The 461,373-nt window shown below is 72.3% G+C and carries 395 protein-coding genes, 4 tRNA genes, 1 other RNA gene, 14 pseudogenes and 2 riboswitches (2 of these 416 running past the window's edge); of the genes and pseudogenes, 178 read left to right on the forward strand and 236 right to left on the reverse strand.

Annotated elements, in window-relative coordinates:
* From QQG74_RS23165 to gltB, 6 genes are all read right to left on the reverse strand, one after another.
* Window positions 1–65 carry the beginning of a hypothetical protein gene (locus tag QQG74_RS23165; protein WP_341716852.1) on the reverse strand. It extends 904 nt beyond the left edge of the window, so 65 of the gene's 969 nt are visible here — the first part of the coding sequence; it begins with the start codon at window positions 63–65; the stop codon falls past the left edge of the window.
* A gap of 2 nt (window positions 66–67) precedes the next feature.
* Window positions 68–2,626, reverse strand: coding sequence for an FtsK/SpoIIIE domain-containing protein (locus QQG74_RS23170; protein ID WP_341716853.1), 2,559 nt, complete (start codon window positions 2,624–2,626; stop codon window positions 68–70).
* 108 nt (window positions 2,627–2,734) lie between these two features.
* The gene (locus tag QQG74_RS23175; RefSeq protein ID WP_341716854.1) at window positions 2,735–5,410 is read right to left on the reverse strand and encodes a hypothetical protein; all 2,676 of its coding nucleotides are present in this window, start codon (window positions 5,408–5,410) and stop codon (window positions 2,735–2,737) included.
* A gap of 174 nt (window positions 5,411–5,584) precedes the next feature.
* Entirely contained in the window at window positions 5,585–6,385 is an 801-nt protein-coding gene (locus tag QQG74_RS23180; RefSeq protein WP_341716855.1) for an SGNH/GDSL hydrolase family protein, read from the reverse strand.
* A gap of 212 nt (window positions 6,386–6,597) precedes the next feature.
* Window positions 6,598–8,097, reverse strand: a complete 1,500-nt coding sequence (locus QQG74_RS23185; RefSeq protein WP_341716856.1) for a glutamate synthase subunit beta — start codon at window positions 8,095–8,097, stop codon at window positions 6,598–6,600.
* Window positions 8,090–12,784: a glutamate synthase large subunit gene (gene gltB, locus QQG74_RS23190; protein ID WP_341716857.1), complete on the reverse strand. Its 4,695-nt coding sequence runs from the start codon at window positions 12,782–12,784 to the stop codon at window positions 8,090–8,092. Before gltB ends, QQG74_RS23185 begins: the two co-directional genes overlap by 8 nt.
* A gap of 707 nt (window positions 12,785–13,491) precedes the next feature.
* Here gltB and QQG74_RS23195 point away from each other — a divergent pair.
* The gene (locus QQG74_RS23195; protein ID WP_341716858.1) at window positions 13,492–13,809 is read left to right on the forward strand and encodes a GNAT family N-acetyltransferase; all 318 of its coding nucleotides are present in this window, start codon (window positions 13,492–13,494) and stop codon (window positions 13,807–13,809) included.
* A gap of 10 nt (window positions 13,810–13,819) precedes the next feature.
* Here the strand turns inward: QQG74_RS23195 and QQG74_RS23200 are convergent, their stop codons facing one another.
* The 5 genes and pseudogenes from QQG74_RS23200 to trpC all read right to left on the reverse strand — a co-directional run bounded on the left by QQG74_RS23200 (window position 13,820) and on the right by trpC (window position 19,339).
* Window positions 13,820–15,004: an NAD(P)/FAD-dependent oxidoreductase gene (locus QQG74_RS23200; RefSeq protein ID WP_341716859.1), complete on the reverse strand. Its 1,185-nt coding sequence runs from the start codon at window positions 15,002–15,004 to the stop codon at window positions 13,820–13,822.
* Window positions 15,005–15,016: 12 nt separating this feature from the next.
* Complete coding sequence (gene lgt, locus QQG74_RS23205; protein ID WP_341721329.1) at window positions 15,017–16,213, reverse strand: prolipoprotein diacylglyceryl transferase; 1,197 nt, start codon at window positions 16,211–16,213, stop codon at window positions 15,017–15,019.
* A gap of 213 nt (window positions 16,214–16,426) precedes the next feature.
* Window positions 16,427–17,221: pseudogene (gene trpA, locus QQG74_RS23210) on the reverse strand (tryptophan synthase subunit alpha); the annotation flags it as partial.
* 43 nt (window positions 17,222–17,264) lie between these two features.
* Window positions 17,265–18,500 (reverse strand): tryptophan synthase subunit beta, encoded by a 1,236-nt coding sequence (gene trpB / locus QQG74_RS23215; protein ID WP_341716860.1) that lies wholly within the window; start codon window positions 18,498–18,500, stop codon window positions 17,265–17,267.
* Between the two features lie 35 nt (window positions 18,501–18,535).
* The gene (gene trpC, locus QQG74_RS23220; RefSeq protein WP_341721330.1) at window positions 18,536–19,339 is read right to left on the reverse strand and encodes an indole-3-glycerol phosphate synthase TrpC; all 804 of its coding nucleotides are present in this window, start codon (window positions 19,337–19,339) and stop codon (window positions 18,536–18,538) included.
* 440 nt (window positions 19,340–19,779) lie between these two features.
* Here trpC and QQG74_RS23225 point away from each other — a divergent pair, with 440 nt between their 5' ends.
* Window positions 19,780–20,031: a hypothetical protein gene (locus tag QQG74_RS23225; protein WP_341716861.1), complete on the forward strand. Its 252-nt coding sequence runs from the start codon at window positions 19,780–19,782 to the stop codon at window positions 20,029–20,031.
* Here the strand turns inward: QQG74_RS23225 and QQG74_RS23230 are convergent.
* The 5 genes and pseudogenes from QQG74_RS23230 to QQG74_RS23250 form a co-directional block, all read right to left on the reverse strand.
* The gene (locus tag QQG74_RS23230) at window positions 20,024–20,545 is read right to left on the reverse strand and encodes a Trp biosynthesis-associated membrane protein (RefSeq protein WP_341716862.1); all 522 of its coding nucleotides are present in this window, start codon (window positions 20,543–20,545) and stop codon (window positions 20,024–20,026) included. The genes QQG74_RS23225 and QQG74_RS23230 overlap by 8 nt on opposite strands.
* A 70-nt stretch (window positions 20,546–20,615) precedes the next feature.
* Window positions 20,616–22,169 carry an anthranilate synthase component I gene (locus QQG74_RS23235; RefSeq protein WP_341716863.1) on the reverse strand — a complete coding sequence of 518 codons (1,554 nt, stop codon included), beginning with the start codon at window positions 22,167–22,169 and terminating at the stop codon, window positions 20,616–20,618.
* The gene (gene hisI, locus QQG74_RS23240) at window positions 22,166–22,594 is read right to left on the reverse strand and encodes a phosphoribosyl-AMP cyclohydrolase (protein WP_341721331.1); all 429 of its coding nucleotides are present in this window, start codon (window positions 22,592–22,594) and stop codon (window positions 22,166–22,168) included. The genes QQG74_RS23235 and hisI overlap by 4 nt, the downstream gene beginning before the upstream one ends.
* 180 nt (window positions 22,595–22,774) lie before the next feature.
* A pseudogene (locus QQG74_RS23245) lies at window positions 22,775–23,461 on the reverse strand (phosphoribosyl-AMP cyclohydrolase); the annotation flags it as partial.
* 99 nt (window positions 23,462–23,560) lie between these two features.
* Window positions 23,561–23,947 carry a MerR family transcriptional regulator gene (locus QQG74_RS23250; RefSeq protein ID WP_341716864.1) on the reverse strand — a complete coding sequence of 129 codons (387 nt, stop codon included), beginning with the start codon at window positions 23,945–23,947 and terminating at the stop codon, window positions 23,561–23,563.
* Between the two features lie 117 nt (window positions 23,948–24,064).
* Here QQG74_RS23250 and QQG74_RS23255 point away from each other — a divergent pair, with 117 nt between their 5' ends.
* Genes QQG74_RS23255 through QQG74_RS23265 form a run of 3 tightly spaced genes read left to right on the forward strand, consistent with a single transcriptional unit; the run spans window position 24,065 to window position 26,223 of the window.
* Window positions 24,065–24,796, forward strand: coding sequence for an ABC transporter ATP-binding protein (locus tag QQG74_RS23255; RefSeq protein WP_341716865.1), 732 nt, complete (start codon window positions 24,065–24,067; stop codon window positions 24,794–24,796).
* Window positions 24,793–25,548: an ABC transporter permease gene (locus QQG74_RS23260; RefSeq protein WP_341716866.1), complete on the forward strand. Its 756-nt coding sequence runs from the start codon at window positions 24,793–24,795 to the stop codon at window positions 25,546–25,548. Before QQG74_RS23255 ends, QQG74_RS23260 begins: the two co-directional genes overlap by 4 nt.
* Before the next feature lie 60 nt (window positions 25,549–25,608).
* Window positions 25,609–26,223, forward strand: coding sequence for a TetR family transcriptional regulator (locus QQG74_RS23265; RefSeq protein WP_341716867.1), 615 nt, complete (start codon window positions 25,609–25,611; stop codon window positions 26,221–26,223).
* Between the two features lie 79 nt (window positions 26,224–26,302).
* Here QQG74_RS23265 and QQG74_RS23270 read toward each other — a convergent pair whose 3' ends face one another.
* Together QQG74_RS23270 and QQG74_RS23275 are read right to left on the reverse strand one after the other, a co-directional pair.
* Window positions 26,303–28,084, reverse strand: a complete 1,782-nt coding sequence (locus QQG74_RS23270; protein ID WP_341721332.1) for an ABC transporter ATP-binding protein — start codon at window positions 28,082–28,084, stop codon at window positions 26,303–26,305.
* Between the two features lie 123 nt (window positions 28,085–28,207).
* Window positions 28,208–30,076, reverse strand: a complete 1,869-nt coding sequence (locus tag QQG74_RS23275; RefSeq protein WP_341716868.1) for an ABC transporter ATP-binding protein — start codon at window positions 30,074–30,076, stop codon at window positions 28,208–28,210.
* Between the two features lie 166 nt (window positions 30,077–30,242).
* Here QQG74_RS23275 and QQG74_RS23280 point away from each other — a divergent pair, with 166 nt between their 5' ends.
* From QQG74_RS23280 to QQG74_RS23290, 3 genes are all read left to right on the forward strand, one after another.
* On the forward strand, window positions 30,243–30,872 hold the full coding sequence (locus QQG74_RS23280) for a TIGR03085 family metal-binding protein (RefSeq protein WP_341716869.1): 630 nt from the start codon (window positions 30,243–30,245) through the stop codon (window positions 30,870–30,872).
* Between the two features lie 228 nt (window positions 30,873–31,100).
* Window positions 31,101–32,039 (forward strand): terpene synthase, encoded by a 939-nt coding sequence (locus tag QQG74_RS23285; RefSeq protein WP_341716870.1) that lies wholly within the window; start codon window positions 31,101–31,103, stop codon window positions 32,037–32,039.
* Between the two features lie 137 nt (window positions 32,040–32,176).
* A complete protein-coding gene (locus tag QQG74_RS23290) occupies window positions 32,177–34,000 on the forward strand; it encodes a long-chain fatty acid--CoA ligase (protein ID WP_341716871.1) in 1,824 nt (607 codons plus the stop codon).
* A 61-nt stretch (window positions 34,001–34,061) separates the two neighbouring features.
* Here the strand turns inward: QQG74_RS23290 and QQG74_RS23295 are convergent, their stop codons facing one another.
* Window positions 34,062–35,360: a low temperature requirement protein A gene (locus QQG74_RS23295; protein ID WP_341721333.1), complete on the reverse strand. Its 1,299-nt coding sequence runs from the start codon at window positions 35,358–35,360 to the stop codon at window positions 34,062–34,064.
* Window positions 35,361–35,436: 76 nt separating this feature from the next.
* Window positions 35,437–36,894, reverse strand: a complete 1,458-nt coding sequence (locus QQG74_RS23300; protein ID WP_341716872.1) for a PLP-dependent aminotransferase family protein — start codon at window positions 36,892–36,894, stop codon at window positions 35,437–35,439.
* A 60-nt stretch (window positions 36,895–36,954) separates the two neighbouring features.
* Between QQG74_RS23300 and QQG74_RS23305 the strand changes: the two genes are divergently transcribed.
* Together QQG74_RS23305 and QQG74_RS23310 are read left to right on the forward strand one after the other, a co-directional pair.
* Window positions 36,955–37,608: a hypothetical protein gene (locus QQG74_RS23305; protein WP_341716873.1), complete on the forward strand. Its 654-nt coding sequence runs from the start codon at window positions 36,955–36,957 to the stop codon at window positions 37,606–37,608.
* Window positions 37,609–37,767: 159 nt separating this feature from the next.
* Complete coding sequence (locus tag QQG74_RS23310) at window positions 37,768–38,229, forward strand: hypothetical protein (protein WP_341716874.1); 462 nt, start codon at window positions 37,768–37,770, stop codon at window positions 38,227–38,229.
* Between the two features lie 12 nt (window positions 38,230–38,241).
* Here the strand turns inward: QQG74_RS23310 and hisF are convergent, their stop codons facing one another.
* Genes hisF through hisD form a run of 8 tightly spaced genes read right to left on the reverse strand, consistent with a single transcriptional unit; the run spans window position 38,242 to window position 44,004 of the window.
* Complete coding sequence (gene hisF / locus QQG74_RS23315; protein ID WP_341716875.1) at window positions 38,242–39,009, reverse strand: imidazole glycerol phosphate synthase subunit HisF; 768 nt, start codon at window positions 39,007–39,009, stop codon at window positions 38,242–38,244.
* Window position 39,010: 1 nt separating this feature from the next.
* On the reverse strand, window positions 39,011–39,763 hold the full coding sequence (gene priA, locus QQG74_RS23320) for a bifunctional 1-(5-phosphoribosyl)-5-((5-phosphoribosylamino)methylideneamino)imidazole-4-carboxamide isomerase/phosphoribosylanthranilate isomerase PriA (protein ID WP_341716876.1): 753 nt from the start codon (window positions 39,761–39,763) through the stop codon (window positions 39,011–39,013).
* A gap of 18 nt (window positions 39,764–39,781) precedes the next feature.
* Window positions 39,782–40,105 carry a hypothetical protein gene (locus QQG74_RS23325; RefSeq protein WP_341716877.1) on the reverse strand — a complete coding sequence of 108 codons (324 nt, stop codon included), beginning with the start codon at window positions 40,103–40,105 and terminating at the stop codon, window positions 39,782–39,784.
* Between the two features lie 30 nt (window positions 40,106–40,135).
* Window positions 40,136–40,789 (reverse strand): imidazole glycerol phosphate synthase subunit HisH, encoded by a 654-nt coding sequence (gene hisH / locus QQG74_RS23330; protein WP_341716878.1) that lies wholly within the window; start codon window positions 40,787–40,789, stop codon window positions 40,136–40,138.
* Entirely contained in the window at window positions 40,786–40,959 is a 174-nt protein-coding gene (locus QQG74_RS23335; RefSeq protein WP_341716879.1) for a hypothetical protein, read from the reverse strand. The genes hisH and QQG74_RS23335 overlap by 4 nt, the downstream gene beginning before the upstream one ends.
* Window positions 40,959–41,570 (reverse strand): imidazoleglycerol-phosphate dehydratase HisB, encoded by a 612-nt coding sequence (gene hisB / locus QQG74_RS23340; RefSeq protein WP_341716880.1) that lies wholly within the window; start codon window positions 41,568–41,570, stop codon window positions 40,959–40,961. The genes QQG74_RS23335 and hisB overlap by 1 nt, the downstream gene beginning before the upstream one ends.
* Window positions 41,567–42,685: a histidinol-phosphate transaminase gene (locus tag QQG74_RS23345; RefSeq protein ID WP_341716881.1), complete on the reverse strand. Its 1,119-nt coding sequence runs from the start codon at window positions 42,683–42,685 to the stop codon at window positions 41,567–41,569. Before QQG74_RS23345 ends, hisB begins: the two co-directional genes overlap by 4 nt.
* Complete coding sequence (gene hisD, locus QQG74_RS23350) at window positions 42,682–44,004, reverse strand: histidinol dehydrogenase (RefSeq protein WP_341716882.1); 1,323 nt, start codon at window positions 44,002–44,004, stop codon at window positions 42,682–42,684. The genes QQG74_RS23345 and hisD overlap by 4 nt, the downstream gene beginning before the upstream one ends.
* A 107-nt stretch (window positions 44,005–44,111) precedes the next feature.
* Between hisD and QQG74_RS23355 the strand changes: the two genes are divergently transcribed.
* Window positions 44,112–44,813 (forward strand): LON peptidase substrate-binding domain-containing protein, encoded by a 702-nt coding sequence (locus QQG74_RS23355; protein ID WP_341716883.1) that lies wholly within the window; start codon window positions 44,112–44,114, stop codon window positions 44,811–44,813.
* Here QQG74_RS23355 and QQG74_RS23360 read toward each other — a convergent pair.
* From QQG74_RS23360 to mraZ, 24 genes and pseudogenes are all read right to left on the reverse strand, one after another.
* Window positions 44,725–45,456: a DUF2567 domain-containing protein gene (locus QQG74_RS23360; protein WP_341716884.1), complete on the reverse strand. Its 732-nt coding sequence runs from the start codon at window positions 45,454–45,456 to the stop codon at window positions 44,725–44,727. The two genes, QQG74_RS23355 and QQG74_RS23360, sit on opposite strands and share 89 nt — an antisense overlap.
* A gap of 95 nt (window positions 45,457–45,551) precedes the next feature.
* The gene (locus tag QQG74_RS23365) at window positions 45,552–47,045 is read right to left on the reverse strand and encodes an AAA family ATPase (RefSeq protein ID WP_341716885.1); all 1,494 of its coding nucleotides are present in this window, start codon (window positions 47,043–47,045) and stop codon (window positions 45,552–45,554) included.
* Window positions 47,046–47,141: 96 nt separating this feature from the next.
* On the reverse strand, window positions 47,142–48,182 hold the full coding sequence (locus QQG74_RS23370) for a hypothetical protein (protein ID WP_341716886.1): 1,041 nt from the start codon (window positions 48,180–48,182) through the stop codon (window positions 47,142–47,144).
* Between the two features lie 33 nt (window positions 48,183–48,215).
* On the reverse strand, window positions 48,216–49,160 hold the full coding sequence (locus tag QQG74_RS23375; protein WP_341716887.1) for an RluA family pseudouridine synthase: 945 nt from the start codon (window positions 49,158–49,160) through the stop codon (window positions 48,216–48,218).
* Window positions 49,157–49,822, reverse strand: a complete 666-nt coding sequence (gene lspA / locus QQG74_RS23380; protein ID WP_341716888.1) for a signal peptidase II — start codon at window positions 49,820–49,822, stop codon at window positions 49,157–49,159. Before lspA ends, QQG74_RS23375 begins: the two co-directional genes overlap by 4 nt.
* A 67-nt stretch (window positions 49,823–49,889) precedes the next feature.
* Complete coding sequence (locus QQG74_RS23385; protein ID WP_189043518.1) at window positions 49,890–50,309, reverse strand: TraR/DksA C4-type zinc finger protein; 420 nt, start codon at window positions 50,307–50,309, stop codon at window positions 49,890–49,892.
* Between the two features lie 348 nt (window positions 50,310–50,657).
* Window positions 50,658–50,960, reverse strand: a complete 303-nt coding sequence (locus QQG74_RS23390) for a DUF167 domain-containing protein (protein WP_341716889.1) — start codon at window positions 50,958–50,960, stop codon at window positions 50,658–50,660.
* Between the two features lie 10 nt (window positions 50,961–50,970).
* Complete coding sequence (locus QQG74_RS23395) at window positions 50,971–51,519, reverse strand: hypothetical protein (RefSeq protein WP_341716890.1); 549 nt, start codon at window positions 51,517–51,519, stop codon at window positions 50,971–50,973.
* A 77-nt stretch (window positions 51,520–51,596) separates the two neighbouring features.
* Window positions 51,597–52,397: a DivIVA domain-containing protein gene (locus tag QQG74_RS23400; protein ID WP_341716891.1), complete on the reverse strand. Its 801-nt coding sequence runs from the start codon at window positions 52,395–52,397 to the stop codon at window positions 51,597–51,599.
* Window positions 52,398–52,441: 44 nt separating this feature from the next.
* The gene (locus QQG74_RS23405; protein ID WP_111212523.1) at window positions 52,442–52,747 is read right to left on the reverse strand and encodes a YggT family protein; all 306 of its coding nucleotides are present in this window, start codon (window positions 52,745–52,747) and stop codon (window positions 52,442–52,444) included.
* A gap of 29 nt (window positions 52,748–52,776) precedes the next feature.
* A complete protein-coding gene (gene sepF, locus QQG74_RS23410; RefSeq protein ID WP_341721334.1) occupies window positions 52,777–53,484 on the reverse strand; it encodes a cell division protein SepF in 708 nt (235 codons plus the stop codon).
* 197 nt (window positions 53,485–53,681) lie between these two features.
* Complete coding sequence (locus QQG74_RS23415; protein WP_341716892.1) at window positions 53,682–54,428, reverse strand: YggS family pyridoxal phosphate-dependent enzyme; 747 nt, start codon at window positions 54,426–54,428, stop codon at window positions 53,682–53,684.
* A gap of 9 nt (window positions 54,429–54,437) precedes the next feature.
* Window positions 54,438–55,553 (reverse strand): cell division protein FtsZ, encoded by a 1,116-nt coding sequence (ftsZ, locus tag QQG74_RS23420; protein ID WP_341716893.1) that lies wholly within the window; start codon window positions 55,551–55,553, stop codon window positions 54,438–54,440.
* 252 nt (window positions 55,554–55,805) lie between these two features.
* On the reverse strand, window positions 55,806–56,621 hold the full coding sequence (locus tag QQG74_RS23425; RefSeq protein WP_341716894.1) for an FtsQ-type POTRA domain-containing protein: 816 nt from the start codon (window positions 56,619–56,621) through the stop codon (window positions 55,806–55,808).
* The gene (murC, locus tag QQG74_RS23430) at window positions 56,618–58,150 is read right to left on the reverse strand and encodes a UDP-N-acetylmuramate--L-alanine ligase (RefSeq protein WP_341716895.1); all 1,533 of its coding nucleotides are present in this window, start codon (window positions 58,148–58,150) and stop codon (window positions 56,618–56,620) included. The genes QQG74_RS23425 and murC overlap by 4 nt, the downstream gene beginning before the upstream one ends.
* A 58-nt stretch (window positions 58,151–58,208) precedes the next feature.
* On the reverse strand, window positions 58,209–59,315 hold the full coding sequence (murG, locus tag QQG74_RS23435) for an undecaprenyldiphospho-muramoylpentapeptide beta-N-acetylglucosaminyltransferase (RefSeq protein ID WP_341716896.1): 1,107 nt from the start codon (window positions 59,313–59,315) through the stop codon (window positions 58,209–58,211).
* Window positions 59,315–60,724, reverse strand: a complete 1,410-nt coding sequence (locus QQG74_RS23440) for a putative peptidoglycan glycosyltransferase FtsW (RefSeq protein ID WP_341721335.1) — start codon at window positions 60,722–60,724, stop codon at window positions 59,315–59,317. Before QQG74_RS23440 ends, murG begins: the two co-directional genes overlap by 1 nt.
* A 340-nt stretch (window positions 60,725–61,064) precedes the next feature.
* Window positions 61,065–62,198, reverse strand: coding sequence for a phospho-N-acetylmuramoyl-pentapeptide-transferase (gene mraY / locus QQG74_RS23445; RefSeq protein WP_341716897.1), 1,134 nt, complete (start codon window positions 62,196–62,198; stop codon window positions 61,065–61,067).
* Window positions 62,195–63,619, reverse strand: coding sequence for a UDP-N-acetylmuramoyl-tripeptide--D-alanyl-D-alanine ligase (murF, locus tag QQG74_RS23450; protein WP_341716898.1), 1,425 nt, complete (start codon window positions 63,617–63,619; stop codon window positions 62,195–62,197). Before murF ends, mraY begins: the two co-directional genes overlap by 4 nt.
* A 143-nt stretch (window positions 63,620–63,762) precedes the next feature.
* Window positions 63,763–65,262, reverse strand: a pseudogene (locus QQG74_RS23455) (UDP-N-acetylmuramoyl-L-alanyl-D-glutamate--2,6-diaminopimelate ligase); the annotation flags it as partial.
* A 110-nt stretch (window positions 65,263–65,372) separates the two neighbouring features.
* Window positions 65,373–67,043, reverse strand: a complete 1,671-nt coding sequence (locus tag QQG74_RS23460; protein WP_341721336.1) for a penicillin-binding protein 2 — start codon at window positions 67,041–67,043, stop codon at window positions 65,373–65,375.
* A gap of 575 nt (window positions 67,044–67,618) precedes the next feature.
* Window positions 67,619–68,222: pseudogene (locus QQG74_RS23465) on the reverse strand (hypothetical protein).
* Window positions 68,219–69,322 carry a 16S rRNA (cytosine(1402)-N(4))-methyltransferase RsmH gene (rsmH, locus tag QQG74_RS23470; protein ID WP_341716899.1) on the reverse strand — a complete coding sequence of 368 codons (1,104 nt, stop codon included), beginning with the start codon at window positions 69,320–69,322 and terminating at the stop codon, window positions 68,219–68,221. The pseudogene QQG74_RS23465 and the gene rsmH overlap by 4 nt, the downstream one beginning before the upstream one ends.
* Window positions 69,323–69,531: 209 nt before the next feature.
* Complete coding sequence (gene mraZ / locus QQG74_RS23475) at window positions 69,532–69,963, reverse strand: division/cell wall cluster transcriptional repressor MraZ (RefSeq protein WP_341716900.1); 432 nt, start codon at window positions 69,961–69,963, stop codon at window positions 69,532–69,534.
* A gap of 355 nt (window positions 69,964–70,318) precedes the next feature.
* Here mraZ and QQG74_RS23480 point away from each other — a divergent pair, with 355 nt between their 5' ends.
* Genes QQG74_RS23480 through QQG74_RS23490 form a run of 3 tightly spaced genes read left to right on the forward strand, consistent with a single transcriptional unit; the run spans window position 70,319 to window position 72,979 of the window.
* The gene (locus QQG74_RS23480) at window positions 70,319–71,566 is read left to right on the forward strand and encodes a MurT ligase domain-containing protein (RefSeq protein ID WP_341721337.1); all 1,248 of its coding nucleotides are present in this window, start codon (window positions 70,319–70,321) and stop codon (window positions 71,564–71,566) included.
* Window positions 71,556–72,278 carry a glutamine amidotransferase gene (locus QQG74_RS23485; protein ID WP_341716901.1) on the forward strand — a complete coding sequence of 241 codons (723 nt, stop codon included), beginning with the start codon at window positions 71,556–71,558 and terminating at the stop codon, window positions 72,276–72,278. Before QQG74_RS23480 ends, QQG74_RS23485 begins: the two co-directional genes overlap by 11 nt.
* Window positions 72,275–72,979: a VTT domain-containing protein gene (locus QQG74_RS23490; protein ID WP_341716902.1), complete on the forward strand. Its 705-nt coding sequence runs from the start codon at window positions 72,275–72,277 to the stop codon at window positions 72,977–72,979. The genes QQG74_RS23485 and QQG74_RS23490 overlap by 4 nt, the downstream gene beginning before the upstream one ends.
* A 50-nt stretch (window positions 72,980–73,029) precedes the next feature.
* Here the strand turns inward: QQG74_RS23490 and QQG74_RS23495 are convergent, their stop codons facing one another.
* Together QQG74_RS23495 and QQG74_RS23500 are read right to left on the reverse strand one after the other, a co-directional pair.
* On the reverse strand, window positions 73,030–73,221 hold the full coding sequence (locus tag QQG74_RS23495) for a hypothetical protein (protein ID WP_341716903.1): 192 nt from the start codon (window positions 73,219–73,221) through the stop codon (window positions 73,030–73,032).
* 39 nt (window positions 73,222–73,260) lie between these two features.
* Window positions 73,261–73,479, reverse strand: coding sequence for a winged helix-turn-helix domain-containing protein (locus QQG74_RS23500; protein ID WP_341716904.1), 219 nt, complete (start codon window positions 73,477–73,479; stop codon window positions 73,261–73,263).
* 189 nt (window positions 73,480–73,668) lie between these two features.
* Here QQG74_RS23500 and QQG74_RS23505 point away from each other — a divergent pair, with 189 nt between their 5' ends.
* Window positions 73,669–73,983, forward strand: coding sequence for a hypothetical protein (locus tag QQG74_RS23505; RefSeq protein ID WP_341716905.1), 315 nt, complete (start codon window positions 73,669–73,671; stop codon window positions 73,981–73,983).
* Window positions 73,980–74,327: a hypothetical protein gene (locus tag QQG74_RS23510; RefSeq protein ID WP_341716906.1), complete on the forward strand. Its 348-nt coding sequence runs from the start codon at window positions 73,980–73,982 to the stop codon at window positions 74,325–74,327. Before QQG74_RS23505 ends, QQG74_RS23510 begins: the two co-directional genes overlap by 4 nt.
* Here the strand turns inward: QQG74_RS23510 and QQG74_RS23515 are convergent.
* Window positions 74,282–74,950: a response regulator transcription factor gene (locus QQG74_RS23515; protein WP_341716907.1), complete on the reverse strand. Its 669-nt coding sequence runs from the start codon at window positions 74,948–74,950 to the stop codon at window positions 74,282–74,284. The two genes, QQG74_RS23510 and QQG74_RS23515, sit on opposite strands and share 46 nt — an antisense overlap.
* Complete coding sequence (locus tag QQG74_RS23520; RefSeq protein WP_341716908.1) at window positions 74,947–76,269, reverse strand: histidine kinase; 1,323 nt, start codon at window positions 76,267–76,269, stop codon at window positions 74,947–74,949. Before QQG74_RS23520 ends, QQG74_RS23515 begins: the two co-directional genes overlap by 4 nt.
* Before the next feature lie 131 nt (window positions 76,270–76,400).
* Between QQG74_RS23520 and QQG74_RS23525 the strand changes: the two genes are divergently transcribed.
* Both QQG74_RS23525 and QQG74_RS23530 read left to right on the forward strand, forming a co-directional pair.
* Window positions 76,401–77,312 carry an ATP-binding cassette domain-containing protein gene (locus QQG74_RS23525; RefSeq protein ID WP_341716909.1) on the forward strand — a complete coding sequence of 304 codons (912 nt, stop codon included), beginning with the start codon at window positions 76,401–76,403 and terminating at the stop codon, window positions 77,310–77,312.
* Window positions 77,309–78,214 carry a hypothetical protein gene (locus QQG74_RS23530; protein WP_341716910.1) on the forward strand — a complete coding sequence of 302 codons (906 nt, stop codon included), beginning with the start codon at window positions 77,309–77,311 and terminating at the stop codon, window positions 78,212–78,214. The genes QQG74_RS23525 and QQG74_RS23530 overlap by 4 nt, the downstream gene beginning before the upstream one ends.
* A 67-nt stretch (window positions 78,215–78,281) precedes the next feature.
* Here QQG74_RS23530 and leuS read toward each other — a convergent pair whose 3' ends face one another.
* The 8 genes and pseudogenes from leuS to QQG74_RS23570 form a co-directional block, all read right to left on the reverse strand.
* Window positions 78,282–81,140, reverse strand: a complete 2,859-nt coding sequence (gene leuS, locus QQG74_RS23535) for a leucine--tRNA ligase (protein WP_341716911.1) — start codon at window positions 81,138–81,140, stop codon at window positions 78,282–78,284.
* Between the two features lie 272 nt (window positions 81,141–81,412).
* Window positions 81,413–81,874, reverse strand: a complete 462-nt coding sequence (mnhG, locus tag QQG74_RS23540; protein WP_341716912.1) for a monovalent cation/H(+) antiporter subunit G — start codon at window positions 81,872–81,874, stop codon at window positions 81,413–81,415.
* Entirely contained in the window at window positions 81,871–82,128 is a 258-nt protein-coding gene (locus tag QQG74_RS23545) for a monovalent cation/H+ antiporter complex subunit F (protein ID WP_341716913.1), read from the reverse strand. The genes mnhG and QQG74_RS23545 overlap by 4 nt, the downstream gene beginning before the upstream one ends.
* Before the next feature lie 221 nt (window positions 82,129–82,349).
* Window positions 82,350–82,715 (reverse strand): annotated as a pseudogene (locus tag QQG74_RS23550) (Na+/H+ antiporter subunit E); the annotation flags it as partial.
* Window positions 82,712–84,178 carry a proton-conducting transporter membrane subunit gene (locus QQG74_RS23555; protein ID WP_341716914.1) on the reverse strand — a complete coding sequence of 489 codons (1,467 nt, stop codon included), beginning with the start codon at window positions 84,176–84,178 and terminating at the stop codon, window positions 82,712–82,714. The gene QQG74_RS23555 and the pseudogene QQG74_RS23550, both read right to left, overlap by 4 nt.
* Window positions 84,175–84,573 (reverse strand): sodium:proton antiporter, encoded by a 399-nt coding sequence (locus QQG74_RS23560; RefSeq protein WP_341716915.1) that lies wholly within the window; start codon window positions 84,571–84,573, stop codon window positions 84,175–84,177. The genes QQG74_RS23555 and QQG74_RS23560 overlap by 4 nt, the downstream gene beginning before the upstream one ends.
* Window positions 84,570–87,385, reverse strand: a pseudogene (gene mbhE / locus QQG74_RS23565) (hydrogen gas-evolving membrane-bound hydrogenase subunit E). The gene QQG74_RS23560 and the pseudogene mbhE overlap by 4 nt, the downstream one beginning before the upstream one ends.
* A 15-nt stretch (window positions 87,386–87,400) precedes the next feature.
* Window positions 87,401–88,225, reverse strand: coding sequence for an isochorismatase family cysteine hydrolase (locus QQG74_RS23570; RefSeq protein ID WP_341716916.1), 825 nt, complete (start codon window positions 88,223–88,225; stop codon window positions 87,401–87,403).
* A 341-nt stretch (window positions 88,226–88,566) separates the two neighbouring features.
* Here QQG74_RS23570 and QQG74_RS23575 point away from each other — a divergent pair, with 341 nt between their 5' ends.
* From QQG74_RS23575 to QQG74_RS23585, 3 genes are read left to right on the forward strand one after another with little or no spacing between them, the layout of a single operon-like run.
* Entirely contained in the window at window positions 88,567–89,619 is a 1,053-nt protein-coding gene (locus QQG74_RS23575; RefSeq protein ID WP_341716917.1) for a MoxR family ATPase, read from the forward strand.
* Window position 89,620: 1 nt separating this feature from the next.
* Window positions 89,621–90,919 carry a DUF58 domain-containing protein gene (locus QQG74_RS23580; protein ID WP_341716918.1) on the forward strand — a complete coding sequence of 433 codons (1,299 nt, stop codon included), beginning with the start codon at window positions 89,621–89,623 and terminating at the stop codon, window positions 90,917–90,919.
* A gap of 16 nt (window positions 90,920–90,935) precedes the next feature.
* On the forward strand, window positions 90,936–93,410 hold the full coding sequence (locus QQG74_RS23585) for a DUF3488 and transglutaminase-like domain-containing protein (protein WP_341716919.1): 2,475 nt from the start codon (window positions 90,936–90,938) through the stop codon (window positions 93,408–93,410).
* A 303-nt stretch (window positions 93,411–93,713) separates the two neighbouring features.
* On the opposite strand, the gene QQG74_RS23590 is transcribed toward QQG74_RS23585, so the two are convergent.
* The 8 genes from QQG74_RS23590 to QQG74_RS23625 form a co-directional block, all read right to left on the reverse strand.
* Complete coding sequence (locus tag QQG74_RS23590) at window positions 93,714–94,109, reverse strand: DUF3040 domain-containing protein (RefSeq protein WP_341716920.1); 396 nt, start codon at window positions 94,107–94,109, stop codon at window positions 93,714–93,716.
* Window positions 94,110–94,224: 115 nt separating this feature from the next.
* Window positions 94,225–95,484: a DNA polymerase IV gene (locus QQG74_RS23595; RefSeq protein ID WP_341716921.1), complete on the reverse strand. Its 1,260-nt coding sequence runs from the start codon at window positions 95,482–95,484 to the stop codon at window positions 94,225–94,227.
* Window positions 95,485–95,522: 38 nt separating this feature from the next.
* Complete coding sequence (locus tag QQG74_RS23600) at window positions 95,523–96,713, reverse strand: nucleotide pyrophosphatase/phosphodiesterase family protein (protein ID WP_341721338.1); 1,191 nt, start codon at window positions 96,711–96,713, stop codon at window positions 95,523–95,525.
* A 113-nt stretch (window positions 96,714–96,826) separates the two neighbouring features.
* Window positions 96,827–97,591 (reverse strand): methyltransferase domain-containing protein, encoded by a 765-nt coding sequence (locus QQG74_RS23605; protein WP_341721339.1) that lies wholly within the window; start codon window positions 97,589–97,591, stop codon window positions 96,827–96,829.
* A gap of 50 nt (window positions 97,592–97,641) precedes the next feature.
* On the reverse strand, window positions 97,642–101,070 hold the full coding sequence (locus QQG74_RS23610) for an error-prone DNA polymerase (protein WP_341716922.1): 3,429 nt from the start codon (window positions 101,068–101,070) through the stop codon (window positions 97,642–97,644).
* A gap of 207 nt (window positions 101,071–101,277) precedes the next feature.
* Complete coding sequence (locus QQG74_RS23615) at window positions 101,278–102,933, reverse strand: DNA polymerase Y family protein (protein WP_341716923.1); 1,656 nt, start codon at window positions 102,931–102,933, stop codon at window positions 101,278–101,280.
* Between the two features lie 61 nt (window positions 102,934–102,994).
* On the reverse strand, window positions 102,995–103,723 hold the full coding sequence (locus QQG74_RS23620) for a hypothetical protein (RefSeq protein WP_341716924.1): 729 nt from the start codon (window positions 103,721–103,723) through the stop codon (window positions 102,995–102,997).
* A 158-nt stretch (window positions 103,724–103,881) separates the two neighbouring features.
* On the reverse strand, window positions 103,882–104,331 hold the full coding sequence (locus QQG74_RS23625) for an SAV_6107 family HEPN domain-containing protein (RefSeq protein WP_341716925.1): 450 nt from the start codon (window positions 104,329–104,331) through the stop codon (window positions 103,882–103,884).
* Window positions 104,332–104,853: 522 nt separating this feature from the next.
* On the opposite strand from QQG74_RS23625, the gene QQG74_RS23630 reads away from it, so the two are divergent.
* From QQG74_RS23630 to crtI, 6 genes are read left to right on the forward strand one after another with little or no spacing between them, the layout of a single operon-like run.
* Window positions 104,854–105,342, forward strand: coding sequence for a YbaK/EbsC family protein (locus QQG74_RS23630; RefSeq protein WP_341716926.1), 489 nt, complete (start codon window positions 104,854–104,856; stop codon window positions 105,340–105,342).
* Window positions 105,339–106,079, forward strand: a complete 741-nt coding sequence (locus QQG74_RS23635; RefSeq protein ID WP_341716927.1) for a monooxygenase — start codon at window positions 105,339–105,341, stop codon at window positions 106,077–106,079. The genes QQG74_RS23630 and QQG74_RS23635 overlap by 4 nt, the downstream gene beginning before the upstream one ends.
* Complete coding sequence (locus QQG74_RS23640; RefSeq protein WP_341716928.1) at window positions 106,076–106,639, forward strand: GNAT family N-acetyltransferase; 564 nt, start codon at window positions 106,076–106,078, stop codon at window positions 106,637–106,639. The genes QQG74_RS23635 and QQG74_RS23640 overlap by 4 nt, the downstream gene beginning before the upstream one ends.
* On the forward strand, window positions 106,636–107,451 hold the full coding sequence (locus QQG74_RS23645) for a carotenoid biosynthesis protein (protein WP_341716929.1): 816 nt from the start codon (window positions 106,636–106,638) through the stop codon (window positions 107,449–107,451). The genes QQG74_RS23640 and QQG74_RS23645 overlap by 4 nt, the downstream gene beginning before the upstream one ends.
* Window positions 107,448–108,578 carry a glycosyltransferase gene (locus tag QQG74_RS23650; RefSeq protein WP_341716930.1) on the forward strand — a complete coding sequence of 377 codons (1,131 nt, stop codon included), beginning with the start codon at window positions 107,448–107,450 and terminating at the stop codon, window positions 108,576–108,578. The genes QQG74_RS23645 and QQG74_RS23650 overlap by 4 nt, the downstream gene beginning before the upstream one ends.
* Before the next feature lie 11 nt (window positions 108,579–108,589).
* A complete protein-coding gene (gene crtI, locus QQG74_RS23655) occupies window positions 108,590–110,077 on the forward strand; it encodes a phytoene desaturase family protein (RefSeq protein WP_341716931.1) in 1,488 nt (495 codons plus the stop codon).
* A gap of 82 nt (window positions 110,078–110,159) precedes the next feature.
* Here crtI and QQG74_RS23660 read toward each other — a convergent pair whose 3' ends face one another.
* Both QQG74_RS23660 and metF read right to left on the reverse strand, forming a co-directional pair.
* Entirely contained in the window at window positions 110,160–110,849 is a 690-nt protein-coding gene (locus QQG74_RS23660) for a CDP-alcohol phosphatidyltransferase family protein (protein ID WP_341716932.1), read from the reverse strand.
* A 43-nt stretch (window positions 110,850–110,892) separates the two neighbouring features.
* Window positions 110,893–111,810: a methylenetetrahydrofolate reductase [NAD(P)H] gene (gene metF, locus QQG74_RS23665; RefSeq protein WP_341716933.1), complete on the reverse strand. Its 918-nt coding sequence runs from the start codon at window positions 111,808–111,810 to the stop codon at window positions 110,893–110,895.
* 200 nt (window positions 111,811–112,010) lie between these two features.
* Between metF and QQG74_RS23670 the strand changes: the two genes are divergently transcribed.
* Window positions 112,011–113,093, forward strand: coding sequence for a polyprenyl synthetase family protein (locus QQG74_RS23670; RefSeq protein WP_341716934.1), 1,083 nt, complete (start codon window positions 112,011–112,013; stop codon window positions 113,091–113,093).
* Window positions 113,094–113,157: 64 nt separating this feature from the next.
* On the opposite strand, the gene QQG74_RS23675 is transcribed toward QQG74_RS23670, so the two are convergent.
* Window positions 113,158–113,532, reverse strand: a complete 375-nt coding sequence (locus tag QQG74_RS23675; RefSeq protein WP_341716935.1) for an Rv2175c family DNA-binding protein — start codon at window positions 113,530–113,532, stop codon at window positions 113,158–113,160.
* A 166-nt stretch (window positions 113,533–113,698) separates the two neighbouring features.
* On the opposite strand from QQG74_RS23675, the gene pknB reads away from it, so the two are divergent.
* Together pknB and QQG74_RS23685 are read left to right on the forward strand one after the other, a co-directional pair.
* Window positions 113,699–115,696, forward strand: coding sequence for a Stk1 family PASTA domain-containing Ser/Thr kinase (gene pknB / locus QQG74_RS23680; protein WP_341716936.1), 1,998 nt, complete (start codon window positions 113,699–113,701; stop codon window positions 115,694–115,696).
* Window positions 115,696–116,568, forward strand: coding sequence for a deoxyribonuclease IV (locus QQG74_RS23685; protein WP_341716937.1), 873 nt, complete (start codon window positions 115,696–115,698; stop codon window positions 116,566–116,568). Before pknB ends, QQG74_RS23685 begins: the two co-directional genes overlap by 1 nt.
* 162 nt (window positions 116,569–116,730) lie before the next feature.
* Here the strand turns inward: QQG74_RS23685 and QQG74_RS23690 are convergent, their stop codons facing one another.
* From QQG74_RS23690 to QQG74_RS23705, 4 genes are all read right to left on the reverse strand, one after another.
* Window positions 116,731–117,753 (reverse strand): GntG family PLP-dependent aldolase, encoded by a 1,023-nt coding sequence (locus QQG74_RS23690; protein WP_341721340.1) that lies wholly within the window; start codon window positions 117,751–117,753, stop codon window positions 116,731–116,733.
* A gap of 74 nt (window positions 117,754–117,827) precedes the next feature.
* Entirely contained in the window at window positions 117,828–119,234 is a 1,407-nt protein-coding gene (locus QQG74_RS23695; RefSeq protein ID WP_341716938.1) for a 3-deoxy-7-phosphoheptulonate synthase class II, read from the reverse strand.
* Between the two features lie 240 nt (window positions 119,235–119,474).
* Window positions 119,475–119,960 (reverse strand): hypothetical protein, encoded by a 486-nt coding sequence (locus QQG74_RS23700; protein WP_341716939.1) that lies wholly within the window; start codon window positions 119,958–119,960, stop codon window positions 119,475–119,477.
* 228 nt (window positions 119,961–120,188) lie between these two features.
* A complete protein-coding gene (locus QQG74_RS23705; RefSeq protein ID WP_341716940.1) occupies window positions 120,189–121,796 on the reverse strand; it encodes a glycosyl hydrolase family 18 protein in 1,608 nt (535 codons plus the stop codon).
* Window positions 121,797–122,453: 657 nt separating this feature from the next.
* On the opposite strand from QQG74_RS23705, the gene QQG74_RS23710 reads away from it, so the two are divergent.
* The 5 genes from QQG74_RS23710 to QQG74_RS23730 all read left to right on the forward strand — a co-directional run bounded on the left by QQG74_RS23710 (window position 122,454) and on the right by QQG74_RS23730 (window position 127,046).
* Window positions 122,454–123,794 carry a glycine betaine/L-proline ABC transporter ATP-binding protein gene (locus QQG74_RS23710; RefSeq protein WP_341716941.1) on the forward strand — a complete coding sequence of 447 codons (1,341 nt, stop codon included), beginning with the start codon at window positions 122,454–122,456 and terminating at the stop codon, window positions 123,792–123,794.
* Window positions 123,791–124,678, forward strand: a complete 888-nt coding sequence (locus tag QQG74_RS23715; protein ID WP_341716942.1) for a proline/glycine betaine ABC transporter permease — start codon at window positions 123,791–123,793, stop codon at window positions 124,676–124,678. The genes QQG74_RS23710 and QQG74_RS23715 overlap by 4 nt, the downstream gene beginning before the upstream one ends.
* Window positions 124,679–124,767: 89 nt before the next feature.
* Complete coding sequence (locus tag QQG74_RS23720) at window positions 124,768–125,667, forward strand: glycine betaine ABC transporter substrate-binding protein (RefSeq protein WP_341716943.1); 900 nt, start codon at window positions 124,768–124,770, stop codon at window positions 125,665–125,667.
* Between the two features lie 81 nt (window positions 125,668–125,748).
* Window positions 125,749–126,240: a glutathione peroxidase gene (locus QQG74_RS23725; RefSeq protein WP_341716944.1), complete on the forward strand. Its 492-nt coding sequence runs from the start codon at window positions 125,749–125,751 to the stop codon at window positions 126,238–126,240.
* Window positions 126,241–126,368: 128 nt separating this feature from the next.
* Entirely contained in the window at window positions 126,369–127,046 is a 678-nt protein-coding gene (locus tag QQG74_RS23730) for an NADPH-dependent F420 reductase (protein ID WP_341716945.1), read from the forward strand.
* Between the two features lie 7 nt (window positions 127,047–127,053).
* Here QQG74_RS23730 and QQG74_RS23735 read toward each other — a convergent pair whose 3' ends face one another.
* The 8 genes from QQG74_RS23735 to QQG74_RS23770 form a co-directional block, all read right to left on the reverse strand.
* Complete coding sequence (locus QQG74_RS23735) at window positions 127,054–127,731, reverse strand: hypothetical protein (RefSeq protein ID WP_341716946.1); 678 nt, start codon at window positions 127,729–127,731, stop codon at window positions 127,054–127,056.
* Window positions 127,732–128,024: 293 nt separating this feature from the next.
* Entirely contained in the window at window positions 128,025–129,533 is a 1,509-nt protein-coding gene (locus QQG74_RS23740) for a helix-turn-helix transcriptional regulator (protein WP_341716947.1), read from the reverse strand.
* Window positions 129,534–129,545: 12 nt separating this feature from the next.
* Window positions 129,546–130,109 (reverse strand): GNAT family protein, encoded by a 564-nt coding sequence (locus QQG74_RS23745; RefSeq protein WP_341716948.1) that lies wholly within the window; start codon window positions 130,107–130,109, stop codon window positions 129,546–129,548.
* 31 nt (window positions 130,110–130,140) lie between these two features.
* Complete coding sequence (locus tag QQG74_RS23750; RefSeq protein ID WP_341716949.1) at window positions 130,141–130,491, reverse strand: DUF2203 domain-containing protein; 351 nt, start codon at window positions 130,489–130,491, stop codon at window positions 130,141–130,143.
* A 27-nt stretch (window positions 130,492–130,518) separates the two neighbouring features.
* Entirely contained in the window at window positions 130,519–131,337 is an 819-nt protein-coding gene (proC, locus tag QQG74_RS23755) for a pyrroline-5-carboxylate reductase (RefSeq protein ID WP_341716950.1), read from the reverse strand.
* A 134-nt stretch (window positions 131,338–131,471) separates the two neighbouring features.
* Window positions 131,472–132,500 (reverse strand): 6-phosphofructokinase, encoded by a 1,029-nt coding sequence (locus tag QQG74_RS23760; protein WP_341716951.1) that lies wholly within the window; start codon window positions 132,498–132,500, stop codon window positions 131,472–131,474.
* A 267-nt stretch (window positions 132,501–132,767) separates the two neighbouring features.
* On the reverse strand, window positions 132,768–133,178 hold the full coding sequence (locus QQG74_RS23765) for a pyridoxamine 5'-phosphate oxidase family protein (RefSeq protein WP_341716952.1): 411 nt from the start codon (window positions 133,176–133,178) through the stop codon (window positions 132,768–132,770).
* A 67-nt stretch (window positions 133,179–133,245) separates the two neighbouring features.
* Window positions 133,246–133,743 carry a polyadenylate-specific 3'-exoribonuclease AS gene (locus QQG74_RS23770; RefSeq protein ID WP_341716953.1) on the reverse strand — a complete coding sequence of 166 codons (498 nt, stop codon included), beginning with the start codon at window positions 133,741–133,743 and terminating at the stop codon, window positions 133,246–133,248.
* 261 nt (window positions 133,744–134,004) lie between these two features.
* Between QQG74_RS23770 and QQG74_RS23775 the strand changes: the two genes are divergently transcribed.
* A complete protein-coding gene (locus QQG74_RS23775; RefSeq protein WP_341716954.1) occupies window positions 134,005–134,697 on the forward strand; it encodes a Crp/Fnr family transcriptional regulator in 693 nt (230 codons plus the stop codon).
* Window positions 134,698–134,752: 55 nt separating this feature from the next.
* Here QQG74_RS23775 and QQG74_RS23780 read toward each other — a convergent pair whose 3' ends face one another.
* A complete protein-coding gene (locus QQG74_RS23780; RefSeq protein WP_341716955.1) occupies window positions 134,753–134,965 on the reverse strand; it encodes a hypothetical protein in 213 nt (70 codons plus the stop codon).
* Between the two features lie 178 nt (window positions 134,966–135,143).
* Between QQG74_RS23780 and QQG74_RS23785 the strand changes: the two genes are divergently transcribed.
* The 3 genes from QQG74_RS23785 (at window position 135,144) to QQG74_RS23795 (ending at window position 141,357) form a co-directional block, all read left to right on the forward strand.
* Window positions 135,144–138,686 carry an adenylate/guanylate cyclase domain-containing protein gene (locus QQG74_RS23785; RefSeq protein ID WP_341716956.1) on the forward strand — a complete coding sequence of 1,181 codons (3,543 nt, stop codon included), beginning with the start codon at window positions 135,144–135,146 and terminating at the stop codon, window positions 138,684–138,686.
* Window positions 138,687–138,891: 205 nt separating this feature from the next.
* Window positions 138,892–139,737 carry a DUF308 domain-containing protein gene (locus tag QQG74_RS23790; protein WP_341716957.1) on the forward strand — a complete coding sequence of 282 codons (846 nt, stop codon included), beginning with the start codon at window positions 138,892–138,894 and terminating at the stop codon, window positions 139,735–139,737.
* A 204-nt stretch (window positions 139,738–139,941) separates the two neighbouring features.
* Entirely contained in the window at window positions 139,942–141,357 is a 1,416-nt protein-coding gene (locus QQG74_RS23795) for a trehalose-6-phosphate synthase (protein ID WP_341716958.1), read from the forward strand.
* A 63-nt stretch (window positions 141,358–141,420) separates the two neighbouring features.
* Here QQG74_RS23795 and QQG74_RS23800 read toward each other — a convergent pair whose 3' ends face one another.
* From QQG74_RS23800 to QQG74_RS23825, 6 genes are all read right to left on the reverse strand, one after another.
* A complete protein-coding gene (locus tag QQG74_RS23800) occupies window positions 141,421–142,248 on the reverse strand; it encodes an alpha/beta fold hydrolase (RefSeq protein ID WP_341716959.1) in 828 nt (275 codons plus the stop codon).
* Window positions 142,245–143,549, reverse strand: a complete 1,305-nt coding sequence (locus QQG74_RS23805; protein ID WP_341721341.1) for an NAD(P)-binding domain-containing protein — start codon at window positions 143,547–143,549, stop codon at window positions 142,245–142,247. The genes QQG74_RS23800 and QQG74_RS23805 overlap by 4 nt, the downstream gene beginning before the upstream one ends.
* A 203-nt stretch (window positions 143,550–143,752) precedes the next feature.
* Window positions 143,753–144,457, reverse strand: a complete 705-nt coding sequence (locus tag QQG74_RS23810; RefSeq protein ID WP_341716960.1) for an endonuclease/exonuclease/phosphatase family protein — start codon at window positions 144,455–144,457, stop codon at window positions 143,753–143,755.
* 1 nt (window position 144,458) lies between these two features.
* Window positions 144,459–145,406, reverse strand: a complete 948-nt coding sequence (locus QQG74_RS23815) for an ROK family glucokinase (RefSeq protein ID WP_341716961.1) — start codon at window positions 145,404–145,406, stop codon at window positions 144,459–144,461.
* Between the two features lie 68 nt (window positions 145,407–145,474).
* Entirely contained in the window at window positions 145,475–146,032 is a 558-nt protein-coding gene (locus QQG74_RS23820) for a hypothetical protein (protein ID WP_341716962.1), read from the reverse strand.
* A 40-nt stretch (window positions 146,033–146,072) separates the two neighbouring features.
* Window positions 146,073–146,528, reverse strand: coding sequence for an SRPBCC family protein (locus QQG74_RS23825; protein ID WP_341716963.1), 456 nt, complete (start codon window positions 146,526–146,528; stop codon window positions 146,073–146,075).
* Window positions 146,529–146,670: 142 nt separating this feature from the next.
* Here QQG74_RS23825 and QQG74_RS23830 point away from each other — a divergent pair, with 142 nt between their 5' ends.
* From QQG74_RS23830 to QQG74_RS23850, 5 genes are all read left to right on the forward strand, one after another.
* Window positions 146,671–148,470 carry an AMP-dependent synthetase/ligase gene (locus QQG74_RS23830; protein WP_341716964.1) on the forward strand — a complete coding sequence of 600 codons (1,800 nt, stop codon included), beginning with the start codon at window positions 146,671–146,673 and terminating at the stop codon, window positions 148,468–148,470.
* 14 nt (window positions 148,471–148,484) lie between these two features.
* The gene (locus QQG74_RS23835) at window positions 148,485–150,182 is read left to right on the forward strand and encodes a GAF domain-containing sensor histidine kinase (protein WP_341716965.1); all 1,698 of its coding nucleotides are present in this window, start codon (window positions 148,485–148,487) and stop codon (window positions 150,180–150,182) included.
* A gap of 7 nt (window positions 150,183–150,189) precedes the next feature.
* A complete protein-coding gene (locus tag QQG74_RS23840; RefSeq protein ID WP_007072219.1) occupies window positions 150,190–150,858 on the forward strand; it encodes a response regulator transcription factor in 669 nt (222 codons plus the stop codon).
* A gap of 172 nt (window positions 150,859–151,030) precedes the next feature.
* On the forward strand, window positions 151,031–151,840 hold the full coding sequence (locus QQG74_RS23845) for an SAM-dependent methyltransferase (RefSeq protein ID WP_341716966.1): 810 nt from the start codon (window positions 151,031–151,033) through the stop codon (window positions 151,838–151,840).
* Between the two features lie 76 nt (window positions 151,841–151,916).
* Window positions 151,917–153,584: a bifunctional diguanylate cyclase/phosphodiesterase gene (locus tag QQG74_RS23850; protein ID WP_341721342.1), complete on the forward strand. Its 1,668-nt coding sequence runs from the start codon at window positions 151,917–151,919 to the stop codon at window positions 153,582–153,584.
* 42 nt (window positions 153,585–153,626) lie between these two features.
* Here the strand turns inward: QQG74_RS23850 and QQG74_RS23855 are convergent, their stop codons facing one another.
* From QQG74_RS23855 to QQG74_RS23865, 3 genes are all read right to left on the reverse strand, one after another.
* A complete protein-coding gene (locus QQG74_RS23855) occupies window positions 153,627–154,751 on the reverse strand; it encodes a glycosyltransferase family 4 protein (RefSeq protein WP_341716967.1) in 1,125 nt (374 codons plus the stop codon).
* Window positions 154,751–156,007 (reverse strand): M48 family metalloprotease, encoded by a 1,257-nt coding sequence (locus QQG74_RS23860; RefSeq protein ID WP_341716968.1) that lies wholly within the window; start codon window positions 156,005–156,007, stop codon window positions 154,751–154,753. Before QQG74_RS23860 ends, QQG74_RS23855 begins: the two co-directional genes overlap by 1 nt.
* A 160-nt stretch (window positions 156,008–156,167) precedes the next feature.
* On the reverse strand, window positions 156,168–157,646 hold the full coding sequence (locus QQG74_RS23865; RefSeq protein WP_341716969.1) for an NYN domain-containing protein: 1,479 nt from the start codon (window positions 157,644–157,646) through the stop codon (window positions 156,168–156,170).
* 127 nt (window positions 157,647–157,773) lie between these two features.
* On the opposite strand from QQG74_RS23865, the gene QQG74_RS23870 reads away from it, so the two are divergent.
* From QQG74_RS23870 to QQG74_RS23890, 5 genes are all read left to right on the forward strand, one after another.
* On the forward strand, window positions 157,774–159,528 hold the full coding sequence (locus QQG74_RS23870) for a DEDD exonuclease domain-containing protein (RefSeq protein ID WP_341716970.1): 1,755 nt from the start codon (window positions 157,774–157,776) through the stop codon (window positions 159,526–159,528).
* A gap of 127 nt (window positions 159,529–159,655) precedes the next feature.
* On the forward strand, window positions 159,656–161,446 hold the full coding sequence (locus QQG74_RS23875) for an HD domain-containing protein (protein WP_341721343.1): 1,791 nt from the start codon (window positions 159,656–159,658) through the stop codon (window positions 161,444–161,446).
* Between the two features lie 52 nt (window positions 161,447–161,498).
* Window positions 161,499–162,041 (forward strand): NUDIX domain-containing protein, encoded by a 543-nt coding sequence (locus QQG74_RS23880; RefSeq protein WP_341716971.1) that lies wholly within the window; start codon window positions 161,499–161,501, stop codon window positions 162,039–162,041.
* A gap of 80 nt (window positions 162,042–162,121) precedes the next feature.
* A complete protein-coding gene (locus QQG74_RS23885) occupies window positions 162,122–162,952 on the forward strand; it encodes a sugar phosphate nucleotidyltransferase (RefSeq protein ID WP_341721344.1) in 831 nt (276 codons plus the stop codon).
* A 55-nt stretch (window positions 162,953–163,007) separates the two neighbouring features.
* Window positions 163,008–163,295, forward strand: a complete 288-nt coding sequence (locus QQG74_RS23890) for an Lrp/AsnC ligand binding domain-containing protein (RefSeq protein ID WP_341716972.1) — start codon at window positions 163,008–163,010, stop codon at window positions 163,293–163,295.
* An 86-nt stretch (window positions 163,296–163,381) separates the two neighbouring features.
* Here QQG74_RS23890 and QQG74_RS23895 read toward each other — a convergent pair whose 3' ends face one another.
* From QQG74_RS23895 to QQG74_RS23915, 5 genes are all read right to left on the reverse strand, one after another.
* Window positions 163,382–164,053, reverse strand: coding sequence for a DUF4142 domain-containing protein (locus QQG74_RS23895; protein WP_341716973.1), 672 nt, complete (start codon window positions 164,051–164,053; stop codon window positions 163,382–163,384).
* A 167-nt stretch (window positions 164,054–164,220) separates the two neighbouring features.
* Entirely contained in the window at window positions 164,221–165,846 is a 1,626-nt protein-coding gene (locus tag QQG74_RS23900; protein WP_341716974.1) for a cytochrome b N-terminal domain-containing protein, read from the reverse strand.
* Window positions 165,843–166,928 (reverse strand): Rieske 2Fe-2S domain-containing protein, encoded by a 1,086-nt coding sequence (locus tag QQG74_RS23905; protein ID WP_341716975.1) that lies wholly within the window; start codon window positions 166,926–166,928, stop codon window positions 165,843–165,845. The genes QQG74_RS23900 and QQG74_RS23905 overlap by 4 nt, the downstream gene beginning before the upstream one ends.
* Window positions 166,929–166,939: 11 nt before the next feature.
* Window positions 166,940–167,773, reverse strand: coding sequence for a cytochrome c (locus QQG74_RS23910; RefSeq protein ID WP_341716976.1), 834 nt, complete (start codon window positions 167,771–167,773; stop codon window positions 166,940–166,942).
* 72 nt (window positions 167,774–167,845) lie between these two features.
* Window positions 167,846–168,445: a heme-copper oxidase subunit III gene (locus QQG74_RS23915; protein WP_341716977.1), complete on the reverse strand. Its 600-nt coding sequence runs from the start codon at window positions 168,443–168,445 to the stop codon at window positions 167,846–167,848.
* 159 nt (window positions 168,446–168,604) lie between these two features.
* Here QQG74_RS23915 and QQG74_RS23920 point away from each other — a divergent pair, with 159 nt between their 5' ends.
* The 3 genes from QQG74_RS23920 (at window position 168,605) to trpD (ending at window position 171,260) form a co-directional block, all read left to right on the forward strand.
* Window positions 168,605–169,555, forward strand: a complete 951-nt coding sequence (locus tag QQG74_RS23920) for a cytochrome c oxidase assembly protein (protein ID WP_341721345.1) — start codon at window positions 168,605–168,607, stop codon at window positions 169,553–169,555.
* 178 nt (window positions 169,556–169,733) lie between these two features.
* A complete protein-coding gene (locus QQG74_RS23925) occupies window positions 169,734–170,129 on the forward strand; it encodes a hypothetical protein (RefSeq protein ID WP_341716978.1) in 396 nt (131 codons plus the stop codon).
* An 84-nt stretch (window positions 170,130–170,213) separates the two neighbouring features.
* Window positions 170,214–171,260: an anthranilate phosphoribosyltransferase gene (gene trpD, locus QQG74_RS23930; RefSeq protein ID WP_341716979.1), complete on the forward strand. Its 1,047-nt coding sequence runs from the start codon at window positions 170,214–170,216 to the stop codon at window positions 171,258–171,260.
* A 131-nt stretch (window positions 171,261–171,391) separates the two neighbouring features.
* On the opposite strand, the gene QQG74_RS23935 is transcribed toward trpD, so the two are convergent.
* Window positions 171,392–171,820, reverse strand: coding sequence for a cytochrome c oxidase subunit 4 (locus QQG74_RS23935; protein ID WP_341716980.1), 429 nt, complete (start codon window positions 171,818–171,820; stop codon window positions 171,392–171,394).
* Window positions 171,821–171,830: 10 nt separating this feature from the next.
* A complete protein-coding gene (coxB, locus tag QQG74_RS23940; RefSeq protein WP_341716981.1) occupies window positions 171,831–172,790 on the reverse strand; it encodes a cytochrome c oxidase subunit II in 960 nt (319 codons plus the stop codon).
* 196 nt (window positions 172,791–172,986) lie between these two features.
* Between coxB and QQG74_RS23945 the strand changes: the two are divergent.
* From QQG74_RS23945 to QQG74_RS23960, 4 genes and pseudogenes are all read left to right on the forward strand, one after another.
* Window positions 172,987–174,137, forward strand: a pseudogene (locus QQG74_RS23945) (aminotransferase class V-fold PLP-dependent enzyme).
* On the forward strand, window positions 174,134–174,370 hold the full coding sequence (locus tag QQG74_RS23950; RefSeq protein ID WP_341716982.1) for a sulfurtransferase TusA family protein: 237 nt from the start codon (window positions 174,134–174,136) through the stop codon (window positions 174,368–174,370). Before QQG74_RS23945 ends, QQG74_RS23950 begins: the two are co-directional and overlap by 4 nt.
* 90 nt (window positions 174,371–174,460) lie before the next feature.
* Window positions 174,461–174,592: pseudogene (locus QQG74_RS23955) on the forward strand (Scr1 family TA system antitoxin-like transcriptional regulator); the annotation flags it as partial.
* A 13-nt stretch (window positions 174,593–174,605) separates the two neighbouring features.
* Window positions 174,606–174,803 carry a DUF397 domain-containing protein gene (locus tag QQG74_RS23960; RefSeq protein WP_341716983.1) on the forward strand — a complete coding sequence of 66 codons (198 nt, stop codon included), beginning with the start codon at window positions 174,606–174,608 and terminating at the stop codon, window positions 174,801–174,803.
* A gap of 157 nt (window positions 174,804–174,960) precedes the next feature.
* Here the strand turns inward: QQG74_RS23960 and QQG74_RS23965 are convergent, their stop codons facing one another.
* The 3 genes from QQG74_RS23965 to QQG74_RS23975 all read right to left on the reverse strand — a co-directional run bounded on the left by QQG74_RS23965 (window position 174,961) and on the right by QQG74_RS23975 (window position 177,776).
* Window positions 174,961–175,938 carry a carbohydrate kinase family protein gene (locus QQG74_RS23965; protein WP_341716984.1) on the reverse strand — a complete coding sequence of 326 codons (978 nt, stop codon included), beginning with the start codon at window positions 175,936–175,938 and terminating at the stop codon, window positions 174,961–174,963.
* A 193-nt stretch (window positions 175,939–176,131) separates the two neighbouring features.
* Window positions 176,132–176,500 (reverse strand): iron-sulfur cluster insertion protein ErpA, encoded by a 369-nt coding sequence (gene erpA, locus QQG74_RS23970; protein WP_013735179.1) that lies wholly within the window; start codon window positions 176,498–176,500, stop codon window positions 176,132–176,134.
* A 136-nt stretch (window positions 176,501–176,636) separates the two neighbouring features.
* A complete protein-coding gene (locus QQG74_RS23975) occupies window positions 176,637–177,776 on the reverse strand; it encodes a glycerate kinase (RefSeq protein WP_341716985.1) in 1,140 nt (379 codons plus the stop codon).
* Between the two features lie 68 nt (window positions 177,777–177,844).
* Here QQG74_RS23975 and nadA point away from each other — a divergent pair, with 68 nt between their 5' ends.
* From nadA to QQG74_RS23990, 3 genes are all read left to right on the forward strand, one after another.
* The gene (gene nadA, locus QQG74_RS23980; protein WP_341716986.1) at window positions 177,845–179,020 is read left to right on the forward strand and encodes a quinolinate synthase NadA; all 1,176 of its coding nucleotides are present in this window, start codon (window positions 177,845–177,847) and stop codon (window positions 179,018–179,020) included.
* Between the two features lie 177 nt (window positions 179,021–179,197).
* Window positions 179,198–180,598, forward strand: coding sequence for a UDP-N-acetylglucosamine 1-carboxyvinyltransferase (murA, locus tag QQG74_RS23985; protein ID WP_341716987.1), 1,401 nt, complete (start codon window positions 179,198–179,200; stop codon window positions 180,596–180,598).
* 71 nt (window positions 180,599–180,669) lie between these two features.
* Window positions 180,670–181,269 carry a DUF3043 domain-containing protein gene (locus QQG74_RS23990; protein ID WP_341716988.1) on the forward strand — a complete coding sequence of 200 codons (600 nt, stop codon included), beginning with the start codon at window positions 180,670–180,672 and terminating at the stop codon, window positions 181,267–181,269.
* 135 nt (window positions 181,270–181,404) lie between these two features.
* Here the strand turns inward: QQG74_RS23990 and QQG74_RS23995 are convergent, their stop codons facing one another.
* Together QQG74_RS23995 and QQG74_RS24000 are read right to left on the reverse strand one after the other, a co-directional pair.
* On the reverse strand, window positions 181,405–181,713 hold the full coding sequence (locus tag QQG74_RS23995; RefSeq protein WP_341716989.1) for an AzlD domain-containing protein: 309 nt from the start codon (window positions 181,711–181,713) through the stop codon (window positions 181,405–181,407).
* Window positions 181,707–182,633, reverse strand: coding sequence for an AzlC family ABC transporter permease (locus QQG74_RS24000; RefSeq protein ID WP_341716990.1), 927 nt, complete (start codon window positions 182,631–182,633; stop codon window positions 181,707–181,709). Before QQG74_RS24000 ends, QQG74_RS23995 begins: the two co-directional genes overlap by 7 nt.
* Before the next feature lie 66 nt (window positions 182,634–182,699).
* Between QQG74_RS24000 and QQG74_RS24005 the strand changes: the two genes are divergently transcribed.
* The 4 genes from QQG74_RS24005 to QQG74_RS24020 all read left to right on the forward strand — a co-directional run bounded on the left by QQG74_RS24005 (window position 182,700) and on the right by QQG74_RS24020 (window position 188,912).
* Window positions 182,700–183,260, forward strand: a complete 561-nt coding sequence (locus QQG74_RS24005; RefSeq protein ID WP_341716991.1) for an XRE family transcriptional regulator — start codon at window positions 182,700–182,702, stop codon at window positions 183,258–183,260.
* 355 nt (window positions 183,261–183,615) lie between these two features.
* On the forward strand, window positions 183,616–186,735 hold the full coding sequence (locus QQG74_RS24010; protein WP_341716992.1) for a hypothetical protein: 3,120 nt from the start codon (window positions 183,616–183,618) through the stop codon (window positions 186,733–186,735).
* Between the two features lie 28 nt (window positions 186,736–186,763).
* Window positions 186,764–187,837 carry a WG repeat-containing protein gene (locus QQG74_RS24015; protein WP_341721346.1) on the forward strand — a complete coding sequence of 358 codons (1,074 nt, stop codon included), beginning with the start codon at window positions 186,764–186,766 and terminating at the stop codon, window positions 187,835–187,837.
* 76 nt (window positions 187,838–187,913) lie between these two features.
* Window positions 187,914–188,912 carry an aldo/keto reductase family protein gene (locus QQG74_RS24020; protein WP_341716993.1) on the forward strand — a complete coding sequence of 333 codons (999 nt, stop codon included), beginning with the start codon at window positions 187,914–187,916 and terminating at the stop codon, window positions 188,910–188,912.
* Between the two features lie 103 nt (window positions 188,913–189,015).
* Here QQG74_RS24020 and QQG74_RS24025 read toward each other — a convergent pair whose 3' ends face one another.
* Both QQG74_RS24025 and QQG74_RS24030 read right to left on the reverse strand, forming a co-directional pair.
* Window positions 189,016–189,807 (reverse strand): site-2 protease family protein, encoded by a 792-nt coding sequence (locus tag QQG74_RS24025; protein WP_341716994.1) that lies wholly within the window; start codon window positions 189,805–189,807, stop codon window positions 189,016–189,018.
* Complete coding sequence (locus tag QQG74_RS24030; RefSeq protein ID WP_341721347.1) at window positions 189,807–190,007, reverse strand: hypothetical protein; 201 nt, start codon at window positions 190,005–190,007, stop codon at window positions 189,807–189,809. The genes QQG74_RS24025 and QQG74_RS24030 overlap by 1 nt, the downstream gene beginning before the upstream one ends.
* Window positions 190,008–190,184: 177 nt before the next feature.
* Here QQG74_RS24030 and QQG74_RS24035 point away from each other — a divergent pair, with 177 nt between their 5' ends.
* The 4 genes from QQG74_RS24035 (at window position 190,185) to QQG74_RS24050 (ending at window position 194,625) form a co-directional block, all read left to right on the forward strand.
* The gene (locus QQG74_RS24035) at window positions 190,185–190,391 is read left to right on the forward strand and encodes a hypothetical protein (RefSeq protein ID WP_341716995.1); all 207 of its coding nucleotides are present in this window, start codon (window positions 190,185–190,187) and stop codon (window positions 190,389–190,391) included.
* 75 nt (window positions 190,392–190,466) lie between these two features.
* On the forward strand, window positions 190,467–192,509 hold the full coding sequence (gene cobU / locus QQG74_RS24040) for a bifunctional adenosylcobinamide kinase/adenosylcobinamide-phosphate guanylyltransferase (RefSeq protein ID WP_341716996.1): 2,043 nt from the start codon (window positions 190,467–190,469) through the stop codon (window positions 192,507–192,509).
* Complete coding sequence (locus QQG74_RS24045) at window positions 192,499–193,272, forward strand: adenosylcobinamide-GDP ribazoletransferase (protein WP_341716997.1); 774 nt, start codon at window positions 192,499–192,501, stop codon at window positions 193,270–193,272. The genes cobU and QQG74_RS24045 overlap by 11 nt, the downstream gene beginning before the upstream one ends.
* Before the next feature lie 66 nt (window positions 193,273–193,338).
* Window positions 193,339–194,625, forward strand: a complete 1,287-nt coding sequence (locus QQG74_RS24050) for a DUF2314 domain-containing protein (protein ID WP_341716998.1) — start codon at window positions 193,339–193,341, stop codon at window positions 194,623–194,625.
* Here QQG74_RS24050 and gcvT read toward each other — a convergent pair.
* A complete protein-coding gene (gcvT, locus tag QQG74_RS24055) occupies window positions 194,618–195,742 on the reverse strand; it encodes a glycine cleavage system aminomethyltransferase GcvT (RefSeq protein ID WP_341716999.1) in 1,125 nt (374 codons plus the stop codon). The genes QQG74_RS24050 and gcvT overlap by 8 nt on opposite strands.
* A 161-nt stretch (window positions 195,743–195,903) precedes the next feature.
* Between gcvT and QQG74_RS24060 the strand changes: the two genes are divergently transcribed.
* Complete coding sequence (locus QQG74_RS24060) at window positions 195,904–197,475, forward strand: leucyl aminopeptidase (RefSeq protein WP_341717000.1); 1,572 nt, start codon at window positions 195,904–195,906, stop codon at window positions 197,473–197,475.
* A gap of 122 nt (window positions 197,476–197,597) precedes the next feature.
* Here QQG74_RS24060 and QQG74_RS24065 read toward each other — a convergent pair whose 3' ends face one another.
* A complete protein-coding gene (locus QQG74_RS24065; RefSeq protein ID WP_341717001.1) occupies window positions 197,598–197,927 on the reverse strand; it encodes a hypothetical protein in 330 nt (109 codons plus the stop codon).
* Between the two features lie 178 nt (window positions 197,928–198,105).
* Between QQG74_RS24065 and lpdA the strand changes: the two genes are divergently transcribed.
* Together lpdA and sucB are read left to right on the forward strand one after the other, a co-directional pair.
* Window positions 198,106–199,497, forward strand: coding sequence for a dihydrolipoyl dehydrogenase (gene lpdA, locus QQG74_RS24070; RefSeq protein WP_341717002.1), 1,392 nt, complete (start codon window positions 198,106–198,108; stop codon window positions 199,495–199,497).
* A 72-nt stretch (window positions 199,498–199,569) separates the two neighbouring features.
* On the forward strand, window positions 199,570–201,420 hold the full coding sequence (gene sucB, locus QQG74_RS24075) for a 2-oxoglutarate dehydrogenase, E2 component, dihydrolipoamide succinyltransferase (RefSeq protein WP_341717003.1): 1,851 nt from the start codon (window positions 199,570–199,572) through the stop codon (window positions 201,418–201,420).
* Between the two features lie 208 nt (window positions 201,421–201,628).
* Here sucB and QQG74_RS24080 read toward each other — a convergent pair whose 3' ends face one another.
* Window positions 201,629–202,828 (reverse strand): IS110 family transposase, encoded by a 1,200-nt coding sequence (locus QQG74_RS24080; protein ID WP_341721266.1) that lies wholly within the window; start codon window positions 202,826–202,828, stop codon window positions 201,629–201,631.
* A 326-nt stretch (window positions 202,829–203,154) separates the two neighbouring features.
* Here QQG74_RS24080 and QQG74_RS24085 point away from each other — a divergent pair, with 326 nt between their 5' ends.
* Window positions 203,155–204,483: a low temperature requirement protein A gene (locus tag QQG74_RS24085; protein WP_341717004.1), complete on the forward strand. Its 1,329-nt coding sequence runs from the start codon at window positions 203,155–203,157 to the stop codon at window positions 204,481–204,483.
* Between the two features lie 235 nt (window positions 204,484–204,718).
* The gene (locus tag QQG74_RS24090; RefSeq protein WP_341717005.1) at window positions 204,719–205,906 is read left to right on the forward strand and encodes a D-alanyl-D-alanine carboxypeptidase; all 1,188 of its coding nucleotides are present in this window, start codon (window positions 204,719–204,721) and stop codon (window positions 205,904–205,906) included.
* 164 nt (window positions 205,907–206,070) lie between these two features.
* On the opposite strand, the gene QQG74_RS24095 is transcribed toward QQG74_RS24090, so the two are convergent.
* Entirely contained in the window at window positions 206,071–206,301 is a 231-nt protein-coding gene (locus QQG74_RS24095) for a winged helix-turn-helix domain-containing protein (RefSeq protein WP_341717006.1), read from the reverse strand.
* A gap of 316 nt (window positions 206,302–206,617) precedes the next feature.
* Here QQG74_RS24095 and QQG74_RS24100 point away from each other — a divergent pair, with 316 nt between their 5' ends.
* The 3 genes from QQG74_RS24100 (at window position 206,618) to QQG74_RS24110 (ending at window position 209,098) form a co-directional block, all read left to right on the forward strand.
* Window positions 206,618–207,031, forward strand: a complete 414-nt coding sequence (locus tag QQG74_RS24100) for a hypothetical protein (protein WP_341717007.1) — start codon at window positions 206,618–206,620, stop codon at window positions 207,029–207,031.
* Window positions 207,032–207,144: 113 nt separating this feature from the next.
* Window positions 207,145–208,152, forward strand: a complete 1,008-nt coding sequence (locus QQG74_RS24105; RefSeq protein WP_341717008.1) for an aldo/keto reductase — start codon at window positions 207,145–207,147, stop codon at window positions 208,150–208,152.
* 46 nt (window positions 208,153–208,198) lie between these two features.
* Window positions 208,199–209,098, forward strand: a complete 900-nt coding sequence (locus QQG74_RS24110; protein WP_341717009.1) for a TIGR01777 family oxidoreductase — start codon at window positions 208,199–208,201, stop codon at window positions 209,096–209,098.
* A gap of 18 nt (window positions 209,099–209,116) precedes the next feature.
* Here QQG74_RS24110 and QQG74_RS24115 read toward each other — a convergent pair whose 3' ends face one another.
* On the reverse strand, window positions 209,117–210,316 hold the full coding sequence (locus QQG74_RS24115; RefSeq protein WP_341721348.1) for a PHB depolymerase family esterase: 1,200 nt from the start codon (window positions 210,314–210,316) through the stop codon (window positions 209,117–209,119).
* Between the two features lie 307 nt (window positions 210,317–210,623).
* Here QQG74_RS24115 and QQG74_RS24120 point away from each other — a divergent pair, with 307 nt between their 5' ends.
* On the forward strand, window positions 210,624–212,441 hold the full coding sequence (locus QQG74_RS24120; protein ID WP_341717010.1) for a DUF2079 domain-containing protein: 1,818 nt from the start codon (window positions 210,624–210,626) through the stop codon (window positions 212,439–212,441).
* A 48-nt stretch (window positions 212,442–212,489) separates the two neighbouring features.
* Window positions 212,490–213,131: a lipoyl(octanoyl) transferase LipB gene (gene lipB / locus QQG74_RS24125; protein ID WP_341717011.1), complete on the forward strand. Its 642-nt coding sequence runs from the start codon at window positions 212,490–212,492 to the stop codon at window positions 213,129–213,131.
* Window positions 213,132–213,227: 96 nt separating this feature from the next.
* On the opposite strand, the gene aspS is transcribed toward lipB, so the two are convergent.
* Window positions 213,228–214,514, reverse strand: a complete 1,287-nt coding sequence (gene aspS / locus QQG74_RS24130; RefSeq protein ID WP_341717012.1) for an aspartate--tRNA(Asn) ligase — start codon at window positions 214,512–214,514, stop codon at window positions 213,228–213,230.
* Between the two features lie 427 nt (window positions 214,515–214,941).
* Here aspS and lipA point away from each other — a divergent pair, with 427 nt between their 5' ends.
* On the forward strand, window positions 214,942–215,925 hold the full coding sequence (gene lipA, locus QQG74_RS24135; protein WP_341717013.1) for a lipoyl synthase: 984 nt from the start codon (window positions 214,942–214,944) through the stop codon (window positions 215,923–215,925).
* Between the two features lie 62 nt (window positions 215,926–215,987).
* Here the strand turns inward: lipA and QQG74_RS24140 are convergent, their stop codons facing one another.
* The gene (locus QQG74_RS24140) at window positions 215,988–219,020 is read right to left on the reverse strand and encodes an AAA family ATPase (RefSeq protein WP_341717014.1); all 3,033 of its coding nucleotides are present in this window, start codon (window positions 219,018–219,020) and stop codon (window positions 215,988–215,990) included.
* Window positions 219,017–219,157 carry a hypothetical protein gene (locus tag QQG74_RS24145; protein WP_341717015.1) on the reverse strand — a complete coding sequence of 47 codons (141 nt, stop codon included), beginning with the start codon at window positions 219,155–219,157 and terminating at the stop codon, window positions 219,017–219,019. Before QQG74_RS24145 ends, QQG74_RS24140 begins: the two co-directional genes overlap by 4 nt.
* A 207-nt stretch (window positions 219,158–219,364) precedes the next feature.
* Between QQG74_RS24145 and QQG74_RS24150 the strand changes: the two genes are divergently transcribed.
* Window positions 219,365–220,054, forward strand: a complete 690-nt coding sequence (locus QQG74_RS24150) for a DUF4191 domain-containing protein (RefSeq protein ID WP_341717016.1) — start codon at window positions 219,365–219,367, stop codon at window positions 220,052–220,054.
* 17 nt (window positions 220,055–220,071) lie between these two features.
* On the opposite strand, the gene QQG74_RS24155 is transcribed toward QQG74_RS24150, so the two are convergent.
* Window positions 220,072–220,434 (reverse strand): RDD family protein, encoded by a 363-nt coding sequence (locus QQG74_RS24155; protein ID WP_341721349.1) that lies wholly within the window; start codon window positions 220,432–220,434, stop codon window positions 220,072–220,074.
* Between the two features lie 272 nt (window positions 220,435–220,706).
* Here QQG74_RS24155 and glnA point away from each other — a divergent pair, with 272 nt between their 5' ends.
* Complete coding sequence (gene glnA, locus QQG74_RS24160) at window positions 220,707–222,131, forward strand: type I glutamate--ammonia ligase (protein ID WP_341717017.1); 1,425 nt, start codon at window positions 220,707–220,709, stop codon at window positions 222,129–222,131.
* A 138-nt stretch (window positions 222,132–222,269) separates the two neighbouring features.
* Here the strand turns inward: glnA and QQG74_RS24165 are convergent, their stop codons facing one another.
* Complete coding sequence (locus tag QQG74_RS24165; RefSeq protein ID WP_341717018.1) at window positions 222,270–222,863, reverse strand: TetR/AcrR family transcriptional regulator; 594 nt, start codon at window positions 222,861–222,863, stop codon at window positions 222,270–222,272.
* A gap of 92 nt (window positions 222,864–222,955) precedes the next feature.
* On the opposite strand from QQG74_RS24165, the gene QQG74_RS24170 reads away from it, so the two are divergent.
* The 4 genes from QQG74_RS24170 to QQG74_RS24185 all read left to right on the forward strand — a co-directional run bounded on the left by QQG74_RS24170 (window position 222,956) and on the right by QQG74_RS24185 (window position 225,217).
* Window positions 222,956–223,132 (forward strand): hypothetical protein, encoded by a 177-nt coding sequence (locus QQG74_RS24170; RefSeq protein WP_341717019.1) that lies wholly within the window; start codon window positions 222,956–222,958, stop codon window positions 223,130–223,132.
* Entirely contained in the window at window positions 223,129–223,818 is a 690-nt protein-coding gene (locus QQG74_RS24175; protein WP_341717020.1) for an SGNH/GDSL hydrolase family protein, read from the forward strand. The genes QQG74_RS24170 and QQG74_RS24175 overlap by 4 nt, the downstream gene beginning before the upstream one ends.
* 62 nt (window positions 223,819–223,880) lie before the next feature.
* The gene (locus QQG74_RS24180) at window positions 223,881–224,240 is read left to right on the forward strand and encodes a PadR family transcriptional regulator (RefSeq protein ID WP_341717021.1); all 360 of its coding nucleotides are present in this window, start codon (window positions 223,881–223,883) and stop codon (window positions 224,238–224,240) included.
* Window positions 224,237–225,217 (forward strand): hypothetical protein, encoded by a 981-nt coding sequence (locus tag QQG74_RS24185; RefSeq protein WP_341717022.1) that lies wholly within the window; start codon window positions 224,237–224,239, stop codon window positions 225,215–225,217. Before QQG74_RS24180 ends, QQG74_RS24185 begins: the two co-directional genes overlap by 4 nt.
* Window positions 225,218–225,236: 19 nt before the next feature.
* Here the strand turns inward: QQG74_RS24185 and mptB (QQG74_RS24190) are convergent, their stop codons facing one another.
* Together mptB (QQG74_RS24190) and mptB (QQG74_RS24195) are read right to left on the reverse strand one after the other, a co-directional pair.
* Window positions 225,237–226,781 (reverse strand): polyprenol phosphomannose-dependent alpha 1,6 mannosyltransferase MptB, encoded by a 1,545-nt coding sequence (gene mptB / locus QQG74_RS24190; protein WP_341717023.1) that lies wholly within the window; start codon window positions 226,779–226,781, stop codon window positions 225,237–225,239.
* A gap of 40 nt (window positions 226,782–226,821) precedes the next feature.
* Entirely contained in the window at window positions 226,822–228,222 is a 1,401-nt protein-coding gene (mptB, locus tag QQG74_RS24195) for a polyprenol phosphomannose-dependent alpha 1,6 mannosyltransferase MptB (protein WP_341717024.1), read from the reverse strand.
* A gap of 44 nt (window positions 228,223–228,266) precedes the next feature.
* Here mptB (QQG74_RS24195) and QQG74_RS24200 point away from each other — a divergent pair, with 44 nt between their 5' ends.
* The 3 genes from QQG74_RS24200 to QQG74_RS24210 all read left to right on the forward strand — a co-directional run bounded on the left by QQG74_RS24200 (window position 228,267) and on the right by QQG74_RS24210 (window position 234,256).
* Entirely contained in the window at window positions 228,267–230,018 is a 1,752-nt protein-coding gene (locus QQG74_RS24200) for a hypothetical protein (protein WP_341717025.1), read from the forward strand.
* 172 nt (window positions 230,019–230,190) lie between these two features.
* Window positions 230,191–230,574: a hypothetical protein gene (locus QQG74_RS24205; RefSeq protein ID WP_341717026.1), complete on the forward strand. Its 384-nt coding sequence runs from the start codon at window positions 230,191–230,193 to the stop codon at window positions 230,572–230,574.
* A 4-nt stretch (window positions 230,575–230,578) separates the two neighbouring features.
* Window positions 230,579–234,256 carry an AAA domain-containing protein gene (locus tag QQG74_RS24210; protein ID WP_341717027.1) on the forward strand — a complete coding sequence of 1,226 codons (3,678 nt, stop codon included), beginning with the start codon at window positions 230,579–230,581 and terminating at the stop codon, window positions 234,254–234,256.
* Window positions 234,257–234,301: 45 nt separating this feature from the next.
* On the opposite strand, the gene QQG74_RS24215 is transcribed toward QQG74_RS24210, so the two are convergent.
* Window positions 234,302–237,424 (reverse strand): bifunctional [glutamine synthetase] adenylyltransferase/[glutamine synthetase]-adenylyl-L-tyrosine phosphorylase, encoded by a 3,123-nt coding sequence (locus QQG74_RS24215; protein ID WP_341717028.1) that lies wholly within the window; start codon window positions 237,422–237,424, stop codon window positions 234,302–234,304.
* Window positions 237,424–238,191: a type 1 glutamine amidotransferase gene (locus QQG74_RS24220; protein WP_341717029.1), complete on the reverse strand. Its 768-nt coding sequence runs from the start codon at window positions 238,189–238,191 to the stop codon at window positions 237,424–237,426. The genes QQG74_RS24215 and QQG74_RS24220 overlap by 1 nt, the downstream gene beginning before the upstream one ends.
* A 126-nt stretch (window positions 238,192–238,317) precedes the next feature.
* Here QQG74_RS24220 and QQG74_RS24225 point away from each other — a divergent pair, with 126 nt between their 5' ends.
* Entirely contained in the window at window positions 238,318–239,193 is an 876-nt protein-coding gene (locus QQG74_RS24225) for an LD-carboxypeptidase (RefSeq protein ID WP_341721350.1), read from the forward strand.
* Window positions 239,194–239,347: 154 nt separating this feature from the next.
* Window positions 239,348–239,863, forward strand: coding sequence for a hypothetical protein (locus QQG74_RS24230; protein ID WP_341717030.1), 516 nt, complete (start codon window positions 239,348–239,350; stop codon window positions 239,861–239,863).
* A gap of 175 nt (window positions 239,864–240,038) precedes the next feature.
* Here the strand turns inward: QQG74_RS24230 and QQG74_RS24235 are convergent, their stop codons facing one another.
* Together QQG74_RS24235 and QQG74_RS24240 are read right to left on the reverse strand one after the other, a co-directional pair.
* A complete protein-coding gene (locus tag QQG74_RS24235; protein ID WP_111241786.1) occupies window positions 240,039–240,464 on the reverse strand; it encodes a DUF350 domain-containing protein in 426 nt (141 codons plus the stop codon).
* 121 nt (window positions 240,465–240,585) lie between these two features.
* Entirely contained in the window at window positions 240,586–241,935 is a 1,350-nt protein-coding gene (locus QQG74_RS24240) for a glutamine synthetase family protein (RefSeq protein ID WP_341717031.1), read from the reverse strand.
* Between the two features lie 199 nt (window positions 241,936–242,134).
* Between QQG74_RS24240 and QQG74_RS24245 the strand changes: the two genes are divergently transcribed.
* Window positions 242,135–243,901 carry an NAD+ synthase gene (locus QQG74_RS24245; RefSeq protein ID WP_341717032.1) on the forward strand — a complete coding sequence of 589 codons (1,767 nt, stop codon included), beginning with the start codon at window positions 242,135–242,137 and terminating at the stop codon, window positions 243,899–243,901.
* A 111-nt stretch (window positions 243,902–244,012) separates the two neighbouring features.
* The gene (panB, locus tag QQG74_RS24250; protein WP_341717033.1) at window positions 244,013–244,858 is read left to right on the forward strand and encodes a 3-methyl-2-oxobutanoate hydroxymethyltransferase; all 846 of its coding nucleotides are present in this window, start codon (window positions 244,013–244,015) and stop codon (window positions 244,856–244,858) included.
* Window positions 244,859–245,178: 320 nt separating this feature from the next.
* Here the strand turns inward: panB and QQG74_RS24255 are convergent, their stop codons facing one another.
* The 3 genes from QQG74_RS24255 to npdG form a co-directional block, all read right to left on the reverse strand.
* Window positions 245,179–245,547, reverse strand: a complete 369-nt coding sequence (locus QQG74_RS24255; protein ID WP_341717034.1) for a VOC family protein — start codon at window positions 245,545–245,547, stop codon at window positions 245,179–245,181.
* Window positions 245,548–246,207: 660 nt separating this feature from the next.
* Complete coding sequence (locus QQG74_RS24260) at window positions 246,208–247,818, reverse strand: DUF222 domain-containing protein (protein ID WP_341717035.1); 1,611 nt, start codon at window positions 247,816–247,818, stop codon at window positions 246,208–246,210.
* Between the two features lie 253 nt (window positions 247,819–248,071).
* Window positions 248,072–248,767, reverse strand: a complete 696-nt coding sequence (npdG, locus tag QQG74_RS24265; RefSeq protein WP_341717036.1) for an NADPH-dependent F420 reductase — start codon at window positions 248,765–248,767, stop codon at window positions 248,072–248,074.
* A 466-nt stretch (window positions 248,768–249,233) separates the two neighbouring features.
* On the opposite strand from npdG, the gene QQG74_RS24270 reads away from it, so the two are divergent.
* Window positions 249,234–250,640 (forward strand): hypothetical protein, encoded by a 1,407-nt coding sequence (locus QQG74_RS24270; protein WP_341717037.1) that lies wholly within the window; start codon window positions 249,234–249,236, stop codon window positions 250,638–250,640.
* A 218-nt stretch (window positions 250,641–250,858) separates the two neighbouring features.
* Window positions 250,859–251,656 (forward strand): nucleotidyltransferase domain-containing protein, encoded by a 798-nt coding sequence (locus tag QQG74_RS24275; protein WP_341717038.1) that lies wholly within the window; start codon window positions 250,859–250,861, stop codon window positions 251,654–251,656.
* A gap of 155 nt (window positions 251,657–251,811) precedes the next feature.
* On the opposite strand, the gene QQG74_RS24280 is transcribed toward QQG74_RS24275, so the two are convergent.
* Window positions 251,812–252,675, reverse strand: coding sequence for an AraC family transcriptional regulator (locus tag QQG74_RS24280; RefSeq protein WP_341717039.1), 864 nt, complete (start codon window positions 252,673–252,675; stop codon window positions 251,812–251,814).
* Between the two features lie 325 nt (window positions 252,676–253,000).
* Between QQG74_RS24280 and QQG74_RS24285 the strand changes: the two genes are divergently transcribed.
* Together QQG74_RS24285 and QQG74_RS24290 are read left to right on the forward strand one after the other, a co-directional pair.
* Window positions 253,001–253,372 (forward strand): hypothetical protein, encoded by a 372-nt coding sequence (locus QQG74_RS24285; protein ID WP_341717040.1) that lies wholly within the window; start codon window positions 253,001–253,003, stop codon window positions 253,370–253,372.
* Window positions 253,369–253,839, forward strand: a complete 471-nt coding sequence (locus QQG74_RS24290; RefSeq protein WP_341717041.1) for a roadblock/LC7 domain-containing protein — start codon at window positions 253,369–253,371, stop codon at window positions 253,837–253,839. The genes QQG74_RS24285 and QQG74_RS24290 overlap by 4 nt, the downstream gene beginning before the upstream one ends.
* Before the next feature lie 33 nt (window positions 253,840–253,872).
* Here the strand turns inward: QQG74_RS24290 and lepB are convergent, their stop codons facing one another.
* Together lepB and QQG74_RS24300 are read right to left on the reverse strand one after the other, a co-directional pair.
* On the reverse strand, window positions 253,873–254,490 hold the full coding sequence (gene lepB / locus QQG74_RS24295) for a signal peptidase I (RefSeq protein WP_341717042.1): 618 nt from the start codon (window positions 254,488–254,490) through the stop codon (window positions 253,873–253,875).
* A 59-nt stretch (window positions 254,491–254,549) separates the two neighbouring features.
* On the reverse strand, window positions 254,550–254,801 hold the full coding sequence (locus tag QQG74_RS24300) for a flavin reductase (RefSeq protein WP_341717043.1): 252 nt from the start codon (window positions 254,799–254,801) through the stop codon (window positions 254,550–254,552).
* A gap of 148 nt (window positions 254,802–254,949) precedes the next feature.
* Between QQG74_RS24300 and QQG74_RS24305 the strand changes: the two genes are divergently transcribed.
* Window positions 254,950–256,200 (forward strand): XRE family transcriptional regulator, encoded by a 1,251-nt coding sequence (locus QQG74_RS24305; RefSeq protein ID WP_341717044.1) that lies wholly within the window; start codon window positions 254,950–254,952, stop codon window positions 256,198–256,200.
* Between the two features lie 127 nt (window positions 256,201–256,327).
* Here the strand turns inward: QQG74_RS24305 and QQG74_RS24310 are convergent, their stop codons facing one another.
* Entirely contained in the window at window positions 256,328–256,582 is a 255-nt protein-coding gene (locus tag QQG74_RS24310) for a hypothetical protein (RefSeq protein ID WP_341717045.1), read from the reverse strand.
* A gap of 415 nt (window positions 256,583–256,997) precedes the next feature.
* Here QQG74_RS24310 and QQG74_RS24315 point away from each other — a divergent pair.
* Both QQG74_RS24315 and QQG74_RS24320 read left to right on the forward strand, forming a co-directional pair.
* Window positions 256,998–257,103: transfer RNA gene (locus tag QQG74_RS24315), tRNA-Ala, on the forward strand.
* Between the two features lie 357 nt (window positions 257,104–257,460).
* Window positions 257,461–258,827 (forward strand): annotated as a pseudogene (locus QQG74_RS24320) (IS1380 family transposase).
* Window positions 258,828–258,971: 144 nt separating this feature from the next.
* Here QQG74_RS24320 and QQG74_RS24325 read toward each other — a convergent pair.
* Complete coding sequence (locus QQG74_RS24325) at window positions 258,972–260,018, reverse strand: superoxide dismutase (protein WP_341717046.1); 1,047 nt, start codon at window positions 260,016–260,018, stop codon at window positions 258,972–258,974.
* 92 nt (window positions 260,019–260,110) lie between these two features.
* Between QQG74_RS24325 and QQG74_RS24330 the strand changes: the two genes are divergently transcribed.
* Window positions 260,111–261,007, forward strand: coding sequence for a LysR substrate-binding domain-containing protein (locus QQG74_RS24330; RefSeq protein ID WP_341717047.1), 897 nt, complete (start codon window positions 260,111–260,113; stop codon window positions 261,005–261,007).
* Between the two features lie 234 nt (window positions 261,008–261,241).
* Here QQG74_RS24330 and QQG74_RS24335 read toward each other — a convergent pair whose 3' ends face one another.
* Both QQG74_RS24335 and rnpB read right to left on the reverse strand, forming a co-directional pair.
* Complete coding sequence (locus QQG74_RS24335) at window positions 261,242–261,643, reverse strand: hypothetical protein (RefSeq protein ID WP_341717048.1); 402 nt, start codon at window positions 261,641–261,643, stop codon at window positions 261,242–261,244.
* A gap of 936 nt (window positions 261,644–262,579) precedes the next feature.
* Window positions 262,580–262,994, reverse strand: an RNA gene (gene rnpB / locus QQG74_RS24340) — RNase P RNA component class A.
* Window positions 262,995–263,390: 396 nt separating this feature from the next.
* Between rnpB and QQG74_RS24345 the strand changes: the two genes are divergently transcribed.
* A complete protein-coding gene (locus QQG74_RS24345) occupies window positions 263,391–264,152 on the forward strand; it encodes a sulfite exporter TauE/SafE family protein (RefSeq protein WP_341717049.1) in 762 nt (253 codons plus the stop codon).
* Window positions 264,153–264,351: 199 nt separating this feature from the next.
* Window positions 264,352–265,243, forward strand: a pseudogene (locus tag QQG74_RS24350) (IS5 family transposase).
* 36 nt (window positions 265,244–265,279) lie between these two features.
* On the opposite strand, the gene QQG74_RS24355 reads toward QQG74_RS24350, so the two are convergent.
* From QQG74_RS24355 to QQG74_RS24375, 5 genes are all read right to left on the reverse strand, one after another.
* A complete protein-coding gene (locus tag QQG74_RS24355; protein ID WP_341717050.1) occupies window positions 265,280–266,488 on the reverse strand; it encodes a bifunctional RNase H/acid phosphatase in 1,209 nt (402 codons plus the stop codon).
* Window positions 266,489–266,490: 2 nt separating this feature from the next.
* Window positions 266,491–267,228 (reverse strand): C4-type zinc ribbon domain-containing protein, encoded by a 738-nt coding sequence (locus QQG74_RS24360; RefSeq protein WP_341717051.1) that lies wholly within the window; start codon window positions 267,226–267,228, stop codon window positions 266,491–266,493.
* The gene (locus tag QQG74_RS24365) at window positions 267,218–268,069 is read right to left on the reverse strand and encodes a Nif3-like dinuclear metal center hexameric protein (RefSeq protein ID WP_341721351.1); all 852 of its coding nucleotides are present in this window, start codon (window positions 268,067–268,069) and stop codon (window positions 267,218–267,220) included. The genes QQG74_RS24360 and QQG74_RS24365 overlap by 11 nt, the downstream gene beginning before the upstream one ends.
* A gap of 174 nt (window positions 268,070–268,243) precedes the next feature.
* Window positions 268,244–268,852, reverse strand: coding sequence for a flavoprotein (locus tag QQG74_RS24370; RefSeq protein ID WP_341717052.1), 609 nt, complete (start codon window positions 268,850–268,852; stop codon window positions 268,244–268,246).
* A 16-nt stretch (window positions 268,853–268,868) separates the two neighbouring features.
* The gene (locus QQG74_RS24375) at window positions 268,869–270,098 is read right to left on the reverse strand and encodes a helix-turn-helix domain-containing protein (protein ID WP_341717053.1); all 1,230 of its coding nucleotides are present in this window, start codon (window positions 270,096–270,098) and stop codon (window positions 268,869–268,871) included.
* Between the two features lie 246 nt (window positions 270,099–270,344).
* Here QQG74_RS24375 and QQG74_RS24380 point away from each other — a divergent pair, with 246 nt between their 5' ends.
* The 3 genes from QQG74_RS24380 to QQG74_RS24390 all read left to right on the forward strand — a co-directional run bounded on the left by QQG74_RS24380 (window position 270,345) and on the right by QQG74_RS24390 (window position 271,887).
* Entirely contained in the window at window positions 270,345–271,016 is a 672-nt protein-coding gene (locus QQG74_RS24380; protein WP_341717054.1) for a bifunctional DNA primase/polymerase, read from the forward strand.
* Between the two features lie 159 nt (window positions 271,017–271,175).
* Window positions 271,176–271,337: a hypothetical protein gene (locus tag QQG74_RS24385; RefSeq protein WP_341717055.1), complete on the forward strand. Its 162-nt coding sequence runs from the start codon at window positions 271,176–271,178 to the stop codon at window positions 271,335–271,337.
* A 292-nt stretch (window positions 271,338–271,629) separates the two neighbouring features.
* Window positions 271,630–271,887 (forward strand): DUF3040 domain-containing protein, encoded by a 258-nt coding sequence (locus tag QQG74_RS24390; protein WP_341717056.1) that lies wholly within the window; start codon window positions 271,630–271,632, stop codon window positions 271,885–271,887.
* A gap of 35 nt (window positions 271,888–271,922) precedes the next feature.
* On the opposite strand, the gene QQG74_RS24395 is transcribed toward QQG74_RS24390, so the two are convergent.
* A complete protein-coding gene (locus QQG74_RS24395; protein ID WP_341717057.1) occupies window positions 271,923–272,885 on the reverse strand; it encodes an SWIM zinc finger family protein in 963 nt (320 codons plus the stop codon).
* Window positions 272,882–276,105 (reverse strand): annotated as a pseudogene (locus QQG74_RS24400) (DEAD/DEAH box helicase). The gene QQG74_RS24395 and the pseudogene QQG74_RS24400 overlap by 4 nt, the downstream one beginning before the upstream one ends.
* 112 nt (window positions 276,106–276,217) lie before the next feature.
* Between QQG74_RS24400 and QQG74_RS24405 the strand changes: the two are divergent.
* A complete protein-coding gene (locus tag QQG74_RS24405; RefSeq protein ID WP_341717058.1) occupies window positions 276,218–277,087 on the forward strand; it encodes a PfkB family carbohydrate kinase in 870 nt (289 codons plus the stop codon).
* Between the two features lie 190 nt (window positions 277,088–277,277).
* On the opposite strand, the gene QQG74_RS24410 is transcribed toward QQG74_RS24405, so the two are convergent.
* A complete protein-coding gene (locus QQG74_RS24410) occupies window positions 277,278–277,799 on the reverse strand; it encodes a DinB family protein (RefSeq protein ID WP_341717059.1) in 522 nt (173 codons plus the stop codon).
* A 326-nt stretch (window positions 277,800–278,125) separates the two neighbouring features.
* Here QQG74_RS24410 and QQG74_RS24415 point away from each other — a divergent pair, with 326 nt between their 5' ends.
* On the forward strand, window positions 278,126–278,332 hold the full coding sequence (locus QQG74_RS24415) for a hypothetical protein (RefSeq protein ID WP_341717060.1): 207 nt from the start codon (window positions 278,126–278,128) through the stop codon (window positions 278,330–278,332).
* 11 nt (window positions 278,333–278,343) lie between these two features.
* On the opposite strand, the gene QQG74_RS24420 is transcribed toward QQG74_RS24415, so the two are convergent.
* Entirely contained in the window at window positions 278,344–279,489 is a 1,146-nt protein-coding gene (locus tag QQG74_RS24420) for a polysaccharide pyruvyl transferase family protein (RefSeq protein ID WP_341717061.1), read from the reverse strand.
* A gap of 122 nt (window positions 279,490–279,611) precedes the next feature.
* Here QQG74_RS24420 and QQG74_RS24425 point away from each other — a divergent pair, with 122 nt between their 5' ends.
* Window positions 279,612–280,550 (forward strand): aminoglycoside phosphotransferase family protein, encoded by a 939-nt coding sequence (locus QQG74_RS24425; protein ID WP_341717062.1) that lies wholly within the window; start codon window positions 279,612–279,614, stop codon window positions 280,548–280,550.
* Between the two features lie 219 nt (window positions 280,551–280,769).
* Here the strand turns inward: QQG74_RS24425 and QQG74_RS24430 are convergent, their stop codons facing one another.
* On the reverse strand, window positions 280,770–281,351 hold the full coding sequence (locus tag QQG74_RS24430; protein ID WP_341717063.1) for a TetR/AcrR family transcriptional regulator: 582 nt from the start codon (window positions 281,349–281,351) through the stop codon (window positions 280,770–280,772).
* 77 nt (window positions 281,352–281,428) lie between these two features.
* Between QQG74_RS24430 and QQG74_RS24435 the strand changes: the two genes are divergently transcribed.
* Window positions 281,429–282,019, forward strand: a complete 591-nt coding sequence (locus QQG74_RS24435; RefSeq protein ID WP_341721352.1) for a dihydrofolate reductase family protein — start codon at window positions 281,429–281,431, stop codon at window positions 282,017–282,019.
* 32 nt (window positions 282,020–282,051) lie between these two features.
* Here QQG74_RS24435 and QQG74_RS24440 read toward each other — a convergent pair whose 3' ends face one another.
* The 5 genes from QQG74_RS24440 to QQG74_RS24460 all read right to left on the reverse strand — a co-directional run bounded on the left by QQG74_RS24440 (window position 282,052) and on the right by QQG74_RS24460 (window position 286,804).
* Window positions 282,052–282,849, reverse strand: a complete 798-nt coding sequence (locus QQG74_RS24440) for an alpha/beta hydrolase (protein WP_341717064.1) — start codon at window positions 282,847–282,849, stop codon at window positions 282,052–282,054.
* A 139-nt stretch (window positions 282,850–282,988) separates the two neighbouring features.
* Window positions 282,989–283,060, reverse strand: a tRNA-Val gene (locus tag QQG74_RS24445).
* A gap of 87 nt (window positions 283,061–283,147) precedes the next feature.
* Entirely contained in the window at window positions 283,148–283,612 is a 465-nt protein-coding gene (locus QQG74_RS24450; RefSeq protein WP_341717065.1) for a peroxiredoxin, read from the reverse strand.
* 55 nt (window positions 283,613–283,667) lie between these two features.
* Window positions 283,668–284,105, reverse strand: a complete 438-nt coding sequence (locus QQG74_RS24455) for a DUF3052 domain-containing protein (RefSeq protein WP_341717066.1) — start codon at window positions 284,103–284,105, stop codon at window positions 283,668–283,670.
* A gap of 113 nt (window positions 284,106–284,218) precedes the next feature.
* On the reverse strand, window positions 284,219–286,804 hold the full coding sequence (locus QQG74_RS24460; protein ID WP_341717067.1) for a transketolase C-terminal domain-containing protein: 2,586 nt from the start codon (window positions 286,802–286,804) through the stop codon (window positions 284,219–284,221).
* Window positions 286,805–287,059: 255 nt separating this feature from the next.
* Here QQG74_RS24460 and QQG74_RS24465 point away from each other — a divergent pair.
* A pseudogene (locus QQG74_RS24465) lies at window positions 287,060–287,761 on the forward strand (alkaline phosphatase D family protein); the annotation flags it as partial.
* 184 nt (window positions 287,762–287,945) lie between these two features.
* On the opposite strand, the gene QQG74_RS24470 reads toward QQG74_RS24465, so the two are convergent.
* Complete coding sequence (locus tag QQG74_RS24470) at window positions 287,946–288,350, reverse strand: YjbQ family protein (protein WP_341717068.1); 405 nt, start codon at window positions 288,348–288,350, stop codon at window positions 287,946–287,948.
* A gap of 191 nt (window positions 288,351–288,541) precedes the next feature.
* Between QQG74_RS24470 and aceE the strand changes: the two genes are divergently transcribed.
* The gene (gene aceE / locus QQG74_RS24475; RefSeq protein WP_341717069.1) at window positions 288,542–291,286 is read left to right on the forward strand and encodes a pyruvate dehydrogenase (acetyl-transferring), homodimeric type; all 2,745 of its coding nucleotides are present in this window, start codon (window positions 288,542–288,544) and stop codon (window positions 291,284–291,286) included.
* Window positions 291,287–291,453: 167 nt separating this feature from the next.
* Here aceE and QQG74_RS24480 read toward each other — a convergent pair whose 3' ends face one another.
* Complete coding sequence (locus tag QQG74_RS24480; RefSeq protein WP_341717070.1) at window positions 291,454–291,900, reverse strand: SRPBCC family protein; 447 nt, start codon at window positions 291,898–291,900, stop codon at window positions 291,454–291,456.
* A gap of 187 nt (window positions 291,901–292,087) precedes the next feature.
* On the opposite strand from QQG74_RS24480, the gene QQG74_RS24485 reads away from it, so the two are divergent.
* The 4 genes from QQG74_RS24485 to QQG74_RS24500 all read left to right on the forward strand — a co-directional run bounded on the left by QQG74_RS24485 (window position 292,088) and on the right by QQG74_RS24500 (window position 297,031).
* A complete protein-coding gene (locus tag QQG74_RS24485; protein ID WP_341717071.1) occupies window positions 292,088–293,437 on the forward strand; it encodes a GH1 family beta-glucosidase in 1,350 nt (449 codons plus the stop codon).
* Window positions 293,434–294,705, forward strand: a complete 1,272-nt coding sequence (locus QQG74_RS24490; protein ID WP_341717072.1) for an MFS transporter — start codon at window positions 293,434–293,436, stop codon at window positions 294,703–294,705. Before QQG74_RS24485 ends, QQG74_RS24490 begins: the two co-directional genes overlap by 4 nt.
* A gap of 15 nt (window positions 294,706–294,720) precedes the next feature.
* Complete coding sequence (gltX, locus tag QQG74_RS24495; RefSeq protein WP_341717073.1) at window positions 294,721–296,142, forward strand: glutamate--tRNA ligase; 1,422 nt, start codon at window positions 294,721–294,723, stop codon at window positions 296,140–296,142.
* Window positions 296,143–296,383: 241 nt separating this feature from the next.
* Complete coding sequence (locus QQG74_RS24500; RefSeq protein ID WP_341717074.1) at window positions 296,384–297,031, forward strand: hypothetical protein; 648 nt, start codon at window positions 296,384–296,386, stop codon at window positions 297,029–297,031.
* 8 nt (window positions 297,032–297,039) lie between these two features.
* Here QQG74_RS24500 and QQG74_RS24505 read toward each other — a convergent pair whose 3' ends face one another.
* Window positions 297,040–297,318, reverse strand: coding sequence for a hypothetical protein (locus QQG74_RS24505; RefSeq protein WP_341717075.1), 279 nt, complete (start codon window positions 297,316–297,318; stop codon window positions 297,040–297,042).
* 169 nt (window positions 297,319–297,487) lie between these two features.
* Here QQG74_RS24505 and QQG74_RS24510 point away from each other — a divergent pair, with 169 nt between their 5' ends.
* The 5 genes from QQG74_RS24510 (at window position 297,488) to fabF (ending at window position 302,294) form a co-directional block, all read left to right on the forward strand.
* Entirely contained in the window at window positions 297,488–298,732 is a 1,245-nt protein-coding gene (locus QQG74_RS24510) for a helix-turn-helix domain-containing protein (RefSeq protein ID WP_341717076.1), read from the forward strand.
* 78 nt (window positions 298,733–298,810) lie between these two features.
* Window positions 298,811–299,803, forward strand: coding sequence for an ACP S-malonyltransferase (locus QQG74_RS24515; RefSeq protein ID WP_341717077.1), 993 nt, complete (start codon window positions 298,811–298,813; stop codon window positions 299,801–299,803).
* A complete protein-coding gene (locus QQG74_RS24520; protein ID WP_341717078.1) occupies window positions 299,800–300,744 on the forward strand; it encodes a beta-ketoacyl-ACP synthase III in 945 nt (314 codons plus the stop codon). Before QQG74_RS24515 ends, QQG74_RS24520 begins: the two co-directional genes overlap by 4 nt.
* A gap of 81 nt (window positions 300,745–300,825) precedes the next feature.
* Window positions 300,826–301,065 carry an acyl carrier protein gene (locus QQG74_RS24525; RefSeq protein ID WP_013735281.1) on the forward strand — a complete coding sequence of 80 codons (240 nt, stop codon included), beginning with the start codon at window positions 300,826–300,828 and terminating at the stop codon, window positions 301,063–301,065.
* A 2-nt stretch (window positions 301,066–301,067) separates the two neighbouring features.
* On the forward strand, window positions 301,068–302,294 hold the full coding sequence (gene fabF, locus QQG74_RS24530) for a beta-ketoacyl-ACP synthase II (RefSeq protein WP_341717079.1): 1,227 nt from the start codon (window positions 301,068–301,070) through the stop codon (window positions 302,292–302,294).
* A gap of 38 nt (window positions 302,295–302,332) precedes the next feature.
* On the opposite strand, the gene QQG74_RS24535 is transcribed toward fabF, so the two are convergent.
* Together QQG74_RS24535 and QQG74_RS24540 are read right to left on the reverse strand one after the other, a co-directional pair.
* A complete protein-coding gene (locus QQG74_RS24535; RefSeq protein ID WP_341717080.1) occupies window positions 302,333–304,063 on the reverse strand; it encodes a glycoside hydrolase family 3 N-terminal domain-containing protein in 1,731 nt (576 codons plus the stop codon).
* A 116-nt stretch (window positions 304,064–304,179) separates the two neighbouring features.
* Window positions 304,180–304,671 (reverse strand): DUF3145 domain-containing protein, encoded by a 492-nt coding sequence (locus tag QQG74_RS24540; RefSeq protein ID WP_341717081.1) that lies wholly within the window; start codon window positions 304,669–304,671, stop codon window positions 304,180–304,182.
* Window positions 304,672–304,979: 308 nt separating this feature from the next.
* On the opposite strand from QQG74_RS24540, the gene QQG74_RS24545 reads away from it, so the two are divergent.
* Window positions 304,980–305,309 (forward strand): hypothetical protein, encoded by a 330-nt coding sequence (locus tag QQG74_RS24545; protein WP_341717082.1) that lies wholly within the window; start codon window positions 304,980–304,982, stop codon window positions 305,307–305,309.
* A 63-nt stretch (window positions 305,310–305,372) separates the two neighbouring features.
* On the opposite strand, the gene QQG74_RS24550 is transcribed toward QQG74_RS24545, so the two are convergent.
* Window positions 305,373–306,014, reverse strand: a complete 642-nt coding sequence (locus QQG74_RS24550; RefSeq protein WP_341717083.1) for a carbonic anhydrase — start codon at window positions 306,012–306,014, stop codon at window positions 305,373–305,375.
* Window positions 306,015–306,163: 149 nt separating this feature from the next.
* Here QQG74_RS24550 and QQG74_RS24555 point away from each other — a divergent pair, with 149 nt between their 5' ends.
* The 5 genes from QQG74_RS24555 to QQG74_RS24575 all read left to right on the forward strand — a co-directional run bounded on the left by QQG74_RS24555 (window position 306,164) and on the right by QQG74_RS24575 (window position 312,687).
* Entirely contained in the window at window positions 306,164–307,099 is a 936-nt protein-coding gene (locus QQG74_RS24555; protein WP_341717084.1) for an alpha/beta hydrolase, read from the forward strand.
* Between the two features lie 112 nt (window positions 307,100–307,211).
* Window positions 307,212–309,326, forward strand: a complete 2,115-nt coding sequence (locus QQG74_RS24560) for an AAA family ATPase (protein WP_341717085.1) — start codon at window positions 307,212–307,214, stop codon at window positions 309,324–309,326.
* A gap of 148 nt (window positions 309,327–309,474) precedes the next feature.
* Window positions 309,475–309,606, forward strand: a riboswitch (cyclic di-AMP (ydaO/yuaA leader).
* A 4-nt stretch (window positions 309,607–309,610) separates the two neighbouring features.
* On the forward strand, window positions 309,611–310,717 hold the full coding sequence (locus QQG74_RS24565) for a hypothetical protein (RefSeq protein ID WP_341717086.1): 1,107 nt from the start codon (window positions 309,611–309,613) through the stop codon (window positions 310,715–310,717).
* A gap of 168 nt (window positions 310,718–310,885) precedes the next feature.
* Window positions 310,886–311,866 (forward strand): PfkB family carbohydrate kinase, encoded by a 981-nt coding sequence (locus tag QQG74_RS24570; protein ID WP_341717087.1) that lies wholly within the window; start codon window positions 310,886–310,888, stop codon window positions 311,864–311,866.
* The gene (locus QQG74_RS24575; protein ID WP_341717088.1) at window positions 311,863–312,687 is read left to right on the forward strand and encodes a 5'/3'-nucleotidase SurE; all 825 of its coding nucleotides are present in this window, start codon (window positions 311,863–311,865) and stop codon (window positions 312,685–312,687) included. Before QQG74_RS24570 ends, QQG74_RS24575 begins: the two co-directional genes overlap by 4 nt.
* 118 nt (window positions 312,688–312,805) lie before the next feature.
* On the opposite strand, the gene QQG74_RS24580 is transcribed toward QQG74_RS24575, so the two are convergent.
* A complete protein-coding gene (locus QQG74_RS24580; RefSeq protein ID WP_111218982.1) occupies window positions 312,806–313,171 on the reverse strand; it encodes an STAS domain-containing protein in 366 nt (121 codons plus the stop codon).
* A 357-nt stretch (window positions 313,172–313,528) separates the two neighbouring features.
* Here QQG74_RS24580 and QQG74_RS24585 point away from each other — a divergent pair, with 357 nt between their 5' ends.
* Complete coding sequence (locus QQG74_RS24585; protein WP_341717089.1) at window positions 313,529–313,675, forward strand: hypothetical protein; 147 nt, start codon at window positions 313,529–313,531, stop codon at window positions 313,673–313,675.
* Window positions 313,676–313,811: 136 nt separating this feature from the next.
* The gene (locus tag QQG74_RS24590; RefSeq protein WP_341717090.1) at window positions 313,812–314,201 is read left to right on the forward strand and encodes a hypothetical protein; all 390 of its coding nucleotides are present in this window, start codon (window positions 313,812–313,814) and stop codon (window positions 314,199–314,201) included.
* Between the two features lie 150 nt (window positions 314,202–314,351).
* Here the strand turns inward: QQG74_RS24590 and QQG74_RS24595 are convergent, their stop codons facing one another.
* Window positions 314,352–316,544, reverse strand: coding sequence for a cellulose binding domain-containing protein (locus QQG74_RS24595; protein WP_341717091.1), 2,193 nt, complete (start codon window positions 316,542–316,544; stop codon window positions 314,352–314,354).
* A gap of 301 nt (window positions 316,545–316,845) precedes the next feature.
* On the opposite strand from QQG74_RS24595, the gene QQG74_RS24600 reads away from it, so the two are divergent.
* Window positions 316,846–317,535, forward strand: coding sequence for a BON domain-containing protein (locus QQG74_RS24600; RefSeq protein WP_341717092.1), 690 nt, complete (start codon window positions 316,846–316,848; stop codon window positions 317,533–317,535).
* A 97-nt stretch (window positions 317,536–317,632) separates the two neighbouring features.
* Window positions 317,633–318,181, forward strand: a complete 549-nt coding sequence (locus QQG74_RS24605) for a DsbA family protein (protein ID WP_341721353.1) — start codon at window positions 317,633–317,635, stop codon at window positions 318,179–318,181.
* Window positions 318,182–318,192: 11 nt separating this feature from the next.
* Here QQG74_RS24605 and QQG74_RS24610 read toward each other — a convergent pair whose 3' ends face one another.
* Window positions 318,193–321,039 (reverse strand): LuxR C-terminal-related transcriptional regulator, encoded by a 2,847-nt coding sequence (locus QQG74_RS24610; RefSeq protein ID WP_341721354.1) that lies wholly within the window; start codon window positions 321,037–321,039, stop codon window positions 318,193–318,195.
* Window positions 321,040–321,353: 314 nt separating this feature from the next.
* Here QQG74_RS24610 and QQG74_RS24615 point away from each other — a divergent pair, with 314 nt between their 5' ends.
* From QQG74_RS24615 to serS, 3 genes are all read left to right on the forward strand, one after another.
* Window positions 321,354–322,568, forward strand: a complete 1,215-nt coding sequence (locus tag QQG74_RS24615; RefSeq protein WP_341717093.1) for a saccharopine dehydrogenase NADP-binding domain-containing protein — start codon at window positions 321,354–321,356, stop codon at window positions 322,566–322,568.
* A gap of 151 nt (window positions 322,569–322,719) precedes the next feature.
* On the forward strand, window positions 322,720–323,787 hold the full coding sequence (locus QQG74_RS24620; RefSeq protein WP_341721355.1) for a MerR family transcriptional regulator: 1,068 nt from the start codon (window positions 322,720–322,722) through the stop codon (window positions 323,785–323,787).
* A gap of 184 nt (window positions 323,788–323,971) precedes the next feature.
* Window positions 323,972–325,252, forward strand: coding sequence for a serine--tRNA ligase (serS, locus tag QQG74_RS24625; protein WP_341717094.1), 1,281 nt, complete (start codon window positions 323,972–323,974; stop codon window positions 325,250–325,252).
* Here serS and QQG74_RS24630 read toward each other — a convergent pair.
* The 4 genes from QQG74_RS24630 to QQG74_RS24645 are packed head-to-tail and all read right to left on the reverse strand — an operon-like array spanning window position 325,239 to window position 330,129.
* Window positions 325,239–326,231, reverse strand: coding sequence for a cytochrome c biogenesis protein CcdA (locus QQG74_RS24630; protein WP_341717095.1), 993 nt, complete (start codon window positions 326,229–326,231; stop codon window positions 325,239–325,241). The two genes, serS and QQG74_RS24630, sit on opposite strands and share 14 nt — an antisense overlap.
* Complete coding sequence (locus QQG74_RS24635; RefSeq protein WP_341717096.1) at window positions 326,231–326,830, reverse strand: redoxin domain-containing protein; 600 nt, start codon at window positions 326,828–326,830, stop codon at window positions 326,231–326,233. The genes QQG74_RS24630 and QQG74_RS24635 overlap by 1 nt, the downstream gene beginning before the upstream one ends.
* A 60-nt stretch (window positions 326,831–326,890) precedes the next feature.
* Complete coding sequence (locus QQG74_RS24640) at window positions 326,891–328,351, reverse strand: NADH-ubiquinone oxidoreductase-F iron-sulfur binding region domain-containing protein (RefSeq protein WP_341721356.1); 1,461 nt, start codon at window positions 328,349–328,351, stop codon at window positions 326,891–326,893.
* Window positions 328,352–328,353: 2 nt separating this feature from the next.
* Window positions 328,354–330,129 (reverse strand): hypothetical protein, encoded by a 1,776-nt coding sequence (locus QQG74_RS24645; RefSeq protein WP_341717097.1) that lies wholly within the window; start codon window positions 330,127–330,129, stop codon window positions 328,354–328,356.
* Window positions 330,130–330,412: 283 nt separating this feature from the next.
* Between QQG74_RS24645 and QQG74_RS24650 the strand changes: the two genes are divergently transcribed.
* The 3 genes from QQG74_RS24650 to QQG74_RS24660 all read left to right on the forward strand — a co-directional run bounded on the left by QQG74_RS24650 (window position 330,413) and on the right by QQG74_RS24660 (window position 334,212).
* Window positions 330,413–331,861 (forward strand): alpha-amylase family protein, encoded by a 1,449-nt coding sequence (locus tag QQG74_RS24650; protein WP_341717098.1) that lies wholly within the window; start codon window positions 330,413–330,415, stop codon window positions 331,859–331,861.
* Between the two features lie 279 nt (window positions 331,862–332,140).
* Window positions 332,141–332,959: a L,D-transpeptidase gene (locus QQG74_RS24655; RefSeq protein WP_341717099.1), complete on the forward strand. Its 819-nt coding sequence runs from the start codon at window positions 332,141–332,143 to the stop codon at window positions 332,957–332,959.
* Window positions 332,960–333,084: 125 nt separating this feature from the next.
* Window positions 333,085–334,212, forward strand: a complete 1,128-nt coding sequence (locus QQG74_RS24660) for a site-2 protease family protein (protein WP_341717100.1) — start codon at window positions 333,085–333,087, stop codon at window positions 334,210–334,212.
* Window positions 334,213–334,422: 210 nt separating this feature from the next.
* Here the strand turns inward: QQG74_RS24660 and QQG74_RS24665 are convergent, their stop codons facing one another.
* On the reverse strand, window positions 334,423–335,658 hold the full coding sequence (locus tag QQG74_RS24665; RefSeq protein WP_341717101.1) for a D-arabinono-1,4-lactone oxidase: 1,236 nt from the start codon (window positions 335,656–335,658) through the stop codon (window positions 334,423–334,425).
* A 59-nt stretch (window positions 335,659–335,717) separates the two neighbouring features.
* Between QQG74_RS24665 and QQG74_RS24670 the strand changes: the two genes are divergently transcribed.
* Entirely contained in the window at window positions 335,718–336,107 is a 390-nt protein-coding gene (locus tag QQG74_RS24670; RefSeq protein ID WP_341717102.1) for a hypothetical protein, read from the forward strand.
* A 43-nt stretch (window positions 336,108–336,150) separates the two neighbouring features.
* Here the strand turns inward: QQG74_RS24670 and QQG74_RS24675 are convergent, their stop codons facing one another.
* A complete protein-coding gene (locus QQG74_RS24675) occupies window positions 336,151–337,080 on the reverse strand; it encodes an LLM class F420-dependent oxidoreductase (RefSeq protein ID WP_341717103.1) in 930 nt (309 codons plus the stop codon).
* A 52-nt stretch (window positions 337,081–337,132) separates the two neighbouring features.
* Between QQG74_RS24675 and QQG74_RS24680 the strand changes: the two are divergent.
* From QQG74_RS24680 to QQG74_RS24690, 3 genes and pseudogenes are all read left to right on the forward strand, one after another.
* Window positions 337,133–337,708, forward strand: a pseudogene (locus tag QQG74_RS24680) (ATP-binding cassette domain-containing protein); the annotation flags it as partial.
* Between the two features lie 185 nt (window positions 337,709–337,893).
* A complete protein-coding gene (locus QQG74_RS24685; protein WP_341717104.1) occupies window positions 337,894–339,420 on the forward strand; it encodes a DUF6297 family protein in 1,527 nt (508 codons plus the stop codon).
* 277 nt (window positions 339,421–339,697) lie between these two features.
* The gene (locus tag QQG74_RS24690; RefSeq protein ID WP_341717105.1) at window positions 339,698–341,878 is read left to right on the forward strand and encodes a carbohydrate-binding module family 20 domain-containing protein; all 2,181 of its coding nucleotides are present in this window, start codon (window positions 339,698–339,700) and stop codon (window positions 341,876–341,878) included.
* A gap of 220 nt (window positions 341,879–342,098) precedes the next feature.
* On the opposite strand, the gene QQG74_RS24695 is transcribed toward QQG74_RS24690, so the two are convergent.
* The 4 genes from QQG74_RS24695 to QQG74_RS24710 form a co-directional block, all read right to left on the reverse strand.
* On the reverse strand, window positions 342,099–342,794 hold the full coding sequence (locus QQG74_RS24695) for an ABC transporter permease (RefSeq protein WP_341717106.1): 696 nt from the start codon (window positions 342,792–342,794) through the stop codon (window positions 342,099–342,101).
* The gene (locus QQG74_RS24700; protein WP_341717107.1) at window positions 342,791–343,708 is read right to left on the reverse strand and encodes an ABC transporter ATP-binding protein; all 918 of its coding nucleotides are present in this window, start codon (window positions 343,706–343,708) and stop codon (window positions 342,791–342,793) included. The genes QQG74_RS24695 and QQG74_RS24700 overlap by 4 nt, the downstream gene beginning before the upstream one ends.
* A complete protein-coding gene (locus QQG74_RS24705) occupies window positions 343,705–344,064 on the reverse strand; it encodes a GntR family transcriptional regulator (RefSeq protein ID WP_341717108.1) in 360 nt (119 codons plus the stop codon). Before QQG74_RS24705 ends, QQG74_RS24700 begins: the two co-directional genes overlap by 4 nt.
* A 178-nt stretch (window positions 344,065–344,242) precedes the next feature.
* Window positions 344,243–347,629, reverse strand: a complete 3,387-nt coding sequence (locus QQG74_RS24710; protein WP_341717109.1) for a S8 family serine peptidase — start codon at window positions 347,627–347,629, stop codon at window positions 344,243–344,245.
* A 185-nt stretch (window positions 347,630–347,814) separates the two neighbouring features.
* On the opposite strand from QQG74_RS24710, the gene QQG74_RS24715 reads away from it, so the two are divergent.
* The 4 genes from QQG74_RS24715 (at window position 347,815) to QQG74_RS24730 (ending at window position 352,656) form a co-directional block, all read left to right on the forward strand.
* The gene (locus QQG74_RS24715; RefSeq protein ID WP_341717110.1) at window positions 347,815–348,180 is read left to right on the forward strand and encodes a YciI family protein; all 366 of its coding nucleotides are present in this window, start codon (window positions 347,815–347,817) and stop codon (window positions 348,178–348,180) included.
* Window positions 348,177–349,409, forward strand: a complete 1,233-nt coding sequence (locus QQG74_RS24720; protein ID WP_341721357.1) for a sigma-70 family RNA polymerase sigma factor — start codon at window positions 348,177–348,179, stop codon at window positions 349,407–349,409. Before QQG74_RS24715 ends, QQG74_RS24720 begins: the two co-directional genes overlap by 4 nt.
* 99 nt (window positions 349,410–349,508) lie before the next feature.
* On the forward strand, window positions 349,509–350,186 hold the full coding sequence (locus tag QQG74_RS24725) for a dihydrofolate reductase family protein (protein ID WP_341717111.1): 678 nt from the start codon (window positions 349,509–349,511) through the stop codon (window positions 350,184–350,186).
* Window positions 350,187–350,934: 748 nt separating this feature from the next.
* On the forward strand, window positions 350,935–352,656 hold the full coding sequence (locus QQG74_RS24730) for a DUF4173 domain-containing protein (protein WP_341717112.1): 1,722 nt from the start codon (window positions 350,935–350,937) through the stop codon (window positions 352,654–352,656).
* 28 nt (window positions 352,657–352,684) lie between these two features.
* Here the strand turns inward: QQG74_RS24730 and QQG74_RS24735 are convergent, their stop codons facing one another.
* Together QQG74_RS24735 and QQG74_RS24740 are read right to left on the reverse strand one after the other, a co-directional pair.
* Complete coding sequence (locus QQG74_RS24735; RefSeq protein WP_341717113.1) at window positions 352,685–353,923, reverse strand: acyl-CoA thioesterase/bile acid-CoA:amino acid N-acyltransferase family protein; 1,239 nt, start codon at window positions 353,921–353,923, stop codon at window positions 352,685–352,687.
* A gap of 110 nt (window positions 353,924–354,033) precedes the next feature.
* Window positions 354,034–354,951, reverse strand: a complete 918-nt coding sequence (locus QQG74_RS24740) for an NADP-dependent oxidoreductase (protein ID WP_341717114.1) — start codon at window positions 354,949–354,951, stop codon at window positions 354,034–354,036.
* Between the two features lie 121 nt (window positions 354,952–355,072).
* Here QQG74_RS24740 and QQG74_RS24745 point away from each other — a divergent pair, with 121 nt between their 5' ends.
* The 4 genes from QQG74_RS24745 to QQG74_RS24760 all read left to right on the forward strand — a co-directional run bounded on the left by QQG74_RS24745 (window position 355,073) and on the right by QQG74_RS24760 (window position 360,237).
* Window positions 355,073–355,522, forward strand: a complete 450-nt coding sequence (locus tag QQG74_RS24745) for a helix-turn-helix domain-containing protein (protein WP_341721358.1) — start codon at window positions 355,073–355,075, stop codon at window positions 355,520–355,522.
* Between the two features lie 97 nt (window positions 355,523–355,619).
* Window positions 355,620–355,970, forward strand: coding sequence for a hypothetical protein (locus tag QQG74_RS24750; protein WP_341717115.1), 351 nt, complete (start codon window positions 355,620–355,622; stop codon window positions 355,968–355,970).
* Between the two features lie 126 nt (window positions 355,971–356,096).
* Window positions 356,097–356,531, forward strand: coding sequence for a hypothetical protein (locus QQG74_RS24755; RefSeq protein WP_341717116.1), 435 nt, complete (start codon window positions 356,097–356,099; stop codon window positions 356,529–356,531).
* Window positions 356,524–360,237, forward strand: coding sequence for a protein kinase family protein (locus QQG74_RS24760; protein ID WP_341717117.1), 3,714 nt, complete (start codon window positions 356,524–356,526; stop codon window positions 360,235–360,237). The genes QQG74_RS24755 and QQG74_RS24760 overlap by 8 nt, the downstream gene beginning before the upstream one ends.
* A gap of 224 nt (window positions 360,238–360,461) precedes the next feature.
* On the opposite strand, the gene QQG74_RS24765 is transcribed toward QQG74_RS24760, so the two are convergent.
* Window positions 360,462–361,691 (reverse strand): epoxide hydrolase family protein, encoded by a 1,230-nt coding sequence (locus QQG74_RS24765; RefSeq protein WP_341717118.1) that lies wholly within the window; start codon window positions 361,689–361,691, stop codon window positions 360,462–360,464.
* A 63-nt stretch (window positions 361,692–361,754) separates the two neighbouring features.
* Here QQG74_RS24765 and QQG74_RS24770 point away from each other — a divergent pair, with 63 nt between their 5' ends.
* Window positions 361,755–362,735 (forward strand): WYL domain-containing protein, encoded by a 981-nt coding sequence (locus QQG74_RS24770; RefSeq protein WP_341717119.1) that lies wholly within the window; start codon window positions 361,755–361,757, stop codon window positions 362,733–362,735.
* A gap of 147 nt (window positions 362,736–362,882) precedes the next feature.
* On the opposite strand, the gene QQG74_RS24775 is transcribed toward QQG74_RS24770, so the two are convergent.
* The 5 genes from QQG74_RS24775 to QQG74_RS24795 all read right to left on the reverse strand — a co-directional run bounded on the left by QQG74_RS24775 (window position 362,883) and on the right by QQG74_RS24795 (window position 366,160).
* The gene (locus tag QQG74_RS24775) at window positions 362,883–363,920 is read right to left on the reverse strand and encodes a hypothetical protein (RefSeq protein WP_341717120.1); all 1,038 of its coding nucleotides are present in this window, start codon (window positions 363,918–363,920) and stop codon (window positions 362,883–362,885) included.
* Window positions 363,921–363,924: 4 nt separating this feature from the next.
* On the reverse strand, window positions 363,925–364,935 hold the full coding sequence (locus QQG74_RS24780) for a serine protease (RefSeq protein ID WP_341717121.1): 1,011 nt from the start codon (window positions 364,933–364,935) through the stop codon (window positions 363,925–363,927).
* Window positions 364,932–365,276 carry a CU044_2847 family protein gene (locus tag QQG74_RS24785; protein ID WP_341717122.1) on the reverse strand — a complete coding sequence of 115 codons (345 nt, stop codon included), beginning with the start codon at window positions 365,274–365,276 and terminating at the stop codon, window positions 364,932–364,934. The genes QQG74_RS24780 and QQG74_RS24785 overlap by 4 nt, the downstream gene beginning before the upstream one ends.
* A 427-nt stretch (window positions 365,277–365,703) precedes the next feature.
* A tRNA-Ile gene (locus QQG74_RS24790) sits at window positions 365,704–365,780 on the reverse strand.
* Between the two features lie 307 nt (window positions 365,781–366,087).
* Window positions 366,088–366,160, reverse strand: a tRNA-Asn gene (locus QQG74_RS24795).
* A 272-nt stretch (window positions 366,161–366,432) separates the two neighbouring features.
* On the opposite strand from QQG74_RS24795, the gene QQG74_RS24800 reads away from it, so the two are divergent.
* Both QQG74_RS24800 and QQG74_RS24805 read left to right on the forward strand, forming a co-directional pair.
* Window positions 366,433–366,822, forward strand: a complete 390-nt coding sequence (locus QQG74_RS24800; RefSeq protein ID WP_341717123.1) for a hypothetical protein — start codon at window positions 366,433–366,435, stop codon at window positions 366,820–366,822.
* 180 nt (window positions 366,823–367,002) lie between these two features.
* Window positions 367,003–368,181: an ROK family transcriptional regulator gene (locus tag QQG74_RS24805; RefSeq protein WP_341721359.1), complete on the forward strand. Its 1,179-nt coding sequence runs from the start codon at window positions 367,003–367,005 to the stop codon at window positions 368,179–368,181.
* A gap of 210 nt (window positions 368,182–368,391) precedes the next feature.
* On the opposite strand, the gene QQG74_RS24810 is transcribed toward QQG74_RS24805, so the two are convergent.
* The 17 genes from QQG74_RS24810 to QQG74_RS24890 form a co-directional block, all read right to left on the reverse strand.
* On the reverse strand, window positions 368,392–369,399 hold the full coding sequence (locus tag QQG74_RS24810) for a sugar phosphate isomerase/epimerase family protein (protein WP_341717124.1): 1,008 nt from the start codon (window positions 369,397–369,399) through the stop codon (window positions 368,392–368,394).
* Between the two features lie 243 nt (window positions 369,400–369,642).
* Window positions 369,643–371,364: a ThuA domain-containing protein gene (locus QQG74_RS24815; protein ID WP_341717125.1), complete on the reverse strand. Its 1,722-nt coding sequence runs from the start codon at window positions 371,362–371,364 to the stop codon at window positions 369,643–369,645.
* 81 nt (window positions 371,365–371,445) lie between these two features.
* Window positions 371,446–374,328 (reverse strand): ricin-type beta-trefoil lectin domain protein, encoded by a 2,883-nt coding sequence (locus QQG74_RS24820; protein WP_341717126.1) that lies wholly within the window; start codon window positions 374,326–374,328, stop codon window positions 371,446–371,448.
* 375 nt (window positions 374,329–374,703) lie between these two features.
* Window positions 374,704–375,771: a polyprenyl synthetase family protein gene (locus QQG74_RS24825; protein WP_341717127.1), complete on the reverse strand. Its 1,068-nt coding sequence runs from the start codon at window positions 375,769–375,771 to the stop codon at window positions 374,704–374,706.
* On the reverse strand, window positions 375,768–377,156 hold the full coding sequence (locus QQG74_RS24830; protein WP_341717128.1) for a nucleotide pyrophosphatase/phosphodiesterase family protein: 1,389 nt from the start codon (window positions 377,154–377,156) through the stop codon (window positions 375,768–375,770). Before QQG74_RS24830 ends, QQG74_RS24825 begins: the two co-directional genes overlap by 4 nt.
* Window positions 377,156–378,442 carry a metabolite traffic protein EboE gene (eboE, locus tag QQG74_RS24835; RefSeq protein ID WP_341717129.1) on the reverse strand — a complete coding sequence of 429 codons (1,287 nt, stop codon included), beginning with the start codon at window positions 378,440–378,442 and terminating at the stop codon, window positions 377,156–377,158. Before eboE ends, QQG74_RS24830 begins: the two co-directional genes overlap by 1 nt.
* The gene (locus QQG74_RS24840; protein WP_341717130.1) at window positions 378,442–379,293 is read right to left on the reverse strand and encodes a TatD family hydrolase; all 852 of its coding nucleotides are present in this window, start codon (window positions 379,291–379,293) and stop codon (window positions 378,442–378,444) included. The genes eboE and QQG74_RS24840 overlap by 1 nt, the downstream gene beginning before the upstream one ends.
* The gene (locus tag QQG74_RS24845; protein WP_341717131.1) at window positions 379,293–379,940 is read right to left on the reverse strand and encodes an EboA domain-containing protein; all 648 of its coding nucleotides are present in this window, start codon (window positions 379,938–379,940) and stop codon (window positions 379,293–379,295) included. The genes QQG74_RS24840 and QQG74_RS24845 overlap by 1 nt, the downstream gene beginning before the upstream one ends.
* Window positions 379,937–380,848 (reverse strand): sugar phosphate isomerase/epimerase family protein, encoded by a 912-nt coding sequence (locus QQG74_RS24850; RefSeq protein ID WP_341717132.1) that lies wholly within the window; start codon window positions 380,846–380,848, stop codon window positions 379,937–379,939. The genes QQG74_RS24845 and QQG74_RS24850 overlap by 4 nt, the downstream gene beginning before the upstream one ends.
* An 88-nt stretch (window positions 380,849–380,936) precedes the next feature.
* The gene (locus QQG74_RS24855; protein WP_341717133.1) at window positions 380,937–381,731 is read right to left on the reverse strand and encodes an SCO3242 family prenyltransferase; all 795 of its coding nucleotides are present in this window, start codon (window positions 381,729–381,731) and stop codon (window positions 380,937–380,939) included.
* Window positions 381,715–382,875 (reverse strand): inositol-3-phosphate synthase, encoded by a 1,161-nt coding sequence (locus QQG74_RS24860; protein WP_341717134.1) that lies wholly within the window; start codon window positions 382,873–382,875, stop codon window positions 381,715–381,717. The genes QQG74_RS24855 and QQG74_RS24860 overlap by 17 nt, the downstream gene beginning before the upstream one ends.
* 498 nt (window positions 382,876–383,373) lie before the next feature.
* Window positions 383,374–384,582, reverse strand: a complete 1,209-nt coding sequence (locus tag QQG74_RS24865) for a Gfo/Idh/MocA family oxidoreductase (RefSeq protein ID WP_341717135.1) — start codon at window positions 384,580–384,582, stop codon at window positions 383,374–383,376.
* 21 nt (window positions 384,583–384,603) lie between these two features.
* Window positions 384,604–385,647 carry a substrate-binding domain-containing protein gene (locus tag QQG74_RS24870; protein WP_341717136.1) on the reverse strand — a complete coding sequence of 348 codons (1,044 nt, stop codon included), beginning with the start codon at window positions 385,645–385,647 and terminating at the stop codon, window positions 384,604–384,606.
* A gap of 91 nt (window positions 385,648–385,738) precedes the next feature.
* Window positions 385,739–386,860, reverse strand: a complete 1,122-nt coding sequence (locus tag QQG74_RS24875) for an ABC transporter permease (RefSeq protein WP_341717137.1) — start codon at window positions 386,858–386,860, stop codon at window positions 385,739–385,741.
* Complete coding sequence (locus QQG74_RS24880; protein WP_341717138.1) at window positions 386,857–388,434, reverse strand: sugar ABC transporter ATP-binding protein; 1,578 nt, start codon at window positions 388,432–388,434, stop codon at window positions 386,857–386,859. Before QQG74_RS24880 ends, QQG74_RS24875 begins: the two co-directional genes overlap by 4 nt.
* Before the next feature lie 22 nt (window positions 388,435–388,456).
* A complete protein-coding gene (locus tag QQG74_RS24885; protein WP_341717139.1) occupies window positions 388,457–389,635 on the reverse strand; it encodes an ROK family transcriptional regulator in 1,179 nt (392 codons plus the stop codon).
* Window positions 389,636–389,801: 166 nt separating this feature from the next.
* Window positions 389,802–390,854: a YihY/virulence factor BrkB family protein gene (locus QQG74_RS24890; protein ID WP_341717140.1), complete on the reverse strand. Its 1,053-nt coding sequence runs from the start codon at window positions 390,852–390,854 to the stop codon at window positions 389,802–389,804.
* A 669-nt stretch (window positions 390,855–391,523) separates the two neighbouring features.
* Here QQG74_RS24890 and QQG74_RS24895 point away from each other — a divergent pair.
* The 5 genes from QQG74_RS24895 (at window position 391,524) to QQG74_RS24915 (ending at window position 398,579) form a co-directional block, all read left to right on the forward strand.
* Window positions 391,524–393,575 (forward strand): TRAP transporter fused permease subunit, encoded by a 2,052-nt coding sequence (locus tag QQG74_RS24895; RefSeq protein WP_341721360.1) that lies wholly within the window; start codon window positions 391,524–391,526, stop codon window positions 393,573–393,575.
* A gap of 17 nt (window positions 393,576–393,592) precedes the next feature.
* Window positions 393,593–394,612 carry a TAXI family TRAP transporter solute-binding subunit gene (locus tag QQG74_RS24900; protein ID WP_341717141.1) on the forward strand — a complete coding sequence of 340 codons (1,020 nt, stop codon included), beginning with the start codon at window positions 393,593–393,595 and terminating at the stop codon, window positions 394,610–394,612.
* Window positions 394,613–394,675: 63 nt separating this feature from the next.
* Window positions 394,676–397,213: a nitrate- and nitrite sensing domain-containing protein gene (locus tag QQG74_RS24905; protein WP_341717142.1), complete on the forward strand. Its 2,538-nt coding sequence runs from the start codon at window positions 394,676–394,678 to the stop codon at window positions 397,211–397,213.
* Window positions 397,213–397,602 (forward strand): roadblock/LC7 domain-containing protein, encoded by a 390-nt coding sequence (locus tag QQG74_RS24910; protein WP_341721361.1) that lies wholly within the window; start codon window positions 397,213–397,215, stop codon window positions 397,600–397,602. Before QQG74_RS24905 ends, QQG74_RS24910 begins: the two co-directional genes overlap by 1 nt.
* Window positions 397,599–398,579, forward strand: a complete 981-nt coding sequence (locus QQG74_RS24915; protein ID WP_341717143.1) for a TAXI family TRAP transporter solute-binding subunit — start codon at window positions 397,599–397,601, stop codon at window positions 398,577–398,579. The genes QQG74_RS24910 and QQG74_RS24915 overlap by 4 nt, the downstream gene beginning before the upstream one ends.
* Before the next feature lie 249 nt (window positions 398,580–398,828).
* Here QQG74_RS24915 and QQG74_RS24920 read toward each other — a convergent pair whose 3' ends face one another.
* From QQG74_RS24920 to QQG74_RS24945, 6 genes are all read right to left on the reverse strand, one after another.
* A complete protein-coding gene (locus tag QQG74_RS24920) occupies window positions 398,829–399,638 on the reverse strand; it encodes an ABC transporter permease (protein ID WP_341717144.1) in 810 nt (269 codons plus the stop codon).
* Between the two features lie 9 nt (window positions 399,639–399,647).
* The gene (locus QQG74_RS24925; protein ID WP_341717145.1) at window positions 399,648–400,442 is read right to left on the reverse strand and encodes an ABC transporter permease; all 795 of its coding nucleotides are present in this window, start codon (window positions 400,440–400,442) and stop codon (window positions 399,648–399,650) included.
* 23 nt (window positions 400,443–400,465) lie between these two features.
* Window positions 400,466–401,398: an ABC transporter ATP-binding protein gene (locus tag QQG74_RS24930; protein WP_341717146.1), complete on the reverse strand. Its 933-nt coding sequence runs from the start codon at window positions 401,396–401,398 to the stop codon at window positions 400,466–400,468.
* Between the two features lie 117 nt (window positions 401,399–401,515).
* Window positions 401,516–402,052, reverse strand: coding sequence for a hypothetical protein (locus QQG74_RS24935; protein WP_341717147.1), 537 nt, complete (start codon window positions 402,050–402,052; stop codon window positions 401,516–401,518).
* 4 nt (window positions 402,053–402,056) lie between these two features.
* A complete protein-coding gene (gene dnaG / locus QQG74_RS24940) occupies window positions 402,057–403,919 on the reverse strand; it encodes a DNA primase (RefSeq protein ID WP_341717148.1) in 1,863 nt (620 codons plus the stop codon).
* A gap of 112 nt (window positions 403,920–404,031) precedes the next feature.
* The gene (locus QQG74_RS24945) at window positions 404,032–404,862 is read right to left on the reverse strand and encodes a helix-turn-helix transcriptional regulator (protein ID WP_341717149.1); all 831 of its coding nucleotides are present in this window, start codon (window positions 404,860–404,862) and stop codon (window positions 404,032–404,034) included.
* A gap of 102 nt (window positions 404,863–404,964) precedes the next feature.
* On the opposite strand from QQG74_RS24945, the gene QQG74_RS24950 reads away from it, so the two are divergent.
* Entirely contained in the window at window positions 404,965–405,879 is a 915-nt protein-coding gene (locus QQG74_RS24950; protein ID WP_341717150.1) for an oxidoreductase, read from the forward strand.
* A gap of 77 nt (window positions 405,880–405,956) precedes the next feature.
* On the opposite strand, the gene QQG74_RS24955 is transcribed toward QQG74_RS24950, so the two are convergent.
* The 4 genes from QQG74_RS24955 to QQG74_RS24970 form a co-directional block, all read right to left on the reverse strand.
* Window positions 405,957–407,603 (reverse strand): BCCT family transporter, encoded by a 1,647-nt coding sequence (locus QQG74_RS24955; protein WP_341717151.1) that lies wholly within the window; start codon window positions 407,601–407,603, stop codon window positions 405,957–405,959.
* Between the two features lie 121 nt (window positions 407,604–407,724).
* Window positions 407,725–408,570, reverse strand: coding sequence for a siderophore-interacting protein (locus tag QQG74_RS24960; protein WP_341717152.1), 846 nt, complete (start codon window positions 408,568–408,570; stop codon window positions 407,725–407,727).
* A 16-nt stretch (window positions 408,571–408,586) separates the two neighbouring features.
* Window positions 408,587–409,837, reverse strand: coding sequence for a deoxyguanosinetriphosphate triphosphohydrolase (locus QQG74_RS24965; protein ID WP_341717153.1), 1,251 nt, complete (start codon window positions 409,835–409,837; stop codon window positions 408,587–408,589).
* Window positions 409,834–410,187 (reverse strand): VOC family protein, encoded by a 354-nt coding sequence (locus QQG74_RS24970; protein ID WP_341721362.1) that lies wholly within the window; start codon window positions 410,185–410,187, stop codon window positions 409,834–409,836. The genes QQG74_RS24965 and QQG74_RS24970 overlap by 4 nt, the downstream gene beginning before the upstream one ends.
* 295 nt (window positions 410,188–410,482) lie before the next feature.
* Between QQG74_RS24970 and QQG74_RS24975 the strand changes: the two genes are divergently transcribed.
* Complete coding sequence (locus tag QQG74_RS24975; RefSeq protein ID WP_341717154.1) at window positions 410,483–410,983, forward strand: roadblock/LC7 domain-containing protein; 501 nt, start codon at window positions 410,483–410,485, stop codon at window positions 410,981–410,983.
* A 38-nt stretch (window positions 410,984–411,021) separates the two neighbouring features.
* Here QQG74_RS24975 and ppdK read toward each other — a convergent pair whose 3' ends face one another.
* Complete coding sequence (gene ppdK, locus QQG74_RS24980) at window positions 411,022–413,757, reverse strand: pyruvate, phosphate dikinase (RefSeq protein WP_341717155.1); 2,736 nt, start codon at window positions 413,755–413,757, stop codon at window positions 411,022–411,024.
* Window positions 413,758–414,249: 492 nt separating this feature from the next.
* Here ppdK and QQG74_RS24985 point away from each other — a divergent pair, with 492 nt between their 5' ends.
* Both QQG74_RS24985 and QQG74_RS24990 read left to right on the forward strand, forming a co-directional pair.
* Window positions 414,250–415,878 (forward strand): beta-N-acetylhexosaminidase, encoded by a 1,629-nt coding sequence (locus QQG74_RS24985; protein WP_341721363.1) that lies wholly within the window; start codon window positions 414,250–414,252, stop codon window positions 415,876–415,878.
* A gap of 428 nt (window positions 415,879–416,306) precedes the next feature.
* The gene (locus QQG74_RS24990; protein ID WP_341717156.1) at window positions 416,307–416,972 is read left to right on the forward strand and encodes a C39 family peptidase; all 666 of its coding nucleotides are present in this window, start codon (window positions 416,307–416,309) and stop codon (window positions 416,970–416,972) included.
* 161 nt (window positions 416,973–417,133) lie between these two features.
* Here the strand turns inward: QQG74_RS24990 and dusB are convergent, their stop codons facing one another.
* On the reverse strand, window positions 417,134–418,282 hold the full coding sequence (gene dusB / locus QQG74_RS24995) for a tRNA dihydrouridine synthase DusB (protein ID WP_341721364.1): 1,149 nt from the start codon (window positions 418,280–418,282) through the stop codon (window positions 417,134–417,136).
* 212 nt (window positions 418,283–418,494) lie between these two features.
* Between dusB and QQG74_RS25000 the strand changes: the two genes are divergently transcribed.
* Window positions 418,495–419,463, forward strand: coding sequence for a type IV toxin-antitoxin system AbiEi family antitoxin domain-containing protein (locus QQG74_RS25000; protein WP_341717157.1), 969 nt, complete (start codon window positions 418,495–418,497; stop codon window positions 419,461–419,463).
* Window positions 419,464–419,653: 190 nt separating this feature from the next.
* On the opposite strand, the gene QQG74_RS25005 is transcribed toward QQG74_RS25000, so the two are convergent.
* From QQG74_RS25005 to QQG74_RS25015, 3 genes are all read right to left on the reverse strand, one after another.
* Window positions 419,654–421,033 (reverse strand): glycine--tRNA ligase, encoded by a 1,380-nt coding sequence (locus QQG74_RS25005; RefSeq protein WP_341717158.1) that lies wholly within the window; start codon window positions 421,031–421,033, stop codon window positions 419,654–419,656.
* A gap of 114 nt (window positions 421,034–421,147) precedes the next feature.
* Window positions 421,148–421,621, reverse strand: a complete 474-nt coding sequence (locus QQG74_RS25010; protein WP_341721365.1) for a hypothetical protein — start codon at window positions 421,619–421,621, stop codon at window positions 421,148–421,150.
* 109 nt (window positions 421,622–421,730) lie between these two features.
* Window positions 421,731–422,072 (reverse strand): antibiotic biosynthesis monooxygenase, encoded by a 342-nt coding sequence (locus QQG74_RS25015; RefSeq protein WP_341717159.1) that lies wholly within the window; start codon window positions 422,070–422,072, stop codon window positions 421,731–421,733.
* Between the two features lie 29 nt (window positions 422,073–422,101).
* Here QQG74_RS25015 and QQG74_RS25020 point away from each other — a divergent pair, with 29 nt between their 5' ends.
* The 7 genes and pseudogenes from QQG74_RS25020 to QQG74_RS25050 all read left to right on the forward strand — a co-directional run bounded on the left by QQG74_RS25020 (window position 422,102) and on the right by QQG74_RS25050 (window position 426,632).
* The gene (locus tag QQG74_RS25020) at window positions 422,102–422,359 is read left to right on the forward strand and encodes a hypothetical protein (RefSeq protein ID WP_341717160.1); all 258 of its coding nucleotides are present in this window, start codon (window positions 422,102–422,104) and stop codon (window positions 422,357–422,359) included.
* 89 nt (window positions 422,360–422,448) lie between these two features.
* On the forward strand, window positions 422,449–423,453 hold the full coding sequence (locus tag QQG74_RS25025; RefSeq protein ID WP_341717161.1) for a metal ABC transporter substrate-binding protein: 1,005 nt from the start codon (window positions 422,449–422,451) through the stop codon (window positions 423,451–423,453).
* Window positions 423,450–424,214: an ABC transporter ATP-binding protein gene (locus QQG74_RS25030; protein ID WP_341717162.1), complete on the forward strand. Its 765-nt coding sequence runs from the start codon at window positions 423,450–423,452 to the stop codon at window positions 424,212–424,214. The genes QQG74_RS25025 and QQG74_RS25030 overlap by 4 nt, the downstream gene beginning before the upstream one ends.
* Complete coding sequence (locus QQG74_RS25035; RefSeq protein WP_341717163.1) at window positions 424,211–425,080, forward strand: metal ABC transporter permease; 870 nt, start codon at window positions 424,211–424,213, stop codon at window positions 425,078–425,080. Before QQG74_RS25030 ends, QQG74_RS25035 begins: the two co-directional genes overlap by 4 nt.
* Window positions 425,081–425,117: 37 nt before the next feature.
* The gene (locus tag QQG74_RS25040) at window positions 425,118–425,417 is read left to right on the forward strand and encodes a metalloregulator ArsR/SmtB family transcription factor (protein ID WP_341717164.1); all 300 of its coding nucleotides are present in this window, start codon (window positions 425,118–425,120) and stop codon (window positions 425,415–425,417) included.
* Window positions 425,414–425,788, forward strand: a pseudogene (locus QQG74_RS25045) (transcriptional repressor); the annotation flags it as partial. The gene QQG74_RS25040 and the pseudogene QQG74_RS25045, both read left to right, overlap by 4 nt.
* Before the next feature lie 229 nt (window positions 425,789–426,017).
* The gene (locus tag QQG74_RS25050; protein WP_341717165.1) at window positions 426,018–426,632 is read left to right on the forward strand and encodes a hypothetical protein; all 615 of its coding nucleotides are present in this window, start codon (window positions 426,018–426,020) and stop codon (window positions 426,630–426,632) included.
* Window positions 426,633–426,704: 72 nt separating this feature from the next.
* Here QQG74_RS25050 and QQG74_RS25055 read toward each other — a convergent pair whose 3' ends face one another.
* The 6 genes from QQG74_RS25055 to QQG74_RS25080 all read right to left on the reverse strand — a co-directional run bounded on the left by QQG74_RS25055 (window position 426,705) and on the right by QQG74_RS25080 (window position 432,815).
* Window positions 426,705–428,609, reverse strand: a complete 1,905-nt coding sequence (locus QQG74_RS25055) for an acyl-CoA dehydrogenase family protein (RefSeq protein ID WP_341717166.1) — start codon at window positions 428,607–428,609, stop codon at window positions 426,705–426,707.
* A 185-nt stretch (window positions 428,610–428,794) separates the two neighbouring features.
* Complete coding sequence (locus tag QQG74_RS25060; protein WP_341717167.1) at window positions 428,795–429,295, reverse strand: DUF6328 family protein; 501 nt, start codon at window positions 429,293–429,295, stop codon at window positions 428,795–428,797.
* Window positions 429,296–429,418: 123 nt separating this feature from the next.
* Window positions 429,419–430,168 carry an SIS domain-containing protein gene (locus QQG74_RS25065; RefSeq protein WP_341717168.1) on the reverse strand — a complete coding sequence of 250 codons (750 nt, stop codon included), beginning with the start codon at window positions 430,166–430,168 and terminating at the stop codon, window positions 429,419–429,421.
* A 33-nt stretch (window positions 430,169–430,201) separates the two neighbouring features.
* Complete coding sequence (locus QQG74_RS25070; RefSeq protein WP_341717169.1) at window positions 430,202–431,032, reverse strand: alpha/beta fold hydrolase; 831 nt, start codon at window positions 431,030–431,032, stop codon at window positions 430,202–430,204.
* Window positions 431,033–431,103: 71 nt separating this feature from the next.
* Window positions 431,104–431,877 carry a TIGR03943 family protein gene (locus QQG74_RS25075; protein ID WP_341717170.1) on the reverse strand — a complete coding sequence of 258 codons (774 nt, stop codon included), beginning with the start codon at window positions 431,875–431,877 and terminating at the stop codon, window positions 431,104–431,106.
* Window positions 431,874–432,815, reverse strand: a complete 942-nt coding sequence (locus QQG74_RS25080; protein WP_341721366.1) for a permease — start codon at window positions 432,813–432,815, stop codon at window positions 431,874–431,876. Before QQG74_RS25080 ends, QQG74_RS25075 begins: the two co-directional genes overlap by 4 nt.
* A gap of 429 nt (window positions 432,816–433,244) precedes the next feature.
* A riboswitch (TPP riboswitch) is annotated at window positions 433,245–433,350 on the forward strand.
* A gap of 67 nt (window positions 433,351–433,417) precedes the next feature.
* On the opposite strand from QQG74_RS25080, the gene QQG74_RS25085 reads away from it, so the two are divergent.
* The 4 genes from QQG74_RS25085 to gndA all read left to right on the forward strand — a co-directional run bounded on the left by QQG74_RS25085 (window position 433,418) and on the right by gndA (window position 438,061).
* Window positions 433,418–434,014: an ECF transporter S component gene (locus QQG74_RS25085; protein WP_341721367.1), complete on the forward strand. Its 597-nt coding sequence runs from the start codon at window positions 433,418–433,420 to the stop codon at window positions 434,012–434,014.
* A gap of 101 nt (window positions 434,015–434,115) precedes the next feature.
* Window positions 434,116–435,591, forward strand: coding sequence for an ABC transporter ATP-binding protein (locus QQG74_RS25090; RefSeq protein WP_341717171.1), 1,476 nt, complete (start codon window positions 434,116–434,118; stop codon window positions 435,589–435,591).
* On the forward strand, window positions 435,588–436,388 hold the full coding sequence (locus QQG74_RS25095) for an energy-coupling factor transporter transmembrane component T (RefSeq protein WP_341717172.1): 801 nt from the start codon (window positions 435,588–435,590) through the stop codon (window positions 436,386–436,388). Before QQG74_RS25090 ends, QQG74_RS25095 begins: the two co-directional genes overlap by 4 nt.
* Window positions 436,389–436,543: 155 nt before the next feature.
* A complete protein-coding gene (gene gndA / locus QQG74_RS25100) occupies window positions 436,544–438,061 on the forward strand; it encodes an NADP-dependent phosphogluconate dehydrogenase (RefSeq protein ID WP_341721368.1) in 1,518 nt (505 codons plus the stop codon).
* A gap of 54 nt (window positions 438,062–438,115) precedes the next feature.
* On the opposite strand, the gene QQG74_RS25105 is transcribed toward gndA, so the two are convergent.
* The 3 genes from QQG74_RS25105 to recO all read right to left on the reverse strand — a co-directional run bounded on the left by QQG74_RS25105 (window position 438,116) and on the right by recO (window position 440,046).
* A complete protein-coding gene (locus QQG74_RS25105; RefSeq protein ID WP_111244589.1) occupies window positions 438,116–438,301 on the reverse strand; it encodes a hypothetical protein in 186 nt (61 codons plus the stop codon).
* A 126-nt stretch (window positions 438,302–438,427) separates the two neighbouring features.
* Window positions 438,428–439,204: an isoprenyl transferase gene (locus tag QQG74_RS25110; protein ID WP_341721369.1), complete on the reverse strand. Its 777-nt coding sequence runs from the start codon at window positions 439,202–439,204 to the stop codon at window positions 438,428–438,430.
* Window positions 439,205–439,236: 32 nt separating this feature from the next.
* Window positions 439,237–440,046, reverse strand: coding sequence for a DNA repair protein RecO (recO, locus tag QQG74_RS25115; RefSeq protein ID WP_341721370.1), 810 nt, complete (start codon window positions 440,044–440,046; stop codon window positions 439,237–439,239).
* A 126-nt stretch (window positions 440,047–440,172) separates the two neighbouring features.
* Here recO and QQG74_RS25120 point away from each other — a divergent pair, with 126 nt between their 5' ends.
* Window positions 440,173–440,967 carry a DUF4097 family beta strand repeat-containing protein gene (locus QQG74_RS25120; RefSeq protein ID WP_341717173.1) on the forward strand — a complete coding sequence of 265 codons (795 nt, stop codon included), beginning with the start codon at window positions 440,173–440,175 and terminating at the stop codon, window positions 440,965–440,967.
* On the opposite strand, the gene QQG74_RS25125 is transcribed toward QQG74_RS25120, so the two are convergent.
* The 11 genes from QQG74_RS25125 to hrcA form a co-directional block, all read right to left on the reverse strand.
* Window positions 440,948–442,168: an acyltransferase gene (locus QQG74_RS25125; protein WP_341717174.1), complete on the reverse strand. Its 1,221-nt coding sequence runs from the start codon at window positions 442,166–442,168 to the stop codon at window positions 440,948–440,950. The two genes, QQG74_RS25120 and QQG74_RS25125, sit on opposite strands and share 20 nt — an antisense overlap.
* Before the next feature lie 177 nt (window positions 442,169–442,345).
* Entirely contained in the window at window positions 442,346–443,245 is a 900-nt protein-coding gene (gene era, locus QQG74_RS25130; RefSeq protein ID WP_341717175.1) for a GTPase Era, read from the reverse strand.
* On the reverse strand, window positions 443,242–443,619 hold the full coding sequence (locus tag QQG74_RS25135; RefSeq protein ID WP_341717176.1) for a cytidine deaminase: 378 nt from the start codon (window positions 443,617–443,619) through the stop codon (window positions 443,242–443,244). The genes era and QQG74_RS25135 overlap by 4 nt, the downstream gene beginning before the upstream one ends.
* Entirely contained in the window at window positions 443,612–445,009 is a 1,398-nt protein-coding gene (locus tag QQG74_RS25140; RefSeq protein WP_341721371.1) for a hemolysin family protein, read from the reverse strand. The genes QQG74_RS25135 and QQG74_RS25140 overlap by 8 nt, the downstream gene beginning before the upstream one ends.
* The gene (gene ybeY, locus QQG74_RS25145; protein ID WP_341717177.1) at window positions 444,985–445,458 is read right to left on the reverse strand and encodes an rRNA maturation RNase YbeY; all 474 of its coding nucleotides are present in this window, start codon (window positions 445,456–445,458) and stop codon (window positions 444,985–444,987) included. Before ybeY ends, QQG74_RS25140 begins: the two co-directional genes overlap by 25 nt.
* Window positions 445,459–445,473: 15 nt before the next feature.
* The gene (locus tag QQG74_RS25150; RefSeq protein WP_341717178.1) at window positions 445,474–446,532 is read right to left on the reverse strand and encodes a PhoH family protein; all 1,059 of its coding nucleotides are present in this window, start codon (window positions 446,530–446,532) and stop codon (window positions 445,474–445,476) included.
* 177 nt (window positions 446,533–446,709) lie between these two features.
* Window positions 446,710–448,050, reverse strand: coding sequence for a serine hydrolase domain-containing protein (locus tag QQG74_RS25155; protein ID WP_341721372.1), 1,341 nt, complete (start codon window positions 448,048–448,050; stop codon window positions 446,710–446,712).
* Between the two features lie 44 nt (window positions 448,051–448,094).
* Window positions 448,095–448,448, reverse strand: coding sequence for a histidine triad nucleotide-binding protein (locus tag QQG74_RS25160; RefSeq protein WP_341717179.1), 354 nt, complete (start codon window positions 448,446–448,448; stop codon window positions 448,095–448,097).
* Between the two features lie 93 nt (window positions 448,449–448,541).
* Window positions 448,542–449,276, reverse strand: a complete 735-nt coding sequence (locus QQG74_RS25165) for a 16S rRNA (uracil(1498)-N(3))-methyltransferase (RefSeq protein ID WP_341717180.1) — start codon at window positions 449,274–449,276, stop codon at window positions 448,542–448,544.
* Between the two features lie 25 nt (window positions 449,277–449,301).
* A complete protein-coding gene (gene dnaJ / locus QQG74_RS25170) occupies window positions 449,302–450,447 on the reverse strand; it encodes a molecular chaperone DnaJ (protein ID WP_341717181.1) in 1,146 nt (381 codons plus the stop codon).
* Window positions 450,448–450,513: 66 nt separating this feature from the next.
* Window positions 450,514–451,536, reverse strand: coding sequence for a heat-inducible transcriptional repressor HrcA (hrcA, locus tag QQG74_RS25175; protein ID WP_341717182.1), 1,023 nt, complete (start codon window positions 451,534–451,536; stop codon window positions 450,514–450,516).
* A 76-nt stretch (window positions 451,537–451,612) separates the two neighbouring features.
* Here hrcA and QQG74_RS25180 point away from each other — a divergent pair, with 76 nt between their 5' ends.
* Window positions 451,613–451,753 carry a hypothetical protein gene (locus QQG74_RS25180; protein ID WP_341717183.1) on the forward strand — a complete coding sequence of 47 codons (141 nt, stop codon included), beginning with the start codon at window positions 451,613–451,615 and terminating at the stop codon, window positions 451,751–451,753.
* Window positions 451,746–452,297 carry a DUF4870 domain-containing protein gene (locus tag QQG74_RS25185; RefSeq protein ID WP_341717184.1) on the forward strand — a complete coding sequence of 184 codons (552 nt, stop codon included), beginning with the start codon at window positions 451,746–451,748 and terminating at the stop codon, window positions 452,295–452,297. The genes QQG74_RS25180 and QQG74_RS25185 overlap by 8 nt, the downstream gene beginning before the upstream one ends.
* Before the next feature lie 39 nt (window positions 452,298–452,336).
* On the opposite strand, the gene hemW is transcribed toward QQG74_RS25185, so the two are convergent.
* Window positions 452,337–453,560, reverse strand: a complete 1,224-nt coding sequence (gene hemW, locus QQG74_RS25190) for a radical SAM family heme chaperone HemW (protein ID WP_341717185.1) — start codon at window positions 453,558–453,560, stop codon at window positions 452,337–452,339.
* Window positions 453,561–453,580: 20 nt separating this feature from the next.
* Here hemW and QQG74_RS25195 point away from each other — a divergent pair, with 20 nt between their 5' ends.
* From QQG74_RS25195 to QQG74_RS25205, 3 genes are all read left to right on the forward strand, one after another.
* On the forward strand, window positions 453,581–454,390 hold the full coding sequence (locus QQG74_RS25195) for an enoyl-CoA hydratase-related protein (protein ID WP_341717186.1): 810 nt from the start codon (window positions 453,581–453,583) through the stop codon (window positions 454,388–454,390).
* Window positions 454,391–454,516: 126 nt separating this feature from the next.
* Window positions 454,517–455,380, forward strand: a complete 864-nt coding sequence (locus tag QQG74_RS25200; protein ID WP_341717187.1) for a hypothetical protein — start codon at window positions 454,517–454,519, stop codon at window positions 455,378–455,380.
* Window positions 455,381–455,632: 252 nt separating this feature from the next.
* Window positions 455,633–456,538 (forward strand): phytanoyl-CoA dioxygenase family protein, encoded by a 906-nt coding sequence (locus QQG74_RS25205; RefSeq protein ID WP_341717188.1) that lies wholly within the window; start codon window positions 455,633–455,635, stop codon window positions 456,536–456,538.
* 208 nt (window positions 456,539–456,746) lie between these two features.
* On the opposite strand, the gene QQG74_RS25210 is transcribed toward QQG74_RS25205, so the two are convergent.
* From QQG74_RS25210 to QQG74_RS25225, 4 genes are all read right to left on the reverse strand, one after another.
* Entirely contained in the window at window positions 456,747–457,034 is a 288-nt protein-coding gene (locus QQG74_RS25210; protein WP_341717189.1) for a GlsB/YeaQ/YmgE family stress response membrane protein, read from the reverse strand.
* Between the two features lie 349 nt (window positions 457,035–457,383).
* Complete coding sequence (locus QQG74_RS25215; RefSeq protein WP_189047845.1) at window positions 457,384–457,674, reverse strand: GlsB/YeaQ/YmgE family stress response membrane protein; 291 nt, start codon at window positions 457,672–457,674, stop codon at window positions 457,384–457,386.
* A 532-nt stretch (window positions 457,675–458,206) separates the two neighbouring features.
* Complete coding sequence (lepA, locus tag QQG74_RS25220) at window positions 458,207–460,084, reverse strand: translation elongation factor 4 (protein WP_341717190.1); 1,878 nt, start codon at window positions 460,082–460,084, stop codon at window positions 458,207–458,209.
* 146 nt (window positions 460,085–460,230) lie between these two features.
* Window positions 460,231–460,764 carry a DUF4240 domain-containing protein gene (locus QQG74_RS25225; RefSeq protein ID WP_341717191.1) on the reverse strand — a complete coding sequence of 178 codons (534 nt, stop codon included), beginning with the start codon at window positions 460,762–460,764 and terminating at the stop codon, window positions 460,231–460,233.
* A 30-nt stretch (window positions 460,765–460,794) separates the two neighbouring features.
* On the opposite strand from QQG74_RS25225, the gene QQG74_RS25230 reads away from it, so the two are divergent.
* Window positions 460,795–461,373 carry the 5' portion of a phosphotransferase gene (locus tag QQG74_RS25230; RefSeq protein ID WP_341717192.1) on the forward strand. 417 nt of this gene lie beyond the right edge of the window, so 579 of the gene's 996 nt are visible here — the first part of the coding sequence; it begins with the start codon at window positions 460,795–460,797; its stop codon lies off the right edge, out of view.

Here is a 461,373-nt window from a genome sequence, read left to right on the forward strand (position 1 = left end):
TCGCCGGCGCGCTGCTGAGTGGCCAGGTGACGGGCCAGCGCGGCGTACTCGTCGAAGGTGGACACGCTCACTCCTGCCCGTCGGAGGTGTGCCCGTCCCGGGCGAACGGCACGATCAGTCTGACCCGTTGGTCGTGCCGGTCGACAAGCAGCGCCCGGTCGGCGCGGGGCGTGTACGCCAGGTCGTGTACGCCCAGGTGCAGGCCCAGGTCGGCGCCGGGCACGTTCAACGCGACCAGGCAGGCGACGTCGTCACGGTTCTGCGTACCGCCGAGGTCGTCGGCGAGCCGGCGCAGTCCACGCCACCAGCCGAGCAGGTGCACCCCGTGGCCGGGCCCCTGACGCAGCAGGGTACGCAGGTCGTCGTGGCCGGAGCGGAAGGTCGCGGGGTCGGTCTCGGCGAGCAGCCCGGCGGCGGCGTCCATCCCGAAGACCACCAGATAGGTACGCCCCGACGCCGCACCGGAGCTTGCGGCTCGTCCCGCCGAGGTGGCGGCGAGCAGGCCGATGTTTGCGCGCAGGGCGACGGTGTCGAGGCGCTCCACCAGGTGACCGGCGGCGGCCAGCGCGGCGGCGGTGTCGTCGGCGGCCGAGTCGGCGGCGGCCACCAGCGGGGCGAGCAGGAAGGCCGCCTCGCCCGGGGCGTGCTGCCGGGCCAGGCTCAGCGTGGCGGCCCGCAGCACCTCGGCGCCGACGGCGGAGGTGCCCACCACGGCCAGGTGCCGGCCGGGCGCGGTGTCCATGATGAACAGTGCGCTGGTGCCGTCCACGTCGACCGTCCGGCCGACCAACGCGAGGGGACGCCGGCCGCCGGGACGCAGCCCGGTGAAGGTGCTGTCGTCCTCGACGCGGGCCGAGTCGTACCCCCGGAACACCGACGGCGGCCGGGACCCGGCCGGGCGGGCCTGCCACAGCTCATGCCGCAGCCGGGTCAGCTCGGCGGTGGCGGAGGCGGCGTCCGGAAAACGGACCACGGTGTTCGCGCCGGGCGCACCGGCGGCGGTGTTGATCACGGCCGAGCCGACCGGCAGGGTCGCCGCCGCGTCGTTGAGCTGGTCGAGCACTCCCCCACCGCCCGGCAGCGCGACCCGGAGCGCGAACTGCCCGAAGACCGCCTCGGCCCGGCCGTAGAGCGCCTCGATGCCCGTCGTGCTCTGGCTCGCCAGCACCAGGTGCACGCCGTACGAGCGGCCCTTGCGGGCCAACTCCTCAAGCAGATTCACCGACTCGCGGGCGATCGGGTCGTTGCCGGCGAGCAGCACCTGGAATTCGTCGATCACCGCGACGATGCGCGGCACGGCGGTGTCGGCGGGCAGGTCGGCGAGCTTGGTGACGCCGTGTCGCTTGAGCGCGGTGGCCCGCCGGTTCAGCTCGCGTCGCAGTTCGCGGAGCACGGCCACGCCGTACTCGCGGTCGCTCTCGATGCCGACCGCGCGGGCGTGCGGCAGCCAGGACGGATCCCGGCCGGTGGGGACGAACTCGGTGAAGCTCACCCCCTCCTTGAAGTCGAGCAGGTAGAGCTGCAACTGTGCCGGGGCGTAGCGGGTGGCCAGCCCGTAGAGGACGTCGAGCAGGAAGACCGTCTTGCCGGCGCCGGTACGCCCACCGACCAACCAGTGTGGGGTGGTGTCGTCGAAGGCCATGGCGAAGGTGTCCCGCCCGGCCCGGCCCACCACGGTACGCAGCCCGGCGCGGGCCGAATCGGCCCAGCGCTGCCCCGGCAGCAGGTCGGCGAAGTCGACCGTACCGCCGCGTCGTGCGGCCTCCCCGAGATGCGCCGCGAGGGCCGCGACCGAGGCCGGTGGCGGGTCCCCGTCGAGCCGCACCGGCACGGCCAGGCCACTGCCGTCGGTGCTGAACGGCGTGCCGGGTGGGTCGCCGACGTGGGCGCAAGTGCCGGTCATCCGCAGCACGGTGGTGGCGCCCAGCCGGGGTGCCGGCTCGGTGGAGGTGCCCGGCGACCACCCGGCGAGCAGGACGCAGACCGCCGCCGCCGGGCCGGCGTGGGTGAGGGTGGCGAGGCGGGCCGCGTCCCGGGGCGACGGGATGGCGGTGGCGACAAGTACCAGAAGATCCTGGTCCGGGCGGTCGGCCTGGCGGGCGGCGCGGGCGTGCCGTTCCGCCGCGTCGAGCGCCGCGGTGACCTCCGCCTCGGTGGTGGCCGGCGGCTCGATCACACCGGCGTCGAGCAGCGGGCGCAGCGGTCCGAAGGTGGCACCGAGCGCGGCGGTGTCCAGCCCGACGATCCGGACTCCGCCGGGCGGCGCGGTGGCCAGCAGCCGCAGCACCAGGGCCCGCAGCAGTCCCGCCACCACCGGGTCGCGACCGTCGGCCTCGATCGCCAGGTGGTACCCGCCGCCGAGCGGCAGCAGGACGGGGAAACCGCCGCCGGTGGTGTCGGCGGCACCGACACGTACCGGCACCGGCTGGCGGGTCAACGGGGTGCCCGGCACGGGGGTGGCCAGCGCGTCACCCACCCGGGCCAACCGCGCGACCAGTTCGGGGTCGGTGCCCGGGGCCTGCGGGGTGCCGGCCGCGCGCATCGCGTCCCGGGCCGCGTCGAGGTGTCTCCGGGCCGCTTGGTGAGCGGCGACCGCATGCCCGTACGCCGACGCGAGCCTGCCCAACCTCTGCCCCTCACCGCCGAGCGCCGCCTGGTCCGCAGAAACCCTAACGGACGCCCGCCATCACGGCACAGTCCCGCGCCCGACGTGTCCGGTGTCCTGATCGGCGACTCAGCCGACGGCTGCGCAGGTGGCCGGGGCGACCTGGTCGGCGTTGCCACAGTGGAACACCTCCACCGCCTCGGCCGTCAGATCGGGCACCCGGGCCACCCGCAGCAACGAGATGCGTTTGTCGAGCGGCTCGCCGGAGTCGGGCTGGTAGCGGATCAGCCCGGCCACGCCGGGATGCCCGGTGCTGGTGTTCTGCCGCAGCACCTCGGCGTGCACCCCGATCGGGTTTATCGAGGTGGGTGCCCACCTGCCGCGCGGGCTGGTGGGCGGGTGCAACCGCGCGGCGAGGCTCTCCACCGCCCGGACCATCATCATCGCCGCGTCATAGGCGAGGCTTACCCGCTCGCCGACCGGCTGTGGCTGCTCCGGACGGCAGCGCGGCGGGTCGAGCAGGTCGGGTGCCTGCACCAACGCCAAGAAGCTGGCCCGTCCGTCGTCGCGGCGCTGTTCGGCGTCGCGCAGCGCGGCACAGGTCGCCAGCGCCGCCTTGGAGACGTAGGTGACCGGGATGTTGCCCGGGGCTGCGGTACGCAGGCTCGGGTTGGCCATGTACCGGTTGACCGAGTCGTCGGTGACCAGGTGTTTCGGCGGGTCACTGCCGCACGCCCGCAGGGCGCGCAGGAAGCCGTCGAACTCCGACCACCGACCGGCGTAGAAGAGCATGCCGGAGTAGCCGCACTCGGTGGTGAGCCGCATTCCGGTACGCCACTCGGCCAGCCGGGTGATCCGCTCGCCGAAGCGTTGCCGCAGCCCGGCCACCAGCGTGTTGACGTAGAGGTCGTCGTCGAGCGAGCTGTTCTCGCCGGTGGTGTAGTAGACGTGCGCCTCGTCGACCTTGAGCACCTGTCGGGCGTACGCCTCGACCATCCGCACCTGGTCGGCGTTGGGCGCGGAGATCTGGAGGTAGAGCCGGGAGTTGGCGTCCAGCCGGTCGGCGGACAGGGTCGGTGCCAGCACCGGCAGCCCGACCCGGTTGAGTTCACGCAGCGCCTCGGCGGTCTTGACGCGACTGTCCACCATGCCCACCACGCCGAGCACCGTCGGGTCGGTACGGGCCAGTTCGGCGAGCATGGCCACGGCCTTACCGGCGTGGCGCATCTGCCGGCCGCCGTTGGCCACCACGATGCGCAGCAGCGCGGCACCGTCGGCGCTCGCCGACTCCTGGAGCAGGGCCTGCTGGGCGACGGCCATGCCCTCCAGTTCCTCGCGTTCGGAGACGTACGACTCCTCGTCGTCGCGGGTCCGGTTGCCGGTAAGCGTGCCGAAGTAGACCAGGGTGAGGTACGGCTTTCGCCGGTCGCTGCGCTGCCACACCGCCTCGGCTTCCCGGTTCTGGGCGAAGATCCGCTCCTGGACGGCACGCAGCCGGTCCTGGCCCCGGTCGGTGTTGAACACGTGCGCGGCACTGTCGCTGTACCCGACGCACTCCCCCTCCACCATCCGCACCGCCACCCGGCCGGTAGGCGACGGGTGGCAGCCCGGCGCCCACCGCGCGTCGGCCCACAGACCAGCGGCGGCGACCAGGACCAGACACAGTGCCGCCGGCAGGAAGCGCCGCGACCACCAGGGCGGGTCAGGCGCGGCGAAGGCGCGCACCCCGCCGCGCGGCGGCGGCCCGGCGTCGGCGTCGTCCGGCCGGAACACCACAAGCCAGGCCGCCGCCCGACGCAGCCGGCGCATCTCGGGCAGGGCCTCGGACCACTCGTCGCAGGCCTCGTCGGCGTCGCCGAACGCATGCGGTTCGGGCAGTTCCGGCGGGGGGTGCTCGGCCGCCGCGACGACGAGCAACGGGTCGTTGCGGCCGGTCTCGTTGCGTACGTCGTTGAGCAGCCGGACCAGGACGTGGCCGACGTTGCCGGGAGCGACGTGGTCGAGCAGCAGCACCGGGTACGCGGTGCGCCGCCAGTCCGCCGGCCGCCAGAATCGGCGCCGGTACGCCTGCCGCAGGTCCTCCAGGAAGGCGTGCAGCAGCAGCTTGTTGACCTGGTCGGGCTGCTCCCCGTCGCGCCAGCCGGCGGTGAGCCGCTCGGCGAAGCCGAGAAAGGTGACCGACTGCCGGGGGGCGAGATACTGCTGGCGCATGAACCACCGGTACTGCGGACCGATCAGCGGTACCCGACCGGAGACGGCGACCCGGAAGACCACCCCCGGCACCACTCGACGGGCCAACCAGAGCAGCACCTGCGTGGCCAGGCTGACCGCGTCCGAACCGGCCGGGGCCGCCTCGCCCCGGGCCGCGCCCGCCTGCCGGTCACGCAGCCGGCGGACCAGCGTGGCGCGGCCGTCGTCGGCGTCAAGGTCGAAACTCTGGTGCATCAGCCAGTCGGCCAGCCGGTAGTGCCGGAAGCGCAGCCGGGCCGTGCCGAACGCCTCCAGGGAGAGTTGGCGGTGCAGGTCCCGCAGCAGCGTCGGTACGTCCGCCCCGGCACCAGCCGCGGCGAGGTCGAGCACCCCGTGCGGTACCCGCCGCCGTGGCCCCTGGCCGAGGAACCGGCGCAGCAGCGGCATCGGGTCACCCGTTGCGGCCGTCCGGACCAGCCAGATCACCGGCAGCCGGTGGTCACCCCGGCGCGGCCGGCGCAGCAGGCGGGTGAGCAGGGCGAGCAGCTCCAACCCGCCGGCCGGGATGCGGTCGCGTACCGGTGGAGCGGGCGGCTGGCCGGTCGTACCCCTCATCCCCACCCCCACACGATCACGGACAGCGCACGATGGTCTGCCCAGTGTGTCGAATGGCGACAACAATCGGTAGACCAGCGCTCGCGGACCGTGCTCGCGCTCGCTCGGATGGCGGGTGGGCTCGCGGTCGCGGGCGGCGGGGGCGGATCGGAACCCGGCCCGCCGCCCGGTCGATCAGCCGGTGACCGCGTTGAGCGCCGGCAGGTAGCCGTACCGGTAGCCGTCGGCGTTCGGGTGGTACGCCTCGATGACGCCGGTGACGTCCCGGATCCACGGCTGTGCGCCGCAGACGCCGTGGCCGGCGAAGGTGGGTCGGGTGTCGGCAAAGGTGGCGCCGGCCGCGGCGGCCCGGTCGGCGGTCACGGCGGCGAGGACGTCGGCGGCCTCGTTGAGCATGATCCGCTTGGTGCTGCTCATCGCCAGCAGGCCGCAGCTGCCGGTCTCGAACAGTCGCGGGTAGCCGAGCACGATCAACCGGGCGTGTGGCGCGCGTTCTCGGATCGCGGCGTAGGTGCGGTCCAGCCGGGCCGGCAGGGTGCCGGTCGCGAACGCCTTCGCCGCGTTCACCGCGCTGGTGCAGGCGGACGTGCTGCCGAAGCGGCAGCTGGTCATCACGTCGGCGAATCCGGCGTCGTTGCCGCCGATGGTGATGGTGACCATGGTGGTGCTGGTGCTCAACGAGCTGAGCTGGTTGTTGAGCACGTCGGCGGTGACCGCGCCACCGCAGGCGGGAAAGCGGAAGCTGGCCACGTTGTTGGCGGCGGCCCACAGTGGGGCGTACGACTTCTGGCTGCGCAGGCATGTGGAGAGGTCGTACGGTCCGGCACCGACGCCGGAGGAGTACGAGTCGCCGAGGGCGACGTAGTGGATGGGGGCGGCGGCCTGGGCGGTGCCGGGCAGGGCGAGCGCGCCGACGGTGGCGGCGCAGAAGGCGACCAGCGCGGCCAGGGCGCGGGCCAGCGGACGGTGTGGCATGGCGGACCTCCACAGAGGGTGGTGGTGGAGCCCGATGACCGCGCGCGTGGCCAGGGAACGGGTAGTTACTGATCGGTAATCCTAGCGAAACATTCCCATCGATGGAACCGTTCGCCGCCGCCCACCGGCAGCTGTTAGCAGGGGCCCCTTCTTAACAGTCCTGTTAAGAAGGGGCCCCTGCTATGCACGAGGCGTTAAAAGGGGGCCCTTCCTTACACCGCGAGCGGGTGGGTGGCGGGGTGGACGGGGGCGGGCAGGGAGTTGGTGCCACCGAGGTACGCGTGGATCGCGGCAGCGGCGGCCCGGCCCTCGGCGATCGCCCAGACGATAAGCGAGGCGCCCCGGTGCATGTCCCCGGCGACGAAGACGCCGTCGGCGTCGGTCTGCCAGTCGGCCCGGGAGTCGATCGCGCCCCGGGCGTTGCGGGTCAGGCCGAACTGGGTCAGCAGCGGCTGTTCCTCGGTGCCCTCGAAACCGATCGCCAGCAGCACCAGGTCGGCGGGGAGTTCCCGCTCGGTGCCCGGCACCGGGGTGACGATGCGCCGGCCGTCCCGCTTCTCGACGGTCACCTCGGCGATGCGTACCGCCCGGACCGCGCCGCTGCCGTCGTCGACGAACTCCTGCACCGCCACGGCGAAGACCCGCTCGCCGCCCTCCTCGTGCGCGGCGTACTCGCGCAGGATCCACGGCCAGGTCGGCCACGGGTCACGGGCCTCGTCGCGCTGCCTCGGCGGCTGCGGGTACAGGTCCAGCTGATGTACGCCGGCCGCGCCCTGCCGGTGCGCCACGCCGAGGCAGTCGGCCGCGGTGTCGCCGCCACCGATGATGACCACGTGCTTGCCGGCCGCGTCGATAGGCGTACCGTCGGGCAGGGTGGCCAGGGCGGGCCGATCCTCGCCGGCCGCCGCGACCACCCGGTTGGCCGCCACCAGGTGCGCCATCGCCTGGTGCACGCCGCGCAGCTGCCGGCCGGGGGTGTCGGTGTCCCGGCCCTGCAACGCGCCGCAGGCCAGCAGCACCGCGTCGTGCCCGGCGCGCAACTGCTCGGCGGTGACGTCGACGCCGATGTGCACGCCGGTGCGGAACTGCACGCCCTCGGCCGCCAGCTGGGCCACCCGGGCGTCGATGTGCCGCTTCTCCAGCTTGAAGTCGGGGATGCCGTAGCGCAGCAGGCCGCCGATGGCGTCGTCGCGCTCGTACACCGTCACGGCGTGGCCGGCGCGGGCCAGCTGCTGGGCGGCGGCGAGCCCGGCCGGGCCGGAGCCGACCACGGCGACCGAGCGCCCGGTGGGCACCGCTGCCGGACGCGGCGTCAGGCCCCGGGCCGCGGCCGCGTCGGCGATCTCCACCTCGACCTGCTTGATGGTCACCGGGTCGCCCCCGGCGATGCCGAGTACGCAGGCCGCCTCGCAGGGCGCCGGGCAGAGCCGCCCGGTGAACTCGGGGAAGTTGTTTGTGGCGTGCAGCGACTCCACCGCCGCGTCCCAGTTGCCGGTGCGGACCAGGTCGTTCCAGTCCGGTATGCGGTTGCCCAGCGGGCAGCCGTCGTGGCAGAACGGGATGCCGCAGTCCATGCAGCGGGTGGCCTGCTCGCGGATCAGTTCCTCACCGGCGGGCGGGTAGACCTCCCGCCAGTCGCTGATGCGCACCGGCACCGGCCGGCGGGCCGGCAGCTGCCGGCCGTAGCGCAGGAAACCGTTCGGGTCAGGCACGAGCCACCTCCTGGGCGAGGGCCCGCGGGGCGGGCGGAACCGGCGCGGACGTGTCGGCGGGCGCGGGCCGCGCCGCCGGGGCGGCCGGTGCCGCCAGTGCGCTCATCACCGCGTCGTCGACGTCCTGGCCGGCAGCTTCGGCGGCCTGCATGATCTCCATCACCCGGCGGTAGTCCCGGGGTACCACGGCGGTGAACTCCTCCACCGCCTCGGGCCAGCGCTTGAGCAGCGCCTCGGCGACCGCCGAGTCGGTCTCCGCGAAGTGCCGCTGCACCAGTTCGTGCAGGCGGGCCCGCTCCGCCTCGCTCGGCGCGGAGAGGTCGACCAGCTCGGTGTTGACCAGCCGCCGGTTGAGGTTCCAGACGAAGGCGGTGCCGCCGGACATGCCGGCGGCGAAGTTGCGCCCGGTCGGGCCGAGCACCACCACCGTGCCGCCGGTCATGTATTCGCAACCGTGGTCGCCGACGCCCTCGACGACGGCCACCGCGCCGGAGTTGCGTACCGCGAACCGCTCCCCCACCCGGCCGCGCAGGAAGACCTCGCCGGCGGTGGCGCCGTACAGGATGGTGTTGCCGGCGATGATCTGGTCCTCGGCCCGGCGGCCGGGGGCGGCTTCGGTGGCCACGAAGGGCGCCGCCGCGTCCGGCCGGACCACCAGCCGCCCGCCGGAGAGCCCTTTGCCGACGTAGTCGTTGGCGTCGCCGTGCAGGCGCAGGGTGACCCCGCGTGGCAGGAACGCGCCGAAGGACTGCCCGGCGGTGCCGCGCAGGGTGAACTCGATGGTGTCGGCGGGCAGTCCGGCGCCGCCGTGCCGGCGGGTCACCGCGCCGCCGAGCATGGCGCCCACGCTGCGGTGCTCGTTGCGGATCACCACCTCGGCCCGCACCGGCGGAATCCGCTGCTCGCCGTCGGCCGCTTCGGTGCCGCGCAGGGCCGGCTCGGCCAACGCGATCAGCTCGTTGTCCAGGGCCAGTTCCAGGCCGTGGTCCTGGGCCCGGACACCTCGGCGGGCTGCGCCCTCGGGCAGCTCGGGCAGGTGCAGCACCCGGTGCAGGTCGAGCCCGCCGGCCTTCCAGTGCTCGATCGCCGGTGCCACGTCGAGCAGCTCGGTGCGGCCGATCGCCTCGTCGATGCTGCGCAGGCCCAGCTCGGCCAGGTAGCCGCGGATCTCCTCGGCGAGGAAGAGGAAGAAGTTCTCCACGAACTCCGGCTTGCCGGTGAACCGCTCGCGCAGCACCGGGTTCTGGGTGGCGATGCCGACCGGGCAGGTGTCCAGGTGGCAGACGCGCATCATCACGCAGCCGGAGACGATCAGCGGGGCGGTGGCGAAGCCGAACTCCTCGGCACCGAGCAGCGCCGCGACGATCACGTCCCGGCCGGTCTTGAGCTGGCCGTCGACCTGCACGGTGACCCGGTCGCGCAGCTTGTTCAGCAGCAGCGTCTGCTGCGCCTCGGCCAGCCCCAGCTCCCACGGGGTGCCGGCGTGCTTGAGCGAGTTCAGCGGGGAGGCGCCGGTGCCGCCGTCGTGGCCGGAGATCAGGATGACGTCGGCCTTGAGCTTGGCCACCCCGGCGGCGACGGTGCCGACACCGACCTCGCTGACCAGCTTGACGTGCACCCGGGCGGCCGGGTTGACGCACTTGAGGTCGTGCACCAGCTGGGCGAGGTCCTCGATCGAGTAGATGTCGTGGTGCGGCGGCGGGGAGATCAGGCCGACCCCGGGGGTGGCGTGCCGGGTCCGGGCGATCCACGGCCAAACCTTGTTGCCGGGCAGCTGCCCGCCCTCGCCGGGCTTGGCCCCCTGGGCCATCTTGATCTGAAGGTCGTCGGCGTTGACCAGGTATTCGCTGGTCACCCCGAAGCGACCGCTGGCGATCTGCTTGACCGCCGAGCGGCGCGCCGGGTCGTGCAGGCGCTCGACGTCCTCACCGCCCTCGCCGGTGTTGGACTTGCCGCCGAGGCGGTTCATCGCGATGGCGAGGGTCTCGTGCGACTCCGCCGAGATCGACCCGTACGACATGGCGCCGGTGGCGAACCGCTTGACGATCTCGCTGGCCGGCTCGACCTCCTCGATCGGCACCGCCGGCCGGACGCCGGTACGCAGCCGGAACAGCCCGCGCAGTGAGCCGGCCCGGGCGGCCAGTTCGTCGACCTTCGCGGTGTAGGAGCGGAACACGTCGTACTGGCGGCTGCGGGTGGCGTGCTGGAGCAGGAAGACCGTCTCCGGGTTGAACAGGTGCAGCTCGCCCTCGCGGCGCCACTGGTACTCGCCGCCGACGGGCAGCCGGTCCACGGCGTCGGCGCCCGGTGCCGGCCAGGCCAGCGCGTGCCGGGCGGCCACCTCGGCGTGGATGCCGTCGAGGCCGACCCCGCTGATCGTGCTCGGCGTGCCCCGGAAGTACCGCTCGACCAGGCGGGTGTGCAGCCCGACCGCCTCGAAGACCTGCGCGCCGCAGTACGACGACACGGTCGAGATGCCCATCTTGGACATGATCTTGAGGACGCCCTTGCCGAGCGCCTTGACGTAGTTGCGGATCGCGGCCCGTGGCTCGACACCGGTCAGCGCGCCGGTGGAGATCATGTCCTCCACCGACTCGAAGGCCAGGTACGGGTTGACCGCCGCCGCGCCGTAGCCGATCAGCACCGCCGCGTGGTGCACCTCGCGGCAGTCGCCGGACTCGACGATCAACGCGACCTGGGTGCGGGTCTGCTCGCGGACCAGGTGCTGGTGCACCGCCGCGGTGAGCAGCAGCGACGGGATCGGCGCCAGGTCGGCGTTGGAGTCGCGGTCGGAGAGCACCAGGATCCGTACGCCGTCCTCGATCGCCTCGGAGACGTGCCGGCAGATCTCGGTGAGCCGGGCCTTGATCCCGGCGCCGCCCTCGCGGACCCGGTACAGCCCGGAGACCCGGACCGCCTTGAAACCGGGCAGGTCGCCGTCCTCGTCGATGTCGAGGAGCTTGGCCAGCTCGTCGTTGTCGATCACCGGGTAGGGCAGCACGATCTGCCGGCAGCTCGCCGGACCGGGATCGAGCAGGTTGCCCTCCGGGCCGATGGTCGTGGCCAGGCTGGTCACCAACTCCTCGCGGATGGCGTCCAGCGGCGGATTGGTGACCTGGGCGAAGAGCTGGTGGAAGTAGTCGTAGAGCAGGCGCGGCCGGGTGGAGAGCGGGGCGATCGGGGTGTCGGTGCCCATCGAGCCGATCGGCTCCACGCCGGTGCGGGCCATCGGGGCGAGCAGGATCTTCAGCTCTTCCTCGGTGTAACCGAAGGTCTGCTGCCGGCGGCGGACCGAGTCGTGGGTGTAGACCACGTGCTCGCGCGGCGGCAGGTCGTCCAGCTCGATCAGGCCGGCGTGCAGCCAGTCGGCGTACGGCTCGGCGGCGGCCAGCTCGGTCTTGATCTCGTCGTCGTGCACGATCCGGCCGGTGGTGGTGTCGACCAGGAACATCTTGCCGGGCTGGAGCCGGCCCTTGGCGACCACGGTGGCCGGGTCGAGGTCGAGCACGCCCGCCTCGCTGCCCAGCACGACGAGGCCGTCGGCGGTCTGCCACCAGCGGCCCGGCCGCAGGCCGTTGCGGTCGAGCACCGCGCCGACGATCTCGCCGTCGGTGAACGCGACCGAGGCCGGCCCGTCCCACGGTTCCATCAGGCTGGCGTGGAACCGGTAGAAGGCGCGCTTGTCCGCGCGCATGTCGGGGTCGTTCTCCCAGGCTTCCGGGATCATCATCAGCACCGCGTGCGGCAGGCTGCGCCCGGCCAGGTGCAGCAGCTCCAGGACCTCGTCGAAGTTGGCCGAGTCGGAGGCGGCCGGGGTGCAGACCGGGAAGACCCGGCGGATGTTGCCGGGCAGCTGCGGCGTACGCAGCAGCGCCTCGCGGGCCTGCATCCAGTTCCGGTTGCCGCGGATGGTGTTGATCTCACCGTTGTGCGCGATGAAGCGGTACGGGTGCGCCAGCGGCCAGGACGGAAAGGTGTTCGTGGAGAACCGGGAGTGCACCAGGGCGATGGCGCTGACCACCCGCTCGTCGGTCAGGTCCGGGTAGAACGCGGGCAGCTGGTCCGGGGTGAGCATGCCCTTGTAGACCATCGTGCGACCGGAGAGCGACGGAAAGTACGCCGGCACGCCGCGCTCGGCGGACTCCCGTTCGGCCTGCTTGCGTACGCAGAACGCGACCCGCTCCAGCTCGATGCCGCTCAGCGGGGAGCCGGCCGGGCCGGCGGGGGTGTCGGTGAGCCGCTGCGCGGCGAGGAAGAGCTGCCGGACCCGGGGCATCGCCGCCAGGGCGGTCTCGCCGAGGTCCGAGGGGTCGACCGGTACGTCCCGCCAGCCGAGCAGCTCGGCGCCCTCGACCAGGGCGTACTTCTCGACCACCTGCCGGGCGCGGGCCTCGGCGGCGTCGTCGTCGGGAAGGAAGACCAGGCCGGTGGCGTACTCGCCGGCCGGGGGCAGCGGGAACTGCACCACGGCGCGCAGAAACGCGTCCGGTACCTGGATCATGATGCCCGCGCCGTCACCGGTGTTCGGTTCGGCACCCCGGGCACCCCGGTGGTCCAGCCGACACAGCGCGCCGAGGCCGTTGGCGACCACCGTGTGAGAGCGTCGACCGTGCAGGTCCGCCACGAAGGCCACGCCACACGCATCGTGCTCGTGGGCGCCGTCATAGAGACCGGCCGGGGATGTCACCTGGCCGGTTCCCGGCGCCGGATGGGGGCGGTGTGGGTACGCAAAGGCCACCGGGCCTCCTGTCGTCACTCAGGTTGGATCACGGTCGGGACGACGTCGGCCCTTACTCGGTCTATTGAGTCTACGTTAGGGCGCGGTACGCAAGGCCAGTGCAGATTGATCACACCGTCCAGAGTCTGGGACCGGTAGTCTCGCGCGGTGGATAGCATGCACGCCGGCCTGCTCGACCGGTTGGAACGCTTCTACGACGGACTGCCCCGGGAAGCGGCCCGTGCGGAAGATCACGGCGGTTTGGTGCTCTTCATCCGGAACGGCCCCGGATGGCCGTTCTACGCCCGTCCCCGGCGGGGCGCGTCCCGACCGCCCACCCTCGCCGACCTGTCGGCGGTACGGGCCCGCCAGCGGGCCCTCGGCCTGCCCGAGGCCCTCGAATGGGTGCATGAGAGCACACCCGGTCTGCTCGCCGTGGCCCGCTCGGCGGGCCTGTCGGTGCACCAGGCACCGCTCATGGTGCTCGACCCGGCCGGGCTGCCCGATCCGGCCACCTGTGCCGGCGTACCGACCCGGGTGCTGAGCCCGACCGACCCCGATCTGTCGGCGGCGGTGGCGGCCCGCCGCGCGGTCGCCGCGGTCGGCTTCTCGGTGCCCGGCACCGGCCGGGGCCGGCCGGCCCCACCGAGCGGGACGCCGCGCTCGCCGAACTGGACGTGGCGGCGCTGGCCGAGGAGCGGGCCGGTATCGTCGCCGGACGACGGCTGTCCGCGCTGGTCAGAACGGCCGAGGAGGGGGTGCTGGCGGGCGCCATGGCGATGCGCCTCGACGACGCCGCCGAGATCGCCGGGGTGGCCACCCTGCCGGCCGCCCGCCGTCGCGGCCTGGCCACCGCCGTCACGGCCGCCCTGGCCCGGGCCCTGCTGGCCGCCGGCGTCGACCTGGTCTTCCTCGCCGCCGGTGACGAGGAGATCGCCCGGGTCTACCTACGGGTCGGCTTCCGGCGGGTGGCGACCGCCTGCACCGCCAACTGACCCGCTCCGGTCAGTTGGCCGGCGGGCGCCACTGGGTGGCGATGGTGGTGGCGCTGCCGAGCAGGCGGGGAGTGATGGTGCCGAGCGCGGCGTCGCGGGCGCGCAACGCCAGCCGGCCCCGGGTCTGTAGCACCGCCGACATCCGGCGGGTCTGCCGGACCACGACCGCCGCGCGGGGCCGACGCACCCGGTCGTACGCCAGCACCGCGTCGGGCAGCGTCGACTCGCGCAGCAGCGCGGCGAGCGTCGCGGCGTCCTCGAAGGCGAGGCAGGTGCCCTGCCCGAGGTGCGGCGGCATGGCGTGCGCGGCGTCGCCGAGCAGCACCACCCCACCCGGTCCGACCGGAAAGCCGTACGCCCGGGGCAGCGGACGCAGTTCCCGGATCTCCTGCTGCACCAGGTCGGCCGGATCGGTGGCGGCAAGCAACTCGGCCACGGGTGCGGGCCAGCCGGCGTACCAGCGGCGCAACAGCGCAAGTTGCGTCTCGGGCGGCTCCGGTCGGGGCGCACCGGCCGCGGTCGCCATCCAGTGGATGCCGCCCCGGCTGGACCCGCCGGAGGAGCCCCGGTCGCCCAGCGAGGCGGCCACGAACCGGTAGCCGGCGCCGAGGATCTCGCCGCCGACGGCCTCGGGCAGGCCCGAGGCCCGATACCAGGGGATCACCGCCCGCCAGGCGGCGCAGCCGGAGCTGACCAGGCTCGCCTCGGGGGCTAGCTGACGGCGGATCACGCTCTCGGCGCCGTCCGCCGCGACGATGAGGTCCGCCTCGAAGGTATGCCGGCCGTCGCCGACCGCCGGACGCTCGCCCGGCGTCGCGCGTACCGTCCGCACGGTCACCCCGGTGCGCAGCTCGACCCGTTCCCCCAGGCCCGCGATCAGCGCGTCGTGCAGGTCCTCCCGGTGCACCACCACCGGCAGCCGCTCGACCGGGGTCTGTCTCGGCTGCACCAGCCAGTGCCCGTCCGGGCGTCGGATTCCGCCGTCGGGCAACGGCGTGGCGATCGCGTCCAGGCCGGCGGCGAGGTCCAGGGCACGCAGGGCGCGGACCCCGTTGGGCCAGAGCACCACGGCCGTCGGCTCGGGGCGGATCCGGTCGGCCCGCTCCAGGAGGGTGACCTGCCAGCCGGATCGGGCCAGCGCGCCGGAGACCGCCAGGCCGCCGGGGCCGCCGCCGACCACCACCGCGGTACGCATACCGCCCCCTCGTTAGCTGTCGCGATCGGCGGGTCGGCCGGGCGCGGACTCCACCGCCTCGCCGTCGGCGGACCCACCGGCCGGCTCGGCGCCACCGCTCGCGGCGGCCGGGCCCGACGAGCCGGAGTCCGCGGTCGCGGAGTTCCCGGCGCCGGTGGTGGTCCCGGAGTCGCCAGCGGAGTCACCGGCGACCACCTCGGGCGGCGCCTCGCCGGTGGCCTGCCAGTGCCGGAACTGCTCCTCGCTGACCACCCGGTAGCCCTCCGGCACGGCCGACTCGCTGCTGGCCCGCTGCGCCGACAGATCCAGCTGGGAGACGTCGGAGCTGGTCTGCGGCGCGGGGGCCGCCGGCAGGCCGATCGGGATCAGGTACTCGCGCGGCCCACGGACCCGCAGGAAGTAGATCAACGCGCCGAGGAAGACAAGCGCCGCGGTCCAGACGTTGAGGCGTACGCCGAGGACGGTGTTCGCCTCGTCGGTGCGCATCATCTCGATCCAGAACCGGCCGGCGGTGTAGCCCATCACGTAGAGCGCGAACGCCCGGCCCCGGCCGAGGCGCAGCTTGCGGTCGAGGAAGAAGACAAGCGCGGCGACGCCGACGTTCCACAGCGCCTCGTAGGCGAAGGTCGGGTGGTAGAGCCCCTCCTCCAGGATCGGCCGGCCCGCCTCGTCGCGCAGCGCCTGCCCGCCGTCCATCCGGTGGATCTCCAGCCCCCAGGGCAGGTCGGTCCGGCCGCCGTAGAGCTCGTTGTTGAACCAGTTGCCGAGCCGCCCGACCGCCTGGGCCAGTGGCAGGCCCGGCGCCAGCGCGTCGGCGACCACCGCGAACGGGATGCCGAGCTGCCGGGCGGCGAACCAGGCACCGACCGCGCCACCGGCGACCGCGCCCCAGATGCCCAGCCCACCCTCGTGGATGAAGAACACCTTGATCGGGTCACCGCCGGTGCCGAAGTACGCCGCCGGAGAGGAGATCACGTGGTAGATCCGGGCACCGATGATGCCGGCCGGCACCGCCCAGAGGGCGATGTCCAGCACCGCACCGGGGGCGACGCCACGCTGACGCAGTCGTCGTTCGGTGATCCAGCAGGCCAGTACGATGCCGGCGATGATGCACAGGGCGTACGCCCGCAGGGGGATCGGCCCGAGGTGCCACACGGCGGTACTCGGGCTGGGGATGGCGGCCAGGTACGTCGGCGAGGCGAGACTCACGGATGCACACGGTACCGCTGTCACCCCCTCCACCGTCACCCCGCCCACCACCCCACCCACCACCCCGCCCCCACCCACACCCCACCCCACACCCCACCCGCCCCACCCAGCCCCCGCGATCTTGCACTTTTCGTCGCCCCAAACCAGGACATAACAGACGTTTCGTCGACCAAAAGTGCATGATCGGCGAGAAAGGGGTGTGGGGTTAGGGGTGGGGGTGCGGACGCCCTGGGCTAGTTCGGTGGACAGGGTGGCGAGGGCGGTGCGGGCGGCGGCGGGGTCGGGGGCGTCGAGCAGGCAACGGATCAGGGCGCTGCCGACGATCACCCCGTCGGCGTACCCGGCGACGGCGGCGGCCTGCGCACCCGTGCCGACGCCCAGGCCGACGCCGACCGGCAGGTCGGTGACCTCCCGGACCCGGGACACCAGCACGGGCGCGGCCTGCGAGGTCTGGGTACGTGCGCCGGTCACCCCCATCAGGGCGGTGGCGTAGACGAAGCCACGGCAGTGCCGCACGGTCATCGCCAGCCGGTCATCCGTGGAGGAGGGCGCGACCAGGAAGGTCCGGTCCAACCCGTACGCATCCGAGGCGGCCAGCCACTCGTCGGCCTCCTCCGGAATCAGATCCGGAGTGATCAGCCCGGTCCCCCCGGCGGCGGCCAGGTCCCGGGCGAACGCCTGCACGCCGTAGCGCTCGATCGGGTTCCAGTAGGTCATCGTGACCACCTGTGCGCCGGTGGCCGCGACCTCCTCGATGATCCGCAGCGCGTCCCGGGTGCGTACGCCGCCGGCCAGGGCGATGTCGCTGGCCCGCTGGATCACCGGGCCGTCCATCACCGGATCGGAGTAGGGGATCTCCACCTCGATCACGTCGACCCCGGCGGAGACCATCGTCTTCATCGCCGCGATGCTCTGCTCGACGGTGGGGAAGCCGGCCGGCATGCAGCCGATCAACACCGCGCGCCCATCCGCCCTGGCCTTGTCGAAGGCGACCCCGATCCGGCTCATGCCGGTACCTCGCCGCGCCGTGCGACCCGCTGGTTCATGGCCCTCACTCCTTGTCGAGGATGCCGAAGTACTCGCCGGCGGTGTGTACGTCCTTGTCACCCCGACCGGAGAGGTTGACCACGATGGTGGGCTGCCGGCCCAGCTCGGCGGCGAGTTCTCCGGCCACGGCAAGGGTGCCGGCGAGGGCGTGCGCGCTCTCGATCGCGGGGATGATCCCCTCGGTGCGGCACAGCAGCTCGAACGCCGCCATCGCCTCGGCGTCGGTCACCGGCCGGTAGCTGGCCCGGCCGGTGTCGTGCAGCCAGGCGTGCTCCGGCCCCACCCCCGGGTAGTCCAGCCCGGCGGAGATCGAGTGCGACTCCCGGGTCTGGCCGTCGTCGTCCTGGAGCACGTACGTCCGAGTGCCGTGCAGCACGCCGGCCGAGCCGCCGGTGATGCTGGCCGCGTGCCGGCCGGTGGACATGCCCTCGCCGCCGGCCTCGAAGCCGTAGAGCCGCACCTGCGGGTCGTCGGTGAAGGCGTGGAAGATGCCGAGCGCGTTGGAGCCGCCGCCGACGCAGGCGGTGACCGCGTCCGGCAGCGCGCCGGTCAGGTCCAGGCACTGCGCACGCGCCTCGTCGCCGATGCCCCGGACGAAGTCGCGCACCAGCTGCGGGAACGGGTGCGGGCCGGCGGCCGTGCCGATCAGGTAGTGGGTGTCGTCGACGTTGGCCACCCAGTCCCGCATCGCCTCGTTCATCGCGTCCTTGAGCGTGCGCGAGCCGGTGGTGACCGGGACCACCGTGGCACCGAGCATCCGCATCCGGGCCACGTTCAACGCCTGCCGCTCGGTGTCCACCTCGCCCATGTAGACCACGCAGTCCAGGTCGAACAGGGCGGCGGCGGTGGCGGTGGCGACGCCGTGCTGACCGGCGCCGGTCTCGGCGATCACCCGCCGCTTACCCATCCGCCGGGTGAGCAGCGCCTGACCGAGCACGTTGCGCACCTTGTGCGCGCCGGTGTGGTTGAGGTCCTCCCGCTTGAGCAGCACCCGGGCACCGGCCTGCGCGGAGAAGCGACGGGCCTCGTACAGCAGCGACGGGGTGCCGGCGTAGTCGCGCAGCAGGGCGGCGAACTCGGCCTGGAACTCCTCGTCGGCCATTGCCGCCCGGTGCGCGGCGTCCAGCTCGTTCAGGGCGGCGACCAGCGCCTCCGGCACGAAACGGCCACCGAAGCGGCCGAAGTGACCGGCCGCGTCGGGAAACTGCGCCGCCGGGGCGGCCAGCGCGTCGGCGCTCATGCCGACTCCTCTCGGTACGACGGGTACCGGCGCGGTCAGCGCACCGGGCGGGGCGTCGCGGGGTGATTGCCCGCGTTTACCAGTTCGGCCACCGCCTCGCGGGGACTCTTCTGGGTGATCAGGCCCTCGCCGACAAGTACCGCGTCGGCGCCGGCCGAGGCGTACCGGATGAGGTCGTGCGGGCCGCGTACGCCGGACTCGGCGATCTTGACAACGCTGCTCGGCAGGCCGGGCGCGATCCGTTCGAAGACCGACCGGTCGACCTCCAGGGTACGCAGATCGCGGGCGTTGACCCCGATCACCTGCGCACCGGCCTCCAGCGCCCGGTCGGCCTCCTCCTCGTCGTGCACCTCGACAAGCGCGGTCATGCCCAGCGACTCGATCCGCTCCAGCAGGCCGACCAGCACGTTCTGCTCCAGCGCGGCGACGATCAGCAGCACCAGGTCGGCACCGTGCGCCCGGGCCTCGTGCACCTGGTAGCTGGAGACCACGAAGTCCTTACGCAGCACCGGGACGTTCACCGCCGCTTTGACGGTCGCCAGGTCGTCGAGCGATCCGCCGAACCAGCGGCCCTCGGTGAGCACACTGATCGCGCGGGCCCCGCCGGCGGCGTACTCACCGGCCAACTCGGCCGGGTCGGCGATCTCGGCCAACTTGCCCTTGGACGGCGAGGAGCGCTTCACCTCGGCGATGACGGCAACGCCCGGCCGCCGCAGGGCCGCGTACGCGTCCAGCGGCGGCGGGGCGGCGGCGGCCAGTTCGCGGATCCGCTCCAGCGGAACCTGCTCCTGCCGTCGGGCCACGTCCGCCCGGACGCCGGCCAGGATCTCGTCCAACACGCTCGTGGACGCCGCCGTACCGGCCTCGTCCCCCTCCGCGTGCGCATGCTCAGCAGTCACCAACGGACTCCCCTCTCCGGGTGTCATGGGCCGATGCTAGGGGGCTCTACCTGGCCCCGAGCGGCGGGGGTATGGCGCTCCTCACGAAATGGACTGCGGCATAATGGCCAACTTGCGCAAACACGCTGTGACTCTACGTCACCGCCCCATCGACAGCCACTTATGTCGAGGTCGTCCGGGCGTACCGCCGACGGCCAGTACGACCGGCATCGATGCTGTGAGCTTGCTCAAGGACGAACGGCCCTTTCCCTGCTCAGGTGGGCTGCCGGAGAGTTGACGAGGCAGTCATCACTACGAAACGCGAGTCGAGCAGCATCTTCCTCGGGCAGACTCAACGACGCGCCTGCCCCACCACCCGCCGATCTTCTCCGGGGTGACCCATGAGCTCCTCCGCGCCGCACCAGACCATCGGACTCACCACGATCTCGCGTACCGTCGCATCGCTCGCGGTCGGCGTCGTGCACACGCTGGAGCGCGCCATGGTCGGGCCGGACCGGATGCGGACCGCGAGCGGCAACGCGTGGGAGGCCATCTGCGCCGACCGGGCCCGCGCCGACCAGCGGGCCGCCCTCGACCAGTTGGTCGCCGAACTCGCCGCCGCCCGGGCCCGCAACCGCCAGTCGGTCAGCTGACCGTCGGATCCTCGCCCCGGTCCAGCGCGTCCCACGCGTCCACGGTGCTGCGCTCGCCGACCGGGCCACCCGCTGTCGTCGCTCGGGCGGAGCGCCGCTCGTACCGGGCGCCCATCGCCGGCCACCGGTGGCCGCGCAGCGCGGTCAGCAGCCCACCGGCCGCCGCCAGCAACCCGCCGAGCAGGCAGAGCGCCGGCCACTGCCAGACGGTCCGGCCGTCGAGGTCGGCGAAGAGCCCGTAGCCTCCGCCCGCCGCCAGCGTCAGGCCGAGCAGCGCCAGCAGACCGCCAAGCACCCGACGCAGCCCGCCCCGGGTGGCCAGCACCGCGCCCCCGCCGGCCAGCCCGACCAGCGCCAGCGCCGACAGCCAGGGCAGCACCTGCGTCCCGGTGCGTCCCTCGGTCACCCCGAGCATCGGGTCCCGGCGGACGATCTCGCCCGATTCCCAGGCTTGCGTCGCCGTCCAGGCCGCCAGGCCCGCGCCGGCCAGGCAGAGCAGCACGGCGTACGCCAACTCGCGCCGGCCCGCCGCCGGCCGCCCGCCACCGGCGGACCGGGCGGGGTCGTCTGGTCGGCCGTCCCGCTCATCGGGCCGGCCGCAGGGTCTCGGCGGCGGCGATGGCCGCCAGCACCGCGGCGGCCTTGTTCCGGGTCTCCTGGTCCTCCGCGGCCGGGTCGGAGTCGGCCACCACACCGGCGCCGGCCTGCACGTACGCCCGCCCGGAGCGGATCAGCGCGGTGCGGATGGCGATGGCCATGTCCAGGTCGCCGCCGAAGCCGAAGTAGCCGACGGTGCCGCCGTAGAGACCGCGACGGACCGGCTCCAACTCTTCGATGATCTCCATGGCGCGTACCTTCGGCGCACCGGAGAGGGTGCCCGCCGGGAACGTGGCGGCGAGCGCGTCGAAGGCGGTACGGTCCGCACGGAGCGTGCCGACCACGGTCGAGACGATGTGCATGACGTGGCTGTAGCGCTCGATGGTGGCGAACTCCGGCACCTCGACGGTGCCCGGTCGGCAGACCCGGCCCAGGTCGTTGCGGCCCAGGTCGACAAGCATCACGTGCTCGGCGCGTTCCTTGGGGTCGGCGAGCAGTTCGGCGGCGAGCCGGGCGTCGGCCTCGGGTGTCGCGCCGCGCGGACGGGTGCCGGCGATCGGGTGCAGCAGGGCCCGCCGCTCGCCGTCGGCCTCGCCGGTCACCTTGAGGTGCGCCTCCGGCGACGAACCGACGATGTCGAAGTCGTCGAAGCGCAGCAGGTACATGTACGGGCTGGGGTTTGTGGTGCGCAACACCCGGTACACGTCAAGCGGGTCGGCCTCGGTGTCGCGCTCGAAGCGCTGGGCGAGCACGATCTGGAAGCACTCGCCGGCCCGGATCGCCTCCTTGGCCGCCTCGACCGCCTTCGGATAGCCGCCGTCGGGCGTACGGCTGCGCACCTCACCGGCGGGCGGCCGGCGGACCGTGGCGACCATCGGCGGGATGGGCCGCGACAACGCAGTGGTCATCGCGTCCAGCCGGCCCACCGCGTGGTGGTAGGCGGCGGTGACCATCGCCGCCCGGCCCGGCTCGTCGTGCGGCGGCAGCACGGCGTTGGCGACCAGGATCGCCGAGCCGTCGAAGTGGTCCAGCACCACCAGATCGGTGGCGAGCATCATGCCCAGCTCGGGCAGGCGCAGGTCGTCCTCGGTGAGCGTGGGCAGCCGCTCGAAGCGGCGGATCAGGTCGTAGCCGAGGTAGCCGACCATGCCACCGGTCAGCGGGGGCATCCCGCCGTCCGGGTCGCCGGGCGGGCCGGCCAGCGCCGCCACCGTCGCGCGCAGCGCCTCGACCGGGTCACCTGTGGTCGGCAGGCCGGCCGGTGGCGTACCGAGCCAGGCGGCGACGCCGTCCCGCTCGACCAGGGTGGCGCTGCTGCGTACGCCGACGAAGGAGTAGCGGGACCAGGACAGGCCCGCCGAGCCCACGCCCTGCTCGGCCGACTCCAACAGGAAGGTCCCGGGGCCACCGGCCAGCTTGCGGTAGACCCCGACCGGAGTCTCCGCGTCGGCAAGCAGCCGCCGGGTCACCGGCACCACCCGCCAGCGGTCGGCCAACTCGGCGAAGGTGGCCGGATCCGGGCTCACCGCACCATCGCTCACGACGTCACCTCACCGGTGACCGGGAGTTCGGTGAAGAAGCAGCTGCGGTGTCCGGTGTGGCAGGCGGCACCCACCTGGTCCACGCTCACCAGCACGGCGTCGCCGTCACAGTCGAGCGCCACCGAGCGGACGTACTGGTGGTGACCGGAGGTGGCGCCCTTGACCCAGTACTCGCGCCGGCTACGCGACCAGTAGGTGGCCCGACCGGTGGTCAGGGTGCGGTGCAGGGCCTCGTCGTCCATCCAGGCGACCATCAGCACCTCGCCGCTGTCGTGCTGGCGGACCACCGCGGCCACCAGGCCATCGGGGGTGCGCCGCAGCCGGGCGGCGATCGCCGGATCAAGCCGGGACGGCCGGTCGCCGCCACCGGTCGGCCCCGGGGTTTCCAGGTGGGCGCCGGTCACCGGCGCGTCAGGTACGGGCACAGTGAGCCATTGTCCCGCACGCGGGGCGGGCACCCCAGCGGGCTCCCGGCTGGCGGACGGCCGCGCGTCGGCGGACCGACCCAACTGGGTGACGTACCGCTCAAGACGGCCGTCGAGCAGCGCGGCGGCGAGGTCCGGACCGGCGGCCTCGGCCACCTCGGCGGCGTACGGGCGGATCAGCGGCAGGGTGCCGGCCACCAGCCGGACGGCAGCCGCCCACAGTTCGCCGTTCGAGCCGGGGTGCAGCCCGAGGCAGCGCAGCATGTCCTCCGGGTAACCGGCCGGCGCGACCGGCAGGTCGAGCGCGGCGGCGAACGCCGACCGGCGGGACACCACCCGCACGGTGGGGTTCGCCGGTCGCAGCACCGACGGACAGAGCCGGGCCAGGTCGGCGGCGGCCAACCGGATGCCGAGCGAGTCGTCGGCGTCGCGGGCCGAGGCGACCTTGCCGAGGGTGGCGATCAACTCCTCCAGCCGTGGCTCGTCGGCCGGCTGGCAGAGCACCGGCAGGTCGATCCGGTCACGCCAGTACGGATCCGCCCAGAGCAGCCGGGCGGGAGCCGTCACGGGCAGGCCGAACGCCCAGTCGGCCGGCTCGCTCAGCCGGGTCACCCAGGAGCGGACGTCCCGGGCGGCCACCGAGACGTGGGTCAGCCGGCCGCAGTGCTCCGCGAGGTACGCCCGGCGGGCCGCGTACGGTGCGCCGCCGACCAGCACGTCGACGTCGACGTCGCTGTGTGCGGTAGCGGCCCGGCGGGCGTGGCTACCACGCAACAGGATGCCCACCACGGGCCGCTCGGTGGTCGCCCGCAGCCGCGCGGCCCAGTCATCGATAAACCCGCTGTCCGGTGACCGAGCGTGATCCACCGCGCCATCGTGCCGTACGTCCGATCAGCGTGCAATGACCGGTGACGGACCCGGTGTCCGGCCTGAAGGGCCGCCGCCCGTGGTATACGTGGCTCACCCTCAGTGACCGTTTTCCATTCGGCGATAGGCGTCGATCTTGAAATCGAGGATCTTGAGGTCCTCCGTCAACTCGGCCATCTGCCGCAGCACCCGGTCCCGGTGCTCCTCGAACAACTTTCGTCGGGCGCCCAGGGTCTCGTCGCCCTGCCGGGCCAGTTCGACGTAGCGGCGCATGTCGCGTACCGGCATCCCGGTGCGGCGCAGTCGGGTGAGCAGGTGCAGCCAGTCCATGTCCTGCTGGGTGTAGCGGCGCCGGCCGGCCGAGTCGCGACCGACCGGGGCGACCAGCCCCTCCTGCTCGTACCAGCGCAGGGTGTACGTGGTCAGACCGACCCGGTCGGCCACCTCGCTGACACTGAAGGTCCGCTCCCGCGTACGGATGTCCATCCATCAAGCGTCCCAGCCGCCGTCAACCCCGCGCCGATCGGTCGGGGGTCTTCCTTTTCCGGCGAGATTTCATCTACCGTTGATTTCAACGGTAGATGAAATCTTGGAGGGATGCCGATGGAGAACGCGATCGCCGTCCGCAACCTGGTCGTGGACCGGGGCGGCCGGCGGGTGCTGCACGGCATCGACGCCGCGGTGCCACGCGGCTCGGTGACCGGCCTGCTGGGGCCCAGCGGAAGCGGCAAGACGACGCTGATGCGGGCGATCGTCGGGGTCCAGGTGATCAGCGCCGGCACGGTCACCGTGCTGGGCGCGCCGGCCGGCTCGGCGCAGCTGCGTCACCGGGTGGGTTATCTGACCCAGGCGCCGAGCGTCTACGCCGACCTGACCGTGCGGGAGAACGCCCGCTACTTCGCCGCACTGCACGGCCGGGGCCGGGTCGAGGCGGACCAGGCGGTGGCCGACGTCGGGCTGGCGTCGGCGGCCGGGCAACTGGTCGGCACCCTCTCCGGCGGGCAGCGCAGCCGCGCGTCACTTGCCTGCGCCCTGGTCGGCGAGCCGGAACTGATCGTGCTCGACGAGCCCACCGTCGGCCAGGACCCGGTGCTGCGGGCCGACCTGTGGGCCCGGTTCCACGCGCTGGCCGCGGCCGGCACCACCCTGCTGGTGTCCAGCCACGTGATGGACGAGGCGGCCCGCTGCGACCGGCTGCTGCTCATCCGCGCGGGTCGGCTGATCGCCGACGACACCCCGGCCGCGGTACGCGCCACCGCCGGCGTCGACGACCTCGACGAGGCGTTCCTCCGGCTGATCAAGGCGAGCGAGACGGCACCCGGGGAGGCGGCATGAACCCCCGGATCCTCGCCGTCACCGTCGGTCGCATCCTGCGCCAGCTGCGTCACGACCGGCGTACGGTGGCCCTGCTGCTGGTCGTGCCCACCGTGCTGCTCACCCTGGTCTACTACATGTACGCCGACCAGCCCACCCCGCCCGGCCAGCCGTCCACCTTCGACCAGGTGGCGCTGGTGATGCTCGGCTTCTTCCCGTTCATCATCATGTTCCTGGTGACAAGCATCGCCATGCTCCGCGAACGGACCAGCGGCACGCTGGAACGGCTGCTCACCACCCCGCTGGCAAAGACCGACCTGCTGTTCGGCTACGGTATCGCCTTCGGGCTGGCCGGTGCCCTACAGGCCACCGTCGCCGCGGCCGTGGCGTACTTGGTGTTCGGCCTTCAGACCGCGGGCAGCAGCGGCCTGGTGATCGTGATCGCGGCGCTGAACGCGGTGCTCGCCGTCGCGCTCGGGCTGCTGTGTAGCGCCTTCGCCCGCACCGAGTTCCAGGCCGTACAGTTCATGCCGGTCGTGGTGCTGCCGCAGCTGCTGCTCTGCGGGCTCTTCGTGCCCCGCGACCAGATGGCCGGCTGGTTGCAGGCGGTCAGCGACGTGTTGCCGCTGACGTACGCCGTGGAGGCGCTACAGGAGGTCGGCGCGCACGTCGACCCGACCCAGACGATGTGGCGCGACCTCGCGATCGTCGCTGGCGCGGCGGTGCTGGCGCTGGTCCTCGCCGCGGCCACGCTGCGGCGGCGCAGCGGCTGAGGGACCTGGTCCGTGCCCCGGCTGCCGATCGGGGTACGGACCACCGAGCAAGGAGGGCGATTGGCACGGCGGACCGGACGGCGGCCCGGCAATCCGGGCACCCGTGAGGCGATCCTCGACGCGGCCCGGACCAGCTTCGCCCAGCGGGGCTTCGACGGCAGCACCATCCGGGGCATCGCCGGCACCGCCGGGGTGGACCCGGCCCTGGTACACCACTACTTCGGCAGCAAGGACCAGCTCTTCCTGGCCGCCATGCAGGCGCCGATCGACCCCCGGGAACTGCTGCCGAAGGTGCTCGACGGCGACCGCGACGGCATCGGCGAACGGCTGGTACGCATGTTCCTCACGGTCTGGGACTCACCGGTCGGCACCGCCGGGGCGGCCCTGCTGCGCTCCGCGGTCAGCAACGAGTGGACCGCCCGGCTGCTGCGCGACTTCCTGACCACCCAGGTGCTCCGCCGGATCCTCGACCACCTGGACGTCGATCCGGCGGAACTGCCGCTGCGCGGGTCGCTGGTGGCCAGCCAGCTGATCGGGTTGGCGATGATGCGGCACATCATCCGCCTGGAGGCGGCGGCCACCACCGATCCCGAAACCCTGGTCGCCGCGATCGCCCCGACCATCCAGCGCTACCTCACCGCGCCGCTGCCCGACCGGTCCGCCCGCCACGGTTGATCGGCACCGGGGTCGCCGACGTGTTAAAAGGGGGCCCCTTTACCACTTGAGGCGTTAACAAGGGGCCCTTCCTTGCACCTCAGCGGGTCTGTTCGAGCCAGGATGCGTAGAGCAGCGCGTAGACCGATCCGGGATCGCGGATCAACTCCTCGTGCGGGCCGCGCTGCACCACCCGACCCCGGTCCACCACGATCACCTCGTCGGCGCTCTGCGCGGTGCTCAGCCGGTGCGCGATGGCGAGGGTGGTCCGCCCCCGGGTCACCGCGTCCAGGGTCCGTTGCAGCCGTACCTCGGTAGCGGGGTCGACCGCGCTTGTCGCCTCGTCCAGCACCAGCAGGTCCGGATCGGCCACGTACGCGCGGGCCAACGCGACCAGCTGCCGCTCCCCCACGCTCAACGCCTCGCCGCGTTCACCCACCCCGGTGGCCAGCCCGGCCGGCAACCCGTCCAGCCAGTCGGCCAGCCCCAACTCGGTGAAGGCGGCGGTGAGCTGCTCGTCGGTCAACTCCGGCCGGGCGAAGCGGACGTTGTCGGCGACGGTGGCGTCGAACAGGAAGCCGTCCTGCGGCACCATCACCACCCGCGAACGCAACGAGTCGAAGCGGACCTCGGTCAGCGGCACCCCGGAGAGCAGCACCGCGCCCGAGGTCGGATCCATCAGCCGGGTGAGCAGCTTGGCGAAGGTGGTCTTGCCGCTGCCGGTCTCGCCGACCACCGCCACCCGGCTCTTCGCCGCGATCTCCAGGCTGACGTCGTGCAGCACCGTCGGGCCGCCCGGATAGTGGTAGTTCACCTGCGCGAACCGGACGTCCAGCGGGCCGGTGGGCAGGTCACGTCCCTGCTCACCGGGATCGGCCACGTCCGGCGACACGTCCAGCACGTCCAGCACCCGGCGCCAGCCGGCGATGGCGTTCTGCGCCTCGTTGAGCACCTCGGTGGCGATCTGCACCGGCTGGATGAAGAGCGTCACCAGGAACAGAAACGCGGTGACCTCGCCGATGGTGAGCGTCCGGTCGGCGCCGAGGATCACCCCGAGCACCACCACACCGGCCAACGCCAGCCCGGCGGCCACCTCGCCTACCGAACTGCCCAGAATGCTGATCCGGATCGCCTTCTGCTGGGCCTGCCGCTGGCTGTCGATCGCCTCGTCGAGCCGCCGGGCGGTGCGCCCGGCGATGCCGTACGCCCGGATCACCGGCGCGCCGACCACGCTCTCCCCGACCGCCGCCAGCAACGCGCCGGTGCGCTGCCGGACCACCCCGTACGCGGCGGCGAGTCGACGCTGGAGCAGCCGGATCACGAAGACCGCCGGTACGAAGGCCGCGTAGACCACAAGCGTCAGCTGCCAGGAATAGGCAAGCATCACCGCGGTGGTGACCGCCAGCTGGCCGAGGTTGACCAGCAGGATCACCCCGCCCCACTGGAGGAACTGGGTGATCTGGTCGACGTCGCTGGTGACCCGGGAGACCAGCGAGCCGCGCCGCTCGGACTGCTGGTGCAGCATGGACAGGTCGTGCACGTGCCGGAAGGCCCGGATCCGCACCCCCGCCAGCGCGGTCTCGCTGACCGTGAAGAGCCGGCGCATCATCAGGTAACCGCAGGCGGTGGTCACCACCAGCACGCCAGCGGTGATCGCCACGACGGCGAAGAGCGCGTCGAAGTTCAGCCCGTCGGCGATGCCCCGGTCGATGCCCTGCTGCACCGCCACCGGCACGGCCACCCGGCCGACCATGTAGACAAGCGCCAGGCCGAGCGTGCCGGCCAGGCCGACCCGCAGCTCCGGGGAGAGCGCCAGGCCACGACGCAGCGTCCGCCAGGTCGACTCGGCCCGCTCCGACCCCGCTTTCGTCTCGTCCACCACGACGCTCACCGGTCCCGCCTTTCGTTCGCGACTGCGGGACTCCGCTGCGCTACATTCCTCGCGCTCACCGGGCCCGCCTTTCGTTCGCGACTGCGGGACTCCGCTGCGCTACATTCCTCGCGCTCACCGGTCCACCTCCAGGCCGGAGGTCAGCGGGGCGACCTCGTCGTACGTTCGCTGCCGGTCGTGGTCGACCTCGGCCTGCTCGTAGGCGGTGACCAGGTCGGCGTAGCCGGGCACCGTGGCCAGCAGGGTGGCGTGCGGGCCTCGCGCCACCACCCGGCCCTGCTCCAGGTAGATGACCTCGTCGGCGAGCGCGATGGTGGCCCGGCGGTAGGCCACCACCATGATCGACGCGCCCGGTCCGCCGGCCTCGGCCGAGCGCAGCGCGGCCAGGATGGCGGCCTCCACCCGCGGATCGACCGCACTTGTGGCGTCGTCGAGCACCAGCAGCCGGGGCCGCCCGGCCAGGGCCCGGGCCAGGGTGAGCCGCTGCCGCTGGCCGCCGGAGAGCGAGGTGCCCCGCTCACCGACCATGGTGTCCAACCCGTCGGGCAGGGCGGCGACGAAACCGTCCGCCTCGGCCAGCCGCAGCGCGGCCCACACCGCCTCGTCGTCGATGCCCGGCCGGTCCAGCGAGACGTTGGCCCGGACGGTGTCGTCGAAGACGAACGGCACCTGGGCCACAAGCGCGGCGGTGGCGGCCAGCGAGTCGGCGGTCAACTCGCGTACGTCCACCCCGTCGATGCGGACCGTGCCGGAGCGCGGGTCCACCAGCCGGACCGCCAGCGCCGCGATTGTGGACTTGCCGGATCCGGTCGGCCCGACCAGGGCGACCGTCTTGCCGGCCGGGACCGTGAAGGAGACCTCGCCGAGCACCTGCGCGCCGGGCAGGTGCGCCTCGGCGGGCTCGTAGGCGAAGCCGACGTCGGTGAAGGTGAGCGTGGCCGGCCCGGCTTCGGCGCGGTCCAGCCGGGTGTCGCCGTACGGCATCTCGCCGGTGGCGTCGAGCACCCGGCGGATCCGATCCCAGCCGGCGACGCTGCGCGGCAGCTCGGCCAGCACCCAGCCGATCGCCCGTACCGGGAAGGCCAGCACGGTGAAGAGGAAGGCGACGCTCACCAGCTCGGCCACGTCGATGGCGCCCTGCCGCAGCCGGTACGCGCCGACCACCAGCACGGCGAGGGTGCCGAGGCTGGGCAGGGTCTCCAGCATCGGATCGAAGATGCCGCGCAGCCGGCCGACGGAGATCAGCGCGTCGCGCAACTCACCGGCGCGGCCAGCGAACCGGCCGGTCTCCTGGGCCTCCCGGCCCATCGTCTTGACCACCAACGCGCCGTCGAAGCTCTCGTGGGCGATGCCGCTGACCTCGGCCCGCAACCGCTGGGCGCGGGCCTGCCGCGGCGCCATCCGGCGGGAGTAGGCCACGTTGAGCGCGAACAGCGCCGGGAACACCGCCAGGCCGACCAGGGCGAGCGCCCAGTCGGTGACGAACAGCGCCGCCACCGCGCCGAGAAGCATCACCAGCGTGCCGACGGCGAACGGCAGCGGCGCGATCGGATTCCAGGCCGCCTCCACGTCGGAGTTCGCGTTGGAGAGCAGCGTGCCGGTGGCGTTGCGCTGGTGCCAGGACAGCGGCAGTTCGAGATAGCGGCGGGTCACCCGGCGCCGGTAGGCGGCCTGGAGGCGGTACTGCATGTAGCCCGCGCCGAGCCGCCGGCCGAAGATGCCGACCACCCGCAGCAGGCTGATCCCGAACAACGCGGTGGCCGCCAGAGCGAGCGCGCCGGTGCCGACCGACCCGCTCGCGACCGCCGGCACGACGACGTCACCGACCACCCGGCCGACCACGAACGCGCTGGCCACCACCATCAGGCCGAAGAGCACGCTGCCGGCGACCGCGACCGCGAAGATCCGCGGCTGTTCCCGGATGGCCCGCCACAGCACGGCCAACCCGCGACCGAGCACCTCCCGACTAGTACCGCTCGCCACATTCTCCCCCGCCGTAAGCTGCCCTCATCCTCCCTCATCCTTACCGCTGCGCGCCGGTCCTGCCGACCCGTAGCAATATGTCCGACGTCACCCCGGCCGACCGGCCGGACCACCGCCGTACCGGCCGACACTGCGGGTCAGCGTTGTGGCGCATACGATCGGTGCCATGCCGCGCTACGCCCGTTCCGAGCGCCGGGCGCTCGTCGAGTTGATGTCGACGCTGGGCCCGGACGCCCCGACCGTCAACGAGGGGTGGTCCGTCCGTGATCTCGCCGCGCACCTGGTGGTGCGGGAACGCCGACCGGACGCCGCAGCGGGCATCGCGCTGCCGCCGCTGCGCGACCACGGCGAGCGGGTCCGGCGCGAGGTCGCGGCGGGCGACTGGGCCGGGTTGCTCGACCAGCTGCGGCACCCTCCAGTGTGGAGCCCGGTGAGCAACCCGCTCGCCGACGAGTTGGCAAACACGCTGGAGTTCTTCATCCACCACGAGGACGTGCGCCGGGCCCAGCCGGGGTGGCAACCCCGGGAGCTGCCCGCCGGGCTGGACCGGACGCTGTGGCGCCGCTCCTCGACGCTGGCCCGGCTGGCGTTGCGCCGTTTCCCGGCCCGGGTGCTGGTGCGGGCACCGGGGCAGGGCGAGATCACCGCCGGTCGGGGCGGCGCGTCGCTGCTGCTGGAGGGCGCGCCGGGCGAACTGGCCCTCTTCCTGTCCGGTCGGCAACGGGTCACCCGCGTGCAGCTCACCGGCGAGTCGGGGCTCACGGACCGGCTCCGCGACGCCCGACTGGGCTTCTGACCCCGGCAGGCTGAGCGGCTGACCCCACCCCGGCAGGCTGAGCTGCCGATCCCGCCCCGGCAGGCTGAGCGGCTGATCCTGCCCTGGCAGGCTGAGCGGCTGATCCTGCCCGGCAGGAAACGGTCGGGGCATATTTCCGAAACGTTATCCGGTCGACCGCCCGCGACGATCGCCGCTCCCGTACGCTTGCCGCGCTGCTCCGCGTGGGGCGGTGCGACAGGGAGCGCGATGCGAAGCTTTGCGATCGCGGCACTGCGGGAACCCCCCTTCTCCAGCCTCCGACACGACGATACGGAGCGCGTCGCTGGGGAGAGTGCGGACTGGGCGCAGAGTCTTGGCCTGATCAGTAACGGTCACCGCCTGCGTCGGGCCGATGCCGCTGGGCTCGCCGGACGGGCCTGCCCGCAGGCGCCGCTGGACGGGCTACGACTACTTACCGACCTGATCTCCTGGCTGTTCGTGATGGACGACGCCTGCGACGAGGACGGCCTGGGCAGCGATCCGACCCGGCTGGCACCCGCCGTGGCGGACCTGCTGGACGTGCTCGACAACCAACGCGGGCGGGTTCCGGTGCCGGCCCGGGCCGCCGGCCCGTTGGCTCCCGCCCTGGCCGATCTGTGTCGGCGCATCCGCGCCCACCGCCGACCGGCCGTGTTGCTGCGCTTCACCGCCGGCATGCGCGAGTACCTGCTCGCGCTCCTGTGGGAGGCGGCCAACCGGGAGCACGACCGGATCCCGCCGGTAGCCGAATACGTCCAGTTGCGCCGGCACACCGGTGCCGTCTACCCCAGCCTCACCCTCACGGACCTGGCTTCGAACGGTTTTCCGCCGGCCGCCCGTCGGGCCGAACCGGGTTGGGCCACGCTGGAGTCGCTCGTCGTGGACCTGGTCTGCTGGTGCAACGACGTCTTCTCCTATCGCAAGGAGCACCGGGTCCGGCCCGACGCGCATAATCTGATCACCGTGCTGACCCGGGAACTCGGCGACGAGTCGCTGGCGCTACGGGCCGCCGCCGACCGGTTCAACGAGCGGCTCGGCGCGTACCTGAGCACCGAGCAGCGGCTGTTGGTCACCCACGGTGACGCGGTACGGCCGGCGTTGGCGGCCCGGCGGAACTGGATTCGGGCCACCTACGACTGGTCTCGGGCGGCGGAACGGTACGCCTGAGGGAAGCGTTTGCCTGGCCGGAACGGCCGTTGATGATCGCTGGGGGTGGCCGATGCCCCCGACGCAGGCAATACTCTTCGGTAACGCATACCTACGTGACGACCGTCACGCCTCCACCCCCGAAGGCGGCTACAGCGATGGCTCTCGATGTACCGTACCGTTCCATTCCTGACATGTTCCTCAAGCGCGTGGCGGCGACCCCCGACCGCCGCGCCTTTGCCCACCCCGGGCCTGATGACTCGCCGGTCTGGCTGACCTGGGCGCAGGTCGCCCAACGGGCCAAGGCGATCGCCGCCGGCCTGCACGGCCTGGGCGTCGGTCAGGAGGATCCGGTGGCGATCCTGGCCAGCACCCGGCTGGAGTGGGTGCTCGCCGATTTCGGCATCATGTGCGCCAGCGGCTCCACCACCACCGTGTACCCGACCACCGAGCCGCAGGACGCCATATACATCCTCGCCGACTCCGGCTCGAAGGTGCTGTTCGCGGAGGACCCGGGCCAGGCGGCGAAGATCGCCGGGGCGGCACTGCCCGCGCTGACCCACGTGGTCCTCTTCGACGGCGCCGCCGATCCGGCCGCCGCGGTCCCCCAGCTGACCCTGGCCGAGTTGGAGGAGCAGGGCGCCCGCCGGCTCGCCGAGGACCCGGAACTGATCGACCGGCTGGTGGCCGGCATCGGCCCGGAGCACCTGGCCACCCTGATCTACACCTCCGGCACCACCGGGCGTCCCAAGGGCGTCGAGCTGCTGCACGGCGGCTGGTGCTGGGAGGGCGTGGCGCAGGAGGCGATGGGGCTGCTGCGCGAGGACGACCTCCAGTACCTCTGGTTGCCGCTGTCCCACTCGTTCGGCAAGACCCTGCTCTGCGGCACCACCCACGTCGGCATGCCCACCTACGTCGACGGCCGGGTGGACAAGCTCGTCGAACTCCTCTCGGTGGTCCGGCCGACGCTCATGTGCGGAGCGCCCCGGGTCTTCGAGAAGGTCTACAACAAGTCGGTGACCACCGCGCGCGACGCCGGTGGCGCCAAGGCCAAGATCTTCGCCTGGGCCGTCGGGGTGGGCAAGGAGAAGGTCGCCCTGGAGCAGGCCGGCAAGCCGGTACCGGGCGGGCTGAAGCTCAAGTACGCGGTGGCCGAGAAGCTGGTCTTCAGCAAGCTTCAGGCCCGCCTCGGCGGGCGGATGCGGGTGCTGGTTTCCGGCGCCGCCCCGCTCAGCCCCGAGATCGCCACCTTCTTCTCCGCGGCGAACCTGCCGATCTCCGAGGGTTACGGGCTCACCGAATCCAGCGCCGGCAACTTCGTCAACCCGCCGGAGGCGATTCGGATCGGCACCGTCGGCCGGGCAATGGGCGACCTGGAGTGCCGCATCGACACCGACGGGGAGGTCCTGATCAAGGGTCGGCCGGTGATGCGCGGCTACCACAACCTGCCGGAGGAGACCGCCGCCGCGTTCACCGAGGACGGCTTCTTCCGTACCGGTGACATCGGCAGCCTCGACGACGACGGCTACCTGCGGATCACCGACCGGAAGAAGGACCTGGTCAAGACCTCCGGCGGCAAGTACGTCGCGCCCTCGCACATCGAGGGGATGTTCAAGGCGACCTGCCCGTACACCTCCCAGGCGGTGGTCATCGGCCAGGCCCGCAACTACTGCACCATGCTCGTCACCCTGGACCCGGACGCCATCACCGGCTGGGCCGCCGGCACCCCGCTGGAGGGCCGTCCGTACGCCGAGATCGTCGCCTCGCCGGAGGCGCAGGCCATGGTCGAGGAGTACGTCGCCCAGCTGAACAGCAAGCTCAACCGCTGGGAGACCATCAAGAAGGTCACCATCCTGCCCCGCGACCTGACCATCGAGGACGGCGAGATCACCCCGTCGCTGAAGATCAAGCGCCGTGGGGTGGAGAGCAACTTCTCCGCCGAGATCGACAAGATGTACGCCGGCACGGTCGCCGAGATCTGACGCCCCGCCGCCACGTTCCCGGCCCCGCTCCCGACCTCGGGGGCGGGGCCGGGGCGTGCCGTCACAGGTGCTGTCCCCGCCAGGTGGTCTGCTCCGCCTCGGCGGCGAGTTGCTCGGCCATCGCCACCTCGCGGACCTGCCGGCGCAACGGCGCGTCCACCACCGTCTGCGCCACGATCGTCGTCAGCACGACGGCCGTGAGCAGCCCCAAGGCCGCTAGTTCCGGCACCCGGGCGGCCACCGGCAGCAGCAGCACCAGCACGGCCACTCCGGCGATCGTCGGCCAGCGCCACACCCGCAGCGCCCGCCAGCCGAGCGCCACCAGGGTCAGCAGGTAGAGCGCGGCCCCGCCGTGCAGCACCAGCAACTCGAACCCGGGCAGCAGGTCACCGGCCGGGTTCACCGGCTCGGCGGTACCGGTGAGCAGCCGTTTCAGCCCCAGGGCAAACAGGATCGGGCCGGCCACCAGCGGCAGGTGCAGGTAGGTGTAGGCGTCGCGGGCCAGCGCGGACCGGGCCTTCGGCTCCCGGGTGCGGTGCAGCGCCTGTTCCAGGGCCAGCGCCAGGGTGTCGAAGTACGCCCACCACAGCGCGGCGACCACCGCCACGCCGAGCAACCCCGAGATGATCACCAGCCAGTTCAGCGGCAACTCGACGACGAAGCCGGCGCCCAGCCCGAGCGCGATGATCGTCTCGCCGAGCGCCACCAGCACGATCTGGGCGTGCCGCTCCGCCCAGTGCCCGGCCGAGAGCAGCGTTCCGCCGGTACCGCTCAGGAACAGGGCTGTCCCGTACTCGACGACGAGCGCGACGATCCACAGCGTCAGCCGCAGCCCGATCTCCCACGTCTCGCCGGCCAGTCGCTGCGGCAGCAGCGCGGCGGCGAGGACCAACCCGCCGACCAGCAACCCCCGACTGGACACGAGCACGACCACGAAGCGGCGACGCCGCTCGCGGTCGCCGCTGGCCAGCCAGCCGAGGACCGCCACCTGGAGGGCGCGGACCAGGAAGTAGCACATCGCGAAGACCAGCGGCCCGGACAGCCCGCCGGGTTGGCTGCGGAACGCCTGCGGCATGGCCAGGGTGAACACGAACGCCCCGGCCACGGTGGCGAACGCGACGAAGGGCAGGACGCCCTGGTCGGTGCGGACCAGGTTGCCGATCACCACGAAGCCGCTCCAGGCCCACCAGAGCAGGCCCAGCACGACCAGGCACTGGACCAGCCCGCGCGGCGTGGCGTTACCGGCGGTGAGCGTGGTGACCTGGATGAAGGCGAAGACGAATACCAGGTCGTAGAAGAGTTCCAGGCGGGTCGCGCGGGACCCGGGGGCGCTGGGTTGCACGCCGCGCGACAAGCGTATTCCCCTGACGTCGCCCACCCCGGCAGTCTGCCCGCCACCGGCGACGGTCGCGGTGGATCAGCCGAACCGGGCCCGGTCAGGCGATGACGCTTGGCTCCCGCCACCGGGGCACCCCGGCGCGGTCCAGGTCGTAGCGGACTGCGGCGATCCGCCCGACCGCCTCGACCAGGTCGCCGGCGGGCAGGGTGAAGGGCAGTCGCAGGAAGCGTTCCAGGGTGCCGTCCAGGCCGAACCGGGGACCCGGCGCCAGCCGTACGCCGACCTCCTCGGCCGCCCGCGCCAGCGCGCTGGAGATCGGCCCGTCCAGCTCGGCCCAGAGCGTCACCCCACCGCGCGGCACGGTGACCCGCCACTCCGGCAGCCGCTCGGCCAGCGCGCCGAGCAGCGCGTCGCGCTGCATCGCGAGCTGTGCCCGGCGGGCCGCCACGATGGCCGGCGCGGCGGCCAGCAGGTGCACCGCGACCAACTGGTCCAGCACCGGGCTGGCCATGTCCACCCCGACCCGCGCCGCCGCCAGCCGCTGCACCTGCGGCGCGGAGGCACGGATCCAGCCGATCCGCAGCCCACCCCAGTACGGCTTGCTCATCCCGCCGATGCTTACCACCCGGCAGTGCCGGTCGAAGCTCGCCGTCGGCGGCGGCAGCTCGGTGCCGTCCAACGGCAGGTCCACGAACGATTCGTCGATCACCAGGTCGGTGCCGACCGCGTGCGCGGTGGCCACCAGCCGTTCCCGCAGCGCCGCCGGCATCAGGTGACCTGTCGGGTTCTGAAAGTCGGGGATCAGGTACGCCAGCCGTGGGCGTACCTGTCGGAGGGAACCGAGCAGCAGGTCGGCATCCCACCCGCTGGGGTCGGCGGCCAGGCCGTGGGTGGTGATCCGGGCCCGCCGGGCGGCCAGCGCGGCGAGCGCGTTGGGGTAGCTGGGCGACTCGACCAGGACGCTGCCGCCCGGCGCGAGCCCCAACCGCAGCACCAGGTCCAGTGCGTGCTGGGTGCCGTTGGTGACCATGATCTGGTCCGGGGAGGTGGGCAGGCCACGGGCGGTGTACGCCTGGGCGACCGCCTCCCGCAACTCGATGATGCCGATCGGGTGGTATCCCGCGCCGCCGAGGTGGCGGGGCAGGTCCTCGGCGGCTGCCCGGGCGGCCGGCAGCAGTTCGGGCGGGGCGGCCAGGGCGGCCACGCCGAGGTCGAGCATCTCCCGGTCGTCGATCGGGGTCCAGAGCCCGTTGGGTGCCACCCGGTGCGTGCCCGGCAGCATCGTCCAGCTGCCCGCCCCCCGCCGGCTGGCCAGGTGCCCGCTGTCGCGCAGCTCGCGGTAGGCGGCGGTGACGGTGGTCCGGCTGATCCGCAACGCCTCGGCCAGGTCCCGCTCGGCCGGCAGGCGTACGCCCAACGGCAGCCGGCCGTCGGCGAGCAGGCCGCGGACGGCGCCGGCCAACGCCGCGTAGTCCGGGCTGCGCCGGCGGCCGGGCAGCGCGTGCCACTGCCCGAGCAGTCGAGCCAATTGGACCCCGCGCACCTGACTTGTCATAGCCACTCCCCCGATATTGGCTCTCTATCGAGACGCCAATTGGCACCTAGAGTGGCACGTGTGGCATTGATTGGCAACCTTCGACACCGCCCCACCCGACGCCTGACCCAACTCTTCCTGGGGCTTCTCCTCTACGGCTTCAGCATGGCGCTGATGATCCGCTCCGAACTCGGCCTGAATCCCTGGGACGTGTTCCACCAGGGGCTGTCCCAGCTGACCGGACTGAGCATGGGCACCGTGGTCATCGCGGTGGGCTTCCTGGTGCTGCTGGCCTGGATTCCGCTGCGCCAACGCCCCGGCCTCGGCACCCTGGCCAACGTCGTGGTGGTCGGTCTGGCCGTCGACGCCACCCTCGCCCTGATGCCGCCCGTGGAGTCGCTCGCCGTACGAGGCGCCCTGCTGGTCGCCGGCATCGTGGGCAACGGCGCGGCCACCGCGCTCTACCTCGGTGCCCGGCTCGGTCCCGGCCCCCGGGACGGCCTGATGACCGGCCTCGTCGCCCGCCGGCCCGGCTGGTCGCTGCGCCTGGTCCGCACCGTGCTGGAGGTCGGCGTACTGGCCGTGGGCGCGCTGCTGGGCGGGACGGTCGGCGCCGGCACCATCGCCTACGCCCTGGCCATCGGGCCGCTGGCCCAGCTGTTCCTGCCCTGGTTCGACGTGCCCGCGCCGGCCCGCCCGGAACCGGGGCGGATCGAGCCGACACCAGCCGGATGAGCGGGCGCGCCGAAGCCGGCAACCCAGCGCCACGAACGCCGGCCGATCGGGTCAGCACCGGCCGTCGCCGATCAGCCGTACGCAACCATCCGGTCACGAGCCGTCGTGATGGGGTAGCCGGTATTTTCCTGAAGCCACCTCGCCCGGCAGAATCTCCACATGGGGGAGAGAACTTGGCGTCGGACCGACGCATGGATCTTCGTCTCGTTGGTGATCGCCAGTGGCGCCGGCCGGCACCGCCGGTCCCCGACCACTCGCCGCCCCGAGGGCGTACGTCTCGCCGACGTGCTCTCCACCGCCGACCACCTCGACCGGAGCATTCCCGAACGGGAGGACATCGAGGAGGCGATCCGGCGACTGCTCGGTGCCGGGCTGGTCGACGTCACCGACGGCTGGTTCCGGATCACCCCCGACGGTGAGCGGCTCTGGCGCTCCCGCCCCAGCGCCGGGCTGGCCACCACCGTCGACACCGTGCAGGGGGTGCTGACCCGCAGGTACGCACCGGGCAGCGCGGAGTGGCACCTCGACGAGGCCGAGCATGCCGCCGCCGTGCAGGAATATCTGGTCCGGTCCATCCCGATGCCCCGGCGCTCGCCCGAGGGCCACTCCGGCCGGGGCTGACCGGGCCCGTCGTCACCGGACCGGGTGACCCGCCCCGCGCAGCGCGTCCTTGACCTGGCCGACGGTCAGCTCACCGAAGTGGAAGACGCTTGCCGCCAGCACCGCATCGGCGCCCGCGCCGATCGCCGGCGGAAAGTGCGCCACCTCGCCCGCGCCGCCGCTGGCCACCACCGGCACGTCGACCACCCGGCGCACCGCGGCGATCAGTTCCAGGTCGAAACCGGCCTTGGTGCCGTCGGCGTCCATCGAGTTGAGCAGGATCTCCCCGGCGCCCAGTTCCGCCCCGCGCCGCGCCCACCACACCGCGTCCAGCCCGGTGCCGCGCCGGCCGCCGTGGGTGGTGACCTCGAAGCCGCTGGGGGTGGTGCCGGCCGGCGCGCGTCGCACGTCAAGCGAGAGCACCAGCACCTGCCGGCCGAATCGGTCCGCGATCTCCGCGATCAGCTCGGGCCGGGCGATCGCCGCGGTGTTCACCCCGACCTTGTCGGCACCCGCCCGCAGCAGGGTGTCCACGTCGCCCACCGCCCGGACGCCCCCGCCCACGGTCAGCGGGATGAAGACCGACTCCGCGGTACGCCGGACCACGTCGAGCATCGTGCCCCGGTCGCTCGACGAGGCGGTGACGTCCAGGAAGGTCAACTCGTCCGCGCCCGCCCGGTCGTACGCCGCCGCCAGTTCGACCGGGTCGCCGGCATCCCGCAGGTCGAGGAAGTTGACGCCCTTCACCACGCGCCCCGCGTCCACGTCGAGACAGGGAATCACCCGCACCGCCACCGTCATGTCAGGAGCCTATCGCCGCGTCCGCCGGGCCCGCCTCGGCCAGCACGGCCAGAGCCTCGGCGACGGTGAAGGCACCGGCGTAGAGGGCCTTGCCGGAGATCACGCCCTCCACCCCGATCGGTGCCAGGGTGGCCAGCGCACGCAGGTCGTCAAGCGTCGACACGCCGCCCGAGGCGATCACCGGGGCGTCGGTCCGGGCGCAGACCTCGCGCAGCAGGTCGAGGTTCGGCCCGCGCATGGTGCCGTCCTTGGTGATGTCGGTGACCACGTACCGGGAGGCGCCGGCCTTGTCCAGCCGCTCCAGCACCTCGTACAGGTCACCACCGTCCTGGGTCCAGCCCCGGGCCGCCAGGGTCCGGCCCCGCACGTCCAGCCCGATCGCCACCCGGTCGCCGTACTCGCCGCAGATCCGGTCGCACCACGCCGGGTCCTCCAGCGCGGCGGTGCCGATGTTCACCCGGGCGGCGCCGGTGCCCAGCGCGGCACGCAGCGAGTCGTCGTCGCGGATGCCGCCGGAGAGTTCCACCCGCACGTCGAGGCGGCGCACCACCTCGGCGAGCAGTTCGGCGTTGGAGCCTCGGCCGAACGCGGCGTCCAGGTCGACCAGGTGGATCCACTCGGCGCCGTCGCGCTGCCACGCCAGGGCGGCCTCCAGCGGGTCGCCGTAGCTGGTCTCGCTGCCGGCGGCGCCCTGTACGAGCCGGACGGCCTGGCCGTCGGCGACGTCCACGGCAGGCAACAGGGTGAGGCTCACGGGTCTTGTCCTTCCACGTCAGGAACGGCGGTCCAGGGCGATCACCACGATCACCGGCAGTACGAGCAGCAGCAGCAGGATCAGCATCAGGCGCAGCGCCAGGTCGGGCACGAGCAACCAGATCAGCACGAGCGCCACCAGGCTCAGCGACACGATGGTGGCCCGCTCGCCCCGGGAGTATCTCGGCAGCCGGCCGGTCCGGCCACGGCGCACCGTGGGCACCAGCCGACGGGCCAGTGCCCTGCGCCGCGCCCGCCGGGCCAGCGCGCGTTCGCGGACCGCCTGACGCCGCGCCGCCTCCGCCTCGCGGACAGCCCGACGCTGGGCTCGTTCCTTGCTCACCGTGGCCTCCGGCCGGATCCGCCCACCGGCTCAGTCACCTGCTGGCACGGTGGCCAGCCAGTTGCGCAGCAACGCGGCACCGGTCTCGGCGGACTTCTCCGGGTGGAACTGGGCGGCCGACAGCGGACCCCGTTCCACCGCGGCGACGAAGTCGACCTCGTGGTGGGCGGTGGTCACCCGGGCACCGGCCGCGGTGAGCGCGGCGGTGTCGCCGACGGCGTACGAGTGGACGAAGTAGAACCGGCTGTCCGCAGGCAACGAGGCGAACAGCGCCGAACCCACCGGCGGGTGCACGGTGTTCCACCCCATGTGCGGCAGCCGCGCGGCGGCCAGCCGGGTGACGCTGCCCGGCAGCAGCCCGAGCCCCTTGGTGACGACTCCGTGCTCGTCGCCGGACTCGAAGAGGATCTGCATGCCCACACAGATGCCCAGCACCGGGCGGCCGGCGGCGACCCGGCCGGCGATCACCGGCCCGGCGCCGAGCGCCTCGATGCCGGCCATGCAGGCGGCGAAGGCACCGACCCCGGGCACCACCAGACCATCGGCGTCGGCCGCGGCGGCCAGGTCGTCGGTGACCAGCACGTCGGCGCCGGCGGCGGCGAGGGCCCGCTCCGCCGAGCGCAGGTTGCCCGAGCCGTAGTCGAGCACCACGACGCGGCGACGGTTGCCGGCGCGACCGGTCACGATCCGTCTCCCGGCAGCAGCCACAGCACCCCGGCGACGGTGGCCAGCACGGCCAGCAGCCCGGTGACCACCACCGCGCCGCGCGGCGCACCCTGACGGTGCAGGGAGACCGTGCCGCCCACCAGGACCCCGGCGAAGATCAGCAACAGCGTCGGCAGCACCGCACCCATCAGAGCGCGCCCTTGGTGCTGGGGATCGTGCCGGCCGCCCGCGGATCCACGGCGGTGGCCTCCCGCAGGGCCCGCGACACCGCCTTGAACTGCGCCTCCACCACGTGGTGCGCGTCCGGGTGGCCGCCCGGCCGGGCCGCCCGCAGCACGTCCACGTGCAGGGTGATCCGGGCCGCCTGACCGAAGGACTCCCAGATGTGCCGGGTCATGCTTGTCGGATAGACCGGCCCGATGTACGGGGCCAGCACCGGCTCGTCGTGCACCACGTACGGCCGGCCGGAGAGATCGACCGCGGCCCGGACCAGCACCTCGTCCATCGGGACGGTGGCCGAGCCGTACCGGCGGATGCCGGCCTTGTCGCCGAGCGCCTGGTCGAAGGCGGCGCCGAGGGCCAGCGCGGTGTCCTCCATCGTGTGGTGGGCGTCGATCTCCAGGTCACCCACCGTCTGCACGGTCAGGTCGAAGCCGCCGTGCCGGGCGATCTGGTGCAGCATGTGGTCGTAGAAGCCGACCCCGGTGCTGATCTCGGCCGCACCGGTGCCGTCCAGGTCGATCTCGACCAGGACCTTGGTCTCCTTGGTGATCCGCTCCACCCGGGCGGTCCGGCTCATCGTGTGCCTTTCGGTCGCGGCTGCGGGGCGAGAGCGCCCGCGCTCTGAATCGTCTGCATGGCATCGAGGAAAGCGTCGGTCTCGGCGGGGTTGCCCGCGGTCACCCGCAGCCAGCCGGGCAGGCCGACGTCGCGGACCAGCACGCCCTGCTCCAGCAGCGCCCGCCAGGCGACGGACTGGTCGCCGCCGACCTCGTACAGGACGAAGTTGGCATCGCTGTCGGCCACCCGCAGGCCACGGCGGCGCAGCTCGGTGACGATCCGGTCGCGCTGCTCCATGATCGCGGAGACCGTACCGAGCAGGGTGTCGCGGTGTGCCAGCGCCGCCCGGGCGGCGGCCTGGGTGAGCGCGGAGAGATGGTACGGCAGGCGGACCAGCTGCACGGCATCCACCACGGCCGGGTCGGCCGCCAGGTAGCCCAGCCGCCCACCGGCGAACCCGAACGCCTTGCTCATCGTGCGGGTCACCACCAGCCTCGGGTGGCCGGGCAGCACCGCCAGGGCGCTGACCGTGCCCGGCCGGGCGAACTCGGCGTACGCCTCGTCGACCACCACCATCCCGGGCGCCACGTCCAGCACGGCGGCGATCACCGCCGGATCGAGTGCCGTTCCGGTGGGGTTGTTCGGCGAGCAGAGAAAGATCACGTCCGGGCGGTGCTCACGGACCTGGGCCACCGCCTCGTCGGCGGTCAGGCCGAAGTCGACGCCGCGCCGGGCCGGCACCCACCGGGTGCCGGTGCCGAGCGCCAGCAGCGGATACATCGAGTACGCCGGGGTGAAGCCGAGCACGGTACGCCCGGGACCACCGAACGCCTGAAGCAGCTGCTGCTGGATCTCGTTGGAGCCGTTGGCCGCCCAAACCCCGTCGCCGGTGAGCCCGTGGCCGAGGTAGCCGGCCAGGTCGGCGCGGAGCGCCCGGGCGTCCCGGTCCGGATAGCGGTTGAGGTCCCGCAGCTCGGCCACGACGGCCTTGCCGATCGCCTCGACCACCGGCTCCGGCACCGGGTAGGAGTTCTCGTTGGTGTTCAGCCGTACCGGCACGTCCAGCTGCGGCGCACCGTACGGCGAGCGCCCCCGCAGGTCGTCGCGGATCGGCAGGTCGTCCAGGCCGGTCATGCCGGCTTCCCGGAGAACCGGGCGCTGACCGCCTGGCCGTGCGCCGGCAGATCCTCCACCTCGGCCAGGGTGACCACGTGCGACGCGACCTCCCGCAACGCCGCCTCGGTGTACTCCACCAGGTGGATGCCGCGCAGGAAGGACTGCACCGACAGCCCCGACGAGTGCCGGGCACAGCCGCCGGTGGGCAGCACGTGGTTGGAGCCGGCGCAGTAGTCCCCCAACGACACCGGCGAGTACGCACCCACGAAGATCGCCCCGGCGTTGCGTACCCGCAGCGCCCATTCCCTGGCGTCGACCGTCTGGATCTCCAGGTGCTCCGCCGCGTACGCGTCGACCACCCGCAGCCCGGCCGCCAGGTCGTCGACAAGCACGACGCCGCTCTGCTCGCCGCGCAGCGCGGTGCCGACCCGGTCGGCGTGCTTGGTCGCCGGCACCTGCCGGGCCAGCTCGCGGTCCACCGCGTCGGCCAACCGCACCGACGGGGTGACCAGCACGCTTGCCGCCAGCGGGTCGTGCTCGGCCTGGCTGATCAGGTCGGCCGCGACGTGCACCGGGTCGGCGGTGTCGTCGGCGAGGATGGCGATCTCGGTCGGGCCAGCCTCGGCGTCGATGCCCACCACCCCGCGCAGCAGCCGCTTGGCGGCGGTCACCCAGACGTTGCCCGGACCGGTGATCATGTCAACCGGGTCGCAGTGGCCGCTGCCGGCCGCATCGGTCGCGCAGCCGTAGGCAAGCATCGCCACGGCCTGGGCACCGCCGACGGCGTACACCTCGTCGACGCCGAGCAGCGCGCAGGCGGCCAGCACCCGTGCGTCGGGCAGCCCGCCGTTGTCCGGTTGCGGCGGGCTCGCCACCACCAGCGACCGAACCCCGGCCGCCTGGGCCGGAACCACGTTCATCACCACGGTCGACGGGTACATCGCCAGGCCACCGGGCACGTAGAGGCCGACCCGGTCGACCGGGACCCAGCGCTCGGTGACCGTGCCGCCCGGCACCACCTGGGTGGTGTGGTCGATCCGCCGCTGGTCGGCGTGCACCTTACGGGCCCGGGAGATCGACTCCAGCAGCGCGGCGCGGACCTGCGGATCCAGCGTGCCCTCCGCCGCCGCGATCGCCTCGGCGGGCACCCGCAGCGTCTCCGGGGCCACCCCGTCGAACCGCTCGCTGGCCTCGCGGACCGCCGGGTAGCCATGCTCGCGGACCGCCGTCACGATGGGTCGGATCTGCTCGACGGCCGCCGAGACGTCGAGCCGGGCGCGAGGCAGCAGGTGGCGCGGGTCGGAGGCGCCACCGCGCAGGTCGATGCGGTTCAACACCCCTGCGAGTCTAGGCGGCTGCCCGCCGGGTCGGCCCACGGCGCCCGCTGACCGGGACGGTGAGGCGGGACACGCCGGGCGCGGCGAGTGCGGCTACCCTCGATCACGTGACCGCACGGCTGCCGGTGTTCCCGCTCGCCACAGTGCTCTTTCCCGGCCTGGTGCTGCCGCTGCACATCTTCGAGGAGCGCTACCGGGCCCTGGTCCGGCACCTGGTCGAACTGCCCGAGGGCACGCCCCGTGAGTTCGGCGTGGTGGCGATCCGCAGCGGCTGGGAGGTGGCGCCCGGTTCCGGCCGGATCATCCCCGGCAGTGCCGAGGTGACGCTGCACGAGGTGGGCTGCACCGCGGAGCTGCGGAAGGTCACCGAGTTGACCGACGGTGGCTTCGAGATCGTCACGGTGGGGCGGCGCCGGTTCCGGGTGGCGGAGCTCGACCATCACTCCGCGCCGTACCTGACGGCGCAGGTGCAGTGGCTGCCCGAGTCGAGCGGCCCGGACGAGGCGGCCAGCCAGCTGGCCGCCCGGGTGATCTCGGTCTTCCGGCAGTACCTCGGCCTGATCCGCGACGAGTCCGGCCAGTTGACCGAGCAGCTGCCGGAGGACCCGACCGTGCTCTCCCACCTGGTGGCGGCGACGGCGGCGCTGACCGTGGCCGACCGGCAGCGGCTGCTCGCCATCGACGACACCACGACCCGGCTGCGCGCCGAGTTGAACCTGCTCAACCGCGAGGCGGCTCTGCTGCGCCAGGTGCGGGCGGTTCCGGTGCCGCTGGCGGAGCTGGCCACGGCGCCGCCGGCCCCGAACTGACCGGCGCCTCGACACCGAGCCAGGGTTCGCCGGGCTCCGGCTCCGGCCGCAGCGAGGGCCACCGCGACCAGCCGGCGAGCAGCGTGTACATCGCCGCGGCGCCGAACGCCGGCAGCAGCAGGTTGCCGTACGGCACCGGCAGCACCCCGAGCACCAACTCGATCCCGCCGGCACGCAGGTCGGCCGGCTTGGTGAAGGCGGTGCCGTCCGGCGCGGTCTCCAGCATCCGCTGGTAGCTGCCCAGCCCGATCCGGCGGCCGACCTGCCAGGCCAGCAGCGCGGCGGCGAAGCTGCCGGCCACCACCGTGACCAGCCCGACCGGCCCTCGACGCCGGCTCAGCACGAACCACACGGCGAGCGCGGCGAGCACCCCGAAACCCAGGCCGAGCAAGCTGAACCAGCCGTCGGCGGCCACCGGCTGCTCCGGCTGCGGCTGGCCGTACACCGCGCCGTTGGGGGTCTTGACGACCGGAGTGGCCGGGGCGAGCGCCGCCCAGAGCAGCCCGAGCGGGGCCCCCAACAGGCCCAGGACCAGCAGCGTCACCGCCACTGTGCGGGCGGACCGGCCGGGCGCGGCGGTCGGTGGCGGGTCGGCCGGCGGGGCCGGCACGGGTGGTTCGGCGGCGGGGGTGTCCGGGCTCACCCGATGATCCTCGCAGTTGTCGGCGTGCGCCGTGCACGGTGTCGCCACCTCGTTCGGCCCAGCGTCGCCACCTCGTTCGGCCCGGGGTCGCCGGCTCAGCTCGCGAACGGCTCCAGCATGGCCGACGCCGCCCGCAACCACGCCTGCCGGGTCTCGGCCTGGAGCTGGTGGTATTCGATCGAGGAGCCGGTCTCCAACGCCGGGTCGTACGGCACCACGGTCACCGCCCGGGTCCGGGTGGCGAAGTGCCGCTCCAGGTCGGCCTGGATCGGCAGGCGACCCGGGGTCGGGCAGGAGATCAGGGTGACCGCGTTGTCGGCCAGCTCGCCCATCCCCTCCTCGTGCAGCAGGTCGAGCATCCAGTCCGCGCTGAACGCGGCGTCCTCGCGTGGCACGGTGGTGACCACCAACTGGTCGGCGGCCTGCATGACGGTGCGCCAGTTCGGGCTCTCCACGTTGTTGCCGGTGTCCACACAGATCACGTCGTGGGTCCGCCGGAGCAGTTCCAGCACCCGCTTGACGGTGAACTGGTCCAGCCGCTGGGCGAACCGGGGACTTTCCTCGCCGGCCAGCACGTCGTACGAGCCGTCGGAGGCGTGCCGCAGGTAGTCGTCGAGAATCTCCAGCAGCTCGGGACCCTCCCGGATCTCGATCTGGACGAGATCGGCGACCAGGTGCCGGATCGTACGGGCGTGCCGGGCGCTGCCGGCACGCAGCCCGAGGGTGCCGCGCAACTCGTTGTCGTCCCAGGCCAGCACACCACGACCGCGTACGCTGCCGACGGTGGCCGCGGCCAGCACGGTGGCCGTGGTCTTGTGCACGCCGCCCTTGGGGTTGGCGAAGGCGAGCACCCGTGGAGTGCCCAGTTCCCGGCGGAGTACGGCGGCGGCCCGTTCGAGGTCACTCTCGACGCTCTGCGCCCGCCACTCGATACGCCCCGGGCGGCCCGCCACGGTCGCCGGTGCCGGTGGCGCAGGCGATGCGGGTGGCGTCGGCGATGCGGGTGGCGTCGGCGGTGCCGGTGGCTGGTACCCGCCATTGTCCAGCAGGGCGTACCGGGACTCCACCGGCGGCGCCGCGTGCCGGTAGCCGTTGTCCAGCAGGGTGTACCGGGACTCCACCGGCTCCGGTCTGCGCTGCTCCGGCAGCACCGGATAGGCCGGCTCGGCCGGGTAGGACGGTTTGCTCGGGTACGCCGGTTCGGCCGGATAGGTCGGCTCTGCCGGGTAGGCGGGTTCCGCCGGATAGGTCGGTTCAACCGGATAGGTTGGCGGCGGTCCGCCGTACGTCTGGGCCGGACGGACCGGCTCGACCCGGTAGCTCGGCTCGGGCCGATAGCCGGGCTCCCGGCCGTACGGCCGGTCGGCGGGCGGGCCCACCGGCGCCACCCGTCCCGAGTAACCGGTCCCCGCCCCGCGTCGGGGCAGCGGCTCGACCGGCGGCGGTGCCGACGGTCCGGTCTCCTCGGCGTGCCGTTCGGTCGTTGCCTGCTCCGGGCCGCGTCCGCCGAAGCGGGCTCGGTCGAGCAGCGCCCGCCAGCGCGGTGCCGGTTCGGCGGGGCGTCCCCAACCGGTCTCGCTGCCCTCCACGGCTCGCCTCCCCAGCGCTACGGTTTTCGTCTGACAGGCTACGAACGAAACCCTATTCAGGCCACACCGGGACGGACACGGATCTGCCCGGATCTGTCACGGTGTCGGGTTCGGCTCGCTCGCCACGACGGTGTCTGCCGAGGTGGACGGCACCTCCCGCGCTGCTGGCGAGGGTGCGGGTGCAGATGCGGCCGGTGATGGTGACGAATCCGTCACTTCGGGCTCGGCCGAGCTGCGCTCCCCGGGTGCGCTCGGCGTACGCTCCTGCGGCACCGGATCCGGCGACGGCACGTCCGGGCTGACGCTCGGTGACGGAATCGGTATGAGATCACGATCGATCGGCGGCCGGACCACGTCCCGCTGCTCGGGCAGCGGCGGGGTGAACACCGCGCGATCCCACCGCCGCACCTCCGGCGCCGGGTCGACCACCCGTACGCCGGGCCGGGTCGCCACCCCGCGCAGCTTCGTCGTGGTGCCCCGCACCACAAGCGCGTAGACGCAGGCACACCCGGCGCGGTAGGCGGCGGCCTCCTGTACCGCGATCCGCGCCCCGCTCTCGTACAGCTGACGCAGCTCGCGCTCCCGCGGACCGCCGCCACCCACCGCGGTGGCCCGGGACCGGTAGTCGGCGGCCTCCTGGTCCTTGCGCTCGGCCAGTTCCGCCATCCCGACCAGCACGTCCTCGGGCAGCCGCTGGGCGGGGATGCGGACGATCTCGGTCTGCCGTTCCGGCAGCGGCACCCGCCCGACGACGGCCGCCACCGGCAGGTCGCCGACCACCGCGGCGAGCGACTGCGGGGTGCGGTACTCGGTAAGCGAGACCAGGGCGTAGGTGCCGTCGCCCGGACCCGCCGCGCTGTCCAGGGCCGCCAGGTCACGCGCTGCCGCGCGCTCGTAACTGGAGATCGAGTCGCCGTCGGCGACCCCCACCCGGGTCACGTCACCGACCGTCCGGTCCGGCACCGGCGGGCGGCCGGTGGCGAAGACGGCGGTGAAGAGCACCGAGCCGCAGGAGAAGACCGCCACCCAGCCGAGCAGCGTGCCACGCACCGGAGACTGGCCGAGCCGAGTCAGCGCGGCGGCGAGGCGGGGCAACAGCAGCTGGTCCAACTGCCGAAGCAGATCACCGGCGCGCACGGCAGCCCCTCCTCCGGATCGGATCGGGGCGCGTCAGTCGCGCAGGAGGTTCAGCGCACGCCCCAGATCGTCAGGGTAGTCGCTGACGAAGCGGACCTCGTCCCCCGTACGGGGGTGCTGAAAACTCAACTCTCTGGCGTGCAACCATTGCCGATCCAGTTTGAGCCGGGCGGCGAGCGTGGGGTCGGCACCGTACGTCAGGTCACCCACGCAGGGGTGCCGCAGGGTGGAGAAATGCACCCTGATCTGGTGCGTACGGCCGGTCTCCAGTTGCACGTCGACAAGGCTCGCGGACGGGAACGCCTCGATGGTGTCGTAGTGCGTGATGCTCGGCTTGCCGCCGGAGACCACCGCCCAGCGGTAGTCGTGGTGCGGGTGCCGGTCGATCGGGGCGTCGATGGTGCCGCGCAGCGGATCCAGGTGCCCCTGCACCACCGCGTGGTACCGCTTCTCCACCTCGCGGTACTTGAAGGCCCGCTTGAGCACGCTGTACGCCTGCTCGCTCTTGGCCACCACCATGACCCCGGTGGTGCCCACGTCGAGCCGGTGCACCACCCCCTGCCGCTCGGCGGCACCGCTGGTGGCGATTGTGTGCCCGATCGCGGCCAGCCCGCCGATCACGGTCGGGCCGGTCCAGCCGGGACTGGGATGGGCGGCGACACCTACCGGCTTGTCGACCACCACGATGTCGTCATCGGCGTAGACCACCCGCAGGCCGGGCACCGCCTGCGGCACCACCACCGGCGCCGCAGCCGGCGGGGGCAGGGTCACCTCCAGCCAGGCACCCGCCCGGACCTTGTGCGAGTTGGGTCGTACCGCCCCGTCGACAAGCGCCTCACCGGCGTCGACCAGGGCGGCGGCGGCCGTGCGGGAGAGGCCGAACAGCCGGGCCACGGCCTGATCGAGTCGCATTCCGTCGAGGCCGTCGGGCACCGGCAAACTGCGGTGGTCGCCACCGGCGGCGAAGGTCGCGGTCATGCCCGCTCCCGCCGGCCGCCGTCGACGTTCTCCTCGGCCCCGCCGTCCGTAGCCGGGCCGGCGTCGGCGCCCGTCTCCTTCTCGTCGGCGACGAGCTTCTTGTCGGAGACGAGCCGGCTGCCGTCGCGCTGGCGGCCGGTGAACTCCAGCACGACCGCCAGCACGACGCCGCAGACCAGGGCGCTGTCCGCGACGTTGAAGATCGGAAAGACCCGACCGTACGGGTCGAAGACGCTGATCATGTCGACCACGTGCCCGACGAACCAGCCCGGGGCCCGGAAGATCCGGTCGAGCAGGTTGCCGGTCACGCCGCCGACCACCAACCCCAGCGAGATCGCCCACGGCACCGACCGCAGCGTCCGCGCCATCCAGGCGATCCAGCCCAGCACGCCGAACGCGATCACCGGGAACACGAAGGTGTAGTCCGAGCCCAGGCTCCACGCGGCACCACTGTTGCGGGTAAGCGAGAGGTAGACCGCACCGCCGAGCAACCGCACCGGCTCGCGGTCGCTCAGCTCGGCCAGCGCCAGGTGCTTGGTGAGCAGGTCGACCGCCAGCGCGAACACCGCGAGGCTGAGCAGGATCGTGACCGGCTTGCGCCGAGCCCTCGGGTCGGTGCCCGACTCGGCGGTGCCGGATCCGGCGGGCGGTGCTGCGCTCATTCGCTCCCCATCGACGATCGCGCCGGTACGGTCGTACCGCCGCGCACGGGTGCCGGGGAGCACGCCGTCAGCGCCGCTCCTCCAGCTGCTTGCAGGTCACGCAGAGGGTGGCCGACGGGAAAGCGGCCAGCCGCTCCACCGGGATGGGGTTGCCGCACCGCTCGCACCAGCCGTAACCACCCTCGTCGAGGCGCTCCAACGCGCGCTCGACCTGCGTGATCCGTTCCAGGATGCTGTTGGCGAGGGAGATCTCCTGCTCCCGCTCGAACGTCTTGGTGCCGGTGTCGGCCTGGTCGTCCCCGGCCGAGTCGGTCAGCCGGTCGCGCTGTAGCTCGGTGATCTCGCTCAGCGTCTGATCGTACTCGGCACGCAACTCGTCATGCCGGGCCGCCAGGGCGGCTCGGATCTTCTCGGTCTCCGCGGCGCTGCGGGTGGACTTCGCCGCCGCCTTGCGGCCTGCGGTCCTGGTCTCGGCTGGCTTGGCCATCGTCGCTCCCTCGGCCACGGAGCCGCGGTGTCCCGCGGCGCCTGGACAGGGGCCGCCAGCATCGGCCGCCCCAGGTACAAAACGGGCGCGCGGCGAACTGGCCGCGCACTCCGGAGGTTGGCAAGGATACGGAACGTACACGCGTCCGACAACGTGCCGCACCGGATCCGCCCCAACTACTGCCGCAGCGGGGCAAAGTGGACGCTAGCAGATCGAACCGACTGATCCGGACGTACTTCGCAAGCTCGCCGGGTGGAACCCGACCGACGGACGCGCCGGCCGACGGGGCTGGAACCGGCCGACGGACGCGCCGGCCGACGGGGCTGGAACTTCGCCGGTGGCCCGCCGTCAACCGATCGGATCGGTGCCGTCGAGCAGCCGGCTCAGCCGTCCGGCCACCTCTGGTCCGGCGTCGACCTGAAAGAGCTTGTCGCGACTGGCCGCGCCGGAGCGCAGCGACACCGCCGCCCGGCGCACACCGAGCGCGCCGGCCAGCGCCCGCCGGGCCGCCTCGGTGGCCCGGCCGTCAACCGCAGGTGCGTTTACCGCGATCACCAGCGCGGCCCCGTGCGGGCCGTCGTACCGGCCGCCCACCCGGGCCCGCGACACCCCGGGTTTCACCCGGACGGCAACGGTGAACGGCTCGTCCACGAGCGCCCGATCAGCGCCGGCCGGAACCGGAGAGCAGCGTGGTGCCCGGCGCGCAGTGCGCGCACGGGGTGAAGCCGAGTTCCACCGCCTCGGCGACCGGCAACGGCTCGTGCTCCCGCCCGATCAGGTGCGGGCACTCGGCGAGGTGGTAGCGCGGCCGACCGTCCACCACCCGTACCTCGTCGGAGCGGAGCGCCAACTGGGCGACCTCGGCCGCAGTGATCTCCTGGGCGGCCGGTTCGTCCTCGTAACCGGCGGCGTCGGCGGCCGACTCCGGCAGGTCCGGCACCGGCGGCCCGGGTGGTTGCCGCCACCCGGGATCGCCGGTGTGCACTGTCGGCGGAAGGTGCTGCGTCGGGATACCCGGCTCGCGATCGGTCGTCTCCCGGACGGCCGAGGCCCGGCCGGCGGCTGCCTGGCGGGCACCGGCGACCAGTGCGACGGCGGCCAGCAGGCTGGCCCCGATCGAGACGACAAGCAGCGGGCTGGACCCGCCGGCCAGGCCGAACACCAGCAGCACCACCGCGACGAGGATGAGCGCGAGACTGACGACTATCACGACTCACCCCCGCCGGGTCGTACCGATGAAGCAGGGTGGGTGGTCGCCGCATCGGCGACGGTCACCGACCCGGTGGTTCAGCGACCGGACTCCAGCGCACCGGAACGGCCCCCGCCGAACGACCCGGCAAGGCCGGCAGCGGCGAGCCCGTTGCCGCCGGAACGGCCACCCTCACCCCGGGTCATCTCGGCCTCCAGGCCCTGGCCACGACCGTCGAGGTCGCGCAGCTGGCTCTCCAGGTAGGCCTTCAGCCGGGTGCGGTACTCCCGCTCGAACTGCTTGAGCTCCTCGATGTGCTTCGACAGCGCCGTGCGCTTGGCGTCCAGGCCACCCATGGCCTCCTGGTGCCGCTGCCGAGCGTCCCGCTCGAGCGCGTCGGCCTTGGCCCGGGCCTCGCGGGTGACCTCCTCGGCCTTGGACCGGGCCTCGGAGAGGAGCTGGTCGGCCTCGCGACGGGCGTCGGAGACGTGGTCGTCCGCCGTCCGCTGGGCCATCATCAGCACCCGCAGCGCCTGCTGCTCGCCGTCACCACCCGGCACCACGGCACCGCCGGCGGTCCGCACCTGCTCCAGCTCGGCCTGCATGGCGCGGGCGGCCTGCTCGGCGGCGGCCTTGTCGCGCTGGGTCCGGTCGAGCTGCGCCTTGAGGTCGTTCAGCTCGGCCGCCAGTCGGGCGTCGCCGCCGGGGCCGGCAGGGGCAGCACCCCGACCGCCGCGCTCCACCTGAGCGCGCAGTTCGTTGTTCTCCTCGATCAGACGGGCGAGTTCGCGCTCGACCTCGTCCAGGAAGGCGTCGACCTCCTCCTCGTCGTAGCCCCGTTTGCCGATCGGCGGCTTCTTGAAGGCGACGTTGTGGACGTCGGCCGGGGTCAGCGGCATCGAAACTCCTCGGGTCAGTTGCGGCCGCGATAGCGCGTCGGTCATCAGGCGGTCCTGATGATCGCCGGCTCTAACACAAACCTCATCAGCACGAACAGGATAACCAGGAGCACAAGGGAGGCCAGGTCGATGCTCACGGTACCAATTCGCAGCGGAGGGATCACACGCCTCAACGCCCAGAGCGGGGGATCAGTGACGCTCCACACGGATTCCAGTCCCGCCGATGCCCCGCGACCGGGCTGCCAGCGCCGCCCGTACTGGAGGACCGCGCTGAGCACGAACCGGGCCAGCAGAACGATCAGGAAGACGTAAGTGATCAGGTAGAGGACCTGAAGCAAGATCGACAACACGGCAGGCGACGTCCCTCGGGTCGGGCGGGTCAACTCAGGCTGAAGAACCCGCCCTCAGCGATCTTGGCCTTGTCCTCCGCGGTGACCTGGACATTGGCCGGCGAGAGCAGGAAAACCCGGTTGGTCACGCGCTCGATCGTACCGCGCAGTCCGAACGCCAGCCCGGCGGCGAAGTCCACCAGTCGGCGGGCATCGGCCTCGTCCATCTCGGTGAGGTTGATGATCACGGGCACCCCGTCCCGGAAGTGCTCGCCGATGGTGCGGGCCTCCCGGTACGTGGTCGGGTGCAGCGTGGTGATCTGGTAGCGCTGCTCCTCCTCGTGCACCACCGTACGCTCGCGCGGCTGCGCCTGCGGAGCCAGGGCGAGGTTGTCCCGGGTGTGGTAGGTCAACCCGCCGGCCGAGTCCCCGCTCGACCGGGTGATCGACCGGACGCTGGCGCGCTCGGCCCGTTCCGAGCGCTCCACCCGCTCCGGGCGCTCGGACTCCAGCCGCTCGGACTCGCCCAGGCGGCCACCGGACCGCTCGCTGAGCCGGCCCCGGTCGGCCAACCGGGAACGTGGTGCGGGCGGCTCCTCCGCCTCCTCCTCGTCGTCGGTGAACTCCTCGGCGTACCGGCTCTGCCGGTAGCGCGACTCGCGGTAGCCACCCTTGTCGTAGCCACCGTCGTCGTAGGCCCGCTCGTCGTCCTCTTCGACAAGCCCGAGCCAGACCCCCGCCTTGCGCAGTGCACCCATCCCCGCGCCCTTCCCGTCCGCCATGCGGCGACACACCCCCACCGTGCCGCCTGTCGCGAGTGGACCATCTGTTGCCCACCGGACCGGAACGGCAATCCCCCGACGCGCAATTCGCGTTGCACGTCACGCCCCCCTGGTCGTCAGGAAGACCGTTCCTACAAACAACACTGATGTAATTTGCTTCTCTGGCGGCCAGGCTACCGCAGCGTGGGACGCATTCCGAGCAACGCGCTGCCGACGCGGACATGTGTCGCGCCGTGCGCGATCGCCACCTCGAGGTCGCCGCTCATGCCCGCCGATACGGTGCTGGCCTGCGGATGGTCCGCCCGCAGCGCCTCGGCGAGGGCGGCCAGCCGGGCGAACGCCCGGGCCGGCTCCCAACCCAGCGGCGCCACGGCCATCAGCCCGGCCAGCCGTAGCCCCGGTGCGGCGGCCACCGCGTCGATGACCGGACCGAGGCCGACGTCCGGGTCGGCGGAGTCCGGCACCGACCCGCCCCGGGCCGGGTCGGCGTCGATGCTCACCTGGACCAGCACCTCCAACGGTCGCTCCCGGGCGGCCGTCGCGACCGCGTCCAGGGCGGACACCAGCCGGACCCGGTCGACGGACTGGACCACGTCGGCGTACCGGACCACCGACTTCACCTTGTTGCGTTGCAGCCGGCCGACGAAGTGCCAGCGCGGGGTGACCCCGGCCGCGGCGACCTGCTCGGCCTTCGGGGCCGCCTCCTGGTCGCGGTTCTCCCCCACGTCGGTCACGCCCAGCCCGGCCAGCGCGACCACGTCGGCGGCCGGATAGGTCTTGGTCACCGCGATCATGGTCACCTCGGTGCGGTCCCGACCGGCGGCGGCACAGGCGTCGGCGATCCGGGTGCGTACGCGCGCCAGTCCGGCGGCGAGTTCGGCTCGCCGGTCGGGGCGCACCAGAGCAGAGCTGTCGGTCATGGGTGGTGTTCAGGACCCGTTCTTGAGGAAGTCGGGCACGTCGACGTCGTCGAAGAGCACCCGACGCGGCGACTGCGGCGTGACCGGCGGGGTGGGCGACGGCACGACCGGCGGGTTCGGCTGTGCGGGCTGGTTCTGGTTGGTCTTGCGGGCCGGCTCGGCGGCCTTGTACGCCGGCGTACCGCCGTCGAAGCCAGCCGCGATCACGGTGACCCGCACCTCGTCGCCGAGGGCGTCGTCGATGACCGCACCGAAGATGATGTTCGCGTCCGGGTGAGCCGCGTCGGTGACCAGCTGGGCGGCGTCGTTGATCTCGAACAGACCCAGGTCGGAGCCGCCCGCGATGGAGAGCAGCACGCCCCGGGCACCGTCCATGCTCTGCTCCAGCAGCGGGCTGGAGATGGCAGCCTCCGCCGCCTCCACCGCACGGTTCTCCCCCCGCGCGCTGCCGATGCCCATCAACGCACTGCCCGCGCCGCTCATCACGCTCTTGACGTCGGCGAAGTCCAGGTTGATCAGACCCGGCGTGGTGATCAGGTCGGTGATGCCCTGCACACCGGAGAGCAGCACCTGGTCGGCGGTGCGGAACGCGTCCATCATGCTGATGTTGCGATCGCCGAGCGCCAGCAGCCGGTCGTTGGGAATGACGATCAGCGTGTCGCACTGGTTGCGCAGCTCGTCGATGCCGGCCTCGGCCTGCACCTGGCGGCGCTTGCCCTCGAAGGAGAACGGCCGGGTCACCACGCCGATGGTCAACGCACCCAGCTTGCGGGCGATGTTCGCCACCACGGGTGCCCCGCCGGTGCCGGTGCCGCCACCCTCGCCGCAGGTCACGAAGACCATGTCGGCGCCCTTGAGCACCTCCTCGATCTCGTCGCGGTGGTCCTCGGCGGCGTTCTTGCCGACGTCCGGGTTGGCGCCGGCGCCGAGCCCCCGGGTCAGCTCCCGGCCGACGTCCAGCTTGACGTCGGCGTCGCTCATCAGCAACGCCTGCGCGTCCGTGTTGATCGCGATGAACTCGACGCCCTTGAGCCCAACCTCGATCATCCGGTTGACGGCGTTGACGCCGCCGCCCCCGATGCCGACGACCTTGATGACCGCCAGGTAGTTGTGCGGAGGTGTCATCTCCGGTCCTTTCCCTTCGAGATTGGCTACTCCCCGCCCGGTTCCGGCGTGGCCGGACCGGCGGTCGACGCAGCTGTCACCAGCAGGGTCCAGAGGCAAACCCTCACCCTCTACTAGAGGGTTAGAGTTATGTCAACCACTGATCCTCTTCCGGGCAACGTAAGCGCACCAAAGCGCTGAGCCAAGGACCTGCTCGGCGTGTCGCCGGGGGAGCGCCACGCCTCACAGCCGGCACCCCCACTGACCCGCCACTCACCGGAAGGTGACCACGTCCGGCGCGCTGACGTCGATCCGGGCCGCGTCCTGGTCGAGCAGCGAGGTGGCCACCCGGGCCTTGTCCGCGCCCCGGGTCGCGTCACCCCAGAACACCGTACGGTCGCCGCGCAGCTGGACACTGATCCGGGCCAGGCTCTCGACGGTAACCTCCACCAGCTCACCCCGCAGCTGGGGGGTGAGCGCGGCGAGCACCTCCAGCCCGGCCCGGGTGGCCGGGTCGTCCGGACCGGGCTCGGCCAACCGGATCAGCGGCAGCCCCTCCGGCCGCTGCGGCAACGTCCGGAACGCCACCCCGGTGGCGTCAAGCACGACGAACTGTTCGGCCCGCGGCACGGTCGCCACGCCGGTCCGCTCGGTGAGCCGGACCACCAGGGCATCCGGCCAGTCCCGGGTCACCGTCGCCCGTTCCACCTCGGGCAGGGTGCCGATCCGGTCGGCCAGCTCGGCCAGGTCGACCCGGGCCAGCGGCGCGCCGTCGGGCACCCCCGCCGCGGTACGCACCTGCACCGCGGAGACCAGCTCGGCGCCCTCCACCCGGACCTCGCGTACCCCGAACAGGCCGGTGCCGAGCAGCGTCCAGGCCACCAGCCCGGCCAGGGCCAGCACCCCGCCGGCCACCGCCCAGGGCAGCGCCGCGCGCATCCGGCGCCGCCGGGCCCGCGCCATGAACCGTCGGGTGGAGGCGGGCACCGCGTCCCGATCGGCGCGGACCAGCTGCCACCTGCGGGTGGAGCGCCGCCCCACGCCGCCGTCGGCGCCGCTGCCACGCCCACGGGCCGGACCGGGACTCATTCCGCCACAGGCGCCGCGCCGTCGACCCCGACGGCGCCGGGGACCGTACCGCCGATGCTTGTCGACCCGCCGGCCAGACCGCCGGCCACGGTGCCGACCGGGGCCTGCGGGTCGGCGGTACGCGCGGCCAGCGCGGTCAGCAACTCGTCACCCATGAGCGAGATCGGCGGGGCGCCCATGGTCACCACGACGTCGCCGGGTCGGGCCCGGCGGGCCACCTCGACCGGCACGTCCGCCCACGAGTCGACGAAGACCTTCCGCTCCGCCGGCAGCGCCACCGCCTCGACCAGCGCCGCCGACCCCTCCCCCGGCGCGCGTTGCTCGCCCGGCCCGAAGACCTCCAGCAGCACCAGCTCGTCGGCGAGGCCGAGCGCCTCGGCGAGTTCGGCCTGAAGGTCCCGGGTGCGGTAGAGCCGGTAGGGCTGGAAGACCACGATCAGCCGGCCGTCGCCGGCCACCTCGCGCAACGTCCGCAGGGCCAGGGTCATCGAGGTCGGGTGGTAGGCGTACTCGTCGTACACCAGCACCCCGTCGGCGACCCCCTTGCGCTCGAACCGGCGGCGCACGCCGGGGAAGGCCGCCAACGCCGCCTCGGCCGCCTCGCGCGGCAGCTCCAGCAGGTACGCGGCCAGCACCGCCGAGGCGCTGTTGAGTCCCATGTGCCGCCCCGGCACCGGCAGCCGGAACTCGCCGAGCGACCGGCCGTCGATGTGGGCGAGGTAGCGCACCCCGCGCGCCGACGAGGCCATCTCGCTGAGCCGCAGGTCGGCGTCGTCGGCCTCGCCGTAGGTGTAGACGCGGCGACCCTCGGCCCGCAGCGTGGCCGCCAACCGCCGACCGCCCGCGTCGTCGGCACAGGTGATGATGAAGCCCGCCGGGTCGGTGAGCCGGGCGAACTCGGCGAAGGTGGCCTCCAGGTTGGCCAGGTCACCGTAGGTGTTCAGGTGATCGGCCTCGATGTTCGTGATGATCGAGACGAACGGGCGGTAGATGAGGAAGGAGCGGTCGCTCTCGTCCGCCTCGACCACGAAGTACTCGCCGGTGCCGTGGTGCGCCCCCGAGCCGACCTCGGAGATCTCCCCACCGATCACGAAGGACGGATCCGTCCCGGCCTGCTGAAGCACCATGGTGACCATGGAGGTGGTGGTGGTCTTGCCGTGCGTACCGGCCACGGCAAGCGTGCGGCGACCGGTCATCGCGGCGGCCAGGGCCTCCGAGCGGTGCAGCACCCGCAGGCCGCGCCGACGCGCCTCGACCATCTCCAGATGCTCGGCGGGGATGGCCGAGGAGTAGACCACCGTGTCCACGCCGTCGAGATTCGTCGGCTCGTGCGTCATGTGGATGGTCCCGCCGAGCGCCCGCAGGCCGGCCAGGGACGGCCACTCCCGCAGCTCGCTGCCGGAGACCGGCAGACCCCGGGTGAGGAAGAGCCGGGCCAGCCCGCTCATCCCGACCCCGCCCACCCCGATCAGGTGAATGTGGCCCAGGTCCTCGGCGGTCAGCGTGCCGGCCGGACTGAACGCGCTCATCGGGGCAAACCTTTCGTTCGCGACTGCGGGGCTCGCAAAACCGGCTCACTCCTCGCGCTCACTTGGCCACCGCCTCGTAGACGAAGTTGAGCAGCGCCTCGTCGCCGTCGCGCCGGCCGTAGGCCGCCGCCGCGGTGCCCATCGCGTGCAGTCGCTGCGGGTCGCGGATCAGCGGGATCACCGTACGCTCCAGCCAGTCCGGGGTCAGCTCGGCGTCGTCGACAAGCAACCCGCCGCCGGCCTCGACCACCGGCAACGCGTTGCGCTTCTGCTCCTGGTTGCTGTGCGGGTACGGCACGTAGATCGTCGGCAGGCCGATGGCGGCCACCTCGGCGCAGGTCATCGCCCCGCCCCGGCCGAGCATCAGGTCCGCGGCGGCGTACCCGGCGTCCATGTCGGACAGGTACGGCAGGGTGATGTACGGCACCGGCAGGTCGGTGGGGACCGGCACCGGCTCGTTGCGGGCCCCGATCACGTGCAGCACCTGGATGCCGTTGCGCGCCAACTCCTTGGCCGCACCGGCGACGGCGAGGTTGATCGACCGGGCACCCTGCGAGCCACCGGCGACGAAGAGCACCGGCAGGTCGGGACGGAGCCCGAAGTGGGCGCGGGCCGCGCCGCGCATGGCGGCCCGGTCCAGCCCGGCGATGGCGCGTCGCAGCGGCACACCGACCACCCGCGCGTCGCGCAGCGACTCGGCCTGGGACGGCTGGTGCGGGAAGCCGACCGCCACGTGCTTGGTGAACCGCATGCCCAACCGGTTGGCCACCCCCGGCGGCACGTTCACCTCGTGGATCACGATCGGCAGTTCGCGTCGCCAGGCGGCCAGGTACGCCGGCACCGAGACGTACCCGCCGAAGCCGACCACCACGTCGGCGCGTACCTCCTCAATGATCTTGCCGGCGGCGCGGGCCGCGGTCCACATCCGACCCGGGGTGCGGACCAGGTTCATGTTCAGCGAACGGGGCAGCTGGTAGGCGGGGATGTTGCGCAGGTCGTAGCCGGCCGGCGGGATCAGCTCGTTCTCCAGGCCCTTCGGTGTGCCGAGACAGGTGATCCGGACGCCGGGGTCGTGTCGGCGCAGGCAGTCGGCGAAGGCGAGCAACGGGTAGATGTGCCCCCCGGTGCCGCCTCCCGCGAGCACCACCGAACGCAGCGGACCCATCACCGTCTCCTCTCGTCCGCCGACCCGCCCCGGCCCCGGTTATCCCGGGCGCCACGCGGTACGGCCTGGTCGTCCCTGCGCCGCTTGCGTGCCTGGGGCACGGTTCCCCGGGCAGCCGACGGCGGCACCGCACGGCGGCGCCGGCCGGGAAGCGGCGGCAACGGTGCCCACACTAGTCGGACCCACCGGGCCGGCGGACGGGCATGCAGCGCTCGGGCCGCATCGGGTTCCGCACGGGCGAACGAGGCAAGCATTCCGACCGCCGCCAGGGTGACGACCAGGGCGCTCCCGCCCACCGAGATGAACGGCAGCGGTACGCCGGTAAGCGGCAGCAGCCCGATCACGCCACCGATGTTGATGAACGCCTGCCCGACGAGCCACGCGGTGGCACCGGCGGCAGCGAGCCGGCGAAAAGGGTCGTCGATCCGCCGGGCGATCCGCAGCCCGGTGTAGGCAAGCACCGCGAAGAGCGTGACCACCACCCCGCAGCCCACCACACCCAACTCCTCGGCGATCACCGCGAAGATGAAGTCGTTGTCCGCCTCGGGCAGCCAGGCCCACTTGGTCCGCCCCTGGCCCAGGCCGGTGCCGAACCACCCGCCGTTGGCGATGGCGTACCGGGCCTGCACCATCTGGTAGCAGAGCGTCTCCTTGCACGCCTCCAGCGGCGGCGGATTGACGAAGACGGTCAGCCGGGCCAGCCGGTAGTTCTCCTCGCCCCGGACACCGGAGCCGGCGCCGAGCGAGGCCACCGCCACCAGCAGACCGATGCCGACCAGCCCGATCGCGGTGAGCGCGGCGAAGACCCGCAGCCGCACCCCCGCCGCCCAGAGCAGGCCGACCACCAGGGCCACCAGGCACAGCATGCTGCCCAGGTCGTTGTAGCCGACAAGCACGAACAGCAAACCCACCACCGGGAACAGCGGGGTGGCCAACTCCCGCCACCAGCCCAGCGCCGCGCCCTTGCGGGCCAGCACGTACGCCCCCCAGAGCACCAGCGCGAACTTCGCCACCTCCGAGGGTTGCAGCCCGACACCACCGACGTACAGCCCGAGCAGTTCGGCCTCCAGCGGCCCGATCCTCGCCGGAGCGCCGGTCGGTCGGCCGTAGGCCACCAGCAGGTTCAACAGCAGCAGCAACCCGACCGCGACGGCCAGCGCGGGCCGGCCCAGCGCCCGGTACGTGCGGGCCGGCAGCCGCTGACAGGCCCAGAACGCCACGATGCCGATGAAGGCGAAGATGCCCTGCCTGATCAGGGACGCCGAGGCGTTGCCGCCCTCGGCGTAGTCGCGCACGCTGGTGGCCGAGAAGACCATGGTCAGGCCGATCAGCAGCAGCAGCCCGCTGCTGGCCAGCAGCAGATGGTAGGAGGCCAGCGGCCGGGCCAACAGGCCACGCAGGGCGGCCAGCCCGCCCACCGCGTCCAGCCCGCGCCACGGGCCGCCATCGGGCACCGCGCCGCCCGGGCCCGGCTCCGCCGACCGGCTGCCGCCCGCACCGGATCCGGTCGAGCGCGGGCTGCCGCCCCGGCCGGCGCCGCCTCCTCGGTCCGCACCGCGCCGCCCGGCCCGGTCGGTTTCCCCGACTCGCCGCCGCCCGAGCCGGCAGCCGACACCGACTTTCCGCCGCTGCCCGCCGCGCCGGGCCCCGCTCGTCCCTCCCCCACACCGCCATCATCGCCGCTACCGCTACCCGACACCCCCGGTACGCCCTTCTCGGCGTGTCGAAACTCCCTCACCCGGGCGAGGGTCAGCCCATGTTGGCGAGGAAGTCGCTGTAGAAGAGGCCGAGGGCGATCGCCACGCCGATGCCGGCGATGATCCAGAAGCGGACCACGATGTTCACCTCGCTCCAGCCGGCAAGCTCGAAGTGGTGCTGGAGCGGCGACATCCGGAACACCCGCTTGCCGGTGGTCTTGAAGGAGATGATCTGGATGACCACCGACATCGTGATGATCACGAAGAGGCCACCGATGATCGGCAGCAGCAGGATCGTACGGGTCGACATCGCCATGCCGGCGATCAGCCCGCCGAGGCCGAGCGCGCCGGTGTCGCCCATGAAGATCCGGGCCGGTGAGGTGTTCCACCACAGGAAGCCCACACAGGCCCCGGCCGCGGCCCCGGCGATCAGCGCGATCTCCAGCGGGTCCCGGACGGCGTAGCAGTAGTTGTTCGGGTTGGCGGTGTACGACGGGTCGGCGCACCAGTGCCGGTACTGCCAGAACGCGATCACCGCGTACGCCCCGAGCACCATCACCGACGCTCCGGTGGCCAGACCGTCGAGCCCGTCGGTGAGGTTCACCCCGTTCGTCGCCGCCATCACCACGAAGATGAAGATGATCACCGCACCGATCTTGGTGACGTCCAGCGCCGGAATGTCCCGGATGAAGCTCAACGTCGTGCTGCCGACCGTCTCGGTGTTCGTCACCTCGCCGCTGGCGTCGGTCATGGTGGACGGGAACCAGAGCGCGACCACGCCGAACACCGCACCGACCAGGATCTGGCCGAGCAGCTTGCCGCGCGCACTCAGGCCGCCGCTGTGCCGCTTGCGTACCTTCAGGAAGTCGTCGATGAAGCCGACCGCGCCGCAGAAGACCATCAGCCCGAGCAGCACCAGCGCGGTGATTGTCGGCTCGACCTGGGCGATCTGCGCGTCCGGCAGCGTGGTCAGCGCCAGGTGACCGGCGACGTACGCGATCACGGTGGCGAGGATGAACACCACGCCGCCCATGGTCGGGGTGCCCTTCTTGCCCTGGTGCATCTGCGGGCCCTCGGCCCGGATCGGCTGGCCCGCCTTCAGCCGGGTGAAGACCCGGATCGCGATCGGGGTGCAGAACAGCGAGACGAGGAAGGCCACCCCGATGGCCACGATGACGGCCCTCATGCCGCGCCACCTCCGGCCGACGGCTCAGCCGGGCCATCGGCGACCGCGTCGGCACGCAGCGCGTCGGCCACCTCCCAGGTCCGGTACCGGGAGCCCTTCACCAGGACGACATCGCCCGGCCGTAGCTCGCTGCGCAGCACCTCGACGGCCGCCGCCTGATCGGTGAGCAGCACCGATTCTCCTCCCCAGTTCCCTACCGATGTCGCCCCGTGGTGAATCGACGCCGCCGCCTCGCCGACCACGAGCAGCCGGCCGACGCCCAGCTCGGCCGCCAGCCGGCCCACCTCGGCGTGCCCCTGCGCCTCGAACTCGCCCAGCTCGGCCATGTAGCCGAGCACCGCGACGGTACGCCGTCCAGCGCCGACGCCGGCCAGCGCCCGCAGCGCCACCGCCATCGATGCCGGGTTGGCGTTGTACGAGTCGTCGATCACGGTCACCCCGTCGGCGCGCTCGAAGACGTCCATCCGACGGGTGGAGACCAGCCCGAGCGCGCCAAGCGCGATGGCCAGCTCGGTCAGGGGCATGCCCAGCTCCCGGGCCACCGCCGCGGCGGCGAGGGTGTTCCAGACCTGGTGCCGTCCGGTCAGCCCGAGGCGCACCGGCGCCCGCCCCTCCGGCGTCACCAGGGTGTACGCGGGCCGCCCCCGCTCGTCCAACGTCACGTCCTCGGCCCGTACGTCGGCATGCGCCGCCTCGCCGTAGCGGACCACCCGGGCGCTCGTGCGGGCGGCCATGGCGTCCACCCGGGGGTCGTCGGCGTTGAGCACCGCCAGACCGTCCGCCGGCAACGCCTCCACCAGCTCGCCCTTGGCCAGCGCGATGTTCTCCTGCGAGCCGAACTCGCCGATGTGCGACACCCCGACGTTGAGCACCACGGAGATGCGCGGCGGGGCCACCTCGCACAGGTACCGCACGTGCCCGATGCCCCGGGCACCCTTCTCCAGCACCAGATAGCGGGTCGTCGGCCCGGCCTGCAACGCGGTGTACGGGTGGCCCAGCTCGTTGTTGAACGACCCGGGCGGCGCCACCGTCTCGCCGAGCCGCGCGGCGAGCTGGGCGATCAGGTCCTTGGTGGTGGTCTTGCCGGAGGAACCGGTCAGCCCGATCACGGTCAGCTCGGGCAGCCGGTCCACCACGGCGCGGGCCAGCCGGGCCATCGCGGTCAGCGCGTCGGCGACCAGGACCATCGGCACCCCGGGCACCTCGCGGGTGCCGAGCACCGCCACCGCCCCGGCCTCGACCGCCCCGGCGGCGAAGTCGTGCCCGTCCGCCTTCTCCCCGTCGAAGGCGACGAAGAGCCCGCCGGGAGTGACCTTGCGGGAGTCGAACTCGACGCTGCCGGTGACGCGCACCTCGGCATCGGCGGCCACCAGCCGACCGTCCACGGCCGCCGCGATCTCGGCCAGGCTCAGCGGGATCATCGCCGACCCGCCAGACCGCCGTCGGCCTCGCCGCCCGGGCTGCCCTCGGCCGCCTCGCGCTTAATGAACTCGGCCGCCTCGTGCGGGCTCAACCCGGTCGCCTCGCGCGGGTCGTCGTCGGGTTCGTCGCGCTGGCTGAGGTGTCCGAAGCGGACCCGCAGCGCGTGCGCGAGTTCGGTCACGTCGTCGAAGGGATGCACCTCGCCACCGATCTCCTGGCCGCGCTCGTGCCCCTTGCCGAGCAGCGCCACCACGTCGCCCGGCGCGGCCAGCCGGACCGCCTCGTCGATCGCCGCCCGGCGCCCGGCCACCTCGACGATCCGGGCCGGCGCACCGGCTCCGTGCGCCCCGGCGAGCACCTCGGCGCGGATCGCCGCAGGCTCCTCGGTGCGCGGGTTGTCGTCGGTCACCACCACCACGTCGGCTCCCTTCGCGGCTGCGGCACCCATCAACGGCCGCTTGCCCCGGTCGCGGTCGCCGCCCGCGCCGATCACACAGATCAGCCGGCCGGCGCTGAGTTCCCGCAGCGCGGCCAGCACGGCCACGACAGCGTCGGTCTTGTGCGCGTAGTCGACCACCCCGCGCACCCCGCCGGCCACGCCCACCGACTCCAGCCGGCCGGGCACCCCGCCGCAGGTGGCCACCCCGTCGGCCGCGACCGCCGGATCGATCCCGACGGCGACCAGGAGGGCGATGGCGAGCAGCGCGTTCGACACGTTGTGCCGGCCGGGCAGCGCTACCGCAGCGGGCAGCGTCAGCCCGTCCGGACCGTGTGCGGTGAACCGCTGGGCGTACCCCTCGCCGCTGACCTCCCCGGCCCACCAGGTGGCCGCCGGGTCGCCGGCCGCCGAGAAGCTGATCGTCTCCGGCTTGAACAGCGCCTTGAGCGCCGGGTCGTCCTGGTTGAGCACCTCGACGGCGCACCGGCCGTCGAACAACCGGGCCTTGGCGGCGAAGTAGTCCGCGGCGTCGGCGTGGAAGTCGAGGTGGTCGGAGCCGAAGTTGGTCCAGCCGCCCACGTCGAACCGCACCCCACCGACCCGGCCCATCGCCAGCGCGTGGCTGGAGACCTCCATGACCACGGCGGTGACTCCGCGCTCGCGGGCGGCGGCCAGCATCGCGTGCAGGTCGGTGGCCTCGGGCGTGGTCCGGACGCTTTGCACCACCAGGTCACCGAGGCGGGTCTCCACGGTGCCGATCAGGCCGGTGACGTGCCCGGCGGCCCGCAGCCCCGACTCGACCAGGTACGCGGTGGAGGTCTTGCCGGCGGTGCCGGTCACCCCGATCACGACCAGTTCCGCGGTCGGGTCGCCGTAGACGGCCGAGGCGAGCGGGCCGAGCGCCGCGCGCGGATCGGCCACCACCAGGACGGGCAGCCCCGTTCCGGCGGCCAGTTCCGCGCCGGCCGGATCGGTGAGCAGGGCGACCGCACCGGCCGCCGCCGCGTCGGCGGCGAATTCCGCGCCGTGCCGACGGGCACCGGGCAGACCGGCGTACAGATCGCCGGGCCGGACCTCGCCGCTGGCGTGGGTCACCCCGGTCACCACCGGGTCATCGCTGGTAGGAGGCGCCACGGCGAGCCGGGCGGCCAGGTCACCGAGCCGGATTCCGGTCACGGTACGGGGACGAGGATTGCCGCGCACGGCGTCAGACCCTACCCGGTCGCTCGCGGCCGGCCACACGGCGCGCCTGAATCTCCGTCTCCGGGATTCCGGGCGCAGGCCGCAGGCATCTTCGCGAAGGGTACGACCAGCTAGGGGAAGACGGTGAACTTCGGTGCCGGTTCCGTCGACGGCGGCACCTTGAAGTGGCGCAGGGTGAAGGTCATCATGTCCCGGAAGGCCGGTGCCGCCACCTCGCCGCCGCCACCGCCGGGGCTGTGTACGAAGACCGCGATCACGTACCGCGGATTCTCCGCCGGTGCCATGCCGATGAACGAGGCGACATTGCCGGGCTGCTTCTTGCCGTCCACCAACCGCCAGCCGGTGCCGGTCTTCCCGGCTACCCGGTAGCCGGCAACGGCGGCGGCCAGCCCGGTGGCGCGATCCACGGTGGTGACCGCCTCCATCAGCGTCCGCAGCGACCTGGCGTTCTCCGGGCTGAGCACCGGACGGGTCGCCGGCGGCTCCGCTGCGGTCCGCTTGCCCTTCGGGTCGATCGTCTCCTTGACCAGATGCGGCTGGATGTACGTGCCATCGTTGGCGATGGCAGCGTACGCGGCGGCCATCTGCAACGGGGTGGCGTCCACGCTGTGGCCGATCGGCACCGACCCGTACGACGAGTCGCTCCACTCTTCCGGCGGCAGCAGCCGCCCGCTCGCCTCGCCGGGGATACCGACCCCGGTCGGCTCACCCAGCCCGAACCGCCGCTGGTAGTCGATCAGGCGTTCCTGGCCGAGCTTGTCGGCGATTTCGATGGTGCCGACGTTCGAGGAGTACGCCATCATCCCGGCCACGCTCATCCGCCGGCCGTTGGCGAAGTGGGTGTCGGTGAACGGGGTGTCGCCCTTGACCACGGAGTTGGCCACCGGGAACGAGGTGTCCTCAGTGATCACCCCCTCCTGGAGGGCGGCGCCGAACGTGATCGCCTTGTGCACCGAGCCCGGGTCGACCACGAAGCTGGTGGCCGCGTCCTCCCGGTCGGTGGGCTCGCTGGCCTGCGGCTTCGCCGCGTTGTAGGTGGGGTGGCTGGCCTGCGCCAGCACCTCGCCGGTACGCACGTCAAGCACTATCGCCGCAGCGGTGCTGGCCTGCGCCTGCCGGGCCTGCTCGGCGAGGATCCGCTGGGTCATGAACTGTAGGTCACGGTCGATGGTGAGCACGATTGAGCTGCCCGGCTTGGCCTGGGTGGTGCGGCTGTAACCGCCGGGGATGGGTGCGCCGAGGCCCATCTCGAACGTCCGTTCCCCGTCCTCACCGTGCAGCAGGTCGTCGAAGCGTGCCTCCAGCCCTTCCAGGCCGACCATGTCGACGCTTGTGAAGCCGAGCAGGTTGGCCGCCAGGTCGCCGCCGGGCACCTCGCGCCGCTCGTCCCGCTGGGTGCGGATGCCGGGCAGATCAAGCGCGGCGATCTCGCGGGCCCGGTCGATGTCCACCCCCCGGGCCAGGTACGCGAACTGCGAGTCGACGCCGTTGCGCTTGCGGGGTTGCATCTTCTCGGCCAGCTTGGAGGCCGGGACGCCGAGCAGCGGGGAGAGCCGCAGAGCGGTGGCCTCGATGTCCTCCACCTGGGTGGGGTCGGCGTAGACGTAGCGCGCCTCCACGCTGTGCGCCAGGGCCGCACCGTCCCGGTCGTAGATCGCGCCACGCGGCGCGGGCAGCTGCACGGTCCGCAGCCGCTCCGCCACGCCGCCGTCGGCGTACGCCGGGGTGTCGACCGTCTGGAGCACGACAAGTCGGATGCCGATCGCGACGAACAGCGCCATCGCCAGCGCGGTGCCCAGCCGCAACCGGCGGCCCGGATCGGCGAGCTTGGGCGGCGCGGGGCGCTTGCGCGACGGGCGGCGCGCGGCCGGCCGGGGTTCCCGGGCAGCAGCGCCGCGCCGGGGCTCCCGACCACCGGCACCGCGCCGTGGCTCGCGGGCACCGGCGCGCCGCTCGGTGGTCGCCGGCTCGTCGCGACGCGAGCGATCGGAGACGGTACGGACCACCGTGGTGCGCCCGGCACCGCCGTTGCGACGGGTCGTGCCGGCCTGGCGGTTGCCACCGGCCCGACCGCCGTCGAGGACCTGGAGCGCCGGCCGGAACGGATCCTGCGACCGGCTGCTGCGGGGGTGCGTCGCTGTTCGGCCCGGCCGGCGGCGGCCGGGCCGGGTTCCTCGCGCAGGGTGCGGCCACGCGGGGTGTAGGCGCGGGCGTCGGAGATGCCGCCGAGACCCGGCCGGTCGTCCCGCTCACCGGCGGCACGCGGCGTCCCACCCCGCTCAGGCGTCCCACGGGACGAACCGCGCCGGGAGCCTGTGGCGTCCCGGCGCGGTTCCTCCGACCTCGGTGACACGGTCTACCCCTCCGCGCCCGACTGGCTCGCCAGGGACGGCTGCCCGCCGGCCGGCTGCGGCACGCCGATCAGCTTGCCGTCCGGCAGCCGGATGTACGCCAGCTCACCGCCGTCGACAAGCCCCTGCTTGCGGGCCTGGGCGGCCAGGTTGCCCGGCGCCTCCGCGTCGGCGATCTGCTTCTTCAGCTGCTGCTGCTCCAGATCGAGCTTGGTCTGCTGCTCCTGCAACTCCAACAGCCGGAAGGCGTTCTCGTTGATCTTCGTGTTGACCGCCAGAATGCCAAGCACTCCGCCGACGACAAGCAGCACCACGAGCGCCGCGAAGGGCGCCCGGGGCACCCGCACCGGCGGCGGCGGAGCGACCCGCAGCCGCGGCGACTCGGCCCGCGACGAATCGGCGGCAGCGGCCCGCTCGACCGGCCGCAACGCGGCACTGCCCTGGGTCGGAAACTCGCGCGCCCCCGGGCGCGAGTCTCCGCCGGCCGGCTCGTCCGCTCGGCCCGGACGTCCGGTCCGGCCCCCGGGCCCGCTCCCCCGCGATCCGGCCCCCCGACCGCGGTACGCGCTGCCCGGCGCCGGCGACGTCCCGGCGCTTCTTCTCGTTCATGTTCCCTCCCCCTCTTCGTCCGTGTCCCCCGGCATCCGCCCCGGATCCCTGCTGGATCCGGTGGCCGATCCCCTCCCCGGTTGGTGCATCCCCTTGACCCGGCGGCGATACCGTTCGCGGTCGGTACGCCCCTGCCGCTGAGCCTGGGGGTCGATCCGCTCCGCGGCCCGCAGCCGCACCGAAGCGGCCCGCGGGTTCGCGGCGACCTCCTCCTCCCCAGGCAGCTCCGCGCCCCGGCTGAGCAGCCGGAACGTCGGCTCTGACCCGGGCAGTTCGACCGGGAGGTCGACCGGACCGGTGCTCCGGACCCGGTCGGCGAGCGCCTGTTTGGTGAGCCGATCCTCCAGCGAGTGGTAGGAGAGCACCACCAGGCGACCGCCGACGGAAAGCCGGTCCAGAGCGGCCGGCAACGCCGTTTCCAGCGCTGCCAGTTCCCTGTTTACCTCGATCCGTAAAGCCTGAAACGTTCTCTTTGCCGGGTGTCCGCCGGTTCGTCGGGCTGGGGCCGGAATCGCGTCCCGGACCAACTCGGCCAACCGCGCCGACGAGGTGATCCGGGCACGTTCCCGATCCCGGATGATCGCCGAGGCGATCCGCCCGGCGAACTTCTCCTCCCCGTACACCCGCAGCACCCGGGCCAGGTCCGGGTGGGCGTACGTGTTGACCACCTCCTCGGCGGTCACCCCCCGGGTCTGGTCCATCCGCATGTCCAACGGCGCGTCCTGCGCGTACGCGAACCCGCGGTCGGGCGCGTCGAGCTGCAACGAGGAGACCCCCAGGTCGAACAGGACACCGTCCACCGTGGGATAACCCAGCCGATCGAGCACCTCGGGCAACTCGTCGTAGACGGCGTGCTCCAGGTGGATCCGGTCGGCGAACCGGGCCAGCCGCACCCGCGCGTGGGCGAGTGCCTCGGTGTCCCGGTCCAGTCCGACCAGGATCGTCTCCGGGTGGGCCTGCAACACCGCCTCGGCGTGGCCGGCCAACCCCAGGGTCGCGTCGACGTGGACGGTGCGCCCGCCCCGGCTCAGCGCGGGGGCCAACAGCTCGAGACACCGCTCAAGCAGCACCGGCACATGCGTGCCGCGTAGCTCCCCCATGTCGACCCCCACTGTTGACCCGATCTCGTTCCCGCGTCCTGCTCGTCGGGCGACGCCGTGCCGTCGTACCGCCAGATCCCCATCCGCTCCCGCCCGTCCGTCGGGCCCACCGGCCCGTCGTGTCGGATCGTGCGCCTGGCACCGGGGAAGGGATGCCAGGAACTCGAAAGCGGCTGGAGATCTCGCAGTACGTCGGGCGTCGCCACGCCCTACAGACCGCCTGGCAGCACCCCTTCCTCGATGTCGGCGAAGTCGTCTTCGCTCTCGGCGAGGTAGGTCTCCCAGGCGACCTTGTCCCAGACCTCCACCCGGGTGCTCGCGCCGATGACCACCAGGTCCCGGTCGAGCCCCGCGTATGAGCGCAGATGCGCCGGAATGGTCACCCGGCCCTGCTTGTCGGGGACTTCGTCGTGCGCGCTGGCGAAGAACACCCGGCTGTAGGCCCGGGCGGCCTTGTGCGTCATCGGCTGCGCACGCAACTGCTCCGCGATGTGCTGGAACTCAGGCGTCGGAAAGACGTAGAGGCAGCGCTCCTGCCCTTTGGTGATCACGACACCCCCCGCCAACTCATCCCGGAACTTGGCCGGCAGGATCAACCGGCCCTTGTCGTCCAGGCGCGGAGTGTGGGTGCCGAGAAACATCGGCCCAACCCCCTCGCCCTTCTAGCGGCGTTCGCGCGCCGCTGACCCCCCGGGCCGGTGGGCCCTCCCGGCCTCACCAATGCGCCCCACTCTACTCCACTTCCCTCCACCCGCAACCAGAATCGACCGCGTTTCGCGCCGCCGCCGCCCACAAAACCGCACGTCAACGCGGGTGGAGCGGAGTGGAGGGGGCGGAGCGCCCCCGGGTGTGGTCCGCTATCCGACATAGATCGACTCGGCTCGCCCGGCGGCACCGGGCCGAGGGCCCGCGACAGCCGGACCGAACGGATCGGCGTCGGTCCCGATCTGACCGGTCGAATGGTCCGGTAACCTCGCTCGCGTGACGGACGCGAAGATGCCCCTGCGGGCGAAGGTGGCCACCTCCGTGTCACGGACCGCCGCGGCACTGTCCCGGGCCGCGGGCCGTGGCGACGGCTCGGTGATCGGCGGATGGCTCGGCCTCAAGATCGATCCAGACCTGCTTGCCCACCTCTCCGCCGGCCGGGCCATCGCGCTGATCTCCGGCACCAACGGCAAGACCACCACCACCCGACTGGCCGCCGCCGCGGTCAGCGCCCTCGGCCGGGTCGCCACCAACTCGTTCGGCGCCAACATGCCCACCGGGCACACCTCCGCGCTGGCCAAGGCCGGCAGCACCCCGTACGCCGTGCTGGAGGTCGACGAGCACTACCTCGCGCAGGTGATCGAGGCGACCGAGCCACACGTGGTGGCGCTGCTCAACCTCTCCCGCGACCAGCTGGACCGGGCCAAGGAGGTCGCCATGATGGCGCAGCTCTGGCGCGCGGCGCTGGTCCGCCACCCGGACATCCGCATCGTCGCCAACGCCGACGACCCGATGGTGGTCTGGGCGGCCACCCCACCGGCCGCGCACGACCAGCGGATCACCCCGCCGCACGTCACCTGGTTCTCCGCCGGCCAGCGCTGGCACGACGACTCCTGGGTCTGCCCCGAGTGCGGCTCGACCATCCAGCGCTCCGGCGAGCAGTGGTGGTGCACCGGCTGCCCGCTGCGCCGGCCCGACCCGCAGTGGACCGTGGACGACGAGGGCGTGCTCGACCCGACCGGCGCCTGGTACAAGGTCAAGCTCCAGCTTCCCGGCAAGGTCAACGTCGGCAACGCGGCCACCGCGCTGGCGGTCGCCGCCGAGTTCGGCGTACGCCCGTTCGACGCGGTCCCCCGCCTCGCCGACGTCACCTCGGTCGCCGGCCGGTACGCGCAGGTGGTGCGGGACGGACGCACCGTCCGGCTACTGCTGGCCAAGAACCCGGCCAGCTGGCTGGAGGCGTTCGACATGGCCGACGAGGCGCCCACCCTGCTCTCCATAAACGCCCGGGACCCCGACGGGCTGGACACCTCCTGGCTGTTCGACGTCGACTTCGCGCCGCTGCGCGGGCGCCAGGTGCTCATCACCGGCGACCGGGCGTACGACCTGGCGGTCCGGTTGGACGTCAACGACGTGCCGTTCCAGCACGTACGCACCTTCGACGATGCCGTCCGGGCGGTGCCTCCGGGCCGCCTGGAGGTCATCGCGAACTACACCGCGTTCCAGGACATCCGAGCGGAGTTGGACCGTGTCAACTGAGAGCCTGCGCATCGTCTGGATCTACCCCGACCTGCTCTCCACCTACGGCGACCGGGGCAACGTGCTGATCCTGGCCCGGCGGGCGCGCCAGCGCGGTTTCCGGGTCGAGGTGCTGGAGGTCCGCTCCGACCAGCAGCTGCCAAACACCGCCGACATCTACCTGATCGGCGGCGGCGAGGACGGCCCGCAGGCGCTCGGCGCGCAACGGCTGCTCGCCGACGGCGGGCTGCACCGGGCGGTGGCCCAGGGCTCGGTGGTGTTCGGCGTCTGCGCCGGCTACCAGTTGCTCGGCACCTCGTTCTTCGCCAAGGGCACCCAGTACCGCGGGCTGGAACTGCTCGACATCAGCTCGGACCGGGGCCCCAGCCGCGCCGTCGGCGAGCTGGCCGGGGACATCGACGCCCGGCTGGGCCTGCCGCCGCTGACCGGCTTCGAGAACCACGGCGGGCGCACCCAGCTCGGCCCCGGCGCGGCACCACTGGCCCGGGTCACCGCCGGAGTGGGCAACGACGGCGTCACCGAGGGGGCGTGGCGCGGCAAGCTGCTCGGCACGTACTCGCACGGGCCGGCGCTGGCCCGCAACCCGGCACTGGCCGACCTGTTGCTGCGCTGGGCGACCGGCGCGCACCAGCTTCCGCCGCTCGACGACACCTGGGCCGACCGGCTGCGGGCCGAGCGCCGGACCGCGGTGGCGGCTGCCGCCCGGGCATGATCTCCGCCGTCCGGCGGCGCTGGGTTCGCCTGGTCAGGAATCCGTCGGCGCTCCGGTTCGGCATGCTGTTGTTCCTGCTCGCCGGGTTCGGGCTGCTGTTGCTGGTCGGACCGCACCCCGACCCGGCGGCACTGCCCCGGCTGGCCGACCGGTTGGGTTCGTTCGCCCCGGTCGCCGCCATCCTCGGCGGGGCACTGCTGCTGGTGGCGCTGGTGCCGCGTACCTTCATCACGCTCGCCGCCGGGGCGATCTTCGGTCCGCTTGCGGGCGCCGGGTACGCGCTGGGCGCCGCGTTGCTGGCGGCGGCGATCGGCTTCGCCGTGGGCCGGCTGCTCGGGCGGGAGTTCGTCGCCGAACGGGTACGCGGCCGGCTGGCCCGCCTCGACGGCTGGTTCACCCGGCAGAGCATGCTCGGCGTGATGACCGTACGGCTGCTACCCATCTCCGGCTTCGGCCTGGTCAGCTACGGCTACGGCACCACCGGCGCCCGGCTGCTGCCGTTCCTCGCCGGCAGCGTGATCGCCTCCGTCCCCACCGCGTTCGGGTACGCGGCGATCGGTGCCGCCGTCACCTCCCCCGGCAACGTCAACTGGTTCGCCGCCGCCCCGGCGTCACTCGGCTTCATCGCCAGCGCGGTCCTGATCGCCCGCTGGTGGCGCGCCGAACGAACCCGCGCCGCAGGCACGACAGCCCCGCAGTAGAGCAGACCCGCTGAGGGCAACACCGGACGTGAGGATTCGTCCCGTGTCCGTTAATCCTCGTCAGTCGGGCCGGGGCGGTTCTCGGCGATCCAGGCTCGGACGGCCCTGCCATCCCAGACGCGGCCCATCTTCAAGGTGACGAGTGGGTCGGGGAATCCCTTGCGGCCCACGATGATCGTGGCGCGCTGTTTGCTGATCCCGCCGAGCAGATCACGGATCTCATCCAACCCAAGCAGCTCCACGACCTGACGCTATACCCGTCGATGATTGACGGACGTCTGCTAACCGCGCGACTTGACGTAGACGCCGCGGCCGGGCTGGCCGTACACCAGCTCTCGCGCCTTCAGTTGGATCATCACAAAGCGAATGACCGTCTCGCTGACCTCGTACTGGTCGCACAGTTGACGGGTGCTGGGCAGCTTGTCACCGGGCTTCAAGACGCCTGACTCAATCTGCCGCGTGATGTCGTCGGCAATCTGTTGATACAGCGGCACAGCCATCGGTCGCCCTCCCTGCATCAAGGGAACACGCAGGGGGACAAGAAATTCGACACGGGGTATTGCCGGTATACCAAGAGTACCCGGTAACGTAGGTTGGCGAAGGGAGCTTCCGATGACGCGCAGCTATGACAGGTACTTGCTCATCACCGCTCTTACCCTGGCCCGCCGTCGACACCGGCCGGAGTGGTCATGGATCAGATGGAGGACGATCTGCCGCTGCGGAAACGAGCTGCCGTGCCGGGCTCGGCTCCGGGTACCGAGGAACCGAGGCCGCTGGGAGTCACCATGACGGCACACGGGCCAGTCATACCGATCTGGACCTGCGCGGGGTGTGGGTCACCCTGGCCCTGCCGCACCCGCCGCCGGGAGCTACTGACCGAGTACGACGGCGCTCCGGTTTCCCTGTCGATCTACCTGGCGTCGCATCTGGTGTCCGCGACGCAGGACCTGGGCTGGGCTCCCGCCGGTGCGCTGCACCGCAGGTTTCTCGGCTGGCTGCCATGAGCGTGGCCGAGCGCCCGGGACCGGGTGAAAAACCTACCGCGCCGCTGCCGAAGGCCGGCGACCTGCTCCATGTGGGTCGGGAGGCCAGCGTGCAGTTCACCAAACCGATCCTGTTCCGCGTGATCCGGGTGCTCGACCGGCCCACCTACGACGGATGGATCTGGTTGGAGGGCTATCAGCTCGACAGCAGGGGCGATGCGGTGGACCGGCGGTCGATCTTCGTCTTGCGGGCCGGATTGCGTGTTGCCCCCGCACTCGCCGCTGGGAAACCGAGGCGTCTCCGAGCGGCGGCACACGTTCAGCGTTCCGTGGGGCCGGTGCTGCCGACCAGGCCGGCCTCGTAGGCGGCGATGACCAGGTGTACCCGGTCCCGGGCACCGAGCTTGCTGAACAGCCGGGCCACGTGCGCCTTCGCGGTCGCCGTACTGATGAAGAGCCGCTCGGCGATCTCGGCGTTGGACAGGCCCTGGCCGACCAGGGTGAGCACCTCCCGCTCCCGGTCGGTGATCCCGGTCAGGGACCGCGACCGGGGTGCCGAGGTCGGTCGGTGGGCGAACTCGGCGATGAGCCGGCGGGTCACCCCCGGGGCGAGCAGCGCGTCTCCGGCGGCGACCACCCGGATCGCGGCGAGGATCTCCTCCAGCGCCATGTCCTTGACCAGGAAGCCGCTCGCCCCGGCACGCAGCGCGCCGTGCACGTGCTCGTCATCGTCGAACGTGGTGAGCACCAGCACCCGGGTCGGTCCGCCCGCCGCGGTGATCGCCCGGGTGGCCTGGATGCCGTCCGTGCCGGGCATCCGCAGGTCCATCAACACCACGTCGGGCGCGATCTCGCGGGCCAGGCGGACCGCCTCGGCGCCGGTGGCGGCCTCCCCGATCACCTCGATGTCCGGCACGTCGGCGATCAGCACCCGCAACCCGGCCCGGACCAACGGCTGATCGTCGACGAGCAACACCCGGACGCTCACGGCCGCACCCCCGCACCCAACTGATCCCCGCCAACCGGCCGGTCATCGTCGGTCGGACGGTCGCCGTCGGTCGGCCGGTCGCTGACGGGCGGGGGGTCGCTGACGGGCGGGCGGTCGCTGACGGGCGGGCGGTCGCTGACGGGCGGCGCGGGCAGCGGCAGTCGGGCGGTCACCCGGAAGCCGCCCTCGGGTCGCGGGCCGGCCTGGAATCGGCCGCCGAGGGCCAGGACCCGTTCCCGCATGCCGATCAGCCCGTGCCCGTCGCCGCCGACCGAGCCACCCCGGCCGTCGTCGGTCACCTCCACGGTGACCTCGTCGTCGTCGCACTCGACACTGACCCGGCAGGCGTCGACGCCGGCGTGGCGTACCACGTTGGTGAGCCCTTCCTGGACGATGCGGAATCCGGCGAGGCCGACCTCCGGCGGGACCGGGCGATCGCCGTACCGGCGCAACTCGACCCGGACCCCGGCGTCGGCCGCCGCCGCGACCAGGCGGTCCAGGTCGGCCAGGCCGGGCGTCGGGTCCAACGGTGCCGACTCCCCCACCCCACGGCGCAGTGCACCGAGGGTACGCCGCAGCTCGGCCAGGGTGTCCCGGCTCGTCGCCTCGATGGTGCTCAACGCGGCGCGGGCCTGTGCCGGCTGGGTGTCGATCACCCGGGCCCCCACGCCCGCCTGGATGGCGATCACGCCGATGCTGTGCGCCACCACGTCGTGCAGTTCGCGGGCGATGCGCAGCCGCTCGGCGGTGACCGCCTCAGCGGCGGTGTGCGCACGCAGTGCGGCGGCCTGCTCCCGTCGCGCCCGCACCGAGTTGCCGAGCGCCCAGGCGGTCGCGACCGTCAGCACGGAGAGCGCGGCCTGGTCGACGCCGTCGACCAAACCGTTGACGAAGGGCGCGAGGAGCTGGGCCACCAGCACCACGGCGGCGGCGAGCCCGGACACCCGGCGGGAACGGTTCGCGGCGACCACGCCGAGCGCCGCGTCGACGGCGAGGAACTGCACGTTGAACAGGATGGTGTGGTAGTCCTGGCTCCAACCGTGCACGGTAATGCTGGTCCAGAGCGCTCCGGCGAGCATCAGCCCCAGGCCGGTCAGCGGCCGGCGGCGCAGCAACGCCGCCGGCAGGGCCACGATCAGCAGCGGCACCAGGTACCGCTCGGGCAACCACCAGCCCACCACGCCGATCCCGCCGCCGCTTGTCGACACGACCGGTGCCAGCGCCCAGAGCAGCGGCAGGACGGCCACCCCGGCCCAGACCAACACCGCCCGCACCGCCGACAGGGCGGTCCGGCGCCGGAGCGAGGCGGGATTCTCCACGGGCACACGCTATCCAGCCAGATGCGTCGCGGGCATCGGCCCACGGGCGTACGCCCATCGGCCACCACCGGGCGTTGCGGTGTGGCCGGCGGGACGACGCCGACCGACCCGCCGCCGGGCAGCGTGAAGGCATGATCGAACTCCAGGCCCTGACCAGGCGGTACGGCCGCACCACCGCCGTCGACGAGCTGACCCTGACCGTGCGGCCCGGTCACGTCACCGGCTTCCTCGGCCCCAACGGCGCCGGCAAGTCCACCACCCTGCGCATGATCCTCGGGCTGACCACACCGACCAGCGGCACCGCCACGGTCGGCGGCGTCCGGTTCCGGGACCTGCCCCGGGGGCTACGGCACGCCGGCGCGCTGCTCGACGCCGGGGACGTGCACGGTGGGCGCAGTGCCCGCGCCCATCTGGCCAGCCTGGCCCGCAGCAACGGCATCGGAATCGGGCGGGTCGACGAGGTACTGGGCCAGGTCGGCCTGGACCGTGCCGCCGGCCGCCGGGTCGGCGGGTTCTCGCTCGGCATGCGGCAGCGCCTCGGCATCGCCGCCGCGCTGCTCGGTGACCCGCCCGTGCTGCTCTTCGACGAGCCGTTCAACGGGCTGGATCCGGAGGGGGTGCGCTGGGTACGGGGACTGTTCCGGCGGCTCGCCGCCGAGGGCCGAACCGTCTTCGTCTCCAGTCACCTGATGGGCGAGATGGCGCACTGCGCCGACCAACTCGTGGTCATCGGCCGAGGTCGGCTGATCGCCGAGGAGTCCCTGGCCGACTTCGCCGCCCGCGCCGGCCGGTCGGAGGTGGTGGTCCGTACCCCCGAACCGACGTCGCTCGGGACCGCGCTGACCGCCGAGGGCGCGACCGTGCGGTCCGCTCCGGACCAGACCCTCGCCGTGACCGGCCTGGCCGCCGAACGGATCGGCGACCTGGCCCTGGGCCTGCGAATCCCGCTGTACCAGCTGACCACCCGTACCGCCGCACTGGAGGAGGCATTCATGGCACTCACCGCCGCCGACGTCGAATACGCCACCGGGGAGCAGCGATGAGCGCCCTACTCTCGTCCGCCGCCGCCCCCGCACACCCGGCGCGCTTCCGCGACCTGCTCGCCGCCGAATGGATCAAGCTCTGGTCGCTCCGCTCGACCTGGGCCTCCTTCGCCCTGATCCTGCTCGCCATGGTCGGCCTCGCCATCCACGCCGCGCTGGCCACCCACGCGGGCTGGCCGGACTGGCCGGCCGAGCGGCGGGCGGTACGCTCCCCGCTCTGGGACGCCTTCCCCACCGAGGCGCAGATGTTCGTCGTACTCGCCGCCAGTGGTGTGGGCGCGGTGGCCATCGGCAGCGAGTACGCCTCCGGGCTGATGCGCACCACGTTCGCGGCCGTCCCCCGGCGCGGTGCCGTCGCCGCCGCCAAGCTGACCGTGCTGACCGGAGTGCTGACCCTGCTCGGGATGCTTGGCGCGGCGGCGGCGTTCGCCGGGTCGCAGGCGATCCTCGCCGACGTCGGCGCGAACATGTCGGTCGGCGACCCTGGCGCGCTGCGCGGGATCGCCGCGTCCGCGCTCCTGGTACCGCTCTGCGCGCTGGTCGGCATGGCCCTGGCCGCGCTGACCCGGCACACCGCGCCGGCGATCGTGACCGCCGCGACGGTGCTGCTCCTGCTGCCCACCGCCGTCGACGAGGACGAACGCTGGAGCGCGCTGCTCCGGCACGCCATGCCGGTGCCGGCGTGGCAGCGGCTGATCGAACCGACCGGGCCTCCGCCGTGGATGACCGACATATACCCGGCCACCGTCGCCGGGGCCTGGACCACGTACGCCGGCTGGGCAGTGGCGACCGCCCTGATCACCACCCTCGCCCTAAACCGCCGCACCCCTAACCCACCCACCCACCCCACCTCACCCACCCCCACCCTCACCCTGTTGATCATGAGGTTGGCGGCAGTTTGAAGATCAACGACTGCCGCCAACCTCATGATCAACGAGGCAATGGGGTGGGGGTGGGGGTGGGGTGGGGTCACAGCACTACGGAGACCATGCGGGCGGGGACGACGATGACCTTGCGGGGTTCCTTGCCGGCCAGTACGGCGGCCACCGCTGCCAGTGCCTGGGTACGGACGTCGTCCTCGGTCGCGTCGGCGGGGACTTCGATCCGGCCGCGAACCTTGCCGTTCACCTGCACCGGGTAGGTGACCGTCTCGGCGACCAGCAGGGCCGGGTCGGCGACCGGGAAGTCGGCGTAGGTCAGCGAGGTGTCGTGGCCCAGCCGCTGCCACAGTTCCTCGGCGATGTGCGGGGCGACCGGCGCCAGCATCAGCACCAGCGGCTCGGCCACCTCGCGCGGGGTCCGGTTCAGCCGGGTCACCGCGTTGGTCAGCTCGATCAGCTTGGCGATCGCGGTGTTGAACCGGATCCCCGCCATGTCGCCCCGGACGCCGTCGATCACCTTGTGCAGCAGCCGCCGGGTGGCCTCGTCGGCCGGCTCGTCGGTGACCCGGGACGCGCCGGTCTGCTCGTCGACGATCGCCCGCCAGACCCGTTGCAGGAATCGGTACGAGCCGACCACCGCCCGGGTCTCCCACGGGCGGGACACCTCCAGCGGGCCCATCGACATCTCGTACACCCGGAACGTGTCGGCGCCGTACGCCGCGCACATCTCGTCCGGGGTGACCACGTTCTTCAGGGACTTGCCCATCTTGCCGTACTCGCGGTTGACCTGGACGTCGCCCAGGTAGAAGCCGCCGTCGCGCTCGACGACCTCCTCGGCCGGCACGTACGCGCCCCGGGCGTCGGTGTACGCGTACGCCTGGATGTAGCCCTGGTTGAACAGCTTGCGGAACGGCTCGAAGCTGGAGACGTGGCCCAGGTCGTACAGCACCTTGTGCCAGAACCGGGCGTACAGCAGGTGCAGCACCGCGTGTTCGGCACCGCCGACGTACAGGTCCACGCCACCGCAGTCGCCCTCGGCGCGCGGCCCCATCCAGTAGCGCTCGTTCTCCGCGTCGACGAACCGTTCGGTGTTGGTCGGGTCCAGGTAGCGCAGTTCGTACCAGCAGGAGCCGGCCCACTGCGGCATCACGTTCGTCTCCCGGGTGTAGCGCTTGGGCCCGTCACCCAGGTCCAGCTCCACCTCCACCCAGTCGCGTCGGCGCGACAGCGGCGTCTCGGGGTCGCTGTCGGCGTCCTGCGGATCGAAGGTACGCGGGGAGAAGTCGTCCACCTCGGGCAGCTCGACCGGCAGCATCTCCTCCGGCAGTGCGATGGCGGTGCCGTCGGCGTCGTACACGATCGGGAACGGCTCGCCCCAGTAGCGCTGCCGGCTGAACAGCCAGTCCCGCAGCCGGTAGGTGGTCGCGCCCTGCCCGGCGCCGTTCGCCTCCAGCCACTCGATGATCCGGGCCTTGGCGTCGGCCACCCCCAGGCCGTTCAGGTCCAGGCCGCGCTCGGGCGCGGCGCTGTTGACCGCCGGCCCCTCCCCGGTGTACGCCTTGCCGTCGAAGCCCTCCGGCGGTGCCACGGTACGCACGATCGGCAGCTCGAACAGCTCGGCGAAGTCCCAGTCCCGCTCGTCCTGAGCGGGCACCGCCATGATCGCGCCGGTGCCGTAGCCGGCCAGCACGTAGTCGGCGATGAAGATCGGAATCCGCGCACCGGTGACCGGGTTGGTGGCGTACGCGCCGGTGAAGACGCCGCTCTTCTCCTTGGTCTCGGCCTGCCGCTCGACGTCGGTCTTGGCCGCCGCCGCCTTGCGGTACGCCTCCACGGCGGCGCGGGGGTTGGCGTGCCCGCCGGTCCACGCCTCGCGGGTGCCCTCCGGCCAGACCGCCGGTACCAGCGCGTCGACCAGCTCGTGTTCCGGCGCCAGCACCATGTAGGTGGCCCCGAAGATGGTGTCCGGCCGGGTGGTGAAAACAGTGATGCGGGCTTCGCCCGCAGAATCGGAATCACGGGTCGCGGCCGGGAAGAACACGTGCGCGCCCTGCGAGCGGCCGATCCAGTTGCGCTGCATCAGCTTGATCGGCTCCGGCCAGTCCAGCTTGTCCAGGTCTTCCAGCAGCCGGTCGCCGTACGCGGTGATCCGCATCATCCACTGCTTCAGGTTGCGCTTGAAGACCGGGAAGTTGCCCCGCTCCGAGCGACCGTCGGCGGTGACCTCCTCGTTGGCCAGCACGGTGCCCAGCCCCGGGCACCAGTTGACCGGTGCCTGCGACACGTACGCCAGCCGGTGGTCGTCGATGATCTGGCGACGCTCGGCGGACGACAGCTGCGCCCACGGGCGGCCGTCCGGGGTGGGCCGGGTGCCGGCGGTGAACTCGGCGGTCAGCTCGCTGATCGGGCGGGCCCGGCCGGCTTCCCGGTCGTACCAGGAGTTGAAGATTTGCAGGAAGATCCACTGGGTCCAGCGGTAGAAGTCGGTGTCGATGGTGGCCACCGAACGCCGCTCGTCGTGGGCCAGGCCCAGGCGGCGCAGCTGCGCCCGGTACCGGTCGATGTTGGCCTCGGTGGTGGTGCGCGGATGGGTGCCGGTCTGCACCGCGTACTGCTCGGCGGGCAGGCCGAACGCGTCGAAGCCCATCGCGTGCAGCACGTTGCGCCCGGCCATCCGCTGGTAGCGGGCGAAGCAGTCGGTGCCGATGTAGCCCAGCGGGTGCCCCACGTGCAGCCCGGCCCCGGACGGGTAGGGGAACATGTCCAGCACGTACAGCTTCTCCGCGTCGAAGCGCGGGTGGCCCGGGTCGGCCAGCGGGCCGGACGGGTTCGGCGCGTGGAAGCTGCCGTCCCGTTCCCAGATGTCCTGCCAGCGGCGCTCGATCTCGTCGGCCAGCACGGCGGTGTACCGGAATGGTGGGGTGTCGCTGGTAGCTGCTTCGGTCATGGCCTTCTCCTCGCGTCGCTCGGCGGAGTCTGTCCGTGCTGGCTGGTCTGGTGGCTGCCTCGGTGGCCCGCCCTGCGGCCGACGACGGACCCCGCAGCCGGCGGCGGGCACGAAAAAGCCCCTCACGCAGGAGGGGCCGCCGTGCTGTCGCGCCTTCAGCGCATCAGCACGGCCCGGTAAGAAGCAGGAAAACTCCGGCCATGCCCGCAGTGTACCGCCACCGACAGCAGGCCCGCCGACCACTATCCCGCTCGCGGCGCGCATCCCGTCGGTCAACGCTGACGCTCACCGCTGCGACCGGCATCGTCACCGGTCGCAGCATCCCCGTCCCGGCCGCCGCCCGCCCCGGTTCTGCCGTCGTCGTCCCCGCCCCGACCGTCGTCCGCCCCGGCCCGACCGTCGCTCTCCCCGGCTCGGCCGCCGAGTTCGTCGTAGCGGGTGATCGGCGCCAGCGGCGCTCCGGCCCGGTAGGCGGCCCGGGCCAGCGCGTACCCGCCGACCGGCGCGGTGAAGAGTTGCAGGCCGATCGCCACCAGCACCACCACTGCGGTACGCACGCTGGGCACCAGCAGCAGGACGCCGAGCAGGACCAGGCTCAGCCCGAGCCCGGCCGCCTTGGCGACGGCGTTCATCCGGTTGTAGACGTCCGGCAGCCGGATCAGCCCGACCGCGCCGATCGCGATCAACGCGGTACCGAGCAGCAACAGGGCGTACGCCGCCACCGTGCGGATCATCGCTTTCCCCGGTCCACCAGCCGGGCCATCGCCACCGTGGCCAGGAAGCTCACAAGCGTCCCGGTCAGCACCAGATCGAGCAGGTCCGGCGTGTCCAACCGGGCGGCGAGCAGGGCGACGGCCGCCAGGAAGACGAAGAAGCCGAGGTCCAGGGCGGCGGCCCGGTCGGCGTCGGTCGGGCCGGCCACCAGCCGGTAGACCACCGCCACCATCGCGCCCGCGAGGACCACGAGCAGTACGTCGAGCAGGATCATGGCCACCTCCGCGGCACGTCCGGATCGTCATCGGGCGGTTCGGGATCCCGCTCCTCGGCGGCCGGACCGGAGGCGGGCGGGTCGGGGGCAGGCGGACCGGCGGCGGGCGGGTCGGGGGCAGGCGGACCAGGGGCGGGCGGGTCGGCGGCAGGCGGACCGACGGCAGGCGGACCGGGGGCGGGCGGATCGGCGGCAGGCGGATCGGCGGCGGGGTGGTCGGCGGGGCGTAGTGCGGCCAGCACCCGCCGCTCCAACTCGACGGTGTACCGGCGGACCGCCACCGGGTCGGCGGCGTACATGCCGTGCACCGACAGCGCCATCGGATCGCGGTGCACGGCCAGGACGAGCGTGCCCGGGGTCAGGCTCACCGCCAACGTCACGGCCGCGATCTCGCTGTCGGTGACCGCGCGCACCGGCACCCGTACCACGGCCGGGTGCAGCCCGGAACCGGGGGTCAGGATCTCCCGGGCCACGGTCAGGTTCGTCTGCACCAGCCGGACCGCGTACCAGCCGGCGAAACTCAGGACCCGTCCGGTACGCAGCACCGCCCGCCGACCGAGGCCGGGTCGCTTGGTCCGCCCGCTCATCGACCGGTCACCGCCCGTACGTAGCCGGCCGGGTCGGTCAGCCCGGCGGCGGCGGTGTCGGCCACCAGCAACAGCGGCTGGGCGGCCAGCCCCGCCACCAGGGCGAGCCCGGCCAGGGCCAGCGGCGGCCCGACCAGCGACCGCCCGATCCGCTGCCGCACCGCCGCGCCCGGCGGCTCGTCGCTTGTGAACAACGCGCTCCAGATCTTCAGCATGGAGAGCAGGGTGGCCAGGCTGACCAGGATCGCCACCGTCATCGCCGGCCAGGCACCGACCTCTGCGGTGGCCCGCAGCAGCAGGAACTTGGCCAGGAAGCCGGAGAAGGGCGGCAGGCCGGCCAGCGACAGCGCCGCCGCGCCGAAGGCCAGGGCGAGCGCCGGCCGCTGACTCGCGAGACCACCCGAGCCGTCCAGCCGGTCGCTGCCCCGACCGGCGCGCACCGCCGCGGCGCAGAGGAACAACGCCGCCTTCACCACGATGTACTGGGCCAGGTAGTACACGGTCGCGGCCAGGCTCGCGGCGGTGAACAGCGCCAGGCCGAGCAGCAGGTACCCGATCTGGCTGACCATGTGGAAGGTGAGGATCCGGCGCATCGTGCTCTCCCCGAGCGCGCCGAGCACGCCGACCACCATCGACAGCAGCGCCACCGCGCCGAGCAGCCAGTGGTAGGCCGGGTCGCCGCCGTACACCACGGCGTAGATCCGGATGACGGCGTAGAGACCGACCTTGGTGAGCAGCCCGGAAAAGAGGGCCACCACCACCGGCGAGGCCACCGGGTAGGTGCGCGGCAGCCAGTCGTGCACCGGCACCAGCGCACTCTTGACCGCCAGCGCGAGCAGTACCACGCCACCGGCGACCGCCACCGCCGGGTCGTCCCGCGCCGCGCCGGCCAGCGCGCCCAGACCCACCGTGCCGGCGGTGCCGTAGAGCAGGGCCACCCCGGTCAGCAGCAGGGTGGAGCCGAGCAGGTTGGTCGCCACGTACACCCGGCCCGCGCCGCCCCGCCCGGCGCCGCCGGTCAGACTCAGCAGCACGTACGAGGGCACCAGCATGACCTCGATCAGCACGAAGAGGTTGAACAGGTCGGTGGTGAGGAAGGCGCCGTTCGCCCCGGCGGCGAGCACCAGCACCAGCGGTAGGAAGTACGGCCGCCGGTCGTCCCCGGAACCGGCGGCGGAGATCAGGCAGCAGAACACCACAAGCGTCGCCACCGTCACCAGCAGGGCGCTGAACGCGTCGGCCGCCAGGCCGATGGCGACCGGCGCCGGCCACCCGCCGACCCGCAGCACCGCCACCGCGCCGTCGGCGGTGCCGACCAGCAGCGCCACGGCGCCTGCCAGCACCGCCGCCGTGGTGGCCAGGGCGGCAGCCCGATGCAGCCGGGTGCGTCCGGGCAGGGCCAGGAGCAGCCCGGCCACCAGCAGCGGCCCGGCGATCGGCAGCAACAGCAGCAGGCCGTTCATCGGGACACCTCCGGTCCGCCGTCGGCCGGTCGGTGCGCCTCGTCGTCGGCGGGGCCGCCGTCGCCCGCCCCGGTGTCGTCGTCGCCGTCGAGGTCGCCGCCACCGGCATCCGGGTCCGCCGTGCCCCGGCGCAGCAGGCCGAGCAGGTGGACGGTGATACCGAAGGTGATCACGATCGCGGTCAGCACGAACGCCTGCGGCAGCGGGTCCGCCGTCTCGGGGCCCACTTCCGCCAGCGGCGACGTACGGCGTTGCAGCCCGCCTGCGGCGAGCAGCACCACGTTTACCGCGTGCCCGAGCAGGACGAAGCCGAGCACCAGGCGCAACTGGCCGGGACGCAGCAGCAGGAAGACCCCGGCCGCGACAAGCGTGCCGACCATCAACGCGGCGCTCATGACGCACCTCTCGCGGCGCTGCGGGGCGCGTCCGGCGCGGCGGCCGGCGGTAGGCCGAGCCGGCGTACCGCGGCCACCACCAGGGCCAGGACCATCAGATAGACGCCCAGGTCGAACAGGAGCGCGGTGCTCAGCGACGGCACCGGTCCGGGTGGGCTGACGTGCAGCGGGGTGAGGAAGGACCGGCCGGCGGCGAGCGGCACCAACCCGGCACCGACGGCCGTCAGCAGCCCGACGGTCAGCAGCGGCACCGCCCGCAGCCGGCCCACCAGCGCAGCGTTACCCGGATGGGCGAGCTGACCGAGCCCGACGGCGGTGCCCGCGAGCAGCGCCGCGATGAACCCGCCGCCGGTCTCGTCGTGGCCGCGCAGGAACAGCACGGCCGAGGCGATGAGCATCAGCGGCGCGAGCATCCGGTAGGCCAACCGCAGCACCGGGTCGCGGTCGGCCCGCTCGCCACCCGTGGCCCGGCCGCGATCCGTGACCCGGCCGGCGTTCGTCGCCCGGCCGGCATCCGTGGCCCGACCGGCATCCCGGGCCCGGCCGACGAGTTGGACCAGGCCGAGCGCCACCACCGCGAGCACCACCGCCTCGCCGAGGGTGTCCAGGGCGCGGAAGTCCACCAGGATGGTGTTGACCACGTTCGTGCCGCCGGTCAGCTCCTCGGCGTGGTCGAGATACCACCGGCTGGGCTCGGACGGTTCGGCACGACCGGTCAGGGCCGCCGTGCCGGCCGCCGCCGCGCCCCCGCCGCCAGCGCGAGCAACGCCGCGCCGACCACCGGCCGACGGCGGCCGATCGGGGCGAGCCGGTCCGGCTGCTGCCGCAGGGCCAGCATGACGACCACCGCGGTGAGCACCTCCACAAGCATCAGCGTCAACGCCACATCCGGCGCACCGACGGTCAGGAACCAGACCGTCAGCAGCAGCCCCACCAGGCCGGTGAGCGCGATCGCGGCAAGCGCCGAGCGCACCACCAGCAGGCCGACGAGGGTCAGGCCGAGCAGGCCCAGCAGCAGCCAGTCGGTGGACCGGGCGAGATCGCCGCCGGAGATGGCCGGCACACCCGGCAGCAGCACAGCGACCGCCGCGAGGAGCACCACGGCCAGCAGCGGCCGGGCCAGGTAGGGGGCCGGTCCCGGGGCGTGGGCCGGCCGGGCGACCAGCGCGCCGACCCGCAGCAGCCCGTGCCGCCCACGCTCCAGCAACTCGGCCAGGGGCGGCGTGGTCGGCACCGCCCGCAGCCACCGGTCCACCCGCACCCGTCCGAGGAAGAGCGCGGTACCCAGCAGTACGGTGAGCGCGCTCAGGCCCAGCGCCGGGGTGAACCCGTGCCAGAAGGCCAGGTAGGGCGGGGTGCCTTCCGGGCGGGCGTCGTCGGCGGCCCGTTCCACAAGCGGGCTCAGCACGGCCACCGCCGGACCGAGCGCGGTGGCCACCACCGCGGCGACCGCGGCGGGAGCCAGGAACGACCAGGAGGGCTCGTGCAGCCGGCGCTGCCGGGTCGGCCCCTCGATCATTCCGTACACGAGCCGGGCCGCGTAGGCGAAGGTGAGCACCGAGGCGAGCACCGCGAGCCCGGCGGCGGACCAGCCCAGCCACCACACCCCGCGTGACTCGCCGAGCGCCTCGAAGATCGCCTCCTTGCCGACGAAGCCGATGGTCGGCGGCAGGCCGGCCATCGACATGGCGGCCAGGGCGGTGAGCCAGACCGTCACCGGCATCACCCGGTGCAGCCCGGAGAGTTCCCGCACGTCCCGGCTGCCGGCCTGGTGGTCGATGATGCCGACAAGCATGAAGAGCGTGGCCTTGAACAACGCGTGGGCGACGGTGTAGAGGATCGCCGCCGCGTCGGCGGCCGGGGTGCCCGCACCGATCACCCCGACCAGCAGGCCGAGTTGGCTGACCGTGGAGTACGCCAGCAGCGCCTTGAGGTCGTACTGCCGCAGCGCCAGCGCCGCACCGAGGATCGCGGTCAGCAGCCCGCCGACCATCAGCACGGTGTCCCACACCACCGTGCCGCCGAACACCGCCGAGAACCGCATCAGCAGATAGATGCCGGCCTTCACCATCGTGGCCGCGTGCAGGTACGCGCTCACCGGCGTGATCGCCACCATCGCGCCGGGCAGCCAGAAGTGGAACGGCAGCTGCGCGGACTTGGTGAACGCGGCGATCAGGATCAGCGCGCCGATCGTCCAGGCCGGCCCGCCGGTGAGCCGCTCCGGTTCGTCGACGATCGTGTTCAGGCTTGTGGTGCCGGCGTGCACCGCCACCAGCACGATCGCGGCCAGCAGGGCCAGCCCGCCGGTGACGGTGACCAGCAGGGCCTGCACGGCCGGACCGGTGGCGGCCGGCCGGCCGCCCTGCCCGATCAGGACGAACGACAGGATGGAGGTCAGTTCCCAGAAGACGAAGAGCACCAGCAGGTCGTCGGAGAGCACCAGGCCCAGCATCGCGGCGGCGAAGAGGGTAAGCGTGGCGTACACCCGCTCGTGCCGGCCCTCCTCGGCGCTGAGGTACCGGGGGCAGTAGGCCATGATCAACGCGCCGACGCCGAGGGCCAGCAGGGCGAAGACCAGGCCGAGCGCGTCCATCCGCAGCGCGGCGCTGACCTCCAGCGCGGGCAGCCACCGCCAGGCCACGGCGATCTCCCGGTTGTCGAGGATCGCCGGCAGTTGGCTGAGCAGCAGGCCGGCACCGACCAGGTAGCCGGCGGCCAGCGGGTAGCCGGCGTCGCGCCCGAACCGCCGGGTCAGCAGCGGGGTGCAGCCGGCCAGCACGGCCTGCCAGGCGAGGACGACCGCGAGGATCACGAGAGCCGGTCCGTCTCAGGAACCACTCGCCTTCCGGTACGGCTGCGGGTTTGCGAACGCCTCGGTGGTGGTGACGAAGCCCCAGCACTGCTTGGTGTTGAACAGCACCGCGTCCTTGCAGTAGGCGGGGCTGGAGGTGGCGGTCGCATCGGCGATGACCACCGGGTTGTAGTCCCGGAAGTAGGCGTCCTCCACGGTCGTGCTGACGCACTGGTCGGTGTTGACGCCGCAGACGTAGAGCGTCTGGATGCCCTGGGTACGCAGCACCTGGTCCAGGTGGGTGCCGTAGAACCCGCTCATCCGCACCTTCTCGACATGGATGTCGTCGTCGGTCAGGTGGCCCTTCAGCTCGTCGACCATCTCCGCGCCCCAGGAACCGGCGGTGAGCACCTGTCCCCGCTCCAGTTGCTCACCGATGCCGGCCTGGTCGAGCCGGTGCTTGAACGAGTGCAGCGTCGGGGCGCCGAGGTTGCGCAGGTCGGGCCGGTTGTGCCAGTAGATCCAGATGACGAACATGCCGTGCCTGCGCGCCGCGTCGATGGCCCGCTGCACCCCGGGGATGGCCGACCGGCAGGCCTGGTAGTCGAGCCCGGAGCGGTCGGTCCAGCCGCCGGCGGCGCAGAAGTCGTTCTGCATGTCGACCACGGCCAGCGCCCCGCGGTCGAGGCTGTCGACGAAGGGCAGCAGCTCGGCGTCGAAGCGCATCAGCCGGCCTGCGGAATGCTGCGGCGCCAGGTGGACGTGGTCCTCGTAGAGGTACCAGCGGTCGGCGCTGGCACCGAGCTGCACCCCGCCGTCGCCGGTGTCCCGGTAGATCTCGCGGTAACCGTGGTCGGGCATGTCACCTCTCGCTTCCGTCTGGGTCCGGCGTGAACCTCGGCGCGACCGGGCCGGCCCGGCGACGGCCACTGGCGCCGACCCGGCGACGGCCACTGGCGCCGGCCCGGCGTCGGCCACTGGCTGGCCGCATTACCCGGCACAGTCGTCGACATGCGTTGCGTGAATGACAAATCACTGTGTAACCGGTCAAACACCTGCGGCGGTCGGCGTTGGCGACAAACATGGTTAGCCTGAGAGGCCAGTGAGATTGCTGCGGCAGACGAGGCTCGCACGTCGCGAACCCAACGGCGGGTCCAGGTGCTCTTTTCAGAGCTGCCGTGACGGCGACGAGGAGGAGGCCCGTGACACAACAGACCTGGGACGAAGTTGGCGGATTGCTGCCGCACGACGAGTTCCGCGCCGCAAGCGACGCAATCGTGGCCAACATCGAGCAGGTCATCGAGGGCAAGACCGCCACCGTGCGGCTGGCCCTCGCCGTCCTACTCGCCGAGGGTCACCTACTCATCGAGGACGTCCCCGGCGTCGGCAAGACCAAGCTGGCCAAGGCCCTGGCGCGGTCCATCGACTGTTCGGTACGCCGGATCCAGTTCACTCCCGACCTGCTGCCCAGCGACGTCACCGGGGTGAGCGTCTACAACCAGGAGACGCACGACTTCGAATTCCGCCCGGGTGCCGTCTTCGCCAACCTGGTGGTCGGTGACGAGATCAACCGGGCCTCACCGAAGACCCAGTCCGCGCTGCTGGAGTGCATGGAGGAACGGCAGGTCACGGTCGACGGGGTGACGTACCAGCTACAGACCCCGTTCATGGTGATCGCGACGCAGAACCCGATCGAGATGGAGGGGACCTATCCGCTGCCGGAGGCGCAGCGCGACCGGTTCACCGCCCGGATCGCGATGGGTTACCCGGACCCCACCGCCGAGTTGGCCATGCTCGACGGCCACGGCGCGGTGGACCCGCTGCCGGCGCTGCGGCCGGTCTCCGACGCCGAGACCGTCCGCCGGCTGATCGGCCACGTCCGGCAGGTGCACGTCGCCGACGCGGTCAAGCAGTACGCCGTCGACCTGGTCACCGCCACCCGCGAATCGCCCGACCTGCGGCTGGGTGCCTCGCCCCGATGCACGTTGCAGCTGCTGCGTACCGCCCGCGCGGTGGCCGCCCTGGACGGGCGTGACTACGTGCTCCCGGACGACCTCCAGGTGCTCGCCGTCCCGGTGCTGGCGCACCGGCTCATCCCCACCGCCGACGCCCAGCTCGCCCGCCGCACCACCGACGCGATAATCGCCGACCTGGTGCACCGGCTGCCGCTGCCGCACGACCGCAACCGCTCGCCGTACGACAGCCGCCCGCCGAGCGGCAACGGCCGGGCACCATTCGAGCCCCGGAGGCCGTGACGTGCGTGACGGGCTACGCGGGCTGACCACCCGCGGCCGTTCCTTCCTGGCCGCCGCACTCGCCGCGGCCATCTCCGCCGGCATCCTCGGCGAGAAGGACCTGCTGCGGGTGGCGGTGCTGCTGGCCGTCCTGCCGCTGCTCGCCGCGCTCTACGTCGGCCGTAGCCGCTACAAGCTGGCCTGCCACCGGTCGCTGGACCCGCACCGGGTGCCGGTCGGCGCCAGCGCCCGGGTGGTGCTGCGGTTGCAGAACATGTCCCGGCTGCCCACCGGCACCCTGCTGCTGGAGGACCGCCTCCCGTACGCGCTGGGCAGCCGGCCCCGGGTGGTGCTGGAACGGCTCGGCGCGCACCAGGCCAGCTCGGTGGCGTACACCGTGCGGGCCGACGTACGCGGCCGGTACGAGGTGGGCCCGCTGGTGGTCCGGATGGCCGACCCGTTCGGGCTCTGCGAACTGACCCGCGCGTTCCCCGGCACCGACCGGCTCACGGTCGTGCCGCAGGTGGTGCCGCTGCCCTCGGTACGGCTGCCCGGCGAGTACGCCGGCAGCGGCGAGAGCCGGGCCCGCTCGGTCGCGGTGCACGGCGAGGACGACGCGGCGACCCGGGAGTACCGGCGCGGCGACGACCTGCGCCGGGTGCACTGGAAGTCCACCGCGCGTACCGGCGAGCTGATGGTGCGGCGTGAGGAACAGCCCTGGGAGAGCCGGGCCACCGTGCTGCTGGACACCCGGGCGTACGGCCATCGGGGCGACGGCCCGACGGCCAGCTTCGAGTGGGCCGTGTCCGCCGCCGCAAGCGTCGCCGTCCACCTGCGCCAGGCCGGCTACAAGCTGCGTCTGGTCACCGGCTCCGGCGGGGACGTCGACGCGAGCGAGGGGGCCGGTGACGGGCTGCTGCTCGATCACCTCGCCGAGGTCCGGCTGGACCAGCGGGTCGAGATCACCACGCTGATCCAGCACGTCCGACAGCGCTCCGACGGCGGTCTGATCATCGGCGTGTTCGGGTCGTTGAGCACCGCCGAGGCGGAACTGCTCGCCGGGTTGCGGGCCAACGGTGCCACCTGCGTGTGCTTCCTGCTGGACAGCTCCGCCTGGCTCAACCTGCCGGCGCACGCCCGGGTCGAGGCCGATCAGGCGCACGACACGGCTGCGCTGGCCCTGCTCCAGTCCGGCTGGCGGGTGATCGGCGTCGGCCACGGTGACCGGCTGGCGGCGCTCTGGCCGCAGGCGGGCCGCGGTTCCCAGGGGTTCGCCCTCCGTGCGGCGATGGCCGAGACGGTGGCGGGTACCGCGCGATGAACGGAAGGTCCCCCTCATGATCGCCCATCGAAATCTGGGCCTGGTGGCCGCCGCCGCGACGCTGCTCGCCGCCGCGCCGCTGTCGGCCATCTTCGAACGCTGGACGTGGCTGGTCCAGGCCGTCATCGCGGTGGCCGCGGTGGCCGCCGCGGCGGCGCTGGCCCGGCTCGGCCGGACCCCGGTCTGGGTTCAGGTGCTGGCCATGCTCGGCGGCCTCACGCTCGCCCTGACCTGGCTGTTCCCCAGCGGTGAGGAACTGCTGGCCGTGCTGCCCACCCCGGCCACCTTCGGGCACTTCGCCGAACTGGTCGCCGGCTCGGGCGAGGACATGCGCACCCACAGCGTGCAGGTGCCGGACACCGACCCGCTGCTGTTCGTCACCGTGCTCGGGGTGGGCGCGGTGGCGGTGCTTGTGGACGTGCTCTGCGTCGGGCTGCGCCGGCCCGCCCTGGCCGGGCTGCCGATGCTGGCCATCTACTCGGTGCCGGTGGCGGTCTACGTGGACAGCGTCCCGCCGCTGCCGTTCGCGATCGGTGCCGCCGGTTTCCTCTGGCTGCTGGTCACCGACAACGTGGACCGGGTACGCCGGTTCGGCCGGCGGTTCACCGGCGACGGCCGCGACGTCGACGTCTGGGAGGCGTCGCCGCTGGCCGCCGCCGGACGCCGGTTGGCCGTGGTCGGCCTCGCGCTGGCCGTGCTGGTGCCGCTGGCCGTGCCGGGGATGACCGCCGGCCTGATGAGCAACCTGAACCCCGGCGCGGGTTCCGGTCTCGGCGGCGGTGGACTTGGCGGCTCCCCCGGGCGGGTCGACCTCTTCGCCGCGCTCAGCGGACGGCTCAACCAGTCCCAGGTGACCGACCTGGTCAAGGTCACCACCACCGAGGAGGAGCCCTTCTACCTGCGCTTCGGGGTCGCCGACGACCTCCAGGCGGACGGGTTCCGGGTGCGGGGCCCGAACGGCCAGCGGGTCACCGGTGACCTGCCCGACCCGGCGCGGCGGACGCTGCCCGGGGTCGAGCGGACCCGACACCAGGCCACCGTGGAGGTCAGCCGCGACCTGGACATGCGGCTGCTGCCGGTGTACGCCGAGCCGGTCCGCTTCGCCGACCTCGGCAACAGCTGGTTCTACGACCCGAACCTGCAAATCGTCTTCTCCAACCGGGAGAACTCGCGGGGCCGCACGTACTCGTTCGACTACGTGCGCTCGACGTACAGCCCGCAGGCGCTGCGCTCGGCCCGGCCGCTCCCAGCCGACCTGCCGCTACGCCGGGAGCAGACCCGCACCCCCGAGGTGGGCGAGGTGCGCGAGCTGGTGGCGGAGCTGGTCCGGGGCAAGCGCACCGAGTACGACAAGGTGCGGGCCATCTACAACTACTTCTCCGAGGACAACGGCTTCACCTACCAGCTGACCACGGAGGAGGGCACCAGCGGCGAGCAGATCCTCGACTTCCTGGAGAACAAGGCCGGCTTCTGCCAGCAGTACGCCGCGGCGATGGCCTGGATGGTGCGGGACGCCGGCATTCCGGCCCGGGTCGCGTTCGGCTTCACCAACGGCAACCGGCGCAGCGGTGACACCTTCACCCTGACCAACCGGAACCTGCACGCCTGGACCGAGGTTTACTTCGACCAGGTCGGCTGGGTGCCGTTCGACGCCACCCCGAGCTACGGGGTGCCCGGCTCGACCCGCTCGGCCTGGGCGCCGGACGTCGACGCCCCGGAGGACTCGACGCCGCAGACCGGCACGGCGGACACCCCGGACGAGAGCGAACCCTCGGCCGGCCCGGACCGCGCACCGGACCAGTTCGAGGAGGGCGACGACCCGACGGCGGCCGGCAGTGACGGCACGTCCGCCCAGTCGACACCGGTCTGGCCCTGGTTGGCGGTCGTCGGCGTACTGGCGCTGTTCGTCCTGCTCGCCGTCCCCGCGCTGCGCCGGCTCGCGCTGCGCCGTCGCCGGGGCCGGCCGGCCCCGGTGTTGCGGACGGTCGACGCGCCGGACGCGGACGCCACCGGCGCGGACCAACCGGTCATGGTGGTCGGTACCGATCCGGATCGGGCCCGCGCCGACGCGCACGCGGCCTGGGAGGAACTGATCGACACGCTTGTCGACTACCGGGTCCGGGTGGACCGGGCGGAAACGCCACGAGCCACCGCGGAACGGCTGGCCGGCGAGCCGCTGCGCGCCGACGCCGCGGCCGGCACTGCGGCACGCCTGCTCGGCCGGGCCGAGGAGCGGGCCCGCTACGCGCGGGACCCGTTGACCGGCGAACCCCTGCCGGCGGCCCTGCGCACGGTACGCGAGGCGCTGGCCGGTCAGGCCGATCGGCGTACCCGTCTGATGGCGACCGTGCTGCCGCCGTCGGTGCTGCACCGGTGGCGGACCGCCGTGGCGGACACTTCGGCGCAGTTGGTGGCCTCCGGTGAGCGGCTGCGGTACCGGCTGCTGCGGTTCAGCCCACGCCGGCTGATCGCCAGCCGCACGGGGCGCTGAGGCCGGCGGCGAAACGACGACCGGGCCGGCGGTGGGAAGTCTCCCACCGCCGGCCCGTTTCTACGCCAACGTCCGGTTCTCTCGTCAACGCCCGGCCCGCTCGTAGACGCAGCGGCGCGCGAAGGCAGCACTTCGCGAACGTAACGGCGCGCGAACGTAACGGCGCGCGAACGCAGCGGCTCGCGAACGCAGCGGCTCGCGAACGCAGCGGCGCGCGAACGCAGCGGCGCGCGAGCACAGCGGTTCGCTGGCGGCGGAGAGCCCGGCCCGACCTGGGTACGCCTCAGGAACGGCGCGACCGGGTCAGCGGTGGCCCTCCGGGCGTTGCCGCCAGCGGTCCTCCAGCCGGTCGATCAGGCCGGATCGCCGACCGGCCCGGCCCCGGGACCGGCGACGGCTCGCCGTGCCTCCGACGACGTGCAGGTCGGGTGACTGTGCCCGGCGGTGCGACTGCACCGCGAAGGCGGCCGAGGCCAGCATGACGACGAATCCCGCCACTGCCAGCGGCGGAGTCTTGATCACCGCGCCATAGACCAACAACGCCAGGCCAGCAATGATCACGCCGGCAGCGACGAGCAGGCGACGCCGCGCATGGAAGCGCGGATCGCTGGCGCGCACGGCCGAGGCGAACTTGGGGTCCTCGGCAAGCGACCGCTCGATCTGCTCGAACAGCCGCTGCTCGTGCTCCGAGAGCGGCACGGCACTCCTCCCCGGTCACGTTGGTCGGTCCGGTCGGACCGACAGACCGTGGCAGCCAACCGGCTGCTTACCCGCAAGTCTACGAGGGCCCTCGCGCGTCGGAAAGCGGGACGACCTATGGCCGGGTCGGATTTTCATTTCGGTGGGTATCACGCCCGGTGAGCAGACTAGCCGGACCTATGACGGACCGCCCGAAACGGGCAGCCGCGGCGTCGGCGGCGGCCTCCGCCTCGCGCCAGCCGCGCTCAGGTGCACCGAGGGCGAGCTGTCGGGGCGTCTCGGCCGCCGCAGTGAGCCCTTCGGCCCGTACGCCGACCAGACGGATCGGCTCACCCGGGTGCAGGGCGGTGAAGAGGGACCAGGACGTGTCGAACATCTCCCGGGCGACATCGGTGGGCACGTCCAGGGTGCGCGAGCGGGTGAACGTCCGAAAGTCGGATATCCGCACCTTCACCGAAATCGTCCGCCCCACCTGCCCGGCGGCGCGCAACCGGGCCCCGACCTTCTCGGCCAGCGCGAGCAGGGTGCGCCGGATCTCGGCCGGGTCGACGACGTCGACGTCGAAGGTGACCTCCGCACCGATCGACTTCTCGACCTGCTCCGGGCTGACCCGGCGCGGGTCCCGCCCGGCGGCCAGTTCGTGCAGGTGCACCGCAGCCGCCTCGCCGAGCGCGGTGCGCAGCATGCCGACCGGTGCCGCCGCGAGGTCACCGACGGTGCGCAGACCGAGCCGCAACAGCGCCTGCTCGGAGCGCTCACCGACCCCCCAGAGGGCGGAGACCGGCAGCGGATGGAGGAAGTCGAGCACCTGCGCGGCCGGGACGACGAGCAGGCCGTCGGGCTTGGCCCGGGTCGACCCGAGCTTTGCCACGAACTTGGTCGGCGCCACCCCGACCGAGCAGGTCAGCCCCTGCTCGGCGGCGACCCGCTCGCGGATGTGCCGGGCGATCGCGGCAGGCGGGCCGAAGAGCCGCCGGGCACCGGCGACGTCGAGGAACGCCTCGTCCAACGAGAGTGGCTCGACCAGCGGCGTGACGTCGCGGAAGATCTGCATGACCGCCCGCGAGGCGGCCGAGTAGCGGGTGAAGTCCGGCGGTAGGAAGACCGCGTGCGGGCAGAGCGCGCGGGCCCGCATGGTCGGCATCGCGCTGCGTACCCCGTAGCGGCGGGCCTGGTAGCTGGCCGAGCTGACCACGCCGCGCGGACCGACTCCGCCGACCACGACGGCCCGGCCGCGCAGCTCCGGCCGGTGGCGCACCTCCACCGAGGCGTAGAAGGCGTCCATGTCGACGTGCAGGATCGAACAGCCGGTGTCGTCGGCGTCCGGCCCGAACCGGGGATCACCGCCCCGGGGTATCGACTGGCTGCGGCCCACCCGCGCAGGTTATCCCCCGGGACCGACATGCCGACCGGTCAACCCCGCACCACCAGCAGCGGGATGGTCATCTCGGCCGCCGTGTCCGCGCCGTGCAGCGCCACCAGCCGGGACACCGCCGGGCTCTCCGACCGGCTGGCCAGCACCGCGTACGTGTCGTTGCAGACCACCACGACGTCGCCGATGCGGCGCAGGTGTTCCTCGGGCACCGGCCCGAACCAGCCGGTGGCCACCGCCTCGTCGCGGGTCAGCACCCGGGCGGCGGACCCCAGCACGCCCGACCAGCTGGCCACCACGTCGGCGGTGGCACCCGGCTCGACGTGCAGGTAGCGCACCCGGGGCTCGCCCGCGACGACCCGTACCCCGGCGGTCAGCCGGGGATCGGTGTCCAGGTCGAAACGGTCCCCCGGCGGCACGTCCAGCTGCCCGTGGTCGGCGGTGACCAGCAGCGCCGCGTCCGGTGGCAGGCCGTCCACCAGCCGGCTCAGCAGCGCGTCCACCTCGGTCACGGCCGCTCGCCACGGCATCGAGTCCACCCCGCTGAGGTGGCCGTGCCGGTCGACGTCCGGGTGGTAGCCGGAGACCAGGGTGGGCCCGGTCCCGGCGGCCAGGGCGGTGAGCATCGTGGCGGCCAGCTCGTCGACGCCCGCCGCGCCCCGGTAGTCGCCGCCCCGGTTCGCGGCCAGGGTCAGGCCGGTGCCGCCGAACTCCGGTCGGCTCACCACGGTCACCGCCACCCCGGCGGCCCGGGCCCGCTCCAGCCAGGTGGTCACCGGCTGCCAGCGCAGCGGCGACGGGTCGTCGGCCCACTCGATGTGGCTGAGCACCCGGTCGGTGCCGGGCACCCGCAGGGTGAAGCCGACCACGCCGTGCGCGCCGGCCGGCACTCCGGTGCCCAGGGTCACCAGACTGGTCGGGGTGGTCGAGGGAAAGCCGCAGGTGAGCGGCCGACCGACGGTGGCGGTCAGCCCGGCCAGAGCCGGCGCGTACGGCGCGGCGACCGGAATCTGGTACCAGCCGAGGCCGTCGACCAGCAGCACCGCGATCCGGCGTACCCCGGCCAACTCGGCGCCCAGCCCGAGCAGATCCACAGCGCCGGGCACCCCGAGCACGCCGAGTGCGCTCGGCAACACGTCCGCCAGGCTCCCCCCGCCATACTCCGGCGACACCGGTGCAAGGAAGGGCCCCTTGTTAACGCCTGGAGTAGAGGAAGGGCCCCCTTTTAACACCTGCCGAGCGCCGGGCGCCTGCCGGGCGGCGGGCAACGGGTGCGCGGCGGGCAGCGGGTGCGCGTCGGGCAGCGGGTGCGCGTCGGGCAGCGGGTGCGCGTCGGGCGGGCCGGTCATGCCGGGCGGCGGGCGAACAGGTGCAGCTGGGCGGCCAGGTCCCGCCAGGGCGGCTGGGCGGCGAGGGTACGTTCCAACTCGACAAGCGCCGCCGGCTGACCGTCGGCCACGGCCGCCGGAAGCAGGTCGGCGAGGACGCGTACGCCGTGGATCTCCTCGACCGTGAGCCCGGCGGTGGTGAGCAGCGCGGCGGCGCTCTCGGCGTCGAAACGCCGACGCAGCGTGTCCCGGGCACCGGCGCTGCCCTCGGGGTCGACGGCCAGCGTCGCGGCCACGTCGAGGTGGCCGTTCATCGCCCGGCCGAGCACCGCCGCGGCCCGCCCGGCGACCAGCACGCTCGCCGCACCGCCCGGCCGCAGGGTGCCGGCCAGCGCGACCGCCACCAGCGTCGGGTCGTCGACGACCTCCAGCACCGCGTGGCAGAGCACCAGGTCGACGCTGGCCGGCTCGACCAGCCCGGCGAGCGCGTCGCCGTCGCCCTGGACGGCGCGTACCCGTCCGGCCACCCCCGCCTCGGCGGCCCGGCGGCTGAGCGCGGCGAGCGCGTCGGGACTGGCATCGACCACGGTGACCCGGTGCCCGGCCCGGGCCAGCGGCACGGCGAAGCCACCCGTGCCGCCGCCCACATCGAGCACGGTCAGCTCGGTGCCGGGGCGGCGGTCCAGTTCGGCGCGGAGCACCGACCAGACCACGGCGGTACGGGGAGTCAGTGGCGGTCCGGACGGGTTCAGGGTCTGTTCCACCTGGTCGAGCCTAGTCAGCCCGGCCCGCACCGCCAGGGCACCCTACCGGCGGCCGGTGGAAGCGCTGGTCAGCGGAAGTCGCGGGAAGCGGGGCTGACCGGCGGTTCGATCGCGTCCAGCCGGTCGGCGACCAGGTTTACCACTCCCTCGTGCCGCTGCAACCGCCCGCGCACCACAAGCGCCGCGCTGGTGCGGGCCACCCGCCGGTAGCGCTGCCACAGCCCCGGCGAACAGGTGACGTTGAGCATGCCGGTCTCGTCCTCCAGGTTGAGGAAGGTGACCCCGCCCGCCGTTCCCGGGCGCTGCCGGTGGGTGACGATCCCGCCGACCCGGATCCGTCGACCCGGCTCGACCCGGCCCAACCGGTCGATCGGCACCGCACCGAGGGCGTCCAGCCGCGGCCGGACGAACCGGGCCGGATGGCTCTCCGGGGAGAGCCCGGTGGCCCAGACGTCGGCGACCAGCCGGTCCACCGCCGCCATGCCGGGCAGGGTGGGGGCCGTCGCGCCGGTCACCGTGCCGGGCAGCCGGCCCGGCCGGTCCTGCGCCGCCGCGCCGGCCGCCCAGAGCGCCTGCCGCCGGGTCAGCCCGAAACAGGCGAAGGCGTCCGCGGTGGCCAGCGCCTCCAGCTGCGCGGCGGTCAGCCCGGTCCGCCGGGCCAGATCCGGCATGTCGCGGTACGGCCCGTGCGCCACCCGCTCGGCCTCGATCCGCTCGGCCACCTCGTCGCCGAGGGTACGCACCCCGGCGAGCCCGAGCCGTACCGCCGGCCCGCCCAGCCCCCAGGCGTGCGGTGGCTCCCCCGGCTGGCTGCCCCACCGGGTCTGCGGGGTGGACTCCAGCACCGGCTTCGCGCCGCTGGCGTTGACATCCGGTCGGCGTACCTCCACTCCGTGCCGGCGGGCGTCGTCGACCAGGGTCTGCGGCGAGTAGAAGCCCATCGGCTGGGCACTGAGCAGCGCGGCCAGGAACGGCCCGGGGTGGTAGCGCTTGAGCCAGGAGCTGGCGTAGACCAGGTAGGCGAAGCTCATCGCATGGCTCTCCGGGAAGCCGTAGCTGGCGAACGCGGTGAGCTTGCGGTAGACGTCGTCGGCCAGCTCACCGGTGATGCCCCGGTCCGCCATGCCGGTGTAGAGCCGGTCGGCGATCTGCGCCATCCGCGCCACCGACCGTTTGGCGCCCATCGCCCGGCGCAGCTGGTCGGCCTCGGCCGCGTCGAAGCCGGCCAGATCGATGGCGAGCTGCATCAGCTGCTCCTGGAAGAGCGGCACGCCGAGGGTCTTCTCCAGCGCGTTGCGCATCAGCGGATGCGGGAAGGTCACCGGCTCCTGACCGTTGCGACGCCGGATGTACGGGTGCACCGAGCCGCCCTGGATCGGGCCGGGCCGGATCAGCGCCACCTCGACCACCAGGTCGTAGAACTCGCGGGGTTTGAGCCGGGGCAGGGTGGCCATCTGGGCCCGGCTCTCCACCTGGAACACCCCCACCGAGTCGGCCCGGCAGAGCATGTCGTAGACCTCGGGGTCGTCAAGCGTCATGTCGCCGAGATCGAGGCTCATCCCGATCATGTCGTAGCCGTGGTGCAGCGCCGACAGCATGCCGAGGCCGAGCAGGTCGAACTTGACCAGCCCGACGGCGGCGCAGTCGTCCTTGTCCCACTGGAGCACGCTGCGGCCGGGCATCCGGCCCCACTCCACCGGACAGACCTCGATCACCGGCCGGTCGCAGATCACCATGCCACCGGAGTGGATGCCCAGGTGCCGGGGGAAAGTCTGGAGCTCGTTGGCGTACGCGATCACCTGCTCGGGGATCTCCGGCACGTCCACCGTGGCCACGTCGCCCCACCTGTCGATCTGCTTGCTCCAGGCGTCCTGCTGGCCGGGTGAGAAGCCGAACGCCTTGGCCACGTCCCGCACCGCCGAGCGGGGCCGGTACGAGATCACGTTGGCCACCTGGGCGGTGTGCTCCCGGCCGTACCGGGCGTAGACGTGCTGGATGACCTCCTCCCGGCGGCCCGACTCGATGTCCACGTCGATGTCGGGCGGACCGTCGCGCTCGGGGGCCAGGAACCGCTCGAACAGCAGCCGGTGCCGGACCGCGTCCACGTTTGTGATCCGCAGCGCGTAGCAGACCGCCGAGTTCGCCGCCGAGCCCCGGCCCTGGCAGTAGATGTCCGCCCGCCGGCAGAAGTCGACGATGTCGTAGACCACCAGGAAGTAGCCGGGGAAACCCAGCTCCTCGATCATGTTCAGTTCGTGGTCGAGCTGGGCGTACGCCTGCGGGTGTGCCGCGCGCGGGCCGTAGCGTTCCCGCGCGCCCGCCTCGGTGAGCTGCCGCAGCCAGCTCATCTCGGTGTGCCCCGGCGGCACCGGGTACGCCGGCAGCTGCGGCGCCACCAGTTGCAGGTCGAAGGCGAGTTCCGCACCGAACTCGGCGGCCCGGGCCACCGCGCCCGGGTAGCCGGCGAACCGGGCCGCCATCTCGGCACCGGAGCGCAGGTGGGCGGTGCCGGCGGCGGGCAGCCAGCCGTCGATCTCGTCCAGGCTGCGCCGGGCCCGTACGGCGGCGAGGGTGGTGGCCAGCCGGTGCCGCCCCGGGGCGGCGTAGTGCACATTGTTCGTGGCCACCGTGGGCAGCCCGGCGGCGGCGGCCAACTCGGCCAGGGCGTCGTTGCGGTCACCGTCGACCGGATGCCCGTGGTCGGTCAGCTCCACCGCCACCGTCTCCGCGCCGAACAGCGCGGTGAGCCGGTCCAGTTCCCGGGCAGCCGCGTCGACCCCCTCGGTGAGCAGGGCGGCCGGCACGTGCCCCTTGCGGCAGCCGGTCAGCACCAGCACGTGGTCGCGCAGGTCGGCGGCGATCTCCGCCAACTCGCCGTAGCGCGGGCGGCCCTTCTCTCCGCCGCGCAACTGGGCGCGGGCGATGGTCGCGGCCAGCCGGGCGTACCCCTCGTGGCCGTGCGCCAGCACCAGCAGGTGGTTGCCGGGCGGATCCGGGTGCCCGCCCCGACCGGACGCCCCGCGTTGCGCCGGGGCTTCCGGGTCGAGGGAGAGTTCCGCTCCGAAGATCGTCGGCAGGTTCAGCGCGCGGGCCGCCTCGGCGAAGCGGACCACACCGTAGAAGCCGTCGTGGTCGGTGACGGCGAGCGCGGTGAGCCCCAGCCGGACGGCCTCCTCGACCAGTTCCTCGGGGTGGCTGGCACCGTCCAGGAAGCTGAAGTTGGTGTGTGCGTGCAACTCGGCGTACGGCACCACGCCGTCGGGGCGGGTCAGTTCCGGCGGCCGGTACTGCTCCCGGCGTCGGCTTCCCGCTGGCGAGTCGCCCCCGTCGGCGTCGACCGCGAGCGGATCCACCACATGCAGATGCCGTTCCCTGCCGCCGCGTCCCCATCCGCCGCCGTTCCGCTTCCCGCCGCCGCTTACCTTCCCGCCCTTCGTCCGCCCGGAGAGCACCCGCTCCAACTCCGACCACGACAGCTGCGGATTGTGGAAACTCACCGTTTCTCCCCCGAGCCCTGACCGGCACACCAACCCACCTGACCGGTAAACCAGCCCACTTCGCCCCGATATATCCCAAAAGTCACCACTATCGCAGTGAATCTTGGACCCGGAAGGCCCCTATGGGGGCAGAAAGCGTCCAAGATCGCCTGCTGGGAGTGATCTGGCCCTCCCGGGGGCCGGGACGTACCAAGATCTGGATTCGTCTCAGTCATAGATCGCCTCGATCAGCCATCGGCCGCGCTCCACGGCGAGCAGCAGCGCGGCGCCGTCGGCCAAGCGGACCTGGAACCGGGCCCGGCGACGCGCCTCGGCGGGTGCCCACCACCGCTCGTCGACCGGCCACGGGCCGGCCCAACCGACGATCTCGGCCGACCCGCCCACACCGACTCCGCCGACGACCTCCGCCGTCGCATCGATGGTCAGCCGGGCCGGCGGGGCACTCACCGCCAGCCGGGCGCTCACCACGACCGGCGTACCGGTGGCGTCCAGCACGCTCGCGTCGACCGGCGTGGGCAGCACCACCGCCGGCGCGGGCGGCGGCAGTCGCCCCGGCCAGGCCGGTACGACCATCCCAGCGCCCACCCGCCGCCTACCAGCACCGACCGCCCCACCGTGTTCGACGGATTCGGGCGGCGCCGGACCGGGCCGGGTGGGCAGCCGTTCGTCGCCCCACGGCACCAGCCGCGTCTGGTCGGCCGGTGACCGCCCACCGCCGAGCACGGCGGTGACCACCGCCTCGGGGCCGAGCAGTCCCTGCACCCGGCTCAGCGCCCGATGCGCCCGCTCGCGCTCCTCGCCGGTCTCCCCCCACAGCCCGGCCTGTAGCCCGGCCTGGGCGATCATCCCGTCCGGCACCAGCCGAAGCCGGATGATCCCCGCGGTGGGCCGGGCCGGTGCGCCCCGGCGGGCACCGGTGAGCCAGCCGTCCAGTTGCCAGCGGACCCGGTCGGCGATCGCCGCCGCGGTGAGCAGACCGTCGTGCCGCCAGACCCGGTGCAGTTCCTGGCCGTGCGCGGTGACCGCCTCGATGCCGAGCCGGGTGCAGGCCAACCCGTGCCCGGCGAGCCGTTCGTGCAGTCGCTCGGCCAGCGTCCGGGCCGTGAACGCCGCGACATCCACGCGGTCGATCGGCTCGTCGAGGTCGGCGGTGACCGCCAGGTCGGCGGGAGGTTGCCGCACCGCCAGCGGACGGTCGTCCCGGCCGGCCGCCAGCCGGTGAGCCAACGCACCGTCGAACCCGAACCGGGCCAGCACGTCCCCGGCGGGCAGCGCGGCGAAGTCACCGAGCGTACGCACTCCGAGCCGGTGCAGCAGGTCGGCCAGGGCGGGCCGGCCGAGCGCCGCCACGGGTTGGCCGGCCAGGAACTCCGGTGTCCCGCCGGGCGGCACGATCCGGCCCTGGCGGGCGGCCAGCCCGGCGGCGAACGTTCCGTCGGCGATGCCGACCTGGCTCTCCACCGCGCAGCTCTGCGCGACGTGCTCGACGATCCGTTCGGCTGCCGCCTCCTCACCGCCGAGATACCGGCTCGGCCCGCGGGCGGCCAGCGCGCAGGCTCCGGGGCGAATCACCTCGACCCCGACCGCCACCTCCTCGACCGCGGCCACCACCGGCTCGAAGGCCCGTGCGTCCCGCCCGGGATCGTGGTCGACGACGGTCAGCCCCGGGCAGCGTCCCTGTGCCTCGCGCCGACGCAGCCCTCGGCGTACCCCCTCGGCCCTGGCCTGCTCGGAGCAGGCGACCACCCGGTTGGCGTGCAGCACCGCCACCGGCCCGGTGGCGGACACCCCGTCGACGATCTCGGCGGCGAGCACCGGCCAGTCCGGACACCAGAGCAGCAGGGTCCGCGTCGCCACCCTCACCTCGCTCTCCCCCGCCCACCGCGATCCTGCACTTCGGGTCGCCCGACAAGACGCAGAATGCTCATCCCGACGACCGCAGGTGCATGATCGGCGTGCGCTCACCGGCGGGGGTGGCCGTGGCGGGGGTGGGGATGGTGCGGGTCAGGTTGTCGCCGGGTAGCCAGACCCGGACCTCCTTGGGGCGGGCGGCGGCACCCCGACCGCGAGCCGAGATGGTCACCTCCCGACGGCGCAGCCGGCCCCGGCCCGCACCGAGCCCGTCCCACACCCCGCGAACCACCTGGAGCAGCACGTCCGCGCCGTCCCACCGGCCGTACGGCACGAGCACGCAGCCGCGCTGCCGGGCCCGGGCGGCCAGCCGGCTGGCGACCGAGGCGGAGACGGTGGCCGGTACGGCGATGACCACCACGTCGACCCCGTCGATGAGCGCGGCCACCACGGTGGGCCAGTCGGGGCCGGGCTGCGGTACCAGGGCGAGCCGGTCCAGGGCGATCCCGGCCTCGGCCGCCGCGCCCGCCCCGAAGGTCGGCATCCCGACCACGGCACACCAGGAACCGGCCCGGGACGCCTCGGCGAGCAGGGCGAACAGCAGCGACGTGGTGCCGCTGTGCCGGAGCTGCCCGGCGCCGACCGCGATGGTGCTGCCCCGCCGTAGCCCGCGGCCGGGCAACAGCCCGGTCAGCTCGGAGCGGACGGGCAGCACCCGGTGCCCGGCCGCCGGGTCGGGTGCGCTGGCCGGGCGGACCAGCCCGGCCAGCGCGGCGGAACCGACCACCATGCGGCCCGCCATCGCCATCTACCCCCGTCGTGTCGCCCGGGTGCCGGCCCGTGGCTGGTGCGTTTCGTCGGATCAGTTGAGTGCTTCGTCGGATCAGTCAAGTGCGGACATGCCGTGCCGGACGGCGTCCGGCCACCCTGGGTCCCGCCGTGGTGGCCGGACGCCGCGACTCAGGCGACGAGACCGTCGATCGCCGGCTGGTGCGCCAGGCCGAGCGCCTGCTCCACCACCGTCACGAACTCCTCGGCGGCGCGGAGCAGGTCGTCGGCTTCCCGGGCGGTGACCACCCGGGGTATGCCGGCCTCGGCGGCGGCGCGCTTGCCGGCACCGAGGGCGAAGTAACTGGCCCACTCGTCGAGTTCGGGGGCGACACCGGCGAGCAGGACCCAGACACTTGTGATCCGGTTGCGTCGGGTGGGCGCGGGACGGGCGCGGGCGGCGAGCACCGCGGCGGCGGCGCGCAGCGCCGCGAGATGGGCGGCGGCGTACCGGAGGCCGTCGGGACGGGTCCGGGCGGCCTCGGCCAGCCCCTGCCGGGCCACCGTGAGCAGTTGGGCGGGAGTGCGGTGCGGCAGCACGTGCGCGGGCACCGTCGGCGCCGGGGCCGGACTGGTCGGCATGTCTCCTCCAGGTGGGCCGGTGCGGGCGGATCGCGCGCGGCGGAAGGCGGCTCCGGCGGCGCGCGAGGCACCCGTGACGGGCGGTGCGGAGGAAGACGCACCAGGTGGGTGGCCGGCCGGGTGCGGAGCTTCCCCACACCACACCCGGCCGGCAGTACCGGCGGGTCCGTCGTCCGCCGCCCGGGGTCGTGGGCGGCGGACGACGGTCCTGCCTGAGCGGGCCCGGACTCGCGACTGCCCGGGGCCCGGTGCGGTCCGCGGCACCGCACCTGTCGGGAGCCGGTGCCGCGAAACACCCACTCCCGAGGGGTTGGAACGAACGTTCGAGGCAATCGAACACTCGTTCTAACTACTGCTGACAGTACACCCTCCCGCCGACGAAAACGCAACGTGTGACGCGCCGACATCACCCCGACGCGGGCCCGCACCGCCGCCGCCGGGCAGGGCACGGAGATCTCCGCCCGGCCACGCCGCGGCGTGGCCGGGTGCACCGGCGGCCGGCGTACCGGGAAGAATGGCGGTATGCAGCCACACCCGAACGTACGGGCGGTGCAGGACGCGCTGGAGAGCGCGAACGCCCGGGACGGCTCCGGCACCCCCGCCACGATCCGCCTGTTGCCCGACGCGGTGCACACCGCCGCAGCCGCCGCCGAGGCGCTCGGCGTCGACGTGGGCGCCATCGCCAACTCGCTCGTCTTCGACGCCGACGGGGCACCGTTGCTGGTGCTCACCTCGGGCGCACACCGGGTGGACACCGCCGGCCTGGCCGGCCGGCTCGGCATCACCCGGCTGCGCCGGGCCACCCCGCAGTTCGTCAAGGAGCACACCGGGCAGGTGATCGGCGGCGTCGCCCCGGTCGGCCACCCGCAGCCACTCCGCACGCTCGTGGACACCGCCCTGGAGAAGTACGACGAGATCTGGGCCGCCGGTGGCGTGCCGCAGGCGGTCTTCCCCACCACGTACGCCGAGTTGCTGCGGGTCACCGGCGGCACCCCGACCGACGTGGCGTGACCGGGCCGACGAGCGTTCCGGAGCTGGTCACCCTGCACGTGTGGCGGGTACCCCGCAGCGCGCTGCCCCGGGTGCTGGTCCGGATGGCCCTCGATCCGCGCCGGTTGCGAGCCCTGCCCGGCGTACGGTTCGGCAAGTTGCTCGGCACCGGGACCGGCACCGGCTTCGGGCCAGGCGACGCCGACCCGACCCGCTGGGCGGCGCTCACGGTGTGGGAGTCCGCCGCCGCAGCGGCCCGGTTCGCCGACTCCCCCGTGGGCCGGGCCTGGTCCGGCCTCGCCCAGTCGGGTGTCCGGCTCGACCTACGGCCGCTGACCAGCCGGGGTGAGTGGTCCGGCCGGCGACCGTTCGGCGAGCCGCCGGGCGGACGGACCGCCGGGCCGGTGCTGGCGCTGACCCGGGCCCGGCTGCGCCCGACGCGGGCGGTCACCTTCTGGCGGGCGGTCCCGCCGGTCGCCACCGCCCTGCACGCCGCGCCCGGCCTGCTGGCCCGCTTCGGCGTCGGCGAGGCACCACTGGGCTGGCAGGGCACCGTGAGCGTGTGGCGTGACCCGGCGGATCTGGTGGCGTTCGCGTACCGTCACCCGGAGCACCGGGCCGCGATCACCCGGACGGACACCGAGCGGTGGTACGCGGAGGAACTCTTCGCCCGGTTCGAGGTGCGTGACGTGATCGGTGACCGGACGGTACTGGGATGGGTCGCCGACGGCGATCCGGCGAAGGATGGGCGGGCATGAGACTGGTGCGGTGGACCCCGGACGACCTGCTGCGCCGGCTGGACGACGTGGTGGCCGTCTACGGCGAGGCCATGGGCTACCGGGCCGACCTGCTGGAGGCTCGTCGCGGCTACATCGCCACCCACGTCCGCCGGCCCGGTTTCCGCGCCGTCGCCAGCCTGACCAGCGAGGGCCACCTGGCCGGCTTCGGGTACGGCTACCTGGGCGGACCCGGCCAGTGGTGGCACGACCAGGTCTGGCGGGCGATCGACCCGGCCACCCGGCAACGCTGGCTGACCGACTGCTTCGAAGTGGTCGAGCTGCACGTCCGGCCACCGGCCCAGGGGCACGGTCTGGGCGCCGGCCAGCTACGTGCCCTGCTCACCCTGGCCGAGGGCACGACCACGCTGCTCTCCACCCCGGAGGCCGACGAGAAAACCTCCCGCGCCTGGCGGCTGTACCGCCGGTTCGGCTTCGTCGACATCCTGCGCGACTTCCGCTTCCCCGGCGACGAACGCCCGTTCGGGGTGCTCGGCCGGGACCTGCCCCTGCCGGCACCCGAGCCCGCCGGTCGGTCATGACCAGGCTGGCGCGCGGCTACGCCTGGGCGCTGCTGGCCCTGCTCGTGCTGGCCCAGATCGGCTATCCGCTGACCGAGGGGACCACCCGGGCCCGGCTGACCGTGGCCACCGTCGTGCTCGGCTACCTCCTCTCGGTCGGCCACGCGCTGCTGACCCGGGGGACGCGTACGGCGCTGGCGCTGGTCGCGCTGGCCACCGGCGGCGGGTTCGCCATCGAGGCGCTGGGGGTGGCCACCGGCTTCCCGTTCGGCAGCTACGACTACTCCGGCCAACTCGGCCCGAAGCTGGCCGGGGTGCCGCTGATCATCCCGCTGGCCTGGACCTGGATGGCCTGGCCGGCCTGGCTGGTGGCGGCCCGGATCGTCAAGTGGTGGCCGGGGCGGATCGCGCTGGCCACGCTCGGGCTGGCCACCTGGGATCTCTTCCTCGATCCGCAGATGGTGGCCGAGGGCCACTGGGTGTGGCGGGACGCCGATCCGGCGCTGCCCGGCCTGGCCGGCATCCCGGTCAGCAACTACCTGGGCTGGCTGCTCTTCGCGGTGCTGGTGATGAGCGCGCTGCGTCCGCTCGCCGGGCCCGCCGTGGCCGGTACCGACACCGGCGACCACCCGATGTACGCGCTCTACCTCTGGACGTACGGCTCCAGCGTGCTGGCCCACGCGGTCTTCCTCGACCTGCCCGCCTCGGCGGTGTGGGGTGCGGCCGGCATGGGCGTGATCGCCGTGCCGCTGGCGGTCACGCTGCTGCGCGGACGCCGGCCCCGCGACCGCGACGCCGGCCCGGCCCGGCACCGGGTCGACGCCGCCGCATGATCTGGTTGTCGCTCGCCGTGCTCGGCGTCCTCGCCGTGCTGACCGGGCACACCGTGGTCAACGCCGGTCGGTGGCTGCGCCGGCCGACCGGCGGACCGGTGCAGACCACCGAACGGGTGGCGGTGCTGCTGCCGCTGCGGGACGAGGCCGCCCGGGTCACCGGATGCCTGCGGGCCCTGCTCGCCCAGCGCGGCGTGCCCGGACTGCGGATCGTGGTGCTCGACGACGGCTCGACCGACGGCACCGCCGAGGTGGTCCGCGCGGTGGCCGCCGGTGATCCCCGGGTCACCCTGCTCACCGGCGTCGCCCCACCGCCGGGCTGGCTGGGCAAACCGCACGCCTGCTGGCAGTTGGCCACCCGCGTCGAGGCGTCGGCCGACGCGCTGGTCTTCGTGGACGCCGACGTGGTGCTCGCCCCGTACGCCGTCGCGGCGGCGGTCACCGAGCTGCGCGCCGCCGGAGCGACCCTGCTGTCGCCGTACCCGAAGATCGTGGTGCGGACGGTGACGGACCGGCTGGTGCAGCCGCTGTTGCAGTGGTTGTGGCTTACCTTCCTGCCGCTGCGCGCGATGGAACGCTCGCCGCGACCGTCGCTGGCGGCGGCCGGCGGGCAGTTCCTGGTCGTGGACCGGGCCGGCTACCTGCGGGCCGGCGGGCACGCGGCGGTCGCCGACCGGGTGCTGGAGGACATCGAGCTGGCCCGGGCGGTGAAACGCGCCGGCGGCCGGATCGCCCTCGCCGACGGTTCCCGGCTGGCCTCCTGCCGGATGTACGACAACTGGCCGCAGCTGCGCGACGGCTACACCAAGTCGCTCTGGGCCTCGTTCGGGCACCCGGGCAACGCCGCGCTTGTGGTGACCCTGCTGCTCCTGTTCTACACCGCGCCACCGCTGGTCGCCGCGACCGCGCTGCTGGCCGGCGCGCCGACGCTGGCCGGGCTCGCCGTCGGCGGGTACCTGACGGGGGTGGCCGGGCGGGTGGTCAGTGCCCGGGCGACCGGCGGGCGGGCCTGGCCCGACGCGCTGGGCCACCCCGTGTCGGTCGCGATCCTCGGCTGGCTGACCTTACGGTCGTACCATCTGCGCAAGCGGCGGCGCCTGTCCTGGCGCGGCCGTCCGGTCGACTAGGAGGACGCGGCATGGCGCGGATCGTGGTCGTCGGCGCCGGGGTGGGCGGGCTCGCCACCGCCGCCCGGCTCGCCGTCATCGGGCACCAGGTGACCGTGCTGGAGCGGGCCGAGGTGGTCGGCGGCAAGTTGGGCCGGCACACCCGCACCACCGAAGCCGGATCGTTCCACTTCGACACCGGCCCCAGCCTGCTCACCCTGCCCCAGGTCTTCGAGGAGCTGTTCGAGGCCACCGGAGCCAAGCTCGACGAGTACCTCGACCTGGTGCCGCTGGACCCGATCGTGCGGCACGTCTTCCCGGGCGGCGGCCCGGTGCTCGACTCCTGCGCCGACCCGGTGGAGTTCACCGCCCGCATCGGCGCGGCCCTCGGCGACCGGGCCGCCGCCGACTGGCAGCGGCTCTGGCGGCGCGCCGGCCGGGTGTGGCGCGCCTCCGAGCACGACATCCTGCGCCGCCGGGTCGACTCGCCGCCGGACCTGGCCCGGCTGGCCTGGCGGCTGGGTGACCTGGCCGCGATCCGGCCCGGGCAGAGCCTGCGCGGGCTGGGCCGCGCCCACCTGTCCGACCCACGGCTGCGGATGCTGCTGGACCGGTACGCCACCTACACCGGCGCCGACCCGCGCCGCGCACCGGCCGCGCTGGTCGCGGTCCCCTACGCCGAGCTGGCCTACGGCGGCTGGTACCTGCGCGGCGGGCTGGGCACCCTCGCCGACGCGCTGCTGTCGCGCTGTCTGGACCTGGGGGTGGTGCTGCGTACCGGCGCCACGGTCACCCGGATCGACGCCGCCGGTGGCCGGGTGCACGGGGTACGCGTCGCCGGGCAGCACGCCCCGATCCCCGCCGACGTGGTGGTGGCAAACGTCGACGCGCTCACCGTCTACCGTGACCTGCTGCCCGACCCGCGCCGGCTGGCCGGGCTCGCCGACCGCAGCCTGGCCGGCTTCGTCCTGCTGCTCGGCGTACGCGGCGACTCGGGGCTGGCCCACCACAACGTCTTCTTCCCGGGCGACTACGACGCCGAGTTCGACGCGGTCTTCGGCGCCCCGGGTCGCGGGGTGCCCGCCCGGCCCGCCGCCGACCCGACGGTCTTCGTCACCGTGGCCGACGACCCGGCGGTCCGCCCGACCGGCCACGAGGCGTGGTTCGTGCTGGTGAACGCCGCCCGCCAGGGCACCGCCGCCGGGGCGGTCGACTGGCGTCGGCCGGGGCTGGCGCAGGCGTACGCCGACCGGATCCTCGACGTGCTGGCCGAGCGTGGCGTGGACGTCCGCGACCGGCTGCTCTTCCGCGACATCCGCACCCCGGCCGACCTGGCCACCGCGACCGGCGCGCCGGGCGGAACCATCTACGGCACGGCCGGTGGCCTGCTCCGCCCGGCCAACCGGGGCCCGGCGCACGGGCTGTGGCTGGTCGGCGGCTCCAGCCACCCGGGCGGCGGCCTGCCGATGGTCACCCTCTCCGCCCAGATCGTCGCCGACGCCATCGGGCCCGCCTGGTAGCTCCTGGTCCTGGTGCAAGGAAGGGCCCCCTATTAACGCCTCAGGTAGAGGAAGGGCCCCTTGTTAACACACCCGAAGATCGTCAGGCCGCGTCGATAAGTGCCCGGCGCACGGCGGAGAGCAACTGCCCGAGCCCGAACGCGGCCAGCAGCACCCAGACCGCGGTGGCCATGGTGATGGTGCCGGCGGCCAGGTCCAGCTGGACCAGCCCGGTCAGGCCGGCCAGCAGCAGCCCGGCCACGGCCACGCAGACCCGGGTGGGCCGCTCGCCCACGGTGACCGCGCCGATCTCCCGCATGCCGGCGGCGACCGCGCGGGCTCGGACGTACTCGTGCAGCCAGGACAGTGCGCCAGCCGCGGCGACCAGCGCGCCCGGCGCGCCGACCAGCCAGAACGCCACCAGCCACGCGGCCTCGCCGAGCCGGTCGGCGAGCGAGTCGTAGACGTAGCCGAGTCGGGTGGTGCGGCCGGTGATCACCGCCACCGCCCCGTCGACACTGTCGGCCACCGAGGCGAGCAGCACGAACGCCGCCGCCAGGAACGGTCCGTCGCCCGGCCGCACCGCGAACAGCGGTACGCAGAAGCAGAGCAGTACGCCGACCACAGTCACCGCGGTCGGGCCGACCCGCAGCCGCCCCAACAGGAAACCGAGGTGGTACGAGAAGCGCAGCCATCCGCGTACCACCGCAGTGGCGGCCCGGGGGTCAAAGCCGCCGTGCAGCCGGGCCCACGCCGTGGCGTACTCGTTCCAGTTCAGCTGTCTGCCCACCACGGTTCAACCGGCTCGACGGCGCTGAGGTATCGCGCCGCGGGTGTCACGTCGCGGCGCCCACCCGGAGGTTCTGCCAGATCTCCCGGGTCGCGGTGGACCGGTTGAAGGTGATGAAGTGGATGCCCGGAACCCCCTCGTCGAGCAGCCGCTGGCACATCTCGCTGGTCTGCTCGATGCCGAGTCGGCGGACCGCCTCCGGGTCATCGGCCACCCGCTCGAACCGGGCCGCCAACGCCGGCGGGAAGGGCGCGCCGGAGAGCTGCACCGAGCGCTCGATCGTGCCGATCCGGGTCACCGGCATCACCCCGGCCAGGATCGGGGTGTCGCAGCCGGCGGCGGCGACCCGGTCGCGCAGGCGGAGGTACTCGTCGGCGTCGAAGAACATCTGGGTGATCGCGAACTCCGCACCGGCCCGGCACTTGCGGACGAAGTGCTCGGTGTCGGTGGCGATGTCCGGCGAGCGGGGATGCCGGTACGGGAAGGCGGCCACGCCGACACTGAAGTCGCCGGAGCGGCGGACCAGGCGGACGAGGTCCTCGGCGTACTGCACGCCCTCGGGATGCGGCACCCACTCGCCGGTGGGGTCGCCGGGCGGATCGCCCCGCACGGCGAGCACGTTGCGCACTCCGGCACCGGCCAGCCGACCGATCACGTGCCGCAGCTCGGCCACCGAGTGGTTGACCGCGGTCAGGTGGGCCAACGGCAACAGGGTGGTCTCGGTGGCGATCCGCTCGGTGACCGCCACCGTGGTGTCCCGGGTCGACCCGCCGGCCCCGTAGGTGATCGAGACGAACGACGGACGCAGCGACTCCAGCTCACGGATGGCCTGCCAGAGCTGCCGCTCCCCCTGCTCGGTCTTGGGGGGCATGAACTCGAAGGAGAAGGTCGGCTGGCAGGTGCGGACCAGCTCCCCGATCGCCGGGTGCGAATTCGGAAGAATCGAGGGAAGACCGAGCGCCACGTCCCGACTCTAGCGGGTGACACCGGCTATCTCACCAGCTTCCCACGTCCGCCGTTGAATCACCGGACTTTCCGGATCGGAGCCGGGTGGGCCACGACGCGCCGGACCCGGGTGGCTCGGCGCGCCCGACCCGGGTGGGCCACGACGCGCCGGACCCAGGTGGCTCGGCGCGCCGGGACCTGACCCATTAGCGTCGGGACGTGACCCACGCTGCTCCCGTCTCCCCGGTCGACCGCGCCAGCCTGCGGCGACGGGTCGACCAGGCCCTGTCCGACTTCCTCGCCGATCGCCGCGCCTGGATGACCGATGTCGATGAGGCTCTGGTGCCGGTCGCCGAGGCGATCGAGGCGTTCGTGCTCGGTGGTGGGAAGCGATTGCGGCCGGCCTTCGCCTACTGGGGCTACCGGGGTGCCGGCGGGGTGGACACCGACCCGGTGGTGACCGCCCTTGCCGCGCTGGAGTTCGTCCAGGCCAGCGCGCTCATCCACGACGACCTGATGGACCGGTCGGACACCCGCCGGGGCGAGCCGGCGATACATCGCCGGTTCGCCGCCCGGCACCGGGCGGCCGGTTGGGGTGGCGACCCGGACGGCTTCGGTGACGCGGCGGCGATCCTGCTGGGCGACCTGTGCCTGGTCTGGTCCGACGAACTGCTGCACTCGGCCGGGCTCGACCCCCGGACGGTGGCCCGCGCCCGGCCGGACTTCGACGAGATGCGTACCGAGGTCACCGTCGGGCAGTACCTCGACGTGCTGACCCAGGTCACCGGGGACACCTCGGTGGAGCGGGCCGGAAAGGTCGCCCGGTACAAGTCGGCGAAGTACACCGTCGAGCGACCGCTGCTGCTCGGCGCGGCGCTCGCCGACGCCCCCGCCGACGTCCGCATCGCCTACTCCGCGTACGGCCTGCCGCTGGGTGAGGCGTTCCAGTTGCGCGACGACGTGCTGGGGGTCTTCGGTGACCCGGCGCAGACGGGCAAGCCGGCCGGCGACGACCTGCGTGAGGGTAAGCGGACCTACCTGGTGGCGGCGGCGATGGAGGCGACCGACGAGGCCGGCCGGGCACTGCTGCGCGCCGGTCTGGGCGACGCGGACCTGGCCCCGGCCGGAGTGGACCGGCTACGGGAACTGATCACCACCAGCGGCGCGCTGGCCCGTACGGAGCAGCTGATCGTCACGCTTACCGATACCGCGCTCGCCGCGCTGACCACGGTCGACCTGGACACCGAAGCCCGGCAGGCGCTTGTCGACCTGGCCATCGCCGCCACCCGCCGGGCCGACTGACCCGGAAAAGCACCCCTGCTGCCCCGACGCCTTTCGCCGGAAAGACCGCCCAGATCAGTGGTGTTCAGAAACCGAGCGCCTGGGCGCGCCGCTTGACCTCGCGGGCCTGGTCGCTGCCGAGGGCGGCGGCGGGGGTACGGCCGGGCAGGCTGTCGTCCGGCTGGTAGAGCCAGCGCAGCGCCGCCTCGTCGTCGTAGCCGGCATCCGTCAGCAGGGTGAGCACGCCGGGCAGGTGCTTGCCCACGGTGCGGTTGGCCACCAGGTCGGCCGGGACGCGGCGAACGCCGTCGCGACGCACCGCGATCAGTTCCCGGTCCCGGATCATCTGGTGCACCTTGCTGATCGTCACGTCGAGCCGTTCGGCGACGTCCGGCAGGGTCAACCAGTCGGTGGGGCCGGGCTCGGGCGCGGCGCTCTCGGCGGGCAGGGAGTCGGTCACCCGATCACCCTGCCACGTCACCCCTCCCCCGGGTCAACGGCCTCCCGCCGACCGTGCTGAGCAGGGCGGATCGAGCGCGTCGCGGGCAGGGTGGAGCGGGCGGAACCAACGCGGCGGTAGCATCCTGTGCAACCTCCACCCCGTCCGACACATAGACTCCCTGCCGATGGACACACAGGTCGCCGACACGTTGCCAGGCTCGCTGATCGACGGGCGCTACCGCATCCGCGGTCGCGTGGCCCGTGGTGGCATGGCGACCGTGTACACCGCCACCGACGAGCGGCTCGAACGCACCGTGGCGATCAAGATCATTCACGCCACCCAGGACCCGCCGGGTCGCACCGGGCCGGCGGGTTTCGTCGACCGGTTCGCCGACGAGGCCAAGACCATCGCCCGACTCACCCACCCCAACGTGGTGGCGGTCTACGACCAGGGTACCCACGCCGGAATGCCGTACCTGGTGATGGAGTACGTACGCGGGCGCACGCTGCGCGAGGTGCTCACCGAACGACGCCGGCTCAACCCGGACGAGGCGCTCGCGATCGCCGAGCAGATGCTCGCCGCAATCGCCGCCGCCCACCGGGCCGGGCTGGTGCACCGCGACGTCAAGCCGGAGAACGTGCTCGTCGCCGAGGCGCCCAGCGGTGGCCCGGCCAACCTCGTCGACGGCGTGGTCAAGGTCACCGACTTCGGGCTGGCCCGTGCCGTCGAGGCGAGCACCGACCACGACAGCGGCAACCAACTGATGGCCACGGTGGCGTACGTCGCCCCCGAACTGGTCACCGAGGGCCGTGCCGACGCCCGCACGGACGTCTACGCGGCGGGCATCGTGCTGTTCGAGATGCTCACCGGCCGGGTGCCGTACGACGGCGACCGGCCGATCGACATCGCCTGGCAGCACGTCGACCGGGACGTCCCCGCGCCGTCGATGCTGGTACCCGGCCTGCCCCGGGTGCTCGACGAACTGGTCGCCCGGGCCACCCGGCGGGATCCGGCGGGCCGCCCCGCCGACGCCGGCACCCTGCTCGCCGAGGTGCAGCTGGCCCGGGAGAACCTGGCCGGCTCGCACAGCCAGACCACCATGCTGCCCTCCCTGCCCGGCGGGCCGGCGGTCGCCGAACCGACGATGGTGGTGGCCGCGGTCCGCCCACCCGAGCGGCCGTCCTGGGCCCGGTTGCCCGACGGCGGCGCGCCCACCCGGGGCCGACGCCGGGCGGCCCCGGACCGCGGCGGCGAGGCGAACCTGGGTGCCCGGCTGGCGGCCCTGCGGGACCGGCTGCTTGGCGAATCAGGAAACAACCGCTTCGCGGTCGCCGCCGTCGTGGTGGTGCTCGGTCTGGTGGCCGCGCTCGGCGGCTGGTGGTACGGCGTGGGCCGCTACACCGAGACGCCGGAGCTGGTCAGCCTGACCAAGGCCCAGGCGGAAGCGGCGGCCCGGCAGGGCGGCTTCACCCTGCGCTACACCGACCCCCGCCACGACGAGCAGGTCCCGCGCGACGGCGTGGTGGCACAGGACCCGGCCTCCGCCGCCCGGATCGTCCGGGGCGGCACCATCACCCTGACCCTGTCGCTCGGCCCGGAGCGGTTCCCGATGCCCGACGTGGTGGGCAAGGAGTTCGACCTGGCCGAGGCGGATCTGGTCAGCGCCCAGCTGACGGTCGTCAAGGGCACCGCCCGCTACGACGACAGTCTGCCCGAGGGAGTGGTGGTGGCCACCAAACCGGAGGCGGGCAAGGAGGTCAAGCCGGGCGACGAGATCACCGTCATCCTCAGCAAGGGCCGAGCTCCGATCACCGTGCCGAACCTGGTCGGCAAGAACCTCAACGAGGCCCGCGACCAGATCGCGCAACTCGGTCTGGTGCTGGTCGAGCCGACCTACAAGCAGTCCGACAAGCCGCGCGACGAGGTGCTCGGGCAGAGCCCGGCCGACGGCAGCGGAGTGGAAAAGGGCGCCCAGGTCCGGCTGGAGGTCAGCGAGGGACCGCCCCTGGTGACCGTGCCCCGGGTCGTCGACCTGCCCTGCCAGCAGGCCAAGCAGGCGCTGGAGAGTCAGGGCTTCCAGGTGACGGTGCAGTTCAACCCGAACGCGGTCGCCCGGTTCCAGAACCCGCCCGAGAACGCCCAGGTTGCTCCGGGCAGCGCGGTCACCGTCGGGTGCTTCTGATGACCGGCACCGATCCCGGTCACCGGCCGGTCGGCTCGCACACGCCCACCTCGGGCGGGCTGGCGAAGGCGGCGCTGCCGTACCTCGACGCGGCCGGCTCCGAGGTGGCCCAGGTCTACGTCGGCAACTCCCGGGGATGGGCGACGCCAACCGGCAACCCGGCCCAGGACGCGCTGTTCCGCCAGGGCTGCGCCGAGCGGGGCGTGGCGGTCTACATTCACGCATCGCTGCTGGTCAACCTGGGCTCCCCGACCGCCGCGACGGTCGAGCGGTCGGTGCAGACGCTTACCCACGCGCTGCGCCGCGGCACCGAGATCGGGGCCCGCGGGGTGGTCTTCCACGCCGGCAGCGCGGTGGACGCCGGGCACACCGAGGCGGCGATGCGGCAGGTACGCGAGTCCCTGCTGCCGCTGCTGGACTCGGCCGCCGCCACCGGTGGGCCGATGCTGCTGGTCGAGCCGAGCGCAGGTGGTGGCCGGTCACTGGCCTGCCGGGTGGAGCAGTTGGGGCCGTACCTCGACGCGGTGGATCGGCACCCCTGGCTCGGCGTCTGCTTCGACACCTGCCACGCCTGGGCGGCCGGGCACGACCTGGCCGCCGAGGGCGGCATGACCGAGACGCTGGACACCCTGGTGGCCACCGTCGGCGCGGACCGGCTCCGGCTGGTGCACGCCAACGACTCGAAGGACCTGTGCGGTTCCACCCGCGACCGGCACGAGAACATCGGCAAGGGCACCATCGGTGAGCCGGCCTTCGCCGAACTGATGCGCCATCCCGCCACGGCCGGCGTACCGATCCTGGTGGAAACCCCCACCGAGCGCCACGAGGGCCACGCGGCCGACATCACCACCCTCCGCCGCCTAACCCCCTAACCCCCTAACCCCCTGACCCACCCCCCACCCCCAGCTGCCGCGATCTTGCACTTTTGGTCGCCGTTATGCCCGGTATGCGACAAATGCGGCGACGGAAAGTGCAAGATCGCCGCACAGAGGGAGGGGCGGCGAGGGAGGGGGTGGGGCGGTTGTGGGCGGGGTTTAGGTGCGGAGGATGGTGGTTAGGGTGGCGGCGGCATGGTCGACTGCCGCGTCGGTCACGTCGAGGTGGGTGACCAGGCGGGCGGTACGGGGACCGAGCACCGAGATGAGCACTCCCTCGGCGCGGGCGGCGGCGGCCAGGGCAGGCGCGTCCATCGGTGCCTTGGTCAGGTCCAGCGGCACCAGGTTGGTGCGGACCGGGGCGGCCAGCAGCCCGTACGGGGCGATCGCCTCGGCCAGCCGGGCCGCCTTCGCGTGGTCCTCGGCGAGCCGCTCCACGTGGTGGGCCAGGGCGTACCGCCCGGCGGCGGCCAGGATGCCGGCCTGGCGCATGCCGCCACCCATCCGCTTGCGGATCACCCGTCCCCGCTCGATCTGGTCGGCGGCACCCACGACAAGCGAACCGACCGGCGCGCCGAGCCCCTTGGAGAGGCAGACCGAGAGGGTGTCGAAAAGCGCGCCGTAGTCGGCCAGCGGCACCCCGTCGGCGACGTGCGCGTGCCAGATGCGGGCACCGTCGCAGTGCAGCGCCAGCTGTGCGGCGTCTGCGACCCGGCGCAGCTCGCGCAGCGTGTCGAAGGGAATCACCCCGCCCCCACCCCGGTTGTGGGTCTGCTCCACCGCGATCGCCCGGGTGGGCACCGCCCAGTAGCCGTCGGGCCGGATCATGCCGGCGACCACATCGGGGTCGATGTCCGCGCCGACCGAGGGCCAGGTCCGCGAGGTGATCGCACCGTACGCGGCGGCTGCACCCATCTCGTACGTGACCACGTGCGCGTCGGCGTCGCAGAGCAGTTCCGCACCGGGCGGCACCAGCAGTTGCAGGGCGATCTGGTTGGCCATCGACCCGGTCGGGCAGAACAGCGCCGCCGCGTGCCCGAACAGCGCGGCGACCTCGCGCTCCAGGGCGTTGACCGTCGGGTCCTCGCCGTAGACGTCGTCGCCGACCTCGGCGGTGGCCATCGCCTCCCGCATCCCGGCGGTGGGCCGGGTCAGCGTGTCCGAGCGCAGGTCGACAATCATCTCCCGCTCCGTCCGGTCAGTCATGGCCGACCTCGCCGCCGCCGACGGTACGGCTCGTCGGCGCACTCCGCGCGTCAGCCACGGAGCATCTCCGCCACCAGGAAGGCCAGCTCCAGCGACTGCTGGGTGTTCAGTCGCGGGTCACAGGCGGTCTCGTACCGGTCCGGCAGGTCGAGGTCGGCGATGCCCTGGGCGCCACCCAGGCACTCGGTGACGTCCTCACCGGTCAGCTCGACGTGCAGCCCACCCGGGTGGGTCTCCAGGCCCCGGTGCACCTCGAAGTAGCCGAGCACCTCGTCGACGATCCGGTCGAAGTGGCGGGTCTTGTAGCCGTTTGACGACTCGTGGGTGTTGCCGTGCATCGGGTCGCACTGCCACACCACCTTCGCCCCGGCGGCGGTCACCTTTGCCACGATCGGCGGCAACGCGTCGCGTACCTTGTGGTTGCCCATCCGGCTGATCAGGGTGAGCCGCCCGGGGATGTTCTCCGGGTTCAGCTTCTCGCACAGCTCGATCGCCTCGTCCGGGGTGGTGGTCGGGCCGAGCTTGACCCCGATCGGGTTGGCGATGCGGGAGATGAAGTCGATGTGCGCCCCGTCGATCTGCCGGGTCCGCTCGCCGATCCACAGGAAGTGCCCGGACAGCCCGTACGCCCGGCTGCCGGAGACCCGGGTCAGCGCCCGGTCGTACTCCAGCGCCAGGGCCTCGTGCGAGCAGTAGAGGGTGACCGTACGCAGGGCTTCGTCGTCGGTCATCCCGCAGGCCCGGATGAAGGCCAGGGCCCGGTCGATCTCCCGGGCGATCGCCTCGTACCGCTCGCCGGCCGGCGAGTTGCGCACGAAGCCCTTGTTCCAGTCGTGCACCGCGTGCAGGTCGGCCAGCCCACCGGCGAGGTAGGCGCGGAGCATGTTCATCGCGGCGGCCGAGTTCGCGTACGCCCGGATCATGCGCTGCGGGTCGGCGACCCGCGCCTCCGGCGTCGCCTCCAGCGAGTTGATCATGTCGCCGCGGTAGGCCGGCAGGCCCCGGGCGTCGGTCGGCAGCGACCGGGGCTTGGTGTACTGCCCGGCGACCCGCGCCACCTTGACCACCGGCAGCGACGCGCCGTAGGTGAGCACGATCGCCATCTGGAGCAGCGTGCGGGCGTTGGCCAGCAGGTGACTCTCGGTGTTGTCGGCGAAGGTCTCCGCGCAGTCGCCGCCCTGGAGCAGGAACGCCTTACCCTCACAGACCAGCGCGAGGCGCTGGCGCAACTGGTCGACCTCGTACGGGGCCACCACCGACGGAACCTTGTCGAGCACCTTGCAGACCTCGGCGACCTGGGCCAGGTCCGGCCAGGGCGGGGTCTGGGCGCGGGGCAGTTCCCGCCAACGGTCCAGGCCGAGGGCCGCGTCCTCGGCGGAGTCGACGGTCGGACGGCTGGTTTGCAGCACCGGGCTGCCCACCGCCGGATGACTCAGCTGATGCCACTCATGGCGCATGACAGAAAGCGTACGGCGACCGGCGCGGTGACCGACCGGCGAGGGGCCGGGTTCCGGCAGATGGACGACGACAAGGTCCGATCCTGCTCCCCGGCGGCCTGCGGGTGGCGGGGACCGTGCGGGTGGTGGTGCGGGTGGCGGGGACCGTGCGGGTGGCGGGGACCGTGCGGGTGGCGGGGACCGTGCGGGTGGCGGGGACCGTGCGGGTGGCGGGGACCGTGCGGGTGGCGGGGACGCAGGTCAGGGCGACGGCGCGGGCTCGGGGCTGTTCCCGCCGGGCCGCTCGTCCGAGATGCACCAGTCGAGCCCGTCCCGGGTGACCGTGAACAGCAACGGACGGTCCGCCTCGCGTTTACCCACGGCAACCGTGACCGAGACGCTTACCTCCTGCCCGGCCGGCCCGGACCGGATGTCGAGGATCTCCGCGGCCGGCACCTCGAAGTGCTCCGCGAAGTCGCCGTTCGGCCCGGTGGCCGCCCCGTCGAACGTCTCGTGCAGCACGGCGCAGAGCTGGCTGCGCCCGGCCGCGACATCCTTGGCCGCCATCGCGTCCAGGTACGCCTGCACCCGCTCCCGGGACTTCGTCAGGGCCTCCTCGGCCGCCGCCCGACCCGGCTGCTCCGCCTCGTCCGCACCGCCGCCGACGAGCCCGCAGCCGGAGAGCGCGAGCGACATGGTCGTGATCACGACGGCGGTGGCCGCCGAGCGCCCGTACCTGACCCGCATCGTCACCTCCACCAACGGACATCGAGACCCATCCGAGCGGACGAGTCTGTCACACCCGGCCGAGGTGCAAGGAAGGGCCCCTTGTTATCGCTTTCTGTATAGGAAGGGCCCCCTGTTAACACTTCACCCCGGCGAGCCGGCCGGTCAGCTTCCCCGGCAACCCGGCACGGACGGGGAGGGGCCGGTGCGGGCCCCTCCCCGTCGGTGGGTGATGCGTCGGCCGTCGGCTCAGCCGAGACCGCCCTTGATGGCGCCGATCAGCTCACCGTTGCTGGTGTCACCGGAGAGCTCCCAGAAGAAGGCGCCACCGAGGCCCTGGTTCTTGGCGTACGTCATCTTGCCGCCGATTGTCGACGGGGTGTCGTAGCTCCACCAGTTGCTGCCGCACTTGGCGTACGCCGTACCGCCGATGGTGCCGGTTGCCGGGCAGGTGTTCTTGAGCACCTTGTAGTCCTCGATGCCCTGCTCGTAGGTGCCGGGGGCCGGCCCGGTCGCGGTGCCGCCCGGCGTGGTCTGGGTCACCCCGGTCCAGCCCCGGCCGTAGAAGCCGACGCCGAGCAGCAGCTTGTTGGCCGGGATCCCCTTGCTCTTGAGCTTCTGGATGGCCGCGTCCGACCAGAAGCCCTGCTGCGGGATGCCGGTGTACGAGTAGAGCGGCGAGTGCGGGGCGGTGGGACCCTGCGCGTTGAAGGCGCCGAAGTAGTCGTACGTCATCGGCATGATCCAGTTGAGGTGCGTCGCGGCACCGGCGTAGTCGGTCGCGTCGATCTTGCCGCCGTTGCTGCCGTCCGCGGTGATCGCGGCGGTGACCAGTGCCGACGAGCCGAAGCGGGCACGCAGCGCGCTGGCCACGTTCCTGAACGCGTTCGGGCCGCTGGCGTCACAGGTCAGGCCGCAGGCGTTCGGGTACTCCCAGTCGATGTCGATGCCGTCGAAGACGTCCGCCCAGCGCGGGTCCTCGACCAGGTTGTAGCAGCTCTCCGCGAAGGCGGTGGGGTTCTGCGCGGCCTGGGTGAAGCCGCCGGACCAGGTCCAGCCACCGAAGGACCAGATCACCTTGAGGTGCGGGTACATCTTCTTGAGCTTGCGCAGCTGGTTGAAGCTGCCGCGCAGCGGCTGGTCCCAGGTGTCGGCGACGCCGTCGACGCTGTCCGCGGCGGTGTACGCCTTCTCGTAGTCGGCGTAGCTGTCGCCGATGGTGCATCGGCCGCCGGTGGTGTTGCCGAAGGCGTACAGGATGTGGGTCAGCTTGGCGGCGGAGCCGCTGGTGTGGATGTTCTTGACGTGGTAGTTGCGGGCGTAGACCCCCCACTGGGCGAAGTAACCGACCACCTTCTGCCCGCTCGGCGGCGGGGTGGTCGGCGGCGGGCTGGTCGGCGGCGGCGGCGGGGCCGTCGTGGTCGGGGGTGGCGCGGTCGTGGTCGGGGGTGGCGTGCCACCGCCGCAGGCCGCGCCGTTGACGGTGCAGTTCACCGGCGCCCGGTACGCACCGGTGCCGTTGTAGCCCCAACTGAAGGAGGCGCCCGGGGCCAGCGCACCGGCCCAGCTCTTCTTGACCGCGACGTAGCGGTTGCCGTCGCGGGTGACGTCGGCGTCCCAGGAGCTGCTGATGCTGGTGCCCGAGGGCAACTCGAACTCGATACGCCAGGTGCTGACGCTGGCGTTCGAACCGTTGGTGATGGTGACCCTCGTCTCGTGACCGGTCCCCCAGTCCGACACCCGGCTGAACGAGGTGGTCACGCTTCCGGCGCCGAACGCCGAGGCCATCGGGACCGTGGCGACGGTCACCGCGACCACGGCGCCGACCCAGAGGGCCCGGCGGAGCGATCTTCTCATGTTGGCGTCTCCAAACAGTTAGGAAACTTTCCAAAAGGTTGAGGAGACGCTACTCACACGACACCACTTCGTCAAGATGTGCATGTATCGATCCCAACGCCGACCAGGACCGTGACCACCCGACCTCGACCAGCGGGTCACCACCGTCCGACCTCGACCGGCCGACCGGACCCGGCGCCGCCCGACGGGCGCGTACGCCCGCACCGGCGCAACGCGACCGGGCACCTCACCCGGCACCCGACTGCGGCATGACGACAGGCGTGGCGCGATTTGACTACGGAGCGGAATCCCGGCAACGGATTTGTAGGTCCCATGTAGGTATCACATAGGTTCCATGTAGGTACTGTGTACGTTCCGTAAAATCCGCTTCCATCGATTGGCGCGACCACCCCCTCCAGCATCCGGATATGCGGTCTGAATCGCCGTGCAATCGGGCACAAATGTTGACCAAAATCACTCGTTGCAGCGGTTTCGGTGGCTACCACCTCGCGCTACGACGCGGTCGTCGCCTTGCCACTCGGGGATGAGCGTCAGGTAGGGTCGCTCAGTTCCCGCCCACTGGGGCTACTGCCGGCAAGCGCGACGACATGACGGATTTCGATGGGCCCCGCCCCACGCCCGTTGTCTGGAATGGTCGTCACACCGGATGTCCGTTGGATGGAGACCGTGTCCGTACTCAGAGTGAAATCCCTATACAAAATTTATGGGAACCGCGCCGAAAAAGCGGTCGAACTTCTCAGCGACGGTGCACACCGGGACGAGAAGCTGGCCGGGCTGCCGGTGACGGCGGCGGTCATCGACGCGAACTTCGAGGTCCGGCGTGGCGAGATCTTCGTGGTCATGGGGCTGTCCGGTTCGGGCAAGTCCACCCTGATCCGGATGCTCAACGGCCTGCTGACCCCGACGCACGGCACGGTGGAGGTCGACGGAGTCGACATCACCAAACTCAAGCCCGCCGCGCTGCGGAAGCTGCGCCGCGAGAAGATCAGCATGGTCTTCCAGCATTTTGCGCTGCTACCGCACCGCTCGGTGCTGGACAACGCTGGCTACGCGCTGGAGGTGGCGGGCCTGCCGAAGGCCGAGCGCCGAGAGCGGGCCATGGAGGCACTGCGGATGGTCGGCCTGGACACCTGGGCCGACAAGCTGCCGCAGGAACTCTCCGGTGGCATGCGCCAGCGGGTCGGCCTGGCCCGCGCGCTCGCCGCCGGCACCGACATCATGCTCATGGACGAGGCGTTCTCCGCACTCGACCCGCTCATCCGTCGCGAGGTCCAGGATCAGCTGCTCGAACTACAGGCCCAACTCGGCAAGACGATCGTCTTCATCACGCACGACCTGAACGAGGCGATGCGCCTCGGCGACCGCATCGCGGTCATGCGGGACGGTCGGATCGTCCAGGTCGGCACCGCCGAGGAGATCCTCACCGATCCGTCCAACGACTACGTGGCGCAGTTCGTCGCCGACGTGGACCGGACCAGGATCCTCACCGCCTCGTCGGTGATGGAGCGACCGCTCGGCGTGGTCGATGTGGATTCCGGCCCCCGGGTGGCCGCCCGGGTGCTGCGCGAGACCCAGACCACGGCGGTCTACGTCACCGGGCGGGACAAGAAGTTCCTGGGTACGGTCACCGCCGACGCCGCCACCGCAGCCGTCCGTGACGGCGGGCAGAACCTCCGGGAGATCGTGTCGACCGAGGACGTCCGGACCGTCACCGAGGAAACGCCGGTGGCGGACGTCTTCGCGCCCTGCGCGACGAGCCCGCATCCGGTCGCCGTGGTCGACACCGCCGGGCGACTAGCCGGTGTGATTCCGCGGGTCACCCTGCTCAGCGCGCTGGGCAGCCTGAGCACCGAGGTCAACGACGCCCGGGGTCGGACGTCGACGTCGACCGTGCCGCCGGAGGCGACCCAGCCGTCGCCGGCCGGCGACGAAGCCCCACCACCGGCGGCACCGCCTGCGACCGTACCGCCGGTCCGGCTGGAGGGAGAGCCCGCATGAACAGTGCCGACGGACTGACCGACCTGGTGCCGTACATCAAGATCGGCGCGGCGTTCGAGGCCGCCGTCGACTGGTCGACCGACCACATGTCCCCGGTCTTCGACGGCATCGCCACCTTCGTCGACGCGCTCGTCGGGCCACTGGCGGACCTGCTGACCGCGCCGCCGGCGATCGTCGTCACCCTCATCTTCGCGGGTCTCGGCTGGTGGCTGCGCGGCTGGAAGTTCGGCCTCGGCACGGCCCTGGGTCTCACCCTGGTCGCCGGCATGCCGTTCTGGGAACACACAATGAACACCCTGGCCCTGGTCCTGGTGGCCAGCGGGCTGGCCCTGCTGTTCGCCGTACCGCTTGGCATCTTCATCGCAGAGAACCGCCGGGCCTCGGCGCTGGCCCGTCCGGTGCTGGACCTGATGCAGACGATGCCCGCCTTCGTCTACCTGATCCCGGCCATCTTCTACTTCGGTGTCGGCGCCGTGCCCGGGGTGCTGGCCACCGTGGTGTTCAGCATGCCGCCCGGGGTACGGCTGACGGAGTTGGGCCTGCGTCAGGTCGACCGGGAGGTCATCGAGGCCGGCGAGGCGTTCGGCGCCTCCCCCTGGACGATCCTGCTGCGCACCAAGCTGCCGCTGGCGTTGCCGACCATCATGACCGGCGTCAACCAGGTCATCATGCTGGCGCTGTCCATGGTGGTCATCGCCGGAATGGTCGGTGCCGGTGGCCTCGGCGAAGTGATCATGACGGCCCTCGCCCGGGTCCAGGTCGGCGCGGGATTCGAGGGCGGAATCGCCGTGGTCATCCTCGCGGTGGTACTGGACCGCCTGACCGACTCGATCGGCGCCCGCACCGCCTCCGCGAAGGCGCAACGCGCCGCGCAGCAGACCTGACCCACTCTTCCCGGCCTACGCAGGGAAGTCACGGTGCCGGCGCCCTGCCTCGTCAACGCGAGTTCCGCCGGCGAACGAAAGGAACTGGTATGTGGAGTAGTAGATCGCTGCGCCGGGTCGCGCTGGCGGCCACGGCCGCCCTGGCGCTGACCGGTGCCGCCGCCTGCGGCAACGACTCCGGCGACTCCGCCGGCGGCGACAAGAAGATCACCATTGGCTACATGGCCTGGGACGAGGCGATCGCCGCCTCCTACCTCTGGAGCAACCTGCTGGAGGAGAAGGGCTTCGACGTCGAGCTGAAGAACGTCGAGGCGGGCGTCGTCTACCAGGGCCTGTCGACCGGGGACATCGACCTGTTCCTCGACGGCTGGCTGCCGCAGACCCACGCCTCCTACTGGGAGCGCTACGGCGACGACCTGGAGAAGATCGGCGTCTGGTACGACAACGCCAGCCTCAGCATCGCCGTGCCGGAGTACGTGACCGGCATCGACTCGCTGGCCGACCTGGCCGCCAACGCCGACACCTTCGATGGCCAGATCATCGGCATCGAGCCGGGCGCCGGCCTGACCGCCGCCACCCAGGACAAGGTCATCCCCGAGTACGACCTGACCGGGAAGCTGAACCTGCGGACCTCGTCGACCCCGGCCATGCTGGCGGCGCTGGACGGCGCGATCAAGGACCAGAAGCCGATCGTGGTGACCCTGTGGCACCCGCACTGGGCCTACGCGAAGTACCCGCTGAAGGACCTGGCGGACCCGAAGGGCACGCTCGGCCAGGCCGAGGAGATCACCACTCTGGCCCGCAAGGGCTTCAGCGCGGACTTCCCCGAGGCCACCGAGATGCTGAAAAAGTTCAAGATGGACGACGAGCAGCTCGGCTCGCTCGAGGACCTGATGTTCAACGTGCACACCGACAACGAGGAGAAGGCTGTCGAGGAGTGGCTGAAGGCCAACCCGGACTTCGCCCCGGCACTGGGCGCCACCTCCTGACCTGCCCCTGAGCGGTCCGCCGCCGGTGGCGGGGGCAGCGTCCCCGCCACCGACCCGGCGCCCGGCGGGTAGCCTCGCGCCATGTCCGTCTTCGACACCCAGATCAACTCCCTCACCGGCGGCCCGGCTGATCTCGCGCAGTACCGGGGGCGCGCCCTGCTTGTGGTGAACGTCGCCTCCCGCTGCGGCCTCACCCCGCAGTACGCCGGCTTGCAGGCCCTACAGGACGAGTACGCCGACCGTGGCCTGGTGGTGCTCGGCGTTCCGTGCAACCAGTTCGCCGGCCAGGAGCCCGGTAGCTCCGCAGAGATCAGCGAGTTCTGCCAGGTCAACTACGGAGTCACCTTTCCGCTCACGGAAAAGGTCGAGGTGAACGGTGCCGACCGCCATCCGCTCTACGCGGCCCTGGTGAACACTCCCGACGCCGACGGCCACACCGGTGACGTCCGCTGGAACTTCGAGAAGTTCCTGGTCGCACCGGACGGCACCGTGGCCGCCCGGTTCGCCCCGACGGTCACCCCCGACGACCCCGCGCTGCGCTCCGCCGTCGAGAAGACCCTGCCCACCCCGTAGCCATCCGGATCGACCGCCACCGGCTCGGCAAGGCATGCCTGCGGCGGGTGGCTGCTTCAGGTCCACGTGGCGGAACGGGCGGGTAGGTTCGGAACCTGGGGGGTCGACGTACGGCGAAAGGAGTGCGCGTGTCGGTCGTGGGGTTGATCGGAAGCGGGCAGATCGGAAGCACCGTGGCACGGCTCGCGGTGGCTGCCGGGTACGAAGTGGTCTTGAGCAACTCGCGCGGGCCGGACACCCTGGCCGACCTGATCGACGAGTTGGGGCCGGCAGCGAGTGCGGGCACCGCCGAGGCGGCGGCCCGCGCCGGTGACCTGGTGGTGGTCAGCATCCCGCTCAGGTCGTACCGGGCGGTGCCGCCGCAGCCGCTGGCCGGCAAGGTGGTGATCGACACCAACAATTACTACCCACAGCGCGACGGTCAGTTCCCCGAGCTGGACGAGGGCAGCGCCACCAGCAGCGAACTGCTGCAACAGCACCTGCCCGAAGCCAGGGTGGTGAAGGCGTTCAACAACATCTTCTTCAAGCACCTGCGCACCCTGGCCCGGCCCGCTGGCGCGGCGGACCGCAGCGCGCTGCCGATCGCCGGCGACGACGCCGAGGCCAAGGCCGTCGTCACCGCCTTCCTCGACCGGATCGGCTACGACGCGGTGGACGTCGGCACCCTCGCCGACAGCTGGCGGTTCCAGCCGGACACCCCGGCGTACGGCAGCATCTACTCCGCCGACCCGGCCAACTGGGAACAGGAGTCCCCCGGCGACGCCGGCAAGCTGCGTGCCGCGCTGGCCAAGGCCGAGCGAAGCTGACCTGCCACTAGGCTTCCCGCGCGGCGCCGTCCACGGTGGCCCGCAGCCCGTACCAGCCGATCGCGGCCACCAGGCAGACCTGTAGCAGGTAGTCCACGATGGCGACCGCCCGGCCGAACTCCGCAAGCGGCAGCGCCACGAAGACCACGGCGTACCCCAGGGCGGCGATGATCAGCGGGCGGGGCATGGTCCGCGCGATCAGGGCCCCGACCAGACCCAGCAGCATGCCCACGACGATCGTCAGCTGGCTGCCGACGATGCCCGGGAGCACCCAGTCCAGGTTGTCGTTGAGGACGTCGAACAGCGCGCGTCCCTGCGGCTCCGGCAACACCGCCGGGTCGGCCGCGTACGCGAACGGAAGCACCTCCGCGGTGATCACCAGCGCGAACACCACGCCACCGAGACCGACCAGGAAGGCCCCGACCAGGTTCAGCACCCCGGCCCGGCCCCTGCCGAGCCGGACGATGAAGACCGCGGCGGCGACCCAGGACACGGCGTACGCCGGACCGCCCAGGTAGCTGTTCATGGGCCAGTAGGCAGTGCCCAGTTGGCGGATCTCGTCGTAATCAATCGAGCCGTCGAACGGCGGCTCCCAGATCATGAACACGGTCCGGCCGAGCAGGGACACCAACAGCAGGACGAAGAGGGCGACGAGTGCGACGCGGCGCAGGTTCGGGACGGACACGGTGTGAGCCTCCGTTGATCGAATGGTGGCTCACCGTGCCCCCGGACCGCCCACACGGGCATCGGCCTCAACACCTATCTTCAGAAAACGCCAGCTCAGCGGCACTGCTCAGCAGGCTCAGCAGTCGCGGCGGACGGCTCAGCAGTCGCGCTTGGCCGACAGAGCAGCCGCGCACTGGACGGGGTTGAGCAGTTCGCGCTGGGCGGGGTTGAGCAGCGCGCTGGGCGGGCTGAGCAGCGCGCTGGGCGGGCTGAGCAGCGCGCTGGACGGGCTGAGCAGCGCGCTGGACGGGCTCAGGGGCCCTGCTGGGCGTGCTCAAGCCAGATCCGCGCCGCCTGCACCCGCCGGTTGGTGGTCCCGCCGGGCGTCAGGTCGAGCTTGACGAAGATCGCGCGCAAGTGGGCGTCGACCGTACGCTCGGACACCACCAACTGCGCCGCGATCCCGGCATTGCTGGCCCCCTCGGCAAGCGCGGCGAGCACCTCACACTCACGCGCCGTCAACCCCCCGACCGCCACCGCCCCAGCCGCCGACACCGCCCCGCCCGTACCCGCCGAACCGCCCGTACCTGCCGCACCGGCCGCCGACACCGCCCGGCCAGTGCCCGCCGCCTGGCCCCCGCCCGGGGCTCCAAGCGGGGACGTCGCATCTTCCGGCGCGGCATCCAGGGTCCCGCCCTTCGCCGCTACCCGTCCCGCCGCGACCGCCGTTCCCGCTGGCGATGTCGCCGCCGGATCCACCGGCCCGAAGCGTGGCCAGGGCAGGACGGGCGTGAGCGTACGCGCCAGGCGGGCCGTGCCGACCCAGGCCGAGCCACCGATGAGGACCGTCAACGCCGAGACGAGCAGGGTGACCGAGGTCGGACCGAGACTGGAAGCGGGAGCGGCCACGATCGTGCCGATGCCAGTGATCAGCAGGCTCGCGGCGGCCAAGCCGGCGACCCGGACCACGACGGTGACCTGACGGGGCTCGGCGGCGCCCCGGGCAGCGGCGACCGCGCAGCCGACGGCGAACAGAGCAGCGCCCGACAGCGCCACCAGGAAGGCGACCGAACCCAGCGACGGTGACACGTCGCCGGGGCTGCGGACAACCGCCAGGAGCAGGCAGAAGGCGACGGTGAGCGGCGCCGCGGTGGTCGCCGCAGCGGCAATGCCGAGCCGCGCCCGGACGGCCTCGTGCGAGCCGAGGGCTGCCCGCCAGAGCGTCACCGGCAGCAGGAGCAGGGCAACCAGCCCCAGCAGGGTGGCGGCGGTGCCGACCGGTGCGAGCGCTGTCCGCCACGACTCCCCGGCGATCGTCGGAAGCCCCGCGAACGGTTCGCTCGCCGTGGTCAGCAGCGCGTTGACGAGCGTGACCGCGCCCAGCGTGAAACCCACGGCCCGGTGCGTCCAGGGGGTCGCGGAACCGGTGCGGACGGCGGCCGAGGCGGTGAGTTGCAGCAACGCGAGCGGCGGGATCCAGGCCGGGTTCCACGCCGCGACGGTCGGCCCGGCCCAGGAATGCCCGGCCGCGACCGTGGCCACCGCCAGGACGGTGAGCATGAGGTACGCGAGCAGCGACGCGGCCAGCCCAGCCGCCAGCCGGCCGGCGGCGCGGTGGCCCGACCGGGTCAGCCGGACAGCCGCGACGGTAGCGGCCGTGGCCGCCACGGCCAGAGCACCGGAGCCGACCGGATCGGTCGCGAAGCCGCCGTGGCCGGCTGCCCCCAGGGCGGCCAGCGCGACGACACCCGTACCGGCCGTGCTCGCGGCGACCACCGGCAGGACCTGCCGGACCGGTGCCGGTCGGACGAGAGCCGCCATGCCCGCCGTACCCTAGTTTTCGTCGCCAGCCCGGCGGGCCCGCCACTCGGGAGCCAGCAGCGACCAGACCTCAAGATCGCGCCGGCCGTCCGGCCCCGGGGACACCTCGCGCAGTACGCCGTCGCGGCGCATGCCGAGCCGACGGGCCACCGCGATGCTGCGTACGTTGCCGGCAAGCACTCGCCACTCGACCCGGTGCAGCCCGCGCTCGTCGATCACCCAGTCGATGAGTCGGCTGACCGCACGGGTCACCAGCCCGCGCCCCTCGGCGGCCGGCTCCAACCAGCAGCCCGCCTCGCAGACTCCGGTGTCGACGTCGAGCGACACGAGCAGCACCCCGCCGACAAGCGTGCCGTCGCACCAGATGCCCCAGATGCCGCCATCGTCGCGGGCCCACCGCTCGGCGTAGCGCTGCAACACGTGCCGCGCCCGGTCCAGGTCGGTGGCGATGAAGGCCGGCGCGACCCAGGGCGTCATGTTCTTGCGCGCCCGGTCCAGGTTGGCCAGGAACTCCTCGGCATGCCACGGATTGAGCGGACGCAGCTCGGCGTCGGCGGTCAACGGCACGGCAAACATCAGCGTCCTCCCGAAAGGAGCCTGGGCAGGGTCAGACCGGGCGGCGGCCGGCGAAGCCGCAGTCGGCGCGGTGGTACCAGCGCACGTCGGTGTCCCCCTCCAGCCAGCACCAGAGCACCGGTCGGCCGGCACGCTCGCCGGGGAAGTCGAGCAGCACCGGGGCCACGCCCTTGACCTCGATGCCGTGCTGCCGCAACTCGTCGAGGATCGCGTGCAGCCGGGCTTCCAGCCCCTTGACCTCGGGCCGGCCACCGAGCGCGCTGAGGCCGTGGGTGGCCAGGTCGGTCTGCAACTCGGTCAGGTCGGCCCGGACCCGGATCAGCTCGTCGATGCGGGGGCGCAGGGTGGCCACCAGGTGCCGGGCCTGGGCGAGAGTGAACACCGCGCCAGTATGGCACCGGAGGAGGACTCACTCGGCCTGGGCGGCCAACTCCCGGGCCCGGTCGCGGGCAGCTTCCAGGGCGGCCAGCAGTGCTGCGCGTACGCCATGATTTTCCAGCTCGCGGATCGCGGAGATGGTGGTGCCGGCGGGCGAGGTGACCGCCTCGCGCAGCTTCACCGGATGCTCGCCGGAATCGCGCAGCATCACCGCCGAGCCGATCGCGGTCTGCACGATCAGGTCGTGCGCCACCTGACGAGGCAGGCCGAGCAGGATGCCCGCGTCGGTCATCGCCTCGACCAGGAGATAGAAGTAGGCCGGGCCGGAGCCGGAAAGCGCGGTCACCGCGTCCTGCTGGCTCTCCGGCACCCGGATCGTCGCGCCCAGCGGCTTGAACAGCTCCTCGGCGAGCGCCAGGTGCTCGCCGGTGGCGTGCGCCCCGGCGGAGATTGCGGTCATCGCCTGGTCCACCAGGGCAGGCGTGTTGGTCATCACCCGCACCACCGGGGTGCCCTCGGGCAGCCGGCGGCTGAAGAAGGCGCTCGGCAGGCCGGCGCAGAGCGAGATCACCAGCTTGTCGGCGGGCACCTTGGGGCCGACCTCGTCCAGCAGCACCGCCGCGTCCTGCGGTTTGACCGCGACGGCCAGCACCTCGGCCTCGTCGACCGCGGCGAGATTGTCCACCACCCGTACGCCGTACCGGGTAGTCAGCTCCTCCGCGCGTGCCGGTCGGCGGGCGGTGGCCAGCAGCCGGTCCACCGGCCAGCCCGAGCGGAGCAGCCCGGAGAGCATCAGCTCACCGATCTTGCCCGCGCCGATCACCGCGACCGTGTGCTTGCCGCCCACCATGCCACCGACCCCTCTACTCGTTCCCGTCCCACCGCACGGCCCACCCGGGGTCCGGTCCGGGCATCGTCGGAACTCCGCTGGCGGCGACGATGCCCGGACCGACAGGACCCGGTCGGGCGGCGCGGGGCAGTGGCTCAGCTGCCGAAGAAGACCTCTGCCTCGGCGTAGCGCTCCAGCGGGACGGTCTTCAGCTCGCGGGTGGCGTCGGCGAGCGGAACGCGGACGATGTCCGTGCTCTGCATCGCAACCATCTTGCCCCAGTCGCCCTCGTGCGCCGCGTCGATCGCCTGCAGGCCGAGCCGGGTGGCGAGCACCCGGTCGAAGGCGGTCGGGGTGCCACCGCGCTGGATGTGCCCGAGCACGACCGTGCGAGCCTCCTTGCCGGTCTTGGCCTCCAACTGCTCGGCCAGCCACTGGCCGATGCCGCCGAGCCGGACGTGACCGAAGGCGTCCAGCTCCTGGTTCTGGAGGACCATCTGGCCCTCCAGCGGCTGAGCGCCCTCGGCGACCACGACGATCGGGGCGTACTGGTGCTGGAAGCGCTTCTCGACGTAGCCGGCGACCTGCTCGACGTCGAACTGCCGCTCCGGCAGCAGGATCACGTTCGCGCCACCGGCCAGGCCGGCGTGCAGGGCGATCCAGCCGGCGTGCCGACCCATCACCTCGACCACCAGGGTGCGGTGGTGGCTCTCGGCGGTGGTGTGCAGCCGGTCGATCGCCTCCATGGCGATGTTGACCGCGGTGTCGAAGCCGAAGGTGTAGTCGGTGGCGCCCAGGTCGTTGTCGATGGTCTTCGGCACGCCGATGACGTTGACGCCCAGCTCGTGCAGCTTGGTGGCGACGCCGAGGGTGTCCTCACCGCCGATCGCGATCAGGGCGTCGACACCCTGCGTGCCCAGGTTCTCCTTGATCCGCTCGACGCCATTCTCGATCTTGAAGGGGTTGGTCCGGGAAGAGCCGAGGATCGTGCCGCCGCGCGGCAGGATCCCGCGGACCTCCGCGATACCCAGTGGGCGGGAGAGTCCTTCCAGCGGCCCCTTCCAGCCGTCCCGGAACCCCACGAACTCATGGCCGTAGCTGGCGACGCCCTTGCGGACCACCGCCCGGATGACCGCGTTGAGACCCGGGCAGTCGCCGCCGCCGGTGAGCACGCCGATACGCATGATTCGCTCATCCTCCTGGGGAGCATCTGGTCAAGCCCGATCAAGCCCCAGGATATGTGTCAGGTCAGACCATCGGCGCCGTTGCCGGCCCGGGGCGGGCCGTCACTGCGACTGTAGTCGCCACCGGCCCCGGTCCGACACCGCGCCCCGCTACCCGCCAGTAGCCGAGCCGCGCCCGCCGCCGCCCGTCCGACGCGCTCGCTGCCGTTTGTTAAAAGGGGGCCCTTCCTATACCGCAGGCGTTAACAAGGGGCCCTTCCTTTCACTTCACCACGTCCAGTGGCGGGCGTCGGTGATGTGTACGGCGATCAGGGTCAGACCGGCCGCGTCCGGGCCGTCCGGGAACCAGGGGGCCAGCTCCGGCTGCCAGAGCTGCTCGGCCCGCTCCGGCTGGTAGCTGTCCCGCGCGGTGCCGGTGAGCGACATCCAGCGCCGCTGCACCGGTACGCCGAAGCTGATCTCGACCTCCGGGTTGACCCGCAGCTGCCGGACGGTGGACGAGCCCGCGTGGGCCAGGAACCACAGCTCGCCGTCGTACTCCGTCTGCGGCAGGAGCATCGGCCGGCCGGAGAGTCGGCCGTCGAGGGCGATGGTGGTGAGTGTGCAGACCCGGGCGGCCCGGATCAGTTCGGTGACCCGCTGCCGGCCCGCCGCGACGGTCATCGCCTCGTCATCCATACCGTCGGCACTCCCTCGCATCACCCCGTTTGGCCGAACCCGATGCCCTGGGTGGGACGAGCCAAACCTACGAACCGGTCATCGCTCGCCAGCGGGCCAGGTTGTGCCGGGCGTCGACAAGTGCGTCGTGCCGGGCCGCGGCGGCGTTGGGCAGTCGCGGTCGGCCCCGGTCGTCCCAGAGCTGCCGCAGCTCCTTGGTGAACCGGGGGATCTCCCGGGGCAGGGTGGGCATCGAGCCCCAGAGCTGCGCCAGCGCCACGTGGTCGTACGCGGCGTACCAGGCCCACAGCTCCAGTTCCTCGCCGGGGCGTTCCCGGATCGGTTCGACCAGGAAGTCGTACAGCTCGTCGCGGATGCGCTCCCGGGACCGCCAGGCGCGGTCGGCCGGCGAGGGTAGCTTGTCCAGCACGTTGCGGCGTACCCAGGGCACCGCCCGGGACGCGTCGAATTCGGTGGAGACCGCGTAGAACTCGCGGCCGTACTCGTCGACGACGCCGATCGACACCAGCTCGACGGTCCGGCCGTCCTCGATGAACTCGCAGTCGTAGAAGTAGCGGTAGGCCATCCCCGTCATCCTCGCCCACGCCCCGGCGGCCGGCACGACCGGGGCGCACCTCCCGGGAGCGCTCTCCGCACGTGCGGTGGAGGGCATCCGCAGCTAAAGCGGTCACGGAAGTGATTTGAGGGGTGTACAGCACGCGACCGGAGCGTCATGATCTGATGTGTACCGCTGCCGGACGCCGAACGGGTGTCAGATCACCTCGTCAGGGGCCGCCAGGCTCACCCGGTGAGCGAATTGGGTCCTTGACCGGGGAGGGGTGGGGCCGTGGAGATGCGCCTGCCGGAGCCGGGCGACGCGCTCACGGGTGTCGAGATGTTCGCCGGGCTGGAGCCCGAGGTCCGCCAGCGGGTGATCGCCGCAGCGGTGCCCCGGACGTACCGCAAGGGTCAGTTGCTCTTCGTGGAGAACGACCCGGGCGAGTCGCTCATCGTGCTGCGCCGTGGCGCGGTGGCCGTGTTCCGCACCGCGCCGACCGGCGAACGGGCGGTGCTGTCGGTGATCCGCCCGCCCGACGTGCTCGGTGAGGTCTCCCTGCTGGACGCCTCCACCCGCTCCGCCTCGGCCGAGGCGATCGAGGACTGCGCCGCCCTCGCCCTGTCCCGGGGCGCCTTCATGGAGCTGGTGCACTCGAACCCGCGCATCCTCGACGCGGTGATGCGCTCGCTCGGTGGGCTGATCCGCCGGCTGACCGAGCAGAACGCCGACCATGTCTTTCTCGACCTGCCCGGCCGGGTGGCCAAGACGCTGGTCCGGCTCGCCGGCGAGAGTCAGGCACCGATGATCACCATCGAGCTGAACCAGAGCCAGCTCGCGGAGATGGCCGGCGGTTCGCGGCAGAGCGTCAACCAGGCGATCGGATCCTTCGCCAACCGGGGTTGGCTGCGTACCGAGGGCCGCCGGATCGTGGTCACCGACGTGCCGGCGCTGCGTCGGCGCGCCGGCATGAACGACCGCTGAACGACCACGTGGGGCCGGGGCGCGTGCGCGCCCGGCCCCACGTGATGCGCCTCGATCAGGGCTGGACGCTGCCCGGACCGACCCACTCGGCGCCACCCGGCCCGACCCACTCGCTGCCGTCCTTGGTGCCACCGCCGTTGCCGGAGCCCGCCTGCTCGCTGACGATGCCCTCGGCCTGGAGAGCGGCGAGCGTCGCGGCGTCGACGTCGACGGAGTCACCAGCCAGGTGGGTCACTCCGTTGCCGTCGGTCCACTCCTTCTGAAGCATGACGTAGACCATAAAACTGTCCCCCTGATCAGCAACTCGACGATCGGCTGCCTGAATCTAGCCGTTCCCGGGTGACCCATGGAGGCTGGTGCAGTGTCCACAAGCCAACAGCCCGGTACCCGACAGAGCGCTGGTCCGCGATACTCGACCGGGTGCCTGTTGGCGTAGGGGCCGGCCAGTGGAGGGTGTCATCGCCGCGCGATGTGACCGCTGTGGACGCACCGCCTCCGACGGCGACCGCTTCTGCGGTGGCTGTGGGGCGGAGCTCGGCTCGGTCTGCGCACACTGCCTGCGACCGCTCGCCACGGACGTGGCCTTCTGCACCGCCTGCGGCGCGCCCCGGCCGGGCAGCGGACAACCGGCCGCCATCGCCCAGGAGGACCGCCGCCGGGTAAGCGTGCTCTTCGTCGACCTGATCGACTTCACGCCGTACGTCGAGCGGGCGGACCCGGAGCTGGTCCGGGGCATGCAGACCGGCTTCTTCTCGGCCGCCCGCCGGGTGGTCGGCCAGTACGGCGGGGTGGTGGAGAAGTACATCGGCGACGCGGTGATGGCGTTGTTCGGCGCGCCGGTGGCCACCGAGACCGACGCGCTGCGCTGCGTACGGGCCGGGTTGGAGCTGCAACGGGTGCTGACCCGGTTCACCCCCACCGGCACCGACGGGCTGCGCTTCCGGGTCGGGGTGGCCACCGGCGAGGCGCTTGTCGACGTGGCCGCCGCCCGCGACGGCGGGCAGGCGATCGTGGCCGGCGACGTGGTCAACACCGCGTCCCGGTTGCAGTCGGTGGCACCGCCGGGCGGGGTCCTCGTCGACGGCACCACGCACGCGCTGACCCGGGACACCATCCGCTACGCCGAGCAGCCGCCGGTCACCCTGCGTGGACGGTCCGCGCCGACCGAGGTCTGGTTGGCGCTGGCCGCGGTACGTCAGCAGCCCACCGACCGGGAGCCGGACGCCACCCCGCTCATCGACCGCGAACACGAGCTGGGCATGCTTGTCAACGCCCTGCACCGCAGCCTGCGTGACCGACGCCCGCAGGTGGTCACCGTCTTCGGTCGGGCCGGGATCGGCAAGAGCCGGCTGATCCGCGAGCTGCACCGGCACACCGGCCGGCTGGTCGACGAACCGCTGACCTGGCGCACCGGGCGGTGCCCGCCGTTCGGCGAGAACGTCACGTTCGCCGCGCTTGCCGACATCGTCAAGGCCGAGGCGGGCATCCTGGACACCGATCCGGCCACCAGCGCCGCGCAGCGGCTCGGCACGGCCGTGGCCGAACTGGTCGGCCCCGGCGAGCGGGACCGGGTGGCCGACGCGCTTCGTCCGCTGGTGGGTCTGCCGGGTCCGCCGCTGCCGGCCGAGGAGGCCGAGTCGGCGTGGCGGCGGTTCCTGCTGGCGCTGGCCGCCCGCCGCCCGACCGTGCTGGTCTTCGAGGATCTGCACTGGGCCGACGACGCCATGCTGCGTTTCGTGGAGTTGCTCGGCGCGGCGGCCCGGGACGTACCGCTGCTGCTGCTCTGCACCGCCCGCCCCGAGCTGATCGAGCGGGATCCGAGCTGGGCCGGCACCATCACCGGCTCGGTGACGATCACCCTGCCGCCGCTGCGGGACACCGGCATCGCCGCCCTCTACGCGCACATGTTCGGCCAGGCCGCGTTCTCCGCCGATCTGCTCTCCCCGTTGATCGAGGTGGCCGGGGGTAACCCGCTCTACGCCCACGAGTACGTCCGGATGCTGATCGAGCAGGGCGCGTTGCGCCAGTCCGGGCGGGCCTGGTCGCTGGAGAAGCACCTGGACCTGCCGATGCCGGAGAGCGTGCACGCGGTCATCGCCAATCGGGTCGATCTGCTCGACGCGAAGGACCGGGCGGTGCTGCTGGCCGCGGCGGTGGTCGGGGTGCAGTTCTGGCCCGGCGCGGTGGCCGCCGCGGTCGGGCAGTCGGTCGAGTCGGTCGAGCGGGCGCTGCGCCGGCTTGAGCAACGGGACTTCGTGCACGAGCAGAGTGCTTCGACGATGGCCGGGCAGCCGGAGTACCGCTTCCGGCACGTGCTGGTGCGCGACGTCTGTTACCAGCGGCTACCGCGCACCGAGCGGGTGGCCCGGCACGAACGGACGGCCGACTGGCTGGACACGCTCTCGCAGAGCCGGGACACCGACCTGGCCGAGGTGCTGGCCCATCACCGCTGGGCGGCGCACGAGATCGCCCGGTCGCTGGGCATGGAGACCTCCCGCTACGCCGGGCCGGCCCGCGCCGCGCTGCACCGGGCGGCCCGCCGGGCGTACGCGCTGCACGGGCTGGACGCCGCCGCCGGGCACGCCGGTCGGGCGCTCGGGCTGGCCGACGACTCGGACCCGGTGGGCCGGCTCCAACTGGAGCTGCTCAGCACGGAGATCTCCTTCTACCGCGACGGCAACGCGTTCCTGTCCAGCGGCGGGCCGGAGCAGTTACCGGCCCTGGCCGACCGGCTGCTGGCGTACGGCGACGAGGCGTGTGCCGCGCGGGCCTGGACGCTGCTCGGCCAGGCGGCCTGGCTGCGGGCCGACCGGCAGGCCGCGCTGGCCTGCCTGGACCGCGCCGTGCAGCTGTTCGAGCCGCTGCCGGACAGCGCCCAGAAGGCGGACGCCTATGCCGAGCTGGGCCGGTTGCACATGCTCAACTACGAGCGGGACGCGGCGGTGGCTGCGGCGGACACCGCCGTCGAGATCGCCGACCGGCTGGGGCTCACCGAGACCGGGACCAACGCCCGGATCACCGCGGCCACCGCCCGCTACCAGGCCGGCGATCGGTCCGGTCTGGACGAGTTGTACAACATCGTCGAGTTCGCCCGGGCCCGCCAGTTGCTCGCGTTGCCGCGGGCCATCCAGAACCTCGCGTACGCGGTCTGCGAGGAGGGCGACTCGCGGCGCTTCGACGCGCTGTTGTCCGCCTCCCCGGCCCGGACCGCGAGCGGACAGTCGCTGACCACCAGCTACTCGGCCGAGGCGGTCCGGTCCTGGTTCGCGGGCGACTTCGGTCGCTTCCTGGCCGCCGCCGAGGCGTTCGTGCACACCCCGACCGGCAGCTGGGACATGCAGGTACGCGGCCTGCGGGCGGTCCTGCTGGTGCTGCGTGGCCAGCCGGTTCCGCCGGCCGACCCGGGGCGCGACGACGTGGCCGACGCGTTGGACACCGCCCGGCGCAGCGGCTTCCACCGGGTGCACTGGACGATGCTGGCGATGGGCGCGCTGTGCCGGGCCCTACAGGGGCGTACCGACGAGGCCGCCGCCCTGGTCGACGAGTTGGCCGAGGCGTGGACGGCGGTGCCGGCGCTGGCCAGTGGCGAGTGGATCGCCGCGGCCAGCTGGGCGGCCACTCTCGCCGGGCGCAAGCCGGCGGCCCGGGTACGCGGCATGTTGGACCAGGTCGGTCACCGTACGCCCTGGTCGGAGGCGGCGCGGCGGATCGTGACCGGCGCGCTTACCGGCGCCGACGGCGATCACCGGCACGCGGCCGACCTGTTCCTGGCCGCCGCCGAGCTCTACGCCGGGATTCCCGCCCTCAGTGACCGGATGCTGGCGCTGGTCTTCGCGGTGCGGGAGCTGGCTGCGGTCGGTGATCCGGCGCCGACCGAGACCGAGGCGCTGCTGACCGAGGTGCGCGCCTTCGCGCACCGCAACGCCGCGCCCGGCCTGCTCGCCCTGGCCCACCCGCCCACCGGCGACGCCCGCCCGCTCGCCGGCTGAGCCGAAAGCGGCGCGCACGCTGCGCACAAACGGACAAAGAGCCCGGCCCTGACCAGGTGGGAAGGGGTACGCCACCGTACGCCGCGCCACAAGGCACTCCCCGAACCCGCCTCGGACGTGTCACGATTCAGAGCACGGCGTGCGGGGGTGCGCCACAGGGGCTGGACGCGGGGCGCGCCGGCGGCGCGATGAGGAGGATGGTCCGGTGTCAGCGGGTGGGGCCCGCCGGGGACGGCGGGACAACGGGCTCGACGCGAGCGAGTACGCCGTCGCCGGCGACGTGGACCCGCGGGTCGGCGAACACCTGCTCGACGTGCTGGCGGCCGGCGGCATCGCCGCCTATCTGCAACCGTCGGCGGACCTGAACCCGGTCACCCGCACCACCACCGTGCCGTCGCGTCCGGTCGACCGGCTCTACGTGGACCGCTCGCACCTGAGCACCGCGCGGGACTACCTCAGCCAGCTCGCCGACGAGACGGGTGCCGGGCGGTCCGGCGAGGAACCGGACATCGACGCCGAGTGGGACAGGATCGTCGCCGGCTTCCACGCCTCGCCCGGCCCGGGTGACCATCCCTGGCCGGCCGCCGAGGACGTGGACGATCCGGGCAGCCGGGGCTCGACCGCCGCACCGCCCCGACCCGTCCCCGACGAGCCGGCCGGACCGACCGCGACCGACGTGCGCCGCCTGCCGTACGCCGCCGACATCTCCGGCGTCTCGCTGGGACGGGGTCCCCGGGATGGTGACGGACCGTCGCTGCTGGACGGCCTGGACACCTTCGGAAACAACCTGCCGGACGATCCCGACGCCGACGAGCGGTACGTCCCGCCGCCGCCCCCGCCGCTGCCCCGGGTCTCCAAGTACGCGGTGGCCGGCGTACTCGCCGTGCTTGTCGGCTTCCTGTTGTTCCTCTTCCCCGGCCTGCTGCCGGCGGACCGGGGCGTGGTGACGCTGCTCGGCTTCGCCGGCATCCTCGCCGGCTTCGTCACGCTTGTGTGGCGGCTGCGCCCCGGCGACGAGGAACGCGATCCCGACGACGGCGCGGTGGTCTGACTCGACTCGCCGACGCGGTGGTCCGAGCCACCACCGCGCTGGGTAGCCGCCCGGATACCGGGACGGCACCCGCCCACGCCGTGGGGCGTAACAGTGGTGTAACTTACTGTCAGTAGGAATACCGCAGTACGTCACGTCCCCCGCCGACTGCCCGGTTGTTCCTTCCTCGTGGCGGTCACACCCCTGCTGATCGGAATGCCCGAGATGCGACAGAGTTCCCTCGTGGTGGTGGCCAACCGCCTGCCCATCGACGACAGCGTGGCGCTCGACGGCGCCTGCGAGTGGCGCCGCAGCCCGGGCGGGCTGGTGAGCGCACTGCACCCGCTGCTGCGGCACACCCCGGCGACCTGGGTCGGCTGGGCGGGCGGGACCGGTCCCGCACCCGCGCTGCCCGACGTGGACGGCGTACGGATGCACAGCGTGCCGCTGACCCGCGACGACCTGCGCGACCACTACGAGGGCTTCGCCAACGCGACGCTCTGGCCGATCTATCACGACGCGGTCGAGCAGCCCGAGCACCACCGGCGCTGGTGGGACGCCTACCAGCGGGTCAACCAGCGGTTCGCCGAGGCGACCGCGGAGGTGGCCGAGACCGGCGCGGTGGTCTGGGTACAGGACTACCACCTGCAACTGGTCCCGGGGCTGCTCCGCGCCCTCCGCCCCGACCTGCGCATCGGCTTCTTCCTGCACGTGCCGTTTCCGCCGCCGGAGCTGTTCATGCAGTTGCCCCGCCGGGCCGAGCTGCTGCGCGGGATGCTCGGCGCGGACCTGGTCGGCTTCCAGCGGGCCCAGGCCGCGCACAACTTCGCCCAGCTGGCCACGAAGGTGCTCGGGCTGCCGGCCACCGACCGGCGGATCGCGGTCGACGGCCGGATGGTGCGCATCGGCGCGTTCCCGGTCTCCATCGACATGGCGGAGATGTCCGCGTTGGCCGGCCGGCCGGAGGTGGTCGACCGGGCCCGCCGGCTGCGGCACGATCTCGGCAGTCCCGACCAGGTGATCCTCAGCGTCGACCGGATGGACTACACCAAGGGCATCGAGCAGCGGCTCAAGGCATACAGCGAGCTGCTCGAAGGCGGGCACGTCAAGGTCCGCGACACGGTGCTGGTGCAGGTGGCGGTGCCCAGCCGGGAGCGGGTCGGCCAGTACCAGATCCTCCGGGACCGGGTCGAGCGGGAGGTCGGGCGGATCAACGGGGAGTTCGGCCGGGTCGGCGAGCCGGCCATCCACTACCTCACCCAGCCCTTCGACCGGGCCGAGTTGGCCGCCCTCTACCGGGTCGCCGACGTGATGGCGGTCACCCCGCTGCGTGACGGGATGAACCTGGTCGCCAAGGAGTACGTCGCCGCCCGGGTGGACGACGCCGGTGCGCTGCTGCTCAGCGAGTTCGCCGGTGCCGCCGCCGAGTTCGGGCAGGCGTACCTGGTCAACCCGCACGACCTGGAGGGGCTCAAGCAGGGGCTGCTCGCCGCGCTGCGGGCCGAACCGGCCGACGTGCGGGCCCGGATGCGGGCCATGCGCGAACACCTGCGGGAGCACGACATCCGCGCCTGGGCCCGGTCCTACCTGTCCGCGTTGGACCAGAGCGGCTCGCTGCGCACCCGGCTCACCGGCGGCTGACCACCGGCGGCCGGGTCGACGCCGCGCCGTGGCGGGTCACGGCCGGCGCGCCGCCCGCCGGGGTCAGCGCGCCTCGGCCCGGGTCGGGTCCTTGACCAGCCAGTCGAGGATGGCGTCGATCGGCTCCTGCCAGCGCGCGTCGAGCATCAGGTCGTGCCCCATGCCGGGGAAGAGCAGCGGCGCCGAGCCGTACCGCCGGGCCGCGCGGGTCAACGCCGCCGGCGGCAGCACCCGGTCATCCGGGCTGCCCAGCACCAGCACCGGTGGCTGGCCCACCGCGGGCTCCGGGTCGGCGCCGGTGAGCAGTTGCCACTGGGCCCGCCGGGCGGCCCGGCCGAGCCGGGTGGTGTGCCGCCGCGCGTCGGCGTCCGGCGTCTCGCGGCTGAACAGCTGCCGGCGGCTCAGCCGCAGCCCACCACCGAAGATCGCCGGCAGGGTGCCGAGCGGGTTGCGACGCAACGCGGCACCGAACGTCGCCCAGCCGCCGAGCACCGGGGCCACCAGCACCGCCGCCCGGGCCGGGTAGCGGGCCAGGGCGTGCGCGACCACCAGGGCCCCGGCGCCGTGCCCCACCAGCACCGCCTGGCGCGGCAGGCCCGCCGCCACCTGGACCACGTCGTGGGCGTACGCCCGCAGCGTCGCCTCCGGCGCCGGCTCGCTGCCGCCGTGCCCGCGCAGGCTCACCGCGTACGCCGGGAAGCCCCGGGCGGCCGTGTGCCCGAGCCAGTGCTCGGCGTACGCCCAGGCCCCATGCCCGAAGCCCGGCACGAACAGCAGCGGCGGCTGACCCTCGTCCGGCTCGGGCAGGACGCTGAGCACCTCGCGCCGGACCGGGCGGACCGGTCGGGCCCACTCCCAGCCCCGCACCACCCGCAGCCGCTCACCGTTCACTTGGCGCCCTCCAGGTCGTGCAGCGCACGCTCCAGCGCACGCAGGTAGTCGGCGTGGCCGACCTCGAACCAGTGCCGGGTCGACTCCTTGACCGGCCCCGAGTAGCGCTCACCAGCGCCGGAGCGGACCCGGGCGGCGAAGGCGGCGGCCCGCTCCGGTCGGGTGGCGCGCTGGCGCAGCAGCCGGGCGAAGAGCACGGTCTGCCAGTGCGCCAGGGCGAACAGGCCGGAGTCCGGCTGGAGCAGGCCGGCCACCGCGAGGGTGGGATGCTCCGGCGCGAAGGCGTTGAGCCACAGCCGAGGCCGGCCCACCCCCTCGTCGTCACCGAGGATCTTGGCGTCCAGGAACTCGAAACGCGGCAGGTAGCCGGTGGCGAAGACGACCAGCTCCGGGTCGATCCGCCGGCCGTCGGTCAGCTCCACCGAGTGCGGCTGGAACCTGGCGACGTCCGGCACCGGGGTGATCGCGCCGTGCCCGACGTAGTAGACCAGCTGGCTGTTGGCGATCGGATGGGTCTCGTACACCCGGTGGTCGGGCTTGGGCAGGCCGAACCGGGTCAGGTCGCCGACGGTCAGCCGCAGCGTCCGGTGGTAGAGCCACTGCCGTACCCGCAGCGGCACCCGCAACGCCAGCAGGGTGTCGTTCACCTGGTCGGCCGGGCGGCCGAAGACGTACTTCGGGGCGTACCAGTAGCCCCGGCGGGTGGAGTGCCAGCAGCGCGACGCCTGCTGCGCGGCCTCCACCGCGATGTCGCAGCCGGTGTTGCCCGCGCCCACCACGAGCACCCGCTTGCCGCGCAGCTGCGCCGGGTCCTTGTAGGACGAGGCGTGCATGACCTCGCCCCGGAACTGTTCCAGCCCCTCGTAGCGGGGCAGCTTCGGCGACCAGTTGTGCCCGTTGGCGATCAGCACGGCGGCGTACCGGGAGGTGCGTTCGGGGCCGTAGCCGCCGGTGCTGCGGGTGGTCACGTCCCAGCGGTCGTCGGCCACCGGCTCCACCCGCACCACCTCGGTGCCGAACCAGATGTGCCGGCGCAGGTCGAAGTGGTCGGCGTACCGCTCGAAATAGGACAGCAGCTGGCTGTGGTGCGGGTAGTCCGGCCAGTCGTCCGGCATCGGGAAGTCGGGGAACTGGGTGAACGGCCGCGACGAGATCAGGTGGGTGCTCGCGTACACCGGGCTGCGGTCGTGCCGCCAGTTCCAGGCGCCGCCGATGCCGGTCTCCCGCTCGTAGCAGTCGACGCCGAAGCCGTGCTCGGCAAGGTTCTTCACCGCGGTCAGGCCACTGGCGCCGGCGCCGATGACACAGACGGTGTCGCCCCGGTCGGAGACCGGGCGGCCGGCACGGCTGTGGGCGAGCGTGGTCGGCTCCGGATCGGGCTCGGGCCGGCCGGGCTCGGTGGGGGTGGGCACCGGGGATCTCCTTCGTCTCGGCACGAGTGCCGGGTCGGGCGAAATCCTTCCGACAACGGCGCGGGATGTCCAGCCCGGCCGGCGGCGGTTCGTCAGGCGTCGGTGGGAAGCAGCAGGTCGACCAGGACCGGAAAATGGTCGCTGGCCCGGCGGGTCAGCGGGGTGTCCAGCACGTCGTAGTCGACGACGGTGAGCCGCGGATCGACGAAGAACGCGTCGATCCGCCGCCGGGGATCGGCACAGGAATAGGTGAGCCGGTCGGCCCGGTCCGCCACCACCGCCGCGTCGGTCAGCCCACGGGCGACGACGGACCAGGCCGGCCCGCCCGGCTCCTCGTTGAGGTCGGCCGCGGCGATCACCGGGTGCTCCGCCGCTTCGAGGTCGCGTTTGAACAGTTCGGCCTGGCCGGGCCGCTCGGCCGCATCGGTGGACAGGTGCGAGCCGGCCACCGTGAACCGGGCCGTGCCGGCCACCAGGCAGTCGGCGTACGCGGCGCCGCGCAGGTGCCGGCCCGGGGTGAGCGGGAAACGCCGGCACCGGGTGCCGGTCACCCGCACCCGCAGGCTGGTCAGCAGCAGGTTGCCCAGGGACGGCAGCCCACCGGCGGCAACCACCAGGCCGAACGAGGCGGCCAGCGTGGCGGACTTCTCCCGCCACCGGAACCGGCGCGGTCCCTCCTGGACGACAAGCACGTCCGGCGAGGCCGCGCGGACCACCTCGGCCAGCGCGGCGGTGTCGTCGCGCTGGCCGTGGATGTTGTAGGAGAGCACCCGCAACGGCACGCCGGGTGGGGTCACCTCAGATCCGCCGGGCCAGGTCCGCCGCGCCGATCACCCCGGCGGAGTTGCCCAGCTCGGCCGGGCGGATCTCGGCCACCGGCAGCCGGCTGCGCTGGGCGAGCGCCTCGGTGAACGACCGGCGGGTGGGCCCCATCAGCAACTCTCCGGCGTCGATGACACCACCGCCGACGACCAGGATCTGCGGGTCCAGGATCTGCGCCATGTCCGCCAGGCTGGTGCCGAGCCAGCGCCCGACCTGGGCGAACGCCTCGGCGGAGACCGGGTCGCCGCCCTTGGCCGCGGCCGTCACCATCGGCCCGGTGATCGCCTCGGCGTCGCCCTGGGCCAGCCCCAGCAGCGCGGTGGCCCGGTGCGGTTCCTGGCGGGCGGCGGCACGGGCGAAGCGGACCAGGGCGCTGCCGCTGGCGTACTGCTCGATGCAGCCGAGCCGGCCGCAGCCGCACTGGTGACCGTCCGGCACGGTGAGCATGTGGCCCAGTTCGGCGGCGATGCCGTTGGCGCCCCGGACCAGTTCGCCGCCGAGCACGATGCCACCGCCGACGCCGGTGCCGATGGTGAACATGATCATCGAGTCCTCGGCGTGCCGGGCGGCGCCGTAGCGGAACTCCGCCCAGGCCGCCACGTTGCCGTCGTTCTCGACGATGACCGGCAGCCCGACGGCCGTGCTGACGTACGCCCGCAGCGGCTCGTCGCGCCAGGCCAGGTTCGGCGCGAAGAGCACCGTGGAGCGGCTGGCGTCGATCCAGCCCGCCGCGCCGATGCCGACCGCCTGGATCTCGTGCCCGGTAGCCAGCTCGGTGACCAGCTCGATGATGACGTCGCGGGTCTTGCCCACGTCGTCGGCGGGGGTGTCCCGTCGGGTCTGCACGAGCACCTTGCCGGTGTCGTCGACGACACCGCCGGCCACCTTCGTGCCACCCACGTCGACTCCGATGGTCAGCGTCACCGCTGCCACTCCCCTCTGCTGTGCCACCCCGCACGCCGGCGATGGCCGGTGCCGCGGGTCATCCGTGGTCAGGCTCCATCGCCTGGCGCGCCCTGCTGCCCGGCGGGGACGGGGCTCTCCGGCGACCGGGTCGCGACGGACCAGACGTCCCGCTCCGGTGCCGGCTGAGAATCATGCCCGGTACGGGTCGCCTCGCGCCACACGTGGTCGGTGTCCGGACCGCCGGTGGAGCCGCCCGAGGGCTCGGCGACGGGCTCGGTGGCGGGCTCGGTGGTCGACTCGGCGGGGGCGAAGGCGCGCAGAAAGCTCGCCAGTCCGGCGGCCAGATCGCCCGCGCCGGTGGCCAGCCGCTCGGCGAATTCGGGACTCGGATCACGCAAGGCGGCGATTCCCCGGCACACCGGACAGATGCAGCATTCCGCCGTACCGGTGGCGATACCGGCCGCCGTCGACCCGGTCGGCGGCCCGGCGACCCCGCTGTGACCGAGGACACTTGTCACGATCCCGCCGAGCGGGCCGAGCGGCCCGGCGGTGGGCCCGGCGGCGGCCAGTCGCGCGGTGGCCAGCAGCGTGGCGACGAGTCGCTCCGCTTCCTCCCGGGCGGAGCCCGGATCCGTTGCACCCATGCTGGGCTCCTCTACCGTGGCGCCCGGGTGGCCGGACGCCTCACTGCGCCGCACCGGGTGCTTCTACCCGGCGCTTGAGCTGCTTCAACGCGGCATCCATGATCATTTTTTCGGCCTTGCGCCGGAACATGCCGAGCATCCCGACCGCCAACTCGACCTCAAGCGTGTAGGTCACGGTGGTGCCGCCGTCGGCGTTGGCCGCCAGGTCGTACGAGCCACGCTGAACCTTCTGCATCTTCGAGGGCGCCACCAGGTGCCACTCGATGCGGGTCAGGTCCTCGGCGTAGGAGTACTCGAGCACGTACTCGTCGGCCAGCACCCCGGCGTCGAGGACGAACCGGACCTGACTGGCATAGCCGTCCTCGTACTCCTCGATCACCGTGGCCGCGCGTACCGCGTCGGTCCACTCGGGGTAGCTCGGAAAGTCACAGATGACCGCCGCGACCCGGTCCGGTGCCGCGTCGATGATGATCGACTGGGTGGAGGAGTCCGCCATGTGGGGGAGGCTACCCGTCCGGTGGGTGCCCGCGCGCCGCGCCGCCTACCTGCGGTGCCACCTGGCCGGCGGGGCGGGTAGGTTTCGACAGGAGCCGCCCGAGGCGGCCGCGGCCCGGCCAAGTGAGCACGAGGGAGTGCAGGTGCGCGAGTTCTCCGTCCCACCGATCGTCACCGTCGGCGAATCGGCAAACCTCACCGACCCGGTCTGGGAGAACGCCGAGGTCGCGCCGGACACGGTGCAGTTCATCCGGCGTGACGCGACCGGCGGCCTGGTGGACGTGACCTGCCGCCAGTTCCGTGACGAGGTGGAAGCGGTCGCCCGCGGCCTGGTCGCCGCCGGCGTGCAGCCCGGTGACCGGGTCGCGCTGATGAGCCGGACCCGCTACGAGTGGACCCTCGTCGACTACGCCGTCTGGGCGGCCGGTGCGGTCACCGTGCCGATCTACGAGACCTCCAGCGCCGAGCAGGCGGCCTGGATCCTGGCCGACTCCGGCGCGGTGGCCGTCGTGGTGGAGAGCACCGCCAATGCCACGCTGGTGGCCGGCGTCCGCGACCAACTGCCCGACCTGGCCCACCTGTGGCAGATCGACCTGGGCGGAGTCGACGAGATCGTGGCCGCCGGCACGGCGGTGGAGCCGGCCGAGATCGAGCGCCGCCGGGCGGCGTTGCGCTCGTCGGACCTCGCCACCATCATCTACACCAGCGGCACCACCGGCCGGCCCAAGGGCTGCGTGCTGACCCACCGCAACATGTACGCCGACATCGCGAACGCGGTACCGGTGCTGCCCAACCTGTTCGGGCCGAACGCGTCGACCCTGCTCTTCCTGCCGCTGGCGCACGCCTTCGCCCGGCTCATCCAGATCGGCGTGGTGCAGGCCCGGGCCACCATGGCGCACTGCGCCGACCCCAAGCAGCTGCTCACCGAGTTGCAGGAGGTCAAGCCCACCTTCGTGCTCTCGGTGCCGCGGGTCTTCGAGAAGGTCTACAACGGCGCCAAGCAGAAGGCCGAGGCCGGCGGCAAGGGCAAGATCTTCGCCCGGGCCGAGGCGGTCGCCATCGCGTACAGCGAGGCGCTGGAGACCTCGACCGGGCCGAGCCTGGCCCTGCGCGCCCAGCACGCGCTCTTCGACCGGCTGGTCTACGGCAAGCTGCGGGCCGCGCTCGGCGGGCGGTGCCGCGACGCGATCTCCGGTGGCGCGCCGCTCGGTGCCCGGCTGGGGCACTTCTTCCGCGGTGTCGGGGTGACCGTCTGCGAGGGTTACGGGCTCACCGAGACCTCCCCCGCCGCCTCGGCGAACCTGCCGGGGTTCACCCGGATCGGCACGGTCGGCCGGCCGCTGCCCGGCGTGACCATCCGGATCGCCGACGACGGCGAGATCCTGATCGCCGGGGACCTGATCTTCAAGGGGTACTGGCGCAACGACGCGGCGACCGCCGAGGCGATCAGCGCCGACGGCTGGTTCCACACCGGTGACCTCGGTTCGCTCGACGACGACGGCTATCTGACCATCACCGGCCGGAAGAAGGAGATCATCGTGACGGCCGGCGGCAAGAACGTCGCCCCGGCCATGCTGGAGGACCAGGTCCGGGCGCACCGGCTGGTCAGCCAGTGCGTGGTGGTCGGCGACCGGCAGCCGTTCATCGCCGCGCTGGTCACCCTCGACGAGGAGGCCCTGCCGGCCTGGCTGGAGTCGGCCGGCCTGCCGGCCGACACCGATGTCGAGACGTTGCGCGAGCACGAGGGGCTGCGGGCCGAGATCCAGGGCGCCGTGGACCGGGCCAACGCGACGGTCTCCCAGGCCGAGGCGATCAAGGTGTTCCGCATCCTGCCGAGTGACTTCACCGAGGCCACCGGCGAACTGACCCCGTCGATGAAGGTCAAACGGCAGGTCGTGCACAAGACGTACGCGGCAGAGATCGCGGATATCTACCGCGGCTGACTACGATCCGTCACGTGCCCGCCTCCACCTCGGCCCTGGCCCGCGCCCACCCGCTCGCTGCGGCGGCCCGGGTGGTCGTGCTGTCGCTGATCGCCGTCCTGACCCTGCTCGCCACCCGCGACCTGGTCCAGTTGTGGTGGATCGTCCTGCTGGGGATCGCCGGGCTGCCCGCCTGCCTGGCCCCCCAGCATCGGCTGATCGGCCCGCTCAGCCGATTGGCCGAGGTGGTCGTGCTCGGCCTGGCGGCGAGCCAGGTGGCCGCGGTCGCCGCCGTCGGTGGTCACATCGGCGGGCTGGGTGCCTCCGCGGTGCTGCCGTACCTGGCGGTGCCGGTGACCGTGACCGCGCTGCGGCGTCGCTTCCGCGAGGGCGCGGTGCTGATCGCGGTCGTCGCCGGCACCCTGCTGGTGGCCGGGGCGTTCACCCAGGTCGCCGGGGTGGCGCAGCTGACCCAGCCGGGCTACCTCGCGGTCTGCGCCCAGTGGCTGATCCTGGCCGCCCTCGGTCTGTCCGCGGCGCGCACCCTGCACCGGGTGATGCTCGTCCGGCAGGAGATCAAACCCCAGCCGTACGCCGAGGCGACCCGGCTGCTGACCCAGCTGCGTACGGTGGCCCGGCAGCTGCCCGGCGCGACGCTCGACCCGGGCGGGATCTCCGAGCACCTGCTGGAGGAGTTGCGCACGGTGGCCCGCACCGACCGGGGGGCGGTGCTCTCCGCCAGCGGCGGCGGACGGCTGGTGGTGCTCGCCCAGATCGGCGCGGACCGGGTCGACTGGGAGACCACCCTCGACGCGGACTCGGCAATCGCCGACGCGTGGGCCAGCCAGCAGCCGCAGACCGCGGCCCGCTCGCAGTCCCGCTCGCACTCCGGCGCTGGGGTCTCCGCGCTGATCGTGCCGCTGGTCGCCGGGGTCCGCACGGTCGGTCTGGTGGTGCTGGAGGCGGACGCCGCGCAGGCGTACCCGCCACCGGTGGTGGCCCAGGTGACCGGGCTGACCGGGCCGGCGGCGCTGCGCCTGGAGGCGGCCCTGCTCTTCGACGAGGTGCGGTCGCTGGCCACCAACGAGGAGCGGCAGCGGTTGGCCCGCGAGATCCACGACGGGGTGGCCCAGGAACTGGTGATGGTCGGCTACGGCATCGACAACGCCCTGGCCACCGTGCACGACGACGCCGAGGAGACCGCCGATTCGCTGCGTACGCTGCGCCAGGAGGTCACTCGGGTGATCACCGAGCTGCGGCTGAGCCTGTTCGAGCTGCGCAGCGAGGTGGACCGGCACGGTGGCCTGGCCGCCGCGATCGCCGAGTACGCCCGCACCGTCGGTGCCTCCGGCGGGCTGCGGGTGCACCTGTCGCTTGACGAGTCCACCGCCCGGCTGCCCGCCGCCACCGAGGCCGAACTGCTGCGGATCGCCCAGGAGGCGGTCACCAACGCGCGTAAGCACGCCGGTGCGGCAAATCTCTGGGTGACCTGTGAGGTGGATCCGCCGTACGCTCAGATTGAAGTGTCAGATGACGGTCACGGCATAGGTGACCAGCGCTCGGACGGGCACTATGGTCTTGCGATCATGGCCGAGAGAGCGGAACGTATCCGGGGCCGGTTGGAGATCAGACCGCGACAGCCGAGCGGCACGACCGTCGCGGTGGTGGTCGGCTCCTCGCCCCGGCGCGGTAACGTTCGCGGCAGCGCCGCCGCCGCACCAGAAGGGGAGTAACCCGAGGATGACCACAAGCCCGACACCGGCAACCCGTACCAAGGTCCTCCTTGTCGATGATCACGACTTGATCCGCAAGGGCCTGCGGCACGCCTTCGAGCGCGACCGGCAGTTCGAGGTCGTCGGCGAGGCGGCCACGGCGGCGGAGGGCGTCCGACAGGCCGGCGCGTTGCAGCCGGATGTGGTGATCATGGATCTCCGGCTGCCCGACGGCAGCGGCCTGGAGGCCACCCGGGCGCTGCGCAAGTCCAGCGCGTCGATGGGCATCGTGGTGCTCACCATGTACGCGGGTGACGACCAGCTCTTCGGTGCCCTGGAGGCCGGGGCGAGCGCGTTCGTGCCGAAGACCGCACCGGCCGACGAGGTCGTCGCCGCCGCCCGGCACGCCGCCTCCTCCCCCAGCGCCTTCACCGCCGCCGACCTGGCCGAGGCGATGAAGCGCCGGCTCGCCCCGTCCGGTCCGCAGCTCTCCCCCCGCGAGGGCCAGGTGCTGCGGCTGCTCGCCGACGGGATGAGCGTGGCCGGCATCGCCAAGCAGCTGTTCGTCAGCGAGTCCACTGCCAAGACGCACATCTCCAAGCTCTACGAGAAGCTCGGCGCGGCCAACCGCGCGCAGGCCCTGATGACCGCGCTGCGACTCGGCCTGCTGGAAGCGCCGGACGCGCCGAAGTTCTGACGCGGCCGGCGCACCTAGACCACGGAAGATCCGTGTCCGCTCCCACGCGGGCACGGATCTTCCCGTACGGATAGCCGTAACCGGTCCCGCGCTATGGTTTCCCGGGCCGAAGCGGGGCAGAATACCCGCCGGGGCACGGACGCCCCAGACGGTGCAGAGGGGTGGGAGAGCATTGCAGCGGCCGGACTGGGCACCCGAGACCATCGATGTCGAGCGGCCCAGCGTCGCCCGCATGTACGACTACTACCTCGGCGGTTCACACAACTTCGCGGTCGACCGGGCAGCCGCCCAGGCCATGGTGGCCGCGGTGCCGGAGGCGCCGCTGATGGCCCAGGCCAACCGCGCGTTCCTGCGCCGTGCCGTGCAGTACCTGACAAGCGTCGGCGTCCGACAGTTCCTGGACATCGGTTCGGGCATCCCGACGGTCGGCAACGTGCACGAGATCGCCCAGCGGCACGCCCCGGACGCCCGGGTGGTCTATGTCGACGTCGACCCGGTCGCCGTGGCACACAGCCGGGAGATCCTGGCCGGCAACGAGGGCGCCATCGTCGTCCAGGAGGACCTACGCCGCCCGGAGCAGATCCTGGCCCACCCGGACATCCGGGCGATGCTCGACTTCTCCCAGCCCGTCGCCGTCCTGGTGGTGGCGGTGCTGCACTTCGTCGCCGACGACGACCGGCCGACCGAGGTGCTGCGTACCCTGCGCGCCGCGCTGGCCCCGGGTAGCCACCTGGTGCTCTCCCAGGCCAGCCACGACGGCCGCGGCGAGGCCGAGCGGGCCGAGGCCGAGCAGGTCTACCGGCGCACCGACAGTCCGCTGTGGGTACGCAGCCGGGCCGAACTGACCGCCTTCTTCGACGGTTTCGAGCTGGTCGAGCCCGGGGTGGTGTGGGTGCCGCAGTGGCGGCCGGAGACCCCGGACAGTGCCGAGGACGCCGAGCGGGCGGTGTTCCTCGGCGGAGTCGGGCGCCTCGGTGGCTGAGCCTCCGGCAGACGCGGCGGGCGGAGCGTTCGCCCGCGCCTGGGCCAAGGCGCTCTGGGGCACCAGCTACCTGCCGATGCCCCAGGCCCAGCTGGAGGCGCTGTTGCGGCGGCTCACCGACCTGATGGCCGAGACGCTGCGCACCGAGCCGCTCGACCTGCGGGTGGGGCACCGGGTCGCCACCGAGCTCGTCGCCGCGCACATCGCCTCCGCCGAGGCGCTCGGTCGCACCCTGGAGGTGATCCAACTCCGGCTGGTCCGCGATCTCGACCTGGCCGCGGACGACATCTCCGACCGGATGGCCCGACTGCTGGCCGCCGTCGCCACCGGGTACGCCCGGGCCCTGCGCGACCGCACCCTGGACGAGCAGGAGGCGATCCGGCGGGCCGCGATGACCGCCCGGGACAAGGCGGAACAGGCGCTGCGCGCCAGCGAGGCCCGGTTCCGGCACCAGGCCACCCACGACCCGCTCACCGACCTGCCCAACCGCACGCTCTTCGGCGAACGGCTCGCGGCGGCCCTGGACCGTTCGGCCGGCGGTGGTCGCCGGGTCGGGCTCTGCTTCCTCGACCTGGACCGGTTCAAGCGGGTGAACGACGCGTTCGGCCACCAGATCGGCGACCGGGCGCTTATCGCGGCGGCCCGGCGGTTGAGTCGGGCCGTGGAGCCGCACCTGGTGGCCCGGCTCGGCGGCGACGCGTTCGTGATCCTGGTCGAGCGGTCCACCGGCACCGGAGACGTGGTCGCCGTCGCCGAGGCGGCGCTGGCCGCCCTGGCCGAGCCGGTGGCGGTCGACGGGCACGACGTGACGGTCACCGCGAGCGTCGGCATCGTGGAACGCCGGGCCGCCGACAGCTCACCTGACGACCTGATGCGGGCCGCGGGCAGCACGCTGCACTGGGCCAAGACCGCCGGTGGGGCCCGGTGGGCGCTGTACGACGCCGAGCGGGACGACCGGGAACAGGCCCGCCAGGCGTTGAGCGCGGCCATCCCCACCGGCCTGGAACGCGGCGAGTTCTACCTCGACTACCAGCCGCTGACGTCGCTGCACGACGGTTCGCTGCTCGGCGTGGAGGCGCTGGTGCGCTGGCGTCACCCGCAGTTGGGGGTGCTGCCGCCGGGCACCTTCATCGGGCTGGCCGAGGAGACCGGGCTGATCGTGCCGCTTGGCGGCTGGGTGCTCGCCGAGGCGTGCCGGGAGGCGGTCGGCTGGACGGCCGCCACGGCGCAGCCACCGTACGTCAGCGTCAACCTGGCGGTACGCCAGGTCCGTCGGCCCGGCCTGGTGCAGGAGGTACGCGCGCTGCTGCGGCGTACCGGCCTGCCCCCGGAGCGGCTCCAGTTGGAGATCACCGAGAGCACCATGATGAGCGGTGCCGAGGAGCCGGTGCGGGCCCTGCGGGCCCTGGCTGACCTGGGCGTGCGCATCGCCATCGACGATTTCGGCACCGGCTACAGCAACCTGGCGTACCTGCGGGACCTGCCGGTGACCGAGCTGAAGGTGGCCGGCGAGTTCGTTCGTGGCCTGCGCGCCCCGGAGGCCGCCGACGAACGGATCCTCGCCTCGCTGGTCTCGCTGGCCCACGCGCTGAACCTGACCGTGACCGCCGAGGGGGTGGAGACCGACCGGCAGGCCGAGCGGCTGCGGGCGATCGGCTGCGACGCCGCCCAGGGCTGGCACTTCGGCCGTCCCGCCCCCGCCGAGAACATCCTCGCCCGGGTGAAAGGAAGGGCCCCCTGTTAACGCCTGGTGTATAGCAGGGGCCCCCTCCTAACACCAACCGGATCAGTCGGCGAGCAGGGCGGCCAGCCGTCGCGCCTGGGTCTCCCAGCGCCATTCCCGCTCCACCCAGGCACGGCCGGCCGCGCCGAACTGCCGAGCCAGGTCCCGGTCGGCCAGCAGGGTGGCCACCCGGTCGGCGAGTTCGGCAAGGTCGCGGCCGTTCACCACGTACCCGGTCTCCCCCTCCCGCACCGCGTCGGGCGCACCGCCGGAGTCGCCGGCCACCACCGGTAGGCCGGTCGCGGACGCCTCCAGGTAGACGATGCCGAGCCCCTCGACGTCCAGGCCCCGGTTGCGGGTCCGGCAGGGCATCGCGTACACGTCGCCGGCTGCGTAGTGGGCGGGCAGGTCCGCCGCCGGGACCGAGCCGGTGAAGACCACGTCCCGTTCCACCCCGGACTGCCGGGCCAGCCGGGCCAGCGTGGCCCGGTACGGGCCACCGCCGACCACCAGCAGCGCCGCGTCGGGCACCCGGCGACGGATCAGCGGCATCGCCCGGATCAGCATGTCCTGGCCCTTGCGCGGCACCAGCCGGGACACGCAGACCACCACCGGACGGTCGGACAGCCCCAGCCGGTGCCGCACCGCGGCACCGTCGACGCCCGGGTGGTACAGGTCGGTGTCCACGCCGGGGGCGAGCCGGCGCAGCTCGGTCACCCCGTCCAGCGCCCGCGCCAACCGGGTGCGGGTGTACTCCCCCAGGTAGGTGACCACGTCGGTGCCCCGGCCGATGCGGCGCAGCACGCCCCGGGCCACCGGCAGCGCCGCCCATCCCACCTCGTGACCGTGGGTGAGTGCGACCACCCGCCGCACCCCGGCCCGGCGACGCAGCCCGGCGGCGAGCAGGCCGAGCGGCGCCGCCGCGCCGAACCAGACCGTGTCGCAGTCGTACGCGCGGGCCAGCCGGGCGGCGCGGCGGGCCACCAGCGGTGTGGGCAGCAACACCCGGGTACGGTCGCGGACCACCTCGAAGGGCTGGTCGGCGTCGAACTTGTCGGCACCGGACCAGCTCGACGCGTACACCACCACCGACCCGGCCGGCAGGCGTACCGCGAGGTTGTGCACGAACGACTGGATGCCGCCCGGTCGGGGCGGGAAGTCGTTCGTGACCAGCAGCGTGCGACCCATCAACCGATCCTTCTTGCGTACGCGCGGGCGGCGGCGATCCGCTCGACGGTGGACGGGTGCGAGGCGGAGTAGAGGTACTCCCAGCGGGGCGGATCCGGATCGGCGAGGTTGACCCCGGCGAGCCGCCGCTGCATCGCCTCGAAGGCGACGGGGTCACCGGTCAGGGCCAGCGCGTGCGCGTCGGCGTGCGCCTCGACCCGCCGGGACATCAGCGCCTGCACCGGCGTGAAGATCAGCCCGGCCACCGTGACCACGGCCAGCAGCAGCCCGAACGCCCGCGGCTGGGCCACCGAGTCGACCCCGGCCAGCCGCAGCAGCGGTGGCCAGGAGCCGATCAGGTAGAGCGCGACCACCGCGGCGGCGGCGCCGAGCGCGCCGGTGAGCGTGCCGACAAGTACGTCCCGGTCCTTGGCGTGGCCGAGTTCGTGTGCCACGACCGCGGTCACCTCGGCCGGCGTCGCCTCGCGCAGCAGGTTGTCGTAGACCACGACGCGGCGGGTCGGCCCGAACCCGGAGACGTACGCGTTGACCGCCCGGGTACGCCGGGAGGCGTCGGCGACCAGCACGTCGCGCACCGGGACCCGATCCCGTTCGGCCAGCTCCATCAGCTGGCTGCGCAGCGGGCCGGGTTCCATCGGGCTGAACCGGTTGAACACCGGCTCGACCAGCACCGGCAGCACGAAGGAGAGCAGCACCACAAGGGTCGCCGCCCCGGCCGCGCCGAACGCCCACCACCAGCGCGGCGCCAGCCGGACCACGGTGTAGAAGCCGAGCAGGGCCACCGCTCCGATGACCGCGCTTACCGCGTACGACTTGAGCAGGTCGGTCGCCCAGCCGCCCCAGCCGTTGGTGGCCAGCCCGTACCGGGTGAGCACGGTGTGCCGCCAGGCGGCGAAGGGGAGGGTCACCAGGTCGGCGACCAGCACCACGGCGAGCCCGCCGAGGATCGCCTGGGCGATCCAGTGGTCACCGAAGGGGCGCCCGGCCAGCTCGATCAGGCGGCTGCCCAGCGGGGTCAACCCCAGCGCCAGCGCCACCAACAGCCCGACGCCGAGCGCCGTCCAGCTGCCGGGACGCAGCGCGGAACGGAACTGCCGGGCCCGCTCCACCTGGTCGGCGGGCAGCTCGCGCAGCGCGGCGAGCTGGTCGGCCCGGGGCGCCGGTGGGCGGCTCCACGGGATCAGCACCAGCGCCGCCACGACCACGGCGACACCGAGGCCGGCGAGGGTGAGCAGGGCCCATCCGCGCGGACTCACCGCGCCACCGTGTGCCGGTAGCCGAACCGTACCGGCATGCCGTGCCCATGTCGCCTACCCGCCACGCCGCCACTCCTCCCGCCCGTGCGCGCCCATCCTAGTTCTCCCGTCCGGTGCGCCCGCCGCCCGGCGGACGGCCCCCGGCCCACGCCCGGTGCGGTCAGGAGCGGGACAGCCGGCGCAGCAGCGAGTCGGCTCCCAACGGGTACGCGCCGTGCCGGCGTACGCCGTCGGCGACCTCGCGGTCGGAGGAGACCACCACCACCGGGCGGCCCGGCGGCTCGGCGCGGACCAGGCGGCGGATCAGCTCGTCGGCGGTCTCCCCCTTGCGGGAGAACAGCACCCGGACCCCGCGTGGGGCGGGCGGCAACCCGTGGATGCGCTCGGCGCCGTCGAAAACCACTGTCACCTCGTCGCCGGTCTGCGCGGCGATGCCACCGAGCCCGGTGATCAACCGTTTGCGCTGTTGCTCCAGCGACATCTCGCCGAAGCCCCGTTTGGTCACGTTGTAGCCGTCCACCACCAGGTGCGCCCGGGGCAGGGCGAGCAGCTGGTCGAGCCGGGCCGGGTCGTCGGTGTCCCGGGCCCGGGTGGCGGCACCGGCCACGGTGGCCGTCGAGGAGTCGGCGAAGCTCTCCGCGACGAAGTCGGCGGGTAGCCGGTCCACCGGGTCCAGGGCCAGTTCACGGCGGAGCCCGACGGCGGCCTGCCCGATGGTCTCCAGGAGCAGCCACAGCCGCGCGTCGTCGACGGAGCGGGCCTCCTTCGCGCTGGCCCGGGCGACGCCCGCCGCGGCCTCCGCCTCGGCCAGCCGGGCGCGGATCCGGCGCAGTTCGGCGTCCGCGTCCGCGGCGGCCCGGGTGGCCCGTCCCCGCTCGGTGGCCAGCAGTTCGCTCGTCTTGCGCTCGCGGGCCTGGGTCTCCCGCAGGGTACGGGTCAGCTGCCGGTTCTCCTCGCGCAGCTGGCCCAGTTCCTCGCGTACCCGGGCAAGTTCGTCCCGTAGCTTGTCGGCCTCCACCCGGGCGACCGCCCGATCGTGCTCGGCCCGGGTGGCCCGCTGTTCGGCCTGGCGGACCAGTTCGGCGACGACCGCGCTGTCCGCCTCGGCGCGCACGGCCTCCCCGCTGGCCTCGATCAGCTGCCGCCATTCGCGCGGCCGGGCCAGATAGGCCAGGGCGGCCACCTCGACCGGATCGGCGGCGGCCGGGGCCGTTCCCTCGACCACTGCGGTGCCCAGGTCGCCGGCGTCGGCCAGCACCCGGCTGGTGACCCGCTGACGGAACAGCGGATCACCCGCGAGCTGGGCGGCGATCGCCGGGGCACCGAGCCGGGCCCGCCGGTTGGGCGCGAACTTCGCCACCCGGCGCAGCGGCACGGGCACCTCGTCGGCGGGCAGGCCGGGCAGCACCGCGGCGGTGAGCGAGACGATCCGCTGTCGGACCGGCTCGGGCAGGCTCGGTTCCGGCTCGGACTCCGACGAGCTCGGTTCCGGCTCGGATTCGGACCGGTCAGGGTCCGGCGTCGCGGCGGACGCCGGGGCGTCGGCGGCGGCGTGATCAGGGCGGTCACCGGCAGCCGGCACCGGGACGACCTGCTCCTCCTGGCGGAGGTTGTCGTCGTGCGGCTCGGTGAGGGGCATGTGGCAAGTCTCCCACCGCGACCGGGCCCACCGCCTGGTGAGTGAGCCGATCTCTCATCCTAGACCGGTGGTGACGGGTGGGACGGCTGGGACTGGAGTGTCGCACCGGACCGTTACCGTGCCGCCGATGGCAGCACAGGAGTACCTCCAGCCGGCGCTGGCCGGGCTCGACCCGGCCACCGACGGTGTCGACCCGGCGTTGCCGCTGCACGCGACGACATTCGTCGTGGTCGACCTGGAGACCACCGGCGGTGCCCCGGACGGCGGCGGCATCACCGAGATCGGCGCGGTCAAGGTGCGCGGCGGCGAGCAGCTGGGGGTGCTGGCCACCCTGGTCAACCCCGGGGTGCCGATCCCGCCGTTCATCACCGTGCTGACCGGCATCACCCAGGCGATGCTGCTGCCGGCGCCGCCGATCGAGCAGGTGCTGCCGAGCTTGCTGGAGTTCCTCACCGACGCCGTGCTGGTGGCGCACAACGCCCCGTACGATGTCGGTTTCCTCAAGGCGGCCTGTGCCAAGCACGGCTACCGCTGGCCGAACCCGAAGGTGCTGGACACCGCGGCGCTGGCCCGGCGGGTGCTGCTCCGCGACGAGGTGCCCAACCGCAAGCTGGCCACCCTCGCCGCGCACTTCCGCGCCGCCACCACGCCGACGCACCGGGCACTTGACGACGCCCGGGCCACCGTCGACGTGCTGCACGGGCTGATCGGGCGGCTCGGCAGCCACCGGGTGGACACGCTCGGCGAGGCCATCGAGTTCGCCCGGGCGGTCACCCCGACCCAGCGCCGCAAGCGCCACCTGGCCGACGGTCTGCCGCACCGGCCCGGGGTCTACATCTTCCGGGCCGCCGACGACCGGCCGCTCTACGTCGGCACCTCGCGGGACATCGCCACCCGGGTGCGCAGCTACTTCACCGCAGCGGAGAAGCGCGCCCGGATCTCGGAGATGCTTGCCGCCGCCGAGCGGGTCGAGGCGGTCGAGTGCGCGCACTCGCTGGAGGCGGAGGTCCGCGAGCTGCGGTTGATCGGGGCGCACGCGCCGCCGTACAACCGGCGGTCGAAGTTTCCCGAGCGGGTGCTCTGGCTGAAGCTGACCGACGGGCCCTACCCCCGGTTGTCGGTGGTCCGGGAGATCTCCCCCGCCGACCATGCCTACCTCGGCCCCTTCACCTCCCGGCGGGCCGCGGAGCTGGCCGCCGCCGGGTTCCACGACGCGGTGCCGCTGCGCCAGTGCACCCACCGACTGTCGCTGCGCACGGTCACGCCGGCCTGCGCGCTTGCCGAGCTGGGTCGCTGCCCGGCACCGTGCGAGCACCGGATCACCCCCGAGGAGTACGCCGACCGCGCGGTGACCCCGTTCGCGACCGCCACCACAGGCGATCCCCGGCCCGTGGTGGACGCCCTGCTCGCCCGGATCGAGGCACTCTCGACCGACAAGCGGTACGAGGAGGCCGCGGTGCTCCGCTCCCGGCTGGCCGCGGTGCTGCGGGCCACCGTCCGGATGCAGCGGCTGACCGCCCTGACCGGGATCGCCGAGCTGGCCGCCGCCCGACCGGCCGCCGCTGGCGGCTGGGAGCTGGCGCTGGTCCGGCACGGCCGGCTGGCCGGGGCCGGGGTCTCACCGCCCGGGGTCCACCCTCGACCGACGATCGCGGTCATCCGGGCCACCGCCGAGACGGTGTCGCCCGGTCACGGTCCGGTCCCGGCGGCCACTGCGGAGGAGTCGGAACGGATCCTGTCCTGGTTGGAACGACCGGAGACCAGACTTGTCGAGATGTCGTCCGGTTGGGCCTCCCCGGTGGCCGGCGCGGCACGCTTCCGTGACCTGCTGACCAAGGCCGAGAAGGCCGGTTCCCACCAACTCTGGTCCGAACGCTCATGAGCAAGTGTCCGATCGGACTACGTCGACTCACTTAGTCTGTTAAGGAAGTGCAGTCCTGCCCGTTTCGAGGGTCTGCTCCCGGTTGCCGGATTCGGCGGTCGTTGAGCGGGGTGAGGGGGTGTCCCGGGTGGACGTCAACGCCGGACACGGCGGCGCCCTGGGGGGCGCCCTCCCGACACAGCCAGGCGAGCTTCCGCTGACCCGCCGGCTCCGCTCGCTGCTGACCTGGCCCGCCACCGACAACGAACCGGTCGGTCGGCTGGTCCGCGTGCACCGGGCCATCCATCCCGGTGCCGATCCCGCGGTGCTGCGCCGGGCGTACACCATCGCGGAGAACATGCACCGGGGGCAGTTCCGCAAGAGCGGGGAACCGTTCATCACCCACCCGCTCGCGGTCGCCGAGATCTGCGCCGAGCTGGGCATGGACACCACGACCCTGGTCGCGGCGCTACTGCACGACACGGTGGAGGACACCCGCTACACGCTGCAAGCGCTGGCCGAGGACTTCGGCCACGAGGTGTCCCATCTGGTCGACGGAGTGACCAAGTTCGACAAGGCGTTCTACGGCCAGGCCGCCGAGGCGGAGACCATCCGCAAGATGATCATCGCGGCCGGCAAGGACGTCCGGGTGCTGATCATCAAGCTCTGCGACCGGCTGCACAACATGCGCACCCTCGGCGTACGCTCGGCGGCCTCCCGGGAGCGGATCGCCCGCAAGACCCAGGAGGTGCTGGTACCGCTCTGTGACCGGCTGGGCATCCAGACCCTCAAGCGGGAACTGGACGACGTGGTGCTGCTGCACCTGGAGCCGGAGGAGCACGCCCGCATCGCCCGGCACGTGCACGACCGCCCGGGCTGGGACGCCTACCTTGCCGACGTGGTGGCCCAGACCAGGGTGGCGCTGCGCCGCAGTCGGGTCGACGCCGAGGTGGCGCCCCGCCCCCGGCACCTCTACTCGATCTGGAAGGACACCGTGGCCGGCGGCCACCAGGTCCCGTACGACCTGCCCCGGATCACGGTGGTGGTGGACGGCCCGGCCACCGACTGCTACGCGGCGCTCGGCGCGGTGCACGGCCTCTGGCGTCCGGTGCCCGGCCGGTTCAAGGACTTCATCGCGTCGCCGAAGAACAACCTCTACCGGTCCCTGCACACGAGCGTCTGCGGTCCGCGCAACCGCACCGTGGAGGTGCTGATCCGCACCGTCGAGATGCACCGTTCGGCCGAGTACGGGGTGGCCGCCGACTTCCGGTTCCCACGCTCGGGCGGGGCGGCTGCGGCGCACGCCGGGCAACTCGACTGGCTGCGCCGGGTGCTCGACTGGGAGCAGGACGCCGCCGACCCGGCGCAGTTCCTCCAGTCGCTGCGCTGCGACCTGTCCGAGGCACAGATCCAGGTGGTCGCCGAGGGGCGGCAGATCGTCCTGCCGGCCGGGGCCACCCCGGTCGACCTGGCCTACGAGTTGGGCGCCGACCGGGGCGACCGATGTCTCGCGGCCCGGATCAACGGTCGGCTGGTGCCGCTCTCCTCCGAGTTGGACGAGGGCGACGTGGTGGAGATCTTCACCGAGACCGATGAGGAGAGCAGCCTCGACGCCGAGGTCGCCCCGCGTGGTCCGCGCCGGGAATGGCTGGGCTTCGTCAAGTCCCCGCACGCGCAGATGCAGATCAACAGGTGGTTCGCCGACCACAGTGAACCGGGCATCTCGATCAGCGACAAGGTCCGGCTCGGCCGGGCCACCATCGGGCTGGCGCTGCGTCAGCACAACCGCGGGCTGGCCAGCGACCTGCCGCTGCTGCGGCTCTCGGAGGAACTCGGCTACCCCGACCTGGAGACTCTGCTGGTCGCGGTCTTCGACCGGGTGATCGAGCCGGACGCCGTGGTACGCCAGCTCATCGACCTGGTCGACCATCGGCAGTGATCCACCGGGCTCCCCGGCCGCGTCCGACGCGCGCGACCACTAGCCTTGAGCCATGATCCTCCGCCCGCGCCGCACCGGCCGCGCCGTCGCGTACCAGGTCTTCTACCGGTTACCGCTGCCGGTGCGGCGTCGACTGGTGCGGCTGGCCGTGCCGAAGTACATCGTCGGCGCCGTCACCCTGCTCCGGGACAGCGAGGCTGACGGGCCGGGCCGGCTGCTGCTGCTACGCCAGCCGCCCGGTCGTGGCTGGACGCTCCCGGCCGGGCTGCTGCGGCGCGGCGAGAACCCGGCGGTGGGCGCGGCCCGGGAACTGCACGAGGAGACCGGCGTACGGCTCTCCCCCACGCACCTTCGCCCGGCGGCACCGAACGCGGTGGTGCACGCCAAGGGGTGGGTGGATGTGGTGTTCACCGCCGAGGTGCCGGCGTCGAGCACCGAACTCAAGGTCGACGGGGCGGAGGTCTTCGAGGCGGCCTGGCACCCGCTGGACGACCTGCCGAAGCTGACCTGGCCCACCGCGCGGCTGCTCGCCTACTACGACATCGGGCCGCTGGCCGGGCAGTTTCCGCCCCCGCTGCCGGACGCCCTGCCGTGACCGCAGCGGACGACGGCCGCCCCGCCCGGCCCGGACCGGACGGCGGCCCGGCCGACCGGCCGGCGACCCCGCCCGCCGGGATCTGTGCGGTGGTGCTCGCCGCCGGGGAGGGCACCCGGCTGCGTCCGCTTACCGAGCGGCTGCCCAAGGCGCTCTGTCCGGTGGGCAACGTGCCGCTGCTGGACCGGGCGCTGGTCCGGCTGGCCGGGCTGGGGCTGCACGGTCCGGCGACGGTCGCCGTCAACGCCAGCTATCTCGGCGATCAGGTCGTCGAGTGGGTCGGTACCCGGGCCCACCTCTCGGTGGAGCCGGGCAGCCCGCTCGGCACCGCCGGTGGCGTGGGCAAGCTGCGGGACTGGATCGCCGGTCGGGGGGTGCTGGTCGGCAACGCCGACGCGTACCTCGCCGATCCGGCGGCACCGCCCGGGCCCGACATCGCCGCGCTGCTGGCCGGCTGGGACGGCGAGAGCGTACGCCTGCTCGGCCAGCCCGCGCCCGACCCGCGGGCACCCGGCACCTTCGACGGGCACCTCTTCACCGGTTTCTCGCTGCTGCCCTGGCGGTTGGTCCGGGACCTGCCGGCGACCTTCGGCGACCTGGTCCGCGCGGTGTGGCGCCCGGCCGAGGCCGCCGGCCGGCTGCGGGTGGTCCCCTACCGGGGCACCTTCTACGACACCGGCACCCCGGCCGACTACCTGGCGGCCAACCTGCACGCGGCCGGTGGCGGCAACCTGGTGGATCCCACCGCCACGGTGACCGGTCCCTGCCGCGAGTCGGTGGTCGGCGCGAACGCGGTCGTACGCGGCGCGGTCACCCGCAGCGTGCTCTGGCCCGGCGCCTCGGTCGGCGTCGACGAACGCCTGCACGACGCCGTCCGCACGGCCGAGGGACTCACCGTCCCAGCCTGCTGAGCAGGTCCACAAGCATTAGCATGGGCGGCGACGCCGACGAACGGAGAGCCTTCCCGTGATCACCGCGATCGTGCTGATCGACTGCGCCACCGACTCGATCCCGGAGGTGGCCACCGCCCTGGCCGACCTGCCCGGCGTGAGCGAGGTCTACTCGGTGGCCGGGCACGTGGACCTGATCGCCATGGTCCGGGTCCGCGAGTTCGACGAGATCGCCCAGATCATCGCGGGCAGCATCTCCAAGGTGCCCGGTGTGCTCAACACCGAGTCGCACATCGCCTTCCGGGCCTACTCCCGGCACGACCTGGAAGAGGCCTTCGCGATCGGGCTGGGCAACACCGACTGACCCACCCACCGACGCACTGACCCACCCACCGACGCCGAGCCGGTCCGTCCCCGGCGGGATGGACCGGCTCGATTCGTACCGCCGGGTCAGCTCTGCTGCGGCGACGGGCTCTCGGTCACGGTGCCGCCCGGAGCCGGGGCCTGCTCGGTGGTGGTGCCACCCGGAGCCGGCTGCTCGGTACCCGGGGCGGTGCCACCGGGGCTCGGCGTGCCGGTCGCGCTGACCTCCGGAACCGGGATGCCGAGCTGCTCGGCCAGCTGCACCAGGGCGTCGTAGTGCGCCTGGAGGACCGGCAGCGCGGTCTGCGCCAGCTGGACCACCTGGGTCTCGGTGCCCTGCGAGATCTCCGTCTGGGTGGCCTGGATGGCCTGGAGGTGCCCGGCCAGACCCTGGGTCACCCAGAGCCTGTCGAACTCCTCACCGTTGGCGTTCTTCAGCTGATCCAGAGCCGTCCGCTGATCCGGGGTGGGCTCTGTCGGCAGCTGGACGTTCAGCTGCCCGGCCAGATCCTGCACCGACTTGTCCAGCTCCTGATGGTCGGTGACGATCATCTGCGCCAGATCCTTGACCTGCTGGTTCTGCGCCTTCTTCTGGGCCAGCTCGCCGGCCTGGACCTCGTACAGGTTGACCTGGTGGATCGCCTGTAGGTACTGGGTGTCCTGTTCCGAAGGCTGCGCCGCTGCCTGAGCCGCCGCGGCGGGCGCGACGCCCACCAGCACCAGCGCGGCCAGCAGGCCGAGCCGTTTGATACCCAACATGCTTCCTCCCCGTTGAGACGTTGGACCGCACGGATACCCGGCTGGCCGGGGTTATTCCTGCGATCCGAAACAGGGGTGGGAAAGCTCCGGCGAGGTGCCGGAGGGCGGAAAAGGGCGTGGCGCCCGCCGGAGGACTCCGACGGGCGCCACGTCACGCGGTGCACTACTCAGCGGCGGGTCTCCCCGCTGCCGATCTCCTCCCGCTCCGGTCGCGGCTCGACCGGCGGGTGTCCCGGCGAGACCGGTGCCTCGGCCGGCTTCTCGATCGGGTAGAAGAAGCCCCGGATGGCCGGGCCGAGGGCGCCGAGCCGGTTCATCTTCTTCGGCACCACCCAGCCGGCGTACGGCAGCTCGGTGTGCCCGTGCTCGTCGGGCGCGGTGAGCGGCTGGTGCACCTCGACGAAGCGGCCGTCCGGCAGGCGCCGGATGATGCCGGTCTCCACACCGTGGGCCAGCACCTCCCGGTCGTGCTGCTGGAGACCCAGGCAGAGCCGGTAGGTGAGGTAGTACGCGAGCGGCGGCCCGAGCAGCAGACCGATCCGGCCCGCCCAGGTCATCGCGTTGAGGCTGATGTGGAACTTGTCGGCGATCACGTCGTTCGCGCCGGAGAGGGTCAGGATCACGTAGAACGTGATGGCCATGGCACCCAGACCGGTCCGGAACGGCACGTCGCGGGGACGCTGGAGCAGGTTGTGGCTCCGGTAGTCCTTGAGGTAGCGAGCCTCCAGGAACGGATAGAACACCGAGAGCATGACCAGGATGCCGGGTAGCACCACGGTCGGCCAGAACAGCGGTGGAATCACGTAACCGTCGCCGATGGGTATGAAGATCTCCCAGTCCGGCATCAGTCGGGTCGAACCGTCCAGGAACATGACGTACCAGTCCGGCTGGCTGGCGGCCGAGACCACCCACGCCTCGTACGGGCCGAACAGCCAGACCGGGTTGATCTGGAACAGACCGCCCAACAGTGCGATCACGCCGAAGACGACCATGAAGAAGCCGCCCTGCTTGATCGCGTACCGCGGGAACATCCGCTCGCCGACCACGTTGCCGTTGGTCCGGCCCGGACCCGGCCACTGGGTGTGCTTCTGCTTGAACACCAGCCCCAGGTGGACGCTGATCAGTGCGACAAGCAGCGCCGGGACGAGCAGCACGTGGGCGATGAAGAACCGGCTGATGATGATCGTGCCGGGGAACTCGCCGTCGAAGACCGCAGCGGTCACCCAGGACCCGATCACCGGGATGGAGAGCATGATCGCCGAGGCGATCCGCAGACCGGTGCCGGAGAGGCCGTCGTCCGGCAGCGAGTAGCCGGTGAAGCCGGCCAGGAAGCCGACCCAGAAGAGCAGCGAGCCGATGATCCAGTTGGTCTCCCGCGGCTTGCGGAACGCGCCGGTGAAGAAGACCCGCAGCATGTGCACCACGATCGCGGCCATGAACAGCAGCGCGGACCAGTGGTGCATCTGCCGCATGATCAGGCCGCCCCGGACGTCGAACGAGATGTCCAGCGTCGAGGCGTACGCGGCCGACATCGGCGTACCCCGCAGCGGGGCGTAGCTGCCGTTGTAGATGACCTCGGTCATCGTCGGCTCGAAGAAGAAGGTCAGGAAGACCCCGGTGAGCAGCAGGACGATGAACGAGAAGAGCGCGATCTCGCCGAGCAGGAACGACCAGTGGTCGGGGAAGACCTTGTTCAGCAGCCGGCGCAGCGGGGTGGCCACCTGGAAGCGGTCGTCGACCGCCCGGGCGGTGTTGCCCGGCACTGCTGCCACGTCAAACTTGCGCCGCTTCACGGCCGCTCCCAGAAGTCGGGCCCGACGGTTTCGGTGTAGTCGGACTTCGCCACGAAGTAGCCCTCAGCGTCCACCTCGATCGGCAGCTGCGGCAGCCGACGGCTGGCGGGACCGAAGACGGGCTTGGCGTTGTCGGTGATCAGGAACTGCGACTGGTGGCACGGGCAGAGCAGCCGGTTGGTCTGCTGCTCGTACAGGCTCGCCGGGCAGCCGGCGTGCGTGCAGATCTTCGAGTAGGCGGCGTAGTTGCCCCACATGTAACCGCCGTGGCCCTCGCGCTCGTTGTTGCGGCGCGATTCCTCGGCGTCGGCTTCCCGCAGGTGGATCAGCAGGGTCACCGAGTCGGCGTACCGGTTGCTCACGCCGTGCTCGATGCCGGGGAAGACGGTGATCTGGCCACCGGCGCTGATGTCCTCCGGACGGATCGGACGGCCGTCCTCACGGACCAGCCGGACCTTCTGCCCGTCCTGCGGGGTGAACCCGGTGGTCATCATCTGGTTGTTCTTGTGCGGGTCGGAGATGAGCCCGCCCACCAGCGGCGCCGCGGCGACCGCACCGACCGGCACCAGGCCGGCCAGCAGCGACATGCCGAGCAGCGGCCGGCGCTTCACGCCCAGTTCGTCGGCGATGTAGAGCATGGTCTGACCGGTGATCGTCCGGTCCTCGGTGGCCACCGCGCCCTCGTGCCGGTCCTGGATCGACACCTCCTTGGGCAGCAGCTTCTTGCCCCAGGTCAGAATGCCGAAACCGATGCCCAGCAGCGCGATGCCGAGGGTGGCGCCGAGCAGCGGGGTGAACAGCTTGTCGCCGCCCCGGCCCGGCTCGTACTCCCACGGCCACCAGATGTAGACCACCAGGAAGGCGGTCGCCGCCAGGCCGGTGATCAGGAAGAACGCGGCGACCGTACGGACCAGCCGGCGCTCGGCCTTGCTGCCCGGGGCGACCTGCTCCTCGTAGTGGACGATCTCGATGTCGTCGCGGCGGGCACCCTCCCGGACGATGTCGAACCGGCTCACCGCCGGGTCGGTCACGTCAATCGGTGCCGGCTCCGGGCGGGTTGGCTGCCCGGTGTGCGTGCTCATGCTCCCCCCGGTCACGACTTGCCCGCAATCCACAGGCTGGCGAAGACGAGGGCGACGATGCCGACCAGGAAGATCGCCACGCCCTCGGTGGAGGGCCCGTACCGGCCCAGGTTGAACCCGCCCGGGTCGCCGTCGGTGTTCAGCGTCTGGATGTAGGCGATGATGTCCGCCTTCTGCTCCGGGGTGATCTGGTTGTCCCCGAACACCGGCATGTTCTGCGGGCCACTCAGCATCGCCGCGTAGATCTGCCGGTCCGTGGCCGGTCGCAGGCTCGGCGCGTACTTGCCGGAGGAGAGGGCCCCACCGCCACCGCTGAACGCGTGGCACTGCGCGCAGTTGATCCGGTACAGCTCGCCGCCGAGCGCGACGTTGCCGTCGGCGTGCAGGTTGTCACCGGCCGGCACGACCGGGCCACCGCCCAACTCCTGGACGTACGCGGCCAGCTGGTCGACCTCGTCCGGGCTGAACACCTCGGGCTTGCGCTGCGCCTGGGCCTCCTGCCGGGCCATCGGCATCCGGCCCGTGCTGACCTGGAACTCGACCGACGCCGCGCCGACGCCGATGAGGCTCGGCCCGCGCCCCTCGACCCCCTGCGCGTTGCGACCGTGACAGGTCACACAGCTCACGTCGAACAGCGCCTTGCCGTCGGCGGCGGCAGTGGACAGCGGCGGGTTTTCCTGCGCCGACGCGCCGGGGGCGAGGACGGTGTAGGCACCGCCGGCCAGCATCAGCGCGGCGACCAGCCGGACCGCGGCACCCAGCCGGCGGCGGCCCCTGCTGCGCGCCACGGGCCGCCCGCGCAGCCGCGCGAGCAGACCGCGTCGGCGGTCGTTGTCAGAAGTCATGACCTGTGTCCTTAACCGGTTGGACCTTGTCTCAGGGGGTGGTGCGGCGGAGCGGCACGAGACGCGCCAAGATCACTGGAGCCAGTAGATCATGGCGTAGAGCGCGATCCACACGACGTCCACGAAGTGCCAGTAGTACGACACCACGATCGCCGCCGTCGCCTGGGCCGGAGTGAACCGACCCATGGTGGTCCGGATCATGAAGATCAGGAAGGCGATCAGACCACCGATCACGTGCAGGCCGTGGAAGCCGGTGGTCAGGTAGAACATCGAGCCGTAGCCGTCCGCGTTGATCTTGATGCCGTGGTGCACCAACTCGCGGTACTCGTTGGCCTGGCCGAGCACGAAGATCAGACCCATCACGAAGGTGATCGTGAACCAGCGCCGCAGCGCGTGCACGTCACCCCGCTCCGCGGCGAACACGCCGATCTGGCAGGTCACCGAGGACAACACCAGGATCGTCGTGAACGTGGTCGCGTACGGGATGTTGAGGACCTCGGTGTGCTCCGCCCACTGCTCGGGTGCCGCCGCGCGGATGGAGAAGTACATCGCGAACAGCGCCGCGAAGAACATGAGCTCGCTGGAGAGCCAGACGATCGTCCCGACGCTGACCATGTTCGGCCGCGTCAGTGAGTGGATCCGGCTCTTGTCAATGGCTGGGGCCGCAGTCACGCGGTCATTATTGCCCTTGACCACGGCCGGCGATCAGCGGGGGGCCAAACCGGGGGTACAGATGGCCCGATCGGTACCGTCCGGTTCGCCTGACCTAGGCTGATTGGCGTGCTGCACGTCGATCCGATCTTCCAGGCCGGCCCGGCCACACCGCAGGTCATGGCGGGCCTGACCAGCACCGCCGGCACCGGGACGCCGGCCGGCGTGGTACCGCTCGCGGCCGAGGCCACCCCGCCGCCGTTCTCCATCACCGCCGTGGTCACCGAGGCCCGGTTGGACAGCTGGCTCGCCGTCGGCCTGGTCCTCGCCGCCGCCCTCTACCTCTACGGAGTGCACCGGCTGCGGGTACGCGGCGACCGCTGGCCGGTGGCCCGGACGGTCTTCTTCCTCGGCCCCGGCCTGGGTGGCATCGCCTCGGTCACGGTCAGCGGGCTGCACGCGTACGACACCGCGCTGCTGTCGGTGCACATGGTGCAGCACATGGTGCTCTCCATGGTGTCGCCGATCTTCCTGGCGCTCGGCGCGCCGGTGACGCTGGCCCTGCGTACGCTCCCGACCCGCCCGCGCAAGCGACTGCTCGCGGTGGTGCACAGCCGGATCGCGCGGATCTACACCTTCCCGCTTGTGGCGTTCGCCATCTTCGTGGTGAACCCGTTCGCGCTCTACTTCACCGACCTGTACCGCTACACCCTGGAGCACGTCTGGGCGCACGAGCTGGTGCACGCCCACTTCATCCTGACCGGCTGCGTGTTCTTCTGGCCGCTGCTCGGCCTGGACCCGCTGCCGGGCCGCTGGCCCTATCCCGGCCGGGCCCTGCTGATGCTGCTCTCGGTGCCGTTCCACACGGTGCTCGGGCTCACCATCATGCAGAGCACCACCCTCTTCGGCGGCGACTGGTACCCCTCGCTCGGGCTGAGCTGGGCCGACCCCTGGGAGGACCAGGTGCTCGCCGGCGGCATCCTCTGGGCCGGCGGCGAGTTCGTCAGTGTGACGATGCTCGCCGTGCTTGTGGTGCAGTGGATGCGCCACGCCGAGCGGGAGGCCCGCCGGGTCGACCGCGACCTGGACCGCCAGGAGGCCCGCCAGCGCGCTGCCGAGTCCGCCGGCTGAGCCGTGCCGACGTCGGTCGGAGACGGGCCCGGGGCGGCGTGTCACCCGGCCCACACCGACCGGTACGATCGGCCACGCAGCTACGAGGTGATAGCCGTCTCGAAGCCAGCCACGGCGGATCACCCGACTCGCCGTGCTGGTCGGCCCGACGGCAGGGAAGCGAAGCGGAGTTGTCGGCATGAGCGATCGTCTGTGCACCGTCCTGCTCTACAGCGACGACGCCGACGTGCGGGACCGGATGCGACTCGCCGTCGGCACCCGACCCGCAACCGACCTGCGGGTGGAGTTCGTCGAGGCGGCCACCTACGCCGAGTGCGTCCGGCTGGTCGACGACTACGAGATCGACCTGCTGCTGCTCGACGGTGAGGCCACCCCCGGCGGCGGAATCGGCATCGCCCGGCAGATCAAGGACGACTTCGACGACGCTCCGCCGACCTGTGTGGTGATCGCCCGCGCCGCCGACCGATGGCTCGCCGCCTACGCCGAGGTCGACGCCACCCTGGTGCACCCGCTCGACCCGGTGACCGCCGCCGCCACCGTGACCGAGTTGCTGCGGGCGCACGCACCCGCCTGACGTCCCACTCCGGCACCGCCACGGCGCCGGGCGAGCCGGCGCCGGTCCCGTACCACCCGTACTCGTCTGCTCGGGAGGCCCGCCATGGGCGAACGGACCTGGCCGCACCTGCTCACCGCGCTGCTGCGCGGAGAGGAACTCTGCACCGCCGACACCGCCTGGGCGATGGGCGAGATCATGTCCGGCGCCGCGACGCCGGCCCGCATCGCCGGCTTCGCGATGGCGCTGCGCGCCAAGGGCGAGACACCGGCCGAGCTGAGCGGGCTGGTCGAGGCGATGCTCGACGCGGCCGTCCCGGTCGAGCTGCCCGAGGAGGTACGCGCGACCGCGCTGGACGTGGTCGGCACCGGCGGAGACCTGGCCCACACGGTGAACATCTCCACGATGACCGCCCTGGTCGTCGCCGGTGCCGGGGTGCGCGTGGTCAAGCACGGCAACCGGGCGGCCTCCTCCTCCTGCGGCACCGCCGACCTGCTGGAGTTCCTCGGCGTACCGCTGGAGCTCGAACCGGATCAGGTGGCGCGCTGTGTGGCCGAGGCCGGCATCGGCTTCTGCTTCGCCGCCCGCTTCCACCCCGGCTTCCGCCACGCCGGCCCGATCCGCCGGGAGTTGGGCGTGCCCACCGCGTTCAACTTTCTCGGCCCGCTGACCAATCCGGCCCGTCCCCGGGCCGGCGCGGTCGGCTGCTTCGACGCCGGGATGGCGCCGGTGATGGCGGCCGTCTTCGCCGAGCGGGGCGACTCGGTGCTGGTGATGCGCGGCGAGGACGGGCTGGACGAGTTCACCACCGCCGCGCCCACCCGGTTCTGGATCGCCGCGGGCGGCACCGTCCGGGAGACCGTGGTGGACGCGACCGACCTCGGCGTACCCCGAGCCACCCTCGCTGACCTGCGCGGCGGTGACGCCGCGTACAACGCCGAGGTGACCCGGCGGCTGCTCGACGGCGAGCGTGGCCCGGTCCGCGACGCCGTCCTGGTCAACGCCGCCGCGGCGCTGGCCACCCAGGGCCCGCTGGACGGCGACCTGACCGCCGCCCTGCGCGCCAACCTGGACCGCGCCGCCGAGTCCATCGACTCCGGGGCCGCCGCACAGGCTCTCACCCGCTGGCTGGACACCACCCGCGCCCGCTGACCCACCCACTGACGTTGATCAGGAAGTTCGCGTCACCCGCGGCGCGGCACCCGACCCAGACTTCGTGATCAACACGCGGAGACGCCGGAAGCCCGCATCCTCACAGGAGGCGGGCTTCCGGCGGTTCAGAATCAGTGCTCGGCGGTGCGGCGGGTGCCGGAGTAGTACTCGAAGAGCAGGCCGCAGGCGGCGAAGATGACCGCCACCGCGCCGAGACCGAGCAGCCACATCTGCCAGAACACCAGGCCCAGACCGGCGGTCGCGGCGGCCAGCGCCAGGCCGACCGGCCAGTAGCTGCCCGGGCTGAAGAAGCCGATCTCACCGGCGCCGTCGGCGATCTCGGCGTCCGGCCGGTCCTCGGGCCGCAGGTCGATCCGGCGCGAGACGAACCAGAAGAAGCCGCCGCACATCGAGCAGAGCAGGAACGACAGCAGCAGAGCCACCGTGCCGATCCACTCCACGCGACCACCCGAGTCGGCCCAGGTCCAGCCGCCGTAGAGGAAGGTCGCGAACAGCAGGAACGCACCAATGATCAAGAAGATGCGCCACTCGGTCTTCATGCCCGTCGCCTCAGCTTCCCGCGCCGGCAGCGCTGCCCTGGTTGAAGTTGTGCTCGGTACGCCGCGTCTCGAACGGCCGCGTGGTCACCGCGTACGGCTCCTCACCGATCGAGGTCAACGCGTCCTGGGTCGAGGCCCCGCCCTGCTTGGCCGCGAGGAAGCGGTCGAAGTTCTCCGGCGAGACCACCCGCAGCTCGAAGTTCATGAAGGCGTGATAGCTGCCGCACAGCTCGGCGCAGCGCCCCACGTACGCACCCTCGGACTCCAGCGAGGAGACCTCGAAGACGTTGCGGATGTTGCCCGGGAAGACGTCCCGCTTGAACAGCATCTCCGGCACCCAGAACGAGTGGATGACGTCCTTGCTGGTCTCCTCGAACCGGATGGACCGGTCGGTCGGCAGCACCAGGATCGGGATGACCTCGCTGGTGCCCAGCACCGACGCGGTGGTGTTGGCGTCGGGGCCCTCGCCGTCGCGGTAGTTGAACTGCCAGTTCCACTTGAACGCGACCACCTCGACGGTCACGTCCGGGTTGTTGGTGGTCTTCACCACGTCGGTCTGCACGACCGCGGTGTAGTAGAAGAGCACGGAGACGATCAACACCGGCGCGATGGTGTAGAGGAACTCCATCGGCAGGTTGTACCGGGTCTGCACCGGCAGCTCGTTGCCGCGCTTGCGGTAACGCACGACGCACCAGAAGATCAGGCCCCAGACGAAGGCACCGACCGCGAGCGCCGCGATGCACGAGGCGATCCACAGGTCGTACATCCGCCGGGCCTCCGGCGTGATGCCCTGCGGCCAGCCGAAGCTGAACGCCGAGTGGACGTCACAGCCCGTGAGCAGGACCAGCAACGACGCTCCACCGAATCCGAGCCCGGCGAGACGACCGGCGCGACGCCCCCGCCCACCGGCTCCTGGGGATGCGCTACGCCGTACGGCCGTCGGCCGTACCTCCGAACTCCTTGCGACCACCTGGTCCTGCCTCCCTAGCGCGCCGCGGTGTCTTCCTCGTTCTGGCCGGCTCCGCCGAGCGGAGCCGCCACACCAGCGGCAAAGGCGTCACCGACGGTCGCAGATTACTCGACCATGACGGGCTGGACCCGGTTGGGGTCGTTGTCCGCACCCGACGGGGGATCCCGCATCGGCCGAGGCGATAGCGTGGGAAGACGTGATCCCTTCCCCCGTCTACCTGGACGCCGCCACCGCCGCGCCGCTGCATCCGGTCGCCCGACAGGCGATGCAGGCCGCGCTCGACGACGGCTGGGCCGACCCCGACCGCCTCTACGCCCAGGCCCGGCGCGCCCGCCAGTTGCTCGACGCGGCCCGCGAGGCCACCGCGGAGACCCTCGGCGTACGCCCTGACGAGCTGTCCTTCACCGCCAGCGGCACCGTGGCGGCGCACACCGCCGTCCTCGGCGGCCTGGCCGGGCGGCGGCGGACCGGCACGGTGCTGGTGCACTCGGCGATCGAACACTCCGCCGTGCTGTACGCCGCCGAGCAGCACGTGGCGCGCGGCGGCGCGGCCGTACCGGTGCCGGTCGACCGGATCGGCCGGCTGGACCTCGACGCCTGGTCGGCGGCGGTGGCCCGGCCCGGCGTGGCGCTGGCCGCGTTGATCGCGGCCAGCCACGAGGTGGGTACCGTCCAGCCGGTCGAGGCCGCGGCAGCGGCCTGCGCCCCGCCGGGGTGCCGCTCTACGTCGACGCCGCCCAGGTGGTGGGCCGTACGCCGGCGCCGGCAGGCTGGTCGGTGCTGAGCGCGAGCGCCCGCAAGTGGGGCGGCCCGCCCGGCGTCGGTCTGCTTGTGGTCCGCAAGGGCACCCGGTGGGAGTCGCCCTGGCCGGCCGACGAGCGCGAGTCGGGCCGGGTCCCGGGAACGGTGAACCTGCCGGCCGTGGTGGCGGCGGCGGCCAGCCTGCGCGCGGTGGCGGCCGACGCGGCGACGGAGGCGGCCCGGCTCGCGCCGCTTGTGGATCGGATCCGGGCCCGGGTGGCGGCCGAGGTGCCGGACGTGGAGGTGGTCGGCGATCCCGAGCGGCGGCTGCCGCACCTGGTCACCTTCTCCTGCCTCTACGTCGACGGCGAGGCGCTGCTGCACGCGCTTGACCGGCGCGGCTTCGCGGTCTCGTCCGGCTCCTCCTGCACCTCGTCCACGCTGCGCCCGTCACACGTGCTGGAGGCGATGGGGGTGCTCTCGCACGGCAACGTACGCGTCTCGCTGCACCGCAACACCACCGACGCCGACGTCGACCGCTTCCTCGCCGAGTTACCGCAGATCGTGGCCGACCTGCGGGCCGAGGCCGGGGTGGTGGACCTGTGACCGCTCCGGCGCACCCCGAGCCCGACGAGACCCTCGACTGCCTCGGTCAGCGCTGCCCGCTGCCGGTGATCGCACTGGCCCGCCGGCTGCCCGAGCTGCCGGTCGGCACGGTGCTGCGGGTACTCGCCGACGACCCGGCCGCCGCCGTCGACATCCCCGCCTGGTGCCGCATGCGCAACCAGGACTTCCTCGGCACCTCCGGCACCGCCCACCACATCCGCCGCCGGCAGTGAAAGGAAGGGCACCTTATTAACGCCTCATGCATAGGCGGGGCCCCCTATTAACAACGCAACGCCGCAACCACCCGATGCCGCGAGGTCCTCGACGGGGCGATGTACGTGCAGGATCCGGACCGCGTGCGGACCTATGAAATGGTGGCCGACAACCTGCGCCAGGTCGCCCTCTCGCCCGCCGAGTCGCGCGCGTTGATCAGGGAGCTGGCCGGCGCGGCCTAGCCCCGGAGGCCAGTTGTCCACCCCCGGCCTCTCCGCCGCCCACTGGTTCACCAGCAGCCGCAGCGCCAACAACGGCGACTGTGTCGAGTGCGCGATCCTGCCCGACCTGGTAGTCGTGCGGGACAGCAAGGACCGTCGCGGCCCCGTGCTCACCTTCTCGCGTCGCCAGTGGTCGACCTTCATCGCCACGGTCACCCCAACCTCTCGCTGACCCACCCCACAAACGCCCCTGACCCACCCCACACCCCCGCGATCTTGCACTTTCCGTCGCCATAAACGCGACATTTGCCGCGAAAATGCGACTGAAAGTGCAAGATCGGCGAGAGGGGCGGCGGGGGTTGCGGGTGGGGCGGCGGGGTTGCGGGTGGTTAGGGGAGGAGGTGGGGGCGGATGTCGTCGGCGGCCTGGTCGCCGTACGACTCGGCGAGACGCTTGACGAACAGGTCCCGGCGCACCTCGTACTCCTGGGTGCCGACGGTCTCCAGCACCAGGGTGGCGAGCAGGGAGCCGACCTGGGCGGCGCGTTCCAACCCCAGGCCCCAGGAGAGCGCGGTGAAGAAGCCGGCCCGGAAGGCGTCGCCGACACCGGTCGGGTCGACCGCCTCGGTCTGGCGGGCGATCGGTACGTGGATCGGGTCGATCTCCCGCCCGGCGATCTCCACCCCGTGCTTACCCAGCGTGGTGACCCGCACTCGGACCAGGTCCAGCAACTGGTCGTCGGTCAGCCCGGCCTTCTGCTGGAGCAGCGACTTCTCGTAGTCGTTGGTCATCAGGTACTCCGCGCCCTCGATCAGCGCCACCACGTCCTCGCCCGGCATCCGGGCGAGCTGCTGGGACGGGTCGGCGGCGAACCGGTAGCCGCGTTCCCGGCACTCGGCGGAGTGCCGCAGCATCGCCTCCGGGTCGTTGGCGCTTACCAGCACCAGGTCCAGCCCACCGAGACGCTGGGCGACCGGCTGTAGCTCGATGTTGCGGGCCTCGCTCATCGCCCCCGCGTAGAAGGAGGCGATCTGGCACATCTCGGTATCCGTGGTGCAGACGAAGCGCGCGGTGTGTGCGACCTCGCTGACGTGCACCGAGTCGCAGTCCACCCCGTGCCGCTCGAGCCAGGAACGGTAGTCGGCGAAGTCGGCACCGACGGCACCGAGCAGCACCGGGCGCAGGCCGAGCTGACCCATGCCGAACGCGATGTTCGCCGCCACCCCGCCCCGGCGCAGCACCAGATCGTCCACCAGGAAGGAGAGCGACACCTTGTGCAACTGGTCGGCGATGAGCTGGTCGGCGAACCGACCCGGGAAGCTCATCAAATGGTCGGTGGCGATCGAGCCGGTCACGGCGATCTTCATGGCAACCCTCGGTGTCGGCAGCAGAGCCGGGTCAGCCTATCGGCACCCCGGTGGGGCAGAAACCCGTAACCTGCCCCTAGCAGACAACGGCGGGGCGGCCTTCTGGGGCCGCCCCGCCGCCGCGAAGACGATTCACCGCCGCGAAGACGATTCACCGCCGCGAGGACGCTTCAGTTGACGTCGCGAGGACGACTCAGCTGAAGGAGTCACCGCAGGCGCAGGAGTTGCCCGCGTTGGGGTTGTCGATGGTGAAGCCCTGGGCGTCGATCCGGTCGGCGAAGTCGATGGTGGCGCCGGCCAGGTACGGGGCGCTCATCCGGTCGACGACGACCTCGACGCCGTCGTAGTCGGTGACGACGTCACCGTCGAGCGAACGCTCGTCGAAGAAGAGCTGGTATCGCAGGCCGGAGCAGCCGCCCGGCTGCACGGCGACCCGGAGCCGCAGGTCGTCGCGGCCCTCCTGCTCGATCAGGGCCTTGACCTTCTGCGCCGCGACGTCGGTGAGGACGACGGACGTGGGGGCCTTGGCCTCGGTCGACTCGGTCTGCGCTGGCGTGGTCACGTGGAATTCTCCCTGCGCGCGTTCGGGTGTGGTCTCCCCTGGCCAACGTCTGGCGCCGGTCAGCGATTCCCACAGTGGTCCAGCTTTCGATTGTAGGCCGCGGGCGGACCGACCACCCGGGGACGTGACCAGCCGTTCAGCGGCTCCACTGCCGGGCCAGTCGGGCGCCCAGCTCGCGCAGCCCCTCCCCCGGGCGTTCCAGCGCCGCGGCCAGCCCGCCGCGCTCCTCCCCACCGAAGTGCTCCACCAGGCTGTACGCATCGGTGACCCCGACCGCCGCCGCCTCGCGCCGGCCCGTGCTCACCTGGCCGGCGAGCACGACGCAGGGTACGCCCCGGTCGCGGGCGGCGCCGGCCACTCCGGCAACCACCTTGCCGCGCAGCGACTGGTGGTCGAACTTGCCCTCCCCGGTGATCACCAGGTCGACGCCGTCGAGCGCGGCGTCCAGCCCGACGGCCCGGCTGACCAGCCCGATTCCGGACTCGCAGCGCCCGCCGAGGGCCAGCAGCGCCGCACCGAGACCACCGGCGGCACCGCCGCCGGGCAGCGCACCCAGCCCGCTGGGGCAGCCCGGCAGGTCCCGCTCCAGCACCTCGGCCCAGCGGGCCAGCGCGGCGTCGAGCAGCAGCACGTCGGCGCGGTCGGCGCCCTTTTGCGGTCCGAACACGTTGCTCGCCCCGTGCAGCCCGAGCAGCGGGTTGTCCACGTCGGTGGCGGCGATCAAGCGGGCCTCGCGCAGCCGGGGCGCGCCATCCAACGCGGCCACGGCGGCCAGCGCGGCACCGCCGTACGGCAGGGCCTGGCCGGCCTCGTCCAACGGCACGGCGCCCAGCGCGGTGAGCATGCCCGCGCCGCCGTCGTTTGTCGCCGAACCACCCAACCCGACCACGACGGTACGGGCGCCGGCCTCCACCGCAGCGGCGATCAACAGCCCCAGCCCGTACGAGGTGGTGGTCTTCGGGTCCCGCTCGGCGGCGTCGAGCAGGTGCAACCCGCACGCCTGCGCGCTCTCCAGCCAGGCGGTCGCCCCGTTGTCGGTGAGCAGGATCTCACCGGCGGCCGGGCGGCCCAGCGGATCGACGGTGGATACCGGCACCAACCGACCGGGCAGCGCCTCGACGAGCACGTCGAGGAAACCGGGCCCGCCATCCGCCAGCGGCCGGACCAGCAGCTCGTCGCCGGGGGCGATCTCCCGCCAGCCGTCGGCCACGGCCGCGGCCACCTCAGGAGCCGGCAGCGTGCCGGCGAACTTGTCCGGGCAGAGCAGTACGCGCATGCCTGGCAGTGTGGCAGCCCACACCGGCGGGAGCGGCAGGCCGGTCAGCCTGTGGGACCATGGTGGGCGTGACGTCGACCTGGGTTGAGCCCTCGAACACCGCCACTGCGCTGCTGCTCCTCGGTCGTGGCAGCGATTCCGCCACCGAGCGTGGCGTGGAGTGCCCCGGCGAGTTGCCGGCGCCGAGCGACCCGGACCTGGTGGCCCGAGCGACGGCGGCCAAGGCCGCGCTCGGCGACAAGGTCTTCGTGCTCGGCCACCACTACCAGCGCGACGAGGTGATCCAGTTCGCCGACGTGACCGGCGACTCGTTCAAGCTGGCCCGCGAGGCCGCCGCCCGGCCGGACGCGGAGTACATCGTCTTCTGCGGCGTGCACTTCATGGCCGAGAGCGCGGACATCCTCACCTCGGACACCCAGCGGGTCGTCCTGCCCGACCTGGCGGCCGGCTGCTCGATGGCGGACATGGCCGCACTGCCGCAGGTGGAGAACGCCTGGGACGTGCTCACCGACCTCGGTGTCGCCGAGCGGACGGTCCCGGTCACCTACATGAACTCCTCGGCGGACATCAAGGGCTTCGTCGGTCGGAACGGCGGTGTGGTCTGCACCTCGTCGAACGCGAAGCGGGCCCTGGAGTGGGCGTACCAACAGGGTGAGAAGGTGCTCTTCCTGCCCGACCAGCACCTGGGCCGCAACACTGCGGTGCTGGAGATGGGCTTCTCGCTGGACGACTGCGTGCTCTACGACCCGCACAAGCACGGCGGCGGGCTCACCCCGGAGCAACTGCGCGACGCACGCATGATCCTCTGGCGCGGGCACTGCTCGGTGCACGGGCGGTTCACGCTGGAGAGCGTGAACGACGTCCGCGAACGGGTGCCGGGGGTCAACGTGCTGGTGCACCCCGAGTGCCGGCACGAGGTGGTCAACGCCGCCGACCTGGTCGGCTCGACCGAGTACATCATCCGCACCATCGAGGCAGCCCCGGCTGGCTCCGCGTGGGCGGTCGGCACCGAGCTGAACCTGGTCCGTCGGCTCGCCCTGGCCCACCCGGACAAGCAGATCATGTTCCTCGACCGGGCGGTCTGCTACTGCTCGACGATGAACCGCATCGACCTGCCGCACCTGGTGTGGGCGCTTGAGGAACTGGTCGCCGGCCGGGTGGTCAACCAGATCACCGTCGATGCCGACACCGCGTACCACGCCCGGGTGGCGCTGGACCAGATGCTCGCGCTGCCCGGTTCCTGAGCAGCCGGATGTTCACTGTCGGTAATGCAAAAGGTACGAAAAAGTGCCGGATCACCGATTGATGCCCGCCACAGCGGTGTGACCCGATCCATTCTCATCACGGAGGGCTATGCTGCCCGGGCGACAACACACGGGGCCGGAGTTTGCCCACGACCGGTTCGCGGGTAGCGACCCGTGGTGTCCCCTCATCCAAACGGCAGCACGCACGCGCTGGAGGTTGCGTTGACCGACGACGTCCTGGTCGTACACGGAGGCACCCCGCTGCAAGGGCGGATCCGCGTGCGCGGCGCGAAGAACCTGGTTTCCAAGGCGATGGTCGCCGCACTGCTCGGCGACAGCCCGAGCCGGCTGTTCGACGTACCGAAGATCCGTGACGTGGAGGTGGTCCGGGGCCTGCTCGGGCTGCACGGCGTCAAGGTCACCGACGGCGACGAGGACGGCGAGCTGGTCTTCGACCCGGCGAACGTGGAAAGCGCCAGCACCGACCAGATCAACGTGCACGCGGGTTCGAGCCGGATTCCGATCCTGTTCTGCGGTCCGCTGCTGCACCGCCTCGGCCACGCCTTCATCCCCGACCTGGGCGGCTGTCACATCGGCCCGCGGCCGATCGACTTCCACCTGCAAGCGCTGCGGGAGTTCGGCGCCACGGTCGACAAGACCCCCGAGGGCCTGCACCTGTCCGCGCCGAACGGCCTGCACGGCACCAAGTTCGCGCTGCCCTACCCCAGCGTCGGGGCGACCGAGCAGGTGCTGCTCACCGCGGTCATGGCCGAGGGTGTCACCGAGCTGCGCAACGCCGCGGTGGAGCCGGAGATCATCGACCTGATCTGCGTCCTCCAGAAGATGGGCGCGATCATCAAGGTGCACACCGACCGGGTGATCGAGGTCCAGGGTGTGCCGAGGCTGCACGGCTACACGCACCGGCCGATCCCGGACCGGATCGAGGCGGCGAGCTGGGCGGCGGCGGCGCTGGCCACCCGGGGTCACGTCGAGGTGCTCGGTGCCGAGCAGGCCGACATGATGACCTTCCTCAACGTCTTCCGCTCGGTCGGCGGCGAGTACGAGGTGACCGACACCCGTCCCCCCCGGCCGGGACAGCCAGGCCAGGAGGGCGGCATCCGGTTCTGGCACCCGGGCGGCGAGCTTCAGGCCACCGCCCTGGAGACCGACGTACACCCGGGCTTCATGACCGACTGGCAGCAGCCGCTGGTCGTCGCGCTGACCCAGGCCCGCGGTCTGTCGATCGTCCACGAGACCGTCTACGAGCAGCGGCTGGGCTACACCGAGGCGCTCAACTCGATGGGCGCGAACATCCAGGTCTACCGAGACTGCCTGGGCGGCACCCCGTGCCGCTTCGGCCGGCGCAACTTCAAGCACTCGGCGGTGATCGCCGGACCGAGCAAGCTGCACGCCGCCGACCTGGTCATCCCCGACCTGCGGGCCGGCTTCAGCCATCTGATCGCCGCGCTGGCCGCCGAGGGCACCTCCCGGGTGTACGGCGTTGACCTGATCAACCGGGGCTACGAGGACTTCGAGGCCAAGCTCGCCGACCTCGGCGCACACGTCGAGCGGCCGTAGTTCGAGCCGCCGTTCGCGTCCGGTGCACCCGCGATGTGCACCGGACGCGCGGCGTTGGCTACCCTTGCCGCGTGCCGTCGCTGTTTCGCCGTAAGTCCGCTGACCTCGCCGACCCCGCCCCCGAGCCGGAGAACCCGGCGACGGAGGAGGATGCCGCCCGTCCTCGTGGCTACACCCCGGCCAAGGGTCGGGAGACGCCGAAGCGTCCCGCCACCGGCCGGCGTCCGGCCGGCGCGACGAAGGCGCTGAGCAAGGAGGAGGCGAAGGCGCTGCGGCGGCAACGCCGTGCCGAGGCGGCGGCGGAGTTCCGGCGGGAGGGCGGACCGCGCGACCGGGGTCCGGAACGGCTGCTGGCCCGCAACGTGGTCGACTCCCGGCGTACCGTCGGCACCTGGTTCTTCGGCGGCGCGCTCATCGTGCTGATCGGGTCGAACCAGGCGATGCCGCCGGTGATCCGGCTCGCCTCCAACCTGCTCTGGGGCGCGCTCGCCATCGGTGTGGTGATCGACTCGGTGCTCATCTCGCGGAAGATCAAGAAGCTGGTCCGGAGCCGCTTCCCGAACTCCACCCAGCGGATGGGCTCCCTCTACCTCTACGCGATCATGCGGGCGATCACCTTCCGTAAGCTGCGTACCCCCGAGCCCCGCGTCGCGATCGGCGACCAGGTCTGACCAGCGCGATCGGCGACAAGGTCTGACCAGCGCGATCGGCGACCAGGTCTGATCAGCGCGATCGGCGACCAGGTCTGACCTGTGGTTGTCTTCGCCACGGTCTGACCGGTGGCGTCGGCGTGCCGGCGGTTCGGCTCAGGGCACCCCGAGCAGGCGCAGCAGCGCTGCCGTGCCGGCGGCGGCCACGACCACGAGCACGAACGGCACCCGCCGCCACGCCAGCAGCACACCGACCAGGACGCCGGCCGGCCGGGCCCAGCCGGCGAACCGGCCGACCTCGGTCAGCGCCGCGGTGGCGGCAAGCGCCGCCAGCAGGGCCGCCGCACCCACCGGCAACAACTGACGCGCCCACTCCGGCAGGTCGAGCCGATCCCGCAGCAACACCCCGGCGATCCGGAAGGCGTACGTCCCGACGGCCAATGCCACGATCACCGCGATCAACACGGCTCCTCCTCCGGTCCGCCCCGCCCCGGTCGTCGTCCCACCGGCGCCGGTCGCGGTCCGGCCAGTACCGGCCCGGCCGCCGCGGTCAGGCTCTCCTGCGCCGGCTCGGCGCTGCTCCGCTCAGGCGGCTCGGCGTTGATCCCCTCCGCCAGCTCGGCGCTGCCCAGCTCGGACGACTCGACGATTGCCAGCGTCCCGGCGGCGGCACCGGCCGGGGTGGCCGGCGTGGCCGGCGTGGCCGGCGAGCGTCGCCTGAGCCGGTGTACGGCCAGTAGCCCGGGACCGGCCAGCGCGAGCAGCACCGGCAGGCCGGCCGGTAGCAGCGGCGTGGTCAACACCGCCAGCAGCGCACCACCCAGCGCCGCCCGCCGGGTGTCCCGGTCCCGCAGGGCGGGCAGCAGCAGGGCGATCAGCCCGGCCGGGAACGCCGCGTCCAGCCCGAAGGCGGCCGGATCGCCGGCCGCCCCGCCGGCCAGCACCCCGAGCAGGGTGCCGGCTTGCCAGGCCACGAAGAGCAGGGTGCCGGCCAGCCAGAAGGCCCGCCGTCGGGCGGGACCGGCCGGCCGGGCCAGGGTGAAGGCGGTGGCCTCGTCGGTCATCAGGTGGCTGCCGAGCAGCCGGTGCCGCAACCGGTGCCCGATCGTGTCGCCGAGGGTCAGGCCGAACGGCAGGTGCCGGGCGTTGATCAGCAACCCGGCGAGTACGGCGGCCACCGGGTTGCCGGCGGCCACCAGCCCGACCGCCAAGAACTGCGCGCCACCGGCGTAGACCAGCACGGACATGGCGACGGCCGCCCAGCCGGGCAACCCGGCGGCGACCGTCATGGCACCGAAGGAGGCGCCGACCGCCACGATCGCCGCGGCGATGGCGGCCACGTCGCGTAGCGTTCCCACCCCCGGCGTTCGTTCTGGCGTACGCATAGTTCAGCATGATGAACACGCCCCTCTTGTTCGTCAAATCGAACAAACGGAACATCGGAGCGAACAATGCCTCCAGAGCCCACGCCGCCACTAGCCACCATCGCCGCCGCCCTGCGCTACGAGCGACAGCGGGTCGGCCTGTCGCTTACCGAACTCGCCCGCCGGGCGGGGATCGCCAAGTCGACCCTGTCCCAACTCGAATCGGGCGTCGGCAATCCGAGCGTGGAGACGCTGTGGGCGCTGGGCGTGGCCCTCGACGTGCCGTTCAGCCGGCTGGTCGAGCCGCCGACGACAAGCGTGCGGGTGATCCGGGCCGGCGACGGGCCACGGATCCGATCCGAGCACGCGGATTTCAGCGGCACCCTGCTGACCGCCGGTACCGCGCACGCCCGTCGGGACGTCTATCTGATCGAACTGGAGCCGGGCGGGGTGCGCCACGCCGCACCGCACACCCCGCGCAGCGTCGAGCACGTCGTGGTCGGCTCCGGCCGGTTACGCTGCGGACCAGAGTACGAGCAGGTGGAACTCGGCCCGGGCGACTACGCGACCTTCCCGGGCGACGCACCGCACCGTTACCAGGCCCTCGAACCAGACACCTTCGCCGTACTGGTGATGGAGCATCCGTGACCGCTGCGGCACGCCGAGGCGGCGCGATGCCGGCGGCGTGCGGCATTGTCGGGGACGGACGCGGAGCCGGCAACCCGAGGCCGACGCCGGGTGGAGTATCGTCGGAAGTCCGATTCCATCACGGACCTAAATGTCCGGATCTGTAGGATAACGTTTGGCTGCGGTATCCGTGCCGCAGTGGCGGTGACCGAGCCCGCGCCGCTACCCTCCTCAGGCAGCCATTCGGTGCCGGGACGAGCGACTTTACCGGTTCCCGGGGCGCCCAGCGCGACCATTTCCGACGAGGTGACATCGCCGTGAGCGAGCGGACGCGAGCCGACCACCGGGGCGCGGCCGTGAACGACAGGTCCGCCGGATGAGTCGCGGCTACGCCGACCGGTGGCACGATCCCGCCGAGCCGTCCTGGATGGCCGAGCCGACGACCGAGTGGCAGCCGCAGTTTCCGGGCCAGCGTTACCCGGGCGACATCGGCGTCGAGCATCATCAGCAGCCGCCGGCACGGGGCCGGGGAAGCGCCGTCGGCCGGGCCGAGGTGCCACCGCTCGCGCCGACCAGATCCGACGGTACGTACGTGGGCCGCTCCTGGGCCGACGAGCCGGACGGCTGGCCGGGCCGGCACGAGGCGCCCGAGCCACGGCGGTACGACGGCCCGAACGATGCCCGTTTTCCCGATCGGTCCTACCCGACAGGGCGGCCGGAGCGTTCCGACGGCCGGCGTCCATCGCAGCCGGACACCTCCCGTGGGCGCGACGGGGTCACCTGGTCCGATGTGGGCTCCCCGGCCGCGGCGACCGGCGCGCCGTCACGCCGCGACCCACGCGAGGCAGACCGCTACCCGCAGCGTGGCCCGGACCGACGCGAGCCCGACCGCTACCCGCCGGAGGCGGACCGGCGCGGAGCCGACCGCTATCCCCCACGACGCGGTCAGCGTGAGTACGAGGGTTACCCGCGACACGACCCCGACCGACGGGAACAACGCGAGTCCGACCGCTACGACCAGTGGCCGCGCCGCTCCGAGCCGGCCGACCGCGACCAGGTGCGGCGCCGTGGCGCGCCGGTCTCCTCCGGACCGCCGGAGTCCGGGTGGATGCCCGAGCCGGACGAGCAACGGCGCCGGCCCGCCACACCGCAACGACCGGCCGAGACCACGAACCGCCGGTCCACAAGCGACGGTTCCCAGCAGCGCCCCCGTTACCAGTGGAGCAGCCACCCCGGCGAGCCGACGTACGACGACGGCCTCCGGGTGGACGGGTACCGGGAGGAGTTCGGCGTCGGGGACCCGGACAGCGCGCCGTACCCGGACGGTTACGTCGAGGATGTTCCGGTTCGCGGTTCGCGTGACGAGTGGGGTCGCCCCGACTGGTCACCCGGGCGCGGTCGCCCCGAGCCGGCGGCGCCGGACGCGCAGGCGTTCGCTGGGTCGCCGGGCGGCCTGCCCTGGCCCGAGCCGGGACCACTGCGGCCGAGCACCGGCCGGGACCACCGCGATTACCAGCGGCCCGCCGGCCCGCCGCCCGACCGCGAGCCACCCCGCCCTGGTCGACCGCACCTGTCGGTGGTCCCCGATCCTCCGGTCACCCCCTCGCCGGAGTACGACCGACCGGTCTCTCCCGCGTCGGAGTACGACCGACCGGTCTCTCCCGCAGCGGACTACGACCGACCGGTGTCGCCGGCCGCCGGACGGAGCCGGCCGGTGTCCCCGGCACCGCCGCAGGACCGGCCGGACATGCCCCGCCGGGGTCGACCGGACTCGCCCGCCGCCCGGGACCGGATCCCCAGGCCGGACCGGCCCCACCGCCCCATCCCGCAGGCCGACCAGGGTCGGCGCGACCCGGTCGGCCCCGTCGGTCCCGTCGGCCCCGTCGGTCCGGTCGGTCCGGTCGGTCCGGTCCGACCGGCCGCCTCCGCCGGACAGCCCGGACCGACCGGGGACACGGTACGACCGGCGCCGCTGCACCAGCACGAGGTACGCCCGGCGCCGCTGCACGAGCACCAGGTCCGTCCCGCACCCCTGTTCGACCAACCGGTCGTGGCCACTCCGCCGCCGACGGCCCCCTCGGTCGCCGCCGCACCACCCGCCGCCGGCCCCGCCGCGGCACGCCCCGTCTCCGCACCACCAAACCACCCGCCGGTCCCCGCACCCCCAGCCACCGACCCGTCTCCGCACCGCCCGCACGCCCACCCGTCTCCGCACCCCCAGCCACCCACCCGTCTCCGCACCGCCCGCACGCCCACCGGTATCGGGGCCACCGACCCCGCCACCGGTCTCCGCGCCCACGTCTCCCGCTCCGGCCGCGCCCCGCCCGGCCGAGCCGGCGCCGGCCGCTCCGGCCGCGCGGAAGCCGACCCGGTACGTCCCACCGCCGCCCGAGCCGGTCACGCCCGCACCGGTCCGGCCGCCCTCCGCCGGCCCGCAGGCCTGGTTCGGATCGCCCGCTCCCGAGCCGGACCAGCCGCCGCCCGGACCGGCGACCCCGCCGACCGCCGCGCCGGTCTCCGCACCATCGTCATCGCCACGGTCCGGCGCGCCGACCTCCGCACCACCGGCCACCACAACGCCGGCCACCACAACACGGGTCTCCGCACCGCCAGCCACCACAACACCGGTCTCCGCACCGCCGGCCACCACAACGCCCGTCTCCGCACCGCCGGCCACCACAACGCCGACCTCCGCACCGCCGGTCTCCGCAAGGCCCGCTTCCGCACCGCCCGTCTCCGCACCACCGGCCACCACAACGCCGACCTCCGCACCACCGGGACCATCGGTTTCGGACGAACCGCCGGTCGGCGCTGCCCCGGTAGCTCCGACGTCACCGGCCGCTCCGCCGCTGGTACCTCCGAACACCGTTCCACCGACGACCTCGGCGGCGCCGATGCCGGCACCGGCGGCACCGGTCGGGGACGTACCGGCGCCGGCACCGCCGACCGACCTCGCACCACCGGTCTCCGCACCACCACTCGGTACGCCGTCGGCCGCCTCGCCACCCGCCCCACCAACCTTCGCGCCGCCCGCCCCCGCAGCACCCGTCAGCCCAGCACCCGTCTTCGCACCACCCGTCAGCCCAGCACCCGTTTCCGGAGCGCCCGTCTCCGCAGCACCCATTTCCGCGCCACCCGTCCGCGCAGCATCCGTCTCCGGGCCGCCGGCCGCTACGATGCCGGTCTCGGCACCGCCGGCCGCCACCCCGCCCGTCTCCGGACCGCCCGCCACCGCATCCACTGTGGAGGAGGAGCCGGCCGCCGAGACGGTGCAGGACGAGGCTCCGGCACCCGAACCGCCGCCGGACCCGGAGCAGGTGTTGGCCGGCTACCGCTGGCAACTCGACCCGACGACGCTGCGCGAGGTCGTGGACGACCCGGAGGAACTGCGGGCGATCCGGGAGCGGCTGACCGAGAAGCTCGCCTCGGCGCTCGACAACCGGTCCCGTGCCCGGCTGTTGAGCCTGCGGGCGGTGGTCTCGCGGATCCTCGGTGACTTCGACGAGGCGTTGGACGACGGCCGGATGGCGTTTACCTACGCCGAGGCGACCGGGGAACTGCGCCGGACCGCCCTGGCCCAGGCACGGTTGGCGCAGGTGCTGCGCTGGCGCGGGGATTTCGCCGAGGCCGACCGGCTGTTCGCGGAGGCCAACTCGGCCGAGCTGCCCGACCGGCTGCGCGCCGCCCTGCACGAACACGCCGCCCGCAGCTGCTACGACCAGGGCCGGTTGATCGAGGCGTGCCACCACTTCGAGCGGGCTCTCGACCTGCGTGGCGAGGGTGATCCCGAACTCCTGGCCCGGGTCCGGATCGGGCTGGACGCGGTCGCCGCGCGGGCCGCCGAGAGCGGTTTTGGACCGTACCCGCGCAGTTGGGACGAGGTGTTGGAGCGCGAGCGTGCTCCGGTCCCCGCCCGCGACGGCGGCCAGGGGCTGTGGGGCTACGCGGACAGCGAGGGCGACCTGGTCGTGCCGGCCCGGTACGCCGAGGCGCAGCCGTTCGCCGACGGCCTGGCCTGGGTACGTGGCCCGCAGACGGACCGGTGGTCGTTGATCGGTCTGAGCGGGGAGACCGTCCTCGAGCCGACCTATCTCGCGGCTCGACCGTTCTCCGACGGCCTGGCCTGGGTGGTACGCGACGAGAGCGGCTGGTTGGCCGTGGACACCACCGGAGAGGTGGTCGTGCCACCCGGCTTCGCCGACGTGCGGCCGTTCCGCCGGGGCGTGGCGGTCGTCCGACGCGAGGGCTGGGGTGCCGTCGACCGCACCGGCCAGCTCGTGGTGCCCACCCGCTACCACGGTTTCCACACCGCCCTCGCCGATGGCCGGTACGTCGACGGCTTCACCGACGAAGGTCTGGCCGTGGTGGAGCTGGCTGGTCGCAAGGGTGTGGTGGACCGGACCGGTCAGGTGATCGTCGCACCGGCGCATCCGGCGCTGCTCATCCACCCGGTGGCCTTCCTGGCCACCAACGGCGCCGGACGCTGGGGCGCGCTCGACCGGCGCGGGCGGTCGCTCATCGATCCGATGTTCCATCGTCCGGATGCGGTCGTGGCGGAGATCGAGACGTTGCTCACCGACGCCAGCCCGGTGCTCTGACCGGACGCCCACCTGCCGGCACCGGGCGGCCCGGCTCAATCAGCAGCTCGCACCGGGGGCGGGCTAGGGTCAGGGAATGGAATTCCGACACCTTGGCCGTTCCGGCCTGATGGTCAGCGAGATCTCGTACGGCAACTGGATCACCCACGGCTCGCAGGTCGAGGAGGAGGCGGCGGTCAGCTGCGTCCGAGCCGCCCTGGACGCCGGCATCACCACCTTCGACACCGCAGACGTCTACGCCGGCACCCGGGCCGAGGATGTCCTCGGCCGGGCACTGGAGCAGGAGCGGCGCGAGGGCCTGGAGATCTTCACCAAGGTGTTCTGGCCCACCGGACCGGGACGCAACGACCGGGGTCTGTCCCGCAAGCACATCATGGAGTCGATCAACGGTTCGCTGCGCCGGTTGCGCACCGACTACGTGGACCTCTACCAGGCCCACCGGTACGACTACCACACGCCGCTGGAAGAGACGATGGAAGCCTTCGCCGACGTCGTACGCTCCGGCAAGGCGCTCTACATCGGCGTCTCGGAGTGGAAGGCGTCGCAGATCCGCGAGGCCCACGCCCTGGCCCGGGAGCTGCGCATCCCGCTGGTCTCCAACCAGCCGCAGTACTCGATGCTGTGGCGGGTCATCGAGAGCGAGGTCGTACCCACAAGCGAGGAGCTTGGCGTCGGGCAGATCGTCTGGTCGCCGATGGCGCAGGGCGTACTCACCGGCAAGTACCTGCCCGGCCAGCCGCCACCGGCCGGGTCCCGGGCCACCGACGAGAAGTCCGGTGCGGGTTTCATCGCCAAGTGGCTTACCGACGACGTGCTGACCCGGGTCCAGCAGCTCAAGCCGCTCGCCGACCAGGCCGGGCTGAGCATGGCCCAGCTCGCCATCGCCTGGGTGTTGCAGAACCCGAACGTCTCCTCGGCCATCATCGGGGCGACCCGTCCCGAGCAGGTGCAGGACAACGTCAAGGCGGCCGGTGTCAAGCTCGACGCCGAGCTGCTCAAGGCGATCGACGAGATCGTCGACCCGGTGACCGAGCGCGACCCGGCACGCACCGAGTCGCCCGCCGAGCGTCCCTGACCCGGTCGGTCCGGCCGGCGTCCCGCTCGACGCCGGCCGGGCCACCCGGCGACCCGCCCCGGCTCAGCCCGGCCAGAACCGGATCAGCCCTGCCAGAACCGGATCAGCCCTGCCAGAACCGGATCAGCTGAAGCCCGGTGGCGTAGAGCCACGGCGGCAGGCCGAGGGCGTTGCCGACCGCGAAGACCGCGTCGAAGAACCAGCCGCCGATCCGCGGGTTCCACAGCAACCCGAAGAGCAGGATGAAGCCGTACGGCGCGAAGAGGTCGTACATCCGCCGCCACTGCGGGTTCAACCACGGCTGGATCATGTTGCCGCCGTCCAGCCCCGGCACCGGCAGCAGGTTGAGCACGCTTGCGGTGAGCTGGAGGAAGGCGAGCAGGGCCACGGCGGCCCAGAACTCGACCGGCCCGCCGCCCGGCGCACCGAGCCGCAGCACCGCCACCAGCACCAGGGCGAACAGCACGTTTGTGGCCGGCCCGGCCAGGCTGACCAGGGTGTGCCGCAGCCGCCCCGGGATCGCGTGCCGGTCCACCCAGACCGCGCCGCCGGGCAGGCCGATGCCGCCGAGCAGCACCACCGCCACCGGTAGCGCGATGGAGAGCAGCGGGTGGCTGTACTTCAGCGGGTTGAGCGTCAGATAGCCGCGATGGGCCACGCTCCGGTCGCCGGCCCGGTACGCGACCACGGCGTGGGCGTACTCGTGCAGGCAGAGCGAGACCAGCCAGCCGGAGACGACGAACCCGAAGACCGCGAGCCGGACGTTACCGATCCCGTGCCAGGTCAGCACGGCGCTGGTGACAAGCAACGCGACCAGGGCGAGAAAAACCGGGCTGGGCCGGAACGCCGCCCGGGGCACCCCGAGCACCAGGGGTTCGGCGTCCCGGGGGGTCATCACTCCGCCGCGGGCAGCAGGCTCATCCGGTACTCCACCCGGTCGTCCTCGGCGAGCGTCACGGAGGTGACGCCGGATGCCGCGAGTTCCCGCCAGGTCTGGCCGATCCAGGACTCGGCGTCCGCCTGGCTGCCGAACGACTCGGTCGGCCCCTCGGCCGGCTCGCCGTTCGCGCCCTCGTACCGCCAGCTCCACGCCATGTGCGCGTCTCCCCTCGCCTTGCTGTCCATCGGACCGACCCCCGCCAGCGTAGTCGGCCACCCGGTCGGCGGCCGTACGGCGACCGACCGCTTCCGCAGTCGCCGCGAACCCGGCGACTGACCGCCGCCGGGCCGGGTATGTGTCGGTAGGAACCCGATGTGGCACAGGAGGCGAGGATGACGACACCGATCCCGAAGATGGACACGGCGGAGCTGCGCGAGATCGCGGTGCGCGGCGGCATCGAGGGTGCCCGGGACATGGACCGGGACGCGCTGCTCGACGCCCTCCAGGCCCGCCCCGGCGAGGGCTTCTGGCAGGAGGACCCGAAGCCGGCGGACGTCAACCCCAACGACTACATGTACCAGCCCCCCGACGGTCGTTGAGCGGTGCCGGGACGGCGGGGGCGTCGCGGCGTACCTGCGCTGCCCCGGGCACCCGGCTGGCCGTAAGGTACGGGCATGTCCGTTGACGGGTGGAACCGGATCCTGGTGCTGGGCGGCATCCGCTCCGGCAAGTCGGAGTTCGCCGAGTCCCTGGTCGCCGACGCGGCCTCGGTCCGGTACGTGGCCACCGCGCCCGGCGCGGGCGACGACGACGCGGAGTGGCTGGCCCGGATCGCCGCGCACCGCGCCCGCCGGCCCGCCGCCTGGAGCACCGAGGAGACCGCCGCCGAGCCGCGTCAGCTCGCCGACGTGATCGCCGCCGCCCGGCCGGACGAGACGCTGCTCGTCGACGATCTCGGCGGCTGGGTGACCGTGCTGCTCGACCCGGCGCACCAGCCGGCCGACGACACCGCCACGATCGACGAGCTGGCCACCGCCGTCCGGGCCTGCGCGGCCCGGTTGGTGCTGGTCAGCCCCGAGGTCGGGCTCTCCCTGGTGCCGACCACGCCGCTGGGTCGGGCGTTCACCGACGCGCTCGGCGCGGTCAACCGGGCCGTGGCGGACGCCTGCGACGCGGTGGTCCTGGTGGTCGCCGGCCAGCCGTGCCGGCTGAAGCCGGCCGAGCCCGCGCCCGCCGCCCCGACTCCGCTGCCGAGCACTCCGGTTCCGCTCGCGGCCGGCCAGCCCGGCGCCACGGTGCCCGCCCAGGGCGGTCCCACCGACCGGCAACCCGGGCAGCGCGGTCCGACCGACGCCGGCGGCCCCCTGCCGGCCTCGCCGCCGGTGACCACGCCGGAGCTGCCCGCCCCGACCGGTACCGCCCACGACGGCGGGGCCACCGGTCGGACGACGCCCGCCGTCGACCTGCCGACAGCCGCCACCGGGCTGGTCATCCAGCCCGGCATGGAGCTACCCATGCCGGACGAGTACGCCGGACCGCAGGCCGTGCAGCGACTGGCCACCCTGGACGTACCGGGCACCGGGCTCGGCGTACTGGAGCAGGTCGTCTCGTTCGCCGCCGCCACCCAGGGCACCTCGACCCCGGCCGCCTGGCGGTCGGTACGCGTACTGCTGCTGCACGGCGACCACGCCGGTGGTGTCGCCGCCGGCAGCCGGCCCGGCGAGTCGGCCCGGCGGGCCCGCCAGGCCGGGGCGGGCCAGGGCGTGCTCGCCCGGTTGGCCGCCGAGAGCGGAGCCAGCCTCCAGGTGATCGACGCACCGACCGCCGCGGCCATCGAGGACGGTCCCGCGCTCACCGCCGAACAGGTCGACGCGGCCCTGCGCTACGGCTGGCGGCTGGCCGAGGAGGCCGCGGACGACGGCGTACAGCTGCTGGTCCTGGCCGCGTGCGGCGCCGGCACCGACGCCGCGGCGGCGGCCGTGCTGGCCGCGACCGCCGGGGCCGAGCCGGCTGCGGTGCTCGCCCGGGTGGTCACCGAGCACGGCGAGATCGACGACGTGGCCTGGATGGCCCGCTGCGCGGCGGTCCGGGACGCGCTGCACCGCGCCCGCCGCTCCTCCCGCGCCGCCAAGGAGGTGCTGGCCCAGCTCGGTGGTGGGGACATCGCCGTCGCCACCGGCATCCTGCTCGGCGCGACCGCACGCCGGACGCCGGTGCTGCTGGACGGGCCGGTCGGCGTGTCGGCCGGGCTGGTCAGCCGGGACCTGGCCGGGCAGAGCCGGCACTGGTGCCTGCTGGCCGACCACGGCGGCCACCCCGCCGTCCAACTGGCCGCCGACGTGCTCGGCCTGACTCCGCTGACGGAGCTGCGGCTCGACCTCGGCGAGGGGGCGAACGCGCTCACCGTGTTGCCGCTGCTGCGCTCGGTGCTGGCGTTGGCCGCCGCGCTGCCCGCCCGCCCGGACCGCACCGCCGCCGGCCCGGACGAGCACACCGCCGCCTCGGCCGAACACACCACTGGCCCGCACGAACGCCCGGACGAACACACCACGGGGTCGGAGCACAGCACCGCCGGGCCGGACGAGAACGGCACCGGGCCGGACGAGTCCGTCGAGGAAGCCGAGCCCGACTTCCGCGAGCCCGAGCCCGAGGGGCCGGGACCGACAACCACCCAACCGGCCCGGTCGGCGGATCCGACCGGCTCGCGTGCCGGCTGAGCCCCGCCTCGCCGCCGGGGCGCGGCTCGCCCTGACCACCTTCACGGTGGCCCCGGTACGGGCCGGTCGGATCGACCGGGCCACCGCCGGTACCGCGATGGCGCTCGCCCCGGTGGTGGGTGCGCTGCTCGGGTTGCCGTTGGCCGGGGTGCTGCTGCTGCTCGACACCTTCAGCACGTCACTCGTCGCCGCCGGGGTGACCGTCGCGCTGGGCGCCCTGCTCACCCGGGGACTGCACCTCGACGGGCTGGCCGACACCGTGGACGCGCTCGGCTCGTACCGGCGCGGCCCGGCCGCGTTGGAGATCATGAAGCGGCCGGACGTCGGGCCGTTCGGCGTGGTCGCCCTGGTGCTCGTGCTGCTGGTGCAGGCCGCGGCGCTGGCCGAGCTGGCCGGCCGGTCCCGGCCGGCGGCACTCGCCGCGGTCGTGACGGCCGCCGCGGCCGGCCGGCTCGGGGTCACGCTGGCCTGCCGGCGGGGCGTACCGCCGGCCCGACCGGAGGGGCTCGGTGCGCTTGTCGCCGGCACCGTCGGGCCGGTCGCGCTGGCCGCCGGCACGATCTCCGTGCTGCTGCTGGCGGTCGCGGCGGTGCCGGGCCGCCCGTGGCAGGGACCGCTGGCCGTGCTGATCGCGCTCGCCGTCGCGGCCGGCCTGCTACGACATGCGGTACGCCGATTCGGCGGGATCACCGGTGACCTGCTCGGTGCCACCGTCGAGGTGGTCACCACGCTCGTCTACCTGGGTCTGGTGCTGTCCGGCTGAGCCGGGCGGCCGGTGGCGGGTAGCGTTCTCCCACGACAGCACCGCCCGCGGCACCCAGGGGAAGACATGCTCATCACCGACGACTTCCTGCCCGTCCCGGTCCCGGAGTCGCTCAGCGCGACCTACCTGGTGCCGACCGCGGGACTGCCGGCGGTCAGCGCCCGGACGGCGGTACGCGGCCTGACCGGCCGGCTGGCCGAGCCGGTGCACGGGTTGGCCCGGCAGATGCTGGACAGTCCGCTGATGAGCGTCGACGTCCGCCCGATCGGCGAGTTTCCCGAGCTGCCGCCCGACCTGCTCACCGCGTTCGGGGCCAGCGAGGCGCAGCTGGACCGGCTGGCCGCCGCCAGCCACCTGGTGGTGGTGCAGGCCGAGTACCGGCCGGGCTGGCCCCCGGCGCACGAGTGGGCGGCCCGGGCGGTGGCCGCCGCGATCGCCGAGGCGGTCGGCGGTGACGTGGTCGACGTCTTCGGGTTGCAGTTCCTGGACCCGGGTGCGGCGCTGCGCTCGCTGCCCGACGCGCAGGGCCGGGTCCGGCTCGTCGACTGGATCCTGGTGCCGTACTCCTCGGACGCCGACGGCCTCTGGTTCACCACAAAGGGGCTGCGCCGCTTCGGTCTGCTGGAGTTGCAGACCCAGGGCGTGCCGGACCACCTCACCCGGGCCTGGGGCGCGGTGATGACCGGCGCCGCCCGGCGGCTGCTGCGGGACTGGACCGACGGGCTGGCCGGCGACGAGGTACCGGCCTTCGTGCAGTTGCCGGTGCTGGCCACGGTGACCGGCCACGACATCGCGGTGGCGTACGGCAATCCGGAGCAGCACGGCGCGACCCCGCCGGTGCTGCTGCGGCTGGAGTTGGACCCGGCCACCGACCCGGAGGCCGACTCGTTCCTCAGCCTGCGCCCGCCGGCCGGGCATCCCGGCCCGGCCGGGCGCTACTTCGCCGCCGCCTGCGCCACCCTGTTCGCCGGGATCCAGCCCGACGTGCGCTACGCCCGCTCCGGTGACGCGATGAGCCGGGCCATCGCCACCGCCCGGGCCGGGCTCGGCGACATCCGCGCCCGGTTCCGCGCCGGGCAGCTGCCGCCGGAGACCCAGCTGGTGGTCAAGTACGGGTTGCCCGGTGACGACGGCCCCGAGTACGTCTGGGCCGGGGTGACCTCCTGGGACACCCCGGAGCGGATCGTCGCGGTAAGCGCCAGCGACGCCAACACCGACCCCACCGTACGGATCGGCTCACCCGTCGTGGTGGCGGCCAGCGACGTGGTCGACTGGGCCGTTCTCGACGCCAGCGGCGTGATTGAGGGCGGTTGGACCCAGGCCGTCCTCGACGCCGGCAACCCGCTTACCTGACGGAGGGGTGGACGAAGGGCGGGCGGGTCAGCCGGGCGGGGGTGCGGCGGTCGCGGATGTCGATGTGCAGCTCGGTGCCGTCGGGCCGGGCCGGCGTGGTGTCGATCAACGCGAGGGCGATGCCCTGTTTCCTCGTCGGGCTGAACGTGCCGCTGGTGACCCGGCCGACCTGGGTGTCGCCGTGGTACACGGCCATCCCAGGGCGCGGGATGCCCCGGCCGACCACCTCAAGGCCGCGCAGCGTACGCGCCGGGCCGGCGGCCTTCTCCGCGAGCAGCGCGTCCCGGCCCCAGAACGCCGGCTTGTCCCAGCCCACCGCCCAGCCCGCGCGGGCCTGCACCGGGCTGATCTCGGGCGACAGGTCCTGCCCGTGCAGCGGGTAACCCATCTCGGTGCGCAGCGTGTCCCGGGCGGCCAGCCCGCAGGCCCGGGGCGCCGGCTCGGCGGCGAACAGCGCGTCCCAGACCCGGACCGCGTCGCTGGCGGGAACCACCAGCTCGTAGCCCAGTTCCCCGGTGTAACCGGTGCGGCAGACGGTCAGCTCGACGCCGTCCAGGCTGGCCGGCGAGAAGCTCATGTATCCGTGTCCGGTGGGCAGGCCCAGCGCGCCCAGCAGCTCCGCCGAGCGTGGCCCCTGCACGGCGAGTACGGCGTACGCCTCGTGCTCGTCGGTGACCGTGACCCCGGCCGGCGCGGCGGCGCGCAGCCGACGCACCACCTCGGCGGTGTTCGCGGCGTTCGGGATGAGGAAGACGTGGTCGTCGGCGTAGCGGTAGGCGATCAGGTCGTCCACCACCCCGCCGGTGGCGTCGTCGCAGCAGAGGGTGTACTGCGCCTGCCCCGGCCCGATCCGGTCCAGGTCGTTGCTCAGGCAGGCGTTGACGAACGACACCGCCGCCGGGCCGGTCACCCGCACCTTGCCCAGGTGCGACACGTCGAACACGCCGACGTCGGTGCGGACCGCGGTGTGTTCCCGCAGCACTCCCCCGCCGGCGTACTCAAGCGGCATCTCCCAGCCGCCGAACGGGGCGAGTTTGGCGCCGAGTGCGGTGTGCCGCTGGCGCAGCGGAGAACGGCGCAGCCGGGTCGCGGCAGCGTCGGTGGTCACGTCCGTCATGGGTGGCAACTTACCGGGACCCGCAGGGCTGGTTAGCATCGGCGGGACCCCGCCGGCGTCGTCGGCGGGAGACCATACTCTCCGGCGGGTACGGCCCGCTGGAGAGATCCACCGCCGGTACGCCACCCGCGACCGGCCCGGCCCGCCCGGGAGCAGCCTCCGTGACATCGTCCAGCACCACCCTGAGCCTGGTCGACACCGACCCCGCCGAACTCGCCGTCGACGCGATCGTGATCGGCGTGCACAGCACGACCGGCGAGCAGGACGCCACCAGCGGCCTCGCCGGCACCCTGCTGCTCGCCACCGGCGCCGAGAGCATCGCCGCCGCCTTCGACGGCAAGCTGACCGAGACGCTGGCGCTGCTCGGCGCGACCGGCCGGCCGGGCGAGGTGATCAAGTTGGCGACCCTGGGCACGGTGACCGCACCGGTGATCGCCGCCGTCGGTCTGGGCGCGGAACCCAGCGGTGCGGCACCGGAGCCGGAGACCCTACGGCGGGCCGCGGGGGCCGCCGTGCGGGCTCTGGCCGGGGCGCCCCGGGTCGCGCTCACGCTGCCGCTGCCCGACGACGCCGACGTCACCGCCGCCGTGCGGGCGGTCGCCGAGGGGGCGTTGCTCGGTGGCTACCGCTTCGCCGGGTACAAGACCCGGCCCCAGCCGAGCCGGCGCGAGCCGGTGGCCGAGGTGCTGGTGGCCGTGCCGGACGCCACCGACGCGGGGGTGCAGGCCGAGGTGTCCCGGGCTCAGACCGTGGCGGCCGCGGTGCGGCGCACCCGGGACTGGGTAAACATCGCCCCGAACGACCTGCGTCCGCCGGCCTTCGCCGATTCGGTCGCCGAGGCGGCGCGGGCCGCCGGGCTCGGCGTCGAGGTGCTCGACGAGGTCGCGCTCCGCGCGGGCGGCTACGGCGGGATCATCGCCGTCGGGCAGGGGTCGGAGGCCCCGCCGCGCCTGGTGAAGCTGACCTGGACGCCCGAGGGCGGCGGCACCGGCAAGCGGGTGGCGCTGGTCGGCAAGGGCATCACCTTCGACACCGGCGGTGTCTCGATCAAGCCGGCGCAGGGCATGTGGGAGATGAAGTCCGACATGGCCGGGGCGGCGGCGGTGGCCGCCACCATGCTGGCCGTGGCCGAACTGAAGCCGCCGGTGGCGGTGACCGCGTACGTGCCGATGGCGGAGAACATGCCCTCGGGTGCCGCGTACCGGCCGGGCGACGTGATCACCATGTACAACGGCAAGAAGGTCGAGGTGCTCAACACCGATGCCGAGGGCCGGATGATCCTCGCCGACGCGATCGCCCGCGCCTGCGAGGACGGCTGCGACTACCTCTTCGAGACCTCCACCCTCACCGGCGGTCAGGTGGTCGCCCTCGGCAAGCGGATCTCCGGCGTGATGGGCAGCACCGAGCTGTGCGAGCGGGTCCACACCGCCGGCGACGCGGTGGGCGAGCCGGCCTGGCCGATGCCGCTGCCGGACGACGTGCGCAAGGGCATGGACTCCGAGGTCGCCGACATCTCCCAGGTCAACGCCGGGATGGACCGGGCCGGTCACATGCTCCAGGGCGGGGTCTTCCTACGCGAATTCGTCACCGACGAGGTCGCCTGGGCGCACATCGACATCGCCGGCCCGTCGTACCACTCGGGCGAGCCGACCGGCTACTGGACCAAGGGCGGCACCGGCGTACCGGTCCGCACCCTGCTGCACCTGATCGACGACATCGCCACCAACGGCTGAGGTGCAAGGAAGGGCCCCTTGTTAACGCCTGGTGCATAGCAGGGGGCCCCTTTTAACACCTCGGCCAAGGTGGCGCGCAACGCCGAGGCCGGCGGCGCTTCAGTAGAGCTCGGGGCGGCGCTTCAGTAGAGCTCGGGGCGGCGCTTGCGGCGCTCGTTGTAGTCGCGCATGCGCTGCGGATAACCCATCAACGCCACGTCGTAGACCGGGATGCTCAGCCGGTACGCGAAACGCCGCGCGCCGTCCGGCCCGTCGATGCGTCGCCGGGTCCACTCGCCGTCGTCGGCGATCAGGATCACCGTGGTCTCGGTGACCGTGGTACGCGGCTCGATGAACGCCTCGACCCCCTTGCGGGTGCGGACAAAATTCTCAAGATGCTCCAGATCAGCGCGATTGGCCGTACGGTCAGGTTCGGCCGCGCGTGCCCGCTTGCGTCGCCGGAACAGTCCCACTGAGCCGTCTCCCCACCTGTCGCGTCATCGAAGGCAGTGCCAAGGGTACGTGGCGGCGACGTGTCGTTGGGCACCTCGGTACGCGGCTGCGGCGCGGTGGTGACAAGATGGCCGAGGTGGGGTGGCGCTGTTACCCCGCTGTGACCCCCGATGCAGCGAAGCGACCTGGGAGTTGGACGTGAGCGAGCCGAACGACGCAACCTTCGACATCGTCATCCTCGGAGGTGGTAGCGGCGGCTACGCGACCGCGCTGCGCGCCGCCCAGCTGGGGCTTACCGTCGCGCTTGTCGAGAAGGGGAAGCTCGGCGGCACCTGCCTGCACAACGGCTGCATCCCCACCAAGGCGCTGCTGCACGCCGCCGAGATCGCCGACCAGACCCGCGAGTCGGAGCAGTTCGGCATCAAGGCCGAGCTGGTCGGCATCGACATGGCGGGGGTCAACTCGTACAAGGACGGTGTGATCTCCCGGCTCTACAAGGGCCTCCAGGGTCTGGTCAACGGCAACAAGGCCATCACCTTCGTGGCGGGCGCCGGCAAGTTGGTCGCGCCGAACACGGTCGAGGTGGACGGCAAGCGGTACACCGGCCGCAACGTCGTGCTGGCCTCCGGCTCGTACGCCAAGAGCCTGCCCGGCCTGGAGATCGACGGCGAGCGGGTGATCACCAGCGACCACGCGCTGACCCTGGACCGCGTACCCGCCTCGGCGATCGTGCTCGGCGGTGGCGTGATCGGCGTCGAGTTCGCAAGCGTGTGGAAGTCCTTCGGGGTGGACGTGACCATCATCGAGGCGCTGCCCCGGCTGGTCGCCGCCGAGGACGAGGAATCCTCGAAGGCGTTGGAGCGGGCCTTCCGCAAGCGAAAGATCAACTTCAAGGTCGGCAAGCCGTTCGAGAAGGTCGAGAAGACCGACACCGGCGTCAAGGTGACCATCGCCGGCGGCGACACCGTCGAGGCCGAGCTGCTGCTGGTCGCGGTCGGCCGGGGGCCGAACACCGCCGACCTCGGGTACGAGGAGCAGGGCGTCAAGATGGACCGGGGCTACGTGCTCACCGACGAGCGGCTGCGTACCAGCGTGCCGAACGTCTACGCGGTCGGTGACATCGTGCCCGGCCTCCAGCTCGCCCACCGCGGCTTCCAGCAGGGCATCTTCGTCGCCGAGGAGATCGCCGGCCAGAACCCGGCGGTGATCGACGAGGCGGGCATCCCCCGGGTCACCTACTCCGAGCCGGAACTGGCCTCGGTCGGCCTCAGCGAGGCCAAGGCCAAGGAGCAGTACGGTGCTGACAAGATCAAGACTTACAACTACAACCTCGGCGGCAACGGCAAGAGCCAGATCCTCAAGACGGCCGGCTTCGTGAAGCTGGTCCGGGTAGAGGACGGCCCGGTGGTCGGCGTACACATGGTCGGTGCCCGGGTCGGCGAGTTGGTCGGCGAGGCGCAGCTGATCTACAACTGGGAGGCGTACCCGGGCGAGGTGGCACAGCTCGTGCACGCCCACCCGACGCAGAACGAAGCCCTGGGCGAGGCGCACCTGGCCCTCGCCGGCAAGCCGCTGCACGCGCACGCCTGACCACGACGTATCCGCGGCGTCCGGCGACGGGCGATGATCCCCCCACCAGGGAAACGAAGGAGTCTGGAGAACATGCCGGTATCGGTCACCATGCCCCGGCTCGGCGAGAGCGTCACCGAGGGCACCGTCACGCGCTGGCTCAAGCAGGAGGGCGACACCGTCGAGGTGGACGAGCCGCTGCTGGAGGTGTCCACGGACAAGGTCGACACCGAGATCCCGTCCCCCGCGGCCGGCGTGCTGACCCGGATCGTGGTGGGCGAGGACGAGACGGCCGAGGTCGGCAGCGAGTTGGCGGTGATCTCCGGCGAGGGTGAGTCGGCCGGTGGCCCCACCGCGCAGCAGGCTCCCTCCGAGCACCAGGAGTCGCCGCCGCAGCAGGCAGCCGAGGCGGCCGCCGAGCCGCAGGCCGAGGCGGAGCAGTCGGCCGTCCAGGAGCCGGCCGAGCAGGAGCCCACCCAGGCCACCTCGGCGCCGTCGGGCGAGGGCACCCCGGTGCAGCTCCCGGCGCTCGGTGAGAGCGTCACCGAGGGCACCGTCACCCGCTGGCTCAAGCAGGTCGGCGACACCGTCGAGGTGGACGAGCCGCTGCTGGAGGTCTCCACCGACAAGGTCGACACCGAGATCCCGTCACCGGTCGCCGGCACCCTGCTGGAGATCAAGGTCGCCGAGGACGAGACCGCCGACGTCGGCGCAACCCTGGCCGTGATCGGTGCCGCCGGTGCCGCGCCAGCCGAGGCGAAGCCGGCGGCCAAGCCCGAACCGCAGGCGGAGGCCAAGCCCGAGCCGCAGGCGGAGGCCAAGCCCGAACCAGAGCCAGCGGCCAAGCCCGAACCGGAGCCGCAGGTCTCCGAGCCGACGCCGGGCATGTCCTACAACGAGCCGGCCGCGGAGGCCGAGACCGCGCCGGAGCCGGCCAAGGCCGAGCAGGCCGCCACGCCGCCGGCACCCACCCAGGCTCCGCAGCGCGCCGCCGCGCCGAGCGCCAACGGCGAGGCGGCCGGGTACGTGACTCCGCTGGTCCGCAAGCTCGCCAGCGAGCACGGCGTGGACCTCGCGGCGGTGAATGGCACCGGGGTCGGTGGCCGGATCCGCAAGCAGGACGTGCTGGACGCGGCGGAGCAGGCGCGGGCCGCCAAGGCCGCCCCGGCACCGGCCCAGCCGGCTGCGGCCAAGCCGGCCGCCAAGCCGCAGCCGAGCGCCAAGCGCGGCACCACCGAGAAGCTGCCCCGCATCCGCGCGGCCATCGCCAAGCGGATGCACCAGTCGCTCCAGGAGACGGCGCAGCTGACCACCGTGGTCGAGGTGGACGTCACAAAGGTCGCCAAGCTGCGGGCGCAGGCAAAGGACTCGTTCCTCCAGCGGCACGGCGTGAAGCTGTCGTTCCTGCCGTTCTTCGCCCTCGCGGCCATCGAGGCGCTCCAGACGTACCCGATCGTCAACGCCAGCATGGACCTCGAGGCCGGCACGATCACCTACCCCGACGCCGAGAACCTCGGCATCGCGGTGGACACCGAGCGCGGCCTGCTGGTGCCGGTCATCCACAACGCCGGTGACCTCAACCTGGGCGGCATCGCCAAGCGGGTCGCCGACCTGGCGGAGCGGACCCGGACCAACAAGATCAGCCCGGACGAGATCGCCGGTGCGACCTTCACGCTTACCAACACCGGCAGCCGGGGTGCCCTCTTCGACACCCCGATCGTGCCGTCGCCGCAGTCGGCGATGCTCGGCACGGGTGCCGTGGTCAAGCGTCCGGTCGTGGTCAACGACCCGGAACTGGGCGAGGTGATCGCCGTACGCCAGATGGTCTACCTGGCCATGTCGTACGACCACCGGCTGATCGACGGCGCCGACGCGGCCCGCTTCCTGACCGCGGTCAAGGAGCGCCTGGAGGCCGGCAACTTCGAGGCCGAACTGGGCCTGTAACAGTCCCACAAGCACCACGGAGGGCGCCCCGGTCACCACCGAGGCGCCCTCCCCCATCTCCCCGCCCTCCCCATCCCCCTCCCCCACCCCACCCCACCCACCCCGCCCGGCGATCTTGCACTTTTAGTCGCCGGTTTGTCCTGTTTGATGCTTATGCGGGGACAGAAAGTGCAAGATCGCGAGGGGTGGGGTGTCCCTATGGGTTTCGTCAAGCGGGGACGGGGCTGGTCGGGCGGGGTTGGTAGGGGATCTTGTCGCGGAGCATGGCGTATAGGACGTCGCAGCGGCGTCGGGCGAGGCAGATGAGGGCGGCGTTGTGGCGTTTACCTTCGGCGCGTTTGCGGTCGTAGTAGGCGCGGCTGACGGGGTCTGCGAGGGATGCGAACGCGGCGAGGAAGAACGCGCGTTTGAGGTTCTTGTTGCCGCCTCGGGGTGGGTGCTCGCCGCGGATGCTGGTGCCGGAGCGTCGGGTGACGGGGGCGAGGCCGGCGTAGGCGGCGAGGTGGCCGGGGGTGGCGAAGGCGGTGCCGTCGCCGACTTCGAGCAGGATCCGGGCGGCGGTCCTGACGCCGATGCCGGGCATCGATGTCAGGACCGGGGCAAGAGGGTGTGCATCAAGCATCCTCTCGACCTGGTCGGCGACTTGGTCGCGTTGGTGTAGGACGTCGCGGAGGCTGTCGGCGAGACGGGGCAGGATCGTCTCGGCTGCTTGGGTGCCGGGGACGGTGACGGTCTGTTCGTCGAGGGCTGCCATGAGCTGTTCGATGAGCCGTTCACCCATGCGGGGTGCGTGGACGGCGGCGATCGAGAGTAGTTTGCGGCGACCGGCTTTGCGGAGTCCGGCCGGTCCGCCGCAGCGCGACAGCAACTCCAGCACGGCCTTGTGGTGCACCTTCGGGCCGAGAACCCGTTCCAGGGCGGGATGAATCTGGGTGAGTAGTCCCCGGATACGGTTCGACACGCGCGTGGCCTCGCCAGCGAGGTCGTCGTCGAAGCCGACGAGGACCTCCAACTCGGCCAGAGCCTCATCTCCGACGTCGACCCGCCGCAGCGTGTGCGGCAGGGTGCGGGCGGCATCAGCGATGACATAGGCGTCGCGGGCGTCGGTCTTCGCGCTTCCGGGGTGCAGATCGGCGATCCGCCGCATCGCCAGGCCGGGCAGGTAGGCCACCTGATGACCGCATGCCCGAGCCACCGCGACCGGCAGGGCGCCGATCGAGGCGGGCTGGTCGACCACCACCAGCACCCGACCGTGGCCGGCGAGTTTGTCGAACAACTGCCTCAGCCGAGCCTCGGTGTTCGGCAACGGTGCGTCGTGCAGCCGCTTGCCGTCCGGCGCCAACCCGACCGCGTGATGATCACCCTTACCGACATCCAACCCGAGGTAGACGCCGTATCCGCCGTGCACCACACCCGCCTCCACGCATCGTCCGTGGCCTCGGCCACAGGTCCAGGCGTCGGACTGCCGGCACCCACGTTACGAAGAGACCAACCCCAAACAGGGCGGCCGTGTCCCTATCAGCGGTCCGCCGACGCCACCCGACCCGGCGACAACACCCCCCGGATCATGCCTACGACAGGGGCAGGAAGTCATACCGGGCCGGGCGACCGAGGAGTCCCCGGCTGGGGACGATCAAAAAGGTAACGGGTGAGGGGTGGGTTTTTCCTGGTCAGGGGGCGGGTGGGGTGGGGAATCGGGTCCGGTAGCGGTGGGAGGTTGCCAGACTCAGGGCTGTGGGCGACGGGGGGTGGCGAGGGCGGCTGGGGCCAGCCGTGGGGGTGGCGCCGGGTGCCCGGGTCGACCGGTTCGAGGTCTTCTTCGACCTGGTCTTCGTCTTCTCCTTCTTCAACATCGCCCGGTCCACCGCGGCCGATCTCAGCGGCCGTGGGCTGCTGCACGCCCTGCTCGTGCTCGCCGTGCTCTGGTGGTGCTGGGTGGTGCACACGGTGGTCGCCACCCGGATCCGGATCGGCGAGGGCTACGTACCGGTGCTGATGGTGGTCGGGATGGCCGCGCTGTTCTGCTTCGCGCTTGCTCTGCCGCGCGCCTTCGGGGACCCGCAAGGTGGCATCGGCGGGCCGGTCGTGGTGGCGATCAGCTACGTGGTCATCCGGGCCGTGCACCTGGCCCTGTTCCTCCGGGTGGTCCGCGACAACCCGGTGGAGCGCCGGCAACTGCTCCGGTACGCACCCGAGCTGACGCTGAGCACCATCCTGCTGCTCGCCGCCGCGCTGGTGCCGTTGTACCTCCCCGGAACCAGCATGGACGAGCTGATCCGGGACGTGCTCTGGGTGACCGTGGTGCTTCTCCAGTACGGCACCGGGCTGCTCGCCAACACCTGGGGTTGGGAGGTGACCTCGGCGGAGCACTGGACCGAACGGTACGACCTGATCCTCATCATCGCGCTTGGCGAATCGGTGATCTCGGTGGGGCTGGGCAGCAACCTCATCGGTCAGTCGCCGACCTGGCCGGGGATGACCGCGGCGGTCTTCGGCATCGTCTTCACCGCCGCACTCTGGTGGGCACACTACGACGTGATCGGTCCGGCCGCCCGGATCGCCCTGCACGCCAGCCAGGGCCGGCCCCGGGTGCGGATGGCCCGGGACGCATACGCCTACCTCTACCTGCCGATGATCGCCGGGATCATGCTGTTCGCCCTCGGCGCCGAGGGCATCGTGCACGACGTCGCCGAGCCGGGCGTACCGGTCGGTCAGCCGGCGCATGGCCCGGACGTGCCGCTGCTGTTCGGCGGGGTGCTCTGTTACCTGGCCGGGAACATGCTCTTCCAGCTGCGCACCCTGCACACGCTCTCCTGGCTGCGGCTGGGCACCCTGGCCGTGCTCGCGGTCGCCATCCCACCAGCCATGCACCTGCCGGGGCTTGGCGCGCTTGCCCTGCTGACCGCGATCTGCGTCGGCCTGGCCGTCGCCGAGGTGGTGCTGATGTCCGAGGCCCGGCAGGCGCTGCGTGCCGTGGTCTTCGAGGAGCGCACCGCCCACGAGGCCGGCGAGGCCGCCTACCGTGCCCGCTGGCGCGAGAACCCACCCGGATCGGCGTCCTGAGAAACGCCTTCAGAGGCGACGAGCCGGCACCTTCCGGGACACGTCTCGTCCCGCCCTTCGAAGCGGCACAACGGCGACGGCCCAGCGGCATCGGTCGAATTGGCGGCGGTTGCCGACGCGGGTGACCAAGGACGAACAGGCGGGTGCCAAGGCACTCAGGCCGCTCGCCGGTGTCGATACGCCGCGCCTTCCCCAACCGCCGCGCGCCAGTCGAACGACAACTACCGTGCGTGACGTGACCTCTTCTCGGGTACTTGCCGTCGTGGTGAGCGTCGGGCTCGCCTCCGCCGCCGGACCGGTCGCGACTCCTGCGCGGGCCGCAGGCACACCGCATCAACCGTGTCCCACTCTGGAGGTGCCGGCCCGGCCGTCCGCCACCCCGTCACCACCCCCGGTCGACCTCGCCGACCAGTCCGTCGGCGGCCCGGCCCTGGCAACGTCCGGCCTCGTCGCGCCAGCCGGCGCGCCGCAGGTGCCGGCCGTCACCGCCACCTCCTGGGTCGTGGCCGACCTGCGCAGTGGGCTGGTTCTCGGTGGCTGCGGACCGCACGAGCACCGCACCCCGGCCAGTGTGCAGAAGCTGCTGCTCGCCGCGACCCTGCTGCCCCGTCTCGACCCGCGCCAGGTCGTCGAGGTGAAGCGGGACGATCTGCATGATCTCGATCCGGAGAGCTCGTTGATGGGTGTGGTCCCCGGTGGCCGGTACACGGTCGAGGATCTGTGGTTCGGGCTGCTCCTCGAATCGGGCAACGACGCCGCCAACGTGTTGGCCCGCCTCGGCGGCGGTGCGGCCGGGCGGGCCGGTGGCGTACAGGCGATGAACGACGAAGCGCGCCGGTTGCGCGCCAACCAGACCCACGCGGCGACACCCTCCGGACTGGACGGACCCGACCAGTACACAAGCGCGTACGACCTCGCGCTGATCACCCGGGCCGCCTTCGCCCGCGAGGACTTCCGTCGGTACCTGGCGACCCGGGTCGCGCAGATCCCGGCGCAGCCGGGACGGTCGGCGTTCGCGATCACGAACGACAACACGATGATGGACGGCTACCCCGGGATGCTCGGCGGCAAGACGGGCTTCACCGATCTGGCCCGGCAGACGTACGTCGGGGTGGCCGAACGCGACGGCCGTCAACTCGTGGTGACCCTGCTCGGCGCGGAGACCGCTCCGTTGGGCAGCCTCGGTGCGGCGGCAGCGCTGTTGAACTGGGGATTCAGTCTTTCGCCGGAGAAGTCCGTCGGTCACCTGGTGACGCCGGAGGAGAAGAAGGACAACCCGGTGGCTCTCGCCGCTGGCGGCCGGGCCGGTGGGCCCGCCGGGTCGTCGTCGCTGTCGCTGCCGGCCGCACTGGCTCTCGGCACCGTACTCGTTGTCGGGTTCGGGGTGATCGCCGGGCGACGGCGGCACGCCCGCCACCGGTAAGCATTGGTTCGGCGGCCACCGAAAAGCACGCCGAGGCGGCACGAGCTTTCGGCATGCTCACCAGCGCCGTCCTGGCGACGGGCCGCACCACTCGCCGCCGCCTCGCCGACCTGATGATCGTTCGGCCGGTACGTCGCCCCTGACCCCGCAGCGGGATTTCGCGGTCAGCCCACCGGGGGTTGCTCGGCCACGAACACCCCAAGACCATGCACGCCCTCAACCAAACCTTCGGTCTTGAGCACGATCATGGCGTGATTCACCACTCCGGCCGACACGCCGTGCTCCGCACGGAGCTGAGCCGTGGACGGCAGCTTGTCGCCGGGTGCGAGTTCTCCGGACGCGATCTGCTCTCGGATATGGTCCGCGAGCTGCGCCCACTTCGGTTTGGCGGGCATCCGTACTCCCTGGTCTGCACCGCCATTTGATCACGCCTCGCTTCTATCGACAAGTAAGCAGTACTCGGTGGTTGACCTATGCATAGTACTCTGTATAAGTTGCTTACATCCGGCTCCCTGGTCTGCAACCCGGAGTTGGTCGTCCTGCGCAGGACTGCCCGGTCGATCCCTCCCCCGTGGGTCGGCCGGGCCACCACGCCCGCCCGCTCCCCGCGGGCAGGACTCACCAGCAGGCCCGGGGCGGGTGCCGGGCTCCGACCGGTAGCGCGCCGGCCGTCCCCGCCCGTCTCGGTGCCGCTTCGTCTGGAGGTACGACGTGCAGCCAGCCCCCGAACCGCGGACCCCACCACCGCCCAACTCCCGCTGGCACCACGAGCCGGCCCGCGCCACCGCGCGACTCGGACCGCTCGCCCCAGCACAGACCCGGCGGCCCAACTTCGTCGGCCTCGTGCAGGATGGCGCCGGCGGGCGGACGCTGGTGACGACGACGGCCCCGCACATGCCGCTGCGCCCGCTGTGGCTGTGCCGGGCCTGCGCCGCTCCCTGGCCCTGCGGGTCCGCCCGGGTCACCCTGCTCCGGGAGTACGCACACGACCGGGTAGCGCTGCTGGTCTACCTGGGCGGCCAACTCCACGACGCCGCCGAACAGCTGTACCGCCTCAACCCGAACGACGGCCCGAACCCGAAGCAGCTCTTCGACCGCTTTCTCGGCTGGGCTCGGCTGCGGTGATCGATTGTCGACCCGGCCGGATCATCGTCGGGCGACGGCGTGCGGCACGGGGCGTGACCTGTTCGGCAGCGGCGCTTGACTTCGAGTGGGCTCTAAGCGGAACGCTTGTCGGCATGACGATCACACGGGTACTGGGACGCAGCGGAATCGAGGTCAGCGCGATCGGCCTGGGATGCTGGGCCATCGGTGGACCGCTGTGGGGCGACGACGGGCAGCCGTTCGGCTGGGGCGAGGTCGACGACGACGAGTCGGTGCGGGCCATCCACGCCGCGCTCGACCACGGCGCGAACTTCTTCGACACGGCCAGCAACTACGGTGCCGGGCACAGCGAACGGGTGCTCGGCCGGGCCCTCGCGGGACGCCGTGACCAGGTGGTGATCGCCACCAAGTTCGGCCACACCTCGGACGAGGCGACCCGCCGGGCCACCGGCACCGACCACAGCCCGGGCTACGCGGTGGCCAGCCTCCGGGCGTCCCTGCGCCGGCTCGGCACCGACCACGTCGACCTGTTCCAGCTGCATCTGAACGACCTGCCGACCGCCGCCGCGCTCGATCTGGTCGACACGCTGGAGGCCGAGGTCACCAAGGGCACGATCCGGGCGTACGGCTGGAGCACCGACGATCCGGCCTCGGCGGCGACCTTCGCGGCAGCCGCCCCGCACTGCGCGACGATCCAACACGACCAGTCCGTGCTGCGGGACAACGCCGAGATGCTGACGGTCTGCGCGGCGTACGACCTGGCCAGCATCAACCGGGGACCACTGGCGATGGGGCTGCTCACCGCCGCGACCCGCGCCCTCGGCGCGGACGACGTGCGGGGCCGGGCACCGGAGTGGCTGCCCTGGTTCACCGACGGTCGGCCGGATCCGCAGTGGGCCGAGCGGGTCGCCCGGGTCCGCGCGGCACTCACCGCCGACGGCCGCACCCTGGCCCAGGGCGCGCTCGGCTGGTTGCTGGCGCGCAGCCCGCGTACGGTGCCGATCCCCGGTTTCCGCACGGTGGCCCAGGTCGAGGAGAACCTCCGCACCCTCGCCCTCGGCCCGCTGCCCGACGCCGCGTACGCCGAGGTGGAACGTCTCCTGGCGGAGCTGCGCCAACCCGCCGCCCCGGTGGTCGGGTAACCGGGCCGAGCCGCCTCTGCTGCCGCGCGTACCCGAAGATATGAGCATGCGGATCCTCATGGCCGGCGCGTCCGGCTTCCTCGGCACCCGACTGGTCGACCAGCTCGTCGCCGACGGGCACCAGGTGACCCGGCTGGTACGTCGACCGCCGCGCAGCCCGGACGAGCGGCAGTGGCAGCCCTCGACGGCACAGCTCGACCCGGCGCTCATCGCCGAGGCGGACGCGGTGGTCAACCTGGCCGGGGCCGGTGTCGGTGACAAGCGCTGGACCGACCAGTACAAGCAGCTGATCCGGTCCAGCCGGGTGGACACCACCTCCACGCTGGCCATCACCATCGCCGGGTTGCCGGCCGCCGACCGGCCCGAGGTGCTGCTGAACGCCTCGGCGATCGGCTGGTACGGCAACACCGGCGACCGGGTGGTGGAGGAGGACGCACCGGCCGGTGAGGGCTTCCTCGCCGACGTGGCCCGGGTCTGGGAGGCGGCGACCCGGCCGGCCGAGGACGCCGGGGTGCGGGTGGTCCGGCTGCGCACCGGCCTGCCGTTGCACCGCGACGGCGGGTTGCTCAAGCCGCAGCTGTTGCCGTTCAAGCTGGGCATCGCCGGCCGGCTCGGCAGCGGACGGCAGTGGATCCCGTGGATCTCGATGGTCGACTGGTTGCACGCCAGCACGTTCCTGCTGGCCCGGGCCGACCTCGCCGGGCCGGTGAACGTGGTGGGGCCGGCGCCGGTGACAAACGCCGAGTTCACCCGGGAACTGGCCCGTCAGCTGCGCCGGCCGGCGATCATCCCGATCCCCGCGCTGGCCCTGCGGGTGGCCCTGGGCGGCTTCGCCCAGGAGGCGCTGACCAGCACGCGGGTCCTGCCCGGGGTGCTCAACCGCGCCGCATTCACCTTCCGCCACCCCGACCTCCCCAGCGCCCTGCACGCCGCCCTGCACGACTGATCGCCGCCCGGGCGGCGATCAGCAGCCGATCACCCAGTGGTTGGGGCCGGTCTGGCGCAGCGCGGTGGTGTAGAAGGTGTTGTACAGCCCCATCCGCTGGTGGGAGCCGTTGGCATAGGCGTAACCGCCCGAGTGGTACGCCCGGCCGGCGACCACGTGCGCGTAGTTGCTGGCGGTGACGCAGGTGGGACTCGGCGTCGGCGACGCGCTCGGGCTCGGCGTCGCGCTCGGGCTCGGCGTCGCGCTCGGGCTCGGCGACGCGGTCGGGCTGGCGGTCGGGGTCGGCACCGGGCCGCCGCCGGTCAGGCCGAAGAAGAGCGCGTCCCGGTACGCCGAGCAGATGGTGTCCAGGAAGTACGCGGCGGCGGTGCCGCACTGGTCGGCGCCGGAACCCGGATCGACCGGGGTGCCGTGGCCCATGCCGGAGACCCGGTAGACGCGGACCACGTCACTGCCGTACACCTCCACTGTGGTGTTCGCCGGCAGTTGCGTGGTGCTGGTCGGCGTCTGCGTCACGCCGAGCACGTTTGTCCACTGGTCGCGGGACTCGGTGGCGTTCGCCGCCGCCACCGTGTAGTCGGCGGTACCGTGCCAGATGGCCACCTTCGGCCGCGGTCCCGAGTAGCCCGGGTGGGCACTGCGGACCAGGTCACCCCATTGCGCCGGGGTCTTGTCCACGCCCGGGCTCATGCAGGAGAACGCGTTCACCATCCCGGTGGCGCACCGGTGGGGAACACCGGCGATGATCGAGCCGGCGGCGAAGACGTCCGGGTAGGTGGCGAGCATCGTCGCGCTCATCGCCCCGCCGGCCGACAGTCCGCTGACGTACACCCGGTTGGCGGCCGTACCGTAACTGGACCTGGCGTGGTCGACCATCTGCTTGATGGACAGGGCCTCGCCCTGGCCCCGGCTGGTGTCGCCGGTCTCGAACCAGTTGAAGCAGGAACTGGAGTTGTTGGCGGCCCGCTGCTCGGGCAGGATCAGCGCGAACTTCCACTGGTCGGCGTACTTCTGCCAGCCGGAGTTGGCGAAGTAGCCGGCCGCGTTCTGGGCGCAGCCGTGCAGCAGCACGACCGCGGGTGCGCCCGACGGGAGGTTGTCCGGCCGGTAGGCGTACATGGCGAGGTTGCCGGGGTTGGAGCCGAAGCTGGTCACCTGGGTCAGGGACGCGGCCTGGGCGGGGGCGGCGACCGCCACCAGCGCGGTGGCGGCGGCCATGACCAGGCCGGCCAGCAGGCCGGCGAGACGACCGGTCAGAGTACGGGGACGGCGGCGCACGGAGACCTCCGTTGGGTGTGAGCTGGGTCACCGATAATTGCCGTGACGTTACGTCGGTGTGTCGCAGCTGTGACATGGCGACCGTGCACACATTCGTCGATGCGCAGGTGTGGCTCCGGCTCGCCGGCACTCTTGCGGGTTGCGTTGTTAAGAAGGGACCCTTTACCTACCCCAGGCGTTAATAAGGGGCCCTTCCTTACACCGGGTCTGACCGGGCTGTCCCGGTGCGGTTGGTAACGTCCGCTAGGTGCCCACCTCCCCGTCCGTGGCGTCCGCGCCCACCTCGCCGCCGCGCGTCGCCCGTGACCGCCGGGCCGATCTGATCGTGACCCTTGTCGCGCTGGCACTCGCCGTCTGGGTGACAAGCGGGCTGTGGCGGGATCCGAACGGCCGGGCGATCACGGTCAACTCCAGCGACCAGGCGTTGTTCGAGTGGCTGCTGGCCTTCGGCGGGCACACGGTGAGCCACGGGCAGAACCCGCTCTTCACGTACCTGATCAACGTTCCGGACGGGGTCAACCTCGCGGTCAACACCTCGATCACCGTGTACGCGGTGGTCTTCGCCCCGCTGACGTACCTGATCGGACCGCCGGCCACCTTCCTGGTGATCCTCACCCTCAACCTGGCCGCCACCGCGGTCGCCTGGTACTGGCTGCTCTCCCGGCACCTGGTCGGCAGCCGGCTGGCCGCTGCCGTCGGCGGCCTGTTCATCGGCTTCTCCCCCGGCATGGTCTCGCACGCCAACGCCCATTTGAACTGGACCGCCGGCTGGTTGGTGCCGCTGCTGGTGTGGCGGGTCTTCGCGCTACGCCGCACCGGGCACTGGCGGCGCGACGGCGTGCTGCTCGGGCTGCTCGTCGCGGTCGCGTTCTCGATCGCCGCCGAGGGGTTGTTCTTCACCGCGCTGGCGCTCGGCGTCTTCGTCGCGGTCTGGGCGCTGCACCCCGCCAACCGGGCCGAGGCCCGCGCCGTGCTGCCGTCCTTCCTGCGCGGGCTGGCGGTGACCGCGGTGGTCGCCGGAGTGCTCCTGGCGTACCCGCTCTGGCTGCACTTCGCCGGACCGCAGCGGTTCCACGGCACCGGCTTCGACGCGGTGATCCACTCCGAGGACATCGCGGCGTACGCGGCGTACCCGCGTCGCTCGCTGGCCGGCGAGGCGGGCTTCGGCACCTCGCTGGCGCCGAACCCCACCGAGGAGAACTCCTTCTTCGGGCTACCGCTGCTGGTACTCGCCGTCGGCTGTTTCGTGCTGCTGTGGCGCAGCGCCGACCCCCGGCGACGGGCCACCCTCTGGGCGCTGGGCGTGCTCGCGGTGGTCTTCACCACGCTCTCCTTCGGACCGGTGGCCAAGGTCGACGGTCGCCGGACCGACCTGCCGATGCCGTTCGACCTGCTCGGGCACCTGCCGGTGGTGAACGCCGCGCTACCCGCCCGGCTGGCGCTTGTGGTGACGCCGGTGATCGGCCTGCTGCTGGCGTACGCCGTGGACCAGTTGCGTCGCCGCCCGCCGCGCCGCGCGGCGGCGGTGGCCTGGACGGTCGGCTTCGCGGTGGCGCTGGTGCCGCTCTTCCCGACGCCGCTGCTGACCATCAAACGGGAGCCGATTCCGCGCTTCATCACCTCGGGTGCCTGGCGCGACTACGTCTCCCCCGGTGGGGTGCTGACCCCGGCGCCGCTGGCCCTGGACGTCTACCCGGACGGCCAGCGTTGGCAGGCGTACGCGCTGGCGCACCGGCAGGGCGAGTTCGCCATCCCGTCCGGCTTCTTCCTCGGCCCCGGCGGACCCGACGGCCGGGGCCGGATCGGACCGGTGCCCCGCCCGTTCGGTGCGCTACTGGATCAGGCCGCCCGCAGTGGCCTGCCACCGATCGTCACCGAGGGCACCCGCGAGGAGGTCCAGGCCGACCTGGCGCACTGGCGGATCGAGACGGTGGTGCTCGTCGACGAGGTGCACGGCGCCAAGTGGCCGGTCGACGAGGAGGCGGTCCGGCGGACGCTCACCACGTTGCTCGGCGAGCCGGAGCGGGTCGAGGACGTCTGGCTCTGGCGGGTCCGGCAGCCGTGAGCCGGCTCACCGAGGGTGACTGGCGAGTACGGGTCTAGGCTGGTGAGCGTGACCGCGACGACCTCCGGCCTGACGGCCGTGCCCGCCGGCATCCTCGACTACACCGCCGCCTGGGACGAGCAGCGTCGCCGGCACGAGGCGGTGGTCGCCGGCGAGCAGGGCGACACCGTGCTGCTGCTGGAGCATCCGAGCGTCTACACCGCGGGCAAGCGCACCGAGCCATGGGACCGGCCGGTCGACGGCACGCCGGTGGTCGACGTCGACCGTGGCGGCAAGATCACCTGGCACGGTCCGGGGCAACTGGTCGGGTACCCGATCCTGCGCCTGCCCGACCCGGTCGACGTGGTCGCGTACGTCCGACGGGTCGAGCAGCTGCTCATCGACGTGTGCGCCGAGTTCGGCCTGGCCGCCGACCGGATCGAGGGCCGCAGCGGGGTCTGGGTCCCGGCCGACGACCGGGGGCCGGCCCGCAAGGTCGCCGCCATCGGCATCCGGGTCGCCCGGGGCGTCACCCTGCACGGCTTCTCCATCAACTGCGACTGCGACCTGACCTACTTCGACCGGATCGTGCCGTGCGGCATCCGGGACGCCGGAGTCACCTCGCTCACCGCCGAACTGGCCCGCCCGATCACCGTCGCCGACGTACTCCCCGTCGTCGAACGCCACCTCCCCACCCTCCTCACCACCTGACCTCACCTCACCCGGCCCGCGCTGTCGATCAAGAGGTTTGCGTCGGCGTCCGGCCGGAGCGCGACGCAAACCTCTTGATCAACTCTGCGGGGTCACTTACGGGGTCAGCCGGTGCAGGTCGCGGGGGAAGGCGGTGACCTCGCGGATGTTGGGTGCGCCGATCAGGCGGGCGACGAGGCGTTCCAGGCCGATGGCGAAACCGCCGTGCGGCGGCATGCCGGAGCGGAAGGCGTCGAGATAGCCGGCGTACGGCTCGACCGGCTCGCCGCGTGCGGCAAGGGCCGCCAGGTAGTCGGCGTGCCGGTGCAGCCGCTGCCCACCGGTGACCAGCTCCAGCCCACGAAAGAGCAGGTCGAACCCATTGGAGTGGCCCGGTCGGACCGGGTCGGGGTGGGTGTAGAAGGGCCGTTTCGCCATCGGGTACCCGGTGACGAAAACGAAGTCCGAGCCGTGTTCGCGGCGGGCCCACTCCCCCAGCGCCCGTTCGTGCCCCGGCGCGAGATCCGGTTCGTCGGCGGGCGCACCGGCGATCCGGAGCGCCTCGGTGAAGTGCACGGTCGGGATCTGCGCGGGCACCGCCGGCAGGTCCACACCGAGGGTGACGCAGGCGGCGGCGGCCCGCTCGCCGACCGCGTCGAGCATTCCCGCGAGGGTGTCCCGGAGCACCGCCATCACCTCCCGGTGGTCGGTGACGAAACCCAGTTCGGCGTCGAGCGAGGTGTACTGCGCCAGGTGTCGTACGGTGTCGTGCGGTTCGGCCCGGAACACCGGCCCGACCTCGTAGACCCGTTCGAAGACACCGACCATGAGCTGCTTGTAGAACTGCGGCGACTGGGCCAGGTACGCCGGCCGGCCGAACCAGTCCAGCGCGAACACGTTCGCGCCGCTCTCCGTGGCCGAGGCGACCACCTTCGGCGTGTGGATCTCCACGAACCGCCGGGCGTCCAGTGCGGCCCGGAACCCGGCCACCGCCGCCGCCGAGATCCGCAGCGCGGCGGACCTCCTCGGGTGCCGCAGGGCCACCGGAGCATTGTCGAGCTGGGTGGGCAGGCTCGCGTTCAGGGTCGGCCGGTAGAGGTCGAACGGCGGCGCTACGGCGGGCGGGCCGAGCGGACGTACCGTCGGGTCGGTCAGCTCAACCCCGGCGGGCGCCGCCGGGTTGGCGGCCACCGTCGCCACCACCTCCACCACGGTCTCCTCGGGCAGCGCCTCGACCTCGGCGCGGGTCGCCGGGTCGGTGACCACGACCTGGGCGAGGCCGGCGGCGTCCCGCACGATCAGGAAGGCCACCGACTTGAGTAGCCGGCGGCGGTGGACCCAGCCGGCGATCCGGACGCTACGGCCGGGGTACGAAGTGAGTTGGTCGGACCGGATGCGTTGCATGTGGGCTGCTCCTCGGTTGATCGCGACGCCTCACCACCTCGGGCGGCGAAGCATCGCTCCAGCCCCGGGAGGTGTGGGCGAGCGGGACCTCGCGGTGCCACCACACCTTCACCCCGCCTGCGCGGGAGCCTCGTTCGTCGCCTTTTCACCGGGGCCAGCCGGGCGGGCTCTACTTGGCGCGCAGTTGTTAAAAGGGGGCCCTTCCTCTACCGCAGGCGTTAACAAGGGGCCCTTCCTTGCACCAACAACTGGCGGTTCGACGCGCTACTCGGCTCCGTCGTCGCTTTGCGTGCCAGACGCTAACAGCTCGGGCGGTCGGCGTGTTACCTCTTTTTCTCGCCCTCGGTGTCCGGTGTCACAGGGTTTTCGGGGTGACGGCGGTCGCCTCAGTTCATCGACCGGTGCCGTGCGGCGTAGGCTCGTTTTTGTGACGATCGAGCACTCCGCGCCGACGACCGGCCCGGCCGCGCGTACCGCGACGCCCGCCCCCGAAGGACGGCGGCTGCTGCGGATCGAGGCGCGCAACGCCGAGACGCCGATCGAGCGCAAGCCACCGTGGATCAAGGTCAAGGCCAAGATGGGCCCGGAGTACACCCAGCTGCGCGGGCTGGTCGCCCGCGAAGGGTTGCACACCGTGTGCCAGGAGGCCGGCTGCCCCAACATCTACGAGTGCTGGGAGGACCGCGAGGCCACCTTCCTCATCGGCGGTGACCAGTGCACCCGGCGCTGCGACTTCTGCCAGATCGACACCGGCAAACCGGCCGAGTTCGACGCCGACGAGCCGCGCCGGGTGGCCGAGTCGGTGGTGTCGATGGGTCTGCGGTACGCCACAATCACCGGTGTCGCCCGGGACGACCTGCCCGACGGCGGTGCCTGGCTGTACGCCGAGACGGTCCGGCAGATCCACGCCCTGCAACCCGGTTGCGGCGTCGAGCTGCTGATCCCCGACTTCAACGCCGTGCCCGAGCAGTTGGCCGAGGTGTTCGGCGCCCGGCCCGAGGTGCTGGCGCACAACGTCGAGACGGTGCCGCGGATCTTCAAGCGGATCCGGCCGGCGTTCCGTTACGAGCGTTCCCTGGACGTGATCCGGCAGGCCCGCACCGCCGGCCTGGTCACCAAGAGCAACCTGATCCTGGGCCTCGGCGAGGAGCGCGCCGAGATTGCCCAGGCCCTGCGGGACCTGCACTCCGCCGGCTGCGAGCTGATCACCATCACGCAGTACCTGCGCCCCTCCCCCCGGCACCACCCGGTCGAGCGTTGGGTCAAGCCGGAGGAGTTCGTCGAGCTGACCGCCGAGGCCGAGGAGATCGGTTTCGCCGGGGTGATGAGCGGGCCGCTTGTGCGTTCCTCGTACCGCGCCGGTCGCCTCTACCAGCAGGCCCTGGCCGCCCGCCAACCCGCCCTCTCCTGACTCCGCCGGGGTCCGACCTCCGTCGGGCCGGGTCGGACCGCCCCGGCTGGGGCGGGCCTGCGTCAGGCCGGGTCGGACAGCAGGTTGAGGCGGTGCGCCACGGCAGCCGCCTCGACCCGGTTGGTCACGTCGAGCTTGGCGATGATCCGGGAGACGTGCACGCTTGCCGTCTTCGGTGAGATGAAGAGCTGCTCCGCGATCCGGCTGTTGCTGTGCCCCTCGGCGACCAGCCGCAGCACCTCCCGCTCGCGCTCGGTCAGCAGGTCCGGGCCCGATCCGGCCCGGCCCGCGCCGCGCAGGCCGATCCGGCGGGCCAGCGTGGCGGCCTGCTCCGCAAGCAGCGTCGCACCGAGCCCGTCGGCGAGCGCCGCGGCCTCGCGTACCGCCGCCGCCACCTCGTCGCGCGCTCCCGCGCCGGCCGCCACCTCGGCGAGGACCAGCAGCGTCCGGGCGAGCCCGGCGGGCTGGCCGGCGGTACGCCACGCCGCGACCGCGACCCGCCAGGCGGCGAGCGGATCGTCGCCGGCAGCCACCGTGGCGGTCACCTCGGCGGCGTACGCCCGTTCGGCGGGAAACCGGACCGGGACGCTGCCGGCCAGCGCGGCCACCGCCGCGGTGAGCTGGTCGTCGGCGAACTGCCGGACGACCTGGGCCTGGGCGGCGACGACCGGCCAGCCGTAGCGGGGGTAGGCGACGATCGCCGAATCGGCCAGGCTCGCCGTCACGGCACGTAGCGCCTCTTCCCGGTCGTCGGCGGCGAGCGCCGCCGCGAGCCGCAACTCCACAAGCGGCAGCCGGTTGTGCGGGTGCAGGTACGGCTTGTTGAGGAAGGCGAGGGCCCGACCCACCGTCTCGTCGGCACCGGGATGTCCCTGCGCCAGCCGCAGCCCGGCACGTAGTTGCAGCCAGTGCAGCCCGCTGACGCCGGGCGGGTCGAGCCGGGCCGCCTCGGCGCACACCTGGTCGGCCTCCGCCCAACGGCCAAGCGCCAGCAGCGCCTCGGCCCGGTTGGAGAGCAGGTACGCGCCGGTGGAGCGGGTGATCCCGACCCGACGCGCCTCGGTCATCCCGTCGGCGGCGGCCTGCGCGGACTCCTCGTACCGGCCCAGCTCGAAGAGCACGTCGGAGATGTGCACAAGCGCGCTGACCAGCGTCGGCACCTCACCGGCGGCACGGGCCAACGCCGCGCAGCGGCGCAGTTCGGCCAGCCCGAGGTCGGACGCGCCCTCGCGCCTGCGCAGCACCGCGAGGCGTACCGGCAACAGCGCGCCGTCGATCCCGGCGGCCTGGGTCGCCGCCACCACCTCGGCCGCGATCCGGGCCCCGTCGGCATGGTCGATCCGGGCCAGGTGGTCGGCGATCTCGGCGAGCAGCCGCAGCCGCTCCGGACCGTCCGGCACCCCGGACACCAGCCGGTACGCCTCGCGCAGCTCGGTGGCGCCGTCGCTCTTGCCGAGCATCGCCAGCATCCGGCCGAGCCGGTCCAGCAGCCGCGCCGCGCGCAGCGGCTGTGCCTCGGTGTCCACCTCGGCCAGGGCGGCCCGGGTCAGGGTCAACGCCCGGTGGTAGTCACCTGCGGTGGTCGCCGCGGTGAGCGTCTCCTCCAGCAGGGCCAGGTGGTCCATGCCGAGCCGGTCGGCCGCGTCCGGGACCAGCTCCCACAGCTCCAGCACCCGTTCCAGCAGCCGGCTCTGCTCGGCGTACGCGTAGCGGTCGGCCGCGTCGCAGGCCGCCGCACGGGCCGCGACCAGGGCGCGCGGATGGTCGTGCGCGGCGTACCAGTGATGGGCGATCTCGGCCGGGGCCCGGCCGGCGGCGACGAGGTGTGGCTGGGCCTCGACGGCGGCGGCGAACCGGGCGTGCAGCCGGGCATGCTCGCCGGGCAGCAGTTCGTCGTGCACCGCCTCGCGGACCAGCGCGTGCCGGAACTCGTAGTCGCCGTCCGGGTCGACCACCAGCAGCTGGGCGGCGACGGCGGCCCGCAGCGCGTCGTCCAGTTCCGGCTCGGGCAGCCCGGCCACCTCGGCGAGCAACTGATGGGCCAGGCGGATGCCACCGGCCGCGGCGATCCGCAGCACCCGCTGGGCCGACTCGGGCAGCCGGTCGACCCGGGCCAACAGCAGGTCGCGCAGGGTGTCCGGCAGCACAGCACAGCCGATCGGGCCGCCGGCGGCAGCCAGTTCCTCGATGAACAGCGGATTGCCCTGGGTGCGGTCGTGGATGTCGTCGACGGCGCGGGCGGTCGGTTCGGCGCCCAGCAGCCCGGCGAGTACCGCCCCGGTGCCGTCCCGATCCAGCCGGCCCAGCTCGATCCGGTCCACGCCCCGGACCCGGTCCAGCTCGGCCAGGAACGGGCGGAGCGGGTGGCCCCGGTGCAACTCGTCGGTCCGGTAGGTGCAGACCAGCAGGAGCCGTCCGGTGCGGGCGGCCCGCACCAGGAAACCGATCAGGTCGCGGGTCGACCGGTCGGCCCAGTGCAGGTCCTCGACCACCAGCACCAGCGGTTGTTCGGCGGCGAGCCGGTCGAACAGCTCGGCGACCAGGTCGAAGAGGTAGCCACGGGGAGCGTCCGAGGGCGGTCCGGCCGCCGGTGCGGTGCCGCCGCTCGGTATCCGGGCCAGCTCCGGCAGCAGGCGGGCGAACTCGGCCTCGTACCCGGCGAAGACGGCGGCGCCGTCGGTGCGCAACACCCTGCGCAGCGCGGCGGCGAACGGGGCGAAGGGCAGGCCGGCCTCGCCGAGTTCGAGGCACTGGCCGACCAGCAGGCGGGCCCGGTCGCCGATCGTCGCGCCGAACTCCTCCAGCAGCCGGGTCTTGCCCACCCCGGCCTCGCCGCCGATCAGGAGGGTGCCCGGCTCGCCAGCGCGGGCACCGTCGAGCGCGTCGCTCAACTGCGCCATCTCGCGCTGTCGGCCGACCAGGACGGTGCTGGTGGTACGGGCGGTCACGGCACCGAGCATGCCACGCCCCCCGGTGCGACCGCCTGCTCCATTCTCGCCGGGCTCGGCGGGCCGGCTGAGCCAGCCGCCGTGCGCGGCGAGCCGGCTGAGCCAGCCGCCGTGCGCGGCGGCGGGTGTGCCAGCCGTCGGGTTCATCGACGGCGGGTCAACCAGCCGCGTGCCGAACGCCGGGGCAGGGTGCGGGCCAGCCGCTCCCGGGCCGCCTCGGCGCGCAGGTCAGCGGCGTGCGTACGGTGGACGGCGAGGTAGAACTCCGAGTCGGTGCTGAACATGTCGGGCTCCTTCGGTCGTGGTCAACTGCCCGACTCTGACGATCCTCGGGAAGGTGGCACCGGAGCATCGGTGCGCCGCCTGATCTGTGCCCGCCAGCCTCCTTACCTGCCGGCATCAATCGCGCTGGCGGGGACGTAAGGTACTCAGTCGGGCCGGGCACCGGGCGCGGATCAACGTCGCGGCGGTCGACCACTAGACTCGATGCCATGGCAAAGCCCCAGGAGAAGGTCTCGTTCGGCCAGCGGCTGAAGCAGATCGGGTTGGTCTTCCGGTTCACCGCCCGGCAGGACAAGTGGTTCGCACCACTGGCCGCTGGTGCGGTGCTGATCCCGCTCGCGCTGACCGTGGTCGCGGTGCTGCGCTGGGGCTGGCTGTGGTTGCCGCTGGGCATCCTGTTCGCCCTGCTCTGCCTGCTTATCGTGCTCAACCTCCGGTCCAACCGGGCGATGATGAACGCCGCCGAGGGCCAGCCGGGTGCTGCCGCGCAGATCATCGAGAGCATGCGGGGTGACTGGCGGGTCCGGCCCGCGGTCAGCTCGACCACCCAGATGGACATGGTGCACCTGGTCATCGGCCGGCCGGGCGTGATCCTGCTGGCCGAGGGAAACCCACAGCGGATCCGTGGCCTGCTCGGCCAGGAGAAGCGCCGGCTGGCCAAGGTGATCGGCAACGCCCCGCTCTACGACTACGTGATCGGTCAGGACGAGGACGAGCTGCCGATCCGCAAGCTGCGGATGACGCTGATGCGGCTGCCGCGCAACCTGAGCGGCAAGGACGTCAACGCCCTCGACAAGCGGCTCAAGGCGCTTACGGCCCGGCCGCAGATGCCCAAGGGCGCCGTCCCGAAGAACCTGCGCCCGCCGCGCGGTGCCTTCCGCCAGATGCGCGGCCGCTGACCCATCCCGGCGGGCGGTCAGCGGGTGGCCGGCGTGACGACCGAGCCGGCCAGGCGGTCGTGCAGGCCCCGACGGTGCTGGTCCATCAGCAGGACCGGCACGACGAGCGCCAGGAGCACGCCGCGCAGCAGGCCCCGGAGCACCCCGATCCGGCCGCCGTCGGTCCAGTCGACGCAGCGGATCCGGGTCAGGTACATGCCGGGGGTCTGCGCGAACAGGCCGAGGAAGATGGCGTACTCCACGATCAGCACGACGACCGGCGCCCAGGCGTCCCGGGCCGGGCTGGCGAACAGGCCCGCCGCGAGCAGGCAGAGCACCCAGTCGATGACCAGCGCGCCGAATCGTCGGCCCAGGTCGGCCGGGGTGAAGGCGGGGTCCACGGCAGGGGGCGTCGGGTGGCGCGGCTGGCTGGTCACAGCGGACAAGCCTAGTCAGACCAACGCGCAGCGCCGAAAGGGACCAATGGCACCAAGTGTTACTACACTGGCCGGGTCGGACCCGTCCCTCGGCCCGCTCGGTCCCGGTTGGCCAGCGAAAGTGACCCTGCGCGAGGGACGTAACACGGCAGAAACACTGGAGACATGGCCGGGCAACCGCACGGCCATAGCGTCGCCAGGAGCCTAGCTACCCCGTGGACGTGCCAGGAGGACGAGTGTTCGCCAATCCCGAGGAACTCCTGCGTTACCTCAAGAATGAGGACGTGAAGTTCGTCGACGTACGTTTCTGTGACCTGCCCGGCGTGATGCAGCACTTCAACCTGCCGGTGGAGTCCGTCGACGATGATCTCTTCACCAACGGTCTCGCCTTCGACGGTTCGTCGATCCGGGGCTTTCAGGCGATTCACGAGTCGGACATGCTCCTGCTCCCGGACGTCGCGACCGCCTTCATCGACCCGTTCCGCGCGCAGAAGACCCTCGCGCTGAACTTCTTCATCCACGACCCGTTCACCCGGGAGGCGTACAGCCGCGACCCGCGTAACGTGGCGAAGAAGGCCGAGGCGTACCTGGCGGCCAGCGGCATCGCCGACACCGCCTACTTCGGTGCCGAGGCGGAGTTCTACATCTTCGACTCGATCCGCCACGAGACCTCGGCGCACCAGTCGTTCTACTACATCGACTCGATCGAGGGCGCCTGGAACACCGGCCGCGAGGAAGAGGGCGGCAACCGCGGTTACAAGACCGCGTACAAGGGCGGCTACTTCCCGGTGCCGCCGGTCGACCACTACGCCGACCTGCGGGACAGCATCGTGCGCCGGCTGGTCGACACCGGCTTCACGGTGGAACGGTCGCACCACGAGGTCGGCACCGCCGGCCAGGCGGAAATCAACTACAAGTTCTCCACCCTGCTGCACGCCGCCGACCAGCTCCAGCTCTTCAAGTACATCGTGAAGAACGAGGCCTGGGCCAACGGCAAGACCGCCACCTTCATGCCGAAGCCGCTCTTCGGCGACAACGGCTCCGGCATGCACACCCACCAGAGCCTCTGGCTGGGCGGCGAGCCGCTGTTCTACGACGAGACCGGTTACGCCGGCCTCTCGGACACCGCCCGCTGGTACATCGGTGGCCTGCTGCACCACGCGCCGTCGCTGCTGGCCTTCACCAACCCGACGGTCAACTCGTACCGTCGCCTGGTGCCGGGCTTCGAGGCGCCGGTCAACCTGGTCTACTCGCAGCGCAACCGCTCCGCCTGCACCCGCATCCCGGTCACCGGCAGCAACCCGAAGGCCAAGCGGGTCGAGTTCCGGGTGCCGGACCCGTCGGCAAACGTCTACCTCGCCTTCTCGGCGATGATGATGGCCGGTCTGGACGGCATCAAGAGCAAGATCGAGCCGCCGGCCCCGATCGACAAGGACCTCTACGACCTCCCGCCGGAGGAGTGGGGCGACGTCAAGCAGGTGCCGGGCTCGCTGCCCGAGGTGCTCAACGCGCTGGAGGCCGACCACGACTACCTGCTCGACGGTGGCGTCTTCACCCCCGATCTGATCTCCACCTGGGTGGACTGGAAGCGGGCCAACGAGGTCGACCCGGTGCGTCTGCGCCCGACCCCGCACGAGTTCGCGATGTACTACGACTGCTGAGTGAAGATCAAGGCTCTGACCTGAACCCACAGGATCACCACTGACCCTGGGCACAGGTTGGGTACAACCTCACGGACGGCGGTCATGCCCGGCTCCCAGCCGGGCATGACCGCCGTTTCTGGTTGACCGGGCGCGCCGTCAGGGCTTGCGTGCCGCCGTTTCGGCCGCCGCGGATCGGGGCGCGCGATCGAACAACAGGTCGACCGCACGCTGCGCAACTTCACTCCGGGTGCGCTGCTCGTGATCGGCGGCCAGGAAGTGCACGCCAATCGCCATGCAGAAGGCGAGCAGGGCGCGGGCCTCGATCTCCTCCGGGTCCGAATAGAAGGCGCCGATCATCTGGCGCAGCAGCGCCATCCGCCGGTTGTCCACCGCGCGCAGCCGCTCGGCGACCGTCTCGTCGCGCCGGGCCCAGCTGCGGATCGCGAGGTCGATCGGCAGCAACCGGCTACCCGAGAAGGTGAGCACGCCGGCCCGCTGGATCTGGCTGCGCGGGTCGCCACCCTCACGCTGGACGCGCGCGATCACTTCGTCCGTGCTCTCGCGCTCCCACACGTCGAGCATCGCGCGGAGCAGCGCGTCACGGTCGTCGAAGAAGCCATAGAAACCGCCCTTGGTGACGCCGAGCCGCTTCGCGAGCACCTCGACCCGGACCGCCTCCGGGCCGCCCTCGGCCAAGACCAGCAGGCCCTCCTCGATCCACCTGTCGCGGGGCGTGCGGGTGACAGCCACTGCGTCTCACCTCGTCCTGTTGTGTACACCACCGTATATGTCCGCTACAGTAGCCATATACGGCACCGTATATAACGAATGGAGCTGCCCCCATGACCGTAGTTCTGTGGCGGGACCTGAGGGGCCTGCGGCTCAGCCGGACCGCGTCGGCGGACACCGTAGCCGGCTGGAAGATCAGCAAGCAGGGCGACGGATGGATCCGACTCGACGCTGCTTCCTGGTTCCTGGTCGTCCACGCCGCCGGTGACAGCGGGGTGTCGAGCCGATGACGGCATTGGACCGGCCGATCGCCACGATCCAGGGCTTGTGGCTCAAGGCCACCATCAAGATGGCCCCGCCGGCGGCCGGGCCGACCACCGGCACGGTCGGAACGTCCATGGCGCGCCAGCCCTTGCGCGTCGCCGTCCTCGGCGACTCCACTGCGGCCGGGTGTGGGGTCGACAACCACGACGAGAGTTTCACCGGGTGGCTCGCCCGTGAGTTGGCCTCGCGCACGCAGCGGCCCGTCCAGTGGCAGGTGGTCGGCCAGTTCGGCGCCACCGCGCGTCGGATCCGCTACCGGCTGCTGTCGCAGATCGGTGCGGAGTCCGATGCGGCTGTCCTCCTGGCCGGCGGCAACGACGTCATGGGCGGCCGGCACCCCAACGAGTGGGCCGCGGACCTGGCGGCCATCGTCGACGAACTGATCAAGCGCTCCGGCCACGTGATCGTGGCCGGCATCCCGCCGTTCGCACTGTTTCCGTCGGTCCCCCAGGCCCTCGGCCGGGTGCTTACCGCGCGTGCCGAGGCACTCGACGCGGTCTCGCGCGACATCTGCCGGACGCGCCCGTGCACCACCTGGGTCACGATCACCGAAATCCCGCCGCGGCATTTCTTCGCCACGGACCGATTCCATCTTTCGGCGGCCGGCTACCGGCGCTGGGCCCAGGTTGTCGCCGACCACATTCCGGTCTGACGCATCGCATTCGGTTCGCCGAGGGGGCAACCCAATACCTTCGCGTCCGATATATTCGGGGCGTGGACACACCGTTGCGCGAACCCACGTTCCTCATCCTCACCGCACTGGCCCGCGAGCCGATGCACGGCTACGCGATCATCGGCGAGGTCGCCGCCCTCTCCGCCGGGCGGCTCGCGCTGCGGCCTGGCACCCTCTACGGCGCGCTGGACCGGCTCACCGACGCGGGCCTGGTGGAACTCGACCGGGAGGAGACCGTCGACGGGCGGTTGCGCCGCTACTACCGCCTCTCCGCGACCGGGGACGCCACCCTCACCGCCGAGACCGAGCGGCTGCGGCGCAACGTCGAGGCGGCCAGCGCCCGGCTACGCGCCCGCCAGGTCCGGTTGGTGAACCCGGGTACCGCCGGAGGGCTGGCATGACCGGGCTGGAGCGCGGCTACCGGCGGCTGCTGTGGGCGTACCCGGCGGACTACCGCCGTGAGCGCGGCGACGAGATCGTCGGGACGTACCTCGACCTGGCCGGACCGGGGCGCCGCCGGCCCTCCCTCGCGGACGCCACGGACCTCGTGCGCGGCGGCCTCCGCCAGCGGCTGCGGGCCGCCGGTGCTCCCGACCTGATTCCCGGGGTACGCCTCGCCGGCCTGCTCGCGCTGACCACCGCCGCTTTCCTCGCCGGCTTCTGGCTGCTCGCCGAGCGACACCTACCGCCCGCCGACGCGGGTGTGCACGTGTTCGGCCCGTTCGTCTCGGTCGGCATCGTCGCCTGGTGCGCCTGGCTGGTCGCCGCGCTGCTCGCCGCCGTGGCACCGGGCCGGCCCACCCGCGCGGCGATCGCCGTGGCGCTGCTGGTGACCGCGGTGCTGCCGGCGGCGAGTCTGATCGCCGGTGTGCCCCGGCCACCACTGCTGGTGCTGGCCCCGCAGGTCGCCCTCGGCGTGCTGACGCTCCTGATCGCCGACCACCTGCCGCCGTCGGCCCGGGCCCTGCCGATCGCTGCGGCAGTGGTGGGCGCCGGCGTCTCCTACGTGATGGGCTTCGGTTCGTACTGGGGCGCCTACCGGGGCGGCAGCGAGGAGTTCCTGCCGGCCACCGGCACGGTGCTGCTGGTGGTCGCCCTGCTGCTCGCGGTCGGGTTGGGCATGCGCCGGGACGCGCGGGGCGGCTGGGCCGTGCTGGCCCTGCTCACCCCGGTCGGCCTGCTCAACGCGCACATCCTGGCCGGCGCGGTGGACGGCCTCGCCAGCGGCGCCCCGCGCCCCACCTACCCGACCCTGGTAGCCACCGGGATCGCCGTCGGTCTGATCGGGCCGGCCCTGTTGCCGGTCGCCGTCGCCCTGCGCCGCCGGCTGGGCAGCCCACCCGCCGAACCCTGCCCGACCTGCGGCGCACGCCGCTGAGCAATCACCGGTCGGAGTCTCACCCGGCCACCCCGGCCGGTGGGCGGAGAGAGCGGAGCAGGCGGGACGGGCGACGCAGTGCCCAGAGCACGGCAGCCAGCACCAGCATCGTCATCGCCACCGCGCCGGGTGCCTTCACCAGCCGGGCCAGGTTGGTGCCGTCCGGCAGGGCGAGGAAGGACGCCGCCGCACACGGCAGCACGAACCAGGTGGTCCGGTGCACCGCCACCGCGAGCACCGCCAGCGGCCAGATCGCGTACCAGGGATGGAAAACCGGCGCGAGCACCACCGTGGCAGCCAGCGCCAACCCCGCCCCGACCAGCCCCACCCTCGCCGAATCGATCCTGGGGACGCCGGTCGCGCCTGGGTCACCGCGCAGTTCCGCCCAGGCACGCCCCCAGAGGAGCAGCAGGAACGCGGCCAGCAGCAGCAGGCCGACGACCCGGGCCACGGGTACCGCGTCGGGCTGCCGGCCGATCAGGTCACCGGCATAGTCGACGACCATGCCGACCGCGGTGGGCGGCGAGGTCCACTGCACGGTGTCGCCGCTGTGGCCCAGTCCGGCAAGCCACCCCGGCCCGAGACCGGCGAGCAACGAGGAGAGCACCAATCCGCCGAGCGCCCCGACGACGAGCGGGCCACCGTAGCGCAGTAACGCCGGCAGGGTTGGTCGACCGGGCACGGCGAGCAGTGCCGCGAACGGCAGCACCACCACGGCGGTGGCCTTCACCGACACCGCCAGCCCGAGCAGCACCCCGGCACCCAGTAACCACCCGACGGCCGTCATCGCGCCCGCCACCCGCACCGCAGCCGGCCCATCCGATCCCGCCACCCGCACCGCGCCCGGCCCGCCTGGTCGGCGGAGCAGGAGCAGCAGGGCGGGCAGGAGCAGGCCGAGCAGCACCGCGTCGTTGTGCGCGCCGGCCACCAGGTGCACGCCGACCAGTGGACAGGCCAGCAGCAGCCAGACCGCCCGCCGGGGCGGCACGCCCGCCGCCCGGGCCAGGCCGGGCAGGCAGGCCGCCGCGGCCAGCAACCCGGCCACCGCCAGCAACCGCAACAGCAGCACCGTGCCGGCCAGGCCACCACCGATCAGCACGGCCAACGCGGCGAGCAGCACGAAGAACGGACCGTACGGTGCCGGGGTGTCCCGCCACACCGGCGCGACCGCCGCCAGCCAGGGGCAGCTGGCCGCGCCCACCCCGGTGGCGTACGGGTCGCCGCCGTCGGCGTACACCCAGCCCTGGCAGGCGTACGAGTAGACGTCCCGGCTGCCGAGTGGGGCGGTGACCAGCAGGGGCAACGCCCACAGCCCGGCGGTGACGTACGCCCACCGGGTCGACGGGGCACCGCCGCGCAGCGCCCACCAGGCACCGACCATGGCGGCGGTGCCGAGCAGCCACAGCGCCACGGCCAGCGGACCGTTGCCGGGGCTCGACGTGGTGGTGGCCGGCAGCGCGCCGCCGAGACGTCCGGCGACCGCGAGCAGCAGCGCGCCGGCCAGTCCGGTGTAGCGCAGGGCCCGATCGCGGCCGGTGGGGCGGGCGGCGCCGGGCTCGGTCACCGGCGTACCTCTCCTCGAACGGCGGGAACCGGGCGGGTCCTCAGTCGGCGGGAACCGGGCGACGGGCCGCCCGAGCCGACCGTACCAAGCGAACGGCCACCACGATCACGAACAGCGTCATCAGCGGCGCACCCACCGTCTTGGTGTACCGGGGCAGCCCGGTGCCGTCGGCCAGCACGTGGAAGGCGGAGAAGACGGTCACCGCGCTGAACCACCAGGTGCGGTGGGCGGTGGCGGCGAGCACGGCCAGCGGCCAGAACCAGTACCACGGGTGGTACAGCGGAGCCAACGCCACCGTCGCGGTAAGCGCCAGCCCGGCGTGCCAGAGCGGTTCGCGGTGCCGGGCCCGGAACCAGAGCCAGACCAGCACCGCCGCCAGCACCACCACGGCGATTGCCCGGGTCACCGGCAGCGCGTCGACGTGCAGGCCGAACGGCACCGCCAGATAACCGATGGTCTGCCCGATCGCGGTCGGCGGCGAGGTCCAGGCGATCACCTCGTTGCCGTGCGACAGGCCGGTGATCCAACCGAAGTCCAGCCCGGCCGCGGCGGTCACCCCGAGCAGCGTGGCGACCGTCCCGGCGACCACCGGCGTACCGTCGCGCAGCAGTCCGCGCAGCGAGAAGCCGCCAGCGATCGCAGCGAGCGCCGCGAACGGGACCACCACAAGCGCGGTCACCTTGATCCCGGCGGCCAGGCCGAGCACCACTCCGCCGGCCAGCAGCGGCCAGCGCCGGCCCGGCCGGCTGACCACCACCGCCAGCCCGGCCACCAGCAGCCCGACCATCAGCGCATCGTTGTGCACCCCGGAGATCAGGTGCACCCCCACGATCGGGCTCGCCAGGGCCAGCCAGAGCGCCCGCTCGACGGGCACGCCACAACGCCGGGCCAGCACCGGCAGGCAGGCCGCGGTCAACACCACGCCGGCCACCGCGAGCACCCGGAACAGCGCGATGCTGCCGAGCAGCGAGCCGGTCGCGGCCACCACCGCACCCGAGAGCACCACGAAGAGCGGTCCGTACGGTGCCGGGGTGTCCCGCCAGATGTACGACATGGTGTCCAGCCAGGGGCATGGCAGGGTGGACACCCCGTACTCGTACGGGTTGATGCCGTTGGAGTAGCTGGCCCCCTGGCAGGCGTACGCGTAGGCGTCGCGGCTGCCCAGCGGCGGCGTGACCAGGAACGGCAGCAGCCACAGCCCGGCGGTGATCAGGGCCCACCGGGCCGACGGCACCCGGTCGCGCAGCACCCACCAGGCGACCGACATGGCTACCGTGCCGAAGAGCCACAACCCGATGATCAGCGGGCCGTTAGCGCCCTGCCAGATCCTCAGCGGAGTCGGCCGCAGGTCTCCGTCGGGCAGGGCGCCGCCGAGGAACGCGGCCACGGCGAGCATGACCGAGCCGGCGAGTCCGATCCAGCGCACGAGGTGATGGGGCACGCCGGACATGCTGCCAGTACCGTGATCGCGGTACGGAGGTGGGCATGCGGGGCAGTCGGGTGGTGGCGCTGGCCGCCGCGTCCGCCGGGGCGCTGGGTGTGGCGTACCTCATCCTCCCGGCGATGGGCTCGGACCTGGCCGCGCAGGTCGCGCGGGCGGACTTCTTCGCCGCGCACGGCCTGTCGCCGGTCGACCTACGCTGGTACGCCGGGGTCCAGCAGTTCGGCTACAGCCTGCTCGCCCAGCCGCTGATGGCCCTGCTCGGGGTACGCCTCACCGGTGCGCTGGCCCTGGTCGGTGCGGCGACCGCGTTCGCCGCACTGCTTGTGCGTACCCGGGTGCCCCGGCCGCTGCTCGGCAGCCTGGTCGGCGTGGTCACCATCGCCGGCAACCTGGTCGCCGGTCGGGTCACGTACGGCCTCGGGGTGGCTTTCGGCCTCGCCGCCCTGCTCGCCCTCACCCGGTCCCCCACCGACGCCCGACCGGCCGGGTCGCGTCCCGCCGGCACCCGACCAGCCGACTCGTCTCCCACCGGTCCCCGACCGGCCGGGTCACGCCCCGCCGGCTCCCGGCTGGCCGGCGGGTGGCTGCGGCTGGCGCTGGCTGCGGTCGGTGCGCTGCTGGCCTCGGCGACCAGTCCGGTGGCCGGCCTCTTCGTCGGGTTGGCCGGGGTGGCGCTGCTGCTCTCCCGCCGCTATGCCGACGGGCTGGCCCTCGCGATCGCCGCCGCACTGCCGCTGGGCATGACGGCGCTGCTCTTCGGCGACGGTGGCTGGATGAACATCAGCCGCACCGACACGATCCGGGCCACGGTGACCGCGCTGCTGGTGGCCGTGCTGGTCGGGTATCGGCCGGTACGGCTGGGTGCGCTGCTGGCGGCCGGCGGGGTGGTCGCGGCGGCGCTGGTGCACACTCCGGTCGGCCTGAACGCCACCCGGCTGGCCACCATGTTCGCGCTCCCGGTCCTGGCCGCCGCCGCCCGCCTGCCCGCCTGGCCGACCAGCCGGCCCGCCCAGTCGACCCGCCTGCTCTCCTGGCCGACCGGCCGGCCCGCCCAGTCGGCTCGCGTGCCCGGACCGGCGGCGCGGGGGCGGGCGCGACGCCCGGTGGCGGCGGTGGCGTTGACCGCGCTGCTGGCGGCGGTGTGCTGGTGGCAACCGCCGGTGGTCCCCGCCGACCTGCGCAGCATCGGCGACCCGACAAGCGACCCCGGCTACTTCGCGCCGCTGCGCGCCGAGTTGGACCGGCGCGGGCTCACCGGCCGGCTGGAGGTGCCGCCGACCCGCAACTACTGGGAGGCGGCCCGGCTCGGCGACCTGCCGCTGGCTCGGGGCTGGCTGCGGCAGGCCGACATCGACCGCAACCCGCTCTTCTTCACCACCGTGCCGGGTGCCGCCGGCACCGGTGTGCCGCTGACCGCGGCGAGCTACCGGGCCTGGCTGGACGAGAACGCGGTGCAGTACGTCGCGGTGCCCGACGCGCCACTGTCCTGGGTGGGCCGGGCCGAGGCCGAACTGATCGCGGCGGGTCTGCCGTACCTGACCGAGGTCTGGTCGCAGCGGCAATGGCGGCTGTACGCGGTGGCCGACCCGACCCCACTTGTCGGTCCGCCCGGTCAACTGCTCGCCACCGATGGCGCCTCGATCACCTTCCGCGCCGCCCGCCCCGGCCCGGTGCCGGTCCGCGTCCGGCACAGCCGCTGGCTGACCGCCTCCGATGGCGCGACGGTCTCCGCCGACGGGGTCTGGACGACGGTGACGGTTTCCCGCGCCGGGACGTACACCCTCGGCAGCTGAACCGGCCGCCGGGGCGACCAACCCGGCAGCTGATGCGGGCGGCGGCCGGCGGGATCGACGGCGGCCGGGGTCGGATATTCGACAGAGCGGCCATCGGGGTCGATGCGTCTGCGGCCGGTTGGCTAACCTTTGCGCTCCGAATAGGGCCTCGTTGCTGACGACTGGAGGTTTCGTGACCGACGGCGCCGTGGCGCAGGTGCAGATTCTCGCGGACGGCGATGTGCTCCGTGCAGAGCGCCTGGCCAGATCCCTGATCCGGGATCTGGCGGCGGTGGCGAGCCTCGATGTCCGTCCGGCCGAGGCCGGGTCCTCGTCCGCCCCGCCGGGCGCGAAGGGCACGGAGTTGCTCAACGACGCCTCCATGTGGGTCTTCCTCACCGCCGGCGCGCACGCCAGCGCCCGGGTCCTCCTCGCGACGATCCAGGCGTGGCTCGAACGCGACCGGAACCGGCGGGTCCGACTCACCATCGGCGACCGGAGCATCGAACTGCCTGCCACCACGACCGCCAGCCAGGAACGACTGGTCAAGCTGTTCCTCCGCGAAGGCGGGCAGTAGCGGCGTGTCGTCCGGGGCACGCAAGGCTCTGCTGATCGGAGTGGAGCGGTACGACAACGCCACCTTCACCCAGCTACCGTCCTGTCGGGCCGACGTCTGGGCGATGAACCAGGTGCTCCGCCATCCGGCGATCGGCAGGTTCGACGACGTCAGGTCGCTGCCGGATCCGACCGCCGTCGACCTGCGCCAGGAGATCAGCAGTTTCCTGGAGGAGGCGGCTCCGGCGGACCTCGTCCTGCTCTACCTCAGCTGCCACGGCTTCCGGCTGCGGTTCAGCTCCGGCGAGTTCTTCTTCGTCGCCCGGGACACCGACCCGGACCGGCCGGCGGAGACGGCCGTCTCCGCCGGCTTCGTCAACGAGCAGCTTGAGGGGTGCCGAGCGGCCCGAAAGGTCACCATCATCGACGCCTGCGACAGTGGCGGGTTCGCGGTCGGGCTGCGTACCCGGGACGAGAAGGGCGGCGAGCGGACCGCGCCACTACAGAGCCGGGGCGTCTACGTGCTCTCCTCCTCCGGGGTGGGTGAGGCGTCGTACGGCGGTCCGCCCGGCGACTCCGGAGCCCCGACTCCCTCGGTGTTCACCGCCGAGATCGTCCGGGCGCTGCAAACCGGCGCGGCCGACCACGACGGCGACGGCAAGGTCTCCGTCGAGGACCTCTTCCACTACGTGGCGCCCCGGGTACGCGCCCACGAACTCGGCTCTCGCCAGGCCCCGGTCTACTCCTCCGTCGGCGTCAACTCGAAGGTGATCATCGCGGACGTGATCTCCGGCGGAGCGGTCCGGCTGGAGGCGACACCTGCCGACCTGAGCGCTGTTCCCGGCGTCCGGTCCAGCTCACCGAAGCGGCCCGAGGCCGGCGAGCCGCTCACCGTGGGGCAGCAGTGGGCCCGGCTGCTCGACTACTACCGGGCGTGCCTGGAGAGCCTGGCCGAGGACACCCCGCTGCTGCGGCTCAGCGAGGAGGGCGACCGGTTCGTCGTGCTCCAGGGCCGCGAGCGGGTCCTGTCGGGCGGTGCGGACGGCGACGATCAGGTCGTACTCACCGGCGACATCGCGGACTGGGCACGGCGGGCCACGGCATCCGGCGACGAACTTTGGGCCGGTTTCCCCGCCGTCCTGCTCTACGGTCCGGCCGATCGACAATGGCGGGAACCGCGCTTCGCGCCGCTGCTCGTACGGCGGGTCGAGGTGGTCGACGACGGCGACGAGCTGCGCCTGGAGGCGGTCGGCCCGGCCCAGCCCCATCCCGGGCTCGCCCGCGAGCGGCTCGGTCCCGAGCCGGCCGAGCAGCTGCTCTCCTCGTACTTCGCGACCTGGCACGCGGGATCGTACGGCCAGATGGTCAAGGACATCCGCGCGGTGTTGCAGACCGACTTCGAGCTGCCAATGGTGGAGGAGCTGCGTCCCGAACTACTGGCCCCCACCATCGATCAGCGCACGCCCACCGCCGGGGCGCGCAACGTCGCCGTACTGCATCGGGTCTCGCGTCGGGACCAGGCCGTCGCGGGCCTGCTGAAGGACCTCGCCCACCTCCGACGGGACACCGGCCAGATCGGGCGTACGGCGCTCGGCGCGCTGCTCACCGGCGACCAGCCGCCGGCCGAGGTGGCACGGGTGCCCCTGGTCACTCCGCTGCCCTGCAACGAGTCCCAACAGGCGGTGATCTCGTCGGCGATGACGGCGCGGCTCACCGTCGCCACCGGGCCGCCCGGCAGCGGCAAGAGTCAACTCGTCACCAACACCGTGGCGACGGCGGTCGCGGCCGGTCAGAAGGTGCTCGTCGCCTCCACAAACAACACCGCAGTCGACGAGGTGTGGCGGCGCTGCCGGGAACTGCTACCCGGCCTACTGGTACGCACCGGCAGTCGTACCGGCACGATCAACTACGCGGAGCACGAGACGGCCGAGCTGACCCAGCTGACGGCGCTGGAGCCGGCCGCGACCAATCCGCCGACCGCCCGGGCGGCGCTGGTGGAGAGCCTCGCCGCGGTGGACGCCGCCCGCGTCACCCTCGCCGGCATCGCGGCGCTGGAGCGGGACCTGCTGCACCTCGCGCAGGCCCGCGAGCGACTCGCCACCGAGCTGGGTGGCACGGTCGAGGAGTTGACCGACCGGTTCGGCGGCGAGCGCGGGCTCGCCCGCTGGGAACGCCGGGCGCGGCGAGCTGCCGAGGCGCGGCTGTTCGGCACCTGGCGCCGGCAGCGGTTGCTGCGCTCGCTGCGGCAGGCCGGCCCGCCGATGCCCGAAACCTGCCGGGCGTTCGCCGATCTGGCCGCCGTGCAGCGTCGCTGGACCCCGCTGCGGGAGCAGGCCGTCCGGTCACCGGCCGACGGCTCGCTCGCCGCCGAACTGGCCCGGGCCGAGGAAGCCGCACAGCGGGCGTCCGTCGTGCTTGTCGACAGCGTGGTGCGTACCTCCGCGAGGACCGGACGCCACCTGCTGACGAGCCTGTTGCGGGCCAAGCGGGACCGCACCGGCGACTGGCCGGCGGTCCGCCGCGCGCTTGACGCGGTGCGCGGCTGGGCGGTGAGCAGTCTCTCGGCGCGCCGGTTTCCGGCCGAGGCCGGGCTGTTCGACCTGGTGGTCATCGACGAGGCGAGCCAGTGTTCGGTGCCCCAGGTCATCCCGCTGCTGTTCCGGGCCCGCCGGGCCCTGGTGATCGGCGACCCCATGCAGTTGCCGCACATTCCCGGCATCACGCCGGACCGGGAGACGGCGGCCCGGCGCGGCGCGGGGCTGCGGGCCGACTGGCTCGAGGCGCGACAGTTGGCGTACCGCAGGCATTCGGCCTTCCACGCGGTGGAGCGCGCGGCGGGCGGCAGCCGCCTTCTCGACGAGCACTACCGCTGCCATCCGCAGATCGCGGACCTGGTGAACCGCCTCTTCTACGGCGGCCGGCTCACCGTCCTGACCGACACCAGGCGCCAGCACCGGATCGACCGCGACCCCGTGGTCTGGGTGCCGGTGGCGGGGCAGCCGGCCCGACCGCCGTACGGCGGATCGTGGGTGAACGCGGCGGAGGCCGAGAAGATCCACGACTGCCTCGCGTACCTGTTGAAGCTCCTGCCGGCCGAGGCCACCGTGGGAGTGGTCACGCCGTACAAGGCGCAGGCCGAACGGCTGGCCGAGCGGTGGCGACACGAGCCACGCATCCGGATTGGTACCGCGCACACCTTCCAGGGCGGCGAGCGCGACGTCATCGTGCTCGGCCTGGTCGCGGGTCCGGCGATGCCCGCCAGCAGCGTGGCGTGGTTGGAAGGCGAGCGCAACCTCTGGAACGTCGCGCTCAGCCGGGCCCGCGGTCACCTGCTCGTGGTGGGCGACCGGCAGTTCTGGGCCACCCGCCGCGGCGTCGGCGCGGACCTCGCCGCCGTGGGTGCCCGGGCCGCCGAGGCGGCGGACGATCCCGTACGTCAGCGGCTCTACTCCCGGCTGACCAGGACCGTTCGCCGGGCCACCGACACGGTCACCCTCGACGGGGAGGTGAACGGGCATCGCTGTGACGCCCTCGTCAGCCAGGACGCCGGGCGTACCGCCGTCGTCCTCGACCGCTCCACCACGGATCGGGACCTCGCCCGCCATCTCCGCGTGCAGTACCGCCGCGTCGAGATCCTGACCGACGAGCAGACCACCGCGGTACGCCTGCCGGCGTGGCGGCTGTACGACCGCGCGGATGGTTAAGCAGGGGCCCTTCCTATACCTGAGGCGTTAACCGGGGGCCCTTCCTTACATCTCCAGGACGCGTTGGGTGGCGGCGCGGGAGCGGCGGCCGGTGCGCAGGTACTCGTCGAGGAACTCGCCCGGGTCGTCCGCGCCGAGCAACCGGACCACCCCGGCCAGCACCACGCCGTGCCGGGGCAGTTGGTCGCCGGCCCGGCCACGGACCAGCATCAGCGCGTTGCGGACCTGTGCCGCCAGGGTCCAGCCGGCCGCCATCGCCTCGGCGTCCGCCGGGTCGACCAGGCCGGCGTCCCGGGCGGCGGCGAGCGCGTCGAGGGTACGCGTACCGCGCAGCTGCGGGTACGCACCGGCGTGCCGCAACTGGAGCAACTGCACCGCCCACTCGACGTCGGCCAGGCCGCCCCGGCCCAGCTTGGTGTGGGTGGCCGGGTCAGCGCCTCGGGGCAGTCGCTCGGTCTCCACCCGCGCCTTGATCCGGCGGATCTCGATTATCTGTTCGCGGGTCAGCCCGTCGGCCGGGTACCGGACCGGATCGACAAGCTGCTCGAACCGGGTGCCCAGCTCGGCGTCGCCGGCCACACAGCGGGCCCGCAGCAGGGCCTGTGCCTCCCACACCCGCGACCAGCGGGCGTAGTACTGCTGGTAGGCGGCGAGGCTGCGGACCAGTGGACCCTGCCGCCCCTCCGGGCGCAGGTCGGCGTCGACGCCGAGCGCCGGATCGGGCGCGGGCATGCCGAGCAGCCGGCGCAGCTCCTCGGCGATGGCCTGGGCGGCGGCACTGGCCGCGCTCTCGGTGACGCCCTCCGGCGGCTCGTAGACGAAGAGCACGTCGGCGTCGGACAGGTAGTTTGACTCGTAGCCGCCGAGCCGGCCCATCCCGATCACCGCGAACCGCAGGTCCGGCAGGGCCGGTTGGGCGGCCCGGGCGGTGCGTAGCGCGGCGGCGAGGGTGGCGTCGGTGACGGCGGCGAGCGCGGAGCCGACCGCCGTGATGTCGGTAAGGGCGGGCGTCGGCCGGCCACCGTCCGGACGCGACGGAGCGAGTGAGCCGGCGCGGCTGAGCACGTCGGCGCAGGCGAGGCGGAGCAGTTCCCGTCGGCGCAGCGCGCGTACCGCCCGGATGGCCTCGACCGGGTCGTCGGCGTGCCGGGCCGCGGCGGCGGCGAAGCCGTCGTAGAGCACCTCGCGGGGCCGGGGACGCAGCTCGCTCTCCTCGGCCAGCAGGCGCAGCGCCTCGGGTTCGCGGGCCAGCAGGTCGGCGACGTACCGGGACGAGGAGAGCACCCGGGCCAACCGTCGGGCCACCGGCCCGGAGTCGCGCAGCAGTCGCAGGTACCACGGGGTGCTGCCGAGCGAGTCGGAGACCTGGCGGTAGTTGAGCAGGCCCCGGTCCGGTTCGGGGGCGTCGGCGAACTCGCTGAGCAGCACCGGCAGCAGGGTGCGCTGGATGGCGGCGGTGCGGCTCACCCCGCCGGTCAGGGCCTGGAGGTGACGCAGCGCCCCGGCCGGGTCGGCGAAGCCGAGGATCTCCAGGCGGTGGCGGGCCGCCTGCGGGGTCAGCCGCAGCCCGTCGGCCGGTACCCGGGCCACCGACTCCAGCAGCGGCCGGTAGAGCAGTTTGGCGTGCAGCCGGCGTACCTCGGTGGCGTGGGTGACCCACTCGGCGCGGAACTCCTCCACGGCGCTGCGGCCGGGGGTGGCGGTGTAGCCGAGCGCGCCGGCGAGCCAGCGCAGGGCCCCCGGCTCGGCCGGCACGGTGTGGGTCCGCCGCAGACCCTGTAGTTGCAGGCGGTGCTCGACGCCGCGCAGGAAGCGGTAGCCGCGCAGCAGCGCCTCCCCGTCGGCCCGGCCGACGTAGCCGCCGGTGACCAGCGCCCGCAGCGCGGGGATGGTGCCGGGGGCGCGCAGCGACTCGTCGCCGCGCCCGTGCACCAACTGGAGCAGCTGTACCGCGAACTCGATGTCGCGCAGCCCACCCGGGCCGCGTTTGATCTCGCGTTCCAGCTCCTTCGGCGGGATGTTGTCGATGATTTTCCGGCGCATCGCGCGGACGTCCTCGACCGCCTCCGGGCGTTCGGCGGCCTGCCAGAGCAGCGGGGACAGGGCGTCGATCCACTCCCGGCCCAGCGCCAGGTCACCGGCGGCCGGGCGGGCCTTGAGCAGGGCCTGGAACTCCCAGGTACGCGCCCACCGCCGGTAGTACGCCAGATGGCTGGCGAGGGTACGCACCAGCGGCCCCCGGTTGCCCTCGGGGCGCAGCGCGGCGTCGACCGGCCAGGCCACCAGCCCGCAGATGTGGATCAGCCGGGTGGCCACGGTGGTGGCGGTGGTCAGGTCGTCGTCCTCGGCGGCCACGAAGATCACGTCGACGTCGGAGACGTAGTTCAGCTCGCCGCCACCGCACTTGCCCATCGCCACCACCGCCAGCCGCGGCTGCCGGGTGCCCTCGGGCAGCTCACCCACGGCGATCGCGTACGCGGCCGAGAGGGTGGCGTCGGCAAGCGTGGAGAGGGCGGCCATGGTCTGTTCCAGGCCGCGTCCGCCGGTCAGGTCGGCCGCCGCGATGCGCAACAGCGCCAGCCGGTACGCGCGCCGCAGCGCCGCCACCGGATTGCCGGCACCGGCGCGACCCGACGCGACCGCACCGGCGCGACCCGGCGCTGGAGCGTCTTCGGGCGCTGCCGTCGGCAGCCAGTCGACGTTCAGCCGCCCGTCGGCGGTCGGCGCCAGCCCGTCCGCCTCGGTGCGCAACACCGGCCACTGGTCGGGGTTGGCGACCAGGTGGTCCCCGAGCGCGGCGGAGGCGCCCAGCACGGCGATCAGCCGGCGGCGCAGCCCCGGATCGTCGGCCAGGGCGGCGAGCAGCGTGGAGCCGGCGGCGATCCCGGCGGCAGGATCGGCCACCGTGCCGGTCGGGCCGGTCTCGGCGCGTTGCTCGGACTCGACCAGCCGGTGCAGCTGGCGCAGCGCCAGATCCGGGTCGGCGGCCCGGGACAGCGCGGTGAGCAGCTCCTGGGCCCGTTCGTCGGTGGGTTCCTGCGGCTCCGGTCGCCACAGGCCGAGCCCGCTCGGGCCGAGCAGGTCGGCGGCGCGGGCGCCGCCGTCGTCGTCGGCGCTGCCGAAGCCGTAGCGGGCGAGCCGGCCCGTGGCGCTCGTCGGCCGCCCCATCAGTGCCCGAGCAGCGGCAGGCTGCGGCGCGACCCGCTGTCGTCCAACTCGCCGAGCGCCAGCGCGGCGAACCGCGCGGCAAAGGGCTGCCAGACCTCCTCGATGTCGACAAGTACCGCGTCGCAGGCGGCGATCACCAGCTGTGGGTCGTAACCCAGCTCGGCCAGGAGCGCCGAGTCGTTGGCCCACTCGGCGATCATCGCGGTGTCGCACTCGATGTGGAACTGGAGGCCCCAGGCCCGGTCACCGAGCCGGAACGCCTGGTTCGGGTAGCGGGTGGAGGCGGCCAGCAGGGTGGCGCCGACGGGTAGCTCGGTGATCTCGTCGGCGTGCCACTGGAGCACGTCCGGAATCAGCGGCACGTACCGGAAGAGCAGGTCCGTCTCGGCGGCGTCGCGCCGACCCACCACCGCCGGGCCGACCTCGGGCCCGGACGGGCTGCGCTCGACCGTGCCGGCGTGCGCGGTGGCGAGCAGTTGCGCGCCGAGGCAGACACCAAGCGTCGGCGTCCGGTGTCGGACCGCCTTGCGCAACAGCCCCTCCACGGCCGGGAACCACGGCGCCCCGGGGGAGCCGTCGCTTCCCGGGTACGCCTGCTGGTCGCCGCCGAGCACCACGAGCGCGGCGTGTCCGGCCAGATCGGGGGGCAGTTCGTCGCCCGCGTACGGGCGGGTCACCGACAGGTCGAGGCCGGCCTCGGTCAGCCACTCGCCCAGCCGCCGCACATCGTCGGTCGGGTCGTTCTCGATCACCAACGCGGTTGCCACGCCGTCGAGGCTATCGGGTCCCGCCGACCGGGGCGGTGCGCGGGACTAGGCTCTTGCGCTGTGTCCGACCACACCGCCTCCGACCACGTGGTACGCCCGCCGGCGCTGCGTCCGGGTGATGCGGTGATGCTGGTCTCGCCCTCGGGACCGACTCGCCCGGAACGGGTGGCCCGAGGCATCGAACTGCTCACCGGTTGGGGGCTGCGGCCGGTGCTCGCGCCGAACGTGTACGCCCGGCACGGCTACCTGGCCGGCACCGACGCGTTGCGGGCCGCCGACCTGAACACCGCCTTCGCCGATCCCGAGATCCGCGGCGTGATCTGCACCCGTGGCGGTTACGGCGCGCAGCGGGTGGTGGACGCCATCGACATGGCCACGGTCCGCCGTGATCCGAAGGTGGTGGCCGGGTTTTCCGACATCACCGCCCTCCAGTTGGCGCTCTGGCGTGGCGTCCGGCTCGCCGGGGTGCACGGGCCCGGCGCGGCCTGGCGGGACGAGCGCACCCCGCTGGCCTCGGCGGAGTCGCTGCACGCCGCGTTGACCACCACCGCGCCGGTCACCGTACGCGCCGTGCCGACCGAGGAAACCTTCGGCGTACGGGTGCCGGGGCGGGCCGTCGGCCGGCTGCTGGGCGGCAACCTCTGCCTGGTGGTGGCCTCGCTCGGCACCCCGGACATGCCGGACCTGACCGGGGCGGTGCTGCTGCTGGAGGACGTGCAGGAGCCGCCGTACAAGGTCGATCGGATGCTGACCCAGCTGCGCCGCGCCGGTGCGCTGGACGGGCTGGCCGGGGTGGCGGTGGGCCAGTTCAGCGACTGCGCGGACGGTTGGCCGATCGGCGTCGCCGACGTGCTCACCGAACGGCTCGGCGACCTGGGTGTGCCGGTACTTGGCGGCCTGCCGATCGGCCACGGGCCCGGTCAGCTCACCGTCCCGGTCGGCACCCGGGCCACCCTCGACGCCGCCGCCGGCACGCTGACCGTCACCGCCGCCGTCCGCTGACCTTGGCAAGCGAGGACGAAATGCGCCGCAGCTAGTCATTTGTTCGGTTCATCGTTCACTTTTGCCAGCTCGCTGACAGCATCGGCACGGGTGATCCTCAGTCGAGGCGGTCACTGTCGGTGACGTAAGCAATCACCGACGAGTTGGAGGATCGATGTCCCGCACGATCTCGAAGAAGCACCTGCTGGGTGGGCTGGCCGCCGCCGGTGTGCTCGCGGTGGGAATCGCCGCTCCCACCGTGGCCCTCGCCGACGACAAGGCCACGCCGAGCGCCAGCGCCAGCGCCGAGGACCAGCGCACGGACGACAAGCGTCCGGAGCGCGGGGAGCACCGCCAGGCGTTCGCCGGGGCGCTCGCCGAGGAGCTGGGGGTGCCCGTCGAGAAGGTGACCGAGGCGCTGGAGAAGCTCCGCGAGCAGTACAAGCCGCAGGGCAAGCCCGACGGTGAGCGCCGTGGTGGCGACCGTGAGCGTGGCGGTGATCGCGAGCGTGGCGGCCACCGTGGGCCGCAGGGCTCCCCCGAGGACCGCAAGCAGGCGCTTGCCGAGCGGCTCGCGAAGGCGGTCGAGGAGGGCAAGCTCACCCAGGAGCAGGCCGACGCGATCACGGCAGCCGTCGAGGCCGGTGTCTTCGGTGGCCCGGGTGCCCACGGCGAGTCCGCCGGCAAGTGACGCCGGGTCGTACCAACCGGTGTCAGCCGGCGGTACGGCAGGCCGATTGATCGACTCCATGACGCCGGTATGGCGGTGACCGAGTCACCGTGACACCGCCATACCGGCGGAACGGAGTGGATCAACCCCGAGCACGCCGGGCTCACCTACCGTGCGAGGCGAGCCGGAGGCGGCGTCAGGCGATGCAGGCGCAGACGATCAGCGCGGCGCCGAAGTGGCTGGCCGCGCTGACCCGGGCCACCGGGTGTGGCTCGTCGGCGCAGATGACCTCGCCGAGCTTGCCCGGGGTGAGCAGGTCCAGCACGAAGAAGGCAAGCGCCATGATGCCCAGGCCGATCAGTCCGAAGAGCACCGTCGAGGCCAGGCCCTTGGCGAAATCGTGGTAGCTGGTCAGGATCGCGGTGAACACGATCCCGGCGACACCGAGCTGGTTGGCGGCAAGCAGCAGACCCGCGTTGGCGTTGCGGCGTACCCAGATCAGGTCCCGCAGCTTGCCGGGCGTCAGCAGGTCGACCAGCACGAACCCGGCGGCCATCAGGCCGACCCCGACGATTCCGAACACCACGCTCTGCCAGGCTCCGCTGAGCAGATCCTCCAGCACCGACTGCCTCCCCGACCGTCGCCGACCGTTTCCGTGCCGGCGGACGCCGGCACGGTGATCGAGACGATAGCGGGAACGCGCAACGCCGGATCGACCGGCGCGGGCCAGAGCGCGGCGCGGGCTAGAGCGACAGGTAACGCTGCCGCTCGTACGGGGTCACCTCGCGGCGGTACTGCTCCCACTCGGAGCGCTTGTTACGCAGGACGAAGTCGAAGACGTGCTCGCCGAGCACCTCGGCGACCAGCTCCGAGTCGGCCATCACGTCGATCGCCTCGGCGAGGTTCTCCGGCAGCGGCTCGTACCCCATCGCCCGTCGCTCGGCGCTGGTCAGCGACCAGACGTCGTCCTCGGCGCCCGGCGGCAGCTCGTAGCCCTCCTCGATGCCCTTCATCCCGGCGCCGAGCAGCACCGCGAAGGCGAGGTACGGGTTGGCGGCCGAGTCGGGTGAGCGGATCTCCACCCGGGCCGAGTTCGGCTTGCCGTACGCCGGGACGCGGACCAGCGCGGAACGGTTCAGGTGACCCCAGCAGACGTACGCCGGGCTCTCGGTGACCCGGTCCGGCAGCGCCTGCGGGAAGAGCCGCTTGTACGAGTTGACCCACTGGTTGGTGACCGCGGTGTACTCCCGCGCGTGGGTCAGCAGCCCGGCGATGAAGGCCCGCGCGACCTTCGACAGCTTCATCGGGTCGCTCGGGTCGTGGAACGCGTTGCGCTCCCCCTCGAACAGCGACAGGTGGGTGTGCATCCCGCTGCCCGGCTGGTCGGTGAAGGGCTTCGGCATGAAGGTGGCCTGCACCCCGGTGGAAAGTGCCACCTCCTTGACCACGTGCCGGAACGTCATGATGTTGTCGGCGGTGGTGAGCGCGTCCGCGTAGCGCAGGTCGATCTCCTGCTGCCCGGGGGCGACCTCGTGGTGGCTGTACTCGACCGAGATGCCGATCCGCTCCAACGCGAGCACCGCCTGGCGGCGGAAGTCCCGCGCCACCGCGTGGGTGGTGTGCTCGAAGTAGCCGCCGGTGTCCACCGGCACCGGCACGCTGCCGTCCGCCGGCCCGTTCTCCAACAGGAAGAACTCGATCTCCGGGTGGGTGTAGAAGGTGAAGCCCTTCTCCGCCGCCCGGGACAGCGCCCGGCGCAGCACGTGCCGGGGGTCGGCCCAGGCCGGGCTGCCGTCGGGGAGCAGGATGTCGCAGAACATCCGGGCGCTCTCGCCGCTCACCCCGCCCTCGAACGGGAAGACCTGGAAGGTGGTCGGGTCCGGCATGGCCACCATGTCCGACTCGAAGACCCGGGCGAAGCCCTCGATCGCCGAGCCGTCGAACCCGATGCCCTCGTCGAAGGCGGACTCCAGCTCGGCGGGGGCGACCGACACGCTCTTGAGCGTGCCGAGCACGTCGGTGAACCAGAGCCGGACGAAGCGGATGTCCCGCTCTTCCAGCGTACGGAGGACGAACTCCTGCTGACGGTCCACTGTCCCAACCTTCCGCGACTCAATGTCCGCCTTCGGCCGGGCTTTACCCGACCTGACCGACCAGTCTTCACCGGCCCGATTACGCAGACGTTACGCGAATCGCCGGCATCATGCCCCGTGCAGTCCCGACCGGCGGACCCGCGGTCAGCTGTGCCGGCGCCCACGTGTCGAGCTGACCCCACTGGGGCAAGATGAGGGCATGCCCACCCTGCGTCTTGCTCTGTGCCAGGTCAACCCCGCCGTCGGTGACCTCACCGGCAACGCCGGCCTCGTCCGTGCCTGGACCCGCCGGGCCGCCGACGCCGGTGCCCAGCTGGTGCTCTTCCCGGAGATGGTACTGACCGGCTACCCGGTCGAGGACCTGGTCTTCCGGCGGTCCTTCGTCGCCGCGTCGAAGGCGGCGCTCGACCGGCTCGCCGCCGACCTCGCCACGGACGGGCTGGGCGAACTGCCGGTCGTGGTCGGCTATCTCGACGCCGACGGTCCGCCGCAGGTCAGTGGGGACGCCGAGCCCGGTCGGGGGGCCCGCAACGCGGCCGCGCTGCTGCACCGGGGCGAGATCGTGGCCACCTACTTCAAGCACCACCTGCCCAACTACGGCGTCTTCGACGAGGACCGCTACTTCGTGCCCGGGGACACCCTCACCGTGGTCCGCCTCGGTGGCGTGGACGTGGCGCTGACCATCTGCGAGGACCTGTGGCAGGCCGGCGGTCCGTTCGCCGCCGCCGGGCAGGCGGGGGTCGGGCTGGTGGTCAACATCAACGGCTCGCCGTACGAGCTGAACAAGGACGACGTACGGCTGCCGGTGGTCCGTCGCCGGGCCGCCGAGGCCGGGGCCACCATCGCGTACGTCAACATGATCGGCGGCCAGGACGAGTTGGTCTTCGAGGGCGACTCGATGATCGTCGCGCCGGACGGCACGCTGCTGACCCGAGCGCCGCAGTTCGTCGAGCACCTGCTCGTACACGATGTGGAGCTGCCGGCGGCGGGCGACGGCGCCGCCGGCATGGCCGGCGCGGAACTCGCCGACGGGCTGCGGGTGGTACGCCGTACGGTCGAGGGCATCCCACCGGCGCCGACCGGCCCGGCGGCCGTGGGTGGGATCATCGAGCCGGTCGCCGACGAGGCGGAGGTGTGGCAGGCGCTGGTGCTCGGGCTGCGCGACTACGTCGACAAGAACCGCTTCCCGTCGGTGGTGCTCGGCCTCTCCGGCGGCATCGACTCGGCGGTGGTGGCGGCCATCGCGGTGGACGCGCTCGGCGCCGACCGGGTGGTGGGGGTCTCCATGCCCAGTCAGCACTCCTCGGAGCACAGCCGGGAGGACGCGGCGGAACTGGCCAAGCGCACCGGGCTGGATTTCCGAATCGAGCCGATCCAGCCGATGGTGGACACCTTCCTGGCGAACATGTCGCTCTCCGGGGTGGCGGTGGAGAACCTCCAGGCCCGGGTACGCGGCGTGATCCTGATGGCCCTGTCCAACCAGGAGGGGCCGCTGGTGCTCACCACCGGCAACAAGAGCGAGCTGGCGGTCGGCTACTCCACCCTCTACGGCGACTCGGTCGGTGGCTTCAACCCGATCAAGGACGTCTGGAAGACGCTGGTCTGGCGGCTGGCCAAGTGGCGCAACGTTGAGGCGGCCCGCGCGGGCGCGACCCCGCCGATCCCGGAGAACTCGATCGGCAAGCCGCCCAGCGCCGAGCTGAGTCCCGGCCAGCTCGACAGCGACTCGCTGCCCGACTACGACGTACTCGATCCGATCCTGATCGGTTACATCGACGGCGATCTCGGCCGCGAGGGTCTGGTGGCCTCCGGCCACGACCCGGCGGTGGTGGACAAGGTGCTGCGGATGGTGGATACCGCGGAGTACAAGCGCCGCCAGTCCGCTCCCGGTACGAAGATCTCCATGAAGGCGTTCGGCCGGGACCGACGCCTGCCGATCACCAACCGCTGGCGGGAGGACGGCTGAGCGCCGGGGAGTGACTTCCTCCACTCCGCCCTGCCATCGGCCGCCTGGTTGATGGGACGATCGCGGCGGAGCCCGGGGACCGCGTACGCGGCCTCGAGGAAGGAGACAGTCATGGTGAAATCCACCCCGGCCGAGGTGACCGCCCTCTACGGCGGCCCGGCCACCCGACGGGTCCGCACCCGCGATCTGATCGCCGCCAAGGAGCGCGGCGAGAAGTGGGCCATGCTCACCTCGTACGACCAGTACACGGCCGCGATCTTCGACGCCGCCGGGATCCCGGTGCTGCTGGTAGGCGACTCGGCGGCGAACAACGTCTTCGGCTACGAGACCACCCTGCCGGTGACCGCCGAGGAGTTGCTGCCCCTGGTCCGGGCGGTGGTCCGGGCCACCCAGCACACGCTCGTCGTCGGTGACCTGCCGTTCGGCTCGTACGAGGAGGGGCCGACCCAGGCGCTGCGCACCGCCGTCCGGTTCATGAAGGAAGGCGGCTGCCACGCGGTGAAGCTGGAGGGCGGGCGGCGCTGCGCCGACCAGATCGCCGCCATCGTCGGCGCCGGCATCCCGGTGATGGCACACATCGGGTTCACCCCGCAGAGCGAGCACACGCTCGGCGGCTACCGGGTGCAGGGCCGCGGCGACACCGCCGAGGAGGTGCTCGCCGACGCCCGGGCCGTGGCCGAGGCGGGCGCGTTCGCGGTGGTCCTGGAGATGGTCCCCGGCGAGGTGGCCAAGCGGATCACCGCCGAACTCGCGATTCCCACGGTGGGCATCGGTGCCGGCCCGGAGACCGACGCCCAGGTGCTGGTCTGGCAGGACATGGCCGGCCTACGCACCGGCAAGGCACCACGCTTCGTGAAACGCTACGCCGACCTGGCCGGCACCCTCGGCGAGGCAACCCGACGCTTCGCCGACGAGGTCCGCGACAGCCAGTTCCCCGCCGCCGAACACACCTTCTGAGCCGGCGTCGGCGGCGGTCTGTGCACGCCCGGGCGGGGCCATCACGCCACGTCACGGACCGCCGCCGCAGCCCATCACAGCCCCGGCACGGCGCTGCATCGCCGCCGCAGCCCAGCCCATCACAGCCCCGGCACGGCGCTGCATCGCCGCCGCAGCCCAGCCCATCACAGCCCCGGCACGGCGCTGCATCGCCGCCGCAGCCCAGCCCACGCAGCCCCGGCACGGCGCTGCATCGCCGCCGCAGCCCAGCCCACGCAGTCCCGGCACGGCGCTGCATCGCCGCCGGCACCCGCTTCGTCGGGGACGTCCTGCGGGGAGGGTCAGCCGCTGACCAGGCAGAACGGGTGTCCGGCGGGGTCGAGGTAGACCCGCCACCGGTCACCACCCGGCTGGAAGCCGGCCTTGGTAGCGCCAAGTGCCAGCACCATGGCCTCGGCCTCGTCGACATCGTCGACGGAGTAGTCGAGGTGCAACTGCTGCGGGCGTCGCTGGTCCGGCCAGTCGGGCGGCTGGTACCCATCGACACGCTGAAAGCCGATGTAGAGCCCGTTCGGTCCGCTGAGCCCGACAAAGTCATCGGTGAAGTCAGGTGCGATCTCAAATCCGGTGGCCTGCCGGTAGAACTCAACAAGCGCCCTCGGGTCCGGACAATCGACCATGATCGCCGTGACGGTCAACTTCGGCGGCATGCACGCGAGCCTAACCCCGCTCCCCGCCCACGGGTGCCGCCTCTGCGCCGCATCCACCCGCCGGGTGACCAGGTAGCACACAACCAGCGGTCTGCTCCCCCGCCGACACCGCGCCACCTGCCCGACCCCCCACGCCACCTGCCCGACCCCGTTACCACACACCACCTGGCCCCACACCGCCACACCCACCCTTCTCACCGCAGGCGAGGACGGCCTACCGGCCCCCACCGGTGACGGCGCCACGCGGGCAGTCGAGAGCGACTCCCCGGCCTCCACCGGCGACAACAGCACTACGGCGGACAAGGGCAGTTGCCGACCTGCCATCGGTGACAGCAGCGCTACGGCGGAGAGGGCGGCGTACCGGCGCGCCATCGGTGACAGCAGCGCTACGGCGGAGAGGGCGGCCTGCCGGCGCGCCATCGGTGACAGCAGCGCTACGGCGGAGAGGGCGGCCTGCCGGCGCGCCATCGGTGACAGCAGCGCTACGGCGGAGAGGGCGGCCTGCCGGCGCGCCATCGGTGACAGCAGCGCTACGGCGGAGAGGGCGGCCTGCCGGCGCGCCATCGGTGACAGCAGCGCTATGCCGACTCCCGGCCCCGGCGACAGCTGCACCAGGGCGGACGAGGCAGACTCCCCGACCCCCATCGGTGGACAGCAGCGCTATGGCGGGTGAGGGCGGGTTGCCGGCCTACCATCGGTGGCGGCAACTCTGCGGTCTCGGGCGGCGGTCGGAGACCGGCGGGCTCGGCGTCCCGCCGGCTGCGCTAGACCAGGGTGGGAAAGGGGCAACGCCTCGCCGCCCGGGCCCGGCGCGGAGGCGGCCAGCAGCACTTCGCCGCTCGCGCCGGGCACAGAAGTAGTCAACAGCGCTCCGCCGCCCTGGCCCGGCGCGGAAGTGGTCACTGGGCGGCTCGAACTGCCGCCGCCAGCACCGCGCACCGAGCCGGTCGCCGGTGCTCGTAGGGCGTCTCCTCCGGCGGCCCGCGCGGCAGCGGTCGTGGCGCTGCGCCGGGGATGTGCGGTCGGTGCCGACCGGGAACGTTTGCCTGGTCCCTGTCCACGGGAGTGCGCCGATGGGCCACGGCGAAGGGGGTTACGGTGCAGGTGGTTACGGCGGGGATGCCGCTCGGGATCGAGCCAACCGGGCGGAACGAACTCCGGATGTCCGTCGGCAGCCAGGTAGACCTGCCAGCCATGGTGGTGCACTTGGCGATGGTGGTGACGGCAGAGCAGCACCGCGTTGGCGAGGCTGGTGGGGCCACCGTCGGACCAGTGTTGCAGATGGTGACCCTCGCACCAGCGGGGCGGCCGGTCGCAGCCGGGGAACGCACAGCCGCCGTCGCGCAGGACCAGTGCCCGGCGCAGCGGCCCGGAAAAGAGCCGGCGCTGCCGGCCCACGTCGAGCACCTGGCCCGCACCGCCGAGCACGGCCGGCAGCACCGCCGCGTCGCAGGCCAGCCGGCGCACCGTCGCGGGTGTCAGGGTCTGACCACTGTCCAACGTGCCCGGCCCGAGCCGCCCAGCGAGCAGGTCGTACGCGGTGGTGACGACGATCTGGGCGGCGTCGGCGCCGTGCTCGGGCAGCTCACCGGTGCGCAGGGCGAGTCGGCAGAGGTCACCGAGCGCGTCGTGGCGACGCTGTCCGGGCGTACGCGAGTCGTCGGGCCCGCTGGGCGCGGTCAGCGGCTCGATGGCGGCCCGCAGCAGGGCGGCGGTCTCGGCATCGAGGCTGCCGGCCAGTCGTGCCCGGCCGTCACGCGGATCGGAGAGGGTGAGGTGCCGATCCCGGGCAGCGCGGGCAGCCTCGGCTTCCAGCGCTCTGGCGGCAGCTTCCTCGGCGATCTCCGGGGCGACGTGGTCGAGGATGCGCGCACCGAGACGGCGCAGCACAGCCGAGTCGAACTGCCCAGCCCACTCGACCAGAAGAGTGGTGGCCCGCTCGGCCGCCTCGGCGCTCGCCTCCCGCGCCACCCCCGCCGCGATGTCGACGATCACCCGCGCCTGCGCCTCGTCGAGTCGGCCGTCGCCGAGGGCGAGCCGGACCTGGTCGGGCCCGGCATCCAGGGCACCCGCCAGGTCAACCAGTCGGCGAGCGGCCGGCACACCGAGTCGCAGCCGGTCACGGAGCCAGACCGCGGTCGACGAGGCACCCTGCGCGGCTGCCGTCCCTCGACCGTCCAGCTCACGCACGAGCGCCAGCTTCACCGCAGCGAGCCGCTGCTCCAGCCGGTGCACCGCATCGAGGGCATCGACGAGCACCTCCTGCGGCATAGCCCAGACAGAAGCGGCAACGCACGATCGCGTCGCTTCCTCGGCCCGCGCCAGCTCCTCCAACACACCGTCACACTAGAACACCTGTACGACAGAAGTCCGCTGCTCCCCTGCCACCACTGAAAGGCGACCGGGGCGACACCGGGCCGGAAGTGCAAGCGGCAGAACCAGCGCGCCAACAGACCCAGCGGCTCAGTAGGCCCAAGGCCAAACGGCGGACTCAGCGGGCCGCAGGTCCAGGTGCCCAGCGGGCTCAGACGTCGGTGACGCGGATGCCGGCGTGGGCCTTGTAACGGCGGTTGATGGCGATCAGGTTGGCGGTGAACGCCTCGATCTGGTGGGCGTTGCGCAGCCGTCCGGCGTAGATGCCCCGCATCCCGGGGATGCGGGCGGCCAGCGCGGCGACCACGCCGACCAGTTCCCGCTCCTCGGTGCAGATCAGCACGTCCAGATCGATCCGGTCGATCTTCGGGTCGGCCAGCAGCGGCGCGCTGACATGGTTGAACGCCGCGCAGACGCGGGAGTCGGGCAGCAAGGCCGCGGCCTGCTGGGCGGCACTGCCCTCGGGCACGGGCAGCGCGTACGGGCCCTGCTTGTCGAAGCCGAGCGGGTTCACGCAATCGACGACGATCTTCCCGGCGAGCGGCTCGGCGAGCGCGCCGACGGTGGCGGCGTGCCCGTCCCAGGGCACCGCGACGATCACCACGTCGCTACGCCGAGCCACCTCGTCGTTGTCCGCTCCGCTGACGCCACCGGCCGGCACACCAGGCAGTGCGGCGATCTCCTCGGCCGACTGTGCGGCGCGGTCGGCGGCCCGGGAGCCGATCAACACCCGCTGGCCGGCACGGGCAAACCGGTACGCGAGCCCCCGGCCCTGATCGCCGGTGCCACCGATGATGCCGACGGTGAGCCCGGATACGTCGGGCAGGTCGCTCGGGTCATATGCCATGGTCGCCATCCTCGCAAATCTGTCCTCCGAGCAGCAGCGACCGACGCTGTGACAATCCCCGCTGCCGATCTGCCGGTGCCGGATGGGTCAGCTTGGCAGGACGCGAGACGGTACCGGTCCGGCCGAGAGCGCCGGCCGGCGAGTTGGCAGGCGATCGAGCGCCAGCGGGCCCGCACCGAAGCGCAGGAACCTGCTCCCCCATCACGACACCGCGTGACGCATCGGGTCAACCGTGCTGGGGCGGTACCTGCGGTGTCCCCCGCTCGGCGCCGCGGTTCTGCCACGCACCGGTGGCTTTACGCCGAGCCCTTCTTCGCCGACGTCGCCGGGGCCTTCTTCGCGGCGTTATCGCGGTGGTCCTGTACCGGCTTACGTCCGGCTCGCCGCCGACGTCGCCTTCCGGGCCGGTGCCTTCGCCGGGGCGCTCTTGCGGGCGGACGCGGTGCTCTTGCGGGCGGTCGCCTTGGTGGGAGCCTTCCTGGCCGTCGCCGTACTCCCGGTAGTCGTCTTCCTGGCCGCCGACTTCTTGGCCGCCGTCGTCTTCGCCGTGGTACCCGCCCGGGCCGTGGCCTTGCGGGCCGGCCCCGCGGCCGACGTCGCCTTCCGCGCGCCGGCCGCAGGCCGGGTCGCCGTCGCCTTCCGCGCGCCGGCCGCAGGCCGGGTCGCCGTCGCTTTCTTCGCGGCGGCAGTCCGCTTCGCGGGCGCCTTGGCTGCGGTGGTCTTCCGGGCCATCCCCGTGGCCGTACGGGCCGTCCCCGTGGCCTTGCGGGCGGACGTCTGCCCCCTCGCGGGCGCGGCCTTCTTCGCGGGTGCAGCCCTCTTGACGGCAGAAGCCTTCTTGGCGGGAGAAGCCTGCGCAGCCGTGGTCTGCCTGGCCGGAGCGGTCTTGCGCGCCGCAACCGCCGTACGAGCGGGCGCCTTGGCCGCTGCCGTCTTCTTCGCGGGCGCAGTCTTCTTGGCGGACGCACTCTTCTTGGCGGACGCACTCTTCGCCGCCGCCGTCCTCTTGACGGACGCGCTCGCCGCTACCGTCTTCCTCGCCGCCGCCGCCGTCTTCTTCGCCGCCGTCGTCTTCTTCGCCGTCGCCGTCTTCTTCGCCGTCGCCGTCTTCTTCGCCGTCGCCGTCTTCTTCGCCGTCGCCGTCTTCGCGGCGGTCTTCTTCGCCGGCGCGCTCTGCTTCGTCGGCGCCTGCTTCGCCGTGGCCTGCTTCGCCGCCGTCTTCCTCGCCGGCGCCTGCTTCGCCGCAGCCGTGGACCTCTTCGCCGCAGCCGTGGTCCTCTTCGCCGCAGCCGTGGACTTCTTCGCCGCTGTTGTGGTCTTCTTCGCGGACGGGGACGTCTTCGCGGGGGTCTGCTTCGCGGCCGTCTTCCGGGCGGGTGCGGTGCTGGCAGTACGCTTCGACGCCGGAGCGCGACCGGCGCCACCGGGCGTGCTCCGGGCCGCCGGTGCGGTGCCGGTGGCCCGGCGACTGGACGGGGTACGGGTCACGCCCGCACTGCGCTCCGTCGCGGCGGTTCTTCTCGCGGGCGTACGCTTCGCGGCCGGGCGGGTGGCCTGTTGTGCTTCGGCCATCTCGGTTCCCTCCTTGGGGACGTGCCACCGCCTTCGCGGGGCACGCGGTGCTCTCGACGCGAGAGGCCTCCCGCGTCGTCTACTTTTCCTCCCCGGTCCAACGGGCGTCCTCGGCCTCCCACGCTTCGTTGCGCTCCCGCACCTGTTGCAGGGCGTTCTCCGCGTCGGCGACCGAGTCGTACGGTCCGAGAACGTGCCGGGCAGGGCACACATCGGCATCGTTCTCGACCCGGTGATGGCGCGTACACCAGTAGTAGCGTTCACGTCCGTTGTCGCTCATGAATTCACTGTGCACCGGTAACCGACCGCCCGCCACCGGAACACCGCAAGTCACCAGGCTTTTCCACAGTAGACGTGCAGGTTGGCCGGCGGGCCGAAACGGCGAAATCCCCGTCGTCGATAATCGCTGGTCAGCCATGGGTCGGCGGGCGGGGCGGCCGGTGACCGGTGACCGCTAAGGTCGCCCGGTGAGGCCATGGTCGGTCAGGCGATGGTCAGTGCTGAACGGAGAGTTCGGGAATGGTGGAGCCGCTGCGGCGGTACCTGGCCGAGCTGGTCACGATCGCTGGTGACGTGCTCGGCGCCCAACTGTGCGGTGCGTACGCGGCAGGCTCGGTGGGGCTGGCGGCGTACCAGCCTGGCCGCAGCGACGTGGACGTGGCGTTGGTCTGCACCGATGCGCTGGACCGAGCGGTCGCGCGGGAGTTGGTGGCACGGCTGCGGCACGAGGCGCTGCCCTGCCCGGCGCGCGGCCTGGAACTGGTCGTCTACCGGCGGGAGGTGGCTGCCGCCGGCTCTGCGGAACCGGGGTTCGAGGTCGAGCTGAACACCGGCGCGAGGATGGACTTCCGGGTTTCGTACGGTCCGGCGGAGCGGCCCGCCGCCGACGGCCTGTTCTGGTACGCACTGGACCGCAGCATCCTGCACCAGAGCGGGCAGGCCCTGCTGGGCCCGCCCGCCGCCGACGTCTTCGCCGACCTGGCTCCCGACGACCTGCGCCGGCTCATCGTCACCGCGCTGCGCTGGTGGCTCGCGCGACCGGTACCGCCCGGTGACCTGCCCGCGCCCGGCGCGGAGGACGCCGTGCTCGGTGCCTGCCGTTCCTGGGTACGCCTGCACCACGGGGTGTGGCTGCCCAAGGTGGCCGCCGGCCGGCGGCTGCTGGCCGACGGCGGACCGCTTGCCGATGCCACCACCGTCGACCTGGTGCAGCAGTCGATCGCGGCGCGCACCGGCGGCATCCCACCGGCCGGCCCGCAGGCTCGCGCCTTCCAGCGCCGGGTCCTCGCCGACCTCAGCGGCACGCCACCGCCCTGACCACGGATACCGCTGGCCGGCCCCGGACTGGCACCGGCCCTCAGGGCACAGGCCCCTCAGGTCGCCACACCCTCAGGTCGCCACACCCTCAGGTCGCCACACCCTCAGGTCGCCACACCCTCAGATCCCAGCACCACTCGAATCGCCGCCCCCGATCAGGAGGTGGGTTCCACCGGGATCCAGAGTTGGGCGTCGGCGTGGGTGCCATCGGCGGAGAGCTCGGTGCGGGAGATCTCCGGCCCGGGACGGGACCGGTACGGGTTGGCCGGGAACCACTGGGTGAAGACGTCCCGCCACAGGTTCTGCACGGCCTCGGGGAACGGTCCGGAGGTCTCGAAGACCGCCCACGCCCCCGCCGGCACCGGCAGTACGTCCAGGTCCTCGGGCACCTCGGCACCGGTGACCACGCCGTACCAGTAGTCCAGCTCGGTACCTTCCGCCCGGTTGCCGGCCAGGCCGTCGCTGGCGTTGACGACCCCCGCCGGTTCCTGGTCGGCAAGCGCCTCGATCCGCTCCCGGGTGGCCGGCTCGATGCTCTTGACGAAGGCCACGATGGCCGGGTTCATTCCCTCGTGCACCAGCGGCACCCGGGCCTTGCGGCCGGCGAGCTGGAACGCGTCCTTGCGTACGATGCGGTATCGCATGCTGTTGCTCCCTTCGACGGTGAGTCGGAAGGAGAGCCGGGGCTGGGCGCGCAACGCCGCGCCCGTACGCCGGGCCTCGCCGGGGCCGACGCCGTGCACGGCCTTGAACGCCCGGGCGAACGCCTCGGCCGAGCCGTATCCCCAGCGGACCGCGATGTCGAGCAGCGTCCGCTCCCCGGCAAGCACCTCCGCTCCGGCGACGGTGAGCCGCCGGCGACGCACGTACTCCGAGAGGGGAATGCCGGCAAGCGCGGCGAACAACCGCCGGAAGTGGTACTCCGACGTGACCGCGATCCGGGCCAGTTCGGTGGCCTCGACCGGCCGGTCGAGGTGTTGTTCCAGGTGTTCCATCGCCTGGTTGAGTCGCTCCAGCATCCGGCTCTCCTTCCTTGCGCCGCCCACGCTATGGCTGCGCCGGCACCGCCGACCCGACATGCTGTGCCCGGTGCGGTCGGGTCGGTCCGCGCCCTCGCATCCCGCCCCGGTGGCCGGAGCGGATATCAGGAGCAATCGGTACCGGGACATCCGCCGCTGCGACGCTCCCGATTGCCTCCCTGGTCAACGGGGGTGGCCCGCTCAGCCCGTTCCGTCCTGTGCAAGATGCAGATGGCAGGATCCGTGTGCAAGTCTCGTCCGGGACCTCCGCATCGAAGGCTCCCCCCGGTACGCGGGCAGACGTCAGCCGACCCCTGGAGGCAATGTGGCCAACCTCGACACCGCACTCAAGGACGCCATGACGATCGACGGCGCGATCGGTGTCGCGCTCGTCGATTACACCAGCGGAATGACGCTCGGCGTGGCCGGCGGCACCCCGGAGATCGACCTCACCGTCGCCGCGGCCGGCAACACCGACGTGGTACGCGCCAAGATGCGCACCATCGAGATGCTCAAGTTGAACGACCAGATCGAGGACATGCTGATCACCCTCGGCGGTCAGTACCACATCATCCGGCCGCTCACCGGCTCCAACGGCAAGGGCCTGTTCCTCTACCTGATGCTCAGCAAGAGCCGGTCCAACCTGGCCCTCGCCCGGCACCAGCTGCGCAGCATCGAGGAGCAGCTGGAACTGTGAGCGACCGAGACAACTCCCTGCCCCGCCGTACCGCGCAGCGACCGGTCCTACCGGCGCCGCCCGGGCTCCCACCGTCGTTGGCCGGCAACCCGTCGTTGCCGTACCCGGCGATCGGCACCGAGCTGGCCGAACTGCGCCTCCAGATCCCCGGCGTGCAGGGAAGTGTCCTCGGTGGCGTGGACGGCCTGCGGATCGCCGACAACGTCCCGGACGGGCTGGACCCCGACGACCTGGCCGCGATGGCGGCGGCTACCTTCGGCCTGGGCCGGCAGGTCAGCCTCCGCCTCGGCCAGGGTGAGTTCTGCCAGTCCACCGTCCGCAACCAGGCCGGCTACTTCGCGGTGTACGCGGTCGGCCCGCAAGCGCTGCTCTCCGTGGTCGGCCAGGACACCATCAACGTGGCCCGGCTGCACATGTACGCCCCACCGGTCGCCGACCGGCTGGCCAAACTCCTCGGCCAACCCTGACGGTCCGGCCGGCGCAGCGATCCCGGCACCGGGTCACGGCACCTCGTCGAAGGTCTCCGGCACGGTCAGCCAGGTAGCGTTGCCGGCCGGCCAGAACAGCACGAAGGCCCGCCCCACCACCGAGTCCAACGGGATCGTGGCCGCCGCGATGTCCTGGCCGTGGCTGTGGTAGTTGGCAAGCGAATCACCGGACGCCTCCCGGTGGTCGCCCATCACCCACAGCCGGCCCCGCGGGACCGTGATGTCGAACTCCTCCGGCGCCATCCGGTTGCCCGGATACACGTACGGCTCGTCGAGTGGGTGGTTGTTGACCTCGATCCGGCCCTGCGGGTCGCAGCAGACCACCCGGTCGCCGGGCACCCCGATCACCCGCTTGATGAGGTCGTCTCCGTCCGGCAGGCTCGGCCAGCTCGCCGGATTCTTGAAGACGATGATCTCGCCCCGCGCGGGTGCCCGGAAGTCGTAGACCAGCTTGTTGACCATGACCCGGTCGTCGAGCTGCAAAGTCTGCTCCATCGACCCGGACGGGATGAAGAAGCTCTGCACCACGAACTGCCGCACCAGGATCGTCACGACGATGGCCACCGCCACCAGGATCGGCAACTCCCGCCAGGACGAACGCTTGCTGCTCTTGGTCTGCTCGTCGGTCACGCGCTCAAGCTACCCAACGCCGCTGAACGCCGGGCCACCCGCGCGGCGCCGGGCCATGGCTAAACACGCGGCACGCGGCGCAGCCACCCCAAGAATCTGCCGTACGCGGCCACCGGGTCGGGTGGCTCCGGGCAGATCCGGGTCAGGTCGGCCGTCGCCTCCCGAAGCAGGTCCGCCAGGTCCACGGCGAGTTGACGCCGTTGGCCGGCATAATCGGCGACCAACTCCATCCGAGCCGTCCCGCAGGGCCACGGGTGCGCGCACCCGGTGCAGATCCAGATCGGGCGCAACGGCGCGTGACGTTGACTCATGCGTACCTCCGGGACGGCTCGACGCGCTTCCGGCCTCGGCCGGCATCCGTAACGATCGACTCGATCCGCGCGCCCGTACCAGGTGTCACCGTGGTGACAGGTCAATGTCCCCTCGCCATGTCCCCAGTTCCCGGTCGATACTGATGGCATGGCCGAGGACGCCACCGAGCCCGATCTCCCCGTCTGGGCGCGGAGACTGCGAGCCGAGCGCAGCGCGCGAGGGTGGTCTCAGAGCAAGGCGGTCCAGGTGATGCGGGCACACGCCGCCGAACGCCTGCCCGCCGACAACACACTCCTGCGTAACTGGAAGAGGTGGGAGGCTGGCAGTTCCGAGCCGGACGGCTTCCACAAGGCGCTGATCGCCAAGACGTTCGGCACCGTCACCACCGCCTTCTTCCCACCGGCGGCACCGGGTGACGCCGAGGCCGAGGTCATCGCCGCCACGGGCATGGAAACTGTGGAGATCCTCGCTCGGCTGAGAAGCTCCGACGTTTCCGACGCCACCCTGCAAGCACTCCGCATCACGGCTGACCGGCTCTGCTGCGAGTACCCGTACATGTCCTCCGAGCAGCTCCGCGTCGAGGGCCGCGCCTGGCTACGTCGAATCACCACTCTGCTGGAGCGCCGGCTCACGCTCGCTCAACATCGTGAGGTGCTGAGCCTCGCGGGCTGGGTCGCGCTACTCGTCGGCTGCGTCGAGTACGACCTGGGGCTGCGCCGCATTGCCGAGGGCACCCGCAAAGCTGCGCTGACACTCGGCGAGGAGGCCGGCAACGCCTCCGTCACAGGCTGGGCCTACGAGCTACGCGCCTGGTACGCACTCACCCAGGGCGACTACCTGGGCGTGGTCGCGGCCGCCGAGGCCGGCGAGGCGATCGCGGCCAGCAACAGTGCGGCGGTGCAACTCGCCGGCCAGAGGGCCAAAGCATGGGCCCGGCTGGGTGACCGGCGGCAGGTGGAGACGGCGCTGGATCGGGGCCGAACCCTGCTGGAAGCGTTGCCGTACCCGGAAAACACCGACCACCACTTCGTGGTGGATCCGGCAAAGTTCGACTTCTACGCCATGGACTGCTACCGGCTCGCGGGCGAGGACCGCCTCGCCCAGATGTACGCCGGACAGGTCATCCGCTCATCGACCGACCCCGACGGCACCGAACGCAAGCCCATGCGGATCGCCGAAGCACAGCTCACCCTCGGCGTGGTGGCGGCCCGAGCGGGTGACCTCGAAGCTGCGGTCACCCACGGACGGCAGGCGCTGACCGGCGAGCGAAAGTCGCTGCCTTCGCTGCTGATGTGCTCCCGGGAACTGGCAACGCTCCTACGCGAGCGTTACCGGAAGGAACCAGCAGCCCTGTCGTACCTGGACGAGGTGCGAACGCTCACCGCCCAAGGCCGGTAGCTGGTGGGTTCTTGCGGTCGGGGCAGAGTGGGCTGGTCGTGCCGCACCGCTCCTTCCACCAGCCCGCGGATCCCACCGATGACTGGTAGCTGCTCGGTGGAGAGGTACTCCTGCCACGGCATCCGATTCAGTCGGGCCCATGCGGCAGTAAACCCTTCTTGCTGCGCCGGATGAACATCCATTCGGGGCAGTCCGGTGCGGTGTCGCGGCACTTCGGGCACTGTAGGACTCCTTCGCGGAAGTCCCGCTCGCCGGGGGAGTACACCTCGGTGAGCAGGCCTGGCCGGTCGGGATGACCGAGATGGAGATCGTCGGTCAGATCCAGTTCGATTTCGTATTGTGCGTGCCACACCGCAGTGTTCGGAGGGGCCATGTCCTTCAATGCAAGAAGGTGCGGCGCTGAGAACCACGGGCTACGACATGCCCGAATTTCCGCACCACTTGGCCAAGAATCGCAATCAGTGGCGGCCTGCACTACGCGGGATAGGGTCACAGATGGTGCGGGTGACGGCGGCAGTGAATATGGGAAGCGCGTTGGGAGCACAGCGCTGACCCGACTACGTCGTTGGGCTCGACCGGGGCGATGGCGGCGAGGGGAGCAACCTGCTCCCCTCCGACTATGGTGTTTGCACTGTTCAGAGGCAATCTTCAGTGATAGTGGGGAAGCACCGCCACGATGAAATAGGGCTGTTCGGGATGGGCGGTGCGGCGCTGCTCCCAATCCGACGACCGGGCGGGGAGCAGGTGGGGTTGAAATCAGCAGCGCCGAACAGTGTCGAACGGCGTTCAGCGGCGTTGGGCGATGGCGGCTGAGCCGGGCTGATCTATGTTTTTGCTGGTCAGCGGCTTGATCGGGCTACGTTCGCACCGGAGAGGTCACTGGTTCGATCCCAGTATCGCCCACACCTGCCCAATAGCAGGTCGACGAGGTAGAGCCGCCCCCGATCGAGGGCGGCTCTTGCTGACTCAGCTACGCGTCAGCCTCAAGGTCGGCGAACGCGTCCAGCCCACGCTTCGTACGCCCATCCGCCCTGTGGTTGTAAAGGTTCAGCGTCCTGAAACTTGCCTCAATCATGAAGATTCTGGATTCTGGAGACCAAAGATCGTTAGCCTCGGCCCTTCGTTAAGGGCTGTCCAAGGAGTGGACCGGAAACGAAGAAGTGCCTTCTGATCAGGGAAAATAGGGCTTGTCGAGAGTCCTGTTAACCCGTCACGGAAGGCACTTGCTGGGTGAAGACTACCCGAACACGTCCGAAGATCATGGTCACGGGGGACGGGCGAGGCGTGGTCGGTCACGCCGGCGCCCGTCTGCTCGCCGATCTCGCGGATACGACCGGTTTGACCAGCGCATTCAGCCAGGCACTGGCAGGACTGCGGCAGCGGCAGGGCGGGCACGACCCGGGCCGGATCGCGGTCGATCTCGCCGTGATGCTCGCCGACGGCGGCGAGGCCATCGCTGACCTGGCAGTACTGCGAAACCAGCCATCCCTGTTCGGAACGGTCGCGTCCGACCCGACCGCGTGGCGACTGTTGTCGCAGCTCGACGAAACGATGCTGGCCGAACTGCGGGCCGCCCGGGCACACGCCCGCGAGGTCGCCTGGGCCCAGCACGCCGAGGTCCGCGGCGACCTGCCGCAACCGATGGTGGCCGGTCAGCGGGTGGACGGCCTGGTCCTGGACATCGACGCGACCATCGTGATCTGCCATTCCGAGAAGGAGTCCGCGACCCGCACCTGGAAGAAGACCTTCGGGTTCCACCCACTGCTGTGCTTTCTGGACAACACCGGCGAGGCCCTCGCCGGTCTGCTGCGCGAAGGCCGGGCCGGCTCGAACACCACCACCGACCACATCACCGTCCTGGACCAGGCTCTCGCCCAGATCCCCGACATCCACCGGCACGGGACCCCGATCCTGCTGCGCTCGGATTCGGCCGGATCCAGTCACGGTTTCCTCGCCCACATCCGGTCCTGGCGCGAACGTCACCTCGACATCCGCTTCAGTGTCGGCGCCGCGATCACCGAACCGGTCAGGAAGCGATCCGGGCCGCGACCGGCTGGGTCCCCGCTGTCGACACCGGCGGTGACCTGCGCGAACATGCCGAGGTCTGCGAGATCACCGGCCTGTTCGAGGCGGCCGGCTGGCCCGAGGGCACCCGGTTCCTGGTCCGCCGGGAACGCCCGCACCCCGGCGCCCAACTGTCGTTGTTCGACACCATCGAAGGCTGGCGGCACCAGGTCGTGGCCACCGACACCCCGCCCGGCACGGGCAGCATCCAGTTCCTGGAAGCCCGGCATCGGGCTCACGCCAGGGTGGAGGACAAGATCCGCACCGGCAAGACCACCGGCTTCGGCCGGTTCCCGTCCCGCGTCTTCGCGATCAACCAGGCCTGGCTCCAACTCGCCCTGACCGGCATCGACCTGCTCGCCTGGACCCAGACCATTCTCCTGGACGGCGACCTCGCCAAAGCCGAACCCAAGAAGCTTCGCTACCGGCTGCTGCACGTCGCGGCCCGGATCACCCGCACCGCCCGCAGGACCCGCCTCGCCATCGCCGCCGACTGGCCTTGGGCCGATGCCCTGAACAGCGCATTCACCAACCTCACGGCACTACCCCGCCCCACCGGCTGACCCCGCGACTCACGCCCCGACCAGCAACACAGAGGAACCCGGCCCCGCGCCGGGCCTTTAGCATGCCACCAAAACAGCAACAAACACCCGAATCACATTCATCGAATGATGGCTATGGGTCGACGCTTAAGCGAAAGACCGAGGTTAGGACAAGCGGTGGCCGGGCGTCGCCCGGTCCCCGGATGTGGGAGGCCAAGGAAGTCCCGCAGCGAGGCGCACCACCGTGTACGGCAGCACCGGATTCTCCGCCCCGTACTGAAAGTTGACCACGAGGAGGTCGCGGCCATCGAACGCCGCCGTCGACGGGCCGTGGAGCGTGGGGCCCGTCAGTTGCCCGAGCAGCCTTGCCCGGTCAGCGCGGCGGTTGAGCCGCAGCACGTTGACGGTGTTGCCGTTCCCGTCGATGTTGCTGACCACGTAGAGCGTGCGGCCGCGTACGAGCAGGCCGTCGCCGTGAACCGTGGCGCCGCCCAGGTCGATTGCACGGACCGTGCGCAGCCGGAGGTCGATGCGGTGCAACGCGCCGTCGTTGTAGTCGGCGACGATGAGGTGGCGCTGGTCGGGGGTGACCACCAGGCCGTTTAGGTTGAACCCGGCGTTCCAGTCGATGCTGGTGCCGCGCAGGTCGAGGAAGGTGGGTAGCGGCTTGGTGGTGCCGGCGCCACCGCGTAGGTCCGCTTCGGGAATCCGGTAGAGGGTCGGCTGGAACGAGTCGGTGACGTAGACGTCGCCGTTGTCGGTCAGTGCGACGTCGTTCAGCATGGGATTCGGGGCGGCGGTGGCGAAGCGGTGCAGGAGTGCACCGGTGCGGGTGTCGTACACCCATACGTATCCGGTTCCTCCGCCGGCGACGATGAGCCGGCCGCGGTGGTCGACCTTCATCCCACCGGCGGTGGTCCGGCCGTCCGCGGCGTCGCCGGGCAGCCATAGCGTGGTTTGCGGTGAGCGGACGTCACCGCGGTAGATGCGCCCGTCGGTCAGGCTGCTGACGTAGAAGTACGGGCTCCGGGGGTCGCGGGCTATGCCCTCGGGGTAGGCGTCGTCGCCGGCCAGGGCGTAACTGTCCGGCCGCGGACCGACGGCAGGGGACGCCGAGGGCGGCACAGACGCCGATGCCGGCGCAGGTACGGCGCCGAGCGCGCCGAGCATCGGGATGATCAGAATCGCGAGTAGTCGTCGTATGTTTTGCACAGTTTCCTCCCGCTCCGGCTTGTCGTATCGAGCGTGCCCCTGGAGGGAACCGCCGACAAGATCCATGAGGTATGGGCGGGTACCTTCGCGGTATGTCGGTGGATCTACGCCTCATGCGGTACGTCGTCACGGTCGCCGAGGAGGGCAGTTTCGAGCGGGCCGCGCATCGCTTGCACATGGCGCAGCCACCGCTGAGCCGGCAGATCCGCGACTTGGAGCGGCAACTCGGCGTACCGCTGTTCACCCGCCGCCCGACCCGCCTCACCGAGGCCGGGACGGCTTTCGTGGCGTCTGCGCGCAAGGTGCTGAGCGACGCGGACGCGATGGTCCAGGCGACGCGGGCGGCCGGGCGGGGCCACGCCGGTACGGTTCGCATCGGTACGGTCGTCAGCGCGGCGCACGAGGTGGTGCCGCAACTGCTGGACGCGCTGCGGGCGGCGCATCCGGACATCACCGTTCGCACGGGCGAAGCGTGGCCGACCGAACTCGAGGCCGGGTTGCGCGCGGGCCGCTTCGATCTGGTGCTGTCGCGGGGCGCCTCTGCTCAGTCGGACCTCGCCCGGCAGACGGTACGCCGGGAACCGCTGGTCGCCGTCGTCGGTCCCCGGCACCCGTTTGCCGGGCGTCCGACCGCGGCATTGAACGACCTGCGGATCGGCCCGATCAACCTGCCGCCCGAACACCTGACACCCGGCTACCGCGCCGCCATATTCGCCGCCTGCGCCCGGGCTGGCGTGCCGCTCGACGCTCGGGATTGCCAGCAACTCGGCTGGCGCCGCGTGGGCATCGCCGAGGACATCGGGTTTTCGCTGGTACCCCGGTCGCTTGCCGCGCTGCCCACGGTCGACGGCGTCGTCCTCACCCTCACCGACGACCTGCCGGCGTCAGACCTGGAGCTGATGTGGCGAGGCGATGCGCTGCCGCCAGCCGCTGCGGTCGTCGTCGACGTGGCTGCCCAACTCACCCGGCAGCGCGGCTGGGCGGGGTAGCCTGACGTTCGGCGATCTGGGCCGGGTCCACGGCCGCCTACGGATGACCGGGTTGCGGTAGGCGGCGTCCCAGGTGTTCCCGCCGAGCCGGCGCCCGAGGGCTGAGTCTGGACGGGTTGTCCGGTGCCGCACGCAGTCCGGCAGCGGTCAACAGCGTCGCCCTGCGTCACCGTGATTCGTTGGCGGTCGGTGCCCGGTCGGTCGCTTCGCAGACGGCACACCTGGGCTTTGCCGTCAGCAAGCGTAGTAGCCGGCCTGTCTCGAAGCCTGATCGTTGAAGGCGGCGAACTGTTCAACCCACGGCGTCACTTGATCCGTGCCGGGGTGCTCGTCGAAGAACGACAGGAGTTCCGCAACGACCTCCGCGTCCAGGGCGGCGCGCAGGCGCCGGGCGATGAACGCCGCCTCCGCCGCCGTGGTGTGGCCTTCGCTGTACAGGAACCGGCGAGTCGGCAGCGTTTCCTCGCAGATTTCCAGTCCTGGTGTATCCAGTGCTTGTGTGAAGCCGTCCCCGCTCAGCACCCCCGCCTCGATCATGATCAAGCGGACGTAATTCATCTGCTCGTCGTTGAACGCGCAGGGGGTCCTGGCAAAGCCCTCGTCGGTCGGCGGGTCGAAACTAAACGCGTATCCCATGAACGCGGAGAATATATGGGTGCCACTGTCGAGCGGCCACGAGCAGCCACTCGGCGTTGAAGTCCCGTCGTCCCGGTAGTTGTGGGAGACGCGGTGGCTGATCGGGTCCCCGGCCGAGGTGGGTCGCGTACGCCGGAGGCTCTGCGATCTGGTTTCCGGTAGCGGCCGGTCACCGCCTGGATGTCGGCCGAGCATACGTTGGCCGAGATGATTGTTTGCGTTGCCCGGGGGATGCGTCATTCCTTCAGCGACGGCTTGCTCGTGGTCCGGCAGCATCGCGATCGAGGACGTCCGGGATGCCGTCGATCACATCGCGAAGGCCTTGAAGGTGCAAACACCATGGCCGTCACGAACTCACCCGGTCCGCAGATCGACGGGTGGTCGTCTGTCCTCGGCGGTCACCCGGGCAGCGACCCAGCCGAGTTCGATCGGCCAGTCCGCGACCGTTCCTGGACGTCCGCCCTGAGCGGCCAGTGCCGCTCCTCGCCGCACTGCTCCCTTCCATCCACGGTGGCGTTGGACCGTGTACAACCAGGTCAGGATCGCAGCGGCCATCCACAACCTTTACAGCGCCCGAGGCACGATCATCCAGGAGATGCGGTCCGGCTCGCTGAAAACCCTCAGCGACGCCGGCAAGGCACTCGATGAGCCCAAGGAGATCACCACCGACCTCAACCCGGTGTGGCAAAGCTCTCAGGGGATGGGCACGGCGCTCAGCATCGGCGGCGCCTGGAACCCGCCGGTGGCAGCCATCGGCGCGAGCGTCCAACTCATCGGCATCGTGGGGCAGAACTTCGCACCGAGGATCAAGCAAACCGTGTACGCCCACGATGTCGAGGCGGTACTACGTAGCCGGCGGTCGGCGGCACATCTACGAGGCGGAGATGAAGGAGCGTCAGCTCAGAGCCTTGATCGGGGCTCTGAGCTGGTACGCGACGGACGAGTCGACCTGTACGCCGGATTCTGTGCGCGGCGCGTACCCTGAGGGGTTTTGCGCCGGCGGCGGTCATCCATCTCGGCCTGCCGTTGCCGACAGGCTCTTGCGGCCTACCCGCAGACATCGGGCGGGCCGCCCTCAAGCGTCTGCGCAGGTCGTCAGCTTGCGGTGACGGCCCTACTTGGCCTTGCTCCGGGTGGGGTTTACCGAGCCACCCCGGTCACCCGGGGTGCTGGTGGGCTCTTACCCCACCGTTTCACCCTTACCGTCCCAGTTTGGGGCGGCGGTCTGTTTTCTGTGGCACTGTCCCGCGGGTCGCCCCGGGTTGCCGTTAGCAACCACCCTGCCCTGTGGAGTCCGGACGTTCCTCGGCGACGGGCCTGGGCCCGCCGACGCGACCGCCCGGTCGACTCGTCCGTCGCGCCCTCATCCTAACGACGCCCGAACGCCCACGATTTCCGGCCCGCACCGCCGGCCGGGGCGCAACTTCGGCGATGTTGCGGCTTTCGGGCGCTCGGGACCCAGCAGTTTCGCCGAAGTTGTGCGTAGCGCACCCGCCGCACCCCGATCTTGCAGTTTCGGTCGCCCTTGTGCGGCTTATACCCGAAATGCGGCGACCGAAAGTGCAAGATCGCGGGCGCGAGGGCGGGGGGCGCGAGGGCGGGGGCGCGAGGGCGGGGGCGTGAGGGCGGGGGCGCGAGGGCGGGGGCGCGAGGGCGGGGGCGCGAGGGCGGGGGCAGGGGGCAGGGGGCGGGAGGGGTGAGGGCGGGAGGGAGGGTGGGGGCGAGGGGCGGTACTAGCCTCGGGATCATGGAGCTTGCTGACGCCGCGTTGCTGCTGGCCGCCGGGTTGGCCGCCGGCACCGTGAACGCGGTGGCCGGGGGTGGCTCGCTGATCACGTTTCCGGCATTGTTGGCGATCGGGTTGCCGCCGGTGCCGGCGAACGTGACCAACTCGATGGCGGTCGCCCCAGGGTACGGCGCCGCCGTGGCGGGCAGCTGGATGGACCTGCCGCGCGGGCGGCTGCTGCTCAGTCTGGTGCCGATCACGGTGGCCGGCGCGCTGGCCGGGGCGGCACTGCTGCTGGTCACGCCGGCCGAGGCGTTCGAGGTGGTCGTACCCTTCCTGGTGCTTGGGGCGACCGCGATGCTGGCCTTCCAGGGGTCGCTGCGCCGGCTGGTCGGCCACCCGCGCGGTTTGGCGCCGCGTCGGCGTACGGTGACCATCCAGATCGTGGTGGGGGTGGCCGCGGTGTACGGCGGCTACTTCGGTGCGGCGCTCGGGGTGATGCTGGTCGCCAGCCTGGCCCTGGTGCTGGACGCGACGCTGGCCCGGGTGAGCGCGATCAAGAATCTGCTCTCCGGCGTGGTGGGCGTGACCACGGTGCTGGTCTTCGCGATCGCCGGCCCGGTCAACTGGCTGGGGGTCGCCCTGGTCGCGCCCGCGACGCTGGTCGGCGGGTACGCGGGTGCCCGGCTGGTCCGCCGGCTGCCGTCGGTGGTGCTCAAGACCGTGATCGTGGTCTTCGGCACGGTGATCGGCTGCTATCTGCTCTGGCGGGCGTTCGCCTGATCCGCGCCCTGGCGTGCTGGGCTGGTTGGCGTGTTAAGAAGGGGCCCTTCCTCTACACGAGGCGTTAGGGCGTGTGTCGAAGTCGGTGGCAGGGCTTGAGCTGCCGGCTTGAGGATCTTCGTGTGTCGGTGTTCGAGATGTAGCGAGGTCTCCGGTATCTGGTTCAGCGACCAAGCAGAACCCGAACACCGGAGACCTCGTGGATACCCTAGCGGTGGCGAGGCGGCACGACTTGACCGACGCACAGTGGGTGGCGCTGGAGCCGCTGCTGCCTGTGGGGCGTAGGCCAGGTCGGCCGTCGGTATGGACGAAACGGCAGCTCATTGATGGGATTCGGTGGCGGATTCGGGTCGGTGCCCCGTGGCGGGACGTGCCGCAGTGTTATGGGTCCTGGGCTGCGGTGTACGGGCTGTTTCGGCGTTGGCAGCGTGATGGGACCTGGGCGAGGATCCTGACGGTGTTGCAGGCGGTGGCTGATGCGTCCGGACGCGTCGTCTGGGACGTGTCGGTGGACTCGACGGTTGCCCGGGCTCATCAGCACGCCGCCGGGGCGCGTAAAAGGGGGATCTGCAGGCCGAGCCGCCGGGCGGGGTCATGGTCGAGCCGACCGATCACGCGCTTGGGCGGTCGCGGGGTGGGCTGACCACGAAACTGCATCTGGCCTGCGAGCAAGGGCGCAAGCCGTTGTCGATCGTGTTGACCGCTGGGCAGCGTGGGGACAGCCCGCAGTTTGTGGCGGTGCTCGACGGGATCAGGGTGCCCGCCTCGGCGGCGGCCGGCCCCGAACCCGCCCGGACCGAGTCTTGGCCGACAAGGCGTACACGTCCCGAGCTAACCGCCGCTACCTGCGCCGACGCGGCATCGCCGCGACGATCCCGTCAAAGGCCGACCAAGACGCCAACCGGCGCAAGAAGGGGTCCAAGGGCGGCCGGCCACCGGCCTTCGATCCCGAGCGGTACAAGCAGCGTCACGCCGTGGAATGCGGCATCAACCAGCTCAAACGCTATCGAGCCGTAGCGACTCGTTTCGACAAACTCGCCGTCCGCTACGAAGCTACCGTTCACATCGCCGCGATCAACGAGTGGCTGTGACCGACTTCGACACAGGCCCTAATAGGGGGCCCTTCCTTACACATCAGCGAGGTGGGCGGTGTCGTTTACCGAGCGGACGGCGAGGCCGCCGTCGGGCCAACGGTCGAAGATCGAGATGCCGGCCGCGTCGAGGTAGAGGCGGTGCAGGAAGGCGTCGCTGGCGGCGAGCGCGTCGCGCAGCAGCAGCTTGATCGGTGAGACGTGCGAGACCACCACGACGGTCTGACCGGGGTACGCGGCACAGAGCCGCCCCACCACCCGGACGCAGCGCTCGGCGACCTGGGCGAAGGACTCGCCCTCGGGCGGCGCGACCCGGGTGGAGGCGAGCCAGGCGTCGAGTTCGCCGGCCCAGCGCTCGCGTACCTCGGCGAAGGTGCGCCCTTCCCAGGCACCGAAGTCGCATTCGATCAGGTCTTCGTCGCGGCGTACCGGCACCTTGCCGAGGGCGTCGGCGATCGCCGCGGCGGTCGCCGTGCAGCGGGACAGCGGTGAGCTGACCACGGCCGCGGCGTCCGGGGCGAGCGCGGCGACCCGGGCGGCGGTGGCCCGCACCTGGGCCTGGCCCTTCGCCGAGAGCGCGATGTCGCCGCGCCCGGAGTAGCGGCCCTGCTCGGTGTACTCGGTTTCGCCGTGCCGGACCAGGATCAGCCGGGTGGCGGTGAAGCTGGGGCGCGGCTCCCAGGAGACCGGGGCGGTGGTCAGGTCGGCACCCGGTGCCTCGGTCCGGGCGGCAACCTCGGCGGCACCGCCACCGGCGGGTTCCGGGCCACCGAGGCGGCGCGGCGGCTCGACCATGCGGGGCGACTCGACGGTCGGTGTGGCGACGCCGGATGCGGCGGCGGCGTCCATGGCGGCGTTGGCGAGGGCGTCGGCGTGGGTGTTGCGGTCCCGGGGGATCCACTCGAAGCGTACGGCGGTGAACCGGCCGACCAGCCGGGCGGCCTCGGCGGCCAACGGGCGCAGCCCGGGGTGCTTGATCTGCCAGCGTCCGCACATCTGCTCGACCACGAGCTTGGAGTCCATCCGGACCTCCACCTCGTCGGCGGCCAGTTCGGCGGCGGCGGCCAGGCCGGCGATAAGTCCCCGGTACTCGGCGACGTTGTTGGTGGCGGTGCCGATGGCCTCGCTGCGCTCGGCGAGCACCGCGCCGGTCGCCAGGTCGCGGACCACCGCGCCGTAGCCGGCCGGGCCCGGGTTGCCCCGGGACCCGCCGTCGGCCTCGACCAGGAGCGTACGCGGTGCCACCGCTAGAGTCCGGACTCGTTGGTGCGGACCATGATCCGACGGCACTCCTCGCAGCGGACCACCTCGTCCGGGTCGGCCTTGCGGATCCGGGCCAGGTCGGCGCCGGAGAGTTCCAGCCGGCACCCGCCGCAGCGGCCGGCGGTCAGCAGGGCCGCGCCGAGCCCGGTGTCGGTGCGGATCCGGTCGTAGAGCTGCACCAACTCGGCGGGAAGGTCGTTGGCGAGGGGCTGCCGGGCGGAGCGTTTGAACTCCTCCTCGCGGCCGATTTCGGCGAGGCTCTCGTCGCGGCGCTGCTCGGTGGTGGCCCGCCGGTCGCGCGCCTCGGCCAGCCGCTGCTCCACTCCGTCCAGCACCGACTGGGCGGTCTCCCGCTGCTCCATCAGCTCCAGCTCGGCGTCTTCCAGGTCGTTCTGCCGGCGGTTGAGCGAAACCAGCTCGTGCTGGAGCGCCTCCAGCTCGCGGGCCGGGCCGGTGCCGGCGGCCAGCCGGGCCTCGTTCTTGGCCTTGCGCGCCCGCACCTGGTCGACGTCCTTCTCCAGCCGGGCGATGTCCCGATCCAGGTCGTCGACCGCCACCTGGGCGCGGACCCGCTCGTCCTCCAGGGCGGACAACTCCCGCGCCAGGGTCTCCAGCTCGGCCCGCTCGGGCAGCGTCCGCCGGCGGTGGGCGAGCTGGGCGAGCGCGGTGTCGATCGCCTGAAGGTCGAGCAGGCGACGTTGGACCTGGGGGTCAGCCTTCACTGTCGGGCTCCTTGTCGTCCGCTGCGGGTTCGGTCGGTGGGGTCGAGCTGGCGTGTACGGTCCACGGATCGGTGTCCAGGTCGGACACCAGTGGCTGCACGCCCGGCACGGTACGCAGCACCGTGGCCAGGTCGTCCAGCCAGGGCCGCTCGGTGGCCCAGTGGGTGGCGTCGAGCAGCGCCGGCCCGTCCGTGGCGAGGTGCTCGCCGGCCGGGTGGTGGCGCAGGTCTGCGGTGAGGTAGGCGTCCACCCCGGCGGCGGTCGCGTCGGCCAGGAAGCTGTCGCCCGCACCGCCGCAGACCGCGAGGGTACGCACGGTCCGGTTCGGGTCCCCGGCGGCGCGTACGCCGACGGCGGTGGCCGGCAGCACGGCGGCGGCGTGCCGGGCCAACTCGGCCAGGGTCATCGGCTGCGACAGCCGGCCGATCCGACCGGCGCCCCGCCCCGCACCGGCGGCGGGCGTGCCCGGCCGGGCGGGTTGCAGCGGGCGCAGGTCGACCAGCCCGAGCCGGTTGGCGAGCGCGTCGGAGACCCCGGGCACTGCCACGTCGGCGTTTGTGTGCGCGACGTACAACGCGACGTCCGCCTTGATCAGCTGGTGGATGATCCGACCCTTGTACGTGGTGGGTGCCACCGAGGAGACGCCGCGCAGCAGCAGCGGGTGATGCGCGACGATCATGTCGACCCCGGCGGCGAGCGCCTCCGCGACCGTCTCGGGGACCACGTCGACGACGCAGAGGATCCGGCGTACGGCGGCGCACGGCTCACCGAGCACCAGCCCGACCCGATCCCACTCCTCGGCCCAGGCCGGTGGGTAGTGCCGCTCCAGCTCGGCCACCACCTCGGCGACCGTCGGCGCGGCTGCGGTTGTGCTCACGGCGGGCCAGCTTACCGGCGTCGGCGGCGTCGCGGGCGGTCACCTGGCCGACCCCGGAGCACCTCGGTCCCGGGACGCCGCGGGTGGAGCCCGGCGCCGAGGTGCTCCGTTCGACGTGTGACGAGGTGTTAAGAGGTGTTAAGAGGGGGCCCCTTTACTACCTGAGGCGTTAACAAGGGGCCCTTCCTTACACCCGGGGCGCAGGGTGGCGAGGGTGCGGGCCCAGGGGAAGGTGTGCTGGTGGCGCTCGCCGGTGCCGGGCGGATGCAGCGGTACGACGTCGTCGCCGAAGAGCACGTGCACACCCCATTCGGTGAGGCGGGCCAGACCGGCCTGGAGGGCGGGGTGGGTGGCCATCGCCGCGTTCGTGTACGGCACGGCGACCAGGGGTACGCCCCGGCCCTGCGCCTCGACCAGCAGCCCGAGAGCGAGGGTGTCGGTGATGCCGGCCGCCCACTTGTTGACCGTGTTGACCGTGGCCGGACAGACGATCATCGCGTCGGCCGGCGGCAGCACGTCCGGATCGCCGGGGTTCTTGTAGTGCGTACGCACCGGGTGGCCGGTCTGCCGCGCCACCGCGGTCCGGTCGACGAACTTGGCACCGTCGGGCGTGGTGACCACGCAGACGTCCCAGCCGTCCTGCTGGGCCAGCTCGACGAGCCGGCCCACGTCTCGGGCCAGCGGCGAGCCGCAGGCGATGATGTAGAGCACCTCGCGGTGCCCGTTCTGGCGGTGCGAACCGGTCATCCGACCGGCCCCGTGGTCATACTCCTACTCCCATGTGCTCAGCCAACTCTGCGATCAGGGAAGGCGGCGCACCACGTGTGCGACGCAGCACGTCCGACATCACCACATGGGCGATCGGCCGGCAGCGGATCTCGGACGGGGCCAGCCGGTCGCCACGCAGCAGCATCTCGCCGGCGTTGGCCACGTCGCCGATCTGGGCGTAGCCCCGGGCCAGGTCGAGCAGGTGGTGTGCCCGCCGCTCGGGCAGCAGCGCGTCGAACTGCGCCGGCAGGATCCGCTGGTGCACCTCGATCGCCCGCCCACCGTCGCCCAGTTCGACGGCGGCTGCCGCGCGGTGCAGTTGGACGTTCGTGGGACCGAAGGAGGTCCAGTAGTGGTTCTGGTCGGTGACGAGTACCCGGGCCGCCTCCTCGGCCTCGCCGAGCAGGTCGTCCACGGTGGAGGCGTCGCCGATGCGGGCAGCGGCCATCGCGCCCTGCAACAGCAGCATCCCGTAGACGGAGAGGCGCTCCGGATCGGTGGCGTTGTCGCCACCGGGGGCGAGCTGGTTGGCGATGTTGACGTTCAGCTCCAGCGCCGGACGGGCACGCCCCATCGCCACCAGGGCGTTGCAGACCCGGGTGGTGGCGACCCCGGCGAGCAGGTGGTCGTGGGCGCGCTGGGCGACCGCGATGGAGCGGTCGGCGGCGAGCCAGGCCAGCTCGCACTCGCCGAGCTTGCGGAGCACCGAGGAGGCGATCTGGTAGACCTGACCGAGCAGGTGGGCGGCGTCCCGCGCCTGGTCGCCGTTGCCGTAGGCGGCGTCGGCCGCCTGGGCGTCACGCAGCAGCTTGGGCAGCGCCCGGGTGAGCATCCCGTAGCGGCCGTACTGATAGGTCAGCCAGGCGTGGGTGACCGCCTTGCCGGTGTCGGCGAGCGGCGGCGGGCACGGCGCGGTGCTGAAGTAGGCGCTCACCGAGTCGTACGTCTCCAGGGCCGCCCGGATCTCCTCGACCTCGAACTGGTCGATGCAGTTAAGCGTGTCGGTACGCCGCTCCGGATCCTTGCCGAGCAGCAACTGCACGTCCAGTTGCAGGATGTCGGCGATCTCGTAGAGCACGGAGAACTTGTCCAACCGACGAACGCCGCGCTCGATTTTGTCGACCCAGCTCTTCGACTTGCCCAACCGGTCGGCGAAGACCTGCTGCGACATCCGCCGCCGGCCCCGCCAGTAGGCCACCCGCCGCCCGATGGGCAGTTCGTCCATCTTGTCAGTCCTCCCCTGCCGGCGCTCCGGCCAGCCGCAACTGGGCCGTTCCGCGGGCGCGCCGACCGTCCGTATCTCGTGTTTTCGCTGGTCGCACAGGTTGTGCGTCAGCCGTACGGCCGACCCTCATACCTTCGTGCAAGTTGCATCAGTCACTTTGCTCAGTTGAACGATCGCAAACCGAGGCAGTGACGGTGTTCGACATGCGAGCCGTACCGGGCGGTCCGGCGAGGGGAGATGGCGCCAATGTGGGGGAACGTCGGGCCGCGTGTGGCACCGCTGTCGCCGTTGGAACGGGTGCGGTTGCGCCGGGTCGCGGTGCGGTACGCGATGCACGGCTGGGAGGTGACCCCGGGTGCCTGCCTGGCGCGCAGCCGGTTCGTCTGCGGCCGGGCCGGCTGCCCGACCATCGGCTGCCACCCCGCGCTTGAGGACTGGGAGCAGGCCGCCAGCGCCGACCCGGCCCGGGTGGCCACCTGGTGGCGGTCCCGCCCGCACGGCGTACTGCTGCCCACCGGCCGCGCCTTCGACGTGCTGGAGATCCCCGCCCACCTGGGCCAGCGGGTGCTGGAAGCGGTCCGCGCCCACCCCGTCGGCCCGGGCGTACGCGGACCGGTGCTGGTCACGCCGACGGCGCGCTGGATGTTCCTGGTCCGCCCCGGCGACCCGCTCCGCCCCGAGTTGGAGCACTGCCTCCAGGTGGTGCGGCACGGCCCGGGTTCGTGGATCCCCGCACCTCCCACCCGGCTGCCCGAGGGGCCGGTGCGCTGGGCGGTCGCGCCGGAGCAGGCCCGCTGGCAACTGCCGGACTCCTATCTGGTGCAGACCACGCTTATCGACGCGCTGCGCGACGCCGGCATCGCGCTCGCCCCCGCGCTGGTACCGGGTCACCTGCCGCTGCCCCGCCGGGCCAGGTGACCCGGAGCGGCGCTGACCCCGGGCCGGCGTTGACATCCCGGGTCCGGTGGCGCGGGGAGGTCGCGGCGGTGGGAAGGTGACCGCCCGGGCAGCGACGCCCGGCGGCGGGTGCTCGTTGAGCACCACGACGGCGTGCCTGCGCCGGGAGCGGGGGGCCAGATGGCCACGGACGACACCATGCACCAGCCGGGCGGTGCCGAACCGCCCCGGCGGTACCGGCCGAGCCGGCGCTGGGCCGCCACCCGACCGCCCGGTGCCCGCCCCGGACGGCCCCGGCCACCGGGTGCCCGCCCGGCCGGCACCCACCGCCCGGCCCGCTGACCCTGCGCCGATCAACGCCGGTGGATCGTCGCCGGCCCTTGAGCCGGGACGGCGAGCGTCGCCGGCTCCTCATCCGCGGACGGCGGATCGTCGTCGCACCCGAAGCGGACTCGGTGTCGCCGTACTGATGATTCAGGTACGGATCGGGTGAAACGGCACTTCCCCTGGCCGGGCCCCGCGTCCGGCGAAGATCCGCTGCCCTGCTGCGGCAAGTACCAGCAGGAAGAGCGCGTTAGCCAGGACCCAGCGGGTATTCCGCCGCACCGTTGCTGAACGCGTGAGGGGAAGGCACATGCTCAGCAAAGAGGATCAGCGCAGATTTGAACAGATCACCCGCCACCTGCGGGAAAGCGATCCGGCGTTCTTCGCCCGGCTCGACAACCGGGCCCGGTTCCGGCGCGGCCGATGGCTGTTGCTGCTGACCATCGTGCTGTGGGCGTCGCTGCCGGCGACCACCGTGATGTTCGGCCGGTCGGCCGGGGCGGCCTGCGCCGTGGTGCTGCTGGCCAACGCGATGCTGATGTGGCGGTTCCGGCAACGCTGGCTGTAGCCGGCGGCTATTCGCCGAGTTGCCCGTACGCGCGGTTATTCGCCGAGTTGTCCGTACGCCCGCCGCAGCCGCTCCACCAGACCCGGCCCACCGATCGCCGGTGCCGGCGCACCGAGCTGCCGGAGCAGCAGGTCGGGCCGGCTGGCCAGCGTGGGCGGCCGGTCCGGCAGCGGCACCGGTGGCAGCCAGAACCGGTCGACCGTACCGGCCATCGGCGCGTCGGGCAGGTCGGCGAGGGCTCGGCTCGCGCCGGCCGGCGCGAGCGGTGGCCGGGCCGGGGTGCCGTCGGCTGAACCGTCAGCGGCGGGCTCGCCGGGGACAGCTTCGCTTGGTGCGGCGCAGTCGCCGCCACGTTGCGGGCCGACCACCGACGAACCCGCGGTACGCGGTGCGGATGAACCGGTGCCACGCAGCTGGCGCAGCCGTTCGAGCAGTTCGGCCCGGTTCCGTCCACGCCAGTGCAGCAGGGCGAACGGGTCCGCGTCGAACGCCTCGGCGAGCAGGTAGAAGGTGGCCGCGAGGTGCTTGCAGGGCACCGCGAAATCCGGGCACGAGCAGCTCTGTTCCAGCTCCGCCACGGTGGCGGGGAAGAGCGGCGCCCCGGCTGCGGCGAACAGCTCCTCCAACTCGGCCGGCAGGTCACCGGCGAGCAGCCGGGCGCTGAAGAACGCCTGGGCGGCCAGCTGCCGCTCGAGGCGGTGCCACAGCCGGGCCGGGAACGGGCGCAGTCCGATCTGGACCCGGTACGGCTGGGCCCGCGAACCCTGCACCAGGGCACTCACCTTGCCGGGCGCGACGTCGAGGCTCAGCACCTGGCCGGCGCGGGCGTACGAGCGGCCCCGGGTCAACCGGGTGCCGAGCGCGAACGACTCCAGCACCTCCAGGAACCGGCGCGACCACCAGGACACCCCGATCGCGCCCCGGGTGCTGCGGGCCCGCAGCCCGCCGTCGACCCGACGCGGCCGGCCGTAGTCGGCGTACCGGCCCCAGTCGCTCACTCGGCCACCGCCCCGGTCTCCAGGGTGAACAGCTCGCGCAGCTGGTCGGTGGAGAGCTCGGTGACCCATTGTTCACCGGTGCCGACGACCGAGGCGGCCAGGCCACGCTTCTCGGCAATCATCGCGGCCACCTTCTCCTCCACCGTGCCGGCGCAGACGAACTTGCGGACCTGCACCCGGCGGCGCTGTCCGATCCGGAACGCCCGGTCGGTGGCCTGGTCCTCCACCGCCGGATTCCACCACCGGTCGACGTGCACCACGTGGTTGGCGGCGGTCAGGGTCAGCCCGGTGCCGCCGGCCTTGAGGGAGAGCACGAAGAGGGCCGGGCCGCCGTCGGACTGGAACCGGGTGACCAGCTCGTCGCGGTCGGCCTTGCCGACCCCGCCGTGCAGGAACAACACCTCCTGGCCGAAGCGGGCCGCCAGGTGCCCGCGCAGCATCCCGCCGAACTCCGCGTACTGGGTGAAGAGCAGGGCCTTCTCCCCCGCCGCGAGGACCTCGTCGAGGATCTCCTCCAACCGGGCCAGCTTGCCGGAGCGCCCGGCCAGCGGGGAGTCGTCGCGCAGCAGCTGCGCGGGATGGTTGCAGACCTGCTTGAGTCGGGTCATGGTGGCCAGCACCAGGCCGCGCCGCTCGATGCCCTCGCTGGACTCGATCCGGGCCAGCATGTCCTCGACCACCGCCCGGTAGAGCGCCGCCTGCTCGGCGGTGAGGTTGCAGACGACCTCCATCTCCAGCTTCGCCGGCAGTTCGGAGATGATCGACGAGTCGGTCTTGAGCCGGCGCAGCACGAACGGGCCGGTGATCCGCCGCAGCCGTTGCGCGGCCTCGGTGTCGGCGTGCCGCTCGATCGGCTCGGCGAAACGCTTGCGGAAGGTCGCCGCCGGGCCGAGCAGCCCCGGGTTGACGAACTGCATGATCGACCAGAGGTCGGCCAGCCGGTTCTCCACCGGCGTACCGGTAACCGCGATCCGGTGCCGGGCCGGCAGCGTCCGGACCGCCTCGGCCTGCCGGGTGGCGGCGTTCTTGATGGCCTGCGCCTCGTCCAGCACCACCCGGTGCCAGTCGATGCCGGCCAGCTGCACCGCATCCCGGGCGGCCACGCTGTACGTGGTGAGGACCAGATCCGCGCCGTGCGCGGCGGCGGCGAAGTCCTCGCCGCGCGCCCGCTGGGCGCCATGATGCACGTGTACGCGCAACTCCGGGGTGAATCGGGCGGCCTCCCGCTGCCAGTTGCCGACCAGCGACATCGGGCAGACCAGCAGGGTCGGCCCGGCCTGCGGCGGGTCGGCGGCGAGCAGGGCCAGCAGCTGCACCGTCTTGCCGAGCCCCATGTCGTCGGCGAGCACCCCACCCAGTCCGAGCGACTGGAGAAACGCCAGCCAGGCCAGCCCTCGCCGCTGGTACGGCCGCAGCGTGCCGTGAAAGGACGGCGGCTCGGTCAACGGGGCGAGGCGGCGCTCGACGGAGCCGGCGAGCAGGTCGCCCAGTGCGCCGTCGGCGGTCACCTCAAGCACCGGCAGGGCGTCCGGCTGATCGCCCTCGGCCAGGCCCTGCCGCAGCAGGTCGGCGACGGTCAGCTCGCCGGTGGAACGCAGCAGGCGCAGCCCGGCAGCGAGCCGCTTCGGGTCCAGCTCGACCCAGCGGCCACGCAGCCGCACCAGCGGGGTCTTCAACTCCGCCAGCCGGGCCAGCTCGTCCTCGGTGAGCGCCTGGTCCCCGAGCGCCACCTCCCAGCGGTAGTCGACCAGGGCGTCCAGCCCGACCCGCTCGCCGGTTCCGGTCACCGTGCCGGGCGCGGAGCGCGAGCTGGCTCGCAGCCGCGCGCCGAGCCGCGCCGAGGGTCGTTGCCACCAGGACGGCAGCAGCACGGTGAAGCCGGCCGCATGCAGCATCGGCGCGCCCTCGCGCAGAAACCGGTGGGCACCCTCGGTGTCCAGCTCCAGTGCCTCCGGCGTGGCGGTACGCAGCGCCGCGTCCAGCTCGGGCCAGAGCCGGCTGGCCCGGCCCAGTTCGGCCAGGAGTGTCTCTTGTGGACTCTCCCCGGCGAACGGCGCCCCCGCCCCGCGCCACACCTGGCCGGCGTCGACGTGCAGGCCCGGCTCGTCGGCCGCGCGGAGTCCGAACTCCACCCGCCAGGCGTCCCCGATCGCCAGCACGTCGTCGGGGTCGGCCGGCACCACGGTCAGCGCCTCGCTGATCTCCTCGTCCGCCGGCTCGACCAACCGGAAACTGGCCCGTACCGACCCGCCGGCGGCGTCCCGCTGCCAGGCGTCCAGTTCGTGCCGGAGGGTGTCCAGTGCCGCCGGGTCGGCGGTGAACTCACGACGGGGCCCGGTCAACGCGCTCAACCACGGCACCACCGCGCCGTTGTTGCGCACCCCTCGGGCCAGGGTGACCGCCGGCAGGGCGGCCCGCACCGCCGCGTCGGTGAGCGCGTCGAGCGCGTCGGCGACCAGCAGCCCCGGCGCGTCGGCGGCCCGGCGGGACGCACCGCCGACCGGGGCGCGGTGGGACCGCCCGCTCCGGCGAGGGCGGGGAGACTCCGGTGTGCCCACCGCGGCCGGCATCCCGGACAACTCCGCCTCGACCACCGCCCGGGTGGCCGGCGGCAGCGCCAGCGCCAGCGCCCGGGCCCAAGCGGCGTCGGTCCCGGTGAGCAGCGGTCGCCACACCGCGCGGGCGGGCACGCCATCCCCGTGCCGGCACGGCGCGCCGGTCCGGCTCCGGCATCGTGCGGCGTCGGGTCGGGTGGGTCACCCAGGCCGGGCAGCACCCGGCCACGGCTGGCCAGGTCGGTGGCGAAGGCACCCAGTTCGGCCAGGTGCCGCAGGCTGGCACCGGCCGCGGCGGTAAGCCCGTCCAGGGCGCCCAGCAGCGACAACGCGGCGTCCGGGGCGTACGCCAGGACGGGCACCCGCCAGCCGGCCAGGGTGACCGTGCCACGGGCCGGCGGCACGTCGGAGGTCCGGACCAGCTCCGGCGAGTCCAGTGGCGCGCCGGCCCGGGTGGGCAGGCTGAGCAGCGCGCTGCCCAGGTCCGTCGGTTCGGCGGCCCCAGCCAGCACCGCGACCAGCGTGGCCGGCTCGGCGGCGAACGGGTGCGGGCGTTCCCGGGGCGCCCGGCCAGGCCGGCGCAGCACCTCCGTCGGCCGGGTGCTGTCCTCGGCCCAGACGGCCAACCCCCGCCCGGCCAACCACACCCCGTGCACGACGAGCACACACACCCCCTGTCAGAAGGAAGGGCCCCTTATTAACGCCTGCGGTAGAGGAAGGGCCCCCTGTTAACACTCGGGTCAGGATAGGCGGCTCGAACCGGCTACCGTCGGCGCCATGTACGACGTGTTGGTGCTCGGCGGCCTCGGGGTAGACGTACGGGTGCGCGTACCCGGCTTGCCGCTACCGGTGGTCGACTCGGTCACCGTCGAACCGATCGACCTGCGCATCGGCAACACCGGTGCCGGTGTGGCGCTCGCCGCACACGCGCTGGGGCTGCGGGTGGCGGTGGTCGACACGATCGGCGCGGACCCGGCCGGTGACGTGGTCCGGGCCGCGCTGGGCCGCACCGGTGTCTACGCGGTGCTGACCGAGGATCCGGCCGGCACCCGCCGGTCGGTGAACCTGGTCGACCCGGCCGGGCGCCGAATGTCGCTGTACGACCCCCGGTCGGCGGGCGGACCCGCGCCGTTCCCGGCCGCCCAACTGGCGGCGTTGGCCCACGACTCGACCCATGTCCATTTGTCGATCATGGCCTGGGTCCGGGACCTGCTGCCCGCCATCGGCGACGTGCTGGGCGAGGGGGTGGGCACCTCCACCGACCTGCACGACTGGGACGGCCAGAATGCGTACCATCGTCCGTTCGCCGATCTCGCCGAGCTGGTGCTGGTCAGCGGCACCGCGCTGGGCGACCGCGCCCGCGCGGTGGCCGCCGTGCTGGCGCCACGGCCGGTGCTGGTGACCCACGGGGCCGACGGCGCGGACCTGCATCTGGGTGGCCGGGTCAGCCGGGTGCCGGCGGCCACGCCACCCGGCCCAGTGGTCGACACCAACGGGGCCGGGGACGCCTTCGCCGCCGGGATCCTCGCGGCCCGGTTGCGCGGCGCGACGTGGCAGGAGGCCGTCGGGTACGCCGCCCGGGTCGCTGCGGCGGCCTGCACCCACGACGGCATGGAGTACCCGCCGGGGCTGCTCCCGTTGCCCTGACGGCGCTCGCGCCCCGGCTGCCGGCGAGCGGCTGGCCACCACGACCATTCAGCCCGTTGCCCTGACGGCGCTCGCGCCCCGGCTGCCGGCGAGCGGCTGGCCACCACGACCATTCAGCCGTGCCCGGGCTGGCCCGGGACCTGGCCAGCTCATGGCCTCGCCGATCCCGCGTGCCGCCGCTCGGTGTCGGTCAGAGGGCGCCGGTGGAGCCGTCGGTGAGTTCGCGCAGGATGTCGGCGTGCCCGACGTGCCGGGCGGTCTCCTCGATCAGATGCGCCAGGATCCAGCGCAGCGACACCTCGCCGAGCTGCGGGTGCGGCACCACGTGGTCGAGGTCGAAGCGCGCGGCCAGTTCCCGGGACCGGGCGCAGGCCCGCTCGTAGCCGGCGACCAGGTTCGCCAGGGTGTCGCCTTCGGCCAGGGTGAAGCTGGCGAGCGCAGCCTCCTCGGTGGTGGGGAACGTCTCGCCCGGCGCCGGGTCGAGCAGGATGTGGAACCAGTTGCGCTCGATCTCGGTGAGGTGTTTGACCAGACCGGCGAGCGTGGTGGCCGACGGCACCAGCCGGCGCGTCGCGTCGGCGTCGGAGATGCCGCGCAGCTTGCGCAGGAGCACCGCCCGGTGAAAATCGAGGAAGGATTCGAGGACCGCCCGTTCGTCGGCCGACCGGTTGACCACCGGCCCGAGCGTCGGGTCAATCGCAATCTCCGCCATGCCGAGAGGCTAGTCACGTTCGATCCGCTCGGCTGCCCCGCACGTTCGATCCGCCCCGCCGCCCCGCACGTTCGATCCGCCCCGCCGCCCCGCACGTTCGATCCGCCCCGCCGCCCCGCACGTTCGATCCGCCCCGCCGCCCCGCACGTTCGATCCGCTCGGCTGCCCCACGCGACGCGGCAGCGGGTATGCCAACTGCCGCTGCGCGACGCGGCAGCGGGTGTGCCAGCTGCCGCTGCGCGACACGCCAGCTGTCGCTGCGCGACGCGGCAGCGGTGTGCTGGCTATCCGCTGCGGAAGCGGCGACGGGCGGGCAGGATGGGCGCATGGCAGGAACGGTTGAGATTCCACTTGTGGGTGGTTCGGCGGATGGGCAGCACGTCACCGTCGAGTTGGACCCGAACGGCCGGCCCCCGCTGACCCACCACCACCTGGGTCCGGCCGGCCTGGCCGAGGCCGACATCTACGAGTTGGAGTCGATCGACGCCAGCGGCCAGCAGTGGTGCTACCGCTGGCGGGGACCGGCCGTCTGAGCGGCGTCCGGTCAGGCACCGACCTCGGCGAGGGACCGGCTGCGTAGGCTCTCCAGCACCGCTGCGGTCACCCGCGAGGTGCCCCGGGCCTCCTCGCAGACCTGCGCCACCCGCCGCGCGGTGTGCTCCGCCCGCTGGTCGCGCTCGTCCCACAACTGGTCGACCTCGGCCAGCAGCGGACCCTCCACCTCCCGCTCCACCCCGCGCAACGCCGGCACCCCCAACCGCTGGGCCAGGTCGAAGACCTTGCCGGCGTACGGGAGGGGCAGGAACGGCGTACCCATCATCGCGGCGAAGATCAGGAAGTGCAGCCGCATGCCGACCGCCAGGTCGAAGTGGCGCATCAGCCCCAGCACCTGCTCCGGCGAGTAGGTGCCGTGCAGGATTCGCCCCCGCTCCGCCGCGATCATGTGCGACAGTACGCCGTGCGAGTGCCGGATGTCGTCGCGTTCCATCGGCACGAACAGCACATGCGCGTCGATCCGGTGCACCAGGAAGTCGCCGATCTGGGCCAGCAGACGGTGGTAGCCGTCCACGTCGAGCCGTTCGGCGGCCCGGCCCGGCTCCCGCACGCTCATTCCCACCAGCCGTTTGCCGTCGGGCACACCCTCCTCACGCAGCAGGCTCGCCGGAAACTCCGCCGGTTGCAGCAGGAACGCCGGATCGGCGGTGACGGTGATCGGGTTGAGCAGCCCCGCTTCCTCCAGCACCATCCGTGACTCCTGGTCGCGTACCGTGACCTGGGTGGCCCCGGCAAGGGTCTCGCGGACCATGCCGGTGTCCACCATCTCGCTCAGTGGTCCGACGCCGACCGCGTAGGTCAGCAGGGGCAGGCCGCGTTCCTGCGCGACCCGGACGACCCGCAGGTAGCGCCGGGCCTCCTTGTCGTAGAGGATGCCGCCGCCGCCGAGGATGAGCAGGTCCAACTGGGACAGTACGAGGGCCGAGTCGCTGCGGCTGACCCCCTCCCAGGGCACCGCCTCCACATCCGGGTGCGCCTGTCGGGTGTGCTCCGGATTGCGCGAGAAGACGATGATCCGGCCATTCGGCTCCTGCTGTCGCAGATCGGTCAGCAGGCCGGTGAGAATCGCCTCGTCGCCGAGATTGCGCCCGCCGTACGAGCCGAGCACGCCGATGGTCAGTGCGGCACGCGTCATCCGTCGCTCCTCCTTAGGTGCGTCCGCTCCGACGTTCCCGCTGCGGCCGGGAACACTCCTCGGCCCGCACCCGGTGGGAACCCGGTTGCCCTCGTCGGCCCGGTCCGGGCACGGTGAGCGGTGTGCAGGTGGCTACGAAGAATCGACTCCGCTGGGAGCAGCTGCCCCAGGATGTCCGCTCCGCCGTCGAGGACATTCTCGGCGATCGGGTGGTGGCGGCCGTGTCGCAGCCCGGCGGCTACTCACCGGGCACCGCGGACCGGGTCCGCACCGCCGATGGCCGGCGGGCCTTCGTCAAGGCGGTCAGCCCGGCACAGAACCCGGACAGCCCGGGGATGCACCGCGCCGAGGCCCGGGTCACCGCCGCGCTGCCGGCGTACGCGCCGACGCCCCGGCTGCTCGGCTGTTACGACGACGGCTACTGGGTGGCCCTCGTGCTCACCGACGTCGACGGGCGGCACCCGGCGGCCCCGTGGCAGTCCGACGAACTGGCCGCCGTGCTGGCGGCACTGGAGTCGATGGCCACGGCGCTGACCCCGACACCGGTGCTTGAGGTACCGACCGTCGCCGAGCACCTGGCCGAGGACTTCGCCGGCTGGCGCCTGGTCGCCGAGGATCCGCCGCCCGATCTGGACCCGTGGGCCCGGGCGCACCTGGACGACCTCGTCGCGGCGACCGAGCACGGCCTCACCCTGCTGGCCGGCGACACCCTCTGCCACGTCGACATGCGCGCCGACAATCTGCTTGTCGATGCGGCGGGCCGGGTCACCGTGGTCGACTGGCCGTGGGCGTGCCGTGGCCCCGCCTGGCTGGACACCGCGATGCTGCTGCTGGACGTACGCCTCAATGGTGGCCACGACATCGAGGCCCTGCTACACCGGCTGCCGGTCCTCGCCGACGCCGATCCGGCGGCGGTGACCGGCCTCTACGCCGGCCTGGCCGGCTTCTTCACCGACCGGGCCCGTCGGCCACCGCCGCCGGGCATCCCCACCGTCCGAGCCTTCCAGCGGGCCCAGTCCGAGGCCGCGCTCGGTTGGCTGGCCGAGCGGCTGTCGACCTGACCGCCCGCCCTCGGCGCACAGCCGCCGTCGGAAGCCGAACCTCGGTGCGCGGCCGCCCGCACCGCCGAAAGCCGGACCTCGGCGCGCAGCCGCCCACCGCAGGAAGCCGAACCTCGGCGCGCAGCGGCACACGCCGCCGGAGCCGGGCTCGGCGCGCTGGGACGATGGCGGCCAGCAGTGGGACGTCCCGGTCGAGCCGGCGCGGCGCTCGCCGGCCGGTCAGTCGGTGGGGTGCGCGACGGCGAGTCGTGACACCAGGGCCTCGACCACCCGGTCGGTGTCGAAGCCAGCGTCGATCGAGGCGGTGAGCAGGTCGAGCAGCAGGCCGTCGATCGCGTAGTGCAGCAGGGCCACCTCGAATGCGCCGCCGGGCAGCCCGGCGGCGATATGGAAGGCGACGTCGTCGCGGTAGCCGCGGCGCAGCGTGTCGCCAAGGATTCGGGCCAGACCGGGCCGGCGGGCGGCCTCCAGGCGCAACTCGATCAGGGCCCGGGTCAGGTCGGGTTGCCTGGTGGTCCGCTCGACGATGTAGCGGACGTAGTCGGTGAAGAGATCCAGGGACGGCTCCCGGCCGGCCAGCCGGGCGAGCACCGCCTCGTCCGGGGCGAACCGCTCGAAGATCCGCTCGGCGAGCGCGCCGAGCAGGTCGTCGCGGGACCGGAAGTAGTTGGAGGCGGTGCCGAGGGGTAGCCCCGCCTCGGCATCGACGGCGCGGTGGGTGAGACCGCGCGCTCCGGCGGCGGCGAGCACCCGCAGCCCGGCGTCCGCCAGGGCCGCCCGGCGTTGCGGGTTACGTGCCACAGAAAAGACCCTAGCACCAACCACAACAGGTGTCGTACATTGTCGACCACGACATCCGTAGTGATTGGGGTACCGCTTTGCGCAAGCTCGTCTACTTCGTCGCCAGCAGCATCGACGGATTCATCGCCGCGCCCGACGGCTCCTACGACTTTCTCGACCCCGCCCCGGAGGCCCTGCGCCACCTCGTCACGCACTGGCCGCAGACCCTGCCGAGCTTCGCCCACGAGCACCTCGGCATCGACCGCCCGCAGGGCCGCTTCGACACGGTCCTGATGGGCCGCGCCACCTACGAGCCGGCGCTGCGGCTCGGCGTCACCAGCCCGTACGCACACCTCAAGCAGTACGTCTTCACCCGCTCGCTGCCCTCGTCCCAGGATCGGGACCCGGAGATCGTCTCGGGCGACCCGGTCGCCTTCGTCCGCGAACTCAAGCGCCGGCCCGGCCGCGACATCTGGCTCTGCGGCGGCGGTCAGCTCGCCGGGCAGTTGCTGCCCGAGGTGGACGAGCTGCTGATCAAGGTCAATCCGGTAGTGGTCGGCAGCGGGGTGCCGCTGGCCACCCGTGACTTCGCCCCACGGCGGTTCACCCTGCTGGAAACCACCGCAGTCGGTGCCGGCGTGGTGCTACTGCACTACCGCATCGGCACCGAGACCGGTCCGGGTGAGTGAAGGCCGGCCCGAGACGAAAAGCGGGGCGAAGCTCAGACCGGCGGGGTGGCCGAGTGGGTGAGGAACGGCAGCACGGTCGCGGGCAGGGCCGGCGAGTCCACGATGTCGTAGTGGGTCAGGCCAGGCAACACCGCCAGCCGGGCACCGGGGCGGTCCCGACCGTCCCAGCCGGCATCCCGGTGCCCGCCGCCGAGCAGACCGAAGCACTCCACCATGTGCGTCGCGCGCACCGAGTCGGCATCGGCGTAGACAAGCATGGTGGGCGTGGTCATCGCGGCCACCTCGGCCGACCAGTCGTACTCGCGGCGCAGCAACTCGCCGGTCTTGGCCCAGAGCCGCGGCCAGTCCTGCGGACGCGGCGCGAGGCTCTGGTAGAGCTGATGCGGCGGGGTGCCCCGCATCCGCTCGCCGGCCGCCTCGTCCGGCTCGGGCATCCCGGCGAGCACCTCGGGATACCAGCCCTGCCGGCGGCACGGCGCGGAGACCACCACCAGCTTGCGGAGCAGTTCCCGGTGCTGGATCGCCAGCCGCAGCGCCACCCCACCACCGAGCGAGAAGCCGAGCACGTCGGCCGGGACCAGGTCGAGCTGCACCATCAGCGCGGCCACGTCGTCGGCCATCGACTCGTAGCGCAGCGGTCGGTCGATGTCGGCGGTGCGCCCGTGGCCCTGGAGGTCGACGCCGATCACCCGCCGCCGTTCGGCGAGCGCGGGCCGGATGGCGGTGAACGTCTCCACCGCGCCGAATCCGCCGTGCAACAGCACCAACGGGCGGCCCGAGCCGTACTCCTGGTAGCCCAGGCGTACCCCGTTGGCCTCCGCGTACGGCACCTGCCCCTCCCTGTTCGGCCGGGCTGCCGCAGCATTGCGGGCCGGGGGTTATCGGAGTGTCGGGAGTCAAAAAGTGTCGGGAGTTAAGAGGGGGCCCCTGCTATACAAAAGGCGTTAACAGGGGGCCCTTCCTTGCGGGTGGGCGCGGCAGGTTTCGAACCTGCGACCCCTCGCTTGTAAGGCGAGTGCTCTCCCACTGAGCTACGCGCCCGGAAACGCCGTACGGCGGACCGGCGGTTGGCAGCTTACCCTGCCGCCCACCGGCCCGGCCGGACACCTCACACCGGTCGCGACCGGATCAGGCGCCGGTCTCCGCCAGCGCCTTGCGCCAGCCCTGCTGGTCGCGGGGCTCACCCGGCATGTTCATCTCGGCGAAGCGGACGATGCCGGCCTTGTCGATGACGAAGGTGCCCCGGTTGGCGATGCCGGCGACGTCGTTGAAGACCCCGTACGCCTGGGCGACGGCACCGTGCGGCCAGAAGTCGGCGAGCAGCGGGAACTGGTAGCCCTCCCGGTCCGCCCAGATCTTGTGGGCGTAGACCGAGTCGACGCTGACGGTCAGCACCTGGACGTCGTCGTTGACGTACTCGTTGAGGTTGTCCCGCACCTCGCACAGCTCGCCCTGGCAGACGCCGGTGAAGGCCAGCGGGTAGAAGACCAGCAGGACGGTACGCCGGCCGCGGAAGTCGGCGAGCCGTACCTCCTGGTTGTTCTGGTCCTTCAGCACGAAGTCCGGCGCTTCGGCGCCAACCTCGATCGGCATGTGCACTCCTCGGTATCGAGACGGGATGGCTCAGCCTGTCACACCGGCAGACAGGTCACTTCCGGCCCTTGGCACCTCGGCGCAGCACCAGGCGGGCGCCGCTCCAGTCCTTGCCGGCGTTCACCGTCGAGGTCTGCTGAAGGCCGGCGGTGGGAGCGGACTCGGCGATCTCGCTCGGCTCGACGTGGCCCTCGCGGCCGGCCTTGGGCGTCAGCAACCACACGACCCCGTTGTCCGCCAGCGGGGCGAGGGTCTCGACGAGTAGTTCGAAGAGGTCACCGTCGCCGTCCCGATACCACACCAGAACCGCGTCGACCACCTCGTCGGTGTCCTCGTCGACGAGTTCCCCACAACGGTCGGTCAGGGCGTCCCGGAGATCCTGGTCGACGTCGTCGTCGTAACCGATCTCCATGACGACCATCCCCGGCTCGATGCCGAACCGGTCCGCCAGGCTGCGTACCCCGTCGGCAGCCTGACCAGCGGTCGCGCTCACTGTCGCGTGCCTCCTCATCTCGGGCGAGTTCCCGGACGTCCACTCGACGCCGTCAGGCAAAGTCCACACAGTCGCGGCCTCCTGCGCAAGTGGCGCACCGGGTGGAACGAAATTTACCGTGCCAGCAGCGTACGGGCACCCTGGGTGATGGCGTCCTCCGAGACCAGGACGTGCCGGGCAGCCGGACCTAATGGTACAAAAGAGTCAACTGCCGCCACTCGACGTGCCGCACCGACATATCCGGCGTCGACCAGCGCGGCCAGCACCCCCTCGCCCACCCCGCCGGAGCGCCGCGTCTCGTCCACCACCAGCACCCTTCCGGTCGCGGTGGCCTCCCGGATGAGATCGGCCACCGGCAGCGGCGCGAGCCACCGCAGGTCCACCACCCGGCACCCGATGCCCTCGTCGGCCAGCGCCGACGCGGCCCGCAGCGACATCCGTACGCCGTTACCGAAGGTCACGATGGTGACGTCCGCAGCCGAGCCCACGCCGTACACCCGGGCCCGGCCGACCGGGACGTGCCGGCTCGCCCAGGCGCCCGGTTCGAGATAGCCGGCCAGCCACTCACCGTCGCCGTCGGTGTAGAGGTCGCGGGTGTGGTAGAGCGCGATCGGTTCCAGGAACACGCAGACGCTGCCGTCCACCGCCGCGCTCGCCAGACAGGTCCGCAGCATCGCCGCCGCGTCGTCCGGGCGGGCCGGCACGGCGACCACCAGCCCGGGCACATCCCGCAGTACGGCCACCGAGTTGTCGTTGTGGAAGTGCCCGCCGAACCCGTCCTGGTACGCCAGGCCCGCCACCCGGAGCACCATCGGGTTGCGCAGCGCGCCCTGGGAGAAGAACCCGAGGCTCGCCGCCTCGCCGCGCACCTGGTCCTCACCACCGTGCAGATACGCCAGGTACTGGATCTCCGGCACCGGCAGCATGCCGGCCAGCCCCGCGCCGAGGCCGAGGCCGAGGATCGAGGTCTCGTCGCGCAGCGTGTCGAAGACCCGGGCCGCGCCGAACCTGTCGCGCAGGCCCTTGGTCACCCCGTGCACCCCGCCCTTGGCAGCGACGTCGCAGCCGAAGACCGCCATCTGCGGCTGGTCGAGCAGCCCGTCGGTGAGCGCGGCGTTGATGCTCTGCGCGAGCGTGAGCGGGCCGGCCAACTCGGGCGGCTTGCCGCCGAACGCCTCGGCCCGGGCCGCCGCGCCCGCACCCGCCGCCCGGATACCGGCGTCGGCCACCGCCCGGGCCACCCGGGCCGGCCGGCGCGGTGCCAGCGGGGCGACCACCTCGGCCGGACTGGTCAGCTTCGGCTCGTCGAGCACCTGCTCGGCGATCCGCCGGATCTGCCAGCCGATCTCGTCGTACCGGTCCAGCAGTTCCGCGCCGCCGGCCAGGCCCGCCTCGACCAGCCGGCGCGCGGTGGCGACCACCGGATCGGCGGCCAGGTCGGCGGTGATCTCCTCGGCACTGCGGTACGCGCTCTCGGCGTCCGCGCCGGCATGGCCCATCAGCCGGACCGTGCTCAGGTGCAGCACGGCCGGTCGACGGTGTCGGCGTACCCAGGCGACGGCCTCGGCCGCCGACCGGTACGCCTCGACCAGGTCGGCGCCGTCGGCGGCGAAGTACCGGATGCCGGGCTTCGACCGCAGCGCGGTCGCCACCCAGCCCTGCGGCGACCGGACGCTGTCGCCCAGGCCGTTGTCCTCGCAGACGAAGAGCACCGGGATCCGCAGGCCGGTGTGGTCGTACCAGCCTGCGGTGTTGAACGCGGCGGTGGCGCTGGCATGGTTGATCGAGGCGTCACCGAACGAGCAGACCACTATCGCGTCGGGTGCCCAGGGTGCCGGTGCGGCCGGTTCGGGCCGGATCGGCACGCCGCGGGCGTCGAGTCGGCGCAGCCGTTCCACCGCGAGCCCCATCCCGACCGCCCGGGGCAGGTGCGCGGCAACCGTCGAGGTGGTCGGCACCACGGCGAGATCGGACCGGCCGAAGACCTTGTGCCGACCACCGGCGATCGGTTCCTGCGCGGAGGCGACCATGCCGCGCAACACGTCCCGCGCGGCCTCGGCGTACGCCGGAGCCACCGGCCGCCGTACCGAGGCCATCCGCACCCCGATGCCCGCCTGGTCGGCTGGCCCCGGCTCGCTTTCGCCTTCGGCTTGATCGTCGGCTCCGGGGTGGTCGTCGCCGTCGGTCCGGTCGTCGCGTCCGGGCACGGTCTCGGTCGCCGGCGCGGGGGCCGACGCCGGTGCGGGGACGGTCGGTAGTGCGGCGGCTGCGGGTGCCGGGGTGATCGGCGGTACGGAGACAGCCGGCTCGCCGTCCGGGCTCGCGGTGGCCCCGCTGGGCTGCTCCTCGGCGCCGAACCGCAGGCCGGCGGCCTGGGCGGCCCGGACGCAGTAGAACGCGCCGGAGCGGTAGTGCAGCAGGGCGGGATCGGTGGGGCGCAGGGCCGCCGCGAGCGCGGCGTTGCCCTCGTGGCCCGCCGAGCCGATGGTGTAGTAGCCCTCGCCGAAGCTACGCAGCCAGCATCCGGCGAGGTCGAGTTGCCGACTGGTGACCTGAGCGTCGAAGAGGTCCAACAACTGGGCGCCGGTCAGTGCGGCGCCCTCGGCCATCGGCTGGGTCGGGTCGGCGCGGTGTCCCGGCTCGGGCAGCGCGGCCAGCGACTCCCGGAACCGGTCATCGAGATCCTGCGGCGTGGTCACGTCGACAGCATTACCGACCGGAGCACACCTCGCCCACCGGAGCACATTGGGCGCGGGTGGCCACTTGGCGGTTGTTCGGCAACCGGCGGCAGGAAGGGGCACCCACCCTCACCCGGCATTCATCGACGGAGGCGATTCTCGTCCGGTCGATCACGTACCGACCTGGGAGGCAACCTGTCGCTATCTCGCCGTACCGTCCTGCTCGGCGGCCTGGCGGCCGGCGCGGCCACCGCCGCCGCGCTACCGGCCGCTGCCGCTGCGCTCGCGGTGGGCTTCGCCTCCTGCTCCCAGTACGAGCAGGGATACTTCACCGGCTATCGACGCCTGGCCGAGACCGAACCGGAGCTGATCCTGCACCTGGGCGACTACGACGACCACGAGGTGGAGAACAACTGGGCCGGTTACACCCCCGAGGAACCCGACCCGCAGTTCCCGGCCCGGCGGGCCGCGGCCTTCCAGGCGTACTACGAGAACATGCCGCTGCGGCGGACCTCGCTGCCGCGCGGGCTCGACATGCAGCTCTACCGGCGGCTGCGGTGGGGGCGGCTGGCCACCGTCCACCTGCTCGACACCCGGCAGTACCGCGACGACCAGGCATGTGGCGACGGGTACCAGTCCTGCCCGGCGGCTCTCGACCCGGCCCGGTCCATCCTCGGTGCCCGGCAGGAGGCCTGGCTGCTCGACGGGTTCCGGCGCTCCTCGGCCCGCTGGGACCTGCTCGCCCAGCAGGTCTTCTTCGCTCAGCGCGACCGGGACGCCGGGCCGCTCACGGTCACCCGCATGGACGCCTGGGACGGCTACGTCGCCTCCCGCGACCGGATCACCCGGGGCTGGCTCGCCGCCGGAGTACGCAACCCGGTGGTGCTCACCGGGGACGTGCACGCGCACTGGGCCAGCGACCTGAAGCTGGACTACGCGGATCCCGCCTCGCGCACCGTCGGCAGCGAGCTGGTCTGCTTCCGCCGCCCGGACCAGCACCCCAACCACCGACCCCGGCCAGCACACCGTGGACACGGAAACCCGCCGCCCCTGACCCGATCTCCCACCCCGCCCTCTCGCCCGCCCGTACCGTGTCGATCAAGAGGTTTGCGTCTGGTTCCGCGCTTGGGCCGACGCGAACCTCTTGGTCAACACGTCCGGGTCAACCGGACAGGAACGAGAAACGCACCTGGCGGGTGGTGTTGTCGCCGTTGGGGTCGACCAGGCAGATCGACTGCCAGGTGCCCAGCGCCAGGTGCCCGTCGAGCACCGGCAGCGTCGCGTACGGGGCGACGAAGGCGGGCAGTACGTGATCGCGGCCGTGCCCCGGCGAGCCGTGCCGGTGCCGCCACCGGTCGTCGGTGGGCAGCAGGTCGTCCAGCGCGGTGAGCAGGTCGTCGTCCGAGCCGGCGCCGGTCTCGATGATCGCCACCCCGGCGGTGGCGTGCGGCACGAACACGTGCAGCAGCCCGTCACCCTGCCCGGAGACGAACCGCTCGGCCTCTCGGGTGATGTCTCGAACTGTCGGCCGGGAACCGGTCCCGATGTTGATCACCTCGCTACGCATACCTCGATTCTTCCCCAGGATCGTGGTATCGGAACGCGCCTCGATGGGCAGCCCGAAGCAAGATCGCGCATAGTTACTGGTCGGTACGTGTGTTCAGCGTCGCCCTTCGGTCGGGTGGAGGTGACGACACGTGCCATGACGGGGCAGGATGGCGCTAGAGACCTATCCCACACACAACCGAGGGAACGCCTGTGGCTACGGAACGCAAGCGCCCGGTGATCACGGCCGGCCTGCCGAGCCAGCTTCCGGACATCGACCCTGAGGAAACCAGCGAATGGGTCGAGTCGCTCGACGGTGTCATCGACGAGCGCGGTACCAAGCGCGCCCGTTACGTGATGCTGCGTCTGCTGGAGCGCGCCCGCGAGCGCCAGGTCGGGGTGCCGTCGCTGACCACCACCGACTACATCAACACCATCCCGCCGGAGCGCGAACCGTGGTTCCCCGGTGACGAGCACGTCGAGCGGCGGATCCGGGCGTACGTGCGGTGGAACGCGGCGATGCTGGTGCACCGGGCGCAGCGCCCGGAGATCGGTGTCGGTGGTCACATCTCCACCTTCGCCAGCTCGGCATCGCTCTACGAGGTGGGCTTCAACCACTTCTTCCGGGGCAAGAACCACCCGGGCGGCGGCGACCATATCTTCTACCAGGGCCACGCCTCCCCGGGCATGTACGCCCGGGCGTTCCTCGAGGGCCGGCTCAGCGAGAGCCAGCTCGACGGTTTCCGGCAGGAGTTGTCGCACCCGGGCGGCGGGCTCCCGTCGTACCCGCACCCGCGGCTGATGCCGGACTTCTGGGAGTTTCCCACGGTCTCCATGGGGCTGGGCGGGCTGAACGCCATCTACCAGGCCCGGTTCAACCGCTACCTCCAGCACCGGGGCATCAAGGACACCTCCGACCAGCACGTCTGGGCGTTCCTGGGCGACGGCGAGATGGACGAGCCGGAGACCCTCGGCGCGATCGGGGTGGCCGCCCGCGAGGAGTTGGACAACCTCACCTTCGTGATCAACTGCAACCTCCAGCGGCTGGACGGGCCGGTGCGCGGCAACGGCAAGGTCATGCAGGAACTGGAGGCGTTCTTCCGGGGCGCCGGCTGGAACGTGATCAAGGTGGTCTGGGGTCGGGAGTGGGACCCGCTGCTCGCCGCCGACACCGACGGCGCGCTGGTCAACCTGATGAACACCACCCCGGACGGCGACTACCAGACCTACAAGGCGGAGTCCGGGGCGTACGTGCGGGAGCACTTCTTCGGCCGGGACGCGCGGACCCGCAAGATGGTCGAGGGCCTCAGCGACGACGAGATCTGGAACCTCAAGCGCGGCGGACACGACTACCGCAAGCTCTACGCGGCCTACAAGGCGGCGACGGAGCACACCGGCCAGCCGACGGTGATCCTGGCCAAGACGATCAAGGGTTGGACGCTCGGCTCACACTTCGAGGGCCGCAACGCCACGCACCAGATGAAGAAGCTGACGCTTGAGGATCTGAAGACCTTCCGCGACCGCCTCTACCTGGACATCCCGGACTCGGCGCTGGAGGAGAACCCGTACCTGCCGCCGTACTTCCACCCGGGCGAGAAGTCCGAGGAGATGCAGTACCTGCACGAGCGGCGCCAGCAGCTCGGCGGCTACCTGCCGACCCGGCGTACCAGCGCCAAGTCGCTGGCCATTCCGGGCGCCGAGCGCTTCGCCGACGTCAAGCGCGGTTCGGGCAAGCAGAAGGTGGCCACCACGATGGCCTTCGTCCGGCTGCTCAAGGACCTGATGAAGGACAAGGAGTTCGGCAAGCGTTGGGTGCCGATCATCCCGGACGAGGCGCGTACCTTCGGCCTGGACTCGATCTTCCCGACCGCGAAGATCTACTCGCCGCACGGACAGCGGTACACCTCGGTCGACCGGGAGCTGTTCCTGTCGTACAAGGAGTCGACCGTCGGGCAGATCCTGCACGAGGGGATCAACGAGGCCGGTTCGGTCGCCTCGTTCACCGCCGCCGGTTCGTCGTACGCCACCCACGACGAGCCGATGATCCCGATGTACATCTTCTACTCGATGTTCGGGTTCCAGCGCACCGGCGACGGCTTCTGGGCGGCGGCGGACCAGATGGTGCGCGGCTTCGTGCTCGGTGCCACCGCCGGGCGCACCACGCTCAACGGTGAGGGCCTCCAGCACGAGGACGGGCACTCCCTGCTGCTGGCGGCCACCAACCCGGCCGTCGTCGCGTACGACCCGGCGTTCGCGTTCGAGATCGCGCACATCGTCGAGAACGGCCTGCACCGGATGTACGGCGAGCAGCAGGAGAACATCTTCTACTACCTCACCGTCTACAACGAGCCGATCCACCAGCCGGCGGAGCCGGAAGGGGTGGACGCCGAGGGCATCGTCAAGGGCATCTACCGCTACTCCCCCGCCCCGGCGGTGGAGGGCGACGCGCCCCGGGCCAACCTGCTCGCCTCCGGCACCGGCATGCAGTGGGCGCTCAAGGCGCAGCAGCTGCTCGCGCAGGACTGGGGGGTGGCCGCCGACGTCTGGTCGGTGACCTCCTGGAGCGAGCTGCGCCGCGACGCGGTGGAGTGCGAGGAGTACAACCTCCTGCACCCCGGCGCGGAGCAGCGGGTGCCGTACATCCAGCGCAAGCTGGCCGACGCCGACGGGCCGAAGGTCGCGGTAAGCGACTGGATGCGCGCGGTGCCGGACCTGATCTCCCGCTGGGTTCCCGGCGACTGGACCTCGCTGGGCACCGACGGCTTCGGCCTCTCGGACACCCGGCACGCCCTGCGCCGGCACTTCCACGTCGACGCCGAGTCGGTCGCGGTCGCGACGCTGCGCCAGCTCGCGCTGCGCGGCGCGGTACCGGCACACGTACCGGCCGAGGCGGCCAAGAAGTACGCGATCGACGACGTCAACGCCGCCCCGGTCGGCGAGACCGGCGGCGACAGCTAGGAGATGCAAGGAAGGGCCCCTTGTTAACGCCTCAGGTATAGGAAGGGCCCCTTCCTAACCGCCGACCGGCGGAACAACCGAAGGCACGGGAAGCGGTGGCGGCCCGGGTACACCTGGTAGGTGCACCCGGGCCGCCACCGTCGCGGGTGACGCCAGGACGCGACCGGTCAGCCGACGGCGGCCAGGTCGGTGAGCCGGGCCAGCGAGTCCTCCAGGTCGGCGCCGACCCGACGCAGCCCGAGGCGGAGCAGGGCGGCCTTGACCGGGCCGGCCGGCCAGCGTACGACGATCAGCCGCACCACCGTCCCGCCTTCCGCTTCGTCCGGGGTGAGCTGGACGTAAATCTCGGTGCGCGCCTCCGCTCGGGCACCGGCACCCTTGGCGCGTTCGCGCCAGCCGATCAGAGTCGGCTCCTGGTAGGCGATCACCTCGGCCTCATGTGCGGCGCCGCGTCCGGCCTGGACCAGTTGCCGTCGGCCGAAGCCCTCGCCCGAGAGGACCTCGGCCGCACGGACCCCGGCCAGCCAGGCCGGCAACTGCTCGGCCCGCTGCACCACATCCCAGACCGCTTCCACTGGCGCCGCCACGTGCGCACTGCGTTCCACGAGGATCATTTCCGTCTTCCTCCAGTGAGGACATCCCACGATATCGGCACTGTATGCGCAAAAACGGACGTATAGGGACGGGTTCCCCAAAGACACGCCGAAAGGTATTGATTCCGGCCGCAGATCGGCCTATGGACCGGACGCGCAACGCCCCCTAAAGTTCCGAACACGTTTCGCGTTTCTCTGGGAGGGGCGTATGCCGCACGCACCGATGCCCGACTTCCCCGCCGGCTTCCGTTGGGGCGTCTCCACTTCGGCGTACCAGATCGAGGGCGCCGCCGACATCGACGGACGCGGCACGTCCATCTGGGACACCTTTGCCCGCTCGCCGGGGCGGATCGCCGACGGCAGCAGCGGCGACGTGGCCTGCGACCACTACCACCGGTACGCCGAGGACATCGCGCTGATGGCCGGGCTGGGCGTCACCGCGTACCGCTTCTCGATCTCCTGGCCCCGGGTGCTGCCGACCGGGACCGGCGCGGTGAACGCCAACGGGCTGGACTTCTACGAACGGTTGGTCGACGGACTGCTCGGCCACGGCATCGACCCGGTCGCCACGCTGTTCCACTGGGACCTGCCGCAGCGGTTGGAGGAGACCGGCGGCTGGCTCGACCGGGACACCGCGTACCGCTTCGCCGAGTACGCCGACCTGGTCGCCGCCCGCCTCGGCGACCGGGTGAAGCTCTGGATCACCCTCAACGAGCCGTTCATCCACATGAGCCTCGGTTACGGCACGGGCGAGCACGCGCCGGGCCGGACCCTGCTCTTCGACGCCTTTCCGGTCGCCCACCACCAATTGCTCGGCCACGGCCTCGCGGTCGACGCGCTACGCGCCCGCAGCGGCAGCCCGATCGCCATCGCCAACAACTACTCGCCGGTGCGGCCGATCGGCAGCAGCGAGGCCGACGTCGCCGCCGCGGCGGCCTACGAGGCGCTGCACAACCGGCTCTTCACCGACCCGCTGCTCGGCCACGGGTACCCGGCGGAACTGGGCTTCGACGACGCCGTGGTGCGCACCGGCGACCTCGACGTGATCGCCGCCCCGCTCGACGTACTGGGGGTCAACTACTACAACCCCACGGGCGTACGCGCACCCGAGGCGGATTCGCCACTGCCGTTCGAACTGGTACCGCTTGAGGGCTACCCGCGTACCGCCTTCGACTGGCCGGTGGCCCCGGACGGGCTGCGTGACCTGCTCGGCTGGCTGCACCGGCGGTACGGCGCGAAGCTGCCGCCGATCCAGATCACCGAGAGCGGCTGTGCCTACCCCGACGCACCCGACGCGCAGGGCCGGGTGCACGATCCGGACCGGATCGCCTACCTGGACGGTCACCTGCGGGCGGTCCGTGCCGCCATGGCCGACGGAGTCGACGTGACCGGCTACTTCGTCTGGTCCCTGCTGGACAACTGGGAGTGGGCCGAGGGCTTCACCAAGCGCTTCGGCCTGGTGCACGTCGACTACCCCACCGGGCGGCGTACGCCCAAGTCGTCGTACGCCTGGCTGCGCGAGGTGATCGCGACGGCCCGGCGGGAACGGGCCCGGTGACCACCGTCGACCCGACCCCGGCATCGCTGCCGGCGGCGCTCGCCGAACCGACGGTGCCGGTACGGCGCGGCTGGATCGCGCTGCTCTTCGCCGCGAACCTCGGCGTCTGGATGGCCTTCTTCACCCCGATCCAGGTGCTGCTGCCCCAGCAGATCGGGCAGCTCGCGCCGACGAACAAGGAGACCATGCTGGCCGTGGTCACCGGGTTCGGCGCGCTGGCGGCGGTGCTCGCCAACCCGCTCGCCGGTGCGCTCTCCGACCGGACCTGCCTGCGGCTGGGCCGGTGGGAGCTCGGCCGCCGACACGTCTGGACCCTCGGTGGCGCGGTGCTCGGCGCGCTGGCCCTGGTGCTGCTCGCGCAGGCGCGTACCGTGCCCGCAGTGGTGGTCGGCTGGGTCGCCGCGCAGGTCTGCTTCAACGCGATGCTGGCCAGCCTGACCGCCGCCGTACCGGACCGGGTGCCGGTGGTGCAGCGCGGCGCGGTCTCCGGCTGGGTCGGCATCCCGCAGACGCTGGGACTGGTGCTCGGGGTCGTGCTGGTCACGGTCGTGGTCGCCGGCAACACCGCCGGCTACCTCGCGGTCGCCGCGGCCGTGGTGCTGCTCGCGCTGCCGTTCGTCCTGCGTACGCGGGACGACCCGCTGCCGCGTGCGCACCGCCCGACGCTGCGCGGCATGCTCGCCGGGATGTGGGTGTCGCCGCGCCGGCACCCCGACTTCGGCTGGGCCTGGATCACCCGGTTCCTGGTCCAACTCGGCAACGCCTTCGGCACCCTCTACCTGCTCTACTTCCTCACCGACGAGGTGCGGGTGGCCGACCCCGAGGGCGGCCTGCTGGTGCTGATCCTGCTCTACACCGCCGGGTTGATGGCCACCACGGTGGTCGCCGGCCGGCTCTCCGACCGGTCCGGCAAGCGGAAGGTGTTCGTGATCGCCGCGGGCGGGGTGATGGCGGTGGCGGCGCTGCTGCTGGCCGCCGCGCCGACCTGGTCGATGGCGGTGATCGCCGCGCTGATCCTCGGGGCCGGCTACGGGGTGTACCTGTCGGTCGACGCCGCCCTGATCACCCAGGTGCTGCCGAGGGCCACCGACCGGGCCAAGGACCTCGGCGTGATCAACATCGCCAACTCCGCGCCCCAGGTGCTCGGCCCGGCCATCTCCGCCCCGATCGTGGTGCATCTCGGCGGCTACCCGGCGTTGTACGCGACCACGGCGGCGGTGACGCTGCTCGGCAGCGTACTGGTCCTGAAGATCCGCTCCGTGCCGTGACGGTACGCTGAGGCCGTGACGGTACGTGTGCGCTTCGCCCCCTCCCCCACCGGTATGTTCCACGTCGGCGGTGCCCGCTCGGCATTGCAGAACTGGATCTACGCCAAGCAGCAGGGCGGAGTGTTCGTGCTGCGCATCGAGGACACCGACGCGGCGCGCAACAAGCCGGAGTGGACCGAGGGCATCCTGTCGGCACTCGACTGGATCGGCATCGAGCGGGGCAGCTACGAGGGCCCCTACTTCCAGTCCTCGTACGCCGCTGAGCACCGTGCCGCCGCCGGTCGGCTCCACGAATCCGGCCGGGCGTACTACTGCGACTGCACCCGCGAGGCGGTGCAGGCCCGCACCGGTAACCAGTACACCGGCTACGACGGCTACTGCCGCGACCGGGGATTGCCGTCCGGCGCGGGGCGGGCGCTGCGGTTCCGCACCCCGGACGAGGGTACGACGGTGGTCACCGACCTGATCCGGGGCGAGCCGACCTTCGAGAACAAGCTCATCGAGGACTTCGTCATCGCCCGGGGCGACGGCTCTCCGGTCTTCCTGCTGGCCAACGTCGTGGACGACATGACCATGGGGATCAGCCACGTGATCCGGGCCGAGGAGCACCTGCCAAACACCCCGAAGCAGCAGTTGCTCTGGGACGCCCTCGGGGTGAAGCCGCCGATCTGGGCGCACGTGCCGGTGGTGGTGAACGAGAAGCGGCAGAAGCTCTCCAAGCGTCGCGACAAGGTCGCCCTGGAGGCGTACCGGGACGAGGGTTACCTCGCCGAGGCGATGCGCAACTACCTGATGCTGCTCGGCTGGGCGCCCTCCGGCGACCGGGAGATCGTCCCCTGGTCGGTGATCGAGGACGAGTTCCGGCTGACCGAGGTCAACCCGTCACCGGCGTTCTTCGACGAGAAGAAGCTGCGCGCGTTCAACGGCGAGTACATCCGGGCGCTGCCGATCGAGGAGTTCGTCGCGGCCTGCCAGCCGTGGCTGACCGGCACCGGCACGATCGCACCGCCGCCGTGGCAGCCGGCCGAGTTCGACCCGGCCGCCTTCGCCGCGGTGGCCCCGCTGGCGCAGACCCGGATCGCCGTGCTCAGCGAGATCGTGCCGAACGTCGACTTCCTCTTCGTCGCCTCGCCGCTGATCGACGAGGCGGCCTGGACCAAGGCGATGAAGGCGGGCTCGGCGGAGCTGCTGGACGACGCGATCGCCGCCTTCGAGGCGGTGCCCTCCTGGGACGCGGAGACGCTGAAGGCCACCCTGGAGGCGGTCGGCGCGCAGCGCGGCCTCAAGCTCGGCAAGGCACAGGCACCGGTGCGGGTGGCGGTCACCGGCCGCACCGTCGGCCTGCCGCTGTTCGAGTCGCTTGAGGTGCTCGGCGCCGAGCGCACCCTCACCCGGCTACGGGCCGCCCGCGTCCGGCTCTTCGCCGGTCAGAGCTGACCGGCTGTGCCCTGGCCTTGCTTTCGCAGGGTAAGATCCGCCCCAGCTGGTCCACGGCCGCTCGTTGGTCGAGTCGCGATCGCAGATAGTTCCAATTAGTGTTCCACCAGCTGCAACCGATCGACGTTCAGCGGAGTCTTTGAGGTGGGGTACCTGTCCTGTGGGCACGGTCACCACCGTCAACCTTCCGACGCGTGACCCGTGCAGCACAGCCACCCATCGAACGGGGCGAGGAGGCGGCATGGTCCGACGAGTGAGGCGACTGGCCGCGGTGCTGCTGGGTGGGATGGCGGCCGTGTTGTTGGCACTCGCCTTCGCCGAGCCGGCGCGGGCCGCCCCGAAGCCAGCGGCCGGGGTGGAGATCACCGGGCATGGGCTGGCCGAGCCGCTGCGGCTCCAGGAAGACTCCCACCCCGAGCACGTCAAGGCCCTCCTCGACCAGGTGAGCCTGCGGGAGCTGGTCCGCCAGTCGGCCAAGCCGAAGCCGGCCGACCTCGGTCCTAAGTACACGGTCGTGGTGCTCGCCGGTGACGTCGCGAAGCAGACCTACGACCTCTACCCGACGGCGGTGGGTGGGCCGCGGATCCACCGACCGGCCAAGCAGCCGGACGGTCGGAAGACCAGCGCGGCCTGGTTCCTCGGCCGGATCAACATGTCCGAGACGCTGCGTACCGCAGGTGTGCCGTTGGAGCGCACGTTCGAGGCGATCAGCGGTGGGGCCGGCGGGGGCGAACGGATCATCCCCGAGGACGCGCTGAACCCGGCCCAGGACATCAACGAGGCATTCGGCGAGCTACGCCGCCTGCTCCTGCTGAACGTCGCGGTGATGTTGGTGATCACCCTCGGGCTCGCCGGGATCGCCCTGCTGATCCGCCGCCGGACCCGCTGACCGGCCGGTCAGCACCAGCGGCGAGGCGGGCGTTCCCGACGGGTGGTGCGGTGCGCCGGGCGGACCGGGCCGTGCCGATGGCCACCGGCCCAGCCGGGCAACTGGCTGCGGCAGGCGGCGGGCTCCGGCTCCGCCGTCGGCGGCTCGGCGGCACGCGAACGCGGCACACCCGGCTCGGCGGCACGCGAGCGCGGCACGCCCGGCTTGGCGACGGGCGGGTGCTCGTGCGGGCCCGGTCGACACGGCTCCCCCTGGACGCAACCGTGCTCGGCCTCCCCGTACGCCATCGGCCCCTCCTCGCCTTCTCGCCCTCACCCGCCGATGCCCGCCCGACGTGCCCTGTCACGGTACTGGCCGGTTCCGACGGGCCGCGCAGCGCGTACCCCACTTTGCCGGGCCGGGCAGCCACCGGCAGCCGGCGTACAGCACCAGGTCAGGACATGTCAGGCTAGGTGGGTGAGTGAGTCGGGCGGGACGGATCTGTCGGCCACGTTGCGCCGGATCGAGCGGGCAGCCGGTGCCCTGGCCACCGCAAGCGTGAGCCGGATGGACGAGACCCTGCCCTGGTTCCGTGAGCTGCCGGCCGACCAGCGTTCCTGGGTGATGCTCGTGGCCCAGGCCGGCGCCCGCTCGCTGGTGCAGTGGTTGCGGTCCGACGGGGCCGCCGAGGGGACCCAGGAGGTCTCCGACGAGGTGTTCGCCACCGCGCCGCAGGCGCTCGCCCGTTCGATCACCCTCCAGCAGACCGTCGCGCTCATCAAGGTCACCATCGACGTGGTCGAGGAGCAGGTGGACGAGCTCGCCGCTCCGGGTGAGGAGCCGCAGCTGCGCGAGGCGGTGCTGCGGTACTCCCGGGAGATCGCCTTCGCCGCCGCCCGGGTCTACGCCCGGGCCGCCGAGTCGCGCGGCTCCTGGGATGCCCGGCTACAGGCGCTGCTGGTCGATGCGCTGCTGCGCGGCGACTCCCCGGACGTGCTGGCCAGTCGGGCCGCCGCGCTCGGCTGGACGGACGCTCCGCCGGTGTCGGTGGCCGTCGGCCCCTCGCCCGGTGGCGAGGTCTCCGCCGTGCTGCACACGGTGTACCGCCATGCCCGGCGGATCGACGTCGAAGTCATCGGGGGTGTGCACGGTGACCGGCTGGTGATCGTGCTCGGCGGGGCCGCCGACCCGGTCGCGGCCACCGGCAAGCTGCTGCCCGCCTTCGGTTCCGGACCGGTGGTGGTCGGCCCGGCGGTACCGAGTCTGGACGAGGCCACCGAGTCGGCCCGGGCGGCGCTGGCCGGCTACCGGGCGGCCCCGGCCTGGCCGGCGGCACCGCGCCCGGTGCACGCCGGCGACCTGCTGCCGGAGCGGGCACTCGCGGGCGACGCCGAGGCCCGTCGGCGGCTACGGCACGACGTGTACGCGACACTGGTCCGGGCCAGCGGCGAGCTGCTGGAGACCCTCGACGCCTTCTTCGCCGCAGGTGGCACGCTGGAGAGCGCCGCCCGGGCGCTCTTCGTGCATCCGAACACCGTGCGCTACCGGCTGCGGCGGATCGCCGACGTGACCGGTTTCAGCCCGCTGTCGCCCCGGGACGCCTTCGCCCTGCGGGTCGCGCTGACCGTGGGTCGGCTCGACCCGGTCGTACCGACCCAGACATTGGTTCCAGCACCCGGCAAAAGGTCACAGCAGGATGACGAGCAGCACCAATCTTTGTAGGAAACCACCAAAGGTTCTAGTACGGTTTGGTGCCAGCCGGCACAGCGCGACCGGTGGGTATCCGGGAGAGTCATAGACGTGCTCGCCGTACTTTGCCCCGGCCAGGGTTCGCAGAAACCCGGCTTCCTGACCCCCTGGCTCGACCTTACCGGCGCCGAGGAACAGTTGCGTCGCTGGTCGACGCTGGCCGGCGTCGACCTGGTGCGGCTGGGCACCGAGGCCGACGCCGACGAGATCCGGGACACCGCCCGCACCCAGCCGCTGCTGGTCGCCGCGGCGCTGCTCGCCGCCGAGCACCTGCCGATGGCGGAGGTACCGCTCACCGCGGGGCACAGCGTCGGCGAACTCGGCGCGGCGGCACTGGCCGGCGTCCTGCCGGCCGACGCCGCGATCACCCTCGCCGGAGTACGCGGCCAGGAGATGGCAGCCGCCTGCGCGCTGGAGCCGACCGGCATGGCGGCCGTGCTCGGTGGCGACGCGGACGAGGTCATCGACGTGATCAACGGGCACGGACTGCATGCCGCGAACCGCAACGGCGCGGGCCAGTTCGTGGCCGCCGGTGCCGTCGCCGCACTGGACAAGCTCGCCGCCGAGCCGCCAGCCAAGGCCCGGGTCATCCGACTCAAGGTGGCTGGCGCGTTCCACACCCCGTACATGGCGCCTGCGGAAGCCGCGCTGGCCACGGCGGCAGCCAAGATCACCCCGAACGACCCGCAGCGCCTGCTGCTCTCCAATCTCGACGGCACGGTGGTCGACGACGGCCGGGAGCTGGTCGGGCGCCTGGTCCGCCAGGTCACCGCACCGGTCCGCTGGGACCTCTGCATGGCCAGCCTGGCCGACCTCGGTGTCACCGGGGTGATCGAGCTGCCGCCCGCCGGGACGCTCGCCGGCCTGATCAAGCGCGAACTCAAGGCCACCGGCGTCCCGGAGATCGTCACCCTGAACACCCCGGACGATCTGCCCAAGGCGCGGGACCTGATCGCCCGCCTGGGCCGGCAGGTCGAACGAGCCAGCATGCTCAGTCCGAACGCGTCTCACGCCGAGACCGACCGTGGGGAAGGCTCGTCATGAGCGGTAGCAGGATCCTCTCCCTGGGGCACTACCAGCCGTCCCGGGTGGTGACCAACGACGAGATCGCCCAGCTGGTGGAAACCAGCGACGAGTGGATCCGGGACCGGGTGGGCATCGTCACCCGACGCATCGCCGGGGACGAGACGGTCGCCGACATGGCCGCGGCAGCCGCCGACAAGGCCCTGGCCAACTCGGGTTTGACCGCCGCCGACATCGACCTGGTCGTGGTCGCCACCTGCACCTCGGTCGACCGCAGCCCGAACGTGGCCTGCCGGGTCGCCGCCAAGCTGGGCATCAGCGCACCAGGCGCGTTCGACCTCAACACCGCCTGCTCCGGCTTCGCGTACGCGCTCGGCACCGCGGATCACGCGATCCGGGCCGGCGCGTCCCGCAACGCCATCGTGATCGGCGCGGAGAAGCTCTCCGAGTTCACCGACTGGACCGACCGCTCCACCTGCATCATCTTCGGCGACGGCGCGGGCGCCGCGGTGGTCACCGCCGCCGCCGACGACGAGGAGCCGGGCATCGGCCCGGTGGTCTGGGGTTCGGTGCCCGAGCGCGGTGACGCGGTACGCATCGAGGGCTGGCGCCCGTACGTCGCCCAGGAGGGCCAGACGGTGTTCCGTTGGGCCACCACCGCGCTGGCGCCCCTGGCGTTGCAGGCGTGCGAGCGGGCCGGTGTCGACCCGTCCGAGCTGGCCGCGTTCGTCCCGCACCAGGCCAACACCCGGATCATCGACGGGATCGCCAAGCGACTCAAGATCCCTCAGGCGATCATCGCGAAGGACATCGTCGAGTCCGGAAACACCTCTGCGGCCAGCATCCCGCTGGCCCTGTCGAAGCTGGTCGAGCGGCGCGAGGTGCCTTCGGGCGCGCCGGTGCTGCTGTTCGGCTTCGGCGGTGGCCTGACCTACGCCGGTCAGGTCGTCCGCTGTCCCTGAGCCCCCTCGGCGCTGCGGTGCCGAGGACCGACGGGCGGCGTCGCCGCCGTCGAGAGAACCCGATGAGAGGAACCCACCGCAATGACCCGTGACGAGATCACCGCCGGCCTCGCCGAGATCCTCGAAGAGGTTGCCGGGGTGAGCCCGGACGACGTGGCCGAGGGGAAGTCCTTCACCGACGACCTGGACGTCGACTCGCTCTCCATGGTGGAGGTCGTGGTGGCGGCCGAGGAGAAGTTCGGCGTCAAGATCCCGGACAACGAGGTGCAGAACCTCAAGACGGTCGGGGACGCCGTGAGCTACATCGAGGCGCAGTCCTGATCATGAGTCGCACCGACGTCGTCGTCACCGGGCTCGGCGCGACCACCCCGCTGGGCGGGGACGTCGCGTCGACCTGGGACGCCATGCTCAACGGCCGCTCCGGGGTGAGTGCGCTCACCCAGGAGTGGGCCGGGCAACTCCCGGTCCGGATCGCCGCCCAACTGGCGGTGGATCCGGCCACCGTGCTCGACCGGGTCAAGCTGCGTCGACTGGACCGTTCGGAGGCGATCGCGTTGATCGCCGCCCATCAGGCCTGGGCGGACGCCGGCCTGGCCGACTCCGGGCTGGACCCGGAGCGGCTGGGGGTCAGCGTCGGCTCCGGCATCGGTGGCGCGGTCACCCTGCTCGCCCAGGACGACATCCTGGAGGCCTCCGGCCCTCGCCGGGTCTCCCCGCACACCGTGCCGATGCTGATGCCCAACGGCCCGGCCGCCTGGGTGGGGCTGGAACTCGGCGCGCAGGCGGGCGTGCACTCGGTGGCCAGCGCCTGCGCCACCGGCGCGGAGGCGATCGCGCTGGGCCTGGACATGATCCGCTCCGGTCGGGCCGACGTGGTGGTGGCCGGCGGCACCGAAGCGGTGATCCACCCGCTGCCGATCGCCGGCTTCGCCTCGATGCGCGCCATGTCGACCCGCAACGACGAGCCGGAGCGGGCCTCCCGGCCGTGGGACAAGGGCCGGGACGGGTTCGTCCTCGGCGAGGGCTCCGGCATCGTGGTGCTGGAGCGGGCCGAGCACGCCGCCGCCCGGGGCGCCCGGGTGTACGCGCGGCTGGCCGGGTCCGGCATCACCTCCGACGGCTTCGACATCGTCCAGCCGCATCCGGAGGGGGCGGGCGCGGTGCGGGCCATCGCGAAGGCGATCGCCGACGCGGACGTGGCAAAGGCCGACATCGTGCACGTAAACGCGCACGCCACCTCGACGCCGGTGGGTGACCTGGCCGAGATCAAGGCGCTGCACAACGCGCTCGGTGACCACCCGGTGCTGACCGCCACCAAGTCGATGTCCGGGCACCTGCTCGGCGCGGCCGGCGCGCTGGAGTCGATCGCGACGATCCTGGCGATCCGCGACGGCGTGGTGCCGCCCACGATCAACCTGGACGACCCGGACGACGGCCTCGACCTCGACGTCGCCGCCAACAAGGCCCGCCACCTGGACATCCCCGCCGCGCTGAACAACTCGTTCGGCTTCGGCGGGCACAACGTGGCGCTCGTCTTCACCCGGGTCTGAGCTTCACCCGCCGCTGCCCGTACCCGCCACCGCCAGCGTCAGTTCTCGCAGGTGGTGGCGGGCAGCCCGGACACCTTGACCGGGGAACGTCCGCGCGGGGCGGCCTTGCCGGCGAGCACGTCGGCGAGCGCGGCCATCGAGGCCCGGCTCGACGAGTACGTGGCCAGCAGCGTCGGCGATGTCGCCCGGGCCAGCACGTACGGGGTGTCCATGGCGACCGTGACGGCGGCGTCGGCCCGCAGGTCGGCGGCGCCGTCGCCGTACCCGACCAGGTGCACGACAGCGCCGCCGCTGGGCACCACCTTCACTCCCGCCTCGGTAAGCGCCTCGGTCAGCGCGGTCCGGGTGTGCGCCCGGCCGCCGGAGGAGGTGACCGTCACCGGGCCGCGTACCCCGGTGGTGTCGCACCGGCCGCGCAGCACGGTGACCGCGGCGGCGGCCAGGGCGTGGGCCGCCGCCTGGTGCGCCGGAGAGTTCAGCGTGGACAGTTCCGGGGTGTCCTGGCCGGTCAGCGAGAACTTCATGGTCAGCACGCGGGTGGCCGCCTCCACCAGGCGGGTCCGGGGCAGCGAGCCGTCCCGCAGCGCGGCGAGCAGCCCGTCGTACGCCTGACGCACGTTCGGCGGCATGAGGATCAGGTCGTTGCCGGCCTTGAGCGCGCGTACCGCGGCCTCACCCGGCCCCCAGCGACGGGCCGGCGCCATGTTCATCCCGTCGGTGATCACCACGCCCTGAAAGCCGAGTTCACCGCGGAGCACCTCGGTGAGCAGCTTGTGCGAGAACGTCGCGGCCACCCCCGGGTCGACCGAGCGCACGTCGAGGTGGGCGGACATCACGGCCAGCGCGCCGGCGTCGATGCCTGCGCTGAACGGCGGCCAGGCCTCGGCCGCCAGCTTCTTGCGGGACTGGCCGAGCACGGGCAGGTCCTCGTGCGAGTCGACGGCGCTGTGCCCGTGTCCCGGGAAGTGTTTGAGCGTGGCCGCCACGCCCGACGCCTGTAGGCCGCGTACCGCGCCACCGACCTGCTCCGCGGCGCGCTTCGGGTTGGCGCCGAAGGACCGGGAACCGATCACCGTGCTGCGGGTGACCAGCACGTCGGCCACCGGCGCGAAGTCGACGTTGATCCCCATCGCGGCGAGTTCGGTGCCGGCGGCCCGCCACGCGGCCTCGGTAAGCGCGGGATCACCGGCCGCTCCGGCGCCGAGCGCGCTGGGCAGCAGGGTCACCCCGTCGGTGACCCGGGTGACCACCCCGTACTCCTGGTCGGTGCCGATCAGGAAGGGCGCCGGGCCGGCGGCCAGCTTCCCGGCGGCCTCCCGCAGCCCGGTGGTCAGCTCGCGGACCTGCTCCGGGTTGTCGACGTTGGTGGTCTCCTGGTTGCTCTGGGTGGGGTCGTCGGCGCTGAAGCCCACCAGGATCAGCCCACCGAGGCGGTACTTCTCGACCATCTCGGCCGGCGTGTCGACGCCGGCCAGGGCCTGGTTGCCGGCCGCCGAGCCGGCCGAGACCCGGGTCGCCCGGTCGCCGTACGCGTAGGGCATCAGCACCTGACCGACCAGGTCCTCGTCGGCGAACCCGGCGACCAGGGCGGCGGCACGGGTGGCCGGGTCGTCCGGCGCGGCGCTCGACGGCGGTGCCGGATCCGGCGGAGCCGAGGTCGGGGCCGGCTCCGGACGCGGCTCGGGGCCGGTGCAGCCGGAGACGAACAGCGCGCAGGCGGTGACGAGGGCGGCGGCGACCCGCCGGGTGGTGGTCGACACGCGGCCCATCCCACCAGCCCGTCAGGGATCGGGGCAACTCGACCTTGGGCCGGGCGACCGGTGCCGGGCACCGGGCCATCGACCGGCGGGAACGCGCCGCTGGGCCGGCGACACCGGTGACCGCCTCAGCCGACCCGGGTGAGCAGGGTCACCGGAGCACCGTCCCCGGCGTAGCGGTACGGCTCCAGTTCGGCGTCCCACGCGGTGCCGAGCGCCTTGTCCAGGGCGTGCGCGAGCGCCTCGGGTGCCCGGGCGGCGGCCATGATGCTGCGCAGCCGGTCCTCGCCGAGCTGAATGTCACCGGCGGCGCCCACCGTGGCGCGGAACAGCCCACGCCCCGGGACGTACATGAAGCGCTCACCGTCGGCACCCGGACTGGGTTCCTCGGTGACCTCGAAACGGATCATGGGCCACTGCCGGAGGGCAGCGGCCAGTTCGGCGCCCGTCCCCGGACGGCCGGACCACCCGCACTCGGCCCGGCGGGAGCCGGGATCGACGGGCTGAGCAGTCCACTCCAGGTTGACCGGCGCGGCGAGGACGCGCGCGATCGCCCACTCGACGTGTGAGCACACGGCGAGCGGGGTCGAGTGGACGTATACGACGCCACGCGTTGGCACGGAGACCTCCCGGAGAGCGAGGTGCGTCTTCCCCTACGACCTCACCCGACCGGGCTCTTGCTGCAACACATGATGACCTGTGTGACGGATGGTGCGCCAGGGAATCGGCAAATCCGCCGCCCGGAATACCCGGACAGGTGACTGCGGTTCCACCTCGTGACGCCGCGATGACCAGCCGGGATCGTGCGTCGTGTACAGTTCCATCGGCGGCCTGTGCCGCGTAAGCCTTCGCGGGGTCACCTCCTCCGGTGCCGCCCGCACAGCCCCCGGACCTTCCGTCCTCCGTACGTCTTGCAAGGAGTACCTCCGTGGCGAGCAACACCTCTAAGACCGCGCGCGCGTCAGTCCGGGCCGGCCAGGCTGGCCAGGGTGGCGCCCTCAGCGTGCTGGGCGAGTTCAAGTACCTCATCCCGCTCAACGGCGGCAAGCACGCCTACGTCCGGAACCTGACCAACGGCAAGACCGCGCACCTGCGTACCGACTCCGAGGCCTTCGTCGAGGAGATCCGGGTGCTGGCCGCCGCCGGGCACGCCGCCAAGATCCGGGCCGAGATCAACAGCCTCAACGCCGCCCACCCGGGCGACGGTTGGGACGCCACCGAGAAGCGCCTGGTCGAGGCCGGTGTCTTCGAGGGCTGAGTCCCTCCAGGCAGCATCGCGAACGCCCGCCGGGTACGCCCGGCGGGCGTTCGTCGTCTCGGATCAGGGCGGCTCCAGCAGGGTGACCTCGCCGGTCGCCAGGTCGTAGAGGGCTCCGCTCACGGCGACCCGGCCGGTGCGCAGCGGCTCCGCCAGCCGGGGGTCGGCGCGCAGCGTGGCCACCGTACGGCGGACGTGCCGGCGGATCGCCAACGGCTGCACCTGCGGCTCGTCCACTCCCACGTCGGCCACCGCGGGCGCGATCCGGTCCACCAGGTGGGCCAGCGCACCCTGCGGTCGCTGGCCGCTGCGCAGCGCGCCGATCGCGGCGTCGATCGCGCCGCACCGCTCATGGCCCAGCACCATGATCAGCGGTACGCCCAACACCTCGATGACGTACTCGATCGAGCCGAGCACCGCCCGGTCCAGCACGTGACCGCCGGTGCGGATGACGCAGATCGAGCCGAACGTCTGGTCGAAGATCGCCTCCAGCGGCACCCGCGAGTCGATGCAGCCCAGCAGGACGGCGTACGGCTGCTGGTCACCGGAGGCGCTCGCCGCCGCCGCGGTCACGTCGTGCCCGTGCACCGGCTGGCCGCTGACGAAGCGCCGGTTGCCGGCGAGCAGTTCGGCCAGGGCTTGCCGGGGCGTACCGCCGCGTGCCCGGCGCTTCGTTCCAGTGGGCACCGCCCGCGACACCGCCATGCCTCCAGCTTGGTCGCCGCCGGCCCGGATGCGGAGACGGTTGGCGAATCTTCCGCTCGTGCCGGTTCGCGTGGTCTCATGACGGGTAGCCGGTGTTACCACCGGGTATCCCCGGTGTTACGCATCCACGCGGCCGTGGGGAGGTGGCGATGCCAGAGCCCGTCGAGGTACGACTGTCCGACGACGTACGCCTGCACGTGCAGGTCGCCGGGCCGACCGACGCCGAGGTCACGGTGGTGCTGTTGCACGGCTGGACGTTGGACGGGCGAAGCTGGCACCGGCAGCACAGCGCCCTGCGGGAGACGTTCGAGTCGGTCCGGGTGGTCACCTACGACGCGCGTGGGCACGGCCGGTCCAGCTGCATGGCACTGCCCACGGCGACCCTGGCCCAGCTCGGTGACGACCTGGCGGCGGTGCTGGACGTGGCGGCGCCCACCGGGCGGGTGGTGCTGGCCGGCCACTCCATGGGCGGCATGACGATCATGGAGTACGCGCACCGCCACCCCGAACACTTCGCCCGGCGGGTGGCCGGACTGGTCTTCGTCTCCACCACCGCCGAGGGGCACGCCCACACCGTCTACGGCCTGTCGCCACGGATCGCCCGGTTGATCCGGCTGGCCGAGACGACCGGGGCCGGGGTGTTGGCCCGCTGTGGCGCCTGGCGACCGCCACGGGCCCTGCTGCGGGCGCTGCGCCCAAGCATCCGCTGGATGCTCTTCGGCGAACACTGCGATCCCGTCGACATCCGCCTGGTCACCTCGGCGGTCGCCCGCGCCTCGCTGCGCTCGATCGGCGGCTTCCGCGCCTCGATCGGCACCCAGCACCGGCTGGCGACGCTGGCCGCGCTGGCCCACTTGCCGGCCGCGGCCCTGGTCGGCGACCGGGACCGGCTCACCCCGCCGCCGTGCGCGGAGTCGATCGCCGCCGTGCTGCCGGCCACCGACCTGACCGTCTGCCCCGGTGCCGGCCACATGCTGATGATGGAGCGCCCCGAGGAGGTCAACGCCGCCCTGACCGGCGTACTGCGCCGGGTCCTCGACGCCGCACCGGCCCGCGTCGGCGCGCACCGCCGACGCCGCGCCTGACCGGGACCCGCTCCGCTGCCACCGGCGTCGCGAAGGTGCCCTTCCGGGCTGCTGTTCGGCGGGGCGTAATCTCGTGCGGTTGGCCGGGCGGCGTCACGAGGAGAAGCGAGCGGTGGATCAGAGCACCCTGGATCAGGAGATCGCCGTCGAGCAACGGCATCTCGACCGGGTGTACGCGCGACTGGCCGAGCTGCGCCGCGCCGCGGTACGGGCCGAACGGGACGGCTACCGGCTGGCCCGGGTGGGCAACTTCGGCGCCCTTGTCGAGCGGGACGCGATGGTCTTTCACGCCGCCCAGCGGCGTCATCTGCTCGACGCCGAATACGAGGGACTTGTCTTCGGCCGGCTCGACCTGCGCGACGGGCAGGTGCTCTACGTCGGGCGGCTCGGCATCCGTGACGAGGACGCCAGCACGCTTGTGGTGGACTGGCGGGCACCGGCCGCCGCCGCGTTCTACCAGGCCACCCCCGCCGAGCCGCTCGGTGTGGTGCGGCGGCGGACGATCCAGTCCAGCGGCGAGCGGGTCACCCGGATCGAGGACGACCTGCTCGACCCGGACGCCGCGCCGCCGGAGATGCCGGTGGTGGGCGACGGCGCGCTGCTGGCCACGCTGTCCCGGACCACCGGCCGGGGCATGCGCGACATCGTGGCGACCATCCAACGGGAACAGGACGAGGCGATCCGCTCCCCCGGTTCCGGAGTCACCCTGGTCTCCGGCGGTCCGGGCACCGGCAAGACGGCGGTGGCGCTGCACCGGGCCGCGTACCTGCTCTACGCCGACCGCAGCCGGTACGCCGGCGGCGGCATCCTGGTGGTCGGCCCCTCCTCGGTCTTCGTCTCCTACATTGCCTCGGTGCTGCCGTCGCTGGGCGAGGAGACCGCCACCCTGCACTCGCTGGGCAGCCTCTTCCTCGGGGTGGCCGCCACCCGGACCGACCCGCCCGAGGTGGCGGCGATCAAGGGGTCGCTGCGCATGCGCAAGGTGCTGGAACGGGCCGCTCGGGACGCCGTGCCCGACTCGCCGGCCGAGCTGCGGCTGCTCTACCGGGGGCAGTTGCTGCGGCTGGAGCGGTCCGAGTTGGACGCCATCCGGGACCGGGCGTTGCCCCGGGGCGCCCGCCGCAACGAGGTGCGCCGGGCCGGCTTCGACGGGGTGCTCGCCGCGCTCTGGGCGCAGGCCCGCCGGCTGGGCATCTCCGGTCTGCCGGAGCAGCGGGCCTTCGAGGACGAGCTGATCGAGCGGACGGACTTCCGGGACTTCCTCAAGGCCTGGTGGCCCCGGCTGCATCCCCGGCACGTGCTCGGCTGGCTGGCGCAGCCGGACCGGCTGCGCCGCTACACCGCCGGCCTGCTCTCCGGTGCCGAGACCCGACTGCTCGGCCAGGCGTACCGGGAGTCAGCCGAGCGGGGGCCGAGCGTGGCCGACGTGGCGCTGCTCGACGAGTTGGACGCGCTGCTCGGCAAGCCGGTGCGTCCGGCCCGCCCGAAGCGGGACCCGTACCAGCTGGCCGGCGGGGTACGCGAGCTGAGCACCTTCGCCGACCGGCAACGGGCCGCCCGGCAGGCGGCCCGCGAACGCCCGGAGGACTACCGGGACTATGCGCACGTGGTGGTCGACGAGTCGCAGGACGTCTCGCCGATGCAGTGGCGGATGATCGGCCGACGCGGGCGGCTGGCCTCCTGGACCGTCGTCGGCGACCCGGCGCAGACCGCCTGGACCGGCGATCCGCAGGAGCTGGCCCGGGCCCGGGACCAGGCGCTGGGCCGGCGCCGCCGGCACCGGTTCACGCTCACCACCAACTACCGCAACTCGGCGGAGATCTTCGCGGTGGCGGCGGCCGAGATCCGCCGGGTGTACCCGGATCTCGCGCTGCCCACGGCGGTCCGCACCACCGGGGTCGACCCGGTGCAGCTGACGGTGCCGGCGGCGAAGCTGGCGAGCACCGTCGCGACGGCGGCGAGCACCCTGCTCGACGAGGTCGAGGGCACCGTCGGGGTGATCACGCCGGTGCCGCGTCGCGACGAGGTCGCGGCCTGGCTGGACGGCCTCGGTGGGGAGCGTCTCCAGGTGGTGACCAGCCTGGAGGCCAAGGGCATGGAGTACGACGGGGTGGTGCTGGTCGCCCCGGGCGAGATCCGGGCCGAGCCGGGCGCCGGGGTACGCACCCTCTATGTCGCCCTTTCCCGAGCCACTCAGCGGCTCACCACGATCGACCCGGTCGACTGAGCAATTCCGGGAAACTGCCGCCTTAGTGCCGTTATGTCTGATTTAATGGTGAACGAGCAAGTACCAGGAGTCACAGCAGCTGCACCAGTCACAGCAGTCCCGGTACGCTCGGACCCGGCCCCCGCCAGGCGGCACCCACCGGTGCCGGCGGTGGTCGCCGCCTAATCGCCCGCCAGGGCGAACCGGGGAACCATGTTCCTGGGGTGCATCCGCGCACGCGGTAGGGATCTTCCGTCCCGAACCCGTCAGCTAACCCGGTCGGCGGCTGACGGAAGGACATGTGCATGCCAGCAGTGGCAACCGTGAGACCGGCCGCCCGGATGGCGGCCCTGATCGCCGCGGGGCTCGCCCTCGTGTTGAGCGTCACGCTCGCACCGTTCAGCCCCGCGACCGCCGCGCCACCGGTATCGCGTGCGGCAGCCCCCGACGACATCGACGACGAGGGTGGCACCCCGGCACTGCGCGCCCAACTGGAGGCGGCCAGCAAGGGCTACCTCGACGCCAAAGCCGCGCTGGACCGCTCGGTGAAGCGGCAGAAGGAACTGGCCAAGCAGCTCAGCACCACCGAGCAGCAGCTCGGCGAGCGCACCGCAAAGGTGGCCGAGATCGCCTCGCAGGCCTACCGCACCGGCCGGCTCGGCGCCGCGTCGGCGCTACTGAACAGCGGCACCCCGGCCGGCTTCATGGACCGGGCGGCGGCGCTGGACGTGGTGGCCGCCAACGAGGACCGCGCGGTCCGCGAGCTACAGGCCACCCGCGACGAGATCCGCAAGACCAAGCAGGCGCTGGACCTTGAGATCCAGGAGGAACGCAAGCAGGTCGCCGTGATGGCCAAGCGCAAGGAGCAGGCCGAGCGGGCGCTGACCGTCGCCAACGAGCGGGCCGAGGCGGCCGAACGCGCCGCCGCAGCCGCCGAGCGGGCCACCCGGGCGCCGACCAGCAGCCGTGGGTCCAGCCCCACCGCCAAGCCGGCGCCGCGCAACGCCAACGGCTCGTGGCCGAAGGAGTCGTGCAGCGTCAACGACCCCACCCCGGCCAACGGCTGCATCACCCCGCGCACCCTGCACGCGCTCAACCAGGCCAAGGCGGCCGGCTTCACGCGGTACGTCTCCTGCTACCGCTCCGGCGGCTCGGGTGAGCACCCGAAGGGTCGAGCCTGCGACTTCGCCGCCCAGAAGAACGGCTTCGGCGGTGCGGCCACGGGTGGCGACCGGACGTACGGCAACAACCTGGCGGCGTACTTCGTGAACAACTCCGACCGGCTCGCCGTGCTCTACGTGATCTGGTACAAGCAGATCTGGCTGCCCAGCAGTGGGTGGAAGTCGTACAGCGGCGCTCGCGGCGACCCGTCGAGCGACCACACAAACCACGTCCACCTGTCGGTCTACTGATCGAAGACCGGCACGTCGGGTGGGTCGCCTCGCACGGCGGCCCACCCGACGTCGTTTTCGCCTCAGCCCGTCGCCGTGCGCCGTGCCGCCACCTTGGTTACCGTCCTTGCAGTAAGCGGACATTTCGTCAGCTCGAACGGAAGGAACGGTCATGGGCAGGTGCCAACCGTGAGCGGACGGGTCATGGTGTTCGCACCGACGCCGCTGCTCACCGTCACGATCGACAAGCCGAACGACGCCCCGGAGCTGCACCTGCATCCCGGCGGTCAGGGTGTCTGGCAGGCCCGGATGGTGCTGTCGCACGGTGTCGACGTGGTGCTCTGCACGGCGCTCGGCGGCGAGATCGGTCAGGTGTTGAAACCGCTGCTGATCAGCGAGGGGGTCGACCTCAAGGTGGTCACCCGCGACTCGGGCGGCAGCGGCGGGTACGTGCACGACCGCCGCGAGGGCACCCGCCGGGAGATCGTCGACGTGACCGGCCAGCCGTTGAGCCGGCACGAGCTGGACGAGCTGTACAACCTGGCACTCGGCGAGGGACTGCGGGCGGCGGTGAGCGTACTCAGTGGGCCGAACGACCCGTCCCTGGTACCCGCCGACCTCTACCGCCGTTTCGCCGCCGACCTCGGTGCCAACGGCAGCCGGGTGGTGGTCGACCTCTGTGGTGAGCACCTGAACGCGGTACTGGACAGTGGGGTCTTCTTCGTCAAGGTCAGCCACGAGGAACTGATCGCCGACGGGCGGGCGGCCGGCGACGAGGCGGAACAGCTCATCGCCGCGATGCACGAACTGCACGCCTCCGGTGCCGAGAACGTGGTGGTCAGCCGGGCCGACCAGCCGGCGCTGGCGCTTGTCGAGGGCGAGGTGTTCGAGGTGCTGATGCCCCGGCTGGAGGCCGCCGATCCGCGCGGCGCGGGCGACTCGATGACCGCAAGCGTGGCGGCCGTGGTGGCCCGGGGCGGCGACGTGCACACCGCCATCCGCACCGGTGCGGCGGCCGGCGCGTTGAACGTCACCCGGCACGGGCTGGGCACCGGCCGGCTCGATTCGATCACCGGCCTGGTCGACCGGGTCCGGCTGGAGCCGGCCGGCGTCCAGCCGCAGCAACGCACCACCCCGGACGAGTTGGCCCAGCGGGTGGCCGGGCGATGACCTTGCGAATCCTGATCACCAACGACGACGGCATCAGCGCGCCCGGCATCCAGGCGTTGGCCCGCGAAGCGGTCGAGCGTGGGCACGACGTGGTGGTGGCCGCACCGCTGGAGGAGGCGAGCGGCACCAGCGCCGCGATGAGCGCGCTGGAACAGGACGGCCAGGTGGTGGTACGCGACCACCCGCTGCCGGAACTGGACGGAGTGCCCGCGTTCGGGGTGGGTGGCAGCCCCGGCTTCATCGCGCTCATCGCCGTGCACGGCGCTTTCGGGCCGCCACCGGCGGTGCTGCTCTCGGGAATCAACCGGGGCGCCAACGCGGGGCGGGCCGTGCTGCACTCCGGCACGGTGGGCGCGGCGTTCACAGCCGCCGCCAACGGCTGCCGGGCCATGGCCGTCTCGCTGGACGTGTTGTCGGTGGGTGAGGCCACCGCAGCCAGCGGCGGTGCCGCGGTGGCTGCCGCCGCCCGGATACGCGACGCCGACCGGCACTGGTCGACCGCCGCCCGGGTCGCGTTGGACCTGCTGCCCCGGCTGACCGCCGGGCCGGTGGAGAGCGTGCTCAACGTCAACGCGCCGGACCTGCCCTTCGACCGGCTGCGTGGCGTCCGCCGAGGCACCCTGGCCACCTTCGGCCAGGTGCAGATGACCGTCGCCGAGTCCGGCCACGGCTTCGTGCGTACCGCCCTGGAGGAGCCGGGTGAGGTGGTGCAGCCCGGCACCGACCTGGCCCTGCTCACCGAGGGCTACGCCGCGGTGACGGCGGTCCGGGCCGTCACCGAGGCGACCGACGTCGACCTGTCGGATCTCGACGCCGGCTGAGCACGCCAGGACGGCCCTCTCCGGCGCTTGCACCGTCGACAGCTTGCACGGTCGACAGCTTGCACGGTCGACAGCTTGCACGGTCGACAGACGTGACCAGCCCAATCGACGGACGTGACTAGGCGCCGGGCAACACCTCGGGTGTCGCGGCGGCACCGGCGTAGTAGGGCTCGGGAGCACCGAAGAGGCCGAGCAGCCCGGTTACCCAGAGCTGTCGGTGCACGAACCGACTCGGCTCGGTGACGACCAGTTTCACACCACTGACTTCGGCCGTCTGGAAGCCGGCGACCATCGCGCTGATGCCCACCGAGTCGATGAAGGTGACCAGCCGCATGTTGAGCTCGATCCGGGCCGGGCGCCCCTTGGCCAGCACTTCGGCGATGGCCTCTTTCACCTCGTACGCGGTGTCGACGTCGATCTCGCCCCGCGGGGCGATCTCGATGACACCACCAGGCCGAACCGTTTGCAGGATCGACAGGCTCACGCGAGCACCTCCACTCGCCCGTCCGACGGGCGCCTCATCAGTACGCGGGCCGCGACCGAGAGTATTCCTCCAACGGCCTCGGTCGCCACCCCTCGGGATGAGCAATTCGCGAACGTGGGTGCGCCAAAAGCCCCACGCCCGGACCTTCCAGGACCAAACTACCCGACGCCGGATGGGTCACCCGCGCCGCCGAACCAGGGTAGCGGGCCGACGCCGGCCCGGCACTGATCCGACGTGCCGGCGTGCCCGCCGGCCGGACCGGCACTGGGCTGGCCACGGGCACCGTTGCGCCGACGGGCGCCGTTGGCGGGGTGTGCCTAGCATCACCGATGGACTCCACGAACGAAAGGACTGTCAATGCTTCGCAGACTTGCCGCGCTGGCCGGTGTCAGCGCCCTGCTCGCCCTCGTACTGGCCTGCGGATTCGGCGGCGGCGACGGGGACGACGATGACGATGACGACGACTTCGCCCGGGCCGCTGCCGTCGCCGTCGTGACCCGCTGACCGCCGACGGCCCGAGCGGGTTTGCGACGGCACCCGGCGGGGCACAGCTTGCCAGGCGAGCCCACCGCACCGGGCACGCCGCCGAGGAGGTCTGATCTTGGGTACCGGCCTCGGCACTGTCGAGGAGGGAACCCACATGTTCGGAACCAACCTGCTGGAGCGCCGCAGCACGCCGGAGCGGATCGCGGACCAGGCGTGGCAACACCTCGTCTCGGCCGTCAACACCGCCGGCGACAGCATCCGCGACACCGCCCGCTCGGCCCGGCACACCTCCGCCGGCCTCGCCGACGACGCCGGCGACCTGGTGGGCTCGGCCGCCGAGGAGGCCCGCCACCGGGCCACCCGGGCCTTCGACGCGCTGGCCGGGCGTCGTCCCGCGCTGCCCTGGACGCTGCTGATCGGCGCCGCCCTGGTCGGCGCCGCGATCGGCTGGGCCGCCGGTACCGCGGCGCGGGCCGCCGGCAGCCACGACCGCGCCGTCGAAGACATCGAGTTCATCGACGTCCAGCGCCCCAACGACGTGTAAGGAAGGGCCCCCTGTTAACGCCTCATGCATAGCAGGGGTCCCCTGTTAACAAACAGTCACGGCTCGCGACGACCGCCTGCCACGGCGACGGGCCCCGCCCGACCTCACCGGTCGGACGGGGCCCGGGTCGCTACCCGTACGGCGTACGGATCAGCGGCTGGTGCAACTGACGGTGGCCGGCGCGGCGTTGCTGCCGGTGGCGCTGGCGAGGAAGCCGACAGTGCCCGTGGCACCGGGGGTGAGGGCGCCGTTGTAGCCCGCGTCCCGCACCGAGACGGTCGCGCCGTTCTGGGTGTGCGTGCCACCCCAGAGCTGGGTGATCTGCTGACCGTTGGCGAACGTCCAGCCGACGGTCCACCCGCCGATCGCCGAGGTGCCCGAGTTGCGTACCACCACCTCGCCCTGGAAGCCGCCCGGCCACGAGCCGACGATCCGGTAACTGGCGGCGCATTCCCCGCTGCTCGGCGGCGGGGTGGTCGGCGTCGGGGACGCTCCGGTGGGCGTGGGTGTCGGGGACGGCCCGGTGGGCGACGGCGACGGGCCGGTCGGTGTCGGGCTGGGACTCCCACCGACCCGGTCCGCCACCAGGATGCCCCGGCCGTTGGTGCCAAGGTAGACCCGGCCGTAGATCCGGGGGTCGCCGGTGAGCGCGTCACCGGCGTTGCCGTACTGGTGCGTGTCGTCGTTGATGCGTACCCAGGTAGCACCGACGTCGTCCGACCGGTACACGCCGTGCTGGCCGCCCACGGTGCCGAACAGGTACAGCGCCGGGTACGTCTGTCCAGGGGCCGCCCGGCCGAAGCCGATGTTGCCGGCGGTGCTGACGGTGGTTGATTTGCTGAAGGTCGCGCCGGAGTCGGTGGAACGCCACAGCCCGCCCTGACCGGCCTGCCATAATTCACCCTCCCGGCCGGGCAGCGCCTTGAACCGGACGTTGCCGGTGCTCGGCAGCCCGGACGCGGCGGACGCGGTGAAGCTGGCGCCGCCGTCGGTGCTCAGGTAGAACCGGCCACCGTGCAAGCCGTAGCACCTGTTCGGGTTGACCCGGTCGGACTCGACCATCGCGTTGGCCGGGATGCCGGTCGACGCGGTCCACGAGTTGCCGAAGCCGACCGAGCGGACGACCTGCTGGCCGACGTCACCCGGAGCCCAGACGAAGCGGCTGCCGTCGGCCGCTGCGGCGACCGTACCGCCGTTGTTGATCCCGCCGGGCTCGGTGCCCTGGGACCAGTTCGCCCCGCCGTCGGTGGAGAACGCGACGTGGCTGTCGTTCGGCCGGTCGGCGTCGGTGAAGTTGCCGGCTCGGACCAGCACCGACGGGTTGGCCTCGGCGAAGTCCAGACTGGTGGTGCTGGTGAAGACCGGCTGGGTGAACATCATCGGCGGTACCGCGTCGAGGTTCGTGTGCCGGAAACCGCCGATGTCACCGAGGCCGCTGATCAGCGGAGCTCCCGACGGCGGACTGACCAGGTCGAGGACCGCGGTCTCCTCCAGGCCCTTGACCATGGGCCGGATGGTGACCGTGCCGCCGGTGTCCCAGCGGGTCAGGTCGGTGCTGCCGTAGATGGTCGCGCCGGTGCCGTACCTGAACCGGTTGGAGTCGTGCGGGTCGATCTCGACCGACTCGTTCATCCAGCCGAGCTTCGGCGTCTCCTCCGGAGGCTGCGGATTGGCGCCGAAGGTCAGCCACGGCACCGAACTGATGTCCATGGTGTACTTTTTGACCCGCTCCGGGTAGCTGCCCCAGTCCCAGATCCGGCTCCAGGTGGCACCGCCGTCGGTGCTGCGCCAGAGCCCGTTGCCGCCCTCGGCGCCGTGGTAGACGACGCTGTTGCGGTTCGGGTCGACGGCCAGCCGCTCCCCCATGCCCCGGCCCGGCATGTTGCCGCCGACCTTGAACGGCAACTCGAACGCCGGCCAGGTGTTGCCCTTGTCGGTGGAGCGCAGGATCGCGCCGTTGTTCGGGTCCCAGTCGTTTGTGTACATCCCGACGGCCGCGCACACCCGGTTGGTCTGCACCGGGTCGGTGGCCAGGCTGACCACGCCGTTCCATCCCCACCGGTCCGCGTCGACCCAGTCCAGCAGCGGAATCCAGGACTGGCTGCGCTGCTCCCAGCGGTACGCGCCGCCGATGTCGGTCCGGGCGTAGATGAGGTTCCGCTCGGTGGGGTTGAAAACGATGCCGGGGACGAAGCCGCCGCCGTCGATCCGGACGTTGCGCCAGGTGTACGCCTCGGCAGCGGCCTGGACGCTCGGTGCCGAACTCGCGTTGAGCGGCACCGCCAGCACGACTGCGGCGACGGCCAGCGCGGACACCACCGCGCCGACGAAACTTCTCCGCATCTGGGCTTTCCTCTCCGGGGGGAGACGCCCCTGCCCGGCACGGGGACGGACGGACGTGCACGCGGAACACCTGGCGGGAGTTGCCCTGACTCCGCCACCGGCGCGCTGGCTCCCGCACCCGAGGAATGGGCTTACCTTAGCCCTCCTCAGCGGCAGATGGAAGCGCTCCCAAGGCTTCGCCCGGTCCGGGTGAGGCCGGCTCACCCGAACGGCCACCAGCGTCAGTCACGGCGGCGCTGAACTGCTGGTCCGCCCCCGGTGCCGGGACGCCGGGCCCAGGCGGCGAGGAGGGAGCGACCCGATGGTCGACATCCGCACGATCAACCGCACCGACCAGGACATCCGATCCGCGGTGCTCGACGAACTCGACTGGGAGCCCCGGGTACGACCACACGAGATCGGGGTGACCGTCGCCGAGGGCGTGGTGACGCTGGCCGGACGGGTGGACAGCTACGCCAAGAAATGGGTCGCCGAGCGCGCCGCGCACCGGGTCGGGCAGGTTCGGGCGGTTGCCAACGATCTGACCGTACGGCTGGTCACCGGCGCGGAACGGGCCGACCCGGAGATCGCGATGGCGGTCGACCACGCCTTGCAGTGGCACGCCTTCGTGCCTGTCGAGCAGTTGGAGATCACCGTGTCCCAGGGTTGGGTGACCCTGCACGGCGAGGTCGAGTGGGAGTACCAGCGCCGCGCCGCGGAGCAGTCGGTCGGCCAACTGACCGGGGTACGCGGGATCAGCAACGGCATCCGCGTCCGGCCCGCCGTACGCCCGGACGGCGACCGGCTGGCCCAGCGGATCATCGACGCCCTGGCCCGCCACCGGGCCACCGACGCCGAGCAGGTCACGGTACGCGTACACGGCGACACGGTGCTGCTGAGCGGGTTGGTGCACTCGATGCCCGAACGCGCCGAGGTGGAGCAGGTCGCCTGGTCCGCGCCCGGCATCCGGGAGGTCCAGAACCACATCGCGGTCGCCCCGGTCCTGCACTGAGCCGACCACCCGTCGACGGTCGACGGGGTGAACCACCTGGGTCGGGTGAGTCGTGCTCACCCGGGCGGGAACGACGCTTGGCGGTATGACCGATCGGCTGAGCACGCCGCTGCGGGTCACCGCGCGGCTGCGTACCCCCGTCACTGGCGACGACCACGTCCGAGGGCCGGTGGACGCGCCGGTGACCCTCGTCGTGTACGGCGACTACCAGTGCCCGTTCTGCGGCCTGGCGTACGCGAACCTGCGGGAGGTGCTGCGGCAGCGGGCCGACATCGTCCGCCTGGTCCACCGGCACTTCCCGATCGCGAACCTGCACCCGTACGCGGAACGGGCAGCCGAGGCGGCCGAGGCGGCGGGCCGGCGGGGCCGCTTCTGGGACATGCACGACTGGCTCTACGGCCACCAGGACCAACTGGACCCGGTGCACCTGACGCTCGGCATCGAACAGCTCGGCCTGCCCGTCGCGGAGGTGGATGCGGAGATCGGGCGGCAGGCCGGCGGTGACCGGATCCGACACGACTTCGTCGGTGGCATCCGCAGCGGCGTGGACGCCACGCCCACCCTCTTCGTCAACGACATCCGCCACGACGGGGACTTCTCCCCACCCACCCTGCTGACCACAATCGACGCCACCCCGACCCGTTGACCTGGCGATAGTCAGATCAGGTGGAGGTCGCGGGCGCGGCGGACGGCGTCGCGGCGGCGGGTGGCGTCGAGCTTGCGGTAGATGTTGCGAACATGGGTCTTGACGGTGTTCACCGAGACGGACAGCTCCGCCGCGATCTCCACGTTGGACAGGATGCTCTGTAGGTAGCGCAGGATGGTCAACTCCCGCTCGGTCAGCGGCTCGTCGAGCGGTGTCACGGACGCCCCGGAGGGGGCCCGCTCGGCCGGTACCTCGACGGCCCGAACCAGGTCGCTGACCAGCGACCAGTGTGCTGTGCCGGCGTCGAGCCGGGCGGCCAGCAGGTCCCGCAGCCCTGGCTCGCCCCGGGTGAACGGCCGGCGGTAGCCGTCCGGGGCGGCCAGGTCGAGCGCCTGTTCCAGGATCCGTCCGGCCCGACGGTCGTCGCCGGTCCGACCGGCCAGCAGGGCGTCCAGCAGGGCGGCGTCGAGGCGTACCGGTAACGGCCAGTCCGCTGCCGACGCGGCGGCCCAGTCCGGGAGCAGGCGGGCGGCGGCACGTGGATCGCCGGACCGCAGCTCGACCCGGGCCGCCGCGACGGCCAACGCGGCCTCCGCTCCCGGCTGGACGGCGGCCAGCTCGCGGGCGTGCGGCGGGTCCGGGCGTGCGACCGCCAGGTCGCGGGCGCTCTGCGCCTCGCCGCGAGCGCGGTGCAGATCACGGGCGCGGTGCAGATCACGGACGCTGTGCAGATCACGGGCGTGCAGATCACGGGCGCGGTGCAGATCATGGGCGCTGTGCAGATCACGGGCGTGCAGATCATGGGCGCTGTGCAGGTCGACCTCGGCGGCCAGCAGCCACGCGGCCAGCTCGCCGGGGCGGTCCGACCACTTGGCGCGGGCCGCCACCAGCAGCCGGTGGCCGGCGCTCAACTCACCCTCGTCGCAGCGCAGGTACCCGCGGCACCAGGCCGCCACCGCACCGGCCACCGGTTCCCGGGTGGCAGCGGCGGTGAGCCCCAGGTTCGCCGCCGCCTCCGCCGGCTGGTCCCGGTGCAGTGCCACCAGGGCCAGCGCCAGATAGGCGTACCCGCAGTCGACCGGCGCCGACCAGCCCTGACAGGGCGGTAGGGCCAGCGCGCCCCGGGCCGTCTGCTCGGCCGCCCGCAGCTCCCCGCGGACCGCGCTGAGCAGAGCCGACCGGCTGGCGCAGACCAGCTCGGTACGGGTGCGCCCGGCCTGCCGTGCCGCCGCCAGCGCCGCCGCGAACCCGGTCGCCGCCGCGCCCAGGTCACCCGCGTCCAGCGCGAGCAGGGCCAACGCGGTGCCGGCCACCGCGCGTACGTCGGCGTCATCACCCGCGTCGACGAGCGGCGCTGCGGCGGCGGCCGGGGCAGCAGTCGGTACTGCGGTCCGGGTGGCCAGCAGATGGGTGGCGGCGACGCGTACCGCCTCGGCGTCACCGGCCAGCTGGGCCAGGACGAGTTCGACCACGGCGACGAGCCGCCCGAACCGGGCCCGACGCGGTTCCGGCAGGGCTCGCCCGTGCGTGGCGGCCGGTCGCAGGAGCTCCCGGGCCGCATCGATGTCGCCGTCGAGCGCCCGCTGGGTGGCCGCCGCCAGCGCGAGTTCCGGGTCAGCCGCCAACGCCTCCGGCGCAGGCAGCGTGGGCGGCGCGGCGGTGCGGACAATCCGGTCGTACGGCATGAGTTCCGGCCAGCGGGTGACGAACAGGTCGCTGGCCCGCGTCCAGTCGCCACCGGCGAACGCGTGGCGCAGCGCGTCGACCGGCCGGCCATTGCCGCCGTACCAGCCCGCCGCGCGCAGGTGCAGCTCACGCAGTTCCTCGGCCGGTAGCCGGCCCAACTCGCGGCGCAGCAGGTCAGCCAGGAGCGGCGGGCATCGGTACCACGCCGGACGGCCGCCGTCGTGGTGCAGCAGGCCGGCGTTCTCGGCGAGACCGCTCAGCCGGGTCTCCGCGTCCGCGCCGCCGGTCAGCGCCTCGGCGAGTCCGGCGCACACGGTGTCCGCGACCGCCGCCCGACGCAACAGCTCCCGGTCCGCCGGTTCCAGTCCGGCCAGCACCTCCTCGCGCAGGTAACCGGCCAGCTCCGGCTGGTCCGCGCCGAGTTGGGCGATCCAGCGCTCCGGGTCCGGCTGCTCGCGCAGTGCGAGCGCCGCGATCCGTATCGCCGCCGCCCACCCCTCGGTACGCTCCCGCAACCGTCGTACCGCAGCGACCGGCATCGCCACCCCGTGCGCGGTCAGCAGGTCGGCGATCTCGTCGCCGGTGAAGGCCAGTTCATCCGGACCGATCTCGGTCAGCTCCCCGGCCAGCCGCAGCCGCTGCACGGCCAGCGGCAGCCCGGAGCGACCGGCCGCCACCAGGCGTAACCGCTGCTCGGTGTGGCGCAGCAGGAACTCCAGGCCGGTAAGCGCGGCCGGGTCGGTGATCCGGTGCAGGTCGTCCAGGATCAGCACGGCCGGCCGTTCCCGGGCGGCGAGCGCCGCCGCCAGCACCTCCAGTTCGTCCGGTCGCGGGGCCCGGTCGGGTACCGCCGCCACGGCGGCCGGATCCCCGCCGGTATCCGCGACCGAGCGCAGCGCCGCAGCGAGGTACGCCCAGAGCCGGTCACTGTCGTCTCCGGCCTCGACGCAGACCCAGGCCGGTACGGGAGCGGCCGGGTCTGCCTCGGCGACGGCCCGCCGCCAGGTGGCGAGCAGCGTCGTCTTGCCCCAGCCCGCCGGGGCGCGGAGCAGGGTGACCGGCCGGGCCACCCCGTCGTCGAGCAGCCGGGCCAACCGGGGGCGCAGCACGACCGGCTCGGGCAGCGCGGCAGGCGCCAGCCGGGACGCCAGCAGGGGCGGGCCGGCCGACATCGGGGCCGGCGCGGCCCGGACATCGCTGCGGCCAGCGGCCCGGACATCGCTGCGGCCAGCGGCCCGGACATCGCTGCGGTCATCCGGCATCCGGCCCACCCCCACGGACGCGATTCCTCCCCGGTCCTGCGGCCGGCGGATACCCCACCGGCACCGGTTCACCCCTTCCGGGGGAACCCGGTTCACCCGGGCACCGGACGACGACACCGCTCGCGGCCCTCCGAGCCGTCCGGACGACATGCTGTTCGACCTGCTCAGGGCGGGAGCGGTAGGTGTGGGAGGCGGTCGGCGCGGCGGAGTGGGATGATCGCAAAATGGCTGCGGATCGGGCGTACGACATCGTGTTGTTCGGGGCGACCGGGTTCACCGGTCGGCTCACCGCGGAATACCTGGCCCGGCACGCCCCGGCCGGGCTGCGCTGGGCGATCGCCGGACGGAACCCGGACAAGCTGGCCGACGTCCGGGACCGGCTGGCCGCCATCGACCCGGCCCTGGCCGGCCTACCGCTGCTCACCGCCGACGTCACCGATCCGGCGTCGCTGCGCGCGGTGGCCGCCGACGCGCGGGTCGTGGCCAGCACCGTCGGGCCGTACGTCCACCATGGGGAGCCGCTGGTGGCGGCCTGCGCCGCCGCTGGCACCGACTACCTCGACATCACCGGCGAACCGGAGTTCGTCGACCTGATGTACCTGCGGCACCACGCCGAAGCGGTACGCACCGGAGCGCGGCTGGTGCACGCCTGCGGCTTCGACTCCATCCCACACGACCTGGGCGTCTGGTTCACCGTCAAGCAGCTGCCCGACGACGTGCCGATCACCGTCGACGGGTACGTGCGGGCGGGTGGACGGTTCTCCGCAGGCACGTACCACTCGGCGCTCACCGCCTTCTCGCGTACCGGCGAGGCGTCCCGGGCCGCCCGCGAACGCCGAACCGTCGAGCCTCGCCCGACCGACCGCCGGGCCCGCGCCGTGCCGGGGCGGCTGGCCCGCTCGCGCGATCTGCCGGTCTGGGCGGTACCGCTGCCCACCATCGACCCGCAGGTGGTCCGCCGCTCGGCGGCGGCCCGCCCGGAGTACGGGCCAGACTTCCGCTACCGGCACTTCGCCGCAGTCAAGCGGCTGCCGACCGTGCTGGCCGCCGGTGCCGGCCTGGGCGCCCTGGCCGGGCTGGTACGGCTACCGCCGACCCGGCGCTGGCTGTTCGGCCGGCTCGCCTCCGGCCAGGGACCAAGTGCCGAGCAGCGGGCAAAGTCGTGGTTCCGGGTCCGCTTCGTCGGCACCGGCGGCGGCCGGCGGGTGATCACCGAGGTGGCCGGCGGCGATCCCGGCTACGACGAGACCGCCAAGATGCTCGCCGAGTCGGCCCTCTGCCTGGCCCTGGACGACCTGCCAGCCACCTCCGGGCAGGTCACCCCGGTCATCGCGATGGGCGATGCCCTCCTGCACCGCCTCACCGCCGCCGACATCACCTTCCGCCTGCTCAACGACGCACCCAACGACGGATTGGACGAAGGAAGGGCCCCTTCTTAACGCCTGGTGCATAGGAAGGGCCCCTTTTTAACAACCCCGCCACTCGCCGCACCCCGCCGGCAATGCGGCGCTGCGGGTACGGCGGCGAGCAGCCCGGCGGGTTGACTCTCTACCAGGTTGAGGCGGCAGGATCTCGGACGTGGAGAGCGACCTGCGCAGCATCGGCGAACTGGCCCGGGCCAGCGGGCTGACGGTCAGCGCCCTGCGGTTCTACGATGCCGCCGGCGTGTTGGTGCCGGCCTGGGTGGATCCGGTGACCGGATACCGCCGGTACACCGACGACCAGGTGGCGCCGGCCCGGCTGGTGGCCGGGCTGCGCCGGGTGGGCATGCCGGTGGCCGAGATCGCTCAAGCGGTACGCGCCGAACCCGCCGACGTACACCGGCTGCTCGACGCGCATCTGCGCCGGCTGGCCGACGGTCTGGCCGACGCGCGCCAAGAGGTGTCCCGAATCCGGTCGCTGCTTCCCGCCGACCAGCCGTCGACCGCCACCCGGCTGGTCCTGGCCGGTGCCGACCTGGCCGCCGCCGTGGATGCCGTCCGGTTCGCCGTCGGCACCGATCCTGAGCTGCCGGCGCTGGCCGGGGTGCTGTTCGACGCGACGGAGCAGGGCGTACGCCTGGTCGCCACCGACCGGCACCGGCTCGCGGTGACCTGGGCCGACGCGGTGGTCCAGGGTCCGGCGGTACGCGCGCTCCTGCCGGTGACCGCCGTGGACGAGCTGCGCCAACTGCTGGACCCGGAGCCGACCGAGGTGCGGCTGACCATGCACGGTACGCAGGTCGTCGCCGAGGTCGTCGGTAGCCGGTTGCCGATCACCCCGCTGCCGTACGACTTTCCGGACTACCACCCGTTGTTGCCGCGCGCGGGCGACGGCGGCGCGACCCGCCGGGTATCGGTGGACGCCGCGCGGCTGGTCGCCGCGCTGCGGGCGGGCGAACCGACCCTGACCAGGGAGTACGCTGGCCGGCCGCGGCCGGTGACGGTGCTCGGCCTGCGCGGCGCGGACACGGTACGCCTGCTCGGCCCCGACGATCTCACCCGGGCCGACCCCGCTGAGCTGCACGTCGGCGTCAACGGCGACTACCTGCTCGACGCGCTCGACGCGGCGGGCCACCCACGACCGGTGCTGGAGCTGGGCGGCCCGACCGCCCCGCTGGCCATCCGCCGGCCGGACGACGAGGTCGCCTTCTCCATCCTGATGCCCATCCGGCTGTGACGCCCTGAGCCGGACCCGCCGCTGCGGCCCCAACGCGAGCCTGGTGGCTCCGCCAATGCGGACCTGGTGCCGGCCGGAGGCCGATCCGTCGCTGACGCGAGAGGTGGGTGCGGGAGGCGGGGCGTTGCGGGCACGGCGGTAGCATCCTCTGGTCGGCCCAAGCGACGGAGGCGTACGGAGCAGCATGCTCGACATGGAGTTGATCCGGAAGGATCGCGACGCGGTGGCGACCGCACTGGCGAAGCGGCTCGACGCCGCCGAGGTCGACCGGGCGCTGGACGCGATCCAGCAGCTCGACCGGGATCGTCGCCGGCTGATCAGTGAGATCGACGGGGAGCGCCAGCGCCGCAAGGCCGAGGCCCGGGCGTACGCACAAGCCAAGCGCGCCGGTGTCGAACCGCAGGTGACCAGCGAGGCGGGCCGCAAGCAGGTCGCCGAGTTGGAGGCTGAGCTCGACGAGGTGCAGTCCCGGCTGCGTACCGTGATGAGCGAGTTGCCCAACCTGCCCGCCGACGACGTGCTGCCCGGCGGCAAGGAGGCCAACCGGGTGGTCAAGACCTTCGGCGAGCCACCGGCGATCGAGAAGGTCCGCGACCACGTCGAGTTGAGCCGGATGTTGGGCCTGGTCGACCACGAGCGTGGCGTCAAGCTCGGCGGCTCCGGTTTCTGGATGTACACCGGCGTCGGCGCCCGGCTGGAATGGGCGCTGATCAACTGGTTGATCGAGCGGAACATCGAGGCCGGGTACGAATTCCTGCTCCCGCCGCACCTGCTGCTGGACACCGCAGGCTTCGCCGCCGGCCAGTTCCCCAAGTTCTACGACGACGTCTACCACCTGGACAAGCAGTCCGCGCCGCGTGGACAGTTCCTGCTGCCCACCGCGGAGACGGCGATCCTCGGCGCGTACCAGGACGAGATCCTGGACCCGGCGAAGCTGCCGCTCAAGGTGTTCGCGTACACCCCCTGCTATCGGCGGGAGGCGGCGGGCTCGCACTCGGACGAGCGCGGCACCGTCCGGGGACACCAGTTCAACAAGGTGGAAATCTTCCAGTTCGCCCTCCCCGATCAGGCCGACGCCGCGCTTGAGCAGATGGTCGCGCACGCGGAGAGCCTGGTCGAGGGCTTGGGCCTGCACTACCAGCGCAGTCTGCTCGCGGCCGGTGACTCCAGCGCGTCGATGCGCAAGACCCTCGACATCGAGGTCTTCATGCCGAGCACCGGCAAGTACAAGGAGGTCTCCTCGGTTTCCTGGGGCGGTGACTACCAGGCCCGTCGGGCGGCGATCCGCTACAAGGAGCCGGGCGGCAAGCAGACCCGCTTCGTACACACCCTCAACGGCTCGGCGCTGGCGACCAGTCGGCTCTTCCCGGCGATCCTGGAGCAGTTCCAGCAGCCCGATGGCTCGGTGCTGGTGCCGGAGGTGCTCCGGGACCGGCTCGGTACCGACCGCCTCACCCCTCGCTGACCGCCCCACCACCGGACGACGCGACGTGCGCCGCTTCGGTGCGCGCCGCTTCGGTGCGCGCCGCTTCGGTGCGCGCCGCTTCGGTGCGCGCCGCTTCGGTGCGCGCCGCTTCGGTGTTAATAGGGGGCCCTTCCTCTACCGCAGGCGTTAACAGGGGGCCCTTCCTTCGCAGCCAGGCGGTGAGGAGCAGCGCGGCGAGGAGGACGGCGAGCACGGCGGGGCCGGCGGTGTCCAGGGTGCCGGCGAGCCAGCGCTGGATGCCGGCGGCGGTGGTCACCACCGGGTCGGTGAGCGCATCACGGCGGCCGGCGAAGAGCCGTGCCTCGTACCAGCCGTACCAGGCGACGTAGCTGCCGGCGAGCAGCAGCACCAGGCCGCTGAGCCGGGGTGCCCAGGCGCCGACGCCGCGCAGCCGGGCCACCACCTCGCCGCGCACCAGCGCCACGCCGAGCGCGGCGACCGCCACCACCAGCCCCATGCCGAGGGCGTACGCGCCGAACAGCGCCAGCCCGCGCAGCGTCGAGCCGGCCTGGAGGCTGGTCACCACGGTGGCCAGGAACGGCGCGATGGCGCAGCCCAGCGAGGCGACCGCGTACGCCATGCCGAAGAGCACCATCGACGGCAGCGTGCGGGTCAGTCGCGGTGCCCGGGCCAGCGGGCGCGGGGTGGGCAGCCGCCGGCCGGCGAGCAGCCAGCAGCCGAGCGCCACAAGCAGCAGTCCCAACCCGACGGTGAACCACGGCAGCCGGGGCCGCAGCCAACCGGCGAGTGGGGCCAGCGCCAGCCCGAAGGCGCCGAACACCAGCACGTACCCGCCGGTGAGCGCACCCGCGGCGGTGAGCGCCCGCCGGATCGCGCCCCGCGTGTCGGCGGCACCGGCGACCAGCAACGACAGGTACGCCGGCAGCATCGCGAAGCCGCACGGGTTGACCGCGCCGAGCATGCCGGCGGTCAAGGCGAGCAGCAGTGGCGCCTCCATCAGCCGGCCAGCGCGGTGACTCGGCGGGTGAGGTCCTCCCCGTCCAGCCAACCCTGGTGGACCACCTTGCCGTCCCGGTCGATGATCACGAAGGTGCTCTGCTCGACGACCTCGAAGCGCCGCCAGATCGCCCCCGCCCGGTCGTCGAGCTGCGGCACCGGCTCAAGCTCGAACTCGGTGACGAAGTCGGTCATCGCCTTGTGCTCGCCGAGCCCGGCCACGCCGATGATCGGCACGGTGTCCCGGAAGCCGGGCGCGATCTCGGCCACCGTCCATGCCTGGCTGGCGCAGGCCGCGCACCAGGGCGCCCAGAACCAGAGCACCACCGGTCGGCCGGCCAGGCTGGCGCCGTCGAACGCCGCGCCGTCCAGATGCTTACCGGTGAACCGGAGGGTCTCCGGCACCGGCCCGGGGCTGGCCGGTCCGGTCGAGGGCGACCCGGTGGTGCCCTCCGCCGGGGTCGCGGCGGCCGTTGGGCCGGCCGGCGGGGCCGCCTCGGCGACCGGGTCGGCACCGCAGCCGGCGGTGGCCAGCACCCCGGCGAGCAGTGTGGCGACGATCGCGCCGGTGGAACGTCCCGTGGTACCTGCCGACCGCATCCGCGTCTCCTTCGGTTCGCTCAGCCGGGCCGGGCGCTCGGGCCGCCGCCGGCCACCCGCTCAGGCCCTTGTCAGCCGCAGCGCGAGTTCCGGACAGACCTTGACCGCCTTCGCCGCGCCCTCCCGCAACCAGGTCGGCACGGGAGTGGCCGGGAAGGCCGGGTATCCGTTGTGGTCGAGCCGGATGAAGTCCGGCACCACGTGGGCGCAGAGGCCGTGCCCGTCGCACCGGGACCAGTCCAGCACCAGCTTCTGCGGGTCCGGGTCGGGTGCGCCGGGCAGGCCCATCACGCCCTTGACCCGCCGGCCGCAGCCCTCGCCGGTGGTGTGCCGCTTCAGGTCGTCGGCGAAGACCTCCATCGCCGAGAGGGCGAAGCGGGACGTACCGTCGGGGTGGCTGCACGCGCCGCGGCCCTTGACGTCGCCGGCCGCGGCCCGGACCACCTCCACCGGCGCGCTGCCGGAGACGGCCAGGTCGACGGCGCGGGCCAGGTCGGGCAGGCCGCGTTTGCACGGGCCGCACTGCCCGGCGGACTCGCCGGCCAGGTAGCGCACCACCTGGGCGGCCTCGCCGAGCGGGCAGGTGTCGTTGGCCAGCGGCACGATGATGCCGGCGCCGAGGGTGCCGCCGACCGCGGCCAGCCCCTTGCGGGAGACCTCGGCCTTGTTCGCCGCCTCCCAGGTGATCCACTTGCCGTGGTAGCCGCCCATCAGGATGCCCGGCCCCTCGGGCACCTCGCAGAGTTCGAGGACCTCCCGCAGCGGCGTGCCGGCGGCGCACTCGACCACTGCGTGCCGCTTCGCCGCGCCGGTCACGCTGAGCAGCACGGTGCCGGGCTCGTCGTCGGTGCCGAGCGCCGCGTACTCGTACGGTCCGAGCCGGGCGGCGATCGCCATCTGGGAGTACGTCTCGGCGTTGGAGAGCAGGGTGGGCAGGTTGTTCACGCCGGAGTCGCTGGACCGCTTCTTGGTGCCGGGCGGGATGTGCGGCAACCCGTTGATCCCGTTGACGAGCGCACCGCCCTCGCCGCTGATGAACCGGTGCGGCACCGTCACCACGCTTGTCGGCACCGGCATCCGGCGCTCCTCCAGCGCCTCCATCAGGGAGTCCCGGCCGATCAGGTCGTCGGCCACGCAGAGCACGATCTCCTCGGCGTCGAGCGCGAACGCGGCCAGCGCGGCACCGTCGAGGATCAGGTGCGGGGCCCGGGTGAGGATGACCTTGTCCTTCCAGCTGGCCGGTTCACCCTCGGTGGCGTTCACCACCACCACCGGCGGCAGGTCCTGACGCTCGCAGGACTCCAGCACCGCGCGCAGTTTCCTGGCGAACGGGAAGCCCGCACCACCCTTGCCCTTGAGCTGGATGCCCTCGGCCAGGCCCAGCAGCACGGAGGGTTCCATCGGGCTGATCGGGCCGTGCACCATCTCGTGCGCACGCAGGTCGAGCCGGCCGAACTCGGCGAATCCGGCGGTGATCCGGGGCTCGCCGACGCAGGCCACCGGCGGCACCGTGGTACGCATCGTCACTTGGCTTCACCCCGCAGACCGGCCCAGTAGGCACCGTCGACACTGTCCGGGTCGGCCCGACGGCGACGCCGGCTCTCGGCGGAGGAGGCCCGGCGTGCCCGCCGAGAGGCGAGGTCGACGAGGGTCGGGGTGTCGTCCTCCTCCGGGGTGTACCGCGCCGGGGGCCGCCAGTAGTCGGTTTCCGCCTCCGGCACCTCGTCCTCGGCGCTGTGTCGTCCGCCGCCGCTGCGGGGCGCGGCGGAGATCGGCGTACCGGAAATGGGTGAACCGGAGATCGGCGCGCCGGAGATCGGGCCGGCGGAGATCGGTGCGCTCGACTCCCAGCGACGCGGGCTGTCCCAGGGCTCCTCCGGCTCGTCCAGGCCCAGGTCCGGCGGGGCCGAGTAGCGGCTGCGGGCGTCGCTGGCGGGCCGGGAGCGCCGGGCGGCACCGACCTCCTCGTCGTCGCGGCGGCGCCGGCCGACCGGCTCACGGTCGTCCGCCAGCAGCAGTTCCTCCTCCTCGCGGCGGCGCGTGGAGCGACGGCCCACCGGCTCGCGCTCCGCGTCCCGCCGGGCGGCCCGGCGCCGGGTCGGCTCCTCGTCGCGCCGGCTGCGGCGGCTGACCGGCTCCAGGTCCTCCTCGACCCGGGCCGACCACCGCTCCGATTCCAGTTCCTCGTCCCGGCGGCTGGTACGCCGGCCGGTCGGTTCCTCGTCGCGGCGTCGACGCGCCACCGGTTCGAGCAGTTCGGTCTCCCGGCGGACGACCCGCTCCAGTTCCTCCTCCTCGCGGCGCGCGGCCCGCCGGACCACCGGCTCCAACTCCTCGTCGCGGCGGTCCCGGCCGGGACGGGCCGGCTCGCCGAGCGAACCCGGCTGCGGCACCACCGGCACGGTGAAGCGTTCCGGGTCGTTGCGCCGGATGGTGGGGCTGGCCCAGGTGCCGGAGGTGGTGTTCGCCCAGCTGGTGTCGCGGCGGGCCCGCTCGTTCTCGCCGCCGCGCTTGGTCAGGGTGCCGAGCAGCGACTTGGGCCGGGTCTCCTCGCTACCCTTGCCGGCCATCGCCTCGTTGAGCGCGGCAGCCTGGTGCTGCTCGCGGCTGCGCCGTTGCAGGGTCACCGAGAGGCGCACGAGCAGCGCCACCACGACCAGCACCACGCAGAGGAAGTAGCTCAGGCTGACCCAGCCGGCGGGCGGGCGGCCGGCGCCCAGGCCGTGGAAGATGCCGAACGGCCAGGAGACGTACGCCATCGAATGCAGCGCCCGCCACACCCACTTGGGGCCGATGTCGGCGAACCGGGCCCGGATGATGCCGGTCCAGAGCACGCCGACCATGAGCAGCGCGGCGATGGTGCCGAGCCCGACGTAGAGGCCCCGGCCACCGACGAACGGCACGGCGGCGTCGGTCATTCCGGCCCGACCGGTGGCGATCTTCGTGATCACGTGGAAGCCGAGGCCGGCGACGCCGAGGATGCCGGTGGCCCGGTGGGCGGACTGAAGCAGGACCCGGTGCCGGATGAGCAGCACCAGCCGGTCGGTCGAGACCAGCCCCAACATCACGGTGATGCTCAGCGCGACGAGCGCGACGACACCGGCGAAGAACTCGGTGAAGAAGAAGCCCATCGCGTATGCCTGCTGACCGGCGCCGGTGAGCATGGTCAGCGCCCACAACACGGCGAGTCCGCACGCGGTCAGCGCCAGGATCTGGGCGCGGGACCGCACCCGGATCCCTCTGGTGCTGACGCTGGTACGGACGGCAGGCGGGTTCTCGTTCTGCGTAGCCCGGGCCACTGTGCTCCTCGATCGTCTCGCGGCGGCGCACCGCCGGCCGACCTGTTCCCCACACCAGTACGGCTCCGGACCCTCGGACGGATCAGCCCGCGAGAAAAAATTCTGGGCAACTTGTCGAACCGTCCCCGCACCCGGCGCGTGTAGGCGGCCCGAGCAGTCACTCATGTCCATACGTTGACAGTCAATGAAATCCGCTTGTAACCTTTCCGAAATTTTTCAGCCCAGCCTGCAAGATCTGGGCAAGGGCTCCATCACCCCCATCCCCCGCCCCCAGGAGCACCCGATGCATCGACGTCGACTCCGCCCAGCGCTCGTCGCGCTCGCCACGATCGCCAGCCTCCTCGCCCCCAACCTCGTGACGACGCCCCCGGCCATGGCCGCACCGGCCGGCGGCAAGAAGGTCATCGCCAACCTCTTCGAGTGGAACTGGCCCTCGGTGGCCAGCGAGTGCACCAGCACCCTCGGCCCGAAGGGCTACGGCTACGTCCAGGTCTCGCCCCCGCAGGAGCACGTCCGCGGCAACCAGTGGTGGGTGGCCTACCAGCCGGTCAGCTACCGGATCGAGTCCCGCAAGGGCACCCGCGAGCAGTTCCGTTCCATGGTGGCCACCTGCCAGGCAGCCGGCGTGAAGGTGATCGTGGACGCGGTCATCAACCACATGTCCGGCCAGGCGAACGGCGGCACCGGCTGGGCCGGCTCGTCGTACCAGCACTACGTCTACCCGGGCATCTACCAGGCGCAGGACTTCAACTACTGCGGTCGCAACGGCAACAACGACATCGCCAACTACCACGACCGGTACGAGGTGCAGTACTGCGAACTGGTGAACCTCGCCGACCTCAAGACCGGCTCGGACTACGTCCGGTCCCGGCTGGCCGCGTACCTCAACGACCTGCTCTCGCTCGGCGTGGACGGCTTCCGGCTGGACGCCAGCAAGCACATGCCCGCCGCCGACATCGCAAACATCCTCAGTCGACTCGACCGTCGGCCGTACATCGTGCAGGAGGTGATCTTCGGCGCGGGCGAGCCGATCACCCCGAACGAGTACACCGGCAACGGCGACGTGCACGAATTCCGCTACGGCAAGGACCTGGCCCGGGTCTTCCGCTCGGAGCGGCTGGCCTACCTGCGCAACTTCGGTGCGGGCTGGGGCCACCTGCCCAGCGGCGTCTCCGCCGTCTTCATCGACAACCACGACACCCAGCGCGACGACGGCGGCGTGCTCACGTACCGCGACCGGGGCATCTACGCGCTCGCCAACGCCTTCATGCTGGCCTGGCCGTACGGCTCGCCGTCGGTGATGTCGAGCTACACCTTCAACAGCCGGGACGCCGGCCCGCCCTCGGACGGCACCAACAAGACGTTGAACACGGTGTGTTACTCGGGTTGGGAATGCGAGCACCGCTGGCCGGTGATCGCGAACATGGTCGGCTTCCGCAACGCCACCGAGGGCACCGGGGTCAGCAACTGGTACGACAACGGCAACAACCACATCGCCTTCAGCCGTACCGGCCGGGGCTTCATCACCATCAACGACGAGGACGCCGCGGTCAACGGCCGCTCGTACTACACCGGCCTACCCGCCGGCCGCTACTGCGACATCATCCACGGCACCTACTCAAACGGCACCTGCACCGGCCCGATCATCACGGTCGACGCCAACGGCTGGTTCCCCGCCAACGTCCCCGCCCACGACGCAATAGCCATCCACACCTCCGCCCGCCTCCCCTAACCCACCCACCCCACCCCTCCCCCACCCCTCTCCCCTCTCCCTCCCCTCACCCCCACCCCACCCGCCGCGTTGATCATGAGGTTAGCGGCACTTTGACGATCAAATACCGCCGCTAACCTCATGATCAACCGGGAGGGTTGGGGGTTGGGGGTTTGGGGGGGAATGGGAGGGTTTGGGGGTAGGGTGAGGGTGTGGGGGTTGGCGTGGGGGCGGTGGGCGGTTGTCGCCATCAGTGCGTCCCTCCTGGTTGTGGGGGGTGTCGCCTATGGCGGGTGGAGGTTGACCTCGCTGCCCGGGGCGGCACCGGTGGCGCGGCCGGACGACCTGACTTCCCGGCCCGTCGGCGAGGCGACGACGCCCGCCGCTGACGAGGCGCCAGGCGGTCCGGCTGCGGTGCCTGCGCCGGACTGGCTACCGGAGATCGACTACGACCCGGCACCCGCCGGCTTCCCCGCCGACCCGGACACCCTGGACACCACACCGTTGACCGAGGGGGTACGCCCCGACCGCCGGCTCGCCGTCTACGACGCGCCCGGCGGACGACCGCTGGCCTTCCTGATGCCGACCATCCGTGGCGTTGAGCTGACCGTACCCGTCGCGCAGCGGGAGGCTGGCTGGACGGCCGTACTGCTCCCCTCGGCCAACCGCAGACTGGCCTGGCTGCCACCCGGCGGCTTCCGTACGGTCCCACTGGTCGACCAGATCGTGGTGGAGCGGGTGCCGTACCGGCTGACCTGGTACCGCGACGGCGAGGCGAAACGCAGTTGGCGGCTCAGTCTGGGCCAGCCCGGCCAGGAGACGCCACTCGGCCGGACCTTCGTCCTGGGCCGCACCCCACCACCGGAGGCGGTCTACGGCGGCGTCGACATCCTCGCCCTCGGCTCGATCCCCGATGACCCGGACGCGGTACCCGCAGGTCTGCGGGGCGCGCACATCGGCATCCACACCTGGTACCACGACGGCGAACTGGGCCGGTCGACCACGAACGGCTGTATCCGGCTGACCAGCAGCGGCCAGCGGCTCCTGCTGGAGCAGCTGCGTCCGGGCACGCCGGTGGTGGTCGTCGACGAGCTACCCACCCCACCCCCGACCGCCTGATCCCCTCCCGGTGACCTTCCGCCTGCCGGTGCTCCCGTTGGGCGTGCCCAGGCAAACGGTCAGGACGGTCGTAGCGGGACGTTCGGCCCTGGCATGGGATCAGTTTCCAGGGGTATCACCTGGTCATGAGGGCGAGTTTCCGGCTCGGCCGGATCGTGGGCGTACCGGTGGGGGTCAACTGGAGCGTCCTGGTCATTTTCGGGCTGATCTGGTGGGGGCTGTCGGCAAACCTGTTTCCGCAGTCGTACCCGGGCCGCTCCGGCGTGGCGTACCTCTTCGCGGGATTGGCCGCGGCGGTGGTCTTCTTTCTGGGGCTGCTCGCCCACGAGGTGTCGCACGCGGTGGTGGCGAAGCGTAACGGGCTGGGCGTCGAGGGGATCACCCTGTGGCTCTTCGGCGGGGTCGCGCAGTTGCGTGGTGAGGCCCGTACCCCGGGGGCGGAGCTGCGCATCGCCGGCATCGGTCCGCTGGTCAGCCTGATCATCGGCGGCTTCTTCGGGGCGATCGCGATGTTGCTCGGCATCGCCGGGGTGCAGGGGCTCTGGCTGGGCGTGATGGCCTGGCTCGCCGGCATCAACCTGCTGCTGGCGGTCTTCAACATTCTGCCGGCGGCGCCGCTGGATGGTGGCCGGCTGCTGCGCGCGGCGGTCTGGAAGGGCACCGGGGACCGGGTTCGGGCGACGGTGGTCGCGGCCCGGGCCGGTTGGGTGTTCGGCGTGGTGCTGATCGGGTTCGGGCTCTGGCGGTTCCTCACCGGTGCCGGCGTCGGCGGGCTGTGGCTGGCGCTGATCGGCTGGTTCCTGATCGGGGCGGCAAGCCTGGAGGAGCGGCAGGCCCGGGTGGGCAGCGCGCTGCGTGGGCTACGGGTCGCCGACGTGATGACTCCGCAGCCGCAGACCGCCTCGGGCGAGATGACGGTGGCCGACTTCGTCGACAACTATCTTTTCGCGTACCGGCACACGGCGTTGCCGCTGACTGCGGACGGGCGGCCGGTCGGCCTGGTCACCCTCGACCGGGTCCGTGGCGTCCCGAGTGACCAGCGGAGCAGCACCACCCTTGAGGCGGTGGCCTGCCGGGCCGAGGACCTGGTGCTCGCCTCTCCCGACGAACAGCTCACCGACCTGCTGCCCCGGCTCAGCGAGTGCGCCGACGGCCGCGCCCTGGTGGTCACCGAGGGTCGCCTGATCGGCATCGTCTCGCCAAGCGACATCAGCCGCGCCGTCCAGCGCGGCCACCTACGCGATCATCCCTGACCGCCCCGCCGCCTCCACCCCTCAGCACCGCCGATCTTGCACTCTCGGTCGGGACAAATACCCAAGAAAGTGATATACCGGCGACTAAAAGTGCAAGATCGGCGCGGGGAGGGCGCGCGGGGAGGGCGCGCGGGGAGGGCGCGCGGGGAGGGCGCGCGGGGAGGGCGCGCGGGGAGGGCGCGCGGGGAGGGCGCGTGGGTGGGGGCGGGGTCAGCGGGGGAAGAGGTGGTCGAGTTCCTCGGTGCGGAAGGTGGCGGTGGGGTCCAGGCGGGATAGCAGGGCGGCGAAATCGGTCCAGTGGGGGTAGGTGGCGGCGATCTCCTCGGTGGGGATCGTGAAGACCTTGCCCCAGTGCGGGCGGGGCGCGAAGGGGGCGAGGGCGCCCTCGACCGCGGCGACCACCGGCAGCACCGCCGAGGCGTCGGCGATCCAGGTGAAGTGGATGGCGAGGCTGTCCCGGCCCTGGTTCGGGCTGAGCCAGAGCTCGTCGGCGGCGACGGTACGCAGCTCACTGGTCTGCGACACCGGGGCGATCAGGTGCGCCACCTCGTCCAGCGCGGCGAGTGCGTCGGCGGCCACGGCCCGGGGCAGGTGGTACTCGGACTGCAACTCCTCGCCGCTGCTCGGGGTGAAGCCGAGCCGGAAGTGCGGCAGCCGCTCGTGCCAGGGGCCGGCGACGCCGAGCTGCTCGGTGCAGTTGACCGTCGGCATGCCGGGCACCGGGTGCCAGGGCCGGTCGGCCGCCGTCGTGCCCAGCCAGCCCGCCGGGGGTGGCGGCTGGTCCGCCAGCTGCTTGCGCCAGACCTGGGTGCCGCGCGTCGAGCGCCAGTCGGTGAAGACACTGACGCTGTACGCGGAGTCGAGCGCCTCGTCCAGGGCGGCGCGGGGCAGGTCGAGCTGGACGTACTGGCGGATGTCGAAAGTGGGCAGCACGTCCAGGGTGAGCCGGGTGACGATGCCCAGCGCGCCGAGCGAGACGACCATCCCGGGGAAGTCGGCGCTGCCGCGCTGCACGGTGCGCAGCTCCCCCGACGCGGTGACCAGTTCCAGGCCGGCGACCGCAGTGGCCAGGTTGCCGATGACCGCGCCGGATCCGTGGGTGCCGGTGGCCACCGCGCCGGCCACCGAGATGTGCGGCAGCGAGGCGAGGTTGGCCAGGGCGTACCCCCGCTCGTGCAGCCAGGTGGCCAGCTCGCCGTAACGCATCGCGGCCGGCACCTCGACCTGCCGCCGTGCTTCGTCCAGGCGTACGGTGGCCGGCAGGCCGGCGAGGGTGACCTGATCGCCTGTGGTGTCGCCGAGCCGGTTGAAGGAGTGTCCGCTGCCCACCGCGCGGATCCGGTCGCTGCCGGCGACCAGCTCGCGCAGCTCATCGACGGAGGACGGCCGGTGGTACGCCCGGGCGGCGTAACGGACGTTTCCCGCCCAGTTGCGGTGCGTCGACACTGCGACCCCCTTCTCCGCGCCGACGGTTACCGTCGGTCCCGTCGGGGAACCCTACGCCGATGAGCAGCTACCGTGATCCCGCCCCTCGCGGCGACGTCTACCCCTCCGAAGAGGAGATCGACCCGACCGGCAGCGGCGTCGAGCCGGCCAGCGGCCCGGTCGGTGCGTACTTCGGGAGCCAGCCCAGCCCACAGCCCGCCCCGACGCCCGGGCCGACGCCCACGCCGCCGCCCACCCCCGGCCCGCCGCCCCGCAGCGAGGTCGGCTCGCGGTCGATCGTCAGTCGGCACCTGGACGGCTCGGTGGAGGTGGTCACCGACTTCGACGGGGACGGCATCGCCGACGTGGTGCAGTTCGACCTCGACGGTGACGGGGTGCCGGATGTCACCTACATCGACAGTGACCGGGACGGCCGGCTGGACACCGTGCTGCGCGCCCCGGCCCACTGACCGCGAGGCTCGGCGGGCGACGACCCCGGCGCCCGGCGACGGCTCAGAGCTGCCGCATCACCTCGGTGGCGACCAGGTCCAGGTGGTCCAGGTCGCTGAGGTCGAGCACCTGGAGGTAGATGCGCTGGGTGCCGGTCTCCGCGTACCGACCGATCCTGTCGACGACCTCGGCCGGCGTGCCGGCCAGCCCGTTCTCGCGCAGTTCGGCCGGCTCCCGGCCGATCGCTTCGGCCCGCCGGGCCACCTCGGCGTCGTCCCGCCCGCAGCAGAGCACCAGCGCGTTGGACCAGGTCAGCTCAGCCGGGTCCCGACCGATCTCCTGGCACGCGGCGCGCATCCGGCCGAACTGGGTGACCGTGTCGGCGATCGAGACGAAGGGCAGGTTGAACTCGTCGGCGTACCGGGCGGCGAGCGCCGGCGTACGCTTCGCGCCCATCCCGCCGAGCAGGATCGGCGGGTGCGGTCGCTGCACCGGCTTGGGCAGTGCGGGCGAGTCGCTTACCTGGTAGTGCTTGCCGGCGAAGTCGAACGTCTCGCCCGGCGGGGTCCGCCACAGACCGGTGATCACGGCCAGCTGCTCGGCCAGTCGGTCGAACCGCTCCCCCAGCCCGGGGAACGGGATTCCGTACGCGCTGTGCTCGGCGTCGTACCAGCCGGTGCCGATGCCCAGCTCGACCCGGCCGCCGCTCATCTGGTCGACCTGGGCGACGGTGATGGCGAGCGGGCCGGGCAGCCGGAACGTCGCGGCGGTCATCAGCGTGCCGAGCCGGATCGATCGGGTGTCGCGGGCCAGTCCGGCCAGGGTGGTCCAGGCGTCGGTGGGGCCGGGTTCGCCACTTACCGAGCCCATCTTGAGGTAGTGGTCGGAGCGGAAGAAGGCGCCGAAGCCGGTCTCCTCGGCGCGACGGGCCACGGCGAGCAGGTCGTCGTAGCTGGCACCCTGCTGAGGTTCGGTGAAGATCCGCAGTTCCATGTGTCGAGCATAGGAAGCCACCGGCCTGGTCGCCTGGATCTAGGGTGAGGCGATGTCCGAGATCGCCGTCGCCGCAGCCGACCTTGAGGTCACCTACGGCAGCGTGACCGTCGTCCGCGACGTCGGGTTCGAGCTGCCGGCCGGTGGCGCGCTCTGCCTGGTCGGTGAGAACGGTGCCGGCAAGTCCACGGTGTTGCGCTGCGTCACCGGCCTGGTCGAGCCGACCGCCGGCTCGGTGCGGGTCTTCGGCGCGCCGCCGGACGGCACGGCCGCGTTCTGGCGCCGGGTGGTGGCCACCGTCGAACACCCCAGCTGGTACGCCGGGCTCACCGTCCGCGAGCACGTGGAGCTGGTCCGGCTGGCCGGCGGCGGTGATCCGGCCGACGGCCGGGTGGACGAGTTGCTCACCGTGCTCGGTTTGCGCGATCTCGGCGACGGCACGCCGGACCGGCTCTCGTCCGGGGAACGGCAGCGGCTGTTGCTGGCCGCTGCCCTGGCCCGCCGGGCCGACCTGCTGGTGCTCGACGAGCCGGAGCAGCGGCTCGACGCGGCGATCCGGCCGGTGGTGGCGGGGCTGCTCGGCGAGCACCTGGCCGACGGTGGAAGCCTGCTGCTGGCCAGCCACGATCCGGCCTTCGTGACCGCGCTCGGCTGCCCGGTGCTGCGGCTGCACAGCGGCGCACCCGCCCCGGACGAGTCGTTCCCGGCCACGCCCGCGCCCGGTGCCCTGGTCGACACGGCACCGGTGATCGGCGGGATCCCGCTGGCTGCCGGGCCGGACCGGTCTGCGGCGGCTGCGCCGGGACCGTACGGATGACGCAGGTCGCCGACCCGCCGGTGCAGCGGGAGCGGGCCGCGGTGACCGCGCGCCGGTTGCGCCGCTGGGTCCGGCGGCGGCGGGCCGGCCGGGGTCGCACGCTGTCGTTGGAGACCGCGTACGTGCTGGTGCTGACGGTGGCGATGGCGGTCGCCCTGGCCGGGCCGCGGCTCGGACCGGCCCTCTGGCCGGAGCAGCCGGTGGCCGGGCCGGACCGGGCGGTGGTGCTGGTGCTGCTGGGCGCGGGTGCCGCCGGACTGGTGCGCCTGCTGCGCGGCCTGGGGCCGCTGGTGCTCGGCCGCGACGAACTGACCTGGCTGCTCCCGGCCCCGGTGGCCCGGCGCGGCCTGCTGCTGCCCGCGCTGGTGCGGGCGCTCACGGTCGGGGCCGTCGCGGGGGCGGTGCTGGCGCTCGCCGGGGTGGCCCGGTTGGCGGCCCGCCCGATCTCCGGGCCCGCGCTGGCCGGGTGGCTGGCCGTGGGTGCCGCCGCTGGTGTGCTGCTCGCGCTGCTCGCGGTGGCCGCCCAGCGAAGGCCGGCCGGTGCCCGCCTGCTGGACGCGGGACTGCCGGCGGTCCTGCTGGCGCTGGGCGCGACCGCGCTGCTCGCCCGGGTGCAGCCACTGCCGGTCCTGCCGCCGGTCGCCGCGCCGCCGCTTGCCCTCACGGTCGCCGTACTCGGTATCGTCGTCGCCCTCACCGCCGTGGCGGTACGCGGCCTGGCGCGGCTGCCCGACGCGCGGCTGTACGAGCCGTCGTTGACCGTCGGCACCTACCTGGACGCGGCGTACGCGGTCGAGCCGTCCTTCGTCGCCGACCTGCGCGAGCGGCGGTACTGGCGGCGGCGGGCGTTGCGGTCCCGGCCGCTGCGGCCCCGGCGCGGCTGGCTCGTACCGTGGCAGCAGGATCTGCTGGTGTTGCGCCGACGCGGGCGGCGGGTGGCGGCGCTGTTCGCGGTGGCCGCGCTGCCGGCGTTGCTCACCACCGGTCCCGGGTGGCTGCCGACGGCGGCCCTGGTGGTGGGCGCGGTCACCGCGGGTGGGGTGACGCTCGACGCGCTGCGCCGCGACGCGGCCCATCCGGCGTTGCTGCGGCTGCTCGGGCTGACCGGCCGGCGGGCGGTGGCGATCCGGCTGATCGTGCCGGCGCTGCTGGCCACCGCCTGGTCCGGGCTGGCCATGGCCGTGCTGAGCTGGCTCGGCGACCTGCCGTCGGGCCCGTGGTGGGCGTTGGGGCTGGCGTTCGGTCCGCTGGCCGCGATGACCGCTGTACGGCGGGCCCAGGCCGGCCGGATCGACAACTCGCTGCCGCTTGTCGAGACGCCGATGGGTGCCATCGCACCCGGCCCGGTGATGTGGCTGGGCAACGGGCTGGACGTGCTGGTGTTCGCGGTGCCGACCCTGTTCGCCCTGCTGGTGAACGTGCAGCCGACCTGGGGCTGGGTCGGGGTGCAGGCCGGGCTTTCGGCCGCCGCCGTGCTGGCGTACGTGCAGTTCGGCGCGGATACCCGCCGCCCTCGGGTGTGAACCCGGCAGCCACCGGTCCACGTTGAGCGATCGCGGCGGGACTGCCGATGGCGCCTACCGCCACCTCGGCGCGGGGACAGCGACACGGACGGAAATTCTTGCAGGGTTTTCAGATGCACACAATAGCCGGCCTGGCATTGCCGCGAAGGATGAAACAGAGGTTCACAACCATCGACACCACTGTTACGGTCACGCAACCACCGCAACTTCTTGCATTACTTGCAGGAATCCTTGCTGTCATCGTGACTGCACCTGACCGTCCCCAGAGGAGGGCTCCGTGCGCATCCCCCGTCCCCGTGCCGCGATCTCCGCGGCCCTGGCCGCGACCCTGGTCGCGGCCGGTCTCACCGCCGTCACCCTCGGCACCACACCCGCCGGCGCGGCCGACGTACGCGCCAACGGCGATGCGATCGTCCACCTGTTCCAGTGGCGGTGGGACTCCATCGCCGACGAATGCGAGACCAACCTCGGCCCGAACGGCTGGGGTGGCGTGCAGGTCTCGCCACCGCAGGAGCATGTGGTGCTGCCCAGCGCCGAGGGCGCCACCTACCCGTGGTGGCAGGACTACCAGCCGGTGTCGTACCGGCTGGACGCCACCCGGCGAGGCACCAGGGCCGAGTTCGTCAACATGGTCGAGCGCTGCCGGGCGCAGGGCGTGAAAATCTATGTGGACATGGTGCTCAACCACATGAGCGGCACCGGTTCGGCCGGCAGCGGACCGGGCAGCGCGGGCACCGTCTACAGCAAGTACAGCTACCCGAACCTGTTCAACGACGGCTCGGGCGACAGCTACGGCTACGCCGACTTCGCGCCCTGCTACCGACGGATCAGCAACTGGGGCAACAAGCAGGAGGTCCAGGACTGCGAGCTACTCGACCTGGCCGACCTCAACACCGCCGACCCGGAGGTACGCCGGAAGATCGCCAAGTACATGAACGCGGTCATCGACCTGGGCGTGGCCGGGTTCCGGGTGGACGCGGCCAAGCACGTGCAGGAGGCACACCTGGCCGACATCATCAACCGGCTGCGTGACGTACCCGGCTTCGGCGGTCGGCCCGACCTCTTCCACGAGGTGTACGGCGACGGGACGATCCCCTACACCGCGTACGCCCCGTACGGCGGAGTGACCAACTTCGACTACCAGCGCGCCGTCTCGTCGGCGTTCCGCGACGGCAACATCGCCCAGTTGGGCAACCTGCCCAACTACGGCGGGCTCACCGCGCAGCAGGCCGTGGTCTTCATCGACAACCACGACACCCAGCGGGAGAACCCGACGCTTACCTACAAGAACGGCGCCCGCTACTACCTGGCGGACACGTTCATGCTGGCCCACCCCTACGGCCGGCCCCAGCTGATGTCGAGTTACGCCTTCGGCTCCGTGCACGGGCAGGGCCCGCCCAGCACCTCAACCGGCAGCACCCTGGCCACCGACTGCGGCAACGGCGCGTGGATCTGCGAGCACCGCAACCCCGGCGTGGCCGGCATGCCGGGCTTCCGCAACGCGGTCGCCGGCACCGGCATCGGATCGGTCGTCACCGAGGGCAACGGCCGGCTGGCCTTCGCCCGGGGCAACCGGGGGTACGCGGCCTTCAACGCCACCGGCAGCACGTGGAGCCGCAGCTTCGACACCTCGCTGCCGGACGGCCGCTACTGCAACGTCGGCCGGGGCCGGTACGACCGCTCCACCGGGGCCTGCCCGGGCGGCGTGGTGACCGTCTCCGGCGGTGCCTTCACCGCGTCGATCCCCGCAGACCAGGCCGTCGCCCTGCACGTCGAGGCCCGCCTGGACGGCCCGGCGCCCACTCCCACGGCCACGCCGACCGCCGGGCCGACCGGCTCGCCGACGCCGACCCCGAGCCCGTCCAACCCGGCCGGGGCCACCCGGTTCACCGCGACCGTGACCACCACCCCCGGTCAGGAGGTGTACGTGGTCGGCTCGCTTCCGCAGCTCGGCTCCTGGAACCCGGCGAACGGGGTGCCGCTCTCCACCACGTCGGGCAGCTACCCGACCTGGACCGGGTCGGTGGACCTCCCGGCCGGCACCGCCTTCGAATGGAAGCTGGTGAAGGTCGGCAACGGCACGGTGCAGTGGGAGAACGATCCGAACCGTACCGGCACCGCCGGCACGGCCATCACCGCCAGCTGGAACCAACCTGCCGGCAACCCGCCGGGCGATGCGACTGTCTCCTTCCGGGCCACCGCCACCACCACCCTGGGCCAGCACCTCTACGTCGTCGGTGACCTGCCCGCGCTCGGTGGCTGGGATCCGGCCCGGGGCGTACGCCTCTCGCCCACCGGCTACCCGGTCTGGACCGGCGAGCTGAGCCTGCCGACCGGCACCGCGTTCTCCTACAAGTACGTCAAGCGCACCGACGCCGGCCAGGTGGTCTGGGAGTCGGGCGCAAACCGTACGGCCACCGCCACCGGACCGCTCACCCTGACCGACACCTGGCGCTGACCGACACCCTGGCACTGACCGACACCCTGGCACTGACCGGCACCCTGGCACTGACCGGCACCCTGGCACTGACCGGCACCCTGGCGCTGACGGCAGCATCGCGCGGCCCCTCCCGAGTTCGATCGGGAGGGGCCGCCCCCGTTGCGCGGGTCGGGTAGCTGTCGTGGCGTTAAAAGGGGGCCCCTGCTCTACACCAGGCGTTAATAAGGGGCCCTTCCTTTCACGGGGTTGCGCGGCGGATGATGAGCCAGCTGACGATGGCGAGCGGGATAGCGAGCAGTGCGGGATAGCCCACCAGCAGGGCCGCGCCGGACTGGTCGGCGAACCATTCGCCGATCGCCGGCCACCAGCCCCGCCAGGAGGCCAGCACCGCCGCACCGCCGAACACGACGAGCGACAGGGTGCCGAGCGTGAGCATGCCGTTGACACCCCACCGCTTGAACACCAACGCGATGGCCATGCCCAGGAAGCCGAGCAGCAGGAACGGGATCGCGAAGCCGAGGAACCGCAGTACCGGGTGCTCCACCAGCAGGAACGGCAGGCCGAAGAAGCGCAGTCCAATGCCCCAGCCGCCGGTCGCCTCCTCGGTGACGGCCAACAGGTAGAGCACAGCGGCGTAGCTGATCGCCTGTGCCCCGAACTGGAGGACGTTGCCGAGGTAGAAGCTGCGGCGCGAGACGCCCAGGCCGATCGCGAACGGGAAGTCCTGCGTGATTGTGGTGATGCAGGCGACGAGCATCACGATGTAGATGCTGAGCAGGCCACCGGTGGTCGGTTCGGCTTCGATGGGTTCGCGCATGGCGGTGAAGAGCGCCAGGTTGATGAAGAAGCTGAGGGCGAGGATCCCCCAGGGCCAGCCGACCACGAGGGGCCAGGCGACGAACTGGAGCCGGGCGACGGTCAGGGCTCGGTTCATCGGAGTGCCTCCTTGCTGGTCGCCCCGGCGGTGGCCGGCGCGGCGCCGTTGGTCGCGGTGGTCAGGCGGACGACGGTGTCCTGGAGCGAGGAGGCTTCCAGGGTGAGGCCGAGGGTGCGGGCGCGGTCGTGCTCGGCCGGGCCGAAGTCGCCGCGTACGGTGGCGCGGGCCGTTCCGCCGAGCAACATCCGGTGTAGTTCGGCACCGGTACGTGCGAACTCGTCCACCGCGGCGACCGGGCCGGACACGGTGAGTACCTGACCGCGCAGCGCCTCCGTCTCCGCATCCAGCAGCAGCCGACCCCGGTCGATCAGCAGCACGTGCTCGATCAGGTCGCTCACCTCGTCGATGAGGTGGGTGGAGAGCACGATCGTGCGGGGGTGCTCGGTGTAGTCGGCCAGCAGGCGGTCGTAGAAGATCTGCCGGGCGACGGCGTCCAGGCCGAGGTACGGCTCGTCGAAGAAGGTGAGCGGGGCCCGGGAGGCCAGCCCGATGATGATGCCGAGTGAGGAGAGCATGCCCCGGGACAGCTTGCTGACGGCGCGCCGCAGCGGCAGCCGGAAATCGTCGACCAACTGCTTGGCGAACTCGTCGTCCCAGCCCGGGTGGACCAGGCTGGCCGCGCGCAGCACGTAGTGCACGGCCATCGACGGGTACGTCTGGCTCTCCTTGATGAAGGAGATGCGGGACAGCACCGCCTCGTTCTCGTACGGGTGCTGCCCGAAGACCGTGACCTCGCCGGAGGTGGCGAAGTGCTGCGCGGTGAGGATCTGCATCAGGGTGGTCTTGCCGGCCCCGTTGCGGCCCAGCAGCCCGTAGATCCGGTTCTCGGTGAGCGAGAAACTGATCCCGTCCAGCGCGGTGACCTCCCGGTACCGCTTGGTCAGATTGCTGACGGTGACGACCGGGCTCATCGGGACCCCTCCCACGTGTCGATCATGTGTTTGAGTTCCGCCGGGTCGATGCCGAGCTTGCGCGCCTCGGTGAGCAGCGGTTGGACGTACTGCCGAGCGAAGTCGTCGCGACGCCGGCCGCGCAGCTTCGCGCGGGCGCCGGAGGAGACGAACATCCCGATTCCTCGTTTCTTGTAGAGCGTTCCGTCGTCGACCAGCTTGTTGACGCCCTTGGCTGCGGTGGCGGGGTTGATTCGGTGAAAGGCCGCCAACTCGTTCGTGGACGGCACCTGCGCCTCCTCGGCCAGCGTCCCGTCCAGGATCGAGTTCTCCAGCAGCTCCGCGATCTGGAGAAAGATCGGTCGCCCGTCCTCCATCACATCCACCACCGTGACTCGCCGCCCTGGTTGGCCGGTTCACTACTCATGTAACTAACCATGCAACCACGGTGCCTCTGCTGTCAAGCGAACGTGCCGCCCGGTCGCGGTGACCGGGCGGCACGTCAGCAGGTTGTGGTTGTGGTGTTAATAGGGGGCCCCTGCTCTACCCCAGGCGTTAGAAGGGGGCCCCTCCTTTCAGCCGGTAGGCGCGGATGATCGTCTGGTCGATCGTGTTGCCCTGCCGGTCGGCGACCGAGGTACGCAGCGACACGTAGCCGTTGCCCCGGGGATGCTGGACCGTCGCGGTCCAGTTCTTGCCGGCGGCCTTGACCTTGGCCGGCTGCCAGGTCCTGCCGTCGTCGTACGAGACCTGCACGGTGACCCGCTTCGGCGTGACCGACGCCCCTTCGTTGCCGATGACCCGCAGCGGGATGTCGAAGCGTCGGCCGGCGGGTGCCGCGGAGTTGCGGTCGAGCTTCGGGGCGTACCGCACCACCATCATCGGCAGCAGCGCCCAGTCTGCTCCGTCGGGTCGGGCGGAGCGGAACCGCCAGGTCAGCGCGACCTCGGTGGACAGCTCAGCGATGCTGCGCCGGGCCGAGGCCTCCAGCCGGTACGCCGCCGGCTGCGCCGGCACCTCGAAGATGCCGAAGCCGGCCTCCTGCGCGCCGGTCCATTCGTCGATCAGCTCGTCGCCCCGGTAGAGCGCGGTCCGCTCGGCGTCGGCAGTGGAGATGCCGCCGTGCCCGGCCGCGTCACCGTGCATCGGGATGTCCACCAGGATCACGTCCTCGATCCGGGCGGCGCTGCCGCTCGGGCTGCCGGTCCGCAGCAGGGTCGGCCCGATCGGTGCGCCGTTCCACACGTCCTGGTAGGACCGGCCGGCCCGGTACCGCTGGGCCTCGCCGAAGAGCACCTTCCGGAACTCCCCGTACTCCTCGTCCTCGGCGCGCTGCTCGAAGTAGAGGCTGCCGGCCCAGGCGACTCCCTTGGTGCTGTGGTACTCGGTCCACCTGTCGCTCACCGGCACCGGCATGCCGAAGGTCGACCCGTACACGCCGTCGAACGCCGCGGACATGTCCCGATCGACGTGGTTGCCGACCCGCTCGCCGCGCAACTCGTGCCGCACGGTGGCCAGCTCCGAACGCCGGACGTCCTTGCGGTACCCGGTGGGCAGCCGACCCGGGAATCCCTCACCCAGGTGATAGAGGTGCGGGCCGCCCGCGCCGCCGGGCCGCACCCACTGGTGCGCCACCATGCTGCTGAGGTGGTCCGCGTTCTTCTGGCTACCGAGCTGGGCCGAGTGGATGGTGGTGAAGTCCTCGGCCATGACGCCGATCAGCCCGTACGCCCCGTCGGACAACTCGACCACCATCGCCATCTGGACCAGGGCCAGCCGGGCGGCGCGGTCCGGCACGGTGGCCCTGATCGGCTTGGCCTTGCGGGCGTCCAGGCTGACCGTGGCGTCCCGGGTCAGGTTGAGCTCGGGTTGGGCCAGCAGACTGCTGCGCACCTGGTCGTCGTACTCGTCGATGACGCTTGTCACGGCGTACCGGCCGGTGGGGACCCGGACGGTGACGGCGCCGTCGACCGCGCTGTAGACGACCTCCACGGTCGGTACGTCGATGCCGCTGATCAGGGTGAAGAAGGCGTCGGCCGGCCCACCTGTGGAGTCCAGGTGGTTGACGGTCAGGTTGTAGCTCTCCACCTCGCGGTGCACCCCGACCGGAACGACCGTGCGGACCTGGCCGGCGGTGGCGACCAGGTGCCCGCTGTAGTAGCCGTCCGCCCCGTCGACGCTGGTGTCGACGGTGGCCGCCACCTCGGCGGTGCCGCCCGCCGGCACGGTGACCTGGGACGCGGCGGTGCGGAACATGCCCTCCGGCGCCGGCTTGCCGTCCGGGCCGGTGACCTGCCAGGCCAGGTCGAGAGTGAGCGCCTCGGTCCCGTCGTTGCGGTACGTCACGGTCCGGGTGATCGGCTCGTCGTCCTGGTGCGGCCAGAGCGTGCGGCCGTACGACACGCTCGGCGGATCGGCGGTCACCGGCTGGCCGATGGCCCGCGCCACGTCGACCAGGCCGGCCCCCTGCTGGTACGCGGTGTCACCCGGCCGCGGGTTGGCCGAGCCCATCAGGGCGGCCTTGAGCCGGGTCGCGTCCCACTCGGGGTGCTGCTGGGCGAGCAGCGCCGCCGCCCCCGCGACGTGCGGGGCGGCCATCGAGGTACCGGACTCGGCGACGTAGTGGTCGCCGACCGGGATGCCCATCACGCCCTCGGCCGCCTTCGCCGCGACGATCCCGACCCCGGGCGCGGTGATGTCGGGCTTCACCGCGTCGTCACCGACACGCGCGCCCCGGCTGGAGAAGTCGGCGAGGGAACCGTCCCGGTCGACCGCCCCGACGGTAAGCGCCGCGTCCGCGCTGCCCGGCGAACCGACCGTACGATCGGTCGGCCCCTCGTTGCCGGCGGAGATCACGAAGAGCGCCCCGGTCTGTGCGGTGAGCGTGTTCACCGCCTCCTCGAACGGGTCGACCTCCGGCCCGTCCGAGCCGCCCAGGCTCATGTTGATGACGTCGGCCTGCTTGTCCACGGCGGCCCAGTGCATCGCCTCGATGATCGCCGAGTCGTCGCACCAGTACTCGCAGACCTTCGCGGAGACCAACGTGGCGTCCGGGGCGACCCCCCGGTACCGCCCGTCCGAGGCGGCACCGCTGCCGGCAATCGTCGACGCCACGTGCGTGCCGTGCCCGAACCGGTCCACCGCGTCGGTCTCCGGCAGGAAGCTGACCGCCTCGGTCACCACGTCGGCCAGGTCGGGATGGGTCAGATCGACACCACTGTCGATGACCGCCACGGTCACCCCGGCGCCGGTGAACCCGGCCTCGTACGCCGCAGGTGCCCCGATCTGCTGCACGCCCCGGTCCACCGCCGGCCGACGCTTGCCGTCGAGCCAGATCCGCTCGATCCCGGCGATCTCACCGGCGTCGGCCGCCCGATCGGCGGTCAGCTCCGTCCAGACCTCGGCCAGGTCGTCCTTTGCCGCGCTGACCGCCGCGCCCTCGATGGCCGGAAGTTCACGGTCGACGCGGATCTCGTCACCGGGCAGCGACGAACCACCCCGCCGGGCGGCTGCCCCGTCCGGGTACGCCACGATCATCGGCAGGCGCTCGCGGGCCGCGTCGTGGTAGCCGTACTCGATCAGCTTGTTGACGTTGAACAGCCGGCGGTCCAGCACGCCGGAGCCGATCAGCGGTACCGCGTCCGCGGGAATGACGTGCAGCTCACCGCCGATCTCGTGGGTGGTGAACCGGATGCTCGCGCGGTCCTTCGCCGGGCGGATCGTCACCCGGTCGGCCCGGCCGACCGTGACCCGGTCCCCGGTGATCAGTGTGACCGTGGCCGGTTGGTCGAGGGCCCCCGCCGCCGGCACGGCGCCTCGACCCGGCCCGCTGCCCCGCCCCGGCTCGCCGCCCCCACCGGGTGCGGCCCAGCCGGGTTGCCCCAGCCCCAGGACGAGAGCGGCGGCCAGCCCGGCCGCACCGACCCGTTTGTGTCTCCTCACCAAGACCTCCCCATCGAAGGATCGAGAACTACGAACATTCTCCAGAGCAGAGATAAGGATCCTGTTAGGACGATCTAGCGAACTCTGACAGATATCGGTCTGCTAGCTCGCCACGCCGGATGTCACGGCAGGTGCTTGCCCTCGGGCCGACCGTTGGCGAGCATGACCCCTCAGGAGGGCGGCGCGTGAAGTACCTGATGTTGATTTACGGCAACGAAGAGATCTGGGGCAGCCTCCCGGAAGACGAGCTGGCCACCTTGATCGGCAACGTGGACGCCTTCAACGAGGCGCTGCGCGCCTCAGGTGAGTTGGTGGACTCGCAGGGGTTGCAGACCCGACCCCGGGCAGTGCGCATCGTCGAGGGCGCGCCGGTCGTCACCGACGGGCCGTACCTGGAGGCCAAGGAGTACGTCGGCTCGTACTTCGTGGTCGACGTGGCAAGTGAGCAGCGGGCGATGGAGATCGCCCGGTCGTACCCGGGGCTGCGGTTCGCCGCCGGGGCCGGTGGCGGTCTGGAGGTCTGGCCCCTGATGACCCGGGACGAGCGCTGAGCCTCGACGAGGCCGACGTCGATCTGCTGCGCCGACTCGCCCCGCAGGTGCTCGGTGCCCTGGTGCGTCGGCACGGTGACTTCGCCCGGGCCGAGGACGCGGTGCAGGACGCCCTGGTGGCCGCCGTCGAGCAGTGGCCCCGGACGGGCGTACCGGAGCATCCGGCGAGCTGGCTGCACACCGTGGCCAGCCGCCGCTACATCGACCAGGTACGCGCCGAGGCCGCCCGGATCCGCCGCGAGCGTACGGCGCACGACGCCACCCCGCGGGACGCGCTTGTCGCGCCGCCGCCCGACGTCGAGGCACCCCGCGACGACCTGCTGGAACTGTTCCTGCTCTGCTGCCATCCGGCGCTGCCCGCGTCGGCACAACTGGCCCTCACCCTGCGCGCGGTGGGCGGGCTGACCACCGCCGAGGTCGCGGCGGCCTTCCTGGTGCCGGAGAAGACCATGGGGCAGCGGATCTCCCGGGCCAAGCAGCGGCTCCGGGAGGCCGGCGCCCGGTTCGCGCCGGCACCGGCGACGGAGCGGGGCGCACGGCTGGCGGTGGTCCGCCAGGTGCTGTACCTGATGTTCAACGAGGGCTACACCGCGAGCAGCGGCCCGGCACTACTCCGGCCCGACCTGACCCGGCAGGCGTTGCGACTGGCTCGCCGGCTGCACGAGCGGTTACCCGACGACGGGGAGACCGCGGGCCTGCTGGCGCTGATGCTGCTGACCGAGGCGCGGGCCACCACCCGGGTCGGCCCGGGCGGCGAGCTGGTTCCGCTGGCCGACCAGGACCGCCGACGGTGGGACCGGGCGGCCATCGTCGAGGGCTGTGCGCTGCTGACCCGAAGCCTGTCCACCTCGCCGCCGGGTCCGTACCAGGTCCAGGCCGCCATCGCGGCGGTGCACGCCGAGGCACCGAGCACGGCGGCGACCGACTGGCCGCAGGTGCTGGCCCTCTACGAGCTGCTGGAGCGGCTGGCCCCCAATCCGGTGGCCACGCTGAACCGGGCGGTGGCGGTCGGCATGGTGCACGGCCCCGCCGCCGGGCTGGACCTGCTGGCCGAACTGGAGTCGGGGTTGCTCGCCGGACACCACCGGCGGCACGCCGTCCGCGCCCACCTGTTGGAGCTGGCCGGTGACCGGGCTGCCGCCGTCGTGGCCTGGCGGCAGGCGGCGGAACTCGCCGGCAGCGAGCCCGAGCGGCGGTACCTGCTGGGCCGAGCCGCCGCAGCACAGTGATCTGGATCACGTCGAAGGCTGGTAGAAGTGACGAGCACGGCTCCGATCCATCGGTGAGCAGGCCCCGAGTTGGGCGCCGCCGAACCGAGAGGAACGAACGTGACAAAGGTGACCGCGCAGCTGTCGGTTTCGCTTGACGGTTTCTACGCCGGCCCACGGCACGACGGCAACGGCGACTGGATAACGTCCGCGGAGAGCCACGGCTTCTACCGGGTGACCCGCTGGGCCACCGAGGCGATGGCCTGGCGGGAACGGCAGGGCATCACCGGCGGCCGGCGCGACGTCAACTCCGAGATCATCGCGGAGTCGTTCGGCGCGGCCGGTGCGTACGTGATGGGCCGCCGGATGGCCGACGGCGGTGAGGTGCCCTGGGGCGACGAACCCCCGTTCCGCGCCCCGGTCTTCGTGGTGACCCACCGGCCCCGCGAGCGGGTGGTACGCCAGGGCGGCACCAGCTTCACCTACGTCACCGACGGGGTGGCGAGCGCGGTGGCGCAGGCCCGGGCCGCGGCGGGCGGCAAGGACGTGGCGGTGGCCGGCGGCGGCAGCCTGGTCCGGCAGGTGCTGCGCGCCGGCCTGCTCGACGAGTTGGAACTGCACGTGGCGCCGGTCGTGCTGGGCACCGGCATGCGCCTGCTCGACGCCGACCTCGGCCTGGACGAGTTCGAGGCGATCGAACTGACGCCCACCCGCGTCGTGCCCGACCCCCAGGTCACCCACATCCGGTACGCCGTAACCGGCCGCGCCCCCCTCACCCTCGACTCCCGTGGGAGGTAAGGAAGGGCCCCCTATTAACGCCTCAGGTAGTAGAAGGGCCCCTTTTTAACACTTCTCGCGGGGCCCGGCGGAGTCGCTGGCGTCGGTACGGGACAACGCAAGCGGGCGCCCAGTCCTAGAGTGACGGCAACTTTCGATCTAGGAGGGCGCGGTGTCCGAGCCGCCACCCGTCGGGAATTCCTCGCGCGCCGAAGAAGCCGACGTGCCTGTACCCACCGATGCCAGGACGGTAGATCCGGCGGGGGCGGCACCCCAGCTACTGGTCGTGCCGCCCACCGCGGGACTGTCGCCAATCGTCTGGCCCGGTCCGGCCGACCAGCCCGCCTGGGCCATTCCGGTGACCGTCCCGCCCGGCACCAGGGGTTACGCCATCTTCCTCCCCCTGGTGGCGACCGCCGAGGAGCCGATTGCCGGGGCGGCCGGCACGAAACCGGCGGCAGCGCCAGTTGGCACAGAGCACGCAACGCCAGCCGGCACAGAGCACGCAACGCCAGCCGGCACAGAGCAGGCAACGCCAGCCGCGGTGAAGCAGGCGGCGCCAGTTGGCCAGGGCACACCGGCAGAGCCGGCAGCGCCAGCCGGTGCGGAGCCGGAAGCGCCAGCCCACGAGGCAACGCGAACCGATGCAGAGCTGGCCGGTGACCGGACGCCGGCAGTGCCAGCCGGTGCAGGGCCGGCAACGCCAGCCCACGACGGGACGCCGGCAGCACCGGCCGCCCGTGGCACCACGGGCGAGACAACAGCGGCGGTGGGTGCGGCGGCGGCAGCGCGGGCCGGACAGGGCACGCCGGCAGTGCCGGTCGCGGTGCAGGCGTCCGGCACGCCCCGGGTGGAAGCTGCGCCACCGGCGGTGGTCGGCGGGCTCGGGCCCGCACCGGTGCCGGGCAACCATGGCCCGCAGCCGGCACTGCCCGCCTACCAGATGGCCCGCTCACCGTACGACTTTCGGCGGCAACCTCTGCCGCCGTCGTTCCTACAGCGGGCGTGGCCCGGGCCCGCGCCGGCCGGTGACCGGTCCAGCGTCCTGGCCGTGCTGGCCGGCGCGCTCGGCGTGGCGGCGCTCGTGCCGCTCGGTCGTACCGGCATCGGTTGGTTTCTCGGCTGGCTGGTGCTCACCGCCAGCGTCACCGTGGCGGTGTGGCGGCACACCGAACGGATGCCCCGCGCGGAGCGCTGGGTCCGGGCCGGCTGGGCGGGTGCGGCGCTGGCGCTGCTCGCGGTGCTCGGCTTCCGCAACGCCTGGTGGCTGGTGACGTTCTGCGTGCTCGGGGCGCTGGGCTGCGCGGCGCTGGCGATCGTCGACGGTCGTCGGCTCAGATCGATCCTGTTCAGCCTGGCCGCCGCACCGATCGCAGCGGTACGCGGCCTGCCCTGGGTGCGTACCCAGGTCCGGGCGCCCGGCAGTCCCGGTAGCGTGCGCCGCGTCGTCGGGTCGGTGGCCGCCACCGTGGTCGTGCTGCTGGTCTTCGGCCCGCTGCTCTCCTCGGCCGACGCCGCCTTCTCCCAGGTGCTCGGTGCCGTCATTCCGGAGATCAGCATCGGTGGCGTGTTCCGATGGCTGTTCCTCGCGGCCATGGGCGGCCTGATCGCGGTGGCGGCCGTCTACACGATCGCCGCGCCGCCCGATTTGTCCATGGTGGACCGACCCAGCAGCCGCCGGGTCGGCCTGCTCGAATGGGCACCGCCGATCGCCGCCCTGACCGCCCTGTTCGGCGGCTTCGTCGCGGTGCAGTTCACCGTGCTCTTCGGCGGGCAGCGGCACGTGCTGGAGACCACCGGTCTCAGCTACGCCGAGTACGCCCGCAGCGGCTTCTGGCAACTGGTCGTCGTCACCCTGCTGACCCTGGCGGTGCTCGGCGCGGTGACCCGGTGGGCCCGCCGGGACCGGCGCGTCGACCGGGTGCTGCTGCGGGTCATGCTCGGCCTGCTCAGCGCGCTGACCGTGGTCATCGTGGTGTCGGCACTGTCCCGGATGTACACGTACCAGAAGGTGTACAGCTTCACCGGTGAGCGGATCTTCGTGATGGCGTTCGAGCTGCTGCTCGGTGCGATCTTCCTGATGATCCTGGTGGCCGGCATCCGCTGGCGCGGCGGTTGGATTCCGCGACTGGCGGCGGCGCTGGGGGTGGTGATGCTGCTCGGGCTGGCGGTGCTCAATCCCGAGGACTACGCGGCCCGCCGCAACGTCGCCCGGTACGAGCAGACCGGCCGGATCGACGCCTGGTACCTACGCGCGCTCTCCGCCGACGCCACGCCCGCCCTGGCCGCCCTGCCCGATCCGGTACGCCGCTGCACGCTTAGTTGGATCGCCGACGACCTGGCCGAACCGGACCCGTGGTACGCCTGGAACCGGGGCCGCGACCGGGCCCGGGCGGTGCTCGATCGGCTGGGGCCCGAGGCCATCGGCAACCAGCGCGACTGCCGCCGCGCCGACCAGTTCGACCTGCCGAAGACCCGGTCACCGCGCTGACCGACCCGGTGTTCAAGCCCGGCGCGACTCAGGAGTTGGCCAGGAACTCCAGGACCTGGGGCCAGCCGTCGCGCCGGGCTGCGGCGTCGCCCGGCCGGGTGCCGCCGAGCGACAGGTCACCGGTGGACGTCCGGTACACCGTCGTCGCCGGCAGGTACGGGAAGGTGCCGACCCGGTGGCCCGAGTCCGGATAGAACAACGCGCGGTGCGGGGACCCGCCGAGGGCGTGTATCAACTCGGCGGTGAACCAGGCCGCCGGCCAGACCTCGTCGTCCTCACCGGTGACGGCCAGCACCGGCCCGTCGATCCGGTCGAGCGGGACCGGGCCGAGCGGGACCGGGCGGCCGTCAAGGGTCCAGGCGGCTGCGCCGGTCTCGGGGTAACCCGGGTTCACCCAGTTGCTCGGCGCGTACACCACGACCGCCCGGACCAGCTCGGGATACCACTGGGCGAGCAGCAGGGCGGCCTCCGAGCCCCGGGAGTAGCCCCAGGCCACCACCTCGCCGCCGGAGTGCCGGCCGAGCAGCCCGGCGGCGGTGGCGAAATACTCCAACGGGATGTCGTGCAGCGCCGCCAGTAGGTCCGCCGCACCGAAGTAGGCCAGGCAGAGCACCGGATGCCCCCGGGAGGCGAGCAGCGGTGCCTCGTACCGCCCGCCGAGCCCGCCCTCGGAGCCGCCGAGCAACAGCACGCCGGGCCGGCGCGGCACGTCGGGCGGCGGCAGCACGAGCATTCCGCGTACGCCGTCGGTCGCCGGGGACAGCTCGGCGAAGGTGACGTCGCCGGTGGTCCAGTCCCGACGTACGGTGGCGGCGGCCGATTCGCGCTGGCCGGCGGCGGCGGAGAGCCGGACCGGGAAGTGCCCCCGCAGGTGCGGCCATTCCGGTGCGAAGTGCGAGGCGTCGCCGTCGACCGGGTCCATCGACCAGAACGGCCCCATCGGGTCGACGCCGGCGTACGAGCCGTCGATCGGGGCGTCCTGCGACACGTCCACCACACCGTTGGCGTCGGCGACGAAGGTGCCCCGCGACCGCCACAGCCGACCGGAGCGGTCGTCGGCCTCGGCGGAGACCACCACCCGCTCCCCTGCTGCCAGACCACCGACGCGGATCCGTAGCGGCTCGTCGGCGAGCGCGGACGCGGGCGTCACGGCGAGGCTCAGGCGCGCGGCACCGCCCACCCCACGGTCGCCACCGACGCAGCTGCCCAGCAACAGCAGCACCACGGCGGCTGGCAGGATCCGGCTCGCCACCCGACGGCTTCGCATAGACGGAACAGGATATCGCAATCGCCGGCCCGGTCGGTGACGCTGCGGAGTTCAGCGGTGGTGGCCGCCGGAGACCTCGATGTCCTGACCGGCTGCCGGGGTCACCCTGCTCACGGCCGGAGCACGTAGCGACCGCGTACCCCGCCCTTGGCCATCGCCCGGTGTGCCTCGGCGACCCGGTCCAGCGGCAGCACGGTGTGCACCCGGGCCGGCAGGTCACCGGAGGCGGCGCGGGCGAGCAGGTCGGCCAGCCGGGTACCGTCGGGCCGCGTTTCCACCACGGCTACCGCGATGGAGCGCTCTGCGGCCGGCTGGGCGTTCGGCCGGACCCCGACGAACGCTCCGCCGTCGCGGACCAGGGCGAGGGCCTGCTGCTGCAAGGCGGCACCGTCGGCGACCGCGTCCCAGCCCGGCACGGTCCGCGTGGTGAAGCCTGCGCCGAGGCCGCGGACGAACTCCTCGTCCTCGGCTCGGGCCAGGCCGGTCACCCGCCAGCCCCGCTCGGGCGCGAGGACCGCGACGTATCCCCCGACCGCGCCGGCCGCCCCGGTCACCAGCAGTCGGTCTCCGTCGGCGGGCGCGTCGCCGAGCAGGTCGACGATCTGTGCGGCGGCCAGCCCGTTCAGCGGTACCGTCGCCGCCGCCACCAGGTCCAGCCCATCGGGTACGACGGCGAGGTCGGCGGCGGGCACGACAAGCTGTTCGGCGTACGTGCCGAAGTCGCGGTCGAAGCCGACCACCAGACCGGCGACCCGGGTACCGACGGCCAACTGCACGCCGGCACCGGTGGCCCCGACGATGCCGGCGAAGTCCCAGCCCAGGCCGGTGTGGTGCGGCTGGTTGATCAGCCCCAGGTGGTGGAAGTAGCCAGCGGCAACTCCGAGGTCGACAGGGTTGACCGGTGCAGCGGCGACCTGCACCCGGACCTCGCCGGGCCCGGGTTCGATCAGGGGAACGTCGATGATCTCGACAGCACCCGGTCCGTCGGAGGTGCGGACGACGGCGGTGCGGAAGGTGGGCGTACGCAAGGTGTGCTCCTGGTGTCTTGTCGCAGCGGTTGTCCTGCACCACGATGGATGGGTAACTCCCCAACGGGAAGTACGCACCTCGAAGTGCGTAAGTCACCCCCTCGGCAGGAAGGAGCGGCCGATCCCCACGCAGACGGCAGCCCAGCAGCGCGCCCAGATGCGGGCGGATTACGACGCGTTCCTGGCCGGCTGCCCCAGCCGGCAGCTGCTCGACCGGATCTCCGACAAGTGGGTCGCGCTGATCCTGGCCGCACTCGGCCGCGACGGTCCGGACCGCCCCGGCGACGAGCGGACCGGCGGGCCACGGGCGATGCGTTACTCCGAGCTGTCCCGCAGACTGGCCGGGGTCAGCCAGAAGATGCTCACCCAGACCCTGCGTTCCCTTGAGCGCGACGGCCTGCTCACCCGTACCGTGATCCCGACCGTGCCGGTGACCGTCAGCTACGAGCTGACCGACCTCGGTCTCTCCCTCCACGACCTGATGCGCGGGATCAAGGCATGGGCCGAGGCACACATGGACGAGGTTCACACCAATCGCGAGAAGTACGACGCGGCCCAGCGCGCAACTTGACACCCTTCCCGATGTGCGGCCGGTCACCGCCCGCGCGGGGTTCCCACCCCCCAGCCGCGTACGGCCCCCGGCCGGTCACACCACTCCTGCGCGGTCGGTGGTCCTGGCCACGCTCTACCACCGCGACCGCCCCTTTGATCAGTCCTTCCTGGACTTCTTCGACGGTCAACTCCGCCCGGTGCTCGTCGAGACCGGAGCCGCACCACTCGCCTGCCTGAAGACCGAGCACGCCGAGAACACCTTCCCGGCGCTACCGGTACGCGTCGGCGAGAACGTCTTCGTCTGGTTCGCACGCTTCCCCAGCCAGGCCGAACTCGACAGCCACCTGCACCGGCTGGAACGCTCGGACCGCTGGCGTGATCACCTGCAACCGGCCCTGTCGACCATGCTCGACAGCCCACCGCAGCAGCTGCGGCTGGCCCCGACCGCCCGGTCGTTGCTGAGCTGAGGAACTTCTGCGCGCAAACGCCGGACCCGGCGGACCCGGCCGGGTCCAGCCACTCCAGGGTGTGTGCATGTTGACGCTGCGTGTCAGTATTCGGCCGTGCAAATCTTCAACGTCATCGTCGGCATCGTGGGTCTCCTCGCCGCGCTGTTCGCCGTCTACGTCTTCGTCGATGCCAAGCGCAAGGAGGGCATCGAGACGCAGAAGGCGGCCGAGTACCAGCAACGGCTGGCGGACCTGCTGTCCATGACGAACGCGGTCGCCAAGCAGGCGACCATGATCACTGCGCTCAGTGATCGCGACAGCGTCACCAAGAGCGAGCTGAAGCACCTGCTGATCGGGCAGCTCGCGACGGTGGAGAGCCTGCAGTCGAGTCTCGCCCGGACGCACGCGGTCGAGCAGCGCTGGCAGTTCGGTGTGCCGGCCACCTACCGCACCATTCCCGTCGGCGCCGCGTCCGCCTCGTCAACTCCGGCCGCCACGCCCGTGTCACCCGCGCCGACCTCGGCGCCGGGGTCGCCGCCGCACCAGCCGGCCAATGGCCAGCAGGCGACGGATGGCTGAGAACGCCTACACGTTCGCGCCGTCGGAGTACCTGCGGCAGGCGGTCACCGCAGCCGACAGCGCCGACGCGTACACCCATCGCGTCGGCGACGTGATCCAACTGGTTGCCGGGCGCCCGCCGGTGGAGATCCTGGCCCGGCACTGCGGCGGGTTCGGCGTCGTGTATGTGACCCGGTCGGGCACCGACGGCGTGCTGTCGGCGGTCAAGACACCCCGCGCCGACCGCCACCGCGACAAGAGCACGCTCGACGATTTCGCCCGGGAGGCGACACTGTGGCGCAACCTGCCGCCGCACCAGTTCGTCCTGCCCGCGCTGCGCGTCTTCCGGTACGACCTGCGGCCATACGTGGAGATGCCGTACGTGTCGCCCGTCACCACATCCGGAGCGTCGCTGGCGAGCCTGCTCACGGACGGGGCGAGGCACGGCGGGCTCGCCACCGGACTGCTCACGATGGTGGTCGGTCAGCTGCTCCAGGCGTTGGTGTTCCTGGAGACCGAGGTCCCGGGGTTCGCGCACGGCGACATCAAACCGGCCAATGTGCTGCTCAACGCTCCGGGCGGCGTGCTGTCCGACGAGGTGAGCGTCCAACTGTCGGACTTCGGCCTGGCTCGCGTCCTCGATCATCCCGGGTCACCGGACGGCGTCTCGGGCGACCCGTACTACCTCCCGACGGAATGGCTGCGGCCGGGAGCAGTGGCCGCTGGCCCGGCCGGACAACCGATCAGCAAGCTCCAGGACCTGTACGCGTTCGGCTGCACCACGATTGAACTCCTGCTCAACCTGCGCTGGCAGGCGCCCGACCTGGCAGCCAACCGATGGCGGACCCTGGCCGACCGTGGTCTCACCCTCGATGATCTTCGGAGGGCTCGACCCGACGTCGGCGACGGGCCGCTGAGTGTGCTCTGGCAGTGCGTCGCCGTGCCGCCCGAGCAGCGCTGGCTCTCCTTCCACGAGGTGGCGCAGGCGTGGCAGGAGGCCATGACCGCAAAGCCGGGCGTTGCTTTTCGTGACCTTTCCTCCTGGTCGCCGCTTGGCGCCGACCTCGTTGCAGACTCCACGGCGGAATCGAACCCCACCTATCAATACCTGACCCGATCAGGGACGGCATCCGCAGCGGAGGCGGATCGGGTGGCGGCTGCCCTCTGGGACGCCAGCCAGTTCCGTGCCGTCGGCCGTATCGAGGAGTCATCGGCGATCCTGTCGGAACTCCACAGCGCCTACCCGGGCCTCGCGACGGTGCTCGCGAGCAAGGCGCACGGGCTGTCACTTCTAGCGGACCGATGGAACGAGGCGATCCCGCTCTATCAGCAGGCCCTCGCCCTGTACCGGGCCGACGAACTGCAACGCGGGCTCGACAGCCTCGGGTTTGCGGCGGCCTGCACCACCCTGGCCCAGCTGTTGCTGCTCGAGGACGACGAGAGCCTTGCCGCCGCTGCCGCAGCTCTTGCCCGGGAGGCGATCGCCGCCGATCCCTCGATCGGGCTGCCACACGTCACACTCGGCCATGCGCTCATGGCACTCGGCGACTTCGCCGGCAGTGTCGAGGCGCTGGACCAAGCGGAACGACTCGACCCGGGACGCAGCTCCGTCAAGATCGCACGGCGGGTTGCGCGCGGTCTCGCCACCGGCGCGCTCCTCGATCCGGTCGGCATCGACGACCTCGACCTGGACCAGCGGGTCCGGGCTCGGACGTTGTGGGCGTTGATGTCGCCGCCGCTGCGGGAGATGACGCGGCTGGAGGCGGTCGGCCGGTTCGACGACGCGGCAACCGTCGCCGATGCCGCCGTGCGGCGATGCCGGGAACAGGGCGACCGTGGCGGGGAAGCCCAGGGCCTGACGAACCTCGCGATCGCCTTACGCAAGGCTAACCGCCTCGACGAGGCCGTCGTGGCGTTCCAGGAGGCCGCTGCGGTCTTCACCGCCATCGGGCGGCCCAACAGCGGAGCCGACGCGATCAACTCCGTTGGACATATCAACTACGAACAGGGCCGCTTCGCCGAGGCGGTCGCGGCCCATCGCCAGGCGACCGGGGTCTTCAGCGAGGTGACGCAGAAGGATCGGCGGGCGGGCGCCGAACTGGCGCTCGCCATGGCGCTGGGCAAGCTACGCCGGTGGGACGAGGCGGTGGCGGCGGCGGAGACAGCCATTCGCCTCTGGGCCGAGTCGGGCTCGACCGCCGACGAGGCGCGCGGGTGGTCCCTGCTCGGCGAGTTGCACCGGGAGGCAGGCCGGGGGCAGGCGGCATTGGCCCCCCTGCGGAAGGCGCTGGACCTGTACCGGTCGGCAAACGACGGTCTGGGGGCGGGACTGGCACTGAATCACCTCGGATTGATTCACGCCGCCCTCGGCCGACCGGCCGAGGCGCTGAATCTCTACCGCGAGGCGGTGACCCTGCTGACGGCCATCGGCGACGAGCGAGCCGCTCTCCTTGCGCGCGGGCAAATGGTGACGCTTCTGGTGCGTGAGGAATCGTTCGACCAGGCGATCGAGTTGGCCCGGGAAACTCTGGAGGCTGATCCGGCCGCCGCGACGGACCCGGAAGCGGCGGCGGTGTTCAACAATCTCGGTCTCGCGCTGGCCGGGCGGTCCCGGTTCGCCGAGGCGGTCGAGGCGCACCGGCGGGCCGCCGAGCTGCATGCGGCGAATCACAACCCGTACGGGCAGTCGCTGGCAATCAACAACATGGGTGGGGCCCTGGAGGCGGCTGGAGACGTCGAGGAGGCGGTAGCGGCCTTCCGCGAGGCGGCCCGCCTGGGTGCCGAGGCCGGTGATCCGGGCCGGGAGGCCCAGGCGCTGTACAACCTCGGTCTACTGCTTGCTGACTTGCCGGACCACTCAGCCGCCGAGGCTGCGCAGCGCCGTGCCGCCGAGCTGTACGACGCAGCGGGCGAGATCGAGCAGAAGGGCCGGGCGCTGCACCAGATCGGCCGCGTGCTCAGTGCGTCGGGGCGGCCGGAGGAGGCGGCCTCGGCGTACGAGGCGGCGGTCGAGGCCCGTCGCCACGGCACCGACCGGATCGGCCTCGGCCGATCCTACTTCCACCTCGGCCTGGTCCGGCATCGGCTCGGGCAGCACGACCTCGCCGTTGACGCGCTCGCCGAGGACCTTGCGATCTGCCGTGCCGTTGGTGACGTGGCGGGCGAGGCACAAACCCTGCGCAGTCTGGGCGACGTCCTGCGCGCCGCCGGTCGGCTCGACGACGCCGACGCGGCGGCCCGTTCCGCCGCACAGCGCTACGCCGACATCGGCGACCACGCCGAGCAGGGCGAGATTCTGTACGCCCTGGGCCGGAATCTCGTCGAGCGACAGCTCTCGGCCGAAGCCGAAGCGGCATTCCGGACTTCAGCCGAGGCGCTCGAACAGGTCGACGCGGTCGCCGTCCGCAGCAGGGTGCTGACCGACCTGGGCATGCTGCTCACCAGCACCGGCCGACCCGAGGAGGCTGAGGCGCAGTGCCGGGCGGCGGTGGCCCTGACCGAAGCGCTTGATCAACCTCTCGTGGCCGGGTACGCCCACCTGGGGCTCGGTGTCGTCCGCTTCGGCGCGAGGGATCTCGCCGAGGCGGAGCGGGCACTGACAACCGCGCGGCACTGCTTCGTCGAAGGGGAGAGCCCCGGACTGGTAGCCGCAGCCGACCGGCTGCTCGCGGCTGTCGCCGCCGCCGGTGCGGCGACAGCAGGCGAGCCCGAAACGGCTGGCGATTGAGTGGCACGTCGGTTCAAAGGTGAGCCAGACGCCAGCCCAGGGCGCCGTACCAGATCATGACGGGTAGGTGCAGGGCGTAGCCGAGTTGCTCCAGTGCTGGTGACGGGCCGTCCGTCCCCGTGGTCCACGGAACGACGACCGCGGCGAGGCCGGCCAGCCCGGATAGCCCCGACTCCGATCCGCGCCGCGAACGGCCGCACCGGCACGATCAGCGGGCGGTCAGGTCAACGGAGCTTCCGAAAGAACTCGCGGAGATCGTCGATCAACAGTTCCGGTGCTTCCATCGAGAGAAAGTGGCCGCCCCGGTCGAGTTCCGTCCAGCGCACGATGTGGTGGTCCCGCTCCGCCCAACGGCGGATCGTCACGTCGTGGACGGAGACGAGCACACCGGTTGGTACCGTCCCGCGCTGGCTGCCTGACCAGTCCCCTCCGGCGTCCCAGCCGGCGCTGCTCGCGGTGCTGTCGTCCGAACCGTCGCCCCACCCGCCGTCGGCCCCGCTCCAGTCGGTCGCGGAGATCGCCTCGTAGTAGACCTGCGCTGCCGATCCGGCCGTGCCGGTCAGCCAGTACAGCGAAACATCGGTCAGGATGCGATCGCGGCTGATGCTCTCCTCGGGCAGCCCGTCCTCCGGGTCGGTGAGCTCCTTGAACTTCTCCACGATCCAGGCGAGCTGGCCCACCGGTGAATCGTGCAGCCCATAGGTCACCGTCTGGGGCCGCTTGGAGTTGCACTGGAGGTAGCCGTCGTTGAAGTTCTGCATCGCCTGCCAGCGCCGCTGCTCGATGTCGCTGAGACCATCCAGCTCGCCGGCTGCGCCGATCGGAAAGGTGATCATGGCGTTGACATGTACGCCGACCACCCGATCCGGATCTTGCTTGCCCAACTCGGGAGCCACCCATGAGCCCGTGTCATAACCCTGGACGCCATAGCGTTCGTACCCGAGGAGGGACATCAACTGCGCCAGCAGCCCGGCCATCCTGGCCGGGTCCATGCCGGGCCCGGCCAGCGGCGTGGAGAACCCGAATCCCGGCAACGACGGTATGACCAGGTGGAACGCGTCGGCCGGGTGACCACCGTACCTGCGGGGGTCCGACAGCGGTCCGACGACGTCGAGGAAGTCCACGACGCCACCCGGCCAGCCGTGCAGCAAGATCAACGGCGTCGCGTCCGGCTCGGGCGAAGGCACGTGCAGGAAATGGATATTCTGCCCGTCGATCGTGGTGAGGTACTGCGGGTGTGCGTTGAGCGCCGCCTCGTGCTTCCGCCAGTCATAGCCGGTACGCCAGTACTCGGCCAGATCCTTCAGGTACTCGACCGGCACACCCCTGCTCCAGCCCACACCCGGCAGCTCCGCCGGCCAACGAGTGTTCGCCAACCGTGCCTTCAGGTCATCGAGTTGCGCCTGTGGAATCTCAATCCGGAAGGGTCGGACCTCCGGTGCTCTGTCCGTCATGGGAGCCACGCTAGAGATCCCTTAGGACAGCTTCGGTCCTAGGAATGCGAGAGGCTTGATCGCATGCTCGAAACCTCGGCACGACTGCTCAGACTGCTGTCACTCTTGCAGACCCACCGTGACTGGTCGGGCAGCGACCTCGCCGAACGCCTCGGTGTCACCACCCGTACCGTGCGCCGGGACATCGAACGACTGCGCGAACTCGGCTACCCGGTGCACGCCACCCAGGGTGCCTCGGGCTATTGGCTCGGTGCGGGCGCGTCGCTGCCACCCCTGCTACTCGATGACGACGAAGCGGTCGCGGTGGCGATCGGATTGCGCACCGCAGCCGGCAGCTCGGTCACCGGAATCGAGGAGACCTCGTTGCGGGCCCTCACCAAACTCGAACAGGTGCTACCGCCCCGGCTCCGGCACCGGATGGACACCTTGCAGAAGGCGACCGTCCGGGTCGGTGGCACCGGGCCGACGGTCAGCCCGGACATCCTGATGGCCATCGCCGACGCGTGCCGACGACGCGAAGGGCTACGCTTCGAGTACGCCAGCCCGCGCAGCGGTAACACGCTCCGCTCGGTCGAACCGCACACCCTGGCCCACTTCGGCCGGCACTGGTACCTCGTCGCCTGGGACATTGACCGTAATGACTGGCGGACCTTCCGAGCGGACCGATTGACACCGCGTACGCCGAACGGCCCGTCGTTCACCCCGCGCCAACCACCCGACGGTGACGTAGCGACCTACCTGTCCCACCAACTGTCCTCCCGGACCTGGCCCTACCGGGCAACCGTGACCCTGCACGACTCCGCCGAAGCGCTCGCCGACCGGATCTGGCCCGGCATGGGGGTCGTCGAGGCAGTCGACGAACACCATTGCCTGATGCATGTCGGTGCCGACACCCCGTCGACACTGGTCTGGATGGTCACATCGGTGGACGTCGACTTCACCCTCACCAGCGGCCCACCCGAACTCGTCGAGGCATTCCGCGCTCAGGCCGTTCGCTGCCAACTCGCGACACAGCCATGCCAGGACGCGCCCACGACCGGCTGAGGAACGAGAGTGGACCGAGGGCACACCCGTTGCCGGGTGCGCCGGTGCTCCGGCACCGACTGCCAGGGCCGAGGGCGTGGGTCCGGACCTTGACGCCGGGCCAGTGCCCGGCCCCACGCCGCCCTGCCGGCTGAGGCATCGTCCGTGTCACTCCGGGCCGAGCGGCGGGATGCTGCCGGGTACGCTCGGCTGCCCCGAGATGCCACCGTTGTGGCGGCGTAGGTATTCCCGAAGGGTATGGATCATGCTCTCCGTGGTCGAGCCCGAGACACCTTCGATGTGCAGCTGGTCCGTGGCGGCGATGCCCATCACCAGCTCGATGGCCGGCCGGCCGGCAACCATGAGCCGTAGGGTCTGCCTGCCGGTCATGTGCACGATGCCCCCGCCGGCGATGGGGATCGGGATCGCCGTCTGGTGCGGCGGCATCGGATGGCCGGGAGGCGACTGCATCGGATGGCCGGGAGGCGGCTGCATCGGATAGCCGGGGGGCGACTGCATCGGATGGCCGGGAGGCGGCTGCGCCTGGTCTCCTGGTGGAAGGAACAGGTTCACCCGGTCGCTGGCGGTCTCCAGCCCGTCCACGCTTTGCAGATGGTATTCCTTTGTGGCATCGCTGACCGTCATGCCGGTGCGCATATCGAGGATGGACTCGTAGGTCAGTAGCCGATAGCTCGACAGGTACACGACCAGGATCTTGTAGAGCGAGGCACGCAGGTTGCCGTCAGCACCGCGGGCAATTTGGATCGGGACATCCGGCGGTAGTCCGTGGAAGACCAGAAGATTCTCACCCCACTTGAGGGTGACTTCGCCAGGGTGGCGGTTCAATCGCCGACGGCCGGCGTCTGCCGCGTAGTTCTCGCCCTCCTCCAGCCAGGTGTCCATCTGGGCGTCTGAGGCGCGGGGAAAGGCCGCAGCCATTGCCGAGTTGTAGGCCGAGTATTTCCCAGCGAGGCTGATGCCACCGGCGACGACTGCCGCGCCACCGCCGAGTATGCCCAGACAGCCAAGGCACACCAGACCCGGCTGACTACTATCGACGGAAGAACCGATAAACGACAGGATGCCGACGACCAGGAGCAGGCCGCCGCCGCCGAGCGCGATCAGAGGCCCCAGGTACGAGGGCTTCCGCGGCACCACGTTGAAGTATTTGTGTACCAGCTCTTCCCTACTGTGGTTCTGCGTCATTCCCTCATCCCATGGATCGCTGATACAGACTGCGCCAGGTCAGACACTCCGTCGCCGGGACGTGCCCGACGATTTCGGTCGCATGGCCGGTCGACACGTGGCTCGTGGCCACGTCGTGGTGGCCGCCGCGACCCGGCATCGGCAGGCTGCGCAGGCCGTAGTAGTCCTCACGGACCAGCGCCAGGAGCGCCCGCGCATGCGCCGAACCGGGGTCGAGGCGGCATGCTTCGCCAAGCAGCCGTTCGATGCCGTCGATGACCTCACCGGAGTGGTTCGCCGGGCGGATTCCTTGGAGCAGCGCGAGTGCCCAGTAGTAGTACAGATCCGAGCTTCGGCGGTGCCTGCTGTGCAGACCGTGGAACCGTTCGAGAGCCGCGGTGTAGTGCCGGGCGCTGAGGTAGCGCAGCACGGCAACGTAGTCGGGGTCTCCAACGAGCGGATCGGCGAGCACCGCGGCGAGCCACGGCACGCTCGCGACGAGCGTGTCGTTGGGAATGACCCAAGCGGATCGCTCCGAGAGCGACCGGTCCGCGCTCACCACCATGCCGACCACGAGTCCGGTGGCCGCGTCCGTAGCGGCACCGCCGCTGAACCCGGGCTCGACCCATGCCGTGTGGCCGTGGACGGCGTCGATCTGGATCCACTCGCCGGTGCGGCTCGCGCCCGCCACCCGCGCTCGGCTTCGACGCCCTTCCGGACCGCGATCCGGGAGCCCGAAGAGATCGAGGATCGTTCCCACAGCGGGGCGGCCGGCCGGTCCCATCGGCGCGACGGCGTCCGCCGGGTGACCGGAAATGTCGATCGTGGCGATGTCCGGAATCGGATTGACGTCGCTGTCGAACGCGCTGGGGAGGTCCACCGCCCGGGGGCCGGGCAGTGACGCGATCCGGCAATACCGCTGCCCGGGCCCGATGAGGTGGGCGCAGGTGAGTGCGCGGGTCGGTGTGACAGCGAAGCCGCATCCGGTGGCCGCGCCGATCACCTCCAGTCGCCACGCCTCATCGACGCCGGTCATGACTGGCTGGTATCCGTGCCATCATCGCGCCGCCAGAGCAGCTCAACCGAGATGTTGCCCTCCACGGCCGAACGGGCGATCACCGCACCGACCTCGGTCGTCAACTTCACCCCGAATCCGATCTTGATTTCGTCGGGACTCGACGCTCTCCGCAGGTCGGCGAGCACCACTTCGGCCGCGTCGCGAATATGACTCAGATTCGACTCGAAGAACTCGCGTGCCTCCCGGACGGCATTCACCCGCTTGCCGGCGGGAGTCGAGCCACGACGCTCCTCTTCCACCTCCACAATGACCGAGGTGCCATCACGGACAACAAATCTGACCAGCTCAGTTTCCGACATCGCTCCCCCCAAGATGGACATCAACCGTAGCAAGATCGATCGACGCCAAAATCGACCGAACGTGCACCGTCAATTAACGCATCGTCGCCCGATGCAAGCCATGCCACCAGGTCGGTCGGATAACCGCCCCAGCGACGGCAATGGCCGGACCCGGCCCGCTCGATCAGCCGGACCTACCGCCGGCAGCGGCGCGGGGCAGCCAGCCCACCGCAGCGCCCCGAAACCGACCGGGCAACGTGGAAGATGCGGCAGCCTAAAGGTAATCAGGCCCCATAAAAGGGGCAGAGCGGGATGTTGGGAAATCATTGCTCTACCCGTTGAACTACCCGGGGGTGAGCGGCTAGCGAGTGGTCTTCCCCGCCGGCTTGTCAGAACCGGCGGGAATTGGACGTCCCAGCACCATCCACGTTTCGGACAATGGTGCGAGTGGTGGGGCGGGCGGGACTCGAACCCGCGACCGAGGGATTATGAGTCCCCTGCTCTAACCGGCTGAGCTACCGCCCCGGCAACCGGGCGGATCTTATCCCGCCCGGTCGATCGACGGCCAGCGCCACGGTCTCTGCTCGCCGGCGTCACCCGCGCACCAGCAGCACGACGGGCAACGCGAGGATAGCAACGAGCAGCCGAGGCGGCGTGCCGTCGGGGTCGCGGCGAGGTCGCGGGGGCCAGGTCCGCGATGCGCTCCCGCAGGCGGCAGGCGACGCGGCAGGCGACGCGGCAGGACGACGATGAGCCGTACGGTGACGACGGGCGGCGGTGGGACAACGAGAAACGCCCACCGGTGGCCGGTGGGCGTCGCGACGAGAAAAAGCTCCCCCGTTTGGACTCGAACCAAAAACCTGCCGGTTAACAGCCGGCTGCTCTGCCAATTGAGCTACGGGGGACCGCATCATCGCCCGGTGGGGATCTCTCCGCGCCGAGCGACGGGGACAAGACTACAGGATCACAGGGGGTCTTGGTCCAGGGGGTTGCCTCCTACGGCGGGCGCCAAGAATCGGATTCCGGGGGACAAATCACCATCCCAGCCCAAGGAGGTATGAGCGGAGAGCAGGATGGGTAGTTAGCTGCCGACGACAGGACGCAGGCGCGAACGGGTCGGTCCCGCCCACGGAGACGAGGGCGGGACGACGGCGCGTCAGGTACGAGAGGAGCCGCCATGCGCGGAAAGATTATGTTCCTTGGCGGGCTGGCTGCAGGGTTCGTCCTGGGCGCCCGTGCCGGCCGGGAGAAGTACGAGGAGCTGGTGGTTCAGGGCCGTAAGGTGCTCGACCACCCGACCGTCCAGGAGGCGGCCGGGGTCGCGCAGGCCCAGGCGAGCCGGCTCTACCACGAGGGCAAGGACAAGCTCGGCCACTCGAAGCTGGGCGAGAAGCTGAGCCCGAACGGCAAGCAGGGGCTGACCCCCGCCGACGACACCTTCGCCGGCACCCCTGCCACGGCCGGCAGCAAGTCGGGCTCCAGCTCGTCGAGCTCGACCACCAGCTCGACGTCGGCCACTCCCCGCAACAAGCCGTCGAGCTCCGGCACCAACGGCAGCAGCATCTGAGTCATAGCCGAACGGGCCCGGCCGCCAGCATGGTGGCCGGGCCCGTTCGGCGGTAACAGGACGCGGAGCTGACGGACCCGAGATGCGTACCCGGGGGCGCTGTCCGTCAATGGAAGCGGCCCCTGCCGGCCACAGACCCGAAACACCGGCGTGGAAGACTCCGGGCGGGAGGTGGTGGCGGTGGCGCTGCTCCGGCCGGAGAACCCGCAACAGGCACGGCTGGTTCGGTTGCTGCGCGACGACGGTCCCCGGTCCCGGGTCGAGTTGGGCGACGCTTTGGGCCTGTCCCGGTCGACGCTCACCGCCGAGCTGGACCGACTCGTCGCGCGTGGACTGGTCGAGACCGCCGGGCCGGCGGCCTCCCGCGGCGGGCGCCGGTCGTCGATGCTGCGCCTCGCGGGCGGGGTGCGCTTCGCCAGCGTGGTCGTCGCGGCGGATCGGGTCGGCGTGGCGGTGACCGACGGCGAGTTGCGTCCGCTGGCCGAGGCGGGCGCACCGATCGACGTCCGGGGCGGGCCCGAGCCGGTGATCGCCCGCGCCGTCGAGCTGGTCGAGAAGCTTCGCGCCGATCTGGGCGTCGCCGAGTTCACCGGCGTCGGCGTCGCCCTGCCCGGATCGGTGGACGGCGGTGCATCGGTCGCGCCGGCCGTGCTGCCCCGATGGCAGCGCTTCCCCGTCCGCGACGCCTTCGCCACCGAACTGGGCTGTCCGACGCTTGTCGACAACGACGCCAACGTGTTCGCCCTCGGCGAGCAGCACGTCGGGATCGGTCGTACCTTCGATGATTTTCTCTTCCTGAAGCTCGGCCCGGCGATCGGCTGCGGGCTGATCCTCGGTGGCTCGCTGCACCGGGGCGCGACCCGCAGCGCGGGCGACATCGCGCACCTGCCACTCGACGAGGACGGTCCGGTCTGCGCCTGCGGCGAGGTCGGCTGCCTCGAGGCGTACTGCGGCGATGCCGGCCTGGTCCGGGCGGCGCTGGCAACCGCCCGGTCGGGCCGCTCCGCCCCGCTGGCGGCCCGGCTGGCCGAGACGGGCACGCTCACCGTGCCGGACATCGCCGCGACCGCGACCGCTGGCGACCCGGCCACCCAGGCCCTGGTCCGCGACACCGCCCGTCGCCTCGGTCAGGCGCTCGTCGGTTTGGTCAGCTTCGTCAATCCCGGCATCGTCGTGATCGGCGGCGCGCCCGAGGGGCTCGGGCACGTCCTGCTCGCCGAGATCCGGGGCGTGGTCTATCGACGGTCGGCACCGCTGGCCACCGGCACCATGCCGATCGTCCTCTCCGACCTGGCGGACCGGGCCGGGCTGGTGGGCGCGGCCCGGCTGGTCAGCGAACACGTGTTCAGCGCCGGCTGAACCACCCGGCGGCCGATCGGCCGGGCCATCCGGCTGGCAGCCCGGCCTGCCGGGATCGGCCGGCTCACGGGCCGGCCCGCCGGGATCGGCCGGCTCACGGGCCGGCCCGCCGGGATCGGCCGGTCTGGCCGGGTCACCGCCGGCACGGGGGCGGCGGTGTCACCGGCACCGGGGGCACGGCGTGCGCCGTGCCCCCGGTGCTCGGCTGGTTCAGTCCTTGCTGCTGAACGCCGCGTCGAAGGCGGCAGCGGGCGCGTCGAAGGCGAGCCGGCGGACGAACTGGAGCGCCTCCGGGGCGCCGACCAGCCGGTCCATCCCGGCGTCCTCCCACTCGATCGAGATCGGGCCGTCGTAGCCGATCGCGTTCAGCGCCCGGAAGCAGTCCTCCCAGGGCACGTCGCCGTGGCCGGTGGAGACGAAATCCCAGCCGCGGCGCAGGTCGGCCCAGGGCAGGTGGGAGGCGAGTCGGCCACGCCGACCATCGCCGGTACGCACCTTGGCGTCCTTGCAGTCAACGTGGTAGATCCGGTCGGCGAAGTCGAAGATGAAGTTGACCGGGTCGAGTTCCTGCCAGACGAAGTGCGACGGGTCCCAGTTCAGCCCGAACGCGGGCCGGTGCCCGATCGCCTCCAGGGTCCGCTTGGTGGTCCAGTAGTCGTAGGCGATCTCGCTCGGGTGCACCTCGTGCGCGAAGCGCACCCCGACCTCGTCGAAGACGTCCAGGATCGGGTTCCACCGGTCGGCGAAGTCCTGGTAGCCGCGTTCGATCATCGCGGGCGGTACCGGCGGGAACATCGCCAGGGTGTGCCAGATCGACGATCCGGTGAAGCCGACGACGGTGTTCACCCCGAGCTTCGCTGCCGCGCGGGCGGTGTCCTTGATCTCCTCGGCGGCCCGCTGGCGTACCCCCTCGGGCTCGCCGTCGCCCCAGATCCGGGCCGGCAGGATGCCCTGGTGGCGCTCGTCGATGGGGTGGTCGCAGACCGCCTGGCCGACCAGGTGGTTGGAGATCGTGAAGACCTGGAGGTTGTGCTTGGCCAGCGTCTCCCGCTTGCGGTCGACGTACGCGTCGTCGGCCAGGGCCTTGTCGACCTCGAAGTGGTCGCCCCAGCAGGCGATCTCCAGGCCGTCGTAGCCCCACTCGGCGGCGAGCCGGCACACCTCTTCGAACGGAAGATCGGCCCACTGGCCGGTGAACAACGTGATCGGTCGCGCCATGTGTCCTTTTCCCCTGTCGTGGTGGGGGATTCCGTAACTGCGGGACCGGGGCGAGGGATGACCGGATGCGGAGACCCCGACGATGCCCGGTGGGCGCGTTTCGCGCCTGGGGCCGACGGGTTGCGCCTCCCGTCGGTGCACCGGCCACCTCGCGGTCGCCACGTCCACTCTAGGCGGCGGGCGCGTGGTTAAAAAGGGGCCCCGGTACAACGCCAGGCGTTAACAAGGGCCCCCTCCTTCGCCCTAGGGAAGGACCCAGCGCTGGTTGGCGTTGCTGTGACAGGTCCACAGGTGCACGGCCTGACCGTCGGCCGAGCTGTTGTTCGACACGTCGAGGCACTTGCCCGAATTCGGGTTACGCAACGTGCCGTTCGACTGCGCCGACCACACCTGCGCACCACCACCGTTGCACGTCCACAACTGGATCTTCGTACCATCCGCCGACCCCGCACCATTGACATCCAGGCACTTACCCAACGCCCGGATCGTCGAGTTCGGCGTCACCGTCCACGTCTGCGCCGCACCACCGTTGCACGTCCAGATCTGGACCTGCGTACCATCCGCCGACGAACCATTACGCACATCCAGACACTTACCCGCCAACCCGGTGATCCGACCCGTCCGCTCACCACTCGGCGGCGGATTGGTCCCGCCCAGTTCCTTGATCCGGATGTTGCGGAACGACACGTCGTCGCCAGTGCCGTGGTTCTGGATGCCGATGTGGCCGGCGAGCGAGCGTACCGGGTCGGTGTTGGTGAAGTCATTGATCTTCACGCCGTTCAGGAAGACCTGGAGCCGCTCCCCCTCCACCAGCAGTTCGTAGGTGTTCCACTCCCCCGCCGGGTTCAGCGCGGCGTCTCGCGCGGCGATGTCGGCGGCCTTGAAGCCGTAGATCGCACCGGTGGTCTTGTCCACCGTGTCGGTGGGGTCGATCTGCACCTCGTAGCCGTTGTTGATCGCCGAGTTCGGGTCGCTCGACGGCGGGAAGCCGATGAAGACCCCGGAGTTGTCGTCCCCGGCCACCCGCCAGTCCAGCTTCAGCGAGTAGTTGGTGAACTGCTTGGCGCTGTACCAGAACAGCCCCATGCCGCCGACCGAGGACAGGGTGGCGTCGGAGTTGCTGAAGCTGCCCGGCCCGGCCTGGGACCAACCGGTGGTCGAGCCGTTGTAGAGGGTGGTGTAGCCGGTCTCCGGGCGGCAGTCGGCCTTGGTGCGGCCGGCCGCGTACCGGATGCCGCCGAGCAGGTGCGCCCGGAAGGCCGACTCCGCGTACGAGGCCTGGGTGTGGCCGGCGCCGGTGTAGAAGGAGCGCCCACCCGCGTACGTCTTGCACCAGGCGATCGGGTGGTCGGCGCCCATCACGCCGCCGGAGTACGACGATTCGTTGAGGTTGGCCAGGATGCGGGCACCGGGGCGGGCGCTGGCCTGGAAGTCGTACCACTCGTCGGTGCGGGTCCAGGTCTGCGGCAGGTGGGCGGTGGCCGCGTGGGCCCGGTTCTCCACCCGGACCTGGGCCTGCTGGATGGCCGGGTGCGAGCGGAAGTACGCGCCGACCAGGTTGCCGTAGAAGGACCAGCCGTACTCGGTGTCGGCGGCGGAGTGCACGCCGACGTAGCCGCCGCCGGCGGCGATGTACGACTCGAAGGCGGTCTGCTGGCTGGCGTTGAGCACGTCGCCGGTGGTGTTGAGGAAGATCACCGCCTCGTACTGGGCGAGGTTGCCGGTGGTGAAGCGGGTGGCGTCCTCGGTGGCGGTGACGGTGAAGTTGTTCGCCGCGCCCAGGTCACGAATGGCCTGGGTGCCGACGGCGATGGAGTCGTGCCGGAAGCCGGCCGTCTTGGAGAAGACCAGCACGTCGTACGGGGCGTCGGCGGCACTGGCGGGGGTGGTTGCGGTGGTGGTGGCGGCCAGCACGGCGAGGACTGCGGTGGCCGCGCCGAGGCCGGGTCGGAGGAGTTTGCGCATGTCGCTCTCCCAACGATCGTTGTGTTAGGAGGGGCCCCCTTTACCACACCAGGCGTTAAAAGGGGGCCCTTCCTTTCTGAGTTACGGAAGGACCCAGCGCTGGTTGGCGTCGGTGTGGCAGGTCCACAGGTGCACGGCCTGACCATCGGCCGAGCTGTTGTTCGACACGTCGAGGCACTTGCCCGAATTCGGGTTACGCAACGTGCCGTTCGACTGCGCCGACCACACCTGCGCACCACCACCGTTGCACGTCCACAACTGGATCTTCGTACCATCCGCCGACCCCGCACCATTGACATCCAGGCACTTACCCAACGCCCGGATCGTCGAGTTCGGCGTCACCGTCCACGTCTGCCCCGCACCACCGTTGCACGTCCAGATCTGGACCTGCGTACCATCCGCCGACGAACCATTACGCACATCCAGACACTTACCCGCCAACCCGGTGATCCGACCCGTCCGCTCACCACTCGGCGGCGGATTGGTCCCGGTGCTGAGGGCGAACGAGTCCAGGTCGTAGAGGTGGCCGGTGCCGGAGCCGGCGAAGGTCAGGTAGAGCGTGGTGGTGCCGGTGGGTGGGTTGGTGATGCTGCCGGTGACCGTGGTGAAGGTGTCCCAGGCGCCGGTGACCGGGACGGTCGCCGAGCCGAGCACGGTGCCGGTGGCCGAGCCGGCCCGCACCTGGAGGGTGCCGCCGGAGCCGGCCGAGGAGACCCGGGCGCTGAACGAGGTCACGTTGCCGAGCCGGTACGGCTCGAACGCGATCCAGTCGCCGTTGTTGATGTTGCCGACGGTCTTGCCGCCCTCGGCGGTCGGCTTGTCGAAGGCGTCGACCCCGGAGGCGCTCTTGAAGTGCTCCGCCTGCCGCTTGCGCGGCTGGAGGGTGTGCTGGGTGTGCGTGGTCAGGCCACCGGCGTCGGTGTACTCGGCGTCGAAGATGCCGAAGATGTTGGCGGCGTCGTCGTGCTCACCGTCGACCGGTACGGCGATCGAGCCGGAGCAGCCGTTCTGCGAGGTGATCTGGTGGCCGTGACTGTCGTGGCCCAGCACGTAGGTCATCTTGACCTTGGTGCAGTCGATGGTGCCGTCCTCCGGGTCGGTCACCGTGATGCTGAACGGCACGGTGTCGCCGAAGCTGAACAGTTGGCCGTTGCCGGGGCTGGTGATGGTGACCGTCGGGGCGGTGTTGCCGACCCCGATCCGGACGCTCGCCGTGCCGGTGGCGCCCTGCGGGTCGCGTACGGTCAGCGTGGCCGTGTAGTTGCCGTTCGCGGTGTAGGTCTTGCTCGGGTTCGCCGCCGTCGAGGTGGTGCCGTCGCCGAACGCCCAGGAATAGGTCAACGCCCCACCCTCCGGGTCCGACGACCCGGCCGAGGAGAAGTTCACGGTCAACGGGGCGACGCCGGAGGTCCTGTCGGCCGAGGCCACCGCGGTCGGTGCCCGGTTGCCGGCGCCGACGTAGTCGTAGCGGTACAGGGCCGAGTTGTGGTCGCCGTTGTAGTAACCCGTGCCGTAGTCCAGCACGTAGAGCGCCCCGTCCGGGCCGAACGCCGAGTCCATCACCTGCTTGCCGTTCCACGGGAAGGAGGCGTCGATGCCGGCGATCGAGCCGTTCGCGTTGACGTGGATCGGCTTGATCCAGCCCCGGCCGAACTCGGTGGCGAAGAACTGCCCGTCGAAGCTCTGCGGCCACTTGGTGGCCGAGTTCAGGGCGGCGTTGTACCGGTAGACCGGGCCGGCCATCGGCGACTCGGAGCCGCCGCCGAACTCCGGCGGGCTGCCCGCGTCGCCGGCGTACCGGATCCAGGCCGGTTTGGCGGGCGGCAGCGTGGTCAGGCCGGTGTTGCGGAACGAGTTGTTCGTCGCGCCGCCGGTGCAGTTGTACTTCGGCCCGGCGGTGTTGTTGGCGAAGTTCCACTCGGAGTACGTCTCGTTCGCGGTGTTGGTGCCGGTGCAGTACGGCCAGCCGTAGAAGCCGGGCTCGGTGATCCGGTTGAACTCCACCTGGCCGCTGGGGCCACGGTTGGTCGTGCTGCCCGCGTCCGGGCCGTAGTCGCCGACGTAGATGACGCCGGTGGCCTTGTCGACGCTCATCCGGAACGGGTTGCGCAGGCCCATCGCGTAGATCTCCGGCCGGGTCCGGGCGGTGCCGGGGGCGAACAGGTTGCCGGCCGGGATCGAGTACGTCCCGTTGGCGTTGACCTTGATCCGGAGGATCTTGCCACGCAGGTCGTTGGTGTTTGCCGCGCTGCGCTGTGCGTCGTACGCCGGGTTGCGGTCGGTCCGCTCGTCGAGCGGCGAGTATCCGCTGGAGGAGAAGGGGTTGGTGTCGTCGCCGGTGGAGAGGTACAGGTTGCCGGCCGCGTCGAAGTCGATGTCGCCACCGGCGTGGCAACAGTTGCCCCGGTCGGCGGCCACGTCCAGGATGTCGATCTTGCTGGACTGGTTGATGGTGAAGTCGGAGTTCAGGGTGAACCGGGACAGCCGGTTGACGCCCTGCCAGGCGGACCAGTTGGAGCCGGTGGCCGGCGCGTCACCGCCGGGGGTGGCCAGCGGCGGGGCGTAGTAGAGGAAGATGTGCCGGTTGCTGGCGAAGTTCGGGTCGACCCCGATGCCCTGCAAGCCGTCCTCGTCGTGGGTGTAGACCGGGATGTTGCCGATCACCGAGGTGTTGCCGGCCGCGTCGGTGCGGCGCACGGTGCCGTTGCGGGCGGTGTGCAGGACCGAGCGGTCCGGCAGCACCGCGAGGGTCATCGGCTCACCGACCTCGGCGACCCCCTTGGCGAGGGTGACCTGCTGGAAGTCGCTGGCGACGATGGGATGGGCCTGCGCCGGGGCCGGGCCGCCGAGCGGGGCCGGGCCGGTGGCGAGGGCTACCGTGCCGGCCGTGGCGACAAGCAGTAACGCCGAGCCGGCGGAGCACCGCCGCGCGGCGCGGCGAGGGAAACTGTCTAATGTGGACATTGGGATCTCGTCCCTTCCTGACGATGACTGCCAGGGTGGGCGCGCCGTCGCGCCGGGTGCCAGGGGTGCCGTCGGGCCGCCGGGTCAGCGCCCGGTCGGCCGTGACCGCCGATGGCCGGCGGGCCACGTGCTCGGCGGTCACCGATGAACGCGCCCAACCCGCATCGCGGCCCGCGTGGGCGCGGGTCTGCGTACCGTTGAGCAGGTTCGGTCGATGGGTTCCCGCGCCGCCGGTTCACCTCGACGAAACATTTTCGGTGTTGCCGACGACACTAAATTAGATATGTCGATGTGTCCATACCTTCCGGCGGCAAGGCGGGGACTTTCGTCGGTTTGATCAAAAGTAGGCGCCGCAGAACACGCAGCCGGAGCGACTCAGCGTTGCCGGTCGGTGGCCTGGGCGGCCAGCGCGGCCAGCGCCGTGCGGCTCTCCTCGACCAGCTCAAGGCGCTCCAGCACGGCCAGGGCGGCGGCAGCCCGGACCTGGATCATCTGCTCGATCTTCGTCCGGGCCCCGGTGTCCTCGATGATCTTCCGCAGTTCGGCGGCACCCGCCGGGTCCAGGTCGGGATTGCCGAACAACTCCCGCAGCCGCGCGCTCTGGCTCCGGTCGGCGGCATCGCGGGCCAGCGCCATCATCACCGTCGGCTTGCCCTCGCGCAGGTCGTCCAGGACGGACTTGCCGGTGACCGCCGGGTCGCCGAAGACCCCGAGAACGTCGTCGCGGAGCTGGAAGGCGTCCCCGAGCGGGTCACCGAACTCGGCAAGCGCGTCGGTAAGCGCGGCCGGCGCCCCGGCCAGCGCGGCGCCGATCTGCAACGGCCGGGTGACGGTGTACCGCGCACCCTTCATCCGGATCACGGTGAGCGCGCTGGCGACCGAGCCGTCCCCCACCCCGGAGACCAGGTCGAGGTACTCCCCCGCGATCACCTCGGTGCGCATCAGCGCGAAGACGGCGTATCCGCGATGCACCGCCTCGGTGCTCAGTCCGCACTCGTGGAACATCTGGTCGGCCCACGCGGCGCAGAGATCGCCGCAGAGCAGGGCGGTGTTGCGCCCGTACGCCTCGGGGTCGCCCCGCCAGGACGAGCGGGCGTGCAGATCGGCGAAGATCCGGTGCACCGAGGGCTCTCCTCGGCGGCGGTCACTGCCGTCCAGGATGTCGTCGTGGATCAGCGCGAAGGCGTGGAACAGCTCCAACGCGGCGGCGGCGGTCACGATCGGGGTGCCGTCCGGGCCGCCCGCGCCCCGCCAGCCCCAGTAGCAGAAGAGCGGACGCAGCCGCTTGCCGCCGGTCAGCACGAACCGGTGCAGTGTGGTGAAGACGCCACGTGGCGCGCCGTCCGGCCAGTCCGGGTCCTGCCGGCCGAGGAAGGCGGTCAGCTCGGCGTCGAACCGGGCCCGCAGTTCACCCGCGTCGGTCGGCACCGCCGTGACGGTCATGACGCCGCCAACCCGGCCAGCTCCAGCAGCAGCCCCTTCACCTCCGTGGCCGCTATCCGGTCCCGGGCCACCGAGGCGTCGGAGCAGAGCAGCACCGGCCCGTCGGCCGGGTCGGCCGGCAGCCGCCCGTGCGACCCGCGCACCGCCCGTGCCCCGGCGTCCAGCCCGACCACGCTCATCAGGTACCGCATGCCCAGCTTCTTGCGCGCCAGCGCGACGGCGGCGCGGCGCTTCGCCGCACCGGGAGCGGCCGGGTCGAAGAGCAGCTCCGCCGGGTCGTAGCCAGGTTTGCGGTGGATCTCGACCAGCCGGGCGAAGTCGGGCGCCCGGACGTCGTCCAACCAGTAGTAGTACGTGAACCAGGCGTCCGGCTCCGCCACCAGCACCAGCTCACCGGCGCGCGGGTGGTCCAGCCCGTAGGTCGCCTTGCCGGCGGCGTCGAGCACCTCGGCCACCCCGGGCAGCCCGGCGCAGAGCTTCGCCACCGCCGGTACGTCCGCCGGATCGCGCACGTACACGTGGGCGATCTGGTGGTCGGCGACCGCGAACGCCCGGGAGGTCCACGGGTCGAGGTACTCCATGCCGGCCTGGGTGTGCACCCGCAGCAGCCCTTCGGCGCGCAGCAGCCGGTTCACGTCGATCGGCCGGGAGACGTCGGTGATGCCGTACTCGGAGAGCACCACCACCGTCGCGTCCCGCTCCCGCGCGGCGTCCAGCAGCGGGGCGAGCACGCCGTCCAACTCGGCCGCCGCGGCGGCGGCCTGCGGCGCGGACGCGCCGAAGCGTTGCAGGTCGTAGTCCAGGTGCGGGACGTAGACCAGGGTCAGGTCGGGTGACTGCTCGGCGAGGATCCGCTGCGCTGCCTGGCAGATCCACCGGGACGAGGCCAGCCCGGCCCCCGGCCCCCAGTAGTTGAAGAGCGGAAAGGTGCCAAGCGCCGCGGTGAGCGAGTCGTGCAACTGCGGCGGGTCGGTGTAGCAGTCCGGGTCCTTGCGCCCGTCGGCGTGGTACACCGGGCGCGGGGTGACGGTCCAGTCCACGTCCGCGCCCATCGCGTACCACCAGCAGACGTTCGCCACCGTGTAGTCCGGCCGGACCCGGCGCGCCGCCTGCCACAGCTTCTCCCCGCCGACAAGCGCGTTGTGCTGCCGCCAGAGCAGCACCTCGCCGAGGTCGCGGAAGTACCACCCGTTGCCGACGATCCCGTGGTCGGCGGGGCGGCCCCCGGTGAGGAATGTCGACTGCACCGAGCAGGTCACCGCCGGCAGCACCGTGCCCAGCTCGGCGCGGAAGCCGGTGTCGGCCACCGCGCGCAGCCGGGGCATGTGCGCCAGCAGGCGCGGGGTCAGTCCCACCACGTCCAGCACCACCAGCTGTCGACCCATCAGGCCGCCACCTCGCTTCGGTGAAGGGTCAGCCCGAGGGCGACCAGCTCGTCTCGGGCGAAGGCCAGCTCCGCGGCGATCCCGGCGGCCAGCTCCGCGTCGGTCTGCGGGCGCCGCGCGGCCGGCAGCACCCCCCAGGTGTACGTCTCGACGTCGAGGTGATCACAGCCGACGTCCGGGCCGGCGAGCAACGCGGCCAGCGCGGTACGCAGCACCGGCAGGGTCGAGCCCAGCGGCGGCTCGGGTGGGGCGTGCAGCGGCACGTGGTAGTGCACCCGCCACGGGCCCGGCAGCGCCGCGTCGAGCGCCGCGTCCAGGTCGTCGGCGGCCCAGGCCGGGTCCGCCGGATCCGCCGAGCCGGGGCCACCGCCGGCCGAACCCGGACCACCGCCGGCCGAGCCGGTCACCGTGCTCCCGACGGGCGAGCCGGTTGCGGCGGCACGGTCGGATGCGGCGGCACAGTCGGCGGTGCGGGTCTGGTGCAGGAACCGTGGCTCGACCCAGCGGCGCAGCGCGGCGGCGTCGCCGGTCGGGTCGGCCGCCTCCAGCGCGGCGGAGACCTGCACCTTCACCACCGGCAGACCGGCCGCCGCCAGCCGGGCCAGGGCCGCGGTGGGTTCCTCCCAGGCGCAGGCGAGATGGGCCAGGTCCAGGCAGACCCCGAGCCACTCGGTGTCCACAGCGGACAGTAGGGTCGCGGCCTGCGTGGTGCTCTCCACCACGCAGCCGGGCTCCGGCTCGAAACCGACCCGGACCGGCCGGCCGGTCTCCCGCTGCACGTCGGCGAGCCCGGCGGCGAGCTGGTCGAGGCGGCGTCGGGCGGCGTCGGCCCGGGTCGCGTCCCAGGGCGTCCGCCAGGCCAGCGGCAGGGTGGAGACCGAGCCCCGGGCAGCGTCGGGCGGCAGCAGGTCGGCGAGCACCCGGGCCAGGTCCAGGGTGTACCGGAGCCGATCGTCGGTGGTCCAGTCCGGGTGGTACACCGCGCCCTTCACCACCGGCGCCTGGAAGGACGCATACGGGAAGCCGTTGAGGGTGACCACCTCCAGGCCGCGTACCGACAGCTCGGTGCGCAACCGGCGGCGGGCGTGCGGATCGGCGGCCAGCTCGGCGGCGACCGGGGCGGCCAGCCACAGGCCCAGGCCGAGCAGGTCGCTGCCGAGCGCCGCGCGGACCGGCACCGCGTACCTGTCGAGCTGACCGAGGATGCCGGTGAGATCCTCGGCCGGGTGCACGTTCGTGCAGTAGCCGAGGTGCACCGTGCGCCCACTCGGGTGCCGCAGCCGCATCAGCTGCCGCCGCGCAGGATCGAGTTGCCGGCGAAGGTCGCCTCCGGTGCCTCGATGTCGCTCAGGTCGAGCCGGCCGGACTGCCCGTAGAACTCGACCGGGTTGCGCCAGAGCACCCGGTCGACGTCGTCCTCGGTGAACCCGGCGAGCCGCATCGCCTCGCCGGTGGCCCGGGTCAGCAGCGGGTCCGAGCGGCCCCAGTCGGCGGCCGAGTTGACCAGGACCCGTTCGGGCCCGTACGCCTTGAGCACCTCGACCATCCGGGGCGGCGACATCTTGGTGTCCGGGTAGATGGAGAAGCCGAGCCAGCAGCCGGTGTCCCGGACCAGTTTGACGGTCACCTCGTTGAGGTGGTCGAGCACCACCCGGCCCGGTTCGATGCCGGACTCGGCGACCACGGCGAGGCTGCGCTCGACGCCACGGGCCTTGTCCCGGTGCGGGGTGTGCACAAGCGCCGGCAGGTCGTGCGCCACGGCCAGGGCCAGCTGGGCGGCGAAGGCGGCGTCCTCCTCGGGCGTCATCGAGTCGTACCCGATCTCGCCGACCGCGACCACGCCGTCCTTGTCCAGGTAGCGGGGCAGCACGTCGAGCACCGGCCGGCAGCGCGGGTCGTTGGCCTCCTTCGGGTTGAGCGCGACGGTGGCGTGGTGGCGTACCCCGAACTGGCCGGCCCGGAACGGCTCCCAGCCGACCAGGGAGTCGAAGTAATCGGTGAACGACCCGACGTTCGTACGCGGCTGGCCGAGCCAGAACGCGGGTTCCACCACCGCCCGCACCCCCGCGGCGGCCATCCGCTCGTAGTCGTCGGTGGTCCGGGACGTCATGTGGATGTGCGGGTCGAAGATGCGCATCACGCCTCCCTGGGGTGCGGTTGGCCGGTGGCGACCAGCCGGCCCGGCGGATCGGTGATGGTCAGCCGGTCCAGCAACTCGGTGGCGTCGGCGGGCATGGTCCGGCCAGCGGCCCGCCGCTCGGCGGCGAGCGCGGCGAGCATCGCCGCCAGTTCCCCGTCGGCGCGGGCGTCGAGGTCGGCCACCACGGCCAGCGGTACGCCGGTGAAGACGCACTTGAGCACGGCCTGCCGCCAGGCCGGTGCGTCCAGGTGCTCCGCGTACGGGCCGAGGGCGGCGGCGACCAGCCGGGTGTCGTTGGTACGCAGCGCGTCGTGCAGCAGCGGCAAGCCGGCCGCGCCGACCGGCAGCAGCGGCAGCGCCTTGAGCACGGCCCGCTTCTCGGCCGCGTCCCCGGTGCGGTAGAGCGTCTCGACCCATTCCGCGTGCCCGCTCGGCAGGGTGGCCAGCAGCAACGCGCGGGCCGCCTCGTCGGCGGTCCAGCCCGGCAGGTCGGGCAGCTCGGCCCGCCCGCAGCAGCGTCCGACGGCCGGAAAGAACCGGGCGATCGCCGCCGGCTGCGTCGCGACGCCGCGCAGCGCCGCCGCCAGCCAGTCCGGATCGGGTACGTCCCGCAGGGCCGCCCGCAGCTCGTTCGGTGTGCTCACCGTCTCCGCCCTTCCTGTGCTGCCGTCAGTGGTGCGCCACCAGCGGACGCGGCGCGCAGGAAATCAAGCGAGTGGGCGGCCACGGCCGGGGCGGCGTGCGAGTGCCGGGGCAGTTCGACGGCGACCAGACCCCGGTAGCCGACCTCGCGCAGCGCGGCGAGCACCGGCGGGAAGTCGATCTCGCCGGTGCCGAACTCCAGGTGCTCGTGCACGCCCCGCCGCATGTCGTCGATCTGCACGTTTACCAGGTGGGCGCCGACCTCGCGGACGCACTCGGGCACCGGCGCAGGCTCCAGGCAACGACAGTGCCCGATGTCGAGGGTGATGCCGAACGCCGCCGGGCGCCCCAGGTCCGCGTACAGCCGGTGCCAGCCCGCGATGTCCTCGACGAGCATTCCCGGTTCGGGCTCGAAGCCCAGCCGCACACCGGCGGCGTCGGCCGCCGCCACCACGGTGGCGGAGCCGGCCAGCAGGCGGTCCCAGGCGACGGCCCGCGGGACCTCCTCGGGTCGTACCCCGGCCCAGTAGGAGACCGCCTCGGCGCCGAGGTCCGCGCCGATCGCCACCGCGCGACGCAGGAACTCCACCCGGCGGGCGGGATCGTCGTGCAGCAGCGTCGGGGCGTGCTTGTGCCACGGGTCGAGCAGGTAGCGGGCCCCGGTCTCGATCACCACCGCCAGGTCGAGCGCGGCCAGCCGGCGACCCACGGCGGCGACCCGGCGGGCCAGCCCCGGCGCGAACGGGTCGAGGTGGTCGTGGTCCAGGGTCAACGCGACACCGGCGTAGCCGAGTTCGGCGATGACCGCCAGCGCGTCGTCGAGGCGGTGGTTGGCGAAGCCGTTGGTGCCGTACCCGAACCGCAGGCCGCCGGCCCCCGCGCCGGGGGCTGCGGTGCTGGCGGCGGTCATGTCGGGGACACCTTCCGGGCCAGTCGCCGACCCAGCGGCGCGGCTGCCGCCACCGCCAGCCCGAGCAGGCCGGCACCGGCACGCGCGGTCAACGCGCCCTGCAAGGCGGGCAGGCCGGTGATGCCGGCGCCGACCGCCGCGCGGACCCGGTCGGCGGTGGGTCGGGCGACCACCTGGCCTGCGCGCCGCCGTACCGGGCGGCGTACCAGCCGGCGAGGACGGCGGGCAGCGTCGCCGCGACGGCGCCGACGGCACGCCGACCGGCCCCGGGCCGGGGCGGGCGGGGTGGGCGGGCGGCGCTGGCGGCGACCAGGGCGGTGCCGGCGAGGGTGCCCAGCGGCAGCACGGCGTCGGTGCCGTGCACCTCGCGGCGGGACAGGACGGTCACGGTCCAGGTGTGCGCGGCCACGGTGCCGGCCGCCGGTAACGCCCGCACCGGCCGGCAGCCGGCGCCGAGCAGCACGTCCAGGCCCCGGCAGGTGGCCATCACGGCCGGCCCGGCGGCGGTGTTCTTGGCCGCCAGGTCGTACCCCCAGACGGCGGCGGCCAGCGGTAGCGCGACGGCGACGGAACCGCGTCCACCGGCAGCGGCGGCGAGCCCGACGCCCGCGACGGTGAGGCCGGCGGCCAGGCCGACCGCGACGCGGGGGCTGACCCGTCCGCTGGGGATCGGCCGCTCCGGGCGTTCGACGGCGTCGAGCCGCCGGTCGGCCCAGTCGTTGGCGGCCATGCCGGCCCAGTAGAGCAGGACCGACGCGGCGGCCAGGGCCGGTGTACGCGGGCCGAGCGTGCCCGCCGCGGCGGCACCGGCGATCACGTCGCCCGGTACCGAGAGCGCGGCCGGTGCCCGGACCAGCTCGGCGAGGTCAGCCACGCGGGTCATCGGCACCTCCGGTGTGCAGGCGATTGGTGAAGGCGCGGAGCCTGGTCCACTGCTCGGCGAGCGATCCGGTGCCGGTGCCGAGCGGGTCCTTGAAGAAGAAGGCGAGGTCGGCCAGCGCCCCGGTCTGGCCGGCGGCATGCGCGGCGGCGGTCAGCCGGGCCAGGTCGAGCACGAGTGGCGCGGCCAGTGCCGAGTCGCAGCCGTGCCAGGTGAACTCCAGGCGCATCCCGGTGCCGAGGAAGCCGGCGAAGGTGATCAGATCCCAGGCGGTCTTGAAGTCGCCCAGGTCCTCGACGTAGTCGATCCGGGTGTCGCCCTGCGGCAGGTAACCGAGCGTCTCGCCGAGCACCCGCTGCTTGCTGCGGACCTTTGCGGCGTTGGCCGCCGGGTCGGCAAGCGTGGCGCCGTCGCCCCCGCCGAGCAGGTTGAGCCCGGACCAGGACCGCACGGTGAGGTTGCGCATCGCGAACATCGGGGCGAGCACCGACTTGAGCAGGGTCTCCCCGGTCTTGCCGTCGTGCCCGGCGTAGGGCACCCGATGGCTGTCGGCAAGCGCGGTAAGCGCCGGCAGCCGCAGGCCGGTGGAGGGGGTGAAGTCGACGTACGCACAGCCCGCCGTCACCGCCGCGTACGCGTAGAGCGAGCTGGGTGGCAGCACCTCGTCGGGGCCGGCGAGGGCGGCGTGCAGCGCGTCCGGCTCGGCGTGCGCGGGGTGCGGGCGGCACGCCGGCTCGGTGGCCGCGACGTTCACCACCACCACCCGGACCAACTGGTGCCGGTCCCGGAACTCGGTGAGGTCGCGGACCAGCGTGGCCGCCCGGTCGGCCTGACTGCCGCCGCTCGGTGCCGGTCGCAACTCCCGCTCGACGGCGGCCAGTTCCTCCGGCAGCGCGGCGACCAGGCGGGCCGGCAGCACCCCGGCGGCGGCCAACGCCTCGGCGCGTTTGGCAAGTGGGGTGGCGACCACGTCGTGCCCGCCGAAGACCAGGTCGGCGAAGGCCGGCAGGGCCGGGCCACTCAGCTCGGGTAACTCGGTGACACACCCGGTCGACCCGGTCAACCCGGCCCGCAGGGCGAGCGCCCCCACGATGCTGGTGGTCGCGACCGAGCCGCGCGCTCCCACCAGCCAGACACCCGTGCGCATGGCGCTCCTTCCCGGTCGGGGAATCCGGCCATCGAATTACATGAATATCACAGATTGATGAAGAAAGATACCCTTTATGCGGATGCGCCCCGTCCGCCCGGCCGCCCGGGATGGAGGCTTGCCGGCCCGGCGGCGAGGTCGGCGGCGACGCCGTCGCACCGGCGACCCGGAGCAGGCCCGACGGACGGGGCTGGCAGGCAGGGGCGGTCGGCGTCGCACCCCTGCCTGCTCCGCATCCGGCCGGTCGCGAGCATGGCGCGTCCGGCCGGACGACTGGTCGAAGGCGGACCGCCGTCGAGGCGGTCGAGGTCTGTCGGCCCGTGGGCCGTGGGGCGGTCCTCCGGTGCGGCCGGGGAATCCCGGTCCGGCCACACCGGAGGAACCGCACTGCTTGTGCCCACCGGCGTCACGGCCTGCGGGCACACCCTCCGGTGCCGACCCGTACCGGCCGCGGGGCGCAACCGCGGCCGGCCCTCGCCGGTCGGCACCGCAGGTGGCTCAGGCCACGGCCCCCGCCAACGCCGGCTCCACCTCGGTCCAGGAGGACCCGAGTTCGGCCGAGCGGACCACCGCGTCCAGCACCAGTTGCACCTGCAACGCCTCGGCGAAGGAGGGCGTCGGATCCGCGCCGGTCGCCACCGCCTCGATGAAGTCGCGCATCTGGTGGGTGAAGGAGTGCTCGTACCCGATGATGTGCCCCGGCGGCCACCAGGCCGACAGGTACGGGTGCTCGGCCTCGGTCACCAGGATTCGGTTGAAGCCCTGCTCCGCGGTGGGCCGCGTGGCGTCGTAGAACTCCAACTCGTTGAGCCGTTCCAGGTCGAAGGCGACGCTGCCGAGCGACCCGTTGATCTCGACACGGAGGGCGTTCTTGCGCCCGGTGGCGAACCGGGTCGCCTCGTAGGTGGCAAGCGACCCGCCTTCCAGCCGGGCCACGAAGATGGCCGCGTCGTCGACGGTGACCGGGCCGGTGGCGGCGTTGCCCCCGTCGGCCTGCGCGGCCAGCCCGCTCGACTCGGTCGGCAACGGCCGCTCCTTGACGAACGTCTCGGTCACCGCGCTGACGCCGGTGATCCGCTGGCCGGTGACGTACTGGGTCAGGTCGATGATGTGCGCACCGATGTCACCGAGCGCGCCGGAGCCTGACACCTCCTTGCGCAGCCGCCAGACCAGGGGGAACTGCGGGTCCACGATCCAGTCCTGAAGGTAGGTGGCCCGGACGTGCCGGATGTCGCCGAGCCGCCCGTCGGCGATCATCTGCCGCATCAGCGCCACCGCGGGCACCCGCCGGTAGTTGAATCCGCACATCGACCGCGCCCCACCGGCCCGGGCGGTGGCCGCCGCAGCAGCCATCTCCCGCGCCTCGGCGACGGTGTTGGCAAGCGGCTTCTCGCACAGTACGTGCTTACCGGCGGCCAACGCGGCCAGGGCGATCTCGGCGTGGCTGTCGCCCGGCGTGCAGATGTCGACCACGTCGATGTCCGGCCGGGCCACCAGTTCCCGCCAGTCCGTGGTGTGTTCCTCCCAGCCGAGCCGGTCGGCGGCCTCGGCCACCTTTCCCGGATCCCGGCCGCAGACGAGCACCATCCGGGCCCGTGCCGGCAGGTCGTACACCCGGTTCACGGTGCGCCACGCCTGCGAGTGCGCGGCGCCCATGAACGCGTAGCCGACCATGCCGACCCGCAGTTGGTTGTCGTTCGTGGACAAGGTGGGTCTCCCCCCGTTGTGTCAGAACCCGAGCTTCAGGTAGTCGCTCGCGTTCTCCTTCGTGATCGTTTCCGAGGCGAGGACGATCTCCTTGGGTACCTGGAGTTCCACCAGGTCGGACATGCCCCGGCCCTGGCCGATCAGCCGGGCCAGCGAGATTGCCGAGGAGGCCATCGACGGGCTGTAGGTCACGGTGGCCTTGAGCACCGTGTTGTCGGCCTGGATGTCCTCCATCGCCTTCTTCGAGCCGGCACCGCCGACCATGAAGAACTCGTTGCGGTTGGCCTGGCTGATCGCGGCCATCACCCCGATGCCCTGGTCGTCGTCGTGGTTCCAGATCGCGTCGATCTTCGGCAGGGCCTGAAGCAGCTGGCTGGCCTCCTGCTGGCCGGAGTCCACGGTGAAGCGGGCCGCCCGCCGGTTGGCCACCTTCAGGCCGTGCTGGGCCAGCGTGTCGTTGAAGCCCTTCGTGCGCTCCTGGGTCAGCTCCAGTTCGTCCATGCCGGCGATCTCGGCGATCACCGGGTTGCTCACGCCCTTGGCCTTGAGCTGCTCGAAGATGAAGTTGGCCGCCGAGACGCCCATGCCGTAGTTGTCGCCCTTGATCTGCAACCGGTACGCCTTGGCGTCCGGGAAGGCCCGGTCCAGGTTGACCACCGGGATGCCGGCCGCCATCGCCTCCAGGCCGAACGAGTTGAGTTCCTTGCCGTCGTGCGGCAGCAGCACGATCACGTCCGGCTTCTGCGAGATCAGCGTGGACAGCGCCGCCCGCTGGGCCGCCGCGTCCGCACCGGCCTCGACCGTCTTGAACTCCACGTCGGAGTACGCGTCGGCCTGCGCCTTGGCGTTGTTGGTGATCGCCGCGATCCAGCCGTGGTCGGCGGCCGGCGCGGAGAAGCCGATCGTCACCTGCTTGCCGGGCTCGGCGTTGCCACCGCCGTCGGCCGCCTTGGTCTGTGCCTCGGTCGGTGTGCTGCTCTCGTTGCTGGTGCAGGCCGAGAGCAGTACGCCGGCGCCGACGGCCGCCCCGCCGAAGAGCAGCCGGCGACGACTGTGCTGGGTCATGACGACCTCCTGGGTTCAGGTGGTGAAGAGGGTTTTCGGGTGTGCGAAGCCCGGCCACCGTCGTGCCTCGGTGGCCTGGTGGGAACGGTGTTCAGCTGGTGGTCAGCCGGTTGCGGCGGAAGAACTGGGAGAGGGTGCCGAACTGGACCTGCTGGATCAGGACGGCCGCGACGATGATGCCGCCCTTGACCATGTTCTGCGCCTCGGTGGAGAGGCCGTTGATGGCGAAGAGGTTGGTGATGGTGGCGAAAATGATCACCCCGAGCAGGGAGCCGATGATGGTGCCCCGCCCGCCGCTGAGCAGCGTGCCACCGATGATCACGGCGGCGATCGCGTCCAGCTCGTAGAGGTTTGCCATCGCCGCCTGGGCCGAGGTGGCCTGGGCGGTGAGCATGATGGCGGCGATGCCGCAGCACAGCCCGGAGAGCGCGTAGAGCAGCAGGGTGTGCCGCTTGACGTCGATGCCGGCCAGCCGGGCGGCCTCCGGGTTGCCGCCGACGGCGACCGTACGCCGGCCGAAGGTGGTGCGGTTGAGCAGCACCCAGCCGGCGATGACGACCGCGGCCAGGATGTAGACAAGCAGCGGGATGCCGAGCAGGTTGGTGCTGGCGATGCCGTTGATGGTGCTGTTCTGCGAGATCTGGGTCTGCTTGTCGGAGATCTCGGCGGCCAGCCCACGGGCGGCCACCAGCATGGCCAGCGTGGCGATGAACGGCACCAGCCGCCCGTACGCGATGAGGGTCCCGTTGACCAGGCCGACCGCCACCCCGACCACGATCGCGGTGAAGATCATGCCGCCGGCACCGAAGCTCTGGGTGGCGACCGTGGTGCACCAGACACCGGCCAGCGCGACGATCGCGCCGACCGAGAGGTCGATGCCGCCGCCGATGATCACGAAGGTCATCCCGACGGTGACCACGCCGACCACCGAGGCGAGCTTGAGGATGCTGAGCATGTTGGCCCAGACCCAGTCCGGATTGGAGTAGAGGTCGGAACGGGTGGCGGCGCCGATGATGAAGAGCGCCAGCAGCACCCCGATCAGGGCGAGGTTTCGGCGTGCGCCCTCGCCGCCGTCCCCGTGCCACCAGGAGAGCCGGCCGGTGGGTGCGGGCTGGCCCGACGTCCCGTGCGCGCTGGCGGCCTCGGTCTCGGCCGGGTCCACCGGCGGCGACTGCGCCGGCAGTTGGGTCGTGGTGGGAGGACTATCGGTCATGCCGGTGCGCCTTCCATCAGGGACCCCGCCATCACGAGGTCGAGGACGGTGTTTTCGTCGAGTTCGCCGGCCGGGGCCGTCCGGACGACCCGCCCTTCCCGCATCACCAGCACCCGGTCGGCCAGGCCGAGCACCTCGGGCACCTCGCTGGAGACCAGCAGCACCCCGACGCCCTCGGCGGCGAGCTGCCGGATCACCTGATAGAGCTCGGCCCGGGCGCCCACGTCCACGCCCCGGGTGGGCTCGTCGAGCAGCAGCAGCTTGGTGCCGCCGAGCAACCAGCGGCCGACCACCACCTTCTGCTGGTTGCCGCCGGAGAGGGTGCGCACCGCCCGCCGGACGTCGCGCGGTCGCATCTCCAGGCTGGCCGCGATCCGGTCCGCCTCGGCCTGCTCCCGCCCGGCGTCGATGAACCCGAAGCGGGCGTAGCGGCCGAAGGTCGCCAGCGTCACGTTGCGGTAGATCGGCTCGCCGAGCAGCAGTGCCTGGCTCTTGCGCTCCTCGGGCGCCATGCCCAGGCCCGCCCGTACCGCCGCGCCGACGCTGCCCGACCGAAGCGTTTTGCCGGCCATCCGCACGGTGCCCGACTCGGCCCGGCGGGCGCCGTAGATGGTTTCCATCAGCTCGGACCGGCCGGAGCCGACCAGCCCGGCGATCCCGACGATCTCGCCGGCCCGGACGGTGAGCGACACGTCGGCGAACTCGCCGGCCCGGGTCAGCCCCTCGACCTGGAGCAGTTCCTCGCCGACGTCGCCGTCGGCCGGACGGTCCGGGAAGACGTACTCGATGGTGCGGCCGGTCATCCGGGAGACCAGCTCCCGGGTCGGGGTGTCGCGGGCCGGCAGGTTCGCGGCGGTGGTCCGGCCGTCCTTGAGGACTGTCACCCGGTCGCCGATCTCGCGGATCTCCTCCAACCGGTGGGAGATGTAGATGACCGCGATGCCCTGCGCGGTCAGCTCCCGGATGATCCGGAAGAGGTTCTCCACCTCGTCGTGAGCGAGCACCGCGCTCGGTTCGTCCATGATGATCAGCCGAGCCTCGTGGGAGAGCGCCCGGGCCATGCTGACCACCTGCTTGCCGGCCGCGGGCAGCGCCCGGACCATCCGGCCGGGTGGAATCTCGGCGTGCCCGAGCCGGCCGAGGATCTTCCGGGTGTGCCGGGCCATCTGCCCCCGGCGGATGAAACCGAAGCTGCGCGGCTCGTGGCCGAGGAAGGCGTTCTCCGCCACCGAGAGATCGGCGACCAGGTCGAGTTCCTGGTAGATGGTGGCGATCCCGGCGCGCATCGCGGCCTGTGGGTTGGCGAAGTTGACCGGCTCACCGCGCCACTGCACCAGCCCCGAATCCGGCCGGTGCACCCCGGCGAGCACCTTGATCAGCGTGGACTTGCCGGCGCCGTTCTGCCCGAGCAGGCAGTGCACCTCGCCCGCGCGTACCTCCAGCTGCACGCCGTCCAGGGCGCGTACGCCGGGAAAGGTCTTCACCACGTCGGTCAGGCGCAGGACCACCTCGCCCGCGACGGTGTCGGCGGGTGCCTCGACCAGTGGAGCACCGGGGCCGGACTGCTCGCTCATGACGATCCTCCACTCGACTCGTTCATGCCGCCTCGCCGAAGGCCAGGTCGCTGGCGAGCACGGCGGCGCCGGCCACGCCGGCCCGGGGCCCGAGCTCGGAGAGCACGACCGGTAGGTTGCCGGTGGCCAGCGGCAGCGAGCGGCGATAGACGACGCTGCGGATCTCGGCGAGCAGGATGTGCCCGAGTTGGGCGAGCCCGCCGCCGATCACGATCATTGACGGGTTGGTGAAGCTGACCAGCCCGGCCAGGACGCTGCCGACCCGGCGCCCGCCCTCGCGGATGAGCTGGATGCAGGTCACGTCCCCCTCGCTGGCACCGGCGGCCACGTCGAGGGCGGTGACCGTGCCCTGCATGGCCAGCCGTTCGGCAAGCGCCGGAGAGGCACCGGTCCGGGCTGCGGCGGTCGCGTCCTTGGCCAACGCCGCACCGCTGAACAGCGCCTCCAGGCACCCGGCGTTGCCGCACGAGCAGATCGGCCCGTGCGGGTCGACCTGGATGTGGCCGACGTCCCCGGCGCAACCGTCGGTGCCTCGGTAGACCTCGCCGCTGAGGTAGATGCCGCAGCCGATGCCGGTGCCGATCTTGACGAACAGGAAGTCGTCCACCGAGTGCGCCACCCCGCCGTGCCGCTCGCCGATGGCCATGATGTTCACGTCGTTGTCGACCACCGCCGGGCAGCCGTGCTCCCGGGTGAGCAGCTCCCGGACGGGAAAGCGGTCCCAGCCCGGCATGATCGGCGGGGAGACCGGTACGCCGTCGCGGAAGCTGACCGGTCCGGGCACCCCGATGCCGACCGCGTCGAGCCGCTCGTAGACCCCGTCGGTCCGGGCCTTGTGCAGCAACTCGTTCACCCGCTGGAGGATGGCCTTGGGGCCGGACCTGATGTCGGCCGCCTCCGCGTACGCGGCGATCGGCTCCAGCCGGCCGTTGACCACTTCGACGTCGATGGAGCTGGCCCCCAGGTCGACGGCGGCGAAGCGCAGCTGCGGTCGCAGCTCGACCAGGGTGGAGCGGCGTCCGCCCCGGGACGCCGCCTTGCCCGCCTCGGCCACGTAGCCGAGGGCGACCAGCCGATCCAGCTCGGCGAGCAACCGGGGGCGGGGCATCTGGAGCCGGTCGGCGAGCTCGGCGCGGGACAACGCGCCCTCGTCACGCAGCAGCCGCAGCAGCCGGACGTGCAGGGCATCGGCGGTGTGCACGGCTCACCTCACCGGACTCGTTTACATCGACGCAATGTCGATGAGTGGTGTCCGACACAGTAGGAGCCGCCGATACGCGGTGTCCAGACCTTAGAGTGAATCAAACCCAACTTTTGTTGGATCTAGCAAAAGCTACCGGTGAGACGTACGCAGCCGGATCCGCAGGTCAGCCCGGCTGCCCAGGGTCATCATCCGAACGCAGTTTGCGATCATCACGCAGCTCGACGTAGGGCTCGTGGTCGACCGGCCGCAGGCCGCCCGCGAGGGCCCGACCACGCGCCAGTTCGGCGTCGAGTTCCGCACCGAGCAGGATCGCCACATTGCTCAACCAGAGCCAGACCAGAAAGATGATCACACCGGCGAGAGCGCCGTAGGTCTTGTTGTACGAGCCGAAGTTCGCCACGTAGAGCGCGAAGCCGCCGGAGACCAGCAACCAGAGCAGCACCGCAAGCACGCCGCCCGGGCTCACCCACCGGAAGCCGCCCTGCCGCGCGTTCGGCGACGCCCAGTAGAGGATCGCGAACATCAGGCTGACCAGGAGCAGCAGCACCGGCCACTTGGCGATGTCCCAGACCGTCACCGCCGTGCGGCCGACGCCGAGCGCCGAACCGACGTGCTCGGCGAGCCGGCCGGTGAAGACCACGATCACCGCACTGACCAGCAGCAACAGGCCGATGACGGCGGTCACCCCGACCCGGGTCGGCAGGGTCTTCCAGATCGGCCGCCCCTCCGGCACGTCGTAGATCACGTTGGCGGCGCGCATGAATGCGGCCACGTAGCCGGAGGCCGACCAGAACGCGGCAAGCAGACCGACGATCGCGGCGACCCCGGCCAGCCCGCCGTTCTGCTGGGCCTGGTCGAGGGCGGCATCGAGGATCTGGCGGATGTTCTGCTCCGGCACCGCCTGGTCGACCGTGTCCCGGACCCCCTGGGTGGCGCCGGAACCGAGCAGGCCGAGCAACGAGACCAGGACCAGCAGGCCGGGGAAGATGGAGAGGACGCCGTAGTAGGTGAGCGCCGCGGCCCAGTCGGTCAGCCCGTCGTCGCCGAACTCCCGTACCGTCCGGCGCAGCGCGGCCAGCCACTCACGTCGGGACAGCCGCGTCGGGCGGCTGGGCACATCGTGGCCAGGATCCGGCCGCTCGCCCACCGCCGGTCCGTCGGCGGCGGGTCGCCGCTGGGGATCGCGCCCGTCCGGACGGGAAGACTCGGCGACCATCGCTCCTCCTCAAGCTCGCTGCCCTCGCCCTTCCACATGCCCGGACAGCGGCTGCGGATAACCCGCAGCACGCGAGCCGGGCTCGGATTCGGCGGGAAATGCGCCGTCCAACCTTCCCATCCAGACCGAGTCTCGCCGATTCGGGCCGGTCGGGAAATACGCGGACCCACCCCTTCCCGCCGGCCGCGCGAGCGACGTCCGGGCCATCAGGCGGGTGACCGGACCGCCACCGTGATGACACCCTGCGTAGCGACATGCACGGAGAGTAGTCATGACAACAACTTTTTACCTGGCTGAAATTGACCGCCAGATAGCCACAAAAGCCGAAAAACGGATGGCATGGCCCGCGCCCGCCGCGATGGCCGCGCAGGGCCGATCGGCGCGTCCACGCCAATCGCGAAAGGGATTCCCAATCATTCACCCCGGCGAGTGACTGAAACAAAATGAAACTCACTCAGGGAAACGATGATCGACAATGTTCCCAACGCGGAGTCAATTCGCGTATCGTCCCCCATCGTGTCGGCTATCCGATTCACCGAAGATTCCGGACCCGAGGCGAACCGCCCCCACGTCGGCGTGGCGGAGATCGACCGGGACACCGCGACGACGCCCCCGCGCCGCGACCGCCCGGCGGTCCGGGACGCCGGTGTCGACCGGCCGCCGGCACCGGTGGCCGATCCCCGCGAACTGGCCGCCCGGTTCGAGGAGGACAAGCCCGGTCGGACCCTCTCCGGCCCGGTCGCCGTCGTGCTGACCGCCGCGACACTGGCCATCGCCCTGCTCGCGCTCTGGCAGGTGTTCCGACCACTCGCCCAGGGCAGCAAGTACTACCTGATCTACTTCCTGGCCGGCGTACTTCCGCTTGTCTTCCTCGCCTACCCGGCCGATTTGCGGCTACCCCGCCGACGTCGGCAGCGCACCGACGACAGGCAGGCGATCGCACCGGGCCCGACCGGACCGAGCCGGGTCGACTGGGCCCTGGCCGCCACCGCCCTGGCCGGCTGCCTCTACCCGGTGCTGCCGGTCGGCCTGTTCGGCGGGGGCGGCGGCTACGACGCCTTCCTCGACCGGCAGGGACTGCTCGTCGGCATGGACGTGGCGATGGGCACCGTCCTGCTGCTCCTGCTGCTGGAGGGTTGCCGCCGCACCACCGGCTGGATCCTGCCCGCGGTCTGCCTGGTCTTCCTCGGCTACGGCTACTACGGCGGCCTGCTGCCGCAGCACTTGCCGGTGGCCCACGCCGGGCTGGACTTCGGGCAGCTCGTGGACGCCTTCTACAACTCCGACAGCGGGTTCTACGGCACCCCGCTGGACGTGGCCGCCACGTACATCGTGCTCTTCACCATCTACGGGGCGGTGCTCGACCTCTCCGGCGCGGGTCGGTTCTTCGTGGACCTCTCCGCCGCGGCGTTCCGGCGTTCCCGCACCGCCGCCGGTCGTACCGCGGTGGCCTCCGGTTTCCTGCTCGGCACCGTCTCCGGCTCGGGAGCGGCGACGACGGTCAGCATCGGGGCGGTCACCTGGCCGATCCTGCGCCGCGCCGGCTACCCGGCGGAACGGGCCGGTGGGATGCTCGCCGCGGCCGGCGTCGGCGCGATCCTCTCCCCGCCGACGCTCGGTGCGGCGGCCTTCATCATCGCCGAGTACCTCGGCGTGTCCTACCTGCGGGTGCTCGGCTGGGCGATGGTGCCGACCGTGCTCTACTACCTCGGCATCGTGCTCTCGGTGGAGATCGACGCGCGGCGCTCCGGGGTCCGGCCGGCGGCCCTCGCCGCCGGTTCCGCCTGGCGGCTACTGGCCCGCTCCGGATACCACTTCGCCTCGCTCTTCGCCATCGTCGGGCTGCTCGCGGTCGGCGTGTCGGCCACCCGCGCGGTGGTGCTGGCCACCCTGCTCGCCGTGGCGCTGTCCTTCCTGGACCGGCGGCACCGCCTCACCCCGGGCCGGCTGCTCACCGCGCTCTCCGGCGGCGTACGCGGCGTGCTCGCGGTCACCGTGGTCTGCGCGGCGGCCGGGATCATCACCGCCACCACCACGAAGACCGGCCTCGGCCCGCAGGCCGCCGCGCTGCTGGTCAACGCCGCCGGCGCGGTCAGCTCCGAACCGGCCGTGGTGCTCGCGCTCACCGCCCTGCTCGCCGCCGTCGCGCTCACCCTGCTCGGCCTGGCCGTACCGGTCACCGCCTCCTTCGTGATCGGCTGGGTGATCATCGGACCGGCCCTGCTCGGTCTCGGCGTCAGCGCACCGGCCGCGGCGATGTTCGTCTTCTACTTCGCGGTCCTGTCCGAGGTGTCGCCGCCGACCGCGCTGGCTGCGGTCGCCGCCGCCGCGGTGACCGGCGGCCGGGTGGTGCCGACCATGTGGCACACCCTGCGGTACGCGCTGCCGGCGTACCTGATCCCGCTCGCCTTCGTGGTCACCCCGACCGGACTCGGCCTGCTCGGCATCGGCGGACCGCAGCGGATCGTGGTCGCCACCGCGGTCACCGCGCTCGGCGTGGCGGTGCTGGCCGTCGCTGCCGGCGGCTGGCTGCCCGGCGTCGGACCGGCGGGGGTGCCGGAACGCGTACTCGGCGCGGTCGCCGGACTGACGCTGCTCTGGCTGCAACCCGTGCCCGTCGCGATCGGCGCCGTGCTGGCCGGCGTGATGGCGGTGGGCGTGTTCGTACGACGCGGATCCGCCGGGCCCACCGGCGGGACGCGAGCCGGATCACCGGCATGACTCAGGAAGGAGCAATAGTGAGACGGATCAACGTGCGGTTCGCGGCGGGGCTGGGAGCACTCGCCCTGGTCGCGACCGGAGCCGCTGGCTGCGGTGGCCGTCAGGGCTCCGCAGCCACGGACGACACCGCGAGCGCCGTCACCTGCGAGGTGGCCGAGAACACCCGGGTCGGCATCGCCACCGGCAACGCCACCGGGGTCTACTACGTGGTCGGCAACGCACTTGCCGGTCAGCTCGCGGACAGCACCGGCGGCCGGCTGACCGGCACCGCGGCCGAGACCGGTGCCTCGGTCCAGAACATCGAACAGCTCGTCGGCGGCCAGTACGACGTGGCGTTCTCCCTGTTCGACACGGCGGTCAACGCGGTGCAGGGCAAGGGCAGCTTCACCGCGCCACAGCCGGTCGAGGCCCTGGCCCGGATCTACGACAACTACACCCAGGTGGTCGTCCGGGCCGATGCGGGAATCAACTCGGTGGCCGACATGAAGGGCAAGAAGATTTCCACCGGCTCCCCCAAGTCCGGCACCGAGGTCATCGCCAACCGGCTGCTGGAGGCCGCCGGCCTCGACCCCGCCGCCGACATCCAGGCCCAGCGGCTCGACCTCACCAAGACCGTCGAGGGCGTCAAGGACGGCACAGTGGACGGCTTCTTCTGGTCCGGCGGCCTGCCCACCGGCGGCCTCACGGACCTGTTCACCACCGCCGGCGACAAGGTGAAGTTCATCGACATCACACCGCTGCTGCCCAAGATGAGCGAGCTGAACCCCGCGTACCAGGCCGGCACGATCGGCAAGGACATCTACGCCACCGCCACGGACACCCCGACCATCGTGGTCCCGAACGTGTTGCTCGTCCGCAAGGACCTCGACGCCAACGTGGCCTGCGCCATCACCCGGACCGTGTTCCAGCGCAAGGACGCACTGGCCCAGGCCAACCCCGCGGCCAACGGCATCGCCCTGGACAGCGCCCGCAAGACCGACCCGGTCGGCCTGCACCGGGGCGCGGTCAAGGCACTACAGGACCTCGGCGCGAGCTGACCCAAAGGTGACCGGGTCGGGTGGTGCAGCCCGGCCCGGTCGCCCCGACCCCGGGAGAATCCCGTGCCGCTGTCCACCCTGGCCCGCGTACGCCGGCACAACCGTCCATCCGGACACACCGACCAGCTCTGGTCGGTCCGTACCCAGCTACTCGCCCCGATCCTGGTCGCCACCGCCGGTCTGGTGGTGCTGGGCGCGATCCAGACCGGCGACGCGCTCTCCGCCTCCGCCGACGCGCAACGCGCCCGTACCCTGGCCGGCACCGCCACCGCCACCGTCTCCCTGGTCCACGAGCTGGAGCGGGAACTCGGCGAGACGGCCGCGCTGCGGCAGCGTGGCGGGACGTCCGGCCGGCAACTGGTCGACGCCCAGCGGCGACGGGTGGACGCCGCCGCCGACCGCTACCGCTCCGCCAGCTCGGACGCCCGCACCGCCGCACCCGGGCTGGGTCGGGCGCTGGACGGCGTGACCGAACACCTCAACCAACTCGACGAGGCGCGGGTCGCCGCGCTGCGGGTGGACACCGCCGACGGCGTCTACGTGGCGCTGGCGGAGTCGCTGCTGGTCGTCGCCGACGCGCTTCCCGCCCAGCTGCGCGACCCCGAGCTGGCCAACCGGGCCCGCGAGGTGGCCGCGGTCGCCGCCCAGGAGCATCTGGCCTCGCTTGAACGTGACCTGCTCCGGACCATCTTCGTCCGGGGCAGCCTGGCCGAGGGTGAGCTGGCCCGGCTCGGCCGGCTGCGCGGCGCGCAGGAGCAGCGGCAGGCCGAGTTCTCCCGGATCGCCGGTGAGCCCGCCACCGCCGCGCTCACCCGCCTGCTCGCCGGCACCGATGTCTCCACCGCCCGGCGGATGCGGGACAGCGCGTTGAACGCCGAGGCCGAACCGGCCGCGCTGGCCACCGACGGCGACGCCTGGTACGTGGCGCAGAGCGGGGCGATCCGCCGGCTCAACCTGCTGGGCCGGGAACTCTCCGCCGAACTCGACCGCCGCGCCGTCACGCTTGCCGCCGACGCCCGGCAACGGGCACTTGTCACCGGCGGCTCCGCCGGCACGCTGGCGCTGGCCTCGCTGACCGCCGCCGCCCTGCTGGCGGTGCGTACCAGCCGCCGGCTGCGCCGACTGCGGGTGGCCGCGCTCGCCATGGCGCACCGGGAACTGCCCGAGCGGATCACCGCGATCTCGGCCGGCGACAGCAGCCGGGCGGAGGGACCGGCCTCGCAGCTCACCGCCGGTATCAGTCGCGGGCGGGACGAGATCGCCCAGGTGGCCGAGGCGTTCGACACCGTGAACCGGGCGGCGTTGCGACTCGCCGGTGAGCAGGCCGAGCTGCGGATGGACGTGACCCGGATGGTCGAGGCACTGGCCCGCCGGATCCGGACGCTGATCACCCGGCAGCTACGACTGCTCGACGAGTTCGAGCGGGAGGAGACCGATCCGGATGCGCTCGACCGACTCTTCGCGCTCGACCATCTCGCCGCCCGGATGCGGCGCAACGGGGAGAACCTGCTGGTCCTCGCCGGTGGTGAGCTGGGCCGGTCGCACGAGGGGCCGCACCTGCTGGCCGATGTCGTACGCGGTGCCGCCTCGGAGATCGAGGAGTACGCCCGGGTCGAGATCGACGTACCGACCGTCGCGGTGCACGGGTCGGCGGTGGGCAACCTGGTCCACCTCCTGGCCGAGCTGCTGGAGAACGCGACCGCGTACTCACCGCCACAGGCACCGGTGCACGTGGACGGTAGGCGTACCGTCGACGGGCTCACCCTGCGCGTGCACGACCAGGGCATCGGTGTCGGCACCAACCGACTCGCCGAGATCAACGAACGGCTGCGGGCACCCGCCATGCTCTCCAGCGCGGCGGCCGGCAGCATGGGCCTGCACGTGGTGGCGCACCTGGCCGCCCGGCACGGCATCCAGGTGCGACTGCACAGCACCGGGGGCGGCATGGTGGCCCAGGTGGACGTGCCGGAGGCGTTGCTCACCCGGGCCGAGGAGCTCAACGGGCGACCCACCATCGGTCCCCGGTCCGCTCCGGCGACCGCCGGTACCTGGTTCCGGCCCCGGGCCGGCGAGCCCGTCCCGGCTGTGCCGGCGCCGCCCAGAGGTGACCTGGTCACCGCCGGGTCGGAGCGGTTCAGCGTGCACCAGGCCCCGACGATGACCCTTCCGGTGGTACGCAACGGCGCCGCCGGGGCGACCAGTTGGTCCACGCCGACGCCGGACCGGACGCCGGCCTGGACGGCCAACCCAGCGACGACGGCCAACGGACCCGGCACCTGGACCGCGACGGCCAACGGGCCGGGAAACGGGTCGGGGAATCGGCCGACCACGGTAAACGGGCCGGCGGTGGGAAACGGTGCGGCCGGTGGTCAGCCGGCGTGGGCACCGGGCGCCCGGCCACCCGGGACGGCCAGCACCGGCCTGCCCCGACGGATCCGCGGCGATGGCTTGCAGGCCGAACTGCACGACCTGCCGACCCCGCAGGCCGCAAGCGACCTGCTCGACCCCGAGGTGGTGCGGGCCCGGCTGTCCGCCCTCTCCGCCGGGGTCGCCTCCGCGATGCGACGTAACCAGACGAAACCCACCGGGAGGCCCGAATGATGACAAACGTCAGCCCCGGACTCGACTGGCTCCTGGCGAACTTCGCCGAGCAGGTCCCGGACGTGTCGCACGCCCTCGCCGTCTCCGGAGACGGACTACGGCTGGCTGCCTCACCCCACCTCTCCACCGACCAGGCGGACCAGCTCGCCGCCGTGATCAGCGGCCTGGCCAGCCTGACCGTCGGTGCCGCCCGACTGATGTCCGCCGGCCGGGTCCGGCAGCAGATCGTCGACATGGACGGCGGTGTGCTGCTGGTCATGGCGGTCGGCGACCGGGCCCTGCTCGGGGTGCTGGCCGCCTCCGGCTGCGACCTCGGCCAGATCGGCTACGAGACGGCCACCCTGGTCCAGCGGGTCGCCGAGGCCCTGGAACCGGCGGTGCGGGCATGAGCGGGCAACGGCGGCTGGTTGCGCTGCTGACGGTCGGGCTGCTGGTCGGGCTGACCGTCGGCTGCGGCAGCACCGAGGAGACGGCGCAGCCGCGCCCGTGGCACGACGGGCGAATCTTCCTGGCCACCGGCAACACCACCGGCGTCTACTACCAACTCGGCGGCGGATACGCCGACGTCATCAGCCGCCACCTGCCCGGTTACGAGGCCCGCGCCGAACCGACAGGTGCCTCCGGGGAGAACATCACCCGGCTGGTCGAGGGCGACATGGAGATCGCCTTCAGCCTGGCCGACACGGCGGCGGACGCCACCGCCGGCCGTGGTGCCTTCGCCGGTCGGCCCCAGCCGGTCCGGGCCCTGGCCCGGGTCTACAGCAACTACACCCACGTGATCGTCCGGGTGGACGCCGAGATCACCGACCTGGCGGCGCTGCGCGGCAAGCGGGTCTCCACCGGCTCACCCAAGTCCGGTACCGACGTCATCGCGGGCCGGCTGCTCAGCGCCGCCGGACTCGACCCGGAGCGGGACGTACGCCGGGCCCGGTTGTCGCTGCCGGAGACGGTGGCCCGGATGCGCGCCGGCACCCTGGATGCGATGTTCTTCTCCGGCGGGCTACCCACGCCGGGCATCGCCGACCTGCTCAACGGCGCCCGGGACCGGTTCGCCCTGCTGCCGGTCGCCAACCTGATCGAGCCGCTCACCGCCACGCACGGCTCGGTCTACACCACCGCCGAGCTGCCCCGCAAGACCTACGACTCGGCCGCCGCCACCCCGACCGTGACGGTGGCCAACGTGATCCTGGTCAGTGCGGACATGCCCGACCAACTGGCGTACGACCTGACCCGACTGCTCTTCACCTACCAGGCCGACCTGGCGGCGGCCCACCCCGAGGCCCGCAACTTCGACCGCCAGAGTGCCTCCTCCACCGACCCGATTCCCCTGCACCCCGGCGCCGCCCGCTACTACCAGGGCAGCTGACTCGAAAGTAGACCTACTTCCTCCCGATCAGGGCCGCTTCGCGCTTGATCACCTCTTGCGGCGTTAGATCTTGGTACGGGAGCGCCCCCATAGGGGCGGTTTCGTACCAAGATCTGCGTGGGTCGCTAGGCGCGGGCCTGGAGGTGGGTGATGAAGGTGTGCCAGGTGGTGGCGCACGTGCTGGCCGCCCGTTTCCTCACCTGGGCCCGCGCCCGATCAGACGAACCGACCGGCTGACAGTGCTGCTGGTCAGCGGTAGAGCAGGCGGTTCATTCGGCGGGACGCGATCAACAGGCCGGCCGCCAGCACCGCGAGCAGGTAACCCACGTCGAGCAGCAATCCCCAGTCGGCCGTGCCGACGGTCAGCCCACGGATCAGGTGCACCGCCCGGTAGAGCGGAGTCACCTCGATCAGCCAGCGCAGCAGTGCCGGGTACGCCTCGGCGGGTACGAAGGTGCCGGAGAACAGGAAGAGCGTGAACTGGGCCGAGTTGATCAGGTCGAACTCCTGCCAACTGCGCAGGAACGTGGCGATCGCCATGCCGAGCGCGCCGAACGTGAAGCCGACAAGCACCGCCGCCGGGAACGCGGCGAGCGCGCGGGCGGGCGCGGTCAGCTCCATCCCGACCATCACCACCAGGAACGCGGCCGAGTACGCGCTGCCCCGCAGCATCGCCCAGGCCAACTCGCCGAGGGCGATCTCGAACGGCTGCACCGGGGTGGCGATCACCCCGTCGTACAGCTTCATGTACTTCAGCTTTCCGAAGAAGTTGAAGGTGGTCTCCGCAAGCGCGCCGCTCATCGCCGACGAGGCGAGCATGGCCGGCGCGACGAAGGCCGCGTACGTGACGACCGCACCGCCGGGCAACGTCAGGTCGCCGATCAGCGCACCCACCCCGACACCGATCGACAACAGGTAGAGCAGCGGCTCGACCAGGCCGGAGATGAGCAGCAGCCAGTAGACGGACCGCAGGGCCGCGACGTTGCGCCCGGTCACCGACGCGGATCGCCGCGACGCGGCGGCGATGTCGACCAGCCGGGGCAGCACCAGGTTGACCATGAACCCCTCCTAGACGACGAGCTTGCGGGCGAAGGCGCGTCGGGCGAGCAGCCAGCCCAGGACCGCCCAGGCGGCGAGGTAACCCAGGTGGCCAGCGACCGACCACTGTGGCGCGACGCCGAGCACCGCCGCCCGGCACAGGTCCACGGCGTGCCAGAGCGGTGTGGCGTACGCGAGCCAGCGCAGCACCAGCGGCAGCGACTCGACCGGGAAGAACACCCCGGCGAACAGGGTCATCGGGATCACCGCGAAGCGGAACAGCATCGCCAGCCAACTGTCCGAGTCGACCGACGCCGCGTACGCGAAGGTGGGTGCGGCGACGGCCAGCGCGAGCAGCGCCGCCACCGGCAGCGCCAGCACCGCCCACGGCGATCGCAGCGCTCCCAGCCCGCCGGTCACCAGCAGGAACGCGATGACCGAGGTCAGCACCCGGAACAGCACGAACGACAGGTGGCCGGCGAGGATGTCGCCGACTCGCAGCGGCGACGAGCGCTGCCCGTAGTAGATCTTCTGCCACTGGAGGTTGCCGAACACCGGCCAGGTCGACTCGGCGATCGCCACCTGCAACGCCGTCGACGCGAGCAGCCCACCGACGATCCACTCCAGGTAGGAGACGCCACCGACACCCTGGTCGATGTACGCGCCGACGCCGACTCCGAACCCGAGCACGGTGAGCGTGGGCAGCAGGAACGACGAGAAGACACCGGAGCGCCAGGTGCGCCGGTAACCCACCAGGTGGTATTCGAGCACCGTCAGGGCCGGCACCCGCGGCAGGGTGCGTCGGTCCCGGGTCAGCTGTGCCATGGCAGCACCCTTTCCAGTCCTGATCAGTCGACGAGGGTGCGGCCGGTGAGGTGCAGGAAGACGTCCTCCAGGCTGCTGCGGCGGACCAGCACGTTGGCCGGACGCAGGCCGAGCGCGGCGACCTCGGCCACCGCCGCGTCACCGTCGGGGACGTAGAGCAGGATCCGGTCGGGCAGCACCTCGACCCGCTCCCCCAGGGCGTCCAGCTTGCCGGCGAACGCCTCCTGCGAGTCACCGGCGAACCGCAGCTCGACCACCTCGCGGGTGGCGTGCCGCTCGATGAGCGCACGCGGTGACCCCTCGGCGACGATCCGTCCGCCGTCCATCACGACCAGCCGGTCGCAGAGCTGCTCGGCCTCGTCCATGTAGTGCGTGGTGAGCACCAGCGTGACGCCCTGACGCTTGAGCCGGAACAGCCGTTCCCAGACCAGGTGCCGGGCCTGCGGGTCGAGGCCGGTGGTCGGCTCGTCGAGCAGCACGATGTCCGGCTCGTTGACCAGCGCGCGGGCGATGGTGAGCCGGCGCTTCATGCCACCGGAGAGGGGCTCGACCTTGCTCTCCGCCCGCTCGCTTAGCTGCACGAAGTCGAGCAACTCGGTGGCCCGGGCCCGGGCCACCCGGCGGGGGATGCCGAAGTAGCGCGCATAGGTGATGAGGTTCTCCCGGACGGTCAGCTCCGGATCGAGGTTGTCGAGCTGGGGGCAGACGCCGAGCCGGGCCCGGATGGCGGGGCCGTCGCGCACCGGGTCCATGCCGAGGATGCGCAGCTGGCCGGAGCTGGGCGGCGAGATGCAGCCGACCATCCGCATGGTGGACGACTTACCGGCGCCGTTGGGCCCGAGGAAGCCGAACGCCTCACCGGCGTTGACCGCCACGTCGATGCCGTCGACGGCGGTGAAGTCGCCGAACCGCTTCACCAGCCCCCGTGCCTGGATGAGTGGTTGTGCCATGGTCACCCCCGGACCCTAGACACCCGGGCGGACACTTTCCCACCGAGTTACCCGCCGAGTGGGACCGCACCGGCTCCTGGCGGGACCGGCGAGCGGCGGGTCACAGGACCGGCGAGCGGTGGGTCACAGGTCCGCAGGCGTCGTCGCGGCGCGGGCCGCCGCCACCAGGCGGCCGGTTTCGGTGCGCACGGCCTCGTCGTCGGTCGGGGTGCCGGGGTCGTAGTGGACCATCCAGGTGAGACCGTTCACGCCGGGCACCCGCCGGCCGACGATCCGGCCGGCCCCGCCGGGCAGCGCGTGGTGCTGGGTGTACGCGACGGACCCGGTGACCCGGGCGCGCACCTGGTGCGGCAGTTCGCCCGGATCGAGCAGCAGGTAACGCTCGGCCGGGCAGTCGGCGACCACCAGGTAGCCGTCGCGTTCGGTCACCTGTTCGCCAGGGGTGACGGTCAGCTCCCGACCGGACCAGACGGCCTTGACGATCTCGTGCCAGCCGAGCCGGTGGCTCCGACCGGGCAGCCAGAGCCCCAGGTTGCTGGCGACCACCACCCCGTCGCCCTCGCCGTTGCCGGCGGCGGCCCAGGTCAGCATCCGCTCGTCGCGGTCCAGCGGAGGGCGGGCGGCCGAGGGCAGCTTGGGCCGGCGGCGGAACAGTCCCATGTTTTTACAATCCTCCCGCTGCCTGCTCGCGCAGGGCTCGGGCGTGCTGCTCCAGCGAGAGCAGCTCGCCGAAGGTGGCAAAGTACTCGTCCTTGTTGTTCACCGGGTTGATCCGCTGGATCCGCGATTTCAACTCGCGGATCCGGGCGGTCACCGAGCCCCACTGCAACCGGGCCATGGTGATCGAGACGTACCGGGGGTCCGGCTCGCCGTCGATCCGCAGCGGCTCCACCGCCAACTCGCCCACCAGGGCCTGGGCCGCGAGGTCGGCGCAGGCGTCGCGGACCGCCTCGATCCACACCGCGCCGCCGGTGGCCGTGGCGGCGCCACCGGCCTCGGCGATGGCCGCCCGGACGACCACGTGCACCGGGTGCCGGTAGTCGGTCGCCTCGACGGCGTCGAACATCGGCCCGGCCAGCACCGGTTCCTGGAGGGCCAGCTTGAGCGCCTCCCGCTCGACCATCGACTGCGGGCTGTCCACGGACGGTTCGGTCCGGGCCGGCCGCGGCGGCCCGTCCGCCGGACGTCCCGAGGCGGCGGCCAGCACCGCCCGCTGCACCGGCTCGATCTCCATCCCGAGGTCACCGGCGAGCTTGCGCACGTACTCGGGGCGTTTCTCCTGGTCCTTGAGCTTGGCGACCAGCGGCGCGGCCCGGCGCATCGCCTCGACCCGACCATCGACGGTGTCCAGGTCGAACCGGCTGATCACGTGCCGCAACGCGAAGTCGACAAGCGGCTCGCGGCGGGCGACCAGGTCGCGCACGGCCAGGTCGCCCTTTGCCAGGCGCAGCTCGCACGGATCCATGTTGTCCGGGCTGACCGCGATGAAGGTACGCCCGACGAAGCGCTGGTCGTCCTCGAAGGCGCGCAGCGCGGCCTTCTGTCCGGCGGCGTCCCCGTCGAAGGTGAAGATGATCTCGCCGGCGACCGCGTCGGTGTCCAGCAGCAGCCGCCGCAGTACGCCGATGTGGTCGCTGCCGAACGCGGTGCCGCAGGTCGCCACGGCGGTCGGTACGCCAGCCAGGTGGCAGGCCATCACGTCGGTGTAGCCCTCGACCACCACCACCCGGCCCTGCTTGGCGATCTCCCGCTTGGCCTGGTCGATGCCGTAGAGCACGTGCGACTTCTTGTAGATCGGCGTCTCGGGGGTGTTCAGGTACTTCGGGCCGTCATCGTCGTCGAAGAGTTTGCGGGCACCGAAGCCGATCACGTCGCCGGTCAGGTCGCGGATCGGCCAGAGCAGCCGGCGCCGGAACCGGTCGATCAGGCTGCCCGAGCGGGCCGGCCGGGACAGCCCGGCGGTGACCAGTTCGTCGTGACTGAAGCCGCGCTGGCGCAGGTGCCGGGTGAGCGGATCCCAGCCCTCGGGGGCGAACCCGCAGCCGTACCGCTCGGCGGCGGCCCGGTCGAAGCCCCGCTGGGCGAGGAACTCCCGGGCCGCCCGCGCGCCGGCCGTGGTCAACTGGGCGGTGTAGAACTCCACCGCGGCGGCGTGCGCGGCGACCAGCCGCTGCTTCTGCCCCTGCTGCGGCCGGTTGCCGCGCGGGGCGGACCGGTCGTCCTCGATGTAGCGCAGTTGCACGCCGGCCCGGTCGGCGAGCCGCTCCACCGCCTCCACGAAGCTGAGATGCTCGGCGTCCATCAGGAACTTGATCGCGTCGCCGCCCGCCCCGCAGCCGAAGCAGTACCAGACGTTACGGGCCGGTGAGACGTTGAACGAGGGGCTCTTCTCGTCGTGGAAGGGACAGAGCCCCTTCAGGTTGCCGGCACCGGCCGACTTGAGCGTCACCGTGTCGGAGATGACCTCGGCGATGGAGGTACGCTCCCGGACCAGCGCGATGTCCTCGTCCCGGATCCGCCCCGCCATGCCGCCACCCCCTCGCATACATCCTGCCCTGCCCAGGTTGAGGAGTAAGGAAGGGCCCCCTGTTAATGCCTGCGGTAGAGGAAGGGCCCCTTATTAACAAAAACCGCCGACGTCACCGTGCACCCCGCGCGAGGGCGAGCAGTGCCATTCGCTCGGCGTCGGCGCTGCCCGGTGCGGCGGTGTACGCGATCAGGATCGGCCCGGTACGTCCCGGCGGCGTGTACGCGTCCCAGTCCAGACGCAGCTCGCCAACCTGTGGATGGGTGAACGCCTTGCTGCCGTGGACCGCCTCGCGTACGTCGTGGCGGGCCCAGAGCTGCCGGAACTCCTCGCTGCGGATGCTGAGTGTGCCGACGATCTCCTGTGCGCGCGGGTGCTCCGGATCGGCGGCGACCGCAGCACGCAGAAAGCCCAGGTAGTCAAGCACCGTTTCGCGCCAGCCGGGGCACCGGCCCTGCGCCTCGGGATGGCTGAACATGTCGATAAGTACGTTGCTCGGCCCGATGCCCGGATAGAGCGCGGCGGCCATGCTGTTCCAGGCGAGCAGATCCAGGTGACGGCTGACCACCACGGCCGGGGTGTGCAGGCTGTGCAGCAGCCGGCGGATGCTCTCCGGCACCGTCTCCCGGGTGCGCCGCCGGGGCTTCGGCGGTCGCTGCGCCCGACGGGCGAGGGCGTGCAGGTGGCGGGTCTCCTCCGCGTTCAGGGCGAGGGCGCGGGCGATGCCGGTCAGCACGTCCTCCGAGGGGCGTACGTCCCGACCCTGTTCCAGGCGCTGGTAGTAGTCGGTGCTCACGCCGGCGAGCAGGGCCAGCTCCTCCCGGCGCAGGCCGGCGACCCGGCGGCGCGGGCCGGGTGCCAGGCCGATCTCCTCCGGCCGCAGCCGGGAGCGGCGGTTACGCAGGAAGTCAGCCAGCTCGCGGGCGTACGGCGTGCTCGTCACGACGCCCAGTGTGCCGGTGGTGTCCCGGCGCAGGGTAGGTCCCGTGGTCCCAGGTTGGCTGGTACTCCCCGGGCGTCCGCACCGGTTCCTAGCGTCCAGCACATGCAGAACTGGACCGAGAAACAGATCCCCGACCAGCATGGTCGACGCGCGGTGGTGACCGGGGCGAATTCGGGCGTGGGCCGGGTCACCGCGCTGGAACTGGCCCGACACGGGTCCGCGGTGGTGCTCGCGGTGCGCAACGTCGCGGCGGGAGCGGAGGCGGCTGCCGCGATCCGGCGCGAGGTGCCGGGGGCGGAGGTCGAGGTGCGGGCGCTGGATCTGGCCTCGCTCGCCTCGATCCGCGCCTTCGCCGGGAGCCTCGACGGCAACCTCGACCTGCTTGTCAACAACGCCGGAGTGTCGCTGACCGGCCGGCGACCGCCGCCGACCGTGGACGGCTTCGACCTGCAAATGGGTACGAACGCCCTCGGGCCGTACGCGCTGACCGGTCTCCTCCTCGATCGGCTGGCCGGCGGTACGCAACCCCGGGTGGTCACCGTGTCGTCGATCGTGCATCGGTGGCGCCGCCTCGACCTGGGCGATTTGATGTCCGAGCGTTCCTACAGCGGGCCCAGGGCGTACGCGCGCTCCAAGCTCGTCGCCACCATCCTCGGTGTGGAGCTGGACCGCCGGCTGCGCGCCACCGGGTCGCCGGTGATCAGCGTGCTCGCCCACCCCGGCATGACCAACACCAACCTCAGCGCCCGCGCGCTGGCCAGCCGGAACGCACTGCTGCGTTCGGTCAACCGGCTCAGTCCGCTGTTCGTCAGCCCCGCCAGGGAGGGTGCCCGGCCGCAGCTGTGCGCCGCGACCGCAGCCGGCGTACGGGGTGGGCAGTTCTTCGGCCCGCGTGGGTTCCAGGAGATCCGTGGACCGGTCACCGAGGTACGGGCGAGCGCGTCGGCGCGCGACCCGGAGAACGGGCGACGGATGTGGGCGGAGGCGGCCCGGCTCACCGGCGTCGCGTACCTCTGAGATCGCGTCGACCGGCTTTTGTTAAGAAGGGGCCCTTCCTATACACGAGGCGTTAAGAAGGTGCCCTTCCTTACCCCTCAGCTTCGTGGCCGGCGACGCAGGTAGCGCCGGACCGGAGGCGGATCCTCCTCCTCGTACGACCGGGCGGTGCGCACCGCCTCGGCCAGGCCGTGCCGGCGGGTCCTCGCCGGCACGGCCAGCAGCGGATCCTCGGCCATGTCCTTGACCAGCGCGGCGGCCAGACCGAGCATCACCAGCACGAACGGCAACGCGATCATGATGGTGGCCTGTTGGAGGGCGTCGAGTCCGCCGACGAGCAGCAGCACCGCGGCGACGGCACCGATCAGGATGCCCCAGAGGACCACAAGTAGCCGGTGCGGTCGCAGCGCGCCTCGGGAGGTAAGCGAGCCGAGCACCAGCGACGCGGAGTCGGCGCTGGTGACGAAGTAGAGCGCGACGAGCACCATGGCCAGCACGCTTGTCAGCGCCGCCAGCGGCAGTGCGTCGAGTAGCCCGAACAGCGCCTGCTCGCTGCCGGCCGCAGCGTCCGCGACCAGGTCACGGGCTCCGGTGGACTGCACCCGCAGCGCGCTGCCGCCCATGATCGCGAACCACACGGCGCTGGCACCGCTGGGCACCAGCAGTACTCCGATCAGGAACTGCCGGACGGTACGGCCCCGGGAGATGCGCGCGATGAAGGTGCCGACGAAGGGCGCCCAGGAGATCCACCATGCCCAGTAGAAGATCGTCCAGCCGCCCAGCCAGCCGTGGTCCGAGAAGGCCCCGGTCCGGGTGGACATGAAGACCAGGTTGCTCAGGTAGTCGCCGATCGAGGCGGGCAGCACCTCGAGCGTGTAGATGGTCGGGCCGACCACGAAGACGAAGAACATCAGCGCGACGGCAAGCACCACGTTTGTGGTGGAGAGCCACTTGATGCCCCGGTGCAGCCCGGAGAAGGCGGAGATCACGAAGGCCAGGGTGAGCGCACCGATCACCACCACCTCCACCATGGTGCTGTCCGGTACGCCGGCGACCAGGTCCAACCCGGCGGCCACCTGGAGCGCGCCGAGACCGAGGCTGGTGGCCGTGCCGAAGACGGTGGCGAAGATGGCCAACAGGTCGATCGCCCGTCCGGCGGCGCCGTCGGCATGGTCGCCAAGCACCGGCCGGAACGCCGCGGAGATCCGGTTCTGCCGGCCCCGGCGGAACGTCGAGTACGCAAGCGCCAGCGCCACCACCGCGTAGATCGCCCACGGGTGCAGGGTCCAGTGGAAAAGCGTGTACTGCATGGCGGCTGCGCCGGCCGGGCCGGTCTGCGGCTCGACGCCGATCGCCGGCGGCGGCGTGGCGTAGTGCTGGATGGGTTCGGCGACGGCGAAGAAGACCAGGCCGATGCCCATGCCGGCGCTGAACATCATGGCGATCCAGGCCAGGTTGGTGAACTCCGGCTCGTCGTCGTCCCGGCCCAATCGGATCCGGCCGAACCGGGACACCGCCAGCACCACCGCCAGCACCAGGAAGGCGTTCGCCGCCACCACGAAGAACCAGCCGAAGGTGTTGATCACCCAGGCCAGGCCGGACTCACCGACGCTGGCCAGCGAGTCACGCGCCAGCACCCCCCAGACCACCACGGCGAGCACCCCGCCGACGCTCAGCCCGAGCAGCACCCCGTCGACCGTGCGGCTCGCGCCAGCGGTCTGCCCGTCATCGACCTGCTCGCTCATGGTCACCCCTGACCATCCTCCTGTTCCGGTGCCTGCGTCATCCGAAGTTCCGGCGAATCACGCCCGAACAGCCGCTGTCGGACGTAATGGGGTGCCACGTTGCCGGTTATCGGCTGCCAGGTCAAGGCAGCGAGATGGAGGCGTTGCCCTGTTCGTCGGCCTCGACCTGGCGGTTCCAGTCCGGCTTGCTGGCCCGCCAGCCCTCGTCGTCCACGCCCCGGCGCCAGTAACCGGAGATCGACAGCCACTCGCGCGGCACGCCTCGGTCCACCCGCAACAGCCGGCGCAGGTCGCGGACGAAGCCCGCCTCGCCGTGCACGAAGGCGTGCACCGTGCCGGGCGGGAAGGCGAATCCGCGTACGGCCGCCACCAGTGCCTCGCCGACCGGCCGCTCGCCACGGTGCAGCCAGGTCAGGCGGGCCGCACCGGGACTGGCCAGGGGCTGTTCGTCGGCCGGGCCGTCGACTTCGACGAAGACGTGCGCGGGCGCGTCGACCGGCAGCCGGGCCAGGGCGGCGGCGATCGCCGGCAGCGCGCTCTCGTCGCCGACCAGCAGGTGCCAGTCCGCCGCCGGGTTCGGCGCGTACGCCCCGCCGGGCCCGGTGAAGAGAACCTCGTCGCCCGGTCGCAGCCCGGCCGCCCACGGGCCGGCCAACCCCTCGTCACCGTGGTGCACCACGTCGATCGTCAACTCGCCGGCCGCCGCATCCCAGGCCCGCACGGTGTACGCGCGCAGCCGTGGCCAGTGCTCGCGCGGCTGCTCGCGGCGGATCGCGGCGAGGTCCATCGGGCGCGGATAGTCGACCCCGGCGACCGGAAACACGATCTTGATGTAGTGGTCGGTGAACTCGCCGACCGGCAGGCCGGCCAGTTCCGCCCCACCGAGCACCAACCGGACCACGTGCGGGGTGGGCCGCTCGGTGCGCAGCACGCGGGCGGAGGTGACTGTCTTCGGGCGCTGCGTCATCCGGCCAGGCTAACCATCAGTGCAGCAGGCGGGCGTGCCAGGCCGTCGCGGCCGGATCGGTGAGCGAGGCCACCTGGTCGACCACCACCCGCAACCGGGCGGCGTCGTCCGGGGCGGCGCGCCACAGCGGGGCGAAGACCGGATCGAGCGCCTCCGGGGCCCGCTCGGTCAGCACCCGGGCCAGGTCGGTAAGAATCTCCCGCTGTCGTTCGTAGCGTCCCTGCGCGTCGGCGCGGCGCATCACGTACCGCAGGGCGATGCCCTTGAGCAGCGCACACCGGGCCCGCAGCGGTCGAGGTACGACGAGGTCGGCGGCGTAGCGTCGATGCGGGCCGGGGCCGAACCGGGCGGTGGTGGCGGCCACCGCGGTCGCCACGAAACGCCCGGTCAGCACGCTCGTGGTGGCCTTGAGCGCGGCCTGGGCGCGGTGGCTGCCGTCGTAGTGGGCCAGCGGGGCGAGCACCGGATCGGCGAGCAGTTCGCGCAGTGCCTCGCCGAGATAGTCGGGCGATTCGAGCGAATAGACCGCGGCGACGTCGGCGCAGAGAGCGGCCCGTTCGTCGGCGTCGGCGAGCAGCGGCTCCAGCGTCAGGTACCCGCCGTGGATGGCGTCCTCCACGTCGTGCACCGAGTACGCCACGTCGTCGGCCCAGTCCATCACCTGCGCCTCCAGGCAGCACCGATCGCCGGCCGGGGAGCCGGACCGCAACCAGGCGAAGACGGGCAGGTCGTCGGCGTACACCCCGAACTTGCGCCGGCCCGGCCGGCGGGGCCACGGATACTTGGCGACCGCGTCGAGCGAGGCGCGGGTGAGGTTCAACCCGGCGGATTCGCCGTCCGGGCCGTACACCTTGGCCTCCAGACGGGTCAGTACGCGCAGCGTCTGCGCGTTGCCCTCGAACCCGCCGCAGGCCGCCGCCACCGTGTCCAACGCGGTTTCGCCGTTGTGCCCGAACGGCGGGTGCCCGAGGTCGTGCGCCAGCCCGGCGGTGTCCACCACGTCGGGGTCGCAGCCCAGCCGGGCGCCCATCTCCCGGGCGATCTGGGCCACCTCCAGCGAGTGGGTCAGTCGGGTACGCAGGAAGTCGTCGGTGCCCGCCGTGTGCACCTGGGTCTTCGCGGCGAGCCGGCGGAAGGCCGCCGAGTGCAGCACCCGGGCGCGGTCCCGCTGGTACGGCGACCGACCGTGGCCGGCGTCCTTGGCCGGCTCCACCACCCGCCGTGCCGCCTCCCCGCCGGCGACCCGCCGCGCCGCGTCAGCGGTCAATCCACACGCTGCCGCAGTACGCAGAACTCGTTGCCCTCCGGGTCGGCGAGCACCGTCCAGTCGTCACCGTCCTGTCCCACGTCGACGTGCCGGGCACCCATGTCGACAAGCCGTTCCACCTCGGCCTCCCGGTCGGCCGGGCGCAGATCGAGGTGCAGCCGGTTCTTGCCCTCCTTGGCCCCGTTGACCGGCACGAAGACGATGCCGGGCAGCCGGTCGGCGGACTGCCGGATCTCCACCTCGTCCGGTCGTTCGGTGACCACCTGGTAGCCCAACGCCTCGGCCCACCAGCGCGCCAACCGGGCCGGGTCCCGGGCGTCGACCGTCAGGCTCTGCCAGACGCTGGTCATGCCGGCACCGCCGTCCGGACCACGGCGGGTGTCTGCTTCGACAGCTCGGTACGCGCTTTCATCCGGCCACCCCTTCGCGACGATGTCCTCGGGCGAGATCAGGTTACGCCCGGCCGGGCCGGACGGCGCGCCGACGAACTGCGCCCTGCGGGTCCACATCCTCCGATCAGACGAGAGTTGTCGGCCGATTGCCGACGGTCACGGGATCGCGCGGATTGTCGCCGACCGGTAACGTTCCCATCGCGGAAAGTCACCTGTTGAGACGGAGCCACGACCGGCGGGGAGAGACACGCACGTGGACACGGAAACGATTATGGGCACCGAGTTGCGGCGGTTGCGCCGACGGCGGCCCGAGGTCGCCGGCACGCTCCTCGCCGGCACGGACGGCCTGCTGATCTCCACCGACCTGCCCGCCACGGACGCCGCCCACCTGGCCGCTTTGGCGGCGGCCAGCTTCGGCCTCGGCCACCGGATGGCGGCCACCGTCCGGCAGGGCGAGTTCCACGAGTCGGTGGTGCACACCGAGGCCGGCTGCGTGGTCACCTTTCCGGCCGGCCAGGACGCCCTGCTGACCCTGATCGCCGCCCCCGGGGCCGATCTCGCCGCGTTGCGGGAGGAGGCGCGGGCGGTGGCCGACCGGGCCGGCCCGATGCTCGCCGCCCGGCGCCACCCCGCGTCGGCGCTGCGCCCGCCGGATCCGCACGCCCCGCTGGCCGTGCGCACTCCGATGGCCACCCTGCCGGTGCAGCGGCCCCGTCGGGACCCGCACATCACCTGGCGGCGGCCCCCGATCTGAGCCGGGCCGACGAACAAGCCGTTCGCCGGCCCGTACGCTCAGCGACTGTCCGAGCCGGCCGTCACCACCGCGGCCCGGCCCGCCTCCAGTCGGGCCACCGGCACCCGGAACGGCGAGCAGGAGACGTAGTCCAGCCCGACCGAGTGGAAGAAGTGCACCGAGTCCGGATCGCCACCGTGCTCACCACAGACGCCGAGCTTCAGCCCGGGACGGGCGGCCCGGCCTTCCTCCGCCGCGATGCGCACCAACCGGCCGATCCCGTCGGCGTCGATCGACTCGAACGGTGAGATGCCGAAGATGCCCAGCTCCAGGTAACGCCAGAAGAAGGCACCCTCCACGTCGTCGCGGGAGAAGCCCCAGCCCATCTGGGTCAGGTCGTTGGTGCCGAAGGAGAAGAACTCCGCCGCCTCGGCGATCTGGCCGGCGGTCAGCGCGGCTCGGGGCACCTCGATCATGGTGCCGATCAGCACCTCGACGTCGCTGCCGCCGACCACCTCGGCGATGATCTTCTCGGCTTCGGCGCGTACCGTCTCCAACTCCTGCACTGCGCCGACGAGCGGGACCATGATCTCCGGGCAGGAGCGGACGCCCTGCCGGGTGTACTCCACCGCGGCCTCCGTGATCGCGCGGACCTGCATCGCGAACAGGCCGGGGATGACCAGGCCGAGGCGTACGCCGCGCAGCCCCAGCATCGGGTTCTCCTCGTGCATCCGGCGTACCGCGGCGAGCAGCGCCTCCTCCTTGGCCACGTCCTCGCCGCGCTCCTGCGCCACCGCGACGTCGACCGCGAGCTGCTCCAGGGGCGGCAGGAACTCGTGCAGCGGCGGGTCGATCAGCCGGACGGTGACCGGCTGCCCGTCCATCTCCCGGAAGATCTCCGCGAAGTCCGCCCGCTGCAACGGCAGCAGCGCGGCCAGGGCCTTGTCCCGCTCGGTCGCGTCCCGGGCCAGGATCAGCCGCTCGACCAACTCCCGCCGGTCGCCGAGGAACATGTGTTCGGTGCGGCACAGCCCGATGCCCTCGGCGCCGAAGCGCCGGGCCCGCGCCGCGTCCGCGCCGGTGTCGGCGTTTGTGCGGACCGCCAGCCGCCGGGTGGCGTCGGCGTGCGTCATGATCCGGTGGACGGCCCGGACCAGCGGGTCGTCGATCGTCTCGGGGTCGAGTTCGCGCTCGAAGTAGCGCACCACCTCCGACGGCATGACCGGCACCTCGCCGAGGTAGACCTTGCCGGTGGTGCCGTCGATCGAGACCACGTCGCCCTCGTTGACGGTCTGCCCGCCGACGGTGAACCTGCGTTGCGGCACCGCGATGTCCAGCTCGTCGGCGCCGGAGACGCAGGTCTTGCCCATCCCCCGGGCCACCACCGCGGCGTGGCTGGTCTTGCCGCCGCGCGAGGTGAGGATGCCCCGGGCGGCGATCATGCCGTTCAGGTCGTCCGGGTTGGTTTCCCGGCGGACCAGGATGACGTCCTCGCCCTGCCCGGCCAGCTCGACCGCGCGGGCCGAGGTGAAGACCACCTTGCCGACCGCCGCGCCGGGCGAGGCGCCGATGCCGGTGGCGACCGGCTGGAAGTCGTGGTCGAGCGCGAACCGGGGGAACATCAGCTGGGCGAGCTGGGCGCCGTTGACCCGGTGCAGGGCCTCGTCGAGGTCGATCAAGCCCTCGTCGACGAGCTGGCCGGCGATGACGAAGGCGGCGGCGGCGGTCCGCTTGCCGACCCGCGTCTGCAACATCCACAGCTTGCCGCGCTCGATGGTGAACTCGATGTCGCAGAGGTCCCGGTAGTGCTGCTCCAGGCGGGCCATGTAGCTGAGCAACTCGTCGTAGGAGGTCTTGTCGATCCGCTCCAACTCCTGCAACGGCACCGTGTTGCGGATGCCGGCGACCACGTCCTCGCCCTGGGCGTTGGCCAGGTAGTCACCGTAGATGCCCTGGGCGCCACTGGCCGGGTCGCGGGTGAAGGCGACCCCGGTGCCGGAGTCCGGGCCGAGGTTGCCGAAGACCATCGCCACCACGTTCACGGCGGTGCCGAGGTCGGCCGGAATCCGCTCCTGCCGGCGGTAGATCACGGCCCGCTCGGCGTTCCACGACTCGAAGACCGCGCGGATGGCCAGGTCGAGCTGCTCGCGCGGATCCTGCGGGAACTCCCGCCCGGTGTGCGCACTGAAGATCTTCTTGTACGTGTCGACCAGCCCGCGCAGGTCGTCCGCGTCCAGGTCGAGGTCGTTTGTGCTGCCCTTGACCCGCTTGACCTCGTCGATGGCGTGTTCGAACTCCTCGCCCGGCACGTCGCAGACGGTCTTGCCGAACATCTGGATCAGCCGCCGGTACGAGTCCCAGGCGAACCGGTCGGCCCCACCGGCGGCACCCGAGTCAGCCCCGGCGCTGGCCTGTCGGGCGAGTCCTGCCACGCTGCGGTCGTTGAGACCCACGTTCAGAACGGTCTCCATCATGCCGGGCATGGAGAACTTCGCCCCGGAGCGTACGGAGACCAGCAGCGGGTCGTCCGGGTCACCCAGGCGTCGACCCATCTCCCGTTCCAGCGCCGCCAGGTGCGCGGCGATCTGGTCGGCCAGCCCCGCCGGCTCCTCGCCGGTGGCCAGGTACGCCTTGCACGCCTCGGTGGTGATCGTGAAGCCGGGCGGAACCGGCAGGCCGAGATTTGTCATCTCGGCCAGGTTGGCCCCCTTGCCGCCGAGCAGGTCCTTGAGGTCCTTGTTGCCCTCGGCGAAGTCGTAGACGTACTTGTGCTCGACCGTCCTGTGCGCTGTCACCAGAGCCTCCCACGCGCCCGGATTGACACTTAACGAAGGTTCAGTTTTCGAATACCCCGAAGCCGGCCTCCGGCAATCCGGGGAGCGATGCAGATCGGTGGGCGAAGGTTAAGCGAGGATCGCTCGGCCTGGGACCATTCGGTGACAATAGGCACAGCCATCCCGGCAATCGACGTTCATGGCATTTCCTGGGAACGTTTCCACGCGCACGAATACGCAATCGGCGGCCCCCCGTATCCTTGACGACACGCAGCGTCACCGCCGCGCTTTTGCCATTACCGCCGCGAATACACCCTCGGAGCCGCCGCCGTGTCCTCGCCGTCCAGCACCGTCCCGGAGCCACGTCACCCGTCCCGCCGGTCCGACGCCGACCCGGCGACCCAGGAGTCCGACACCGCGCTGGTGGCCTCGGGGTCCGACGTCACGCTGGCGGCCTCGGGGTCCGACCCGACGCCCGACGCCACCACCGCGGCATCGGCGTCCGACGTCACGCTGGCGGCACGGGGGCGTACCGCCGCAGAGCTGGCCGGGGCGGCGGCGCGGGAGGCGGCGGCGCGGCTCGCCCCGCCGGCCCCGGTCCGGCTCGGCGACGTGCTGCCCGCCCCCGAGCGGGTCAGCCCGGATCCGACCGCCGACCATCTGCTGCGGGCCGACGCGGTGATCCGGGTCAGCGCCGACCCGGCCGCGCTTGCCGTCGGTGAGCAGCTCGCCGCGCTGCTGCGCCCGGCCACCGGCTACCCGCTGCCGGTCACCGACACCGCCACGCCGACCCCGACCGGCGGAATCGCGCTGCACCTGGCCGGCGACGACGACCTCGGAGCCGAGGGCTACCGGCTCGACATCGCCGCCGACGGGGTACGCATCCGCGCCGGCACCGCCGCCGGCCTACAGCACGGGGTGCAGACGCTGCGGCAACTCCTGCCGGCCGCGATCGAGAGCCCGAGCCCGGTCGCCGCCCGCTGGGTGCTGCCCGGCGGGTCGATCGTCGACCGGCCGCGCTATCCGTACCGGGGCGCGATGCTCGACGTGGCCCGGCACTTCTTCGGCGTACCCGACGTGCTGCGGGTCATCGACCACCTGGCCCGGTACAAGCTCAACCACCTGCACCTGCACCTCACCGACGACCAGGGCTGGCGGATCGCGCTCGACTCCTGGCCGAGGCTGGCCACCGTCGGCGGAGCCGGTGCGGTCGGCGGCGGTCCCGGCGGGTACTACACCCAGGCCGACTACCGGCGGATCGTGGCGTACGCGGCGGCCCGGCACATCACCGTGGTGCCGGAGATCGACCTGCCCGGCCACACCAACGCCGCGCTTGTCGCGTACCCGGAGCTGGCGCCGGATCGGGTGGCACCGCCGCCGTACACCGGCACCGAGGTCGGGTTCAGCTACGTCGACCCGACAAGCGAGCGGACGTACGACTTCGTCGCCGACGTGCTCGGCGAGGTGGCCGCGCTCACCCCTGGCGGGTGGTTGCACATCGGCGGCGACGAGGCGTTCAAGGTGCCCGCCGAGGAGTACGCCCGTTTCGTCGAGCGGGTCCAGCGGATCGTCGCCGGGCTGGGCCGACGCATGATCGGTTGGCACCAGATCGCCCCGGCCGCCCACGCCGACGGGCGCGTCCTGCAATGGTGGGGCACCAACGGCGACGACCCGGTCACCGCCGACGCGGTGCGCCGGGGCGGCAAGCTGATCCTCTCCCCCGGCAACCACGCCTACCTCGACATGAAATACACCCCGGACACCCCGATCGGGCACGACTGGGCCGGCCTGATCGACGTACGCCGGGCGTACGACTGGGACCCGGGCACCCACCTGACCGGGGTGCCGGCCGACGCGGTGCTCGGTGTCGAGGCGCCGCTGTGGACCGAGTCGGTGACCACCCTCGCCGAGATCGAGTTCATGCTGCTGCCCCGACTGCCGGCCATCGCCGAGCTGGGCTGGTCCACGCCGGCCACGCACGACTGGACCGCGTTCCGCGACCGGCTGGCCGGCCACGGCCCCCGCTGGAGCACCGCCGGCATCGCCTACCACCGTGCCCCCGAGATCCCCTGGCCCGCTCCCATCCCCACCCCCCGTACGCCCACCTCTCCCACCCCTGCCCGCCCGCGACCAGCTCATTGATCATGAAGTTGTGGCCCTGGTGAGCGCTTCTCGGCGGCAACGACCCGGATGCCCGCTACCGGCGGATGCCCGCTACCGGGCTGAAAGGTCCGGCCGCATCCGACCTGGGGCCGCTGTTACGGGTTGCGAGGTTTGTCCGTGACCGGCGACACCCCGATGGCGGAATGTCGCAGGTCGGTCGGTCGTTGAACCATGCCGTGGTCGGGAGCGCCAGTCGAGCGCCCCGGCGGCACCGGCACCACCGGCTGCGCGGCCGGAACGCTGTCGCAGGTTGGAATGCACCAGCCGTCGGCCTGGTTGTTCACCCGAGACGCCCGCGTCGCAGGTCGGCCGGGCACCGTCAGTCGAAGAACGAACCCCTTTCCCATCGGGGTCCGGCCAGCTTGCGCACGCCGGGCCCGTCCCCCGAGCGAAAGGCTTCGATCATCATGCGTACCGACATCTTTCGCAAGGCTGCCCTGACCGCTGCCGGCCTCGCCTTCACCGGCGGCGCCATCGCCGGCCCCGTCACCGCCGCCTACGCGGCCGACGACCGGCCCACGGCGCAGACGCAGGCCCGGCACGCCGACCGCAAGCCCGGCGGCGAGCGCCAGCTCAACGTGCGGTACGAGGCCCAGCCGAACTTCTACTACTGCGGCCCCGCCGCGGCCCGTAACGCGCTGAGCGTGCAGGGCAAGAACATCGACGTGCACGCCATGGCCAAGGAGATGGGCACCACCGAGGCCGGCACCGACTCGATCAACGACATCACCCCGGTGCTGAACAAGGAGACCGGCAAGGACATCTACAAGTCGGTGGAGATCCGCGACACCAAGGCCGACCGCAAGCAGACCGACAAGCTGCGCGAGGACATCGTCCGCACCATCGACGACGGCCACGCCGTGGTCGCCAACATCGCCGGCACCGCCACCGACACCGACGGCCGCACCCACTCCTTCGAGGGCGGGCACTACATCAGCGTCGTCGGTTACCGGGACGGCGGCGAGACCGTCACGATCGCCGACTCCGCCGACCCGAACACCGCCTCCTACCAGATGAGCGTGGACGCGCTCGCCGACTGGATCGCCACCCGCGGTTACAGCGCCACCAGCTGACCGAGCAGGCGCGAAGGGCCGACCCCGACGGGGTCGGCCCTTCGTCGTCACCACGATCGTCGCGAACCGGGATCCCTGGACGAGCCGGCCACTGCCGGGGCGGCCCGTCGGGATCTCGCCGGGCTGGCTCCTGCGAACCGCTGCGCCACCGGCACGGCGGATCAGCCGCCCGAGTCGGCCAACTCGGCACCCACCGGAACCGTGTCGTCGTCGCGGCTGGCCAGCCAGCCGTCGGGCAGGAAGACCTTGCCCGGGGAGTTGGTCCGCCCGCGCGGCTGACCCAGCGTCTCCACCGGGAAGGGCACGGTCGGATCCAGCTTGCCGAGCAGGTCGTCCAGCTGGGCCAGGCTGTCGATCATCGCCAGCGCGCGGCGCAGTTCGCTGCCGACCGGGAAACCCTTGAGGTACCAGGCGACGTGCTTACGGAAATCGGTGCAGCCGTCCCGCTCCCCCCGGGCCGCGTTGCGGGCTCCCGCGGTGAACTGCTCGACCAGCAGCTCGGCGTGCCGCCGCATGGTCACCGCCACCTCGCCGAGGCTGGGCAGCCGCCGCTGGGCGGCACCGTCGAACGCGGCGGCCAGGTCGGCGAAGAGCCACGGCCGGCCCAGACAGCCGCGCCCGATCACCACCCCGTCGACGCCGGTGTGCGCCACCATCCGCAGCGCGTCGTCGGCCTCCCAGATGTCACCGTTGCCCAGCACCGGCACGTCGAGCGCCTGCTTGAGGGTGGCGATGGCGTCCCAGTCCGCAGTGCCCGAGTACCGCTGCGCGGCCGTACGCCCATGCAGGGCCACCGCCGCGACCCCGGCCTCCTGCGCGGCCAGCCCCGCCTCGACGTACGTCAGATGGTCGTCGTCGATGCCCTTGCGCATCTTCACCGTGACCGGCACCCCGGCGGGTACCGCCGCGTCCACCGCAGCCCGCACCAGCCGGGCGAAGAGCCGACGCCGCCACGGCAACGCGGCACCGCCGCCGCGCCGGGTGACCTTCGGCACCGGGCAGCCGAAGTTCAGGTCCACATGGTCTGCGAGATCCTTTTCCACCACGATCCGCACCGCGGCGGCGGTGGTCTCCGGATCGGTGCCGTAGAGCTGGAGGCTGCGCGGCGATTCGTCCGTTCCGAACGCGATCATCCGCAGCGTCTTCGGATTACGCTCGACCAGGGCGACCGTGGTGATCATCTCGCAGACGTAGATGCCACCGCCCTGCTCCCGACAGAGCTGACGGAACCCGACATTTGTGATGCCCGCCATCGGCGCCAGCACCACCGGCGGCCACACCTGATGCCGCCCCAGCGTCAGCGGGCGCAGATCAGCAGCAGCAGCAACACTCGTCGTCGGCACCGCCCAAGTGTAAGGAAGGGCTCCCTTTTAACGCCTCGTGCATAGGAAGGGCCCCTTCTTAACGCGACGCATAACACACCCAGCCGAAGATCAGGCGTTTGTCCACAGCCCGCCTGGTCATCCACAGGTTCGCAGGGCGGGCGAGACACCGACGGGCCGCCGCCCCGATGCTGCGCTCCATGCGTACCCCTCCACCCGAGTTCGCCGACCTGGCCGAGCGGCAACAGCAGATCGTCAGCCGAGTGCAACTGCTCGCGGCTGGCTTCGACGACATGTACCTGTACCGACAGGCCCGGCGCGGCCTGTGGCAGCGCGTCCTACCCGCGACGTACGCCCTGGTCACCGGCGCCCTGACCGACGAGCAACGGCGGATCTCCGCGGCCCTCTACGCCGGCGGCGAGGCGCAGCTCACCGGGCTGGCCGCCCTCAACTGGTACGGCTTCCGGCAGTGTCCCAGCACCCAGGCCGTACACCTGGTCGTGCCGCATCACGCGCGCCGCAAGTCCGCCGGGCACGCGGTGATCTCGCGGGCCCTGGCCCTGGACGAGCGGGCCCGCAGCACGCCGCTCTACCCGGTCTGTTCGCCGGCCCGCGCGGTGGTCGACGCGGCGCGGGACCTGCGCCAGCTACGCCCGGTGCGGGCGGTCGTCGCCGAGGCCATCCAGCGGGGGTACGCCGACCTCGCGTCGCTGGACGAGGAGATCCGCCGGGCACGGCGCAGCCGGACGGCGCTGGTCAGGAAGGCGTTCTCCGAAGTGATGCAGGGTACGCGCTCGGCGCCCGAGGCCGAGTTGCGGGAGTGCCTGGCGGAGAGCCCGGCGCTGGCGGAGATCCACTGGAATCCGCGGCTACTCGACCCGGGCGGCCGGTCCCTGCCGACGCCCGACGGCTACCTCCCGGACGCGGCCGTGGCGTTGGAGGTCGACTCGCAGGAATACCATCTCCGCCCGGCCGACTGGGCGCGCACCCTCGACCGGCACAACGAACTCAGTCGGCACGGCATCCTGGTCCTGCACTTCACGCCCGCGCAGATCCGCCGCGAGCCGCGCCGGGTGCGGCGCATGGTGACCGACGCGTACGAGTCCCGGCGGGGTCTTGGTGCCACTACCGGAGTACGGGTCGACCCGCGGCCAGACCCTGCCCGCTGAGCCGACTCGGCCTTCCGAACCGGCACCACAGACCGGCACCACAGCCCGAACCGGCACCACAGACCGGCACCACAGGCCGAACCGGCACCTGAACAGCTGAGCCGGCGCCCCGAGCGTCACCGGCGCCCCGAATGTTAAGAAGGGGCCCCTGCTATACGCCAGGCGTTAAAAAGGGGCCCTTCCTTACCCCTCAGCAGCCGGGGAGGTGGTCGATGAGGTATCGCTCGACCTGGTCCAGGGTGATCCGCTCCTGGGCCATGGTGTCCCGGTTGCGGATGGTCACCGCGTTGTCGTCAAGGGTTTCGAAGTCGACGGTGACGCAGAACGGGGTGCCGATCTCGTCCTGCCGGCGGTAGCGGCGACCGATCGCCTGCGAGTCGTCGAACTCGACCACCCAGCGCTTGCGCAGGTCGGCGGCGAGCTGCTTGGCCTTGGGCGAGAGCGCCTCGTTGCGGGACAGCGGCAGCACGGCCACCTTGACGGGCGCCAGTCGCGGGTCGAAGCGCATCACGGTCCGCTTGTCCACGCCGCCCTTGGTGTTCGGCGCCTCGTCCTCGTCGTACGCCTCCAGCAGGAACGCCAGCACCGCGCGGGTCAGGCCGGCGGCCGGCTCGATCACGTACGGCACCCAGCGCTCGCCCTTGGTCTGGTCGAAGTAGGACAGGTCGACGCCGGAGTGCTTGCTGTGCGTGGAGAGGTCGAAGTCGGTGCGGTTGGCGACGCCCTCCAGCTCGGCGAACTCGGTGCCGCCGAACTGGAAGCGGTACTCGATGTCGACCGTCCGCTTGGAGTAGTGGGAGAGCTTCTCCTTCGGGTGCTCGTAGAAGCGCAGGTTGCTCTCGGACAGGCCGAGGTCGATGTACCAGTTCCAGCGCTCGGAGAGCCAGTACTCGTGCCACTGCTCGTCGGTGCCCGGCTCGACGAAGAACTCCATCTCCATCTGCTCGAACTCGCGGGTACGGAAGATGAAGTTGCCCGGGGTGATCTCGTTGCGGAACGACTTGCCGGTCTGCGCGATGCCGAACGGCGGCTTCTTCCGGGCCACCGTCTCGACGTTCTTGTAGTTGACGAAGATGCCCTGGGCGGTCTCCGGGCGCAGGTAGTGCAGCCCCTCGTCGCTCTCCACCGGGCCGAGGTAGGTCTTCATCAGGCCGTTGAACATCTTCGGCTCGGTGAAGGTGCCCTTGTTGCCGCAGTTGGGGCAGTTCAGCTCGGTAAGCGAGGCCGGCGACTTGCCGTGCTTGGCCTCGTACGCCTCCTCCAGGTGGTCGGCGCGGAACCGCTTGTGGCAGGACTGGCACTCGGTCAGCGGGTCGACGAAGGCGTCCAGGTGGCCGGAGGCGGCCCACACGTCGCGGGCCAGGATCACCGCGGAGTCCAGGCCGACCACGTCGTCGCGCTGCTGGACCATGGTCTTCCACCACTGCCGGCGGACGTTCTCCTTGAGTTCCACGCCGAGCGGACCGTAGTCCCACGCCGACCGGGTGCCTCCGTAGATCTCGCTGGAGGGAAAGACGAAGCCCCGGCGCTTGGCGAGGCTGACGATGGCGTCGATTCGGTCGGCTGGCATTTTTCCTCCTACGCCGACTGGCGGTCGGCGGGGACCTGGTGGGATGGACGGCACGGTACCGGGACCACGGTACGACCCGCGGGTACCCGAACCCAGCACATTACCTGCGGCCGGTCAGTTGACTCCGCAGACCTCCATGCCGCCGGTCTGCTGGTCCTGCTGGAGCACCACCTGCTGGCGTTCCTGACCGCCACCGGAGTAGGTCACCTCCACCGGCACGGTAAGCGTGACGGTGTCCACCGCGCCGACCTTGTAGGAGGAGATCTGTGGCTCGGCGGCGGCCCGGCGCTCGAACTCCTGCCGGGACTCGCGGCGCTTGGCGTCCTCGCAGAGTTGGTCGTACGCCCGGCCGAACTCGCCGTCGCTCAGCGCCCGGAAGTAGTCGTCCGAGACCGTCCGGCCCTGCTCCTCGATCGCCTGCACCCCGCTGACCAGCAGACCGACCACTGCCGTGCCACCACCTCCGCAGCAGATCAGCACGGCCAGTGCGCCGGCGCCGAGGCCGAGCCAGAGGCGGGACCGTCCGCCCTCGGTCGGCGGCGCGGCGAATGGCGGGGCCACCCCGGGCCCGGGTGGCGGGGTCGGCACACCCGTCTCGGGGGCGCCGGGGGGCGGCGGGCCGGAACCGTCGGCGGGGTGGGGCGGTGGGGCTGCCGGTCCGGGAGCGGTCATGGAAGCCAGCGTAGTGCCCGACAACTCACCGGTAAGGACCCACAGCCCGATCGCTGGCGACCACCACCACGTCTCCGTCCGGCGCGGCGGTGGCCAACGCCTCGTACGCGGACGGCTCGTCGAGGCTCTCGGCGAGCAGCGGCACCGCGGTGACCTTGACATCGAAGCCACCGAGGGCCCGACGGTAGGTGCCGACCGACTCCCACTCGGTGACCAGGCACCAGTGTCGGGGGTCGTCCAGCGCCCGGACCAACTGACCGCGCAGGTAGCCGGGTCGGGCGGCGAGCGCCGCGAGCGCCGCGTGGGCCCGGCCGGTGAACGCCTCGGCGTCCGCTTCGTCGACCACGAACCGGTTGGTCACCAGCACCGGGTCCTCCTCCTCGTAGAGTCTGTGGGATGCAGCGTACGCAGAGCCGCATCGCCGGCCGGTTGGCCCGGGCCAACCCCACGACCGTGTTCCTGGTCACCCTGCTCCTGGTGCTTGTCGCGTTCTTCACGCCTGGCGTTCTCGGCGGGCTGCTGACCCTGCTGCTCGCTGGCGCGATGGCCGCCCTGCTGGTCACGACCTGGCGGGTGCAGACGCCCGCGACCCGGGCGATCCGGCTGCTGCTGCTGACCCTGCTGATCACCGCTGGCCTGATGAAGCTGCTCTGACCGGAGGTCCCGGCGGAGGGCTCGACCGGCGCTGACATGCAATCATGCGTTTTTGACAATCATTGTCGTTGTCACGGAGAGTCGGTCTCATGAGCTTCCGCCCGACCCCGCGCGCCCTGGCCGTCAGCACGGCCGCCCTGCTCGCCCTGGCCGGCGTCACCGCCTGTTCCGCCGACGACGGTCCGGCCGGCGCCGACCCGCAGCGGGTCGACGTGGTGGCCGGCTTCTACCCGTTGCAGTTCCTGGCCGAGCGGATCGGCGGAGACGCCGTGGCCGTGACAAACCTGGCCCGGCCCGGTGCCGAGCCGCACGACCTGGAACTCAACCCGGGCCAGGTCGGGCAGATCAGCGAGGCGGAGTTGGTCGTCGTTCTGCGCGGCTTCCAGCCCGCCGTGGACGAGGCGGTGGCGCAGAACGCCGGTGACCGGGTCTTCGACGTGGCGGAGATCGAGCCGCTGCTGCCGGCCACGGCCGGCGGCCACGACCACGAGCACGGTGACGACCATGCCGACGAGCAGGACCACGCCGACGACCATGCCGACGAGCAGGACCACGCCGAGGAAGGGACGGCGGACGCCCGGGACCCGCACGTCTGGCTCGACCCGACCCGGCTGGCCACCATCGGCGACCGGCTGGCCGAGCGGCTCGGCGCCGTCGACCCGGACCGGGCCGGCGAGTACACCCAGCGGGCCGGCGCGCTGCGTACCGAGTTGGAGACGCTGGACACCGAGTTCACCGAAGGGCTGGCGACCTGCCAGCGCCGGGAGATCGTGGTCAGCCACGCCGCCTTCGGCTACCTGGCCCAGAAGTACCAGTTGGCGCAGATCGGCATCACCGGGCTCTCGCCGGAGGACGAGCCGTCGCCGCAGCGGCTGGCCGAGGTGATCCGGGAGGCGCGGGAGCACAACGCCACCACGATCTTCTTCGAGACGCTGGTCAGCCCCAAGGTCGCCGAGACCATCGCCCGGGAGGTGGGCGCGCAGACGGCGGTGCTGGATCCGATCGAGGGCCTGTCCGCGGAGAACGGCGGGGACTACCTTTCGGTGATGCGCACCAACCTACAGACCCTACGAACGGCGTTGAGCTGCTCGTGACCTCTGACGTCATCTCCGTCACGCACGGGGTGGTCGGCTACGACGGCCGCCCCGTGCTTCGTGACGTCTCGCTGACCGTGACCGGCGGTGAGGTGGTCGCGATCCTCGGTGCCAACGGCTCCGGCAAGTCCACCCTGGTCCGCGCCGTGCTCGGGCTGGTCCCGCTCAGCGCCGGCTCGGTGCACCTCTTCGGCCACCCGGTGCGCCGGTTCCGGCAGTGGCACCGCGTCGGGTACGTCCCGCAGCGCCTCGGGGCGGGCAGCGGCGTACCGGCCACGGTGGCCGAGGTGGTCGCCTCCGGCCGGCTCGCCCGGCGGGGCATCCTGCGCCCACCGGGACGCGCCGACCGGGCGGCCGTCGCCGAGGCACTGCACGCCGTCGGCCTGGCCGACCGGGCGAAGGACCCGGTGGCGACCCTCTCCGGCGGGCAGCAGCAACGCACCCTGATCGCCCGCGCCCTGGCCGGCCAGCCCGAGTTGCTGGTCCTCGACGAGCCGACGGCCGGGGTGGACGTGGTCAGCCAGGAGGCGTTCGCCGGGGCGCTGCGCGGCTTCGCCGACGCCGGAGGCACGGTACTGCTCGTCGCCCACGAACTCGGCCCGCTCCGGCCGCTGATCAGCCGCGCGGTCGTCGTACACCAGGGGGTCGTTGCGCACGACGGCGCGGTGCCGGATCCGGCCGGTCACCACGCGGCACCGGACCACGACCACGTGCACCCGCACGGTCCCGAGGAGCCCGCCGGGCTGTGGAGCACACCGTGAGTCTCTTCCAGTACGAGTTCATGCTGCGCGCCCTGATCGGCGCGCTGATCATCGGCCTGGCCGCGCCGGCGCTCGGCATCTACCTGGTGCAGCGACGACTGGCGCTGATCGGGGACGGCATCGGGCACGTCGCGCTGACCGGTGTCGGTGCCGGCCTGCTCTTCCAGACCTCGCCCGTGATCATGGCGGTGATCGCGGCCACCATCGGTGCGATCGCCATCGAGCTGATCCGCGAGCGCGGGCGTACCTCCGGTGACCTGGCACTCGCCCTGCTCTTCTACGGCGGCATCGCCGGCGGCGTGGTGCTGGTCGGGCTCTCCGACAGCACCAACGCCAACCTCAACGCGTACCTGTTCGGGGCGCTCACCACGACCTCCCGCGACGACCTGGTGACCATCGCGGTGCTCGGCGTGGCCGTGCTGATCACGATGGTCGCGCTCCGGCCGGCGCTCTTCGCGGTCTGCCACGACGAGGAGTACGCCCGGGTCTCCGGCCTGCCGGTACGCGCGCTCAACCTGCTGCTCGCGGTCACCACCGCGATCACGGTGACGATCGCGATGCGGGCGGTCGGCGTCCTGCTGATCAGCGCGTTGATGGTGGTCCCGGTGGCCACCGCTCAGCAGGTGACCCGCGGCTTCCGCGCCACCATGGCGGCGGCGATGGCACTTGGCCTCTTCGCGGCCGGCGCCGGGATCTGGCTGGCGGCGGTCGCCGACACCGCACCCGGTGCCTCGGTGGTGGTGCTCGCGATCGCCTCGTTCATCGTGGTCACCCTGGTCGCGGCCGGCTGGCGCCGGATCCGCCGGACCCGGCCGGAGCCGGCACCCGCGCCCGAACCGCCCGAGGTGGTGCTGCACAGCTCCTGATCACGTGACCGACTCTGGTATTGGTTACCGTTGCAGGGTGACCAACGGATCCGGCTACGACGCGTACGAGGGCGCCAGCGAGCTCCTGCGCGCCCTCTCGGCGCCGATCCGGCTGGCCATCGTCAGCGAACTGGCCAGCGGTGAGCGCTGCGTACACGAGTTGGTGGACACGCTCGGCGTCGCGCAGCCGCTGGTCTCGCAGCATCTGCGGGTGCTACGCGGCGCCGGGGTGGTGCGCGGGTCCCGGCGCGGCCGGGAGATCGCGTACGCCCTGGTCGACGAACACGTCGCGCACATCGTGGCGGATGCGGTAAGCCATGCCGGGGAGGGATCATGAGTACGGCCACCCGCAACACCCGTCAACGCTCGGCGGTGAGTGCGCTGCTCGCCGAGGTGGAAGGCTTCCACAGCGCCCAGGATCTGCACGCGATGCTGCGCGACCGGGGTGAGCGGGTGGGGCTGACCACGGTCTACCGGACGTTGCAGGGACTGGCCGACGCGGGCGAGATCGATGTGATGCGCCCACCGGGCGGCGAGCACCTCTACCGCAGGTGCAGCGAGGGGCACCACCACCATCTGGTCTGCCGCGTCTGCGGCCGGACGGTCGAGGTCGCCGGCCCCACCGTGGAGACCTGGGCCGACCGGGTGGCCGCCCAGCACGGCTACACAAACGTCAGCCACACCCTCGAAATCTTCGGCACCTGCCCCACCTGCCCCACCCTCCCTAACCCACCCCCACCCCCACCCCTCCCCCTCCCCTCACCCCCACCCCACTCCCCGCGATCTTGCACTTTGTGTCGCCGCAAAGGCCGCGAAAGCGGGCATTCCAGCGACCGAGAGTGCAAGATCGGCGAGGCCGGGGTGGGTGAGGTCGCGAGGCCGGGGGTGGGGTGGTCGGGTGGGCGGGGGTGGGGTGGGGTGTGGCACGCTGTGCGGCGTGAAGATCTACGCTGATCGTTTTCCGACCGCACTACGACAGCTACTCACCGATCTACTCGTCGTCGCCTGGGTCTACGCGACGATCCGGGGTGCGCTGTGGCTGCACGACCTGGTGCAGAAGCTGGCCGTACCCGGGCAGAAGCTGGAGGGGGCCGGCGGTGGGCTGGCCGACAATCTCGCCGAGGCCGGTGGCAAGGTCGGTCGGGTGCCACTTGTGGGCGACGAGCTGACCGGCCCCTTCGAGCGGGCCGCCGGTGCCGCCCGCTCACTCGCCGACGCCGGGCGTGATCAGCAGGAACTCGTCGATCAACTGGCCCTGGCGCTGGCCGTCGGGCTGCTGATCGTGCCGCTCGGGCTGGTGCTCTTCGGTTGGCTGCCGCTGCGGGTGCGCTGGATGCGCCGGGCCGGCTCGGCGGCGGCGCTGGCCGCCGCGCCCGCCGGCAAGGATCTGCTCGCCCTGCGTGCCCTGGCGGGTCAACCGCTGCGCCGGCTCACCCGCATCTCCCCTGACGTGGCCGAGGCGTGGCGTCAGGGCGACGAGCAGACGATAGACGCCCTCGCCGCCCTGGAACTCCGCCACCTCGGCCTCCGCAACCCCGAACGACCGCGTTGATCAAGAAGTTTGCGTCAGCATCGACGCGAATCGTGCCGCAAAGTTCTTGATCAACAAGGGCGATGGCTGGGGTCAGCCGGGTGGGGGGAGATGACGGCGGGCATCCTTCGTGACTTTCGAGGGACCGTGGCTGACCGGGGCCACCCAGGGCAGGTCGCCGGGTGGCGGGATGATGCCGTCCTCAAGCGCGCCGTAGCGGCCGGCGAGGATCCGCTTCGCCGCCGTCACGTCGAGCGAATCGGTGTTCTGCCAGAGGGCGGTGAAGAGCGCGTCGACCCGGACCCGGGCCTGGCGGCAGAACAGATCCGCCAGTTCGAGGTTCTCCGGCCGCTGCTGCCGCTGCGCCCAGGCCCGGACGCAGACCGCGCTCATCGCGAACAACTCGGCGCCGATGTCCACCACCCGGCCGAGGAACGCCTGCTTGCGCTCCAGCTTGCCCTGCCAGCGGGACATCGCGTAGAAGGTCGACCGGGCCAGCTTCCGGGCGGCGCGCTCGACGTACCGCAGGTGCCCGGCGAGCGGGCCGAAATCCGCGTACGCGCCGGGTTGCTGGCCCTTGCCGACCGCGAGGGTCGGCAGCCAGCGGGCGTAGAACGCGCCCGCCCGGGCACCCGCCTTCGCCTTTCGGCTCAGCCCGGCGTCGGGGTCGATGATGTCCCCGGCGACGGAGAGGTGCGCGTCCACCGCCTCGCGGGCGATCAGCAGGTGCATGATCTCGGTGGAGCCCTCGAAGATCCGGTTGATCCGCAGGTCCCGCAGCATCTGCTCGACCGCGGCCGGGCGCTCGCCCCGGGCGGCCAGCGAATCTGCCGTCTCGTATCCCCGGCCGCCACGGATCTGGATCAGCTCGTCGGCGACCCGCCACGCCATCTCACTGGCGTAGAGCTTCACCAGCGCCGCCTCGATCCGGATGTCGTTGCGGTCGTCGTCGGCGAGCAGGCAACTCAGCTCCAGCATGGTCTCCATGCCGTACGTGGTCGCGGCGATGAAGGCGAGCTTCTGCGCCACCGCATCGTGCTCTCCGACCGGCCGACCCCACTGGACCCGCTCGGCGGACCACTCCCGAGCCACGTTCAGCGCCCACTTGCCGGCGCCCACGCACATCGCCGGCAGCGACAGCCGGCCGGTGTTCAGCGTGCTCAGCGCGATCCGGAGCCCCTGGCCCTCGCCGCCGATGACGTTCTCCCTGGGCACGAAGACATCGTGGAAGCGGGTGAGGCTGTTCTCCAGGCCGCGCAGGCCGAGGAAGCCGTTGCGCCGTTCGACGGTGATGCCCTCGGCGTCGCCGTCGACCACGAACGCGGTGATCCCGCCCTTGCGGCCGGCGGCCTTCGGCACCCGGGCCATCACCACGAGATGGGTGGCCACCGTGCCGTTGGTGGCCCAGAGCTTGACGCCGTTGAGCCGGTAGCCGGTGCCGTCCGGAGTCGGCTCCGCGGTGGTCGCCAGGCGGGCCGGGTCGGAACCGACGTCCGGCTCGGTGAGCAGGAACGCGGAGACCTCACCGGCCGCCAGCCGGGGCAGGAAGCGCTGCTTCTGCTCAGCGGTGCCGAACATCTTCAGCGGCTGCGGTACGCCGATCGACTGGTGCGCGGACAGCAACGCGCCGATCGCCGGGCTCACCGAACCGGCAAGCATCAGCGCCCGGCAGTAGTGCAGGTTGCTCAGCCCGAGCCCGCCGTACTCCCGATCGATCTTCATGCCGAACGCGCCGAGCCGGGCCAGTCCCTGGAACACCTCGTCCGGAATGCGCGCGTCCCGTTCGATCGCCGCGCCGTCGACCTCGGTGGCGACGTAGTCGCGGAGCCGACCGAGAAACTCCGCCGCCCGTTCCTCCTCGGCCGGGTCAGGCCGGGGCCAGGGGTTGATCAGGTCGAGTCGCAACCGGCCGAGGAAGAGTTCCCTGCCGAAGCTGGGCCGGTCCCAGGCGCGCTGCCGGGCCGACTCGGCGACCTGGCGTGCTTCCTTCTCGGACACCTGGTTCGCGCTCTGCGGCGGACCGGAACTGTCGACACTGGACGGACGGTGATGCTCGCTAAGGGCCACGGCAAACCCCCGGGGGTAGTTCGGGCACTCGGACTGTTCCGCCTGCTCAGCAGGCTACCCGGATTTGTTACCCAGAGGTAGACATCGTTATCCGGCCCGCTACCGACGAGCAACCCTCAGCCCTGGTCCAAGCCGCTCGGATCCTCGTCGTCGTCGATGTCCTCGTCGCCCCAGCTGCGTCGGGAGAAGGGCAGGACCAGCCAGAAGGTCAGGAACCAGAGCCCGGTGACCGCGCTGAGCAGGAAGGCGATCGGCCGGTCCAGCACAAAATCGGTGATCAGCAGTACCGAGCTGACCATCGCGACAAGCATGAACGCGAGCCCGCCGCTGGCCATCCGGTGGGCGAAGCGGACCAGTTCCGGCTTGCGCCCCTGCCGGAAGAGTGCGCGGTGGAACGCCACCGGAGAAATGATCATCGCGGTGGCGCCGGCCGCCGCGAGCAACGCCACGATGTAGACGTCACGCTGGAACGGGGTGGTGTCGTCGAAACCGGCGCTGAACGGCAGGGTCAGCAGGAAGGCGAAGAGGATCTGCACGCCGGTCTGGGCGACCCGCAACTCTTGCAGCAGGTCGGCGAAGTTGCGCTGCCACCGCTGCTTCTCGGTTTCCTTCGACACGTATACCTCCCGGGGAAACCACCGCGCCGGACCGACTCGATGTCGGTGGCACAGGCTGATGCCCATCCGCAGGCAAGGTGAAACCGACTCACCGAGTGAGCCGGCGGAAGCCCGGCCCGGTTGTCAGGAGCCGCGGCGGATCCGGCCCGCGTACCGGGCCTCCAGGGCGTCGTTGTGGGCATCGCCGCCGGCGATGTTGGCGGACCGGTAGACCGGCGGACGCTCGCCCGCCGCCACCAGCCGGGCCACCACCTCCACCACGATCTGCTGGGCCAGCAGGGCGGCGGTGATCGAGGAGACCGCGCCGACCGCGCCACCGTCCGGCAACGGCAGGGTCGCATCGCCGTACGGGGCGCCGTTGTCCAACACCACATCGGCGAAGTCGGCGAGTTTGCGGCCGGACGGGTGGCGGGACTCCATCCGGGCCGAGTGCTCCGCCGAGGTGATCGCCACCAGCCCGTGCCCGCGCTGCCGGACCAGCGCCGCGAACTCCACAATCGCCCCGTTCACCCCGGAGTTGGAGGCGAGCACGAACACGTCGGCCGGCCCGATCGGGGCGAGATCGTAGAGGCGGTGGGCGACCGAGGGGTCCCGTTCCAGCTTCGGTCCGAGCACGTCGACCGGCGCACCGCCGTGCAGCACCAGGTCGCGCAGGGCGATCCGGTTTGTCGGCACCAGCCCGCCGGCCCGACCGGCGATCTCCATGGCCAGGGCCTCGGAGTGCCCGGTCCCGAAGGCGTGCACCACCCCGTCGGCCCGGATCGCCTCGGCGATCAGATCGGCGGCCCGCGCCACCTGGTCACGCTGGCTCTGCGCCACCCGGTGCATGGTCGCGGTCACCGTGGCCAGGTAGCCGTCGGCAGTCAACGTCATGCTCGCTCCGCTCCTGTCGACCGTCCGGTCCGCTCAGCCGGTTGCCCGGGCCCGGGCCAGGATGACCTCGGCCAACGGCGTCGGCACCTGGTCCGGAATCCAGTGGCTGACCCCGGACAGTTCGACGAACCGGTAATCCCCTCGCACATACCCGGCGCACGCCTCGGCGGCGGTGCGCCCGATCGCCACGTCGCGGTCGCTCCACACGTAGCTGGTCGGCACCGTCACCGGCGCGGTCGCCGCCAACTCCGACCGGGACATCGCCCGGTACCAGTTGAGCGCCGCGGTGAGCGCGCCCGGCTGGCGCATTGGTTCGGCGTACGTCGATATCCGCGCGGCGTCGCCGACACTGCGCAGCAGCCGGCGCAGCCCGCTCGCGTCGCGCGCCAGCAACGTCTTCTCGGCCACCCCCGGCCGCCGGAACAGCAGCATGTACGCCGAGCGCACCTGCTGCCGCCGGTCCTTGCCGAGCGCGTACGCCATGGCGGCCGGGTGCGGCACCGAGACGGCGGTCAGCGTGCGTACCCGGTCGGGGTGGCCGGCGGCCAGCGCCCAGCCGACGACCGCACCCCAGTCGTGCCCCACCACGTGGGCGGCGTCGACACCGAGCGCGTCCAGTACGGCCACCGCGTCGGCGACCAGTTCCGCCAGCCGGTACGCCTCGACGGCCGCCGGCCGGGCGCCGGGCGAGTAGCCGCGCTGGTCCGGTGCGTAGGTGCGCAGCCCAGCGGCGTGCAGCGTGGGCGTCACGTCGGCCCACTCACCGGAATGCTGCGGGAAGCCGTGCAACAGCAGCACCGGTTCGCCCTGCTCGGGGCCGCCGGTGGTGATGTCGAACCGCAGACCTCGGGCGTCGATGTGCATGAACCGCAGCCTACCGAGGCCGGCCCGTCCCGGCCGTACCGAGCCGGGCCGTCCTCGGCGCGGGCGATGGCCTACCCGTACTGGTTCCTCGGGGCGGGCACCTGCCGCCAGGACTCGACCTCCAGGTAGGGGATCTCGGCGTCGTTGACCGGGTCGCGGCCGACCCGGTCGCTGTACCGGCCGATCACCTCCACCCAGCTGTCGTTCGGCAGCCCGGCCGGCACGTCGCCGGTCAGTCCGAGCTTGACCGGCCGCCCGTCGGCGGCGCAGCAGGAGAGCACCATCCGGGCCAGGATCGGCTCGCCCCCGGTGCCGGTGGCGATGAAGCCGGTGAGCTGCACCCGCCGGTCACCGAGCGAGACACCCCGGTCGAAGAGCGCCCGCGCGGCGTAGTCGAGGACGCTTACCTGCGCGGGATCGCCGTCGGGCAGCGGCGGGTAGTCCGACTGCGCTGGTGCGCTAAGCGTGCTGCCGGCCTGGTCCGCCGCGTACGACCCGAGGGCCGGCGGGGCGACCAGCAGCAGGCCGAGCACCGGCAGGATGAGCAGCCAGCCGACCCGTGGCTCGTGGTGGCCGTGCTCGTCCGCGTCGCCGGGTCCGGGCTGGTCGACGCTGGGCGGCGCGGTGGCGTCGCCGGGAGCGACGGGGACCTGGGCGGCAGGACGGGCCGGTCGCAGCTCGTACCAGAGCGTCATGATCGCGGCGACCACCAGCAGCAGGCCGGCGGCGATCAGGAAGGGCCGCAGCCCTTCCTTGACGTAACGCAGGTACAGGTCGGTGACGCTGGCCCGCAGCACCGCGCCGCCGAGCAACAGCAGGACCACCGCCTGCGCCTGCCGGTTCACAGCAGCACCGCCCCGGCGCCGACCGCGACCAGCAGGGCCACCGCGAAGGTGGTCGGCGCGAACCGGAGGGCGAAGCGTCGGCCGAAGACCCCGGCCTGCATCGCGATCAGCTTGAGGTCGACCATCGGCCCCACCACCAGGAAGACCAGTCGGGACGTGAGGGAGAACTGCGACAGCGAGGCCGCGACGAAGGCGTCCGCCTCCGAGCAGAGCGAAAGCAGTACGGCGAGCAGCGCCAGCGCCAGGATCGACAGCCAGGCGTTGTCGGCGAGGGTCTGCAACCACCGCTCCGGCACCAGCACGTTGATGCAGGCGGCGGCCATCGCACCGAGCACCAGGAAGCCACCGGCGTGCGTCACGTCGTGCCGGACGGCGGACCAGAAGGCCCGGCCCCGACGGGTGTCGTCAAGCTCCGGCCGGCGCGGCATCCTGATCCAGTCGGTACGCCCGAGCCGCAACCACAGCCAGCCCATCACCATGGCCACGACCAGGCTGGCGAGGCCACGGGCGAGGACCATCTCGGGATTGTTCGGGAAGGCGACAGCGGTGGCGGTCAGCACGATCGGGTTCACCGCCGGGGCGGCGAGCAGGAAGGCCAGCGCGGCGGCCGGGGTGACGCCCCGACGGATCAGCGAGCCGGCGATCGGCACCGACCCGCACTCGCAACCGGGCAGCACCACCCCGGCCGCGCTGGCCGCCGGTACGGCCAGCGCCGGGTGCCGGGGCAGTGCCCGCGCCCAGAACGACCGGGGTACGAAGACCGCGATCACGGCGGAGAGCAGCACCCCGAAGACCAGGAACGGCACCGCCTGCACCATGATCGAGACGAAGACCGTGGTCCAGGTCTGCAACCGGGGGGTGTCCAGCGCGGCGGCCAGCGGATCCCGGAAGATGACAAGCAGGATCAGCAGCGCCGCCAGCACCTCCACCGAGCCGATCCGGTCGCCGAGCCACCGCCGGGGGCCCGGCTCGCCGGGGCGATCCGGTCGACCCGCCTGATCCACCCCGCCGGTCGGGCGCTCCTCCGGCCCGCCGGCCGGCGCGGCGTGGTCAGTGCCTGTGCTCACCTGTCGTCCCTCGGGGCTGGTGCCGCTACTGCTGTGGCCGGGTCCCTGCGCGCTACTGCCCCGCCAGTGGCGGAGCCCTGGCGCTGCGCCGCCCGCCGGGGCGGGTCTCGGGGCTGCGCCGCCCGCCGGGGGCGGAGCAGTGGCCTGAGACTACCGGCGCGGGCCGCTCCATCGACAGGTCGCCACGCCCGTGGGCCGATCCGCCGGGCACCGCGGGCCGGACCGCGTACCGCCCGGTTGACCTGCGAGGATCACATTGTCCGTCGATCTGGCCAGGTGTTAGCGTCGGCGAGACAACTTCACCTCCGACAGGGGAGCGCACAGCGCTGAGAGTGCGGGTCCGCCCGCAGACCCTCCGTACCTGATCTGGGTAATGCCAGCGCAGGGAGTTCGGTCCACCTCCAGCCCGCCATCGCCCGGCACCCGCCGGGCCGGGCGTGCGTCTTGCCTGGTTCGACACTGGACTGGGAGCAATCATCGTGCCAACCACCGACAGCAACCGCTGGCGCACCCTCGACATCGTGGTCGCCTCGGTGATCGCGGTCGCCTTCGGCGTCATCTTCTGGGCCTGGGGCCTGGTGTGGACCGCCACCGACGCGGCGTTCGCCTTCTTTCCGCCCGCCCAGACGCTGATCTACGGCGTCTGGCTGGTGCCCGCCGTACTCGGCGGTCTGGTGATCCGTAAGCCGGGCGCGGCGCTCTACTGCGAGCTGCTCGCCGCGATCGTCTCGGCACTGCTCGGCAGCCAGTGGGCGAGCCTGGTGATCGTGCAGGGCCTGGCCCAGGGGGTCGGTGCGGAGCTGGCCTTCGCCGCCTTCCGGTACCGCTCGTTCCGCCTGCCGACCGCACTGCTCGCCGGTGCCGCGACCGGCGTCGGCGCCGCGCTCTTCGACTTCGTCTACTGGAACGCCGGGCGGGACCTCGTGGCCTACCGCATCCCGTACGCGCTGATCACGGTCGTCAGCGCCACCGTCATCGCCGGTGCCGGTGGCTACTACCTGACCCGCGCCCTGGCCACCACCGGCGTCCTGGACCGCTTCCCGGCCGGTCGCGACCGCGCCCTGGTCTGACCCCAACCCGATTGATCAAGAGGTTCGCGTCGGCCAACCTGCGGTATCCGGACGCGAACCTCTTGATCGGCACGGCGACAACAGGCGGGAGGGGGATCTGGGTGGGTGGGGTGTGGTTGCGGGGGTTCGGGTGGCGGCATGCTGGGCGGCGGGCCTGGGCGATGCGCGGCGTGGACCTGCGGGTGGAGCGCGGCGAGCGGGTGCTGCTCCTGGGGCCCTCCGGGGCGGGCAAGAGCACCCTGCTGGCGGCGCTGGCCGGGCTGCTGCCGGAGGATTCCGGTGAGCAGGAGGGCACGATCGAGATCGACGGTCGGCCGCCGCAGCAGGCCCGCGATCGCGTCGGCATCGTCTTCCAGGATCCGGAAACCCAACTGGTGATGGCCCGGTGCGGCGACGACGTCGCGTTCGGGCTGGAGAACCGGGGCATCGCGGCCGGGGAGATCTGGCCCCGGGTGGACCAGGCCCTGACCCGGGTCGGCTTTCCGTACCACCGGGACCGGCCCACCGCGGCGCTCTCCGGCGGCGAGCAGCAGCGCCTCGCGCTGGCCGGGGTGCTCGCCCTGCGTCCCGGGTTGCTGCTGCTCGACGAACCGACGGCAAACCTCGACCCGGCCGGCGGCGCGCTGATCCGGTCGGCGGTTGCCGGTGCGCTCGCCGACGACACCACGCTCATCCTGGTCGAGCACCGGGTCGCCGAGGCGCTGCCGCTTGTCGACCGGGTGGTCGTGCTGGCGCCCGGCGGCGGTGTCCGCGCGGACGGTACGCCGGAGGTGGTCTTCGGCACGCACGGCGACGCGCTCGCCGACGAGGGCGTCTGGGTGCCCGGCCGCGCCGTGCCGCCCCGGCGGGCCGTCGCATCCGCTGGCGACGTGCTGCTCACCGCCGACCGGCTCGGCCTGCCGCCCCGGCTGGCCGAGACCGACCTCGCGGTACGCGCCGGCGAGGCACTCGCCGTGCTCGGCCGCAACGGCGCCGGCAAGTCCACCCTCGCGCTGCTCCTCGGCGGACTGCTCAAGCCGGCCAGCGGCCGGGTCACCGCGAGCCGCGAGTTGGGCGGCCCGGATGCCGGCACTCCCCTGCACCGCTGGCCCGCCCCGGCACTGGCCCGCCGGATCGGCTCGGTCTTCCAGGATCCCGAGCACCAGTTCGTCACCAGCACCGTCTTCGACGAGCTGGCGCTCGGTCCACGACGCACCGGGGCGACCGAGGCGGCGGTCCGCGACCGCGTCGACCAGTTGCTGCAACGGCTGCGGCTGGACCGGCTCGCCGGGGCCAACCCGTACACCCTCTCCGGTGGCGAGGCACGGCGGTTGAGCGTGGCGACTGCCCTGGCCACCGCGCCGCGCCTGCTGATCTGCGACGAGCCCACCTTCGGCCAGGACCGGCGGACCTGGCGGGAGTTGGTGGACCTCTTCGCGGACCTGCGCGACGACGGCCACGGCCTGGTCACGGTCACCCATGACGCCGAGTTCGTGGCGGCGCTGGCCGACCGGACCGTCACCCTCCACCGGCCGCCCACCACCCCGGCCGAAGGGCTGGCCGGCGGAGCCGGGCCGGCGGCAGCGGTACGCCGATGATCAGCCTCGAACCGCTCGCCCGGCCGGACGCCCCGCTGGCCCGGCGTAACCCGGTGGCCAAGTTGGCGGCGGCGCTGCTGTTCACCTTCGCGTTGATGACGACGCTGGACCCGGTCGCGCCGGCCATCGCGATCGCCGTGGAACTGGCCGTGCTGCCGCTGTTCGGGCTGCGCCCCCGCGCCCTGCTACGTCGCGCCTGGCCACTGCTGGCCGGCGCGGGCGGCATCCTGGTCACCATGCTGCTCTTCGCGGCCGACCGTTCCGGCCGCGTCCTGTTCGAGGCCGGGCCGGTGGTGGTGACCTCGGGCGTGCTGCTCACCGCACTCGGCCTGGTGCTGCGGTTGTTCGCGGTGGCGTTGCCCGGGGTGATCGTCTTCGCCACCACCGACCCGACCGACCTGGCCGACGCGCTGGTGCAGAACGCGAAGGCACCGGCCCGGTTCGCGATCGGCGCGCTGGCCGCGTTCCGGCTGTTCCCGTTGCTCAGCCAGGAATGGCAGATGATCACCATGGCCCGCCGGGCACGTGGCGTGCAGGCGGGACGCAATCCGGTGGCCCGACTGCGGCTGTTCGTGTCGACCGCGTTCACGCTGCTGGTCGGTGCGATCCGCCGGGGTACCCGGCTGGCGGTGGCGATGGACGCCCGGGGCTTCGACTCCGGCGCACCGCGTACCTTCGCCCGCCGTCAGCACTTCGGCCCCGCCGACTGGCTACTGATCGCCAGCGCAACCACCCTGGCCGGCACCATCCTGACCATCACCATCGCCCTGGGCACCTTCCGCCCCCTCCTCAGCTAACCCCTTCCCTCTCCTCACCCCTCCGCCCCGTCGATCATGCAGTTTTTGCCTCGGCATAAGGGACATTAGCCGCGTAACGGCGACCGAAACTCCATGATCGACGGGGTGAGGGTGGGGGAGCGGTGTGCGAGCACGTGATGACCAGCGGTGGGGGGATGGCGCGGCTCGGTGCCGCCGCGCGATACCGTCGCAGCACTACAGGTCGATGGCGGAAGGTGGCGACGAGGATGGCGGATCGGGCGACGGCGCAGATCGGTGTGACCGGGCTGGCGGTGATGGGCCGAAATCTGGCCCGCAACCTGGCCCGTAACGGGTTCACCGTGGCGGTGCACAACCGCTCGCCGGAGCGGACCCGGACGCTGGTGGCCGAGCACGGCGACGAGGGCACCTTCGTCCCGGCGGAGTCCCTTGCGGACTTCGTCGCCGCGCTGGAGCGTCCCCGTGCGGTAATCATCATGGTCAAGGCGGGCGGCCCCACCGATGCGGTGATCGACGAGTTGGTGCCGTTGCTGGAGCCGGGCGACATCATCATCGACTGCGGCAACGCGCACTTCGCCGACACCCGGCGGCGGGAGGAGGCGCTGCGGGCCAAGGGCCTGCACTTCGTCGGCACCGGAGTCTCCGGCGGCGAGGAGGGCGCCCTGTGGGGACCGAGCATCATGCCGGGCGGCTCGGCCGAGTCGTACCAGAAGCTCGGGCCGATCTTCGAGAAGATCGCCGCACAGGTCGACGGCGAGCCCTGCTGCCGGCACGTCGGGCCGGACGGTGCCGGGCACTTCGTCAAGATGGTCCACAACGGCATCGAGTACGCCGACATGCAGCTCATCGCCGAGGCGTACGACCTGCTGCGGGCCGGGCTCGGCGCGACGCCCTCGGAACTCGCGGAGATCTTCCGGGAGTGGAACACCGGTGAGCTGGAGTCCTTCCTGATCGAGATCACCGCCGACGTGCTGGCGCACACCGACGCCGCCACCGGTGAGGCGTTCGTGGACGTGGTGCAGGACCGGGCCGAGCAGAAGGGCACCGGCCGGTGGACCGTCCAGATCGCTCTCGACCTGGGCATCCCGATCACCGGCATCGCCGAGGCCACCTTCGCCCGGTCGCTGTCCGGGCACGTCGGCCAGCGGGAGGCCGTGGTGCGGGCGTTCCCGGACGCCGGGGAGAAGTGGCAGGTCACCGACCGCGACGCCTTCATCGAGGACGTACGCCGAGCCCTGCTGGCCTCGAAGATCGTCGCGTACGCCCAGGGCTTCGACCAGATCCGGGCCGGCAGCGCGGAGTACGACTGGAACATCGACCTCGGTGGCACGGCGACCATCTGGCGGGGCGGCTGCATCATCCGGGCGCGCTTCCTGGACCGGATCAAGCAGGCGTACGACGACCAGCCGGAGCTGCCCACCCTGCTGGTGGCGCCATGGTTCGCCGACACCGTGCGCGACGGGGTGCCGAGCTGGCGGCGGGTGGTGGCCGAGGCGGCCCGGGCCGGCGTACCGGCACCCGCCTTCGCCTCGTCCCTGGCCTACTTCGACGCGCTGCGCGCAGAGCGGCTGCCCGCCGCGCTGATCCAGGGTCTGCGGGACAACTTCGGTGCGCACACCTACCGTCGGGTCGACCGCGACGGTTCCTTCCACACCCTCTGGGCCACCCCCGACCGGGCCGAGGTCGAGGCCTGAGCCGACGGCCGCCCTGCCCCCGATCTCGGGGGCAGGGCGGTATCAGGTGCCGGGTCAGAAGAACCGGCGCCGCTTCGCCTTCTGCGGGCGGAGCATGTCGGCCCCCTGGGTGAGCAGGCGGCTGGCCCGCGACGGGCCGCGCCGGGACTCCAGCGAGTGGCTGAGCCGGCGGGCACCGGCTGCTGCCACCGGAACCGCCACGGCCATCACCGCCCACTGGGCAACGCGCTTGCGGATCATGTGGGTTCACCTCCGTCAGTGGCTGCTGCCAGCGGTGATACCCAACCCGATGCCGCACTATGCACTCAGGTGCCCCACGCCGCAGTCAGGTGCCCGATTCCGCAGTCAGGTGCCCGGTGCCACCGGTCAGGTGCCCGGTGCCACCGGGTTGGGTAGCGCGCCGCCGAACCGACGGTCCCGCTGGGCGTACAGCTCGCAGGCGTACCACAGGTGCCGGCGGTCGAAGTCGGGCCAGAGCGTGTCCAGGAAGACCAGCTCGGCGTACGCGCTCTGCCAGAGCAGGAAGTTCGAGGTCCGCTGCTCGCCGGAGGGCCGCAGGAACAGGTCCACGGCGGGCACCTCGGGGTGATACAGATAACGCCCGATCGTCTTCTCGGTGACCTTGGCCGGGTCGAGTCGACCGGCCGCCACGTCCCGGGCGATCGCGGCGGCGGCGTCGGCGATCTCCGCCTGGCCGCCGTAGTTGACGCAGAACTGGAGGGTAAGCGTCGAGTTGCCCCGGGACATCTCCTCGGCGGTCTGCAACTCGCCGATCACGCTCTTCCACAGCCGCCCGGCCCGGCCCGACCAGACCACCCGCACCCCGAGGTCGACCAGCTGATCCCGGCGGCGGCGGATGACGTCCCGGTTGAAGCCCATCAGGAACCGGACCTCGTCCGGCGAGCGCCGCCAGTTCTCGGTGGAGAAGGCGTACGCCGACAGGTAGGGAATGCCCAGCTCGATGGCGCCCTCGACGGTGTCGAAGAGGGAGAACTCCCCGGCCTCGTGCCCCTTGGTGCGCGGCAGCCCGCGCTCCTTGGCCCATCGGCCGTTGCCGTCCATCACCACCGCGACGTGCTGGGGCACCGCCTCCGGCGGCAGCGCCGGCGGTCGGGCACCCGAGGGGTGCGGCGTCGGCGGCACCGGCTCGCGCCGGCCGGACCTGCTGGCTCGGATCACTCGGTTCTCTCCCTGCTCACGTCCTGCGACGGCCGATCGGTCTCCGCCCGGTCGACCAGCGGCAGCGAGCGTAACGCGCGCTCCAGATGCCATTGCAGGTGCGCCGCGACCAGCCCACTGCACTCCCGGCGTACCCCGGATTCGGCGGCGTCGGCGACCCGCCAGTCACCGGCGGTCAGCGCCGACATCAGATCGATGGTGGCCGGCGCGGGGTGGGCGGCGCCGGGGGGACGGCAGTCTGGACAGACCGCGCCACCGGCCGGTACGGAGAAGGCTCGGTACCGCCCGGGGGTGCCGCAGACCGCGCAGGCGGTGAGCGCCGGTGCCCAGCCCGCCAGGGCCATCCCCCGCAGCAGGTACGCGTCGAGCACCAGGGTGGTGGCGTGGCTGCCCTCGGCGAGGGCCCGGAGCGCTCCCAGGGTGAGCTGGAACAGCCGCAGCGACGGCTCCCGCTCCACCGGGGTGAGCCGCTCGGCGGTCTCGGCGATCGCACTGGCCGCGGTGTAGCGGGGGTAGTCGCCGAGGAACCGCTTGCCGTACAGGTCGATCCCCTCGACCTGGCTGACGGTGTGCAGCGAACTGCCCAACTCTCCCTTCGGGTCACCGGCGAGTTGCAGGTCCACGTGACCGAAGGGCTCCAGCCGGGCGCCGAACTTCGAGCTGGTCCGGCGGACCCCCCGGGCGACCGCGCGCAGCCGGCCGTGCCGCCGGGTGAGCAGGGTGATGATCCGGTCCGACTCGCCGAGTTTCTGGACGCGGAGCACCACCGCGTCGTCGCGGTAGAGCTGTCGGCGGTACCCGGCCATCGCGCCATTCTCCATCCTGACCACGGTGCGGGTCGCACCCCGGGTCGGATCTCAGGGTCCGCTCCGGGTCGCGGTGCCGGCGAACCCCGATGCGCGTACGCCGGCAGCGGTCGTAGCGTGCTCGACATGGCTTCGCACCGGACCACCACGCTGCCCCGCAAGGCCACGGCGATTGCCATGGCCACCACCATGATCGTCCTTGCCGGCTGCGACAACCTCTCGTCCCGCCGGCTCGACTACGACACCACCGAGTCCGCCCGGATCACCGCGATCCGGCTGCTGCCCGGCTCCGGCGATGTGGTGATCCGCGGCGACGGCGGCACGGACGGCGTACGCATCAAGCGGGCGGTGCGCTACCAGGGCAGCCAGCCTGACGTGACGTACCAGATCAACGGCTCAGAGCTGGTGCTGGACACCTCCTGCGGTCGCCGGTGCAGCGTCTCCTACGAGGTGACCACCGGCGCGGGGGTAAGCGTGCACGGCGAGACCGGCTCCGGCGACATCGACCTGAGCCGGGTCGGCGCGGTCGAGGTCAAGGTGGGCTCCGGCAACGTCCGGCTCTCCGGTGCCGCCGGAGCGGTCCGGGCGCAGACCGGCTCGGGCGACATCGAGGTGTACGACGTGGCCGACCCGGTCGTGCTTCGCGCCTCCTCCGGAAACATCACCGCCAGCCGGCTCAGCGGCGAGGTGAACGCCGAGGCCAACTCCGGAAACGTCACCGTCGAGCTGGACCGGCCGGCCTCCGCCCGGGTGCACGCGTCGAGCGGCAACGTCGAGCTGACCGTGCCGGCGGGCGCCTACCAGGTGCGGTCCCGGGCCGGTTCCGGCCAGGTGGAGCTGGGCGTGCCGCACGATCCGGCCGCCCCGCTCGTGCTCGACCTGCGCACCGGCAGCGGCAACATCACCGTCGCCGCGCGGTGATCTCGTCGGGTCGAGCCCGCTGACCGGGTACCCCGTCCTCCGGGTACGGCGCGGTCGGTTCGTCCGGCGGACCGGCGGACCGGCCGGCCCCCGGCGGTGGCTCCGGCCGACCCGAGCCGGGCTCCGGCCGACCTGAGCCCGGCACCGGCGACCCACCGGAGCGGGCCTCGGCGTGCCGGCGCCCGCCCGGCACCGGTGGCCGCCCTCCGCCCGGGATCAGCTCGGGCGGGCGCTGCGCCGCCACGTCCTCGACCCAGCCGAACAGCGCGGTGACCACGCCCACCAGCAGGAAGACCAGCACGACCCGGATGGCCAGGCCCAGCAGATCCTGATGCGACCAGCCGACCACGTCCACAAGCGGGGTGAGCGCCACCACGAAGGCCATGTGCCACAGGTAGACGGTCAGCGCCCGCCGGTTGAGCACGGTCACCGCGCGGCCGACAAGCGCGCTGCGGTCCACCCAGGCGGCGGTTGCCGGCGCCCGGCCCAGCGCCACCAGGATGAACGCGGCCGACCAGAGGGCGTTGCCGAGGGGGATGTCGTTCAGGTCGTAGCCGCGCGGACCGGGATGGGCCAGGATCCAGGCGCCGCCGACCGCCGCGAGGGCGAGCGCCACGGGCACCAGCACCCGGTTGGCCAGCCGGCGCAGCATCCCGGCCTGGTGGGCGAAGCCCAGCAGCCAGGCGCCGAAGTAGAGACCGAACTCCCGGAGTACGCCGTGCGGGTTCGGGTAGATGCCCAACTCGATGGCGAGCAGCAGGCAGTACGGGGCGAGCAGGGTGGGCAGCGGGAACCGCCGGAACAGCCAGAGGGCGATCGGGGAGGCGAGCACGAACCAGAGGTAGTCGCGCAGATACCAGATCGGGCTGAGCGCCAACGCACCCCAGTAGTTGGCCGGCGGGTCGGCCACCGGGAAGAGCCAGAGCAGCACCTTCGGGGTCAGCGGCAGACCGGTGAACAGCATCGCCGGCACGAAGATCGCGGCCACCACCCACAGCGACGGCAGCAGCCGGCGCAGCCGGCGGCCGACCGCGGTGGGGCCGGACCGGGTCAGGGACGCTGCCATCAGCGACCCGGCGAGGGCGAACATCACCGACATCGCCGGGAACACAAGCGTCAGCGACGCCCAGCCGGTGACGTGGTAGACGACGACCCGCACGATGGCCAGCGCACGCAGCAGGTCCAGGTATCTGTTTCGCATCAGCCTGCATCTATATCCGGGGGCGGAGGCATACCTTCCTACCCTCTGGGGCAGAGCAGGGAAACGACCAGACACTCGCCCGGATAGTGAAACTTCCCATATGCCTGACCGGTACCGATCAGTCGATCAAGGGGTCACTCGTCCGCTTCCGTCCCGCAGCGAAACTCCCCCACCGGGTCAGAAGCCGAGCTTGCGCAGCTGCTTCGGGTCGCGCTGCCAGTCCTTGGCCACCCGGACGTGCAGATCGAGATAGACCCGGCTGCCCAGCAGCTCCTCGATCTGCCGCCGGGCGGTGGTGCCGACCCCCTTGAGCCGGCTGCCCCGATGGCCGATCACGATCGCCTTCTGGCTGGGCCGCTCGACGTACACATCGGCGTAGATCTTGATGAGCTGCCCCTCGGGGATCATCTCCTCCACCACCACGGCGATGGAGTGCGGCAACTCGTCCCGGACCCCCTCCAGTGCCGCCTCCCGGATCAGCTCGGCCACCAGCACCTGCTCCGGGTCGTCGGTGAGCATGTCGTCCGGGTACAGCTGCGGCGACTCGGGCAGGTAGCGCGTCATCACCTCGACCAGGGTGTCCACCTGGTGCCCGGAGACCGCGCTGACCGGCACCACGTCGGCGAAGTCACCCAACTCGCTCACCGCGAGCAACTGCTCGGCCAGCCGCTTGCGGTCGACCAGGTCGGTCTTGGTCACCACCGCCAACACGGTCGCCTTCAGCTCGGCCAACTCCCCGGTGATGAATCGGTCACCCCGGCCGATCGGCTCGTCCGCGGGGATGCAGAGGCCGATCACGTCGACCTCGCTCCAGGTCTGCCGGACCAGGTCGTTGAGCCGTTCGCCGAGCAGCGTACGCGGACGGTGCAGGCCGGGCGTGTCGACAAGCACCAGCTGCGACTCCGGCCGGTGCAGCACCGCCCGGATGACGTGCCGGGTGGTCTGTGGCTTGTTCGAGGTGATGGCGATCTTCTGCCCGACGATCGCGTTGGTGAGCGTGGACTTGCCCGCGTTGGGCCGGCCGACGAAACAGGCGAACCCGGCCCGGTACGGCCGCGTACCGGCCTCGGCGCTCACTCGGTCACCGTGCCGAGCACCGTGCCGTCCGGCGCGGCCAGGTGGATCGGTGCGTCGACGGCCAGGTCACGAACGGCGGCGTAGCCGGCACCGTCCAAGGTGGACGCCTCGGTCACCACCACCGCCGCCTCCAACCGGGTGGCGCCCGCCGCCGCCGCCGAGGCGACCGCCAACTGGAGCGCGGTGATCGCCAACGAGGGCAGCGAGACGCTGGCCGCCGCGTACGTCCGCCCGTCCTGATCCCGCACCGCGGCGCCCTCCACGGCACCCACCCGACCCCGCGCTCCCCGCGCGAGGATGACCAGCTTGCCGTCCTCGGCGGTCAACTCGGCGCTGCTCGGGTTGGCGGTCGGTACGGCGGGTGACTCAGGCATCGGCGGGCTGCCTCTCCTCTGATCGGTCGTCATCGCCCCGGGAGGCGGCCTGGTTGTCCTGCTGCGATTCGGTCGGCTCCACCCGGCGCACCAGCACCGTGTCGATCCGGTTGCGTCGGCCGGTGGTGCCCTCGGCGAGCAGCCGGAGCCCGCCCACCTCGACCTCGGCGCCCGGAATCGGTACCCGCCCGAGGGACTGGGCGAGCAGACCGCCGACGGTCTCCACCTCGTCGTGCGGCAGCTCGGTGTCGAACAGCTCGCCGAGATCCTCCACCGGCAGCCGGGCGGTGACCCGCACCGCGCCGTCGGGCAGCTGCTCGACGGGCGGGCGTTCGACATCGTACTCGTCGGTGATCTCCCCGACGATCTCCTCCAGGATGTCCTCGATGGTGACCAGCCCACCGGTGCCGCCGTACTCGTCGACCACGATCACCAGGTGGTTGCGGGCCGCCTGCATCTCGGACAGCAGGTCGTCGACGGGCTTGGAGTCCGGCACGAACGTGGCCGGCCGCATCAGCTCGGCCACCGGCAGCTGGCGGTCCGCGTCGGCACCGCCCTGGGTACGCCGGACGAGATCCTTGAGGTAGAGCACGCCGAGCACGTCGTCGACGCTCTCGCCGATCACCGGGATCCGGGAGAAACCGGACCGCAGGAACAGCGCGAGGGCCTGGTTGAGCGTCTTGCCCGACTCGATCCACACCATCTCGGTACGCGGCACCATCACCTCGCGGGCGATGGTGTCGCCGAGCGCGAAGACCGAATGGATCATCTGGCGTTCGCCGTGCTCCACCACACCACGCTGCTCGGCGAGGTCGACCAGCTCGCGCAACTCGACCTGGGTGGCGAACGGCCCCTCCCGGAAACCCCGGCCCGGGGTCACCGCGTTGCCGATCAGGATCAGCAGCGAAGCCAGCGGATTGAGCACCCGACCCAGCCAGCGCACCAGCGGCGCGGCGACCCGGCCCACGGCGTACGCGTGCTGCCGGCCGAGGGTACGCGGACCGACCCCGACCACGACGAAGCTGACCACGGTCATCGCCCCGGCGGTGACCAGCGCCGCCCGCCAGCCCGCCCCGAAGGTGTCCACCGCGACCAGCGCCACAAGCGTGGTGGCGGTCAGCTCGGCGAGCAACCGGAGCAGCAACAGCAGGTTGAGGTGCCGGACCACGTCACCGGCGACCGTCTGGAGGGTACGCGCGCCCCGGGCGCCGTCGCGGGCCAGCTCGGCGGCCCGGGCCGGGGAGACCGCCGCCAGGGCGGCCTCGGTCATCGCGATCAGGCCGGCGAGCACCACCAGCCCGGCGGCGAAGACGAGTAGTTGCAGATCGGGTAGGCCGGTGGCGGACGCGGCCAGCGAAGTCTCCATCACCGGGACCGGGTCGACCGCCAGCTGGACAGCAAGCGGGCCTGCAAGCCGAACATCTCCCGCTCCTCCTCCGGCTCAGCGTGGTCGTAGCCGAGCAGGTGCAACACCCCGTGCACGGTGAGCAGGTGCAGCTCGTCGGCGGAGCTGTGCCCGGCCGTCGCCGCCTGCTTCGCCGCCACCTCGGGGCAGAGCACGATGTCACCGAGCAACGCGGGCTCACCACCGGCGCTGCTGGTCTCGCCGGGGCCGTGGTCGACGCTGCCCTCGTCCATGGGGAAGGCGAGCACGTCGGTCGGGCCGTCGCCGCCCATCCAGCGGTGGTTCAGCTCGGTCATGTAGTCGACGTCGACAAGCAGCACGGACAGCTCGGCGAGGGGATTGACCCCCATCTCGTCGAGCGCGTGCCGGGCGACGGCGAGCACGGCGTCGGTGTCGACGTCGACGCCGGACTCGTTGGCGATCTCGATGGACAACTTTCTTCCCTCGGTCTAGCGGCGCCGGCCGGCGCGGTTGCCCTGGGCACTGCGCCCGGTCACCGCGTGCACGCCCTGCCCCTGCTGATTCTCCCGCTCGGCGTCCCACCGGGCGTACGCGTCGACGATCTCTCCGACCAGCCGGTGCCGCACCACGTCGGCGCTGGACAACTGGGCGAAGTGCACGTCGTCGACCCCTTCCAGGATCTCCCGCACCACCCGCAGCCCGCTTGTCGTTCCGCCGGGCAGGTCAACCTGGGTGACGTCGCCGGTGACCACGATCTTGGACCCGAACCCGAGCCGGGTGAGGAACATCTTCATCTGCTCGGGCGTGGTGTTCTGCGCCTCGTCGAGAATGATGAACGCGTCATTAAGCGTGCGGCCCCTCATGTATGCCAGGGGGGCGACCTCGATCGTGCCCGCCGCCATCAGCTTCGGGATCGACTCCGGGTCGAGCATGTCGTGCAGCGCGTCGTAGAGCGGGCGCAGGTAGGGGTCGATCTTCTCGTTGAGCGTGCCGGGCAGGAAGCCCAGCCGCTCCCCCGCCTCCACCGCCGGCCGGGTCAGGATGATCCGGTTGATCTGCTTGGCCTGCAACGCCTGGACCGCCTTGGCCATGGCCAGGTAGGTCTTGCCGGTGCCGGCCGGGCCGATGCCGAAGACGATGGTGTGCCCGTCGATGGCGTCCACGTAGCGCTTCTGCCCGAGGGTCTTGGGCCGGATGGTGCGCCCGCGCCGGGAGAGGATGTTGAGGGTGAGCACCTCGGCGGGCCGCTCCGTGCCACCCTGCTCGAGCATGCCGACGGTACGCCGGACGGCGTCTGTGGTCAGGGTCTCGCCTTTCTCGATCAGTTCGAGCAGCTCACTGAAGAGCCGCTCGGCGAGGGCGTTGTCGGCGGGGGCGCCGGTGATGGTGATCTCGTTGCCCCGGACGTGCACGTCGCTGTTCACCGAGCGCTCGACCAGTCGCAGGATCTCGTCTCCCGCGCCGAGCAGGTTCACCATGATCTTCGAGTCGGGGACCGTGATCCTGGTCTGCACCCGGGGCGGGCCGGGAGGTGGGGTGCTGGTCATAGGTCGGGCCGAGGGGCCCTGCGCCACCTGCTCTCGATCTCGGCGCCGGGCCGGTCGCCACGGCGTGTGGACGTTGTCTCCATCGTATCGGGTCGGCAGCCCGGACAGGCTGCCCATTTCCGCTGGCGCGGCAGTCGTGCAGCAGCGGACAAAACGCCGCAGCCATCCCGGGTCGGGTCAGGCCCGAAAGTCGTACCGGTCGAAGCTCTCCTGATGCCGGGTGAACCGGTAGGTGGCCCAGTGCATCCGGATCACCACCCCGTCGCTGTCGCGGGTCAACCGGAGCAGCTCACCGACCTCCCGGCCGGAGACCGTCCGGAACACGTCCGGCCGCTCCGGCACCGGCGCGAAGATCGCCGGCGGCTTCCCCGGCGGGTCACCGGCACCCCGGGCCCGCAGGGCGCCGTCGTGCCAGCTGAAGACGTACTCGAAGCCCTCGCCCCACCAGCGGCCGAGCAGCCCGCGTACGGACTCGGGGGCCGGGTCGCCGGGCCGCCACGGGTCGATGTCGGCCGGGTCGTGTTCGACCGCCGCGGCGAGCAGCCGGTGCGGCAGCTCCAGCAGCTCGACCGCGGTGCCCGAGGAACCGAGCACGGCGGCACCGAACGCGGCCGGAGTGTCCGTGCCACCACGGCGGCCGTACACCCCGGCGAGAAAACCGGGCATCGCACCGTCGTGCCCCACGTGCACCACCCGGTTTCCCTGCGGCACCAGGATCAACCCGAGCCCGAAGCCGCCACCCCAGAGGGTCTCGTCGGTGACCGTCACCGGCCAGCGCATCTCGTCCAGGGTCGCCGGGGCGAGCACCCGACCGGCCGCGTCCAGCGCCGCCGGATCGGCCAGGAAGGCCGCCCACCGGGCCAGGTCGCCGGCCGTGCCCCAGAGCTGCGCGGCGGGACCGACCGCGCCGAAATCGGTGGGTGGTTCCGGGCGTGCCTCGTCGGAGTAGGCATCGACAAGGAACCCGGTCGCCGCCCGGGGGCCCGGGGAGACCGTGGTGGTGGTCAGTCCGAGCGGCGTCAGCACCCGCTCGGTCAGCACCTCGGCCCAGGTGCCGCCGCGCAACTGCCCGACCAGCCGGCCGAGCAGCGCCATGCCGAGGTTGGAATAGTGGAAGCGACGGCCGGGCGGCAGCACCCGCTCGGCCTGGGCCAGTTCGGCGACGAGCCGGTCGGCATCCGGCGCCTGGAGGGTGTCCCAGACGTCGCCGTGCGGTTCCCGTTGCAGGCCGGCGGTGTGCGACAGCAGCCGGCGTACGGTCAGCTCGCCGTGCGCCGGCAGGTCGAGGTGCCGCTCCAGCGGGTCGTCGAGATCGAGCAGGCCGTCGTCGCGGCACTGCATGACCAGTACGGCGGTGAAGGTCTTGGTCACCGAGCCGATCCGGAACCGGGTCTGCTCGTCGAGCGCCGTGTCGTTGCCGGTGCCGCCGACCGTGCAGGTCCACAACGGCCGGTCGGCCCGGTGCACCGCGGCCGAGATCGCCGGCACCCGGGCCTGCGCCTGGACCTGCCGCACCATCCGGTCCAGGTGACCGGCGGCGGCACCACGGTCGGCGGCCGAACTCACGCCACGCTCCGGGCCAGCATCGGGCCGAGCGGCGCCCCGCCCAACAGGTGCGCGTGCGCGTGGAACACCTCCTGGCCGCCGTACGTGCCGGTGTTGAACAGCAGCCGGAAGCCGTCGCCGAGCAGCCCCTCGTCCTCGGCCACCGCGGCGGCCGTGGCCAGCACCTCGCCGGCCAGTGCCGGGTCGCCCTGCCCGAGGGTGGCCACGTCCGCGTAGTGCTCCTTCGGAATGACCAGTACGTGCACCGGTGCCTTCGGCTTGATGTCCCGGAAGGCGAGCGTGCTGGGCGTCTCACGGACCACCGTGGCCGGGATCTCCCCGGCGACGATGCGACAGAACAAGCAATCCATCCCGGCAGTGTAAGGAAGGGCCCCTTCTTAACGTCTCGGGTATAGGAAGGGCCCCCTATTAACAACAACCGCGTGCAACAGCGTGCGGGTGCGTTACCAGCGGAGCAGGCGGGTGGCGAGGACCGCCAGGGCGGCCACGCCGGCCGTGGAGGTACGCAGCACCGACGGACCGAGGCGGACCGGGCGCGCACCGGCGTCCCGGAAGGCCGACAGCTCGGCCGGGGTGATGCCGCCCTCGGGACCCACCACCAGCACGATTTCCCCACGCTCGGGCAGCTCGACAGTGGTCAGCCGGTCGGTCGCCTCCTCGTGCAGGACGTAGCCGGCGGCGGCACCGGCGATCCGGCGGGCCACCGACGTGGTGGACTCGTCCGGGGCGCCGGCCACCACCGGCAGCCACGCCCGGCGGGCCTGCTTCGCCGCCTCCCGGGCCGTGGCGACCCACTTGCCCCGGGCCCGTACGCCCCGGTCGCCGCGCCACTGCACCACTGAGCGGCCGGCCGCCCAGGGGACGATCTCGTCCACCCCCGCCTCGGTCATCGCCTGCACGGCCAGCTCACCCCGGTCGCCCTTGGCGATGCCCTGCACCACCACCAGCCGGGGGTTCGCCGCGTCGACGTACCCGCGAGCGGTGACGGTCAGGTCGAGGGTGCCCCGGCCGACGGCGGCGACCACCGCGCTGGCGGTGCCGCCCCGGCCGTCGGCGAGCAGCAACTCCTCGCCTACCCGCAGCCGTTGCACGGTGGCGGCGTGGTGCCCCTCAGGGCCGTCGAGCACCATCGCCTCGGCGGTGGGCAGCGACTCGACCAGGAACAGCGGAGCGGACACGGGCAGCGGCCTCGATGCGGGTGGCTCAGGCGTGGCCGTTGAAGGCGTCGCGCATCCGGGAGAAGAAGCCACCCTGCTTGCTCAGCTCGGCGACCTCCTCGCCCCGGGTCTTGGCGAACTCCCGCAGCATCCGCTCCTGCTCGGCGTCGAGCTTGGTCGGGGTACGCACGTCCAGGTGGACGTAGAGGTCACCCCGGCCGGTGCCGCGCAGGTGGGGTACGCCCCGGGCCCGCAGCCGCAGCGTGCTGCCCGGCTGGGTGCCCGCCTTGACGTCGACCGGCTCCTCGCTGTCCAGCGTCTTGATGGTCAGCCGGGTGCCGAGCGCGGCGGCGGTCATCGGGACGGTGACCCGGCAGTGCAGGTCGTCGCCCTTGCGGGAGAAGACGTCGTGCGGCCGCTCGTGGATCTCGACGTAGAGGTCTCCGGCGGTGCCGCCGCCCGGGCCGACCTCCCCCTGCTGGGCGAGGCGGATGCGCATGCCGTCCTCGACGCCGGCCGGAATCTTGACGGTCAGCGAGCGGCGGGTGCGGACCCGGCCGTCACCGGCGCAGGTCGGGCAGGGCGTCGGGATGGTCGTGCCGTAGCCCTGGCAGACGGTGCACGGCCGGGCGGAGACCACCTGACCGAGGAAGGTGCGCTGCACCGACTGCACCTCGCCCCGGCCGCCGCACGCCTCGCAGGTGGCCAGGTGGGTGCCGGCCGCGGTGCCCGCGCCGGAGCAGGTGGTGCAGAGCACCGCCGTGTCGACCGTGATCGGTGCCTCGACGCCGAAGGCGGTCTCCTGTAGGTCGAGTTCCAGCCGCAGGATCGCGTCCGCCCCGGGCCGGGTCCGCGGTCGCGGGCCCCGACCGGCGCCGGTGGCACCGCCGAAGAAGGCGTCCATGATGTCCTGGAAGCCGACGAACGGACCCGCACCGCCGGGCCCACCCGGGCCACCGGGACCGCCGCCGCCGGGCGCCAACGGGTCGCCGCCGAGGTCGACGATCTGCCGTTTCCGATCGTCCGAGAGGACCTCGTACGCGGCGTTGATGTCCTTGAACTTCTCCTGTGCCTCCGGATCCGGATTGACGTCCGGGTGGTACTGCCGCGCCAGCTTGCGGTAGGCGCGCTTGATCTCGTCGTCGGAGGCGCCCCGGCTCACGCCGAGAATGCCGTAGTAGTCCCTGGCCACTGCGTTCCGTGTCCTCGTGTTCGTCTCGGATTACGCCGGTCGACGGTCGCCGCCGACCCTGACTGGTCAGTTCTGGGCCAGCAGCTCGCCCACGTAGCGTGCCACGGCCCTCACCGTGGCGATTGTTCCGGGGTAGTCCATCCGGGTTGGTCCCAGCACGCCCATCCCCCCGACGATTGTCGCGCCCGGGCCGTATCCGGTGCTGACCACCGAAGCCGCCCGCAGGTTGTCGATCTCGTTCTCGTCACCGATGCGCACTCGTAGCGTGCTCGGTTCCACCTCGCCGATGAGCTTGAGCAGGACGACCTCCTCCTCAAGCGCCTCGAGGATCGGTCGGAGCGAGCCGTGGAAGTCCAACAGGCCGCCGCGAGCCAGGTTTGCGGTGCCGGCCAGCGCGATCCGTTCCTCGTGCCGCTCGACAAGCGTCTCCAGCAGCACGGTGGACAGGGTCGTCATGGCCGGCCGCAGCTCCGGCGGCGACTCGTCGATGAGGGCCTGCACCAGCGGCGGGGTTTCCGACAGGCGGACGCCGACCAGCTTCTCGTTGGCCAGCCGCCGCAGGTCGAGCACGTCGTCGGCGAGGATCGGCGCCGGTAGTTCGACCAGCCGCTGCTCGACCCGGCCGGTGTCGGCGATCATCACAAGCATCAGCCGGGTGGTGGAGATCGGCACCAGCTCCAGATGCCGTACGCGGGAGCGGGCCAGGCTCGGGTACTGCACCACGGCCACCTGGCGGGTCAGCTGGGCGAGCAGCCGGACCGTGCGGTGCACCACGTCGTCGAGGTCGACCGCACCGGCCAGGAAACGCTCGATCGCCCGGCGCTCGGCCGGGCTGAGCGGCTTGACCCGGCTCAGCCGATCGACGAAGAGGCGGTAGCCACGGTCGGTGGGCACCCGGCCGGCGCTGGTGTGCGGCTGCCGGATGAAGCCCTCCTCCTCCAGCACGGCCATGTCGTTGCGGACCGTGGCCGGCGACACGCCCAGCTGGTGCCGTTCGACGAGCGCCTTGCTGCCGACCGGCTCCTGGGTGGCGACGTAGTCCTCGACGATCGCCCGGAGCACGGCGAGCTTGCGGTCGTCGAGACCCATTTTCCCACCTCCTGTCGCAGCTGGAGTCCGTAGCGCCATGGCCGCAGCGGAATGCTCTGGCACTCGACTGTAGCGAGTGCCAGTCTACGTCGGGGCCCCCGACAACGCGATGATCAAGACCTCACCCCGGGCGGACGCACCGATCGGCGGCGTGAACCCGCCGGTGTCGCTCTGGTGCGCCGTTGCCGCCGACCCCTACCGTGACCTCCATGACTGAACCGCCTCGTCCCCCAGAATCCGGCGACGATCCCACCACTCCACTTTCCGGCTCGTCAGGCCAGCCCGGCTATCCCCCGCCGGGCGGATACCCGCCGCCTGGCGGCTACCCCCCGCCCGGTGGCTATCCCCCACCCGGTGGCTACGGCGTGCCCGGTGGCGGTTATCCGCCCGGTGGCTACGGCGTGCCCGGTGGTTACGCCAACAACGAGGACAAGACCTGGGTGCTGATCGCCCACTTCGGCGGGGCCGCCGGGATGTTGATCGGCGGTGGTGTGCTCGGCTGGATCGCACCGCTGGTCGCGATGATCGCCCGTGGCAGCCAGTCGCCGACCGTCCGCGCGCACGCGGTGACCGCACTGAACTTCCAGTTGCTCTGGTCGATCATCGCCCTGGTGGGCTGGGTCCTCAGCTGCATCGGCATCGGCATTCTCATCGGCTTCGCCGCGATGATCATCGGCATCGTGTTCGGCATCATCGCCGGGGTGAAGGCCAACGAGGGGCAGCTGTACCGCTACCCGATGACGGTCAACATGATCAAGTGACCGGCTGCCCGGCCGGACCGCCCGACCCGGGCGCTCCGGTCACGGCAGCAGGTCCCGCACCACGGCGTCGGCGAGCAGCCGGCCGCGCAGGGTCAACACCGCGCGGCCGGCCGCGTGGGCGGGCGCCGCGAGCAGACCGTCGGCCACCGCTCGGGCCGCCGCCGTCCGGCCGGCCTCGTCGAGTACGTCCAGCGGCAGGCCGGTGGCCAGCCGCAGCCGGAGCATGACCTCCTCCATGTGCGCCTCGGCCCCGGTGAGCACCTCGCGGGCCAGCCCGGGTGACTCACCGGCGGTCAGGCGTTGGGCGTACGCGGTGGGGTGTTTGACGTTCCACCAGCGCACCCCGCCGACGTGGCTGTGCGCCCCCGGGCCGAGGCCCCACCAGTCGCCGCCGGTCCAGTAGAGCAGGTTGTGCCGGCACCGGGCGGCCGGTGTCCGGGCCCAGTTGGAAACCTCGTACCAGGAGAAACCGGCCGCGCCGAGGGTGGCCTCCGCGGCCAGGTAGCGGTCCGCCGCGACGTCGTCGTCGGGGTACGGCAGCTCGCCGCGACGCATCCGGGCGGCCAGCCGGGTGCCGTCCTCGATGATCAGGGCGTACGCGCTGACGTGGTCCACCCCTGCGGCCACGACCTGGTCCAGCGAGGCGGCGAAGTCCTCGGCCCGCTCCCCCGGCGTACCGTAGATCAGATCCAGGTTGACGTGGTCGAACCCCGCGTCGCGCGCCTCCAGCGCGGCGGCGGTGGCCCGGCCGGCGTGGTGCCGGCGGTCGAGCACGGCCAGCACGCCCGGCGCCGCCGACTGCATGCCCAGCGAGATCCGGGTGTAGCCGGCCGCCCGCAGTTCCTTGAGCGTGGTGGGGGTGACCGACTCGGGGTTGGCCTCGGTGGTCACCTCGGCGTCGGGGGCCAGCCCCCAGGTGCGGTCGATCGCGTCGAGGATGCGGGCCAGGTCGTCGGCGGGCAGCAGGGTGGGGGTGCCGCCACCGACGAAGACCGTCTCCACCCGGCGTGGCGGTGCGTCGCCCAACACCCGCGCGGCCAGCGCCAACTCGGCCAGCACGGTGTCGGCGTAGCCCGCCCGGCTCGCCCCGCCACCCAACTCGTCGGCGGTGTACGTGTTGAAGTCGCAGTAGCCACAGCGGCTGGCACAGAAGGGCACGTGCACGTACACCCCGAAGCGCCGCTCGCCGACGCCCGCACGGGCGGAGACGGGCAGCGACCCGTCGGTGGGTACGGGTTCGCCTGCTGGAAGCACGCCGGGCATGGCCACTAGTGTGCCCTGGCATGACTTCTCCCGACGCGCTGGTGCGGGTCGCCACGGCCCGCGGGGTGACCACCCTCACCCTGGACAGCCCGCACAACCGCAACGCGCTCTCCACGCCGTTGATGACCGAGCTGCTGGCCGGGCTGGCTGCCGCAATCGCCGACGACACGGTCCGGGTGATCGTGCTGGACCACACCGGTCCGGTCTTCTGTTCCGGGGCGGATCTGAAGGAGACCGCGGCGGCGTACGCCAGCGGGACGGTGCCCGCCGCACTGCTCGGTGACGTACTCGTGGCGGTGCGGGAGTGCCCGAAGCCGGTGCTGGCCAGGGTCGCCGGTCCGGCCCGGGCCGGCGGGTTGGGGCTGATCGCCGCCGCCGATCTGGCGGTCTGCGCCGCCGAGGCCACGTTCGCCTTCACCGAGGTACGGATCGGGGTGATCCCGGCGGTGATCTCGGCGACCGTGCTGCCCCGGCTGCATTCCCGGGCGGCGGCCGAGCTCTACCTGACCGGTGACACCTTCGACGGTCTGCGGGCCGCCGAGATCGGACTGGTCACCGCCGCGGTGCCGACCGACGAGCTGAACGCCGTGGTGCGGCGCTACTGCGATTCGCTGGTCCGGGCCGCCCCGGCGGCGCTGGCCGGCGCGAAGGAGTTGCTGCGCCGGCCGGCCGCCGCCGACCTGCGCGCCGAACTGGCGGAGCTGACCACCCTCTCGACCCGGTTCTTCCGCTCCGCCGACGGGGTCGAGGGGATCAGCGCGTTCCGGGAGAAGCGTCCGCCGCGCTGGGTGGCCGAACTCGACAGCTCCAGTTCCGGGCTCGACAGGTGAGTACCGGCCGGGACGGGGAATGGGAAGCTCCGTCCCGGCGTGGGCTTCGCGCCCGGAATGGAACCGGACGGACGACGGCGTATCGGCCGAACGGGGTCGTACGCTTGGCGGGTCGTCGTACGGGAGGTGTGGGTGCGGACTCGGGCAGTCGTGGCGGGTGGCGTGGTTCTCGTGCTGGTCGCCGTGATCGGTGTCGTCCTCGGGATGCGACAGGTCGGCGACCAGTTGCGCCTGCCGGTGGTCGGACGGACCTGCACGGTGCAGGCCGACGGCACGGTGACCCTGAACTCGCACCAGATGGCCAACGCGGCGACGATCGCGGCCATCGGCATCCAGCACAAGCTGCCGGACCGGGCGGTGGTGGTGGCGCTGGCCACCGCGTACCAGGAGTCCGGGCTGCGCAACCTGTCCGGCGGTGACCGCGACTCGGTCGGCCTGTTCCAGCAGCGGCCGAGCCAGGGTTGGGGCACTCCCGCCGAGATCCGCGACCCCCGGTACGCGGCCGACAAGTTCTACCGGGCGCTGAAGAAGGTGCGTGGCTGGGAGGAGATGCGGGTCACCGACGCCGCGCAGAAGGTGCAGCGCTCCGCCTTTCCGGAGGCGTACGAGAAGTGGGCCGACGAGTCGGAGGTGCTCGCCCGAGCCCTGCTCGGGCACGCCACCGGCGCGGTGGTCTGCACCTTCGGTGGGGATCCGGCGATGCGCGGTGCCGCCGCCGCCACGGCGCTGACCCGCGGGCTCAACCTCGACTGGGGGCTCGGCTCCTCGGCCACCACGGCCAGCCTGACCGGCCTGACGGTGGCGGCGGCGGACCAGCGGGAGGGCTGGCGGTACGCGCACTGGCTGGTCGCGCACGCCAACGATCACGGGGTGAAGCGGGTCCGCTTCGGTGACCTGGAGTGGACCAACCGCGGGCGGTCGTGGAACCGGGTCGGCGACGATTCCGACCGTCCCGCAGAGGTGATCGCCGAGGTCTTCGCGGACGCGTGACCGTCCGGCGAACGGCGTACGCACGGCTGCGGCGCAACCACGATGGCATTACCCGCAGTCACCGCAAAATCCGTCATTGCCCTACAAAAGCCTCAGCATCGGCACGTTAAGTAGCGGGTGGTAGTCGCACCACCGCCGTCGGTCGCCATCTCGGTCCGACGGCCACAGGGCAACCCCCGACGGTGGACCGAGCGAGTTACGATCGGCGGCCTGTGCCCAGAATTGGTTTCACCTCTTGGGGAGGGGTACGACGTGGCATTCGACTACGGCGACCGGACCGGCTACGAACCGATCAGCGACGTCGACCGCAAGGAGTTCCATGAGCAGGGCTTTCTCCTGCTGCGCAACGTCCTGACCGAGGACCACCGGGCTGCCCTTGAGGCCGCGGTCGACCGGGTCTACGAGGAGGAGAAGGCCAAGGGCAAGACCACCAAGGACGGCACCCTGCACCTGCTGGGCTTCCTTGAGCGCGACGAGCTCTTCGGCGACCTGCTCACCCACCCGATCGCCTTCCCCTACATGTGGGGCCTGGCCGGGTGGAACATCTACAGCCACCACAACCACCTGGACGTCACCCCGCCGGCGCTGGAGCCGGAGAAGCCGTACTGGGGTTGGCACCAGGACGGGTACCGGCAGAACTCCGACCCGGAGACGATGGACCCGAACCTGCCCCGGCCGATGTTCTCGCTGAAGGTCGCCTACGTGCTCTCCGACCTGTCCGAGAACGGCCGCGGCGCGACCAAGGTCATCCCCGGCAGCCACCTGTGGAACTCGCTGCCCCGACCGGCCGACACCACGGTGCACAACCCGGACCCGGAGGGCACCGTCGAGATCACCGCCAACCCCGGCGACGCCTTCATCTTCGACCGCCGCCAGTGGCACTCCCGCTCGACGAACCTGTCGAACATCACCCGCAAGATGCTCTTCGTCGGCTACACCTACCGGTGGATCCGCCCGCTGGACGAGCTGCACATCGACACCGACGGCGAGTGGTGGGCCAACCGCACGCCGGTGCAGCGCCAGCTCTGCGGTGAGGGCACCCACACCGCCAACTACTGGGGCATCAACTGGGACGGCTACATCGACGACGAGATCCCGCTCCGCAAGGAGCTGAAGCAGCGCGGCCTGCTCAACCGCAACATCCCCTGGCTCCGCTGAGGTGCAAGGAAGGGACCCCTGTTAACGCCTGGTGCATAGCAAGGGCCCCCTTTTAACACCCGTGCCCGCCCGGCTCAGCCACCGGGCAGAGACCCCTGCCCGCCCGGCTCAGCCACCGGGCAGGCCCCTGCCCGCCCGGCTCAGCGAGCGGCGTACGGCACACGAAGGCGCCCGACCTGAACGGTCGGGCGCCTTTCGAGTTGCACGGTTACCGGTGGGTGACCCCGCGACGGCTGCGGCCCACCCCGGAGACCAGCGCGACCGCGACCGCGGCCAGCAGCACCTGGAGCATCAGCTCCCGCCAGTCGATGCCGGCGGTCTCGGCGAAGCCGGAAGCGCGGGCGATCACGGTGCCGAGCAGCGCGGCGCCGACACCGATGAGCATGTGCAGCCAGATCGGCATGGGCTGCCGGCCCGGTACCACCAGCCGGCCCAGCGCGCCGATGATCAGACCGACGATCAGCGCGGTGATGATGCCCCAGACGGTGAGCTCCATGGTCGCTCTCCTTCACAAAAGAAGTTCCACAATTTGTGGCGTTGCTGTCGTGACCGCCTAATGCCCGACCCGTGAAGTTCCCAAACCGGCTTTTCCCGCCGGCACAGCGCATCGGACCCGAGAACCGGCACAGCGCATCCGACCGGCCGCAGAGGGTGGCGGCCGGCCACGAAGCGCCTGTCGCCACTCGCTCCCTCGCCAGGGAGAACTCCGTCGGCAGACGCGCCGCCGGGACCCGCGACGGGCGCCGACAGGACCCAGCCGCGACGACGACGAACTCGTCCGGATCGGGCTGACACGCCAGCGGGCGCCCGGCCAAGGTGGCCGGGCGCCCGCGAGGCGAATGTGGTTACCTGTGGGTGACGCCGCGACGGCGACTCCCTACACCAGCGACCAGGGCGACCGCGATCGCGGCCAGCGCCACCTGTACGGCCAGCTCAGCCCAGTCGACGCCAGCGGTCACGGTGGCGATGCCCATTGCGCGGGCGAGGACCGTACCGAGTAGTGCCGCACCGACGCCGATGAGCATGTGCAGCCAGATCGGCATGTCCTGCCGACCCGGCACCACCAGCCGGCCCAGCGCGCCGACGATAAGACCGACGATCAGCGCGGTGATGATGCCCCAGACGGTGAGCTCCATTGTCGCTCTCCTAACCGGAAGAAGTCATTTTGCGGGGGTTCCTGTCGTGCCGATCCAGTTCCCTCGGCACCGAATTCCCAAACCGCTCCCCACACCACGACACGCCGACGCACCCGACATGAACATGTCGCCCGTCGATAGCATCGGCCATTTCCGCACGTCGGACGAGACTCCCAGCCGCCGACCGCCGGACCCGGGGCACCGGACGCCGGCCGCCGGACCCGGGCACCAGACGCCGGCCGCGGGCCCGGGACGCCGGCCCGGACGCGGCCTCAGACGCCGGCTGCCGGACACGGGCCCGCGCGTGGCTTCCCAGACGCGGACCCGAACACCAGGCGCTAACCCCGGACGCCAGACGCGGACCCGAACACCAGACGCCGACCCGAACACCAGACGCCGAAACACCAGGCGCGGACCCGAACACCAGGCGCTAACCCCGGACACCAGGCGCGGACCCGAACACCAGGCGCGGACCCGGGACGCGGCCACCCGGACGCGGGCACCGGAGGCGCCCGGAGCATGCGGACCGGCGCTACTTCTTGCCGGGGGCCTTGCCGTCGCCGGAGTCGGAGGAGAGCGCGGCGATGAAGGCCTCCTGCGGGACCTCCACCCGGCCCACCATCTTCATCCGCTTCTTGCCCTCCTTCTGCTTTTCCAGCAGCTTGCGCTTACGGCTGATGTCACCGCCGTAGCACTTGGCGAGCACGTCCTTGCGGATCGCCCGGATGGTCTCCCGGGCGATCACCCGGCTGCCGATGGCCGCCTGGATCGGCACCTCGAACTGCTGGCGCGGGATCAGGTTGCGCAGCTTCGCGGCGATCGTGGTGCCGTAGGCGTACGCCTTCTCCTTGTGCACGATGGCGCTGAACGCGTCCACCGGCTCACCGTGCAGCAGGATGTCGACCTTCACCAGGTCGGAGGCCTGCTCGTCGGTGGGCTCGTAGTCCAGCGAGGCGTAGCCCTTGGTACGGCTCTTGAGCTGGTCGAAGAAGTCGAAGATGATCTCCGCTAGCGGCAGCGTGTAGCGCAGCTCGACCCGGTCGGCGGAGAGGTACTCCATGCCGAGCAGGTTGCCCCGCCGGCCCTGGCAGAGCTCCATCACCGCACCCACGTAGTCGTTTGGGGTGAGCACGCTGGCCCGCACCGTCGGCTCGTACACCTCGGCGATCTTGCCGGTCGGGTACTCGCTCGGGTTGGTGACCACGATCTCCTGGCCGTCCTCCTGGATGGCCCGGTAGACCACGTTCGGCGCGGTCGAGATCAGATCCAGGTTGAACTCCCGCTCCAACCGCTCCCGGATGATCTCCAGGTGCAGCAGGCCGAGGAAGCCACAGCGGAAGCCGAAGCCGAGCGCACCGGAGGTCTCCGGCTCGTACGTCAACGCGGCGTCGTTGAGCTTGAGCTTGTCCAGCGCGTCGCGCAGCGCCGGATAGTCCGACCCGTCGATCGGGTAGAGCCCCGAGTAGACCATCGGCTTGGGGTCCTTGTAGCCGCCGAGCGGCTCGGCCGCCGGGCGGTTGTTGATGGTGACCGTGTCACCGACCCGGGACTGCCGGACGTCCTTCACGCCGGTGATCAGGTAACCGACCTCGCCGACGCCGAGCGCGTCGGCCTTCACCATCTCCGGCGAGATGACCCCGATCTCCAGCAGCTCGTGGACCGCGCCGGTGGACATCATCTTGATCCGGTCCCGGGCACTGATCCGGCCGTCGATCACCCGCACGTAGGTGACGACGCCCCGGTAGACGTCGTAGACCGAGTCGAAGATCATCGCCCGGGCCGGCGCGTCGGCGTCACCGACCGGCGGGGTGAACTGCCGGACGATCTCGTCGAGCAGGTACGGCACCCCCTCACCGGTCTTGCCGGAGACCTTGATGCAGTCCGCCGGGTCGCCGCCGATCAGATGGGCCAGTTCCTCGGCGTACTTCTCCGGCTGCGCGGCCGGCAGGTCGATCTTGTTGAGCACCGGGATGATGTGCAGGTCGTTCTCGAGCGCGAGGTAGAGGTTGGCAAGCGTCTGCGCCTCGATGCCCTGGGCCGCGTCGACAAGCAGGATGGCACCCTCGCAGGCGGCCAGCGAACGGGACACCTCGTAGGTGAAGTCGACGTGGCCAGGGGTGTCGATCATGTTGAGCACGGCCTGCTCGCCGGTCCGCTCGCCCTCGCGGATGGTCCACGGCATGCGGACCGCCTGGCTCTTGATGGTGATGCCGCGTTCCCGCTCGATGTCCATCCGGTCGAGGTACTGCGCTCGCATCTGGCGCGGGTCAACCACGCCGGTGAGCTGCAACATCCGGTCGGCCAGGGTCGACTTCCCGTGGTCGATGTGGGCGATGATGCAGAAGTTCCTGATCCGCGCCGGGTCGGTGGCACCAGGAGCGTTCGCGCCGGGATCGAGCGTCGGTGGCACAGCGGTCCGTTCTGGTCGGCTGACGTTGAGCGGGCCGGCGCGTGCCGGCCTGCTCTATGCTCCCACGTCCCCGCCGGGCACCGGCCGGGCGTCCGTTCACTCCTGCCGACGGCGCGACGAAGGCCGTCGTACCGGGACCGCCGGGCTCACTCCTCGGGCGGCTCGACGAAGAGGGCGGCGAGCCGGGGCAGTCGGCGCCGGGCCTCGTCGGAGTCGTCGAAGTCCCAGAAGTCGTTCAGGTCCGGCACCGGCGGCGGCTCCCGGTCCGCCGGGAGATCGGTCGCGGTCGCCTTGCGGTACGCGTCCCACGGCACCGCCAGCATGTCCTCGCACTCGAACTCCTCGCCGCTGAGCGAGGCGGCCCGGACCTGGGGCAGCTCGGCCAGCGAATCCGGCTCGGCCACCGCGCGGGCGAAGACCTCCCGCCCCTGGGTCATCAACCAGCCGCGGAAGTACTCGAAGCCGTCGTCCGAGGCACCCCCATTGATCAGGTACGCGGCACCCCAGAGGTCGACCCGGTAGGAGGCGGCGAGCACCCGCTGCTGGTGGCGGGCGTACCCGACGATCTCCTCCGGATCGCGGTCGGCGAGCAGCGCGACGGCCCGCGCGGCGATGGCGCCGGGCTCTCCCCCACCGACGCGCGCCTGCTCGATCAGCTGCCAGAAGTCGTCGGTCCTCATGGCCTCGCAGTCTGGCAGACGTCGGGCAGCATGGTCGGGGTGAGCGCACCGTCCCCACCGCCCGTTTCGTACCACGCGACCGCCCAGCGGCCCGGCTGGCACACGCTGCCGGCGGCGGTGCGCTCGGCGATCTCGGCGCGGCTCGGCGCGGCGGTGGTCGGGGCCCGCAGTGCCGGCGCCGGCTTCACCCGGGGCTTCGCCGCGCTGCTGGACACCGCCGACGGGGCGAGCGCGTTCGTCAAGGCCGCGCCGCACGCCGAACAGCCGCACCTGGTCGACTGGTACGCCCGGGAGGCGGCGATCCTGGCCCGGCTGCCCGCCGGGCTGCCGGTCCCCCGGCTGCGCTGGACGCTCTGGCAGGCGGGCTGGTACGCGCTCTGCCTGGAGCCGGTCGACGGCCACACCCCCCGGCTGCCCTGGGCGCCGGCCGAGTTGGCCGCCACCCTCGCCGGCTACGCCGACGTCGCCGCCGCGCTCGCCGACCCGCCGGCCGAACTGGTCGCCGTCGGGCTGCCCCGGCTCGCCGACCTCGCCCGCGACGACATCCTCTGGTGGGACGAGGTGGCCGCCGGTCGGGAGCCGCTGCCACCGCTGCCCGCCCCGCTGCGC

It is taken from the genome of Micromonospora sp. FIMYZ51 (genome assembly GCF_038246755.1).
Taxonomy (GTDB): domain Bacteria; phylum Actinomycetota; class Actinomycetes; order Mycobacteriales; family Micromonosporaceae; genus Micromonospora.

Excerpts from the sequence above, each read along its gene's own strand:
- QQG74_RS23175 (WP_341716854.1), bottom strand. The coding sequence starts at position 5,410 with ATGAGGGGTACGACCGGCCAGCCGCCCGCTCCACCGGTACGCGACCGC.
- QQG74_RS23180 (WP_341716855.1), bottom strand. The coding sequence starts at position 6,385 with ATGCCACACCGTCCGCTGGCCCGCGCCCTGGCCGCGCTGGTCGCCTTC.
- QQG74_RS23200 (WP_341716859.1), bottom strand. The coding sequence starts at position 15,004 with ATGCGTACCGCGGTGGTGGTCGGCGGCGGCCCCGGCGGCCTGGCGGTC.
- trpB (WP_341716860.1), bottom strand. The coding sequence starts at position 18,500 with ATGAGCGCCGACGCGCTGGCCGCCCCGGCGGCGCAGTTTCCCGACGCG.
- QQG74_RS23225 (WP_341716861.1), top strand. The coding sequence starts at position 19,780 with ATGAGCTCCTCCGCGCCGCACCAGACCATCGGACTCACCACGATCTCG.
- QQG74_RS23250 (WP_341716864.1), bottom strand. The coding sequence starts at position 23,947 with ATGGACATCCGTACGCGGGAGCGGACCTTCAGTGTCAGCGAGGTGGCC.
- QQG74_RS23255 (WP_341716865.1), top strand. The coding sequence starts at position 24,065 with ATGGAGAACGCGATCGCCGTCCGCAACCTGGTCGTGGACCGGGGCGGC.
- QQG74_RS23260 (WP_341716866.1), top strand. The coding sequence starts at position 24,793 with ATGAACCCCCGGATCCTCGCCGTCACCGTCGGTCGCATCCTGCGCCAG.
- QQG74_RS23280 (WP_341716869.1), top strand. The coding sequence starts at position 30,243 with ATGCCGCGCTACGCCCGTTCCGAGCGCCGGGCGCTCGTCGAGTTGATG.
- QQG74_RS23285 (WP_341716870.1), top strand. The coding sequence starts at position 31,101 with ATGCGAAGCTTTGCGATCGCGGCACTGCGGGAACCCCCCTTCTCCAGC.
- QQG74_RS23290 (WP_341716871.1), top strand. The coding sequence starts at position 32,177 with ATGGCTCTCGATGTACCGTACCGTTCCATTCCTGACATGTTCCTCAAG.
- QQG74_RS23300 (WP_341716872.1), bottom strand. The coding sequence starts at position 36,894 with ATGACAAGTCAGGTGCGCGGGGTCCAATTGGCTCGACTGCTCGGGCAG.
- QQG74_RS23310 (WP_341716874.1), top strand. The coding sequence starts at position 37,768 with ATGGGGGAGAGAACTTGGCGTCGGACCGACGCATGGATCTTCGTCTCG.
- hisF (WP_341716875.1), bottom strand. The coding sequence starts at position 39,009 with ATGACGGTGGCGGTGCGGGTGATTCCCTGTCTCGACGTGGACGCGGGG.
- QQG74_RS23335 (WP_341716879.1), bottom strand. The coding sequence starts at position 40,959 with ATGGGTGCGGTGCTGCCGACGCTGTTGCTGATCTTCGCCGGGGTCCTG.
- hisB (WP_341716880.1), bottom strand. The coding sequence starts at position 41,570 with ATGAGCCGGACCGCCCGGGTGGAGCGGATCACCAAGGAGACCAAGGTC.
- QQG74_RS23345 (WP_341716881.1), bottom strand. The coding sequence starts at position 42,685 with ATGACCGGCCTGGACGACCTGCCGATCCGCGACGACCTGCGGGGGCGC.
- QQG74_RS23375 (WP_341716887.1), bottom strand. The coding sequence starts at position 49,160 with ATGACCGCGACCTTCGCCGCCGGTGGCGACCACCGCAGTTTGCCGGTG.
- lspA (WP_341716888.1), bottom strand. The coding sequence starts at position 49,822 with ATGAGCGCAGCACCGCCCGCCGGATCCGGCACCGCCGAGTCGGGCACC.
- QQG74_RS23385 (WP_189043518.1), bottom strand. The coding sequence starts at position 50,309 with ATGGCCAAGCCAGCCGAGACCAGGACCGCAGGCCGCAAGGCGGCGGCG.
- QQG74_RS23400 (WP_341716891.1), bottom strand. The coding sequence starts at position 52,397 with ATGCCGCTGACCCCGGCCGACGTCCACAACGTCGCCTTCAAGAAGCCG.
- sepF (WP_341721334.1), bottom strand. The coding sequence starts at position 53,484 with ATGGGTGCACTGCGCAAGGCGGGGGTCTGGCTCGGGCTTGTCGAAGAG.
- QQG74_RS23415 (WP_341716892.1), bottom strand. The coding sequence starts at position 54,428 with ATGACCGACAGCTCTGCTCTGGTGCGCCCCGACCGGCGAGCCGAACTC.
- ftsZ (WP_341716893.1), bottom strand. The coding sequence starts at position 55,553 with ATGACACCTCCGCACAACTACCTGGCGGTCATCAAGGTCGTCGGCATC.
- QQG74_RS23425 (WP_341716894.1), bottom strand. The coding sequence starts at position 56,621 with ATGAGTCCCGGTCCGGCCCGTGGGCGTGGCAGCGGCGCCGACGGCGGC.
- murC (WP_341716895.1), bottom strand. The coding sequence starts at position 58,150 with ATGAGCGCGTTCAGTCCGGCCGGCACGCTGACCGCCGAGGACCTGGGC.
- murG (WP_341716896.1), bottom strand. The coding sequence starts at position 59,315 with ATGGGTCCGCTGCGTTCGGTGGTGCTCGCGGGAGGCGGCACCGGGGGG.
- mraY (WP_341716897.1), bottom strand. The coding sequence starts at position 62,198 with ATGAGGGCCGTCATCGTGGCCATCGGGGTGGCCTTCCTCGTCTCGCTG.
- murF (WP_341716898.1), bottom strand. The coding sequence starts at position 63,619 with ATGATCCCGCTGAGCCTGGCCGAGATCGCGGCGGCCGTGGACGGTCGG.
- QQG74_RS23460 (WP_341721336.1), bottom strand. The coding sequence starts at position 67,043 with ATGGCGCTGTTCGTCGCGATCGGCATCCGACTTGTCGTGCTCCAGACG.
- rsmH (WP_341716899.1), bottom strand. The coding sequence starts at position 69,322 with ATGGGGGAGCTACGCGGCACGCATGTGCCGGTGCTGCTTGAGCGGTGT.
- mraZ (WP_341716900.1), bottom strand. The coding sequence starts at position 69,963 with ATGTTTCTCGGCACCCACACTCCGCGCCTGGACGACAAGGGCCGGTTG.
- QQG74_RS23480 (WP_341721337.1), top strand. The coding sequence starts at position 70,319 with ATGCCCCTGCGGGCGAAGGTGGCCACCTCCGTGTCACGGACCGCCGCG.
- QQG74_RS23490 (WP_341716902.1), top strand. The coding sequence starts at position 72,275 with ATGATCTCCGCCGTCCGGCGGCGCTGGGTTCGCCTGGTCAGGAATCCG.
- QQG74_RS23500 (WP_341716904.1), bottom strand. The coding sequence starts at position 73,479 with ATGGCTGTGCCGCTGTATCAACAGATTGCCGACGACATCACGCGGCAG.
- QQG74_RS23505 (WP_341716905.1), top strand. The coding sequence starts at position 73,669 with ATGGATCAGATGGAGGACGATCTGCCGCTGCGGAAACGAGCTGCCGTG.
- QQG74_RS23510 (WP_341716906.1), top strand. The coding sequence starts at position 73,980 with ATGAGCGTGGCCGAGCGCCCGGGACCGGGTGAAAAACCTACCGCGCCG.
- QQG74_RS23525 (WP_341716909.1), top strand. The coding sequence starts at position 76,401 with ATGATCGAACTCCAGGCCCTGACCAGGCGGTACGGCCGCACCACCGCC.
- QQG74_RS23530 (WP_341716910.1), top strand. The coding sequence starts at position 77,309 with ATGAGCGCCCTACTCTCGTCCGCCGCCGCCCCCGCACACCCGGCGCGC.
- leuS (WP_341716911.1), bottom strand. The coding sequence starts at position 81,140 with ATGACCGAAGCAGCTACCAGCGACACCCCACCATTCCGGTACACCGCC.
- mnhG (WP_341716912.1), bottom strand. The coding sequence starts at position 81,874 with ATGATCCGCACGGTGGCGGCGTACGCCCTGTTGCTGCTCGGTACCGCG.
- QQG74_RS23545 (WP_341716913.1), bottom strand. The coding sequence starts at position 82,128 with ATGATCCTGCTCGACGTACTGCTCGTGGTCCTCGCGGGCGCGATGGTG.
- QQG74_RS23555 (WP_341716914.1), bottom strand. The coding sequence starts at position 84,178 with ATGAACGGCCTGCTGCTGTTGCTGCCGATCGCCGGGCCGCTGCTGGTG.
- QQG74_RS23560 (WP_341716915.1), bottom strand. The coding sequence starts at position 84,573 with ATGAGCGCCGCGTTGATGGTCGGCACGCTTGTCGCGGCCGGGGTCTTC.
- QQG74_RS23570 (WP_341716916.1), bottom strand. The coding sequence starts at position 88,225 with ATGCCCGACCACGGTTACCGCGAGATCTACCGGGACACCGGCGACGGC.
- QQG74_RS23585 (WP_341716919.1), top strand. The coding sequence starts at position 90,936 with ATGATCGCCCATCGAAATCTGGGCCTGGTGGCCGCCGCCGCGACGCTG.
- QQG74_RS23620 (WP_341716924.1), bottom strand. The coding sequence starts at position 103,723 with ATGGCGGGCCGCATGGTGGTCGGTTCCGCCGCGCTGGCCGGGCTGGTC.
- QQG74_RS23625 (WP_341716925.1), bottom strand. The coding sequence starts at position 104,331 with ATGCCGACCAGTCCGGCCCCGGCGCCGACGGTGCCCGCGCACGTGCTG.
- QQG74_RS23630 (WP_341716926.1), top strand. The coding sequence starts at position 104,854 with ATGCAGCCACACCCGAACGTACGGGCGGTGCAGGACGCGCTGGAGAGC.
- QQG74_RS23640 (WP_341716928.1), top strand. The coding sequence starts at position 106,076 with ATGAGACTGGTGCGGTGGACCCCGGACGACCTGCTGCGCCGGCTGGAC.
- QQG74_RS23645 (WP_341716929.1), top strand. The coding sequence starts at position 106,636 with ATGACCAGGCTGGCGCGCGGCTACGCCTGGGCGCTGCTGGCCCTGCTC.
- QQG74_RS23650 (WP_341716930.1), top strand. The coding sequence starts at position 107,448 with ATGATCTGGTTGTCGCTCGCCGTGCTCGGCGTCCTCGCCGTGCTGACC.
- crtI (WP_341716931.1), top strand. The coding sequence starts at position 108,590 with ATGGCGCGGATCGTGGTCGTCGGCGCCGGGGTGGGCGGGCTCGCCACC.
- pknB (WP_341716936.1), top strand. The coding sequence starts at position 113,699 with ATGGACACACAGGTCGCCGACACGTTGCCAGGCTCGCTGATCGACGGG.
- QQG74_RS23685 (WP_341716937.1), top strand. The coding sequence starts at position 115,696 with ATGACCGGCACCGATCCCGGTCACCGGCCGGTCGGCTCGCACACGCCC.
- QQG74_RS23690 (WP_341721340.1), bottom strand. The coding sequence starts at position 117,753 with ATGATTGTCGACCTGCGCTCGGACACGCTGACCCGGCCCACCGCCGGG.
- QQG74_RS23695 (WP_341716938.1), bottom strand. The coding sequence starts at position 119,234 with ATGCGCCATGAGTGGCATCAGCTGAGTCATCCGGCGGTGGGCAGCCCG.
- QQG74_RS23700 (WP_341716939.1), bottom strand. The coding sequence starts at position 119,960 with ATGCGGGTCAGGTACGGGCGCTCGGCGGCCACCGCCGTCGTGATCACG.
- QQG74_RS23705 (WP_341716940.1), bottom strand. The coding sequence starts at position 121,796 with ATGAGAAGATCGCTCCGCCGGGCCCTCTGGGTCGGCGCCGTGGTCGCG.
- QQG74_RS23710 (WP_341716941.1), top strand. The coding sequence starts at position 122,454 with ATGGAGACCGTGTCCGTACTCAGAGTGAAATCCCTATACAAAATTTAT.
- QQG74_RS23715 (WP_341716942.1), top strand. The coding sequence starts at position 123,791 with ATGAACAGTGCCGACGGACTGACCGACCTGGTGCCGTACATCAAGATC.
- QQG74_RS23720 (WP_341716943.1), top strand. The coding sequence starts at position 124,768 with ATGTGGAGTAGTAGATCGCTGCGCCGGGTCGCGCTGGCGGCCACGGCC.
- QQG74_RS23725 (WP_341716944.1), top strand. The coding sequence starts at position 125,749 with ATGTCCGTCTTCGACACCCAGATCAACTCCCTCACCGGCGGCCCGGCT.
- QQG74_RS23740 (WP_341716947.1), bottom strand. The coding sequence starts at position 129,533 with ATGGCGGCTCTCGTCCGACCGGCACCGGTCCGGCAGGTCCTGCCGGTG.
- QQG74_RS23745 (WP_341716948.1), bottom strand. The coding sequence starts at position 130,109 with ATGTTTGCCGTGCCGTTGACCGCCGACGCCGAGCTGCGTCCGCTCAAT.
- proC (WP_341716950.1), bottom strand. The coding sequence starts at position 131,337 with ATGGTGGGCGGCAAGCACACGGTCGCGGTGATCGGCGCGGGCAAGATC.
- QQG74_RS23760 (WP_341716951.1), bottom strand. The coding sequence starts at position 132,500 with ATGCGTATCGGCGTGCTCACCGGCGGCGGCGACTGCCCGGGTCTCAAC.
- QQG74_RS23765 (WP_341716952.1), bottom strand. The coding sequence starts at position 133,178 with ATGGATGACGAGGCGATGACCGTCGCGGCGGGCCGGCAGCGGGTCACC.
- QQG74_RS23770 (WP_341716953.1), bottom strand. The coding sequence starts at position 133,743 with ATGGCCTACCGCTACTTCTACGACTGCGAGTTCATCGAGGACGGCCGG.
- QQG74_RS23780 (WP_341716955.1), bottom strand. The coding sequence starts at position 134,965 with ATGCTTCAGAAGGAGTGGACCGACGGCAACGGAGTGACCCACCTGGCT.
- QQG74_RS23795 (WP_341716958.1), top strand. The coding sequence starts at position 139,942 with ATGCGACAGAGTTCCCTCGTGGTGGTGGCCAACCGCCTGCCCATCGAC.
- QQG74_RS23820 (WP_341716962.1), bottom strand. The coding sequence starts at position 146,032 with ATGGGTGCAACGGATCCGGGCTCCGCCCGGGAGGAAGCGGAGCGACTC.
- QQG74_RS23825 (WP_341716963.1), bottom strand. The coding sequence starts at position 146,528 with ATGGCGGACTCCTCCACCCAGTCGATCATCATCGACGCGGCACCGGAC.
- QQG74_RS23840 (WP_007072219.1), top strand. The coding sequence starts at position 150,190 with ATGACCACAAGCCCGACACCGGCAACCCGTACCAAGGTCCTCCTTGTC.
- QQG74_RS23850 (WP_341721342.1), top strand. The coding sequence starts at position 151,917 with ATGCCCCAGGCCCAGCTGGAGGCGCTGTTGCGGCGGCTCACCGACCTG.
- QQG74_RS23855 (WP_341716967.1), bottom strand. The coding sequence starts at position 154,751 with ATGGGTCGCACGCTGCTGGTCACGAACGACTTCCCGCCCCGACCGGGC.
- QQG74_RS23865 (WP_341716969.1), bottom strand. The coding sequence starts at position 157,646 with ATGCCCCTCACCGAGCCGCACGACGACAACCTCCGCCAGGAGGAGCAG.
- QQG74_RS23870 (WP_341716970.1), top strand. The coding sequence starts at position 157,774 with ATGGCAGCACAGGAGTACCTCCAGCCGGCGCTGGCCGGGCTCGACCCG.
- QQG74_RS23880 (WP_341716971.1), top strand. The coding sequence starts at position 161,499 with ATGATCCTCCGCCCGCGCCGCACCGGCCGCGCCGTCGCGTACCAGGTC.
- QQG74_RS23895 (WP_341716973.1), bottom strand. The coding sequence starts at position 164,053 with ATGTTGGGTATCAAACGGCTCGGCCTGCTGGCCGCGCTGGTGCTGGTG.
- QQG74_RS23905 (WP_341716975.1), bottom strand. The coding sequence starts at position 166,928 with ATGAGCACGCACACCGGGCAGCCAACCCGCCCGGAGCCGGCACCGATT.
- QQG74_RS23910 (WP_341716976.1), bottom strand. The coding sequence starts at position 167,773 with ATGACTTCTGACAACGACCGCCGACGCGGTCTGCTCGCGCGGCTGCGC.
- QQG74_RS23920 (WP_341721345.1), top strand. The coding sequence starts at position 168,605 with ATGGCGGGCCTGACCAGCACCGCCGGCACCGGGACGCCGGCCGGCGTG.
- QQG74_RS23925 (WP_341716978.1), top strand. The coding sequence starts at position 169,734 with ATGAGCGATCGTCTGTGCACCGTCCTGCTCTACAGCGACGACGCCGAC.
- trpD (WP_341716979.1), top strand. The coding sequence starts at position 170,214 with ATGGGCGAACGGACCTGGCCGCACCTGCTCACCGCGCTGCTGCGCGGA.
- QQG74_RS23935 (WP_341716980.1), bottom strand. The coding sequence starts at position 171,820 with ATGAAGACCGAGTGGCGCATCTTCTTGATCATTGGTGCGTTCCTGCTG.
- QQG74_RS23965 (WP_341716984.1), bottom strand. The coding sequence starts at position 175,938 with ATGAAGATCGCCGTGACCGGCTCGATCGCCACCGACCATTTGATGAGC.
- QQG74_RS23975 (WP_341716985.1), bottom strand. The coding sequence starts at position 177,776 with ATGCGCGTACTGCTCTGCCCGGACAAGTTCGCCGGCACGCTGCCGGCT.
- QQG74_RS24000 (WP_341716990.1), bottom strand. The coding sequence starts at position 182,633 with ATGCGTACGCCAGAACGAACGCCGGGGGTGGGAACGCTACGCGACGTG.
- QQG74_RS24005 (WP_341716991.1), top strand. The coding sequence starts at position 182,700 with ATGCCTCCAGAGCCCACGCCGCCACTAGCCACCATCGCCGCCGCCCTG.
- QQG74_RS24010 (WP_341716992.1), top strand. The coding sequence starts at position 183,616 with ATGAGTCGCGGCTACGCCGACCGGTGGCACGATCCCGCCGAGCCGTCC.
- QQG74_RS24015 (WP_341721346.1), top strand. The coding sequence starts at position 186,764 with ATGGCGTTTACCTACGCCGAGGCGACCGGGGAACTGCGCCGGACCGCC.
- QQG74_RS24020 (WP_341716993.1), top strand. The coding sequence starts at position 187,914 with ATGGAATTCCGACACCTTGGCCGTTCCGGCCTGATGGTCAGCGAGATC.
- QQG74_RS24025 (WP_341716994.1), bottom strand. The coding sequence starts at position 189,807 with ATGACCCCCCGGGACGCCGAACCCCTGGTGCTCGGGGTGCCCCGGGCG.
- QQG74_RS24030 (WP_341721347.1), bottom strand. The coding sequence starts at position 190,007 with ATGGCGTGGAGCTGGCGGTACGAGGGCGCGAACGGCGAGCCGGCCGAG.
- QQG74_RS24035 (WP_341716995.1), top strand. The coding sequence starts at position 190,185 with ATGACGACACCGATCCCGAAGATGGACACGGCGGAGCTGCGCGAGATC.
- cobU (WP_341716996.1), top strand. The coding sequence starts at position 190,467 with ATGTCCGTTGACGGGTGGAACCGGATCCTGGTGCTGGGCGGCATCCGC.
- QQG74_RS24050 (WP_341716998.1), top strand. The coding sequence starts at position 193,339 with ATGCTCATCACCGACGACTTCCTGCCCGTCCCGGTCCCGGAGTCGCTC.
- gcvT (WP_341716999.1), bottom strand. The coding sequence starts at position 195,742 with ATGACGGACGTGACCACCGACGCTGCCGCGACCCGGCTGCGCCGTTCT.
- sucB (WP_341717003.1), top strand. The coding sequence starts at position 199,570 with ATGCCGGTATCGGTCACCATGCCCCGGCTCGGCGAGAGCGTCACCGAG.
- QQG74_RS24095 (WP_341717006.1), bottom strand. The coding sequence starts at position 206,301 with ATGCCCGCCAAACCGAAGTGGGCGCAGCTCGCGGACCATATCCGAGAG.
- QQG74_RS24105 (WP_341717008.1), top strand. The coding sequence starts at position 207,145 with ATGACGATCACACGGGTACTGGGACGCAGCGGAATCGAGGTCAGCGCG.
- QQG74_RS24110 (WP_341717009.1), top strand. The coding sequence starts at position 208,199 with ATGCGGATCCTCATGGCCGGCGCGTCCGGCTTCCTCGGCACCCGACTG.
- QQG74_RS24115 (WP_341721348.1), bottom strand. The coding sequence starts at position 210,316 with ATGGCCGCCGCCACCGCGCTGGTGGCGGTCGCCGCCCCCGCCCAGGCC.
- aspS (WP_341717012.1), bottom strand. The coding sequence starts at position 214,514 with ATGCAACGCATCCGGTCCGACCAACTCACTTCGTACCCCGGCCGTAGC.
- QQG74_RS24140 (WP_341717014.1), bottom strand. The coding sequence starts at position 219,020 with ATGAACCCGACGGCTGGCACACCCGCCGCCGCGCACGGCGGCTGGCTC.
- QQG74_RS24145 (WP_341717015.1), bottom strand. The coding sequence starts at position 219,157 with ATGTTCAGCACCGACTCGGAGTTCTACCTCGCCGTCCACCGTACGCAC.
- QQG74_RS24150 (WP_341717016.1), top strand. The coding sequence starts at position 219,365 with ATGGCAAAGCCCCAGGAGAAGGTCTCGTTCGGCCAGCGGCTGAAGCAG.
- QQG74_RS24170 (WP_341717019.1), top strand. The coding sequence starts at position 222,956 with ATGACCGTAGTTCTGTGGCGGGACCTGAGGGGCCTGCGGCTCAGCCGG.
- QQG74_RS24175 (WP_341717020.1), top strand. The coding sequence starts at position 223,129 with ATGACGGCATTGGACCGGCCGATCGCCACGATCCAGGGCTTGTGGCTC.
- QQG74_RS24185 (WP_341717022.1), top strand. The coding sequence starts at position 224,237 with ATGACCGGGCTGGAGCGCGGCTACCGGCGGCTGCTGTGGGCGTACCCG.
- QQG74_RS24200 (WP_341717025.1), top strand. The coding sequence starts at position 228,267 with ATGCGGGGCAGTCGGGTGGTGGCGCTGGCCGCCGCGTCCGCCGGGGCG.
- QQG74_RS24215 (WP_341717028.1), bottom strand. The coding sequence starts at position 237,424 with ATGGGGCGGCCGACGAGCGCCACGGGCCGGCTCGCCCGCTACGGCTTC.
- QQG74_RS24225 (WP_341721350.1), top strand. The coding sequence starts at position 238,318 with ATGCTGGTCTCGCCCTCGGGACCGACTCGCCCGGAACGGGTGGCCCGA.
- QQG74_RS24230 (WP_341717030.1), top strand. The coding sequence starts at position 239,348 with ATGTCCCGCACGATCTCGAAGAAGCACCTGCTGGGTGGGCTGGCCGCC.
- QQG74_RS24245 (WP_341717032.1), top strand. The coding sequence starts at position 242,135 with ATGCCCACCCTGCGTCTTGCTCTGTGCCAGGTCAACCCCGCCGTCGGT.
- panB (WP_341717033.1), top strand. The coding sequence starts at position 244,013 with ATGGTGAAATCCACCCCGGCCGAGGTGACCGCCCTCTACGGCGGCCCG.
- QQG74_RS24255 (WP_341717034.1), bottom strand. The coding sequence starts at position 245,547 with ATGCCGCCGAAGTTGACCGTCACGGCGATCATGGTCGATTGTCCGGAC.
- QQG74_RS24260 (WP_341717035.1), bottom strand. The coding sequence starts at position 247,818 with ATGCCGCAGGAGGTGCTCGTCGATGCCCTCGATGCGGTGCACCGGCTG.
- npdG (WP_341717036.1), bottom strand. The coding sequence starts at position 248,767 with ATGGCATATGACCCGAGCGACCTGCCCGACGTATCCGGGCTCACCGTC.
- QQG74_RS24275 (WP_341717038.1), top strand. The coding sequence starts at position 250,859 with ATGGTGGAGCCGCTGCGGCGGTACCTGGCCGAGCTGGTCACGATCGCT.
- QQG74_RS24280 (WP_341717039.1), bottom strand. The coding sequence starts at position 252,675 with ATGCTGGAGCGACTCAACCAGGCGATGGAACACCTGGAACAACACCTC.
- QQG74_RS24300 (WP_341717043.1), bottom strand. The coding sequence starts at position 254,801 with ATGAGTCAACGTCACGCGCCGTTGCGCCCGATCTGGATCTGCACCGGG.
- QQG74_RS24305 (WP_341717044.1), top strand. The coding sequence starts at position 254,950 with ATGGCCGAGGACGCCACCGAGCCCGATCTCCCCGTCTGGGCGCGGAGA.
- QQG74_RS24330 (WP_341717047.1), top strand. The coding sequence starts at position 260,111 with ATGTCGGTGGATCTACGCCTCATGCGGTACGTCGTCACGGTCGCCGAG.
- QQG74_RS24335 (WP_341717048.1), bottom strand. The coding sequence starts at position 261,643 with ATGGGATACGCGTTTAGTTTCGACCCGCCGACCGACGAGGGCTTTGCC.
- QQG74_RS24345 (WP_341717049.1), top strand. The coding sequence starts at position 263,391 with ATGGAGCTTGCTGACGCCGCGTTGCTGCTGGCCGCCGGGTTGGCCGCC.
- QQG74_RS24370 (WP_341717052.1), bottom strand. The coding sequence starts at position 268,852 with ATGACCGGTTCGCACCGCCAGAACGGGCACCGCGAGGTGCTCTACATC.
- QQG74_RS24375 (WP_341717053.1), bottom strand. The coding sequence starts at position 270,098 with ATGGACGAACTGCCCATCGGGCGGCGGGTGGCCTACTGGCGGGGCCGG.
- QQG74_RS24380 (WP_341717054.1), top strand. The coding sequence starts at position 270,345 with ATGTGGGGGAACGTCGGGCCGCGTGTGGCACCGCTGTCGCCGTTGGAA.
- QQG74_RS24385 (WP_341717055.1), top strand. The coding sequence starts at position 271,176 with ATGGCCACGGACGACACCATGCACCAGCCGGGCGGTGCCGAACCGCCC.
- QQG74_RS24390 (WP_341717056.1), top strand. The coding sequence starts at position 271,630 with ATGCTCAGCAAAGAGGATCAGCGCAGATTTGAACAGATCACCCGCCAC.
- QQG74_RS24405 (WP_341717058.1), top strand. The coding sequence starts at position 276,218 with ATGTACGACGTGTTGGTGCTCGGCGGCCTCGGGGTAGACGTACGGGTG.
- QQG74_RS24410 (WP_341717059.1), bottom strand. The coding sequence starts at position 277,799 with ATGGCGGAGATTGCGATTGACCCGACGCTCGGGCCGGTGGTCAACCGG.
- QQG74_RS24415 (WP_341717060.1), top strand. The coding sequence starts at position 278,126 with ATGGCAGGAACGGTTGAGATTCCACTTGTGGGTGGTTCGGCGGATGGG.
- QQG74_RS24420 (WP_341717061.1), bottom strand. The coding sequence starts at position 279,489 with ATGACGCGTGCCGCACTGACCATCGGCGTGCTCGGCTCGTACGGCGGG.
- QQG74_RS24450 (WP_341717065.1), bottom strand. The coding sequence starts at position 283,612 with ATGCCGATCGAGGTTGGCGCCGAAGCGCCGGACTTCGTGCTGAAGGAC.
- QQG74_RS24470 (WP_341717068.1), bottom strand. The coding sequence starts at position 288,350 with ATGCGTAGCGAGGTGATCAACATCGGGACCGGTTCCCGGCCGACAGTT.
- QQG74_RS24480 (WP_341717070.1), bottom strand. The coding sequence starts at position 291,900 with ATGATCCTCGTGGAACGCAGTGCGCACGTGGCGGCGCCAGTGGAAGCG.
- QQG74_RS24485 (WP_341717071.1), top strand. The coding sequence starts at position 292,088 with ATGCCGCACGCACCGATGCCCGACTTCCCCGCCGGCTTCCGTTGGGGC.
- QQG74_RS24500 (WP_341717074.1), top strand. The coding sequence starts at position 296,384 with ATGGTCCGACGAGTGAGGCGACTGGCCGCGGTGCTGCTGGGTGGGATG.
- QQG74_RS24505 (WP_341717075.1), bottom strand. The coding sequence starts at position 297,318 with ATGGCGTACGGGGAGGCCGAGCACGGTTGCGTCCAGGGGGAGCCGTGT.
- QQG74_RS24520 (WP_341717078.1), top strand. The coding sequence starts at position 299,800 with ATGAGCGGTAGCAGGATCCTCTCCCTGGGGCACTACCAGCCGTCCCGG.
- QQG74_RS24525 (WP_013735281.1), top strand. The coding sequence starts at position 300,826 with ATGACCCGTGACGAGATCACCGCCGGCCTCGCCGAGATCCTCGAAGAG.
- fabF (WP_341717079.1), top strand. The coding sequence starts at position 301,068 with ATGAGTCGCACCGACGTCGTCGTCACCGGGCTCGGCGCGACCACCCCG.
- QQG74_RS24535 (WP_341717080.1), bottom strand. The coding sequence starts at position 304,063 with ATGGGCCGCGTGTCGACCACCACCCGGCGGGTCGCCGCCGCCCTCGTC.
- QQG74_RS24550 (WP_341717083.1), bottom strand. The coding sequence starts at position 306,014 with ATGGCGGTGTCGCGGGCGGTGCCCACTGGAACGAAGCGCCGGGCACGC.
- QQG74_RS24555 (WP_341717084.1), top strand. The coding sequence starts at position 306,164 with ATGCCAGAGCCCGTCGAGGTACGACTGTCCGACGACGTACGCCTGCAC.
- QQG74_RS24565 (WP_341717086.1), top strand. The coding sequence starts at position 309,611 with ATGCCAGCAGTGGCAACCGTGAGACCGGCCGCCCGGATGGCGGCCCTG.
- QQG74_RS24575 (WP_341717088.1), top strand. The coding sequence starts at position 311,863 with ATGACCTTGCGAATCCTGATCACCAACGACGACGGCATCAGCGCGCCC.
- QQG74_RS24585 (WP_341717089.1), top strand. The coding sequence starts at position 313,529 with ATGCTTCGCAGACTTGCCGCGCTGGCCGGTGTCAGCGCCCTGCTCGCC.
- QQG74_RS24590 (WP_341717090.1), top strand. The coding sequence starts at position 313,812 with ATGTTCGGAACCAACCTGCTGGAGCGCCGCAGCACGCCGGAGCGGATC.
- QQG74_RS24595 (WP_341717091.1), bottom strand. The coding sequence starts at position 316,544 with ATGCGGAGAAGTTTCGTCGGCGCGGTGGTGTCCGCGCTGGCCGTCGCC.
- QQG74_RS24600 (WP_341717092.1), top strand. The coding sequence starts at position 316,846 with ATGGTCGACATCCGCACGATCAACCGCACCGACCAGGACATCCGATCC.
- QQG74_RS24610 (WP_341721354.1), bottom strand. The coding sequence starts at position 321,039 with ATGTCGGCCGGCCCGCCCCTGCTGGCGTCCCGGCTGGCGCCTGCCGCG.
- QQG74_RS24615 (WP_341717093.1), top strand. The coding sequence starts at position 321,354 with ATGGCTGCGGATCGGGCGTACGACATCGTGTTGTTCGGGGCGACCGGG.
- serS (WP_341717094.1), top strand. The coding sequence starts at position 323,972 with ATGCTCGACATGGAGTTGATCCGGAAGGATCGCGACGCGGTGGCGACC.
- QQG74_RS24630 (WP_341717095.1), bottom strand. The coding sequence starts at position 326,231 with ATGGAGGCGCCACTGCTGCTCGCCTTGACCGCCGGCATGCTCGGCGCG.
- QQG74_RS24635 (WP_341717096.1), bottom strand. The coding sequence starts at position 326,830 with ATGCGGTCGGCAGGTACCACGGGACGTTCCACCGGCGCGATCGTCGCC.
- QQG74_RS24640 (WP_341721356.1), bottom strand. The coding sequence starts at position 328,351 with ATGCGTACCACGGTGCCGCCGGTGGCCTGCGTCGGCGAGCCCCGGATC.
- QQG74_RS24650 (WP_341717098.1), top strand. The coding sequence starts at position 330,413 with ATGCATCGACGTCGACTCCGCCCAGCGCTCGTCGCGCTCGCCACGATC.
- QQG74_RS24660 (WP_341717100.1), top strand. The coding sequence starts at position 333,085 with ATGAGGGCGAGTTTCCGGCTCGGCCGGATCGTGGGCGTACCGGTGGGG.
- QQG74_RS24670 (WP_341717102.1), top strand. The coding sequence starts at position 335,718 with ATGAGCAGCTACCGTGATCCCGCCCCTCGCGGCGACGTCTACCCCTCC.
- QQG74_RS24675 (WP_341717103.1), bottom strand. The coding sequence starts at position 337,080 with ATGGAACTGCGGATCTTCACCGAACCTCAGCAGGGTGCCAGCTACGAC.
- QQG74_RS24685 (WP_341717104.1), top strand. The coding sequence starts at position 337,894 with ATGACGCAGGTCGCCGACCCGCCGGTGCAGCGGGAGCGGGCCGCGGTG.
- QQG74_RS24695 (WP_341717106.1), bottom strand. The coding sequence starts at position 342,794 with ATGAACCGAGCCCTGACCGTCGCCCGGCTCCAGTTCGTCGCCTGGCCC.
- QQG74_RS24700 (WP_341717107.1), bottom strand. The coding sequence starts at position 343,708 with ATGAGCCCGGTCGTCACCGTCAGCAATCTGACCAAGCGGTACCGGGAG.
- QQG74_RS24705 (WP_341717108.1), bottom strand. The coding sequence starts at position 344,064 with ATGGAGGACGGGCGACCGATCTTTCTCCAGATCGCGGAGCTGCTGGAG.
- QQG74_RS24735 (WP_341717113.1), bottom strand. The coding sequence starts at position 353,923 with ATGCGAAGCCGTCGGGTGGCGAGCCGGATCCTGCCAGCCGCCGTGGTG.
- QQG74_RS24760 (WP_341717117.1), top strand. The coding sequence starts at position 356,524 with ATGGCTGAGAACGCCTACACGTTCGCGCCGTCGGAGTACCTGCGGCAG.
- QQG74_RS24765 (WP_341717118.1), bottom strand. The coding sequence starts at position 361,691 with ATGACGGACAGAGCACCGGAGGTCCGACCCTTCCGGATTGAGATTCCA.
- QQG74_RS24770 (WP_341717119.1), top strand. The coding sequence starts at position 361,755 with ATGCTCGAAACCTCGGCACGACTGCTCAGACTGCTGTCACTCTTGCAG.
- QQG74_RS24775 (WP_341717120.1), bottom strand. The coding sequence starts at position 363,920 with ATGACGCAGAACCACAGTAGGGAAGAGCTGGTACACAAATACTTCAAC.
- QQG74_RS24780 (WP_341717121.1), bottom strand. The coding sequence starts at position 364,935 with ATGACCGGCGTCGATGAGGCGTGGCGACTGGAGGTGATCGGCGCGGCC.
- QQG74_RS24785 (WP_341717122.1), bottom strand. The coding sequence starts at position 365,276 with ATGTCGGAAACTGAGCTGGTCAGATTTGTTGTCCGTGATGGCACCTCG.
- QQG74_RS24800 (WP_341717123.1), top strand. The coding sequence starts at position 366,433 with ATGCGCGGAAAGATTATGTTCCTTGGCGGGCTGGCTGCAGGGTTCGTC.
- QQG74_RS24810 (WP_341717124.1), bottom strand. The coding sequence starts at position 369,399 with ATGGCGCGACCGATCACGTTGTTCACCGGCCAGTGGGCCGATCTTCCG.
- QQG74_RS24815 (WP_341717125.1), bottom strand. The coding sequence starts at position 371,364 with ATGCGCAAACTCCTCCGACCCGGCCTCGGCGCGGCCACCGCAGTCCTC.
- QQG74_RS24820 (WP_341717126.1), bottom strand. The coding sequence starts at position 374,328 with ATGTCCACATTAGACAGTTTCCCTCGCCGCGCCGCGCGGCGGTGCTCC.
- QQG74_RS24825 (WP_341717127.1), bottom strand. The coding sequence starts at position 375,771 with ATGACCGTCACGGCGGTGCCGACCGACGCGGGTGAACTGCGGGCCCGG.
- QQG74_RS24830 (WP_341717128.1), bottom strand. The coding sequence starts at position 377,156 with ATGGGTCGACAGCTGGTGGTGCTGGACGTGGTGGGACTGACCCCGCGC.
- eboE (WP_341717129.1), bottom strand. The coding sequence starts at position 378,442 with ATGCGGCTGCGGCACCCGAGTGGGCGCACGGTGCACCTCGGCTACTGC.
- QQG74_RS24840 (WP_341717130.1), bottom strand. The coding sequence starts at position 379,293 with ATGCGCATCTTCGACCCGCACATCCACATGACGTCCCGGACCACCGAC.
- QQG74_RS24850 (WP_341717132.1), bottom strand. The coding sequence starts at position 380,848 with ATGACCGCCGCCAGCACCGCAGCCCCCGGCGCGGGGGCCGGCGGCCTG.
- QQG74_RS24855 (WP_341717133.1), bottom strand. The coding sequence starts at position 381,731 with ATGACCCGCGTGGCTGACCTCGCCGAGCTGGTCCGGGCACCGGCCGCG.
- QQG74_RS24860 (WP_341717134.1), bottom strand. The coding sequence starts at position 382,875 with ATGCGCACGGGTGTCTGGCTGGTGGGAGCGCGCGGCTCGGTCGCGACC.
- QQG74_RS24870 (WP_341717136.1), bottom strand. The coding sequence starts at position 385,647 with ATGACCCAGCACAGTCGTCGCCGGCTGCTCTTCGGCGGGGCGGCCGTC.
- QQG74_RS24875 (WP_341717137.1), bottom strand. The coding sequence starts at position 386,860 with ATGACCGATAGTCCTCCCACCACGACCCAACTGCCGGCGCAGTCGCCG.
- QQG74_RS24880 (WP_341717138.1), bottom strand. The coding sequence starts at position 388,434 with ATGAGCGAGCAGTCCGGCCCCGGTGCTCCACTGGTCGAGGCACCCGCC.
- QQG74_RS24890 (WP_341717140.1), bottom strand. The coding sequence starts at position 390,854 with ATGGTCGCCGAGTCTTCCCGTCCGGACGGGCGCGATCCCCAGCGGCGA.
- QQG74_RS24910 (WP_341721361.1), top strand. The coding sequence starts at position 397,213 with ATGACAAACGTCAGCCCCGGACTCGACTGGCTCCTGGCGAACTTCGCC.
- QQG74_RS24915 (WP_341717143.1), top strand. The coding sequence starts at position 397,599 with ATGAGCGGGCAACGGCGGCTGGTTGCGCTGCTGACGGTCGGGCTGCTG.
- QQG74_RS24920 (WP_341717144.1), bottom strand. The coding sequence starts at position 399,638 with ATGGTCAACCTGGTGCTGCCCCGGCTGGTCGACATCGCCGCCGCGTCG.
- QQG74_RS24925 (WP_341717145.1), bottom strand. The coding sequence starts at position 400,442 with ATGGCACAGCTGACCCGGGACCGACGCACCCTGCCGCGGGTGCCGGCC.
- QQG74_RS24935 (WP_341717147.1), bottom strand. The coding sequence starts at position 402,052 with ATGGGACTGTTCCGCCGCCGGCCCAAGCTGCCCTCGGCCGCCCGCCCT.
- dnaG (WP_341717148.1), bottom strand. The coding sequence starts at position 403,919 with ATGGCGGGGCGGATCCGGGACGAGGACATCGCGCTGGTCCGGGAGCGT.
- QQG74_RS24950 (WP_341717150.1), top strand. The coding sequence starts at position 404,965 with ATGCAGAACTGGACCGAGAAACAGATCCCCGACCAGCATGGTCGACGC.
- QQG74_RS24955 (WP_341717151.1), bottom strand. The coding sequence starts at position 407,603 with ATGAGCGAGCAGGTCGATGACGGGCAGACCGCTGGCGCGAGCCGCACG.
- QQG74_RS24960 (WP_341717152.1), bottom strand. The coding sequence starts at position 408,570 with ATGACGCAGCGCCCGAAGACAGTCACCTCCGCCCGCGTGCTGCGCACC.
- QQG74_RS24970 (WP_341721362.1), bottom strand. The coding sequence starts at position 410,187 with ATGACCAGCGTCTGGCAGAGCCTGACGGTCGACGCCCGGGACCCGGCC.
- QQG74_RS24990 (WP_341717156.1), top strand. The coding sequence starts at position 416,307 with ATGCGTACCGACATCTTTCGCAAGGCTGCCCTGACCGCTGCCGGCCTC.
- QQG74_RS25000 (WP_341717157.1), top strand. The coding sequence starts at position 418,495 with ATGCGTACCCCTCCACCCGAGTTCGCCGACCTGGCCGAGCGGCAACAG.
- QQG74_RS25005 (WP_341717158.1), bottom strand. The coding sequence starts at position 421,033 with ATGCCAGCCGACCGAATCGACGCCATCGTCAGCCTCGCCAAGCGCCGG.
- QQG74_RS25020 (WP_341717160.1), top strand. The coding sequence starts at position 422,102 with ATGCAGCGTACGCAGAGCCGCATCGCCGGCCGGTTGGCCCGGGCCAAC.
- QQG74_RS25025 (WP_341717161.1), top strand. The coding sequence starts at position 422,449 with ATGAGCTTCCGCCCGACCCCGCGCGCCCTGGCCGTCAGCACGGCCGCC.
- QQG74_RS25065 (WP_341717168.1), bottom strand. The coding sequence starts at position 430,168 with ATGACGTTGACTGCCGACGGCTACCTGGCCACGGTGACCGCGACCATG.
- QQG74_RS25070 (WP_341717169.1), bottom strand. The coding sequence starts at position 431,032 with ATGCACATCGACGCCCGAGGTCTGCGGTTCGACATCACCACCGGCGGC.
- QQG74_RS25095 (WP_341717172.1), top strand. The coding sequence starts at position 435,588 with ATGATCAGCCTCGAACCGCTCGCCCGGCCGGACGCCCCGCTGGCCCGG.
- gndA (WP_341721368.1), top strand. The coding sequence starts at position 436,544 with ATGGCGCGGCTCGGTGCCGCCGCGCGATACCGTCGCAGCACTACAGGT.
- QQG74_RS25105 (WP_111244589.1), bottom strand. The coding sequence starts at position 438,301 with ATGATCCGCAAGCGCGTTGCCCAGTGGGCGGTGATGGCCGTGGCGGTT.
- recO (WP_341721370.1), bottom strand. The coding sequence starts at position 440,046 with ATGGCCGGGTACCGCCGACAGCTCTACCGCGACGACGCGGTGGTGCTC.
- QQG74_RS25120 (WP_341717173.1), top strand. The coding sequence starts at position 440,173 with ATGGCTTCGCACCGGACCACCACGCTGCCCCGCAAGGCCACGGCGATT.
- QQG74_RS25125 (WP_341717174.1), bottom strand. The coding sequence starts at position 442,168 with ATGCGAAACAGATACCTGGACCTGCTGCGTGCGCTGGCCATCGTGCGG.
- QQG74_RS25135 (WP_341717176.1), bottom strand. The coding sequence starts at position 443,619 with ATGCCTGAGTCACCCGCCGTACCGACCGCCAACCCGAGCAGCGCCGAG.
- QQG74_RS25150 (WP_341717178.1), bottom strand. The coding sequence starts at position 446,532 with ATGACCAGCACCCCACCTCCCGGCCCGCCCCGGGTGCAGACCAGGATC.
- QQG74_RS25155 (WP_341721372.1), bottom strand. The coding sequence starts at position 448,050 with ATGGTGCGGCAGGTCCAGGCGCAGGCCCGGGTGCCGGCGATCTCGGCC.
- QQG74_RS25160 (WP_341717179.1), bottom strand. The coding sequence starts at position 448,448 with ATGGATTGCTTGTTCTGTCGCATCGTCGCCGGGGAGATCCCGGCCACG.
- hrcA (WP_341717182.1), bottom strand. The coding sequence starts at position 451,536 with ATGGGTCTCGACGACCGCAAGCTCGCCGTGCTCCGGGCGATCGTCGAG.
- QQG74_RS25185 (WP_341717184.1), top strand. The coding sequence starts at position 451,746 with ATGACTGAACCGCCTCGTCCCCCAGAATCCGGCGACGATCCCACCACT.
- hemW (WP_341717185.1), bottom strand. The coding sequence starts at position 453,560 with ATGCCCGGCGTGCTTCCAGCAGGCGAACCCGTACCCACCGACGGGTCG.
- QQG74_RS25195 (WP_341717186.1), top strand. The coding sequence starts at position 453,581 with ATGACTTCTCCCGACGCGCTGGTGCGGGTCGCCACGGCCCGCGGGGTG.
- QQG74_RS25210 (WP_341717189.1), bottom strand. The coding sequence starts at position 457,034 with ATGGAGCTCACCGTCTGGGGCATCATCACCGCGCTGATCGTCGGTCTG.
- QQG74_RS25215 (WP_189047845.1), bottom strand. The coding sequence starts at position 457,674 with ATGGAGCTCACCGTCTGGGGCATCATCACCGCGCTGATCGTCGGTCTT.
- QQG74_RS25225 (WP_341717191.1), bottom strand. The coding sequence starts at position 460,764 with ATGAGGACCGACGACTTCTGGCAGCTGATCGAGCAGGCGCGCGTCGGT.